We start from the raw sequence: 379208 nt of genomic DNA, 5'->3' as shown, positions 1-379208 counted from the left end.
CGGTTGGTTCCTTAATAATAAGAAATAACAGCACTAAACCGCACTGAAATCCGCATCCTTTTCCGTGTTTATTTTCCCCCTGTCTCCGGCACTTAAAAGCGTCGCAAAGCGTCGATAAAGTGTCGATACCTCCTAGGATCGGAATATGACTAAACATCCGGTTCTTTTCGTTATTTTATCGACGGCTTCATAATATACTAAGTAAAAACTATAGGAGGTTTTACTTATGTGGGAAATTATTAGTAACCCGGTTACGCTCTCAGTCATCGTGATGTGCGTGCTGTGTCTGTGTAAGCTCAATGTTATTTTGTCGTTGCTTATCTCAGCCATGGTGGCAGGATTTGCGGCTGGCATGGGACCGGCCGACATTATGGGGGGAATCATTACGGGCCTTAACGGCAACGGAACAAATGCCATAGCATATCTGCTTCTGGGAACATTTGCCGCCGCCCTGGCTCAAACCGGCCTTGCAACAATTCTGGCCAGGTGGATTGCATCGGTTGTTAAAGAGCGCAAATGGATTTTGCTGCTGACGCTTGTTTTCTGCGCTGCTATCTCAGGAACCATTATTCCTGTACATATCGCTTACATCCCGGTTCTCTTTCCACCGCTGCTTTTAATGATGAACAAGATGAAAATCGACCGTCGTCAGGCTGCCTGTGTGACTGAGTTCGGTCTGGTAGCGCCTTATGTTACCATTCCTCTTGGATATGGTGTTATCTTTCAGGGCATCGTAGCCGAGAATATGACAGCTAACGGTATGCCGATGCAGATGATCGAAGTGTGGCCGCATACAATTATTCTTGGCGGTGGTATGCTCTGCGGTCTGATCGCCTCATGGTGGTTCTTCCGTAAACCGAGAGATTATCAGGATATCGCTCTGGAGGGAGTATCTCTGGAAGGTGAAGCGATCCACATGAACAAAGACCATATCGTATCTTTAGTTGCCATTGCAGGCGTTTTATTCGGTCAGTTATATTGGGATTCCATGCCTCTGGGCGCACTGCTCGGAATCGTTATCATGATTCTCGGCGGCGCTATCAAGCTTAGAAACAGTGACGGAACAATCGCCGAAGGTATCCGGTTGATGGGTATGGTTTCATTTATCATGCTGATTGCAGGTGGTTACGCCTATGTAGTAAATCAGACAGGCGCCGTTGATACTCTGATCGATGCAACGCTGGCTATCTTGGGGAATAGCAAGGCAGTGTTCGTCGCTATACTGATTATTATCGGTCTTCTGATCACCATGGGTATCGGAACTTCTTTCGGAACAATTCCTGTTATTGCTCTGTTCTATGTTCCGATGTGTATGAAAATGAATATGAGCCCTGGAGCTACCGCTTGTCTTATTGCATGTGCAGCCGCTCTGGGTGATGCCGGTTCTCCTGCTTCGGACAGTACGCTGGGGCCGACATCCGGACTTAATGCAGATGGACAGCATGATCATATATGGGATACCTGTGTTCCAACATTCTTCTTCTACAATGTCCCGTTGGCGATTGCAGGATTCATCGGGGGAATGATCCTTTAATCTGAACTATTGAAAACTGAATATCGATAAGGCAATGAAGGCGCTCTACCTAAATTGCCATTCAACAACGAAAAGCACGCTTCGCGAACTTTTCATTGCCACTCAATAAAAACTGCGGCGGCTCATATATATGAGACGTCGCAGTTTTTATTATTTTTAGTAGTTTTCTTTCCTGATCTCAAAATAACTCTGTGCATATTTGCAGACAGGACATACTTCCGGAGCTTTCTTACCAATTACAAGGTGTCCGCAGATACGGCACTCCCACATACTCTCTTCCGCTTTCTCAAAGACCTGCTGCATCTCGACATTGTGAAGCAGCTTGCGGTAACGTTCCTCATGGGATTTCTCGATGGCTCCCACCTTTCTGAAGAGCTCCGCCATCTCCGGGAAACCTTCCTCGTCCGCATCCTTTGCAAAACGGTCGTACATATCAGTCCATTCGTAATTCTCACCTTCTGCGGCTGCCAGCAGGTTCTGCGCGGTTGTTCCCAGATGTCCGAGCGCCTCAAACCAGAGTTTTGCATGTTCCTGCTCGTTTCTGGCTGTCTTTAAGAAAATGTCGGCTAACTGCTCGTAGCCCTCTCTCTGGGCAATCATGGCGAAATATGTATACTTATTCCTTGCCTGGCTCTCGCCTGCAAAACCTTCCATCAGGTTCTTCTCCGTCTTGGTTCCCGCATATTTATTTTCCGGGTTCTCCGCCTTTTCTTCGATCTTCTCAAATACGGAGGCCGGCTGATGACATACCGGACAGGTAAATCCTTCCGGAAGCTCTCCCTCATGGATGTATCCGCAGATTGTACAACGGTATTTTACTGAACTGTTCATATTTTTTCCTCCTAAATCTTCACTTCTGTCTCTGTAGCCGGTATGCAGCATCTGCTCCGCCAGCTCACTGAGCGGTTCCTTGTAAAATTCTTTATAAAGTTCAATGATTTCCCGGTTCTCATGACTGGTGCGCAGTTCCATGCCGCTGTCCTTCCGGTACAGGCCGGCAATCCTCTTCTTCCGCAGTTCATCGCCCTTTAACAGCGTGCCCTTCGGCTGTCCGCCGCCTCCGATGCATCCTCCGGGGCAGGTCATCACTTCTATGAAATGGTATTCTTTACCGCCATTTTTTATTCTCTCAATAAATCGGGAGGCAGCCTTTGTTCCGTAAATAACGGCTACATTCACTTCGATTCCCTTTATGGTCACCTGGGCCTCCTTGACGTCCTCCATTCCCCTCACCGGCTCCAAATCGTAAAGTGCAGCCGGAGCTTTCTCACCGGTAATATATTCATACGCAGTCCGCAGGGCCGCTTCCATAACGCCTCCGGTATTGCCGAAAATCACGCCGGCTCCCGACGCTTCACCCATCAGCCTGTCATAGGACGAATCCTCAAGTGCGGCAAAATCAACGTCTTCTTCCTTCGCCCACTTTGCCAGCTCCCTAGTCGTAATCACGTAGTCCATATCGCGCATATCTTCAATGCCCAAATACTGTGCCGCCGCATTCATCTCTTCCCTGCGAATTTCAAATTTCTTCGCGGTACACGGTGTTACGGCTACATTGACTATCTTCCTCGGATCAATTCCCATCTTCTTTGCAAAATATGTCTTGACCGTCGGTCCCTGCATTCCGATTGGACTTTTGGCCGTCGACAGATGAGACAGCATATCCGGATGATAGATTTCCGCATATTTCACCCAGGATGGACAGCAGCTTGTGAACTGGGGAAGCGGCCTGGTCTTCTTTGTAATGCGTTCGATTAACTCACTGGCTTCCTCCACGATTGTAAGATCTGCGGCAAAATTGGTATCCAGCACATAGGAGGCTCCCAGTTTCCGAAGAAGGGCGACCATCTTTCCCTGGACAAAACTTCCGTCTTCCATGGCAAACTCTTCACCCAGCGAAATCCTCACCGACGGCGAGGTGTTGAATATTACTATCTTCTCCGGATCCAGAATCGCTTTTTTAACATCGTGATATTCGTATTTCTCCGTGATACTGGACACCGGACAGACATTGGCACACTGGCCGCAGTTGATACAGACCGCCGTTCCACCCGTCTGTTCCAGCGTGTAAGTCCCGTGGACTCCTATGTAGTCCGTACAGATATCTCTGCACTGGCCGCATTTGATACAGAGCTCTTCATCTCTGCAGATAGACGGGTTGTCTTTCTCAATCGGTACGCGCACGTTCATTGGTAAATGATTCATCTACACCTCCTGATATTCATGGAAACGTTCGTGACGTTTCAAAACAATAATGATTACTATTTTTATTTTACCATAATTTTCTTGTTTGTCAAGTAACCTTTTTCCATTCTGAATTTTTTATTTGAACCAAATATTATTGGTTCCCTCCGGCAGCCATGTTTTCCATTTCACTTCCCTTCTTGCCGTGCACTCCTCCCAGCTCATTATAGAGCGTAAATCCGAGAATCATAAGGCCTCCCGCAATCTGCATCAGGCTCATCGTTTCCCCCATCACAAATATCGACATGAAACATGCCACCAGGGGATCGATGTAGCTCAGAATTGCCGCCTCCTGGCCTTTCAGATCTTTTAATGAGGAAAAATAAAGGCAGTATCCGACTCCGGTATGTACCACTCCCAGAATAAGGAGGTTCAATATGCCAAACGCTCCCGCCTCCGTCACGTGAAAGCCCGATTTCACCAGAACATACGGAAACATGACAATCACCCCGACGATAAACTGCAAAAATGTCCTGTCAATCCCCACTATGTCCGGCAGCGACTTATTGATGAGAATAATACCGGCATACAGAGCCGCGGCAGCCAGTCCATATCCGACGCCTGTTACATTGCTGCTGCCGCCTTCAAGGCCGCCCGCCGAAATCACCAGCACCAGTCCGGCCGTAGAAAAAATAAAGCAGATAATCTGGCGGAGGGAAGGCCTCTCATGAAACAGAAACGGACAGACCGCCGTCACAATCACCGGGGCAAAATAGTAGCTGAGCGTTGCCACGGAAACCGAAGTATAACGGTATGCCTCAAAAAGAAAAATCCAGTTAAAACCAATCATCACTCCGGATACCATCAGGAGAATCAGGCTTTTCTTACTGCCCGGAAGGTGGAACTTCCTGCCCCTGACAAGCTGCCAGGCAAAAATCACTGCAATTGCAATTGCGGCCCGAAAAAAAGCAATCTCCTCCGAGGAAAGAGGAATTTGCGCCACAAAAATACCGATGGTTCCAAAGGCTGCCATTGCCGTTACATTCATAAACTTTGCACTGCGTATTTTATGTTCCATTTCCGTTTCCGTCCTGCTTTCTGCTAAATTGTAAGAACTGCTTTGAATTGCTTTTTCTATTCTGAGTATATCACAGGGGGACCTTTTTTTCGACAGTTTATATTTTTATGATAATCCCCTTAACGGTTGACATCCGCCTTCTTCTGCTATACTATAAATCTATCATTAAATAATTAAGAAGAGGTGGTTAGAATCCGGCATACCGGGCGTCTTGCATTCACCGGCGCAGATATGGCTGGAACAGAGTAGATAAAATCAATTAAACAGGAAAAACGGCTGCCCCGGCAGTCCTGTTGTTATGCCTGATTTTGATTTTATTTTACTCTTACCCGTTTTTCTTCTCTTCCAGAAAAAGCTGCAGAGTAAAATCTGCGGCTTTTTGTATTACAGGAAATCCGCCTGCGATACAAAAGCGGGACGCCTGATTCTTATCATGAAAATTATAATGAAAATTTGAAAGGGGAATTTTTATGTTAGACAAACTGATGAAACTTTTAGAAAAGCCACCCGTTTACACAAAAATGGAGCATGCATTCTGGGATGACGATTATATCTCAGAGCAGATGCTCAAGGCTCATCTGGATCCCGACTTTGAGGGCGCCAGCAGAAATTTGAGGTTTATCGAACATTCGGCCGCCTGGATTAAAGATATCCTGCCGCCTTCCCGGTATCCTTTCCTCCTCGACGTGGGCTGCGGACCTGGAATCTATGCCGAACTTTTTTCCTCGGCAGGATACCGCGTCACCGGAATCGACTTTTCAAGACGGTCGATCGGCTATGCCAAAGCTTCGGCTGAACGGCGCGGTTTAGACATCCGTTATCTGTGCCTAAATTATCTGAAGATGGATTTTGAGAAAACGTTTGATGCCGCCACGATGATCTATTGTGACTATGGAGTGCTTTCTCCCGCGGACAGGCGGAGTCTGCTTAGAAATGTTTACCGCAGCCTGAGGCCCGGGGGCAGATTTCTGCTGGATGTATTCTCTATGGCTGCATTTGACCGTTTCAAAGAAGGGCAGACCTGGGAGGTTTGTGAAAACGGCGGGTTCTGGTGCGGGTCAAAGTACGCTGCCCTGAATGGGGCCTGCAAATACCCGGACGGTGTGACGCTGGAACAGACTGCGGTTATCTCGGAGCGGGAAACGGCGGTTTATTATCTGTGGAATACGTATTTTACGGTAGAAACTCTGGCAGCGGAGGCGGCCGGAGCCGGTTTTAAGGTCTGCGGCAGGTACGGTGATGTGACAGGTTCTCCCTGTCAAAAAGACGCCCCAACCATTGCGGTTCTGTTGGAGCGTCCCTGAGACACGGTTTTATTTGTCATAAAGGAATTTTTCAGGCAGTTCCAGCCGGAACACCTCTGCCATATCCTTAAAATCCTGTACCGACGGGATCTGCCGCTTTTCCTTTGTCACGGACAGTACCTTGATAAGCATCTCTGCGGCTTTTTCCACGGTATGCATTAAACCGAAGGTGTTGTCTAAGCTGTCCCCGGCCGCAAAGAGGCCGTGCTGCGCCCAGAGCACCACATCGTATTCCTCCATCATGCTGCAGGTCAGTTCCGCTATCTTTGCCGTACCTGGAACCATCCATGGGAGCACGCCCATTCCCGAAGGAAATGTCATCGCACACTCCGGTTCCATCTCCCAAAGTTCCCTCGTGAATATCTCATCCTTCAGAGGGAGAATAAACGAAAGAGCGATGATATTGGCCGGGTGGGCGTGGTAAATCACGCGGTATCTTCCGTCCGTCACCCTTTTCTTAACGGCCTGGTTCATCAGGTGCGCCGGCAGTTCGCTGGTGGGGCTGCCGCCCCCAGCCAGTCCCCATACAATCCGGTAGGAGCCTCCGTCTTTGCCTATTTCTATCATTCCGAAGGAATCTTCCGGGTCAAGCGTCATGTTGCGCATGAATTTTCCGCTTCCTGTCACATATAAAAAGTCCCCCGCCAGTTCCGGGACGTTCACCGGAAGCTTAGTCCAGGCGCCATCCATTTTCAGCTCCTCCCGTACCTCAGCCACTTCCTCCTCCGTCAGACGGAAGCTTAAGTTCCCACCATGGCATTCATGCCAGCCGAGCCTCCAGCCGTCATCCGACATTCTGATAAACCCTTTAGCCGCATTGCTGTCCAGTACCTTCATTCTCTTTCCTCCTGTTTCCGTTCTCCCGAAAAATTTACTATCCTGAATCATCATTTTAACTTTAAACTTCCGGCCGCTTCCGCGGCAGATACTTCTTTATCTCAAACGATGATGCGGCGCATGCCTGCGCTTCTTCCAGATCCGTAAATACGCCGTCCGCCATCATTTGCGCCATAATATTTCCTGCTGCCGTAGCTTCCGCCGGTCCGGCCAGAACCGGGACTCCGGCATAGTCTGCCGTGAGCTGGTTCAGGTATCCGGCATTGGAACCGCCGCCGACAATGCGGATCTCCGTACATGCCTCCCCGGTCACCGTTTCAAGTTCTTCCCGAATCGCGGCATAGGATTTTGCCAGGCTCCGGTATACAACCGCTGCCAGTTCCCCTGGCGTTTCCGGTATCTGCTGTCCCGTTCTTTCGCAGAATCCCGTCACCGCCTTTACCATACTCTCCGGCGACAGGAATTCATCGCTGTTACAGTCCACAACGGAATCAATCCCCGTTCCCTCCGCCTCTGCACACAATGCCTCAAATGACATTTCAGGAGCTGCTTCTTTCCTTATATTCTGTATCATCCACAGTCCCATACTGTTTTTGAGAAGCAGGTTCTTCCCCCCAAATCCGCCCTCGTTGGTAAATTTAAGGCTTCTTCCGGCTTCACAGATGACCGGCTCCTCCGTTATCATCCCCATCAACGACCAGGTCCCGGAACTGATGACGGCTCTCGTTTTCCCTTTGCCGCACTCCGGCAAAACCATCAGGGCGGAGGCCGTATCATGGGTGGCGGGAAGGAGCACATCACAGTCAAACCCCACCTTTTCTTTCACTTCATCCCTCAGTCTCCCCAGCCGTTCTCCCGGCATTTTGACCGGTAAAAGAAAATGGTCCGGTATCCCCAGCTTTGCGGCCAGCTCCCGGTCCCAGTCCTTTTTCTTTGGATCGAGGAGCTGGCTTGTAGAAGCGTTCGTATATTCCTGCACTTTCCGGCCTGTCAGATAGTAGCAAAAGTAATCCGGAATCATGAGCATACACCCGGCCTGCCGGAGGAGTTCCGGCCTGTCCCGCCTGTCCGCCGCCAACTGGCAGAGCGTGTTGAATTCGGCCATCTGGATTCCCGTTCTCTTATAAAGTTCCTGTTCGGAAACATTGTCCCATATACTTCGGTAAATCCCCCGGGTCCTCCCGTCGCGGTGGTTTGCCGCATTCCCCAGAATCCGCCCTTCCCGGTCCAGAAACACATAATCTAATCCCCATGTGTCAATCCCCATGCAGGCCGGTATTTTCCCCGCATCCCGGCAGCGTTTCATTCCTTCTATAAGCTGCATCGTCAGGTATTCGATATCCCAGCACATCATATGATCCCTTATCACGGGGCTGTTGGAAAAACGGTAGACTTCCTGCATTCTAATCCTGCTACCGTCCCGGACAGCCAGGATGTGCCTGCCGCCGGACGCGCCGAAGTCTGCCGCCAGGTAATATTTTTTCTCAACTTCCTTCATCTTCTCCTCCCTTCCTCATGAACCGATGGGACCGCAGGCCGCTGAATGTCCGTATCAGCAAAGAGGCCGGTCATCATGACCGGCCTCGCTCCCGGCATGGATCCTCTCTCCGGCGCCACACCGCATCCTATCCTCTGCCGCGCTTATGCGCTTTACTCCTCCGTCCCCCCGGTTATGTACTGCAGGCCCTTTTGAATCCTCAGGTATTTGCCGTACTGCCTGTTACAGACCGCTGCCGCCTCTGGCTGGGGTTCAAAGCAGTTCTGGATTTTTACCGTTCCCTCCGATATCTGCTCCAGGGAGTCAAAACAGCCGCAGTGGTATGCCGCCAACAGGGCGATGCCGAAGGCCGGTCCTATCATTCCGTCCATCTGCTCGATGCGGATATTCAGCACATTGGCCAGAGTCTGCATCCACACCCGGCTCCTCGCGCCTCCGCCCACTACCTTCACGCTGCCGAACCGGCACAGGGGAAGGCGCATCTTTTCGGCCAGCTCCCGAAAGCTGAAGCAAAGTCCCTCAATCACTGCATACAGCATATCGGAGCGGTCTGTCTCCGTGCTCAGTCCGATGAACGAGCCCCTGATATCAGGATCCGCATAGAGTGTCTTTTCCCCCATTAAATGAGGATAAAAAAGTACGCCGCTCCCCGCGGATTTCTCTACATCCACCAGCTTGTCCACCTCGGAATAATCCGCCTCCATGATTCCACGCACCCACCAGTCAAACGTACTTCCGTTGGACTGCACGGCCCCCTGGATCAGATAGGAGTAACTTTTATCGTCAAAGGAAAACAGAATCATCTTTCCCTTTGCATTGTCCCTGATTTCCGCCACAGGCATCATGAACACGCCCGATGTCCCCAGGGAAATGACGGGATAGCCCCGTCCCAGACAGCCCGTGGAGATGGCCGTCGCGGGATTGTCTCCCGTCCCGGTCAGGACCTCTGTCTCCCGGCTCAGGGAAAACCGCTCCGCAATTTCCTCCTTAAGCGTCCCGGCCGCAAGAACACTGCCCCGCACCTCCGGGTACATTCCCTCATCAAGGCCGATTAACTCCCTCATCTCGGGCGACCATTTCCGCGCCTTAATCTGGTAGAGGCAGGACGTGGAAGCCTCGCAGTAGTCCGTTCCATAATGACCGGTCAGACGGTACACAAGATAATCCGGACCAATCAGAAATTTCCTTATTTTCTTAAAATTTTCAGGCTCATTTTCCTTCAGCCAGTAGAGATTGGCCGCCGGACTTCCTGTGGAAATGGTTCTGGCCAGATATTCTCCCTCCGGAAAATCCCGAATCCGCTCTTTGAGTTCCGGAATCAGATCTTTCGTCCTGATATCGTTCCACATCAATGCGGGCCGGACCGATTTTCCCTCCTCGTCCAGAACGGCCAGCGTGTGCATCTGCCCCGTCACTCCAATCCCTCTGATCAGGCTCCGGTCACACTGCTCAAAAATCCGTTCCATGGCGTTCATCATACAGTCGTACCAAATTTCCGGATCGATTTCGCTGTAACCTCTCTCCGGCTGGGCTGCCTGATAGTCCTCCGTGATTTGTGCCAGCACATTTTTATTTCCGTCTATCAGTACCAGCTTCATTGCAGAGGTTCCTAAATCTATGCCTAAAAATGTCTGTTTTGTTTGTTCCATACTGCAATCCACCTTTACGGACGGCGGCAGAGAAAACGTCTGTTTTTGTCTCCCGCCGTCATCAAATGATTAGTTTTCGTTAATCATCGTGACCAGTTCCCTGGCCTTTCTGCTTACATTTTCAACTGATTCAACGCTCAGATGAATTACGTCGTGCTCATTGTGATTCGCCTCATAAGCCTCGCCAAATGTGCGTATGTATTCTTTTCTCAAATCCGAACCATAGTTAATCTTAATCAGGCCGTGTTTCTTAGCCTCCCAGATTACCTCCTTCGGGATTCCCGAACCGCCGTGAAGTACCAGCGGAACGGAAGAAACTTCATTGATTTTTGCAAGAAGCGGAATATCTATCTGGGGATTCAGGCACAGTCCATGGACATTGCCCACGGATACGGCCAGGGTATCGCAGCCCGTCTGTTCCACAAAGTCGGCCACCATCGCCGGGTCTGTCTTGCACTCCGCTTCATTTACCACATCCTCTTCTTTCCCCTGGAGGGCGCCGAGCTCCGCCTCCACCGGAATACCGTAGAAATGGCAGTATTCTGCGGCGCGGCGGCACTCTTTTACATTTTCCTCAAACGGTAAGTGGGAGGCATCAATCATGATGGAGGTGAATCCGGCATCCACGCATGCCTTAACATCTTCAAAGGACTTGCCGTGATCCAGGTGAAGCCCGATCGGCGTTTCCGAATTTTTAACGGCATCCTGCGCTATCATGGCAATGACACGCGGGTTGGAAAGCCGCAGGTTATTGGAGGATATCTGAATATATCCAGGCAAATTTGCCTCCTGCAGTCCTCTTGCAATCGCATAGGTCATTTCCAGGTTGGTCGTGTTAAACGCCGGTAATACATGATGATATTTCTTGGCAAATTCCATAAGGTCAAAACCATTTACAAGTTTCATAATTCTCTCCTCCGTCTTTCTTTTTTATCTCGTTTTCGGGTTGTCACTTGAAGTCATACATTCTTTCATACAGAATTTTGTATTTCGCGAATTTTTCCATATAGTACTCATGCATGGCGGGATCGGGTGAAAATTCTTTTCTAATCTTTACGGCCCTTCTGATTCCTTCTTCCAGGGAAGTGTAGGCCCCCGTACCCGATGCGGCCATCAGCATGCAGCCCAAGGTTCCCGATTCCTCATTTTCCAGTGAAAAGACCTTCATATTGAATATATCGGCCCGGATCTGGAGGGTCAGTTCGGAGGCTGCGCCTCCTCCCGTCGCCACGATGCGGCTCATCTTTGTCCCCAGCGTTTTGAAGCGCTCATAGGACAGATACATCTGGAAGGCCATTCCCTCCAGAATCGCCCGGTAGATTTCTTCCGCCCTTGTATGGATGGTAAGGCCGGTGATGGTTCCTCTGGCGTCCATGGAAAGATCCGGGTTTCCGGATGAACCGAACTGCGGGAGCACCATGACGTCCGTACGGATATCCTTTACGGCTTTGTCGATGCAGGAATAGAAATTCTCTCCCTTTGCATCGCACTCCATCTTAAATCCTTTTAAAATGTTGTCCCTCGCCCAGTTTTTAAGCGCTCCGCAGGTCGTCACCTCCAGGCTTGAAAGGTAAGTCCCCGGCAGGATATAGGGGATGCAGGTAAAATCATTTTCTATCATATAAGGCGTCATCATGGCCTCCGGAAGCATTGTGAACAGGAACTCACACGTTCCCATCCCGCATTCTCCCGCCCCGCTCGCACACAGGCCGCTTCCCAGGGCCGCGCAGCTCTGGTCGTGGCCCCCGACCACCAGTTTCATGTCGGGATTTAGATGAAGCTCCTTTGCCACTCCGGGAAGTATCGTCCCAATCACGGTACACGGTTTCACCGGCGTTGACATCTGTTCCTTCCTGATTCCCGCAAGGCTTAACAGTTCTTCCGACCAGTCCATCTTTCTGATGTCGAAGGCCATGCTGCGGGCCGCCGAGGAATAGCTCACCATTCGTTTCCCGGTCAGCATATATCCGACAAAGTCTTCATAGTAAAGAATGGCGTCCGCCTTTTTCACCGCGTCCGTATTCCGGTTCAGCCACATGTATTTGGGAAGGCCGTAAAGCTCGTTGGGAGGCAGGCCGGTAATTTCAAAGATTCGCTGCGCCCCCATTGTTTCTATAATTTCTTCCGTCTCTTTAATTCCTCTGGAATCGCCCGTCAGCATGGAATTGGCCAGGGCTTTCCCCTCTTTGTCAAGGCAGACCACGGATTCTCCAAGGCTCGTGACGGCCATGGCCTCTATCGTTTCAGGACAGCGCTCTCCCACTTCACGGAGCACCTCTTTTACATTTTTCATGACGGTCTCCGGATTCAGTTCCCTGTGCCCGCCGCCGCCCAGCTCCTCATACGTTCTGGAAGCTGTAAAAAGTACGTTCCCATCCAGGTCATAGACCAGCATCTTACTTCCGCTGGTTCCGACATCCAGTCCTGCAAATGCCATAGTATCTCCTTTTTATGAATTGCCTTTTATTACTGCTGTTTGGAGCGGCTCTTCTTAAACACGTCGATGACCACAGCTACCATGATGATGATTCCCTTGAATACGCCCTGCCAGAAGGAGTTGATTCCCATCAGATTGAGGCCGTTTGTGATAACGCCGATGATCAGAATACCGATAAAGGTGCCGCCCACGGTTCCTACGCCGCCCGACATGCTCGTTCCGCCGATTACAACGGCCGCGATGGCATCCATCTCAAATCCGTTGCCCAGTGTCGCCGCCGCCGAACCGAGACGGGCCGACCACACGATTCCACCCACGCCGCAGAGCAGGCCGATGAGGATGTAGGGAAGCATGTTGTATTTCTTTACATTGACGCCGGAGTATTTCGCCGCCGTCTTGTTGCCGCCCAGCGCATAGATATAATACCCAAACCGTGTCTTATTTAATAAAATCCAGGTTGCAATCAGAATAACAGCTGCATAAATAATAATGATTGACACTCCTCCCAGGTTCGTATTGCCGAGTCCCGTATAGGTGGCGTTGCGTACACGGATTGTCACGCCGCCGGAGATAATCTCGGTGAGCCCGCGGCCAATACACTGCGTCGCCAGCGTGGCGACGAATGCGGGAACCTGCAGATAGGCGATGGCAAAACCGTTGATGGTTCCCACCAGGGCGCCCACCGCCAGGCAGCTTAGTACGGTTACCCATACCGGCGCATTTAAGTTGGTAATCATATAGGCGCCGATCACGCCCGTAAGGCCGACGGTGGAACCGACGGAAATATCAATCTCTCCCATCAGAATCGCAAGCAGCATGCCGCAGCAGATGATTGCGTTAACCGAGTTGGATTTTAAAAGGTTTAAAAGGTTCGATGACGTTAAAAACTTCGGTGTGGAAACCGAAACGATGATGATAAGCAGGATCAGACCGATGATCGTTCCGATATTACGCTTCAGATAAGCAGAGCCTGTGAATGGAACTCCCAGTTCCTTCTTTTTTTCCATAGTTGTACCTCCTAAAAATTTTCCTTATTCTCTGTTTGTTGCATACGTCATCATGGATTCCTGGGAGAATTCTTCCTCGGACAGTTCGCCGGTGATTTTTCCCTCGCACATGACATAGCATCTGTTGCACATATTGATAATCTCCGGGAGTTCCGAAGAAACCATAATAATCGAAACGCCGCTTGCCGCCAGCTCGTCGATGATGGCGTATATCTCCGCCTTGGAGCCTACGTCGATGCCCCTCGTCGGCTCATCCAGGATAATGACCTTTGGATTCTTTGCCAGCCACTTGCTCAAAACCACCTTCTGCTGGTTGCCGCCGCTTAAGTTGCCGGCCAGCTGTTTGGCCGAAGTGATTTTAATGGAAAATTTCTTTCTGTAATCCTCCACCATCTTGTCCCAGTCCGCCTGTTTTACACCGACTCCTTTTATAAAATCGCTGAGGCAGACAAGGCCCATGTTGAACTTCACATCATTTTTGAGAATCAGCCCCTCGTCCCTTCTGTCCTCCGAGACATAGACGATGCCGTTGTCGATGGCGTCCTGGGGCCGCCGGATTTCCAGCTTTTTACCGTCCAGGAAAATCTCGCCGCCGGATTTCTGGTAAGCTCCGAATATGGTCTTCATCAGTTCCGTTCTCCTGGCCCCGACAAGGCCCGCGAACCCGACAATCTCGCCGTACCTGGCATGGAAATTCACGTCTTTGAAATACTTCTCATGCTCCAGACCCTTTACTTCGAGGGAAATCCCCTTGATCTCGTGTTTGTTTCTCGTATAGTAGCTGCTCAGTTCGCGGCCTACCATCATCTTGATCAGCTCATCTTTATCCGCCTCGGGCGTCGGGACGTCGCCAATCATCTTGCCGTCACGCAGGACCACGATCCGGTCGGTAATGGCGAAGAGTTCTTCCAGCCTATGGGAAATGTAGATAATTCCCACTCCTTTTTTCTTCAGCAGCCTGATAATGTCGAACAGCGTCTCCACCTCGCCCTGGGAAAGGGAGGAGGTCGGCTCATCCATGACCACGATTCTGGCCTCGGCCGACACGGCCTTGATAATCTCCACAAGCTGCTGCATACCGATGGACAAGTCCTCCACCAGCTGATCCGCCCGGAGGTTCAAGTGCAGATCGTCTATGACCTTCTGCGTCTCCTGTTCCATCTGTTTTGCATCGACAAGCCCGAATTTATCTTTGAGCTCACGCCCCATAAAAACATTTGCCGCAATTGTCCTGGCCGGCACCAGAATGATTTCCTGATGGATGATTCTGATTCCGTTCGCCCCCGCCACGGCGGCAGAATGTATATTTTTCAATTCTCCATTTATATGTATTTCGCCGGAATCCGCTTTGTAGATTCCGCCCAGTATCTTGATTAAGGTTGATTTACCGGCTCCGTTTTCACCGAGGATGGCTACCACTTCTCCCTCTCCGACAGAAAGGTTTACACCGGTCAGTACCACGTTTGAAGCAAATGCTTTTGTTATATTCTGCATCTGTAAGAGTTTTGTTTCGCCCATATGCTACCTCGTATTCCCTGAAATGATTCTATCTGCGTAACAGTTCAGACAGCATGAACTGTTACGGCATTCGGCTAATGAAATCGCTGCGCGATGAGCCGAATGCTTGCTGCCACTACCTTTTTGTACGGTCAGCGCAGTAAATGCGCAGACCTGTCTGAACTGTTCCTATCTGCACGTGACCTCTTTAGAGATTCTCTCCCACCTGTTTCACTGAATGATAAGTGGTCCGGCTCAAATCTTATTTTGAGCCGAACCACGTAATCAAAAACTCTGCTGTTACGGTTCATGCTTACAATCCCGTGGGGGCAGCACTGAAAGGTAACATATTTTACACGTCAGCCAATTCTATGTCATTTATCGTCTTTCTGTTACAAAATTGTTCTCTGTCTGACTGTGGTTAGTCAAGGGAATCCCATGCGTCAAGATCGTATTTATCGATATTGTCTGCCGTAATGCTGTAGGATTCGATGCTTGTGTTAAATGTAATTTCTTTTCCGTTTAAAAGGTCAACGGCTTCTTTGACTCCCATGTATCCCATGTATGTAGGTCTCTGAGCGGAGCTCTGTACCATTGTGCCGTCTTTGATGGCATGTTTTCCGATTGGAGCGCCGTCTTTGCCGAGGATATCGATGGTTCCTGTCTTGCCTGCTTCTTCAACCGCCTGTACTGCGCCTAAAGCGGATGTATCGTTGATTGCGTAGATTACGTCGATGTTGTCATGAGCCTGAAGTGCATCGGATACAACTTCGAATGCTGCGTCTGTGGCGCCTTTGCCTTCTACTACCTGAACTTCTACGAATGCATCCGGATTCTCTACGTTTTCTTTAATTCCCTGCCAGAATCCTTCTACGTTGATGATGCAGGATTCAGCTGTCTGAAGATGAACAATCAGAATGTTTGCTCCGTCCGGATGATGCTCTGCAACCCACTGGCCTGAAAGGTATCCAAGCTGTGTATTGTCGGAAGCGATGATTCCGTCAACCAGCTCGTAATCTTCTTCTTTAATAACGTTGTCTACGTTGATGACTTTTACGCCTGCGTCTTTACATGTCTGAAGTACGGTCTGTGCTCCTGCGGAATCGTATGGGATATATACGAGTGCGTTAATTCCACTTGCGATCATATCGTCAATCTGGGAAGCCTGTTTAGTCGGGTCGTTCTGCGGGTCAAAGTAAATCAGCTCGCATCCCAGTTCGTCACATGCCGTCTGAACACCTGTTAAAACTGCGGTGAAGTATTCGTTTGTCAATGTGTATGGAGAAAATCCGATTGTGTAATTCCCCTCCTTTGCCGCTTCCGAAACTGCCTCCGTCACTGCATCTGCAGCCGCCTCTGCTGTGGACTCTGCCGGAGCCGCCGTTGTTTCAGCCGCTTTCTGTCCGCCGCAGGCTGTCATGGAAAGCACCATTGCACCTGCTAAAATCACAGATAATAATTTTTTCATAAAAATATCCTCCTTCTCGCTTTTTTTGAATTAGCTGAGCTCTATTTGATTGTACGAACATATTAGCACATCGGTTTTTGTACTTCAATGCCAATTATGCCTAAATTTAAACGTCGATTTTTGTCATAATTGTACAGTTAGCGTTCGATTTTTTATTAGTTTTTGTTCTTTTATGTTCGATATTGAGTTTTTTTCCGAATCAAATGAGAACAGCTTGCGTTTCAAAGGGAATCGCCGGATTGTTTGATGTTCGTTTCAGTTCGTTTCATTCAGGGGAAATGATTGGTTTTGGGAGAAAAAAACAGAATTTTTTCGGTGCCGCAACACCGGAATAGGCTGGAAGAGGCCGGAAGTACGATGGTTACAGGCGGGCCGAGGTACGGTGGCAAGTACATAAGTGCAAAAAGCGCTGCGGGTACAGCCTGCAGCGCTTTCCTAAGGTTTTATCATTTAAATTTCGTGTTATTAATTGTTATTCTTTAACCTCTTATCTGTTCCCGTCCTGTTTATTGAAGCCGCTCTGTCATCCGTTACGCGATTATAACTTCCACATTATACTTTCTCAGCAGGTTCATTCCTTCCTCGTCGATCCCCGCGTCGGTGATTACCGCATCCACCTGGGAGAGGGCGGCAAATTCGTTTAGGTCGTAGGTGTTGAATTTGGATGAATCCGTCAGCAGGTAAATCCTCTTGGCCACGGAAAAAATAGAGCTTTTGAATCTGGCCTCCGGAGAGTATCCGTCATAGAGCCTCCCGTCCGTTCCGATGGCGGCGGCGCCGAGAAATGCCGTGTCGAGCTGGTACTTCCTGATCTGCTCTTCGGCCACACTGCCGGAGCTGCAATTGGTGATGCGAATCATCTCACCGCCCAGCATAATGACGGAGAGATTGTCGAAGGAAAGGGCGTGTTCCGCCACCTTCAGATGGTTTGTCACGATCACCGCCCGCGTCTCGTCATCCATATAGTTCAGAATGATTCTTGTCGTGGAGCCCGCATCAATGAAAATCCTCTGTCCGTTTTTGATAAGGGTGGCCGCTTTTGCCGCTATCTTCTCTTTGGCCTCTTTGTTGGAAATGCGCGATTCATCAAATGAAATCATCCTGACAACAGGCTGGTTCGCCATCAGCGCCCCTCCATGGGTCCTTGTAATATTGTACTGCCGGGCCAGAAGATTCAAATCCCTTCGCGCCGTCATCTCGGAAATTCCGAACCGCGCTGCCAGTTCATTCACCTCCACCTTATGCTGCTTCTGCAGAATGTCAAGTATGGCCAGACATCTTTCGCTCTTGTTCACGGGGGCACCATCCTTTTTCACAGTTTTTGTAATTTCCTACAGTCTGATACAATTATTATAACATTAAAACGAACATATTCAAGCATATATTCAGACACCGCTCTTTTCCTTCGTCCTGTGCCGGGCCGCAAGTTTCACCGCCTCATACCAGAAAACGGAAACCGCGGAAACCGCCACGGAAACGGCAAGCTGGCGTACCGTCAGCGGCTTCAGTTTCAGGAAGCTGCCTGCGGGCGAATAGAGGATCACCGCAGGCATGATGAGCATTCCCGCAAACGCCGCCTGCATCCCACGGTCTTTTAAAAGGCGAAACAGGGATCGGAATGCCGGTTCCGTGTCCGAACAGTTAACAAGCACCAGAAACAGGTTTGAAATCATGATGACCATCAGCCCCATGGAACGGGAAGCCGCCGCCTTTTCCGGGCTTCCTCCCATCCGGCAATAATAAACGGCAAAAGATGCCAGGGAAATCGCAAGCCCCTGAAGCACGCTTTTTACCAGCACATGGCGCGTCAGCAGCCGGCCGCATGACTCTCCCGGTTTCCGTTCCATAATCCCCTTCTCAGCAGGCTGGCGCTCCAGCACGATGGAACAGGTCGGATCGATAATCAGTTCCAGCAGCACGATATGGACGGGCAGCAGCATCTGGGCGTCCGGGGATGTTTTAAGAAGAGGCGGAAGGAGGGAGGTAAATATGATGGGCAGATGGATGGTGAGAATGTAACCGACGGCCCGGCGGATGTTATCATAGATACGCCGTCCGTCCCTGACGGTTTCCACGATCGTCGTAAAATTGTCGTCCATCAGAATCAGGTCGGCCGCTTCCCTCGATACTTCGCTTCCCCTCATCCCCATCGCGATTCCGATATCGGCGTACTTAAGGGCCGGGGCGTCGTTGACGCCGTCTCCCGTCATGGCCACCACCTCGCCGTTCTTTTTAAATGCCTTTACGATCCGCATTTTATGCTCCGGAATTACTCTTGAGAAAACGGACGATGTTTTCACCGCTTCACACAGCTCTTCCTCCGTCATCTGTGAAAGTTCATCCCCTGTGACGACAGCCCCGCTCTCAATTCCAATCTGTCCGGCCACCGAGGCCGCCGTCTCCCCGTTATCGCCTGTGATCATGACGACACGGATTCCGGCTTTCCGGCACACCTCAATATCATCCCGGATCCCCTCCCTCGGAGGATCGGAAAGACCGATCAGACCGCAGAGAGTAAGTTCCCAGCCCTCCGGTTCTTCAGGAATATCCTCTTCTCTCAGCGCCTCCCTGCCTGCCGCGGCTACCGCTATGACGCGGAGTCCCCCGGCGGCCATGGAGGCGCATTGTTTCAGGGCCTCCTCCTTCTTTCCACCGTCTTTATAGATGGCAATCACCTTCTCAGGTGAACCCTTCACCGCCGCCTCGAGACGGCCATGCCGCCGCCAAACGTGGCCCATGAGCTTTTTCCGGTTGTCAAAGGAGTATTCTTTCACAAGAGTCCCTTCAAACAGCTCTCTCTCGTTGATGCCGTTTTCCCGGCAGTATGCAAGCATCGCCTTCTCCATCGGATCATAGGCCTCTGGCTCGCATCCCATTCCCATGGACTTGAGGAGCTTTCTCCTGTCCCCCTCCACTGCCCAGGTTTCCTGTACGCTCATCTTATTCATCGTGAGCGTCCCCGTTTTGTCGCAGCAGAGGACGGTTACCGCCCCCAGCGTCTCCACGGACGGAAGGCGGCGCACAAGGGAATGCTTTTTCGCCAGCCTCCAGGCTCCCATGGAGAGAAACACCGTGAGCACCACCGGAAATTCCTCGGGAATCAGAGCCATGGCGAGCGTCACGCCCGACAGGACGCTCCGTGTTATCCTCTCCTGTATTCCGGTTCCTGGAAGATTCAGATAAGCAAAAACCACCGCCAGGAAAAACAGCACCGCCGCTATCACGGCACAGATCCGTACCAGCCCGGCTGTCTGACGCTGCAGCGGGGTCGGCTCCTCCGGCGCGGAGGCGACACCGAGGCCTATCTTTCCATATTCCGTGTTATTTCCCGTTTTTGTTACCCTTAAGACTGCGTTTCCCTGGGTGATGAGCGTCCCGGCATAGCAGAAGTTTCCGGCGCTGCCCGGGTTATCACTGCCCGGCGCCGTCTTCCAGACTCCTTCCGATTCACCGGTCAGCATGGATTCATCCACGCAGAAATCACTGCATGCAATAATTGCTGCGTCGGCCGGCACGCGGTCCCCCTCGCACAGGAAGAAGACGTCTCCCGGCACCAGTTCCTCGCCCTGAATGATCTGTTCCCTTTTATCCCGGAGCACTTTAACACGCGGCGCGTTCATCCGCTTCAGGGCGGCCAGCGTGCGGTCCGTTTTCCATTCCTGTATTACGTCAATCCCGACGACGCCCGTGATAAATACAAACATGACCGCCCCATCCCCCGGCTCTCCCAGGATGAAATATACAACCGCCGCGAAAAAGAGCAGGAGAAACATCGGTTCTTTCAAAATATGGACCGCTTTTTTTATAAATTTCCCTTTTCTTTCGGCTGTCAGCTCGTTTTTTCCAAATCGTTCCTGCAATACTGCAGCTTCGGCAGAGGTAAGCCCTGCCTGCTCTCTGTCTGTGTCTGCCATAGAAACCTCCTGATTCATGTGATATTGGTGAGTGCCCATCCCGATCGGATTCCTTTCCCATAGAATGAAAAAAGCACACCTGCGGAACATTCACTGTCCCGCAGATGTGCTGACGCACTATCTGCTGCCGCTCTAATGCGGCCCGGCATTGGTTTCAACCGCTGCCTGCTCTCTGTATCATATGCGGCAGGCATCGGGTTTGCTATGGTTTTTGTTAATTAACATTTCCGGCGAAAAATTCTCTGCGGCAATTTAGCGTTCCTGCGGCAGTTCGGACGCCAGCTCCTCATAACGGCTGAATTTAAGTCCCGCATATTTCCCAAGCACGGTTCTCAGACTGTCAATGGAAACCGGTTTTACCAGATGATCATTCATGCCAGCTTTTTTCGTCTTTATCACATCCTCCGAAAAGGCATCAGCGGTCAGCGCGATAATGGGCAGCTCGTCAATCCCCTCCAGCCCGGACTCCCGGATTCGCTCTGCAGCCTCATATCCGTTCATAACCGGCATCTGCACATCCATAAATACCATGTCGTAATAATAAGCCGGTTTTTCGAAAATCGCCTCCACCGCCTCCCGTCCATTATTCGCAAGCTCTACCTGCGTTCCGAGGAGGGTCAGCATCTCCCTTGCGATCTGCTGGTTCATCTCATTATCCTCCACCAGGAGAATCTTCATTCCATCCAGGTTATCGGAAATCCCGACTTCCGGCGCCTTGAGGCGGAGATCCCGGCTTCTGCTCTTTATCAGGTAAAAAGTCAGGGTAAAACGTGTTCCCTTTCCGTATTCGCTTTCAACCTTTATGTCACCACCCATCATTTTCACTGTATTCCAGACGATCGTCATTCCCAGTCCGGTGCCCGTTATCTTACTGATTCTGGAATCATCGGCCCGGCTGAATGGTTCGAAAATCCGTTCCAGATACTCTTTCTCCATGCCGATCCCGTTATCCTCAATGACGAGCCGGTACGTACCGGATGTTCCCTCCGACTCCAGTTCCCTGAGCGTAACTCTGATTTTCCCGCAGAACCCGGTGTATTTGGACGCATTGTCCAAAAGATTAATCAGAACCTGGCGCAGGCGCTGTTCATCTCCCCTCACCACCTTGTTGATTCCCTCCTGGATGTCTACCGTAAGCCTCTGCTCTTTCTTTTTCATTGAGGTCTGCACCATCAAAACCGCATCCCTCACCATATCAGTGAGATCAAAGTCTGCCTCGGCAAGCTCCACTTTTCCGCTTTCTATCTTATTCATGTCCAGGACTTCGTTAATCAGCCCCAACAGGTGGTTTCCCGAAATTTCAATCTTATTCAGATAATCTTCCAGCCTTTTTTTGTCATCCAGGTGTATTTTAGCCAGCGCAGTCATTCCGAGTATGGCATTCATCGGAGTCCTGATATCATGGCTCATCTTTGAAAGAAATTCACTTTTAGCCATGCTGGCTGCTTCGGCTTTCTCCAGCGCCTCGCTCATCAGCTCCCTGGAGCGGCGTTCCCTCTCCTGTTCGGCCTCCTGCTGCCGTTTCTCCTGCAGATATTCTTCATTGATATCCCTGAATACAAGAACGCACCAGCATTCATCCTCCGGAGCTTTAATTCTGGCGGAGGTGAATTCAACCATGTGCCATGTGCCGTCCGCCGTCTTTCTTCTGAGACGCCTGGATATCTGCTTTTTCCCTTCTCCAAACAGACGGAGCATCGCTTCCCTTGAAAAGTAGGCGCAAAATTCGGCAAAGTCGTCGGGATGCACGGTTATTGATGCGTATCTAAGGTTTTCGGCGCCAAATTCTCCGCGTTCCGGTATATCGGTCCACATCATGTCTTTCTGGCAGTTCACATAATAGTCGTCACTTAAGTTGGCGATAATACACTCATCAAAAACGGTAACCAGGCTCTCGGCATACAGTTGTTCAATCTTCTGATAATTATGTTTTTTCTCCATAGCCGAATTACCTCCTGCACAATTTTCCATTTTTTGAATATTACCTACATTATACCGGAAATTATAGAATATTTCCATTAAATAATCGCAATTTAATCGTGTTTTATCGCTTCCAGCGCCGGAATTCCCACTGCTTTCGACGCAGGGTAATAACCGGCTCCCACTCCGATGAAGACGGAGAACAAAACGGCAAACGCGGCCAGCCACCAGGGAATCACGGACAGGCCTCCGGCCGGACTCATCATATCGCCTCCCATATCTGAAAAAGCCGATGAAGATGCCCGGCCTGCCGCCAGGTTCATGATAATCGAAACCCCGTAGCTTAAAATAACGCCGGCCACCCCTCCCGCAAGGCCGATGCAGCCGGCCTCCAGAAGAAAAATTTTCCGGATATCCTTCACAAAACATCCCAAGGACTTCATCACCCCAATCTCTTTGGTCCGCTCGGAAATGGACATAATCATGGTGTTGGTGATGCCGAGGGCGGCGACAAACAGGGATACAGCGCCGATTCCGGCAAACATCATCTGCTTTTGTCTCGCCTCCCGCTCCATCGGTTTTCTGATGCTTTCCATGGAACTGGTCCGAAACCCCAGGGCCTTAATCTGTTTTTCCACCCCGGCCACATCTTTAATGTCTTTTACCTTGACCATGGCGCTTGAATAGCCCTTCTTTCTCTTCACCTTCTTTCCGCTCAGCCTGGCCTGCTGATCCAGCAGATCCTGCAAATCGCCCAGGCTCATGATAAGGCCCATGGAAGTTTCCATCCCTTTGCCATAGTCTTCCTTCATTATTCCGGCCGTCTCAAACTTTTTTGTTACCTTTTTATCGTCCTCGCCGCCGTCTGAAAACTCCGCGGTTATTTCCGCCTTCATCGGTTCAAAATAGGGTGCCGGTTTAACCGGCATTCCATTTGCGTCAAATTCGCCGCCGTACATGTCAATCGTGTTTCTTCCCTCCGGCCGCTTCGTATCCTCAAAATTGTAAGCAAAATCCTGGCCTGCAAAGATTTTTCCCGGTTTCCACTGTTCAAAACTCCCTTCGGTCAGCTTATATCCCATCGTTTCCGCCGCTTTAATATCAATGCCGACGATTTCGGCGTAGGTGGTGCGGTACCGGTTATTTTTGCCCGCATAGAGTGTTACCGTGACATTCTGGGCCGTGAGCTTGGGGGAAACGGCCTCCACCCCCTTTATCTGCTTCATCTTGCCGATTGCCTGGGTATTGATTCCGGAACCGTTTGCATTTTTTCCGGTCGGATAGACCGTGATGATGGTCAGATCTCCCATCTGGGCCAATGCGCTCTCCTGCGCCTGCTTCATCCCGATTCCGATTGATATCATAATGACGACGGAACAGCAGCCTATGATGACTCCCAGCACGGTCAGCATGGTCCTGGCCTTGTGGCGGCTCAGGTTCTGCAAGCAGACCGTAATCAGATCCTTTATTCTCATTGCTTTGACTCATCCTCCTCTTCTGCCTCTTCCCCCGGCTCATCACCAAAGAAGTCTTTTTCCCAGTCCTCGTCCGTATCTTTTTCCTCCTCTTCTTTTCCCGCCCTTTTCTTTCCGGCTTTCACTGCGGCTGCAATGATGATAAGCAGAGCCGTCCCCGCCGCTGCCAGAGGGATGATCGGCAGGCCTTTTCTTTCTTCCGGCTCCTCCGGGAAAGCGTCGGCCGTCTGTTCCTGCGCCTCGGCAACGGTGACATTTAATGGCACTTCTTCCGTTTTCACCTGCATCGCTTCATCCTCATAGGTCACGATGATCTTTCCCTCAAATGCTCCCTGGTTCTGCGGCGTCACCACAAAATCGATGGTTCCGCTCTTCCCCGCCTCAAAATTTCCGAGAGTCAGATCTTTTTCCAGGGCGTTTATGTCGCCCACCAGTTTTGCCTCCACGTTGAAGACCTGGCCCCTGCCCTTATTGACGTACGGAATGGAGATTGTGGCCTCCTCATTCTGACGGAAGTTTTCCGAGTAAACGGGTGTTTTCAGTTCAAAACGGTCGGGCTGATAGACCGGGATTGCGATCGTCTCCGTGGATGTCGCCTGTTTTCTCTCCTTGCCGTCCACATATTCGTACTTGAATGTGATGGTGATCTTAGGCGACTGGAGTTTTGACTGGAACAGCGCCTGCACTTTTACGGTCTGTTTACTCGTCTCTCCGGCTCCCAGCTTCGGTATGTACACGGTGTTGGAGGAAGAATTGATGGAAATTCCTTCCCCCGTCTCCAGGGATACGACCACATTCTCGGCAGCGGCCTGGCCGCTTGTGTTGGCCATCTCCATTTCCAGATCAAAGACCTGGCCCGCGTTGACTTTTTCACCGTACGAATAATTACGGATTATGATATTCGGGGTGGGGATATTCATTTTTCCGCCCTTTCCTTCCGTCGGTATCACGAGCTTTTCGGAAATGCTGCCCTGCGTGGCTCCCTTATCTGAATCATAATCAAACTTGAGGGTCAGCCCCAACAGCTGGGAGGCGGCTCCGTTTAACTCGCTTCCCGCCTGGAGGCGCACCGGAACCTCGATCGCCGCCCCCGCCTTCAACTCTCCAAGCTGTTTTGTATCGGTCTCATCCAGCAGGAAAATCTGGTCGTTCGGTTCCATCACTGCGGAGAGATTACGGATGTCCTTATCTTTGCTGGTGTTTTCAAGTCTTATCACCACATTGAACGCTTCCCCGGCTTTTATGGGTCCTGCCGCCCCAATGCGGCTGATCCCGATCACCGGCTGGCCGGATATCCCGCCGCGGACCGGTATCTGTACTTTCTGGGAGAGCGAACCGTTCGTCAGATTGCCCCCTGAGTAATAATTGTATTTCATCTCCACATCGAGCGACTGGGACGGGCCCGGAAGTTCCTGGCCTGCCGTCATCTTCACAGTGATTTTTTTCTTTTGTTTCGTCCCAATGTAATTAACTATCTGGGAGCTGGTATCATCTGTAATAAAAAGAGAATTTCCAGGCGTCACACTGACCACCATATCCTGGATGTCGGAATCTCCGCTGGTGTTTTCAAGCTCCAGTTCCAGTGAAAACGGTTCTCCCGGCCCGATGGAGGTCTGCGGGCTGATTCGCTTAACCCGGATGACCGGCTGCCCCGTCGTCTCGGAGTCGCCGGTGCCGCCCTCATATTCCTCGCACTCGCTGATCTCGGCTTCCACGGTCTCCGATGGAATGCCCGATTTTTTATAGTTCACCTTCAAACGGAGTGTATTTCCCTTTCCCGAATAGGTGGTTTTCGGAATGGTTACCGTGAACTCCAGCGGTTCGTCACGCTCCGAGGTTACTTTTACCTTCGCCGCTCCGGCATTTCTGAAACTGTCGGACAGCTTGGAGACGGAAACGCCGTTCTTTCCTACTTCCTCTGTCGTAAGTCCGTCCGCTATGACCGAGACAACCAGCTTGACCTGCTTTCCTTTTCTGATATTGCTCACCGAGGTCTTATTGCTCCCAGCTGTATATACTTCGTATCCGTCCACCGTCAAATTGCCGGATTCCTCACCGCCCTCGCTTCCCGAGGGCCCTTTCTCCCTGCCGCCCTGCGGCGTGTTTCCCACTGCCGTACCTCCTGCCGATGTACTTGCTGATGTACTTCCTGCGTCCACACCTCCTGCCGCTGCCTCTGCCGCCGCGGGAGCGGATAATTCCTCCGCCCTCACCGGGCCGCATGTCCCGAGCGCTATTATCAGGCTCAGAATCCATGTTGCCGTCCGTTTTGCCGCCAATTTACCCTTCATCTCTATCTTTTCCTTTCATCTCCGATTATATTTCCGTCTACCAGTGTCACAATCCGGTCTGCGTACCGCGACATGCCCGGATCGTGGGTGACCAGTATAATAGTCTGCTCGTATTTCCTGGCAAATCCCGTTATCATCTTCATAATGTCCGCCGTTGTCCTTGAATCCAGGTTTCCCGTCGGTTCATCGGCAAAAACAACCTGGGGCCTTGTCACAAAAGCCCTGGCGATTCCGGCCCTCTGCTGCTGTCCTCCCGACATCTGTCCGGGATAGTGATGCAGCCTGTGTGAAAGGCCGACCTTCCTCAAGAGTCCTTCCGCTATTTTTTCCCTCTTGTCTTTCTCCATCCCCCGAAACATCAGGGGCATGGCCGTGTTCTCAATAGCCGTCATGGAAGGTAGAAGGTTATAGGACTGAAAGATAAACCCGATATATTTCTGTCTGAAGGCCGCAAGTTCCTCCTCGCTCATTCTGGACACACATTGTCCCTGGATCAGTACCTCCCCTCTGGTCGGTTTTTCCATTCCCGCCAGCTGGTTCAGCAGCGTGCTCTTTCCCGAACCCGAGGTGCCGAAGATACAGCAGATTTCTCCTTTATAGATGGTCAGATTAATTCTGTTTAAGGCAACCACTTCCTCGTCACCCATTCTGTATACTTTTCTGACGTTTTTTACCTGTATTGCCGGTTCTCTTCTCTCCATTATTTTCCTCCCGTTGTTATAGCGGAATCTTACAGGATAAAAACTCAAAAAATATACCATATAAATCTGAAGAAATCTTAAGACGTTCCCGCAAAACGACGCAAAGCGCGCTTCATGGACTTTTCATTGCCGCTCAGCAAAAAGAGGAAGCGGCCGCCTGCTGATGCAGACTGCCTCTTCCTCTTTTCACTTTAATTACTCTCTTGCTACCTCAAACTTCTGCGCTCCGAACGCTCCAGGCGCTATTTCGTATTTGTCGAATACGATCACCGGATTGCCGCTCCGGCCAATATAAAACTTTGTCGTTTCATCGACCGTACTGAATCCGTCTATCCCATTGCTTCCATCCCAATATGCGAGATCCGGGTTTTGGGCCATGCGTTCTTTCATCTGTGTGTGAATGCTCTCATTGGCCCTGTTCACATAATCCGGGCCCAATAAATCCTTCAACGTAATCTTTTTCCCGTTCTTCAAATCCAGATTATAGTAATAGCGGATTCCGTATGCGGAGGTCCAGTTCTCATTCGCTGTCACCTCCAGGGAAAGGATATCCTCCGTCTCATATTTCACCTCATAACCCGCATCCACTTTAATTCCTTTTTCTGCAAATTCCGCTTCGGTGCCTCCCGTAGCCAGGAATGCCTCTTTATACTCTGCAATCCTCTTTTCGGCGCCGGCCTTATATTCTTCCATAATCTTTTCAATTTCACGGTTCACATCAGCGGCGAGGCGTTCGGAGGTCTCATTGCCCGATTCTTCCTGAATCTCTGGGATTTCCACATGAATCTCTTTCTCCCCGTCGGCCGTGTCATAATTTCTGAACGTCAGCACTTTGGAGACGGCGCCGATAATGGGAAGCTGCTTTGCCGTCGCGGCAAACGCCTCGCTCGTGTTCCAGCGCTTTCCGTACGGCCTGGTCAAGTTCTTCGAGAATTTCCATCGACTCATAAATTTTCTTCGTTCTTCCTATATCCTGTTCCAGTTTTCTCCGCCTCATCTGATTTTCTCCGGCAGCTCCTGTATCCGACGGTACATATCCCAGTCATACGGTTCCAGCTCCGGTTCACTCTCCTGCATCCTGTACACCTGTTCCAGTTCGAAGGCGACTTCCTTTCTCATATATCCGTAACATTCGTTGAGCAATACCCTGAAAAACCATGTCTTCATATCCTCCGGATTCCTGATGGCCATATAATTCTCCAGCGCTTTTACAATGGCATTCTGGAGAATATCCATTGCATCTTCTCGGTCTCCCGTCTGGCCGACGGCAAACCGGTAAAGCCGCTCCTGATTTTCCGTGATGTAGGTAACAAGCTCCCTGCGTACATCATCACACATGTTTATCACCTCTCTTAGTCTCTTTCTTTTCTGTCCTGTTATTTAGATGAACGATACTCTTCAAAAGTTTGAGAAACGAAAAAAAGTTTTCCTATGATTTTAAAAAATCAGAATTCCCGATCCGAGGTAACCGCTGATCAGAAATCCTGATTTCAATGTGAATTTTGTTATTCCCCGTCCTGCCCGCCACAGCAGACGACGGTCCTGTTTCTTCCGCTGCTTTTCTCCGAATACAACCTGGCATCGGCCAGCCGTATCAGCTCCTTCGCATCCTTTGCTTCCCCATTATACTAAATAACCTGGTCCCCTGCAAACGGTATCATCATGATTTGAAAATATTTCCTGTCTTATCAGTAAACCTGTGGACAGTAAAGGTGTACGGAATCTCCCGAGCGAATTAATACGTTTCCCGGAGGGATCTCAATGGACTGATAGAGAAACGGCTCCTCCGAGAAATTGGCCGCTACCTCCAAATCTTTGCCAAACTCGGTTCTTTGGACCTTTCCGTCTTCGGACAGATACTCGAAATCCGTCATCTCCTCACGCGCCGCCTTCCCGGCAAATTCCGACCAGACTTTGACATGGGCCGTGATAGTCTCTTTCTCCCTGTCCCAGGTTTCTCGGTCCAGATGATAGAGCGGCGGCACATGATAGAGAATTTCCCTCATCATCCTGGCCGTCTCCTCCCCCTCGATCTTTAAGGTGGACCAATCCCAATGGTAGGTTGTAATCACCGAATTGTTGTAGACGAGCCGGTACAGAGGGACGTCGAAGGAGATATCCGTGAAAATGTGGCTCCACTCCTCTTTTAATGGGATTTTCTTGCCAAAATGCTCCGGGACGCCTCCGGAAGCGCTGTAATATTTTCCAATGTAATACTTGCTCTCCTTATTTTTCTTCATATCCTGATCACGCCAGGAAAAGGAGGGGAGTTCGATTCCGTGGGCGAAGGCAATATGCTGCACCGCATAGTCGTTACCCCCCTCGGAACCAACCACCATGCCCAGCTCTTCCCCTATATAATCAAGACGTTCCATCCTGGCCGCCGTATCCTGTTCCATTGTCGTCCGGCGGGACGGCGTATAGTCGTCGTAGAGTTCTCCGGCCGCATCACAATCCACAAACCATGAGTTAAACGGGACTCCGGTGCCCAGAATCCATGAGGTTCTGTCCTTGACGGACGGCAGAGCCAACATAGGATTCAGCTTTCTTCCCACCTCATTAAATCCCGCCACTTTCTCACCGCCCCTGTTTTCGATCGCAGCCTCTTCGTAAAGCGTGTGGTCTTTAAATGCCGCCGTATTCCATTCTTCCTTTCCCGGCTCATGGATGGAATGATAGGAATCATACGGCCCGATCAGATATCCCGCATCCGCCGCTGCCTGAACCAGTTTTGGATTCCTCCAGGCATTTTCCCAGTTGTCAAGTCCAATCCAGGCCTTATCAATACCGCCTGCCTTCATTTCTTCTATTAGTCCGGCGCTGCCCTTTGTTCCCCAGTTTTCCGGTTCCGTTATGAATACTCCCGGCAGATTCGCATACAGGGCCGCCTTATTGAGTGCGATCCGTTCCGGTTCATTGAGTTCTTTTGCCCCGGGGAGCCCCTTGGCGTTTTTCACCGGCTCCGGCAGTCTTCCCCGGTCATAAAAGTCACGGCCTGCGACCGCCTCCGTGATTCCACGGCAGATTACATTCTGCTGGTACCGGCTCACATAGTCCTGGGAGCGGATTTCATTCAACACGTTTCCAAACTCACTGCCCGTTTCCTGACTTTTCACATATTCGGCCACATACGCCATTGCCGGTTCTCCGGCCGCACTGCGAAACGCCGTCCAGTTGATGTCTTCCGGCTCAACCGCCCTGCTGCACCAGAGATAAAAATGGGGCGCGCCGTACAGTTTCTGAACCTCCTGGTTCCGTCCGGCCTTTTGTTCCAGGGTGGTAAAACGTCCCGTCTCCTTCAGGTAATCTTTATAGACGCCTGCAATCCGGACCGGCTCATTGTCCGTCACATAGATTCTGAACCCTTTGGACTTGTTGGGAGCGATCTCCGGATAGCTGTGGCGCAGTTCCACTTCCAGCCCGTCCGGGTCTTCAAAATGCAGTTCCGTCCGGTAGGGATCTTCCATGATATAGACCAGCGCCTTATCCCCCTGGGAAACCGCAAAAAACGGCATGGACAGGCTCTCCATCACGGTAAAATCCATGTCCGTCAGATATTTGGCCCATCCCTCATCCTTTCCCGGCACTCTTTTCCCCTCTCCCATCGGAAGATAGAAATAATCCCCCCTTGCAGCCGGCCAGTTTACGGTATTATCCTTTCCTGAATCTGAGATAAATGTAACCGCCAGATGATCCGTTTCCGGTGTGACCGTTACTCTCATATTCTGCTGCGGATAGAACCATTCCGTCCCATCCTCACTCTCCTTCAACGCCTCCACCTCTTTTTGTTCTCCCGGCAGGGAAGCTTCCAGCTTTTCTTCCCCGTCAAACAAAGTCAGTGCAAAGGTCTCCGGCTCCACCTTAAAGCGCACCGGCCGGCCGCTTCCTGCTTCTGCCGCCTCTTCGGCGTTTTCTCTGCTTTCTCTGACTCCGTTTTCTTTTATATTGCTTCCCGTTGCTCCGTTTCCGGCACAGCCGGTTATGAGAAGGGCGGATGCCAGCACCGCACTCATTATGTTCTTCTGCAATTGATTGTCCTCCTTTTGCGTGGTGAGGAAAGTATAGCAGAGCGGTGTGACAGGGATGTGACAGCGGTATCACATCAAAAAAAGAATCCCGTCTGCGGGATTCTTTCACCTAAAATGTAATAACAAATTCAATTTTTCCTTTTTCCGTCCGGCAGGTACACTCATAACCGTACTTCTCCGCGATAGAACGGACCATCGAAAGTCCCAGTCCGGTTCCCGACATGTTTTTGTCTCTCGACTCCTCCCCCACATAAAAGGGTTCCCAGAGCTGCTCCGGATCGTCAAATTCCTGTTCTGTTTCATTGGACACGGAGAACATGAGGGAGCCGTTTTTTTCCAGCAGCCTTACCTCAACGAAAGTTCCCGAGGCGTATTTTACGGCATTGGTAAGCAGGTTTTCAATCATGCAGCCGATCGCTCCCCGGTCGCCCTTTATTATAGTACATCCCTCTTTAGAGGTTTTGACCGTCAACCCCCTGTTCCGGAGTTCGATGGCGAGTCCTTCCAGCTGTTCTTCCATAAGGCTCCCCACATCGACGGTCTCCGACTCCTTCCCGCCGGATTTGAGACGCGACAGGTACAGAAGTTTTTCTATGATGTCTTCCATTCTCTCATTCTGCCTGATAATCGTGTCCAGAAATGTTCCGTCGTCCATCCCGTCCCTGATTCCGGAGGAGTATGCTTTGATCAATGCAACCGGTGTTTTCAGGTCATGGGAGACGTTGTTCAGGAGACTTTCCATCTGGCGGTTCTTTTCCTCCAGCCCCCTCAGGTTCTCACGGATTGCGCCGCTCATCTGGTTCATGCTCTCCGCCACGGTTTCGAGTTCATCCCCGGTGTGTATTTCTATCTTTCCATAATTTTGTCCGGCTATCTCCTCCGCAAACTTCTCCATCCCGGCAAGGGGAATTGTGATCCTCCGTACGAGATAGGCACATAAAAGAATGATGATGATCAGGGCGCCGCCAAAGATAATCATTGTACAGACGTTAATCAAGGCTATCATTTCTTCCATATCGGGAATTATAATGGCAATTCCGGCCAGACGTCCTCCCAGCTCCACATACTCTACCGCCAGACTGTAATTCATCCGTTCCTGCCGGTATATCCGCATAAAGCGTCCTTCCCTCAGGGTTCTTACATAGTCCTGATCCCAGAGCCAGTATCTGGCAAGGCCAAGGCCCTTTTCAAGAAATGCGGATTTCAGTTCCTCGTTTACCTCATTGATATCGCCGGAGGTATCCGCAACCGCGATCACGGCGTCATACGTTTCTTCCAATGATGCAATGGTCTCCTCCGTCTCTTCCTTTCCGTCCAGCAGCTCGTCTGCAATCTGCTCCAGCAGTACTTTTTTCTGATGGATGTAATACCGGTTTGCGAACCGGCTGTTCACCGCCACCGAAATTCCGATTACGGCCAGCAGAATCAGGGAAATACTGAATAAAAACTTTTTGGCAAGCTTAGTCATGCGGCTCCTCCAGTGAGTATCCGAGGCCGACATGGGTCGTGATAAAGCCCTCCCCTATCTTGCTTCTGAGTCTCCTGATATGGGTATCGACGGTCCTGTCGTCTCCGTCGTAATCCATTCCCCAAACCTGTTCAAGCAGCTTTTCCCGGGATAATATGATTTTCCGGTTTGTCATCAGGTAACGGAGCAGTTCATATTCCTTCTTTGTCAGTTTCAGTATCTCACCGTCCAGCGACACCGTCATATTTTCCTGGTTCAGTGAGAGCTGTCCGCACCGGAGCACGCTTTCCAGGCCGCACAGTTTTTTAATCCTCAGCATCAGGATCCGCGGATCAAAGGGCTTGTGTATATATTCGTCGGCCCCTCCGCTGAGTCCCGCGATCTCATCCTCGGATCCGCTCTTTGCAGTCAGCATCAGCACCTTTACCGGTATTCCGTAGTTCCGCAGCTCCCGGCACACGTCAATGCCGCTCATCCTCGGCATCATCCAGTCCAGGACAGCCAGATCCATCCTGTGTTCCATCAGGTAACCGAGCGCCGCTTTTCCATCTGAAACCGCAGTCACATCATAGCCTTCCTTTTTCAGGTACATCGTAAGAATCTTCTGCATATCCGGATCGTCTTCCGCTATCAGTATCCTCATTTACCATAAGTCTCCTCACTCTCTCAATTTTCCGGCCTCCGCCGGGTACACCGACAGCATAGCAAAGCAATGTGACATCCGTGTTACAGCCTAAGAACGGCCTCCGCGTCCCACATATTCTTCAAACCCGGCGACAGGCATCGGCTTTGCAAAAATATATCCCTGTATCATATCGCAGCCCGCTCTGGTAAGAAATTCCACCATGTCTTCCGACTCGACTCCTTCGGCCACCACCGTCATTCCCAGGCCCTTGGCCAGGCCGATAACCGCCTTTACAACATCGGTACCCCTCGGCCCGTTCTCTCCGACGAAAAATCCCCGGTCCATTTTCAGGCTGTCCATCGGTACTTCTTTTAATACATTCAGCGAAGAATATCCGCTTCCGAAATCATCCATGGAACAGTGGAATCCCGCCCTGTGTATCTCTTCTATGGCGCCCTTGATACGTCCCAGGTCTTCAAACACCATGGCCTCCGTAAGCTCAATTTCGAGAAATTTTGCCGGTACGCCGTAACGTTCCCGGATTTCAATATAAGGTTTCAGAAAATCGGGATCTTCCAGGTGTCTTCTGGAAAGATTGACCGAGATGGGAATCAGTTCCCGTCCCTCGTCCGTCCACCTGCGCAGCAGCGCACATGTCTGTTCGAAGACATATTGATCGATTTTTATGATAAAGCCGTTCCTCTCAAACAGAGGGATGAACTCTCCGGGCGGCACGATTCCCCTTCCGGGAACGTTCCAGCGCACAAGCGCCTCGGCTCCGGCCGTCTTTCTTGTCGTCAGGCTGACTTTGGGCTGGAAATAAACCTGGAACTCCCCGTTTTTCATGGCGATCTCCATCGTATTTTCCATCTCTATCTCCTGATGCAGCCTCTGACGCTCCATATCCGTATAGAACATGCAGTTCAGAAGATGATCGCCCGCCTCCCTGCTTCCCTTCCGCGCCACATTGGCCCGGTCGCGTATCGTTATGACGTCCTCGGAACGGTTGGTAACCAGGTAAACTCCGCAGTTGATCTGAAGATAATATGGAATCAGCTGTCCTTCATTAAACGCATTGATTTCATCCACGATATGTTTCATCCGTTTGCGTATCTCTTCCTGCTCCGTCTCCCTGATGACGAGGTTAAAGATATCCGACTCAATACGCGATACACACTCACCCGTTTTAAGCTGGGAGGAGAGCACGTCGTGGACATGCTTCAGCACCCTGTTTCCGTCATCTTTACCGTAGGAATCATTAATCAGTTTAAACCGCCGGATGTCCAGTGTGATAAATGCAAACGCCTGACCGCCCCTCTTAATCCGGTTCACTTCTTTTTCAAAACGCAGGGCCGTGAAACCTCCCGTAACAGGATCTACCTGGGTGATTTCCGACACCTCGCGCCGCTTTGTCCAGAGTATGTAAAGAATCAGCGCCAGAAAAAGGGAAACGATGCAGATACTGTTACCGAGGGCAAAGTATTTGAGCTGGTTGATGCGGCTCATATAGACGTTCGGAGACACGAGCGATAAGAGGTACCAGTCTCCCTCGGCCAACGGCACATAATGCATCATTCGTTTTTCCCCGGAAACAGTAAATTCAAACGCTCCGCTCTTCTTCCCCAGCATGTCCGCCCTGACGCGGCTCAGCTCTTCCCTGTTATATTCCGCGTTCATGGATTCCAGTGTTTCAAAGTAATTTTTTCCGTCTACCACCACATTGGCGTTGCTGGAATGCAGGATAAAATCACCGGTCATTGTGACAATGTGTGAGTATCCATATCCCTTAAACGTATCCGTATCCAGAAGAAGCACCATTGTCTCCGTAGGAACCCAGCCCGCCACGGCGCCCACCAGTTCTTCTTCCATGTAAAACGGAACGGCATACAAAGCGCCCTGTCTCTCGTCGTAAACCGAAGTAAGCTCCGAGCTGACACCGGATTTTCCGTTCAGAGCATTCCTGATTACGGCAAAACTACTGACATTCCTTATGTCCTCTATATAGTTGTCATAAAGCGTCCCTTCCATATCCACGTATCCAATCCAGTCAAATGGACTCTTTTCCGTCAGTAGATGGAAGTATTCGCCGTTCTCCTCCGGATCCTTGTCAAATGCCGTCAGGGTGATGCTGACATTCTGGAGAATATCGAGTTCATTCCGGATCCCCGAGTCCACCTTGTTCGTGGTCTGCTGCGATAATTCCGACAGATAACGTCTCGCTTCCGCCGATATGACCCGGTTACTCTGTGATACTAAAAGCATACATAAAAGTCCCACTGCAACCGTTGCCGCCAGCAAAGCGGCATACAGCCGGTACATTCTGTTTTTGATTTTCCTGTCACGCTCTTTCATTCCCAATTCCCGTCTTCTATCTGTATTTTTTAAGCTTCACCGTACACTCAAGTTTTTCGGCGCTCTGTTAATCATTATATCATCATATTTTGGGCAATTCAACGGATGTTACCGGCAACCTGCAAGAAACACAAGAACAAAAAATAGACCAACTCCTATGTTATTGAAGTAAAAGGGAATTAATAGGACAGAAGATGCCCTTAAAGAGAGAAAAATAATATAATGGCTTTTCACCCAGTCAGTTTATAGACGCGATTATAAAAGATTAAATGGTAAAAGATATAATTAGAGAAGGATGAGTATTTATGCGGATGTCATGCAAATCGGACTATTAATTTGTGCAATGCTCATGGATATTGGTAAAATAGCGTTAGGTGAATCTGAATTTACAGTTTTCGTTACTGCTCTGTTGTGAAACCGATAGAGCGTTCGGTTCTTATCCGAAAGCTCAAGGTTTCCAATCTCTTTATGCCCATTGCGTCAAACCGCGGAATAGTCTGGTTTTGCATGCTCCTTATGTAATAGGCACATGGAATACTTAAATGCCTATTACATTAAGGAGCATATATTACACTACATCCCGGGTTCACCGGAATTTAAACTGCTTACCTATAATCGTAAAAGCCATGGCCAGTCTTTTTACCGTATCGGCCTTCCCTGTACAGTTTTTCGATCATGTCATATCCTTCAGACCTGACGCTGTTTTCTTCCAGTCGACGCTTCAGAACATGATATCGGACATCGATTCCACTGAGGTCGTCCAATTCAAACGGGCCCATCGGGTGACCCAGCCCAAGTTTTACAGCCGTATCCAGATCTTCCGTGGAGCAGACACCAGAATTAACCAGACGATATGCTTCTTCCTTGATTACCTTCAGAATATTATTGACGATAAAGCCATCCTCCTCTTTTTGTACCAGAACCGGTGTCTTATCTACCGCACGGCAGAAGTCCATAGCCTTTTCTACTGTAGCATCTGAAACATGCTCCCCCCTTACGACCTCGACCAATTTCATCACGAGTACCGGGGCAAAAAAATGTAAATTGGTCAGCCGTTCCGGATTTCTGACAACGTCCTTGAATAACGAAGAGACCATGTAGCTTGAATTGGTCCCAATTATCGCATCCGTTGGAGCTAACTTGCTTATCTGCTGCAATACCGTTGTCTTTGCCTCACGATCCTCAATGATAGATTCAATGATAATGTCGGCATTTTTTACTGCGGTCTTTAGATCATCCGTCACCAAAAATCGTGATTTGATGATGTCAACCTGTTCGGGTGTCATTCTGCCCTTGGTAATCCGTCCCGCCAGATACTCTTCTTCCCACTTCAGAAGATTTTTCCGCACAGCCGGCACGCTCTCACAGATCGTGGTCATATAGCCATGAATGGCTGCGTTTAAACCAATCTGCCGGCCCATAGTGCCGCCGCCGACAACGGCGCATTTTTTATTCTCGCTCATAAGATCTTTCTTTATCCTCCCTGACAAAAAGGCAGCTGCTGAATGAGATGCCCAACTACGCCGGAACTTCATTATTCATTTTAACCCAGTACACCTCTCACCGAAAATTCTCCGATCTGTTCCGAAGTATAGCCTAGCTCCTGCAGAATTACCTCGTTGCTGGCGCCGTACATAACCGGTTCACCCACAGGAAATGCGCCGCCTTCACCGAAACGCACCGGACAGGAAGGGAGGATGCGTTCCGCCCCATTGGTGCAATGATATCTCTGCAGATAGTCATTGGCCCAAGCCTGCTCGTCTGCCAGAACATCACGGAAATGATTCAGCCTGCCGCAGACAATATCCAGTTTGGCGAAAAGGTTTATCCATTCCGTGGACGTTTTTTTCAGGAATTTCTCCTCAAAGAGCGGCACGACGTCCGCCGCCTTTTCCATGCTGCGGTCCAGAGACGTAACTCCCATATTTTCCATTTCCTTATGCACGTCCAGCGCGTCAAAGAATTTATAAGCATAGCGTTCAAATTCAAATATGGTGCAGCGGATCCATTCACCGTCCGCACAGCGATAGACCAGATTCATTGGTATTCCCATGTTGCGAATCTCCGGGAAACGGTGTTCATATGGTTTCTCAGCCATAACGATACCGCCGCCGAATGCCCATATCCCGGCATTGAACAGGGATGTAGTGACAAATTCCCCCTGGCCAGTCCTTTCTCTTTTGTATAAAGCCGCCATGACCGCTCCGAATAGTGTGGTTCCCGCAATGGTATCGCCCATCCCATATCGGCTGTTGACAGGATAACTTTCTGGCTCGCCGATCGTCATGTCTGCGCTGAAACCCGAGCGGGACCAGAACGCAATGTTGTCAAAGCCGGGGGCATTGCAGTCCGGCCCATTATAGCCATATCCGGTCAACGTCGCATAAATCAAACGGGGGTAGCACTCCTTTATAGAATCGTAATCCACTCCGAGCTTCATCAGTGAATTCTGACGGGTATTTGTTATCAAAATGTCGGCTTCCTTTAGCAGTTCGAAAAAGATTTCCTTGCCTTCCTCTGTTTTGAGATTCAAACTGAGCGATTCTTTGCCAATATTGAAAAGATCGAATAAAGGATTTTCATCCCAGTCTGTCTGTGTATTGCTGGCCGAAGTTTTCCGCCAGGCATCGCCGCCTCTTCCTTCTATCTTAATGACCCTGGCCCCCATATCTGCCAGCATCCTGCCGACAACCGGTCCAGCGACATAGTTTGCCAATTCTATGACTGTAATTCCTTCCATTGGTTTGTTCATTGCACTCTGACCTCTCACAATATGATTCGCATTTCCTATATAATTCTTACTACAGCGGCAATTGCCTGGCCACCGGTGGCTCCGCAGATTACCAGTCCCCACTTCCTGCCGGCTTCTCTCATGCTGCAAATAAGCCGCTCCAAAAGAATTACGCCAGCCGCCCCCCATGGATTGCCAGTTGCCAATGCACCTCCATGAACATTCAATTTCTTTTTCATATCCGCCTTTGAAATTCCGAGACTTTGTGCCGTCGCAAGAACCTGTGCTGCCGTTATTTCATTCACCTCAATAAAATCTACATCTTCTATCGATTTCCCAGCTTTATTAAGTGCATTTTTCGCCGCAGCGGTTCCCAGGAGACCTTCCCCTGACGGATCGCCGGCAGAAGTCCCGATTGACACAATTTCCGCAATCGGCTTCAGGTTATTCTCATCCAACGCAGCTTTGCTCATCAGCAAACATGCTGCAGCAGCGTCTGCAGGCAGGGCTTTCATCTCTGTTCTGTCACGAATTTCATCCTGCGTTATATCCAATACCGTTTTCTTAAGCTTTACCTTTATTGGAGTAACGCGCTCTTTCAGGGACGACTCCGCTGCTTTTCTTTGGCTCAACTGAACAAATTCCTTTTGTTCCTCTTCGGTGATTGCATATTTTTCACTTATTGTTTTATTAATCGCGTCAAGGGTGACAGTTCCATACTTTTCCCTTGGCAGACCGCCGGTAATCATTGCCTCAATTGGATGCATTACAATTTTATCCGGGGTGAATTCATACCGTGCGTTCAAAATTTCATAAGGGATCTGGGACATGCTTTCCGTTCCGCCGGCAAGAATGATACTTGCATTTCCCGACTTTATTTTCGCGTACCCATTCATGATAGCCTGCATTCCAGAAGCGTCCTGCCTCTGTACTGTATAAGCCGGCGTTTTTTCCGGAAGATCCGCAGCCAGAGTGACATACCTGCCCAGATTGGAGTGCGTACTGGTCTGTTTGGCATTGCCAACGATTACCTCGCTGATTTCATCTGAAGAAAGCCCTGTTTCTGACAATACAGCGCGTATCGCTTCGACAGCGAGCGCTTCCGCAGTGAATGTTTTTAAGTTTCCATCAAGTTTACCGATTGGTGTACGGGCAAATCCACCCACAAATACATTTTCCATGGTTTTCTCCTAACATTTTTCGATAATCGCTGCGACACCGACACCGCCGGCACAGCACATGGTTATCATTCCATATCTTGCTGTCTCTCTTCGCTGCATTTCATACATACACTTGACAGTCAATGCCGCTCCTGTATTGCCCAGAGCATGGCCATGGGCAATGGCCCCTCCGTTGGGATTGATTTTTGAAAGCAGCGCTTCTTCAGAAATACCAAGTTTTTCCCATTCCTTTATAACGGCAATCGATTGTGCGGCAAAAGCTTCATTTAATTCGATAATGTCAAGATCATGCAGTGTGAGTCCGGCGCGCTTCATCGCAAGTATGGAGGATTCTACGGGTCCAAGTCCCATAATTGTCGGATCACACCCGCTGCTTCCCACCGATATTATCTTTGCCATTGGTTTATAGCCAAATTCTTTCACTTTATCTTCAGACATAACCAGCACAGCGGAGGCTCCGTCATTACGTCCGGAAGAATTTCCCGCTGTCACAGTACCTTCTTTCTTAAACGCTGGCTTTAATGCCGCCAGTTTTTCCATGGAGGAAAGGAAAGGGTGTTCATCTGTACTAAAGAGTGTCTTATGCCCATTATCAATCACAGGAACAGGCACAATCTGTTCCTTAAACCGCCCTTCCTCCATAGCATGATGCATTTTAAGCTGACTGTTCATAGCAAAAACGTCCTGCTGTTCACGTGTGATGTGATATAATTCAGCAAGTTTTTCTGCCGTCATCCCCATTGGCCAGACACCATATTTTTCAATAGGAACAGCTCCCGGCCCGCCGGCGATAAGCGAATCTTCAATTGAAAAATCACCGTTTTTCAGACCTTCCTTTGCGTTCCTCATATAATAGACCGATTGGCTCATGTTTTCGACACCGCCTGCAACAATCGTATCCGCTTCACCGGTTTCAATCATCTCAAATGCATCAATAATTGCCTGTAATCCTGAGCCGCATTGCCTGTTTACTGTATAAGCAGGAACCTTCTCCGGAATCCCGGCCAGCAATGCTGCCGCTCTGGCAACATTGGCTGAATCGGATTTTTGTTTCACCTCGCCGAAAATGACCTGGTCGATTTCTTGAAAATCCAGTTTAGCTCTCTCTTCAAGAAGATTTTTAATGACAATCATGGCAAGGTCAGTATCGCTTACGTCTTTAAGGGATCTGCCTATTTTACCAATCGCGGTCCTCACTCCGTGAGTGATATATACAGCATTTTTTCTGGTCATTTTGTTTCTCCTATCTATTTATTTAGCCCGCTTTATGTACTTCACCGTAACTCCTGCTCAGTTCGTCTGATCAGATCCTCCTGGAGCTGTTTGCTAAGTCCCGTAAAGAACGCACTGTATCCGGCGACACGAACAATAAGGTCACGGTGGTTTTCCGGATGAATTTGTGCATCCTTCAAAGTAGCCTGATCTACTATATTAAATTGAACATGCCAAACCCCCGCAGCCATCGCACCTTTTACATATTCAACAAATCGCTGCAAACCGTCTTCATCCGCAACTGACGAAGGAGTAATTTTAACATTTAGTATTGAGCCGCCGCTCATCAAATCATGGTTCAATTTTCCGCACGAAATAGCAACCGCTGTAGGGCCGGAGATATCAGCGCCATTGCAGGGAGAATTCCCGTTAGCAAGAGGCGTGTAATCCTTTCTTCCATCCGGAAGCGCACACACTGCTGTACCATATGGCACATTAGAAGAAACAGAGCTAAAGCCGGGATGGAACCGTCCACCGTACAAACTTCTGTATTTATCTGTTTCCAATCCATAAATCTCAACTACTTTCCTGGCAATATTATCCACATCCTCAATATCATTGCCATAACAGTCTGTCTTAGCGGATAAGATTTGTCTCATTTCTTCGTAGCCTTCGAAGTTGTGATCCATAGCCTCCAGCACTTCCGCCATTGTATATTTCTGTTCCTCAAACACCCACTTTTTAAGAGCTGACAGGGAATCTGCCACATCGGCCAACCCAATTCCTCTTGGTGTAGGACCCGAATTTATCAGAGCTCCACCTGCGCTTTTATCTCTCGCATTTCCAATGCAATCCTGAATAAAACTGGAAATAAACGGCGTTGGGCAAACATCCCTGTGCGCTTTTTCTACTTTTACAATCTCCTCGGAATAAACCTTTATCAAATAAGAAAGCTGCTTTTCAAATGCATCCAGAACTTCCTGAAAACTCTTAAACTGAGAGGCATCACCGGTATGGATACTGACCTGTTTATTTCCTTTTTTCCAGTAACCGTCGTGCAAGGCTAATTCTAATGCAGATGCAACATTAAGATATCCGGCGTTGTGCGTGCCTTTGTCTTTACGCGTCGGCTGAATACCCGCGCAGCCCACAGAGGAATAGTCCCTGGCGTCTTCCAGGGAAATACCCTTGTACACCAAAGCGGAAACGCATCTTCCGTCATTAAAGAACGAGGGATGTCCCGCACCTTTTCTGGCCAGCCGACAGGCTTGCTCTACCAGGGAATCCGGGGTTCCTTCAAAATAACGGAATGAAATGGAAGGTTGGTGAAGCAATGTGTTCATTGAAGCCTGCAAACACATATAACTAAGCTTGTTGCTCGCATCCTTACCGTCAGGGGTCTGCCCTCCAACCATGATCTGCTGCTGAGAAGGGAATCCCGATGCAATTTGCGAATGATAATCTGTATTAATATAATTTGTCTCCGGGAATTTCATCCACAGGCAGTCGACCAGCTCCTGGGCCTGCTCCTCAGTAATCCGTCCCGTCTCCAAATCTGCCTTCAGATACGGATATGCATACTGGTCCAAACGCCCACAGCCAAAACATCTTTCATATGCTTCCATCTGAATGCCAATAAAAGTGAACCAGACTGCCTGCAGACATTCCTGAAATGTTCGCGGCGGTAAGCCTGGGACACGATCACACGCTTCTGCAATTGTAAGAAGCTCCTGTTTCCTTCTACTGTCGCTCTCTGTTTCCGCTTTTTTTCTTGCCAGATTTGCATATCTGTGCGCAAAATTTGTAATTGCATCTGCACAAATAATCACTGCTTTCAGGAAATTAATTCCTTCCTGATCATGCTGGGCCTCGGCAAGCTCAAGCCTTTTTTCTGCATTTGCTTTGATTCCCTGGAAACCTATCGCCAACACAGTCTGGTAATCCGGGGTTATATGTCCGGCAGGACCGTTGAGCGGTACATCTAAAGAAAAAATATTTGTGCCTCCGGAAACGGTGTTTTCCGGATCCTTCAGGAACAGCTTTTTCGCATACATAGGCATATCATCAAAAACATAACTATACATTCCTGTACCATGCCATTTATGTAGTTTCTCTTCTAACACCAGCCTGTCCTCTTCAGGGTATTCAAATCGATCGATTTCCCTGGTCGTCAGTTTTCGATATTCCCCAATGAGAGAATCCCCCAGTGTTTCCGGATAAATGGGAAACGCGCGCGGCTTACGCCCAAATGAACCAGCAAACAGCTGATCCTCCTCGATATAAATTGACCGCTCATTTAAAAAAATGGAATATGCTTTTGCCAAAGCAATAATACGCGGATCATCCTTTACCGTATCAGATTCTTTAAAAACTCTTGTATAAATCAAAGCGCGCTCAATATCTACATTAGGTTTGTAAGTCATGAATCTTTGCCTTAATCTTTTTACTCTATCTGTCGCCTCGTAATACATTATTAAACCTCCTTTGCAATTACATTTTCTTTACAACAACATCTCTTCCGCTTTCCTTAAGCACGTGTTGATAGGTAATCAGCATTTCAACCGTACTGTTCGGGTAGTCCGCAAATTCATAGTTCATTCCCAGCTTTTTGTATTTTATCTCGCCATAGTTATGAAAGGGCAACACTTCAACGCCGGTACAATTCTGCAGTTTCTTCAGGAAACAACCTGCCTCCATCGCATCTTTTGTCGTATCATTCATGCCCGGAATAACCGGTATACGGACAGTAAATACCTTCTTCCGATTTTCTTCCTTTCCCATAAAATCATTTACTTTCTGCAGATTTTCCAGTATCCGGGTATTGCTCACTCCTGTAGTTGTCAAATGTAACGCGGGATTAACTGTTTTCAAATCCACAAACGCAGTATCGGTAACTGTTAAAATTCTTTCAAGATGGGCCCACTGTCCATATCCGCTGGTTTCTATTGCGGTGTTGATTCCATCCTCTTTACATGCCTTCAGGACTTCATACACAAATTCAGGTTGTTCTAATATTTCACCTCCCCCCAGTGTCACCCCACCGTTGGATGATTTATAAAAAGGTTTATCACGTCTGACGATATCCAGCGCTTCCTGTACTGTGATTTCACGTCCTGCAACTGTTTTGGCGCCGGAGGGACACGCTTTTGCACACTCTCCGCAATGCGTACACTTCGCGCGGTCGATCGTGAATCCCTCCTCCTGACTAAGATGAACCGCGTCAAATTGACATACATCCAGGCATTTTCCGCACCCAATACATCGTGTCAAATCATAGAGAATATCGTCCTGGTGTTGCAATCCTTCCGGATTGCAACACCAGCGGCACCGCAGCGGACATCCTTTCATAAAAATCAATGTCCGTATGCCAGGTCCGTCATGCAATGAATATCTTTGTATATCAAATATTTTTCCACTTATACTCATTTAATGTACCTCTATCCCACGAATTCAAAACTGTATACGATTGGAATCAGTACGATTGCCAGAACCGCCCACATTATGTTAATTGGAGTGCCGATTCTAAGAAAATCTTTAAAGCGGTAACCGGCTGGTAACGTCATAGTGATTGCGGTTCCGCCGATAGGCGTAGCCGCTGTCAGGTTTGCAGCAACTGCAACTGCCATTACAAATGTATACGGGTTTACTCCCATTTGCGCGGCAATCGCAATATAGATAGGCGTCATCATTGCCGCAGTTGCAGTATTGGACATAATATTTGTTAATACGGTAATTACGATTACGCATGCAGCGGTCTGTGCCAGCAGATTGGTGCCAACTAAATTAACTGCTGTTTCCGCCACCATCTTACCTGCGCCAGAATCATTCATCGCAGCTGCAATGGTCTGTGCGAAAGCCATAACAAAAATTGTATTCCAGTCCACTGCTTCTTTGACTGCTTCTTTAAAAGACACGCACCCGGTAAGCATAGCGGCAGCCGCGCCAATCAGAGCAATAATACCGGTCTTCCCCCAACCTGCTACGAAACCTGCTACACAAAATACCAGGATGCCAACAGAAAACCAGGTCTTCCAAGTGGTTTTTACATTTTCAATGGTACTTACATCTACCGCAGCAACCGTGTCCTCGAAATCTAAATGTTTATTCATCATGTTATATCCAACCGTTGCAAAATAAACAATCAGGCAAATAAACATAGGAAGGACAACGGGTACAAAGTCAAACATACCAAACAACGGCAGACCCTGCTGTTCCAATATTGAGTTAGCCATCGGCTGTGCCGTGGAGCCTACCAGAGTAAGTGCACCGCCAATCGCTGTAGCTAATCCCAGAGGCATCAATAAGTTTTTGTTTTTCAACTTGCCGTTTGAAGCCGCTACCATAGCTCCAATTAGCGGAATGAACGTTGCGACAACAGCAGTATTAGAAAGAAAAGCGCTTAAGAGTCCAGAGGCAATCATGATAATAACCATTACGACTCTCTCATTGCTTGCAAATTTTGCTTTCATAATCGACTTGCCAACCAGCAGCACTGCGCCGGTTTTAAATAAAGCGTTACCAACAATCATCATTCCCATAATCATTAAAGTCAAATTACTTGACCAACCGGAAAAGACCTTATCCGTTGCAACACATCCAAATACGCCCAATACGATGGCCGACCCCATTGCAACCAGACCTGCCGGCCATTTATCTCTGGCAAAAATAATCAATGTTATTAATACAACGATTAAAGTAAAATAAGGAATGCCAATTACCCCTGCAATTGCTGTGAACATGTTTTCTTACCCTCCCGTTTTTTTCATTTTTACGAAGCGCTACGTTGTTTAAAGTATAGCAAAATCAAACTTATGATCAATCTCAGCTTTGTTAACAGTATCTTTTCAAATAACGTAACAATTAATCACTTTATTAACTTTATGGAAACGAATTATCTCTCTCCATGGATTCTTGGGAACTCGTCATCCCTTATAAAATTATCCTTAAAAGCGCTCATATGAACAGATTGAATACCTGTATGGAATTTTTTTTGCCGGAAGGCCTTGAAATACAATTATTTTCGAGCAATCTGAAGAACGCCAGCAACCTTGCAGGTTTGCTGACGTTCTTTGTGCCATTACTGGTTGAAATTGATATTTTAATTTATGGTTTCGGAGAAAAAGATGCCTTTTCTCAAACATCTTAGAAGACGGAAAAGGGAGCAGATAAAAGAGAACAGCGCCGGAAAACGCCCTTAATGCAACAACGTAACGATGAAAAGTACACTCCGCGAACCTTTCACCGCCCTCAACGATAACCTGCACGTTTCACGAGCAAATCACCGTCTTCAATCAAAAGAATTATCCTCGTTTTCAGTTTGTGAAGATTGATTGTTAAGATGCGTCTTTTCAAAAATCCTTGAATACTCTTGAATTGAATCCAATAGGCTCTGCATATTTTTTGTTAAGTAGCGATCCTTTCGCCAATAAATAGCAATTTTTCTTTTTGGCATATCAGTCTCGACCGGTACTGATCTCAAATCTGCTAAAAAACCCATTGATAATGCTAAATCAGTAGTAAAAGCAATATAGTTATCTGCACCGTACATTAGTTCTCGGCGGAAAAAAATATCGCTTTCAATTATATTTTTAAATGATACATTATTACGTTTGCAAAGTTCATCGAAGTATTTGCGTAAGGATTCCTGTTTTGAAAGCACAATTATTTTTTCATTTGTTAAATCTTTTAGTGATACTTGTTTTGTGTGTAGCTGGATTTGCGGGCTAAGGACTACCACTGGAGATTCATTATGTATTAATATTGAACTATTCCAATTTGCGTGATGGAAATCGCTTTCTGGCGAAATAATAAAATCATATTGATCTATATTAGTCTCATTTGCAAGGCTGGGAAGAGTAAGTTTGATTCGTGAAATAAATACGTTTTGATTGGTAGCTAAAAAGGTGTTTAAAAAACCAAGCCAATATTGATGAGAAAATGTTCCAATACGAATAACTTCGTTTGCATTTTCCTGCGTTTCAGAAAGCCGTTTGATCCCTTCGTCTAATGCATTGAGGGATTGATCGACATATTGTAAGAATAATAATCCACGTTCGTTGAGTTTTATATTCCTGCCAACACGATTAAATAATTTAACGCCTAACTCACATTCAAGTCTGGATATAATAACACTTAACGCTGGAACAGAATAATTGAGCTCTTCTGCTGCTTTTGTAAGGTGTTCATACCGTGCCAATATTTTGAAGCAATATAGCTGATTTAAATTCAAAGTATTACCTCCCACCAATTTCAAAACCACCGGACTTTAGCTTATAAATATCAACCTGCAATATAAAATCGCTAAAATATACCAGGAAAAATAAAATCGTCTCTGGCAAAGTATTTACCAAAGACGTCAACAGCATATCCAGAAAATATGTCTAGGTGGAGATGAAAATTCCTTTATCAAAGGACGTAAGCCCTTCCAAAATGTTCCCTCACAACTTGCGGCATCTTTCGCCCATCCTGCTGGTATGGCAATGGCATCGCCAAGTTGAGTTTTGTTTTCTCCAACCAACCTGCATCTATCGTTTCTCCACCGGAACAAACCATGGCTGGCAATTTGGACTTATCACCTCAGACGGACCCTATATTTTGTCCATTATCATATCAAAATATCTGTGGCAATACCTATATAACGACTGTATTTTAGCACGATTTCCATGTATTATCAAGACTTTTCGATTATGGCATCGGCGCAGCATGCCTTAAAACACAGTCCTACACCTCCTACGGACTATCTCTGCAATTGCCCTCTGTTGTTCCTTGCCACAATTGTAACCCTTACCTTTTGCCAGTTTTTTATGTAATCTGAATAATCTTTAAGGTATTTTTCTTTCTTTATTAAGTTTTCTCGTTTATAATAGCGGAAATATACGGATGAGGAGGGTAATAATGATTGATGAAATGATAAAGTACAATGAGGAATTTGTAAGAGATGGTTCCTACCGGCGCTACGCCGCAGATAAGTACCCGCGCAAAAAACTGGCCATCCTTTCCTGCATGGACACCCGCCTGGTCGAACTTCTCCCCGCCGCCCTGGGAATTAAGAACGGGGATGTAAAGATGATAAAGAATGCCGGAGGAATGATTACCGATCCGCTCGACACCTCCATCCGGAGCCTGCTCATCGCCATCCTGGAACTGAAGGTAACGCAGGTGATGGTCATCGCCCACACCTGCTGCGGCGTGTCCGGCATCACCCCGGACCGAATCAGAATCCATCTAAAAGAACATGGAATTACAGAAGAGGCCATCCTTCAGATGGAACAAAGCGGACTCGACTTCAACCGCTGGTTCCAGGGGTTTGAGACGCCGGGGGAGGAGGTAAAGCGCTCCGTCTCAATCCTTAAGAATCATCCTCTAATCCCTTCGGATATTACCATCACCGGTTTTGTTATGGATGTGGAGACCGGGCTGCTGGAACCTGTCTGCTGAGACGGGTTCTTTTTAATTGAGGAATGAGAACGCCGCCGGGACGGTCGGGGGGCGGAATGGTGAGGGGGAATTATGAGTCTTCAATCCCGGGCTGTAGGTTGTCGCGGGTGGGGAATACGGGCAGAAAAAGTTCCTCCGGGAAACGCTTGCGCTCTTTGGAGTACATAACGGACACTAACCTCGAAAATACCTCGGTAAGTGCCGATGAACTCCCAGGTTCCCTCCGGAATCTTTTTCTCCCGGATTCCCCACAGGAAGGTTATGCCCCGGGACTGAAGACGCGAAGGTTTTCGCCATCCCGGACCCCGGCCTGCGGCCGCTGAATTGTTCTTATTCCTTCAAAGAGGGGGGTATTGTCGCTGCCACTACATTTCCCCGAATTCCAGAAGAATGCCTCCTGCACGGTATTAAATCAATGTAAAAGAGCCACAACTACATTGTGGCCGCGACAATACCTCCCCCAACACTTGACGAAAGAGACAATCAGCCCCTGAAGCCGGCGGACGGGGCAACACACTTCCCTGAGTCTTCAGTCCCGTCGACAACCTGCCGGGGAAGGAAGGAGAAAAGATTCCGAAGGGGACATTGGAATCCGCCGGTGCTTGATGAGGTTTTTTCGAATCTAGCACCCGCTGCGCATTCCACAAGCGGGAGCGAGTCCCCGTAGGAATTTTTTCTCCTGGATTCCCCCTCACCACAATCATCCACCGGGACTGAAGACTCATACACCCCTCCCACTCCCCCGTCCGCCGTCTTACAGAGGCGTCCTCGCATCTCAATTAAATCCCCCACACAGAACAGGGCTGCCGCTCCACAACCGAATCCCGGTTATTTCGCAACAGCCCCGCCCCATTTGAGGTAGTTCTCCTTTTGAGGTGAAGGAGTAAGTTTCTATCAGTAATTTGTCATTAAAGCGTTATTACACCGAGAACAAGACCGGCTACCATGCATACAAGGCTCACGCCCCAAATCCAGAAGAAGCTCGTTTTAATATGGTCTTTAATCTCTACGCCTGCGAGTCCCACGCCCAGGAAGGTGGCGGGTACGACAGGGCTTATGAAGGTTGCACAGTTACGGCAGACTACCATGGCGATTGCAATGTGCGCCGGGTCTACCCCAAACTTGCTTCCCACTCCGATCAGAACCGGCAGAAGTCCGTAGAAATAGGAATCTGTACAGAACATCATGGTCAGCGGCACGGACAGGACTCCGATAATCAGAGGCAGGAACCGTCCCATGGCCTGTGGGATAAAGGAGGCCAGGATGTTGGCCATGTGGTTCATAATCTCACTTTCCTCCAGGACTCCCAGGAACACGCCCGCCGCGAGAATCGTGGATGCCATCATGAGGGCCGGGCCGGAATGTGATTTGATAATCTTATTCTGCAGCTTTGCACCGGGATAGTTTACCAGCAGGGCCGCAACACAGCCGAGCATGAAGGTAAAGTAAGAAGGCACCGGAAGGAAAATCAGGCAGATAATAATCACCAGGGTCAGGCAGATATTGAACCAGAACAGGTTCGGACGCACCAGCTCACTGTGCTCCGCACTGTTTGCCGCCTCTTCCGTGATCTCCGTGTCTTCAATTTCAAGCGTACTGTTAATGCCCGCGCCCCTTCTCTTCTCCACGGTTCCCCAGAAGAAAGCTGTAAAAAGCGCAATGATGATACCAACAATCTGCATCGGCAGAAGCTGCATCCAGAGAACATTTGCCTCCACGCCCAGCACAGAAGCGGAACGCATCGTAGGTCCTCCCCAGGGGAGAAGGTTCATAACGCCCATCGCAGTTACACAGATTAAAAGCAGCGTGGTCGGACGCATTTTCAGCTTTTTATAAACAGGGAGCATGGCTGGAATCGTAATCAGGAATGTGGAAGCGCCGCCTCCGTCCAGGTGGCCTATCATGGCAATGATGCATGACATCATGGCGACACCCACCACGTTATTGCCCACTTTTTTCATAAGGGCATTGATAATGCGGTCAAACATACCGGCATCCGTCATGATACCAAAAAACAGTACGGAGAAAATAAACAGCGCTGCGGTGGAATGCACGCCCGAAACACCTTTCTTAATAAAATCCCCCATCTCACTGACCGTGAATGTTCCTGTCAGCACAAGAATTGCCGCCGTTACAGTGGATACCCCGATAAAAGCGATGGCCGGAACCGTAACGTTCCTCAGCAGTAAAACAATGATCATGATTATGGTTGCAAACCCTAAAGCAGCAAGCATGGTCTCATTCATGTTTTATTCCTCCTCTTTCTTTTTCATCTCTTTGTTATGAGCCAATTATAAAAGCCCAACCTTACACATTTCCATTCTCTCTCTTAAATTCATGTAAGAGAAATCTTAAAAAACGTTAAGATTGGGCTTTTTGTTCCGGCGGATGTTAAGGTTTCAGGCCATTCGACGGCTCCGGTTGTTAAAATTTAGTTTTTACTGCTCTTATGGCCTTTAATATGGCTGAATCCGACACCGGCTTATCAATATATTCATCTATAATCTTCCTTTGCTTCGCCTCCAGAATCTCCTTTGTAACCTGTTCCGTCATCACGATACGGATCAGTCCCGGATTCTGTCCCTGGATGGACATGCAGAAGTCCACAGCGCTTCTGCCGCCTATGCCCTGTTCCGCCGCCACAGCGTCGAACTCCTGTGTTTTCAACAGGTTTCTGGCCTCCTCAAAGTTCATGCAGGACACCGTCAGGACGCCGAGTTTCCCAAAATTCTTTTCCAGAAGCTTAAGCACTTTGGCATTGTCATCCACGATCAGGAGCCTTAAAAGCTCCCCGTCACGGTTCTCTCCGTCCGCGTCTTCCTGTTCCTCGTCATCCGTCATCTCATTGACGGGCAGATAGATGTGGAAAGTACTGCCCTCGCCGGGGCAGCTTTCCGCAAAAATAAATCCTTTATGGGATGTGATAATCTGCTCCACCAGGGCCAGTCCGAGTCCCGTCCCCTTGCTGCCTTTCTTGGTCGTAAAGAACGGGTCGAATATCTGTTTTAAGACCTCCTCGGACATGCCGCAGCCGTTGTCCGAGATATCTAACCTGATATAATGCTCCCAGTCCCCCGGCACCGCCGACAGATGGTGCTCTAAAAGCTCCCTTGACTCCGCCGTCCGGGCGCTGACCGTGATTAATCCCTCCTGATGGCCGATGGCATGGATGGCGTTGACACAGATATTCAGGATTACCTGGTTCATCTGGGTCTCATTGCCGAGAAAATGTTCTTCTTTAAGGGCTATATTATCCGAAAGGCGGACATTGGCCGGGCATACGGACTGCACCATCTTAAGCGCCCTGCGGAAGACCCTGGCCGCATCCAGGTTTTTATATGCCGTCTCCATATTCTTGCGGCTAAGTGAGGATATCTGCTGGATAATCTCCTTTGCCTTGGCTGAGGCCTCATATATCTCGGAGGCGCTGTCATACAGTTCCGAATCCTCCGGCAGGTCCATCATCATCAAATCCGCGTATCCCATAATCGGCGTGAGGAGATTGTTAAACTCATGGGCAATTCCGCCCGTCATCGTTCCCATAATCTGCAGCCTCTGCTGGTGCGCGATCCTCTCCTCACTCTGGTGCATGGACTCTAAAATCCGGTTCAGTTCCAGGAGATAGGCTATCTCCTCCGTATCATGTTTTTTCTGCGTCAGCAGCTTTGCCATGTAGAATGCCATGATAAGGATGGCCGCCATGATTCCCACAAACACCAGCGCCAGCTTCGTAAAGCCCTCGGCGACCGGAATGTAGATGTCACTGTAGTCGATGACGGCGCTCACCACCAGGAAACCTCCCCCAATGATGGCCGGCGAATAGGCGCTGATTTTCTTCACCCTCGGCGCTCCCGGTTTTGTCCACCAGTAGGAATAATATTCCAGCACGCCCTCCTCTCCCTTATTCTGGCTCTCCACCATCTTGTCAAGGCTTGACAGATCCTTGTCTGGATACATCTTCTGGCGTCCGTCTATGACGTCGATGCCCCACTGCTCCTTCTGCGGATGCATCAGGATGATCCCATTTGAATCCTTCACCACGACATAACCGTTGGTTCCCAGGCGGATTCCCGAAATCAGGGATCGGTAATAAGCTGTCTCATTTATTACGATGGAAATCGACGTACCGTCCCAGCGTTCCATCCTGAGAACCAGGTAAATCTCTCCGTCGTCCAGCCTGCACTGGCGAAAGCTCAGGCCGTCGTTAATCTCAGTGACCGAAAAAACTTCCGTAACCTGCCGGCCTTTTGTACTTTTGATAACGGTGCCGTCGGTCTCCTCCACGATCACGTCGTACACAAAGCGTTCATGGGAGTCTACATATCCCTGAAGGATATCCCATTCTTCATGTCCTCCGATCCAACGGTTTTCAGATTCCATCGTGCAGAGCGCGTTCAGATCCGCCTCATATTCTTCGATAAAAATTTCCAGGTTGTCCCCCAGGCTCTGCGCCGTCAGAAGCATCTGTTTTTTCTGGTTGTCGATTATCGTCTTCTTATACTCCTCCCAGATACTGAATCCGAGAGCGGAAAACATTAACACCACGATGAGCAGTACTACCGCCATAAAGATGGCAATATATTTCTTTTCCTTTTTATCATCTTTTATTTTTTGCATGAAGCTGTCCCTCAGTTTCCGAAGCTCCCCCATATTGTAATCCTCTCTTACCTGTACCGGCCATATTTTTCATTTCAGCATATGATTGACTTGCACTCTCCTTAATATTATAATAATTCCAGCAATAAGTACATCTGATTTTCAACCGGCACACTTCGAAAACAAAAAAGGTTTGGGGGATACTATGGCGGATAAGGTTTTGATCGTAGATGACGATCCGGCAATTTACAGGTTACTGGAAAAAATCATGCACAGTTATGATCTGGAGACTACGGTCGCAGACAGCGGGAATGCCGCTTTGAATCTTTTAAAAACCCATGCCTACGATATGATCCTCATGGATATCACGCTGGGCGACATGGAGGGTTTTGAGGTAATTAAGAAGCTCCGTAGCCAGGGCATTCAGACTCCCGTGATGATTGTAAGCGGCAGGAATGAGGATTATGACTCCCTGTATGGGCTTTCCGTAGGCGCGGACGACTACGTCACAAAACCGTTCCGTCCCGTAGTTCTCGGCGCAAAGGTCAAGGCGCTGATCCGCCGCAATAAGAATATGGTTCTCGGCCAGTCCGATCTTTTAGAATGCGGGCCGTTCACCTATAACACCTCCACAATGCGCTTTTATAAGGGCGATGAGGAAATTATGCTCTCCTCCAAAGAAAACAGCCTGATGCTCCTGTTTATGAAACATCCGGGACAGGTCTTTACCAAGGATATGATCTATGAGCACGTCTGGGGAACCAGTGTAGCCATCGATGACAATGCCATCATGGTTTACATCAACCGCCTGCGCGGCAAAATCGAAGAGAACCGGCAAAAACCGGAGCATATTGTCACGGTCAGGGGGCTAGGCTACCGCTTCGTCCCTTAGGCTTTCCCATTTACTCAATAGTAAACAGACAATCTTACATGCAAAAAGGATTTCCCTTAAATTTTATTAAGAGAAATCCTTTTTTAATTGACGGCTCCAGCCGTATCCGGCCCGCTCTGTCCATCCGGCGTATTCAGTATCACATAGGCGGTAAAATGTGATTTATCATACTCCGCCTTCATAATTCCCTGGTATTTTTCCGCCACTTTCCTTACGGACGGCAGTCCCACGCCTTCGCCCCCATGTTTGGTAGAATAGAATACTCCGTTCCTCTTATCGACTGCATTACCGTGTGTATTTTTTACCATAACAATCAGCTGTCGGCCCTTCATGCGGACATTGACCTTAATGTACCGTTCTCCTTCCTTCTGGCCGATACAGGCTTCCGCCGCATTCTCCACCAGATTGCCGAAAATAATGCAGAGATCCGTATCTGAAATTCCGGGGTCCTGCGGGATGTCAGCCGTGACTTCCATCTCAATTCCGCAATTTTCCGCCATTCCCGCATAGTGCTGCAGGATCACGTCGACCACATGGTTCCTGCAGAGGGTGATATCCATCCCGGCCCCGTATTCCGGCAGCAGTTCTTTTAAATACCGCCTCACTTCCTGTGTATCCCCGCTCTCGGCAATCCCGCTCAGCGTCATCAGATGATGTCTCCAGTCGTGGCGGAGTCTTTTCGTCTTCTCGATGTTTTCCAACAGCTTTTCATACTGCGCCTCCTGCATTCTGAGCTGAAGCGTAATAAGCTTCGTCTGTTCCGCCGCCGTAATTCCTTCATGCGTCTGGATAATCATCTGAAGCGTCACCCAGAAGAGCGCGTAGGTCGTGAAGGACCAGAGAATGGTAAATATGATATCCTCTGTCCCCATGTGTATCGGTTTTTTCCAGTAATCACTGATGAACTTGACATAGAACACCATGTAGGTAAGAGCTGGAATCGCCCAGATAAACCGCCAGAGCGAGGAAGAGACATTCATCTCAATTACCCGCCTGTACAGATTCTCGAACAGGCTGAAAAGCAGAGGGATATACAGGACAAGTACTGCCATTGCGTAAATCAGCTTTGAGAGATCATAGGAAAAAGGCAGATGCAGCACTTTTCCCATGACTTTTGCCACAACCATGATATTGACATAGAGGTTCAATACCACCAGCACCAGGAAGAGGGTCTCCAGACGGCTGCACCGGACGCTCATCTGAAACAGAATCACGGCCGATGTAATCCAGAGCAGAATGCCAAATGTGCTGTATCTGTTAAAATACCGGTCCGATGTCAGAAACAGGATGGTTACCATCACCGTGATAAGGATCAGCAGGGAGACCAGCAGCCATGTCTGCAGGACGCTCCGCTTATACCGGCTTTTCAGAGGGATAAAAACAACATAGGCAAACACAATACAGGTAATCGAAACTCTGAGTGCGATGCAAACGAGATCCATATCCACTGAACTCCCCCCTTCCCGCCTGCGTTATTCTTCCTGTGGCAGCCGCTCCTCCTGCAGCCCATTTTCGCGTTCCATCTCCCGATGTTCCAGCATGAATTTCTTCATTTCCTCCCCCGGCATCGGTCTGGAGTAATAGAATCCCTGAATCTGATCCACCTGGAAATCCACCACCAGTTTTCTCTGTTCCCTTGTCTCAACGCCCTCGGCAACCACGCTCATTCCCAGCGCTTTGAACGCGCTTATCATATACTCCACCGCATGATAAGCCGATTCTTTCTCCATCGCGGCCCATACCAGGCTTTTATCGAGTTTGACAAGGCTGAAGGGAACGTTTAACACCGTTGCAATATTGGAGTAGCCTGTTCCAAAGTCATCCAGTCCCACTGTAATCCCGTGTTCTTTCATTTTCACGCAGAATTCGGTCACCACCTTGGTATTTTCCGCCAGTGTGCTCTCCGTAAATTCAATCTTAACCATTGACATTGGCGTATGATTCCGCCTGATAATTTGAAGCGTCTTCTCCGCCAGCTCCGGCTCCGAAAACTGGATCGCGGAGTAATTCACATGAATGGCATCCATGTGGATCCCCGCTTCCTCCAGCTCGTTTATGTACTTACACACCTTGTCGAGTATGACATAGGTAATCTCAATGATGAGTCCCGTCTCCTCCGCCACAGGAATGAACTCGGAAGGATAGATCGGACCGATCGGCGTATTGTTTAACCGCATCAGCGACTCGGCGCAGCGGAAATTGCCGTCCTTTACAAAATAAATGGGCTGATAATACATTTCAAAGCTCTGCCTGGAAAGCCCGTCCTTCAGTATCTGTATTACCCTGCGTCTGCGGTCCAGCTTTGCAAGCATAGCCTCATCGCAGTAGCAGATGGAACTGTTCTTATCATTCTTTGCCTGGTACACCGCATATTCGATCGAATTAACTGCCATCTCAAGTGTATAGTCCTGCCGCACGCGGTGTATCACCCCCATGGCAGTGGAAAGCATAAACCTGAAGTCGGCAATTTCCCACGGCTGCCGCATTCGCTCCCGGATTGAGATAAGACACTTTTTTATCTCCTCATCGTCCTCTCTGGTAAAAAGAAGGGCAAATTCATCGCCGCTGAACCGGTAGACCCCGTCCCGTGGGCCGACCTGACAGAGAAAACCGCAGACCGCCCTGAGGAATTCATCGCCTCTGTGCTGTCCGCAGATATTATTCACCTGCCGGAACTCCCTGAGGGATACGACGGCCAGCGTAAACTGTTTTTCCGGATGCTTCTTAATCAAAAGGCCCAGCATGTCTAAAAGTTCCTGACGGTTCGGCACATTTGTCAGATAGTCTCTCGTGATCTGCCGGTTCTGGAAATGAAGATAGATGATAAGCATTGCACAGGTAGCCGCTGAGCCGGAGAGGATCACCTCCGGTTCGATCTGCTGTATCACAATTACCAGCACGGCCAGAAGAGGGAATACGGCCAGAATATTGTATACCTTCCGTTCCATCCTGTGCCGGTTCATGATGGTTACGGCAAGACTGGCAAGGCTGTAAATATAAAAGATTACGTAAGTGATGAAAACGTATGCTCCTCTGGCATAGCCGTACTCTTTGCTCAGACAGAACAGAATGCAGGTAAACGGGTTGGTCAGGACAAGCAGGATATAAGCGGCGCCGGGAATCATCCCGATTCCGACGAGCCATTTCAGGAATCTGCTTCCGTCGTAGATAAAGGCAATCACATAGCAGAAATAGACCAGCCCCATTAAGGGTGTAAATATAAAATAAATCGTGGTCACCGTCCAGACAAGCCACAGGGGAAACGCATCCAGAAAGTAAATCATAATGGTAGAAAGAATATTGCTCAACATCGCAACAAACGTGATGAGCAGGCACATCTGAAACGTCCTGTTTTTCAGCGAAGGCAGATGGCTCCCCGTTCTTGAATACACCCAGACAATTCCCAGAAACACAAGGGAAATAATTTCCGGCGCAATATTCCAGGTCATCGTATCACCTTCCGTTTCCGGCGCAGATGTCATTCAGACAGCACTTGTCACAGTAAGGTTTGGTCCTTGCCGTACAGACATCCCTGCCATGGTATACCAGCCTGTGGCAAAAATCACTGCCCTCCTCGGGAGGAATCAGCTTCCACAGTTCCATCTCGACTTTTTTCGGATCCTTAATGCCGTCCACAAGCCCCATCCGGTTTACCAGCCTGATACAGTGTGTATCGGTTACGATAGCCGGTTTCCCAAACACATCTCCCATAATCAGGTTGGCGCTCTTGCGCCCTACGCCCGGCAGCTTAAGCAATGCGTCAAAATCTCCCGGTACATTGCCTCCGTACTGTTCCCACAGTATTTTCATGCAGGCGCTTATGTCTCTGGCCTTGCTGCGGCCCAGGCCGCAGGGCCTTACAATCGCTTCAATCGCGTCCACATCCGCCTCGGCCAGTGATTTCACATCGGGAAATTTAGCGTACAGATCCTGTACCACCACGTTTACCCTTGCATCGGTGCACTGGGCGGCCAGACGGACGCTGACAAGAAGTTTCCATGCCTGGTTGTAGTCAAGCGTGCATCCGGCGTCGGGATATTCCTTTTTTAACCGTTTGATAATTTCAAGAGCCAGTTCCTTCTTTTCCATGACAACCTCTCTTTTCCCCTTTCGTATTACAGCCCCGCGGTTCTTTTTAAGCCCTGACGGCCCACCTCATCTTGGTGGAACGGGCGCGGCCGTTCATGGCGCACTCCTCTGCCGACGGACGGATTACCTCGTCCGCGACATCACTGTAGACACCCTCTTTTTTCAGGCGTTTGAACGACTTTTTGACAAGCCGGTCCTCGCCGGAATGGAAAGTCAGGATGGCAGCCCTTCCGCCCGGTGACAGAACATACGGAAGCTTTTCGAGAAACTCTTCCAGCACCTCAAACTCACTGTTCACATCGATCCGGAGGGCCTGGAACGTCCTCTGGCACGATTTCTTGACCGCTTCCTTCCTCTCGGCTTCCGGCAGGAAGGCAAGGGCCTTTTCGATGGCCTGGCGGAGCTTTGTCGTCGTATCGATGGCTCCCTTTCTTCTCTCCGCCGCTACGGTCCGTGCAATTTCTGCCGCATATGGCTCGTCCGAATTCTCCCGGAGCATCCCCTCCAGTTCCTCCCTGGTCAGCTCCTTCAGGCGTTCCGCAGCGGATACCCCCTTCTGGGAATCCAGGCGCAGATCCAGAGGCCCCTCTTTCTTATAAGAAAATCCCCGGTCGGGATTGTCGATCTGCATGGAGGAAACGCCCAGATCCGCCAGCACAAAGTCGAAGGTTCCGGCTTCCGCCGCCACCTGATCGATATTGGCAAAATTAAGCCGTTTGACGGTGAGGATTTCCGGGCCGTAGCCCAGCGCCTCCAGTCTTTTCTTCGTCTTCTCCTGTTCGACTCCGTCCACGTCCAGGCCATAGATGTGCCCCTGTCCCTTCAGGCGTTCCAGCATGGCCTGGGTGTGCCCGCCGTAACCCAGAGTGGCGTCTAACCCCTTTTGCCCCGGCTTTATCTGAAGGAATTCCAGTATTTCGCTGACACAGATAGAAATGTGCATTCCAACCGGGGTACTGCCTTTCCGAATCACCTTCTCCACCGTCTCGGGATATTTATCCGGCTGGAGTTCTTTATATTTTTCATTATAGTTTTTGGGATGTGTCCCTTTATAGCGGACACGGCGCTTATGCTCCGTGTTACCGGTTCCGGTCTGTTTCTCGTTATCCATTGGCTTTCTTCCTTTCCGCTCTCTCCTCTAAGAGTGCCTCCGCACCTTTTTTGCAGAGAATATAAACATAAGTGCCCTCTTTCATCGAAATCTCATATTCTTTCAGCACGGTAAATCCATTCCGAGCGGCCTGGGGTTTTACAAATCCCCTGTTTCTCGAATACAGGATGAGCACCGCGTCTTCCTTTAAAAATCCGCCGATTCGGCTGAAAAAGCGCTCATACAGGTCAAACACCTCATCGTCCGTAACCCGCCCAATCTGGAACGGCATATCCGTAAATACCTCGTCAAAAAGGTATTCATGGCGGAATTCAAAAAAGTCGCGGTTGATGTAATGGGCCGTCATCCCGGCAGCCTCGGTATTCTTCCTGGCTTTCAGTATATATTCCTCCTGGATGTCAAGGCCGTAGGACGTATAGGCCCTGACCGCCTTGCTGCGTTCTATCAGCATGGTTCCGGCTCCGCAGAACGGGTCCAGCACCTGGGCGCCTTCCCGCATATAGTCCTCTGCAAGAGCGGCCGTAAGCGCCGCATTGACGGGACGTATGCTGACCGGAGCCGCCTCTCTCCTGTAGGCAAACCGTTCATCCTTAAGCGTGTACAACTTAAGAAGCAGGTTACAGTTCCCCTCTTTATTCTCAATCAGGCGCAGCTCCACCTCATAGTCCGTGACCGTGTTGATGAGTTTTCTGCCCGATAATTTTTCCAGGTATCCTGATAATTTTTTTACAAAAGCGCTTCTCTCGGGAAGTGTCTTCCTGCTCTTTAATTCCACCCTGAAATACCAGGGTTCCCCTCCCTCATGGCTCTCTTCCAGCAGGGACAGGAGGCCCGAGTCTGCAATTACCTCCGCAGCCTTAAGCGGATCCATCGGACAGGTTCCCAGCCCTTTCACCACAAAAAGAAGCTCCTGCCATGTCCTGATTTTGTCCATCCAGTTCAAATTCGTCACCCTGGCTCTGACACCGGCGCCGAACAGCTTTGTCCTGGCCCCCGGATCGAGGAGGGTTAACTGGTTCTTTGTCAGTTCCGTGAAATTCCTGTTGGTCAATAGAACAATATCGTATGTGCGGTCAAAGCCGGTAAACCGGTGGGTATTTACCCCTTCCATCCCGACAACAAGGGCCGACAGCTCCCTCATCTCCTCGGTCAGATGTTTCCTGTTCTCTTCCGTCACCTCCGTCTGCTCCAGAAGTTTAAGCTGTTCTTTCAGTTCCTCCAGATACCCGCTGTAATCAAATCTGCCGATGGCGGATAAATAGGAACTTTTCACAAAACGCTGCGCTTCCCTTTTATATGCCTCGTACACCGGTTCCAGAAATTCCTGTCTGCCCAGATCCCCCATGAGCAGGGCGGCATTTTTCCTCGTCTTTGCATCTTCCGACCGGAGCAGGTCCATCAGATATTCTTCCTCCCCCTTAATGAGTGCGGACAGGGCCTTCCGTCTGCCCTCCTCCTTCACTTCCTGCCTCAGGCGGCTTAAATTCTGCCTCACATCCCTGTTCTCTTTTATCTGGCTCCAATAATCCTTTATCATTCTTCTCTCCCGGCGGTTTTATTTCTAATATACATCCGCTTCTTTCATTCATCGGCAAAACGCCCTGCCGGCCTGCGGCAGAGGCCGCTAAGACACGCAGGGCATGTTTCCATTACTGTCTGCATAAAAGCCGGAACGGCTGCAGTGTAAACAATAACGCGCTTTGTAATATTAAGAAGCAGAATACATACAATGTCTGTGGTAACTATTTAATTACCGATATTTTATCATCTTATGGTAAAGATAGCAAGCGTCCTCAAAACATCGTATCATCCTTTAAACCTTCCACAATATTAAGGCCGGTTATTTTTCTTCCGGCCATATAATAGGCCGCACCGACCGACAGGAAAACGGCGCCTGCAAATGCAGCCATGGGAAGCAGGGGCATCACCGGCAGATAATCACTGAGCCGGAGTCTGCTTGCATTTACCGCAAAAAGGACAAACATGATTTGAAAGGGAAGGCTGATAAGGATCGGCTTCAGCGCCGTGATACAGCTTTCCATTGCCAGGATTTTGGCCAGGCCTCCCGGAGTGAACCCCACCGACAGGTATCTGGCAAATTCCCGTCTCCTCATATAAACGCCCCCAAGTGTATTTGCGAATACATTTACAATCCCCACAAATGCCAGCAGCCCGCACAGAGTTCCCACCAGGACTTTATATCCTTCCCGGACCTTTTCCTCAAACGCTTCTTCCGTCTTTCTGTTTTCCAGCTGATACTCATACGTTCCCCGGAGCAGACCAGTCAGTTTTTCTTCGGCCGCCTCTATTTTTTCCTCCGAAACGGCTTTGATTTTAAAGTACATCACATCGTCGGGAAAGACAGCGGCCAGTTTCTTTTGATATACGCTCTCCGGCACGATCCGGACAAGTGAAAAATTCCCAAATTCCTCCCTCAAATCCGGACCCTCTTCCGCAAATGCCCCTGGCTCCAGCCGGAACATGCCGCTTTCATCCGTCCGGCCTTCACCGCCGTCCGTCTGAGGTTCCTCCCGGCCGCCCCATATATAAGCAGTTTTTTCTTCCGCAGCTAAAAACGGAAGGTAAGTTTTCTCTCTGAAATGGCTGTTGATATTATCCCAGATTCTATTTACGGTTACAGTCTCCACATCCGGAACGTCAATTCCCGCTTTCTTTAAAAATACCTTAAAACTTTCATCATCCAGAACCACAACAGGAGTCTCAACCAGGTATTTCTCTCCTCTTTTTGTGATTCCCGTATCTTTTAGAGCCTCGATTCCTCCCGCCGCTTTAAGTTCCTCCGACAGCATATCTTCTCCAATCAGGGTCCAGCCCTGCAGCTTCCGGTATGCGGTGCATTCGGAAATTTCGTTTATTTTCCGAATATCACTCAGAAGCCCGGTGTCCGTTTCCGGCTGTTGTTTGAGTGTCACCATCAAATCCCAGACCTTTCTGTAACGCTCAAAATACGTATACTGGGTACTGACTCCGGACAGCGCCCAGAAATTTAAAAAAATCCCGAAGGTAAAAAAGGAAAGTGTCAGGGAAATCGCCGATGTCCTATAGGCCCTGCGGCGTAAATATAATGATTTTGCGGCAATCTCCCATTCGATTCCAAAGAGCTTTGGAAAAAATAGATACGAGGGTATTTTACCGTCCGGATGCTCCCTTCCTCCGCAAATTGCATCCAGGGTGCTGATTCTGCCGAGCCTCAACGCCGCCCTGGCTCCGGCCGTCAAAACCGTGGCCGCACAGACTGCAAACGTCGCTATAAAAAGCAGGGGATGATATACGAATACCGAGGGTTCAATTCCCAGCGGTTCCGTCATTTTTTCTGCCATCCTGAAAAAAAGAACCGTCAATCCGGCTCCGGCGGCAATTCCCGTAAGTACCGGAAAAAAGCTGAGTGCAAGAGCCTCCTGAAACAGGCAGATACGGATCTGCCCCGGCGTGGCGCCCGTACTTTGCAAAATTCCAAGCTGATGCAGCCTCTCATTGGCCCCCATGACAAATGCATGGTACAGCACAAGCGCCATCGCCGTACACACAAGAAACATCACGGCAATATAAAACCAGGTCAGCATCGTAAGCTGTGCAGCCTCCTGTTCCCTGCCCTCCACCGCCGCCCTTCTAAGCTGATCCACACGCATATTATAAAATAATGCCGTTATAAAAGAGATAAAAAGGGATGCCACGAACGAGGCCGCCACGACGGAGAAGCTGGAAGCCCTGTTGTATTTTAAATAATTCCTGGAATATTCTTTCCAAAGCATTTTATTCCTCCCCTCTGTTCCGGCTGTCTGAAACAATCCTGCCGTCTTCCAGCCGGATAATCCGATCGGCCTGAAGCGCGACCTGTTCGTCGTGAGTGATGATAATCATTGTTTGACGGTACTTTTTATTGGAGTATTTAAACAATTCCATAATTTCCTGGCTGTTCACGCTGTCGAGGTTCCCCGTCGGTTCATCTGCCAGGACAAGGGCCGGGGCGTTCATAAGAGCCCTGCCGATTGCCACTCTCTGCTGCTGTCCGCCGGAGAGCTGGCCCGGCAGATGGCCGGCACGGTCCTTCAGGTTCAGAATCTCCAGCAGCTCCTCCAGACGCGCTTTGTTTATCTTCTGTCCATCCAGTTTTACGGGAAGGGTCATATTGTCCACCACATTCAGCACCGGTATCAAGTTATAAAACTGGTAAATCAGACCCACCTGCCTGCGGCGGAATATCGCCAGCTCCTTTCTGCTCTTGGAATAGAGGTCACAGCCGTCCACATAGATATGCCCGGAAGAGGGTATATCCACTCCCCCGGCCAGGTGAAGAAGCGTAGACTTCCCTGAGCCTGACTGTCCTATCACTGCCACAAATTCCCCTTTTTCCACGGAGAAACAGACGTCTTTCAGGGCATCCACCCTGTTTCCGCCTTTTCCATATTCCTTACACAGATGTTCCACTCTCAGTATCTCCATTCATTCCTCCTGTCTCTGCCGCCATAGGCGCAGGTATGATATCCGCTCTGCGGTTATGCTCAGGTATAATATCCACTGTGCAGATGCCGATATTATACCCGAAACCCGGTGACAGACCGGTGAATCTATTATAACAATATTGTCATATTCCGGTTCCCGGAGAAGGAAGAGCCCTCTCCGCCGCAGTGCGCTCCTGCCCGGAGGGCTTTTTTAATATAATAGGAGGCCTTTCCTGAGGTATTAAAAAAGGGAGTCTTAAACCGCTCCCTTATAAAACCGGATATCAAATTCTGCGCCGCCGTCCTCTATATTCCCCGCCCTGATGGTTCCGTTCTGCTTTCTGATTATCATACCCGCCAGCGCCAGGCCGATTCCGGCGCCGCCCGGCTGGATATTCTTTCCCCTGTAAAAACGCTCGAATAGACGGCTTAAATCTTCCTCTGCGAAACCGTCCCCATTATCTCTTATCCGAATCCGGGTATAGACTGGATTCTCATCCGCACAAACCATGATGGTTCCGCCCTCCGGCGTATGTTCCACACAATTTTTAAGGACATTGCCCAGAGCCTCGGCGGACCACAGCAAATCCCCTGTATAAAAGGAGTTTTCCGTCCCCTCCACAAGCAGGGTCTGCCCCTTTAATTCCATTGGTATTTCCAGAGGTTCCAGCGCCCTTTCAAGAAGCTGTGAAACAGACATTGGCTCACTTTTAAACTCCAGGGTTCCCGACTCCAGCCTCGCAATTTTCAACAGCGTGGCAATCAGCCATTCCGTCCTTGTCAGAAGCCGGTCCATGTCATAAAATGCTTCAAATTTTTCCTTCTCGTCCGTGGCTTCTCTTATCCGTTTCAGGAGCAGACGGATCGTGGTCAGAGGCGTTTTCACCTGATGGGAGATATCTTCCAATGAATTCTGAAGAAATGCCTTCTCCCTCCCCAATTCCTCCGCCTGCTCCTGTAAACGGACCGTCATCTTATAGATCTTGCTTCCGAGAACCGCCAGTTCCCCCTCCCGATCGGGAAGCATGGAAATTCCTCCTTCGCCGTGCAGTATTTCATCCAGTTCGGCGGACAGCTCCACCAGACGGTCATATCTTTTTTTCGTAAAGCAAATAAAAATAATTCCGGCAATCAGACAGACTACCGCCACATACAGGGCAAAAAACGGGTTCCACACTGCAGCCGCAGCCGATGAAGCCACAGAAAACAACAGATAAATTCCCACGACTACCTTTAATTCCGGATTTCTTAATAATCTCATCATTATTCTCCGACTCTGTAGCCTCTCCCCCGGACCGTCATAATAATCCGCGGATTGGCCGGATCTTCCTCTATCTTTTCCCGGAGGCGCTTGATATAAACGGTGAGCGTATTGTCATTTACATAGTCACCGGCAATATCCCATATCTCCTCCAGCAGCCTCATCCTGGAAAGGACTTCCCCCTGTCGGTTTAAGAAGACAAGTAAAAGCCTGTATTCCAACGCGGTCAGCATAATCTCCTTTCCATTTCTCCTGACAATGCCTTTTACGGTATCCACTTCCAGACCGTCGAGCAGAAACAGCGAACAGCTTTTCCCACTCCTCCTGAGCGTATTTTTCACGCGTGAAATCAGTTCCAGGGGTTTAAACGGTTTTGCAATATAATCATCCGCGCCCAAATCAAAGCCCGTAACAATGCTGCCCTCATCTCCCATTGCGGTCAGGAAAATAACCGGTATATCCGTCTCTCTTTTGATTGTCGTGCAGAGAGAGTATCCGTTTCCATCGGGCAGCATGACATCCATCAGGATCAAATCAAACCGTTTTCGGGCGGTTTTTTCGAGCGCCTCCTCCCTGGTTGCGGCCGTCTCCGCCGAAAAGCCTTCTTTCCCCAGGAGAAACAATAAATTTTCTGCAATCTCCCTGTCATCTTCCACTATTAAAATGTGATTCATTCTCTGAGTCCTCATATTTCTTTTTATAAAGTTGAAAATCATGGTTCAATAGTATAAAATTGTTAGATACCGTTTATGTAAGATGTATACCTGTTTTGATACTGTTATTGCGTTTTGATGTCGGCATTGCATTTTGATAGTGACATTACGGTTCGATATTGTCATTACCGTTCGATATCAGCATTTTGTTTTGATAGTGTCATTACGTTTGGATACAGTCATTAAGGAGGCTGATGTACATATGGATTCAACAAAAAATTATCCCGACTGCCCGGTGGAGATGACGCTGCAGCTCATCGGCGAAAAATGGAAGGTGCTCATTATCCGCGATTTACTGACCGGGACAAAACGTTTCAACGAACTGATGCGTTCCGTCACCGGCATTACCCAGAAGGTTTTGACCAGCAATCTGCGCGCAATGGAAAGCGCCGGGCTTATCAACCGCAAAGTCTATGCCGAAGTTCCTCCCCGGGTGGAATATTCCCTGACAGAGACGGGTTACAGCCTGAAGCCGATTCTGGATTCCATGGTGGCCTGGGGAACGGCCTATAAGAACAGCCAGGACACCTGATGGGGCCAAAGGTAAAAATCCCGAAACGCCGTCTGCGCCGGAGCGGAAAAGGTTCATTCCTGCCCCGGCGCAGTATCTTCTCAGGCCTCTAAGCTATTTTCCGGCAGCAGATTTCTTTGCCGTTACTGTCCCGAAATCAAAAAGCGCGTATCCTGCCTGAATTTCTTCCTGGAGGGATTTCCCTCACAGCGCCGGATTTCCAGTGTTTCCAAGTCATAGACAGCCGACCACACCGTGTCCTTTCCCGTGCTGCGGTCATACTGGCATATAAAACCGTAGCAGCCCGACAATAACCGTTCTGCAAATTCCATATCCCGCATTTCATCCGAGCGAAACGCTGTTTCAATCGTCTGATACCGCTCTTCTGCGTTCCAGTCGTCAATATCCCGGCACACATACCGCTGCATTTTCTCAGAATGGAATGAATTGACGGCCGAAACATATCCGCGCCTCCCGTCCGGACGTTCCACACTTATCCTCTCACAGTTACACTCAATAACGGCAATATCTCCCGACTGGTCGGCCGCGGTAAACGTCTGGCTGGATGCAATGGGAAGCACTTTCAGCGCCTCCGTAAACTCCTTCACCGTCCTGCACCGTTCCAGGCCGTACCGCAGAAGCATACCGGCATTCAGGCCGACGCCCAGAACGGCAGGATACACGGATGTCAACCCAATCGCCAGGCCGTGCTCGTTCACGCCGTCCTCCATTTCCACAAATGCGGTGGTGTTGCCCTGGAAGGAGTACGTGAGCCCGCCTTTTCCCGATGTCTCAACCCCGGATGTCTCAAACTTATAAATGCAATTCATATACAGTTTCTCAATCGCGGTCAGAAAATCGCTGTTTCTGGCCAGAATGATATGGCCTTCACTCTTAAAAGCCACGCAGGAACATTTATTTTCCGGCATAATGCAGTACATGCCCAGGAGCACAGCCAACAGTTGGTCTGAAGGGATCTTCTGTCCCTTTGCAATTCCCTCTATCTCTTCCAGCACTTCGGGATAATACTCCTGATAAAACGGAAGACACTGCCTGCTGAATGAAATCCTCTCCTCCGTGATTGGGAAAGGAACTCCTTCCAGCAGACTCCTGCCGTTTTTCAGCAGCAGGCCGCCCCATTTTAATCCGATTTCGTAATGTGTTCCCTTAAACCTTGCATGATACATAATTTGCTCTCCTTTTTTGTTTTGAGAGCCACCGGTAACTCTTAAATTGAGCATAATTGAATAAAAATTTTATGTCAATACCTTAAATAATATAATTAATATAGTTTATTTTTCCTTTTTATTTTTCTTTTTCAGTTTCAACACAATCCCCCGTTCGTCGGCAGCGCCCTGCAGCAGTTTTACCACACAGGCCGCCCTCTCTTTTATCGTTTGACCAGCCTGATCCGGACAGGCTTTCACCTGATCCATAACCGCCTGCAGCTCATCGCATTCTAAGAGATTAACCGCCAGGCAGAAGAAGCTTTTTCTGCGGCCGTCGTTATATTTTTCCAGAAGTTCGCCGAGTATCTCCGCCTTTCTTATCTGCTCCTCCTGATATGCTTCTTTCCCAATGTTCCGGTGCTTATCTAAATCCCTTCTCCTGTTGCGGTGCGTGATGAAAGAATCGTATTCATCAATCGTTTCATATTTCTCGCAGGGAAAATCAGGACATTGATGGCAGTAATCTATTTTTCCCCTGCCGGGCCCGTCTTTTTCACTGTTGCTGTTTTCACTGTTTCTTTTCAAACTGCATTTTGCAATCCGGCAGGACTGGTTTCCCTCCCCGCCCCCGCATCCGGGACAGTACCCGTCGATATGCATCGTACAGAGCCCGCAGTTCAGGCCGCAGAGTGAAAATAAATCATCATCCCTGATAAAATCTTTCATATGTATCGGTTCCCCCATTTTTTTGAATATGCGGCGGATTTCAACGGTAACCGCAGAAACCGGTGTGCGCAGGTATAATGCCCACTTTATGGTCATTGTACCATAATTACAAAATTCATGGCAAGACCAGCTATTTGAAGCTTCGCGGAATACTACCTATGAACACAGTAACAGAAAAAGCTCCGTTTGAAGCAGAGCAACGGGGCCAAAACGTTTTTTCATACGTTTTGGCCCCGATAAGAACATTATTTCCGCCGGATAGCTCCTTTCGATATCATTCATGCTGTCCCAGATGATATCGCCCTCCATCATCGGACGCCCATTGGCTGTATTTAAGCCGCTTACATGTGATCCATGCAAATCATCCGGCGAAGTCATTCCAGGCCTGATTCTTTGTATTCGACCATGAACTATTGAGCCGATGGCGAAAAAGCATTTACTTATCAATATCAAATTCCTTCGCATTATGCACGGTCAGCAGTTCCGGTTTGAATTCAAAGATGTCCTCCGGACCGCTTCTCGTGTACTTTCCGTTTAATATCTGTTCCATAAATTCCACGCATTTGACGGCCATCTTTACGGAAGACATACCCGGGCTGGCGTAAAGTCTGCAGTCCTCTCCCGTATTCACCATCAGTTCTTTCTGCTCCTCGGTTGCGTCGTATCCGATTACGTAGACATCCGTCTTACCGGCATCCTGAAGCGCATTGTATGTTGCCATCGTACACTCGGCCCAATAGCAGAAGAAGGCGTCGGCATCCGGGTATGCCGTGATCATATCGGTAGCCCAAATATAACATCCGTCGGAGGTTCTGTCCGACGCCCGGTTCATCACTACCTCCACGTCGGGATAATTCTCCGCCAGGTAATCCTTAAATCCGTTGATTCTCAGGCCGCTGGATGCGATGGACGGCTCGTCCTCAAACACAATAATCTGCGCATTCTTTTTACCTCCCAGAGCCTCCATGCTCTGCTCTGCCGCCATGACTCCGCCCTGATAATCGTCGTAGCACACCGATGCATCGGCCGTACCGTCCGATGCCAGGCAGTCGAAGTCTACAATTGGGATTCCGGCTTCTCTGGCGATTGCCACCGCATCGTTGGCGCCGTCCGTATCGATAGCCGTATAAATGATTCCATCCACTCCCTGTGTGACAAGATTCTCAATAATCGTATATTCGGATGCCCAGTCCCCGGCCGGATCCATGATTACTGCTTTCCATCCCCTGGATTCAATCTCCTCCTGCGCGGTGTAGGCAAATGATGACTCAAAAGACATTGCCATATTCCAGGGAACAATCGCGATCGTGAGCTCCTCTCCCGCCGCTTTTTTCTCCGTCTTTGGCTCCTCCGCCTTCGTATCCTCACTATCAGCCTCTTTGGCGGCACTTTCCTCCGTCTTTGCCGCTCCTTTTGTCTCTTCCTGTTTGCTGCCGCATCCGCTCAGCAGTGATGCCGCCATTGCAGCCGCCAGTAATACACCCGTCATCTTTCGTCTCATAATACACCTCTCCTTTACTTTATCTCCTTTTAAAAGTTACTTTTTCTTTGCCTCTTTACTCGATATCCTGTTAAACCACTGCGCATAGAACACGGCCAGTACCATCAGGCTGCCCCTCACCACATACTGCCAGTTGGAGCCGATAAACATCAGGTTCATTCCATTCGTAATCATTCCCATCATCAGAGCCCCCAGAAAGATACCCAGAACCATCCCTTTGCCCCCGTTGAGGGAGACACCTCCGATCGCGCAGGCGGAAATGGCAATGGCCGCATAACCGCTCCCCGCATTCGGTGTGGCGGAACCTACCCGCGCAGTGGACAGCACTCCCGCGATGCAGGCCAGACCGGCGCTTATAACATAGGTGGAAAACCGGATCCGCCTCACATTGATGCCGGATATAAAGGCCGCCTGATAGCTGCCTCCGATTGCGTATATCTTTTTACCGTAGGTCGTCTTCCCCAGCACAAAAGCCACCAGCACGAATACCGCTATTAAAATGTAGATGGACACGGAGATTCCCCCAAACTTGCCGGAGCTTAAGTTCTTAAAGGCTCTCGGCAGAGAAGTCACGGCTGTATTTTTACAGACGATATAGACAATCCCCCTGATGGCGGTCTGCGTTCCCAGTGTCACAATAAACGGGTCAATTTTTGTCCGTGATACAATTAGTCCATTCACCGCCCCGAAGATACAGCAGATAAAAACTGAAATCACAATCGCACAGAAAAGATTTGTCTTAACTCCAAAGAGTCCGTCCGTAACGAGCAATGCACAGCAGGTTCCTCCAAGGGCACTGATGGACTCAATGGACAAATCGAATGTGCCGTTAATCAGCGGAAACGCCAGGGCACATGCCAGAATTCCATATACCACGATTTCCTTCAGGACATTATTCGCATTGGCCAGTGTCAGGAAATTACCGCTGTAGCTCTGGACGACGGCCGAAAATACGATAATCAGGCAAAGCAGGCCGGACAACTCAAAATATTTTGAGTGCTTTACCCGATGCCATATACTGACTTCTGTTTCTTCTTTTGTCTTCATAGTTCGTCACCTCACACACAGATTTTGGGAGAATGCGAAATCGCCAGCTTTATAATCGTCTCCTCCGTCGCCTCTTCCCTTTCAAGCTCCCCGGACAAATATCCCTCGTGCATCACCAGGATCCGGTCGCTGATTCCCAAAAGCTCCGTCATCTCAGAGGATACCACGATAATCGCCATCCCATCCGCAGCCAGTTCATTGATAATTCTGTATATCTCGGCCTTTGCTCCGACATCCACTCCCCTGGTCGGCTCATCCAGAAGCAGGATGGACGGGGATGAGGCCAGACATTTACCAAGCACCACCTTCTGCTGGTTGCCTCCGCTTAACATGCGGACCATCATTCCGCTTCCGGAAGAGCGGATTTTCAGTTTATCAATATACTCCCAGCTCAGCTCCTGCGATTTTTTCCTGCTCATTATTCCAAATGCGGAAATCTTCTTCAGCACGCTGAGGATTAGATTCTGCAGGATTGACTGTTCCAGAATTAACCCCTGATCTTTTCTGTCCTCCGGCACCAGGGCGAATCCTCTTTTCAGCCCTTCCGCAGGCGAATGGTTCTTAATAGAAACTCCCTCAAGAACCAATTCCCCCTCGCAGCCGTCCACTCCGAAAATCGCCCTGAGAAGCTCGGTCCTCCCCGCTCCCACCAGACCGGCCACGCCCAGAATCTCTCCCTTCTTCAGCTCAAATGAGATATCCGTGATGCGGCCGTTGGTCAGATGTTTTACCTCCAGTATTGTGTCACCGGCCTGGTTGGTTTTATCGGGAAACTGTTGTTCCGGCTGTCTTCCTATCATCATTCTGACAATGCCGTCCACCGTAGCCCCGCCGACGCTTAAGGCCCCCGACGGTTCCCCGTCACGCAGCACCTCCACCCGATCGCCGACGGCAAAGATATCTTCCATCCTGTGGGAAATCAAAATTACCGCAATTCCTTCCTCCCTGAGCTTTCTGATAATCTGATAGAGATTTTCCGTCTCCTCGGTGGTAAGGGCCGCCGTCGGTTCATCGAAGATAATAATTGAAGCGTCGTAGGACAGGGCCTTTGCAATCTCAATTAGCTGGCGCTGTGCAACACTGTACTGCCGCACCAGCGAATCCGGCGGAAAATGGATTCCGATCCGGTCCATCAGCTCCTCGGCCTCTCTCTTCAGACCCTTCCCATCCACAATTCCCGCATTCGACTTATACCGTCCTACGAAAATATTTTCCGCCACGGTCATCTCCTCAATCTGCACCAACTCCTGATGCACCATGCTGATTCCCAGGCGGATGGCATCCAGGGGACGTTCAATCTGTACTTTTCTGCCGTCAATGAAGATTTCTCCCGAGGTCGGTTTCTCGACACCCGCCAGAATTTTCATCAATGTCGATTTGCCGGCTCCGTTCTCACCGCAGAGGCACAGCACCTCTCCCTTTCTCAGTTCCAGGTTCACATCCGTCAGAGCCTTGATACCGCCGTATCTTTTGTAAATATGTCTCATTTCCAGAATGTTTTCACTCATATAAAACTCCCTCAGATTGCCGGTTTAAACCTGAATCCTGTGCAGCCTTGCCGCATTCCGATACATAATCCCGTCGATTTCCTCCCCGGTGAACAACGGCCATCCACTGGCCTTACATATGATGTTTATCTTCTCTGTCACGTATTCCACCCACCGCGTCACGTCGTCATAGGGATCCTCTCCAAAACAGTCGAAATTGCAGGCCACAAAGTCGGTGGCGAACATCACCTGGCCGATTACGCCGTATTCTTTCGCTAAAACCAGGTTCCAGACCGTGGAAACTTCCCGGTCGTAGCACATGGCCAAATCCGTATAGAGATTCTCATCCGTAGCCATCTGCGTAAAGAGCTGTTCCGCCCAGGGGTATCCCAGATGCTCCACGTTGATTCTCAGGTTCGGAAAATCCAGGACTATCTCATTCAGGTCGTAGAGCGAGGTGTACTCGGCCGGCGCCAGAATTGCCTTTCCGATCTGCGCGGAGTGGTGGAACTGAACCACAATTCCCTGCTCATCTGCAAATTCATAGAAAGGATAAGCCGCGTTTACATTGGAGTGGTAATGGCTGAACGGAGGAGCCATCAAAACGCCCCTGCATCCATTTTCCAAAACGGCCCGTTTCAGATATTCGAAGTCTTTCCTATTGAACCGTCCGCCCTTGTCCACCGCCTCCACGCTGCAAAACGGGATAAAAAAATCGGGATATTTGTGATAACATTCCATCACGTACTCTTCACCAAATGAAGTGTCGAAGATCCTCCGCATCGCCTGTCCCATAGCGACCGCTTTTTCTACTCCCGCCCGCCTGTAACTCTCCACCAGAAAATCCACATCCGTCGTTTTTTTCGGAAACGACATCCCGTATTTCCCGTATGTCTCTGCCGAAAAACCTCCGCTCTCTGCCAAATGCATATGCGCGTCAATAATCATATTAAGCCTCCTGCCCTCTTCGCTTTCACCTGCCGTGTAATGGTTCAATTTATCCTGAACCATTACTCCGCCGTACTTTATGATCTGTATCCATTGATACAATACTAACATTGGTGCAACTTTTATCACAAGAACTTTTTTACCGCCATTTCCCACAAATTTATCGGTCTATTTTTGGTCAATATCCACAATTTCCTGATTTATCCATTTTATTCTTCATAATTTTATATCAAAATATGTTTTTACATCCTATTATCATTTTACACACTGATAAAATCAGATTGACATTCCATTCAAAAATTGATAAATTCATTTATATGATAAACTTTTATCCGAATCAGGAGGCAACGGTATGAAAAACGCAAACGTAACACTGCAGGTGATAGCCGACAAGGCGCATGTTTCCAAGGCCCTCGTATCAAGAGTTCTCAACAACAGACCCGTCAGAGTGTCCGAACAGAAAAGAGCGCAGATTTTGAAAATCGCGAATGAACTGGATTATATTCCTTCCGGGCAGATTCTTACCGGTGTATCCTCGCCGCGGCTCAACAAGACGATTGCCCTCATACAGCCGAACCTGAACTTCCAGTTTCTCGCCCAGATTACGGAGGGCGTCATTGAACACGCCTATGACAATGGATATTCCGTCATTGTGTTTGACAGCAAGGAGGACAGCGCCCTGGAATTAAAATACCTGGAACTCTGCCATACGCTGGGTGTGAACGGCATTATCCTGAACTCTTTCGCCAACAGCAATAACAGGAATTACATCGAAAAACTGCACGAATGGGAACTGCCCGTAGTCTTTATCGACTGCTACCCCAATGATAAACGTTTTTCCATTGTCTCCTCGCAGAACCGTGATTATATGTACCTCCTGACCGAGAGCCTGATCGCCAGAGGCCACCAGAATATTTTAAGCATCATCCAGGACAAGTCCACTCTGACCAATGTATCACTGGAACGCTTAAACGGATATTATGCTGCGATGAACAAACACGGACTTCCCGGATACAATGAGATAATTTATCCGGACCGCGATTACAGGCAGCAGCCGATCTTCTCGCTCTTAAATTCCTCGCAGAAGTTCAGTGCATTTATTATCAATACGGCGTGGGATGTCCCTAATTTTATCAATTTGATTCATGAGACAAAGTATCTGGAACATAATGATTTTGAGATTGGGGTGTTTGACGATTTCATGATACCGTTCACCGAATACAGCGCCGGTTCCAACAAGAATATTTATGATAAGATCGTGAGCGTTGTCACGCAGCGCCCGAAAGAAATTGCCGTCCAGTCCGTGGACATCCTGATTGAAAGTATAAAAAAGGGGGAAGCATTCTCCCCTGTGCAGAAATTTACGGACTGCGACCTCGTTCTGATCAAACAGCCGGAATAGATTTCGGAATGTCCCAAAGCCTCCCGTCAATTCTGCCGTGGCTCCGGAACATCCGAAGGTGGAGTGAAAAGACTGAGACTGTCCTTTCACTCCTTTTTATGAAGGTAAATTGTCTAGGTAAAGAGTTTACGAAGTGTAATTTTATATCCATACAAACGTTTTTTGAGCGGCTCTGATACGTTCACACCTATTTTATAAGCTGCTCAATCTGATCCCATATTTCATTCATCTGTCTGGCGCTGTCGAGGGCGTCTTTCTTCTTTTCCAGGGCCTGGTTCAGTTTTGAGATGGCATCATCATATTTTTTCTCCTTTGCATCCTGACGGTTCTTTGCCTTCAGGACTTTTACCTGGCTGTCGGCTTCCACATAGGAAACGCGTGCATCCTCCAGATTATCCTTCAGCGCATTCACCTGTTTCCACAGCTCCTTGTTTTCTTTCAGTTTCCCGGCCTCTTTCTGAGCCTTTTTTGCGGCCTTTAACGCATCGGAAACGGCCTTATTCTCCGCCTTAAGACTCCTTATTTCTTTGCCCGTGTTCTCCATCTCCTGGCGAATCTGCGCCGATTCATTTTTATACTCTGACTTTGTCCCTGCCGCAAATACCGGAAAATTCATAATGCAGACAAGCGCTGCCGTGCATAATATTAACGGTGTTTTTTTCATGGTTCTCTCTCCTTTCGATGTCCGTCTTGTGATGATGTTTCTTTGACTTCTCAATCATACCATTTTCCACCCCGGCCATAAAAGGCCGAAACTGTGGCAAAATTGTGGCAGACGTTTACGAATTCCTGTCGGAATGGTAATATACATCTAAAGTAAAAATTTCGGAGGCAGCTATGGCAAAACGCATCTATGTGGCAGATGATGAATTTCATATACGCACTTTAATACAGACCTTTCTGGCTAACGAAGGATATGAGGTGGAGACATTTTCGGACGGCGGCAGTCTATTTGCCGCTTTTACCGAATCATGCCCCGATTTGATTATTCTCGATATCATGATGCCCGGCACGGACGGCCTTACTCTCTGCGCTGCAATAAGGAAAATAAGCCAGGTTCCCATCATCATCGTGTCCGCCAAGGACAGCCCTCTCGACCGCGTCACCGGAATTACGCTGGGCAGTGATGATTATATGGTCAAACCGTTTCTCCCCCTGGAACTGGTCACCCGGGTCAGGGCCTTATTCCGGCGCGCCGGGTACGGACAACCTGAGCCTGAAACAGCCCTGGTGTATGGAGGCCTCAGTCTGGAACGCGGCTCCCGCTCCATTTCGGCCGGAAATCAGCCTTTTTCCGTGACTCCGATGGAATTTGATTTCCTGACCTATATGATGGAGCACAAAAACCAGGCCGTATCCAAGCGGGAACTTCTGAAAGAGGTATGGAAACTACCCGATTATACGCTTGACACAAGAGTTGCGGACGATCTTGTAAAGCGTCTGCGGCGCAAACTGAAAGATACAGACTGCGGAGTTTCCATTGAAACGGTGTGGGGTTTCGGCTTCCGCCTGAACTGTGAAAGTGAGGAATGAAGATGATTTCCCGTATCCGTATGCGTATTTTTATCCCCGTGCTTGTTGTGATTGTAATCTTTCCCCTTCTGTCCTGGGGGATCTTCTCGTCCACCTCCGGCTGGTATATGAACCGTCTGTCCAGGAAGAGCCTGTCATTTCTGATGAATTCCATCGTTTCCACGGCGGAGACGCTGTATTCCGGCAGCGATGACAGGGACCGCGCCGATGAAAAAGACCTGTCGAAGGAACTTATGAACCAGGTAAAATCATTTATCAGGAAGGACCGACCGGAGGCACAGCTTCTGACAATGAATTCCCGGATGAAGCTCACCTACCCGAAGTCGGGCAATGAGCAGCCAGACACCCAGGCGCTTTATCAGGTCTGCAGGGAAACTGTCTATAATGGCACTCTGAGCGGGGACGGCTCCGGGGTGGAAGAGGTCTCGGTCGGAGGCACGCGTTACCTGCTCAGTATGTATGAGGCTGAAAGCAGCGGAAATGTCCGCAATAAATATATGTTCGGATATGTGGCGGTCCCCGACACCCGTGCCCTCATCTCCTACACCGGCACTCTGCTGCTTCTCATCGCGGGCATTCTGTGTCTGCTCTCCCTGGTTGCCGTCTGGTTTATCGCGGGCGGAATTTCAAAACCGCTTCAGGCGCTCTGCCGCCATACGCATGCCATTGGCAAGGGAAACTTCTCCCCTATTGACGAACGGTCCTCCATTCGGGAAATTGAGGAACTCCGATGTTCTTTTAACAGGATGTCTGAGGATTTAGAGAGAATGAACCGTCAGCAGAATGTATTTTTCCAGAATGCATCCCATGAGCTGCGCACACCGCTTATGTCCATCTGCGGCTATGCCCAGGGGATCCAGTGTAACGTATTTCCTGACCACAATGAAGCAGCCGGTGTCATCCTCACGGAATCGATGCGCATGAAAGAACTTGTGGACGGTATCCTCACCATTTCGAAAATGGACAGCCGCTGCCTGGCGCTGGAAAAAACATGCATGGATTTGAATGATTTTATGAAAAATGAAATGACGGCGCTCCGGGGCATGGAACTCATGGAACATATCCGCCTTGAGGCCATTCCCCTGCGCGAAAAAATCACCGTATCCGCCGATCCGGCTCTGTTATCCAAAGCGTTTCGGAATGTCATTTCAAACTGTGTCAGATATGCCTCCGAGAAGGTCACTTCGGAGATAAGTGTAAATGACGGCTGGGGCCATATTGTGATCACCGACGACGGGCAGGGATTTGATGAGGAAGATCTCCCCCATGTTTTTGAACGCTTTTACAAAGGCCCCGGAGGAAATTTCGGCATCGGGCTGTCGATTGTCCGCACAGCCATGGAATATATGGGCGGCAGAGCCGAAGCCTGCAATGCAGAATCTCCGGTTCACGGAGCCAGGTTTGTACTTTCGCTGCCCCTGGACTGCGTGTATCCCGGGACGGCCTCCAGAAGCGCTTCTCCCGTCACGCCTGTCAACAGTTTTACCGAATAGGAGAACTCCCCGTCCGTCCACAGCGCCAGGCTGTAGCTGCCGTCGTTTCCCTTCAGCGTCACCTTATTTCCTCCAACCACATACTCCTCCGCTAAACTGTAAACGTTATAATCTCCCGAGTTGTCTTCCGTTCCCGCCGACATCCTGTATGTGGCGCTCTGTCCCTCCCCGCTGTACGTGATTTGGGCCAGTTCCTTCCAATAAGCCGTATATACGGTCTCCTCCGCCTCAAACGGAAGTGCCGCCGGCTCTTCAACCGTAAAACCGACCAATACGGAAAGCTCCTCCCGGGAGGCACACTTCCTGATATCCGGTATCTCCTGTACCGGGGAAGTCGGTTTCACTCCCGGCTGTATCCTGTTAAACAGCCCCGGCATCGAAATAGCTCCCAGAAGCAAAGCCGTCAGGCAGGCCGCGGCCGCCAGATATTTCCTGTATCGGAGGAAATGGGCTTTTCGGTACGGTATAAAACAGATATCCGCCTCTGCGATATTACTTAAAATGCGTTCCCGCATCTCGCCGGTCACTTCTACCTCGTCCATGATCTGTTCATACCGTTTCCTCAAAGTCATATACCTCCTTCAAAATCTCCTTCAATTTTTCCCTGCCCCGGTGCAGGCCGGAGCGGACTGTGGATTCATTCTTCTTTAGAATATCCGCAATCTGGGCGGTGGAGTAGCCTTCATAATAAAACAGATGAACAATCTCTCTGCAGCTGACCGGGAGCGCCTTGACGGCCTCCCATACAAACGACAAATCTTCCTTATGCTCCGACACCAGGGTCTCGCTCAGTTCATCGGTGCTTCTTATCTTATTATACTCGATCCTGTTCTTGCTCAGATTTCCCGCTACCCGCATCAGCCACGCCTTTTCGTGGACCGCATTTTCAAAATGGGGAGCCGTTTTTAAAAACTGAATCAATGTTTCCTGGAGGATTTCCTCCGCATCGCTCATATTGTGCAGATAGGAGTAGGAAAGGCGCAGGATGCTGTTTCCGTAATCAGTCATCAGCCGTTCTGCCTGCTCATTGACAGCCGCCCTGCCATGGCTCTTTTCCGCAGAGATTCCTTTTACGGCAGCGGCCGCTATGGAGAAAAGCCTTCCCCAGCTCCTGTACACCCACTCTGCAAAACTGTTTTCACACCAAAGGTATGTCATGACCGTCATCCGTTCCTCCTGCCTACTTTATCGTCTGAATCAGAGCCTGTATATCCACGCTGCTCATGCCGCCACCGCCACCGACCGAAAAGCTGAATCCGCCGTCTGTCCACACCGCGGCGTTCACCTTTGAATCATCTCCCCTTAAAATGACGTGACGGCCATCCACCTCAGTCCTTCTTATCTCCCGGTACTGTGTGTAGTCTCCGCTGATATCACCAGTTCCCGCCGTCTTGCGGATCCTCAGACGGCGGCCATCCTGACTGCCGGAATAGACAATCTCAATCATCTGATCCTGTATGGACCGGATGGCACACTGCGTATATCCTTCTATTTTATCCGGAACCGTAATTCCAAAACCGGCATTCTGCGCCGCTTCCCCCAATGTCCTGCACTCCGTAAACGGATTTGCCGTCTCCACAGTTCTTCCTAAAGAAATTCCAGTATTGACAGGCACTGCACTGCTTCCTTCTGCAGCCGGAGTAACCGCCATCATACTGCATATTGCAAGTACCGCTAATTCTTTCAACATATCTGATTCCTTCTTTCTTGTATTCCAGCTGAACCACATTAACGCTGTTCTACCCTGTATACAGATAAGAAGAAGGGATTGTTGCAGGGTTTCAGAAAATATTTTTTAATTTCCCCGCTCCGTCAGCATCCGGTTGAGCTAATTGGCGCTGCTCCTCGTTCTCCAGTAAGTATAGATACGGACGGCGGCCATAATCAGTGCAAAAGCAACGGATTTCCGGCAACCTGCCTCAGCGGCGGGATCAAATGCCCTCTGCCTTTTCCCCAGCGTAATTTTTCATACGATGAATCCCGCCGCCGTCTCCTGCTGCCTGTCTATGTAATCCTGCAGCACTCTCAGGCCCAGACGGAGCTCTTCATCTGACCGGGCCGAACAGGTGGCCACCCTGACTGCGTTGGCCTTCACCTGATTTCCTACCGAGAAACGCTCGGCTCCGAAGACACTCACGCCCTGATACTTAAGCTCCGTCTCGCACTGTTTTCCGCTGCACTGTTTTGGAAGCTCCAGCCATTGGTAGTACGACTCTTTCCACAGTCCGCTTTCCGGGAAAAATGAGGCGTATATCCGGTTGCGCTCCACTGCGGCCGCCCGTTTCTTCTGTATGATTTTGTGTGCCATCCCGCTTCTGATTATCTCGGCGGCGATCTCCATATTTAAGGAGGAAATTTTCAGATTCTGGCTGAACATTCCCTGTTCCATCGCATTGATGTATTTCTCCGGCAGACGCAGATAGGCAATCCGAAGTCCCGGACAGAGCGGTTTTGAGAGGCCGCTGACAAAAATACAGTGCTCCGGCGCTTCCAGCGTCAGAGGCGAGTAGGGCGGCTCCAGCAATGCGGCATAATTGTCGTCCTCAATTGCAATCAAATCCCTGTTGCGTATGATCTCTGCTATTTCTTTTTTGCGGTGTGCGGAAAATGCACGGTTGGTGGGATTTCCACCCGCCGGCATCATATAGATTCCCCTGACCTTCTGAAGCAGGCAGGCATTTTCCAGCTTATCGGGCCGCATTCCCCATTCGTCACTTTCAATCGGGACAAGCTGGAGGTAAAGAAGGTTGGCCAGGCTGATGAAATTAGGGTAGGTGTAAGTATCGACGGCAATGCGGTCCCCTGCCTCAAAGAGGGTCGACAAAACGGTTGCCAGGGCATTCTGGGCTCCTGCGGCAATCATCGTGTTATGCTCGTCCGCATCAAGGCCAAACCGTTTCAGCCACCCGGCCGCGGTCACAATCTGCCCCCGGTCACCCAGCGGATGGGAATATTCAAATAGCTGCTCCGAAAACGGTTTTTTCAGTAGTTCGACCGTCAAATCACGGATGGCGGCATTTGACTCATAAAAAGGATGGATGAGCGCCAGCTCAATCCTGGGGCCGGCGCTCTTCTCCACCGTCGACGTGGGCACGTTGGCATAGGGGGCTACAAAGGTCCCCTTTCCGGTTATCGCGTGTATCAGCCCCCGCATCTCACAAAGTTTATACGCTTTTGTGATTGTGCTGAGGTTCAAATCCAGAAAATCGGCCAACTCCCTCTGGGGAGGCAGCTTCGTATTGGCGGTCAGAATTCCGCCCCTGATATCACGTTCCAGCATATCCGCAAGGCAATAGTAGATGGGATAGGTCAGCTCTTTTTTTTCCGGTTTCCATGACATCGGATATTCATCGAAAGAATTGATTGGCATAATGCTCTCCTTTATTCTGCGGCACGGTTGACGGCTCCGGTCATTGCGGCGCGGTTGACTGGCCGACAGGAGGGATGACCGGCTGGACGTCCTCCCGGCCGACTGTGTTTCCCGGTCCTGCAGGACCCTGGCCGCCATCCGGTGACTGGGCGGATTCGGACGGAATCCCCGGAAATTGCACTGTGGGCTGGTTTGCCAGGGTACCTGCCGTTCCCGGCTGTCCCGCCTGCGGCTGTTCCGTTCCCGGCTGTCCCGCCTGCGGCTGTTCCATTCCCGGCTGTCCCGCCTGCGGCTGTTCCGTTCCGGACGGATTTACCGGAGACTGCACTCCCGGCTGGTTCTCCCTGGATTCCGCCGTTCCGGGCTGGTTCCCCTGCTGTGGAGCTTCCGGCCGGCTGCTCTGCTGTCCCGCCGTCCCATTCTTGTTTTCCGGCTGTGCCGCTGTTCCTCCCTGTGCAGCATTTCCAGTTCCGGAAGACGATGAGGAGGAAGGCGCCTTTCCGGCCGGAACGGATGTGGTTTTTCCGTTTTCCGTTCCTTCCAGATGGTAACAAAGCACAGGAATTCCCGCTTTGATATTTTCATAAATGGTTTTGGCCACGGCGGGAGGCAGGTTGATACAGCCGTGTGAACCATTCTTTTTATAGATCGTTCCTCCAAAACTGGTACGCCAGTATCCGTCATGCATCCCGATATTTCCGTTAAACGGCATCCAGTATGTAACGGGAGTATTGTAATTCTTTCCCCGGAGCACCGCATTGCGCTGTTTGTAGGTCAGCTCATAGGCACCTGCCGGAGTGCTCCATCCCTTTGATTCATTTCCGGAGACAAAGTCCGATTCGATCAGAAGTTTGCCCTCTTTATAAAAATACAGATGCTGGGCGGTCAGGTTCATTTCCACATAAGTATCCCCATAATCCGGGCCGTCATGACTGGCCGCCGTCTGCCGGTAAATGGGTTCCCGCTCCCGGCTCTCTCCGCCCTCTATCATCTCAACCAGGGCCGCGGCCTCCTTCTCCTTGTCAATCATCCAGCCGTAATGCCCCTTTGTTATGGTCACGGCCGGCCCATAGGATGTCTTTAATTCTTTCGGCCGGTAAGCCGTGTTGTACTTCTCCGCCAGCTCCTGCACATATGCCTCCGCTGCCTCCATTTTTACGGTAACCTCCCCGTCGCGGCCTTCCACAAGCCAGTTGAGGGTGCGGCTTCCGTCAAGCACCTCCGACCGGCTGCCGAAGCGGTAGGTTACAGTCACATCCGCATAGGGTTTGAATGCCTCTTTTCTGCTTATCAGGCCGGGATCCTCCCCGGTAATGTCCGGCTTCCTATAAATGCCCGATTCATCCAGGGAAATCCGGCTTTTTAACCCTGAAACCGCATTGGCAATCTCCTCCGAAAGCCGCTCCGGAACCGGGGCATTCCCCAATTCTTCCGGAACAATTGAAAGTCCGTTCTCCGGTTCCCAGGTAAGAAATGCGTCGGCCGGTTCCGTGATAAGTTCCGGATCCATGCAATCAAGGGAATTGATTGCAGCTGCCAGCTTTTCTCTGTCAAATACCACCGAAGACACAGGCAGATATTCCTTTTTCCCGCCAAAATACCGGAGTCCCCACAATAACGGCTTCTGTTCTTTTAAAATTGCTTCCATCGTTCCGTCATAGATTGGGGAAAGGCCAATTTCACTGCCGCATATCCGTTCTTCGCTCCCGCCCCGTTCTTCCAGAACCAGTTCATAGCGGCCAACGGCTCCGTCTAATTGTTTTTTCACCTCATCGGCAGTCAGGCCGGAGGCAGGGATTCCCCCGATCATTGTATTTGGCAGAAACTTGCTTTTATAGTTCAGGCCGAACAGGCAATAAACCGACATCAACACCGCCGCGCTTCCGGCAAATATCATTTTAAATCCCGCAGGTAATTTGCCCGCATATCTTCTCTTCTTTTTCTTACGGCGCTTCGGCAAGCCGTTCTTTGAGCTTACCGTACAAATCCCGGTGTTTTCTGTTGTTATGCGTTTACGGCTTCTTCTCGTTCTTTCGTCCATTCCACAGTCTACTCCTTATTTCACACTGCGTTTCAGCCGCAGTATCGAATTCACCGTAATTATAGCATTAACATTGTACCACTAAAACAGGATAATTGTATGGCGCACAATTAACTTTTCAGGGGATCTGGAAAACAGGAATCCCTAAGAGGCAGCCTACGGGGTTATCGGAACCGCTGTTTTCACAGATACGTATTCTTATACTCCTCCCGGACATGATCGGGAACCAGGCTGCCGCCCGTCGCCCATGCGATGTGGACGGCCCCGGCCATTTTATCCTGAAGGCCCTGTTCCTTTATATAGTCACGCGTCTCATGATAGACATTCAGATGGGCCGGACCTGTGAAGGCCGCACAGGCACTGGGCTCCAGGAAAATCTGTTCCGTTCTGATCAGGTCCCTCATATATTCATAGAGATTCCCGTCCCGGATCGTGAAAATGCCGCTCAGCATTGGTTCCATCACCTTTCCCACAAAACCGGAAGGCCGCCCTACCGCCAGTCCGTCCGCATGGGTCAGCCCGGTCAGGCCTATGTCCTGTACAGATATGGCGCTATGGAGTTTTGTCGCCATTCCGGCAAGCATACAGGGAGCCTGCGTCGGTTCCACAAAGAAACAGTGCACCGCATCCTGAAACACCTGTTTCAGGCCAAAGCTCACGCCGCCCGGCGCTCCACCCACTCCGCATGGAAGGTAGACGAACAGAGGATGGGCCGGATCCACGGTAATTCCCAGTTCCTCCAGCTGTGAGACAAGGCGTTTTGCCGCTACGGCATATCCGAGGAACAGATTTCTGGAATTCTCGTCGTCCACAAAATAACTATTTGGATTCTGGTCTGACAATTTCCTGCCGTTGACGACCGCCTCACTGTAATCCGACTCATATTCGATAACGGTTACGCCGCGGCTTCTCAGCAGATCTTTTTTCCACTGTTTCGCATCTGCGGACATATGTACAACTGCATTGTATCCGATGGCGGCGCTCATAATCCCGATGCTCATTCCCAGATTTCCAGTGGAGCCCACCTGTATCGTATAGTGACTGAAAAACCGGCGGTTTTCTTCGGATGCAAGCCGGGAATAGGATTCCTCCGGGTTAATGAGGCCGTGCTCTAAAGCCAGTTCCTCCGTGTGCTTGAGCACCTCATAAATGCCGCCCCTCGCTTTGATGGATCCGGCAATTGCCAGATGGCTGTCCTCTTTTAAAAGCAACCTGCCCTCCAGACCGGCATGATATGTATCGTTCAGCAGCTTCTGCATATTGGGGATCGGCTTCAGCACGGACTCAATCAGGCCTCCCCGCTCCTTCGTTTCCGGAAAACACTGCATGATGAACGGAGCAAACCGTTTCATCCTCTTCTCCGCGTCGTCGATATCCTCCATGGTAAGCTCCTGCCCTTTTGATCCGGTATTGAAATCCGTTTTATCCGGATTGATCCATACCAGTTCCTTTTCCAACGCCACGTCCCGAAGCACCGGTGTTTCCGTGAGCGCCCGGGTTATTTCAACCGTTTTTTCCATAATAACCATTCCTTCCTTTATTTTTTCATCGTCCAGACGGCTCCGCCGTTAATCAGGACGCCCGGGAACATGGAGATAATTAAGGAGAAGAAAAAGCTGTCCTTCTTTCTCTTCTCCGTTCACCCCCCGACCGGCTGCATCAGTTCCAGAATTATCCCATCGGGGTCTTTAAAATAAAGCGCCCTGCTTTTTCCAAATCCATATCCGGTAAAGTCAAAATCCTGCGGCCCGGACAGGCATTCAACCCCCTGTGCCTTCAGTGACTCATAGACTTGATCGATGTCTGCCACCCTGAAGCAGACCTCCGATATGGACACCCTGTGCAGATCGCAGCCCGATTCCTCCGCCCCTTCTCCAAGAAATTGGATCAGTTCTATCGGCGGAGAAATGATGTTTTCGCTGCCGTTTAAATAAGCCACCCGGACTCTCACACTTTTTCCGGCAAACAGGCGGTCCGTTTTCTCCCCTTCCATCAACAGTTCTCCCTGAAAAGCAAGTCCCAGGACATTTTTGTAAAAATTAATGGAACGGTCCATATCACTTACGGTAAGGCCGATATGAAGCACTTCCTGAAGCATTTTTTCTCCTCCTTTTCCACTCTTTCTATTGTCTCAAATCAAGCATTAATTAACGGGTAATGCAGGCAACCTGTGTAATTCCTCCCTAAAAGGGAAAAAGAACCTCCCAAGAGCAGCCGCTCTCGGGAGATTCGCTCCGTATCTTTTCAATTTTATTCTGTTTCTCCCATGATGTCAATACGTAACGCCGTTACCGGATACGGAGCGGCATCATCATATCCCTTATATTTCCGGGCCTCTGAAAATGTCAGGTTGAATCTGTCCCTCTCTTCGTATATAATGAAACACATAAGTAAGGAGGGAACATGCAATGGACTTAATCAACCAATTTGTAGAAAATTATAAGAAAAAAATGACTTTTTACGATATGGCGGGCCGCCTTGCCGCCACTCAGCTGGAGGAGGCTATGCAGGCCGCCGGTATCCGTGCCATTGTCACCTCCCGTGCCAAAAATCCGGTCCGTTTAAAAAGCAAGGTTTTACATCGCAATGCAGCACGTACCGCCCCTTACAAAAATATGAAGGAAATCTATGAGGATATTGCGGATTTATCAGGAGTCCGGGTTTCCCTCTACTTCCCGGGCGACCGTGATAAAGTCCACGCCCTGATTGCCGATCTTTTTACGATCCAGGAAATCCGGCAGTTCCCCGATCAGTCCAAACCGCCGACCTACAATAAACGGTTCTCCGGCTATTGGGCAAATCATTACCGCGCAAATATGAAGGAAGAAAATCTGACCCCTCAGCAGAAAAAATACGCTGCCGCCAAGCTTGAAATCCAGGTCGCTTCCGTCTTGATGCACGCCTGGTCCGAGGTGGAACACGATCTCCTTTACAAACCGCTGCAGGGAACGCTGTCCGATGAAGAGCTTGCCATTATTGATGAACTGAACGGTCTTCTTCTCGTCGGGGAAATTGCCCTGGAACGTCTCCAGAGCGCCGGGAATGAACGAATCCGCAACAAGAACGCCGCCTTCGGCAGCCAATATGATCTGGCCTCCTACCTCTATAACTACTTGAGCAATAACTTCCGGCCGGAGGACATTGAACTCCGAATGGGGAATATCGAGCTGCTGTACCGGCTTCTCAGCCGTTTAAAAATGGTCAGTGTCAAAGAGATAGAACCCGTCTTAAAATCCGTCAAGTTTGAAAAAGACAAACGGAATATTTCCCAGCAGATTATTGATCAGATTATCACGGGAAGTGAACGGCGCTATCAGACTTATCAGGAACTCAGGCTCAGGCAGGACGGGACGGATCCGGAGCTGGATCAGGCCATCAACTATTTCTTTGAACAATGGGTCCCTCTGGAGAAATATCTCAACCGCGCCACCTACCCCAATTCCCCCAGGACGAGAGGCGCTTTTAACATCAACCGCTTAAAACGGATGGAGCTGCTTGATCAGGAGACCTTAAACCAGATTGTCCTGCTGAGGAAATTAAGAAATGTTTTGATTCACGATATTGAAATTCCTGATCGGGAGTCGATTATGAAACAGGGGCAAGAAGCCCATGATCTTCTTTTGCGACTTACTAAAACGCCGGAAGAAAATGCGGTTCCTGTTCATAAGTAGGATTCTTCACATCGTGAGACGTGCAGCTGTCGGCGGCATGACGCTTTTTGACCGGCTGTGACGGCAGCAGAAAGTGAGATACCAAGTGAAATTCAGGAGTGAAATTCCAATGGCAAGATAAGCTTGACATATTGCCTCTGAAAAGTTATGATAGACCGTACGGGAATGAAGTTCTCCCTCAGTGTGTTACATACTGGAACCGCTCATTAAGCTGATGACTTCTGCGTAGACTACGTGGAAACCATCGGCTTTTTTTATATCATAGGAAAGTGCTCCTATGATATAAAAAGCCCTCCGGGCAGGATGCGCACTCGCGCGAAGATGTAATATGCCGCTAAGCGGCCGCGCTCGGCGCGAGAGTCCGGGCAGGACGCACATTGGCGCCGGGCTTGGAGGAGTTCTGAAAACGTCCGTATACGTTTTCCGCCATAAAATTCAGGAGGATTGTTATGTTACTCAGTATCGCTTTAATGATGATTGTAGGGATGTTTACGGGCTGGCTTTGTAAAAAAATGCATTTGCCCGCCCTGATGGGAATGATTTTTACAGGGATTATCCTAGGACCATATGCGTTTAATCTGATAGACGGTTCCATTCTCGGCATTTCTTCAGAACTTCGGAGAATTGCACTGATTATTATCCTGACGAGGGCCGGGTTATCCCTCGACATCAATGATTTAAAGAAAGTCGGCCGCCCCGCCGTTCTGATGTGTTTTGTTCCGGCCTGCTTTGAGATTCTGGGCATGATTATTCTGGCTCCGCGTCTTCTGGGCATAAGTATCCTGGATGCAGCAATTATGGGGGCCGTGGTCGGGGCTGTTTCCCCGGCCGTCATTGTCCCTAAAATGCTGAAGCTGATTGAGGAGGAACGCGGGACTAAAAAAGGGATCCCTCAGCTTATTCTGGCAGGAGCCTCGGTGGATGATGTCTTTGTCATTGTCATGTTTTCCGCCTTCACCGGTCTTGCCCAGGGCGGCAGTATTTCCCCGGCCGCATTTATAAAGATCCCGGTCTCGATTCTGATTGGAATGGCTTCCGGGCTTCTGATCGGATATGTGCTGTCCAGATACTTTAAACGGTTTCATATGAGGGACACGGTGAAAGTCATTATTCTTCTGAGCCTCTCCTTTATCCTCGTATCGCTGGAGGACCGCTTTTCGGACCTGATTCCGTTCTCTGCCCTGATTGCGGTTATGTGCGTCGGAATTGCGCTGAAAGAAAAACGGGAGGTTGTGGCCGCCAGGCTTTCAATGAAATTTAACAAGCTGTGGGTATGCGCGGAAGTCCTGCTCTTTGTGCTGGTGGGGGCCACCGTTGATTTAAAATATGCCGCGGCCGCCGGTCCCGCGGCAGTTCTTCTGATCGCCGGAGTCCTGGTCTTCCGGATGGCAGGCGTTTTATTCTGCCTGATTAAAACGAAGTTAAATGGAAAAGAGCGCGTTTTCTGCATGATCGCATACATGCCGAAAGCGACCGTACAGGCCGCAATCGGAGGACTGCCGCTTGCAATGGGACTGTCCTGCGGAAACATTGTGCTGACGGTGGCGGTGCTTGCCATCTTGATCACTGCACCGCTTGGAGCTTTTTTAATCGATTTAACCTACAGGAGACTGCTGGTTTAAACTTACCGTGAGAGTCAAACCGAGGTTATAGCCGATGACAAACCGGCAGTTCCTGCCGGTTCTGCGCATCAGGCCGCCTCTGACGGCGATAACTATTTTTTTCCAAGTCTGGCAATTCTGATACGGCTTGTTGAGACATCTGGTCAACTATCCGCATTTTCGTTCTCACCGGGCGGGAAAGAGTAGCAGTAAGTCCTGGTCAGAATTCCTATCTCTTCCAGGGCGTTGACTGTCCGGTAGACGGTTGCCATCCCCAGTTTGGGATCTCTTTTTTTCGCCTCATAATAGACATCTTTGCAACTGGTCCAGTTTCCTTCCAGGAGCACATCTAAGAGCATTTCCCGCTGTCCCGTTATTCTCTTTCCCCTTTTCTGGAATTCTTCAATTACCTGTTCTTTCTGCCACATAGCGTTCCTCCTTATTCCTATACCATAACAACCCGGAATCGCAGCCCAGGCTAACCAAATATCATTAAGGGATTCTCCTTTTCTTTGTTCTTTCCGCCATGATAATTTTATGTATACTTACCGAGTTATACGAAGCTAACTTTCGCTTTTAGGTTAGCACCGTATAACTTAGATGTCAATAATTTTTTTCATTTTGTACGATAGCTGTACAATTGGGCGTTGAATGCACTTTTATTCAAATAAAGAAAAAGGCGGCACAACCTGTCTTTCACGCCGCCTACTACTTATTTACTTTCCATGCTCCGCTTTTCCCGGCTGCAATTATTTTTTATAAACAGCGCTGTTCCAGAATTTCCGTGAGAGCCGTTCCGCTGCTGGTGTGGCAGCGTACAATATCCGTCCTCTCGCTGTCCACTTCACCCAGCGCGCATTTAATCATCTTGTGGGAGACTGTGTTTGTAAAGAGTACCAGGATGTCCGGACATCCTATCTTCTTATCGAGATCCGCCGGCATCTGCGTAAACACCTTGGCTTTACATTTATAATTTTTACAAATCTTCTTGTACTGTCCTACCATACGATCATGTCCGCCTACAATAACTACACTCATAATTCACTCTCCTGTCCTGATAAGTTATATTGTATTTTGTGAGTTAGTTTTAACTAACCAAATTATACACAAACACACTTTGACTTGTCTATAGTTTTAGAAGAGAATTATTATCATTAAACCTACCGTTCTCCATGCCTGCATTTTCTGCGGCATTCTATCAGTGAAATTCTGCTTTGCATACCATATCCCAGCCAATCGCGGCATAACAGACGGGATAAGCGTCCGTCACTGCTTCTGCCGGGACCCGGAGCAAAGACGGACGCTTTTTACTTTTATTATATATAATATCCGGTTTTACCGTCCGTTTTCTGCCCAGCATCTGCACTGTTCAATGCGTTTACCGTCATCCCCCTGCTGCTCATCATAGGCAAACTGCTTCAGCAGGCCACAGGGAAATTCATCACACAGTCCGCAGTGTTCCAGTTCTTTCTCTTCACAACAGACTTTTATGGGACAGCTTTCTCCCCAGAACGGTTTGTCAATCTGTACACAGCCTTGGCACCCCATCTGTTCTTTATATTCACATTCTCCGCATAAAATACCACATCTCGACTCAGCCATCACTGTTTTCCTCCACTTTTTGTCTTTTTATGGCTTATTATATCAGAGGAAACATGACAACAGTCTGTCATGTCGCAAAGATTACGCCTTTTCCCAATAAAGACGGTTCTGGACGAAAACTCTTGAAATACAAGTTGATTATATTACACTTGTATAATATACTAAAAGTATAATATAGACAGGAGGTATTCGTATGTCATTAAAACATGGACTGCTGGGTCTGCTAAGCTACGGCAGCATGACGGGATACGAGCTTGACAAAACATTTAAGGATTCCCTTTTCCTGTTCTGGAAGGCACAGACAAGCCAGATTTACCGTGAACTGAACGGAATGGAGCAGTCCGGCTGGCTCACATCGGAAATCGTTTACCAGACCGATAAACCGAACAAAAAGCTCTATTCCCTCACCGAATCGGGAAGGAAAGAACTGCATGACTGGCTTTCTGAGAACAATCTGGACAACGAATTCCAGACGCGCAGCACCTTTTTAATGAAACTCTTTTTCTCGGGTGAAAAAAACGCCGGCGATAATATAAAAATGCTGAAGGAATATAAAGTGAGATGCCTGGAGGAGCTGGATGCCCTGAAGACAGTGGGCGGCAGTATCGAACATTATTCACAGTTCACTTCACAAAACCGGGAACCCGTTTACTGGGGGCTTACCGCCCGCTTTGGGGAGCTGCATATCAAAGCCTGCCTTGAATTTGCGGAAGAAGCCATCAAAACTCTGGAGAAATTACAATGAATATACTCGTATTAAACGGCAGCCCGAAAGGCGGAAAAAGCAACACCTACCGCATAACCTCTGCCTTCCTGGACGGACTTAATGCCCGGGAGAACGGGCAGACGGCGGATAACGGATCAATTAGGGACAGCGAACCTGTTGAGAGCGGCGGACATAAGATCGAAACGGTGGATATCGGCAGTTTAGAAATCGGCCGCTGTCTCGGCTGTTATGCCTGCTGGACCAAAACGCCCGGCCGGTGTGTCCTCGAAGACGATATGGCCGGACTGCTCGCTCAGTATGTGAACGCCGAGCTGGTCATATGGAGCTTCCCGCTCTACTTCTTCGGTATGCCTTCGCAAATCAAGGCCTTTATGGACCGGCTGCTGCCTCTTTTTTTCCCTGTGATTGAAGTGGAAAGCGATGGTACGAACCGCCATCCCTCCCGGTATGATTTGTCGCACCAGCGCCATCTTTTAATCTCTACATGCGGTTTTTACTCGGCAAAAGGCAATTACGACGGCTTGATACGTCAGTTTGAGATACTGTTCGGAGACAGGCTTACAAAAATTCTCTGTCCGGAGGGGGAACTGTTCCGTGTCCCGGAGCTGTCTGTGCGCATCGATGAGTACCTGTCCCATGTCAAAAAAGCGGGAAGGGAATATTCGTCATACGGAGTTTTTACGCAGGAAACGCAGAATAAACTGGAAGAGCTTCTGTATCCGCCCCATATTTTTGTGGAAATGGCAAATGCAGACTGGGAAATGAAGATGGCAGATGGCGGGAACTTCAAAAAAGACGATGCACCGTGAAAACAGAAGATTTCTCCCCTTATACCACAAGGATTGAAACATCCTTTGAAACATGGCTGAAGATTTCGAGGGGAGAAATCGACGGGGCCGAAGCGCTGATGAACCATCTCTACAAGGTTCTGGGCGATTTCAGCGTCATGACCAGAATGGATGAGCTCTTCGGCTCCGGAAAACCGCCAAAGTCCGGCGGCAGGCCGCAGAAAAGCTCCAATATGATACTCCTTCTGCTCCCCTACCTGGCAATGTGGATTTTAACGCCCTTTGATCCCGTTTCAGGAGGAGCGGCTGGAATCCTGGCGGGCAGCCTTGTGATGCTCCTGCATTTTCACTGGCTCCCCACTCCCAATGAACGAATCGGCGCTTTTACCGCCACAGCGATCGGGCTTTTGATGGTGACAGGCGGCGGGGCGCCGTGGCAGGCCGCTCTTCCCTCCCTGGCAATCGGAATCATTCCGGAAGCCGGGCCGGAAACGTCCCCTACAGTCCCGCATAAAATGCTTTCGTCATTGTAATAAAATCCTCTGCCTGGGGCGTCAGGAATGCGTTCTTTTTATAGAGAATCAGTAACGGCACGCAAAACGGCGGATCGTCCACGGTAAAGAGCGCCAGACGGTCCAGGTGGGGCACATGGCGGATGCCGCCCTCCGGCAGAAAGGTGATGCCGAATCCTTCGCTGACCAGATTGACCGCCGTTGTGCTGCTGGTCGTATAAAGAATATCGGCATTCTGCATATTCATTCTCACAAACAGGTTTTCCATCGCCTGTCCCATTACCTGCTCATTCGGCAGGAGGATAAAGCGTTCCCCCCGCAGCTCCTGCATATCGATATATGTGGGATGGGAATGGGAAGTCTTTTTATCCCGCACCGCCGGATGGGCCTTATTAGCCACCAGAAACATCTTCTCATAAAAACAGCCTGATAGACAAAGCCGCCCATCTTATTCGGGATATTCATTAAAGCAAAATCCAGCTTGTCTTCCTCCAAAAGCCCCGACAGTATATTCGAATGGTTCTCGTGCAGAACAATCCTCACCTCTGGATGTGAAGCGGCAAAGGCCGGAAGAATATCCGGGAGCAGTACGGAACCGCGCCACGGCGTCATCCCCACGTTCAGGGTCTGCCTGCTGCCCGTCCTCAACCCCTCTACCTGCGATTCAAACTTGCCGGTTAGCGTCCCCACGCTTTCCAGATAACTGAGATAGAGCCTCCCCGCCTCCGTCAGGACAAGGGGGGTGTGGCTCCGGTCAAACAGCTTGATCTGAAGCTCCTGTTCCAGCCTCCCGATGCACTGGCTCAGATATGGCTGTGACAAATACAGCTTTTCCGCCGCCCTGGAAATACTTCCCTCCCTGGCGACCGTTAAAAAATATTCCGGATTTTTCGTGTACATTTTCTTTCCTCCCAGACTGAAAAAGATTGGTTTTAAAACGTTTTTCCGCATCATGGCACTGTTTCAGGCATAAGATCTACCGTTTCTCGTATTGCAAATTACTTATATCTTTATGACAGAACCGGGAATAGGCATCATGATTCAATCGTGTTATATTATTTTCAACATAAACAACACTTTTGATTCCTCATCCCCCATAATAATATTGCAATACCTGATTTGTCAAGAAATCAGGACGGGGAATTAAAAGGTTACTGTTCACCCCCACAACACATGGTATGAAAGGAGAATTCCTATGAAAAGAGACAATTCCGTTACATCAGCTCCGGCTTCCCGGTCCCAGAAAGACTTAAACCTTCTTTCCGAGGCGGAGTGCAAACTCCTTCTCTCAAGAATTGCAGGACAGCTCGGCATCAGCGATGCCAGAAATCTGCCTTATACGTCAGCTCTTACCAGCCGCAGATAAGTACGGTTCTTAAGATATAACATGGACATGATGAATGGTTTACGGCGGCTGCCGTGGATTCCTTCAGACGATTTATGACCGGGAGGAAACCGCTCTTTCAAGGAGCAGTTTCCTCCCGGTTTTCATGTTTTTACAACATTTTCCGCCCCGGCCGGAAGGGAGTGAATATGCCGCAGAAAAACACTTGACTTTCAGGATTTCATTTAGTATACTATCCACTGTTCACTCGGAGGGTGAGTCATTCGTTTGGAAATGATGAGCTGGATAAGGTGGCAGGCTGAGAAGCCTGTTATCCTGTCCGGCTTTTTTTGAGTGGCAATGAAAAGTCCGCGAAGCGTGCTTTTCGTTGTTGATTCACAGGAAATTACGTTCTTAGTTCAGTAAAAGGAGGACAACACGACATGAATCTGTTACAGGGAAATGTAAAAAACATCTACTTTAAGTATCTGAGCGCCGCATTCGGCAGCGCCCTGATAAGCTCTATCTACGGCCTTGTGGATATGGCCATGGTCGGCCAGTACCAGGGCCCCGGCGGCACCGCGGCGCTGGCCGTGGTTGCGCCGGTCTGGAACATCATCTACAGCCTTGGGCTGCTGACGGGAATCGGCGGTTCCGTACTCTTCAGCGCCGCCAGGGGCAGCGGGGACAGGGGAAAAGAAAACCAGTATTTCACAACGTCCCTGATCTCCACATTACTGCTTGGACTGGCCTGCTGGTTTGCCATCGTACTTTTCGACACACAGATGCTGCTTCTGTTCGGGGCGGAGGAAACGCTTCTCCCACTGGCCAAACAGTATCTTCTGCCGGTTAAATTTATTGTTCCGGTCTTTCTGTTTAACCAGATGCTGGCGGCATTTCTGCGAAACGACAACAATCCCGGCCTGGCTACGGCTGCGGTGCTGTCGGGAGGAATCTTCAATGTGTTCGGGGATTACTTCTTTGTTTTTATACTGGACATGGGAATTATGGGAGCCGGCCTGGCTACGGCCGCCGGGGCGTTTATAACATTTGCTGTTATGCTCACCCATTTCTTTTCATAAAGAAACACGCTTAAAATAGACAAACCGGTTCAGTTTATGGTAAAATTCAGGCAAATCATCGTGACTGGTTTTTCCACCTTTTTCATCGATATTGCCATGGGTATCCTGACCATGCTGTTTAACCGCCAGATTATGAAATATCTGGGAGCCGATTCCCTGTCCGTCTACGGTGTCATTGTCAACATCAGCACAATTGTACAGTGCTGCGCATACAGTGTAGGGCAGGCGTCACAGCCGATTTTCTCCATCAACTTCGGCGCAGGGAAGTGGAACCGCATTAAAGACACGCTGAAATACGCGCTCTATTCCGTATGTTTTTTCAGCGTCATCTGGACTCTCCTGATATTTGCCTTCCCCAACGGGTTTATCCGGATTTTCATGGCTCCGACCGATGAGATTTACCGCATTGCGCCGTTTATTATGAGAAGCTACGGAATTTCCTTCCTGCTGCTTCCGCTGAATATTTTTTCCACCTATTATTTCCAGTCATTGATGAAACCGGGAGCCTCTTTCTTCGTATCGGTCTCCAGGGGACTTATTATAAGTGGAATCTTGATTTACACACTGCCGCTGATGGCGGGAGCCAATTCTCTTTGGTTTGCCATGCCGATCACGGAAGCTGTCGTGGCTGTGGCCGTCGTCGCCCTTATCGGCAGCTACACGAAAAAACTATCAGGGAGGATTGACAATGAATAGAATTATAACGGTTGGACGTGAATTTGGAAGCGGCGGACGTGAACTGGGACGCCGCCTTGCCGGGGAACTCGGGATTGCCTATTACGACAAAGAGATTGTTGCGGAAATTGCAAAACGGACGGCCCTGTCGGAGACGTACATCAGCCAGGTTGTGGAACAGCGCCCGGCCACCATGTTTCCCATCACCATCGGCCGGAGCTTCTACCCCAGGGAAAATATTATCCTGGAGCAGAACTGCACCATCTTCCAGGAACAGAGCCGTATTATCAGGGAAATGGCCGACAAATCGGCCTGCGTCATCGTAGGCCGCTGCGCCGATTACATCCTGCAGGAACAAAATCCCATCCGTATTTTCGTATATGCGGGAATGGAAAGCAAGATGAAACGCTGCCGTGAAAAAGCTGAGCCGCAGGAATCCCTCTCCGACAAAGAGCTGAAACAGCATATACAGAGGGTGGATAAAAACCGCTCCCGGTATTACGGCTTTTACACCAGCCAGGTGTGGGGCGATAAAGCAAACTATGACTTCTGTTTCAATACAACGGACATGGTGATTAAAGACAGGATTCCCGCAATAGCAAACCTTTTAAAATGACGGGGTGAATGGAGCGGTATTTATGATAAACCGATAATCTCATCCACCGGCAGGGATAGAATCATTCCTCTGGCCGGAGTCTGACATCCGCACTTTTCACTGATTTCTTTCATTACTTCCTTCTTGATACATTTGGGAACAACAATGCTTATTACCTCCTGTTCCTCCTGGATGGAGACTTCCATGAATTTGACGGGCTCCTCCAGTCCCTGTCTTCTGCTTTTCAGGATCGTGCCGCCGGTGGCCCCGGCGCCCCTGGCCGCCTCCATCACCTCCCCGCTGTATCCCTGGTTGCAGGACGCAAAAATCATAACATATGAAATGTCTTCCTTCATCTCTTCTTTCATAGCCTCCTCCTTCCTGTCCATATCCCCGCATACGGCCTCTGCCTGATCCTCCTCCAATTGTTTGAGCAGATAGTTCTGAAGGCCGTTTACAGGAATTGTGAACGCAATGCCTCTTCCTCTTTCCCTGATCTTTAATCTTTCTTCCAGCGCTTCAAATACGCCGTGCACACTGCCTTTCAGTACCAGCCCTGCCGTTATGATACGGCCGGATTCACTGAGTCCGCAGATTTCCAAAAACTCCGAACTTGCCGTGCCTTTTCCCCGGAACTGGTATCTGACCTTCACCTGAAAGTCGTCCAGTATCTTTACTACCTTCTTTTCAACGGGTTTATCGGTGATAATCACAAGCATTCTCAATAACAAACTGTCGCTGTGCCCTTCCATTTTCTATTCCTCCTCCAGATCGATGAACTCATAATCTGTCTCTTCAGAGACAGCCGTAACCGGCAGCCGTTTTGCTTTGTATGCGTATACCAGGCCGGTGGCCTGAATTGCAATAATCGGAGCCAGGGCAACAAGCGCCACCACGCCGAATGCATCCGTCGTGATATTGCCTTCAACGCCCACACATGCGCCGATCGCCATCGGAAGCAGGAACGTGGATGTCATTGGGCCGCTGGCAACGCCGCCGGAGTCAAAGGCAATCCCCACAAAGATAGGTTCAACTCTTTTCGCCATAAAAAGGGCAAGTATGTATCCCGGAATCAGGATCCAGTATATGTTGACGCCGGTCAGAATCCGGACCATGGCCAGGGCCACCGCAGCCGAAACGCCGATTGAAAGGCAGCGGTTCATCGAGTTTCTGGATACCGTACCGTTTGTGATGTCTTCGACCTGGTTATTCAGGACCTGTACCGCCGGTTCCGCCTTTACAATATAGAATCCGACCAGCGCTCCGACGGGAACGAGCATCCACTTAAACGGACTTCCGGCCAGTTCCGCTCCCAGCAGGGTCCCAACCGGCGCAAACCCGGTATTGACGCCCGTAAGAAACAGGGTCGTTCCAATTAACGTATACAGAAGTCCCACCAGCAGACGCAAAATCTGTTTTATTCTGTACTGTTTCGTACATAACTGGAAGATGATAAAGACAAGAAGTATGGGGAAAATAATAACCGATACCTCCTTCAGCTGCGCAGGCAGGGCAATAATGAACTGATGAACCACATCCTGCATTGTAAAAAGCTCTACAATTTCAGCCATATCATATGATGCATCCCCGGGATGGAAAAAGAGGCTGAGAAGCAATACCATGAGAATCGGCCCGATACTGCACAGGGCCACAAGGCCGAAGCTGTCGCTGTCACTGTTTTTGTCGCACCTGGCAGACGAAAAACCGATGCCGAGAGCCATAATGAAGGGAACCGTCATAGGCCCCGTGGTCACTCCGCCCGAATCAAAGGCGATTGCCGTAAAATCCGCCGGCACCAAAAACGAGACAAGGAACAGCAAAGGGTATAAAACAATCAAAATTTTCAAAAGGCTGATATTCATTAAGATTCTGAGAACCGCGGCAATGGTAAAAATACCGACGCCGAACGCAACGGTCCAGACAAGAACTGCGTTAGGGATAGATGGAACCTGATTGGACAAAACCTGAAGATCCGGCTCCGCCACCGTGATAATGACTCCTACAACAAAACATACCACAATTGTTATTACTAAATTCTTTGTTTTCACCAGGTGCTGTCCAACGCCTTCCCCAAGAGGCATCATGGTGATTTCCGCTCCAAGCTGGAAGAAACCCATGCCTACTATCAGAAAAAATGCTCCTGTTAAAAACAGGGCAACCGTCCCCACGTCAATCGGCAGTAAAAATATGCTCAGCAGCAATACCACTGTCGTGATTGGAAGAACCGTTGTCAATGATTCCTGTATCTTTTCTTTTAATTTCTTATTCAAATAACCTCCATTTCCTGAATGAATACCTCATGAATAGATATCCGGTTAACGGTTACAGGCGCGCGCTTGTTATTGAGCGCTAACTTATAATAATTGTATCATATTTTATGTCACCTGTCCATTTAGATACCAGATCCAGGTGTTAAGCCCGCGTTAAAATTATTGCAGCCCGGAGTGTATTTGAATCTTGGTTTCCGTCTGGTGTGCATTGCGCTTCGTGGGAAATTTGGGGCGTGCCGATGGCAGGAATGAGCTTTCAGACACACTCTAACAGTTCCAGTTAATCTTAACCGGATTTTTCTCATCCGGAACGGCCGCTTTTTGCAGTGATTCCAGTATCTTCTTTAATTCCGTCTCTGCCAGCTCCTCATAGAGCTTCTGCTTTTCATTCAGCCCCCCACTGCTGTAGGCATAAGCCGCGGCACCGTAAAATGTGAATCCCAGCGCCCCCGTTGGTGAATGGAGCACCGTGCATGCCGTTGAGACGGCGCGGGCCGCTGCCTGGGCCGCCGGTTCTTCCTCCGCGTCTCTTGCGGCCTGGACGGCCTCTTTCAGAGCCGGTTTCACCTCTTTAAGGCTTTTTGTCCCGTCCAGATACTCTTTTGCCGCCCTGACCGCGATTCTAAGCCTATGAACAGTAACCATTGCTCTAACTGATATAAAGTATTTTGACATCACCCATGATTCGTTTTACCTCCGACCGCAGGAAGTCTTCGGCCTCTTTTCTGGAATCTTCACGGTAACAGTATCTGCCTCTGCCCCTTCCCGTCATCCGTTCGCCGTCATATAAGTCGGGCGCGGCGGGAAACGCTTCACTGTTGATTGCCCGGTGCACATAGGAATAGGTCATCAGAATAATTTCAAGAAACATCTGCTTCTTCATCTTCGCGGTCAGCCCCTCTTCCAGCTCTTCGAGAAGGCCCGTATACATTTCTTTCCATCCCTCCGTCAAAATTACCGGTGCAATTAAGAGCCCGCAGGGATATCCCGCCTCACACATCTTATTGACCGCGCTGATTCTCTGCGCCAGTCCCGAGGTGCCAAGTTCAATCCGCCTGATAAGTTCCTGTGGATTCACACTCATACGGAAGATAATCTTCCCCCTGTGTTCCAGAGGCAGAAGCGGATCCACCATATCAAATTTGGATGGGAATGTGAGTTTTCCCGTCCCCTCCTCAGCAAATCTGGGTATTGTATAGAGCAGGTTTCCAGTTATGACGTTTTCCAGTACCAGGTCGCTGTTGCTGCCGATTTCAAATACAGCGGGGCTGCTCTCCCGTCCCTTTTTAATCAGGCGGTCCAGCATCTGCTCGCGGTTCACAAACAGGCGGAGATAGGCGCATTTATTATAATTGCAAACCAGATAGCAGTACAGGCACATAGCCGTGCAGCCCGACGACGTGTAGGGTACCAGGTAATCCGACACCTTATGGTTTTCGATGTATTTGTGGGTTTTTCGGATTCCGACTATCAGGTTTCTCTTCATTTTCCCAAACTCCGAGTTGGGCTTTTCCTGCATTTCTTTGATGGAATTATGGCTGGCAATAGGCAGCCAGGGCAAATCACCATACTTTTCCTTAAGTTCCTTCCCCAAAACATAATTCAGGCTGTCCGGTTCATAGTATACCGCATCAAATTTCATAATTCTTCCCTTTCCGGCCGCTGGCACATCACGGATCTTGTTTTCCGATAGTATGTGCCGTTTCGGGAAAATCATGAAAGAGGCCGTCTGCCATTCAAACCATATTTTTGTTTTCTTTAAACAGGTTGCATGGATTAAGATAAAAAAGAAACTGCATCATCGCTTCCGAACCTTTTTTCTTTCTGTCGCGATCCTTCATCTGATAATAATACGCTTCCGCCATAGCCGCAATCTCCGTGGAACGGTAGTTCGAGGCGGTTTTTACCGAATTTCTGCAAAGCGCCAGGTAATGTTCCCGTCCGGAGAGGGCCTGTCCTGCGGCTTCGGCCCACTGCTCCGCATTTTCCTGGGTCATGTATCCGTTGCAGCCGTTTTCTACAATATCTGATACGCCGCTGGCCCTGACCGCAATCACCGGCGTTCCCGCCGCCATGGCCTCCAGAAGGACAATTCCCTGCGTCTCCGATTTGGAGGCGAAAAGGAACAGATCGCTGGCAAACTGGTAGTCTTTAATTCTCCGGTTTTCTACCTTTCCTGTAAAAATAATATTCTCACCAATTCCCAGACGGCCGGCCAGCCCCTGCAGATGTCCGCGCTCGCTTCCCTCCCCGATCACCATGATGCGGAAACAGTCTCCCATCCGCCGTTTTAGGGCCGCCGCTCCCTCCAGCAGAAAATCCAGGTTTTTCTCCTTTTCAAGCCTGGCTATTGTGCTGAACAGATATTTTTTATCTCCTTTATACTGTCTCCTGATTGCTTTGGCAGACCCAGAATCCTCCTGAAAGGAACTGTCCTCCAGACCCGTTGGCAGAATCCCGATTCCGGTGTCCGTGCCATAGTTTTCCAGGCAGTCCCGCATCATTTTTGTGGGTGCAAATATCATGTCACAGGAGTTGGCAAAGGCTTTTATGTACTGACGTACCAGAGCCTCCCTGCCGAATTTTGGCGTTCCTCCCTGACGGTGTGCCGGGCCGAACGCTTGAAACGGCTTAAAATAGTGCAGATACTCCTCATATCTGGTGTGGTACGTATATGCCACCGGAATGCCATATTTTTTACCAAGGTAGAGGGCGGCATGTCCGGACAGCAGTGGATGATGTACATGGATTACATCGAACCTGAGTCTGGCGAACTCCTTCTCTATCCTGCCGTCGAAACAGTTTCCCACCACAATCCCGGTTTCATCCTTTTTATACAGCGTTTTGTACCGGATTACATACGTTTCTTCCCCGCAGTTTCCATAGTCGGGAGCAAAAACATATACCTCGTGTCCGGCATTTCTCAGCCCCTCAGACAATCTCTCAATCGATATTGGCACTCCTGCGATGAATGGCTTATAATTATTAGTAAACATTGCAATTCTCATCAATTCATCCTCCTGCGTCTATTTCTCATTTCCCCGCCCGCTATGTAAACAGGTTTAAGGCCGAATCCCCCATCCAGTATCCCGCGCCTACCAGCACGAAATTCCAGATGAAAATCCCGCCTGCGGAGCTGATGCTGTATGAGAGAAAATCCATTTTAATCATTCCAGCCGGAATTGATATCACCGTGCGTATCATAGGAATCAGTTTGCTGATAAACACCCCCGCAGCTCCTTTTTGCCGAAGCAGTTCAAGATTCTTTTGAATAAGAGGTTCCTGCTTTGGGAAGCGATTCACATACCATGGCAAAAAGAACGCACCGCCGATTCTTCCCAAAAAATATAAGATCCAGCTGCCCAATAACCCGGCGCTGACCGTAATCACCATGGCTGCCAGAAAACTGATATTCCCCTTAGCCGCCCAGATGCCCGCCAGCGGCATAATCACCCCGGCCGGGAACCCTGGAAGGTTCAGGTACTCAAGCAGTACGATCAGGAAAATAAATATGGCTCCATATTGTAGAAAAAAACGTGTTAATGTCTGAATGTCCATTTTGACTCCTCCTTTTAAAATAGGATATCGGAGAAAACAAAAGTGCGTGTGCAGAAAAAACCAAAGAAAAATGAAAGAGATGATAAAAAACAATAAACTTGGGGGTTGCTTTACTTGCGTTCCGGCCAGTTGGTCTTTACTGAAAGCGGGCTGCTTCTTTTTCTTAAATTACCTCCCCTCTGGATTTAGTTGACAGCTGTTCCTCTTTGTGATTAGATTAAAACAAAGCAAGAGGTATAAGAAGCAATGGGAGGCAAAAGATGGAACGGATCTTAATTGTGGAAGATGAAGTGAAAATCAGGGAAGAATTGAGCACAGCGCTGAAAAAGAAAGGATATTCCTGCAGTGTAATTGAGGATTTTGAGCATGTGGTGCAGCAGATAGCAATCGAGGCACCGGATTTAGTGCTGCTTGATTTGAATCTGCCGGTGCAGGATGGATTCGCTATCTGCCAGGAGGTGCGAAAGACCCAGGATGTTCCCATTATTGTGGTAACCAGTTCCGACAGCGATTTGGACGAACTGATGAGCCTGAATCTGGGGGCGGATGATTTTATCACCAAACCTTATAATATGCATATTCTGCTGGCCCACATTTCGACCGTTCTAAACCGCGCCTATGGAAAAAGGAAATGTCTGGTATTAAATCACAGGGGGTTGTCTCTCGATATTTTAAAAGGAAAAGCTTCTTATCAGGGAAAAGAAGTTGATCTCACAAAAAATGAATTGGGAATTTTAAAAACGTTGATGGAAAATGCGGGCGTTATTATTTCCAGAAATGATTTAATCTGCCAGCTGTGGGAAATGGAAGAATTTGTGGAGGACAGTACTCTGACCGTTAATATTAACCGTCTTCGCAAGAAGCTGACGGAATTGGGACTGGAAGATTATCTGATTACAAAACGGGGACTGGGGTATCTGGTATGAAAATTACAGAATATATCCAGGATCAATGGATTGCCATCTGGATTTCCGTGTTAACATTTTTTTTTACAGGACTGTTTCTTTTTATCATGGGAACACAGCTCCCGGTTATCATTGCAGTGGAAAGTCTGTTTTTTTTAGGGTTCTTTTTGTGTGGAGCCTGGGATTGTTTCCGGAAAAAAGGATATTATGACCAGGTGGAACGAATATTAGATCAGCTGGAAGAAAAAAATTACCTGTCGGAACTTCTCACCGTTCCCAGTTTTTATGATGGTAAACTTTTATATGAGATTTTAGTAAAGGATGAAAAGTATTTAAATGACATCATTGCGAGGCAGCAACAGGAAATGATAGATTATAAGGATTATATCCAGACATGGAGCCATGAGATCAAGACACCGATTGCAGTGGAACGGCTGATAATGGAAAATCATAAAAGCCCTGTAATGTCCAGTCTGGAGGAGGAAGTAGGAAAAATAGAGGCCTATGTGGAACAAATGCTTTATTACAGCAAAAGCGGCAGCTTGGAAGCCGATTATCTGGTTCAGCCGGTCAATGTGAAACGGCTGATTATGGGCGCAATTACTAAAAACAGAAAGATGATGATAGAGTCTTCGGTGTTTCCAAAATTCGGGGATCTGGAGTATGAAATTCTGACCGATCCCAAATGGATGGAATTCATCTTTGGCCAGCTCATCACAAATTCGGTGAAATACCGGGATTTAGAGAAAAAATCCTGGATCTCTTTTGATGCACGGGAGGAGGAGGGCGGGATGCTTGCGATAACCGTATCAGACAATGGAATCGGAATTCCAAGCCAGGATGTCCCCCGCGTATTCCGGAAGGGCTTCACCGGTGAAAATGGACATACCCACCAGAAATCAACTGGAATGGGACTTTACCTGTGCAAAAATCTATGTGACAAAATGGATATCCGTCTGGAACTCAATTCGGAATGGGGAAATGGAACTTCGTTTACCTTTCATATGAAAAGAAGCAGATAATTGCAAATGGCTGTCAAGGATACTGGGAATCGATGAGGTATCCTCGGCGGCTATTTTTTCGCTTTACTGTTAATAAGGAAGACATGATGTAAAAAAGGAAGAGCGGTTTATCAACGGCAACATTACAAAAATGTAATTTTAATGTTAGGGAAAAAAATGGCACACTATTTTCGTCTGTGATAGACTGAGGGCATCAATGAAAAGTGAGGAAAAGGAGCGCAGAAAATGAATCCAATCTTGACAGTCAATAATCTGGAAAAATTTTATAAAAATAAAGGAAGTCTGACAAGGGCAGTCAATCATATCAGTTTTGAGGTGGAAAAGGGGGAATATATTGGAATCATGGGAGCTTCCGGAAGCGGAAAGACGACGCTTCTAAACTGTATTTCCACCATCGATCACGCTACGGCCGGACGGATTTGTATCAATGGAATTGAAGTGACAAAAATGAAGGAAAAAAGTCTGTCCAAATTCCGGAGGGAAGAATTGGGATTTATTTTTCAAAACTTCAATCTGTTGGATACCCTGACCGGGCGGGACAACATTGCCCTGGCTCTGGCGATCTGCAAAACACCGCCGTTCCAGATTGAGGAGAAAGTGAATCATATTTCCAAAGAATTGGGAATTGAAGAAATCATAGGGAAATACCCCTATGAAATGTCAGGAGGACAAAAGCAGCGGGTGGCCTGCGCCAGGGCGGTTGTCACGGAACCGTCTTTAATCCTGGCGGATGAACCTACCGGAGCCCTGGATTCCCGTTCCGCAGGAATGCTGCTGGAATGCCTGCAGCTTCTGAATGAAGAAAAAGGGGCTACCATCCTCATGGTAACCCACGATGCATTCACAGCCAGCCATTGTAAAAGGATTCTGTTCTTAAAGGATGGTAAAATATTTAATGAACTGATCCGTGGGAATGCTTCGAGAAAAGATTTTTTCGATCAGATTATGCAGGTGGTTTCTTTGCTGGGAGGTGACAAAGGCCATGTTATCTAAGAAAAAAACATCACAGAAATTACTGAGGCAGCTTGCATCTAAAAATGTTAAAAAAAGTGCGGAAGATTATCTGGTCTACTTTTTTACACTTACATTTGCCGTCTGTCTTTTCTATACTTTTAATTCCATTGAGGCGCAGTTTAGGGCGCTCAATCTTCCCGACACCTATAATTTCCTGGAAGCAGCGAAAAGCGTGATGGCAGGATGTTCCGCTATCGTATGCCTGATTATCGGATTCCTGGTAGTCTATTCCAACAGCTTTTTAATGAAACGCAGAAAACGTGAATTTGCCATTTATGGAATTCTGGGTATGGAACAGAAAGATATCAGCCGCCTGCTTGCCAGGGAAACGATCCGGATCGGCGGGATTTCCCTGCTGTGCGGCCTGCCCCTTGGTGTTGCGGTCTCCCAGATTCTGGCCATGGTAACGGCCAGGATGGCCAATGGCAATGTAGGAAATTACACTTTTGTATTTTCGGCGGAAGCAATGGCCGCCGCGGTTATTTTCTTTGTTTTAACTTTTGCCGTGGTACACATATTCCGGCTTTGGGAACTGCGGAAAATGAAGCTGATCGATCTGCTTTTGGCAGAGCAGAAAAATGAGGGAATGCCGGAAAAAGGAAACGCGTGGGGCATTCTGTTTATTTTTGCACTCCTTTTAACAGGCGCCGGGTATTGGGTGATTTATACCTGGAGAAATGTTGATTTTTTAAAGACGGCGGCTGTTTTCAGTGCTCTGGTTGCGGCCGGCACACTGCTGTTTTTTCTGTCCGCCGCACCGGTTCTATTAAAGGTTTTGAAGAAAAAAAAGGGATTTTATTACCGAAATCTCAACCTGTTTGTGGTAAACCAGTTGGGAAGCAGCATGAAAAAAGAAGGATTTTCACTTGCGGCGGTCTGCATTTTAATGTATTTTTCCGTGTCCGTAATGGGGATTGGAACAGGGATGGGACAGAGTTTTATTTCTGAAAAAAGTAAAATGGTGCCCTACGACCTGAGTGTCATTTATTATTATGACGGCATTGGAACAAATGAGGAGATGATAAAGAACGGGTCAATAAAAGAAGCACTGGAGAAACAGAATGCAGAAACAGCCGATTATCTGGGGAAAACAGGGGAATTGACGTTTTATGAAGATGATAACTTTACATCCAGGCAGTTGTTTGGCCAATTTGAGACGAAATCCAGGCTGCAGATACCATTGACCGGAGAGATGCCGATCGATATGGTAGGGGTGGATGACTATAATGAAATCAGAGCGCTGCAGGGGAAACCTCCGGTTGTGCTGGGGGAAACGGAATATGCCTTGACATACAGTGAGCCATCGGTGGAAGAGATGCTAAAAAACTATATGGAACAGGGAGGACCGCTTACTGTTTCAGGAACGGAACTTTCCCTGAAAAAAGACGGTTTATACCGGCAGACACTCTATAACCGCAATGCCTATCTGGATTTCGGAACGCTGATTGTACCTCAGAAAATCGCGGAAAAACACCGGCCGTTCATGAGAGTGATGGACGCTGTTCTACTCGGTGAAAAGGAGGGCTGCTATGACGCCATGCATCGGGATGAGATGCTGCTCAGTGGATTTTTATTCCAGGGCAGGGAGGATCTGTTTATCGATTTTCTCTCCGGTCAATTGATGGTCTCTTATTTGGGAATCTATTTGGGGATTACATTTCTAATTACGGCTGGGGCTGTCTTAGCGCTTCAGCAGCTGACTCAGGCCACCGATAATGAGAAGCGTTTCGCTCTTCTTTATAAATTGGGAGCTGGGTCCGGCACCATGAGAAAGGCTTTGAAAGCACAGCTGGGATTTTACTTTGGACTGCCTTTTTTAGTGGCAGCGTTCCATTCCGGTGTCACCATGTACGGCGTCTATCAGGGAATCCCCTACCTGTCCGCATGGGACATTTCCCGGAATGTGTTATTTGCGTCCGGTCTGGCAGTAGCTATGTACAGTATTTATTTCATCACCACATATGCAGGGTGCAAAAGAATTTTGAAATTATGATTTGATATGGGGACATGAGAATGAATGTAACAAAAGGCTGCTGAAATATTACAAAAATGTCACGAAACTGTAATGAGGATCGATGGCAGTTGAGAATGTTCTGCAGTAGACTAATATTATCAACAGAGAAACAAAAAAGAAAGAACTAAACAAAAAAAACAAGATGAGAAGAAGGAGACAAAAGATGAAAAAGAAAGTATGGTTTGGAATAATCGCAGCAGCAATGGTAATGGCATGTGCCGGATGTTCAAAAAAAGCAGATTCGGAAACCGTTCCAAAAGATTTATTTGCCAATCTGGCAACGGTGGATTTTGAAGGAAATGAGGTCACTGCGGATATTTTTAAAGAAAATGATTTGACGCTGATCAATACCTGGGCAACCTGGTGCGGTCCATGCGTCGGGGAGATCCCGGAGCTTCAGGAGGTATCGGACGAACTGGAGAAAGAGGGTACAAAAGTGGCAATAAAGGGATTGGTGATAGAAGTGATGGAAGGTAATACAAACGAGCTTGGGATTTACGCAGGCCTTTCCGAGAAAGAACGCAAGAACGTGCAGGAGGTATTAGATGCCACTAAGGCTACATACCAGCAGCTGCTGGTTTCCGAAGAGCTGGCGGCTTCCCCCCTTGGAAAACAGGCGGGTTTTCCAACCACGTATTTTGTTGACAAAAACGGAGAGCTGGTGGGAGCTCCAATAACCGGCTCTGAAGACAAGGCAGGATGGAAGAAAATTATTGAAAAGCGTCTGGAGGAAGTAAAGAATGAAAAATAAACTGTTCCAAAACAGATGGGGAATCACCATGCTGGCGGCCGGCCTGATTTTTATGGCCGCCGGCGTATACCGCCAGGAAGTCGGCACTGTCCTGACAAAAGCAGCAGCAATTTGCCTGGAATGCATCGGAATCGGATAAAGGGGGAGAAAAGAGTATGGAACTGATAACACGACTGAAGAGAAATATCCGTCTTGTGGTTCAGATTTGTTTTACCGCCCTGACCAACGGTTATGTGAATGGATATTTGGAAGGGACGATTTACAAGGGAACCGGAAAGAAATTTTGTGTTCCCGGCCTGAACTGCTATTCCTGTCCAGGAGCATTTGGAGCTTGTCCTATCGGCTCTCTGCAGGCGGTTTTAAACAGTCCGCAGTACAAATTTTCATTCTACATCATCGGTTTTTTGATGGCGGTAGGAGCATTTTTCGGGCGGTTTGTGTGCGGCTGGCTCTGTCCATTCGGCCTGGTTCAGGATTTATTACATAAAATCCCTCTGTTCCGGAAATTAAAGAAATCGCCGGGAGACCGTTATCTGAAATATTTAAAATATGTGATATTAGTCGTTTTTGTGATTATTCTTCCCGTCACCATCACTAATATTGTCGGAGGCGGCACACCGTGGTTCTGCAAACTGATCTGCCCGTCGGGAACCTTATTGGGAGGCATTCCGCTGACGCTCTTAAACCCGTCGCTCCGTTCCGGCCTGGGGCTGCTCTTCAGTTGGAAAGTGTTCGTGCTGGTGGCTGTGGCCGTCTGGGCCATCAAGGTGTACCGCCCATTCTGCCGTTATCTCTGCCCGCTGGGCGCGGTTTACAGCCTGTTCAACCCGATTGCCCTCTACCGTTTTGAAGTGAATCAGGACAGCTGTACAAAATGCGGAGCCTGCAGGAAAGCCTGTCCCATGGATCTTCCAGTCCATGAAATTCCCAATAATCTGGAATGTATCCGGTGTGGAAAATGCTTAAAGGCTTGTAAAAACCATTCCCTTCACAGTACTTTTTCTAATATGGGATTTTCTGATATGGGAGCTGCCAAAACGGTGAACTGCCAACACTGCCAATCCGGGAATGAATGAAAAACATGATAACCACAGCCATTATCACTTTAATTTGTTTCTTTGCCAGAAGACAGAAGGGAAACGCTGCTTCCTAACCGGATTGGCCCCGGGATGGGGCGTTTCTGCCATCTGCTATAAAAGCAGCCCGCTTCCTGCATTCAGGCCCATCGGCCTTTTCGGGAAGCGGACTGCTCCTTTTTTCTTTCATTACTTTTGGGCTATGATTATCAAGTTAGTCCGTTTCATTTTCCGGTACATTTCCATACCTTCCGTACTCTGTTTAAACTAGCCTTATCACGGTAAGTGTAGCTCCGTTGCCTCCCTGAAGGACCGCTGCTCCCAGCAAACCGAAGAGCTGAAGTTCCAGTGTATCGCCTGCTGTAAGTGCGGCAAACGTCGTCGCCTCAAATGTGCTGAGTGATGCAATCGGTGCAAAGGTGGAACCTGCCAACGCTGCTCCGTTGTGCAATACGCGGGAGGACATCAGTAAGGCCGCCGTTGTGGAAACTCTGTAGGCAACCATATAGGTTCCTGTGGCCGGTACGGTAAATGTCGTATTGGCTGCGTTCACGGTAAATCCGTCTAATACCTGTACATTCGGCAGCGGTACATCCGTACCGCCCAGAATCACGGCGATTGTTGCTCCCGTCGTGTTAGTGGCATTCATACTGTTGCTGGTTACTGATGCTCCGGTCGCTCCCGTGGCTCCTGTTGCCCCGGTTGGGCCTGCTGTACCGTTAGCTCCAGTTGGACCGGTTGGGCCGGTTGCTCCCGTTGGGCCGGTTGCTCCCGTTGCTCCGGCCACTCCCGCTGTTCCCGTCGCTCCGGTTGGGCCGGTTGCTCCGGCGGTTCCTGCTGTTCCTGTCGCTCCTGTCGGGCCGGTTGCTCCGGCCGCTCCTGCTGTTCCCGTCGCTCCTGTCGGGCCGGTTGCTCCCGTTGGGCCGGTTGCTCCGGCCGCTCCTGCTGTTCCCGTTGCTCCTGTTGAGCCGGTTGCTCCGGCGGCTCCCGCTGTTCCGGTTGCCCCTGTTGGGCCGGTTGGACCTGTACCTCCCGTAGCTCCGTTAGCGCCAGTCGCTCCTGTCGGACCGGTTGGGCCTGCTACACCAGTATTTCCAGTTGCCCCTGTGGCTCCTGTTGGCCCGGTCGGGCCGGTTGGACCCTGGAATCCCTGCGGGCCCTGTGGACCTCTTGGTCCCCGTTCACCCGGGCACCCTCTGGGACCCATCGGGCCTGGACAGCCTCTGGGGCCAGTCGGACCCTGACAGCCTCTGGGACCGGTCGGACCCTGGCAGCACCTTCCACACCTTGGTTCCGGGAAATTTCCCGGGCAAAGTCCCTGGTTTCTTAAAACCTGATTTTCGCCCTGTATAAAAGAGTTTGTATTCGTATTGCCAAATCTGCAATTATCATTACAATTCATATTATCACATCCTTTTTAGTCAGCAGTTTATACTGCTAATGCCATAATATGATGTTGTCCTAAAAGATGTGTATGAATCCAACTGTCTGCCGGACGACCCGGCCTCTCCGCTCAGTGAGCGTCCTCCACGGAAAGGTCTTCGTAGTCCTCTCTGGTAAAACGGTGGTAAGTCAAACCGAATTCGTCCTCTTCCACACAATAAATATAAGGTTCCGGAACCGCGCTGCTGAAATAAAACACATGGCCGGCTCCCTCCCCTTCTTTATCCTCTTCCATATATCCAAGCCCATACATTCCGGCAAAATCCTGGAAACACGCCCGTATCTGTTCCAGTGTACTGTCTTTCGCCGTAATGACGGACAGAAAGCGTTTCAAAAATTCCGGTTCCGGAACGGCATTGGCTATATAAGCGCATCCTTTTTCCGGCACCTCGATGCAGTACCGCTCTCCCTGTCTTGAAAAACGTATCTTTCCAAGCAACGGTTCAACATCCTGAGCAAAAATCAAAAGAGCCCCGTCAAGTTCACCAAGCCTGGCTTCACCCTCAGGCTTCTTATCTCCTGTTCCCGCCTTATCCCCAAGCCTCAGCAGATTCATCAGGGAAACTGCGGGATAATAGAGCCTGATGCTCTCATCACGGCTCCCGATTTTCATCTGCCATTCTTTTATTGTGTCAAAAATATGCTGCCGCAAAAATTCTGTCGTCATATTTCTCCTGTTCCGCCGTTAAACGGCTTCCGTTTTTTATAGAAAATCAGACATGCCGCCACTACGATTACTTCCGTGATGGGGAATGTAAACCACACCTGGTTCAGCCCCAGAAAATGCAGCGCCTAGGCTACGGGCACAAGCAGAAGAACCTGACGCAGCAGAATGAGAAAGATACTCTCTTTTCCCCGATCCACCCCCTGGAAATAAACCACAAAGATCAGCCCGAACGCCGACGGGATAAAACTCAGCGCTATGATTCTGAACGCGGTGCCGCCGATCTTAAGAATCTCCGGCCTGGACGAAAAGATCCCCAGCAATAATTCCGGGATGGCCATAAAACACGCGGCTGCGGCCACCATAATCACTCCCGAGAGCACAAAAGAGCAGCGCAGGATACTGTCCACCCGATCCTTTCTCCCCGCACCGTAACTGAAACTTAACAGGGGCAGTATAACCTGCTGAAGTCCCAGAAGCGGGATAAAAAAGAAGGTCTGAAGTTTATAATAGATTCCAAGAACGGTAACCGCATCCTCGGAGAAAATTTTCAGAATCAGGTTCAGTCCCACTATGTACACCGTATACAGACATTGCATAATAATCGAGGGCGCTCCCGCCCTCAGGACTCTGGTGCAGTAATGCAGGTTCACCCGTCCAAAGGGCATGGAATACCGTTTGATAAACCCGGCCATCACGATCGCCATAGCCGCCCACTGGCCGATCACGGTTGCAACTGCGGCCCCCCTGATCCCCATCACCGGCAATCCGAAATAACCGAATATCAGAACAGGATCCAGAACAATATTCACCGCTGCCCCCGCCACCTGGGCGCACATGGGCAGCACCATATCGCTCCTGGCCTGCAATACCTTAGTTCCGGCCGCCTCGATAAACATTCCCAGTGAAAATGCAAAGATAATCTGAGCATACTGAATCCCGTATTCCCTCACAAGCGCCTGCGCCGATGAAATCTGATAATAAATTCTGATCCCGGGCATTCCCGCGGCGATAAAAAGCAGGGCGCCCAATACGCTCAGCAGGAATCCGGCCGCTATGATATTTTTCTGCGGTTTTGTCTCACCTTCCCCATCCAGCCTCGAAATCAGGATATTAATTCCCACGCCCGTACCCGTAGCCAGGGCCGTCATCAAAAGCTGGATCGGAAATATAATGGACAGAGCCGTCAGCCCCTCCTCCGAATACCTTGCAACAAAATAACTGTCCACGATGTTATAAATCGATTGAATTAACAATGCCAGCATAACCGGGGCCGACAACTTGATCAGCTGCTTCCATACCGGTGTCTCATCCATGCCCGTTTCTCCTCTGTCAAAAACTCACCGGACAAAATGCAGAATCATCTTTCTGCCCGCCCGGTGGAATGGAACCATTATCACAAAACACTCCGGATGCCCCATGATTCGAACCGTAGCCTCTTTCCCCATACGGCCTTCCCCGACATGCTTTCCAGAAGAACCGTGACGGCCATATTAATTGTATACGGCGCATGGGCCATAAGAGGCCCAAACCGGTGCTTCTCCCTGAATTGGCAGAATTTTTCAATATCTTTTTCATCATATACCTTCACTCTGCTCGCGCGCGGATTCCGGCTGAGAATTTCCGGATAATAATCCGGTTTGTAACCCGCTCTGCATCCCGTTCCGGCTACAGAACTCATTCACAAAACATTCCAAATCATTGAAGAATTCATCAACAATACCATAAACGCCACATTTCTTCAGAAATTCCATATTATTCTCCTGAAACACGGAGATGACCGTCTTATCTTTTTGCTTCTTGCAGATGGACTTTCTGCCGGTCAGGCACTTTATCTCCTTCTTTGTCAGTTTATCTTTAAACACACCGGTTATTTGGGCTATCTCCAGATTTTCAACCAGAATAATTACATCGGGAACCGTCATCATATCACTGTAAATCTCATTGTCGCGCCCGGTTTTGATCTGCAGACGGATTTCTTTCAGAAAGCCGGTTATCCGCTCTTCTCCCCGCCTGTAACCGTCCAGGAATTGTTCCACCTGTGGAATCACATAATTCTGGTAAAACCGTTCTTCATCCAACTCCCGGAATAAAAGGGCAAGCTGCCGTTCCCATTCATAATTGCGTTTAAAACCGCCATTCAGTACAGGACTATAAACCGCCATACTGCCGTCCCGGAAATTTTCAAATGAATCCGAAAGCAACGTCCCATACTCGAAGAAAATCCCTCTGTCAAAATCTTCTCCATTCACAAGAGCCCTGCCGCAGCAGTATATCATGAGCAGCTCGTTCCGAGTCTCGACCCATTTTCCATTTTTCACAAGAACGGTTCTGAACAGGAGCTCCTCCAGCTCCTGATTCCCGGCGACGTATTTTTCATAATCCTCCAGTTTTCTGAATTTTCTCTCACTCACCCGGTAGCTCGCATTGTAAAGCAGAAGATCCAGCATGTAATCGGTACAAAAGCCCAAAAAGGCGTCTGCAGTATCAGTATCCCCATCCAGTATCTGATAAATAAGCAGGTTCATAAAGGCATCCACACTGCGGGGCATCTTTTTAAGGCCCATACTGTCCATCATATCTTTTACCGCCGAAAGCATCTCTTCGGTTTCCAGCATCTCGCCGATGTACCAGGGTTTTCCGCTCTCTACAATGGAGAGCAGCTCCTCCTCCATCTCCGGACAAAACTTCAGCTTTTTGATAAGCTCCACGCATTCTTCCCGGGCGAGCGCTCCATTCTTTTCTCCAAGCAGCAGCTCATATCCCTCCCGCTTAGCCTTACCGTAGTCCTCCTCTTCCGGCTCCGGAGTCCAGTCGGAAGATTTGTCGAAGTTTTTGTCTCTTTTAATCTCCTCGTAATACCGTCCGGCAATCATTTTAATCTGCATCTTATATTTCCGTGTGTACCTGAGGCCGAATTCCTTCAGAATACGCGGAATATCATCCACCAGCATGTCCAGCTGCCAGGGATAATCAAGCTCATCCAGATAATCAAGGCTGTAAAGAATGATATCCTTGATATTCTTTTTCATAAACTGAACGTAGTTCTCACGCCGTTCTTTAAACTCGTTCGGATAAATTTTACCTAACTCACTGAAGTATGTATAATGTGCAGCCAGGAACGAACAGGACCAGTACTGCTCCATGATTTCCTGCCCATTAAGATGAAGGCCGTTCTTTTCGCATAAATGCACCAAACCGACAAAATCGATTAACTCATCTATTCCATCAAATAACTCATTCAGCCCCAGCTGTTCAAAAAATGTATTGATAAAGTCCCTGATAAAGTCCCATACCGGGCCCCGCTTCTGTAATTTCGAGACCCGCAGCAAATGAAAGGCCCGGCCGGCCCAGTGACTTCCCTCGTCAATATCGGATTCCCCGACCTCAATATCGCCAAAATCAGAAAGCTTCATCGGCAGGTTATAAAACTCGTCGACGGCCCTCTGCTCAATCTCCCGGATGATTTCCACGTCTTTGCAGAGATCCCTATCCAGAAGCATCAGAAGCTGGTTGTAAAAAGATGCCGACCTGCTTAATTTCGGAATATAGTATTCCTGGTTCTGTTCCAGAAAAGAGAACAGAAAATCAATAATAGACGGGTTATCAAACGTAATCAGAATCTCTTCGTCCCAATATGTTGTGACAAAGGTTTTCTCCAGCTCTGAGATGCAGGCCTCAAAGGACTTCATTTTCCTGTCGGCCGCATACAACTGGACATACTTTCCGAACGTATTTCTGATATCGTCCAGACTGATCGGTACATAGGAGATCGCAGTAATCAGGGCGATCATTCTCGCCTCCTCCGTAAGCTCCATAAATATTTCATTCCAGAAATTCTCCGGATAATCCAGATATCCCAGCAGTTCCTCCGTGTACTCCTGCGGTGAAAACTCCCCACAGTCACTCTGTTTTAAAAATTTCTCTATTATACGCGGGCTGTATCCCTCATTTTCAACAATATTATCACAGTGAAATAAGATGTCCTCCAGATATTCCGTTTCAAGCTCCGACGCATACAGATGGGCAAACAGTATTTTTGCTTTCTCGGCGGCACTGTAATCCTTAAGGACACATTCCAGCTTAAGCCTGCCTATGATGTCCTTAAGCTCCGGGCTCCTGCTGATTTCCTGCTGGACAATATACTCCCTAGACGTAATAATCAGCCGCTTATTTTCATCGGCCTTTACCCGGTAAATCAGTTCTTCCAGCTTTCTTGTCGCCTTCCTCCCGGTCTCTTTGTAAAATGTGCTGCCCCAGTAGTCATCCAGGATAAAGACCTGCCTCTGATCGGAGTACTCCCATCCGGCCTCAATCTCCTCTACCGTCTCGGCCCAGATAAATCCCTCATACCCCCGCACAGACAGAAATTCAAGCGCAAGAATATAAGCCAGTGTCGTCTTGCCCATCCCCGGCTCACCCGAAATCACGATCGTATGGTTGGCGTCCAGTTTCGCCAGCGCATGGTTGTAAGTCTGCGTCTGGACAAATGTTCTGCTGGTATCGAGAGCCTTGCGGTAGGCGTTCGTATTGCGGTTCCGCGCGCCCTTGTGGACAATCTCGGAAAGAACCTCCTCTATGACGGACGTATCAGGGAGCCACAGTCTGGTATAATCCTTCTCGATCCGGCGGTATTCTTTTTCCGCCAGCAGACGGTTCAGCTCATTCTTCGTGATAAGATCCCCGCTTGTTTTGATATAACCCTCAAATAACTGATAAATTTTATCGGCCTCATGTTTCCCCAGTTCCAGTGAGACAACGAGGATATAACGGTCCGGATTCAGCTTTTTAACCTTTAAAAGTTCAATGTTTTTCAGTTCCCTGTATAATGTCTTAAATTCCTTATACTTTTTGGCCTGTACCACCAGCGTGGATGTTTCGTCAAACCACAGTCCGTCGGCCCCGCCGTCAGCGGTGTCCTTAAACGTCTGAAGCCGGACATGCTCGCGCTGCTGGACCACTTCGCACGCCAGATTCTGAAAATCGGCCCAGCTCAATTTCTCATTATAATCGTATGTTCTCATGCTCAGCCTTCCTCTGCTTCCTGAAAAGGGAATTTACCGGCTTGATTTACCGCAACTGCTGCCCCTGTAACTGCGAACTTGTGTTCTTTTATTGTATCATATCAAAACCACGGTGTAAATGATATCAAAAAAAGAGGCCTCTTTGTCATGAAGATGATTCCCGCGTAAATAGACAGGATAAACATGACTCAAAGCCCCAGCACCGCGGCTTACTTTACACGCAGAGCACGGTCATCACCACTGTGCAGATTGAACTGCCTCCAGACAGACGGAAGTACCGGGAGGCCGGCCGGCTGCTAAAGCTTCGGCAGAGTCTGCGCCAGGACTATGACGGCGTCGTTTAATTTCTGTAGTTCCTGCTCCGTCAGTTTTTCTTCCAGTGTCCGGATAAACTCCCTATTTTTCATATGGTAATCATCCAGATAGGCAACTGCCTTCGGAGTCAGGCACACCTCGACGGTCCTCCTGTCGTTCTCTCTTGGCGAACGCTCCACAAATCCATGGACGACAAGGGCATCAACCAGTTTTGTCGCCTGCTGCTTGGGCACATTCAGCCGCCGGGCCATCTCCGTCATCGTGGCGGTTCCCCGGCTCCGCAATGTTTCCAGACAGTAATATGTCTCCAGGCTCATTTCTCCGTTCAGCGAATTTTTAAACGGCCGCACCAGCCTGGAATTCCAGACCGGCATTGCATGAAGCAGATTTTTTACAAATAATTCCGATATTTTCTCTGATTTCATTTTCCTTCCATTTTCCTCTCCCAGGTTTTTATTGACAAAAGCATGCAAAAATGATATCTTATAGACTTAGTAAATAAAATATGACTATCATATTTCTATTATTATCACAATTATACAACATCCAGTCTGAAAATCAATAGCCGGTTAAGAACCGCCACAAAGGAGATGCATCGTTCTATGGTCAACAATTTCAAAATTCCCGCCAGAATCAGGGAACACTTTCGTTTCAGCACTTTGAACTTTATTTTCATCATCGCATATGTCAATCTTTTCTCCCTGCTATTCGGGCCGGAAAATACGATTGCAGGCGTTATTTTTACAATCCTGATGTCCGCCTCCATGGTCCGGGATCTGACGGCCACACCGTTCCGGCATCTGGCCGGCCAGTCGCTTATACTTCTCTGGATCGCGCTCGCCGCTTATCTGGTTAACGCCCTCCCCGCTCCGGCGTCTTTTCTTCTCAATTTTATCACACTGTTGGTCATCCTGTATGCTTATACCTATGAGTACTCCACACATATGTATTTTCCCTACATTCTGTCCTACCTGTTCCTGATATTTATTTCCCCCGTGGACGCCGCCCGCCTTCCGGGACGGCTCCTAGCCATGGTGACGGGCGCCGTATCCATTCTGCTCTACCAGTGGGTTATGGGGAGAAAACGCGCAGACGAAACGGCCAGGGATGTGCTGAGTGAGATGATTGACTGCATCTGCTCCTACATCACCGGAAAACTTGACGGGAACGGCGCAAAACCCAATTCCGGGGCTATCCATCACCTGCTCTGCAGCCTCAGTAAAACCGTGTATGACCGAAGGAAAAAGGCGTTCTGCGTTTCCGACGCCGGTTTTTCCATGATCGACGCGGGACGGGGGCTTGAACATCTGCTGTTTTTGCTGGAGGAACTCCCAGAAGCTCTGTCCAATCAGGACCGCTCCCTCCTTCAGGTGACGCTGAACCGTCTGCGAGTCTTCCGCGCCTTCCTTCACCAGGAAATAAAGGAGCTTCCAAAGCCATCCCCCGATACCGTCATGGAAGGAGACAAGGAAGAAACCCATCCGCCGGATAAACTTCTGAACTACATAAACGACCGTCTGCAGCACATGTCCGATCCTCAAAATAAAGGAAACTACCGCCCGAATGTACTGTCGCTGAAACTCAGAATCCAGGCCGCCCTCGATTTAAGTCCGGTCCGTTTTGTCTACGCCCTCCGCACCGCCCTGCTTCTTGCTGCGGCAACTCTGCTCGTCCAGTCCCTCGCCCTGCCGCACGGAAAATGGCTTTTGTTCACAATGGCCTCCGTATCCCTCCCCTACGCAGACGACGTCCCGGTAAAAATGAAAAAGCGAATTGCCGCCACGGTGGCCGGAGGTCTTATCTCCGTTGCCGTCTACTCGCTGATCCCCTCCCCAGCGGGCCGCACTGCAGCCATGATGCTGTCCGGTTATCTGTCTTTCTATTTTACGGATTACGCTGAAACCTTCACCTGCTCGACCATCGGGGCCATGGGAGGCGCCGTGTTCATGAACGCCTTCGGGCTGCAGGCGGTAGGCGGCGTCTTCCTCATCCGGCTCTGTTATATCCTGGCCGGGGCCACGGCGGCATACGTGGTAAACTGCCTTATTTTTCCCTTCAACAGGGCAAAAGCCACAAGGCAGCTCTGGGACAAATATAAAACCATTACGGAACTGCTGGCGAAACTATGCCACACCGAGCAGATTGATTCCCAGTTGTATTATAACCTCGTCATCCAGGCCCATTTACTGGAAGAAAAGCTGAACCAGAACGCGCTCCTGGAGCGGTGGACCGGTTTTCCCGAACTCATGGCCCAATGCCGGAAACAGGTCAGGAACGCCCACCGCACCTTTATCGCGGAGAGAGCGGACGCCCCCGTATATGAGACGGAACATCTGCTCCCTTAATCAATGAAAAGCACGCTTCGCGAACTTTTCATTGCCACTCAACAGTAAAGTGCCGGTACGGAGAAGGAAAAATCCTTTCCATACCGGCACTCCCGGCTTTCTCTATGCCCCCCAGACACGGACTCCCTTTATATGAAGGAATCTGGCCTGCTCATACTGGTAGGAATCCAGAGGGCGCATATAGGCATCATAACTGTGAGCTGCAAGAAAAATTCGCCCGTTCTCCACGGCCACAATCACCGGGCTGTGATAATACCAGCTCCCGTTACCGAGCTGCACGATGTCTCCGGGCTGTATTCCCTTCTCATCCGTCACCACGGCGTAAGGCCCCACCGACTTATTTCCCACAAGAAAATTGTAGAGGTACTGCACCCCCGTCCAGCTCGGCGTCCTGTCATAGCCGCTGTTATAATACCAGCCCTTCACCGGAGTATAATTCATAACTCCGCTCCCCGCATAAATGCACTGCGAAGCAAAATTCGTACAGTCTCCTCCCATATGTTCGAAATCGAGATATCTCGGATTTCTCCCCAATGCCCACTGTTTGGCATACTGTAACGCCGCCTCCCGGCGGTATTCCTTTTCTTTTAACATATCTCGCAACCTGGTCCGCTCCCTGTTATTTAATCATATGGTGGACACGGCTTCGATATCCTCAGGAACTTTACTATTTCTCATCTGCGGGTCAGTCTATGTACCCCCTCCTTACTTTCGGTACATTCTCTCCGCAGCCTCCACCACATGTTTGGCCAATACGGTCGATGTCACCGTTCCGACGCCCCCCGGCACCGGTGTGATGGCTTCCACAATCGGCTCCACCTCATCGAATCTCACATCGCCGCACAGTTTCCCTTCCGGGCTTGTGTTGATTCCCACATCCAGCACAACCTGGCCGGGAGATACATAATCTTTACTTACCAGCCCCGCACAGCCCGCCGCTGAAATCAGGATCTCGGCACCGCGGCAATGGGATGCGGTGTCCACGGTGTCGATATGGCACATGGTCAGTGTCGCGCACCGATTTAACAGCATAATGCCGACCGGTTTTCCAATCACCATGCTGGCCCCGATGACCGTGACGCGTGAACTCTTGAGAGGATACCCGTAATAGTCCAGAATTTCCAGGCAAGCCTGGGCGGTGCACGGTGCAAAGCCGCCCTCCTCGCCGGAAAGTACGTTTCCCTGGGACCAGGCCGTGATGCCGTCCATGTCCTTTTCCGGTTTCAGGGCCGCGCAGACGGCCAGTTCGTCCTCGCGCCGTGCCAGAGGCCGGAACATCAGACAGCCGTGAATTCCGGGATCCCCGTTAATTTCCTGCACGACGGCCATCAGCTCCTCCGGCCGGTAATCCGGTTTAAGAAAGATATGCTTTACCTCAATCCCGATTGCGGCGCAACGTTTGGACGCGCCCCGCTCATAGGACAGATCGGCCGGACGTTCCCCAATCCGGACAATCGCAAGCGTCGGTGTAATCCCGGCCGCCTTAAGCCGTTCCACCCGCTTCGAAAGCTCCCCGCTCAGCGCTGCGACAACGGGCGCTCCCGTCAATAATTTAGCCATTGAAACTCCTCCTTACACAGGCTGCTGTCCCTGTTCTATTTTCTCCTGCCGATCCAGCATAGCCGATATGGCGGCATTGGTGATTACGTTCGGAAGTGTCCTCTGACCGCCGATAATACGGTCGATTCCCGTCATCAATGCAACGCCCTCTAACGGAAGATTAACACTGCCCAGTGTCATTGTCAACATGACAATGCTGGCGCTCGGAACACCGGCGGTTCCCAGGGAAGCCAGCAGCGCCGTGACGAAAACCGTTACCTGCTGCGCCATTGAAAGCTGCACTCCCGCCACCTGGGCGATGAAGATGACCGTCATGCCCTGATACAGAGCGCTTCCGCTCTTGCTGACATTCGTTCCAACCGACATGATAAAGCTGGCAATTGCCTCGGAAACCCCGAGATTATTCTGCAGCTCCTTGATTGCCACCGGCAGGGCCGCAGCCGAACTGTCAGTCGCCAGGGCCATGCTGATTGCCCCGAAGATACCCTTGTAGAATTTGATTGGATTCATCCTGACGCCGATGACCACGAGGCCCGCCTGGATGACAAATATAAATACAATCAGTGCCAAATGCAGCACAATAATAAATTTTCCCAGAGGAAGAAGTGTGGAAAGGCCGTATTTTCCTATCATGCCGGACATTAAGCCGAATACGCCGAACGGGGCAAAGGAAATGACGATATCTGTCATCTTATACATAACCTGTGCGGTTCTGTCAAAGAACACCTTCACCGGCTCTGCCTTCTCTCCACACATCACGATGCAGATTCCAAAGAAGAATGCAAAAACGATTACCTGAAGCATATTGTCGCCGGAAAATGATGCAAACACATTGGTCGGGAACATATTCAGGATCGTCGCGATAAAGGAAACATCCGTGGCATTCCCGGTATCGGCCACCGGCATCTGAATCGCCGCGCCCACTCCCGGCCGGAACAGGTTCGCAAATACAATACCGGTCAGGATCGCCAGCGCCGTCATGACCACAAACAGGATGAATGCCTTGATTCCCATTTTATAAATTTTTTTCATATCCGGTATACTGGTCAGGCCGCTGATAATCGCACTGAAAACAAGAGGGAGTATCAGCATCTTAAGCATACGCATAAAAAGATCGCCAATCGGTTCAAACACGGCTGCTCTTTCCCTCAAAAGAACACCAGACAAAATTCCCAGGACGAAACCGATGGCGATTTTCGCAAACATCGGCATTTTTTTCGTTTCTTTCATTCTTATCCCCTTCCCCAGTCCACTCATGGATCCTGTTGCGCCGCCCCGGTTCCCTAAAGGGGCGGGGCGACGGAACGCATATATGTAAAGAACTTATCAGGCAAGCCATTTTTCCTCATCAAACAGAGGATGCACCGCGGCAATTTCAGCCACGCGTGTGCGGATCTTATCGAGAGCGTCCGGATTGCCGCTGTTTTTAAGAGTATCCGCCAGGAGACGTCCAACCTCACGGATTTCTTCCTCTTCCAGGCCGCGGGTCGTCAGGGCCGGTGTGCCAATCCGGATGCCGCTCGTCACCTTCGGGCTCTGCGGATCATAAGGTATCATATTTTTATTGACAACGATTCCTACGGATTCCAGAACCGCCTCGGCTTCTTTGCCGGATGGGATTAAGTTTCGGACATCCACGAGAATCAGGTGTGTATTGGTTCCGCCGGAAACGAGCCGGAGACCGCATTTTAACAGTTCATCCGCCAGCGCCTGGGCATTGTCGTATACCTTCTGCTGGTATGCCTTATAAACAGGTGTCATGCTCTCCAGCGCCTGCACCGCGCGCGCCGCGATCATATCCATTTTGGGCGCCCCCTGCAGTCCCGGGAATACCTGGGTGTCAATCTTTTTGGCGAGTTCTCCCTTGCACATGATGATACCGCAGCCTCTGGCGCCTCTCCATGTCTTATGGGTGGAGCTGCTGACTACATCGGCGTGAGGAATCGGTGAAGGTATGATTCCCGCTGCAATCAGGCCGACCGGGTGTGCAATATCGGCCATCAGATAAGCGCCGACGCTCCTTGCTATCTCACCGAAGCGCTTGTAATCGATCTGTTTCGGATAGGAGGAGGCTCCGCAGATGATCAGCTTCGGCTGATGCTCTTTGGCCAGTCTCTCCACCTGCTCCATGTCGATCTCCTCTGTTTCCCTGTTCAGTCCGTAAAATACCGACTGGTACATTTTACCGCTGTAATGGAATTTGGCGCCATGGCTTAAATGGCCGCCCTGATCCAGTTCCATTGAAAGTACGGTATCACCCGGTTTCAGCAGGGCGCGCAGAATCGCCACATTCCCCACCGTCGCGCTCATGGACTGTACGTTTACATGATCGGCGCCAAACAGTTTTTTAATACGCTCTTTTGCCAGATTTTCCACTCTGTCGGCCAGTTCACAGCCTGCCACGAAGCGTCCGCCAGGATAACCCTCGGCATTTTTGTCGGCCCAGATGGAACCTTCCAGTCCCGCCGCCAGAGGTGAGGCATAATTTTCCGATGCGATCAGGCAGAGTGTTTTTTTCTGACGCTCCTCCTCCTGCATGGTCAGTTCCGCCATTTCAGGGTCAAATTTTTTAATTTTCTCAAAGCTGTTATCCAGATACATCTTCATTCCTCCATTTTTTAATTTCCCGATTTATAAGTTCCTGTCTGTTGCTTTTCTATAATCCCATTATAATAAACCGGCTGTTTTTTTATAGGAACTAAACCACCGTTTTATTGAACAAAATCACACTTTTTATCATTTTTTCTTTACATTTATGGTACATAATAACGAAACAGGCTGTTTTCTCCTCCTTTACCCTGTACATAATATCCTATTTTTTAATGAAATAACGATTCTCAAGTCAACTTTACGGCATGGGGGATTCCTGATATAATGAAACAAAGGCGGTGAATGCAATGGGAAATATACAGGAACTGGACTGGGGAAATATCGACTGGGTCTTTGAACCCGCCCCGGGATCAAATGATAAAATGAAGGTTGGAATCAGCACCATACGGTCCGGCGGGGAGCAGCCCCGCCATATTCATATCGGGGATGAACAGCTTATGTACGTCCTGAAGGGGTACGGACACCAAAAAGTCGGGGATGAAGAACTCCCGCTGGCTCCCGGAAAGCTCTATCATATTTCCCCCGGCATGTCCCATGAGGCTGTCAACGACGGGGACGAAGAGATTGTCAAACTGCTGATCTCCATTCCCGCCGCACTGAGCGACGGACCGGCCTGGCAGGGACAGGAAACCGAAGTCCCCGCCGCTCCCCAGGAAATTGACAGACGGCATTTTCTCCGACAGACCATCTCCGAAATCTCCGGCCAGATGCTGCATCCGCTGAAAATGCCGCTGTCCATCTACGACTGTGACGGAACGGCGGTCTATCAGAATGCGGAATATCCCGCCTTCTGTAAGACGTGCTGTGACATCGTGGAGGATCCGATGAGCTGTCCCCTCTACCGTCAGAAGGAGTCTTATCCCGCATCCTGCAATTCGAGGCCCTCGGCCTTTATCTGCCAGTACGGCCTCTCCCTCTATATTCTGCCCATCGTGTCCGGCGAAGATTACCTGGGGGCGATTAAGGCCGGCCACGTCAGGACGATGGAGCCCGCCGTGACGGAATTTCCGGGAAAGCTCCCCTACAATGTCCCCAGCAGCACCGTGGCGGGCATCCTGCAGATTATGGAGAAGCTTTCGAACATCATCTGCAATTACTATCATTTTACCCAGATGGAAGCGGCCCTGGAGGACAGCAAAAAAGCCCTGTCCGACCAGACGAAGCAGGAGCAGCTTCTGCAGTCCTCGCTCCAGACCAGCCAGACAAAGGCCATCAACTTACAGATTAACCAGCATTTCTTATTTAACACATTGAATATGATGATGGGCACGGCCATCCGTGAGAACGCGGAACAGACCTACCAGGCCATCAGCAGCCTGGCCCTGATGCTTCAATATACGCTGCGCGGCGACAGCTATTTTGTCCCGCTTCGCGAGGAAGTGAATTACCTGAAGAATTATACGGGGCTGCAGCAGATGCGTTTCGGAAAACGCCTGCTGCTTCAGTACGATATCGACGAACAGCTTCTGCACGAGGAGGTCCCGTTTAACTTCCTTCAGCCGATCGTGGAGAACTGCTTCAAGCATGCCTTTACCGCATCCGGAGATCTGATGGCTATCTCCGTCTCCATCCTCGGGGAGGAGAATTATCTCGTCGCACGGATCAGCGACAACGGCAAAGGAATGGAACCGGAAGAGCTTCTCGCCCTCAGGGATATCATGCGCAACGGCGACTCCTCCCACGGAACGGCAATGGTTGCGCGGAAACTGGATGCCCTGTACGGTGAGAAATACCGCTATGAAATCAGCTCCTGCGCCGACATTGTATTCCTGGACATTGAAATGCCCGGCTTAAACGGGCTCCAGGTCATGGAAAAGCTCAGCCATGAGCCCCTGGGGGATGTGGCCTTTATCATCATTACGGCATATAATTCCTTTACCTACGCCCAGCAGGCGCTGCGGCTCAAGGCCCGTGATTTTCTGCTGAAACCGATACTCTACGAGCAGTTCTGCGAGACTATGCAGCGTGTTCTGGGATACCGTTATTCCGACAATCCGCTGTTTAACCAGCTTATGGAATACATTGATCTGCATTATATGGAAGAGCTTCATCTGGGGGACTGCGCTGCAGCTATTTCAACCAGCGAAAGCAACGTGGCAAGATTATTCAAACATTATCTGAACACCAGCTTTACCACCTATTATAATTCCGTCCGGATCAATAAGGCGACGGAGCTTCTGCACAACGGCTGCTCGGTCAAGGAGGCCGCGGATATGGTGGGATACAGCAATTTAAACTATTTTTACCGCACGTTTAAGAAGCAGACCGGAATGACTCCGAAAGAGCACCAGAGCGGCCATAAACCCGCCGTCCCTCCGTCTTGACAGGGAAGGATTTTCCGGCGCAATTCTTTTAACCGGGGAACCTTGCATACTCCGGATAAGTATGGTACGCTTATCCATAACAGCGGCGTATTAACAAAAGTTTCCGCAAAAGCAGTAAATCAGATACAGAACCGACATCACGGAACATACACAATAAAAAGCCACCCGGAGGCGCTTATGCAAAAGAAAATTTTCCCTGTTATTATAACAATTGCCCTTATACTCTCCAGCTTTTTTTCACTTTTCTGTCTGCACAACCTCCAGGGTAATGCAAAAGTAATCAACTATGCCGGTATTGTGCGCGGCGCCACCCAGCGCCTTGTCAAAGAGGAGCTGAACCATCACCCCAATGATGCCCTGATTCAAAGACTGGACGGCATTATTTCAGAGCTTCAGACAGGCGAAGGTGAACACGGGCTCATCCGCATGGACAGCAGTAAATTCCAGTCCCTGATACTTGAGATGCAGGCCGAATGGGAAGATATGAAGGAAGAAATTAAAGATGTCAGGGCCGGGGGAGACACGGAACAGCTCTTTAAGGACAGTGAATCATATTTTGACCTGGCCGATCAGGCGGTTCTGGCCGCGGAACAGTTTTCTGAAAAGAGGGAGTACTTGGCCGAGAAAAGCCTGCTGATATTGAACTGTTCCTTCATCGTTATGATTTTCCTGTTTTACCTCTTCAGTTCCAGCCAGGCCAGACGGCGTAAAGCGCTCATGGCCGCCGAGGAAGAGAACCGCAGAAAAGAAGAGCGTCTGTCCCGTATGACCGACAGCCTCCTCGGGCCGATGAACGACATCTCCGAGCTTATCTATGTAACCGACATAGAAAGCCATGATCTGCTGTTTCTGAATAAGGCCGGCCAGGAAACATTCCATATAGACAATATGGACGGCCAAAAATGTTACAAAGCCCTGCAGGGCAAGGAGCAGCCCTGCGATTTCTGCACCACCCCACTACTGAAGGAGGGAGAAATTTATACCTGGGAATACACCAATCCCCTGACGAAACGCCACTATCTCCTGAAGGACAGCCTGGTGGAATGGGAAGGACGCATCGCACGGATGGAACTCGCCTTCGACACCACCGAATCGGAAAGGGAAAAGATACAGTTAAAGTCCAACCTGGAGGCCGACAAGATGATCACGGAGTGTGTACGCATGCTGTACCAGCCCGATGATATTGACGCGGCAATCGCCCAGGTGCTTCAGTATCTTGGGAGCTTTCTCTCCGCCGCCCGCGCCTATATCGTCTATATCAGGGATGGCAGAATGTATAATGATTATGAATGGTGTGCGGAAGGCATCTCACCTCAGAAAAATTTTCTACAGGAAATGCCAATTGATTTGATTGAACGCTGGATCCCTTATTTTAACCACAAGGAATGTATTATCATCGAAGATTTGGAACAGATCCGCGGGACGGCTCCGAAGGAATATGAAATCCTTCACTCGCAATCCATCCAAAGCCTGGTTGTCGCTCCGCTGGAGCGTGAAGGGACTCTGGTCGGTTATTTCGGCGTAGATAATCCTCCACCCGACCGGATTCAGAATATCGCGCCTCTCCTCCAGACTCTGTGCTATTTCCTGCTGCTTGCAAGAAGCCATTCGGACAGCCAGAAACTACTGACCCATTTGAGTTATTTCGACAAACTGACCGATTTTCAAAACAGAAACAAGTACATAGAAGACACGACAGCGCTGGCACACACGGATACCCCCGTGGGAATCGTCTATCTGGACGTTAACGGATTAAAAGATATCAACGACCGCTATGGCCACGAATTTGGCGATAAGGTTTTGGTTGAATGCGCAAGGCGGATGAGAGCGGTCTTCACCTGCGCCAATTTTTATCGGATCGGCGGTGATGAATTTGTCATCATCTGTCCCGACATGAACCAGGAGCAGTTCCAGAATCTGGTGCACGAGCTGAAGGCCCGCTTTGCTCTGGACTCCGACTGCCAGGCCGCAATCGGCTCCCAGTGGATCGAATGTATTGATGATATCAGCCGGGAGATTGCAATTGCCGACGCCCGGATGTACGAAGATAAGAAGGCGTTTTACCGGAAGAATCCGGCCTCACGCCGCTATCGCCATTACAATGATGATCTTCTGTCCCACCTGTCGAATTCCGCCTCACTGCAGAAAGAGATCGATGAGAATCATTTCGTCGTTTACTTTCAGCCAAAAATTTCGTCCGCCAGCCATCTGGCCGAGGGGGCCGAAGCGCTCGTCCGTTACTCACCGCAGCCGGGCAGACTGATCTATCCCGGAGATTTCATACCGCTGCTGGAAGAATTTGAGATCATCAACCTGATTGATTTCTACGTTTTCCGCTTTGTCTGTTCCAAACTGAGTTCCTGGAAAAAAAGCGGCAGACGCCTCTTCCCCGTTTCCGTAAACTTTTCAGTCTGCTCACTGAAAATGCCTGATTTTATCGAGCGCCTCACGGAAATTTGCAAATCCTGTGATATTTCACCGAACTATCTGGAAATAGAAGTCACGGAAAAAATGCAGAACCACGACGGTCTCGATGTAAAAGAACTGAGTTCCAGACTTCAGAAGGCGGGCTTTACCATTGCCCTCGACGATTTTGGCACGGAGTGCGCAAACGTCGTTCTTCTGTCCGAGGTGGAATTCGACGTGCTGAAGCTGGACAAGAGCATCATCGACCATATTGCCGACAATCCGAGAAACCTGACCATTGTCAGATCCATCTCCGAGGTCTGCCACAATCTCGGTGTCTGCCTGGTGGCCGAGGGCGTGGAGGCGGAGGAACAGTTTTCCGTATTGTGTACCTGCGATATTGATCTGGTGCAGGGGTACCTGTTCAGCAAACCTGTTTCCGCAGAGGAATATGAGAAACTGTTTCTATACAAAGCGCAGTAGAGTCCGTTTCACGGATGCTTCATTATCCAATCATTATTATCTAATACTAAATAAAAGGCTCCGGATTGTTGATTTCAGCAGTCCGGAGCCTTTTCTGACTTTTCTGACTTTTCTCTTGCTTACTCTCCCATGAAACCGGCCGGTGCAGAGAACAGCCAGGCCGGTTTCATAAGCCACATGTCTCCCCGGAATCTTCACAGTCCAGGCCACGGCTGCCGGAGCCATCGCAGGCACAGAGATTACCGCAGGTGATACAGCCACAGCCATCACAGGAGCCGCAGTCATCGCAGCAGCCGCAGCCATCACGGCAGCCGCAGAGTGCAGACAGTTTTGCATAGAGCGTATGTTCCAGATGGGTTGCATTAATAATCGTTTTGTTAATCTCTCTGTTGATACAAAGTATCTTATCAATATCATCCGTCATGGAAAGCACCTTCTGGAGCTTCTCTCCCTCCGCATTTAGAATACGAGCCATGGAGGCCTCCATCATGGCGATGGATTCCATGATATCGGCGCATGCATCCCCTTTACAGCAGTCATTTTCGGGGCTGCATTTTCTGCAGGCCATAAAATTACAGGGACAGAGGGTTATGTTTAAACAGCACACCGGAATTTTCCATTGGCACAGATATGGATATTTTTCCTTTTTAAACGCCAGAAAATCAACGACTATCTCCCCGCACTCCGACCTGCACGGATAAAAGATGATATCTTTCAGAATGAAACTGCATTCGGCCATACAGGAGCCGACAACCCGGCCGCATTCGTCGAAGATACAGAGATAGGACTGGCTGTTTTTCACAAAGGTGATGATGTGCACGGGACAGAGGCTGATAATTCCTGTAATGCTGGAGCCGGGGGAACGGTACAGTACTTCCGCTCCCTCGGAGCACTTACATACCTCGATCACACAGGCCGTATAAGCGGCAACCAGGCTGTCATGGCAGCAATTAAAAGAGAGGCCGGTGATATTTCCCGTATTTTTTCCGCAGTTAAAGGTAATGCAGTCTATTTCCGTCATGTTGCATGCCAGCTTAAACAGCATATTGCCCTGCCTTTTCGATGACGCCCAGAAACAATTTTCCACGGAATCGTAACAGATGCAGTCATACTCCCTGCCTGTGGAAAAACATTCAACAATATGAAAACAAACATCCGCTTTAATAATTTCACAGGTGTGCAGGATTGTAAAATAGTAATGGCAGCCGTCAAATGCCACACGGTTTATCTTTTGGTCACACCGCAGCGCTATCGGTCTGCATTCCGTTAAAACACAATCATCCATCAAAATCTCCTTCCTGTTTCTTATATCGGTTTCTATGTAATGTATGAGCGCCGGGCCGGATTGCGTCCGGGCCGGCATTCATAAATGTGGCTGATTCCTGGTTCAAATCCACCGTATAAAATCTTGACGTGGCATTTACAAAAAGGAACAGATGCCCGTCCAGATCAAAGGTTCCGACGTTAAAGTCATTGTTCGGAAGCCCTGTGGGGTTGGATGAAAGCTGCATCAGGTTTCCGGTGTTATCGATACGTACAATTCTGTGCACCGTCTGGTCATACCCATAAATATAATGATCCAGCAGGTTATATCCAATTGCATTTACATTGTTGATTGGATTCAGGAATCCCTGAAGTTCGGAGACTCCCGTCACCACATCGATATTGTACCACTGGGTCGGCTCATTGACGAACTGACCGGCGTCCTGGTACATGCAAGCGGATTGTCATTCGTATCGTGGCTGAAGTTCTGGCTTCCGATCACCGCGTTATTGGTAATTTATGTGGCCGTAACCGTTGATGTCAGCACTCTCGGACCGTTTGACACGGTAAAGCCGCCCGGGTCATATTGACCGTTGTGGTTTCAATCATGAAACACTATGCCTGTTATTACAGCCGGCATATCATCATCCCCTTGTTTTATCTATTTTAGTCACACTCGCAGTTGATGCGGATGTCAATTGTTACCGTCTGTCTGCAGCTCCCCTCACCAACTTCGAGAATAACCGTCCCGCTGTCCGTCTGCATACAATCAACAGTTATGATGCTATTCTGGAACGTTACGGAAGGCGGCAGGCTGACCGCTTTTACAAATGCGGCGGGCGCAGCTGCAAAAAGCATGGAAACCGGCAGTTCATTACAGTTACCGATAAGAACGGAATAACTGTTTTTATTATTCTTTATAATCTCGTCGTCTGTGTCTGCAAGATTAACAAAGATGAGCGAGGTATCGGTTATGGCCGCACAAGGACATTCCTCGCACAGACAATCCTCAAACAGCGCAAGTTTGGATTTTAACACAATTTCGAGCATGGAGACCGAATTGACAACATCATTTACCGACTTGTTAACCATCAGCATTTCCTGCGGCGAATCTGACAGCGCCACAATTTTCTGAATTTTCTCTCCCTCTGCATTTAATATATGAGCCAGAGCAGCCTGTTCAAGAGCTACGGACTGAATGATATCCGTGATAGACTGGCATCTTGAAATGTTGCTTGGCTGTATGATAGGCATTCCCATAAAATTTCCTCCCGGATTAAAGATCGCAAATATCGGATTTATTTAATATATTACATTATCATAATATGATTTTTATTTTGAAACGTTACAGAGAGAAGCGGGACGGCCGGTACGCACGATTGTCAAGCCACCACATAAAAATGAGACGGATACCAGCAATTCTACGGTTTCCGTCTCATTCATCAAAATTTCTTTAACTTAGTCTCTGCTTTTAATATCTTCACCTAAAAAATCCGACTTATTTTGTTCATAGCTGTCCAGAATCTGTATGAATTGCTCATCCTTGACCGCTTTATATTGATTCAATTCAACTAATTTCAAATAATTCTTTTTTGCTACTCCAAAATCGATATCGCTCACAAAACATCCCGCCCATTCCCACTTCCGCTATCGAACTTGCTATTTTTATCTGAAACCGCTCGGCTTCATTGGCCCCTATGCCCTGAGAGAGATTAAGCACCCGATGTTTCCTGTCATCCAAAACCAAATCATATGTACATGATGACTCTACCAATTGGTAATTGACTATCTGGGGATTTTTCTGTCCGTTTTCTTCTTTTTCCACAAAGAAAAAACAGCGGATATGAATGCTATTCCGATACCGCTGAATATCCATTCTTTATTACTGTATAACCAGTCTACCATCTTTTTCCTCTTATATTTCTGTTTATTGTCTGCGCTATGGAATTTGTCGTCCCCTGCCTTAAAGCATCCCCGGAGCCCTGACGCTTTTCACCTTTCTCACCTTTCCCTTTAAGGTTTTGCGCTGTAAAGCTTCCAGCACAAGAGCGCCTTTCCGGTTTAAGATTTCCACATAGCTTAAGCTGTCCCTGATATCGATGATTCCGATATCCGTCACTTCCACCCCCTCTATACTGCAGATGGTGGCGACGATATCATTGGCCCTGATTTTTGATTTCCGGCCTCCGCCGATGGACAGTCTCATAATTTCTTTGGTAAACCCGCTGCCGCTCTGCGTTTTTAATTCCGTTTTGGCTCGCTGGCTTGTCCAGAATTGTTTCTCAGCCGCCTGTTCCACTTCCGGGCATTTTCCAATCTCAAAAGTCCAGCCGGTGAATTCTTCCACCATCCTGAGCATCCGGCGATCCTCTTCGCAGACAAGACTTACCGCCGTCCCTGTTTTTTTGTTTCTGCCGGTACGTCCAATCCGATGGACATAGGTTTCCCTTCCGGTCGGAAAGTCATAATTGAATACATGGGTAATGTCCTTGAAATCAATGCCCCTGGCTGCCACATCAGTCGCAATCAAAAAGCGGAAACCGCCTCTCCGAAACGCATTGACGGTTTTCAAACGTTCCTTCTGCTCCATATCGCCGTGCAGCATCCCGCAGAAAATCCGGTTCCGCCTCAATTTCTGGAACAGGACATTTACCATCTCCCTTGTCCCGCAAAAGATGATGGCGCTCTCCGGATTCTCCAGCTTCAGCGCCCTGATGAAGGTATCGTATTTGCCGTCCGGTTCCGTTTCATAAAACTTCTGCTCGATGGCAGGTTCCTCCTCCTGCTGCGCATCACATGTCACGGTGACGGCCTCCTGCATGAATCCTTCCGTCAACCGGCAGATCTCCGGCTTCAGTGTGGCGGAAAAAAGAGAAATTCCCGCTTGTTCCGGGACTTCTGCCAAAATTTCCTTTACCTCGTCGGCAAACCCCATATCCAGCATTAAATCCGCCTCGTCGATTACAACCCATTTCACCTGGCCGAGCTTTAAAGTTTCGCGACGGAGATGATCCATGACGCGCCCCGGCGTCCCCACTATGATATGAGACTTCTGTTTCAAGGTCTGAATCTGCTTATCAATGGGAAAACCACCGTATACGGCCGCAACCTTTAACCGCTTCAGCCTGCCGATAAAAAAGACTTCATCTCTCACCTGTTCCGTCAGCTCCCTGGTGGGTTCCAGAATTAAAACCTGGGGGAGGTTCTCCTCCCAGACCACATTCTCACAGACCGGAATTGCAAACGCCGCCGTTTTCCCGCTCCCGGTGGGTGCCTTGGCTAATACATTGGCGCCCAACAACATAACCGGTATGACCGACTTCTGTATCTTGGTCGGTGTCTGATAGCCCAGCACTTTCAGTGCGCTTAGGATTGTATCGGATAATTCGTAATTATTAAAATGATTATTTTCCTGTTTATTCATCTGCCTCTTCCTTATGAAAAAATAAATGCAGAGAACTGCAAAGTTCCTCTGCATCCAGGCTGTTCATACGGCCCGTTAATTGATTATATCACAGATATTGGTATCTGACGATTCCCTGTTTTTTTGTCATTGCGAAAGCAACATAAAATATGCCATGCCGGCTCTTCCCATTTCCAGGCAATGAAAAAGGGCGGCCGGAATTATATTCCGAACACCCTTTTTAACTGCCTTTACTGTTTTGCAGCTTTTCTCTATCCTTCCATGTCACCCGGTTCCGTATATACAACGAGATTGTGCGGCAATTCTATGACTTTTTTGTCCGCTTTCATCTTTATTAATACGCGGTATGTATCGTATTCCTTTGCCTCATTTGCAATTGGAACCGTTAGTATAACGATCTTTTTCCCATCATCCTTCTCCAGGGCCAAACCTGCCGATGATATTTTCAGATAAGAACCGCTGCTGTCCTTTTGATATAATTCTGCGGAAAACTCCGGGACACTGGTTCCTGCCTGATAGGAAAGCTCCAGTTTTTTACTCTCTCCCGGTTTCACAAGATGGGAGGCCGCGTCGGAATTTTTAATCTTCATTCCATAAGAAGCCGGCGAAGCAACCATAATTTCTATGTCCTGCGTTGCGGCCGCCTGATCGGGCGGAATGTAATTTTCCGTCTGGGACGAATAAAGCTGGATCTTCAGTATGTAGGTTCCCTCGGGCAAACTCCAGTCCGTATTGTCAAATGTTACTTTGTAGTCACGGGTTCCCACCTGTATATCGCCGAGGGAAACGCGGCAAAGGTTTGACTGGGTTCCATATTCCGTCGTTTTCCCGTTTACCTCAGCCGTCACTTTCGTGGCTGCCGGATAGGAATATGGTACTTCTGAACTGCCGTCCTTTTGATAGAGGCGGAACGCCAAGGTCAGTGAGCTTTTACTATGGTAGGTGTCGTTACCGTCCAGCTTGGAAACGGCCACATTACCGGATATCGTTACCTTTTCGTCCGAAGAACTGCTTACGTCGGCCTTCAGAACGATGTTTCTTCGGGGAGAAAGCTGCCATTTCACCGCCTTCTCACAATCTGCAGCCGCGCCTGCTCCTCCGTCTGCGCTGCTGTCCATCCCCGGTTTAGCCGGGAAAACAAGAGTGAGTGACTGCTCAATATTGCTGCTGACCTCTACAAAAGCCTGGGAATAATCCAGAATAAAGATCAACTTATGCTTCAAACTCTCTTTTTCAGTAAGATTTACAGATTCACCAGTTCCCATCACCTTAAATGAATCCAATAAAATTTCTGTTTCGTTGCCGGTGCAGTAATAATAGAAATATTCCGGTTTTTCCCGATCCGTCACCTCGGCCAGAATTACAGAAATCCCCTCCGGGAAATTGCCCCGGATATAAGGCATACCATAGTTGCTGCTCACGTAGTTTTGGATATCATACTGAATACTTATTGCGCTTTCGGCCGTAATGAGGTTGTTGTCCGGCAGATCCGTCTGAGCCATAAAATCCTTAAACTGTTTTCCCATCATACTCTTTGTCTGTATATCTCTATCCGGTTCCATCTGCGTACCGACCGTGTTAATTGTAATATTGGAGGTAATTGTAATATCATCCCCAATCCCCAGAACCACCTCCACTTCACCTGCGGGAGTCAAAGTTTCAAGTGCGTTTACATTGTCCAGCGTAAATCGAACCACGGAGCATTCCTCCGTTTTGATTTCACCCAGCTCCGGCTTGGGATCCGGTGACGCCAGTAAATCATGAACCTGATCCGCGGTTGAATTGTTCACGGGCGGATCCAGCTGAGCCGACAGACTGAACTTTTTTTCATATCCGGAATTACCTCTATGCTGTTCAATTTCATTCTGCTTAACCAGCTCTACCCCATGTTCTCCCTTAACAGTGACCGATTTTACTTTCAGTTTTCTGTTTCCCGACGCTGCAATTTGGTATGCCGGTATCTTAATTTCCGCCATCCGCACCTCATCACGTTTAATATAATCATCCTTTACCGCCGTCAACACAAGATCCGTCTTTTGCTCTTTCGGATGGATCCGAACCGTTACCATATTTGTCGTCTCGTGAGCCTCCGAAGCTGCGGAACCTTTCGTATAAAGCTCCATGCCGCATGACGCCCAGGAATAAGACAGGCCGGGAGTGATATTCGTCATATCATATTTGAGTGGAAGTTCCATTGAACATTTTTTACCGTCCGGAATTCCCGTTTTCTGGTCTCTGCAGACAATTTTAACGGCTCCCACATCGGCCCATTTCTTATCGGCTGTCACCTCGTCGGCCGATATAAATTCCGCGTATTCTGTTCCCCCCTCCCCTCTGCTAAAGTCCGCCTTGCCATTACTATAATATTGGAAATCATCATTCGTACGCCCTTCGGGTATGTTATTATAACAGTATCTTACTTCCAGGAGTTCCGCCGCGCTGCCGGTCAATTGCAAAGGCCCCGTCAACTCAAGGGTAAACGGAGGTTCATTATGTGTTCCGTCTTCCTTCTTATCGTACATATGTTCATGCAGCGGCTCATCACGTTTCAGAATCGGAATCAGATAATAAAATTTGCTGCCGTCTATTGTACCGCCCAGACTGTTGTTAAACGATATTTTGTATTTGAGTTCTCCCGTTTTATCCATTAAATCGATCGACGGTTCATATGCGAAGTCCGTCTTTCCTTCCTCTTTCAGGGCTGCCTCAAACGGAACCATGGGAGTTCCTGCGGTTACGGTAAAGATACGGTCTGGAGCACTGGAACTGTAACTGACCCTGGCTGTACCTGCACTGTAATTATCCGCTTCTTTCAGGGCGTGATTCCATGCATGGGCAACCTGGCCCGAAGTCGCTTCTGTTTCAATTCCGCTGGCTCCGGCGCATACGATGTCTTTCAGATCATAGGGTTTTGAGACAAGCAGTTTATTGGAAGTCTGAAGTTTAAAAGTAAGTGTAAGATAATTACCTTCCGCTATTGCCCCCAGCCCTTCGCTGTAATATCCCAGAGGAGCGCCGCCATTATCACCCTCCTCTTTGAATGTGATCGGGTACAGTTTATATCCGGGTTCGGTCGTCAAAGCATTCTGTACAATCAGATGTGCATTTTTACGGCCAACCTTAACGGATTCCTTTACAAGCTCCAGTTCATTCTCCGGCAGCCTGATATAAAAAACAGGATTCTTAACGTATAGCGTATTATAATAAGGGTAACTGCTTACCTCCAGCGTTGCATTAACCGTAATTGTGCCGCCTGCCGCAACCGAGGTTCCCTCCGGGAGCGCCTTCGGATATTGATTATTTATTCCATTGACAATCATCATTGTCGTCTTTACCACTTCTCTGGAATCGGCACCGGGGTTGAGGGTGGCTCCAAGCTGTTTCACCGTCACCCTGGATTCTATTTCAGTATTCACCGCAGCTTTTTCCCCTGTTCCTGCGCCAGTGTCTGTACCGCTATTTGTTTTTATTCCGGAATCGTTTTCTGTCCCGTTGCCGGTTCCAGCAGTTGGTATATCTGTTATTGCCATTTTGATGCTTATGGCATCTCTTTTACCCCCTTCCTTTCTCTTCTCAATCGGCATTCCGTATACTACTCCTCCCGATGTCCACGGAGAACTGTCGTTATAAAGAATGGTATTGGCCGGAATTTTTGTTTCATAGGTAATACTCTCAAAATAATACCCCTTATTCACCGCCTCCTCTGTTCTGGAGAAGATCAATCCCGGGCTGCTGCTCTTATCTGGTCTGCTGACGATCCGGTTGAGTGTTTCATCGGAAAGATCCGTTACAGATTGCCCATTTTTATCCATGTATGTGCTGTGAACCGTTATCTGAGCTTCTTCATTCGTTCCCTTGACGGGAAGAGGAAGTCTTACCGTCGTAATTCCGATTGCTAAAGAGCTCTCAGAGGAAGAATTCTCAGGCTTTGAAAAACGGAATTCCATTTTTTGGATCCCTGATTCTACCGGGCCCACATTTTCCACCCGGAAATCGGCCAGAGGGTAAACAATCCCAGGTTCAGCGTCAAAAGGTACATATCGGTTTGAATCACTATTCGATGCATTGCCAATTTTGATATGAGGATCCCTTGTTATAAGGATCGTTTTTTCCTGAGACAGTTTTGTATATTCATACTTATATTCACTTCCATAATACCCTTGTACCCAGATCTCCGGAGGCGGGTAAATAATCATAGTTCCGCTTGGAAAATCTGTCTCAGGAAAAGTACATGTCAGATAAAACATTGGCCCCGAAAATTTAGAGACAAAATTCGGAAGGTTTCCTTCTACCAATTCGCTTGCTTCGTCTGACTGGAACTTTTTATTTCCGCCACCTGCATTCGTAACCGTAAGAGATACATCTTTTGCATAGATTGTCTTTCCATCTTTATTATAATACGGTTTCTTCTGAACAATCCTTATATTTTTCCAGAATATATTCGGCGTTGAGTTTAATTCGTTCAGTCTGGCTATATAGACATTGTTACTGCCCATCTGCTGATTTTTTACCCCACACAGAACCTCCTTTACCAGTGTTGAATCCTTCCAGTATCCGTAATATTCCCTCCCCTTTTCTTTATCTGCACCTGTGCCCCGTTTAGGCACCGCAATTTTAGCAAGCGCTTTTTTCTCAATTATTTCTCCATTCTGCTGCAGAGTTACCTGGATCGGAGGGAACTCTCCCGTCACACTGATATCCTCCCCACCCTGTTTGTTCCATAATTGCTCATCGTATTTAACGCCGATGGCAAGGCTTACTATTTCGGCGGTTGGGCTCAATGTATAGTTTAAGATTCCTCCCACTTCTTCAGGTACTTCCGGTTTAAAATTGGTCGGGAAGTCCTCCTTCTGTAATGGGGAAAAATGATACTCCGTAAAGCTGCCCGCTCCCGCTGCCGTGGGATAACCGTCTTTGGCAAAAATCATTCCAAGCGGCATTTCTATCCGTACTTTCAAATTTCTCTTATCAATTATATTCTTCAAATCCACGCTGATATTTAATATTTTACTGTCTGCAAATCTCCAGTTCGTCAGGGCGGCTCCTTCTTCCGTAAGAAGCGCTTCTGCAGTACCGTTCGTTATGTCATCACCAGTATTATATATTCCGGCCTTCATATATTCTGATTTAGCCTGCCAAACCGCATATAGTGTCAGGGATTGCAGCGGTACCGTTCCCGGGTCATAATTGGTACCATTACCGTCCGCCCGGGTATTCCATGTTTTAAACGCCAGCCCCTCAGGAGCATTAAAATCAATCGTCTTTCCCTCCGTTTTGAATTTCCCTGCCTGGGACGGGTAGAGAATGGCACCCTCAGCACCCGCAATTGTCTGGGTAACTGCGTATTCCGCCGTCTCGTCTGCGGCCTTATTTGGATAATAGGTAATGCTGATTAAGCTGCTTTCACCGGCTCTCGGTTCGGAGTACTGCTCGATTGAAGGCTGGGCACTGTTTCCGGATGTGCGCAGTGAGCGGAAAAAACTGGTTTTGGGAATCATTGTAACACCGCAGCGGAAATATAAGATATCATCCCCCGGCTGCATTTTACGCGCGTATGAGGCCTCTGTAGCGTTTTCAACGGCCATCCATTCTGCCAGTTCCGGCTGTGTGGCGTCATAATCCTCGCTGTAATACCATTGGTAACTGACTGCATATTTTTTTGTACTGAGGGTTTTAATCGAGTAAATGCGGGTATCCGTTTCACCAGTTTGGATTACAGGTCCCTCCAGGATTACGTCGGCCACATCGGCAGCCCATACGGCGGTCAGCACGGCTTCCCCGCCGTCCTCTTCTATCTCCAGCTCTCCTCCGGGCTCCAGTACTTCATCCTCCGGTGTCAGCCAGCCGTCAAAATGATAGCTGACAATCTCATCCCCCTCCGGAGCTTTCCATGTTTCCGGAAGCTGGGGCGCTTCAAGCATTCCCTCTGCAACCGGTATACGGCCGGAGAGAGTCTCATTTTCTGTACTGTCGCCAGGATCAAGTGCCAGGGTTACCACCCAATCCGCCCGATCGTAACCGGCCTCCTGCGCCGCGTCGGAGAAGCTCTCATTCATTTCCGAACACCAGAATAAACCGGAACGGCCGTTATAGAAAACTTCCTCTCCAATTATCTGCTCTTCTATTATTTCAATCTTCCCCTCTTCCAGTGCGTCCGAACCGCTCGCTTTTTTATCCAGCCGGGCATTCGAATCAGTCGCTTTTTTCTGTGGACGGCCGGAGCTTTTTTCTGCGTCTGAGGCTGAAGCTGCTTTTTCTTTTTTTAAATCTCCTGTATCTGCAGGCTGAGACATTACACGGGGAACCATGTGGCTCACAATCTCCGGCCTTGGCTCTCGCTCGCCTTTACTGTATGGAGACAGCCTGACAATATCCGTATACGTTTTTTCCGTCTCGGCTTCTCCGCCGCTGCCTGACGTGCCGTTTTTATCGCTGCTGCCTGAAGCTTCCGGCTTCTCTCCGGCTTCCGGTTTCTCCGGTTTTTGCGTTGACTCCATTTTATCTGATATGCCAGGGTTGTCTGCCTGTTCCGTTTTGTCTGATTTTACCGATTCATCCGATGTTCCCGTATGTTCCGTTTCTTCCGGTTTTTCCGTTGTTCCCGGCTTTTCCGTTTCTTCCGGTTTTTCCGGTTTTACTGCCGTTCCCGGATTCTGGGGCTCTTCCGGCTTTTCCGATATTCCCGGTTTTCCAGTTTCTTCCGGATTTCCCGTTGTTTCCGAATCCTGGATTCCTCCGGGCTTCTCTGTTGTTCCCGGTTTGTCTGCATTTTCCGGTTGTTCCACTTCACCTGGATTCTGGGTTTCTTCCGGCTTATTTGATTTTTCCGGATTCTGCGTTTCTCCCGGCTTATTTCCTGTACCCGAATTCTGAGTCTCTCCCGGCTTTTCTGTTTCCTTTGGTTTTTCTGTTTCCTTTGGTTTTTCTGTTTCCTCTGGTTTTTCTGTTTCCTCCGGGTTTTCCTGTCCTGATGTTTCCCCCGATTCACCGGGCGTCCCGGGTTCACCGGTTTCCTCTTCTTTCGTGCCCATCTCCCCCGGCGTTTCGTTCCCCTCCGATGCTTCCGATTCATCCGGTGCCAGTTCTTCCTCTTCTTCCAGCTCCTCCATTTCTTCTAACTCTTCCAGCTCTTCTAATTCCTCCAGCTCCTCCTCCGTAAGCTGCCTTACTATTTCAGCACTGGTAAACTCATTGATAATATTTGTAAATTTAGGCGCGTCTTCCTCCGATTCTCCGGAAAATGCGAAGTCACCAATCCGCACCAATTGATCCGGGAGGATTAAGGTTCCTGATAAATTGGCGCAGCCAAAAAACAGATAATCGCCGACGGAGGTAATTCCCTCCTCTATTTCTATCTTAAAAATATCATCCACATGTTCTAAAAAAGGAGCCGTCTCCTCCGTATAATCATAGGTATCTCCCGTTCCCTTCAGCTGAAGCGTCCCATCTTCCATCAATACTGCATGCACGGAATCTCCTATTTTTACTTTGAATTCTGTTTTGCCCGCATAGGACAGCATTGTATTAAAATTCATTGTAGTCAGGAGCATGCTGAATACCAGCAGCCAGACTACAAATTTCTTTCCGGTTTTACCGAATAAGTATTTGAAATGTTTCCTTTCGTCTGCCCATCTCATCTGTCTTTATTCCCCCTTAGAATTATCGGGTACTGGTTCCCGTTCTGTACTTCTGCAGCATTTTCATGTTACCGCCAATATCACAATTTAAGGCAGCGATATCGCGGCCCCGTCCGGCGCTCTCTCCGGAACGGAATAATCACTGCTGGGATCTGTTTTGAAAAATAACAGGCGGCAGCTTTCCATCGGTTCTATTGTAATGGAGACAGAACCGTCTTTTGTTTGTGTTCCCCTGATTACCGCATTTGTATTGTCAGGGCTGAACTTTAAGGCATCCCACGTAACCGTAAGCGTCTGCTTTGTCCGGCCGCCTTTTATAATCAGTTCAGTCGCAGCTTCTCCCTGAGAATCCTCTATTGTATAGAGTAAATCGAAAGAGTCCTGAAGCAAAAATTCAGCTGTCAGTTTCTTTTTATAAGGCGATATTGAAGTGACTGTGACTGTCACACTCTTCTCCCCCTGAGCCGGCCAGATTGTAATATTACCGGATTTGGCCGCTCCCCCCTCCAGTATCCCGGTGGCCTTATCCAGCTTATCTCCTCCGTCAATTGAGCATGTTCCCTTATCACAGGTAACCGTATACTGTATTTCCATCCCGGAAACCCGCATGGCATCGGCAAAATTATTGATTGTTACAGGAATTCCGGCAGTCCAGTCGTAAATCGTATAGGCACTGCCCTCCCCCTCTTTTAGCACGTCCCCGGTGAAATAGAATTCCTTGGGCACTGCCGTGGCTCCTGCTAACTTTTTCTGCTGGACATATCTCGAATAGGTATGAAGACCGGTCGGAGCGGCAGCCACTAATACCAGACATACGATAACCGCAATTTTCATTATCCGCTTTCTATGTTCCGACATTGTACTGTTCCCTCCCCGCTTTAGATAAAATCACCTTTGCCCCGAAATCAGTTTCCCGTTCCGGACGTCAGCTTCTGCCGGCTGTCTACCAGAATCTGTATATGTTCCACCTCGCCTGCAAACTTGGAATCAGTCCCTGCCGGCCAGGTTATTTTCAAAGTATAAGTATGTTCAACCGCCGCGGAATGAGGCAGCATTCCTCCCTCAATCGGCGTGTTAACCGCAATAGGGGCTGCATTTACCAGACTGTTTTGACCATCCGGGATGCTCCCTCCTGTTCCCGCAGCCTTTTTTGTTCCGGTTAACGTATAGGTATACGGCAGGTTTCCCGTTGCACGGATTGTAATGGTGTAATCCTGGGCAACATCACTGACTTTGCCGTCTTTTGCATTTGTTACAATAAATTCTACCGTTGAATCAGTACCCGGAGTTTCCGGAAGCCGCGCAATCGGCACATCCACGCTGCTTTTACCGCTGATGTCCGACACAAAACATGCAATAGCCGCCGTTCCCGTTCCCGATGCCTGGGAAGTGTACCTTGCAAGAGTAACAGCGCCGGTTCCTCCTGCCGCTATAAAGAGCAGGAGCAGATACAGACCAATCCTTCCCTGTATTTTCTTTTTACGCATCCGTATCTCCTCCCTTCCAATTTCCTTTATCCGCACGGTTGCCGGCGACACGTTGCAGACCGGCAGCCACCGCTGTAAACGCGGCCAGAAGAAACAGAATTACAAACGGGTTTCCTCCTCCCGGAATTACGAGTATCACACGTCCTTCTATCGCCTCCGGCCTCACCGCCTTACTGTCTTCAACCGGATTGGCATCTCCTTTTGTGATAAAGCCGGCTCCCGAGCCACCGATAATGCGGTGGGTAATAAAGGCTCCTTCCTCCTCAAAAGTGATTACATCTCCTACCGCGTAACCTCTCCCGCGTCTTACAATCAGCCGATCTCCGACTGAAAATGCCGGCTCCATGCTTCCGGAAAGGACATCAAGCTGGGCGATCCCAAGAAAAAAGGGTAACTTCTGATGCAAAAGCAGGCGTGCAGAAATCTGCCAGAGCTGGCTCAAAAGCAATACTCCAATGAAAAACGTGCAAAGACATTTCACCAGTTTTCCAAACAACCGAACCATGATGCTTTATACTCCCCCTTCTGCGTGGATCGTAAGAGTCAGTGTATAAGCTCCACTCTTTTCTCCTGCAGCCGTATCCTCTTTCTCATTGCCGTTAAGCGGCCATTCCCAATCCAGTCTGTAACGGACCGTCTCATTCGCCTTTATGGATGTTTCCAATACAAGTGTTTTATTTTCACCCGAAAGAGTCCCCTTTGCGGCATCAACATCCGGAAGTTCCCCCTTTATCCTTGCGGAGGCCAGCTTAAAGGTCAGAGGCAGATGGTTTTCCGGACCTTCTGTCAGGATTAAATGAATGGCAAGATCCTCGTCCCTGCTGTTTTCCAACTGAAAGATATAATATCCGGAAGAACCCGGAGCCAGTAATACCTCTTCTCCGCCCTGGCGGTTATAAAATAAATCAATGATTCCCGTCTGTGTCCATGAAACGAATTCCGAAGTATTGCCGATCTGCCCCGAAACATTTAATGTTCCTTTATCTTCCGCTCCGCTTTCAGTCTCCGGACTGCTGCTTCCCTCCGTACCCGGCACGGTTCCGCCGCTTCCGTGGCTTCCGCCGCCATGGCCTCCGCCGCTTCCTCCTCCGGAATTTCCGCTGTCTCCCTTTGTCTCCTCCTGTTCCGTAAGATCCGGCGACGGTTTATAGGCGTCTTTGCTGTCACCGTCCATCCCGTTACCGGACGGTCCCGGATGCTCCGCTCCAACCGGGCTATCTGCCCGGCCCTCCGTGTACGCCGGTCCGTTCTGAGCATTTGGGGAACCTCCCGTCTCCTGCGGCGGCTGACCCTCTGCCGTTGTCTGAGCGCCGTTGGAAGTCGGTGCCTGGCCGATCGGGATAACCTTACTGTCCGATATCTGGCTTCCTCCGGTTCCCGGTCCGTACACTTCTCCCGACGGGGAAGTAATCTGACCGCCGGGTTCTATCTCTGTACCATCTGCAAGATGTACGACTCCCTCCGGATCAATTTTGTTTTCTCCCGCCATATAAGGCGTCTTCGGATAAATGACAGTGTCATCGGGTAGAATAACGGCTGTCGGATCCCCTTTCGTTCCGCCAGCAAGGACAATCGTTCTGTCCGGCAGACAAATATTTCCCACCGGCGTCACAACAGGACCGTTCTCTATGGAAGCGATCCCCTCCGGTGTTATCACCCATCCATCGTTTTTAGCATAGGTAAATTTTTCAGGGTTAATATAAACAGTTCCCTGTTCCACTTCAATCGAAATTTCCAGCAGACGGACATCCACAGCAAGCTGAATGACGTACTCCCCATCATTTCCCATGGAAATTGATACGCCTTCCGCCTCCTGCCGGTGTTCCAGGACAATCTTCCGCTCTGCTGCTATCGCACCGTCATCGTCCAATACATAGACGTGGTGCTCTCCTTCTGTAACGTCGCTGAATAAAAACATTCCGGTTGAATCCGTGACTGTCGTAACCGGAGCGCTGTGAAGCTCCATCGTACGGCCTGCGGCCGGGGTTCCGTCGGAATATAATGCCTGGCCGGCCAGGTGGAGAATCGCCGGGGAGTTCACTTCCTGCCCCGGGTCTAAAAGAATTGTATCAATCAACTGACCGCTTGGTTCAGATCCTGTTCTTTTTCCCAACATATAACCGGCGATGCCCGAAGTGAACATGAATAATACCAAAAGGAGCATCATCAACGGAAATGTCCGTTTTCCGCGGTTTTCGCGTTGATCTGCACCGTGATAACTATGTGTCTGTCTTTGTTCCATCCGCGTTTTCTCCTTTCGGCTGTAGTCTGATTTCGTTTTCTGATTCTAAATTAAGACGGCACACAGACTGTGATCCGTCTTTTCAATCATGGTATGGGATAAATTCAGTATTCGGCAAAAGATACGTTAGTGTTCTGTGCCATTCATTGTGTAAATGAATGTACTACTGATGTAACGTATCTTTTGCCGGAGACTGAAGGCTCCGGTTTTTATTGAGTTGCAATGAAAAGTTCGTGAAACGTGCTTTTCGTTGTTGGCGCTGATAACCTGAATATGTAAACAGGACAGGTTATCGGTTCTGCATTTGCTTTCTCCTGTTTGCGGCACAGGCAGATTGGGAGAAAGGGCGGCAGGTTATGAGGTTGGTGAGGATGCAAGCGATTGCTGTGCAGTTAGTTTAACGGTAAATGTAGGTGCTGCAGTACCTTTTGCTGCTTCTTTACCGGCATTTGTGTCACCAGCGTTATTATCTTCCCCGCCTTCCCATTTCCAATAAATGCTTTTTTTCACCGGGGTGCTTACATCTCCGAGAGCTACTGTCGTGAAACCTGGTGTAGTCGGCCAAGCATTCTTGCATTCAGCATCTGAATAAAACTTTATATTTCCCGTATTTTCCGCAAGATTTGAAAGATTATCAAGTTCAATTTTGTATTCAAAAGCGACCTCGGAACCGCTTCCATTGATTTCTATTTTTATCTCCCCTGTATCACCAGGAGCAATAGTATTTGTACTTACAAGACCGTTTTCCTTTTTAGTCTCATGCAAATTGAAATTGTAGTCTGCAGTCTGAAACGTGGTCCCCTGTTTAAAAGCAACCGACCATTTCGCAATATTCGCCGTTCCTGTTCCTGTCACTTCACTGGTATACCGAGCCAGCGTACCGCCTGCCAGACAAGTACTGATCAGGGTCAGCGTCAGTGCCAGGGCACCCAAGCGGGCTGCGTGTAATTTTTTCATATAGTCTGACCTCTCTTTCCATCATTTTTCGGGAACCTCATACTCCCTCCCAGACACGGTTCCCTCGTGCCTGCGGTACTCTGCACCCGGATATTACCCGGTTATATCGACGGCTCCTCTTTCCACTGTGCCTGAAAAGACGGCCGGTGCATTCTGCTTCTCTTTGTCTATCTTACTTCTCCTCATCTGGCTTTTCCGATTCCTTCTGCCCGGAACAGGCTGCCTCCTCACTCTGCTTCCGCATTAAATCGGCCAGTTGTGCCTCCAGCATTGCGGTCCGCTCCTTTTCCGCATTCTCCGACTTTCTGCGGCTCATGATATCCCAGAAAATAAAAAGAAGCAGCGGACAGACAATAAACAGGAGCATACCGGCGGGCGTCTGCATGAACATCACCGCATTGCCCATTCCTCCAATCCGCAGCCCCTTCCAGATTCCCTGAATCTGGTCTGCCGATACCGCCAGGCGGTCGTCCGTATTATTGGCGTCTCCTCTTGTGATATATCGAATCTGTCCATCCTCCCCCATGGCCGTCCTTACAATACGGTGAGTCACCGCCTGGCCTGAGGTCAGATAGCATATTACGTCGCCTTCCTTCAGTTCTTCATAATCTGCCTTTTGCAAAACAATCAAATCGCCGGTGCTAATGACCGGTTCCATGGAACCGGAAAGCACCACCACCGGCTTAACTCCAAAAACGCCGGGCATATCCCCCGGATGGAGATAAGTGCCTGCAATCAGAATCATATTTATGATAATGATGGGGATAAAAATAATGCACAGCACGGCGCAGGCCACCGTTGCCCGAATGCTCTGCTTCTCTTTATCCCTCTTACGATCCGTGTTTTTAATACTCTCCGTCAAAGTAATCCTCCCTGGTTTTAATCGTATTTTCTTCCCTGATAGTACTGTTTTTAAGCTCCTGCCGCAGCCGGAATACTGTCCGGCAGTAGTCCAGATAGGAAACGTCTTTTTCCTCAGTACTCATCCCGGGACACTCCTTCTCCGGGGCATCCTCGTGAAATTCCATTTGAACGGACAAATGGCTGGATACTTTCATACTCATCCCTCTCATTCCGGCAGGCCTGATGGCTGTTTCAATTAAATTTTCAGATAATAAAGGTGTTTTATCACATAATATGCATTATATCATAATACTGAAATATTTTAATTGTTAATTTATGCAAAGACGGAGATATTTGCTTCGTTTTTTATTGTTGTACTCTGAATTTTTACCGATTCGGCAGATAGACATGAAGAAACAGAAGGTAATCTCTTTCTAAGCGAATTCCGCTTGCAAATTCCCCCCTTTTGATGCATAATAAAAATGAGCTCAATCTGATATTTACATGAACACTATCACATAATGCATATTATGTGATTTTTAATTTTACAGGAAAGTATTTCGGACTCTCCAATCGTATTAAAAAAAGCTTTCGGTCGGGTTGCCGCTGCAGTGTCATACGTTCTGCATACCGCACCGTACCTGAGTTATAGAAGCAGATGAAGTTTTGCCAGAGCTTTCATATGCTCTTCCCCACTGGTAAACGTATAGACCCTGGTGGTTTCTATGTTAGAGTGTCCCAATATATCGGCCAGCCGGACGATATCCTTCTCCAGTTTGTAATAAGTCAAAGCAAATAAATGACGCAGATTATGGGGAAATACTTTCCCGGAACTGACTCCTGACGATGCGCAGAGTGATTTCATTTCCGCCCAGATATTACACCGGTTAAGCGGTTTTCCCGTTCTCGTGATGAAAACCGGACCGGAAACAATCCCCCTGCTGCTGCAATAGTTCACCAATTGTCTCCGTAGTTCTTCCGGCAGAAGAACCGTTCTCTCTTTTCCTTTATTCACAATCACTACACGACCTCTTTTCAGTGCCTCCCATGTAAAAAAGCGATGCTCACTGACCCGGATTCCGGTACTGCATATGGCCTGCAGCAGCAGACTCAAACGTTCGTTTTTCTTCAATTTTGCGGTGCGCACCAACCGGATATACTCCTCTTTGGTCAATTCTTTCTTTTGTTCTCTAAAAGCGCTTCGCTGCACCCGGAATAATTTCACTCTCAAATCCGATTTATGTATAAAGGCCAGGAACTGGTTTAAAGCCGCCAGCATACTGTTGGCGCTGGCTGTCTTGTATTTTTCTCCCAGATAATGTTTATAGAGCAGCACATTTTCCCGTGTCATCGCTTTCTCTTCCGGTAGATACCGGTAGAATGCCCTGATATCCCTTATATACTTTTCGACTGTTGCCGCCGCCCTCTCCTCGGCGAACAGAAAATCCCTAAAATCCAATAACCGTTTCTCGACTATCGCATCTATTCCTTCCATATTGTTCCTCCTTCATTCGATGTCTCTATAGTAATTATCGTCCCTGTTTCCAAAAAATGTACTGAAACGAGAAACAAAATAAAGAAACAATAACCTAACTGCATTACGTTTAAAACAGAAATCAGCACGCATAGTTTTCAATTTGGAGAATACACATAAATAGATTAAAACACGCAGGAGGACTTTTTATGTGCACAGCAATGACATTACAGACCCTTCAGGATAACACTTTTCTTGGCCGTACCATGGATTTTTCCTATCCCCTTGATCCCGAGTTATATGTCGTGCCCGCAGGCTACCAGTGGAACAGCATCCTGAATAGCCGGCCGTTCCAAAACCGGTTCCGTTTTATCGGCATTGGACAGAACATTTCTCCTATTGCATTTGCGGACGGAGTGAATGAAAAGGGATTTGCAGCAGCGGCTCTCTATTTTCCCGGATATGCTCAATATGATGAGGATGATTCCCGCGATACATCCGCCGTATCGATCGCGGCCAATGAACTTCTGGGTTATCTTTTAGGGAACTGTGCATCCGTGGACCAGGCGGCCGGCCTTCTTGAGCATCTCCGTATCGTTGGGACAAAGGACAGTATTACACAATCTGTTGCCCCTCTTCACTGGATTATCGTCGAACAGAGCGGCAGATGCGCCGTAATAGAAAAAACGGCAGGCGGCCTTTACCTCTGGAACAATCCTCTGGGAATCCTGTCGAACAGTCCGGATTTTTCCTGGCATATGACCAACCTGCGCAATTATATGAATATACAGCCATTTCAAAGACCTGAAGCAAAATGGAATTCCGTCAAGCTTACCCCCTTTGGACAGGGCGCCGGGACGATCGGCCTGCCGGGAGACTACACTCCCCCGGCCCGTTTTGTCAAAACCGCTTATCATAAAAGCCATATTCCCACGCCTTCAAATGACAAAGAGGCGGTTATCTCCGGTTTTCACGTCCTGGCGGGTGTGAGTATTCCAAAGGGAATCGTCATCACAAACCGGCAGACACCGGATTACACTCAATATACGGCTTTTATGAGCCTTGCTACCGCCGAATACTATTTTAAGACCTATGATGAATCCGGAATTACTGCTGCCAGGCTTGAGGATTACAAACAGGACTCAGAACTATTGTCTTTGGGTAAATTGAACCGGCCAACCTTTTTTACCCGCATGTGAAATCTCCTTCCGTCACGCCGCAGGCCGGCAGGAGTTCGAAAAGCTCCGTAACGGGCGGCATACAGTTGCTTCCGGAACAAAGATAAAACTGAGCTCCGTTCTCCGGAACAGGATAATCACCGGTATAGGGCGCCAGTTTTTCAAGCTCCCGTTCATTTTCCTCCGTTTTAACCACGACAGACAGTCCCGGTACCGTTTCGGCCAGACAGCCGAGCTGTGCAGACAGTTCTTCTCTCTTTTCAGGATTTAAACCGGCGGAAAGCGTGCATACCAGTTCTTTGGACGGATAGAGTACATTCATCATGGTCAGCAGTGCGAAACTGTTTCCCGAAGGATATTCCTCCATGGCTCCCGCCAGAAACCGAAGCTGCTTATTAAGCGCCTCCTGCCATTTCGTCTCACCGGTGATTTGTGCGAGCTGCTGCAGCACTCTGGCGGCCACAGAGTTTCCCGACGGCATCGCGCCGTCATAGGTCTCTTTTGTCCTCACGATCAGCCGCTCTCCGTCTTTTGCATACAGATAGCACCCTCCGTTTTCCCAATCGAAAAACTGTTCCAGCATCGTCTCCGCCCAGTCTGCCGCCCGGCTCAGGTATTCCGTCCGGAACGTTACCCGGTAAAGCTCCATCAAGGCAAGGATATAGCAGGCATAGTCATCCAGTTTTCCCTCCCCCGCAGCGTCTCCGTCGCGGTACCTCACCAGCAGACGTCCGTCGTCCGCAAGGTGTTTATTGATAAACGCTTCCGCCCGGACAGCCATATCCACATACCGCTTTTCGCCAAGCGCGGCTCCGGCTTTCGCACAGGCGCAGATCATCAAACCATTCCAGGAAACAAGGATTTTATCATCCTTGTGAAGATGCGTCCGTCCGATGCGGTATTCATACAGTTTTGCACCGTCCCCGGTTTCACAGATCTGTTCATATTTTTCATTCTCCAGCAGATTGGGAATGCTCTTTCCTTCAAAGTTTCCATCCCTGGTGATTCCATAGCGGTTGCAGAATGCCTCTCCGTCCTTTTTCCCCAAAACTTTCTTTATTTCTTCCCTGGTAAATACATAATACTTTCCTTCACCCCCGTCGCTGTCCGCATCCTGGCCGCAGTAGAATCCGCCCTGTTCATCCGTCAGTTCCCGTTCCACATAGCCGAGTATTTTTTTCGCCACACATCCGTACATCTTCCGTCCGGTGATAGCGCAGGCCTCCGCGTAAACCATAACAAGCAGCGCGTTGTCATATAGCATTTTTTCAAAATGCGGGACCAGCCATTTTTCGTCGGTGGAATATCTGGAGAATCCGCCTCCGATATGGTCGAAAATTCCTCCCCGGTACATTTGGACCAAAGTGTGTCCGGCCATGGCAAGCGCATCCCGGTTCTTCTCCCTCGCACCGTACTCCATCAGAAACATCAGGTTATGGGGCGTCGGAAACTTCGGCGCACCGCCGAATCCGCCGTTCTTTGCATCAAAGCTGCGTGCAAACTGCCGGAAGGCCCGCTGAACTATATCCATTCCCGGTTCGCCCTCCCTTGTGATCTGCTCCTGCTCTTTCAAAAAAGCTTCTATCCGCTCCGCGCTGTCCGACAGTTCCTCTCTGTTTACCTTCCACCGCCCTGCCACCGCAGTCAGCAGTTCTTCCAGCCCCATCCGGCCGTAACGCGCCCTGGGCGGAAAATACGTTCCCGAGAAAAACGGCCTGCACTCCGGCGTCATAATAACGGTCAGCGGCCAGCCTCCCTGGCCGTTCATGGCCTGGCAGACCGACATATAGACCGCATCCACATCCGGCCTCTCCTCGCGGTCCACCTTTACACAGACATAATCTTTGTTTAACAGCTCCGCGATCACAGGGTTTTCAAATGATTCCCTTTCCATCACATGGCACCAATGACAGGTACTTTTGTCAGACGCGTCAGCTATACCCAATAGATAGGAAAACAGGCTTGTTTTCATTCTTGGCTTTTTCAAATGCTTCTTCTCCCCACGGATACCACTGCACCGGATTATATGCGTGCTGCAGAAGATACGGAGATTTTTCATGAATTAATCTATTGGGTGTATTGTTCATATTGTCCACGGAACCACCTCCTTTCTTTTCTTTGAAAAAAGAGGATACATTTGTAGGTACAAATATATCCTCTTTGGATAAATGGGAGTTATTTTTCCCTGTTAGGTTCTCCCTTTTCGTTGTAAATTATACCGGTCCGTTACCGTTTCTGTTCTCTCAACTGTGTTCCCCAGGTTATTTCCCTGTTACGCCATTAACGGTTTCATCTTTTTGATGCATTCTTCCAGCGGCTCCATCAAATCCTTCGCTTTTTCGAATTCATTTGCCCGAAGCAGCTGCTGAATCCTGGTTTCCAGCTCTTTCTTCTTTTGCTCCAGCAGCAGGTAATCTTTATCAAAGTAATTGGCGTAAACCATCTGTCGGAATCTGCGGCTGCTCATCCTACGCAGAGTATTATGTTCCACTAAGAGCACATAATCCACACAGTTTGCGACCGTATAATAGTCATGGGAGACCATGAGGACCGCGCCTTTATATTCCGCAATTGCCTGCTCTAACGCAATCTGGGCATAGATATCGAGGTGCCCCGTCGGCTCGTCCATCAGCAGAAGGTCTGCTTTGCCTAATGCGAGCGCCGCCAACTGAAACAGGTCTTTTTCACCACCCGATAACCCGCCCACTTTCTGATGGAGCGTATCGCCTTCGAAACCAAATTTTTTCAGATACTCCAGGACGTCGTCTGGGGCTTTAAACCCTTTCTCAGCCATAATCTCCAAAAGTGTTTTAGAATTATCATACCCTAAGCCCGTAACCTGTGAAAACATAGCGGTTTTCGCCTCTTCGCTTATCCGGACGGATTCTTTCCTGTTTTCAAAGATGTCACAGAGGAGTGTGGTTTTGCCGGTTCCATTGCCGCCTACAATCGCCACATGCTCCCCTGGCCTCATTTGAAAATCCACATGTTCCAGAAGCTGTTCATCGAACGAGACGCTGTAGTCCGTCAATTCGAGAATGTATTCGTCCGTTATTTCTCCTCCCGTCTCAAAATGAATCTCGGGCTGTTTAATGTCCACGAAAGGAGCCTTTGTCTTTCTTTCCTTTAAACGGTCCACCAGCGTCTGTCTTGCATGGACGGCTCTGCCAAGGGATGCATTGTCGAATTCCGACGCCCTGGCCCTGGATTTGGCCAGGATTTTACTCTGACGGTCAATCTCCGCCTGATCGGCTGCCGCCGCCTCTTCCAACGCGATTTTCGTAGAGAGAAGTTCGTAGTTGTATTCCGTATAAGTTCCGTCAAACTCCTGGATATCCATATTTTCCATATGGAGTATCTGATTGAAACAATGATTTAACAGATACCGGTTATGTGTGATGACAAGTAGCGTGCCTTTGTGGGCATTAATCAGGTTTCTCAGGGAATTCAGATGCTGAAAATCGAGAAATACATCCGGCTCATCCATAATCAGGAACTTCGGGCTCAGCATCATCTCCTTGATTACCTGAACCAGCTTAAATTCCCCGCCGCTCAGACTGTTTATTTTCTGTTCCTCCAACTTCTGTAAACCGGCAAGCTTTAACTGCTTCTTAATATTGCTTTCGTAGAAATCTCCGTCAATCGCATTCCATTCGTCCAGTTCTTTCTGATACGCCTCAAAAATCCGATCCAGCTCTTTTGCCGTCTCTATTTCGCTGCATAAATCAGCGATTTTCTGTTCATGCTTTACAAACGCTTCGCTGATATACTGAAATACCGTCACGTCTTCTTTGGGATCTAACTGCGAAAACTGGCTGACATATCCAATCCGGTCTGTGCCGACTTCTATTTTCCCATCGTACAGATACTCGTCCCGATGCATCAGCAAATCGAGCAGCGTGCTTTTGCCCGTGCCGTTGGTGCCGATTAAGGCACAGTGCACATCATCCTCTATTGTAAACGAAACTTTCTTATATAAATCCTTCTGCGGATATGAGTAGGATAAATCCCGGACCCTGATCATGGCTGCCTCCTGTGGGGTTATTTTTGAAGTTGGTTCTGGTTCCTTTTTTCTTTTGGTTTTCTGCTGCTTTGCGGCCTGTTTTGCGGCTTGTCCTGCATTCTGGCCTGCGGCCTGTCCTCCGTCGTCCGCTGTTTTTTCTTTGCCGTCTGGTTTCCCGGTGCCGGAGCCGCTGCGGATGGTTTCCGCGAGTTTTTTTTGGACGGTTCCTGGGATAGTTTCCGCGACCCTTTTGAGGACGGTTCCTGGGATGCTGCCCTGGCTCCTCTCTTTGGCTGAACTGCCTTTACTGCAGGAAAATTGTTTACCAGAGGATACGGATGTTCTTTTACTTCCGTTAACTTCTTACCGATTAATTTTTCGATATCGGCAAGCTGTTCTTTTTCATCAAAGTCGCAGAAAGAAATGGCAACGCCTCCGAGGCCTGCCCTGCCGGTTCGGCCGATGCGGTGTACATAGGTCTCCGGCACGTCCGGCAGATCGTAATTGATCACATGGGACAGTTCATCAATATCAATGCCCCTCGCCGCAATATCGGTTGCTATGAGCACCTGTAACCTTTTATTTTTAAAATCGTTTAATGCCTTCTGCCGCGCTCCCTGTGATTTATCGCCGTGGATTGCCTGGGCTACCACTTTGCTTCTCGACAACTGTTTTACGATGCGGTCGGCTCCGTGTTTGGTCCTCGTAAACACCAGGGTCGAATCGATTTTTTCATTCTTTAGTATATGCAAAAGTAAATCTTTTTTATTGCCTTTGTCCACAAAGTACAAATATTGGTCAATCGAATCCACAGTCGTGGATGCGGGAGTTACCTCGATCTTCACCGGTGATTTCAGAATTTTTCCCGCCAGCTTCGCAATGTCCGGCGGCATTGTGGCCGAGAAGAACAGCGTCTGCTTATTGACTGGGGTTTTGGCCAGGATTTTTTTGATATCGTGAATAAATCCCATGTCCAGCATGCGGTCGGCTTCGTCCAGCACAAGAATTTTAATGTGCTCGATATTTACAATCTTCTGATCCATGAGATCTAATAATCTTCCCGGTGTCGCCACCAGTATATCGACTCCCTGTCTCAAACTCGTCTCCTGCGGTTTTTGAGACACACCGCCAAATACCACGCAGGTTTTTAAATCCAGAAACTTTCCGTAAGTATTGAAGCTCTCATAGATCTGTATGGCAAGCTCTCTGGTGGGCGTGACGACCAGAGCCCGGATTTTTTGTTTCTCCCAACGCGGTATTTTTTCCTCACTGAGTATTTGAAGCGTTGGAATGGCAAACGCCGCCGTCTTTCCAGTGCCTGTCTGCGCGCAGCCGAGCAAATCCTTCCCGCTTAGTACAACCGGAATGGCCTCTTCCTGGATTGGGGTGGGGATTTCGTAGTTTTCATTTTCTAATGCCTTTATGATTGACGGCATGATATTCAGTTCTTTAAATTGCATATTCTCTCCTATTAACTTTTGTGATATAAAAACAAATCTCTTTTGGGATTGGTTTGTTCTCTGGATTGGCTTGTTCTTTTAGATTTGCTTGCTCTTTCTATACATTGAGTTTTGATTATACCACAGAATTTGAGTTTTGGGGATATTTATGATATTCCTCTCTGCGGGCTTATCATTTCATAGGAGTAATTTACTGTGATATAAGAAGACCGGCTCCCCTCATGGGCCGCCGGTCTTTCTTATATCACAGCATCACCGCTGCTTTCCTTCCTGTTTTTATCCTGTGTGTTTCCCCGCCCCATCCATTCCGTCTGATTTCTCCGTCCACTCCTTCAGTACCTGCAAATATGCCTCCAGTGCCTCATTCTGACAATACTCATATTCTGTCAGCTCAGACAACATCCCGAAAAACTCAGCTTCCGTAAACAATTCCTTTGGGATCACAACCCCACAAATTTCTTCCTGGCTCCCCTTGTCCGTTTCACTAATCTCACGCATCACATAAAAAAGTTCCCGGGCTGCATTATTCTTAAGATCTTCGAAAAGCTCAGACGTAACCCGCAGCATCTCTGATGCCTTATCCCGTATTGTTCCCTCGGAAATATTAAACCAAATATCGAAATTATATAGTTCCAGGGTTTCGTCATACTCTTCTTCCAAATTATCGAGACACTCTTTATACCTACTGTAGTCAGAGTATTTTCCTACTGCATACAGCAGACGTTCTTTCAGTATTTCGCTCTTACTTCTTTCTCCCGTCACCTGCCCCATTTTCCCGTCCATCACTGATCTCCTCCGCAATCAATTTACATATATCGTTCCAGATCGTAAGCATTTTATCATATATTCCAAAGTACCTTAACAGCCCTTTCTCCCTCAATCGTATTACGCTGATTTTCCATTCCCCTTCACCCATGTCGGCAATATCCGACAAAATCCTCATTTGTTCCTCCGTCAGTTCGTCTGGAAAAACTTTGATAAAATCTGCATCAAAGATTATCTCTGCTATCAAAAAATACGTTTCAAAGCTTACAGAACCTCCGGTCCAGGTTCCATCCATCGCAAATGTATTTTCTATTTCAAACAATTCTACCAGGTTCGCGACAATCTCTTCCTCTGTATTTGCATACAATTTATCATGCATTATTTTAGCCAGCGGAACCATCACCCGGCGTATAAACACATCCTGCTTCAACTGATAGAGCAGGGAAATAAATTCTCTCTCCTGTTGAAAAGATTTTAACCACCGTTTTCCCGTTTCAATCAGTTCCGTTAAATCTTCCGGCTTTGTTGAGACTGATTCCAGCGCCTCTTCTTCCTCCAGAAACAGATAATAAAAATACGTTCCCAACCTCTCGGGCGGCAAAGTGCGCAGATGTTCAATATGGAAACTAAGCGCAGGAATACGGTTCGAAAGATAATACCACTTTTGGCGATGCACTAAAACATGAATTTTCTCCATTTGCTGCATCACCTTGTCATCCCACAGCATGAATTCCGGAAACAGCTGTTCCAGCTCACTCTGTGAAAAAATCCCTTCTTCATTACCGGATAAAGCCATTTGTGTTAAGAAATTTTCCAATACTTCGTTCGGCGCTTCACATTGTTCCGCAATATACCGCACAACCGCACACGATGCCACCGAAATATCCACCGGTAAATTTCCATTCCACTGAATCAATCCGATTATGAATTCCAGTGATTCTTCCTCGTCCATAAAGGAGGACCAGTACTGGTTCCAGGTAAGCTCTTCGGCTGTCATAATATCCTTTATTTGAACCGGAATCTCTCGGTTCCGAAGCCATTCGGCAAAATCATCCACCTCTGTCGGCAGAATTTCCTCCAGGTATCCGTCCTTGAACTCCTGCTTAATCTCGTTTACCGTCCACTTAGTACGTTTGGGATATTCATCGTTTTGCTCCTCGTCGTTCTCATCCCCAGAGTCATTCCCGATTTCCTGCGTAAACCATTGGTCATACTTTTCGATTTTAACCAGCAAAGTATTCGGCAGTTCTAAGCCGAAGTTATGATATGCCTCCTCACATTCAATTTCCCAATCAGAAAATTCCTCCTCATCTTTCATAACCGCCGCCAGGCACAATTCCGCATCATATAACTTTTCCAGGTAAGCTGAAATTTTCTCTTTGTTAATCTCAATATACCGCTCCCATTCATGTCTGCAGCTCCGCTCAAACGCACCACCCTCCAGCTCCATCCTGTTTTGCATCAGGCTATTCATGTAAATATCGATCAGCCACTCTTTATCCCTGCAGATTCCCATTTCTATCATCTGAACGGCAACATCAGAAAAAAGCTCCAAATCTTCGCTAAGAACGGACTCCGGATACTGCTCCACGTTCTGGACAAACGAAAAAAAGTGCTCTTCAAACCAGGGCTTCAGCATCGAACACTTTTCCCTGTCATACAGCATAAATAATTGCAGCCAACGGCCAAAACTCTGCTCCGTTCCTGTCTGTTCCGTTCTGAATGTTTGAAAATAATGATTCATCTCTTTATTATGCTGTAAAATCTTCTTATATCTGTCATAGAAAATGATAGAAGCAGAATCCAACAGCATAATTGATTTGTTCATCACCTCATGATACCAGATATCTGCATTTTTCATCCCCTTCAAAAGGTTTAGGAATTCAATGCACTGAGTATAGTAAATGCAGCTCTGCAACAAAACAGGTCCATATTTTTCTAAATTTTCCCTGATTATATCCTGAATAAAGTCCTTGACGGATGGATTTTGAAACGTAATTGCATAAAGTACTCCGTACTCCTGATTATATAAATCGGTCCGGATGACCGTCTTTTCCAGTTCCACGATAACTTCGGCAAATCCCTTCCACTCTAAGAATTTGTCGTATGCCTTAAGCACTTCCAAATAACATTTTTCCAGAATCATCCACTCCACTGGAAGCGGCATAATTGCCATCAGGAGATATAGGACTTTCGCCTCCTGGGACAACTCTTCAAATATTTTCTTCCAGAAATCCGTTGGGCAGTTCAGATATCGAAAGAACTGCTCCACACAGTCATCAGGCGTCATATCCGGAGAGATCATCCCAACAAACGTTTCAATCACCCGCGGATTGTAATTAGGTGACTTTATAATTTCAGAACCGGCACCGCTGAGCCGTTTCACCTGAGACCATGTCAAGGATGCATTCTTTAAATGGCCGTAATAGATTCTCAGTTTATCCTGATTGGAATACTGCTCTACACGGCAATCAAGTTTATAATTCTTTACCAGCCTCCTGAATTCCTCATTCTTCTTCAGTCCCTGTTCCAAAATATATTCCCGGGTAGTTATAATCAGAATGCAGTCTTTTCTCTTTTGAATATGTTCGATAAAGGAAATCAGATCTTTTGTTCTTTTTCCATTTCCCAAAGCATCAAAACCGGTATCCCCCAAAAAATCATCAAAGACAATCACCTTTTTCGAATCGGTACTCTCTGCAATATACAAATCATCCACCGATGACGCATAAATAAAGGATTGAAATTTAAATTTTGTATAGTAATACAGCGCCGCCTGATTCGCCAGGGTTGTTTTCCCCACCCCCGGCTCCCCTGATATAATTAAGGTGCGGCTGCGCTCCAGCTTTCTGATTGCCTCCTCATAAACGTCTGTCTCTACAAAAAATTTTGCTTTTTCGATGGCCTCCTCAAGATTTATCCTGGAACGTTCCAACAACGGGCTATGTACCACTTCATGAAGTGTACGTCTTAAAACGTTCGCGTTTTGTATCCAAAGCTTAGGATATTTTTCTTCAACAGCCCGGTATTTCACGTCTCCACTACTCAAGTCATTATTCAAATCCGCTCCGGTTATTATATCTTCCGGACTTATGATATATGGTGAAAACAGCTCCATAACCTGTGTCTTTTTCTTCACCCCAATATCACCGGAAAGCACCAGAATATAACGGCAGATCCTGACTCCCTGCTCAGCCAGCCTGTCCAGTTTTACTTTTTCTGCTTTAGCGATCTTTAATATCGTTCCACTGGTAATGCGCCCCCATTTAACCTGGAGAATGATTACACTTCCATCCTTCAGGACACATCTTCCATCTATCCCCTGATCCGGTCCGCCGGCAAAGGTCTCAAACGTAATTCCCACCCGTTTTTGTACCATATCACGAGCAAACGTTTGAAATTCCATTGGTTGAAAAATATCGTAAAAATTATATCCCGCCATACTTTATCTCCTGTACACAGCCATTTCAGTCCTCCCCATTTTAAATCGGGTCCTAAAGATTGTGGCTACGGACCTGGTCTGTCCCGGTCAAAGATTCACATGCTCCTGAATTAGCCGTAAAAAGATTCAATTAAATTCTATATAAATGATTAACCGGTTATAACTTGAAAAAAATCATTTACATTTCATATATATTGAAATTATATCATAGAAATTCAGGCTTGACGATCGAATCAGGATTGTACAGGAATATAATAAACTACAATCAAAAATAATTCCGCCGATATCACCTCCATGATGTTCATTAGACGTCTCTTGCTTGGAAGACAACCGGAACGATAAGCTGCTTTTAAGTTGTAATGCAATGATTTGTGGGTTTAAAAAGGGGATGGACGTTTTTTATGTCCATCCCCTTGCAACTTCCACTTACCTTTCGCCCGTGCTCCCGTTGAAACCTGCACCCCCGGCTTCGAAAGCCGCTCATATTCCACATCCACACCTGCATAGCAGGGTAGCCGGAGGGCTGGCTTCCCCATATGTTACCCGACTCTTGTTCCGTTTGGCACAGGTTTTTCCGGCATCGCCAGAACCGGGGTCATTCCGTCCTCATAACCTATATCCCACAGCATCCCGTGTGATATGACACCGAACATTTCTCTCGGCGCCAGATTGACAACAAATTTTCTGCTTTTATATCTGCCATCCCAGTTCCCCTGCCTTTTCCATCCTTTCACTTTGACGGGCTGACTTTTTCCACCAAAGTTTTTCTAATACATGCTTCTGCTCTTTTCATTCTCATATCAGCGCAGGGAAATGTCAAACGACTCATTTCATATCATAACTATCCGAAAACTATCATAACTTCAAAATATTATTCCTCCGTTTTTACCCCAGCTCCCGATAATGCTCTGCTATTTCCCCGGTAATCGGAGCCAGCCGTCCCTCCTCAATAAAATATACCTGATCGCACAGCTGCTCGATATCTTTGTAATGATGTGAAGTCAGAAAAATTGTCTTATCCTCCGCTTTCAGCATACGGATGATCGTCTTAACATCCTCATACGTTTTATAATCCAGGGCATTGAACGGCTCATCCAGGACCAGAATATCCTGGCCTTCCATGATGGCCTGTGCAAGCCCTAATTTCTGCTTCATTCCGAGGGAGTAATGCTCGACTTTCGTTTTATCTCCCGGGTCAAGGCCAACCTTGCCCATGGCCTCTTCAATTTCTTCTTCGCCAATCTTTCCCTGAATATCCGCCAGGAATTTAAGATTCTGAAAACCACTGTAAATGCCGATAAAGCCTGGTGAATTAATAAACACGCCTATATTTTCCGGAAAATCCCGGCCATTCTTACCGAGTTGCTTCCCGCGCACGTAGACGCTGCCCTGATCGGGTTTCTCAAAGCCGCAGAGTATTTTAAACAGTACCGATTTGCCGCTGCCGTTGGCACCGACGAGGCCGACCGTCGTTCCGCGTTCCACGGATAACGATACCTCTTCTAAAACCTTTCTATGCCCGAATCGTTTTGATACATTTCTTATTTCGAGATACGAACTCATATCATTTCCTCCTTGAGCGTGTTTTAAAATTGCTTTCCGTCAAATGTACGTCACACTTTGTGGGAGATTTTACCCCGATGAAGGAGGCGTAGTGGGCTACGCTGACTGAATCGGGGCAAAATATGCCGCGAAGTGGGGCGTGCAGATGGCGGAAATGAATTTTCAAACACGCTCTAATACAGTATTTTTTTACAGCCAAACAGTAACAAGTACACAAGCATCAGTATGGCAAGAGATAACTCCAATCCAAAAGCTGCGGCGGCCGGAATTCCCACGCCGGAATTCAATTCCGCAATCCGCGTCAGGCCAGATAAACCAAACGGCAGATAAGATACCCATGGCTGAGGTATCATGCAAAGCAGATTTCCTGCAATCAGCGCAAGAAAACCGATTGTGATCTGCTTAGAGAAAACATAAATACACATCATGACAAGATACTGCACCATAGTATCAAGAAAACGCATGAAAACGGCATACAGAAGCAGGCTCCATACCATCTCCCCGGCTCCGTATCCAAAGACGCATATTGTAAAAGCACTCGCTGTTAACCACAGAAGCGCGTAGACAGCGAGAAATATTGTGCCGGCCGACAGAATTCCCCGCATCAATTTCCTGCGGCTTACCGCGCGCAGAGAAATAAAAAGAGATTGTCCACTTACCGTCTGTTCCACGAAAAACGCCAGAAGATAGAGAGGCGCATCGACCATAATCATCATTTCAAGAAATGGAAAGACCCGGAAATAACCTGTCCCGTGCCCGGCAAACAGGGAATAAATCCAATCCGGTCCAGTCTCTGTAAGCCGGAGTCCAACTCCTCTGTAAAGGGCCGTGGCCAAAACGACGGTACTGAGAATCAGGAGATTCCGTCCCGCAGCCAGTTCACGGATATAATAGACGCCAATGCCAGAAATACGCCACTGCGGAAGGGAAATCCGTCCCTTCCATCCAAATCGGACCGTTACGGCAATGATTATAACAAATATTAATAAAGTAAAACCCGTAACCGCAAAACGGCCGTGTGAGCCTAAATTGTGGTGCAGGATCAGCAGATGATTGAACCCGGTCAGCGGCAGGTCCTGAATAGAAGGAAGTTTTATCCAAAAAGCTGAAAACAGATAAAGAGCAAGCAGCAGCCGGACCGACCATTTCCGGCCGCAGAAATGTCCAAGCCACATGCAGATCCCAAATATAATCAAACTTCCGCAAAACTGATAAAGAGTAAACGTCGCAAATGCCTGAACCGGAGTGGAAAAATACTGCCGCAGCACGGAAAACAGTTCTGCCGCCGTCGCTCCCGCAGGGAGTTCCCACCGGTTTCCCATTGGAAGCCCCATGCCGGACAGAAGAACCGCCGCACTTTGAACGGCGCACAGTGAAAAGGCGCCCGCCCCGGTTCCCAGCCATTTTCGTAAAAAATAAGCATGATAGCTTTGAAAACGCAGGATCACGGTTTCTTCATCGTCCTCCAAAAAGGAAAAACAGCTCAGCAGTAAAACAGGAAGCATAAAGTAAGTAAGATAGTAGTGATCCGATACTGCCGATAAAATATGCTGTTCGTAATAAATTCCACCAGTGTATCGGCCGCCGCTGGAAAAGAGCAGGCATCCGGCAAACAAGGCCAGTGCTTTTCCGGCTCCCCATAAACGGAGATTTTTTTTGGTAAGCGCCTCCATAACAGCCTCTTTAAACGGACACCACGGCATTTTTCCTGATTTTTGCAAAAAAGAACGCCGTCACTCCAATGACGCAAAGCAGCAGAACCGGACCTGTAAAAAACGAAAGAACCGTCACCACGCGGTCACTGACACAGGTTGGGTCGAAGGCAACAACTAACCGATATTCCGCCATATTCAAAATTGACATAATAAAATTTTCCAAAATCGTATACATAAACGGCCCGGTGAGTATTACAAATATATTTTTACAGTACATGGCAAGTGTAAAGCCAAAAGTCATTACCAAAATCCCGATTCCCCCTCTCCAACAGGACAGAATAACCGCATAGAGCATAGGAGACTCAACGAACAAATTCTGGAAAACATGTGAAAAGGTGTTTGTTTCCGGCGGAATCACAGGTGCTTTTACATATACTGCGTACACCGCGCACAGCACATAGGGAACCGCCATGATACAAAATGCCCCCAGAGCATAAGCAGTCCATTTCGCCGTCAAATATTTTTTAACCGGCACCCTGGGCGCGATGTACAGAAGAAAATTATTCTTGCGTTCATAATACAGATTCCAGCAAAGAGGAATCACTACAACCAGCGGATAAAGAAGGGAGAATACCCCGGTTCCCACCTCCCATGCCTCCAAATCATAGTGTAAGGTATAGTTTTGGTAGAGTACTCCGGTCAGAACACACATGATAATAGTTAACACAACGGTTGTGAGGAGCACCTGCAGGAAAACTTTTTTGAACTCACTTCTTATTAACTCAAGCATATCTCTCATTCCTTTCTTTTTTTCACAGTATATCGGAGTTCTGCCCGTGCTTCAACCGTCTGGAAATAAGAGAGGGTTTTAAGGGAACAAAATGTTATTTATTCCCTTAAAACCCTCGTTCATACCTTTTTATCATGGAAGAAGGACGCCGAAGACAACATAGTTCTCTCCCGAAACCTGTTCATTGCGCGTCAGGATCTTTCCGTGAAACCGCTCTGTGATACGCAGTATATTATACAAACCAAAACCGTGCCCCTCCCGGCTGCCCTTGGTTGTAAACCCTTTCCGGAACAGAGCCATAAACTCTGTATTCGACATGGCCGGGAACGGATTGGAAACAAGCAGTTCCAGATACGCACCGCTTTTTCTGCCTGTAACATAAATTACGCTTCCTTTGGGTGAAGCCTCGATTGCATTATCCAGTAAAATCCCGATTACCTCAATCCATTCCGTTTCCGGTGCCGCAGTTTTCTTAAAAAGGCCGTGTAACTGCAATTCTATATGAATCCCCGCCGCTTCGGCCTGCTTTATTTTCCCAAACAGCATTCCGGCTATGATCTTGCTGTCACACGAGAGCAGTTCCCGGTCATTGGAGTTGATGGCAACACCGTCCGTCAGGGCCGTCACCTCTCTTTGCGCCTCCTCCAACGTATCAGCGGAAGCCACAGCAGCCTCAATCGCCAAAATACGGTTCTGGAACTCATGCTGTCTTGCCCTGACCTGCAGGATCAGTTCCTCCACGATGGGGACATACTGTTCAATCATATGAATTCGTTTCCGCTCCTGTATTCTGCGCCGGTGCCAAAACAGCAGGATGCTGTTCAGCAGCAGAATCGCCAGCAAAAAGACTGTAATCAACCATAAATGAGAAAGAAATTGCTCCGCCTGAAAAGAAAGAGCCGTAAGCGCAGCCATCAGCAGAAATGCAATATCCGACGATATAATCCAGACCGCGATTCCCCCTGTTTGGATCAGATGCTGAACCTGACCATAAAAAGGCGTGTAAAGCGGCAATAGAATCAGGAGCAAGGTCAGCGCGCGGCTTCCAAGGGACAAAGAGGCGCCCGAAACACCGCACACAGCCGCCCCGGCAACACACAGACAGCGGACCAAAAGATAAAGAGAAAACACTGCCATTGTCCCACTAAGAATATCACCGTTGTCTCTTCCTCTGAAAAATATACTGTTGAGCAGCAGTACGGAAAAGAGCAGGAACAGCAAACCGACGATACTGTTGACCGGAACTATTTCAAACCCATGTATCGAAAACGTGGCGCTTACTCCTTCATCTGCAATAAAATTCATCCGCGGTACAATACACAGAACCAGTAAAACGGGAAAAAGCAGAAGGTCTTTTGCCTTTACCTCCGGCCTTTTTTGAAAAACTGCTTCGCAGCAAACTGCCAGCGCTCCGGCGTCTAAACCCGCCAGCACAAAATAGAATACAGGATTCATGACTCCCCCCACAGCACGGACTGATACTTATTTCCAACGGGGATGGCATCCATAACTCCTTTTAAGAAAATTTTTCTTCCGCTCTTGTCGATTCTGTCGATATGAGCCGTATTCACAAGGTAGCTTTTATGGCACTGCACAAAAGAAGCGCCCTGAAGCAGCTCCAGCATTCCGGCCAATGTATAGCCGGAAATAGTGTCTTCCTTCATACCTGACATACGATTATTAGTATGGATGGCCAGTTTCTTGCCAAAAGCTTCAATGTATACGATTTCCGCCGCTGTATATTCCAGAATAAACTGTTTTTGCTCAATCCGGATTGTCTTTCCCTGACGGTTTATCTGCTCAGACAGACCCATCGCATCACAAAATGCCTCTGTAAATTCTTCCTCGCCAAACGGTTTTATAAGGAAGCTGTAACACTTCACATCGCGGTAAGCGGAAAGTTCTTCCCCGGCCAGCGCTGTTTCAAATATGATTGGCGTATATTTATATTCCGGCAGTTCACGGATCTGCTTCGCCAGATGTGTTCCCTTATAATCCTCCAACTGGATATCCAAAATAAAAAGTGAAACTTCGTTTTCCCTGGCATACCGCAGCGCCTCACCGGCTTCAGAAAAAGAAATCACTTTGAGTTCGGGGGATATGTTACCGATATACCCGGCGATCCTTTTTACTGCATTTTGATTATCTTCTACTAACAATATTTTACCCATCTTACGGTTCCTCGATATTTTTTAAATGCTTACTCAGAGTCCCTGAAAATCCAGTTTTCCCGGTTCCACCGACCGGGATTTGATTTACTCGATGACAACTTTAACAGAAGTGCATGTTCCGCTGTTGCACTTGCTTTCAGAAACACTGCAGGCGGCAATCCCTAACCTGATATCCATCCGCGCTTCCAGCACAATCTTGTCACCCGCTTTGGAAACCGGTCTTTCCACGGAAATACTGCCGTCGGTGTTAATTCTCGTGTGCATGAACAAATTGACCGGTGTGATAATGGCGCGTTGTTCTTCAAGTGCCTTATTTATATTATCCAGGCAGTTAGGGTGTCCTTTTCCATTATGATAGAAAAAATCATACATCTCCGGTCTGCAGCATGGATGGAGCAAATCATGTTCCCCAACATCATCAGAAAGTATTTTTATCATGGGCCGGTATAAATTTGTATAAATAATATCACCGATGTTCAGTTTCAAAGATTCGTTGCAGTCAATCGTTACTCCGGTTGAAAGAAACTCATCTGCGTTGTCTTTTACCTCTGCAAAAAAATCCACTACCTGGCCGCCCTCAATGTCAATCACTGTTATCGTTTGACCTTCCCTGACATCAATTTTTATCCCGGAGCAGGCCGGAATCATATATTCTTTACTCAATTAATTATCCTCCTCAGAAATGTGCCGTATCCGTTCCAGGCCGCCGCTGCATAAAACTTCAAGATTGATAAATATTTTCTCAGGCGGCCAGTCCCACCATTTTAATTCCTGTAAATATGAAATAATTTCATCATCAAATCGTTTTCAGATTATTCGGGCCGGATTTACACCTGGCATCTGAATTCGCTCGAAAAGCAATATCGGTTTGCAAATCGTTCTTTTACTGCAATTTTTCAAACAGGCCTCTATTCCGATTCACCGTAGACCATCAGATATTCTTTCTCACCTGTCTCTTTCTCCGTCATGCTCTGTTGAATCTCGAAACCCGCTGCCCGGTAAAATGCCACTGCTCCAGAATTTCTTTCATATACATGCAATGAAAGGCGCTGTTTCTGCTTTGCAGTCTCAATCAACAGGCGGCCGATGCCCCTGCCCCGGTACTCTTCTTTTATAAATAATCCGGCAATATAGTCGGCATCCATCCCAATGAATCCCAGAATCTCCCCCGTTTCCTCATACACATAAACTTCCGCATTTGGCAGAACCGATTTAACTGATTCATAGTTCTGCTTCCAGTGTTCTTCCCCTATGAATGCATGGGCCTGCAGGTTTCCCTCCAGCCAAATCTCCATTATTTTATCTAAATCCCGAAACTCAAATAACCGTATCACGTAAACGCTCCTTTCTGTTCCTATTATACAGGACTGTGATGAAGAGTGCAATAGCAAAACAGAACAAATGTTCTGTCCGAATCATTGGTGTCCCTCTCAGCCAAAAATAAATACAGCCGTCTTCTGGTTGTTTTTATACATCCTGTTATGTACTACTTTAATTGTTTGATTCTTTTCATCTCCTGTTCTAAAAAGGTATTGTCTCCCTCTATCTTTCAACTTAAAAATTATTTATATTATGAAAAAACATAATAAGAAAGACTGCCATGACTTTTGAACACTTTGTCATAACAGCCTTTGTCTATAATTAACGGGGTTCGCGTTCATTCCGACGTCCAATCCCGCCTCGATAATTCTCTATTACAACTTGTCATTTTGCCTTACATCGTTCAGACATAAATTCCATCCATCTCTCCCGCTTCGTGATGGAAATTTTATCGGTCACGATTTCACCGTTTTCCCTGTTCTCATAGGTAATCGCAATTCCTATCGGCATAAGGCCCTGGGAGCATTTTTCCAATTTCTGAATATTTTGATACGGAATAATAATATTTTCTTCCATTAACCCAGTTATCACAATCAGACGTTCTTCTGTGAAATACGCCCACCCCTTTTGCCACTGACCCCATTTTCCAATCAGGCGCTCAATATAGCCGGCCTGAAAAAAATCAATCAATGTATCAGATTCTTCCATTGCACCAATCTTTACAAGGTTCTCTTTCTGCTTTTCAAGTTTTGTTTCCTTCATATTTTTCCACCTGCCCTTTTTACTTCAAAACTTAACATTTTGCTTGCATTACTTTGTTATAGATTGATTCCGTTTGCTTAATGTCTCACCGTATTGTTTCATGCTTTCTCTTTTCCTTCTCATAGAACGTCAAAAACTCTCCGCGGTCTTTGGCATAGAGTTTTTCTAATTCATAAGACAGGAAAAAAGGATCATAATCACTGAAACTGTCCGGCATGTATTGATGTATTTTCTCAGCAATGCGCTCTACATGTTCAATATCAACTCCGGTCACATTGAAAATCTTCTTTTCAGTGAAAATCAGAATCCGAACAATAAAGGGGCCGCCCTTTTGGCCAACCTGGGCGCAGATCCAGTAAATCTTATCACGCGGAATTGCCGTCACCTTCATTTTGTCCCCGCATAGCAGCAGATAAGAGGGCGTCAGTACGATCTTTTCTCCGTGAGGTTTCTTCCCTTCTCCGATCTCATATATGTATTCTTCCACCTGGATTTTACCTTCCAGTGCCTCCTGGTCGATCATTTGTCCCACCTTAAGCTGAATTTCCCGCGTCTAAAGCGCTGTATCTTGTTATCTCTTGTCCATTACCGCCCCGGCATTGATACGTCCGCCAAAGACATTCCGTGTTTTTTAGGAAAATAAGTATTCGCATATTCCCCTAATTCGAACCGTGAAAGATAGCACCCAGATTTTCAATATCCATAATGCGGTCATAAGAAACTCTCCCCGCATCAGAATAGGCCGGTACATAATAGATATCTAATTTTTCTTGAACATCCTGAAACATATTTTGTAAATCTTCTTGTTCTGCATAAGCACGGAATCTTCTTATTTTCATAAAGAGTTGTCCTCTAAATTCCAAACCTCCAATTTATTATCAGGTTACAATATCATATTTTTCATAGCAGTTTAATAACACTTCACAATCGCAATATCCACCCATTTCATTGAGCTCTGCAATTACACTTTCTATTTTTCCCTGTGGTAAATTGTTTGTAAGCCATTGCTCTGTAAAATGCAAAGTATTATCACAAGCAGTCTCTGATAATTGCGATTCCAAATAATGAAAGAGATTCCGAACCTTTGTTTTGCTAAGAATGTATTTTTTGTTTTGAGCAGCCTTCCATTTTTTCAGTAATGCCTTTTTATCCTCTTTTGATAGTTCCGACATGGCTTACCTCCCCTTTACACCAAAGATAGACAAATTCCTGTCATAAGCTTTCCACCAAATATACCATTATGTACGACACAGGACTTTTCCCAAAACCTCAATGGATCTCAAAGCTTTCCGAATAGAAGTTTACATAGCAGCGCCCGCTGGCTGCGACAAATTTCAAAGCACAATAATCCGGGTCAGTCACACCTTCGGGGTAGTACATCGTGTCACGATGCCGACTCGTTTGCGTGGTGGAAGCATGGCCTTCATGTTTGGATATCCTCCTCAATCCATATTCCAATTTGCCAATTACACCTTGTTTCGTCAATTGATCCATCCATTCCTGATCCACCGTTTTTCTTATCCTTACCATACGTTCTTCATCTGCCCGGTCATGATCGCAAACAAACAAGCTATCCCTACAGCTTGAAAGTTGTGCGACCCCCTAATCTGGAAGCAACATAGGCACACCAGGCCAGTTCAATTCCGGCATTGAATCCAATTTGTTCAAAAACACAAATATGGTCTGCTTATTGCCCCAAATTCCCGAATCAGGTTTTCTTGTGCATAATGTGATATGATAATATCCCGGCTCTATGGGAATGGTCTGTTCCAAAGGGCAATCTGAACTCCACTCCATTAACCAGAACAAATCAATTACACATAACTTTTCGTCTTGGATCTCAATACCCAGGCGAATCGCAACTGGATATTCCGCCAGTAACTTTTCTTCCGGATAGCCCTCTCTAAACTTGAGTATAAATTCACCACTACTTCCTGTACAGAAACCTACTACATCGCCCTTTCTGACATGCTTTGCCACATCCTCCGGTTTTGAATATTCTTCTTCAAAGAAATTACAACCTTCCGAAATATTTTTATTTGTTTCAGGCGAATAAAAAACAATACCCATTCCATCTATCAATAAGTGAAGGTCTTTTTCTTCAAACTTCATATGACATTTTCTCCTCATTCATAAATTTTTCCCATATATAATATTTTTGCAAATGTTTGATAGTCCATTTTTTCCCAATCAATGGTATCATCAAAGCCAGTATAGTCCTCTATCCAGTTTGCCATCTGTTCCAAAAAATCAGCAATCGTAATATTTGCCCATTCTTCGGGATGCTCTTTTGCATCCAAAGCTAACTGAACAAGAAAATTCAAGAAATCATCCATATTTATTATACTGCTTATTAACTCTACTGGATTTTCCATTGTCATTCTCCATCATAACTTTCAGCAGCGAATCCGCATACTCTGCGAATGGGAACCAACGTCTGCAAAACAAATATGATTTTATCCGTTCATCTAGTTACCGTAACAATTTTCCATTAATTACGTCAGGAAAGTCTGTCATTTTACGGGTAGTGTTTTGAAAGTAACCTTTTATTTTCACAATTTCCTGCGGAATCCTCTAAGGATTCCAAACACTATCAACAATTATTTCGTGCCAGTTTGGCTTAATAGGAGTCAGCTTTACATTTGAGTAACTGGAAGGCTCATGTATGGGCAATTCTATATCGCAGACATCATTTTCGGAGTACAAAATATAGGTGTCACTCGTGATATAAGATGTATTTCCCTCATTGAGATAATCTTCTTCCTCACCGGAAAATGTGTGCTGATAAAACGCAACATCTTCATGTCCGGGTTCCCCTCCGCTGATACCGGTATGCTTTCTTTTCCCCTGGTGAAGTTCCTTTGCAACACGTTCGTAATGGTTCATCTTGCATTCCATGATAAACGCGCTTGCAGGCGGCACCGCCCATTGCTTCATCAGCATCCCTGCCAGGACAATCAGGAAACATCCGGCGACACATAAAACCCCTGACTTGCTTCATATTTCCGCTTTTCATTCTCATAGAATTTCAAAAACTCCTCACGGTTTTTGGCAAAGAGTTTTTCCAGTTCATAAGACAGGATAAAGGGATCATAATCACAGAACACATTGGGCATATAGCGGTAAATTTTCTCTGCAATATTCTGTACGTGTTCGATATCAACACCAACCATGGTAAATATCTTCTTTTCCGTATAAATCTGCAGCTGTACGATGAAGGGGCCTCCCTTCTGGCCAACCTGAGCGCAGATCCAGTAAATTTTGTCACGCGGAATCGCCCTCACCCTGCTTCCGTCCCCAAATAACACCAGGTAAGAGGGCGTCAGGACTATTTTTTCTCCATGTGGTCTCTTTCCCTGTGGTATGTCATAGATGTATTCCTCCACCTGGATTTTGCCTTCCGCCGCCTCCTGATCGATGATCCGCGCCACCTCTGCTTTCTCAGCCTCTCCAAACGGCAGAACCAGATTCCTGCCATTTATGGCAACCCGGCTTGTTCTGAACAGTCCCGCCACAAACGCAAAGAAAAATACCCCCGTCAACATCTTCAAGGCAGAAAATATTGTCTGACTGGACGGGTCATTTACATCCAGGGAACTCTTCAATAAAAAATAGAGAAATACGGCTAAAATAATAAATGCAATGCATGATTTAATCAGTGTTCTCCTCGCCGCTTCATTCGTGCGCTTTGATTCCTGCGCCAAATATCCCTGTTTCATAATCGCTTCTCTCCTTTGTCTTATTAATGGAAATTTGCTTCCTGATTCATAATCGGCAGACCAATACTGCCACATTCAGCTGGGACGTTATCAGGCATTGTGTAACACCATCTGTCAATAAAAATGAATTTTCTCATTTTCCGTCTCCGCCAACTTTAATTTTTCAGCCCGATAACCTGGAAGTTGTAGCAATGATTAAACTTCTATTTCATATCCATATTCATGCAGCACAAAATCATCATCGAATACTTCTTCATAAATACCATTAGCTTTTACAAAACCATTTTTGATATAAAGCTTAATAGCTGGCTCATTTATATCCACTACAAAAAGTCTTAGATATTCAGCGCCTAATACTTTGGCAACTTCCTTCGCCTTAGAAAGCATTAAGCTGCCTATCCCTTCTTTTGAATCTTTAACAGCTATCCCCAGTCGGTCAATATACAAAGCTTTTGCGTGGTTATCCCTCCATTGGACTGCATTTTCTCCTGGGTTTGTATCACACAAAACAAACGCTGATACAATTTCACCGTTATTAAGCAAAACATAAAGTTGATTATTTTTTATATCTGCCTCAAAAAATTCACACGGGTAAATATCATCCCAAATTTGAATACCATGCTCATTCATGTTTTTAACAATTTGCTTATACATATCTTTTAACCGTGATAAATCTTGCATAGCTGCTAATCTAAAATCCATCTCATCATCTCCACAGCTTCCAATTTGTTGAGTGCACCTTATCCGTCAAGGGTATGAAACTCGGACGGGAATAGAGCGTGCCTCTAAGCGCCTCCGATATACCCACTTTCGCTACTTCCTCTGTATCGTGATTGTCACGTTTTTAAAAGAGGTTTCGTCTATAAAACTGGATTTATATCCTGAGCCATTCATATGTTGTTTCGATATATGATAATGGCCGGCAAGCCAAAACTTCGTTTTGCTGCGTTTGAATTAACAGATCCTTTTTTTCTTTTAATACATCCTCAGATAGTTTTGAAATAAAGTAGGCGGCGCTCATTCGTGCATCTGAACCCTCATAATCATCATCAAGGACAATATCAAATAACAGATCCGCTAATTCCATGTCGTCTGTAAAATCAGCAAAATATCCACGTATCCAGGCACTAAACCGAATATTACAATGCCAAATTAAAAATTCAATTAAATTTTCTTTATTCCAAACGCCCTCAGAATAGGGCGCAATCATTTTTAATGCTTCAATCGTCATAGATTTTACACCTTCACAGGTTCCAATTTGTCCGTGCCTTTTTACCAATATGCGTATTTATATACCGATTGAGAAATACTGTCGCTGTTCCATTTCGTACTATGGTACGCCCACGCGGATAATGATTATATGCGACCCGACGAAAACACTTATCTGCGTTTTGTGCGAATTGTGACCATGTGTGCTTATAACTGAGGGCGCCGCTTCTTGCAGACAAGTGATAAAACCCCACTCTTTATTTTTACTCGGTACTTTCTTCCCCTTCATGATCCGGCAGCGTTGAAATGATTTTTTCAAAGGCAGCGTTTACTTCCTGATTTATAATTGGCAGACCGACACTATCAAGAATATCTGAAGCATAACTTAGCTTAGCTATAAATTTTTCTTTTGAATCCATAAATATAATAGGGGAGAGCCAAATATTAAGAATGACAGCAAGCAGTTCTGCCATGATTTCAGGTTCCTTTACTCTTATACTTCCATCCTCCACTCCTTCTATGATTAACTCGCTGAAAATCGCTACCAGGTTATTTTTGGTAAAATCTAAATAGGCAGCAGAAAGCTTGGGGTTATAGACCAATGATTTTGATAGTGGAAAATAAACGTCAACCTGTTCTTTAGCTGTTAATGCATGGATTAAAATTTGCCTGATTTTCTCTAAAGAGGATATTTCCTTATTGCCTAAAATTTCGTCGTAACAAGGAACAGTTTTATGAAACATACATGCCATAACCGAATCAACCATTTCCGCCTTATCTTTAAAATGGTGATAAATGGCTCCTCGTGTCATTCCTATGGCATCTGCTATATCTTGTAATGTGGTTTGTTCATACCCCTTTTCGATAAATAGCTTCATAGCCATTTCTAATATGCGGCTTTCAGTTACTTCTGGATATCTATTTCTTCCCAAAGTTTACCCTCCTTAAAATACATTCTGTATGTTTCAATGATAACACAATTGATACTCATCGTCAATTTGTCACATTGCAGATATAATGCTATCAGTTATTTCTGACATGGTGAAATAGCAAGCAATGGAAAGAAATATCCTTTCTGCTTGTTGGAGAGTTCCGAAGCCCCCAACAAGTACAAGAATGTCTGGGGCAGCCACCATGCAGAGCATGGTGGCTGCCGCGGCCGGACACTCAAAGGGCAAGAATATAGCAAAAGCCGTAAACAGTGTCTAGGGTAAAATGAACGTGCCGCATCACGCCCTTGACACTGCTTCCGGCTTTTTCTTTGCCTTTTTCTTTGCCAGCCGATCGGCATACTCAGCCTGCAAGATCTTAACCATGGGCAGCTTCTTTCAGATTGTGAATTTTAAGCCATCATATATATTCCGGTCCGTATTCCGTATGTTCATCTCTCCCGTGATTGTCCCCACTCTTATTCCGCCAGTACAGATCCGCCGGCGGTATCAATTCCAGGGCATCGGCTTTCCAGCTCTTCCTGAAGAGCCCTGGCTGATTCCTGCGACGTCTCTGCCCATGCAGTCTTATTGTCTCTGCTCATCAGATTGATTGTCAGATAATGGGCCTTTTTGTGTGTTTTTCCAACTTTAATATAATATGTGTTATCCTTTAAGTGCGCCTCTGTAAGCCTGTCAAGTTTCAGCACACGGGGCATATTATTGTTGTAAAGACAGATATAATCCCTGGTCAGGATTCCATCCTTCTGTCCGGCTGCAAAGGATTTCAGCTTTCCAAGGTGAATTAAAATGAGGCTGTCCGGCTCCATCGCCTGTCTGTCGAATTCCCTCACCTCCTGCTCGCTTAAGCCCCCGGCTTTGGCAACGATGCGGATCCAGTCGTCTGCGCTTTTTCTCATGCCTTTTACTATTACATAGATAAGCGCTCCAAATCCAATGGCCAGCAAAAGGAAAAAGACAGAAATCCCAATCCCAAAACCCAGCATACCTTCCTCTGCATCCCTGATGATTTCCTGTATCATGTTGATGGACCAGACAAAACCGGCCAGACTGCCCGCCAGAAAAAGTCCTATAAAAAACAGGCTCAGGACCCCATTCGCTCCTTTCTGTGTCTTCTTATGTGCCTCGAACACGGAGCGTTCCGGATAATGTTTTTCCCTATATTCTTCATTCATATGTTTTAAATACAGTTCTCTGTTCTGAACTTCCATTTACCATTTTCTCCTTCTGTTATACGTTTCTGTGGTAACTTTTGATTTACCATACCAATGCTACAAAACCCTAATACGCAAAAAACCCATATCCCATTTTTACATTGTAAATCCCGAAACACGACAATGTGTCAGGAAGATTTCCGTCTGCATCCGCAAAATTCCAGCCCGGATACCAGCTGAGGAGGTCCTCCGGAAGCCCTTCTTTCTCCGTCTCCGGCAGATACAAACGGTATTCTGTGCCCTCCTCAAGACCATACGGATCGGATGCTATGTGAAGAATACCGTCTTCAATCCACTCCTCTCCGGATTCTTTTTCTGTTGAGATTTCAGAGAGCGTCATAGAGTATGTATTGCCGTCTATCTGCACGACGGGATCGAACCGTCCGCTGAAATTGCAGATATATTCCTTTCCATGAGGATACGCCTCCCCACTGTCCCCCATATCAGAATCACAGTATTCACCGCTAAACGAACCATCCTGATTCAATGTAATGACGGTATACCATGCGCCTGCCCCGCTGCTAAACCGAAAGTCCAGGGGAAACGCAGCAGGAAGCCCCGATTCTTTCTGCGTGGCGCTCTCCGTCTCTGCGCTGCCGGTGTCTGCCGCTTCCACGGATGAGATGGAGGCCAAAGGCATTTCCTCTTCTGTCACTTTTTCTGTAGAAGTAATACTTTCTGTGGGAGTAATACTTTCCATAGGAGTAATGCTTTCTATAGGAGTAATACTTTCTACAGCAGCCTCTGTTGGTACTTCTTTGCTCCTACAGCCACTTAGACACACCAGGCTGCCTGCAACGCCAATCAATATTAATCTTGTTTTGATTCTCATCAATTCTGTCTCCTTCTTTCGCAAACGATAATCCACATATTCTTTCGTTTAAGTCAACATCCAGATTCCCACGGCGCCTGCCAGCAAAACAATTCCTATCCCCAGGAAAACAGGGCCTATCAACCGTTCTGCGGCGCTCCTATGATCCGCAAACCGAAATTCCGCAGGATTCTCGGGATTATAATAAATCGTATACACTTCATCTAAGGGATAGGGACTCGGTTCACCATCGCCGCAGACCACCTGTTTCTGGTCCCCTCCTGTCCAATACTCCAAAACCGGCTGATAAGTGTATGTAGGAATGTCACCGGGCCGTTTAAGACGCACGGGACTCTTTCTATTATCAATCACCTTCGCGGTAGTCATTACCGTACATACCTTCTCTTTTTTGCGCATCTGCCACATATACCCGATGCCTAAGAGAGAAAATATCGTTCCACCAGTAAAAGCAGTAAAACCGCACGCTATCCGATCTGAAATTAGAGGAAAAAACGGAAAAACCATGAAAGGAGCTACAAAAAATACTTCCCATATGAATATCTTTCCCTCCCGCATTCTTTTGGGAAAACTGATGATCCAGGCAGATAAGACAAGGAAAAACATGAGAAACCAAAGAAGCGCCGGAATCGCGTCTTTGAGCCATTTGGGGTCTTTTCCATAGGCAAGCCCCATCCCTGCCATATAGGCGGCTCCCATGACCAAATCCAGGAAAACTGCTTTCCATATCAATTTTTTCCTGGATACGGCAATTCTCTCATTTTTAATCTGGTATTCGTTCCATGCCGCCTCCCCTATGAATTCCCGCCACTGCCGTTCAATCTCCATTTTTCTCTGGCTGCTTCTTATCACTCTTTTATCCTGTCCATAGCCCAATACATACTCCATGCCAATGAGAACAATCAGGCAGATTAATATGTTAAGTGAATTGATAGCCTCCTTCGCCACCCCAAAGACATAGGCTACCAAGAAAAGCCATACGATAAAGATTCCAATTGTCCGCCAATATCTTCCCAAATATCGTTTATTCATCTGCCTCTGCCCCCTGGTTTTTGTTTTCATTTATTGGTACATAGAAAGTATCTTTTGGGCCTTTCCTTTTAAAATCTCCCTTGCCTGGGCAGGCTCTATTATTTCCACATATTCACCAAAGGAAAGCAGATAAAGGAATGTCCACTCATTGAGCTGGTAGCGGAACGATACTTCCAGGGTGTCGTCATCCAGTTTTTTAATGTACTTCTCCTGAAATTCATCGTAGACTTTATACGCAATTTTTTCAGAAAAGTGTAATTTGAATAACGGTATATTGTATTCTTCTTTGTACGCAGGCGTAAGGGAAAAATCCTGCGGCAGTTCGCGTTCAAACAACTGGTTTGTAACCTGAAGTTCTCTGATACGGGACATTTTATAAGTACGAATGTCATCTTTATGAAGAGACCAGGCAACAAGATACCAGGCATGTGATTTAAAAACCAGTTTCAGCGGCTCAACCGTCTGAGCGGTTACCGTCAACTCTGTATTAAAATAAGTGAATGTAATCACATACTTATTGATGATTGCACGCTCTAACGCTGTGATATTGACCCGTTCCTTTTCAGGGCTGCCCCAATAGGAGAAGTCAATCTCTAACCATTCCGACTGCATGTTGTGGCTGAACAATCCGGCTACTTTGTTCAGGGTTTTATCAGCATCCGGGTAATTGGATGATTTCAGGATCTGTAACGCCTGAATCATATTGCTTTGCTCTGCCTGGGTGAAATAGGATTTGTCCAATGAAAAACCTTGCAGCAGAGACAGCCCTCCGCCATATCCTTTTTGTGATGTGATTGGGATGCCCGCAGCCGAAAGTATATTGATGTCCCTATAGATCGTGCGTGTGGAGGCACCGAGTTCCTCTGCCAGCTGTTTCGCTGTCAGGTTGTCACGGCTTAACAGCAAAAATACAATTTGTATCAGTCTGTCTATCTGCATATCATCCCTCTGCCTGTCTGACTGCTGCGGCAAGCTACTTTAATCGGTTCAGACCATCAGAACTGTCCCCCAGCTGTTCTTCAAGTAACGAACAGGGAAACTCCGTACACTCCGCACAATTTTTACAGGCTTTCTCAACACCGCATTTTCTTATTTCGCAGTCCCCGCACATTTTTTTAGATGTAAACTCAGTATGACAGCCGAAACAAACCATATCTTCTTTTGAAAATTGATAATCATCCGTCGAATACTCTTTTGCCAGTCTGATTTGTTCTGCTGTATTTTTGCTGACAGAGGCAGTATAAATAGGACATTCGTCGCATTTTAAACCGCAATATGCTAATTCCATGAAAACAGCCCCTCCCCTAAATATTTGTCATGCGGCGCTACCAGACATCGTTCCATCGGCTTCCAATAGCTGTCGTAGAGATTTTTTTGTGCTGCCCCATAGCTTTCTTTCGTATCAAACTCCCAATAGAGCATATACTTGACACTTTTTACAATGCGCGTGATCTTGGGCGGCGGCAGACCTTCTTTAATCTGCTCCATGTCGATATGGTACTCTCTCTTTACGAACCGCAGTAAGAGCAGCCCCTTTTGCTTTTCCAGAAACTCTTTTGCTTCCAGCATCAGCGCCTCGAATTCATCAACCTTTTGCGGTTTGACTTGATAAATACATAGTTCAGTAAACGGCATATTCCATTCCTCCTTTGTCTCAGATGAGTTTATCATGAGAAATGCGACATCAGCGTGTCGCATTTCTCATGAATTTGTGAGCACTCTCTGACATGCATCAGCCTGTCATGATCAATATACCTCAGCCACAGCTTCTTTCTTACCTGCCAATGGGTAGAAAAACCACTTGAAATTCTTGGCAGACAACAAGCATATCTTCTGAAAAATTCATATGGATCTCTGCCAGTTCATCCGCGAATGCCTGCGCGTGAACCGTTCTCCAGTATGTTAAGCTCCTATCTCCTTCTCCCTCCTTATAGGCATGTTCCGCACTCACCTGCATAAAAGGCACTACAGAAACGCGGGTCGTCTTTGTGACACACACAGCTTCCCCATTGGTACGCAGTATGACATTGTGCTCTCCCACTTTGGGCAATTCGCATTTTTCATATTCATAAAATGGATAGGCAGATGCAGTAGCCGTTTTCGTTCCCGATGCCGTCAATTCTGCCAGTAAATCCGGTGTTTTGCTGCCATAGCACCACGCTTCATAACATTGTTCCTTGTAAGATGGGTTTTCCTGAATATAGGCTGCCCACATTTCTTTTTCAGTCATTGTATTCCCTCCAAAGTAATTCATACCCATCCGGGCACACCGTAACTCAATGCTCCGCATGGATGTGCTCTGCACGAAAAGGTCGAATATTTTGTGTTCTCTGATGTCACAAACTTTGTTGAAGCCATTGTATCATAGAGTTCCACTGCGTGATTTTTCAACAAATTCCTTAATCCTCACACTGTCCGGTAAATGAATCATATGATGATGTGTCAATGGCAGAAGAATGAGTCCCGTAACGGTATAACTCCCCCAAAACTTCTTAAGCCATATGGATTTTTTCACCTCCAGCAGACCACCCTCACTGACCAGTCGTGCCAAAGACTCGTCAGAAGGTTTCCGTTTCAGATCACCGGGCGTCAATGCTTTTAAAAGTTCTCGGGTCTGACGCCCTACTGCGTTCCGGTAATTGATTAACTCCTGCTTTTTTACCTGTTTACTAAAGCCGATAATTTCATCATCCGTCATGGCATTCCCAGTGTCCTTTACGGAAATGTTCAGCCGTTCCATCCATTCATCATTAAATATCTGCGGCCTTTCTGCAATCAGAAGGTTACCCACCAGGTCTTCGATTCTTGCGATATGCCATAAATGCCACGCAATGGTTTCATCCTTTTCGGTAGGCATGATGCTGTAATCCTCGTCCTCCAGTCCATCCAATAATTCGTCACAAAACGTAGGTACAGAACTGGAAGAAACCTCGCCGGTGTGAGTCATTGCATGGATTTCAAGCGCCAGTTCCATCGCAGATTGAAAATTCCTGGGAGACTTGATTCGCCTCCGCAATTCATCTAATCTAGTATTGTAATCGTTCTCTATATCAACCATAGGCGGCCTCCTTGTATATAAATTTCTTCATCTCATTGTGGTTGGATCAGGTATTTTACATTAAATGTTCAAACACTTCATTTCTGACAGAACTTTTTCCGTGTTCCATGAGAGGTTCCCAGAACCAGCCCCTGGCAGTGCAAGATTTCGCACAATTTTACCGTCCTGCATGAACAGCACCCGCTGCGCCCTCGCCGCGACCTTTGCGTCATGCGTTACCAATAGAATGGTGGTGCCGGCCCGATGGATTCCCGAAAAAAGCGCCATGATTTCATCGGAGGACTTCGAGTTCAGTGCGCCTGTCGGTTCGTCCGCAAACACGATTTTCGGGCTGCTCATCAGCGCACGGCAGATGCCCGCCCGCTGGAGCTGGCCGCCGGAAACCTGTGTGACGTCCCGCTGCTCCAGATCCGCGATGCCGACCTGCTCCATCAGGGCCCTGGCCCGGACAGTCAGCTTTTTCGCATCCCTGCGGTGATCCCGCATCTGGGGCAGGAGGATGTTGTCGAGAATGTTCAGATTTTTAAGCAAAGTGGGCTGCTGGAAAACGAAGCCCATCTTCGTTCTGCGCAGGTCCGTCAGCGCGTCGTCCGAAAGTCCGGACAGCGGTTTCCCCTCGAATGTGACTTCTCCCCTGTCAATCCCGTCCATGCCGCTGAGCGCGTAGAGCAGCGTCGATTTCCCGGAGCCGGAGGCCCCCATCACCGCCACGAATTCCCCAGCCCCTATTTCCACCGAAACGCCGTCCAGCACCTTGCGGCGCTCGTCCCCGTTTCCAAATGATTTTTCGATTTTTTCACACACTAATAATTTGCTCATACTCTACTCCTTTATGGCCTGTGAAATCCGGATATCGTGGATTGCCGCCGTTCCCATCGCAATGGCGGTGAGCGCCGTGAACAGCAGGATCAGCGGGCAAAACAGGTACGTTGCAGGCAGGTTCACGACAAATCGGAATGCCGCCGCCCCGATCATGGATATCGCTGCCGCCGCCAGCTTTTCGCCCAGCGTTCCGGCAAGAACCGTGCCGCAGACAATCCCAACGGCCAGCACGGTGACGGCCCGCCACAGGTACTGTTTTTTAACGTCCGTATCGGTAAAGCCCATCGCTTTCATCACCGCAATGGAATAGCGGTCCTTTGCCACCAAAAGCCTTAGGAACAGCAGCGTGACAAGCAGCGTAATCGCGGCGGCGACAACAACGGACACCAGCGACGCGGTTCGTACACTGCGCAGCGTCTGCCCAAAAGTCTGCGCGATATAGTCCTCGATGCCTGATACCTTGGCGAACGGGAAGCGGCTCCCATATTCGGCTTTTTTTCTGTCAAGCTGGTTCGGATCCTTCAGGCTGATGCAGACGGTGCTCCATACCGTCTTGGTGGAATCGTCGGAGAAAACCGCTTTCGCCGTCTTTCCACCGTTTGTGATGTCCGAGTAAATCCCGCAGACCGTCAGGGATTTCTCCCCATCGGCGGTCACCAGGGTCAACTCATCGCCGACCTCTTTTTCCCATTCCTCCGCGCAAAGGACGGACAGGGAAATCTCCCGTTCCGAGAGCGGCATCCGCCCGCTCACACACGCTACCGGGAACACCCCATGGTCGCCCAGCTCCACTTTACTATTTTCCGTGGTTCCGTCCTCCAGCCTGACGCCAAAGGTTTTCGTCGTCAGCACGGCAAACTCGGAAACCGCCGAATCCGCTTTCAGACAGGCTGCAATATCCGCCTCTTTTTCCCCCATCCGATCAATTTGCTGCAAATCCATGCGCAGATCACAGCGCCCCACCCCCATGTAGGTAATAAAATCCTTCGCGGAGATGGTGTGATACAGATTTTGCGGCACAATCATGATAAATACCGCCAGAATCACGACAATGAACATCGTCCCATAGAGCCGCTTCCTGATCCATACATCCTGCATGCCGAGAAACAGGTTGATGGGCATGCTTCCGCCCAGCCGGACAGTTTTCGCGCCCGTCTGGTTCTGCCCCGCCATTCCGAACCGAATGGCTTCGGCAGCGGAAATCCTGCCAAACCGCCGCAGATTGGCGCTCACGTAGAGAAGCACTAAAAGGAACAGGATAAGGATACCGGCCAAACCGAGCAGAAACGCGGCCGTATCGTTGCCGCTGTTTCCAAGGTTTTGGCGGATACCCCCGGTCATCAGGCGAACGAGCAGCAGGGAGAGTCCAAACCCCAGAACACAACCTGCCGCCGAGGTCGCCCCATAGGTGGAGAGGTACAGACTGCGGATGTCAGAAACGCGCATCCCGACCGCTTTCATCGTGCCGATTTCCCGGTAGTCATCCTCGATTTTAGCAAGGAGCGTAAATCGGATGCACAGGAGCGCGATCAGGATCACGAGGATGCCCACCAGCAGAACCACCGCAATCATGATACCGTCCGAAATGGCGCTCATCATGCGAAACAGCGGCCAGGTAAGCGCGGGGCCATTGGCCGGAAGTCCGGCCGCGCTGTAGGCGGCAGTGAACGCTCCTAAATGGGACAGATCGTCGAGACGGAATTCAATCAGGTATTCCACCGCGCCAAACGGCTCCAGACGGGCGTAATCCGCCTCGCTCACCACAAACCGTTTGGAAGACGCGAGGGCGGAGTTCATCTGGGAATCCCGGATAAAACCGGCAACGGTAAACCGCAGCCCGTGGATGGAAATGGTATCGCCCAACTTCATCACGCCGTCCCTGCTGTAGAAAACAGGCGCGTACAGCTCACCGTCCGCAGGGTAGACCGGGACGCTGTCAGAATCCAGGAGAAAATCGAACTGCCCGCTCTGTGTGCAGAATCCGTTGTCCTGCAGTGAGCCGGAAAGAGTTCCTCCGTTTATTTCAATGCTGTCATTGTCCATATTGAGGAATCGGACAACCTGAAACTGCGAAACATGCGCCTGCCCGGCGGCGAAGGCTTCGAGCCTGTCAAGCTCCGGTTCGCCGGTGTGCATCTGCATAAAGTGCGGTGTCCTGGCGTCCTGCATCAGCCGGTCGATGGAACCGGACAGGTTCACTCCAAGAACGGCCGCTGACGACAGCAGCATGGCCGCCACACCGATGAACAGCAGGAGCATCAGCGCTACCGCTTTATTTCTGGCGATGTCATTCCAAATCATTCTGCTTTTCATAAGCGCTCCCTTTCTCCAGTCCCCGAATCGATTTGATTCCCAAAAGGAATACTGCGGTTACACAGAGAAGCAGTCCCGCCATTGTGATGAGAAAGCCGATTCCTCGTCCGGCGCCGACTCCGAAAACCGTCCCCACCGTTCCCGCCAGCGCGCCGCCGGGGAGCAGCAGAGGTGTAAATAAGTAATCTGCCAATACCCCGGATAGGGCATAGGCCGCCACGTAGCCAAGCTGGGAGATGAACCCGATCAGCCCCCACGCCCTGCCCTGCAAGTCATTGTCAATATTCGTCCGAAGCAAAAAGTCAAGGCTTGCGTTGGCGAAAGGAAACATGGCGAATAGCAGGAAGCCGGAAATCCCAATTATCCAGATATTTTCCCGCAGGCCGAATACCGCCATAAAGACGCCCGAGCCAAACAGGGAGATGCTGAGCATCCGGGCATAGCCTTTTTTGATGGAGAGCCCGCCCAGCACGAGGCTGGACGCCAGCATCCCCAGAGCGATGACGGTCATGAGTGTTCCAAGTGTATCGCTGCCCGCGAAGCTGAGGATCATCGGTGAGGCAAGTGTCTGGATGATGCCCAGGCAGAATGTAACGACAGACCCCATGGCCACCAGCGTCATGAGGCCCTTTTTTCCTGTGACGGCCCGGAAGCCATCTTTAAACTCTGAAACAAAGGATGCAGCCTGATTGGTTTTTTTGCTGGGAAGCCCTTTGCGCACCGCCAGAGTGGTGGTAACGGTAACGAAAAAGGTGGCGATATCCAAAACAAGCAGCAGCCGGATATCGGAAATGGTCAGAAGGAAGCCCGCTAAAATGGGAGAGATTAAATACTTGGCGCTCCCCGCCACCTGAACCAGGCCGCTGGCCTTGCTGTACTGCTCCGGCGTGAGCAGATCGGTGATGGTCGCTTTATAGGAAGGCTCCAAAAGAGAAGTGAATACTGAGCTGACAGCGACTCCCACGCAGATCTGCCAAACCCTCGCCTCGCCTCGCGTCAGGCAGACAAGGATATACAAAAGGCCGATAGCTGAGAAGCTGTCGCCAATCACCATCAGGAGCCTGCGGTCATAGCGGTCGGCAAGCACCCCGGCGGGGACGCTTAAAAGCAGTGAGGGCAAAAAGGCAAGCAATGTGACAAGGGCCATATAAGACACCTGCCCGGTCTGCTGAAATAGATAGACCCCCAAGCCAAAGGCGGTCAGCCCGCTCCCAATGGCGGAGATAAAGTCGCCGGACCAGAGCAGCAAAAACTTTCTGAATTGCTTTTTGGATGAATTCAAAGCTCCTCCTTTTTTTCAAACAGTTTCGTGAAAAAGTTCAGCCGCCCCTGCTCCACACCCAGCATCCGTTCCAGATGAAATGTAAATGCCTCAATACGGGTGGCAGCTTCCGGCTCCGTCAACTCAAAAACACCATCGTCAAGAACCGTTTTCAGATAGATGACCGCCAATTCCATACACGCAAGGGGGTAAGGCGTTTCAAACAGCCCCTCCTGAATGCCGTCTTCTATGATGCCCGCCAGGATAGGAGGAACCTGACGCATCGTGATCTGATTGATTTTTTGCTGCATGAGCGCATTTTGCGGCTTATGGAGATGTTCCGTCATGGGACTTCCTTCCTCACCAATGTGAAGTGCGGTAATGGTGCGGATAATCCGTTCCTCCACCGGGACGCTCCGATCTGCCGCTGCCTGTCGGGCCGCTGACAAAATTTTCTCCATCTGCCGGTCAATGAGCGCATCCATCACATCCTCCTTGGACTTGAAGTGATGATAAAGGGTGCCCCTTGCAATCCCCACTGCGTCTAAAATATCATTGGTGCTGGTATTGTCAAAACCCTTTTTCATAAACAAAACCGCCGCCGCATCCAATATTTCATTTTTCCGTTCCGTTGCTTCCTTGACAATTCTCATATTTTCCATCTCCTCTCCATAGACCGACTGTCTGTCTATTACAGGGTAGCACTTTATCATCTACCTGTCAAGCAGGGGATTTTATTTGCAGAGGGATATTTTTTACTGCAGAGCGTTATCCCTTCTATCAGGAAACGAAAAATCTACATTTCTATTACCTTATGCGGAATTTTGGCGAGAAAGTCCGCTTCCTCAAGATTGGAAAAATACTCCCGCACGGCTATTTGAAGCTGTTCAAGAGAAATAATATCCCGCTCTTTTGGGGTATATTTACCGAACGGTGTGACAAGATCTACGCGTTCGGTATTCGTGCAGTCGGGATTTATCAGTGCATACGCCCTGCGTCCTCCCAGATTGAACCGGGCCTCGCAGACGAACTGATTTCCGACACCGTAGAACTGAAAAAATCCGTCATGAGATTCAAAAACCACATAATCTTCTTTGCCCTCCGCAACAAGGGATATGTAATAATCCACTTCTTCAAAGGTAATTCTTTCGGCTTTTTCACCGCTTGCCGTTTCAACATCAGGCACTCGAAGCACTCCTGTTTTCGGCATCTCACCTTCTACGACAGAGAACACCACGTCAACAAAGCTTTCAATACCGTCGTCCGCACCGTTAAGAATCCGCTTGTGAGCTTTGGTAAGCGGTGAAACGGTAGTTCCGCTGCCGGGAATACCGAGGACAGGAAGTCCATCGTCCTCGATCCAGACAAAACCCTTTTCAGCCAGCCCGGAGCGCAAGAGCGTCTCCCCAATATATGCTCCGAACAGAACCGCAACATTCCACAAAGTTTTTGCGCCATCGTCACTGTCGTACTCGTCAAGACAGTCATGGCAGACTCCGAGAAAATCATCGACATCTTTAGCGCTTTCTCTTGTATAATCAAGGGTTATTCCGCTGTGCATGGCATACTGCACTGCGTTTTCCGCAATACTCTTGGCAACATCATTGAAATCTTCCATCTGAACCTTCCTCCTCTTTATCTTCGCAACGGTACAACTTTAGATTTGTTTTTACCATCACTTGGCTATTTCTTAAACAAATTTAGCAGCCATCTTACTCGGCCGCCTATATTAAAAACACGAAATCCAAACAGTCTTATTGGTTTTACTTCTTTAGGAAATAATATTTCTTTTAAATTTATCATTGATTATTACCAAATTCCTCTCCAAAAACATTTTTAATGATGCTTTTTATTCAACTATTTAAAAATAACTATATCGCATAGTAGCTTTCTACATGAATACGGTGCATTAATAAATTAAAATTTTCCAATCCCACGAACTGGGATTTTTTATATCTCATCTGGCTTCTGTCCATCATGTGCAAGCCATTTACATTCGATTACCTCAAAATCAGTAAATGTTGCCTTGAATGAAGAATCTTCCGGGCTACAAGCATACACTCCAAACTGTATTTCATCTCTTACATGAAACAAATGACAAATACGCATCTGCTGAAATTTTACGCCATCTACTGAACACTCAATACAAAAGTCATCATCTCGTCTGCTTAACCTATACCACATAGATTTAATTGAAGCATCAATTTCTGTCGTTGCCCAATCCGAATAGCCGTTGTTAGTTACAACACTTCCAAGGTGCTGAAAACTTTCATTTTCATACTCAATAGAACCCTTTATCCAGTTATCGCTATCCAAATAAATGATAACTCCACATTGGTCAAATCTATTTTTGCTTTCAAATTCTGTTTTAACTATAAATGAAAAATACTTCTCAGACGTTTTCATTTGCAGCACTGGCGCAGAATCATTTCTGAAATGGTAATAAGTTCTTTGCCATAAATCTGTATGTGGCTCTGTAATAATCTCAATTTTCTCTTCTGTAACAGTTGATTTCTGTGGTTCTCTTGTCCATAAAAATTCACTTATATCCATTCTATTATCTCCTTCACAAATTCCAATTTATCAATCATACTTTTCAATGTTTACCGTCGCAATCGCTGATTGATTAGGTTCTCCGGTTTTCAAGTCCTGTGGGGCAGGAATCAACATCATAAAACCATCTTTTCTATATCGTTTTTCATACCCCTGTGCATATTCTTCTTCAACAGAAATATGCTGTACCTGTCCAATGATCATTGACGTAATACCTGCACCGCTTAAATCCTGTGTTTCTTTTAAGGTACACTCTATGTTTACAAATGCTTCCTGTATCATGGGGGCATGAATGGTTTTGGCATTTACAACAGAAAAATTTCCCACTGAAAATTCATCTGCGTCGTAATCGTTATGGTTAATGGTATCTACCAGCTTATCATAACAGCTTATCGGCAAAAAATTGATACAAAAGCACTTTTCTCTTTGAATATTTGCATAGGTATGGGTATGCTGATAAAGGTTTCCCATGACAGCAAAAAAAGCTGTCTTATCGCCATGAAAACAACTCCATGCGTGAAAACAGACATTCGGCTTTCCGTTTTCTTTCCAAGTCGTGATTGCAAATAAAACGGTTGGTATGCCTGCTGTCGTTTCGAAATGTGAAAATAATTCAAATTCCTCTGGGTATAAGGGTTTGAAATACTGTGGAAATGCTTTCCCTATTTCTATTTTCATTAGAACACCTCCTCCTAGTATGCCTGCAAAGGCTTTGACTTTTATTTATTTGCAAAAGCTACAAACACTCCAACTGCTACCAATCACCTTATGGGTTTCTGACCGTAGCTTCTTTATCAATGGCAGTTAAATGATAGACTTCCATCTTACCCATTTTAGTCCTTGCCCAGATCGAATACGGCTCACCATTTTGGGTGAAGTCCTCTTTATATTCCCTGCCATCTACCAGCAATGTTCCCATATCTACCGTCAGATTAGAGTTGATGAACGCAGCAGCCGTTGTTGTTTTGATTATAACATGCCCCATATCATTGTTCAGATTTATTTTGCCCTGAATATCTCCTGTTATTTCAATATCGCCTGCATCACATTGTATATCCGTGGTTTTGACTCCTGTACTGCTGTCAATCATAACAGAACCCATTTCATTAGATAGTTCCATCGTCTGAGCTGATACGCGATTCAGAACAGTCTTTCCAGCATCACACTCTATAGTTAGAACACCGATTTCCTTATCCGCAATTTATATGCTCCCCATGTCCGTTTTGACAGAAACTTTGTCCAAGTGAACTGCTTCAGGCAAATATACAATAATTTGACCATTTGGAACCTCCTTGTCAAAAGAAAGTTTTCCATGTTCAGGTGAAGTGACTACAAGTGTTCCGTTGTCCACTCGATAAGTCGGATTTAACTGTTGATTGTACCACAGCAGTTCTATCCCATAACTATCAGCAGGCCGAAAAGACACATCCGATAGTTCTACGGAAATATCAACTCTGGAAAATGCGTCCAGCTCCCGTTCTGCCTTCTCCTGCGGCACAGCGGACGTATTGGTATTGTGTATTTGAACGCTGCTGGTAGATATGGCATTCACCGGATTCATTTGGCCCTTCTTCTGAGCTATCCTTAATATGCTCAAACTATAGAGCAGTTCCAAAGACAGACTGCTGTCATGACTCCTGAAAACCGATTTTCAAGGTCATTCCCGGCAGGGAAACACCCTCGTTTAAGGTGATGGTATGCTTATCGTCCGCTGTAAAGCCGATGGTCTCCCCGTCACGCAGGATTACATCATATTCCAGAACATAGGATACCAGACTGACCAGGAAGTCCCGTACCTCTGATGGCTCGGCTTTGGCGTCCAACACTTCCATCTCGTCCTTTCCAAATATATCCATGCCATAGGTGTAGCAGCATACGCCCTTCTCACTTCGGTAAAGTCCAAACCAGATCCAGTTAAAGACAGGGAGATCATCCTCCTTCATCATATCCGCAAAACCCTCATAAACGCGCGGCTCAAACACAACTCCGCTGGTATAGACACCGGTAGCGTTTTTCTGCCTACAGCAGCAGGAGACAATCTTGGTAAAGAGCTTGCCGCGTTCCAAAAGATTTTCTTCCTTGCCCAGCACAGCGACTAAGAGATGTGCCTTATGCGCTCTAGCTGTATTCACAGCTTCCGGCCACATATAATTGTTTTCCGCATTTTTCTCTGCTTCGCCATCGGGAACTGGAGCAGGCATCAGGCTGGCCGCAGCGGTCATATTACCAATATAAAACACCAGGGGGACATCGTTTCCCTTATCATCTTCATCCTCCGCCACATCCAAATCCCATTTTTCTTTCAGGTCTAAAATTAGCTGCTGCTTATCCCAGCAGGGCTCTGATAATAAGACAAAACCAGCAAATTTTCCACTGTTCTCCTTGCGCCTTTCCTCCTGTTTTGCCTGCTCCATCCAATAGGCTCGGAGTTGTTCCACAATCTCTGTGGCTGCTTTCACAGAAGCCGCCTCATGGTATTCCTCCATATTGCTGTAGACATGGCCGCAGTGTTCCAGCGCTTCCCCCTCGTAGCCGCCGCACACCCCCAGCAGCCATTTTCCCAGGAGGCTTCTTTTGTATTTAAATATGTAATATCGCATTCCATGCAAGTCAAATGTTCCTGTACATTCAATCTTCGTGGGAACTTTACCGAGTACCTGTGAGTGAGATAACCACTCCACCATAGAATTTTTTGCCGCTTCCATCTGGGCTGTTCTCATAATTTATGATTCTCCTTTTCCTAACTCAAATTGTCTTTTATCAGATAAAACCACCTTGCGGGGAAATTTGAGAATTCCAAAAATCAGGACTTGTTATATCAGCAACAATTCTACAAAACTTATCATTTTGAGGTTTGGAATTTATTATTTCTTGTGTTTTATCCAGCCACTTTTTACAGAATTCAGTTTTTACTGTACTGCTTGTTTTACGTTCTGAAATCCACCATCCACAAGGTACATGATAATGTTCATATTCTCCTACACAGTCAAATGATAGTTGAATTTTATTGATATCATTTAATAATCTATTTAGCTTTCTTTTTTGACCTCTGGTTTTCGGATTTTTCAAGCACTATCTCCTCAGCAACTTCAAATTTTCTACCCGACAAGCTGGAATTGTAGCATTGGAGGTTATTCTCACTTGGTGTGCTATAAAAAACTTCATACTTATAGCGTTATTAAATATTGGTATCCGCTGTGAGGTTCAATTTGAACTGCGTAGCCCTGCTTGACTAAATCCCTAAAGAAGCGCTTTGTCCTATTAATATCACATTCCCCGTTACTTTGGAGATAGCAATGGAAGAAACTCATAGTGACAATACGATTATCTATAAGGTTAATTTCAAACTTGCTTGAATCACTTATAAAGGCAATATCTTCCCCATGCATTCGCACTTTCCATTTTTTATCTATGAGAACAGAATGAAGCTCTGTCTGCATATCAATTAAGCTGCTAAACAATTTTTCATCCTGGGCAACTTGAAGAATGCTACAAAGTTGCCCAAGTAGTACGTTTGATTTTTCCATATATTCCTCTATCAATTTTAAATACTCAATCAACTTTGTTTTCCTTCCCTCTATCGCATAGGGAACAAATAAACTGAAATGCAGGGGAATTTTCATGTATTTCGCAATGTTCACCAAACGAAAATTCTATATCTGTATGTCTGCTGTTTATAGTCGTATCGCCACAATCAAATACATCATTTCTATATATAATGCAAGATATATCGTCGATCAGATCATCGTCTGAACCTGATATATTTTTCCAAGATAATTTACTAATGATCTGTTTGACTTCATTTATTGTAATCGTAATTTATTCCTCCAAATTTAAATTTTCCGTCCGATAAACTGGGAGTTGCGCAGCCAATTAATCACTGTGGAAGCAGCATAGGCACACCAGGCCATGCCAATTCCGGCATGGAATCCAATCTGTTCAAATACACAAATATAGTCTGCTGATTGCCCCAAATTCCCGAATCAGGTTTCCTTGTACATAATGTTATGTGATAATATCCTGTATCTATAGGGACAATTTGTTCTGTAGGACACTCTGCTTCCCACTCCATCAACCAGAACAAGTCAATTACGCATAACTTTTCATCTTGAATATCAATACCTAAGCGAATTATAACAGGATATTCCGCCATTAATTTTTCTTCCGGGTAGCCCTCTCTGAACTTGAGTATGAACTCGCCACTACTTCCCGTACAGAAACCTACTACATCGCCCTTCTTGATATGCTCTGCCACATCCTCCGGATTTGAATATTCTTCTTCAAAGAAATTACAACCTTCAGGAATATTTTTATTTGTTTCAGGTGAGTAAAACACAATACCCATTCCATCTATCAATAAATGAAGGTCTTTTTCATTAAACTTCATATGCCAATTTTCTCCTTATCAAATTCAAATTTACAAGGTCCTAATTTCCATATTTCATGTTCAAAATCATGCTAGCCATGAACATCAGGATCATACAAGGAACAGGACAAGCGGGAATCTTCTTTGAATTTTTCTAAAACATCATAATACTGATCATTCAGTAGTTCATAAAGACTATCATCGCCAATACGTTTTAAGCCACGCATTGCATAGCAAAAGCATTCATATCCCCAGTTGCAAAAGAACTGTATAAATCCTCTGTTATATATATCAACTTATAATTTCCATAAAGCGGCTATTTCCTGTTCATCATTGTCCAATTTGCTCCAGTCTCCATTTAGTTCGCTCAGTTTTCAAACAGTAGCAATAGCGTAATCATTCCATAGGTCACCATAATTTCCCATAGCTATATTTTTCCTCCAACTTAACGGGTACGCCTTATAACCAACAATGCGTACTGTACCCTATTCTCATAATCTGTTACATTTGCCCATATCATTCAGTAAATTGGTATTGTAGGTGTTACATGTCTTCAATCAGAATAAAGCCCCCATCTTTCTTGCCATTGATAAATGTAAACATTGTTGGTGCACCTCCAGCGTTTATATAAAATGGCAACCAATTTGTATGTAGCTGCAATAATAGAATGTTATCGGATTCAACTTTACTATTTTGAAAAAAAGCGGGGATACCGCAAAATTTATCTACATCTATTTGTTTGAATTCCGTGGTGGATATCTCTTCGTTTTCCGTTATTTGGGGAATCCATATAGCCTCGCTATCAACTGTTGGACCAACACAAAAATTTTCTGTATGAATATATTCCGGGATTTTTCCATTAGGTTGAATGATGATTGCATTTTCTCCCTCATCAGGATAAATTATGTCTGGGTCAAAAAATGGGTCAGCCTCATCTTCCGGCTGTGTCATAAAAATATATGCTAAAGTCAAATCTTTCAACTCTTCATAAAAATCATTTAATCGTATCTGTCCTATAAATTTTAATGGACGATTATCCCATGGAAGACTAACTGGCCAATGGGGGACTGCAATCCAATCTGGCTGTCCACCAAATCTTGTTATGTAGCGTTGACTATTACTTTGGGAAATAAAAGCATCTATTTTGTAAGTTCTCATTTTCATTTGATTCCTTTAAATTCAATTTGAACAAAATCGCTGCGTCATGGCCTGCCAAGGCTGTGGATGTGGCAATATTCATGGACAATCGCGCTGCCGCCGGCAGAAACAGCATGTTATTTTCCCTTTTCCGCATCTTCCTCCATTCCTGTCCAGAAGCTTTCAGCAGGAACCGGCCTCGCAAAATAGTAACCCTGCACTTTATCACAGCTCACCTGCCGCAGAAACTCAATATGCCTTTTCTCCTCTATCCCTTCTGCCACCGTAACCATCCCCAGTTGCTTTGCCATGTTCATGACATTAGAAATCAATATCCTGGCCCGGTCCCTATATTGATTATCAGAAAAGAAGCTTCTGTCTATTTTCATGATATCTACCGGCAGGTTTTTCAGCAGGCTTAAGGAAGAATAACCTGTGCCAAAGTCGTCCATTGCCATCAGAAATCCATTTTTATGAAGCTGCTCAACCATTTGGATTATGATTTTCTCATTATCCCACATGGCAGTTTCCGTCAGCTCAACAACCAATAAGTGATGCTGGATTCCATATTGATCCGCCAGACCGCATAAGTCCTGAATAAAATCCAAATTTTCCAGGTGCCTGCGGGAAAAATTCACTGCAATTTCTATTGGGGGTCTTCCTTCATTCTCCCATTTTTGCATCACCCTGCACACCTGTTCAAATACATAGAAATCCAGTTTTGTAATCAGGCCCTTCTGCTCCAGGATAGGAATAAAATCGTTCGGAGGAATTAAAATCCCCTCCTTTTCCCAGCGTACCAGTGCCTCTGCCGAGGCCAGCTTTTCATCACTCAGACTATACTGAGCCTGTAAATAGATCTTGAATTCACCATTTTCAAGCGCGGCATCCAGTTGATGTTCAACCTGCTGTTTCCATAATGCCTGCTTGACAAGCTCCTCATCATATGTACAGACTTTTTCCCCGAGTTCTTTTGCTTTGCCATGGGCTATATTTGTTTTTTCCACGGCCTCAACTGCACTCCTGCAGTTATCAAACGACATAAAATAACGGCCTTCTATTACCTCTATCGGATATGAAAACCCCGTTCCCATGTGCTCAAAAAATTGATTCCAGACATTTGCCCTGGCTATATCCAGTTCTTCTGGAGTAGGGCAGCATAAAAATACATAAAATTCATCATCGTGAGCCCTGCAATAACATTTGATTTTTCTTTCCTGCTCTAAAGTGGCGGCAATCGTTATAAGAACCGTATTTCCAACATCTTCCCCTAATATTTTATTAAGAAGTTTAAATCCCCTGATATCAAATTTGGTCATTAAAACCATATCTTCCGGATGGTCATCTATGAATTTCTGGACATCCAGCTTAAACCTGGAAAGATTGGGACATTTACACAACTCATCATAATACGCCACTTTCTCCAGAATAGCCATATGTCTTCTCTGCTGCCGCATAATCAGCAGCCCGCAAACCAGCAAGCAAATAAGAACCAGCCCCGATGCGGCTGTAAGCCTGGAGGTGATTTCCGTGGCATAGGCCGTTCCAATGTCATGGCGTAACAGGGTGAATATGTACCAGCCGCCATATCCTACCGGATTGTAGTGGCAGTGCCATCTTATTCCGTTTATATCAAATACCATATGCCCGGATTTTCCCTGCTGGATATCCGACAACACGCATTCCTGATTGCTTCCTTTTATCACCTTCATATAATCCCTTGCATTTTCAAACGGGACGTCCTGGCTGCCGGTATCATCCGTTGGGAGAACTACGCTGCCAGACATACTGACCATGTAGGTTACCCCTTTTCCATCGAAGGAAGGGAGGAAAAGGTTATTCAATTTTTGAGGAGTATAACCTCCAATCAGGACAGCGATTGGCGTCCCCGCGTCATCTGGTATAACAGGAACCATAACAGGGATAACTGTTTTATCTGCAAAAAGAGAGTCCTCCACATCGCCAACTACAGTTTCTCCCTTCATGACCTGTCGAAAGAGGGCATCGTCAAAAACCTCCAGCTTGTTTCCTTTATTATCAATTCCAACACCATCTGTACCTACTTGCGCAAGAACACTGAACCCTGTATTTTGTATAACCTGATCCAAATAGGAATCTAATTCCTTTTGTGGGAGTTTTTCCAGCTGCAAGGCAATATTATTCAGCGCGCTGATATCTGCTTCTATCTTCTGATGAAGATTAAAGGTCTGCTGTCCCGCCGTCTCATTTAATGTCTGATGAATGGAATCTGACAGCATACGTTGAAGACCCCGACTGCCATCACACATAATCCCAATTACGGCCAGAAGCATAAATGCAAGGATACACCCTACCGGTATAATATATGATTTTCTTCTTTTCATAATATGCCTCTAACCTTCCCACCACAAATAAAACAGGTGTAATGGTATTCAAAAGTCCTTTTTCCTGCAAGACAGCAAATTTGTTGGTATCCTGTTTAAAGCCTTTTAAGTTCCAATTATATACAAAACGTCATCATTCAATTTACAGACAGCCTCCATCCCATCACTTATCCTTATCTGATCACCATTCCTATAAATACTTTTTCCGGTAATCTCTTCAATCGCTATCAAATATAACTGTTGGTAAAGAATTTCCGGTTCCTGATGGGTATTGTAGATACAGACATCTGGATATCCAAAATCCGTCAGCCCGCTTGTCCTGGCCATTTTGCGATCCTGATCCATATAGAATTGCTTCCGTTAATTTTCTTTCCTCAATTTCAGGTGTTTTTAAAAGTACAAACCCCATAATAACATTGTCATTCTGAAATCCCGTTTCCTGCCTGGAAGAATCCTCTTTTTTCTTAAATAACTTTCTTAATAGCGCCATAATTGCATTTCTCCGTTATTATGCTTTCTGAATCCCTTTCTGTTTTCGTTTCTTCAAACGGTAAATTTTAATTTTTTTGTTCCGCGATTTTAAAAATACCGTCAACTCGTCTAATTCTTCCAAGCTCAACTCGTTTTTGAAAATCGGAACAAACTGATTGCGTTTCGTCTGTAAAGCCAAAATATGTTCTGTTTCAAAAACCCGTTTTAAAAAGGCATACTTGAATTTTCCTTCCCCATGGTTGGTTTGATTTATCACTGCCAGTCCATCTTCATCAAACCAGCTGGTATATTGATAGCCCATTACCCCATTGAAGTCCTGCATATCGCGCAGATTCCTTTTTACTGTTATCCAGCGGAACAGGACGTACTGCCATAATACAAAAAACAAACCGACAGAAAAGAAAACCGCCGCAAGTGCAGGGTGTCTTGCCCCACTGAGGACGAGACTGACTATGAAACAAATAATTGCTGCTCTTTTTTCTAATTTAGGAATTCCCCATTTAGCGACCTCTCTCAGGATCGGTTCATCAAGAACTCCTGTTGTTTTAAATAACTCCATATGATGATTCCTGCTCCTTTCTTCCATTCATGCGCTCTGCAAACTCCTGCTTTTCCATCTCATGTTGAACAGTCCTTCGGACGTATCTCCAGGCGGTGCAGAGCATCTTCAAACCGTCTGACATTCTCCTCCTGCCCCGCATACTGATTCGCTGCCAGCATCTTTAGGCATTGAACCCTTAATCGATCCCCATTCACACACAGGATCTCAAAGATACACCAATCTGAAAAACGAACTTTCTTTTTTACATGCCTGATATCAAGCGAATACCGTTCTGTCCACGCTGTTTCTTCCATTGACGGCCGTTTTAAGACGGCAATGAATAGATCACTTCCGCTAAGGCCCACAAAACTGGGCCTTTTTTTCCACCTTCTGCCCGTTTTCCCACGTCTGTCTGTGACGCCATAAAAACAAAGCTCAAATTCTTCTCCCGGCTTCAATAAGCCCGACAGAGCAGCCATCATCTGTTCTTCATTTTCTCTTTGGAACTCCTGGTAATTTCCATCCTCCAAAACCTCTAAAAAAGAAAAATCCTCACTCCCGGTCAGACCTTCGGGCCATTTTTCCTGCAGTTCTTTTCTACATTCAAGAGCCTTGCTGCGCTGCCCTAAGTTTAAATAGCACAGAAGCATCTGGGCAACGGCCTCCTCCTGCCCCGTATTCTTTTTCCGAAAAGGCCAGCACCAGCGCCGGCATACTTCTGCCCAGGCATGACGCCCATAAAATGCATAGCTCTTCCTGAAATACAGGATTGCTTCATCATAGTTCCGTTTTCGGCTCTTTCTCCTGCCTTTTCTTTCATATCTGTTCAGCCACCCCTCAAGCAATACGGGGAGGGCAAAGAAGAACAAGAACACCGCCAGTAACCCCAGTTCAAACATGCCAGGTTTAACAGGCAGATAGATTATACTGATAAAGCAAAAAACAATATAGATTACATTCTTAACAGTGTTACTCAACATAAGAGTCCCCTTCATGCCCCCCCCACACAGCTTTGCGCTGTTGATTCCTGATAGTCAGACCGTGATGTGCTTCATGAAATCCATACAATCCCTGAATGCTTCTGAGAACTCCCACTTGCCCATACCATGCAGCGCAAAGTAGACTCTTGTCTATTAGATCCATATCCATTCCCAACTTTCCCGTTTCATTTTTCTGTTTTCATCCTGTATGTATAGAGCATCGTCAAGACTCCTGATACCAGAAAAAAAGCTGCCATGCCAAACAAATGTATAGCATAGCAAAAAGCAAGCATACAGTGCTGCCATACAAAGAAAAAACAGACATGGTAACGCGTCCGTCAAACTGTCTTTCCCGCTGCGTATACACAAGAGCCTGTAGTGCCTCATGCTTACATGCATACTAAAAATACAAATAAACCACCCGGAAAAACTTTCCCGGATGGCCGATTGTATTTCATCACAAGTTTTCTTCTTTCCGACAGAATTTCATATGGTAATTATACCGTCTGCCAGAAAAGCCTGCAGTTCTTTTCATTACATTTCCATATATGATTCATTACACATCTTCCGTATTTCAGGTCTCTTCATAACCGGCGTCGGACAACGCCGTAATCGCTTTCTCAAAATTTTCTTTTTTCGTCAAAATATAGTCCGTATTAAACGTTGGTATCGCAAAAATCCCGATTTCATGATCTGCTAATATCGTTGATATGTTAGATAATATTCCTATCAGTGAAAAGTCCAAGGTCCCTTGTATTCTGAACGCTTTCCAGCCATCGTCACGCTCAATGGCATTAACCGGTACACAGTCAGTGATGCACACCAGGGATTTCTCCTCATCTGTTTTTCCAATGAAACAGTATTCGCTTTCCATATCAACCCATGAATAGTCAGGCACTTTACATATTGAAAAATCATGATTTATTCTTTTTATTACCAGAGGAATCTCCTCTGCAATCTGGAATTTATCATTTCATGAAACTGGAAATTGGCACTAAACAGACTTTTTCCAAAACAAACAGCTATCATTTTCTGGCTATACTAATAAGTGTAGTTGAACCCTCTGCCATTAGATAATTTCTCTCACAGCAATCAAGAATACAGCAAAATCAACGGGTACCACATACCATATATCTTCATCGCGTCCAAATGAATTTAACCGTACTATTTTACTGCTTTCTCGTATATTACTCTTAAAAAAATCCAAATAGTTTATATAGATTGGATACTGTAACTCTAATTTTTCAATCACGTTCGGATTCTGTTTTGCCGGCTGATTCACATAATACTGAAACCGTTCAAAAGAGCTGTTGTACAAGTGCTGTAATTCATCACAGAACTGCGTCTTGGACAACACAGCATTCTCCTCCACAGGATAATCATAATATTGAAAATATTCTTCAAATTCTGTATTCTTTAAACACTCAAATTCCATTGCATCGCCATCACAGGAGTTTACTAAATCGATGAACAACAGAATCGCTGCATATTCCTCTATTTGATATTCCCTGCTATCAGGCAGCTTAAAGCGGCTGAACCTAAAATCCACATACCAGCCATTTACTCCATAGAGTGTCACCAGTTCTGAAGAAATACAGTATCGATTTTTCCAACACTCTACTTTTTCAAAAAACAGACTCCACTTATCGGAATTACTTCGTCCGGCAATACCTGCCTTGTCCTCCAGAAACTTCAGCAGGTACTGGCTGAAATTATTGACAAAAAGACTTTTTCTCAGTTTCTCATACCATTCCATATTTTCTCCTGATTATCTATAGCTCTATATCGTATTATCCTCGAAATTTTCTGCAAAAAGCATTTTCCCCTTATCTCATAATAGTAAAATTCTTATCCTGGCCCTCGGCATACGTTACAATTTTTTTCCATGCAGTCTTATCTTATTTTATCACATACATGGAGATGTTTATCTGAACTGCCATGAAACTATATTGATTATGTAACGAAAAGATCACTCACAAAAAAGTACAGGGCTGCCGAATTATAACAGCAGCCCATTCTACTCCTCATTGATTTTTAAATAACGCATATACGCGTCTACGAATTCCGCATATTTCGTCTTGGATAAAATTACACGCTTCCCATTAATCAGTGTGATCGTAGCCCTGTCATAGCTTTGGACCTTTCCAAGATTCACCAGGTACCCCCTGTGACAGCGAAAGAAAGAGTCCCCAAACAAGTTTTCCAACTCCGCCATCGTAGAATACACTTCAAATTGCTCGTGCTGCAGATTAATAACGGCCTTCCGCAGGTTACTCTCCACAAAGTAAATGTCCCTGGGATAAATATGCAAATGGCGGGTTTTTGTGTGAAAAAAGACAGCCTCTTCTTTTTCCTTTTTTTCATACCTTTCTGCCGCACGTTTCAGTATCTTCTCAAATTTTTCTTCATCGAGAGGCTTTAATAAATAATGGAACGGAAATAAATCGAGCGCTTCAAATACATATTCATCATAAGCTGTAATAAAAATCACGGCCGGCGAGTTTGGCGTTTTTTTTGAAATTCTGTTTTGGAGCTGTTTGATTACATTTAAGCCGTCCAGCCCCTCCATACGCACATCCATTAAAATGATTTCAAAACTTCCGGTGCTGCTTAAAAACTCCATACCGCCTCGATACTCTGTAACAACTGCTTCAGGCAGAATTTTCATACACAAAGCCGAGAGGTAATTAAGCATATGAGGATCATCGTCACAAATACCAATCCGCAACATCATCATTCTCCTAATCCGTTTGTTAAATTGTTATACCTTATCGCGCAGAGCGCGCCCATGCGTAACATTCAGTTACGGGGTTGCCCGAATGGGTATAATTTTACCATAATTCTAGACCAATTCAAAGAGAATGTCATGAAACGCCTATGGTAATGTAATGAAATAGAAGCAAGACCTACCAATAACTGTGATATATTTATTATGTCCTGCCTGACCTGACGGAACACACTCATACAAAACATTAAGCTGTGATTTGACCGGAAGCTTACATCATGCTTCATAATTAAAAAGGGGGAATGTAAAATACTGACATATATTGAACAAATACCATTTATGGGTATTCTTATTACTTCATTAGCTGTTTGGGGAGTCTGGATGTGGATCTATCACTGCATAAAGAGGGAGTATCCAAACATCTCTCATGTATTCTGGTTAATGTTGTCGTCGGGATATGCGTCCATATTTATAGTCCTATATCTTTGGCCGGTATCTTCCAGAGCATTATCACCAGACTATTACATCGGCAAAGTGCAGCTGATACCATTCCATACCATCATGCAGACCAGCTGTCTCAATACGGTGGGAAATCTTGCTGTCCCATTTTTCATGCCATTTTTTCTGTACTATAATTTTTATAAGGAAAGTGTTAAGAAAACAATGCTCTGTTCTTTCTTTATTGTGGCAATGATTGAGCCAGCTCAATTTATGATCAATCAATGCACCCGGTTTCCTAATTTTGTAGTGGATATTGATGACTGCATTCTGCAGGTAGCTGGCTGTGCGATTGGCATTGGCATCATTGCATTCCGGCGATGTGTGCTGCGAAAAGGTCAATCTAACAAATGCCCCTGCCCGGGTAGAGCAATTAAATAAGAGGAAAAAAGATATGTTTACATCTATTTTTCAGGAAACGATGGCAGAGGCATGAAGATTTTCTGCTGGTAGTAAATCCTGACTATCCAATGGAATGGTTTACAGAAACGGAGCCGACGGAGTCTGGTCTGTTGGATATTCATGCCGGAGTGTTTGAAACAGCGGTTTTGAATTATTTTTATCCCCAGTTGGTGGATTTAGAGACCGCCGAAATGTTAAAGTCCACATCTCTGGATCAGGCAAAACTGCAAAAATGGCTTCAGGGAGGCGAGGAAACAAAAAATACCGTACCCCTCGGCTATACAGGAAATCCAGCCGGTTACAAGGATATCAGCCACCATGTGGAAGATATGATTTGTTTACAGGTGGACGATATTGCAAAAAAAATCAACGAATTCATTTCAAAGAAGTGATAAGAAAAAGGAGAGAAAAACGATGTATCTGATTTTATTTTTTTGTGTTCCACTCATATTAGCGCTTGTACTCATTAAACTCACGGAAAAGAAAACACAGCGGAAACATGCGATGCTAATTCAGTCAATCATTGAAGGTTCCGAGAGCGCGGTTCCGGAAACAGCGGGCTTTGAGATTGTTATGGCACAGGGAGCGAAAGACGCGGTCTCTACGGTGAAAGGTTATGACCGGATACAGTCCGGATATTCCCATATGCCCAATCTGATTGTCCGGTACCGGGAAGATGAGATGTATATTATGGCTGTTCCCTGCCCGTCCATGACAAAGATGGAAGTAGATCCGGATTTTATCTTACATATCACGGCCAGCATGTTGAAAGAAGTAAAACTTGGAGCGATGGGCAAAGTAGCTTTTTACTTTAAAGACAGCAGCCAGTTTTTTGCAATGACGGTAACTGATTTCGCCATCCCTCTTGCAACGCAGCCAGTAGAACATAAGAACTTTAAGCCATATATCAAGGAGTTTGCCAGAAGGGTGAACGGGAATGAACAGGAGTAAGACGATGGAGTTGTTAAAACAAGCGGTTCAATGAATAGGAATCACTTTTTTGCACTTAGTGTTCCAAGGACAAAGCCCACTTACAAAATGACTCTATCTCTAATTCCTTTCTCTGCTATAATATCTATACCGTATTGGTTCCTTCACTTTCTTGGGCCACTATGACCTATACCATAAGACACCGCCAAGGCATACATCCCCCTTGGCGGTGCTTATTTATTTTAGAATCGTATAAAACAAACTACTTTTTCCGCCTTTCGGCCTCCAGCGTTGTTCTGTTCTTATATACCCCGCCTTTTTCAAATCGCCAACCGCCCGCTGCACAGTCCTGCGCGACAAGTGAAGCTCCTCAGCAATCGTACTCATCGCCGGATAGCACTGGTGATTGCGGTCAGCCCGGTCTTTTAAATACATATATACGGTAACCGCGCGGTGGGGTAACTGTGCATTGTAAATTTCTTTAAAAAATCCCGTAAAAGCACCCCCTTAATCTGTCCGCAAAGGCGGCCGGCATTCCTCATTCCTTACAGCTCGTTTCAAAATTCCACGAGGCGGCGCTCCTTCACTATCATCGATTGGAAAATCACTCAGTTCATCAAAATCACCCTCATCTTCCCCCATCTGCCTGTGTATAATCTCCTGCTCCAATTCCAGCCGGTCGGCATAAAACACCGGCCTTGTCATATGCTGCTCTACCTGGTACTCCTCCTCAAACTGAATCCCCCATTTAAAAAACAGCCGTAGCTCTGTCCTCATCGGATGACAGCCGGTCTTTGCCAATATAAAATGCCCTTTAGGAAGCGACTTGAGTTCATCCGGCGTCATAAGCGGCCGTCCAATCATTTGTAGGCTCTGACTGGGGTCATTTTTCCCTCTGCTGATGGAACCGGACAGAACCGTCTTATTTCCCAATGCCTTTGATAGAATCTCCGCACTCTCCGAGTTCGGTGCAAATCCTCCAAACAAAATCCCCTGACAGTTATCAATAATAATCTCGCTGCCCTCCTTACCGTAGTTTTTCTGTAGCTGGGCAAAACTCTGGATAATCGGCACCATACTGATTCGCCTGGACCTTCCGGCCGAAAACAACATCTCCAGGGATTCAATCTTTGGTATCGTACCAATCTCATCACCAAAAATCACAACCCGTTTCGGCAGCTTGCCGCCATGCTCATCCGCTATGGAAAGCATCTCCCGGTAAATCTGCTGCAGGAACAGGCTGACCATGAAATATTTTGTTGTGTCCTCCTCCGGTAGCACAATGAAAATAGCTGATTTAGAATTACAGAATGTTTCTGTATCCATCGCGCTGTCAAAGCACAGAATCTGCTCCATCTCAGAATCAAGAAATGCATTGAGCCTGGACATGGCAGTGGAAAGCACAGAGGCCATAGCCTGCTCTGCCGTGTTCAGCGCCGCACCGGCGAACCATCTGGCCTTGTGATCCGCCGGCAGTTTCTGCATCAAAAGCTGGAACTGATTCTTTCCTTTTACTGGTGACGGTGCCAGAAGATCCTGAATCAGTTTAAACACACTTACGATATGCCTCTGTTCCTTTGGACAGTATTCAGAAATTAGCAGGATGACGCTGGTGAGCAGTCCCTCCGCGGCATCATAGAAAAACGCGTTTTGACCGTAGCTGGCCGAATCCCCGCCTCCAGAACTGATAATCGTCTTTGCCGTAATCTTCGCGTACTTTTCTGCCTTTGCTTTATAAGCCAGGTTCTCCGGTTCTGCCAAATACATATCCATATACTTGTTTACCATTCCCAGGATATTGTCCCCATCGGAGCGGGTTGGATTTCGTAAGTCCAGAATCGATATCTGGTAACCATAATACTTTTTGGCAATCCCTGCATAGTTCCGGTACAGGTCACCTTTGGTGTCCGTGCAGAGCCAGCTCATCCCGCTGGCACAGGCATACTCAATACACGGGTAAAGAAAATTTGCTGTTTTTCCAACACCGGCCGCACCAATCATCAGCAGATGGATGTCACCTGAATCAACCAGGGCTGTCACACCTGTCCGGGTGAATTTACCTCCCACCACAATTCCCTGTACCTGCGGCAGATGTTTTCCCTGACGCCACAGTTCCGGCTCATATGGAACATGTGTGAATGTTTGCTTGATTTCAGCCTCGCTTGCAAACCGTGCCGTGCCATACTGACCGTCCCCCACTGTCTTTGACTTAATTCCATCTAAGCTGTAGTGGTTCGCCAGGAATGGAATCAGACCAAGCAAAATAAACATTGCGGCTCCGGCACAGATTAATAATATCATTCGACCCTCCAGTATCTTTCCCCCCTTCTTTCAAACTTCAAATACTATAATTGTTTTTTATGCCATCTTTAAAATTTTCACCTCCTGCTCCGGTTCCTCCATCCAATCTTCTGCCGGCTGGGCAGGTTCGCCATGAGTGGCTTTGCAGTCTTCATTCCAATCCTTATGAATGGATCGCTTCTCCTCTACCATCTGGTAGCCCATTTCCACCAGTTCCTCCTTAATCCGTTTAGCCGCTTTCATGCCGGGAACATCATGATCCAAGCACAAATAAATACTCTGGATATCCGGGCTTTCCTTTAACATCTGAAACATTGCCTGTCGTCCGACACCACATAACGCAACATAGCTGTGAAGCTGCCACCCTACCTGGTGAAGGGAAATATAGGAAAGCATGTCGATTGGCGCTTCAAACACATACAAGGTATCGTCCGTTCCCTTCCAATGAAAGCTGTAACGCGGATCACTGCTCTCTATGTTTCCCCGATAGCTGTTCCCAAAGGTATAAATCCCTTTTTTATGTGCATGTCTTGCAATGCCGTTTTCATCTTTTCCAACAAAGATTGCATTGTGGTATTGTTTTGTCCTGTCATCAGAATATTCCAGACTCTCATACAACAATCCGGCCTTTGCAAATATATTTATCACATTCGGATCCAGGAAACGTTTTTTTAGGAGATACGCAAAAACGCGGCACATATCTGGATTAGAGGGCGGCAGGGTAAAGGGCTTTGTTGGCTCTTTTATTTTCCTCTCACTCTGTTTATATCCCTCGCCCTGCTCTCCGTTTAAAAGCATGGTGACCGCCTCTGGAAAACTTAGTCCGTAGAACCGCTGCACAAAGCTAATAGAACAGCCCCCCTTTTCTATTTCGTGATCATACCATTCGTTTCCTCTGACAGTCACACTGTGGTCGGAATCCAGACGCCGGTCCCTGCCGGAAGGAAGTAGCTTCTCTCCCTTGCGCAATAGAAAATCTACCAGGTCAACGGAATTTGCACGTTTCTTCTGTTCTTCTGAAAAATAAATATATCCCATCATTTCACCTTCTTCTAATATACGGTTTGTTTCGGTTCATGGTCATCCCGTTTATGGCCTTGTGCTGCCTTCTTTTCCTGGATTCTGCGGCGCAGTTTCCGTTCAACAACCGCACCTGCTCCACGGCCTCTTTGTTCTTCCTCCTCAAATATTTTTGCTAACTGGTGCATAAGCCGGGTTGCTGCCAAAAAGCTGGATGGGTCACGGAATGAATCCAGGTGGTCCAGTAAGAACTGTGCATAAATATTTCCCTGAGCCGCAGATGCTTCCAACAACGGTATAGCTTTTTCTTTATCTCTTGGTACATCATGGCCACAAAGATATAACTTTCCAAGAGCATATTGGGCATACTGGTTTCCCTTTTCTGCTGATTGGGAAAGCCATTTAATCGCCTCCTCCACATCTTTTAGCACATCTTCACCGGTCAGATATATTTTTCCAAGCTGATAAGCTGCATAGTCATTGCCGCCATCCGATGAATATCTAAAATATTCAACCGCTTTTGCTATGTCTTTGTCTGTTTCCTCTCCTGCTAGGTATATTTTTCCAAGTGTATACTGAGCATAGGGATTATTTGCAGCCGCTGCTTCCGATAACCACTTCGTTGCCAGTGAGATATCCTTTTCAATCAGCTCACCCGCCAGATACAGCTTTCCCAGCCGGTAGGCAGCAAAATCGTGACTCTGTGCAGCAGCTTTTACAAACAATTCCACCGCTTTCCCAATATCCTGTTCTACGCTTGTTCCTTCCAGATATAATTTCGCCAGCACATAAAGTGCCGCCGCATGTTCCCCTTCTGCCGCCTTCTGAATCCACCTCACCGCCTGCCCCGGATCCCCGATTTGATGTTCCAGCCAATGCCGGCCCAATGCGTACTGGGCATTGACATTTCCTATCTTTGCAGCCTTTTCCCAATAAGTAGCCGCCGCTTCTTCATCTTTCTTGGACCCTGTTCCGGTATATAACATCTGACCGAGGCGGTACTGAAGCTTATCATCATGGCTTTCTGCTTCCAATGAAGTAAATCCAAAGAATGCCTGACGGAAGTGTTCCTGGGCTTTGCTATCATCTTTTTCAGTTCCAATTCCATCCCGGTACATTTTAGCCAGTTCGTAACTGGCATAGGGATTGGATTGACTGGCTGACCTCTGGTACAGAAGCAATGCTTGTTTGTAGTCCTGTTGTACCCCCTGTCCCCGATAGTAAAGGCCAGCCAAAGAATATTGTGCATACTTGTGATTTTGAGCGACTGCCTTTGACAGCCAGGTGGCAGCTTTCTTATAATCCTGTTCTGTTCCAAGACCGGCCGCATACATTTTTCCAATCCGGTATTGCAGGTAGGGCCTGCGTCTCTCTTCCGCTAACAATTCCGCTGACAGAAATGCGGTCAACGCTTTCTGATACCATTCATTGGCCGACTGCATATCCACCTGACGTCCCAGTCCATCTGCAAACATTCTGGCCAGGTCATACATTGCCAACGCATTTCCGGATTCAGCTTCTTGCAGGAACAGTCGGAATGCCTCCTCAAAATCCGGCTCTGTCTTCTTCGTTCCATACAGGTAGGTTCTGGCCAGGCGGTAAACATTGCTCCACTCTGCACGGATTTCCGTTGGCCCCGCTCCCTCCGGCAAATCCATTTCTTCTGTAAATGTTTCTAGCTCCTGGACTGCTTCCCCTTCACCATCCGCTTCTGATTCATCCGATTCTTCCTCAAATAAAAAATGATGACCACCGATCTGTAGTGCTTCGGCAATCACCATATTTTTGATACTTTTAAATTGTTTTTGCTGGGACAGCGGCGGCAGCAAAACCGGTTGACTGGAATATGTGCTGCGGATCTGATCTCCCCAATTTCCCCACATTTCATAAAGGTTCTTTACTCTTGGCTCCTCTCCCAGTTCATCTACGATCCGGTCCACCAGTTGTTTTACGTCTGCTTTCAGATAACCGTACACTTTTTTCCCTTTTGAATTTTTCAGCCGCTTGGAGAGTAACACCATCTTTTTCTCTATCTCTGGGGTTACCGTGACTCCCATTTTTATCTGACACAGCATTTTTTTCATTGTCTTTGCAGCTTCAGTCTTCAAATCCGCACGTGCCTTGTTCTGTTCCTCATATAGGTTTGCGAAGTCCTGGCGGAAAATACTGTGAGCCAGTTCTGAGCGCATCGCTTCAATTGCTGGCTCTGTGAGAAAGCCATCATTGTCTTTTGCTGAATATACCATGATGTGTACATGTGGATGGTGGCTTTCGTTGTGATACGCCGCATACCATCTGAGATTCTCACTGTCGATTTTCATGTACTTGCTGAACATGGCCCGCTTGGAACGGAGCAGCTCCATCCACTGCTTCCCAGAATCATATCCCAGTCTGGCGGCATCCCCCCTGCGCAGGCTTACAACATGCGTCCAGACTGCGCCTTTGTGCTGTCCCACCTCCTCCTGCACTTTTTTTAGCACCACAGGTTTTCCTGCATCTGTAAACAGACCATGCTCCCCAACCCGTTCTGCCCTCGGCCGGTTTGCAAGATAGTCCACATAGTTTTTTCTCTTACCTAACAAATCTAAGTTCTGTTCCAGGGCACACGATATAAATTCAGATGCATTTCCAATGGTTGACCGGGCCACATAGTCTCCATATTCCAGCATTTCTTTCGTCTCGGGCATATCACGGAGGATTTGTAACATTAACTTTTTCTGGGCGGCAGTAGATGGCAGATGGCGCTTGCTTTCATCTATCTTTTCCACGCCCTCCCGTGTCCCGATATACTTTACATAGTTTCCCAGCTGCTCCTGCGGTGCATCGCGCATGTAACGGCTGGTGAAGATAATTTTAGGCACTGTTTCCTCCTGATACTATTTTGTAAATCTCTGCGGACAATAAAAAACTAGCAGTTCAAACCATTGTTCCTGCCTGTCATCCCATTCTCTTTCCTGATAATCACAGCCAATATAAAAGTCCCCCAGAAAAAACATGGATATTTCTTTCTGAAGTAAACGTATCTCCTGGGTCTTAAAGTTGATGATTCCGATATTGAAGTATTCCTCTCCATCATTGTATGGCACAATCGAATTAATACATTCGGTACACAAAAATTGTGACATCTGTTCCAAATCCAAAACGTTAGAAGGCGTTACTGCCACCTCACCAGTATAGTAACCCCTGTCCATATCAGCCGTTCCCCAGATTGACAATCCGCCCTCTCCCGTATTCAGTATACTTGTGCTGGAACGGCCATAATCTTCTTTTTTATAGTTCCCACAATCTTCATAAGGATTAATCTCGATATGAGCCAGCTGAAATTTATTGAGATCGATCACTCCAATATTATCTTCCCCCCAGTAAGCCGGCAGCAAGGTCCCGCCTGCACAGCTACAGAGAGTACAATTTTCTTTTGTAGTCTTTGAACCATACCGTCTCTCATTCTCCGTATTAGTCTCTATCTTCTTTTCTATAGTAGGCGGTCCTGTTACCGTCTGTGCTTCATTCTGGACACAACCCGCTAATAAAACAGCGGTCAAAAGAATACTCATGAAGTAATTTCCTGTTTTAAAAATGCACATCACTTCTTCTCCCATGGTAAAGCCCCGGGGACAACTACGATTGCCCCCGGGGACGCAGTTAAAATGCGCCTAGTTCTTTCAATAGCTTCACACAATCTTTTGCCCCCTGAATGTAGAGGTATTTGCAGTCATGATCCGCAACCAATTCTTTCGTTTCAATATACTGGTTGATTGTATCGCGCTTTTCATTTGGCAGCTCCTGTAGGATGGATTGGACTTTTATACTCAAGTCCACTTCCTCCGACAAAAGTTCTTTCTCTGCTGTATCCGCTGCTTCCCTTCTGTTTTGCAACGCTGTTTCTGTCAGTTCTCTGATTGCCTGTTCCAAAATTTCATTTGGTTCCATATCTATCACACTCCTTTTTGACACAACATAACTGTTTCATATGAAAAAATCCATACAAAAATCAATAAAAATTTTATCCTTTAGCCGTTTACATGCGATACATGAAAATAGTTAGCAAGGTCTTGCCAGACTTACTATCTTTTATACTTCTCGCTTTTGGTATTTATATGCGTCCTCAAACTGAACCGCACCGTTGATCCGCTTTACTTCTTCCACACATTTTATGTGTAGCTTCCGTAGCGCATCTTCATCCACATCATGGGAGTAAGCAAGTACATGAGCCAGTTTTGAAATCTCCACCGCCAATTTAAAATCCATTCGGGCAAGACGGTTTTCGCTGTCATGGACAGTGCCTGTAAGAACCGAAGACAAAGACTGCAACAGGTAATTCTCAGCTTTTCTGGAATTTAGAAATCCAATATAAAACTTCATTGCCTCAGTGACAAACTCATTCCGTGAACGGACACCGGCAAACTCCAGCAGTTCATCGGCCCGGTCTACCACTTCCTTCTCAACATAAAAGCCAACCCGCACTTTTTCTGTTTCCTTTGCCAATTCCATCCCTCCGCTTTCCATTTTCAGTATTCATAAAAATGCGTTGTTTTACTGCTGATTTGGCCTATGATTTCTAAACCGGCAGCAAATATTTCATCACGATTTACCTGAGTATTCAAACCCTAAGTCCCGGACGGCTTTGCCGGCCGGTGTTTCCCGGGTTTAGGCTGCGAAAGCAGCATAAACCCTTTAACCTGCACCTCTTTCGACCCTGCTTCTCTTTTCCCAACCGGGGCCGTTCTGCCTTCTTCACCGAAGGCCCAAAGGGCCGGTCAATCCCCTTTAGGCTATCCCAGTCCCACACCGGTTCTCCAACCGGCACAAAGGGCCGGACAAGCGCTCACACGGCCGATACAAATTCCTACTCCATCATGCCAAAGGTCTGCATTGCCAGTTCTGGTTCATAGATCTCCACCTCCCGTAAGTCAAACTCGGACAAAGGATAGAATTCACGCCCGAATTCTCCCAAATCATGCCTGTGCATATAAGCTGCATTGGTGGCCTGAACCCCGAGGTCTGCCTGGCCGTCCTGCTCCGTTGCATGCACCATTTCTATGCTTCCATCCCCGAATCTCAGGAACATTCCTTCCCGGATCTCCTCTCCGTGCCTGTCCTGATATCTCATAGGCTGCCTGTACTCCCTTCATTCCGGCTGCCCGAACCGCTCTCCCGCGCTGGCTCCGTCTGCCGCCTCGGTCTGGCAGGCTTAGTCGCTTCCTCTCTGGCAATCTTATCATCCAAGTATTCCCGGGTGGCCTGCGGCACATATTTTTCGTACATCTTCTGCAGATAATCGCTCAACTCTTCATTCAGGTCTGCGTCCTTTTTCCCCATATGATAGGTCAGAGCATCCAGACGCTCTGTATTAAATGTCAGTGTCACCGTTGTATTTTTCATTTAAACGTCCCCTTTCATGTATCAATAAACTTCTGACTTGCCATCTCTTCATCCAGATCATTGACCCATGCCTCGTAGTCCTCCACACTGCAATAACCTCCCAGCATGGCGGAAAATGCATTCAGCCGGCTGGCCTTTATTCCGGACAGCTCCATCTGAAGACCATAGTACCTCTGGTATACACGCTGCACCTTGGCGTTCAGCACATCACTCCAGGCATCCCTTCCCGCCTCCGTCAGGGTATTCCCATCCAGCTCCACAATGGTATGCGGCACATCATCAATCTCCGCATGAACCAGATGGACATTCTCCCAACGGGTACACAATAAGTCCTTCAGCCGCTGGTTCCCCTGTTTATCTTCCTGCTCCGTCCCCTGTTCTGCTGCCCCACAAGTTTCTTCCTCCGGAATGAAATTGGGACAGTAATCCAGATAGTAGCAGATGTCAAATCCGTCTCTCAGGCATTCCACGTCGGCAACCTCCGGCCGCTCCTCCAGCATCCTAAGCAACAGTTCTCTCAGATATCCGACCTCCGACAGCTTCATTCCCAGCCGCTCTTCCAGCTCTGGAAAATCTGTAACCCAGTTTCCTGTGCTGGTCATGGTGGTCCCATTTTCTACAATCCAGTCTACAGCATCTGCCAGAACCTGATTCGCTCTTGCCAAGGATTCATAGGGAAGGGCAAAAGCCTCCGGCACGTAAACAGCATACCTGGCATAGGAGGCTCCCTCCGTTTTAACCAGAACACCGTCCCTGAATCCTTCTCCCTTCACCAGCAATGTATCATACCGCTCATCTCCTGCCTGTTTCATCATGGCTGAGTGCTGTTCTAAAAAAGCATACTCTGCACATGGCTTATCCAGGAACGCCTCAAAATCTTTCGCAGAAAGACATATGGTTCGCCCGATTTTAGTTTCGCGTGGGCAAAACCGCTCCGGTTTTCTTTCAAAAATCGCTCTAATCACGGTACCTCCTCATCCCATACCTTTCTTTCTCACACGCCTGTGTCCGCGCTTCATCTATCCACAACGCAGAGCAGGCCGCCCTGTTTTACGCGCTCCTGCTCCTTGTTTTGTTTCCTGTTTCTAAAGTCCTACCGCCATCATTAACCTCATGGCGTCCCGGAAACCGGCCATATAAAGCTCCTGGCATTCCTGTTCCGCTGCACAGAACTGATCCAGCAGCAGATTGTCCAGCCATTCCCGATCTTGATCAGACAGGGAGTGAAGCACCCTATCCATCCGGGCCACGTTCTCCTTCATCTCCAAATCATAGGTCTTAGATTGCTTTAAGCCATACGCTTCCCTGACCTCCTGAATCCGCTGAAACATCAGTTTCTCAGCCTGCTCTTCCATCTCGTTCATCTGTATCTCACCTCCTTGCAACAGCCAACATATCCTATCTCCGCCCACAAGTCGATACCCAATACCACCAAAGATTTCTACTGGCGCAGACGTCCAAAGGCATAGAAATGACTGCGCCAGTACGCGGAATCAATGTTGGCATATCCAATCGGATCTCCGCAGTGCAGCATCTGGTTTCCGCCCACATACACTCCTACATGGCTCACTGGCGTCGAGGAGGCGTAGGTCTTTGTAAAGAACACTAAGTCTCCCGGCTTGGCCTCCTCCCTGGGTACTACTGCGCATTGGTTAAAGATTCCCTGGGCAGTGGTCCGCGGCATATGGTAAACACCGGATTGTGTGTAAATCCAGCAGATGTAGCCACTGCAGTCAAAGGAGGTCTGCGGGGATGAACCTCCCCAACGGTAAGGAAATCCAATGTACTTGGTGGCCTCTGTCAAAAGAGCCTGATAGCTGCCATCTCCCATGGCTGCACCTGCCAACATCCCTCCCGGAACCGCCGGACCATAAAGGGCTATGGTATGGATTCTCTGGGCATTGGCCCGCTGTTCTGGCCCGACCGTCACTCCCAGACGATTTTCTATATTTGCATAGACCGTCTCTAAATTTTGAATGGGAATCGCAGCCGTGTAAGTGTTACCGTCCTCATCTTCCCGCTCCTCATATTCGATAAAGCAGTCTACAAATTCTTCTTTCATCTGGCTGGAAGGCTGGGCCGCGCCGAAATACAGAGCATAAAAAACTGCCTTAATCTGCTCCTTATTTAACTCCCCGTCCTCCACATGCTGAATCCCTGCCAACAAATCTTCCAGGGAATCAAAGCTCTTCTGGATGTCTTCGATGTACTGTCTGTATTCCTCCGGCATCTGGCTTGGAAGGTTTCCTCCATGAAAGGCCAGGTCAATTGCCGAAACATTATGGGAACTGGCACCATCCATGATGCTTAACAGCATGACCGTCACCAGAATAAACGGCAGCAGAATCGATGCTACAATGGTAGCCACAACCGTCCGCGCCCGCTTATCTGTCACAGCAAGCGCGGCTGCCTTTGCCACAAGAATCGCTGCTGGAACTGCCATATTTCTCCTCCTCCCTCTCTTGTTTATTGTCTTACTGCGCGCACAAAGTTTCTGCTTCTCGTTATTGGTGATGGAAGGAATGGCCTGCCCCTTTTCATGGAACACAATATCTGCTCTTTATTATACACTATATCGGTTATTATTCAACCGATTAGAACGCTGTATATGCGCAATAAAGTAGGATAGACTGTTGATATAGCGTATGAAACGGGGTGAACACATGACAGAACACAATGCGAAGGAGATCGGTTCACGCATTCGCAGCCAGCGCGAGACGTTAGGCTACAGCCGAGAAAAACTGGCCGAACTATCCGAAATTTCCAACTCTTTTCTATCCGATATTGAACGCGGTGAACGAGGCTTCTCCGTTGCCCTGCTTGGCAGAATCGCCAGAGTGCTGGGGCTATCCGCTGATTATATTCTGTTTGGCAGGGAACAGGCCACCGATTTAAGTCCCATCACAGACATGCTTTCCGGTCTGGATGAGAAGTATATTCCCGAACTTCAGGAGCTCCTGGGAGCTTATCTGAAAACAATCACGATTGCAGAAAAACACGAACAGGCTGTGCGATAGGCGCAGCTTTTTTCTGTTTTACAGGCGAAAGCCTCCCAGATCCCCCATGTGCCGTTGCTGCCACTGGGCCTCTTCCTGGGAGATAAGTTCCTCGGTCCGATCCAGTGCCTGCTCTAACACTCCTATATCAAATCCAGCTGTTTTGTATCCATCTTCAATGACTTCATAATAAAAGTCAGACGGCATTGCCAGTGACCGTCCATCATTCATCACATACACCATGGCGGAGACAGTCTCTCCCTCCAGTTCTACGTCCATCATCTCCTTGCGATACAGGTGCGGCCAGCCCTCATACCGATCCAGAGCCAACTCATCCCATGGCTCTATATTCCACAAAAGAACAGGAACACTCCCGCCTTCCTTTGGCTCCACCGTTGCCACACCGCGGAACAAAAGCTCATAGCCCTTGATTTCACTCGTTCCTGCCACCGTCGCAGTGGGGCAGCGTTTCTCCATCTGGGGGAGATTTAAATTGCTGCCATAGGCCATATACAGCCTCCCATTTCCAGTTTTCTGTTCTTTCTTCTGCGTTGTTCTTCTTGCCATATCTCATTCTCCTTACATGCTTGCCGTCATTGAAAAAGCCGGGGACTGTGCCTCGGCCTCTATATAAGTCTCTTCTGTTTCCCGATGCTCCGCCCCCGGTTCCTGGTTCCCTGCTTCCCGATTTTCTGCATCCTGATTCTCTGCTTCCCGGCTTCCTGCCTCCATCTGCGCCTTCTCCCGTTTCAGACGAAGCCGCTCCTTCTGAGCTTCCGCCTGAGCTGGGTCCCGCCACGCGATACAACCGTCCAGATTTTTAAGCAGGTGGGTACGCGCCGTCTTAAACTCATCACCGTTTAATCCCAGCCGCAGAAGCCAGGTTCGGAAGGTATACTTCTCGTTTGTGGTCTGGGTCTTTCTCCGGCTGGCGCAGGTCTGGTTCAGTGCCTGAGCTCCGATGGCCAGGCACAGTTGGATATAGGCTTTGATTTTTCCCGCATGGGTGGTCCCATTAAACAGGCGGAACTCCACCGTCCCCTTCTGGAACACACTGTGAAGATTCAGACAATGGTAGCGGCTGTCATGATAATGCTCCCGCTGGCGGCTGGAACCGTTATACCAGATACGGCTTACCTCCGCCAAAGTCCTGGGCTTCTTCTCATTCAGTTCATTTAGAAAACGCTCTTCCACCGGCTTACACCAGCGGTTCTGCCTGGCCACCGATACCTGAAGTGCTTTATAAATCAGATCCTCCTTGGCAGCCATGATATTGGTAATGTTGCGAAGCGTCCTTGCGTCAAAGGGGGACGCGTCGATATGCACATGGATCCCGCAGCTTTTATTTGCAATTGCTCCGACCTCCCGCAGCTTCCGCACCAGCTCCTGTATCGTCTCGATATCTTCATAGTGGCAGATGGGACTGACCATCTCTGTTTTATACTCATCACTGGCTCCGACTTTGTGCTTTCCATCTTTCCGCTCCGGAGCAATGCTCGCATCACTCATGAATTTCCACTGCCGCCCCTGACCGTCCAAAGCCACATAGGTATTATAATAGGTTCCCTCATAGTAGGAGGTGGTGCCAAAATAGGCAGCTGCCACTTCTGCTGCATGTTTTCTGGTCACACCGGTCAGTTCAATCTCAATTCCAAACTGCTGCTCCTTCATATCCAAAACAATCACCTCCCCTTACATCAGATACCTTCCGTCTCTATTCTCATCGCCCGCCTGCCTTGCCGAACAATCTTGCTTTATACTCCGGTGCCGTAACCATCAGGTTGTACCGCTCATTGCCGCACTTATAGAGGCATACTCCTCTCTGCGGATAACGGATCAGCTGAAATTCACTGGCTTCCAGCTGGAGCGTTTCGGTATAAAATTTTTCATCCACCGCGCCGGCGTTGAACAGGAATTGATGGGTCGGGATGGAAAACAGCGGCTTCGTGTACTCCCGGATCCCCTCAATATTAAAATCCTCCAGGTTCTGACTGGCCAGAATTACAGAGGAATTTTTCTTACGCACACGTTTCATGAAGTTTCTTGTATATTCCACTGCGGTCAGATTGGAAAGAAACAGGTAAAATTCATCCAACCCCGCCGCCGTATTTCCTACCGTCAACAGCCGGTTGCTCATAAAAGAAAGTGTGTTGAACAGCAGGGCATCCCGCAGGTTCCGGCTGGCCTGAAGCACACCCTTTACCCCGAAGGTAATGAAGCTGGAGTCTGTGATGTTGGTATGTCCGCTAAAGAATTTTGCGTCCGGCCCCTTGCACATGGAGTGAAGACCAAGGAGGATATTCTGCAACTGCTCCTCCGTGTAAAGCTGACGTTTTTTGCTGTCATAGCTTTTGTATTCCGCCTCAATAAAGTCATACAGCTCTGACATTACCGGATAATCCTTTGCCCCCAGTTCATGAAAGTTGGCATCATCGGTGATTCCAAAGCTTCCGTACATCCGCTGGAGCATGATCTCCAGCACATCCTTTTCCCGGTCCGAAAAGTCCTTATAGGTTCCAAAGAAATCCTTTAAAAAGCTGATGTGCTGGCTCAACCGGCTGCGGATCCGGAACGCCTCCGGCGCATCTAAGTCTCCCTGTTCCTCCCCCTCATTCCACATCTTGGGTTCTAAGGGGTTAATTAAAAAACGGCCGCCCATCAAATCGATGAAACAGCCGCCCGTATTGTTCGTCAGATCTTCGTACTCCATTTCCGGATCCAGGCAGATCACGTTCATTCCTGCCTCCCGCAGGTTGCAGAGAATCAGCTTTAACAGGTAGGATTTTCCCTGTCCGCTGTTGCCCAGAACCAGGATGGAGCCATTGGTCTTGTCATCCGCTCTCTGGTTGAAATCCACCAGCACGTTGCTGCCAAACTTATCGCGGCCGATATAGAAGCCATGAGGATCCGTTTTGCCGCTGTAGTTAAACGGATACAGGTTTGCTACACTGCTGGCGGGCAGTACCCGTTCAAACTGGTCTTTAAACACGTTGCGGCCGCTGGGCATAACAGACTGAAATCCCTGCTGCTGGCGCAGCAGGAGCCGGTCCACATTTAACTTCGCCCGGATTAACTCGGTCAGCACCTCCGTCTGCAACAGCTTCAGCCGGTCATACTCCGGGGCCGTAAGCTCCAGATAGACCGCTGTATGAAGAAGCGGCTCCCGGTTCCGGTGGGTCCGGGCCACGATGGCCGCCACATCCTGCAGGTTGCTTTCCGCCAGCACGGTCTGCTGCAGATCATTGGGATTGGACTGGTTCATCCGGTTCTTACTGGTCGCATTGCTGATAATCTTCCGTTCCTCCGCCGCATTCACATGGCGGGTGTAGATCTTTAATGTGACGCCATCCTTCTCGCCAAGGTGCTGCAAAATTGCCTGCTCCTCCGTAGAGGTCGGGTATTCCCGAAGCGCCCAGACACAGCGGAATGTATTTCCGCAGATAAAGTGATCCGTATAGAATTGAATCACCGATGGGGCAATCATGTCCAGGAATTCCTGAACACGAGGCTCCCCATGTGTTTCCATTGTCTCCTGTCTTTTTGTTCTCAAAGTTTCTCCTCCTGCTAAACTTGGGCATACAAAAAGCGCCGGAAGTTTATTTCCGACGCCAGGTGTTCTCTCTATTTGTTTCATTGGAAGCTGTGAAAATCGTATTTAGGGAATCATGTTAATAAAGTTCGCATTCACCGGTTCCATCAAAGCTTGGTTCTGCTTTATAGGCAGGGTCGCAATACTCCCTGATATATTGCGCCGCACGCTGTTCAGCATATTTCGCATTTAAAACAGTTCCGTCCTGATCCATTTCAATATTATTAGCAAAAATAGCATATGCTGTTTCCAAAAGAGACGGTTCTTCACGAAAAACACTAATATAATCGATTCCCTTTAGCAATGGATAACCTACGGTTCCATTGGCAATCCAATAAGAAAACTGTCTTAATGCGCCACTAAATGATTGGCTTAATTTCATCAATTTTCCTCCACCAATTCCATTTTATCCTATATACAGACTGAGTTATTCAGTTCGGTAAATTGAGGACTATTTTTGTTTTTTCATGTACTCAGACTTTACTTTGTCTATTGTTTTTCCACCAATACCAAAATTTTTATCTGATAATTCTTTAATCGTAATTGAGAAAAATTCTTGTGGCACATTCATTATTTCAGATGATACTTCTGTTAAACGGCTAATTAATTTTTCTTTTTGTTCATCTGATAAAACACCACTTTCGACTGTTATATATGGCATTACAAATCTCCTTTCAATTTCCAATCTTTTCAACTCGACAAACTGGAATTTGTAGTTGAGTTTTCACTTTCTGATAGCGTAATCAAAACATGACAATGCCAAATGCAGCGGCTATGACAATCAACAATATCGGTGAGAACTCTTTCTTTTTTAGCAAAGGGTAGACGAACGACAACGCGGTGAGAGCAATCAAGATGACAAGCGCCGACCAATCGGGGATAATACTATCCTCTCCGCCAAACACAGCGGTAAAAGCCATATAAACACCAGTTGCAAGGATAATACCCATTAAACAGGGCTTAATTCCTCTTAATACTACCTGTACGTTTTTATGTTTGAGCCATTTCCGCAGGAACATGGTGACAAATAGAATGATGACAAAGGACGGCAGTATCACACCTAATGTGGCGGCCATCGCGCCACAAACGCCCGCTTGAGAAGCCCCGATATATGTTGCGGCATTTACCATGATTGGCCCAGGCGTTGATTCGCTGAGTGCCACCATGTTGCCAAACATTGTTTCATTCAGCCAGCCTTGCGTTATGACACTCTCCTTAATAAGGGGGATTGCTCCGTAGGCACCACCAAAAGCGAACAGCCCTATCTTAAAAAACTCCCAAAAAAGAGACAGATAAATCATTTCTGGCCCCCTTTCCGATTGGGCAGCGTAAATAGACAAAAGCTGACAGTTCCCGCAATCAGTATCAGATAAATAGTTGAGAAATGTATGCCTAACAGATTAAACACAAGGGCAACCACGAAAAACGCTGCGACAAATGCAATACTCACCGATTTGCTAGGTGTCTTTTTAAGCATCTTTTTTATCATTTTTACTGCCGCCTGCATAATTAAAACAGCAACAGCAATCCGAATTCCCCTAAAAGCATTTGCAACAAGTGGATAACTTAGCAAGCTCTCGAAGAATGTCGATATGAGTAAAATTACGAGAAATGACGGCAGTACCATACCCACAGTTGCAGCAATAGCTCCAGCAAGCCCTGCTTGCTTATATCCGGTATAAGTAGCACAGTTTATAGCAATGGGACCAGGTGTAGATTCAGCAACCACCGTCACATCCATAAGCTCATCGGAGGTAATCCATTGCTTTTTTTCTATACACTCATGATCTAAAAGAGAAATCATGGCATACCCGCCGCCAAAAGTGAACGCGCCAATTTTTGCAAAGGTCAAAAACAGTTCGGGAAGAATTCTCATTTATCGTTCTCCTTCCGAAACTCACATTGACAGACCGTTATATCCCGATCTAATCTATGCGATTGCTCACACATCTTTTGGACTGATTCAAGGAGTTGATCAACAGCTTCCTGGTTCGGCAGATAATGTGTGTGATAACCGTACTTTTCTCCATAGACTAATCCTACTTCTCGCATGACTTTCATGTGCTGAGAAATTGCAGATTCGCTAACACCCAGTTTTTTTGAGAGGGAGCGCACGCAATGTTTGCGTTCTAGCAGGCAAGCCCAGATGCGGTATCGCATCGGTTCACCTAAAACTCTCATAATGCTTTCAGTATCCATAATGCCACCTGCTTTTGTTTTAGTAATGGCTTAATTATATGACTGTTTTTTATTTAAGTCAATGCTAAAATAAACTTCAAGTAGTTTATGACATTATGTAAATAAATTCCAATTTGCTCTAATCAACAACAATTTTAATTGGGGAACATTTTCCACTATTACATTTACTTTCGGAAACACTACAAGCGGCAACTCCCAATGTAAGATCCATTAGAGCTTTCAATGTAATTTTATCTCCTGCTTTGGAGAGCGGTTCTTCCACTAAAATACTGCCATCAGCGTTAATTTTCGTGTGCATGAATAAGTTGACAGGTGTAATAATGGCGCGTTGTTCTTCAAGCGCCTTATTGATATTATCAAAGCAGTTCGGGTGTCCTTCGCCGTTATGATAAAAGAAATCATACATTTCCGGTCGACAGCATGGATGAAGCAAATCGTGTTCTCCCACATCGTCAGAAAGTACCTTCATCATGGGATGATATAAATTGGTATAAATAATACTGCCAACATTTAGTTTTAGAGACTCGTTACAGTCAATCGTCACTCCGGTTGAGAGAAACTCTTTTACATTTCCGGTCACTTCGGCAAAAAAATCCACCACTTGACCGCCTTCAATATCAATAACTGTAATACTTTGACCTTGCTTAATATCAATTTTCATTCCAGAACAGGCTGGGATAACATACTCTTTACTCACTGTATTCGCCTCCACAACTTCTAATTTGTTGCTCGTTTTAACAATACTGCGGGAAAAATCAATCACAAAGCCTGGCTTTTCCAAAAGCATCTCCATCTGGCAATCCATCATTCCCCGACACCTGTTTTCTTCCTCTTATCTACATTTACAGTTCCTGCCCCAACTATTTCCCCTGCTCAATCATACCGATATAACGTTCCAGCTGCTGTTCCTCCAGTTCTGCTATCATATCGGCAAATGGGGACAGATTCCCCTCCACCGCATAGGCTTCCAGGGTATTAAAGTAATCCAGGCGGTTCTCCTTGGCGATGGAAATCGGCAGAAATCCCTTTGCCATCAGCTGATAATTCATGATCAGCCGGGAGATGCGGCCGTTGCCATCCGGGTACGGATGGATTTTTACAAACTCCGCATGGGTCCACGCCGCCAGTTCAATTGCATTCAACACATCCCCCCTCCATCCCAATTCGGCATAAAAATTCTTCACCTGCCGGTACATTTCATTGGGAGAAGGAGGCGTGTGTTTAGCACCGGAAATATAAACATCCACATTCCGGTAAACTCCGCCAATTATGATATTACTTATCAGCAGGGCGTGAAGCTCCTTCACAATCTTCTCATCCAGAGCCAGGCCGTTCGTGATACAGTCCTTCACGTATCGGAATGCCTTCTGGTGATTCACCTGCTCATAAATCTCCCGCAGCTGCTTCCCGCCGACGGAGATTCCATCCTCCAGCACCAGCTTAGTCTCAATTAAGGTCAGTGTATTACCCTCAATGGCGGTGGAGTTGTGGGTATACTCTATCTCGAATGCCTGCTCATAGCTGGCAACGGTTATCTGTGGAATGTATTCTTTTCCCTGCTGGTAAAGCTCTTTCTTCTTCAACAATCGTTCAAAATCCATGACTACCATTCCTTCCTGCATCTATTATTCAGAGTATACCACACTTTGCCCACCGGGTAACTGATTTTTTTCAAGTCGCACTCGTCCGTTAAGTGTAAAGCATTGGACTCTTTTATCACTCCAATGAGTGGTTCCCCATCACCGGGTGGTTCTTTTCTTCATTCGTACACTGCAAAGGAACCAACTCCATACAGTTTTCACCAGAAGATAGGAGCTCATCAAGACGGTTGACCAGCTTTTCCATATGGTTCTGCCAGCCAATCCAATACCGTTTTTCGAACCATCCACCCCAATTAATTCCGTTTACTGCGTTCTCCCTCGCATACTTCAATGAGTCTGAAATATAATCCCGAAGCCATTGAAGGGATTCTCTGGATGCGGTAAACGAGGTAATATTGCCAAACTTACGCTCCGGCACGTCATCCCAGCCGTTATCCATCCCCTCACTATCCCCATCAAGAAATTTCACGATTATTTCTGCCAGCGCCATCGGACTGGTATGGGGTACGCCCTCAGAAGCCTCCGGCGGCGCATTCCACGCATCCTTCTGTATGGCCTTAATGATTTCCCCCAACTCCATTCTGCCATCCTTTAACATCGTTTCTCGGATAAACCCTACAGCGTCCAACCCTGCATCTGATTCAAATGCGGTTATTCCCCAGCATCCCATGATTCGCTTCCTCCTAACATAACACAACATTCTTTTTCATGAATTAATCATTTGGTATGATCCAGCGCTGCCCGTCAAAGTCCTCAAACTTTTCACTGGTCACATTCTGTTCATAATACACAGCCAGAATCCGTTTGATATCCTCCTCTCCCGCCCGTTTCACCTCGAACCCCTGCTCCTTCAGGGACTTTTCGATGCGGTCTAAGAAGGAGAACATCTCTTTTCCCTTCTCCTCCCGCAGCCGGATCAGGATTAAAAATTCACGGGCCGTAGCCATCTGAATCTGAATCCGGTCCAGAAATACCTGGTCCTGTTCCAGCAGTCTCCGGATTACCGGGTTGCGCTCTTCTTCCGCCCGTTTCCGCAGAAAACTTTTGTTCTCCTCAAAATTTTCTCGGCTGTTTAAACAGAGGATTTCAATCTCTGCCACCCCTTTCAGCACATTCATCAGCGCATAGATTCTGGCTCCCACACTGGCGTCCGATAGAACTGACAGATTGGTAGGGCGAATCATAAAATACACCAGCTGCTCCCCCTGATACGTCTCCAGGCTGTACTCCGTGATTGCCTTTGTGTTGATCAGCTGCCGTGTGGACTGTTTTTTCCTGGCTTCCTTTCTACAGTCTGGCTGCATTTTTCTCTCTCTGCTCATCTTGATTTCCTCCACTCAAAGAATTGCTGCCTAAAAAAATAGGCACAGGCATAGCTGATAAAATCCAGGATGCTGGTGTCCTCATAGCGGATTGTCAAAAATGCATACACGGCTGTCAGAATAAACGCAGCCAAGCTCCCGGTCTGGGCCGCCGCGAAGACAGAAAATAACACACCAATCCCCACAAGGGTCAGATCTTTAAGCTGCCAAAGCCACATGGTCGCCTTCGCTTTCAAGTGCTCCGGATAAATATACATACTTCCACCTCCTACATTTCCATGGACATCCCAGACATTTTCTCTGTTTCGCAGTTTTTCTCACGTTTAAACTCCTGTTGGGAAACAATCAGGCTCCCTTTAATCTGTGCCAGTTTTTCCAGCACCTCCCGGCCTACCTTCTGCATCTGCATGGAGGTCTCCTCTCCCATCTCCCGGTCCAGGCCCACATAGAAACTGCCTGCAATCTCCCGTTCCGCCCGCGCTACAATCCTGGCTGCTTTTTCATATGGGGTAGGCCGTTCCTTCTTACATGCCTCCGGCGCTCCTTTTTGGTAAATTCCACGGCGGGTCCGGCAGTAGCCGCTCCCGTCCATGTGAGCCAGACGCCAGACCGCAGACGAGATAACGGTTGCACGCATCGGATCCCCCATGACCATATGCCCCTTGCATCGTTCCATCACATAGTCATAAATCTCCGACATGGAGTGCTCTTCCTCATCACTTAACAGGTCTTTGGCAAAATATAAAGCCATCTCTGTATTGGTATGAAAATACAACGGTAACATCACCTCCTGTCCCCTATTTTGCCACTGCCTGAACCACCGTCCGGGTCAGGTTGACCGCACTCTGTGCGGCATACACACTGCTCATCAGATTCGCCCTGGTGCTGGTATCAAGACCAAACTGCCCGGCAATCCGCGGCACTTCCCCCGCTGAAAGCATCAATCCCATTCCCAACAGGGCATTCGTGCTGAGCACCATCAACCCTGCAATCAGAATCGTCGCCTGCAAAAAAGCTGTCAGACACGTTCCAATGATCTGCTTGCACCAGGAAGTAAAACCGTCCACATAGCCTCGCGGAACACTGAACATATAGAGGCTTCCCACCGCAATCTGAATCAGCAGGATTCCTCCGCGTTTCAGGTTAGCAAAGAACACTTTAATCGTGGCATAGCCCATCATAATCAAGATAAAAATCATCAAAAATGGATTGGTAATACTGTTAATCCCTCCAAAGGCACCGCTTACCATCGCATCCTGGAGGGAACCCGCATTGACCAGCGTGTCGATGATGTTCCCGGCCACCGAGCCAAAATCGCCGCCAAGCCCGGTGATTCCGTCACTCACCCTTCCCTGCAGAGACACACTGAATTTATATAATTCGACCGGAACCGTTGAAAATAATCCCACCGCCATGAAACCTTTGACGGCATTCATCGCCGTATCCCGGATACTTCCTCGGCCCGACTGGTATTCTATCGCGCATTCAAACACAGCCACCACCAGACCGACCGCATAAAGCGCCCAGGCCAGATGGGAAAAAAACAGGACAAGAGCCTGTACCCAATCCAGTTCAAAAAGCTCCGCCCCCATCTGGCCCATCATGGAGAAAAAGTTCCCTAAAAAGCCAATGATCTGTCCGTAAACCCAGTCTACGATTTGTCCCAGAACTGTGTCGGCAACAAAGTCCCAGATAAACATCCATATATCACCTCCTCTTGAGCGGCAGCGCCGCATGACAAGCACTGCCGTTTCGCAGTCCTCTCTCCAGATTCCCGCACTCCAAACAACGGTTTAAACCATTTCCATATCTCCTGCAATTCCTGCCTGGCTCTGGTACAAAGTGCTCTCACCCATGTCCAAATCCGTGCTTGGCTTCTGGAAGCATTCATTTCTCTCACAGGATACTGTCTGAATATCCAAGGCCCCCATACAGAACAGGGAAAATTCCGCTCCCCTTAGTGCTCTTTTTTCTCTGCCTTCCCCTTTATGCTCATAGCACTCAACGACCAGCTCCAGCTTTTCTGCATGGCGGTAATCATTTTCTACCCCCTGCACAAAGTCTGTTTCCCTTGCTTCCACCCAGGTTAAATGACGCGGCTGCAGGGAAGCGCCAATCCACCGGTCATCGGCTATCACAGACACCCTGGCGTACTGGAGCGTTGCCTGATCCTCTGGAACATATCTTGGATTATCCATCCGGTATGGATCATACTCCGCAATGTATTCTCGTAGTGTTTTCATTCTTTTCCTTTCGATTGTTGCATCAATCTATTACTGTCTGGCCGGGATTCACAGGCACCCAATTTGTCGATTTAGATTCCTACAATCTGCCAGATATAGAGCGGTGCTGTAATCATAAACACCAGACCGGCAAACAGGATTGCTGCCGGAGCCCACTCAATCTGCCCATGTTTCCGGTAGTCCATATAGGCGGTCCCCACCTTGACAAAAAACAGTACGGCCAGAACCAGGTCGATGGCCGGAAAGACCACATTATTGACGACTGTTTTAATCTGATCCGATGCCGCCGTCCAGGTTCCCTCAATGGCCCCTGCCACATTTCCGTTTCCGGTGGCAAATGCCGTCATTCCAAAGGCACAGATAAATATAGCCGTCATGAAAAACAGCACCATCCATTTTACTCTTCTCATAAAATCATCCTCTCTTTCCTTTTTACATAGACAATCCCAGCTGCTGATCCGGCTGGGAAAGCAGCTGCGCCACTTCCATAACCACCGGCTCATCCCAGAACTTCAGATCTCCCCGGTAGCCAATATTCCGGTTACTGAACACATGGGCCGCCTCCACAAGATCCAGCGAAGCCCCGGGCGGCAGCTCGTAATTCCATCGAACCCATTCCCCGCTTTGATAGCGCGGCCTTAACTCCAAAATAACATAGTCCTCCGGAACAAACTTGGGATAATGCTTTAAAATCCCGCCCACCGCATAGTACGGCTTTCCCTCTTTCATCACGGTATCCTTCATCTGAGCCAAAGTATCCTCCAACGAGGCACAAAACCAACATTCCGTATCCATAAAACGGCGGATACGCCCATCCCGCAGAATACGGTCCAGGTTTTCTTTTCTGGTGTAATGATAGAGCCTCCCCTGCGGTTTATCGATCCGTTCATATGCCATTTCTCCACCTCCTTACTCCGGCTTCTGCGGTGCGATATGCCAATCCTGCCATAGGTTTCCTCTGATCCGGACACTGTCGGTCAAGTTCATAGAGAGCATCCCCGCCGGCGTCCAGCAATCCAGCAGCCAGGTATAGGGCGTATAACTGCCGTCCGGGTACCAGATGGGTGAAAAATGGGTACGTCTCCCATAGGTACTGTAGGGGTTTTCCTCAAACTCAAACCGGGAGCTGTAGCCTCCGCTCATACGCTCTAAAAGACGCCAATATCCCTTGTACTTAAACTCCGGGAAATAGGTGACCGCATTCTGTGCTCCCGTAACAGAAGCGCTTTGGTTGGTACTGACCCGGGAGGTAATCTCCTCCTGGATACCATAACCGGATTTCATTGTATCCCCGGATGCGGTCGGTGATTTTCCATCCGGATGAATCCGCATCGTTCCGGAAAGGCTGGCCTGATAGCGGTCCAGATCAAACTCCCACCAGCCGTAGCGATAGGTAATCCACATCTTTTACCTGACTGTGTTTAACAGCCAAGCAGTCAGAGGGATTTTCCCCCGCTTCGCACCGTGCGTGAGAGTTTCCCCTCACACGGCGCTCCATCTATACAGTGGGAGTATCATGTGATTTATCCAGTTGTTTTCTGAATTTTTCTACGTTTCTGCGTGTTTTCGTATCAAGATGTGACAGATTCGCGGTTTTGTCGTTTACGATTTGATAGCATTCTTTATCCATGGAAGCAAGGTTATTTACTTTATTGATTTTTCCTATGGGCAATCCCGGATTGATTCTATGGGTACACAGTTTGCCGGTGATAAGCCATCTTCCGCAAACACGGCATTTTAATTTATCCCGGTTCAGAGCGTAGGCGCGGTTCATATAGAACTCAAAATTATACGTCCTTCCGGTCTGTCCGGTGGATACCAGCTCTGATGTTTCCATACTCAAAACATCGTCCAGTCTCGCATTCATTCGCTGCCGTTTGGTTCGCTCAAAATAGATTGTCCGACCCTTTCCCGTGTACGGAGTTTCTTCCTGTATCTTATCCCCTGCCTTATTCCATTTACAAAAATCAAGCCGGGTCACTCCTATCCATATATCCCGATAACGGATTGCAGGGATTTTCGTGGTGTATTTCTGATGGACATTTACGAGATTCTGCGTCTGGTCTGCCGGAATCCATTTGCCTTTATACTGTTTCAGCCGCCTTTTGGCCGCTTTTTCCAGATTCCGGCTATATTTCTTCATGGTAACATTCACCCAGCTACAGTTATCGTAGTAGTTTATCAGACCACGAACCTTGCTATTGATTAGATTTAATTCATGGATTGCTTTCTCCCTGCTTGCATCGAGCGGGATTTTCCTCCACTCCTTCGCAATCTCATCTACTTTCCGCTTTAATCTTTTCCTGTCAGGCAGGGTGCGGGGAATGTACCCCTTCTTAGCCTTGCCTTTCACTACCTTGTATTCATATCCCAAGAAATGGATATGCTTTTTACGCACATCTGTTATCAGCGTTTTTTCTTCTGACAGATTCAATCTCAACACTTGTTCCAGAAAGGTTTTGATTTGTTCCTTCCACCACTTTGCATTTTGAGGGGTATCGGTTATCAGTACAAAATCATCAGCGTAACGAATCAAATAGGCCGGGCGCAGATTGCTACGCTTGCGCAAGGAACTGATTTTTATATCACTTCTTGCATAATCATGGGAGGTGCGCTTATCTATCCACTGCCTGCTCACCCACTCATCAAACATATCCATATATACGTTTGCAAGCAGCGGCGACAGGACTCCCCCTTGCTGAGTGCCGACCTCATTTTTCTCGTTTTCGCCAACAATTCCTGCTCTCAACATAGCCTTGATTATCTGCAATACCCGTCTGTCCTTCACGCCCATATGATACAAGCGCTTAATCAGTATTCCATGGTTAATGCGGTCAAAGCATTTGCTGATATCTCCTTCCACAATCCAATAATAACCTGTTTTGTGGACGTAGCCGGTAATACACTGCAACGCCATTTTTGTATCCCTCATTGGACGGAACCCGAAGGAATATCGGTAAAACTGTGCTTCCATGATTGGTTCCAGCACAATCCTTATGCATTCCTGTACAATTCTGTCCCGTATAGTCGGAATACCGAGTGGGCGCTTTTCCGTTTTTCCCGGCTTGTCGATATACACCCGGCGTATCTTTTCCGGCTTAAAATAATGAAATGCTTTCTGTATATCCTCAATCACCCATTCATAGGGCTTCTGGAGATAATCTCTCTGCATTTTCCAGCCGTCAACGCCCGGAGTTTCGCTTCCCTTATTTGCTTTTATATTGTGTATGGCTGTTTTAATCGTTACCTCACTGGACATGAGTTCAACCAAACCTACAAACGACGGCCTTTTATCTCCGTCCTTTGCTGTCTTTGCCTCTAAATAAAGTGCGTCTAACGTATCACGCAAGTCTGTTTCGTTCTTCGGATAGTCGAATTGTTGTGCCATACGCACCACCTCCTTTCGGATTTCTGGTGTTTCTGGTTTTAGTCAGGTTCGCCTACGGCTTCCTCGACAGACTGGTCACATGATTTCTGTATAGACTATGCCCCTTCGCTCCACACCCATTACGATGCTTCATCACTACTACGGGCTGCCGTCCCACAGCTTCACAGGCCATTTCCTTCCTGTTAGAGCGAGTGCAATAACTCTTTTAACGGCTTGCCGTTCTCTGCTGTGGTTCCTTCGTTCCCTGCATTCTAGCTTTACATAACAGTTTTAGCTCTACTCTGTAGCCCGACTGCCATCTTTAGCTGGTGTGATGTCTGCTAAAGACATTCGACCACGGTTTTCCTATGGTTTCCTGTTGGACGGCACGATCACAAGAGCCGTTCAACGACAGTTCCCCGTTATGGAGCGAATACCTTCTTATTTCGGTATCCTTGGTGTAACGAGCTGTACGTTCAAGTATTCGTCGGTCTTTCGACATACTAAGCATGACTGTTTTATAGCCCCCCGCAGCTACTTGCCCCATCACAGGCGCTTTTACCGCTCTTCACCGAGCTTCATACACTGAACTTATTGCAGTCCAGCGCATGTCGGAGTATTAGGGATTTTGTCACCTCTCACACGAGGTCATGCAGGAGTCACACCTGCCGATTCAAATGCAGAGTTCAGGTTTCCTCTGGAAACCTGTTCAGCTTTATTGCGCATTTCTACACAGATTAACTGAAAACGAAGCGCGCGTGATCACACCAATATCCGTCATCATCCTCGTCTCCACTGTGCCATACCCAGTATTCATACCACCACGGTCTCCACACGCCCCAGCTTGCGGATGTCACCTGGGCATTTGACGGAATAGCCGCCGGTGTAAAACCATCATTCCGGTCATCTGCGTTGGGATCCGGCGGCGGGTTCTTCCCCAGATCCACTATGTTTGCCGTAATCGTCCCTTTATCGGCCCTTCCTCCTCCGGTTACAGTCACATGTATCGTCATCTTCTGTGGTGTCGAAGGCGTGGTCCATCGAATCCATGCAATCTGGCTGTCTCCGCTTGGATAATACACACCGTTAACCCGCATTCTCTTATCGCCAACTCGGAACGTCACCGATACCGGATGATCCGGATCGGACTGACCTCCACTTACAGTCACCGCTGTTATTACCTCCGTATTCACCCGGTATTCATAATCATACGCGGTTACTTCCGGAGGTGTTGTCACCTCGTTAAAACGAACAATCCCAAGCCCCAGGGAACTGATAATTTCCTGATTGCTGCGCACACCAGTTTTAGGGCCGCTCCAGGCCGGGTATCCCAAGTCTGCCTCCTCCAAAAACATGGACAGAGGAAGATTCTGGAAACCTACCGTGGGGAGAACCAGGCGCACAGCGCCTCCTGTAAGCTGATCGTAGAGTGCCGCTTCCGTAGCTGTCATGGCAGTGAACACTCCCTGATAGGTCAGATACACAACCGGCTCTAATAAAAGCTTATAATCACCGCCTGTCAACACCTCAAAGTCCATTCCCGTCAGGTTCGCAATGCTTCTGATTACCTGTTCATCCGTAAAATAGCTTTTGATTGCCTCAATGCTGGCAGCGCCAAGACTCTGGGAACTGATGATTCTGGGCAGCGACTGGGCAGGATTCACAAAGGTATAGGCTTCCTGACTTGCACTGACCGCGCTTCCCTGAGCATAAGATACCTTACAGACTTTTCCGAAATGCAGCCGCACATTGGTGGGCCTTTTATTGGTAAAATCAATAGGCTGAGTCACAGCAGATCGGTCAGATGCCCGTATCACCGTAACACGTACCCCTTCATTTCCCGGAGACCAGCTATTTTTTGTGGTTCCCTGTCCCATGCTCCCCCCGCCGTTATTGATATTGCCATCTCCAATCGCGTACACTGGTCCGGCTGGCAATAGGGAAAACACAAGCACAAAGGTCAGAAGCCTCCTGCAAAATTCTTTCATTAAACTCCTTTCCAAACAAAAAGCACCGCAGCAGCGATGCCTTCTCGTTTCATTTATTTAGTTCATGATTCCAATTTTATTTCCATTCTCGTACATATCTTCTGCTGTGCTTCCCTGGCCCTCTCCAATATCGTCAATCCAGCCAAAGCCCGGCACATAAATCTTCCCGTTCTGGGTATCTCCACCCTGCGGTTCTCCTGCCTGGGTTGGTGGTTCGCTCGGCTGTTCAACATTTTCATGTTCTACCGCTTCCACTGTTCCGGCTACCGTTTCACCATTGGGTTTTACTTCCGGATTCTCCAGAACTTCCTTGGGAGGAGCCGTTGGCTTTTCGGGAGCCGGTTGGATTGCTTGTTCCTCTCGATCCGTCTGTACCGGCACCGGCGCTTTCGTCTCCTCTTTTTCCGCCTTACTCACTTCCGCCGTTTCCTTTTGAACTTCCACTTTGATGGTTGGTTTGGCAGCCGCTTCCTTGGTAGCCGGCTCCGTCTCTATAGCCGGTTCCGTCTTTACCACCAGGTTTTCACTGACTGCCAGGCTTTCTTTGCTCGCCGGAAGGGTCTCCACCGGCCCCTTAAAACGCCCACCAATCGCGGTGAGTAACACAGCACATACAATCACTCCACCGGTAAGTGCCAGAATCCGTTTTGTCCGTTCACTGATTTTCATCGTATCCTGCCTCCTCTTCTTGAGCTCTCTCTTTTTACGACATAACATACCGTAACCGTTTCCAAAAGTCCAGCGATTTCAGAAAACTTCCCTCTTTTTTCCCTAATATACGCAACCGTTCATACGGCTCATCGTCTTAATTGTTACTAGAATACTTCGATATAGCCCGCCTGGACTTTTAGCCTCATTTTCATTGCCGGCAGTGTCTTTCCGGCAAACCGGACCGGAACCTCCAGCCAGATTTCTGCATCTGCCTCAAACCTCTGGGCATTCTGCGGGTCGGAAGGAGCCAGCGGGGCATTGCGAATCTCCACATCCAGTCCTGTGATGCGGTATTCCAGCACTCCCTCCGCATACTTGACACGGGTTCCATTTTCTGAGCGTGTTCCCAGCGTCTCGTCCAGATGATAATATACATCTCCCGTATCAACTGCCTCTTCAAATTCATATCCTTCCGTATAATAGCCCCCGGAATATCCCTCCCGGACACCATGGTACACATTGGCATAATTGTCATTGACCACCGTAACCACTGCATCCTGCAGGGCTTCCTTCACGCCGGAAGCGATTAAGCTCAGGCGGAAAAATTCCATCAAGACACAGAGAAGCAGAAGTAATGCCAGCGTCACGGCGATAACCAGAGGAAATGCCATTCCTCTTTGGTCTCTCACACAGCGAATTAGCTTTCTCATTTCCAATACACCTCTGACTTTCCGGACGCCACTGCCTTAAGTGTGATGGGAAAGGAACCAAAACCACCAAACAAGCCCAGATTATAGCGGTAAGTCAGCCGGACCGTGATCTCCTCATTGAGCTGGATTCTTCCGCTGTCGGACCAGTCTATCTCCGGTGACAGCCCTGTTTTTTCCCGCAAGACGACAGCCCTCCGGCTGGTCTCACTGCCCACTCGCCCGCATAGCTCCGCTTCCCGGCACAGCTCCGTTGCAAAGGTATCCAGCTGCTGTTTACAGATAAATACCGGGAGAATCTTCACAGACAGAGCCAGCACCAACATGACACACAGCACCAACACCGCCACATCAATATAGCCTTCTCCCTGCTTACTTTTTAAAGTTTCCTTTATCGCTTCCATTTGGCGTCTCCTTCTGAATTGCTCTCTTAACACATCTTTTCCACCTCTTTCTCAAAGTGACAGTCCGTCCAGCCCCACATTCTCCTCCTGTTCCATTCCTTCCCCCAGTTTCTTTTCCTGCTTTAATTCTTCAAGCAGTTCATAATAAATCGCCATTGTGTCATAACACTCGGTTTGGAAATCAAATCCCTGCAAACTTGGATACCGTGGAACTTCTATTTTCTGGTCCTGTATTTTCTTTAACTGAGCCTGTCCGTATTGTTTTCGCACCTCAATCCCGAACAGAATCTTACCATCAACCGGATAGGCGGTACGCCTCTCTCCCTGCATTCCCCGCAAAGCCTCAAACAGGTTAGCGCATTGGTGTCTGGATTTATAGGTGTACACCGTACCTGCCGTAATCCCAAACTGATAGACAAATTCATATACGGTTTTGTAGTTTTCTCCACGCACCCGACAGCGTGGGATGTAGTTCATTGCTTCGTCCTGCGGGATGTTTACACGCGCCTTCAATCTGCATAGTATCTCAAAGGATTCCATAAATGTGATTGGGTTGGTATCTAACTGCTCATAGACACAATTGGCGGACAATCCATATTCCCTGCATAAGGCAACCTTGCTGGGATAGGTTTTGCCACGGTATTCTACCGGCTCCCCGTGCTTTACCTCCTTAATTGGTCTCGTCACTGCCTCTTCCAGGGACATGCCATACCGTAAACGCTCATACGCATTGCTTGGCTGGATTTTGTAAGCAGCGCAAAGATCCACAAAGTTTTGATAGACCTCCCCATAAAGGGTAATCGGTTCCTTTGTGAGTGCATCCTTCACAACATCTTCTAATTCATTTCCCTCCCGCACCCTCTGAAGTACAACACCCCCATTTAGTCCGAATGCTAATGCAACCTGTGAGTAGCTCGCGTAAACCTTTCCCCACAGCACAACTTCCCGTTCCGGCATCTCCATGCAGCGTTCTACCGCCTTTTCAATATCCTGCAGCCGGCCATAGAGATGGCTCAGAGACGAATATGGCAATTCCAGTGCATTGGATAGGGCTTTTACGGAAGGGAACGAGGTTCCCTGATATACAACCGGATTTCCCTCCCTCACCTTTTCCCCCAACCCTGTCTCCATTGCCTGTTCCACGGTCCAGCCCCGAAACAACCGGGCGGTCAACAATTTCCGGTCAATCCCAAACGCCTCACACAGCGCCTTTCTGGAGGGATAGATAACTCCGCCATATTCAATCGGTTTCTCCTTCATCCTTCACTTCCATTCTAAAACATACTCCCCATCGATTTGAGAATCTCCACCGCGATAATCGCCAGGTATGTGAATAAAAAGCACATCAACATCAAAAAGCTGAACACCCGGATTTTCGGCGGAATCTTCTGGGCCTCCTTTTTCAACCGCTGTAATTCCATCTGCTTAAAGTCGTGGGACAACATCTGGAAATACATGGCCCCGTCATCTCCCCGGAGCACTCCGATTAATCCCCGCACCACATCCGACAGCATTGGGGAATTCATTCTGGCCTCAAATCGGGTCAGCGCGGCCTCATAGCTGGAGGAACGCATATCGGCTACCAGGATTTCCAGCTCACCGGCAAAGGACTCCCCCGCGTTCTTTTTATAATTTTCCACAATCGACAGGACGTCCCGGCTGTTTTTCAGTTCCTGCTCCACCGTTGACACAAACCGGGGCAGTTCCCCTTCCAGTTCGCCCCTCTTTTTTGACAGCAGTTGGTCCGCCCGCTCCTGTTCCTTAAAATAAACCATGACCGAGAGTACCATCACAATCACGGACAGCAGGGGAAAAACCAGCAGGCAGGGAAGAACCCCCAGCATAACCATTCCCGCTTTCACAACCGCATACGCCTGATAAACCTCCGGTTCCAGATTCAGACCACTGGCTTTTAAGATGTTCTTCTGTCTTCCCCTCTTATACTCATCCATGTGGATGTGGGGAGCTAACCGCACCGCCAGGGATAAGAGGTACACCTCCAGGCTCTTCGCTGCCCGCTTCCGCTCTCTGGCTGTATTAATCATGGCCCTCGAGGTTCTTACATACGGCAGCCGGAGCAGATCGGCAGCCAAAAAGAACAGACCGGCAGCCAGTAAACTTCCAAAACAAATAAGCAGCATCATCTGTCTCACCTCCTATACTCCAGCGGTTTCGTCAGACGAATCACACACGCTGTGCTGACAAAAATAAGGGCTGCCGAGACAGCCAGTATTATCTGCCCCATCGCCGTAGACATCAGCGTCTCATACCAGCTTTTGTTTAAGAAATACATGAGCGGGATATTTCCGATTACCAGGATCACCATCGTAATAAATTCCTTCCTTGGCTCCGTCACCAGAAGCTCCAGCTCTGCATTCACAATCCGCATATCCGACAGCTTACTCACAATGGGCGTCAGGGTGGTCTTCAGACTGCGGTCATACAGACAGTCACAGAGCGCATCGCACCACTCTTCAAACACATCATTTTCAATCCGGCCCTTTAATACTTTCAACCCTGCCTCCACATCCGGATTTACCACCCGGACCTGGGTTGCAAACTCCTGGAACACGTTGCGGACCGGGGGATTTAAGTAGTGCAGGTTCTCCTCCACCGCGGTCAGGATGTCCTCATTTCTGAGGTACGCGGTCGTAATGATGGAAAGTGCTGTCTCCAGCTCTGCCGCCACATTCTTTTTGTAGTGACCGGCCGTAAGCCGCACATACCAGAATGGGAAAAACAGAAAACCAACCGCCATCACAGGAGCCAGAAAGTAATTCCCCAGAAGCAGCGCCAGGGAACCTCCCACACAGAACAAGGCCAGGCTGGCTGCACAGATCAGGGAAAATCGTTTCTCCCGGCCGGTCATGGCAAGGATGTCCTGGGCCTCCCTGATTTCTCTGCGAAATATTCCTATTTTCTTTCTGTGTGTCGCTTCATTAATCTCTTCCTTCAAGGTTTTGGGCCTGCGAAGGAGAAAGACAAACAAACCGTCTGTAAATTCCATCGGCTTTAAGCCGAGAATCAGAAAAGCACCGGCAATCATGCCGGCGCAGGCCAACAGCTGCATCCCCGTCAAGCGCAGACACCTCCTCTCAACCGTTCCAGTGTCTCTCCCGGCATCCCATTCTCAAGCAGGCGCTTTGCCAGGCTGTCCGAAATAGAGTGAACCGTTTCATGATGTCCTTCTATCACAAACTTCCCCTCCTCCATGCGGTTTTCCGTAATCCGGTACTGGAACAGCGGACGGTAGGTCCGGCTCCCATCCGGCTCGATCACACACTCCATGATCTCCATCAGCCGCCGTTCCCGGTTCTCCAGCTGCTTGCAGAAGGCAACAATGGGGTAGGCTTCCGTGACATAAGCCATCAGCGTCTCATCACTCATATCCACCGCCCGCTTACACAGAGAAACCATGCGGCGGTACGTGGCCTCACAGCTGTTGGAATGGATGGTAGTCACCACCGCAACGCCGGTTCTGGCCGCTTCCTGAGCGGCATTGGCCTCCGGCCCGCGCATCTCCCCCACTACGATAACGTCCGGGTTAAAACGCAGCGCCATGTCTAAAAGGGCAATCTGGTCCACTCGCTGCCGCTCATTTTCACTGTCTCTTGTCAAGGTATGAACCACAGAATTCGTCACCTTTCCTTCCTTTTCCCGCACCAGCGCCAGCTCCCTGGAACCGTTTTCAATGGTATAGATTCTCTTGTTGTCCGGAATGGTGGTGAGCAGCCAGCCAAGCAAGGTGGTTTTTCCAGAGCTGGTTGCCCCTGCCACACAAACGGATATTCCATAACGCACGCATTCCGTCAGAAACTCCAACATGGGACCGGTGGCGGTTCCTCCGGCGATGAAATCCTCCTTTTTCATGGACTGCGGATTCACAATTCGGATGGAAGCTGCAATCCCCACATCTTCATCTACCAGAGGCGTCTTCATTGCTGCAATACGGATGTTTTTAGACAGATGCCCCAGCACAGCCGGACTTGCATTGTCTAACACCATTCCCGATGTATGAAGCATACGGCGCACAACATTAATGGCATGCTGCGGACTCTCAAACCGTTCCGTCAGCTTCCTTGTGACGCCTCCCGCATATTGAACTTCAATATCCCGCCAGCTGTTAATGTCGATCTCCTCAATCCCGGTCCCAAACACATACTTTGTCAGGAAGGAGAACTCCGCCATCTCAGTATAGATGGCAGCCACCAGCTCCTGTCCGCTCATTCCCGTCACTGCAATCCGGTAGTCCTGGATGTACTTCGTGATATAGCGCTTGATCTGCTCCTTTACTTCTTCATTCCCCTGTTCCACAATCAAGGTAGAGTATTTACTAGAGATGTACTCCTGAACCTCCTTCAGCACGGAAGAAAAATCACGGCTGTCATCCTGTGGGGTGAAAAACAGGTCACGGCTGCGCGGTGCATGGTTCTCCTGATGGAGTGGTCCACGAACAACTGGCCCCTCCTCCCATTCCATAACAGGTGCGCTGGGTCCCGTGACGGACGCTCCTGGCTGTATTTTCTGCCATGACTGCTCTGCCGATGGTGTTACATTTTGTGGCTGCTCTACCATCGATACCTCCTCCGTTAGTCTCTCTGTCTCCCCCATTTTTTCTTTCTGCCCTAATCCAGATTTTTCAGTCCTAAACTCTCCCTCACTGGTTTCCTGCTCCTCCGAAGACAGCTCTATTCCCTGTTCCTGCTCTTCCCTCTCCCCCGCACACTCCGACTTCTTTATGTCAGGCACTTCACGCGCCCCGAACAGATCCGCGGATCTCCGCTCTCCTAACACCCAAACACCTCCTTGCTGACTGCCTCAATCCCCTTGCGAAATCCCCGGCTCTCCCGCAGGGATAGGTCCGACAGCAGATCCCCTGCCAGCCCCTGCGCCGCCAATTCGGCTGAATACGGGAGCCGGAAGGTCACCGTTCCAAGCACCTGCTCCACATGATCACTCGCCTCGCTGGGTTTGATGTTGCTGGCTACCTTATACTGCTTATCTGCGTCCCATTTATTGTCCCGCAGCAGCGGAAGCTGGCTGGAAAGGTAGCTGATGCTTTTTAAATCACAGTTCACCAGGCGGAGGACCGCATCCGACTCCATCAGTGCGATGGCCGACAGAATGTCGTTGGCAATATAGCTTCCGCAGTCAATAATGATATAGGGTGCAATTCCCCGAAGACACGCAATTAAATCTGTGGCCTGCTTCGCATGATAGGGCGGATAGGTATACTCGTTTTCTCCTCGCAGCATCCCTAACAGGGTCAAATGGTCATACCGCTTATGGGTGATGAGGTTATGACGGACCAGGGATTCTGTCACCTGAGCTGCCGCCAGGATGCTCCCCAGCGAATGTTCACATTCCAGATCTCCCGGCGGACAAATGCATGGCAGCATGGGGGCCGTCATGTCACAGGTCACAAGAACCACATTTCTTTTTTTGCCGGCCAGATATTTAGCCAGCTTGACCGCAGCCGTTGTCTTTCCGCTTCCCGGGCTTCCCCAGACAGCCAGGACCTGCGCCCCGGGTTCCTGCTCCCATTCCTCCTCCGGTTTGGCAGAACGGTCAAAAATACTCCCTTTCTTGAAATTCAGCATTTACTCCACCCCGTTCTCACTCTCGGTGTTTGTCTCCTCTACAGCTTCAGGAGCATTTTCCGTCTCTTCCGAAGTTCTATCCACTTCTTCCTCTGTCTCATCGGGTGCATATAACTCAGACAGCACCGCCTCCTGCGCACGGATAAACTGCTCCGCCTGCTCCTTCGCTCCCCGGTACACTAATGCAAGATGAAGTTTCCCCTCCGCCTCCAGTTCTGCCAATGCCTTCCCCTGTTCCGGGGTCACCAGAAGTGTCACCGTTCCGGGAAGTTCCTTCTCTGTCTCCTCGTCCTGCTCGCCTGTGTTGGCGTCGTATCCACTGTTGGCCGTTACCGCGATGACCTCCACATACTGGAGTTCCGGCAAAATCACAGTCGAACCCTGCTTTCTGTAGTCCGGGGCAATGACCGAAACAATATCACCGCTCATAAGTTTTCCGGAAAGCCCGTTGGCAAATGCCTTCACACTCACCGAGATTGCCTGCTTCTCCCCATTCAGGTTGTAGAGATAGGCATTCTCTGCAGCCGGCTCCTCCGCCACCTTGGAACGAATGATGTAATCGCCCGGCACCAAATCCGCCGAGGCATATCTTCCCACCACCTCCTCCACGCTCCGGGCTACCCCCTCCGGCATGTTGTAGCCGCCGACTTCAACGGTCTTCACCATGTCGTTTGTGATTTCATCTCCGATTCGGATGTCCTTCGTCACACGTACAATCTCTGTCTTCTGACTGATGGTACGGTTAAACATCGGCGTTATGGCGAAACAGATCACCAGAGACAAAAGTATACAAAGTACACCGATTACCGTCCGATTTTTTATAAAATTCATTTGCTGATCCTCCTACATCTGAGCAGACACCGCTCATTTTCCAAACTGTTTTCCCCTAACTGTGACGCACCGCCGTAAATTTGGACTTCTGATACTTTCTGATAAAATGTACCAGCACCACAACCCCGGCCAGAGAGCCGGCTCTTACCATCCACTTTTTCATCCGATCTGTCCTCCTGATTTCAAATAATAAGCGGCCATATATCCCAGCGCCAAAAATGGAGCCAGCGGATAGACAGCCGCAGCTTTCTTCTTATAAAATATCGATATAGCGCTTGCCGCACAATGAAACAACAGCAGCAGGGAGAGGCCCAGTATGGTTCCAGCCAGGGCAGCCGGCAGCCCCAGCACAAGGCCACAGGCTGCCGCCAGTTTCACATCCCCTCCTCCGATTCCTCCCTTCATAGCTCCGGCCAGAAAAAAGAGGGACGGTATCACGCCCCACAGATTTATCGGCTGAAAGCACAGAAGGGAGACAACGAAAATCGCTCCATTTACCCAATCCGGAATCTCCCGTTTGCGCAAATCATACAGAGAGGCGAGCGATAGCAGAAACACAAAAAGAATTACCTGCATCTCACATCTGCGGCTCCTGCTGTCCTACTCCCTGCGCCGGTGGATCCACCTCCGAGCGGGCATTGGATACCTGCTGTGCCACGGACTGCTCCAATGCCTGATGATAGGCATTCAGGATGCTCTCGTGGAGCTGTTCCCTGAATTCTGTTGTTACAGGAAAACAAATGTCCTTATAGCCATCGGTTGTTTTCCGGCTGGGCATGGAAACAAACAGACCATACTCCCCTCCCTCTACGATTTTGATTCCGCGGATTCCAAAACAACCGTCGATGGTCGCCGATGCATACCCCCGGATACTGCCTTCCTGGCTGGGCGGGTACATGGATGTAATTCTTACGTCTATGGTAGGCATATGAGATTCCTCCTTCTTTCTTCCTTTTCTTCGTCTTTTTCGGTTCCTTATCCTGCATAGTTGAACATCTCGGAAATACGGCGGGTTAAAGTCGGCAACACTTTTCTTAATTGTGCGTGTATACGATTAAGAAAATCTCCGGTTAAGTAGTGCCAATAATTTGGTTGATAAACTGTTCTGTCCATTGTAGTTCCTCACTTTCTTGGATTTTTTGTATATAAAAAACACGACTGAATTTTTAGGTTCAATCGTGTTCTTTATCACTGACTCAATATTTTAATTGCATTTTCAATTAAATAGACTTACATACGTTCAAATCTCTATTTCGGGTCTGAAACATTATTTATCACCAAAGCTTTTTCCGCTACTTCATTAATACAAATTCCCCATCTATACTTATTATTCTGATAATGATAAATTATTGTTATTGGATCATGCTGATTACTAAAAGCCTGACCTAAAAAAAATGTAAATGCAACTGATGAAGATATAACTAAATGAATTCTTTTAATTCGATATTTTTTTACACATTCCCTGATATCTATCATAATAGTAGTCCGATAGTTTTCTGCCACACTATAGCTAGTTATATTATCAAACGAAAGATTGTTTGTTTTAAACATCAATATATGTTTATTTTCCGGCTGTAATGATAATAAATCTTCTTTCTTTATTTCTAACGATGTTGAAATAGAGACTATAAGTTCCTGTGAACTAACTGTCTTATTAAACTCATTGGATTGAATTGCAGCATAAGCGCCTTCGTTTGACCACTCTTGAAATAATGATTCATTTGAACGCAACTTATGTAAAAATTTCAAATTACTTTGATCTCCCATTTTAAAACCCATTCTGAAAACAAGTGGCGTATGAGCTATTCCATAATAGCATAAATCAATTCCTTTCATTTTTAAATCGTTTATGACTCTATCCTGATAATCTATTGCTCTTATAATGCCATCATCCATATTATTTTTCATCAATTCACATTCATCAACTTTTATTGTCTTAACATAATAATTTCTCAGAAATTCTGCTTCAACATCTGCGATATCTGGAGCAAAAGATGTATGTTCTAACAATAATAATCTGGGACGATATAGCCACAGAAAAAGCCATATAAATGTTAATCCAACAAAAACAACTGTATATTTTTCTGCAATATTTTCCAACCAAGGAAAAATTGCCAAAATTGAATTATAAGTGCTAGAAATATCGAAAACCTCTATTTTTTGTAATATAGTTGACAATCCAAAGCAAATAGCATCAATGAGAACAAAGACAAATGTCAACCATTTATATACATTTTTAGGCACATTTAATAGGATCTTTCTTACCTTATTCATTTTCTTAATTTATATCCCTTTCTGACATTTTCACAATCCGTCCATTTTCAATTGTCCAAATACCAATATTTTTTGTTCCAACTATTATAAAAAATATCCAATCAGAATTTTTTTCTCTTTTTATAATTCTATTCCAATTTTTTCTATCGACAGAAGATGGAGTTGGTGTGGCTTCCCTGTGAGTATGCCATTCCCCTAAATAGGTCTTTGTATACTGTGATTCTCTCCACAATGAGTCCATAATCAATTGATGCTTATTCTCCGAGCGATGAAAAGAAAATGCTCTGCAGATGTCATCCTCTTGTGGTGTTGTAATATCTGTTATTACAATTTGTTTTTTATCTGGCTTTAGTATTCCTGCCATAATCCCACCATGTTCCACTTTATAATCATAACAATTCATATACTCCAAAAACTGTTTTTCTACCACCCCACTAATAATTACAGAAACTTTTTCCTCATAATCATACCTCATATGAATTCCCTTTTCGTTCCATACATACTTTACAATGCCTATTCGCAAAAAACTCTTCCTGTATAAATCTTTTCTCTTTATTACAAATATAACGTTGTGATAATTTAAATCCTTGCTCTTGTATGCTATCCGAATCTCCTATCCAAGAATATAAGCCATTTTTTATCTGCTTCATATTCAATATATCCACTATTTTTCTTGTTGCAAGAATAGCGGTCTGTTGTGAATCCAAACAACTATACGGAACAAATGCACTACTACACCCCGATATGTTTTTCTTAAAATTTTGATTTGGCCTAACAAAGCTACCACGAAAGGCAACGAGTTCTTCACTGATTACATCTGTATAAAGACATCTTAAACATGATGTTTCGTCTACATTAACTACAATAACATGACCACCTATACCATATGGTTCGTTAAAACAACAAATAAAAGGAACTTTTATTCCCTTTTCCACAAGAAGTCGATTTATTTCTAAGTTTATTGTAGGCTCTCCAAGTGCAGATATAATAATATCATAATTTTTAAATCTTTCGTAATTTTCTATAAAAGCCTCGGCACTACGGTTAACAAAATTCAAGGAATCAATATCTGCATATGGATATTGATTTTCCAGCCTCTCTTTAAGTAAATCTGACTTATAGCGGCTTTTTCTTGGTCTAAATGAATCAAATCCTAAAAAGTGACGATGTACATTGTCCGGCATAAAAATATCATCATCTAAAATATCAATATTAATGATACCAGCTTGACAAAGATTACTTGCAATATATCCACCTACTGAACCGCACCCCATAAGCAATACATTCTTTTCTTTTAAAGTATTAAACGCACCTCCACGCATTACTAAATATTGATAATCAATACGTCTCACAAAAACATTTTCCACTATACAATTGTATGAATTTTCTATTTTACAATATCTAGAGTTTGTAAATTGTACACGGAAGCCAAATAATATTTTTCCTTGAGTTCCTTTATATATCAATAGAATAAAGCGTACAGCATTTCTAACTCTTAAATCTAGGAATTTTTGGAATTGACGTTTTACCGAGGATGATATATTATTGATAATATATTTTCGAACCGTATTCCATTTGAACTTTTTAGACAACGGTATTATAGGGCTTCCATCTCTAATACGTATGAATATACACTTACGTTCAAAAACATTTTCATCTTCTTTCAAACCGTATGCATTGATTAACATTGCCTTTGCATCTTCCGCTGTCTCGGATATCATACTCATTCCATTCATGCAAACCATTGGGCACTCTTTGTAACTTATATTATCAATATCGACACTTGAATATGCCTCCTTATTCATCACAGCTATCCAATATGATTCAAACTCTCTACTTACCTCTTCATTATATTCTTTACTACCCGGTATAATCTTAAGGATTTTGATTGCCTGCTCATAACAATCAAATACAATTTGATCGGGCATATCTTGATTTACTAATATAGAACTTGTATCAAACAAACAAATTTTTCCATCAGTTCCAACGTGAGCCCTAAACTTTTCCATATTATCAACAAAAAAATCCGGTAGTATTAAAGGGAAGTGCTCTCTAAATAATATAAACATTGATATACTGTCAGTATCATCTATTTTTACACTTCCCTTATACTCAAGAAAATACTCTTCCTTACAGTTTGGACTTTCTTGGAAATCCACATTAAATGCCAAATTCAATTTTTTAATTATATCTCGTATTTCTTTTTTTTCCATATATATTTATGCTGATTCTGATGTTCCAACAGTACTTCTATCAACGGTTACCGGAAAATCACTACCAAATACTTCAACCAATAAAGAGCATGCTTCTGCGCGTTTACTTTTACTTGACACTTCGTCAAACTTGCTTAACATAGAATCTAACTTTTGATAAAAATCTTCCATTTGAATTACTGTCATTTTTTCGAACAATTCGTTATACGGTTCTACAGGGAGATATGCTGAAATAGTGTGATAAAAAACTGCATCTTCATTATTCCATGCCAATGAAAACGCATTTTTAATGCTTATTACCAAATTGCGTAATGCCTCAAAATCATTATAAGTTTCCTTTCCTGTTGCCCAATCAGTTTCTTTGTTAACACAAAAAAGGTTATATGCTAATACTGTTAAACCAATACCTGTAGGTGCCGCATTTCCACTTGAACCGAAATTATGAGTTTTCCATTTTTTCAAGTATCTTATTACTCTGCGGAATTGAGCTGCATCTTTATCATTATATTTATCTTTTATAGCATTAATCAAACCCTGTGGGTCACTAAGCTCCCATTTTTTATTTTCTTTAGCTGAAAATTCTTTTCCTTTGGCAATATACATTTTCCCATCCGAATTTTGAGCTGCATAAATTGCAAAATCCACATGATATAATGCTTCTCCTGCATTTTGATATGTAACAGTTACACAAGATCTTCTTATTTTTACACTCTTAGTATGACCATTCAAAGCATCTCTAACCCATTTTTTAGGTTCAATCGGGTCTTCAAAATCATCTTTTGAAATGTCAAACTTAATCCCCACATCAATATCATAATCTTCATCCTCTGGTAAAATACCTGTTCCCATAGCATAACTACCTTGATTAAAAGTAGTATAGGTTGCTGCTTCTTCTGTTATATTTTCTTTTAGTTTTTTAAGAAGGATTTCTCTTTTTTCGCGCAATGTCTTATTTTCATCATCTAATTTTATTGCATCATGAAAATCTAAAAATTCTTTTTGTAAATTCAACATACTTCTACCTCTTATCTTTCTGAAATTTTTCCTTTTATTTCTTCCACCAACCGCTGCACCATACACCCCGGCCACATCTCCGATGACTTTTCCTTCCCATCATCCATGCACTTCTTATAGCACCGTTCCGCTATCCGAATCGCATTTTCCTCATCCCCATACTGCACCAGCTTGCGGTAAATATCTTTATCTTTCTTAAAATATTTCTGTCCCGTAACCTTTTCAAACTTATCCGCAAACCGGTCACAGCAGGTATACGACTCCCGTATCGCCGGCATCTCACCAAAATAGGCATACATCCAAATCTCAAAGCAGGGATTGGACCAGCCTGCACCGACACCGCTTTTCTCCGCCGCCTGAATAATATCATCAAAATCCTTTACCTGATCCCTGTCAAATACAATCCAGGGGATACGGTACTGCGGCTCCTTATTTGCAAGCTCCAACGCCCGTTCCACCAATTCTATCGTCTTAGCCTTTTCCACCTTTATCACCAGGCGGTCTTTTAAATCTGTCGGTATACTGTCCCGCAGCCCCTCAAAATAATTCTTCTCTGTTTCTTCTGTATCTGTCACGATCAGGTAATATCCCAACTCTGGTACTCTTATCCCCACACGCTGGTTCCGGTCTCTTCTTTTCCCGGCCCTGCGGTCACTGGGTTTTCCTCCGCCTTTATTCGCCATCCGCAGCCCTCCCTGTAAGCATCTTCATCGGTTTCAATGCCGGAATGGCGCCATAGTTTCCTGTAAGGTAATTCTTCGCCAAAGCCTCGTCTCTGCGCACTTTATTGCCGTCCTCGTCTTTAAACTCAGCCAGTGAATACAGTTCTGATACTCCATCTCTGTTTTTGTTTACCATCCAGATTTCATCCCTGCGCAGCAGTTCATTGGAAAACTGCCAGATATCGTGGGTAGTAAAAATAAGCTGGGCATTCTGGGTATTAATCTCCGGAGATAAAAAGGTCAGTATAATATTCCGGACAAGCAATGGATGCAGCCTGGCGTTCAGTTCATCTACAAACAATGTTCCTCCGTTATCCAGTACATCTTTCAAAGATGGATAAAGCGCAAACATTTTCAGTGTGCCGCTGGATTCCTGCTTCAACGGAATGGAAGCCATCTCCTGACTCCCCACTTTTCTATGAAGAGCATCAATGGTATAGCTCTTGCTCGTCTCCTTTTCATCCTCTGGCGGCAGCTCTTCCACTTTAAAATCCTGTATTGCCTCATCAAAGGATGCAAAATACTTTACCACGTTCTTCTGCACTTCCTTGCTGTCTGTAAATTCATCCGGGAGAACTCTGGACCGAAAGAAGTTTTCTGCCGGGTCACCGAAGTCAATGATATCATTATTCAGGAACCAGTCCCTTACCTTCTTTAGTTTTGTAATCCGCAGCTTTGCTCCCAGAGAAACAATCAGTGCTTCTTTATTCAAGGATGCTTTGATATTCTCCACATGGTTCTTTGAAAACCCATTCATTTCCAGTTCTTCGCCTTTTTTGCGGTAAAATACAGTCCTGTAATTGTTTCTTGCCGTTTTCGCCTTCGAATACAGCCATTCCTCCACTACCTCGTCTTTTTTTAACGAAAAACCATATTGGTATATCTTTCCGGTATTTTCAGAATTGTCAACAAAGAAAACCTCAAATGTGGTCTCTTCATTACGGCTGTTATCATCAAACAGAAACGGTGTTACTTTCAGATAATCTGCCTCCTTTTTCCGGCGGTTTTCATCCTCATCTCCAAATTTAAACGACTCTGCCACATAATAAGTCATGTAGTCAAACGCATCATACACATTTGACTTACCACTTGCGTTAGCCCCGTAAATTGCAGCTACCTTCAGCAGCTTATCATTTGCTATATCCACAACGTGATCCTCATGCTCTGTTATTTTAGTCGCTGACAAGTCAAGCGACACTTCATCACGAAATGATTTGAAATTTTTAAAGTTAAATTGTATCAGCATAATAATCTCCTCATTCTGACTATCCATAATGTCTTTCTCTTATAGTATATACCATTTTGTATAAAAATCAACATCTAATTTCAGAAATTTCCAAAATTAGATGTTGATTTTTATTCAAAATATTATTTTTTCTCTCTTTGCATCAGGAGAAAAAGCCGCCCGCGAAGTAATTCACATTCTTTTTTCAACTCTGTATTCTCTTCCGCCAGTCGTTTAATTCGTTCCTCCATTTTTTGCTTGCGTGTCGATCCCTCTTTTCTATTACCTATCCGTGAGGAATTCCCAATTTCATAATTCTCCAATAATTTTCTAATATGCGGCTTAGCAAATACAGAACGCGACAGTCCTGTATACTCTACCAGATCTTTTATTCTGACCGTATACCCTTCCGCTTTCAATTCCTCAATCGCACAACGAACCTTTTGTTCAGTTTCCATCCTCACCTGATCCTGATATTCCAGTAATTTTGTCGGTACTTCTTTCATGCCTGTCCTCCATCTGTATTCGCTCTATCACTTTTCTATACTGCATAGCATGTTTTTTCGCATTGTCCCTGACCATAGGCATAGCCGAAAAACACTCTGCTTTTTCTTCCCATCGTTGTGCTTCCTCTGCAAAATAAGATACTTGTCCGGAATCCACTACGAACCTATCACACTCAAGGCAGTTCCACATATCGCTTTTACATCCGGTAATGTCACCGCAAATTCCTCCCGGCACCTTCTGCGCCCGGATATTTTTCAGAAGTCTTTTTTCCAAAGCAGCTTCCATGTTTAAGATACGCCCTCCAAAAAGGACATATCCGGCCTCGGGTTTTACAGATTCCTCCAGTACATATTTCTGCTTTTCTACGATTGTTTCCGGTTTCAAATCTAAATGAGCATAGGAGTTCCATATCATGGCGTTTCCATGATGTCCCGTCATATCCGCAATTTGCTCCAGCGTAAACCCTGCCGCCAGCCTGTCCGTGATTCCATTGTGCCGGAACTGATGGGAGGTAAGGTTATAGACTTCACCTTCCTCATCCTTTATTTGATACTGCTCACAGAGTCTTTTAAACTGATACCTTATAGTTTCAATCTGCATAACATTTACCACTCCATTTCTGGAATTTCCGCCTCTTTTGTAGTGCAAGACCCTTTGATATGCGAATAGGTATCCTTTCTTCAAGTCCGGCAGACGGTTTTGCAGGTTATTAGCAGATACCTGCTGTTTCTGCAGCAAACTTAATAAATATCCTGCTATTCCTTCCATCTCCAGATGAATTGACCTGTACATCGGTTCAATGTGGCCACCGTTCTGCTTCCATGTGGGTATAAATATCACATAATGACCATTATACGACTTAATGCAGTCTATCTTCATTCCTAATATTTCCGATATGCGGGACGGTATCAGACGCAGCAGCCAGTAAATACATTTTAAATGGAGTTCTATATCTTCTTTACGAAAGACACGGTCAAGGCCGTCTGCCACATCATCCGGAATGTATTTATAATCCAATTTTACCGTTCCGGAATAAGGATTTACAGAAAATGGATTTCTGCCTCCCGTTCCGTAAAAACCGTTCATAATATTTAAAAATGTAGAAACTTCCTGCCATGTACTGTTTTTTGTCTTAACCGCATAACCTTCCTGCTCCAGATATTCCTTAAAATGGACTGCTGTCAAAGTGCTGATTCGCAGGCTGTTTCCCTGCTGTATCTGCCTACAAAACTTAAAAAATGGACTCAGCTTTGTAATCCTGCTACGAACCGTTCTAATAACATCTCCTTGTAAAATCCTTAATACTGCATAGTATTTAACGGCTTCTCTATAAGTCTCCGGCACGCCGGCAAAGTAAATATGATGATAATTTTTTGGTTCTGACCCGCTTCTGATTCTTTTATCGCATATCCATGTATCATCTTCAAAAACAGAATGATTTCCAAGTTCACTTACAAATAACCTGTACCGGCTTTTTTCTGATTCTTCAAAGTTCTCTTTATAACTGTATAATGGGCCGCTCATCTCTCCCCTCCCGCCTTAATCCGTTCTACTATATTTTTATAGCAATCCCGGAGAAACACGGCTCTTTCATATTCTTTGAATGACTGATATTCTGTAATCCCTGCCAGCCGATACTTCTCCTCCATTACCTGCACTGTTAGCACCTGGCTTTCCAGCAGTTTCAGCCAATGTGACAAATATTTTTCTCCTGTGCAAAGATTCCGACAGTTCACGCAGTTATACAGGCTGTTTCTTTGTCCGCATCCTCCCTCGGCCATTTTCTTCATGCAAAACCCAAATTCCACACGCCTTTGATCCAGACGGAAATCCATATACAATAACCGTCTTTCCTCTTCCGAATACTCTGCTAACTGTTCACCAGACAGCAACAGATTAAACTTTTCCTGGAAGAATTTCGTGTTTAATTCCGCCAGCTTCATCTTTCTCACTTCCGCATAATAATTTGCCGCTGTATTTCTGCTCAGATGCCCAAGCCAATATGCAAGTTCCTCTACCGTGCCGCCATTCTCTATCAATGTGACTGCCAATGTTTTTCTCTGCTGTTTGCTGGTAAAACGCCATAGTTCTCCATCTTCGCCGCATATATGATTCTCTTTTATCAGTTTGTTCATAAGTAGAATGTAATTGCCCATATTTAACATACCGATGCGAAATCCGGGACGCTTGTTTACAAATATATATGGCACTCCCAGCTCCTGCCTCCAATCCTGTCTTTTTTTAATCTCATCTCTGATATCTTCCGCCAGTTTCTGGGAGATAAAAACCCTGTGATAATCCGGAGCGCTTTTCTTTCTCCGCGCTTTTAATGTTTTGTAGGGAGTATATCTAATCTGCATAAGTCCTTCATACTGCGTCTCTTCCAAACAGTTTTCTTCAAGAAAAAGCACTTCCTTCATTCTCATACCTGTCTGAGAAAAAATATGGTAATTCAATCTCTGCGATTCGTCCAGCTCATCCAAATGTATTTCTATCTGCTCCATAACACTCTCTGGTATCACATCCGTCCTTATCTTATACTCCCTTGCATTATGGAACCGGAACTTTGCAAAAGGGTTTATACGAGGGACAGGCGTCTTCAGGTTGTTTTCCCGTTCATCACCCATCAGATATTCAAAGATAAGGGAAAGCAGGCTGAATGCCCTCATGATTTCAGAAATAGCCTTCCCATCTGTATTTCCACAGGTTTTCTCCATTTTCATATACAAGGTCTTGGCTTCTATTTCACTGATGTCAGTAAAAAAACGTATTAAGGGATTGCTTTCACTCAAACAATTCAATGCCTCTGATATGGAATATATCCCCTTCTCTCCCCTTGCCTGACCTTTCCGCAAACGGCATCTCATATAACTTTTTACTTCCGCCCTAAGTGACGGACAGGCAATGATTGTAAAGTCAATCGTCTGAAAGCAAAGTGTTGGACCATGCATAAAGAATATTCTCCAAGTCTCTTTGCTATCGGACAATTCTTTTTCATTTTCCCTTGGAAACTTGCGACATTGCAGCGCATATTCCTTTTCTATAATCTGGTCGGTTTGATCAACAAACGGTGCAAAAAATTTGTTTCGATTCATACCAATTTCTTTTCCTAAAATCATACGATAATAACTTTGTGCAGTGATAATGGTGCGGTTATCTGTAAATGTTCTTGCTTTTTTCATCAAATATGGCAATAACCGTCCATCCTGCAATTCCATCGCACATTCCATTACCATTCGAATACCAATTTTATCTGCCACTGCCTTAAGACTCTCATTCCGCGCCACAATACTCCCGATTTCTTTTATCCAGAATCCTGCAAATTCTTCCCGAAAGATCTTCTGGAAGATTTCGTTTCCGCAAGACAGTCCTCGCAGCGCTGCCAGATTACAAGCCTCCGTCCCTTCTACCTTACCGTAAAACATATAATGCAGTGCCGGAAACATACTGACTTTGTTAGAAACCATATATTTTTCTGAACTCTTCCATGCCTCCATAAATCTACTGCAATAAAAGCGAAACATCTGAAAGAATTTCTTGTAGAATGCTTCCGATCCGATTTTCAGTAAAATAACCTCACCCAATATTTCCGTAATGCCAATCAGTTCCTCCTGGTTTGCCCTGTATCGCTCCTCTAAAAGCAGGGATTTATACTGATTTATCCTTCTCTCCACCACTGCATCTCCTACATTTTTCAAGCGCCGGAAACGCAGGATTGTACCATCAATCTCCCATATGGCGCTTCCGGTTCTAATCTCAAGCATCTGTATCATCCTACTCCCTCTCCTTCTTATGCAGTTTTTTCATGGTCTCATATGCAATGACCTGATTGTTATAATCGCGGTATGAACTGATGGAATCCGCGCTCCGCCAGCCAAAGCACTGCATAATCGTACTATCTTCTATATCATCTTCCGGATGCTTTGCCTGATGTTCCAGAAACTCCATGACCTTCGTGCTCCGCCCGCTATGGGTTCGGATTATCTCCGGTTCAAAACCTGCCCGTCTTGCACAGCGCTTCAAAATCGCATAATAATTGTGGTAAGTCATTGGTTTTCCCAGCTTATTGTCTTTCTGCAGGTTCAAAAACAAGTATTCATTAGGAACGCCAGATTCGTTCTCAGCATCTGACCGTTCTGTGCTGATGTAGCGATTCAGAAGAATACATAATAGTTCCGGAAGCGCCACTACCCGCAAATGGTTCTGATTCCCTGTATATACCTCTGATTTTCCTTTTGACCTTGTGGGCTGTATTAATTGCTTCACAGAATCATAATCAGACAATTTTATACTCAGAACCTCATCAATACGAAAGCCCTCCAACGTCAGACGAAACACGGCTTCATCCCGTAAGGTGGTAAAATGGCTGCATATTAAATCAACCTGTTCTTTTGTATACCACTTAATATACTCCCTTCTTGACTTCTGTCTGGGCAAGGCGGCATCTAAAATATATTGATAGTCATAATTGTAAATCTGACCATACAGAAAGGACTTCCTTGCATGATAATGATTGCTTTTTCTGCGAAACTCCATATTGCTTCCGTAATTGTCATCCAGCCATTTGTAGAACTCCGTAATTACTGTTAAATAATATGCCGCTGTCTGGTATAACCGATCGGTCTCATAATACAGCAGTTTTAAGTCATCCATATCCCCAAAAAGGAGCAGTCGAATAAAACGCTTAACATGCTCATTCGTCGCCACACTATAATCGGCATCATTGTCTGAAAGATAATTCAGAAATACCACCAGCTTTTTTCCATATTCCTTCGATGTACTGGCCTTACGCATGGCCTTTGCCATGAGCCATTGATTCACTTCCAGCATAGGAATCTTGTCTTCTGTTATCATATATCGATACAGAATGCCTCCGTCCCTTGTCTCAAAGGCAAACCGTACAAGCCGGAACCTTTTGTTTTTCTCCACCTGTCACCTCTTTCTGCCCGGTCTTATTTATTCTGCCGGGCAGAAAGAGTATAACATAGGAATGTCCTTACTGTCTTATTTCATCAACCGCTGTAGCTGAACATCTGCTGAATACGGTTCTGCAACTCAGGTAATATGGAATCGTTGAACAAGGCATACAGTCCTGCCAGCAGCAAGGCACCTATCACTACGGAAATCAAAATTTTCACGGCAGTATCCACGAATCCTTCCCCGCGTTTATCCGCCATTATCCGAATTACTTTTGTCCTTATCTGAATCATCTTAGCGTTAATCTTTCTTTTCATATCATCGTCTCACTTTCTATCATTTTATTGGATGGAGGAAATCAGTGTCACTATGAGAAAAACAAAGTATCATCGTAGCCATTTTGTATCGTATACATACCATTAAGAAAAGAGCACATTGTCCTCAAATAATGTATACAGGCCGGCAAGCAGCAACGCGCCGATGACCACAGCCATTAAAATCTTGATGGCCGTATCCACGAAGCCTTCCCCGGACTGATTTTTTAACGCCATACCAGCCTTCCAGATTTTCCACTCCACTGCATGTTTCACATTTTCAATTTTCACTCTCATTGCCAAATTCCTCCTCATAAAAAATAATAGACAGCAGGATTGTTGCTGCCTTTCTTCCCTATAACTGCATCAACTGCGACTGCTCCGGTTCTTCCTTTTCAAATGCGATCGCTTGAAATACCTTTGCGTCCACATAATAAAATTCACTGCCTTCTCCATCATACAATTCAATGACATCGGAAACAGCAATGGGGTGGCCCTCATAACCGGGAACCGCCTGCCCTGCGTCAAACTTCTCAAGAATCTGCTCCAGGTCGTTGGTTTCAATCTCCCCATCGTAGGCAATCCGGTAATTTTGCATCTCTGGTTCTCCGAATCGCTGCACCAGGGAATCGTAACTGGAAAATTTCATATGGACATCTACATCCGGTCTCAACTGCCATATGCGGCAGTTCTTGAGAGGTTCCCCATCCTGCCGCTCCAAAATCCCGTTAATCAGGCGATCATAAACACCACCCTTCCAGGAAATCGCCTCGATTCCTCCCTGCCGCTCCAGATAGGCATTCAACTCCTCGCTCTTAAAGATGGGATCCACCACGGCAGTTGCTCCTGAAATGTAGCCAGCTGGATTGCCAAAATACAGGATTCGGCTATTCTCGATCTGGATGCCGCGCATAAAACATTCCCCCTCTCACAATCCTGAATCAGCCTTGGCTTGTCTTCCCATTATCTTTAAAATCCTTATCCTTCGGAGGATCCCTCGCTCCAAACAGATACGTTATACACATTCGCCCCTTTCCTTTTATCCAACTAATGCAACTGACCTTATGAAAATCCAGCCGGCCCCATTTCACACGTCTTACCGGAACTCCTCTGTTCCATCTCCTCCTTGGTCGGATAAACCAAAACTCCGTCCTTTACCTCCCAGACACAGAAGTCATTGCGGTCACAGAGCATGATTCGGTGCTGGTATGGTTTCTGCATTTCCGCATAATCCATCGCCTCTTTTTCGCTGCAAAGCCACACACCGGCGGCATACCGTCCATCCTCCAAAAAGCTGTAACCGCTGTACTGCGGCTATTTCCCCTCCAAAGGCAAAGCTCCAATCGGACGGACCTGGGACAGCTGTAGCTTTTCCTCATCCGGTAATAATTCCGGCTTTAATACCCCTATCACATCCCTGCGGAATCCGCGCTCAAATTCCCCATTTCTCAAATTCACCATAAAAACAGACCGTCCCAAAGCATTGGCTGCCGCTCCACTGCCTCCGGTGCAATAGTAAAGCTGCTGGCTGCTCTCATTGTCCGCTTCTGACCTTAGCACAATCACTTTTCCTTGCAGGGAGCACGCGCTTCCTATCTCTACACAGTCTTCCTCTGAAAAGATCCGCTTACCCGACATTCCTGCCTCCCTTCTGCCCAACCAGGCCGGACAGGTCTGCAATCAGGCTCAACCGGATCGCATCCGGCATGGTCTTAATGGCAGCGCGGACATAGGCTTCCACTGCCTCCGGTGACTGGTCCCCAACCTCAATCAGCTCCACCTTGCGGATCTGAACCTTCCCGTCCACCAGTTCCAGCGCCAGGATATCGCCGTATTCCATTCCGGCTGCGGACCGCATCTCCCTCGGAATCAGAACCCTTCCTTTACTGTCCAGTAACTTATACACCGGCTTACTCATCGTAGTATCCTCCTTCTTCAATCGCCTCGTATACCTCCTCCTCGGAGATCCCAAGCAGGGACAAAATCTCTAAGAGCGGCGCATGTACCGCGGCCATCGGATCCTCATCTCCGATCAGGATTGCTCCCGGAACCACCTGAACAGCCAGCCCGGCATCCAAGGGAATCTTCGCCTCCTCCAAAAGTGCATGGGGAATCACCAGCTCCGCCGGCTCCTCATCTGCAACTACTTTCGCATCGCACATTTCTGTTTCTAAGACAGTCTCATAACCATTGACCTCCCGAACTGGATACAGCGGAACATACTCCATGCAGACCAGGCTTCCCGGCTGTGCGTCCAGACTTTCCAATACTCCCGGCGGCAGAATCAGACTGCCGTCCTCCGCCACCCTGCCATTAATTCTGACTCGTTTCACAAAATCCCTCCCCTCTCATCTGCTCTTCCTGTTGCTCCAGCTCCTTACAAAATGCCAGAAGCGTATCTTCCTCCACGGAAATCTCCGCGGCCTCCAGTTCGCTCACAAGGGCCGACAGCCGGCCAATCTCCTCCCCCAGCTGTCCGAGACGATTCCCATCGCAGTAGCCGCTAAATGAGCGCAGAAAGCCCTTTACATCCGCATGGTACTTTCCCGTCTGCTTATTTTTCACCATAGCAATATATAACGCGGCCTGACACGAATCCTGCATCTTCACCATCAGGGGCAGGCCGATTCCGGTTGACAGCCACTGCTTTCCCTCTGTCTCCTCTGCAATCCGCTCCCTCATCCACCGGAGCTTTTCAATCTCCTTCAATTCATCCATCCCCTTCCATCAGTCCCGCCGAGAACAAATCCATCTGCTGCGGACCAGACTTCTTCCTCTCCATCGGGTCATAGTTGGTAATAATCACCTCCGGGAATTCACAGCCCCGCTCATACCGCTGCGCCAGGTTGTTGATTCTGGTGACAGCCGTGATGTGGTAATCCTGATACAGCTCCCGGATATAGGCACAGTCATTGTAGCTGACCATCCATTTCCCCAGGCACCTTGCCAGGGCATCCCGCAGCCGCACATGATCCGGCTTGGGAAACTCCACCTCGTAGTGGTCCTCTGTCATGTAGTAAGGCGGATCACAATAAAAAAAGGCGTTCTCCCGGTCGTACTGTCGGATCAGCGCCTCAAAGTCTTTATTCTCAATCACGGTATTAGCTAAGCGGCTGGACGCCTGCCAAATCAAATGGAAGGTCTTACGCACATCAAAGGGCTGGCAGCCAAAGGAAGTGCAGCCGCTCCCATAGCTGTATCGGATTAGTTTGTAGAACGCTGCCGCCTTCTGAACATCCCCAATACTCGCCTGTTCCAGCATCAGCGAGCGGATTTCTTCAAACTCCGGATCAGGAAGGTTATGTCTGGCAAGGTCCAGCTCCTGCGATAAGAACGCCAGGTCAAACTCCTGTTTTTCCAGAAACCGGCGGAGCACATTGAATTCATCCCGGCTGTTTAAGGGAAGAAAGCCCAACAGACGCAGCAGCTCCATGGTATGGTTCTTCACACAATAGTAAAGGTTGACCAAATTGGAGTTAAAGTCGTTGTACACCTCCATCACACCCGGATCCGGCGGTCTGCCGAAAAGCACCCAGCCTCCGCCGCCAAACACTTCGATATATCGCCCATACCCCACCGGAAACAGCTCATAGATTGTGCTGCGCAGCGCCTTTTTCCCTCCTACCCAGGAAATAAAACTATTGATAAGACAGCGCCTCCCTTCTACGCATATTTTTTTCTGTCTTTACGTTCCTTCACTCCATTCCCCCCATCTGCATGCCATGCTCCTGAAGCTCCAGTTCAAAGGCCGGTTCGCGCTGCAGCGCCCCGTATCTCGTGAGTACCTTGCCGAGCCGCACACACTCCTCCATTCCATACAGGTCAAAATCAAAGTTCTGGAATGCCTCTCCTGTCAGGTCGATTTCCATTCCCTCCAGGCACTCCCGGCCATACTTTGCGTATGAAGTCATATGGACATCCAATTCATACCAATTTAACCGCTGAATCAACTCTAACGCTTGTCCAACGGAATCACATTCCTCTGCTTCCACCACAGCTTTCAATTTGAGCAGCTCCTTCTCCGGCAGTTTTGACAGCTCTGTTGCCAGCCGGTTAAAACGGGAAACTGTCTCCTCCCGGCTCAAGAAGGACTCAAAATGTGGGACTGCGCTTCGGATTTCCAAAATCTTACACTGTTCCAGGGATTCCACTCCTAGCCGCCCAAGAGCCGTTCTGCTCTCTGCTTCGCCACAAGGCAATTCCAGCCATACAGACTGCTCCTTATTTCCATAGGATTTTTCCGGCATCAGGTACAAAGATAATAGTCCCCGGCACCCCTCCAATGGTTCAGAAAAATCAAATTTATCATAAACCTCCTTCCATGATTCTCCGTTGCTGTAACCGTATCCATTTCCCGTAAATACCCCCTTCTCCCGCTCCCGGATAAAGGCTCCCACCTTCTTTTCATCCAACAGGGCATATACCTCCTCTGAAAGTCCCAGGAGAATTGGCTCCAGATTATTCGCAAGTGTCATCTCTCCGATTGCTTCATCGCAGATAATGCCCGGCAGGAAATCAAAGCAGTTCAGGTTATAGGTGGCGTTGATGATTGTTTTCATTGTCCGGTCCGGTAACAGCTTAAGCGCCGCTTCATAAGTCCATAATTCCTTCTCTGACATTTGTGACAGCCGGAATGCCAGCAAATTGGCTTCCGCCAGGGTTCCCTTTGCGTGCTGTAAAATGGGTACCAGAAAGTCAGGCCATCCCTTAAAATACCTCAACTCATACGAATGAACATCCGCAACCCTGGCCCGCTGATATACATCTTTGATTGCTTCCCAATAGATCGGAAGATCCACTGCGTCCTGGTAAAACCACTCATTCTCACAGATACGCAGCAAAACCCCCATCTTTTGTTCCATCAAGTCATTCCTCCCATTTGCATTTCCGGCTGCTCCTTTGCAATCCCTTTCAATTCCTGTTCTGTCTGAATCCTCATCTCACCTGTATAGAAATGGACATAAAGGGATACCCCTTCTCCACAGTCGATCTCGCGCTGCTCAAAGCCTTCGCCCCATCCATCAGCCGCCTGCCCGGCCCATTGGTCCTTTATAAATTCCCATTCCTCCGGCTGCAGCTTTCCCCAGCTTTTGACCTCCAGTACCCCCCAGAGCTTATATTGGCAGCTTTCTACAGTGGGAAACATACTGATAACCCTCTGTTTTAATAACTGATGATCCATGTATTCAGCAAGACCGCTTCGCACCTCCTGAATGTAATCTCCTTGAATGGCTTTTTTGATGTCGTATTCATAACCAGGCAGGCTGAGAGCGGGCAGCGTGGAGCTGTATTCCTCCTCATCCTCAATGGTTCCAGCCAGCGGACTGTACAGGCGGGTTACCACAACCTCATCCGGAAGCCTTTCACAGCACCAGTCCTCACAGGCCACCAGACCATGTGCCGTCATCATGACACCATCCCGTTTCAGCAGCTCCTCCCCTAATCCGTACCAGTCCAGATAATTCCTACAGATAGATGTGGCAAACACCGAACCGTCCTGTTCCATTTTAAATCTGGCATACGCTTCCGGGGATCTCATCTCCTCCATGATCTGATACCGACTCAGATTCTTTGCTACCATTGCCGCATCTTCCATGCTCCGCGGACACTCCGCCTCCAGGGCCGCCATCAATCGGTTCACGTTCTGGAGTCCATCGGCTAACACCTGCTCCTTTAACAGCTTTGCAAACTGGTTCAGTGATTCTACATCCTTTGCTAACGGAAGATAACCCTTCAACTCATCCAGGGAGCCGCCGTACTGATTCAGCCTGCACTCGGAAAAATACCGGATTCCCAGAGCCTGCTTGGCCATGCTTTGTTTTTCTTCCTCTGCCGGCAGGGATATGGAGTAATGCAACGGCTTGTTACCAGACATCCGATACAGATGCACCAGGAACAGGCCGTCTTTCTCATAGCCTGGATCCGGCAAAAACCGGTCATATACCTGGGTAAATTCCTTCTCCTCACCTTTTAACACCAGGCCGCTGGGGCAATATGCTCCCTGGTGCGTGTCAAAATAGCGTTCCCGGATCCGTTCAAAGTCCAGCATCGGCCATAGCTCTTCTGGAACTTCGATTTTCTTATCTCTGGATAGCAGTTCCGCCGCGATCCTGCCGGAATCGCTGACATCCCTTAACAGCTCATAATTACTCAGGTTATAGGACAGATTGATGATTTCCTTTAATGTTTCCGGCTCCTCCATCTCCAGCACGACAGAAAGAATGTCCTGTTCCGCCCTTGTCAAATGTCCGAAACGCTCATTTAAAAACTCCAGTTCCTTTTGGGACTGTCTGTCAAACTCCATCCCGTTGATGCAGGACGGCAGCTTCTGGACAGAGGATTGGGAAGAACGGATGGTCAATTCTTTGTTTTCGCGTTCCGCTTCCTCTCTAAGGACATCGATTTTGCTCTTTCCGGCATCGTCCAGTGGAAATACCATTTCTTCTGATTTTCCATTATCATATCCAATTTGAATCGCTAACACTTGGTTTCCTCCTCACTGAGCACGCCCGCTACACCATGCCGGCTGATTAAGATGGCATGGACAATCAAACGCAGCAGACCATCATGAAACAGCTCCGGATCTCCCAGCTCCGAGAGCGTCACATAAGCTTTCCCGGTATACAGTTCCTTCGCCACACAATAGAGCGCATAGCCATCTAAGTCTGACCCGCGCAGGCGGAACCGACTGTAATCGATGGTCCGTTCCTCCACAAAGGGGCCAGCCAGCCCCCAAAGATGGGAGTCAGAGCTTAGTAGGAAAAGTGCGGCTGCAAATCCGGAATCGGTGCGAATACCGGGATAGGAGCCGCAGCGCACCAGAGCCTGGAACCGGCGTCTATGCTCTTCGGTCTCAAATGGGCTGGGATTTCTCCCGGCAACCTCTGCCTGGAGCCTTTCTATCCTCACAGTCAGCGCACACGATGGTAACTCCTCGGTTAACAACGCAAGTAAAACTCCATAGGAAAAGGAGACCTGTTCTCCGCCATCTTCCTCCACTGCCGTCTTAACCGCTGCATACTGACACCCTTCACATGGCTTCGCCTTATGGGATATCGGGTAGTGGCTTCGTATGATTCCGCTTTTCCTCGGCCGGAATCCTGGTGCCTGCTGCATAACACGCTCCAAGTCCGCCATCGACGTTCCTCCTAAAAATCTTGTACTCATGGTTCTCAGTCCTTCCTTACATTGTATTTTACTGGTTTTGGGCAATAAAAAAGCAGCTATGCTCAAATGTAAAATGAACATAACTGCCTGCCCGCGGTCTTTGGGACCATCTATGTGAAAGAGAGAAACATAAAGCTGGTTCTTTTTCTCTCTGAATCTTTTTTGCCTCCGCTTTTCCATCATTGCATTTCCATGCCCTGTGTAATCTGCGCTTGAATGGACTCCTTCTGCGCCATCCGGCAGATATCCCTTGCCTGCTGAACCAGGCCCAGCGCTTCCTCCAGCGCCGTTTTTTCTGCTTCCGAATCGACCGTGGATCTCAGAGCTGTTTTTATTGTTCTTTCTGCCTGTGATAAATCGTTTCTTACACGCTCATAATGCATCATTACCTTATCCTCCCTAATTTGGTATCTGCATCCGTTTTTCTTTCAGCCGTATTCTGGCGGACTTTATCCAGCTATTATCCAAACCATATTTCTTCCATTCGATCCAGCCACGTCATATCCATCTCACTCGCTTCACAAGTGACCTTTTCCATCGTGTATCCCTGTTCCTCCAATCCCTGCCGGATATTCTGCAGACAGTAATTTGAAAAGCTTTCCGCTTCGGCCTCGTTTTCATCATGACACGAGAACGCGTACTCCACCTTCACCTTGTATCCGGAAAATGTAAAATCCAGGTTGCTGGTGATATTTTGGGAGAGTGTTCCGTCTTTCTCGAATGCACTCCTGATGTCCTCGACGATTTTTTCTTTCATCCCTTCAAACATCAGGCGGTTACATTCCCCGTCATTAAAACCGGTATGAAATAACACGGCAGTGTTCACTTCATAATCTCTCATTGGCATAATTTCTCACTTTCATCTGGTATTTTCCTTCACTTCAGAATACTCCGTTTGTTATCTGCTATTCCATTTTTATCTGTTCGGTCTGGCTATCTGGTTCCGCTAAAAGCTGGGCATCTAAAAAAATATAGCCTGTCAGACGCTTCATTCTTTCAAAATCTTCAAACTCCGGCATACACACTGAGACTGTTATCGCATCCAGAATCCGGGATTTTCCCTGTCCGCGGGAAAACTCCAGATGATTTCCCCAATAGCCATCCGCACCAGTATGAATTTCTTCATAGCGTCCGTCCACATGGAGCAGGTATTTTGCGGTATCAACTCCAATTTCTTTTTCCTTGACATCCTGACCTTCGTACATATAGCCATCCACGTAGGTATCGATGGTTTCCTTCGGAGCCATATAAAGTGTCATAGTACGAGACATCTCATCCGGATATTCCTTCATTGGCTCTTCTACTAAAACAACCTTTGCCACAAAGCCTTGTGGCGGTTTGCAATCCACCACAAGGTTTTCCAGCTTCTTCCCTTCATATTCTTCAAAATACATCGGATCGCCAAACTGAACTCGTTTCGGGCATTTTACTGAATAGATTTCTTTTTTCATGGGTCCCATTCCTCCTTCTATGAATTACCAACAGATTTATGACTATATGGATGGAAAGCCATGTTCCTCAAACATGAAGAGCATGGCTCACGGTCAGGTAAAATCCACCATATAGACCGTCTTGCATATTTTCCGGTATTGATTTCCTTTCAAGGCATCGCCTGTGTAGCGGCGTACTTTCCTGTTCAGATATCTTCTGTTCAGGGAAAGCCCGTGCTTCAGTTCCCCCCTGTAGCTATACGGTCCGTTTCCCCTCGACCAGCAGTTTCTTTTCTCTTTGGCTGTCCCTTTTCTTGGCTTCTGCAATGACATCGTTTCCTTATCCCTCCTTCTGTTCATTTGTCAATACAGCATTATACCGGCTTTCTCCAGGAAAGCTATTCCGAAAACCAACAAACAATCGGCGGCTTTCCATTAAAAACTGACAATAAAAATAGGCCACCGAGTCATCCCCAGCAGCCAGCTATTATCCCAATCTATATCAATCCCCTCCAAAACTCCTCCTCGGCTCATTGCAAAGAACTGCAGCCTCCTCTCAATTTTCTGTGTAACAAAATGGTCTATATGCAAAAAAGGATAAACGATTTTTATGCCGTCTATCCTCTGAATTTCCCCTTCCCATCTGTGAATTCCCCTTTGCCATCTGTGGAAAGGCCAAAAAAACGGGGCTAAAATCGGCCGTTTTTTGCTCGATTTTTGCCTCGTTTTTTAGTCAAAAACCACTATATATTGTGGTTTAATCTCTTATTTTCCCTTCAAACCACAATTCCGCATCTGTATTACCACCTCAACATGCCCAGTCCCCCCAAACATATCCACTGGCCAAGCCTCCACAGCCCGATACCCTTTCCCGCCAAACATCCTCAAATCCCTGGCAAGCGTCTCCGGCCCGCATGACACGTAAACCACACGTTTCGGCCCCATCTTGGCAACGGCATCAATAAACTCCTTCGTGCTGCCGCTTCTGGGCGGATCCATCAGTACCACGTCCACGGTCTCGCCCTTCTCCGCCATATTCACCATAAACCGTCCGGCGTCGTTGCAGTAAAACTGGATATTCTTCACATCGTTCATCTTGGCATTCTGAACTGCGTCACGCACCGCATCGGGATTCAGCTCCACGCCAATCACCTCTCCGGCCTTCCTGCTGGCAATAAGGCCAATCGTACCAATCCCACAGTATGCATCCAGCACTCTCTCTTTGCCGGTCAGCCCGGCCAATTCCAGTGCCTTCTTGTACAAAACCTCTGTCTGAACCGGATTCACCTGATAAAACGACTTGGAAGAAATCCTGAAACTCAGCCCGCAGAGAACATCTTCGATATATCCTTTGCCATAAAGCACATGTTCCTTATCTCCCAGAACCATGCTGGTGTTTCTATTGTTAATATTCTGGACAATCGTCGTAATCTCAGGATGTTTTTCCCTGAGTGCCTTCACAAAGTTATTTTTAGATGGAAATACCGGAGAGGCCGTTACCAGAACAACCATAATCTCGCCCGTAGCAAATCCACGCCTTACGAGCACATGCCTGAGAAATCCGTAACCCGTATCTTCGTCATACGTCCGGATTTTAAACGATTTCAGCATTCCCCTGATTGTGCCGATAATCTCATCCGCCTTCTCATCCTCAATCAGGCAGGATTCCACCGGTACAAGAATATGCGTCCCTTCCTTATATACACCGGAAAGAGGATTACCCTTCCTGTCGTGTCCAAATACGGCATGGACTTTATTCCTGTAATGCAGCGGATTTTTCATTCCGATAATCGGCTTAACAGGACAAATACCTTTCAAAAGTTCCTCCATCATTTTTTGTTTTTTAGCAAGCTGCTCCTTATAGGAAAGATGCAGAAGCTGACAGCCGCCACATTGCTCGTAAACAGGACACGGAGACTTTCTTTTTCCAGCATTTCCCTTTCTATCTACAGCCTTACCGCCCTTAAATTCCCTTTTCCCCTGACTCTCCTGCTTTTTTCCCGCTTTGAAATCCCTCTCCGTTTTTTCATTCCATTTCCGCTCTTCACCAAACCGCTTAGTCCCCGGCTCCGCCTTCGTCTGCCTTCTCATCTGACCGCCTGTTCTCTCCTGTCTTCCTGCCTGGCTGCTTCTATTTCCCACTTCTCTTTTCTCCATTCCTGCCTCCGAATCCAAATGCATTATTATCAGTTATAGTTATTTCCGCCAATCATTTTTCACCAACTTCAACCCCTGTTCATCTGTCTAAACCCATTTTACTAAATTTCGCCTTCCTAGTCCATTTAATCCAGCCTCAAACTTTTCCTCATTCAATCACAATACAGCATAGGCAGCGTTATAACTTACTGCAATCTGCTTACCAGCCGCCGCTAAATCCTGTTCAGTAAGCAGCCGAGTTTTTTTCATTCATAAAATTCTCCCTCATTTTCCCAACGCACCAACCGTTCCCATTTTATTCCCCTACAAAACCATAATTCTCAGAAAATTCCATTCAAATTCCATCTTATCCACATTTTTTGCTCGTTTTATCCACTTTTCCACATTCCATCTATCAATCGCGAGCCGATAATCCACAATTTTGTCTGTATCCTGCTCAGGCATCCACACTCCTGAATACCTTTTTCCACCGTTCTTTCTTAAAATGAACGGCAAATATCAGGCCTCTGAGGCACTCGTCAATCGCCATGGCCACCCAGACGCCCTCCAGGCCCCAGCCGAAGATGATTCCAAATACCCAAGCGCCCACAAAGGCCACTCCCCACTGGAAGATGACGCCCACGGCGGTCGGTGTCACGGCATCCCCGACTGCAATCAGGCACTTTGTCATGACAATATTGACGGCCCGTCCTATTTCCAGAAAAATTTCGATAAACAGAATTCTCCGCCCCAGGGCGATAATCTCCGGGTTGTCCGTAAATATTAAAAATGCATAATTGCTGCCCAGAAACAGCAGAATCGCCAGGCCCACACAGGCCGCAAGAGCCACCTTCATCGTGGCGTTCACACGTTTCTGGATTAAATCGATTTTCTTTGCGCCAATCAGATACCCAAGCACAATCTGTGTCGCCGATGCAATTGCCATTGCGTAAACATAGGCCAGATTTGCAAAGATACTGCAGTATCCCTTTGTCACCGTAACCATAGTGCCAAAGGAATTGACAATTCCCAGGATGCACATCTGTGACATATTATAGGAAAAACTCTCCACTCCGGAAGGAATCGCCAGGAAGCAGAGATTCTTCATAATCTGCGTTGGGAACGGTTTCAGAAAATGCATCCCCAGCTTTACATTCGTCCGTTTCATAAAAAGCAGAATCATGAGCCCCAGCCCCACCAGTTTACTGATGTCCGTGGAAATCGCTGCTCCCACCGCTCCCAGTCTCGGCATACCGAACCAGCCGTTGATCAGGATTGCATTTCCGATGATATTCAATACATTCATAACTATTGAAACAATCATTACTTCCTTCATCATGGCAAACGCCCTGATAATGGCTGAAAATGTCAGGTAAAGTCCCTGAACCGTTATAAACGCCCCCACGATAAGCAGATACAGCGATGCTTCGTCAAATATCTCATCCGGCACACGGATGGCCTTATATATGGGTCTGTATCCCACAAACACAAGAACCGTCGACAGGATGCCGACCACTCCAATCATCAGCAGTGACACCATGCATGTCCTGGATGAATTGTCTTTATCATCCGCTCCCAGGTACTGGGACAGAATAACCGTGGTCGCGGTAGCCGCCATGCTGAGCACGATAATCACCAGGTTCATAATCTGGTTCGCATTGACAATCGAAGCCACCGACTGCTGGGATACGCGGCTGACCATCATCTGGTCTATATTTCCCACCAAAAGCTGTAAAAGCAGCTCCACAAAAATCGGCAGAGACATAAAAAACAGGTTCCTGTTGGTATTCATTTTATCTATATCGGTCTGATATCTCATATTTCATCCTTATCCATTCTATATTATCCATATTCTCAACATTTTCCAAACTTCGTTATTATAGTCGAAATGCTCTGCCAGATCAACATGAACCGCAATTAAATATTGATTTTCAGACAAAGCTTTGTATAATAGAAGGATATGGTACCGATTTCCGAAGCGGTATCACCACGATATCAACCATAAAACAGGAGTGATAAAATGAACACAGAAGCCGCACATGCATCCGTTCTCCCACAGGAGATCTACATTGATAGAACATTATATACCGGCCGCCCGGATAATTTTTCAGACCGCCTGCCAAAGGAACAGCGTGTATATACGCTGCTGGACTCTTTAAATGTCCCCTACACGAGAATCGACCACGATCCCACGGAGACCATCGATAGCTGCCACGAAGTGGAGCAGCTTCTTAATATCCGCATCTGCAAGAACCTCTTTCTTTGCAACACGCAGAAGACTAATTTTTACCTTCTGATGATGCCCGGTGACAAGAAGTTCCGCACCGCCGTTTTTTCAAAAAAAATGGGCTGCGCACGCCTCTCCTTCGCCGATGCAGGACACATGGAAGAATATCTCGACATTACTCCCGGCTCCGTCAGCGTTCTGGGACTGATGAACGACCTTGAAAATCATGTCCGTCTCGTGATAGACCAGGACATTTTAAACGATGAATACATCGGCTGCCATCCGTGTATGAACACATCCAGCCTGAAAATTAAGACGGAGGATCTGCTTAAAAAAATTCTTCCGGCCATCCACCACGAATACACACCGGTGGAACTGGAGTGGTAAGGCGGTAACCAGGGCATCCAATATATACAGAATGCAGCAGAAAAGAAGAAAATCCCGTTAGTAAAACATGCAGGCAGGGCATTCCAGCCCTGCCTGCATGTTTTCTCTCTTTTTTCCTTCATCATACCGTATCTTCATGGTGGTATTTTTTATTAGGTATCATCTTGCAGATATCTTTATTCAAATAACTTCATACAAATATCTCCACTCAAACACCCTCATTCAAATATGCTCACTCAAATACCTTCATTCAGATACTTTCATCCCTTATTCCACTGGAAAATCTTTCTCCAAATCATATCCCATCACCGTCAGATAATTCTTAATAATCTTCACCGCACCGTCCACGCCGATTTTGGTCGTATTGATGATCAAATCATAATTATCCAAATCCTCCCAGTCACGTCCCGTATAATATCTGTGATAATCACGGCGCTCTCTGTCAATCCGTTTGATGTTCTTTAATATCTCCTTCTCATCATAGAGATCCTTTTCCCTGATTCTGGCCTCTCTCACTTCCATATCCGCATACAGGTAAACGCGGACCAGTCCGTCCATTCCATTCAGGACGTAATTGGCGCATCTTCCGATAATCACGCAGGATTCCTCCGCCGCCAGCTTCCTGATTACTTCGGACTGGAAACGGAACAGGTTGTCGGCTGAAATCAGGTCTGAGCCAAAGGAAGGTGAACCTTTCTCAGGTGTCAAACTGCTGATGATCTTATAGAGCAGCTTGTTTCCCGCCTTCTCGTCTGCCAGGTGAAAATAGCTTTCCTTGATTCCGCTCTCGTCTGAATTCATCCTCAGGATATTCTTGTCATAAAAACCAAGTCCCAGTTCTTCCGCCAGCCGTCTGCCGGTATCTGCGCCGCCGCTGCCATACTGTCTGCCGATGGTGATAACTACTTTTTTCCCTGCCATAGTAACGCCTCCCCTTCTCATTAATTCGGTTTTATTGTAACTACATTATATCACACTATCTTTCTGTTTTCTATTAATTTTCCATCTTATTCCAATTTGCCAGCGCATTTTAATGTTACGGTTCACACCGCATTGCACTGTGAACAATAACACGCTTCGCGATGCTAAAAATAAAGTTTTATCTGCCGCTGCAAAGCATCTCAATCACTTTTCCGGCAGTCTCCTCCGTTGTGGCGGTACCGCCAAGATCCGGTGTCAGAGATTTCCCCTCTTCCAAAACAGCCTCAATAGAAGACAAAATCTTTTTCCCCCAGTCCTCATGGCCGAAGAAATCCATCATCTGGCTGGCGGACCATATTGCCGCCAGGGGATTCGCTTTTCCCTGACCCGCTATGTCCGGCGCGGAGCCGTGAATCGGCTCAAACATGGAGGGATATTTTCGCTCCGGATTCAGGTTGGCTCCGGCGGCCAGTCCCATTCCTCCGGCTATGGCAGCTCCGAGATCCGTCAAAATATCACCAAACAGGTTGGATGTCACGACAATCTCAAACCGCCACGGTTCTTTCACCATCAGCATACTTGCTGCATCCACCAGGTAGGAATGTGTTTCCACATCGGGGTATTCCGCACTGACCTCCTTAAAAATCTGATCCCAGAATACCATAGAATAATTGAGCGCATTTCCCTTGCTGATGCTCGTAAGGGATTTCTTCTTTTCCCTTGCCAGCTCAAAGGCATACCGGATAATTCTCTCGCAGCCCACTCTCGAAAAAACGCCGTCCTGTATTACTACTTCATTCGGTTTCCCCCTGTACAGCCAGCTTCCGCTTCCGGCGTACTCCCCCTCACTGTTTTCCCGCACAAAGATCATATCAACCTCTTCCCGCTTCACGTCCTTCAGAGGGCAGGGTGCACCCTTCAAAAGCACAATCGGCCTCAGGTTCACATACTGGTCGAAACTCTTCCTTATTACAAGCAGAAGATCCCACAGTGAAATATGATCCGGCACTCCCGGATATCCCACGGCCCCGAGATAGATTGCATCAAATTTCTCCAGTTGGCTGATTCCGTCCTCCTCCATCATGCGGCCATTTTTCAGATAATATTCACAGCCCCAGGGAAACCAGGTAAACTCAAACCGGAAACTTCCATCCAGTTCAGCGGCCTTCTTAAGAACCCGCACTCCTTCCCTGATTACCTCCGGGCCTACACCGTCTCCGGGTATTACGGCTATTTTATGTACTTTCATTAGTTTATCCTCCTGTTCAATTATTTGGGGATTTAATTGAAGAATGAGAACGCCGCCGTTATCGGAGTTCGGGATGGTGAGGGGAGGTTGTGAGTCTTCAGTCCCGGTTTGCAGGTTGTCGCGGGTGGGGAATCCGGCCTGCGGCCGCTGATTTGTTCTTATTCCTTCAAAGGGGAGAGGTATTGTCGCTACCGCTACATTTCCTCGAATTCCGGGAGAATGCCTTCCCTGTATGGTATTCAATTGATGAATCAGAGCTCTAGCTCCTGACCTATCCTTGAATAACCATTGAATTTTTTGCTTCATCATATGATTTAGCTTTGTATTTATCTCTGAAGCCAGCCCAAAATACCTTCTTAAGGTAAAAGATTCACGACTACATAGTGGCCGCGACAAGACCTCCCCCTTACTTGACGAAAGAGACAATCAGCCCCTGAAGCCGGCGGACGGGGCAGTCACCTTCACTGAGTCTTCAGTCCCGTCGACAACCTGCCCGGGGAAGGAGGAGAAAAACTTTCCGAAGGGTGACCTTGAAGCCCGCCGGTGCTTAGCGAGGTCCTTTCGAGCTTAGCATCCGCTGTGCGCTTCACAAGCGCGAGCGAGTCCCCGCAGGAAAGTCTTTCTCCGGATTCCCCCTCACCACAACCTACAAACCGGGACTGAAGACTCATATCCACCCTCCCACCACCCCGTCCGCCGTCTTACAGAGGCGTCCTCGCATCTCAATTAAATCCTTATCTCCTCCCATCATACTACACCTTTCCCCCAGCTTCAATTACATCCTGAAAACCATCAATATCAGAATCAGCCCTCCCCCTCATTTTAAAAAGCCCTCCCGTTACACACAGGAGGGCGCAGACCAAAAACAACTGTATTCCTTACCGGGAACTATAATCAAAAATTCCCACTTTTACTTCACAATAGCCAAATCACCAAAAGCAGAGTTTAAAACGAATCCATAAAAACCAGGGATAAACGGGCAGTTTCTAATTCACTGCCGGTCCATGAACCATGACCGTCGGAAATCCCATTTCTCTCAGTTCCTGTTCCATCTTTGCAGCATTGTCAATGTCGCTAAAGGCTCCGACTCTGACTCTGAAAAGTCCATCTCCGGATACCAGATATGCCGGAAATCCTTCCGCCTTCAGTTCTTCGAGCTGCTGCTCAGCCAGGGAGCGGATGCGGTAGGCGCCTGTCTGGATCATGTAGAATTGTTCTTCCTCTTCCTGCTGTCTGATCACGTTCAGTATTCCGGTTGCAATCGCATTTGCGATCTCGTCAAACTGTGCGTCAAACCTTGCATTATCTTCCGGATTGTCGATAAAACCAGCTTCCACCAGCACGGCCGGTATCTGCGTTCTGCGAAGGACCACCAGACCGGGTCTTTCAAAGGTTCCCAGATCCGTAAAGCCCGTTTTGGCAAGTTCTCTATTGATGGAAGAAGCCAGTTCTTTGGCAAGTCCTTCTTCTCTGTACACCAGCGTCATTGTGCCGGAGCCTGTTCCCGGCTCTGCGGCTGCATTTCTGTGGATGGACACGAAAAAATCCGCATCGGCCGCGTTTGCCATATCTGCTTTTTCATAAGGCGAATCATATACATCCGTAACCCTTGTGAAAATGACTTCAACACCGTTATTTTCCAGTATATCCCCGACGGCCAGCGCCAGTCTCAGATTGTCGTCCTTCTCCTGTCTTCCTTCGAAAACTGCTCCCGGATCGTATTCGCCGCCGTGTCCGGCATCTATAACCACTCTCTTTCTTATATCCAAAAGAAAAACTCCTCTCACATACCTTTGTACTATTAAAGTATGTGAAAAGAGTTAAAAGTTGCCTTATTCCTGCTTTTATAGACGAAAAACCGTTACAGAAATTTTCACGGACGCCGTTACAGCGTATATTCGCCGTTAAATACCTCCACTGCCGGTCCCGTCATATACACGGTATCTTTTTCCCGATCCCATGTGATGGTGAGACAGCCGCCCAAAAGCTCCACTTCCACCGTGTCGTCCGCATATCCGGCCAGAATGGCGGCCACTGCGGTGGCACAGGCGCCGGTTCCGCAGGCCATCGTCTCGCCGGAACCCCGCTCCCAGACGCGCATCTTGATGTGTTTCCTGTCGATCACCCTGATAAACTCCGTGTTCGTCCTGTCCGGGAATTTATCGTGGTGTTCAAAGCCGGGACCCATTTTCTCCAGGTCCAGTTTTTCAATCGGCCCGCCGAATTCATTTTCAAACAGCACAGCGTGGGGATTTCCCATGGAAACTCCGATGAAATGATATTTCTTCCCGTCCACTTCTAGCTCTTCAAACAGTTCCGAGGTCTGAACCGGTTTTCCCATATCCACGGTGACGGCCGTCACTTTTCCGTCCTCCACCTTCATATCGAGGTATTTGATCCCCGACGCCGTCTCAACGCTGATTTGAGGCCTGTCTACGATATGATGGTCATAGGCATATTTTCCCACGCAGCGGACTCCGTTGCCGCACATGGCGCCTCTGGTGCCGTCCAGGTTGTACATATCCATCTGACAGTCCGCCACATCCGACGGTTTAATCAGAATCAGGCCGTCGGAACCAATTCCGAAATGACGGTCGCTCACCGCTACCGCCAGCCTGGACGCATCCTCCACCTTCTCCTCAAAGCAGTTCACATATACATAGTCATTGCCGATTCCCTGCATCTTTGTAAATTTCATATTATTTTATCCTCCCTGATTCTCCGCGCACACTGTGAAACGCCGAATCAATTTATCATTTGTAAAGGCTCAGCACCATCCTGGCCGCCTCCGCAATCCCCGTTCCGCTGTCCATGCTGCATTTCTGCAGATATTTGTGCGCCTCCGGCTCCGTCATGCTGTTGCGGCTGATCAGGAGTCCCTTCGCCTGGTCAATGGCCTTTTTGTCATCCTCATTTCTCATGGACTGGCGGTTTCTTTTAAGCTTGCGCTTCTCTGTCTGCATCCGCTCTATCATGCGCACCGTGGACATCAGATCACACATTTTAAACGGCGCCGGCAGACATACAATCTCTCCCATATTTTCACCGCTCCATCTGGCGGGTGAGGCGATCAGGAGCATGTCAAAGCCCGGCGGAAGCTGGCGGCTCAACTGGCGGCAGGTCATGTCGCCGAACCTGAAACCGCTGATCACGATCCCGCTCTGCAGATCATCCGCCTGAGCGAGAACCTGGGAACCGGATGTACAGGACGCCGTCACCTGCAGTCCGTTTTTTATTAGTATATTTTTAATATTTCTTCCATCTTCCGGCCTGGAAAATGCCACTATGACGTTGATCACACAGTTTCACCTCGCTGTTTTCATGCCGCCCCCTGTGTCCCCGGTCTCCTGCTGCGATAAAAGTCCTCATTTACACTGCGTTTAAGTCTTCATTTATACCGCGTTTGAGTCTTCATTTACACCACGTTTGAGTCTTCGCTTACACCGCGTTTAACAGCGGTAAAGGTATTCCTGAATCTCCCAGTCGGTCACAAAGGAACAGAAACGGTCCCATTCCTCCTGTTTGCCCTCCCGGTACATTCCGCAGAGCGTTTCCCCGAACTCTGTTTTGGCAAATGCGTTCCCGTCCAGTTCTCTGAGGACCACGCCCAGCGTCTCCGGGAATTTCGGGTTTTCATCACATTCCGAGGCCCGTATCTTTTTCTCAATTCCATCGAGCCCCGCGGCCGCAAGCGCAGCCAGGACAAGATAAGGATTGGCCGACGGATCGGGAAAAAGCGCCGTGACAGTTACAATCCCGTCCTTGTCCTCCGTATAGCGCACCGCCTTATCAGTGCCTTCCTCCCAGATGGTCGCCGGAAATTCGGGCTGGACTGCATTGTATTTCTCCGCTGCAAGGCGTTTGTAGGAATTGATCAAAGGGTTGGTAAATATCATCATCTCCCGTAAATGTTTTAATATACCACAGCGGAAATACATGGCCGTCTCTTTATCAGTATTGCCATTTTTATCGCGGATTACAATGCCCGTGTGAAGACCCGAACCGTCTCCGTTACCGTTCGGCTTCGGCATAAATGCCGCATGCAGCCCGTGGCGTTTTGCAATTCTCTTCACCGCCGTCTTAAACGTCTGAAGATAGTCTGCGGCTTCCACACCGTAGCGTACGGGAAGCAGAAAACAGTGCTGTCCCGGAGTTGTTCCGTGGTGGCTGCTCTCCACCTCCATCCCAGCCTCCGAAAGGCTTAACATGATGTCGCGCCGGACGCTCTCGGCCAGGTCAATCGGCCCCGCATCGTAATATCCTGCGACCTCGTGGGTGACCGTTGTCGGCCTCCCCTCATCATCCGTATGAAATAAATAAAACTCACATTGAAAGTCAAAATAAAGACTAAGGCCCAGCCGTTCGGCTCTGTCGATCGTCGCTTTTAAAAGGCTCCTTGTATCAATCGGGGACGGGCTGCCGTCGGAGTTCATAACGTCGCAGATTACCCCGGCCACATTCTCCTGTCCCGAATCCCAGGGAAGCATCTGGTATGTTGCCATATCCGGTTTCAGGTAAAGTCCTGTATTCTCCGCCTTATCCTGCAGACCGGCGGGAAACGGAAGAACTGCTCCCTCCTTTCTCAGGCCGCCCAGAGCAAATCGGTTGATTGGATAACCGTCCGCCATCACCTTTTGGGACTGTCCTCGGGTCATCTCCACCATCTTGAGCCGGCCGAATAAATCCGTAAACTGCAGTTTCATCAAATCGGCTTCTTCCTCTAAAAAACATCCGTCTATTCTCTCTTTATCCATATTTATTTCTCCTTATGCGATACAGGGCGGACAGCAAGACGCTTCGCAGGGCAGCGCGCCCGCTTTATCGGGTATGGCTGCCCGTAAACTGCAGCCGCCCCGTACGCCTCACACCGTTTTCCAAAATACGTCAAAAGGAGCCGTACCGGTTCCGGCACAGCTCCCCGACCTGCTTAAACTATAGCAGTCTGTTTTTTCTCTGTCAATTATTTTTTTCCGTGCATCGCACGCAGTTTTTCGGTCAGTTCGGCTCCCAGTGTGATGGTTCCCACATAGCCGACTTCGCCTACCATGTATACGGTTCCGTCCTCTTTAATCTCCACTTCCAGGACTCCGCCGGGCATGTGGACATACATGTTATTATCGGCCAGCCCCAATTTGAGCGCCGCGCAGGCAGCCGCACAGGCACAGCTTCCGGAGGCCAGAGTATACCCTGCCCCTCTCTCATAAATTTCAATCTGAATATTGGTCCTGTCCAGCACATTGAGAAGCTGTGTATTCACCTTCTCAGGGAAATAGTCGGCATTCTCGGAATGCTCTCCAATCCTGCACACCTGCTCTCTGGAAATCTCGCTCATCCAGATTACACAGTGGGGATTGCCGATGGAAAGACAGGTGGTCACATAAGGAATCTTCCCAAACATCATGGTCTGGTTGACCATCTCGCGGCGCTCTCCCGTCACGGGAATCTCATCACTCCAAAAGGTTGGGCGTCCCATGGATATCTTAACCCTGGTCCCCTCCTCATTGAGATAAAAAACATTCTCCTCCCCGCTCATGGTCATCCAGGAAACGCTGGTCTTCTGCACATAACCGGCATCCTTTAAATACTTTGCAAAGATCCCCATGCCGTTTCCGCTCTTCGGCACTTCACTTCCGTCCGGATTCAAAATCTTTACATACATCTTCTCCCGATCCAGATAGGGACCTGCAAGAATTCCATCCGAACCCACTCCAAAGTTCCTGTCGCAGATCAGTTTAATGTTCTCCTCACTCAGTTTCAGCTCATTCTTATTCGGATCATATACGAGATAATCATTTCCCATGCAATGGTATTTCTCAAATGTAACCTTCTTCATTGACGTATCCTCCCGGTTCCGGCGCACTACGGCGGCTATTACTACACACTGTCTGCACTTTTAAGCCACGGCTGCGCTGGCCTTCTCCACGGCACACTCAGCATCCGGCTTAACAGACATACCTTTGTTTATATCCATTATATACTGAAGGAAAATAAATTTCTACAATTATTGTGCTGCAAATCTTACAAATAATGCTATAATGGTTACGAATATCAGAAAGGAGGGGAAATATGGATTCCTATGAAAAACGCGGCTATCTGGACCGGGAATTCCGGCTGTTCCATCTGGCGGCCTGTCTGCCCGACGACATCAACTACCATTACCATGATTTTGACAAAGTCCTGATCTTTTTAAAGGGCGACGTGGACTATATTATCGAAGGCCGCTCCTACCATCTGAACCCCTACGACATCGTCCTGGTCGGCCACCACGCCATCCATAAACCGGTGATTGGCTCCGATGAAATCTATGAACGCATCGTCGTATATCTCTCCCCCGACTATGTGGACAGTTTCCGTTCCGAAAACTGCGATTTAAGCCGCTGTTTCCAGGATGCCAGGGACCACTGCTCCGATGTCCTCCGCATCAGTTCGCTGAAAATCAGCTCCCTGTACGAGAGTCTGCTCCGTCTGGAAAAAGCCTGCCGTGAAGATGGCTATGCCAAAGAGCTGTACTGCCGGATCCTGTTCCTGGAATTCATGATCCACCTGAACAGGGCCGCCGTAGAAAACCATCTGGAATATGTAAGCACCAGCCCCGGCAGTGAAAAAGTCCTGGAAATCATGCGCTATATCTCCGAGAACCCATCCTCCGACTACACAATAGACAGCCTGGCGTCCCGTTTCTACCTCAGCAAATACCACATGATGCGCCTCTTCAAACAGGAGACAGGCTACACCATCACCAGCTACATCAACGAAAAACGCCTCCTGATGGCCAAAGAACTCCTAAACCGCGGCGTCCCGGTCACCGAAGTCTGTTACCACTGCGGGTTCAGGAATTATGCGGCGTTTCTGCGGGCTTATAAAAAGACGTTTGGGGAGAATCCTAAGGCGGGGAAAAAAGGGGGGAAGTTTAGTTGAGATGTGAGGACGCCTCTGTAAGATGGCGGACGGGGGAGTGGGTGGGTGTGGATGAGTCTTCAGTCCCGGTTTCAGGTTGTGGTGAGGGGGAATCCGGAGAAAAAAATTCCTACGGGGACTCGCTCCCGCTTGTGAAGCGCGCAGAGGATGCTAGGCTCGAAAATACCTCGCCAAGCACCGGCGGGCTTCAAGGTCGCCCTCCGGAAAGTTTTTCTCCTCCTTCCCCGGGCAGGTTGTCGACGGGACTGAAGACTCAGTGAAGGGTGTTGCCCCGTCCGTCATCTTCAGCGGCTGATTGTCTCTTTCGTCAAGTAAGGGGGAGGTATTGTCGCAACCACTACATAATTGCAATACTTTTACGTGCTGACGGTTTCTCCTGATGATTCTTCCCATACCAAACAGGAGGCATTCTCTAGCCCCTCAAGATAACATAGTGGCCGCGACAATACCTCCCCTTTTGAAGAAGCAGAACAATTCAGCGGCCGCAGGCCGGGTTACGGGATGGCGAAAACCTTCGCGTCTTCAGTCCCGGCCATAACCTTCCCGTGGGGAATCCGGGAGAAAAAGATTCCGGAGGGAACCTGGGAGTTCATTGGTACTTACCGAGGTCTTTTCGAGGTTAGTACCACTATGTACTCCGAAGAGCGCAAGCGTTTCCCGCAGGAACTTTTTCTGCCCGGATTTCCCACCCACGACAACTTACCAACCGGGACTGAAGACTCATAACCTCCCTCTCACCATCCCGCCCCCGACCTGACGGCGGCGTTCTCATTCCTCAATCCCCTCCCCCTTTTCTAAACTCACTAACCTCCCGAATCAACATCTTCATATTCTCAATCATCGAGTCAAATGCCCCGTATTTATAGAAGTTGATAAACACAAGCCCAATCGGCACCGCCAGGATCATTCCGGCTATTCCGCTCAGTTTGAATCCCATATACAGGAGGAAGAGCGTGAGAAGCGGCGGCAGCCCCATGGAGTCTCCGACTATCTTCGGCTGGATAATCTGGCGGACTACCTGGGTTGTAATGTAAATCAGAATCAGCCCCACGGCGTATGGGTACTCCGCAGAAAACAGCTTCACAACAGCCCAGGGGATCAGGACGGTTCCCGTTCCGAAAATCGGAAGGAAGTCTAACAGGGCGATAAAGATTGCCAGCAGCAGACTGTATTTCACTCCCAATATTAACAGTCCGGCCGCGAGGATGGCGGCCACCACAAACATAATCCGAAACTGCGCCAGGAAGTAGCCGCCGATCAGGCCTCTGGCGTCTTTTTTCAGATATTCCGCATAGCGGAATACAAACGGCGGCAGCGCCGCTCTCAGGACGCGGAGAATCTTCTCACGCTCCGCCAGAAACAGGTAAGATGCCAGAATCATGATAACCGTATTTACCATGACATTGGGAATCCGTTTTGCCACATTTCCCGCAATCTCCACCGTTGGGGCGGCGGCTTTGGAAAACAGAGTGCCGATGGTTCCTCCCAGATTGTTGGAGATTTCCAAAAGCGGTTTCTGGAGACTGTCCGGCAGATAGGTGAGCAGCTTCTGGCTGTTCTGAATCGCATTCGATATTTCGCTGAGCGCATTTTCATAGAGCAGCGGCAGGTCTCCGACAAAGCCGGCTAACTCCGAGTAAATCCAGGTAATAGCCAGATACAGAAGACCGATTACCAGCACAAGCACGCCCACGATAATTACCATGGAACCGTGGCGCCGAACCAGCTTTAAGTGGCGTTCCAGAAACCGCACCAGGGGATTGGCAATCATTGCGATAATCCAGCCGATCACAAAGGGCATAAAAAAGCTCAGCAGCTTTGGTCCCAGAAAGCATACAAGGCAAAGTCCTGCCAGAGGAATTACAATATTTAAAATCATCCTGAGATATTTTTTTACATCCTCCAACGCACAACACCTCCCGAAGCCGGCATTTTCCGGCTTAAATTAAATGGTAATGCTCCGCGATCTTTTTAAATGCCGCCATGGAGCGTTCAATTCTTTCATAAGCAACACAGTAGGCAATTCTCACATATCCCGGGCAGGCAAAAGAGCTTCCCGGAACCACGAGCACATTAAACTGCTTCGCCGTCTCACAGAATTCTTTTTCATCCTCCACCGGTGATTTCACAAAGAGGTAAAAAGCCCCCTCCGGTTTGATGCATTCAAATCCATATCCCTTCAGCCCGTTGTACAACAGGTTTCTGTTCCTGTCGTAGGCAGCCACATCCACCTCCGCATCCACGCAGCGTTTGATGACTCTCTGCATCAGGGAAGGCGCGTTGACGCAGCCCAGGACCCGGTTGGCTATCGTAGCGGCCTGAATCACGTTCTTACTGTCCTCCATCTCGTCCGGGATGACCAGATAGCCGATACGCTCTCCCGGCAGGGACAGGGATTTGCTGTAGGAGTAGCAGACCACGGTATTATGGTAATAGTTTGTCACCCAGGGTACCACAGCTCCGTCATAAGCCAGCTCCCTGTATGGTTCATCTGAGATCAGGACGATGGAAATCCCCAGCTCCTTCTCCTTCTTTTCCAATACCGAGGCGATATTTTTAAGCGTTTCATCGGAATAAATCACGCCGGTGGGATTGTTGGGAGTATTGATAATAACGGCTTTTGTCCTGCCGTTAATCTTTTCCTCAAGTTTCTTTAAATCAGGCTGGAAATCGGCCGTGTTCGGGGGAACCACCACCAGTTCTCCGTCGTAGTTGCGCACATAGGAGCCGTACTCCACAAAATACGGGGCAAATGTGATGACCTGGTCACCCGGATCCAGGATGGTCTTTAAAATTACGTTAAGGCCGCTGGCCGCCCCCACCGTCATCAGGATATTCGCCATCCCAAACGACGTGTGAAACCGTCTGTTCAGTGAATCCGCTATCGTCCCGCGGACATCTTCATATCCGGCATTTGACATATAACCGTGGATAAAAAGAGAATCTTCCTCTTTTATTATATCCGCAATTGCCTGATTTACTTCGGCGGGCGCCGGTACGCTGGGATTTCCCAGGCTGAAATCAAATACATTTTCGGCTCCGTGGATGGCGGCAAGTTTTTTTCCTTCTTCAAACATCATTCTGATTGCAGAGTTGTTCTGCATAAGTGGTATCATTTTTTTTGAAATCATCTCTCATATCCCCTTTGCTTCGTGGTAATCAGATGGTTCCCCAGCGCCTGGACGTCGCAAATGCGATCGCCCCCGTGGCCGCCAGATAGAACCAGGTTGTCGGGTTGCTGTACCAGGTGGTGAAAAAAGACAGCATCATGTAAATTGCGATCTGGGAATAGAACAGATACGTAATCGGATTGCGCACCTTTTTCATCTTCTGCATCAAATAGAAAGCCAGTCCCCCCAGAATGCAGGAAAGACCGAGCACTCCAATGATTCCGAAATCATAATAGGCGTCATAAAATATGGTCAGGGTGGTCAGTTCCTCGCGGTTGACAAAGTATGGGAAATTCGTCAGCGCGGGGAATTTGAATTTAAGCCCGGTTAAAGTCCACAGCGGAGCCAGCATCTTGAGGCCCCAGGAATGACTGTCCAGTCCCTCCACCAGACAGTTGAAATTGTCATAATTGTTTGCCACATACATATAGGGCTGGGTAATAAAAATCGGCATATTTTCATTCTTCATCTCAAAGACCGCATTCAGATAGGACACGTCATGGCTCCTCGCGACGGTCAGCAGCAGATAGAGAGGCACCAGGGCCGCCATCGCAAAGACCGCGTAGAGAAGGTTCAGCCTTCCGTCCATCTGTATGTAGGTCAGGACGGCCAGGATCACCGCAAATATCAGCTGGAATCTGGAAACACAGAGGAGCGGAACGGCCAGGGACAGCAGGCCCATCACCGCCATTATGATGCTTTTTATCCTGTCCCTTCCCCTGTTAATACAAAAGTATATTACGCACATGGACGGCACCAGAACACAAGATACGGTAAAATAGTGGATTCCCGTCAGATGAAAGGCCGAATAGGCATGCGGCACTCCCCTGACAAACAGCGGCACAAAGCCCAAAGCCGCCGCCTCAATCAGGAAACATCCGAAGGAGACGATCGTCAGGCCGCAGGCACAGAAAAAAACGGACTGCTCGTAATTGCCGAACCCGTTGTACCGCAGCGGACTCACCCGATCCACTCCCAGGTAATGCTCCAGGAACCGGAAGGTGCAGTAAAATCCGGCAAATGCCGCCAGAAAACAGAGCCAGGTCACAGGGGACCAGCTTGCCCCCAGTCTGCTCAGCTTCAAACAGGCCAGTCCCTGCCCTCCCACCCAGGAGAGCGAAAAGAGCCCCCGAAGATTCAGCATATTTTCTGTTTTTCTGTAATCCTCCATATAGAGATACACGGCTGCCCCTATCAGTCCGGCTCCGGACAGATAAAAATGGCCGCTTAATGAAAACAGCCATGCGGCCGCATAACACAATAGGTAAACTGTCATAATTTCATCCTTTACGGTATTTCTGTATTTTTAAAAGGCATCAGCAACGAAAAGTAAGCTTCGCGATCTTGTCACTGCCACTCAATGCCAAATGCCGCATAATCATAATTTGTAATGATACAATTATAATTATGCGGCACCTCTTCTCCTCAGTCAGATAAATGCACGGTTCCCAACGCTGCCATAAACGGCTGTGTTACAAACTGCAGCATATCCGTTCATTCACGGTCGGAAAAAAGGCGGTATCCCGTGTTTCGGCCACTTTCTCAACCCCTGACAAATTCTTTCATTAACTGTTCAATCTCGGCCGCCGTCACAAGGCTCATAGCCTTATCCGCAACCGCTTTCAGCTCTTCCACGCTGTATTCGGTAATATATTTTCTTGCCTTCAGGATGGCCGATGCGCTCATACTGAATTCGTTAAGCCCAAAGGCCAGAAGCAGTGGAATCATCAGCGGATCACTGGCAGCCTCACCGCACATTCCCACCATGATGCCCTCTCTCCGTCCGCACTCGATAATGTGGCGGATGCTCCGCAGGACAGCCGGGTTGAACGTGGAATAAAGGTAAGATACCTTATCGTTGCCGCGGTCTACCGACATCGTATACTGTGTCAGGTCATTGGTGCCGATACTGAAGAAATCGACTTCTTTGGCAAACACATCCGCCATCAGGGATGCTGCCGCCGTCTCGACCATGATTCCGACCTGAATCTCTTTGTTGTATGCAATTCCTTTTTCATCCAGTTCTTTCATGATGTCGGTTACAAGCGCCCTTGCCTCCCTGTATTCTTCAATGCAGGTAACCATTGGCACCATAATCTTAATATTGCCGAAGGCGCTGGCTCTTAAGAGGGCGCGAAGCTGCGGGCGGTAGATATCGTCTTTTCTGTCGAGACAGAAACGGATTGCCCTGTAGCCCAGAAACGGATTCTCATCCTTCTTAAGACCCATGTAAGGGATTTCCTTATCGCCGCCGATATCCAGGGTCCTGATAATCACGGGTTTGCCCTTCATGGCCACAGCTACCTTCTGATACGCCTCAAACTGCTCTTCCTCGGTCGGCATCTCATTCCGGTCCATAAACAGGAATTCCGTCCTGAAAAGGCCGATGCCCTCTCCGTCATAGGCAATCACCCGGTCCACATCCTCCGGTTTTCCGATGTTGGCCGCTACTTCCACCGTCACGCCGTCCTTCGTGGTGCTGGACATGCCGATATATTTCTTAAGCTCCTCTTTTTCCTGTAAATAAACACTTCTCTTCTGTTCGTACTCTGCACGCAGGGAACTGTCGGGATTTAGAAAAATCTCACCCGTCTCGCCGTCCAGGATCAGTTCGTCTCCGTCCTTCACCTCGCTGAGGATTCCCGCTGCCGCCACAACGGCCGGAATCTCCAGCGCCCTGGACAGGATAGCCGAGTGGGAGGTGCGTCCTCCGAGCTCCGTAACTATACCAGTCACATTGGACGGATTGATTCCTGCGGTCACGGACGGGGTAAGGTCCTCCGCCATCAGGATCGTCCCGGCCGGAAGAAGGGATACGTCCACCGACTGGACTCCCAGAAGCAGCTTCTGCATTCTTGTCTTAATGTCTCTCATATCCGCAGCTCTCTGCTGCATCAGTTCATCATCCATGGAAGCAAACATATCCGCATACATATTGCAGACTGTCTCCACCGCAAATTCGCTGCAGACCTTATCGTTTTCAATCTGGTTCTCGATTTCGCCCGTCAGCATCGGATCCTGTAAAAGCATTAAATGACCGTTCAAAATCTCAGCTTCTTTTTCACCGATTCTGGATGCCATGTCCTCTGCCAGGACGCTCACATCCGCGATGCTCTGTTCTACCGCCTTTTTAAAACGTAATTTCTCTGCTTCTGCATCTTCTACCGCGGTATTCTCGATCACGAGCTGCTCTTCTTTCAGAATGACAGCCCTGCCGATGCCAATACCGGCCGATGCACCTGTTCCTCTTGCCATTGTGGTTCCTCCTCTTTCCGGATTATTTTACTCGCCGAGGCCGTCGTTCACGATCTTTAACATCGCGGACAATGCTTCCTCCTCGTCTTTACCGTCACAGATAAATTCAATCTCATCCCCGCATTTGATGCAGGCCCCCAGAACGCTCAGCACGCTCTTGGCATTCGATACTGAATTTCTGAAACTGAACATAATGGAGCAGTCAAACTTTCCAGCTTCATTACAGAAAATCCCGGCCGGCCTCAGATGGAGGCCGATTGGGTTCCTAATTTTTATTTTTGCCTTAACCATGACAAAATAACCCCTCTTTACTATTCTTCCGGCTTACTTTCAGCAGGTTTTGATTCAGCCGCGCTGCTTTCAGCCGATTTTGTCTCATTTGATTTCGTTTCATTTGGTTTTGATTCACCCGCTTTTGTCTCGGCCGCGGTTCCGGAAACCACATCGGCCGGTGACTTCTCGGCAATCGTGATCGACACTTCGGGATAAGCAATTACTTCGAATGCATCATCCAGCTGAAGCGACACCCTGACGTTATGGGTTCCCACTCCAAGCCCCGTCACATCGGCATGGATACTCATCTTTGCCGTGGAAAGGCTGTCCAGATCCTCTTTGAGCCCGCGCACTTTGATTTCCGCTTTCTCATCGTCAAATGTGTAGGAGTAGCCGTCCGACTTACCGCTCATCGGTATGTCCTTCGTATCTACCGTAAACGTCTTCTCTCTCAGAGGCTCCACCTTGAGAACCACCTTAATGACCGTATCGCTCATACCGGCTATCGTGACGTTCGGTTCCAGGAAATCCTTCAAATCGATCTCGCAGACCTTGTCCGTGGTGGCGCCGTCGATGTTGAGAAGCGGATCTTGAACCGTTATCGTGCTCATACCCGCCAGATCCGACTTAAGTCCTGCCACTTCCACGTTCTTAACGCTTGTCTCCACGCCCGTATACTTGTATCCCTGGGCAACTTCGCCCGTGACCACAAAGTCGAGCGGCACCGTCTTGGTCTTAAGAACCTGCATTGTATAACTGATGTCTCCGCCCAGTACTTTTACGCTGTCACCAAGCTGCTCCATCAGGCTGTTTCCGTTGGCATCAAAGAATACAGGAGTTTCCGTCCCGGAAATATCGCTGCTGACGCCGTCAATATTAAACTCAATACCAACTCCATTGATCTGTCCAATCAGTGAAACCGGTCCCTTGATGCTCACATGATCCGGGGACATCGTAATCTCACCCGGCTGGTATCCGTCGGCCAGATTGCCGTACGGCAGCGCCTTTAACGGGAAATCCTTAGTCTGCAGCGCTTCCGTCTGTATCTTAATGACCTCCGGCGATTTTACCGTCGGCGTCGTCTCAAACAGTTCATTGTTATTCACAACCTCAACCTTGATCGGGATGGCTCCCGTCACGTCATACATCTCGGCAAGATCCGCATATGCCCTGAAATCACTGGTCTTTATCTTATACTTATCCTTGGTCCTGATGCGGTAGGTAATAACCGCCGTCTTCTTTCCTACTATGTCGTAGGTCAGATCCGCTTTTTCCAGAACCTGTTCGTTGATCGGTTCCACCGGAACCTCTTTTGTGTCTGTAGTCACCGGATTGGCCACATTCACAACAGCCAGCCATACAAAAAATGCACAGAGCAGGGAAATCAGCTTCAGTCCGGAATTTTTAGTCAGCTTTTCTTTCATTCTTCCGCCTTCCCTTCCAAATCTTAAATCTGCCTGCACTCGTCTCGTCATGTTTTACCAGGGTCGACAGAAGGCTCCTCAGCTCGTCTCCGCTTGCAACTCTGCGGAGCTGGCCTCCCGATGCCACCGACACGCGTCCCGTCTCCTCGGAGACAACGATTGTCACGCTGTCCGTCGATTCACTGACTCCAACGGCAGCCCTGTGCCTTGTTCCCAGGTCTTTGCTGATCGCCATGTTGTCCGACAGAGGCAGATAACAGGTTGCAGCCGTGACACGGTTTCCCCGGATAACGACGGCGCCGTCGTGCAGGGGTGTATTGTGTTCGAATATGTTGATCAGAAGCTGGCTTGTTACGATGCCGTCCACTTCGATTCCGGTTCTCTCGATCTCTCCCAGGGAGGTCGCTTTCTCGATTACCATCAGGGCGCCTGTCTTCACCTTGCCCATCTCAAAGCTGGCTCTCACCAGTTCATTAATTGTCTTCTCGGTAAAACTTTCATTCTTCTTCACGTCATCCGCCGTAAACAGGTTGGTCAGGACATTCTTGCTGCCAAGCTGTTCCAGGGCCTTACGAAGCTCCGGCTGGAAAATAATCAGAATAGCCGTCACCGCAATATAAGAAGTCTTTTCCAGCAGCCACAGGATCGTATCAAGTTCCAATATGGCGGCCACAAGGACGAACGCAAATATAAAGAGAATACCTTTCAGGAGGGTCCATGCTCTTGTATTCTTAATCCATACCAGCATCTCATATACAACTATCGTAATAATTGCAATTTCTATGAAGTTTTTGAAAGTAATCTCCGGCACAAATGCTATCCAGGAATACAGTTCCTTAATAATATCGGCCATGCGCTCACCTCCTCTTATCTTTTTAATCTGTTTTTTATTTTTGTCTCGGCGTCCTCCGCGTGTTAATCTTCTGCACCTTTACATCGGGTTTTGTCACCGCGATCTTCGGAACCGCCTTCACATAGTAATAATAATCATCATCCTCAAACTGAACAAACTCTGTCCTGCTATAGTCTACGGCAAATACAAAAAAGTGATACACGCCAGCGACCGCCGCCGACAATAAAATCGCAATAATAAGGCCCGGCACCGATACCGACACGCCGAACTTAAAATCACCAATAAAGATTACAACTAACTGGATAATGGAACCGGCCGTGATCGCGGCCCCCCAGGAATAGTTAATTGAAAGATTTTTAACAACGTGCACCACCAGGACGCCCAGGCATCCCGCCGCAATCATGACAAGCATGGTCTGGTTGCCTATCAGGCTTTTCACCACCTGGGCAAAGACCTGGGTCATCTCGACCTGTTCGCTTCCCGCCAGGAAGCTGCTGTTCTGCTTCACATACATAATTACGTAATAAATGAAAATCCCGCAGCTCATCGGAATTACCGACACCAGGCTGCCCGCCAGCCCCACTAAGAGCGGAATGGCAAAGGGTATCTTGAAAAAGAACAGGATCGGCGTCACTAAAAGAAGGATGCTGTCCCCCGGCTGAAACCCGTAATAGAGCAGGACCACAATAAACAGGAAAATGCACGTGATCACCGCCACCTCCAGGGATGCAGCATACAGCTGTATTAAAAGAAAACCGCCGGCCAGAAACGCGATGGTCCCGTACGGCAGGCAGGTGGCTACAAGTCCCATGGCCACCGGTACCAGGGAGCCCGATATTTTAGGCATAAAACCGGCATTCCTGTTTATCAGAAATATAGCGGTAAACGCTACAATAAACTTCAGTACTGGGATTACAAATGCGCTGTTTTTACCATAAAATGCTTTGAGCCTCTCTTTAAAAACCAGAAGTCCCTTCATACGCGTCTGCCCTCCCTTGCAAGTTCCCTGGAGCGGCTGTGGTAGTCATAGCGCTTGTCCAGATGTTTTAATTTCGCAATATAAATACGGTTCATTCTCGCCTGATAATCGTATCTCCTGCCATAAACGGCACAGATTAGCGCCATATACAGAACAAGCCCCACAAGGTAAAACGCTCCTCCCTTCCAGGCAAGGCCTGTAAGGGCATCGATACCTATGGTGCTCAGGAAAACATCCATATTAAATAAAACCCATATGGCCAGAATCATCATGCAGCATAGAGTATAGCTTATAAAACCGCGTATCATGTTCCGGCTGATATAATCACCTTTGAAGTAGCTGGTAACGGATGTCATCCGGCCGCCGTTCTTTTTCTCGAAAACGGCCAGGTCGGTCATCAGCCTGATCTTCTCTTCATTGAGCATAAGTTCACTCCCCATTTACCATAAACGTATCAATTTATTATAGCATAAGTTCAGGTAAATGGCGAGTGTCTTAAATAATTTTCATAAAATTGTAAAAATAATGAAAATTTGCTTTTATTCGTACCGCAGTGCGTCAATGGGGTCGGATTTCGCCGCTTTCGACGCGGGATAGAGGCCGAAAAAGATTCCGACAACGGCCGAGAACGTCACGGCCACCAGGATCACTCCCGGTTTGACGATAGTCGGCACACCGATTGCGGCACCAACCAGGGTGACGAGGCCGCCTCCCAGAAGAATTCCAATCAGTCCTCCGCAGGCCGAGAGAATCGCAGATTCCGTAAGGAACTGGATCAGGACGTCCCTGGTTCTTGCTCCCAGCGCTTTTCGGATGCCGATCTCCCTGGTCCTCTCCGTCACGGATACCAGCATGATATTCATGATTCCGATACCGCCTACAATCAGGGAAATTGCGGCAATGCCGCCCACTGCCATGGAAAGTCCCGCCATCATGGAGTCTACCTGCCCCATCTGGCTGATGGCCGTCTCCATATAGAATTCTGACTTCTCACGGCCCTTTGTCTTTGCCACATAGGTCAGGAGATCGTCGTAAAAGGTATTCAGCTCCGCCTCACTCATCGTCGTATCCGCAAAGAAATGGCAGTAATAGAAGTAATCATTGGGCCAGGTTAAGAGAGTCCACGGTATGTATGCGCTTCCCTTATCACTCGGAGTGCCCATCATCAGTTTCTGGAAGGCGCTCTGTTTCTTTTCGTAGACGCCCACCACCGTAAATTCCTGGACATTTCCATAGAGCTGGGTTCTGAAGGTCCGGCCCACGGCGTTATCCGTGCCGAACAGCATTTTGGCGCTGCCCACTTCCAGGACCGCATTATTTCTCCTTGCCTTGACATCGCCCTCATTTAAATATCTTCCGTACAGAATATCCACGGGCTGCACATCGTTGTAATTATAGTCGATTCCCTCGAAATTGAACTTAATCTTGTTGCGTCCGGCAATGGCATCGGCCGAGGTGGACATGGAGCTGTCGATGTAGCTGATTTTGTCGCCAAAGACCGATTTAATGCGGCTTAATTCATCCATTGTAAAGTAATCGCTCTGTCTTGTATCGTCAATCCAGTAACCGATTCCCAGGTATGCCTGGGTGATGCCGATATCCTGGTAGAGGCTTGAGAACATTCCCCTCATCGTATCGCCGATAGATACAATCGAGATAACAGAACCGATACCGATGATAATTCCAAGCATGGTCAGAAACGACCTCATCTTATTGGCCCGGAGGGCTGAAAAAGCCATGAACATATTTTCTAACAGCATGGCGCCACCTCCCTCTCCAGATCCTCTCTCTTCTTATTTTTCACATCGCTTACGATTTCGCCGTCACGGAACCGGATAATCCGCTCCGTAAACGCCGCTATGTCTTCCTCATGGGTGACCACAACCACCGTGGCTCCTTCTTTGTGAAGCTGGGAAAAAAGTTCCATAATTTCAACCGACGACGCCGTATCCAGGTTACCGGTCGGCTCATCCGCCAGGATCAGAGGCGGCTCGTTGGCCAGCGCTCTGGCGATTGCCACCCTCTGCCGCTGTCCGCCCGACATCTCATTGGGCATGTGCTCCGTTCTCTCGCCAAGGCCCACACGGCCAAGCAATTCCACGGCGCGTTCATGCCGTAGTTTTTTCGGCAGATGCGCATAGGTCATTGGAAGTTCCACATTCTTTTCCGCCGATGTCCTGGATATCAGATTGAAGGACTGGAATACAAATCCTATCTTCTGGTTCCTGATTCTGGAAAGCTGATCCTGGTTCAGAGCGGCAATGTCGATTCCGTCCAGGTAGTAATGTCCCATTACCGGTCTGTCGAGGCAGCCGATAATGTTCATCAGCGTGGATTTTCCCGAACCGGACTGGCCCATGATTGCCACAAATTCACCTTTTTTGATAGTCAGGTTTATATTCTTAAGGCCGATTACCTTGACTGCGCCCGTATCATACACTTTGCAGAGATTGACAATTTTAATCAACTCATCCGTATCGACTTCCGGCAGCTCCGCTTTCCGGTCCAGCCTTTTTCTGATTTTGCTCCGGAGTTCTTCTCTGTCAAACATGGTCTGCGCCTCCCTCATTCTGTTCCGTCACCGACCGCGCCGTTTCAACCGGAACTGTTCTCATTCCAACTGTTTTCATCGGGCCGTCACCGCCATTCCCTCCGCAAGTCCGGCCGGAGAAATAACAATCTTCATTCCTTCCGTCAGCGCGCCTTCCTCGACAGGATTGATTTCGACGTCGAGATCACTCTCCACTCCCGTTGTTACCGGAATCATATGTATTGTGTTCGTAGAAGCGTCGATGGAAGCCACATTGGTACTGCCGTCCTCGGCGGTCACTATGGCGGTCTGAGGAACTGTAAATACGCCCTTGGCCTCTCCCGTGACAAGGGATGCCTTGGCGGTGATTCCGGCAATCAGCCCGTTCGATGCCCCGCCTTTAATCTGGATCGTTGCGGGAACCACACGTTCCGACGAGCCGCCGCCCTTTTCCTCGCCGGTCGGGGAGATGGAGATGATCTCTCCCTCCTGGCTCACGCCGTTTAAAATGTCGGCGTCAATCTGTGCCTTCTGGCCCACTTTCACCTTGGAAATAGAGTATTCGCTGACGGCAATCTCCATCTCCAGATTATCCAGGTTCTCCACGATAAACATCGGTTTTTCATCCTCCGGTTTATCCGCGAACTGTCCCACCTTGGAATTGACACGGACTACCGTACCCGTGATCGGGCTTTTCACCTCGGCGTTTTCCAGATCCGTCTTCTTCTGATCCAGCTCGAACTGCGCCGATTTAACCTTTAATTCATAGGATTTGTCAGGAAGGGCCTTTCCTTTTTCCACGGTATAGGAGTCTTTCTCCCTTGCGGCATCCTTAAGCGCGTTGCTGGCCGCCTCCAGATCGGCCGAGGAGATATCGCCTGCGTCAAACAGGACCTTATTTCTGTCGTAATTCAGCTTTGCGGTATTGTAATCCTGAACCGCTTTTTCATATTTGTGCTGCGTGTCCCTGATATTTTCGTTATATTCACTGACGGCAAGGTCATAGGAATTCTGTGCGATATCGACTGCTTTACGGGCGTCGCTGCTGTCGATGACAGCCAGTGTCTGTCCCTTTTCCACCCGGTCGCCCTCCCGGACCATGATCTGAAGCACTTCCGCATGGAGATTGGAAACCACGTCCGCGCTTTCCGTCCCCGAAACAGGTCCGCTGAGGCTCAGCACTTCGGTCACATCACCCTTTGCCAGAGGCATCGCCGCCACGACGGGAACCACCTGCTTATTGCCGCCCAGGACAATGCGGCCTCCGACGAACACCAGCAGTACGGCGCATCCGCCCACAATCAGCTTTTTCTTTTTGCTCCAGTGGCCGAATTTTTTCTTTTTCTTCTTGCTGCCGCTGTGATCTTCCTTCAGATATTCTTGAAGCTCCTGCTCGACCACCGCCACATTTTTCTGCACGGCGAAATCCGGCTGGATTTTCTCATCGGACGATTTTTTTACATCTGTTTCTGCATTCTCATCCGATTCTTTCTCCGCCTCTTCCGGAGAAGTGGTTTCGTCATACATTTCATCATACATGCTTTCATTCTCATCTTTTTTACTTTTATGCCACATAATCTTGCTCCCCGTTTTCTATTTTTAAAATTTTTGTTTTCTAACCTAATAAACGAAGTATGGCAAAGGATTACTTCAAATACAATATATTTCCACGATATTCAGGAAATTGTAAGATTTCTGGACGTTTCTTCCAGAGAATTTTTCCAGAAAAAAACAGGCAATATTGCGGAAGATGCCGTGCCGCATCTCCACAATATTGCCTTCTTTCTCTTTTCTTCTTATTGTCCGTTCTGCCTGTTTCACTCTTTTCCCAGATAATCCAGCGCGAACTGCGCATACAGTCCCGCGGCATACACCAGCGCGTCCTCGTCGATATCAAATCTCGCATGGTGATGTGGATAATACTCTTTTTTCTCTGTATTTTTTGTGCCTACAAAGGCATAAAGCCCCGGTACAAGACTGCTCAGCCTGGAAAAATCATCGCTCGGCGTTATTTTTTCGAAACGGATCAGCGCCTGCTCACCAAAAAGTTTTGTTACACTTTTCTCTGCTACAGCCGACATCACCGGATGGTTCACAATCGGATTGCCTGAGCCGGGTATAAACTCCACTTCCGCGGCGGCCCGGTAAGTCCTTGCAGTCTCCACCGCCACACGGGTAATTGCTTCATTCAACGCCGGAATCAACTCCGCGTTAAAGAATTTCACGGTTCCTTCCAGCCAGGCGTCCTGAGCTAATACATTAAATTCCGTCCCCGCATGGAAGAGACCGATGGACAGAATCACCGGATCCAGCGCATTGAACTCCCGCGTTATCATCCCCTGCAGGTTCATCACAAGGGCGGATGCTGCTAAGACAGCATCTACGCCGGACTGGGGCATCGCTCCGTGACCGCCTTTTCCTATCACATGGATTTTCACCCTGGCCGATGTGGCCATTCTGACTCCTGACTCCACCGAAATTTTCCCCACCTCAATGTCATTCCACAGATGCAGGCCCATCACTCCATCCACTCCGTCCATTACACCGGCGTCTATGAATGCCTGCGCCCCGCTGGGCGCTTTTTCCTCGTTGGGCTGGAACAGCAGCTTCACCGTTCCGCTCCATCCCGGCGTCTCTTTCAGAATCCTGGATGCCGTTAAAAGGCTGGAAATATGGCCGTCATGCCCACAAGCATGCATAACTCCTTCATTTTCGGATGCATATGGAAGTCCTGTATCCTCACAAACCGCCAATGCGTCTATGTCGGCGCGCAGAGCCAGGGTTCTGCCCGGGCCTTCTCCTTTTATAATACCTGCCACCCCGTTTTTCAAGCAGCGGTCACATGGTATTCCAAGCTCCCTAAGCTCCTTTTCAATCCGGTCCGCCGTGGCAAATTCACTGCCGCTCACTTCAGGGTGACGGTGAAATTCCCTCCTGAGTTCCCTGTTATAATTCTGATATGATTTTGCTGCCTTTAAAACATCCATTCTAAAACTCCTTCTCCGGCTCTGATTTTTAATCTTATCCGTCTATCATTCACTTTCTTTTATCTGCGGCTACTGTCTCCTTTTAAAAAGGCCCATATCCAATCATTGTGGCAACGGACAAAATCGCACAGCATTCCACCGTCAGAATGATAAGAAGGGGAGATACCCATTTTGCCCACTTAAGCCAGGGGATATTACCGATTGCAATAGCTGCCATGAAATATCCGACGGTGGGGGAAATAAAGTTTGTAATACTGTCACCCATCTGGAAAGCCAGCACGGCAGTCTGTCTGGTTACCCCGACCAGATCCGCCAGGGGCGCCATAATCGGCATCGTAACTGCAGCCTGACCGGAACCAGAAGGAATCAGGATATTGATGAGCATCTGTACGATAAACATGCCCGAGGCACTGGCCCAGCCCGGCAGATTTCCCACCACGCCTGCAGCCGAATGAGTAATCGTATCCAGAATATTGCCGTTTGTCAGCACTTCAGAAATAACTCTCGCCAGCCCTACCGCAAGCACGCCGTACATCATGGATTTTGCTCCATCCACAAAATGCCCGGCAAATTCATTGGCGGTAAATCCGCCCGCAACGCCTGCCACAACGGCAAGTGCAAAGTACATTGCCGTTATTTTTCTTACATTAAAACCAAGTTTGAAAATTCCATAGAAAAGGACCACAAAGCTTCCCAGGAAAATGAAAAGAACCAGCTTTCTCCGTCCGGTTAACGGCGGAGCCAGAGATGTATCAACTGCAATTTCCAGATTTTTATCCGCCTCATACATGGAGCTGGATGACGGATTTTTGCGTATCTTCCGACAGTAAAGGAAGATGTACAGGGCACACGGGAGTGTCAGGAGTACAAAAGCCACCATCCTGAAGGGAATTCCGGAAAATGCCGGTAAGCCTGCAATTCCCTGTCCAATTATAAATGCACTGTCGATAAAGGACACCGAGTATCCTCCAATCCCTCCCACCAGCATGAGAGCGACGCCCGTGATTGAATCAAACCCCATTGCCATCGCCGCCGTCACCGCTATCGGTATAAACGGCAGAAGGGATTCCGCGCTGCCCCTGAGGCCCAGCAGTGCACCCATTGCCATAATTCCAAACAGCATGAAATATACTTTTCCGCCCTGCAGTTTTTTCATGGCCGTACCAAGTCCTGCATCAATGGCGCCCGTTTTATTGATAATATGAAAGGCGGCTCCCGAGAGTATGGTCAGCACGATAATACTGGCCGAAGCAATAATTCCGTCCGGCACCGCCAGCAGCATATCTCCAACTCCAACCGGCGTCTGTTCTATATAATGAAAAGACTCCGGATTGACTACCATGCGCTGTGTGCCAGGATCTTCGATCCTGTCGTAGGTTCCGGATGGAACAAAATAGGTCAGGATGGCGGCCAGCACAATCATTCCTATCAGGATTACAATTGTATCCGGCAATTCAAATATCTTTGTTTTTTCCCGTTTCATAGTGGTTCTCCCTCCTCTGTATTTACAGTATCCCTCTGACTGCAATATTACGTTAACATCATTTCCGGCGGATTTTTAAATCCGTGCGATGTCGCAATCACCAGCACTCCGGCCCCTTCCGGTACCGTTCCTTCCTGCCTGAGTTTCCTTAAGCAGGCAATAGGAAGCGCCGACGAGGATTCAAGATAAAGGCCATATCCTCCCAACTCCCTTATGGACGGTTCAACCAGATCCTGCGGGACGCTTACGGCAAATCCCCCGCTTTCCCTGAGCGCCGTCACGGACTGGACGGTCACTGTCGTACCTCCGATGGAGGGTGTTTTTTCATATTCCCCTTCAAAGTTTTTTCGGCATTCTTCCACTCCGTTTATTGTTTCAATTCTCGGAAACGGTTCTACTGCAATCAGATGCGGAATTTTTCCTATCCGTCCTGCAGCCTTCAGTTCTGCAAACCCCTCATAAATGCCCCAAAGCAGATCTCCCCTGGCCACCGGCACCATGATATAATCGGGCAGGATTTCCATTTCTTCATACAGTTCATAGGATATCGTCTTGTAACCCTGAAGACCGAAACAGCAGCTTCCCACCGGCGGATCCATCACGTTCGTTGCACTAAGCCATCCTTCCGTCTCCATCTTTTCCCTGAGAAACGTCCACCGTCCGGACGCTGTAGGCGTAATGATGAGTTCGGCGCCCGCCGAAATAATCGCGGCTCTCCAGATCGGGTTGATGGCATTCGTCCCCACAATTTTACATTCAATCCCGGCAAGGGCCGCATAGCAGGCCAATGATACGCCCTCATTTCCACTGGAAGCCGCGGCGACGACCTTATGTCCCGTCTCCTTTGCCCTGGCAACGATAAAGGGATTCATCCTGTCCTTATGGGAACCGGTCGGATTTTGAAACTCATTCTTAAACCACAGTTCCTTCACCCCATATTGATCTGCCAGCGACGGGATTGAGATGAGGGGCGTATTTCCCTCCCCGAGAGACGGGAAATCATCACAGGGAAGCATCCGGGCATAACGTTTCATCCCACGGACTCCTTCCCGCGCTTCCCACTCTCCGTCATAATGAAAAGACACGCTGGATGGACGTCCCGCCTTGAGACAATTCGGACATCCATACGGATAATCCCCCGTTTCCAGGACGGTTCCACATTGAATACAGTACATCCTGCTTATTCTGGTATTCATAGCTCTTCTCCTTTTCTTTTTCTTATCTCTTGACATAACTATACTTCATCCGTTATGATTTGTACAACGCAAATAAATGGTTGTTATTATCGATTTTTTCGATTGTAAAAGAGGGAGGATTTATGGACCTGGAAAACCTGAAAACCTTTGTCACTCTGGCAAATCTCGGTAATTTTACCCAGACGGCCCAGCAGCATATGATCGTTCAATCTACGGTCAGCAGCCGGATCCGGGAACTGGAACGCGAAATCGGAACTCCTCTTTTCATCCGGGAGCGCAAAAACGTCCGTCTGACTCCGGCCGGGGAGTATTTTCTGACCTATGCCACGCAGATTCTCACACTGGAAGATTACGCTCTGTCCGGAGTCAATATGCTTGGCGTCTATTCTGACTCCCTGCGCATCGGTTCCGTCCATACGTTGTATGACTGTCATCTGGGACGCTGCCTTGTTCCTTACATTAAAAAGTATCCTGATATCTCGGTCAAAGTTTTGCTGGATCATTCCAGGAATCTTCTGAATATGCTCTATGACGATATTATCGACCTCTGTTTCACCTACCGCCGTTTTCCTCACCCGGACTATCAGTGCCTGCCTTTTCAAACAGAACGGATTCTTTTGGTAACGGGACCGGATAACAGGGAGTATCAAAAGGGGGTATCAAGTGAAAAACTGAGAAACCTTCCGCTCTTCTATTCCGACTTTGTTGAGGCGACCGAATCCTCCTGGTTTCATCAGGTTTTTCCGAAACACTCCGTCTACCCGTTGGAAATTGATGTGGGGAATAAACTAATCTCATTTCTGGAAGAAGGTATGGGATTCAGCTTTCTGCCGGAAAGCGCTGTCTCCGAAGAACTGACGAAAGGAACACTGATTGAAATCCCGGTTCCGGAACTGAAGGTTCCGGAACTTAAAAGTTACATGATCCTGAAAAAGCAGACGGCCGTAAAACAGTCCGTCTGCTGCTGGATGAGAGATGTGCTTAAAGTCTAGAAAGAAATTTTAATGGGAATTGATTATATACATTTAAAAAGAGTGATCACCGGTCATGTCAATTTCAAATGTCTGACATAATCTGTGACCACTCTTTTTAACTGGTTAGTACTGTGACGCATTTTCCACCTGCATTACCGTATCACAATTAAATCTGAAACTCCCCGCCCTTAATAATCAGCCGGTCATCCAGATACAGATCCGGTTTCAGGATAATTCCATCCATATGGCAGTCCGCTTTCACCGTTCCGCCGAAGGATACATTGGTTCCGAAGGCGATATGGACCGTCCCGTACACCTTTTCATCTTCCAGGATAACACCGCAGAGAATGGCTTTCTCATTTGTGCCGATTCCCAGTTCTCCGAGTGTTGCGTTGTTTTCATTGGCCAGAAGTACGGACAGTTCCTCGCTTCCTTTGCCGCGGATTTCCTTCAGCTTTCCGTTCTCCACCTTCACAAAGAGCGGCTCTTCCAGTTTGCCAAGGCCCACCATGGAGCCGTCTATCTTCATTTCTCCGTTGGAACCGTTTTCTAGCGGGGCAATGTATGCCTCGCCCGACGGCAGGTTGCCGGCGGCTCCCTTCGTCCGGTAAACGCCTGTGCTGGGCACGCCTTTTCTGCCTTCCAAATCAATGGTCAGGACATAGCCCTCTTTCTCGATCCTGGCTGTCTTCGCACTCGTCAGAAGCTCCGTCACCTGTCCGGTCAGTTCCTCGACGCGGGCGTAATCGGCAGTCATGGCTCCCTGGTAAAGCATTTCTTCCGCAATGTTGGGCATGGTCCCGATACGTGCTCCGTTCTTTGCCGCCGCAATCTTTGCGTTTGTATGGGTCAGGGATTTTGCCGTCGGGCAGAGAACCACGTCGGCACTCAGCATCGCGTCGGCTACCGGTTTCGGCGGTTCCTGTCCCGAGTACTCCCTCTCCTTCATCGTCATCAGCAGCGCCTCACAGCCGAGCTGTTTCGCTGCCTCATAAAATGCCTGGCCAATGGCAATTTTGTTGTCGTCCGTCACCACCAGAACGGTTTCTTCCGGTTTCACGTCCATGCATCCGGTCAGAATCTTTTTTGCACAATTGATAATATCCATTTTATCTGCTGCCTCCCTTTTCTACTGCGTTAACCGGCTATCTCACCGGCTATCCTGGCCAGGAGCGTTCTTCCAAGCACCACCGGTTTGCCGCTGAGCGCCTCCATCTCCTGTTTCGTGGAAACATTATATCCGATACAGTCCAGGACAATCAGGTCTACCGGCTCCTCCCGCATCTGCTGCGCCGCCCGCGTAAGCTCGGCCGGATCGCCGTAGGGCGAGGCCGCCAGTACCTTCACCTGTTTCACCAGTTCCTGCCATTTGCCCCTGGCCTGATCTATCTGTTCCGCCTTTGGGGTAATCACGCCGATGCTGGAGTTCGGAGTGAGGACCGGCACAACAGCGTTCAGCAGGTCACAGGGGAAAATCAGAGGGACACGGCTCCGGAAACAGTCCGGAAACTTGCCCGTACAGAAGAACATAATGAACTTGACGCCCTGTTCCTCCAGCCGCTCGATGCAGGACTGCAGCCGCGGCAGGATATATTTTTCGGCAAATACAACCGATGTTCCGTCCAGGAGCTTTGAAATAAGCACATAGTCTCCCGGTTCCGGCGCAAATGCCTCAATCTCTTCTCTGGTCAGTCCGTCCAGGCCTCCCGCCTGAAGCAGGGTAACCCCTTCCCCCAGAAGCGGAAGTACATCACAGGCCACATCCTCCCTGGGAGCCTGTCCGATGGTAATCGCCCCTATTTTCATAGCCTTCCCCTCTCTCCTCTACTGAATCTCTTTCTACTAAATTCCTTTCTACTGAATCTCTTTCCCGTCGAGTGTCTGGAGACGCTTCATGGAACCGTAGAGTTTCCTGAGCCTTCCGTATTCTTCCTCGTCATACAGCCTGCACTCACCGCGTCCATATGCCTTGGCCGCTTCAAGCATAAAGCGGGCCGCCTCCTCCAGATCGGTGATATGGCTTGCTCCCGTCGCGCATCCCGGAACCGCCGTCTCGGTCGTTATGGCGACTCCCACAACCGGTGCATCCGTTGCCGTTGAAGGCTGAAGAATACTGTTCAGATGATAGACGTCGTTGCCGTAAGGTGTGATATCCTGCATGGACAGAGCAAATACCTGGGGATATTTTCCCGTTGTTATCTGCATCAGATCCAGTAAATCATCGCTCACCTTCAGGATATACCCCTCTTTGACCGTCGGGGAAATGGCAAAGCCGCGGTGGTTGATGATCCGGTTGCCCTTTGTCGTGTCCACGGACAGGATGGCATCCAGTTCACCGTTCACTTCCTCCTTATTTACCTGAGCCATGTCAACCGGGGAGCCCATAAATGCCACCGGTTTGTGGGGCTGGGTCGGCGCATTGGGGCAGATGTGGGTGGATATCACCACGTCGCCGTCCAGATAATCTCCTTTTTTCTGCATATCCAGAAGCTTTGCAGCTACCGCCAGGGCAACCAGGGCGCCGTCCCCGTCAGACACAAAGCCCAGTCTCTCCGGTCTCGCTCCCAGGCCGCCGAGCCTTCCGAGAATGCCCATCGTATGGGCGTCTTTTCCGGCCGATTTGCCGTTTGTGCCGCAGATGCGGATCCGGATCATGTCGGTCTTCCCACGGGCGCCTTTCAGCTCATAGACGGTTACATCGGCATTTTCATTGACGCCGCAAAGATAATCTTTCACCGCCGCCCCGCTGGCCGTACTGCTGTCCAATATATCATATAATTCTATTAACTGTTTTAATAACATTGCATTGTCCTCCCGGTTATATTTAGAAGAATGCCTTGATAACATTGGAGAAGAATCCGAAAAGTCCGTCTCCCGCGATAAAGCCGGCATCTCTTACTTCCATGAATTCCGTACCAAAAATCATGCGGACCACAACTGCGATTAATACTGCAATTCCGTAGGTCGGGTTGTTCAAAAGAAGTCCTGTTGCAAAAAGCACGCCCACCATCTTGTTTCCAAAAACAAGCTGGATGATGGCTCCCGGTACGGCCCAGATGAGCAGTTCCTTAATGATGGCGGCGTCGGCCCCTGCTGATACGGCCGTTGCAAACACCTTACTGATCGGGGGCATGATATCCTGTTTCATAAACATCATGGCAAAGAACATTACCACCACAATACCGATCACAACACCAATAAATTCAATGATAACCTGCTGCTTTCTTCCGTAGAGTTCTCTCTCACGGTCTTTGCCTTCGCCGCGCAGAATCCAGCCCGTCTTTAAATCGTATCCCATGTCTGCGAAACATGGTCCCGCGGAACCGATATATCCGGTCAGCACTGCCAGCGGAAGCGGTTCAAAGCCCATGAAAATTCCGAGTGTCATAAAGATGGTCGTTATGGCAAAGGCCGGGAACCATCCGGAGTGCATGGCCGCCATGCCGACGAGCATCATGGCTACGGTTGAGGAGAATGCCGCCCAGATGACCCAGATGACAATCTTTCCCGGTGCCATTCCTCCGATGATGCCTGTCACCGCCGCAGTAACCATCGCGCCGATTGCGTAGGCCCCAAAGCTTGTAAAAATCGTCTTCTTGGCCGCTCCCGCCGAAACCGTCACGTCGTCCACAACCGGTTCCACGGGGCCTGCCTTCTTTTTATCTTTAAATATAATAAGAAGAGACTGGATTAAAGCAACACCGCCGGCGCCAATCATGACACCCTGCGGAATATTGGAGGCTCCCATGTTGAATCCGCGGAAAATAACGGTGGAGTAACCTCTCAGGATTAAACCGATTCCAAGTCCTGCCATGGAGAAAATGTTTGCAATAAAAACGATACCGATTCCGGCCATCGGAATCTTGAAATAGCTTCCGACTACGCCGAGGGCAAGGCCTTCTATCAGCCTTTTTCCCTTCTTTCCGCCCTCATCACCCGCCTGGATGGCACTGGCCGTGGCAACTCCGGGAGGCCATGCTCCGCGTGCCGGGAATATCTTGGAATCGAAAAGTCTTCCGACCACGATTACGGAAATTCCGGTTCCTACGATACATCCAACCGCCATCGGCATGATGTATTCAGCCTTACCGATTCCGTATAAAATACCGACCGCGATGAATCCGCAGTTGGCTGCGGAGAATCCGGCTCCGGACACGATTGTCTGCAGCAGGTTCTGTCTTTCAAGGGAACGGAACTTTGTCATGGATGCAAGCGGTATCCTCGCAAGCAGCATGGCAAAGATTGCTCCAATCAGGGAAGTATTCGGAGTAACGCCGACTTTTCCGATAATCTGCATACAGATGATTGCGGAAAGGACTGCCAGAAGAACGCCAATTCCAATAATCTGCGGTTCAAATGCCGATATGTGTTCGTTTTTCGCCCTGTTAACATTCTTGTTTTCTTCTTTCATACTATTTACCCACCATCCTCTTTCGTATTATCTGCTGTTGCAATCCGCCTCAGGAAAGACATAGGAGATCATCTCCTTCTCCACCGCTTTCTCACATGGAACAAATAATTCCGGATCCTTCATTCCGGCTCCCAGCTTGATTTTCGTCCTGTCGACTACGAGAACCGCCGCCGTCATCCCCTCCTTCACCTCGGCCGAAGTGACCGGAATTCCAGTCTCCGCATCAAAGGTCATAATAAGGTCCGGGAACGTTGCCAGCCTTTCGCCGTTCTTTTCCGCCGTCATATATTCATTCCAGAAAGTCAGTTCCACATCCCCGACCTTCACAACACCCGTGTCAAATCCGCCGCTGCATTTCAAATCCACCTGCTCTACTTTTGCCTTTGCAATAATGCTGCCTCCCAGGAAATCACAGACCGCCCTCAGCACCGCATCGGCTCCTCCCTGTTTCGCAGCTATCATGGCCTGCCCGAGTTCGATCGCCTGCCTTACCGCGCCGCAGGCTCCGTTCTCCTTTGCATAGGCAAGGGTTACCGGGTTTCGTGCAACTGCCACAAGGCCCGCGGCCTCCACGGCCGTCTCACGCACCAGTCTTGCTACGCTGCCCAGGCTGCCGCCTGCCGCCATCTCGATCCGCCTTCCGTTCTCACGTCTTCCTCCGACTGCCGCCTGGTAGGAATAGTAATCCGGTATCCGGTGAAGTCCCATGGAACCCATCACACCGGTCGGATGTGCCCTGCCGTTACAGGGAGCGTCTACCAGAGGGATTCCCAACAGGGCGCTCTGAAGCCAGCCGTTGACCGATGCACTTCCTCCCGCCTCGTTGGTAATAATGCCGTCCGCCTTAATTCCCATCTTCTCACAGAGTACGGTGACAACGCGTCCGTTATCCATCGGATCCACCCAGGCTTCCGTAGCGGACGGCGCTCCTACGTTTGACACGTTCACAAGAACCGCATCCTCATCCATATCCTCCGGATCTACCAGCGTCACGGGTGCAAGCTCCAGTCCCAGTTTTGCCGTCCTCATTCCCTTTTCCATGGAGCCGCCTCCGCCTCCGCCCAGAACACAGCCCCCTAAAACCGCCGCCTCCAGATGTTCCATTGTCAAATTAAGTTTCGCCATGATATCCTCCTTGTTCCTCTTGAACTATTTCTCTTATTCTTTTTTACATTCCCTGCTCTTCGGCTCCCGACAGACGGCTTATCTCCGCAGCCGCGGCCGCGGTCTCCTTCAGGTAGGAGTCGAATTTTTCTTCTTTCATACCGACGCTGTATCCGCCGACGCTGATGCAGCCGGCCAGCCTGTTTCTCATCCCGAATACGGGAATACCGATGGCAAAAAGCCCCGGCGAAAGGAGACCTCTTGTATAGTCGTATCCTCTCTTTCTCACTTCTTCCATCTCCCCCTCAAGCTTCGTCTTTTCCTCTTCTGTAAGTTTCAGGGATGAGATGTAACCTTCCCTTGCTTCTTCATCTGCAAATGCCAGCAGAGGACGGTTGGATGCACCCTTGTGGATGGGATAGATTCCTCCTATGCGCATCGAAAGCTGCAGCTCATCCTCCACATCCAGCTTCTCCACACAAAGGCTCTGCATATCCACACTGACCGTGAGATAAACGTCCAGGCCGCATCTCTGTTTCAGCTTCTCCATCACGGGATATGCCGTCTGCCTGATCTCCTGAGAGCGTATCGCCTGATAACCGAGCATCAGGCTTTTCTCACCCAGATAGTACCGTTTCCCCGCCTTCTCCTGGCGCAGGAATCCACTGTCGGTCAGTGTATAAAGCAGGCGGTATGCTACGGCCGGGCTCATATTGAGCTTTTCGGCCACAAAACTCAGGGTGATTCCCTCGTACTCACGGAACAGGTACAGTACGTCCAGCGCACGCTCTACCGTCTGGAGACCCTTTGCATTTTCACTGCCTCCGTTCATTGTATCGCCCCTTTCTTTTTCCTATTTGAGGAAATCATTTTCTTAAATAGTAATTATGTTATTATGATAAATCACTAAAGCAATTCTGTCAATCTGTTTTCATTGAATAATTATACAAAAAACAGGCTTGTTTTTTGTCACTTTTGCAACAACTCTTTCCGCGCACCAAAAAAAGCGGGACGAAGGACACATATCGTATTCCTTCATCCCGCCAGGGTAATCATTGTCATTCTCCCGGATATTCCTCCGCACCGAACAGGCGGCTCAGCTCCGCCGCAGCCTTTCTTGTCTCATGGAGGTAGAGCAGACGCTGCTCCTCTTTCATATCAAAACAGTACCCACCGATACTGATACAAAAAACAAGTTTGTTTCTCATTCCAAACACGGGAAATCCAATAGAGAAAAGTCCCGGTGTCAGTAACCCCTGCGTATGATCATAACCTCTTTTCCTGATCTCCTCCATCTCACGCCGCATGGCATCCTTCTCTTCTTCCGTGATATCCAGAGAACCGATATATGTGTCGGCCTTCTCCCGCTCCATGTATGCAAGCAGCGGACGGTTCGACGCCCCCTTATGGATCGGATAAATTCCTCCCACTCTCATTGAAAGTTGCAGATCATCCTCCACATCTATCTTTTCCACACACAGACTCTGCATATCAGCGCAGGAGGTTAAAATCACTCCCAGGCCGCATTTTTCCACCAGTTTTTTCATAATCGGGTATGCCGTCTTCTCAAGTTCCTGGGACTGAATCGCCCTGTAGCCAAGCAGCAGGCTCTTCTCCCCCAGATAATATTTTTTGCTGGCCTTCTCCTGTCTGAGAAAGCCGCTGTCTGCCAGTGTATACAAAAGGCGGTAGGCCACCGTTGTACTCATATTCATCTCCTCAGCCACAAAGCTCAGAGTAATTCCGTTGTACTTATGAAACAGGTACAGCACATCCAGCGCACGCTCCACCGTTTGAAGATTCTTTGATTTGTCTTTTTCCTCTTTCATTGCAGTTCCTTCTCCCTGTCCGGTTTCCCGCCGGGAAATCGGCTTTTTATAATAATACTCCATCCCTATGATATAATCGCGGCCCTCCATCTGTCAATCATTATTCACATCCTGGGCATTCAATCAGGCATTCGGCGCCGTCGAGAATTATGCCCACGCCCTGAAGGGAGTGGCGGCCAATCTGGGATTCAGCGGACTTCAGTCCTCCTGTGCCGATATTGTCCTCAGCGTACGGGAGGGCCACCCGGAAGATATCCCGGAACACTTTGAGAAAGCACAAAAAGAATACACATTTATCATTGACGAGATATATAAGAACAGCTAGTGAACAGCCATGTGCAGTAAACCGGCAGGATCTGGTTTTCATCAGCTGTGACATCTCCATGCCGGTCATGGACGGTTTTACATTTCTCCGTGAAAAGAATAAATCCGTTTATAATAATGGAATCCCGGTCATCATTATCACCTCCGTTGGGGATGACAGGGTCAGACAACAGGCAATTTCCCTGGGCGCCGCCGACTTTGTGGACAAGAAAAAAAGGCCGAGGGAATCTTTAAGATCAGGACAACGGACCGCTCGGGATACTGGTATGAACAGAGCCACTACACAAATACGTTCATAAAAAGGGGATGCCTTACCGTGCCATCGGCATTTCAAGTGATGTGACGGAACATCGGAAGATGCTTGAACAGTATGAGCGTGAAATCGAATTTAATAAGACTCTGCCTTTGGATGTTTTTTCCACAATCAGAGTCAATATCACCCGGAACAGAATTGAGGAAAGCCATACTGATCTCCAGGAGGACCGATCCTTTATAAACAGCCTTACCCTTGACTGCCTTCCTGAAATGATGGCCCGGATCACCGGTATCACCAAAGAGGCAGCCGCGTATTTCCGCTCTCTCACGCGGGATTATATATGCAGATTAATTTCCGATGACACCCATATCATCAATTATGAATTTGTAAGAAACATAAACGGTATCCCGGCCTGGGTCAATTTTGAACTCCATATGATGGCGGATCCGATCAATAACGATCTGCTGGCCTTCATCTATTTCAGAAACATAGACAAGCAGCACCGTGAAATGGAACGTTTAAAGCTGCTGGCCGAGCGGGACCAGATGACCGGGCTCTATAACCACGACACCACCCTCACCCTGATCAAAGAATATCTCCTCCGTCTCCCTGACCGAGAAAAAAGCCAGGGAACTGGCCGATGCCACCCACTTCTCCTGCTGCGGCATTTCCGTGGATATCAGCTGCAGTATCGGGGTAGCGCTTTTTGACGACAAAACCGGCGCTTTCGGAGAATTATACAGAAAAGCGGATGCCGCCATGTACAGGACAAAACAGTCCAGCGATTCAAACTACATAATAAACACCGACTGAATGGGAATAGACAGGGAAAATTACGTTATGTAATCTTATCCGTTTTTCCGTCTATTTCCTGTTTACATCCGAACATCTGTTTGGTATAATAACTGTATAACCTGTCCGGGAAATTCCTGTATAAGGTATATGTTTTATAAAGCTGATTTCATAAAAACTTCTTATAAGGCTATTGTATCGTTAAGCATCGTCGGGAGGGTGCCATGTCGGATCATATCTATCTCTGTATTGATTTAAAATCTTTCTATGCTTCGGTAGAGTGCGCCGAGCGCGGACTCAATCCGTTAACAACGAATCTGGTAGTCGCCGATCCCGAGCGTGAGCGGGGCACAATCTGTCTGGCCGTCTCGCCCTCACTGAAAGCGCTGGGCGTTCCAAACCGGTGCCGGGTATATGAGATTCCACCGGGAATCGAGTACATTATGGCTCCCCCGCGGATGCAGCTCTATATCGAATATTCCGCAGAAATCTATGCCATTTACCTGAAATATATCTCAAAAGAAGATATTTACGTCTATTCCGTGGATGAGGCGTTTCTGGACGTTACCGACTATCTGGAGCTTTACCAGCTTACGGCAAAGGAGCTGGGCGTGCGCATCATGGATGATATCCGCAGTTTCCTGGGTATCACGGCTACCTGCGGGATTGGAACAAATCTTTATCTGAGCAAAATCGCCCTGGATATTACGGCAAAACATACGAAGGATAATATCGGCTATCTGGATGAGTGCCTGTATCAGAAGACTCTTTGGAACCACAAACCGCTCACCGACTTCTGGAGGATCGGAAAGGGCATATCCAGCCGTCTTGCAGGCGTCGGCATCTATACGATGGGTGATATCGCCCGTGCAGATGAATCCATACTGTATAAGCTGATTGGGGTAGATGCGGAATACCTGATCGACCATGCCTGGGGACGTGAACCTACCACAATCGCCGAGATCAAGGCATACCGCCCCAAGGAGAGTTCCCTGTCCACGGTCCAGGTGCTGATGACGGACTACAGCTATGACGACGGCCTCCTGATTCTCAAAGAGATGGTGGATCTGCTCTGCCTGGATCTGGTCGATAAAACTCTCGTCACCAATTCCCTGTCCCTCTATGTCGGCTACGCCCAAAAAGGGGCAAAGTCATCAAGAGGAAGCGTTACGATGCCGGTTACGACGAATTCGGTGAAGGTCATCACAAAACACTTTACACAACTGTACCAGAATATTGTCAGCCGTCTCGTTCCCATCCGGCGGATCGGCATTTCATTTAACAAACTGGCGGACGAGGCTTATGAACAATATGATCTGTTCACAGATCCGGCCGATTTGCAGAAGGACCGGGATGTCCAGCTGGCTGTCCTGAATATTAAAAAGAAGTTCGGGAACAACGCTATTTTAAAGGGCATGGATTTACAGAAGGCGGCCACGACGCTGGAACGCAACCAGCAGATAGGAGGTCACAAAAGCGGTGAGCAGTGAGAAAACAGAACGTGCAAAAATCTTTGCTCCCTTCGACTGTCTGAAGGGATTCCGTGAGGCGCTGGCCCAGAAGGAGCGCATCATCGTTCCCCGCTCCGAACTCTCCGAAGAGAGCAAGGAGGAACTCGACCGGCGGCTCCGCCAGGTAAAAAAGAACGACATTATCACCGTTATCTATTTCCAGAACGGTGAATATATCAAAATTACCGGCATGGTCTCCTCTTTGGAACTGACCAGCCGGATCCTGAAAATTATCAATACGAGGATCCGTTTTGATGATATTTATGAGATACAGGGAGATTTTTTCGAGTTATAGGCAATTTGAACAGGCCGCAGCCACCCTGCTCCAGGTTAAGCCCGATAAGCCCGCAGCCGCCCGGTAAACCGGCCTTATCAGGAAAAGTAAAATGCTCCGGCCCTTGCCGGGCGGCACTTATCAGCTTTTAACAGGCGGTTTCATCCGCCGCCCCCAAATCCAGGTAAAAGAAGTCACTGTCTTCATAAGGGTAATCATAGAGAACCGGCACCTGTTCCATCCCGACTTTATTGAAACCGGCTCTCTCGTAGAAACGATGGGCCCGGTCCGTATTCTTCGGTGTATCCAGATACAGCTCTTTGATTCCGGTGTCTTCGGCATAACGGAGCAGCTTCTCATACAGCCTGCGTCCCAGATGGCAGGGCGCGCTTCTGTACTCCTCGTAGGTAAAGAATTTCTTCAGGACGGCGATTCCATTGCCAAAGTTCATCAGCCCAATGCTGCCTGCTATCTTCCCGTTGTCCTCAGCTACCCAGAAGCAGCCTCCATTTTTCATATACTTTTCCCTTATATTAAGAAGCTCCGGCTGATCATCAACCGATACGAACGGCCGTGTTCCATCATTCTGGCAATGAAGCACCAATGCAATCACTTCATCCCGGTCTTCTTCCTGATAGGTTCTGATTCCCACCATTTCTCTTACCTCCGTTATTAATTATAAAAATTTTATAGATTCTCTCTGAAAATAGCCGTCCGCGTCCATTTTCTGGACACCGAGACCGCGTACCAGGAGCCGATCGAAAGTGCCGTTGACCGCTTCAGTCCTGCAAATACGCCGTTCCACGCATCGACTCCCCAGCCGGTTTCGGCCTGGTATATATCTCCACTTGGTATGTTTCTTTACTTGATATGCTTATTCACTTGTTATACTTCTTCACTTGTTATACTTTTCCGCTTTCACTTTCTTGACAACTGCTGTTTGCTATTTTATAGTAACATAAAGAGATAATTCAGTCTAATCAGAAAAATAAAATTTTTAATTCATAAATACTGAACTAATATAGTAAAACTATGGAGGGATGCAGGCACATGGATCTCAAATACCTTAGAACATTTAAGACAATACTCGAAACAGGAAGTTTTCAAAAGGCAGCCGAACGGTTAAATTATGCACAGTCTACCGTAACCTTACAGATGCAGATGATAGAGCAGGAATTATCCGTCAAACTATTTGATAAAATTGGCCGGAAGATGGAATTAACCGAGGCGGGGAAAGAACTGCTTCCTTACATAAACGCCGCTTTGGAAGCCATCGCGCAGATGGAATGCTATGGAAAAAGCGGTAAAGAACTGACAGGCGCGCTGCGGATTGCCATGCCGGAATCACTTTTAGTATATCAGATGCAGCCCGTCATCAGAGCTTTTCGGGAACAGGCCCCTAATGTGAGATTATCCCTTCAGATTCCCAATTGCTACATCATCCGGGACCAGCTTCTAAACGGCAGTATTGATATCGGCGTCCATTACGATGTCGGGGGCTACGGCTCTTCTCTCATCACCGAACCGCTGGCCGACTATCCCCTGGCTCTCATCGCAAGCCCGGCTCTGGATGAAAAGGAGCGCGATTTTATAAGGACAGGCCAAAGAAAACCCATTTGCCTTGTAACTGTGGATCAAAACAGCATCTATCACAAAATATTGAATGGGTACCTGGAAAAATCCGATATCGTCCTGGAAGGTGAAATGGAAATCGAAAGCATCGAAGCTGCAAAACGCAGTGTTGCCAGCAATTTAGGCGTTTTATTTTTGCCGCGCTATTCGGTCGAAAAAGAATTGGAGCAGGGGGAATTGATTGAACTGCCTCTGGAACCTTCCGTCAAAAATATCACCGCAGTATGCAGCTACCATAAAAACAAATGGATTACTCCTGCAATGGAATTATTTATCCGTCTGCTGAGGAAAGAGATGCAGACGCCGAAGTTATAAAACAGCGCCATAATTCCTTGCCTCCGACGCACGCCCGGCGCGGGCATGCATCCTGCCCGGAGGGCTTTTATATCATTGGAAGACTTTTATCTCATTGGGCCACTTTACAGGAAAGTAAAAAAGGACATTTCCTATTGTTGGGAAATGTCCTGGGTCAATTTTATTCACTTGCCGTTCTTATCCCCCATATCGGTCCGTTATCCGATATAAGACATAAAAATCCGAAGATTTTAGTACAGTTTTGCACCTGCCGGGATACGGTCATCCACCATCAAAAGGTTCAGACCTTCTTTTCCATCCTCCTCATGAACTGCTGAGATCAGCATTCCGCAGGAGTCGATGCCCATCATAGGACGCGGAGGCAGATTCACGATTGCAATTGCCGTCTTTCCAATCAGCTCTTCCGGCTCATAATACTCATGAATTCCGCTTAAAATCGTGCGGTCTGTGCCGGAACCGTCGTCAAGAGTGAACTTTAAAAGCTTCTTGCTCTTGGGAACTGCCGTACAATCTTTCACCTTTACAGCCCTGTAGTCAGATTTTGCAAATGTCTCAAAGTCCACCATTTCCTCAAAAAGCGGTTCGATTTTAACCTTTGAAAAATCAATGGTTTCCTGTACCCTGCTCTCCTGTGCCGGTGCCGCCTTCTCTGCTTTTGCAGATGTGTCGGAGCCGCCCAGCGTCTTCATCGTCGGGAAGAGCAGAACATCTCTGATTGCATAGGAATCAGTAAGCAGCATGATAAAACGGTCCATACCGATGCCAATGCCGCCTGTCGGAGGCATACCTACCATCAGGGCGTTGACAAAGTCGTCATCCATGGAGTTGGCTTCCTCGTCGCCTGCGGCCAGCAGCGCTTCCTGTGCCTTGAAACGTTCAATCTGATCCAGGGGATCATTTAACTCGGAGTATGCGTTCGCCATCTCTCTCTTTGTGATAAACAGCTCGAAACGCTCCGTATATTCCGGATTCTCCGGTTTCTTCTTGGTCAGAGGAGAAATCTCGATCGGGTGATCCAGAATAAAGGTAGGCTGTATCAGATGTTCCTCTACGAACTCCTCAAACAGCATACTCAGGATATCGCCCTTCTTATGTCTGGCCTCATACTCGATATGGTACTGATCAGCCAGAGCCTTTGCTTCCTCATCCGTCTTAATGGTTGTAAAGTCGATTCCCTTATATTTCTTCAGGGCATCTACCATTGTAATTCTCTCAAACGGCTTCTCCAGATCGATCTCAACACCATCATACACGATCTTTGCTGTGCCGAGAACCTTCTTTGCCACTTCGCGGAACATGGTCTCAACGAGCTCCATCATTCCGTAGTAATCCGTATATGCCTGGTATAACTCCATCAGGGTGAATTCCGGGTTGTGTCTCGTATCCACGCCCTCGTTACGGAATACACGTCCAATCTCGTATACTCTCTCAAGACCGCCTACAATCAGTCTCTTTAAATACAGCTCCAGGGAGATACGCAGTTTCACGTCCTCGTCCAGTGCGTTGTAGTGCGTCGTGAAAGGTCTTGCGGCAGCGCCGCCTGCGTTCGGAACCAGCATCGGTGTCTCTACTTCCATAAAACCGCGGCCGTCGAGGAAGTTGCGGACTTCCTTGAGAATCTGGGAACGCTTTACAAAGGTATCTCGCACCTCCGGGTTCATGATCAAATCCACATAACGCTGTCTGTAACGCATATCTGTATTGGTAAGGCCGTGGAATTTCTCCGGCAGAATCTGTAAGCTCTTGGAAAGAAGGGTTACGGCCTCCGCATGGATGGAAATCTCTCCTGTCTTGGTTTTAAAGACCGTGCCTCTGATTCCTACGATGTCACCAATATCCATCTTCTTGAATTCTTTATAGGACTCTTCGCCGATACTGTCTCTGGCAACGTAAGACTGAACATTTCCCTTTAAGTCCTGGATGTTGCAGAAAGATGCCTTACCCATGACACGTTTGGACATCATGCGTCCTGCCAGGGTTACCTCCTTGCCTTCCATCTCCTCAAAGTGATCCTTCACGTCGGCACTGTGTGCCGTAACGTCAAATTTCGTAATCTGAAACGGATCTCTGCCGCTCTCCTGAAGCTCCGCTAGTTTATCGCGGCGCACCTTAAGAAGCTGGTTTAAATCCTGCTCTTCCTTCTTATTCTGCTGGTTCTGCTGATTCTGCTCTGCCAATTTCTTCCACTCCTTTGTGAACTTAGATTATGATACTCTCTGGATTTCCAGGATTTTATAGTGAATCATTCCTGCCTGTGTTTCTACCTTTACCGTCTCGCCCTGTTTCTTACCAAGCAGTGCATGGCCTACGGGAGACTCGTTGGAAATCTTGTTCTGAAGGCTGTTTGCCTCTGTGGAACCGACGATCTTGAACTCCATCTCCTCATCCTCTTCCACATCCAGAAGTTTTACTTTACAGCCAACGCTGATCTTGTCAAGATCGATCTCATCTTCCACAACGACTTCCGCATTCTTAAGAAGTTTCTCAAGGGCCTCGATCCTGGCCTCGATGTCTCTCTGCTCATCTTTCGCTGCGTCGTACTCTGCATTCTCGGATAAATCTCCCTGCTCTCTTGCTTCCTTGATTTTCTGGGCGATCTCTCTACGTTTATTCACCTTCAGATCCTGCAGTTCATCCTCATACTGCTTGAGACCTGCATACGTTAAAATATTTTTCTTCTCTGCCATGACAACTATCCTTCCTTCCGATAATTCGTCTCCGAAATCGTTCTAATATTGCATCGCATTATTATAACTGATAAAGTCCCCCTTGTCAAGAATCGGGAACGGCGTTTTCCGTTTATTTACAAGGGGTTTGTTACTGTTCTCCGCTTTTAAATCCGTTCTTCGATCAGGGCGATTAATTCCTCCATCGTACTGACCTTGTTAATATCATTTCTCAGCGAAGACGAATTCGGATAACCCGCCGTATACCACGCCACATGCTTACGCATTTCCCGCATTGCAATCTCTTCACCCTTGTATCCCGTCTGCAGTTTTCCGTGCCGGATGATTGTGGCCTTCAGCTCCTCCTTAGTCGGAGGCGGCAGAAGCTCTCCCGTGTCGAGATAGTGGTTAATGCGCCTGAACAGCCATGGATTTCCCTTGGCTCCTCTGGCTACCATGATTCCGTCGCAGCCGGTCCCTTCCATCATACGTCCGGCATCTTCAGGAGTGAAAATATCCCCGTTTCCAATTACCGGTATTTTCACTGCCGCTTTGACCTGCCGGATGATGTCCCAGTCCGCTTTTCCGGAATAGTACTGTTCCCTCGTCCTGCCGTGGACGGCGACCGCAGCCACTCCGCAGCTCTCCGCCATCCTTGCAAATTCTACCGCATTGACGCAGTCGTCGTTAAATCCCTTGCGGAACTTGACCGTTACGGGCTTGTGCAGTTTCTTTACCATTGCCGTGAGTATCTCCTCCGCCAGCTTCGGATTCTTCATCAGAGCCGAACCCTCTCCATTATTCACAATCTTCGGGACCGGGCAGCCCATATTGACGTCGATGATATCATACGGTCCCTCTTCCAGCCTCAGCGCCATATCGCTCATGATGCCGGGATCGGAACCGAACAGCTGGACTGCAATCGGACGTTCTTCCTCCCTCATCTCAAGGATCGGCTTCGTATTTCTATTATTATAAAGAAGCGCTTTGGCGCTGACCATCTCCGTGCACATCAGGCCGCATCCCTGCTCCTTGCACAGCAGACGGAACGGAAGGTCCGTCACACCGGCCATCGGAGCCAGCGTCACATTATTCTCCAGCTCTACATTTCCTATTTTTAACTTCATCTGTCCTGCCTTTATTATGTGAATCGTAAGTTTTCATTTAATCCGTTTCCTCTGTATCGTCAAGCAGCCCGTCCGCCGGCATTCCGAGGACAAAGACCTTATAGTAAAGCTCCAGCGATTCCAAAAGCTCCCTTTTCTCTCTTTGGTACTGCCTGATTTTTAAGCCGCTGCCTATCTCATCAAAAAGGTAATCCGTCTCCTCGGCCTCCACCCGGAATTCCAGTGTCCCTTCCGGGGTGAATTCAAGCATCATCGTGCCTCCCACATCTTCCGTGAAAAGAACGCACATAATCCTCAGTTCCTCTTTTACTCCCTCCGGGAGTCCTGCGAACTGCTCATTAAAATAATATTTTTCCACATAGGAGTTGGCTCCACAGAGAACGATATTCTCCTCCGCGTTCCGGCCTGCCGTATGTTCCATTTTTCCGCCCTCCGTTACACATCAAAAGGCATTCTGTCCTCCGGACATCATGCCTTTGTCGATGACGGTGAGAAGCCTGCAAAGCGTTCCCTCACCGTTTCTTTCTTTTTATCGTTAAAACCGTACCATTTATCTCACCAGGAGCTTGCTGATCTCGTACTGATCCTCCGGAATATCTTTCGTCATATTCAGCGCTTCCTGAATATCAAAGTCTACAAATTCGCCGTGCTTGTAAGCTACAACCCGGTTTGTCTTTCCCTCTGCCAGAAGTTCCACCGCCTTGGCGCCCATGATGGATGCATAAACCCTGTCCTTACAGGTTGGCGCCCCGCCCCTCTGCATGTATCCGAGGATTGTGGCCCTCGTCTCAAGCCCGGTAGCAGCCTCAATTCTTCTTGCCATGGAAGCAGAATGGCCAATTCCCTCCGCATTGATAATAATGTGGTGTTTCTTGCCGCGTTTCCTGTTCTCTATGATTCTGTTAATCAGAACCTGTTCATTGCCATCATAACGCTCCGGAAGAAGAATGTCCTCCGCACCGTTGGCAATACCGCACCAGAGGGCGATATAACCGGCATGACGTCCCATAACTTCAATAATACTGCATCGCTCATGTGACGTGGATGTATCCCTTACTTTATCAATGGCTTCCATCGCCGTGTTAATTGCGGTGTCAAAACCAATCGTATAATCGGTACAGGCTATGTCAAGATCGATGGTTCCCGGAAGGCCTACCGTATTCACACCCAGGGCGGAAAGCTTTCCCGCGCCGCGGTAAGAACCGTCGCCGCCGATTACCACCAGGCCGTCGATTCCATGTTTCTTGCAAATCTCAGCACCCTTTTTCTGTCCTTCGGCTGTGGTAAACTCGGGACATCGTGCCGTGTAAAGAATCGTGCCGCCGCGTCCGATGGTATCCGCTACGCTTGTACCGTCCATGTCAACAATCTCTTCCTGAAGCAGTCCGGCATAACCTCTCATAATGCCCTTTACCTTCATTCCCTTGTTGATAGCTGTTCTCACAACCGACCTGATACACGCATTCATTCCCGGCGCATCCCCACCGCTGGTTAAAACACCGATCGTCTTTACCTCTTTTGTCATAGCATATTCCTCCATCCCGCTATTTCTGTCAGCAAATCTGGTTTTTTCCTCAATTCATCTTATTCTAATGCATTTTATCCTTCTTTTCAAGGGGTTTGTGATATTTTTTTAACTAGGGAGGATTTGGAGAAAGAGAACGCCGCCGGGACGGCCGGGGTTCGGAATGGTGGGGGAAGACTATGAGTCTTCAGTCCCGGTTTGCAGGTTGTCGCAGGTGGGGAATCCGGCAGAAAAAGTTCCTCCGGGAAACGCTTGCGCTCTTTGGAGTACATAACGGACACTAACCTCGAAAAAACCTCGGTAAGTGCCGATGAACTCCCAGGTTCCCTGCGGAATCTTTTTCTCCCGGATTCCCCACAGGAAGGTTATCGCCCGGGACTGAAGACGCGCAGGTTGTCGCCATTCCGCCCGACCTGCGGTGGCTGATTTGTTCTATTCCTTCAGGGGGGAGGGTATTGTCTCTGCCACTACAGGCATTCAGATGCCCAGGAACCTTCTCTTTATAAACCTGAGAATTGTGTTGTCAGAGAGCCCGCTTTCACTCAGGATGAGATAATAGAAATCCCGGGTTTTAGCCGCGCGTAACAGTGATTAATAGGATAGCGAACCGATTAAATACCACCGCTTCGTAGTGGACGCGACAATCCCCCCCCCACACTTGACGAAAGAGACAATCAGCCCCTGAAGCCGGCGGACGGGCAATCACTTTCCCTGAGTCTTCAGTCCCGTCGACAACCTGCCCGGGGAAGGAGGAGAAAGACTTTCCGAAGGGTGACCTTGAAGCCCGCCGGTGCTTGGCGAGGTATTTTCGAGCCTAGCATCCGCTGTGCGCTTCACAAGCGGGAGCGTGTCCCCGCAGGAAAGTCTTTCTCCGGATTCCCCCTCACCACAACAACAAACCGGGACTGAAGACTCATACACAACCTCCCACTCCCCCGTCCGCCGTCTTACAGAGGCGTCCTCGCCCCTCAACTAACTCCCCTCTATCTCCTTACCGCCTTATCAATCGTCTTCTCAATCACCTTTACATTCTTTTCCCCCAGCTTCTCCCGGAGAGCGGCCAAAAGCTCTTCCTTTGCCTCCACATTCCAGTTCCGCGGAAGCGCTTTTTTCGCTTTTTCCTTTCCCAGATAGACAATCACCTGGTCGCTGCCCTCATATCCCCTGAGCATATTCAGGAGATCCTGCTCACTGGAAAAGTACGTTTCCTTGTCGGGGTACTGGAGCCACACTTCCCTGGGGACCGCGTCAAACGGGATTACCTGTTCGCAGATCAGCTTTCCTACCGGATCATCGCCTATGGACGCCTTGCCGGTAATAAATATCTTGGCGTCCTGCTCCAGGAACTGCCGTTTCTTTTCGTAATCCCTCGGGAACACAAGGACTTCCACGCTTCCGGCCAGATCCTCTATCGTCACAAAAGCCATCATCTTATTATTTCTCGTGGTTTTTACCGTCTTGGCCGTCACCATGCCGCCGATGGTCACAAATGCCCCGTCTCTGATTTCCGCCTCACCGGTCTCCTCATCCACAATAAAGTCGGAGGTTTTGGCCGTCACATTCTTCTCCCACAGGCTGATATAGGCCTCCATGGGATGGCCGCTGATGTAAACGCCCAGCATTTCCTTCTCAAATGCCAGAAGTTCCTCCTTTGTATACTCCCCGACATTCGGGAACGTAATCTGGAAATCTTCCTTTTCCTCCTCAGCCACGATGTCAAACATGGACATCTGCCCTTCCATGGAATTTTTCTTTTCCTTGTTCTTCTGGTCCAGAAGCTGGGCCGAAACAAGGAATTTCTGTTTTCTCGTACCGGGCAGCGAATCCATGGCGCCCGACTTGATAAAGCTTTCCAGCGTCCGCTTGTTTACCTCTTTGCTGCTCATCCGATCCACAAAGTCTTCCAGGCTCTTATAATACCCTCTCTCCTCACGCTCCCTCACGATCTCCTCCACAACGGACTGGCCGATGCTCTTGATCGCGGACAGGCCGTAGCGGATGGAACCGCCGGAAACGGAGAAGCCGCCCTCTCCCTCATTGATGTCGGGAGGCACAATCTTCATTCCCATCTGGCGGCAGGCCATGATGTACTCGGACACCTTGGAGACGTTGTCCTTGACCGACGTCATAAGGGCGGCCATAAACTCAACCGGATAATAATATTTCAGATAGGCGGTCTGGTAGGAGACGACCGCATAGGCCGCCGCATGCGACTTGTTAAATGCATACTTTGCAAAGTCGATCATCTCGTCGTAAATGTGGTTTGCCGTCTTCTCGTCGATTCCGTTGGCAATACAGCCCTTAACGCCTTCCTCCTCATTGCCGTAAACAAAGTTCTGGCGTTCCTTCTCCATGACGGAACCTTTTTTCTTCGACATGGCGCGCCGCACCAGATCACTTCGTCCGAGCGTATATCCGGCTAAATCCCGCACGATCTGCATTACCTGCTCCTGATATACGATACAGCCGTAAGTCGGCGCCAGAATCGGTTCCAGCTGCGGACACTCGTAGGTGATGGACTCCTTGTCGTTCTTTCCCTTTAAGTATCTCGGGATAAAGTCCATCGGACCCGGACGGTAGAGGGAGATACCGGCTATGATGTCTTCCAGGTTCTCCGGTTTCAGCTCCTTCATGAAGCTCTTCATACCGGAGCTCTCCAGCTGGAATACGCCGTCATTCTTTCCCGTTCCGATGGAATTCAGCACATTTTTATCATTATAATCAATCTGATAGAGGTCGATGGTCTTATTGCATGTCCTCTCGGCCAGGCGGACCGCATTCTGGATCACCGTCAGCGTACGCAGGCCCAGGAAGTCCATCTTCAACAGTCCCAGCTCCTCCAGCGTCGTCATTGTAAACTGGGTCGTGATGGAGCCGTCGGCCGCCCTGGAAAGAGGCACATACTCGTCCACCGACGCCTTACTGATTACAACGCCGGCGGCATGCATGGAAGTATGCCTTGGGAGTCCCTCCAGCCTCCGGCTCATGTCGATCAGGTATTTAACCTCCTCGTCCTCCTGATAGGCATTGCGGAGATCGGGGCTGGCTTTTAACGCCTTGTCCAGCGTCATTCCCAGGTCGCCCGGTATCATCTTGGCAATCGAGTCGCACTTGGCATAGGGCATATCCAGCACACGTCCGACGTCGCGGACCACACCCTTGGCGGCCAGCGTACCGAAGGTGACAATCTGCACCACCCTGTCCTTGCCATATTTGCTCACCACGTAATCAATAACTTCCTGCCTGCGCTCGAAACAGAAGTCGATATCAATATCAGGCATCGAGACTCTCTCCGGGTTCAGGAAACGTTCAAAGAGAAGCTGATAGCGGATGGGATCAATATCGGTAATGCCCAGGCTGTATGCCACGATACTTCCGGCCGCAGAGCCGCGCCCCGGTCCGACCATGATATCATGTACTTTTGCAAAATGGATAAAATCCCAGACGATCAGGAAATAGTCCACATATCCCATGGACTTTATGACGCCCAGCTCATATTCGAGCCTCTCCCTAAGCGTTCCGTCGTCGTCCGGGTAATGTTTGTGAAACCCGTCAAAACAGAGCTTCTGCAGATACTCCCATGAGGTGTATCCCTCCGGCACGTCGAACTGGGGCAGCTTCGTCACGCCGAACTCGATTTCCACGTTACAGCGCTCAGCTATCTTATGGGTATTGTCCAGTGCATCGGCGGCGTATGGGAAGATATTCCTCATCTCCTCCTCCGATTTTAAGTAAAACTGGCCGCCCTCGTACCTCATCCTGTTTTCATCGGCCACTTTCTTTCCCGTCTGGATACAGAGCAGAATATCGTGTGATTCCACGTCTTCTTTATAAATGTAATGGCAGTCGTTTGTGGCGGTCAGCGGAATATCCAGTTCCTGGCTCATGCGTAAAAGCCCCTGGTTCACCGTTTTCTGGGCGGGTATCCCGTGATCCTGAAGCTCCAGGAAAAAGTTCCCTTTTCCGAAAATCTCCTGGTATCTGAGGGCCGATTTGCACGCCTCCTCATACATCCCGCGGGAGAGGTAACGCTGCACCTCACCGCCCAGACAGGCGCTGAGGCAGATAATCCCCTCGCTGAACCGGCTTAACACCTCATAATCAACTCTCGGTTTATAATAAAAACCTTCCACAAAACCTTTTGAAACAATCTTCATCAGGTTCTGATAGCCCACATTATTTTCCGCCAGGAGAATCAGGTGGTAATACCGATCCTCCCCGTTCACATTCTCACGATCCAGACGTGAGCCCGGCGCCACATAAATCTCGCAGCCGATAATCGGCTTGATGCCCACTTCCCTGGCAGCCCTGTAAAAATCGATCACTCCGTACATAACGCCATGATCAGTGATAGCCAGGCTGTCCATTCCCAGTTCTTTGGCCCTGGCTGTCAGTTCCTTAATCTTACTGGACGCATCCAGCAGACTGTATTCCGTATGCACATGCAGATGAGTAAATGCCACTCCCCTGTTCTCCTTTCCCACGGCGTTTCCGATGCAGCCCCCTGCAGGCCGTACGCCGCCGATTTAAAAGGGCTGCTGCAATGGTTTCCCTGCAGCAGCCCCTACTGTAAACTTAACTGTTCGTCAGATATTTTTCTATTCCTTCAATTGCCGTATCTTCATCCTCGCCCTCGGCCTGCACCCTGACTTCCTCGCCCGCCTGCAGAGTGAGAGTCATCATGCCCATAATACTTTTGGCATTGATATTTTTGTCTCCATCTATCAGATAGATGCTGCTGGAATACTGGCTGGCAACCTGAACAAGCATAGCGGCCGGTCTTGCTTCCAGACCTGATTCAAGTTGAATTGTGATTTCCTTACTCTTCATAATATCCTCCTCATCTTCCAAAAGAACTTACACCATCGCTTTCTTCCTTATACCTGTTCCTTCTGAGCTCTCAGGTTTTCTGCGATTGTACTGATCTTTCTAAGCCGATGGTTTACTCCGGATTTACCCACCTGGGGATCCAGGCTCTCTCCTAATTCTTTTAGCGTCGCATCCGGCCTGTCCAGCCTGACCTCAGCAATCTCCGCCAGTGTTTCCGGCAGATAGTCAAGCCCCACTGTATCCCGGATGTACGTAATATCCCCCAGCTGCTTTACGGCAGCCGAAACTGTTTTGTTAATATTGGCCGTCTCGCAGTTCACCTGGCGGTTCACACTGTTTCTCATCTCCTTCAAAATCCTGATATTCTCCAGATCCATCAGGGCTACATGTGCTTCCATCACGCCAAGAATCTCCACAATCTGACTTCCTTCTTTTATATATACCACAAAATACTTCTTCCTGACAACTATTTTCGCATCAATTGAGAAAGTTGCTATCAAGGCTCTGAGCTGTTCCGCCTTCTCCATCGAAGCGCAGACAATTTCAAAATGATAGAACTTCTCCGGATCACTGATGGAGCCCGCCGCCAGAAATGCTCCCCTGATAAACGCTCTGCGGCAGCATGGATTCTGGACTACCAGATTCTTTACTACAGATAAATTCTCCCACACTTCCCCGTGTTCATCCAGAAGCTTGCAGGCCTCCAGGACACGGATCGCGTCTTCGTGTTTCCGTATTACCACCGTATAGGTTCTGTTCTTTTTCAGGAATGCATTTCTCCGGATAGAAATATCAGTTCCTATATTAAATGCTTTTTTCAATAATGTAAAGTATTTTCTCGCAACCGCCACATTTTCCGTGTGGATACGGATGCTGTAATGATCCTCTTCATCAATGTGAACTTTGCCGCACAGGCTTAAGATAGCGGCAATTTCCGCTATCTGACAGTGTCTGGCAGAACTTATCTGCCGGGACAGTTCCTCTTTCACCCGGGAAGAAAATGACATCTCTCCACCTCTATTTCTTAACCTTACTATCGTTTTCAATGTCCCTGTGTTCTATCTTAAGTCCGATATCCCTGTGGCTTTCAAGCTTATCATACAGCATGTTTGCGATGGTGACGGAGCGGTGTTTGCCTCCGGTACAGCCGACGGCGACGACCAGCTGGTTTTTCCCCTCCTGGACATAGTATGGCAGAAGAAAGCCAATCATATCATAAAGCTTATCAAGGAAAATATCGGCAGTTCCTCCCTGCTTCACGAATTCCTGGACCGCCTCTTCGTTACCGGTGAGGTAACGGAGAGCATCGTCATAGTAAGGATTCGGAAGGAAACGGACGTCGAAAACGAGATCCGCATCGGAAGGAATTCCATATTTAAATCCAAAACTCAGCACGGTTACGAACAGACTGGAAAATCTTTCATGGTCCACAAAAATTTTCTCAAGCTCTACCTTCAGCTCCCTTGTCAGAAGCTTGCTGGTATCCAATATGTAATCCGCCCGTATTTTTAAAAATTTCAGTTTCTCCCTCTCTTTGGCAATTCCGCGGTCCAGCCGCTGGGTGCCTGCCAGAGGGTGTGATCTTCTTGTCTCTTTATATCTCTTAATCAGAATTTCATCGCTGGCATCCAGAAACAGTATCTCATAGGGAAATTTGAGCCGATCCCATTCACACAGCGTCTTTTCAAGTTCGCACAGCTCCTCACCGCTCCTGACGTCGATGCCCAGAGCGCCGCTCCTGATGTCTCCGCTGCTGCTCTCCACCAGTTCGGCAAACTTGCCGACAAGCGGGATCGGAAGGTTATCAACGCAGTAAAATCCCATATCTTCAAGCATTTTGAGAGCCGCTGTCTTCCCTGCTCCCGACATTCCGGTAACAATTACAAGCCGCATTTTTTTCTCCTTCTGTCATTCCTGCATCCGTTCAGCGCCGTACCGGCTGACACTTTTACTCCCAGCCTATCATGCGTACTTCCGTCTCCAGGTCCACCCCTGATGTCTCTTTCACTTTCCTCTGCACTATACGGCACAGGGAACGGATATCTTCCGCCGTAGCATCCCCGCGGTTGATGACAAAGCCGCAGTGTTTCTCAGAAACCTGTGCGCCGCCCTCGCGGCAGCCACGCATTCCCGCATCGTCTATCAGCTTCCCGGCAAAATACCCGGCCGGCCTTTTGAAAGTGCTTCCCGCGCTTGGATACTCAAGCGGCTGCTTGTCGCGCCTTTTTTTCGCCAGTTCCGCCATTTTTTCCTGAATTTTCTCCTTATCACCCTTCTTCAGGGAAATAACAGCGGAAAGGACGGTGTATTCCCTCTCCGGGATACAGCTATGACGGTAACCCAGATCCAGTTCATCTCTGGTAAGAGTAAGAATCCTGCCCGATTTCTCCATGACCCTGACCGACTTTAAGACATCCTTCATCTCTCCGTCATAGGCTCCTGCATTCATGACCGCCGCGCCGCCTAACGTACCCGGAATTCCGGCTGCAAATTCAAAACCGGTCAGCGAACGCTCCATTGCCTCTTTGGCAATCCTGGAAAGCAACGCCCCGGCGCCGGCCGTAATCTCACACGGCTCCTCCTCCCGGATCTCCGAAAAGCTCTCTCCCATCAGAATCATGACGCCGTTGTAGCCCCTGTCACTTACTAAAAGATTGCTTCCGTTGCCAAGTATATAATACGGCATCTGTTCCTCCTGGCAGAGAAGAAGCACGTTTTTCAGCGCCTCATCACCGTCCGGCGACACGAAATAGGATGCCGGCCCTCCCACGCGGAACGTGGTATGCCCGCTCATCATCTCGTCTTTTTTCACCCGGCCGTCTCCTGCCGCCAGGCGAAGTCTCTCAAAAAAATCATTCATGTTATATCCTGCCTGTTTTCTGTTTTCAATCTTTTCTCGCGAGGTTGGCCTGGACGCGGTTGTAAAGCTCCCTGGCCGCATTATACCCCATCTTCTTCTGTCTGTAGTTGACAGCCGCCGATTCCACGATAATGGCAAGATTTCTGCCCGGGCGGATCGGGATTGAATGGCAGACTACCTTGTTGCCGAGGAATTCCGTATACTGGTCTTCCATTCCCAGCCTGTCATACTCTCTCTCTCTGTCCCACTCTTCCAGTTTGATTACCATGTCGATGGACTGGGTATCCTTAACACTCTCAACACCGAACAGTGTTTTCACGTCAATGATACCTATGCCGCGAAGTTCAATAAAATGCCTGGTGATGTCGGGCGCAGAACCGATCAGCGTCTCATCGCTGACGCGCCGTATCTCCACCACATCGTCGCTGACAAGACGGTGTCCCCTCTTAATCAGCTCCAGGGCGGCCTCGCTCTTTCCGATCCCGCTCTCGCCCATAATCAAAACACCCTCTCCGAATACGTCCACCAGCACCCCGTGGATGCTGATCATCGGAGCCAGCTTAACATTGAGCCAGCGGATGATTTCCGCCATCAGATCCGATGTCGTCTTCTCCGAAACCATGCATGGAACTTCATAATGGTTGCAGAGCTCCAGCACATCTTCATCCGGCATCATGCCCCGGCTGTAAAGAAGGCAGGGGATCTGGCTGGAAATCAGGGCATCGTAAACCTCATGGCGGCGCTCCGCCGACAGCTTATCAAGATATGCGTGCTCCACATACCCGATGATCTGGACACGGTCTTTGTCAAAATGGTCAAAAAAGCCGGTCAGCTGCAAAGCCGGACGATTTACATCCGGATGTACCAGCACAATCGCGTCGGTATCCAGCTCCATTGTCATATTTCGAAGCCCCAGTTTCTCTATCAGTTCCGTAATCGTAACTCCATACATGGTCCTCATTCTCCTTCTCTGTGGCATTTTTTCAGAATTCTGCCTTTCACGCCTTATGCGGCAGATATGAAACCTTTTCTTTATCCTATCACAACTTTTACCGCTTGTCATCAACTGCGGCAGGACGGTTCCGTTTCCCTCCCCGTTCCTGTTTGGCCGTCCGTAAAAAACAGTGGGCGGCGGGTGGAAACCGTTTCACTTATTCTTCTCCGTGGAAGAAATTATATACGGCCTCGGCTGCATTCCGGTTCATCTGCGGCGCTCCGGCCAGTTCCTCGACTCCCGCGTCCCTGACCGCCTCAATCGTCTTAAAATGGCGCATCAGCGCTTTCCTTCTGGCGGGTCCGATTCCCTTTATATCATCCAGAACGGAGCGCACCTGTTCCTTGCTGCGCAGGCTCCTGTGGTATTCAATCGCAAAACGGTGGGCCTCGTCCTGTATTCTTGTAATCAGCCGGAATCCCTCCGAATGATGATCGATCGGTATTTCCACATTGTTATAATAGAGTCCCCTCGTCCTGTGGTTGTCATCCTTGACCATACCGCATACCGGAATCTCGATCCGCAGGCTCCCAAGCACTTCCAGGGCAATGTTTACCTGTCCTCTTCCGCCGTCCATCATGATAAGATCCGGAAATCTGGTAAAGCTTCCGAAGGCCGCGTCGCCGCCCTCCGCCTTCAGCTTTTCCGTTTCCTCCAGTCCGTGTGAAAAACGGCGCGTCAGCACCTCTCTCATGGAAGCATAATCATTGGGTCCTTTAACAGTTTTTATGCGGAACTTCCTGTAATCATTCCTCTTCGGCCTGCCGTCTTCATAAACAATCATGGAACCGACCGATTCAAAACCGCTGATATTGGAAATATCATAGGCCTCTATCCTCCTGACGCCTTTTAAACCAATCCATTCGCCCACCTGGTTCATGGCCCCGATGGTGCGCAGTTCCTCCCTCTTGATCTTCTCTTTATCCTGGGAAAGAACCATTTTCGCGTTCTTTTCGGCCAGCTCCACGAGCTGTTCCTTGCTGCCCTTCTTCGGAACGACGATTTTTACCTTCTGTCCTCTTCTCGATGTCAGGAAACTGCTGATGACCTCCTCATCTTCCAGCTCCTCCTGCACCCAGATCTCATGTGGAATAAACGGTGTTCCGGCATAGAACTGCTTGACAAAGCTGTTTAAAATCTGCCGGTCCTCCTCGGCCGAGGAAATGGACATGTAGAAATGTTCCCTGCCGATTAAGCGGCCTTCCCTGACAAAGAATACCTGGACCACTGCGTCCCTGTCATCCTTGGCCATGGCGATAATATCCCGATCGTCCATACTCTGACTGGTAATCTTCTGTTTCTGCGCCACCTTCCTGACACTGCCAAGCAGTTCCCTGTATTCAATGGCCTTTTCAAATTCCATCTCCTCCGAGGCGGCCATCATCCTGTCTTCCAGATATTTCATCACCGGCTCATACTTTCCGCCCAGAAAATCCAGGGCCTGTTTTACAGACTGCTGGTATTCCTCCTTTGAAATATACCCCTGACAGGGGGCGTCGCACTGGTGGATATGGTAATACAGGCAGGGCCTGTCCTTTCCGATGTCCTGAGGCAGCTTTCTCGTGCAGGTCCTGATATGGTAAATCTTATGGATCAGCTCGATCGTGTCCTTCACGGCACCGGCGCTGGTAAACGGTCCAAAATATTTATTTTTATCTTTCTTCATAATGCGTGAAAACAGGATCCTGGGATAGTCCTCCGCCACCGTCACCTTGATGTAAGGGTAGGTCTTGTCATCCTTCAGCATGGTGTTGTAGCGGGGCCTGTGTTCCTTGATCAGGTTGCACTCTAAAACGAGCGCTTCCAACTCCGAGTCGGTCACAATATACTCAAACCTGGCAATCCTCGACACCATCTGCTCTATCTTGGACGTCTTGTTCCGGCTGCTCTGGAAATACTGGCGCACACGGTTTTTCAGGCTGATGGCTTTTCCCACATAGATAATTTCGTCTTTTATGTCATGCATAATATAAACTCCCGGCTGGGCCGGAAGTTTTTTCAGTTCTTCTTCAATATTAAACATTTTCTTATCCCCGGCGCAGTCTGGATGCGTCGTATCTCTGCTGCATCCTCAGATACTGTTTCAATCCGTCAATCTGTTCCTCGATGGTCCCGTCGGACGGTTTCGCATCCAGGCACAGGCACAGGCTGTCTACCTCCCTCTGCCCTACCCTGCCCTTCATCCGCTGAAGGATGGCCAGCCGTTCCTCAAAGGACTCCGTATCCAGAAACTCTAAAAGCATCGGGCTGACGGCAGCCTCCTCCGGCCTGGTGTATGGGTGCATTTCCCTGTCCGCAGCCGGGCTTTTTGCCGTCCCTGCGGCATGATTTGCGGCATCCTGTTCCTGCCCTGGATAGACCTGCTCGAATCTGTATTTCTGCACAGCATCCGGATACTTACTCCTGTCCACCTCTTCCATAAACATGGAAAGGGGGCGGACCCAGACGCTGTAATCTCCGTAGAGCGCCTGGTAAACCACCATTTTTTCGCCAGTCTCCGAGTGGTTTGCCACCGCCATGATCTGGTACATTTTATTTTTAAAGTGTCTGTAAAATTCACCTGGTTTTGGAACTGCATTCATTGTTCAAGTCCTCCGTAATGATAGTTATTTGATGCATTCCACAGAATCCATTCCTCGTATCCCGCATCGTATACGGCCTGGATCTGCCTGCGTATCTCTTCGTTGCCATATTTAATGTGATGTTTCAGATAAGTTGCCGTAAAGTCCTGGAGCCACGGACGGACGATCGCCTGGCGTTCCTCCTCAGGATAGGTTGAAAGCTCGGCCTCGGACTTCTGCAGCGCCCCGAGAACGGTCTCATAGGGATGCATATCCGGGTGATCCAGCCCGAAGTTGCCGTCACCGTAGTGGGACGGGTAAATCATCGGACAGATATAATCCAGGTTCTGCGCCATTTCGCCGTAGATCTGGCCTACCGCGCCGGCGTCCTCCTCGCTCCCGATGATCGCGCCAAAGACATCGGCGGAGACAAACACTCCGAGAGGCGTCAGCTTATCATAGGCATATTCTGTAAATTCCGCAATGATATCCGTCTTGGAACGCCCTTTTGTCTCCTCCTCATCGAACACTACCTCGCGCATCGTAGAGTCGGTGGCAAAGCGGATATAGTCAAACTGTATCTCATCGAAACCGGCATCGGCCGCCTTCGTCCCCGCTTCCACCAGATAATCCCAAACTTCCTGTCTGTATGGGTTTACCCAGGCCAGGCCTTTTTTATCCCTGTAGAGGGAACCGTCCGCTTTTTTCAGGCTCCACTCCGGCTTTTTCTCCGCCAGATAAGGATCTTTAAAGGCCACAATCCGGGCTATGGTATAAATATCGTGTTCTTTCAGTTTTTGAAGCAGCGCTTCCAGATTCGGGATATAGGCTTTACATGCGTCTATCTCGTTGAACATCTCCGAATCTGTGGGTGCGGTAATGCGGCCGTCATCATTTTTGAAATCTATGACTACCGCATTCAGTTCCGTCGCATCGATCTGCTTTATAATATTGTCCATCATCTTTTCATTCCCCGCCACGTAGGCGGAAACGTAGATGCCTTTTACTTTTACGGGTTCGCGCTGTTCGAAAAGCTCGTCCCCGTCGGTAATCTTAAGAATCTTCTCAAGCTTAGCCGCCAGCGGACCCCTGGGGGTGTTTTCCGCGTTTCCGGAATTTTCCGGCGTCTGCCCTGTCCGGCTCTGCTCTCCGTCTGCACCTGTTTCAACGGAATTTCCGACGGCATCGCTGCCCGAGGCAGGGTTTTCCATCGAGCCGTTTTCTGTCTCTTCCTGGACGATATCCGGCATTTCCGCCGGGTTATACCGTGTGCAGCCGGCCAGCAGACAGGCGCACATGCTTAAAATCAGCCACTTTCTCATCACTTGGTTCCCCTGTGTTTCTGTTCTAATTCGAGGAGCTTTTCCTTGATCGGCAGTCCTCCGCCATACCCGGTCAGGCGGCCGTCGGCGCCAATTACACGGTGGCACGGCACTATGATCGGGATTGGATTATGGTGGTTCGCCATGCCGACCGCACGGCCGGCTCTCGGATTCCCGATTCTTGCAGCTATCTCTCCGTATGTGATTGTCTCTCCGTACGGAACCGTGAGAAGCTGATCCCAGACCTTTTTCTGGAACGAGGTTCCGCGCATTGAGAGCGGGATGTCAAATGTCCTTCGTGTTCCGGCAAAATATTCTTCCAGTTGGCGCTTTGTTTCCAAAAGCAGTGGTGTCTCCTGTTCTACAGACTCCGCCTGACGGCCGGCCTGAAAGGTTTTTGGTTCTTTTACAGCGAATGATATCTCGGTTAAGGCATTGTTTTCCTCTGCAAGGAGGAGCGGGCCGATAGGGGTTTCGATTTGGATTGTGTATCGCATATAGGAGACCTTCTTTCTTGGAATGAGAGGGTGGAAGAGTGACTGGGGGTGGGGCCGAGGGCTCGATAAAGACACTCCGGGTGGGCCGGAAAGCTGGAATCGCGTTTCACTACCGGGCCGGGTGGTGAGTCAGGAAAGTGGAACTTTCCTGACTCACGGGCTTCGCCCTGTGAACAGAAAAATAAACAAGTTCCCAAACGGGAACGAGCTCCCGTTTGGGAACTTGTTTATTTTTCTGTTCACCCGGCTCATTGCCTACGCGGATATTATACCACCCTCCCCCCCACCTTTTCCAGCCCCATCTCATTTTTCTATCACTTTCTATAACTTTTCCCCCATTTTGCGCACTTTTTTTAACTTTTTTCATTTTCCCCCTACTCAAAACCTCTTTTTTGTAGGATAATAGGATGGGTTTGTATTTTAAAATATTACTTATAGATAAGGATGGGACGTTATGAAATTAGGTTTTGACAATGACAAATATCTGAAGACGCAGTCGGATCGCATCCGCGAGCGTATTGATCAGTTTGGGGATAAGCTTTACCTCGAGTTTGGCGGAAAGCTGTTTGATGATTTTCATGCTTCCAGGGTTTTACCGGGTTTTGCTCCCGACAGTAAGCTTCGTATGCTGCTGCAGCTGGCTGATCAGGCTGAGATTGTAATTGCCATCAGTGCTGCGGATATTGAGAAGAATAAGATCCGCTCTGATCTCGGTATTACTTATGACGTGGACGTACTCCGCCTCATCCAGGCTTTTACGGATAAAGGGCTCTATGTGGGCAGTGTCGTGATTACCCACTATTCCGGGCAGGCCAGCGCCGATACATTTAAGAAGAAACTGGAACATATGGGAATCCGTGTTTACCGCCACTATACGATCGACGGTTATCCCGGCAATGTGCCGCTGATCGTGAGCGATGAGGGGTATGGTAAGAATGATTATATCGAAACATCCAAACCTCTCGTAATCGTGACCGCCCCAGGCCCCGGAAGCGGTAAGATGGCTACCTGCCTGTCTCAGCTTTATCATGAAAATAAACGCGGCATCAAGGCCGGTTATGCCAAATTCGAGACCTTCCCAATCTGGAATATTCCGATTAAGCACCCGGTTAATCTGGCTTATGAGGCTGCTACCGCAGATTTGAACGATGTCAATATGATTGACCCCTTCCATTTAGAAGCATATGGGGTGACTACGGTTAATTATAACCGCGATATCGAAATTTTCCCGGTACTCAGCGCTATTTTTGAGGGAATCTATGGGGATAATCCCTATAAGTCCCCAACGGACATGGGCGTTAACATGGCCGGAAACTGTATTTTTGACGATGAAGCCTGCTGCGAAGCCTCCAAACAGGAGATTATCCGGCGCTACTACCAGGCTTTGAACCGTGTTGCCAAGGAAGAAGGCAGCAAGGAGGAAGTCTATAAGATTGAACTTCTGATGAAACAGGCTAAAATCTCCACCGAAATGCGCAAGGTAGTTCCGGCTGCCCTGGACGAGGCCGAGAGGGAAGGCGCTCCGGCCGCCGCCATCGAACTGCAGGACGGCAGGATAGAGACAGGTAAGACGTCCAACCTGCTGGGTGCTTCCGCCGCTCTTCTGCTCAACGCAGTGAAGGCCCTGGGGAACATCCCTCACGGCACGCACCTGATTTCACCGACCGCTATTGAACCGATCCAGAAGCTGAAGGTCGATTATCTAGGCAGCAAAAACCCGCGCCTCCACACGGACGAGGTCCTCATTGCCCTCTCCATGTGTGCTGCAACCGACAAAAATGCGCAGATCGCCCTGGAGCAGCTTCCCAAGCTGAAACACTGCCAGGTCCATACCTCCGTCATGCTGTCGGAAGTCGATATCAAAACCTTCCAGAAACTGGGAGTCGGGCTTACATCGGAACCGGTGTATGAACATAACAGACTGTACCATTAAACTTAAAAAAACCGGACGGCGTCGTGGGACTGCCGGAACAGAAGCATAAAAAGAAAGAAACAGGCCCGAGTCACATTCAGGCCTGTTTCTTTTTAAATTTCTTTTGTCTCATTCTCTGCCGCCGGTGCGTCCGAACCCTCTGTCTCCGGTCCGTCCGTTCCGTTTTCTGTAACAGTCTCCGTCTCCCGGCCAGCTTCCGGGCTGTCGGAAACTTCCGTCCGCCGTGTGTTTTCGGCCGTCTCAACCTCTTCTACGGTTTCGGCATTTTCAGCCGTTTTTGTATCAGCCGTCACCTCCGGTGCATCTGTTTTGCCTTCACTGACATCGGCATTAGCTGTTTCGCTCTTTTTCTCTTCCGGCTCAGGAAGCCCCTTCACCTTACGGAAAATCTTCATAAATTCTTTGCCCGTGATCGTCTCCTTCTCAATCAGGAAAGCGGCAATCTTATCCAAAACATCCCTGTTTTCAAGAAGAAGCCTCTTAGCCTCCTCATAGGAATCCTTGAGAATGCCCATAACCTCCTGATCAATCTCGGCCGCCGTCACATCACTGCAGTTCAGTACGGTGCGTCCGTTGAGATACTGGTTTTCCCTGGTTTCAAGGCCCATCAGGCCGAATTTCTTCGACATACCGTACTGGGTAATCATGGCTCTGGCAATCCTCGTAGCCTGCTCGATGTCGTTGGAAGCGCCGGTCGTAACCGTATCGAATACGATTTCTTCCGCCGCACGCCCTGCCAGATATCCAACCAGCATGGCGCGTATCTCTTTCTCCGTATTGAGGTATTTCTCCTCTTCCGGAACGTGCATAACATAACCGAGGGCGCCCATCGTCCTGGGCACAATCGTAATCTTCTGGACCGGCTCCGCATCCTTCTGCAGTGCGCTCACCAGCGCATGGCCCACCTCGTGGTAGGAAACGATACGGCGCTCTTCCTTGCTGAGAATTCTGTCCTTCTTCTCCTTGCCCACTAATACTAACTCCACGGCCTCAAACAGGTCGCTCTGGGCTACCGCATGTCTGCCGTGTTTAACGGCCGTAATGGCCGCCTCGTTCATCATATTGGCCAGGTCGGCGCCCACCGCACCTGAAGTTGCCAGTGCAATTTCTTCAAAATTAACGGATTCATCCAGCTTCACATCTTTGGAATGAACCTTTAAAATGTTAATACGGCCCTTTAAGTCAGGTTTATCCACGATAATACGCCTGTCAAAACGGCCCGGGCGCAGAAGCGCCGGATCGAGAATCTCAGGACGGTTTGTAGCCGCCATAACAAGAAGACCCTTGGAGGAATCGAATCCATCCATCTCGGAAAGCAGCTGGTTCAGAGTCTGCTCCCTCTCATCATTGCCGCCGAGGCGGGAATCACGGCTCTTACCAATGGCATCCACCTCGTCAATGAAAATAATACACGGTGCGGACTGCTGCGCCTGTTTAAACAGATCACGGACACGGGAAGCGCCGACGCCGACGAACATCTCCACAAAGTCGGAACCCGACAGGGAATAGAACGGTACCTTCGCCTCGCCCGCAACCGCCTTGGCAAGAAGTGTCTTACCGGTTCCGGGAGGACCCACAAGAAGGGCTCCCTTTGGAAGCTTTGCACCAATCTTCGTATATTTGCCAGGATTGTGGAGAAAATCTACAATCTCGGTCAGGGATTCCTTGGCCTCATCCTCACCGGCCACGTCCTTAAACGTAACTCCCGTCTCCTTCTGGACATAGACCTTGGCGTTGCTCTTTCCAACGCCCATCAGACCGTTGCCGCCGCCCATCCGGCGCATCATGAAGTTCAGGAGAAGAACCATCAGACCAATCGGAAGCACCCATTCCAGGATCAGCACGATAATGCTGGCCGTGGCATCCACCTGGGCCTGTTCATACTGGGTTACTCCGGCCTTCTCCAGCTTCGCCTGGAGATCCGGATCCTCCATGGGAATTGCATAATACTCAATTCCAATCAGTCCGCCGTACTTGCTCTGGCTTCCGGTGTATTTCTTGGAATCCTTCTTAGGGGTAATCTGAATCTTGTTGCTGCTTACGACAACCGACTCCACTTCCCCATCCTTTAACATCTGGTTAAATTCACTGTAGGGCACAAGCTGCGTCCTGCTCTGCTGCCAGAGATTATGCATCGCGCTGACACAGAGCAATGTAAAAATCATAGTAATGATAAGAACCATGTAATTTTGTCCGCCCTTGGGATTCTTACCATTCTTATTCTGGTTGTTGTTGTTATCCATATGTGTTCTCCATTCCGAATAGACATTACAGTCCGCCTGATAGCCTCCGCTGGATGTATTTATGCGCATTCTGAGCGCTCACCGGGTCCGGCAGACGCCAGGCCATGCTCTTTATGGCCTGAGTGCATCTCCACCGCCAGATCTATGCATGGTTAGATTATGGCAGAGACAGCTCGATCTATTCTATATCATTATAGTGTGACATTCCTTATAAATCAAGAACTGAAATATTAAAATGTTATAAACAAAATAATTGTTTTTGGTGCAAATTTCCCCTGTTTTCCTTTATCCCCCTGCTTATCTGTGATAAAATGGATTTGCAGGGTTATAAATGACAAACCAAAACAGAATTGCCTGCCGCCGGGCAGTAAAGACTATGACTGTGCACAAGAAGCGGAAAGGTCTGTTATTTCACCCTTTCTTCTGTTTCCGGCCTCCTGAACGCGGCCGGTATTTATGTTAATTGATTATCAGCTAAAGATGAGGTAAATTATGTTAAATCACGTAATCCACGGCATTGAACCCGTATTCGACAGCCATTCCGCAATTTTAATTCTCGGCTCCTTCCCTTCCGTAAAATCACGGGAGGCCCATTTTTTCTATGGGCACCCCAGGAACCGCTTCTGGCCCGTGCTCGCGGCCATCCGTAAAGAGCCGGTTCCCGTCTCGATCGAAGAGAAAAAAGCATTTCTGCTCAGGAACCAGATCGCCGTCTGGGATGTAATCGAGAGCTGCGACATCGAAGGTTCCAGCGACAGCTCCATTAAAAACACCGTCCCCAACAACCTGAACCTGATTCTTAAAACGGCGCCTGTGAAGCAGATTTATACAAACGGCGGCGTTTCGGGGAAGCTTTATGATAAGTACTGTCTCCCTTTAACCGGGATGGAAGCCGTTAAACTTCCCTCCACCAGTCCTGCCAATGCGGCCTCTTCGCTTGAAAAACTCATTTTGTCATGGGAATGCGTCAATCGTCATCTGCCTCTATTTTCCTGACATAGTTTTACCCGGTCTCACCACAATAATACTGAGGTGAGAAATATGGAAAAAAATTATAAGGCAGACGGCACGGCCGATGTTACCGCCGACAAAACCCCCGAATTCGATGAGAGTGAGACCATGTTCGATCTGGATATCTGCTCCGCCACCGACTGCACCGGCCTGATTCCGGCCATGCCGCAGTCCGACAGCGAGATTACGTCCTATGAACAGCTCTACCACTTTCTGCCGAGGGCAACAAATAAGAGTGAAAAAGACTAATCTCCACTCCCCCATTTTAAAAGACGGCGAAAAATCCGCAATGCGTTTTTTCGCCGTCTGTATTTCAAAACACAGCCTGAACCAGCACCATATACAAAACCGTTCCCACGCCAATGCTCAAAAGAGAATTCTTCTTCCACACATGGAGCGCCGCAACGGCCGCAGATGCAATAAACTCGGGCAGGCCAAAGGGCCAGGCTGACAGTGTTACGCCCTTCAGACAGTAGACCACCAGAAGCCCCATTGTGGCATAAGGCAGCGTCTTTCCCAGATATTCCACATATTTAGGCATCTCTTTCCCCTGGGGAAACAGTAAAAACGGAAGAAATCTCGTAATCACCGTTCCGGCCGCCATCGCAATCACGATCCATAAAATATAACTGTCGCTCATTCTCTGCTTCTCCCCTCTCTCTTATACCCTGCGGTCACCACAAAAAGAATTGCAATCATCGCCGGGATAATAAACGCATCCTGTCCGAATATCCACAGGCAGAGCACAGAACATGCCACCCCTGCCAAAGCCGGGCCATGCTTTTTCTGCGACATCCACTGCTCCGTAAATATCACGACAAAGAGAGCGGTTAGCGCAAAATCCAGGCCCGCCGTATTAAATGTGATGACGCTTCCCGCAACCGCCCCGATGAGCGTCCCCAGCACCCAGTAGCACTGATCCAGAAAGGTCAGCAGAAAGTAGGCTTTTTCCTCATGGATTCCCTCTGGAATCTTCTCATTACATACAACGGAAAACGTTTCATCCGTCAGCCCGAAAATCAGATACGGTTTGGTTTTCCCCATATTCTGATATTTTCCCAGCATGGAAATTCCGTAAAAAAGGTGGCGCGCATTAACCATCAGCGCCATCAGAAACGCCGCAAGCGGGCTGACCGCGGCCAGAAGCAGATTGATGCCCACATACTGTAAGCTTCCCGCATATACGATAATACTGATCGCCAGCGCCCAGCCGACTCCGAACCCATTGACACTCATTAAAATTCCATATGCCGTCCCTAAAAATATGTATCCGACCATGACCGGCACCGTCTTCGGAAAGACATAGCGCAGCGTGCTTCCCTGTTCTTTTTCTATACTCTGTTCTTTTTCTATACTCTGTTCTTTTTCCATACTCTGTTCTCTTCCGTCATTCTCCCCGCTCATCTTTTCATCCCCGACACTTTATTTTTCATCCCGATACTGCTATACTGTGGTTACTGTTCCCAGGTCTTATGCCATAATATGTTTTCGTATAAAAGGCCACACCGGTATAACCTGAAATTATATTATAGTTTTTAATTTTATCCGCGATTAATCATTATGTCAATAGGAGTATCGAAAATGAAATCCGACTTCAATCATTCATTCCGTTATGAATCCTGCAATTTCTGTCCGCGCAGCTGCGGAATCGATCGTTTTAAGCACACGGGCTATTGCAAAAGCCCTGCGAATATCACCGCGGCCAGGGCGGCTCTCCATCAGTGGGAGGAGCCCTGCATCAGCGGTATCCGCGGGAGCGGCACCGTGTTTTTCACCGGCTGCACGCTCCGGTGCTGCTTCTGCCAGAACTACAGGATCAGTTCCGAAGGTTTCGGCAGGGAGATATCCACCGGCCGCCTCGCCGAAATTTTTCTGGAACTTCAGGCACAGGGCGCCCATAATATCAACCTGGTGACCGCCACCCAATACCTGCCCTCCGTTCTCGACGCGCTTGCCTCCGTAGAAGGGGAGTTGAGGATTCCCGTCGTCTACAACTGCGGCGGCTATGAGACACCGGAAACCATAGACGCCCTGGCCCGGTTCGTCGACATCTGGCTCCCGGATCTCAAATATTTAAGTCCCGTTCTTTCAAAAAAGTATTCCCAGGCAGAAGACTATTTTGAAGTCGCTTCACGGGCCGTCGGCCGCATGATCCGCCTGTCAGGACCTCCGGTATTCGAAGAATATCAGGATCCGGACACCGGCCGTGCCTGCCGGCTGATGAAAAAAGGCGTTATCATACGCCATATGGTTCTGCCCGGACATAAAGATGATTCCATCAGCCTGATGCACTGGATCCGCCGTAATCTGCCAAAAGGACAGTTCCTGATCAGTCTGATGAGCCAGTATACCCCCTTTTACAGAAGCAGTGAATATCCCGAAATCAACCGGCGAATCACAACATATGAATATCAAAAAGTGCTGGATACCGCCATAGAACTTGGCCTGACCGATGGATTCATGCAGGAAAAAAGCAGCGCGAAGGAAGAATATACACCGCCCTTTGAACTGGAAGGAATTTAACCGGGCGTAAAACTGGCCCCCGGAAGTGAAACTGATGTCTTTCGGTGCTGTAAACACCCTGGGAAATCTAAAAAAGCGGATCATAAGGATAATCCGCATGGTAATTTGCTGAAAATTTGAAAACAAACGCCGAAGGAAAGTGGATAAGCTGGAACAGCCCTGATAATAATTGATGAAATCATAAGAAATGAAAGGATTAATTTCAATCCATGTTCCCGCGAGGGGAACGAAAACAACAACATAGAAGTGGGTACCGATTACTTAATTTCTCATCGATACCCACTTCAAACTATTTCGTCCATTGGTTTTTACCTCTCTTACATCTACCAGTGACATCTATATGAAATTTTTTACCAACAACCTTTTTATTTATTTATCAAACTTTTCTTTCACATACCGTATCTATTATCTTCTCCGAATACTCTTCTTTTTAATAATACTTTCTCGTCATATTACTAAACCGACTCTTTTTCTTTGACATTTATATAGATTTTATCGTTTGATTTTTATTTCTTTTCTTACTTTTTTTTAAAGGTTGTTGTTTTTCCTATGCCTGATTTAAAAAGATAAATCAGACGAGTTTAACTGTTTTGGTGGACCGTACCTCCTTTACTTAGATTTGGTTTGGTTCTTTAAAAGATTTTTTATTTCTTTTGATGTCTTTATTATAGCCACCGGCAAGCGTTTTGTCAATACTTTTTATGATTTTTATTTGATTATTTTATATTTATATCATTTCAATCCGTTATATTCTATTATTTATAGTGCATTTTCTCTATATTTTCAGAATTTTCCAGTCTTTTACGTATTATCAGACTTTCGTGTCATTGCCGGCTCCTTCGCATACGCGTTTTTCTCTGCACGGTCCGGTTTTCCCCGCCTCTCCCCGGATCGCTTTAGTAAAGACATCACATAAAAACGATCGTTTTAAAAATTGTGGAAGCAGAATTAATGCTAAATCAATAAAAAAAGCGGCTTGTAAATTTTCTTCCCTTCCGCTATAATGAGTAATACGTTTGGGAGATACCGTCGAAACTCCAGACGGATGGTCTGACGATATCCGGGCAGCACGATTAACTCTTACAGCACTTTCCAATTTTCTATCAGTATTATCTTTTTTATATCTATATTTTGTAGTCTCCTTATTTCCGTTGATTTTGATACTAGGATTATAACGCTTTTTTCAGGTAAACCATATGCATAAGCTGTACTCCGTCTTTGTATATGGGGATTTTGTTGAGGAATGAGAACGCCGCCGGGACGGTCGGGGTTCGGGATGGTGAGGGGGAGGTTATGAGTCTTCAGTCCCGTCGACAACCTGCCCGCCGTCTTACAGAGGCGTCCCCGCATCTCAACTCCATGCCTGCTTACCGGCATTCTGTTCCTGTTCTCATATTCACATCTATCTTCACATCTCATGCATCTGCCGCCATGGCAGTTGACATAATAATCTATTCAGGAGGTATTTCTATGATCTATGAAACATTTCTCACCACCATCCACTCACTTGTCCAGGAAAAACTGGAGGGCAGAGCCGAGGTTTCTCTTCGCCGTGTGCTGAAGAATAACGGGCTTCTTCTGGACGGACTGTCGATTTCTTCACCGTCCTCCGCCTTCTCACCGACTGTTTATCTGAACTCCTACTATAACGAGGAGGAGGAAGGGCTGTCACTTCCCGTTATTGCCGAACAGATACTGCTTCTTTACGAGGAGGAAAATGGACTCCCGTCAGAGCTGGCACAGCAGTTAAAGGATTTTGAGAAAATCAGGGATCGGATCGCTTATAAGCTCATTAATGCGGAGGATAACGCTGTCCTGCTGTCGGAGGTACCTCATTTCCGCTATCTGGATCTTGCCGTCGTCTTCTATATCATTGTCTCCGAGAGCGACGACGGTCAGATGACAGCGCTGATTCACAATGAACATTTGGGTATGTGGAACGTTACCCGGGAAGATTTGTCCGATTTTGCGGAAAAGAACATGGCCACTCTGATGCCCTGCCGGATCACGCCAATCGAAGATGCAATCCTGGCCATCAACGAGGAAGAACTGCCCGGCGGTGCGTATGAGCTGTCCGGTGAAGAAACCGATATCTTCCCTGTCAATCTCTATGTCCTGTCGAATGAGAGGGGAATCAACGGCGCCGCCTGCCTTTTATACAGGGACGTATTAAAAAACTTCGCGGAACAGGTGGGGGACGATCTCGTCATCCTGCCCTCCAGTATCCACGAAGTTCTGTTGGCGCCATCAAAAAAAGCGCTGTCTTACGATGAATTAAATGAAATGGTCTACTATATCAACCGTTCTGAGGTCCCGATGGAAGACCGCCTCTCCGATCACATTTATTACTATTCCAGGGAACAGAACTGCATCTACCATCCCGCACCGGTTTCCTCTAGCTCTTCTGGACCAGGCGGAACAGAGAATCCACAATGAAAATGGCAAGAGCCATGGCCCCCGCTATCTGTATCGTCTGGATCAGGTGATAGGTAGAGAGATCGGCAAGACCCTGTATCATAAAATAGACGCAGCGGTACACGGACGCTCCGGGCACGGTCGGAAGGATGCCGGCCACCAGGAACACCGTTACCGGAGCCTTTAAAAGTCTTGCAAAAATATGGCTCAGGATTGATACCACCAGACTGGAAAGAAAGGCGGCCATAATCTGGGAACGGCCAGACTGAAGCGCCAGCAGATAGACAAACCAGCACGCTCCGCCCGCGGCCCCCGCATAAACCAGGTACTTTTTTGGCACATCCAGGATGATGGAGAAACCGAATATAGCAAGAAAAGCAGACAAACTCTGCACTGCAAGCGCTGTCATACGGCACCTCCAATCATCTGAAATACAACCATTGCTGCACCGACTCCCGACGCCACGCCGAGAGCCACGACAATTGCCTCGGCGATCCTTGCTACCCCGGAACTGTAATCCCCGTTCAGCGTATCTCGGATCGCCGCGGTAAATGTCACACCCGGAACCATCGGCATGATGGCGCTGATGATTACAGCATCGATGTTCATATCAAAATACACCAGCTTCTGAATCAGCAGCGCCGTCACCGCCAGGGCGAAAGAACCGGCCGCGTTCTGGCAGAAATCATTAAACTTAAGGCGTGACGCCCCCGTGACCGCCAGAGCCAAAACCAGCCCCACGACGCCCGCCGCCACACAGTCCAGCCAGTTTCCTTCAAAAAGAATGGCAAAAAAAGCCGATGTCATAATATAACCGATGCACTTATGAAGAAATCCGTATTCGATGGAGGTTTTAATCTCCCTCAGCTCTGCCCGCGCCTCTTCTACGGTCATCTCACCGGCGCAAAACTTTCTGGATATATTGTTTACACGATATACTCTGTTTAAATTCGTCGATCTTTTATCGACTCTTTTGACAACCGTAATCGCACTGATCGAAGGATCGGAAAGTGTTGCAAATATTCCTGTTGCCAGGGCAAAAACCTCTATCCCCTCCAAACCGGACTTTTTCATAATCCGGCTGACCGTATCCTCGATACGGTATACCTCAGCTCCGCTGACCAGCATGATTTCCCCCGCCTGCACGGCCATCTCTATCAGTTCCTGATAATCCATCTCCCGGTACCCCATTTATAGTAATTTTCAGCGGTGAAGCCGCGTATTCTTTCACACCACCGCCCTATGTAACAAGTAGCAATCCCACCAGTGGGATTTTCCGCCTCCGTCAGGCCGTTTCATATGCCGACGGTTTAGAATATCCTGCTGCCAATCTGGAACACCAGGACCGCAGCAACCCATGCCACAGCCAGCTGGAACGCCATCATCAGAAGGGTCCATCTTGTGGACTGTGTCTCTCTCCTGATTGTCGCTATCGTAGCAATACAAGGCGTATATAAAAGGCAGAATATCATCAATGCATATGCGTTGACTCCCCCAAAGCCCGCGCCGCCCAGCATGATATGAAGCTGTGTCATACCGGCTGCTGAATTGATATTATTAATTCCGTACAATACGGAGAAGCTGGAAACCACCACCTCTTTCGCCGATATACCGGAAATCAGAGCGACTACAATCTGCCAGCTTCCAAGTCCGGCCGGCGCCAGAATCGGAGCCAGGCTGTGGCCGATAATTGCCGCAAAGCTGTCGGAGACATTGTTTGTCAGGCCGGACGGTCCGATATTCAGGATAAACCAGAGAATAATGGACGCAACAAAAATTGTGGTTCCTGCTTTGGTCAGATAGTCTTTTACTTTGTCCCACACATAGATGGTAACCGTCCTCAGGTTCGGCGTCTTGTATTCAGGAAGCTCAATAAGAAGAATGTTCTCATACTTTTCATTGGAATTCTTATGTACAATATAAGCAACCAGAATCGCCATGGCAAGTCCGATGACATAGAGGGAGTAGGCCACCAAAAGCGCTTTCTGCGGGAAAAACATCTCCGAAAACAGGACATAAATCGGAAGTCTGGCCGAGCAGGACATAAACGGAGTAATCAGGATTGTCCTTCTCCGATCCTTCACGCTCTCCAAAGCCCTCGTCGCCATAACGGCCGGAACCGTACAGCCAAATCCCAGCAGCATCGGAAGAAATGCCTTACCGGACAGTCCCACCATTCCCATCGTCTCGTTCATGACATAGGCGACGCGCGACATATATCCGCTGTCTTCCAGAAAAGCCAGCGCCAGAAACAGGATAAATATGTTGGGCAGAAAGGTGAGGATTCCGCCGACACCGGCAATGACGCCGTCCACTACAAGGGAGATAACCCAGTCGGTGGCATGGAGATTTTGGAGAAGTAAGAGAACCGAGGCTGAAAACCAGTTCAGGCCGCTCTCAAAGTACCCCTTCAGGAAATCCCCGACCGTAAAGGTGAAGAAAAATACAAGGGCCATGATTCCCAGAAAAACAGGGATTCCCCATACAGGGTGCGTCATAATCTGATCCACTCTGTCGGTAAAAGCTGATTTTTCCGCTTTGTTAAACAGGCACTCATCAATAATCTCTTCTATATAATCGTATTTTTCATTGATAATATTCTTCTCGTAATTTTTATCAATGATATCGCTCAGGTCCACAGGGTGGTCCTTACAGACTTCCTCATCGTACTCCATCATCTTGATAGCATGCCAGCGCATGTTGTCAAGCGGGCCAAAGTGCGCTTTCAGCACTACTTCTATCTTGGCGATTTTGTCCTCTATCACGTCGGAATACCGCACAACGACTCCCTGGGGCTCCTCCTCATAGTGGTGGACGACGGCATGCATCAGGACATCCAGTCCCGTCCTCTTCCTGGCCGACACCGGCACCACCGGAATGTGGCCTAACATCTCCGGCAGACGGTGCAGATCGATCTCCATACCACGGTCCTCCACGATATCCATCATATTGAGGGCCAGGATAACCGGCTTCTTGAGTTCCAGAAGCTGCAGCGTCAGATAGAGATTCCTCTCCAGGGACGATGCATCCACGACATTGATAATCACATCCACTTCATTTTCTTCAATGCATTTTCTGGTGACCCGCTCTTCTATCGTGTAGGAAGTCAGGCTGTAAATTCCCGGCAGATCGATTACCTTGATGGGCCGTCCTTTATAGCTGGTCTCCCCTTCCACGCGCTCAACCGTAACGCCGGGCCAGTTGGCCACCTTCAGCTTTGCCCCGGTAAAAGCATTGAACAGTGTTGTCTTTCCACAGTTCGGGTTTCCGACAAAACCGACTGTTATCTGTCCGTTTGCTGCATTCATAGCCGGTTCCCTCCCTGACTTCGTTCTTGTGCCGACGCAGCTTCCCTGATCTCGATTCCATCGGCTATTTTCTGGCCCAGAGCCAGTCTCGTTCCCCTGACGTTGATAATCAGAGTTCCGCTTTTCTTCTTATTCAGTACGGTTACTTTTGTATGCTCATTGACTCCCAGAGCCTCCAGACGCCTGGTCAGACGCTCCTCAATCATAACTTCCTGGACAACGTAACTTTTTCCTATTTCGCCTTCATAAAGCTTCATGGTTAGTCACTCCTTCCCTATCGCTTTATCAATTGTAACCGTCCCGTCAGGCCTTGTCAATTATCTTCCATCTCCAGAAGCATTTTTTTGATTTCCGTCATCCGGTCACGCAGCGCGGCGGCTTCCTCGAAGTTAAGTTCCGCTGCCGCCTTATGCATCTTCTTGGTCAGCTCCTTTACGATCTTCTCCAGTTCCTGCTTGTTCATGGACTCAGGATCCTTGGTCACTTCGTTCGTGATTCCCTCTGCTGCCTTGGATATCGTAATCAGATCGCGGACCGCTTTTTTTATCGTGGTCGGCGTAATTCCGTGTGCTTCATTATATTCCTGCTGCAGCTTCCTTCTTCTCTCTGTCTCGCTGATGGCGGCGCGCATGGAGTCCGTGATGTTGTCGGCATACATGATAACATGGCCTTCCGAGTTTCTGGCGGCACGTCCGACCGTCTGAATCAGGGAAGTTTCCGAACGCAGGAATCCTTCCTTATCTGCATCCAGGATTGCCACCAGGGATATCTCCGGAATATCCAGGCCCTCGCGCAGAAGGTTGATTCCAACCAGGACGTCGAACACATTAAGACGCATATCCCTGATGATTTCCGCCCTCTCCAGGGTGTCAATATCGGAGTGAAGGTATTTCACGCGGATTCCCACCTCGCGCATGTAGTCCGTCAGATCCTCGGCCATACGCTTCGTCAGCGTTGTAATCAGGACTTTATTGCCCTTTTCCACCTCCCGGTTCACTTCTGATACGAGATCGTCAATCTGACCTTCCACCGGACGCACTTCAATAGGCGGATCCAGAAGACCCGTAGGACGGATAATCTGCTCCGCCCTCAACATCTCGTGTTCTTCCTCGTATTTGGATGGAGTTGCGGACACAAACATCATCTGATCAATTTTGCTTTCAAACTCGGAAAAGTTGAGCGGCCGGTTATCCAGGGCCGACGGGAGCCTGAATCCGTAGTTGACCAGCGTCGTTTTTCTGGAACGGTCACCGGCGTACATGCCGCGCACCTGCGGCAGGGTGATATGGGACTCATCGACAATAATCAGGAACTCTTCCGGAAAATAGTCGATCAGGGTACACGGCGGCTCTCCCGGAAGGGAACCGGTCAGATGGCGGGAATAGTTCTCAATTCCGGAGCAGAATCCTGTCTCACGCATCATCTCCACATCAAAATTCGTACGTTCTGAGATCCTCTGTGCTTCAAGGAGCTTATCCTCGCTCTTGAATTCCTCCACACGGACCTTCAGTTCCTCCAGAATATTGGTTGCCGCCAGCTCCATCTTCTCCCTTGGGATAACGTAATGAGAGGCCGGGAAAATGGCGATATGCCCCAGCTGGGACTTGATTTCTCCGGTGAGCGTGTCAATCTCGGTGATTCGATCCACCTCATCGCCGAAGAACTCGACGCGGTAGGCGTCACCGCCCGAGTAGGCCGGATAGATCTCCAGCACGTCGCCGCGGACACGGAAGGTGCCTCGCTTGAAATCCATATCATTTCTCGTATACTGGATGTCGATCAGTTTATGGATGACCTCATCCCTGTCCTTAATCATGCCGGGACGCAGGGAAATAACCATCTCCTTATAGTCTATGGGGCTTCCCAGGCCATAAATACATGAAACTGAAGCGACAATGATAACATCCTGGCGCTCCGACAAAGCCGCCGTCGCAGAGTGGCGCAGCTTGTCTATCTCATCGTTGATGGATGAGTCCTTCTCAATGTAGGTATCGGTGGACGGGACATAGGCCTCCGGTTGGTAATAATCGTAGTAGGAGACGAAGTACTCTACCGCGTTCTCAGGGAAGAACTCCTTAAACTCGCCATAGAGCTGGGCGGCGAGGGTTTTGTTGTGGGCGATAATGAGGGTCGGCTTCTGTAATTGCTGGATCACATTTGCCATGGTGAAAGTCTTGCCAGACCCCGTAACCCCTAGTAAAGTCTCGAATTGGTTGCCTTCCTTGAAGCCTTTTACAAGGGCTTCGATCGCCTGCGGCTGGTCGCCGGTGGGCTGGTATTCACTGTGTAATTTGAACTCCATAATGCGTTTTTACCTCCTTGGTGACCCTGAAAAAAGTACGTCTATTAGACAGAAATTCGTAATCTGAACCATTTTCGCCCTGCCTAATAGACGAACTTTTACTATTTTATGAATGAAAGTCACTAAACGATACAAAGACTGCTTCGCAGTCCTTTGCATCACTCGGAACATACTGTTCCCCGCCTACTTGTCAGGTGAAAGCAAATGCTCCCTACGGTCGCGCTTGCTTTCCTCCTGACAAGTCAAATTATAACATGGACAGTTCAAAAAGTATAGCCGCAAGGCGGAACATTTGTTCTTTTTCTTGTGGCTATATTTTTCCATTTTCTATTCACTTTATAGAAGGTACTCTTCCGCCGAAGTCATCACATCAATATTCTCGGTGCAAGGTCCATCTCCTCATCTGGATCTACCGTGCTTCGATTACCGTCGGATACCAAACCTACTCTGGCTTCAAACTCGGTATAACAGGCAGGAATCATCTGAAGCATATACTTAATGAATGGCGTGGGATCATTCTGTTCCACATGCCATCCTGCATCAATGCATTCCAGTACATCGTAATAGGCATCCTTGGTTTCCTCTATCTTCTTTTCAACACTGATATACTTACCCACTTCATAGCCATTTTGATAGAGAAGTAATAAGGTAAGCAGTCGGCTCATTCTACCATTTCCATCATTAAATGGATGGATGCACAGAAAGTCGCAGATAAAAGTTGGAATCAGAATCAGAGGGTCTATGACCTCCAACTGCGGTAAGAATGGGCTGATCGGTCAAAACCTTTCCCATTATATCCGAAAGTGTAACCGGCAGCTTGTCTGGCTGGGGATTGCCCAGTCTAATAGTTAGGCTGCCCTGTGGATCGCCGTCAATCAGCAATACTTTTTTTCCCTTTCTATTCACTTTCATAAGACCATCTTCCACTGAAACATCATATCAATATTCTTCGGCCCCATTCCCCGGCAATCACGGTCCGTATGTCTGACAAAGCAATTTCATTGCCAGCCGTGTCAGAATTTTCAGAATTTCCCCAGGCAAATTCACTTGACAAAGACAAAGCAGCTATATATACTATATTTCATGAATTGAATAAAATCTTCAGGGCAGGGTGAAATTCCCGATCGGCGGTATAGTCCGCGAGCGCGAGAGCGCAGGACTTGACATAGGTTCAAGTCAGGATTTGGTGAAAGTCCAAAACCGACAGTATAGTCTGGATAGAAGAAGATCATTATGCACAGGGTGGAGTATACCATTCTGTGTACAGAAAGCGTGCTCTGGATTGTTTTTACATTCCGGAGTTTTATTTTTGCACAGGTGCAGGCCTGTGCCCTTTCTGCATTGCCCTGAACGATTTTGTTCAGGGCATTTTTATTGAGTGGCAATGAAAAGTTCACGAAGCGTGGTTTTCGTTGTTTTTGGAGGTGATTCTGTGAACGATGTTAGCTATATGCAGTTAGCCCTGCAGCTTGCCCAAAAGGGCTGCGGATGGGTTGCGCCAAATCCTATGGTAGGCGCTGTTATCGTAAAGGACGGAAAAATCATCGGGCAGGGCTGGCATGAAAAATACGGACAGCCCCATGCAGAGCGCAATGCGCTGGCTTCCTGTGAATTTTCGCCTGAGGGTGCGACGATGTATGTCACACTGGAACCCTGCTGCCATTACGGCAGACAGCCTCCCTGTACGGACGCCATTCTGGAAGCCGGCATTAAGAGGGTCGTTGTTGGCTCTGATGATCCCAATCCGCTGGTCCGCGGAAAAGGAATTCAAATCCTGCGGGCCCATGGTATCGAGGTAACGGAAGGCGTTCTGCAGGAAGACTGCAAGAAACTGAATGAAGTGTTTTTTCACTATGTTAAGACCGGATGTCCCCTTGTGGTGATGAAATATGCCATGACGCTGGATGGAAAAATCGCTGCCTACACGGGTGCATCCAAATGGATCACCGGAGAAACTGCCCGAAACCATGTACAGGAACAGAGACATCGTTATTCGGCCATTATGGTTGGTGTGGGGACGGTATTGTCCGATGACCCGATGCTGTCCTGCCGCATCGCCGGAAGAAAAAATCCAATCCGCATCATTTGCGACACTCATCTGCGTACACCGGTTACGGCACAGGTGGTCACGACTGCAAGGCAGATTCCAACCATCTTTGCAACCTGCTGCCCAGATGCAGAGAGACAGTCCGCTTATGTGTCGGCCGGGTGCCGCATTCTGCATCTGAGGGAAAAAGACGGACATGTGGATCTGGAGCAGCTTATGGCGCAGCTGGGACAGGAACGGATCGACAGCATTTTGCTGGAGGGCGGCGGCACACTGAACTGGTCTGCTTTAAAGAGCGGTATTGTACAGAAAATACAGGCCTATATCGCTCCAAAACTTTTTGGCGGCCAGGCTTCTAAGACGCCGATAGAAGGGACGGGTGTTGAATCCCCTGCCAACGCATTCCGCCTGAAAAACAGTACATGGACACGTTTGGGTGATGACTTTTTGATAGAAAGTGAGGTAGTCAGCGATGTTTACCGGGATTATTGAGGAAGTTGGAACGGTGGATCAAATAAAACGCGGCCAAAATTCCGCCGTACTGTCTATCCGCGCTAAAAAAGTTCTGGAGGATACAGGGATTGGTGACAGTATTGCAGTAAACGGAATCTGCCTAACTGTTACGAAGTTGTATCCCGATGGATTTTCCGCAGATATCATGCACGAAACCTTAAACCGTTCCGCCCTGGCGGCTCTGGCACGTGGAAGCCACGTCAATTTGGAGCGTGCCATGCCGGCAAACGGACGTTTTGGCGGTCATATCGTTGCAGGACATGCAGATGGAGTCGGAAAAATTGTCCGTATACAGCGCGATGATACCGCCATCTGGTTTACGTTTCAGGTAAAACCGGATATTATGCGGTATATTGTGGAAAAAGGTTCTGTGGCCATAGACGGCATCAGTTTGACTGTCGCAGCGGTCACGCAAACTGACTTTTCTATTTCAGCTATTCCTCATACAGTGAGCAGGACGGTTTTAAAAGAACGAAAGGAAAATGATATTGTCAATCTGGAAACGGACCTGATAGGCAGATATGTAGAAAAGCTGTTCTCTCCTGCTGAAGAACAGAAGAAAAAAAACACACTTACAAGAGAATTTCTAACTCAACACGGGTTTTAAGGAGGAAAAATAATGGCACAGTTCAACTCAATCGAAGAAGCGCTTGATGAGCTTCGCAGCGGAAAAATAATTCTTGTAACAGATGATCCGGAGCGTGAAAATGAAGGAGATTTTATCTGCGCAGCGGAATATGCCACAACCGCCAATATCAACTTTATGGCAACCTTCGGCAGGGGTCTGATTTGTATGCCCATGTCAGAGGAATACATAGAAAAGCTGAAAATTCCTCAAATGGTAACGCAAAACACAGATAATCACGAAACTGCGTTTACTGTCTCCATCGATCATGTTACGACCTCCACCGGCATTTCTGCTGCAGAGCGTTCCATAACTGCCCTGGGCTGCGTATCGGATGATGCAAAACCGGAAGATTTCCGAAGGCCGGGACACATGTTCCCACTTTTAGCAAAGCCCAACGGCGTACTGGAACGAAGCGGCCACACCGAAGCAACCGTTGATTTATGCCGTCTGGCCGGTTTGAAAGAATGTGGTTTGTGCTGCGAGATTATGCGGGAGGACGGAACGATGATGCGTACCCCCGAATTGATGGAACTGGCGAAAAAATGGGACATGAAATTTATTACAATACGTGATTTACAAAATTACAGAAAATGCCATGAAACGCTGGTTGACCAGAAGGCCGCTGTAAAACTTCCAACAAAATATGGTGATTTTATGGCCTATGGCTTTGTGAACCGTTTAAATGGGGAACACCATATGGCTCTGGTCAGGGGAGAGATCGGTGATGGAAAAAATGTTTTATGCCGTGTCCATTCTGAGTGCTTAACGGGGGACACATTCGGTTCTCTGCGCTGCGACTGCGGCCAGCAATTGTCTGCCGCGATGACACAAATTGAAAGAGAAGGACGGGGCATTTTGCTCTATATGCGCCAAGAGGGCCGTGGAATTGGCCTGATCAATAAACTGAGGGCCTATGAACTGCAGGAACAGGGTATGGACACGCTGGATGCCAATCTTGCGCTGGGCTTTGCCGGCGATCAACGGGAGTATTATATCGGCGCCCAGATTTTAAGGGCGTTAGGTGTAAAGAGTATACGTCTCCTAACAAACAATCCTGATAAAGTCTATCAGCTTGCAGAATTTGGACTTGATATCACGGAACGCGTGCCGATTCAGATGGATGCTACCTCCCACGATCTGTTTTATTTAAAAACGAAGCAGAAGCGCATGGGTCATATTTTAAAGTATTAAATGAAAGAAAGGAAATCATTATGAAGACATTTGAGGGAAAGCTTGTATCGAAGGAAATCAAAATAGGAATTGTAGCCGCCCGTTTCAATGAATTTATCACCTCCAGGCTGTTGGGCGGCGCCATGGACGGATTACTCCGGCATGATGTGAGGGAGGAGGACATTGAAGTTGCATGGGTACCGGGGGCTTTTGAAATCCCGCTGATTGCATCGAAAATGGCGGAGTGCGGAAAATATGATGCAATCATCTGCCTGGGCGCAGTGATCCGAGGTTCCACCAGCCACTATGATTATGTCTGCAATGAAGTATCAAAAGGCATTGCTGCTGTTTCATTAAAATGCGGCCTTCCGGTTATGTTTGGCGTACTGACTACCGAAAATATTGAGCAGGCGATTGAACGGGCCGGAACAAAGGCAGGGAACAAAGGATATGATTGTGCTGTAGGTGCGATTGAGATGATAAATTTAATTCGCGAGATAAATAAATAGGATCTATCGATTTACCTTAAAGCGCTGTATTTTCTTTTGCCGTCCACGATAACCGTTCTTTTCGGTTCTTTTCTATTCCCGGTTTTCCACTTGACAACCTCCCCTTCTGCACTCAAAATAGAGGGATAGGATCTTCTACACAGAAAATGACGAGACAACAGGAGGAATATAACATGTACAGTTTTGCCAATGATTACAGCGAAGGAGCCCATCCGCGCGTACTGGAAGCGATGATGAATACAAATCTGGAGCAGAATCCGGGATATGGCAAGGACGGCCACTGTGAGCGCGCCGCCGCTCTGATTAAGAAGGAATGCGGGCGCAGTGATATCGACGTCCATTTTATTCCGGGAGGCACACAGACCAACCTGCTGGCGATTGCAAGGGCTCTGCGCCCACACGAGGCCGTAGTTTCCGCCGAAACAGGCCATATCAACTGCCACGAGACCGGAGCCGTGGAGGCAACCGGCCATAAGATTCTCACCATCCCGACGGCAGACGGAAAAATACATGCCTCCGATGTTGCACAGATGCTAAAAAAACACAACGCAGAATTTACCGTACTTCCAAAATTAGTTTACATCTCCAATACAACGGAGCTGGGAACACAGTATACAAAACAGGAACTGGAGGAGCTGAGCCACTTATGCCGCCTGAACCATCTCTATCTGTTCCTGGACGGCGCCCGGCTGGCGTCGGCCCTGACCAGTTCCACCAATGATCTCACTCTGGAAGATCTGGTGGAGCTTACGGATATGTTCTATATAGGCGGAACTAAAAATGGGGCATTGTTCGGGGAGGCGTTAGTAATCTGCCATCCGGAACTGAAATCCTGCTTCCGTTTTCAATTAAAACAAAGGGGCGCGATGCTGGCAAAGGGCTGGCTCCTGGGCCTGCAGTTTGAAACTCTCTTCACCGACGGACTTTATTATGAGCTGGGAAAACATGCCAACGATATGAGTGAAATTCTCAGAACGGGTTTTAAGGACTGCGGTTTTTCCTTCCTGTCCGAAACCTCCTCCAACCAGATTTTCCCGATTGTCGGCAGGCAGCTGGCGGAAAAGCTGGCGGAAGAATACACCTATGAGACGGAGCGGGTATTCGACAACGGCGATATGGCGATCCGCTTTGTCACCTCATGGGCAACTCCGGAAAAAGCGGTCCGCGGCTTTGTAGCATATTTGAAAGATTGTATCGAATAACCGGCCAAAGGAATTTTTATTATATAGGGAAGTTCGAAGAACTTTCCTATGTATATATCGAAATGAAGTATATCAAAATGGGGTATACAGAAATAAAATATTAATCGATTATACAGAATAAGAGAATCCCTGTCTCACAGATGTGAAACAGGGATTCTCTTATTCTGTTAACTGGGCCACAAGGATTCGAACCTTGAAAATGACGGAGTCAGAGTCCGTTGCCTTACCATTTGGCGATGGCCCAATGTTTAAGATTCCGCAACCGTTTTTTGTTGGCTGCGGAATCTATTATATCATGTTACCAGATTTCGTCAAGGGCTTTTTTAGCATTTTTTGCAATTTTTTAAACAAATTGTATAATTCATTTCCTTAAAACTACTGTCCTGTTCCCAATTCGGGCTGAACCGGAGGACTGGTCTGCTCCCCTGCCGGTGCCGTAGACTGGCTCTCTGGTTCTGTGGCAGGAAGTGTTTCCGGCGCCGGAACCGTATCCGACGGTACGGATGCGCTTTCCTGAGGCTGCGTCGGTTTGACTGTCTCGGTCTCTTCCGTCTCGTCCTCGTCATCCCCATCCGTCACCTCATCGGCAATATCGGGCGTATCAAAATATCCCTTAATGCTTGCATAGGAACCGCCATCCCTTGGAGCTACACCGGCCAGGACAAAAACATAGTCAGTTCCTCCATCCAGACCCTTGATGGTAATCTCACAGGAGTCCGGGCTGGTATCGGTTATCATCGCCGAATAGCTTCCTCCGTTCTCATCCTTCACGGACACGGTCGGATTCTTCCACTTGACTTTCCCTTTAAATACAACGTTTAGCTTTCCGTCTTCAAAATCCACATAATCGATCTTGGCCTTTTTCCCGGAACTGCTCTCTTCCGTCTCCTCAGCCGTTTCCGTCGTTCCTGCCGGAGCGGTGGTGTGAGGTTCCGTAGATGGACGCTGTGTCTCTGCGTTCGTCTCGGAAGATGATGCTTCTTCGGTCAGGCTCTCCTGTGTGGATGCTTCCGTCTCCGCCCTGGTGGCGGCGGTGCTTGTGTGTTCGGCGCTGCTCTTTTCGGAAGTCTCTTCATTTGTATCGTCATCATCACGGCGCACGGTGTAGGAACGCTCGGTGATTTCCTTTGCGATCTCTTCCATCGTCATCCCGGCGAATTCTTTCATATCCTCTTCGCCCAGGTCGTTTTCATCAATCAGCTCCTGCAGGAAGTACGCTTTTCCATAGGAAATTCCATATTCCTGGGCCAGTTCCCTGACTTCGTTGGAAACCGGGGCCTGCTGATCGTAAACAACAGCCTGTACCTTATGTTCTTCCAGTGAGGCCTCGATGTCCACAACAACATCCTGGCGCAGCTCAGAAGCTTTCTTCCTGTCGTCGTTGGCTACGGTTACAAGAATTGCGTTATCCAAATCATTCAGATAACCATGACGTACCATGGAACCAATGAGAGCGTTTACCGCAATGTCCACATCCACATTCTTCAGCTCCATGCCATCCAGAATCTCCTCCGCGTCGCTGTTCAGCGCCTCGGCTTTCAGGACCTTGTCGTTACGGTTGACTGAAAGTTCAAGACTTGGATTGACATCGATGCCGACGACGGAATCGATCCGGCTGTTCTGATATCTGGCGACTCCTCCGCCTAAAACGGCCACGCACAGGCAGGCGGCCATAACGGTTGCCACAGTGCGCATCCTCCGGTATATCCTCGTCACCCTGGACGGTCCGGTATAGATATCCTGGGGGGTCGTCAGATCAATTTTATTAAGCACATCGGGAGTCAGGGTGTCCACTGCCGATTTCAGATGTTTCGCTATCTCATCGTTATTCCATTGTAAGTCTGAGTGATCGGTCAATGTTCTCCCTCCTCTCTCAGATGTTTCTGTAATTTTTTCATGGCACGATTGTATTTAGACAGCACAGTCGCAAGCGGCATCTCGAGATCCGCCGCGATTTCCCTGTGTTTCATGCCTGCTGTCGTATGTAACAGCACAATCTGCCGCTCCTCTTCATTCAGGATCTGGAGCGCTGTGCGAAGCACCATCTTATCCGCCGCGTCTTCTATCTGCGGGCAGAATTCCCCCATCTCGCCTTCTGAAAGGTCAGAAAGACCTATATCGGCTTCCCTTTTCTGGTCGCGGAATTTCATGTAGCAGAGGTTTCTGGCAATGGTAAACATCCAGGCCAGCGGTTTCCCCTGGGACTTGTAGCTTCCTGCAGAAGTCCATATCTTTAAATAAGTCTCCTGCATGATCTCTTCCGCATCCTGCGGGCTGCGCAGGATTGACAGAATAAAGCCATATATGGTTTTATCCGTATTCTGATAGAGTCTCTGAAACGCCTCCCGGTCGCCTGTGGCAACGCGTAAAAGCAGCTTCTCATCGCTCATCTTATCATAAGCGACCGCCTCTTCCAGGGTTGTAAATATCCCCATCAAAAACATGGACTAAATTTCCTTTCTATTAGTTTAATGCAAAGGATCCGTTTCTTATTGCACACTTTGGAAAATTTTTTCTTCGTATGCGACATCGGCCAGAAACAGTCCCTCCGCAGGAGCCGTCTTTCCCGCCCGACTTCTGTCAAGACTTAAAAGCGCCTCCCTGACGGATTGTTCGCTTCGTTCGTGGAGTCCGGCTTCGAGAAGCGTCCCCACCAGAATCCGCACCATATTATAGAGGAAACCGTTTCCCTCAAAAAGAAATTCAAGCTGTGTGCCCTCCCTGCGGATGTCAATCCGGCTGATGGTCCGAACCGTCGTCTTCTTCATCTTTTTAACCGAACAGAATGCCCTGAAATCATGGGTGCCCACCAGAAAGGCCGCCGCCCTTCTCATGGCTTCCAAATCCGGCATGGTTCCCAGTCCATATCTGTATTTGCGTTCAAATACGTCTTTTTTCTCCGCCGTCTCGATCCGGTAAATATAAGTCTTTGAAATGGCGTTCAGCCGGCTGTGAAACCGTGGCTGCACCTCCTGCGCATCCAGGATTCTGATATCCTCCGGCAGATATTCATTCAGATAATTTTTAACGGACGCCATAGCGGAGGAACTTTCTTTCCCCCTGAAATAGGACATGGGCAGATGGAAATTGGCCACCTGACGCAGCGCATGGACACCCGCATCCGTCCGGCCCGAGCCATGGACTTCCACCGGACACCCTGTCATCCGTTCCAGGACGGCCTCAAGCTTTCCCTGGATTGTCTGAGACGTATTACCCTGTTTCTGCCAGCCGTCGTAGCGTGTGCCGTCATACTGTAAAATAATTTTTATATTTTTATCTTCCAAAGTTTCTCCCCGTCCTTTTTTTCCTTCCTCTTTCAGCTTTCCCTGTTACAAGTAAACAAATACAGAGGTACAAAATTGTTCCCGTAATAACACCGCTCATATCGAGCCACACATCGCTGATCTGTCCGGATCGTCCCTCCGTAAAAAGCTGAAGGGTCTCATCCACAAAGGGAATGAAAAAAATGAGGAGCATGTGGATCTGCCTTCGTACTGCGGCGCCGAACTCCAGATTTCTGATACTTTTAAAAAGCAGGATGCCGAGCACCGTATATTCTCCAAAATGGGCGCATTTTCGAATGATATGTTCCGTCAGCCATGGGGCGCTGAGCCCGGCCGCATTAATTGCCTGATGGACAAGACGGAGCACAAAACCGCTCTCCGCAGACGATTCATCCGCCGGGGTCAAAGAATTTGAAAATATGAATATGATATAGGCCAATAACAGGACATGCCAAATCATCTTTTTTTTCACAAACGTCACTGTCTCTATCCTCTGCCTCCCTGCTTCTCACGGCATCTTCCATTTTCTTCCAGAATGCCGCTCTCTTTTACGGCATCCACCGCTTTCCCAATGGCCTCTTCATCCTGGACCAGGGCCATTCTCACATAGCCTTCCCCTGATGGGCCGAAGGCGCTTCCCGGAGTCACAAGAACACCGGTCCGTTCAAATAATTCCGTTACAAATTTAAGGGAATCATTAAAATGAGCCGGAATCTTCGCCCAGACGAACATGGTGGCCTCCGGCTTGTCTATCTGCCATCCAATGGCGTTAAAGCCGTCACAGAGCAGGTCGCGCCGTTTCTCATAAGCCGCCCTCGTCTCGGCCACGCAGCTCTGATCTCCTGTGATCGCCGCAATGGCCGCTTTCTGAACCGGCAGGAACATGCCATAGTCCATATTTGATTTTAACGTTTTAAGGCGGCCGACTACTTCACGGTTTCCGACACAGAAGCCAACCCTGGCTCCGGCCAGTCCGTACGTCTTGGAGAGTGAGTTAAACTCCACTCCCACCTCCCTGGCTCCCGGAAACCGCAGAAAACTTCCGCAGGTTTTCCCGTCAAAGACCAGTTCACTGTAAGCGTTGTCGTGAAGCACGATAATATCATATTTTTGGGCAAATGCAATTAACTCCTGATAGAAACTGTCCGGCGCCATGACGGCGGTCGGATTGTTCGGATAAGACACTACCATCAGTTTTGCCTCCATTGCCACTTCTTCCGGAATTTCTTTCAGATCGATAATATAGTGGTTCTCTTTCCTCTGCGGCATGTAATAGAGCGATGCGCCGACAAGGGACGGGCCGTCCGCGAACACGGGATAGCAGGGATCCGGAACCAGAATCCGGTCTCCCTCATCCGCAATTGTCATGGCAATATGGGAAAGCCCCTCCTGGGAACCCAGAAGAGAACAGATCTCCGTCTCCGGGTCAAGCTCCACTCCATAGCGGTTCCTGTACCACAGGGAAACAGCTTCAAGAAGCGCTTTCCGGTCACTGATAGCATATATGTAATTTTCCGGTATCAGACATTCTTCGCTCAAAACTTTCAGTATATGTGGAGCCGGCGGGATATTGGGCGCTCCAATGCTCAAATCCACAATCATGTTTCCCTCTTCCAGTCTCCTCTGTTTCATCTGGGCCAGCATGGAAAAAACGCCTTCTCCAAACCGATCCATTCTCTTTGCAAATTCCATCTGAATTCCTCCTCTTATGCAGGGCAGAAAAAGCCAATTTAAGTCATTATATTACATTGAGGGGGGAAAGTAAAGGGTGGGGGTGGGATGAAAAATGAGGATACTTAGCGGGGGTGGCGGACGGGGGAGTGGATGGTTATGAGTCTTCAGTCCTGGGATGGGGATCGAGGCGGGGGAACGAGGGCAGAAAAAGATTCCTGTGGGAAACGCTTGCGCTTTGTGGAGTGCATAACAGTACTAGACTCGAAAAGACCTCGTCAAGTACTGATGGACTCCAATATTCCCACAGGAATCTTTTTCTCCCTCGTTCCCCCGCCGGGAAGGTTATGACGGGACTGAAGACGCGAAGTGTGCTGCCCCGCCCGCCATCCTGGCATCGCTGATTCCTCGTTTTTCTTTTGGGAAAAAGAGGGATGAAATGCGAGGAAAGATTGGAGGGGACTATTGTGTGTTGGGGGTTTTTAGGGATTCTACTGCCGGTTTTATTGTGTCACGGTCTGTTGGGGTGGAGAATTCCAGGGACAGGAGTTCGGTTTGGTTGGATATGATGTATAAATCCCGCTCTCTGCTGTTCCAGGACTCTTCGATGGCGTTTGCCATTTCGGCATCGTTGCCGTGACAATCCAGGGTGTAGTGGTACCGGACTACCTCGGCGTCCCCGTCTTTCCAGGTTTCTTTTTTCTCTATGTTCCAGACGTTTCCCCTGTTGATTGGGTATGTTTTTTTCGTGGAGCGAATGATCCAGGGGAAGGGGCTTTTGTAATACTCCATCCTGAGATCCTGTTCTTTTCCGGAGGGGTCACGTCTGACGCCGCCCTCTCTCTGGTAAAAACAGAAGGCGGTCTGCTGGCTTTTTTCTCCCCAGCTTTCTTCGAATGTGTAGCCGCCCAGTTCTTCGAATTCCACGGGGAATCCGGCTATCCGTTCGTACCGTTTTTCTTCGCTTCTGTTCGGAAAAATGGAGATAATCTGCAGTGTGATATAGATCAGGGCCAGCGTCCCCACTATGGCTGTGGCGACTATATAAATCATGACTTTTCCCGCTTTTGTCGTCCCCTGCGTCTCCCTGACCATTTCCAGGACTTTGCCGCAGTAGAGTATGAAAAGTGTTATGATAAAAATCTCGATGATAAACGGCAGTGCGCCCGTTCTGCCCTGGGCATATGCAAGCAGTGACAGAGCAGCCAGAATAAACAGGCCATACAGGGCATTTCTTCTTTTCACCTTCTTCCAGGAGGTATGGGGAAGTGTTCCTGTTTCATCAATTGTTTTTCCGGCCCTGTAATACCAGATTACCGGACCCAGCAGCTGGCCTGCCACTATCAGGATCAGCAGGCAGTAGAAAAACATGAGTATCAGTTGTTCGTAGGATGAAAACTGGGTTCCAGGGTTCTTCAGCATGGACTTCAGCATCCACAGCCAGGCGCCGATTATAAACAGCTGGCACAGTACCCTCCCCCAGGAAAGCGTGACTTTCCGCTGAATCTCCAATTGGATTCGGGGATCTGTCTCTATCGGCACCGTATCTTCCTCTTCCGTATAAAAGATTTGCCAAAGAGGTCCGCCGTACTGTAATTTCCAGCCGCCCTCCTCGCAGTATTCACGGAACTGCTGTGCTTCTATGCTTTCCACGCTCTCAAATTCCGAGCCGCCCGGCAGGACCGCTACACAAAATTTAAGTCTTTTCGGCTCGCCCTTTTCAAAGCTTTCAATGCAGCTCTGGCGTATATTCTTTAAGAACCAGCCCCTTGCCGCCATCATTTCCAAATATTCGGCAAAGGCCTCGGTCTCGTATTCCTTGAATGTTATAAATGTATACTTTTTCTTTGCCATGGCGGGACGCCTCCTCTCACTGTGCTTATTTTGCTTTTTGGGTGATAGAAAGACAGAAAGTTAGTCTATTATCTTTTCTATGTTTACCGGGTTCTGTTGTCCAAGCTCAATCCAGTCGGGAGTTATCCTTGTAATGTAATCCAGGGGGAAGAAAATAACTCCGATCAGTATGATGATTACGAGAATTATTATAACCCTGGCCTTCTCTCCCCCGGCCGCTCCTTCGTTGTCCCGCCTGTATCTGAACACTTCTATGCAGGCGCTTTCGAGCATTTCTATCCAGATAAGCGTTATGAGAAGCGGACGTATCTGGAATGCCGCCAGAATCATGATAATTGAAAAAACAAGTTCCAGGCCGCTTCTGAACATAGCCTGTTTTACATCGCCGGATGGAATTCCCTCTCCTCTTTCCACGCTTTGGCGTGCCTTTCTGTACCATCTAATCATGCTAAACCGGCTTATGGCCCTGTAGATTGCCCAGACGGCCAGAAGACCACAGCCTGCCACCTGTAAAGTCGATAAAGAGCCAATTCCCGTCTTCCAGATCACGCTTATCGAAGGGGCAAGCAGGCAACAGACCATCAGGAAATCCAGAACCAGGCGCCAGGGCGCCATCATGATATCCCGGATCAAATCCAGCTTCGTCTCCGGATCGCTCTCCACCGGAAGAACGTCTTCCTCCCCCGTATAAAAGATCTGCCAGAGAATTCCTCCGTATTCCAGATTCCAACCGGCCTGACTGCACAGTTCACGGAACTGGCCGCTGCCTTCATTCTCTTCAATATCAAATCGGCTGCTGCCAGGCATCAGAACCACGTTGTAACGGCGCCTTGAAGGTTCCCCTTTTCTGAAAGACCAGATGTTGTTTAACAGGCTCCTGTCTATATACCAGCCCTTTGCCGCCATCTTTTCGAGATATCTGGCAAATGCCTCTCCTTCGTATTCCCTGAAATTGCAATACCGGTATCTTCTCCCTGCCATTATAAACTGCCTCCCCTCATATATTCACGGCCCTCTTCCACCAGCGTTTCCAGGCGCCTGTATTCCTCCTGGAGCATCGTTCTTCCGTGAACGGTTATCTGATAGTATTTCTTTCTGCCTTCGACCTTTACCTCCTGTATCATGTCTTCTTTTTCAAACTTCGCCAGGAGCGTGTACAGGGTACCCGGCCCAATCTGGATTCTGTCTCTCGATATCTCCATGGCCTTTCTGGAAATATCAACTCCGCATCTCGGCTCTAAAAGAGCCAGCAGGATGTAATACATCTGTTCCGTAAGACTCTGGAACTGTTCCCTTGCCACAGCCGCGCCCCCTCTCTTCTATATTTGATTCCTGTATTGATGTTCCATTTTAATTTTCTGTTTTAACATTCTATTCTGACTGTCTATTTTGCCTTTCTTTTAAGACCTTCTATTTTAACCCTCCGTCCATCCACAATCCTATATTGTAAGTTTAAAAGATCTCTTTCACAGCAAATATCGAATATCGATATTTATACTTTTATTATATTATCGATATTCGATATTGTCAATTCCAATGATATTACTATTTTCTTACATTATTAAGAACAACGCTCCCTGCCCATAGACTTTGAGCGGAAACTTACTCTCCGTTTCCGCCCCGCAGCGCTATAACAGTATAAAATGGTTTTTGTCGTATGATATAATCTTTGCCTTCTGCATTTTAGACAGTTCGGCGGACAGGGCGCTCCGGTCCACGGCCAGATAGTCGGCCAGCTGCTGCCGGTTGAACGGGATATCAAAACTTCCTTTCCCCACTTTCTCGGCCTGGTAGGAAAGGTAAGAAAGTACCTTTTCCCGGATCGTCTTCTTGCTCATATGGTCAATCTTCGTCGTCAGGGTAAGATTTCTGCCCGCAATCACGGTAAGCAGGTTTTGTATTACCCTGGAATGAAACTGACATGCCATTGAACAGACCGTCAAAAGTTTCCTGACTTCCAGAAACATAACTTCCGTATTTTCCGCCGCCATGACGCTGACCATCAGGGGTTCCCCGACGGCGCAGGCGTAACTCTCGCCGAATATCTGCCCCGCTCCGATCCCTGCAATGATCTGTCTGTTCCCCCAGTAATCTTCCCGCATCACCTGGACCGAACCGGTAATAACCATTCCAACGGTGGTAATCGTATCGCCCATTCGGAAAATGTATTCGTCTTTTTTATAAGATCGGCTGACAGCGGACAGGCATTTCAGGACACTCTCCGTCTCCTCCTCCGTAAAACCCCGGAAAAGGCAGTTATCCGGCATCGATTTATTTTTCATATTTTCTCTCCTTTATGTTGTAATTACAACAGACATATTGCAATCATTTTAATATACTGTAACCACAAGTTCAAGAGGTACAGGAAAAAGAACTTGCTGTTATATAACCGGTTCAGAAAGTGAGGAATTATTATGATAAGAAGAATTATAAAAATCAATGAAGAAAAATGTAACGGCTGTGGTATCTGCGCCGCTGCCTGCCATGAAGGGGCCATCGGGATGGTGGATGGAAAGGCAAAGCTTTTAAAGGACGATTACTGTGATGGTCTTGGGGACTGTCTCCCGGCCTGTCCGACAGGCGCCATTACATTTGAAGAAAGAGAGGCGGCGCCCTACGATGAAGCGGCCGTTAAGGCAAGAGCGGCCGCTGCAGCTGCCGATACGGCCTCCTGTTCCTGCTCCCCGGTCCCGGTAAGTCAGTTATCTCAGTGGCCGGTTCAGATTAAACTTGTTCCGGTCAGGGCGCCTTATTTTGACGGAGCGAAGCTCTTAATTGCAGCGGACTGTACCGCCTATGCCTATGCCAATTTCCATAACGAGTTTATCAAAGGCAAAATCACCCTGATCGGCTGTCCGAAGCTGGATTCCGTGGACTACTCGGAGAAGCTGACGGAAATTATCAGGAACAACGATATTAAGAGTGTCACCGTAGTGCGCATGGAAGTTCCGTGCTGCGGCGGAATCGAACACGCGGCGAAAAATGCGCTCCAGGCCAGCGGAAAATTCATTCCATGGCAGGTTGTAACCATCTCAACCGACGGCAGGATACTGGACTGAACGTAGAGTAAACGGTAACTTAATTCTATGCAGATTCCATGTGAAAGGAGAAAAACATGAAATATCCCTATATAAAAAATATCGCCCATGAGGAAGCCGTTACTTTGTGCGGTCAGGTCACAACTCAGCCGGGACAGATAGTCAGCAAAACCCTGGCTCAGAACAGCGCCGTCAGCATCACGCTCTTCGCCTTTGACAAGGATGAAGAAATCAGCACCCACGATTCCGAAGGAGATGCGATGGTCACCGTACTCGAAGGAACCGGCCGGTTTACCGTAGATGGCAAAATCCACGTCCTGAACACAGGGGAAACTCTGGTCATGCCGGCCAAAAAGCCCCATGCCGTGTATGCGGAGGAACCGTTCAAGATGCTTCTTGTTGTAGTTTTCCCATTTAATAAAGAAGCGTAGCAGGCTTCTCTCATCACATCAGTCATATCAGCATAAAAAGGAGAAAAATAGATGAACGATAAAATGTTTTGTTTTCAGTGCGAACAGACCGCCGGATGCAGCGGCTGTACCGGCAGGGCCGGTGTCTGCGGTAAAACGGCTTCTGTGGCCGGACTTCAGGATGAACTGACCGGCGCCCTGATCGGCCTTGCCAGATCCTGTTCCGGCAATCCGGTCACGGATAGGACCTGCCGGATTATTTTGAAGGGACTTTTTACCACCGTTACCAACGTAAGTTTTGATGAGGATTCCATCCGGCAGATGATAAAACAGGTGCGGGAAGAAAAGGATTCCATCGTGCCCGGCTGTAGTGCCTGCGGTTCCCCCTGCGGCCATAACAGCGATTACGGCATGAACAGCCTCTGGAATGCCGATGAAGACATCCGTTCCCTGAAATCCCTGATTCTGTTCGGTATCCGGGGGATGGCGGCCTATGCCTACCATGCCATGGTACTGGGATACAGCGACGACACGGTCAACCGCTTCTTTTTAAAGGCCCTCTTCGCCATCGGCGAGGATTGGGGCATGGATGAACTGCTCCCCATTGTGATGGAGACGGGCGAAGTAAATTTACGCTGTATGGAGATGTTGGACCGTGCGAATACGGAATCCTTTGGAACCCCGGCTCCTACCACGGTCTCCCTTACCGTGGAAAAAGGCCCGTTTATCGTCATCAGCGGCCACGATTTATACGACCTGAAACTGCTGCTTGAACAGACGGAGGGAAGAGGCATCAATATCTACACCCATGGTGAAATGCTCCCGGCCCATTCCTATCCTCTCCTGAAAAAATATTCCCATCTGAAAGGAAATTTCGGCACGGCATGGCAGAACCAGCAGAAGGAATTTGCAGGTATCCCGGCTCCCGTACTTTTCACCACCAACTGCCTGATGCCGGTAAAAGAAAGCTACTCCGACCGTGTATTTACGACTGAAGTTGTGGCCTGGCCGGGACTTGTCCACATCGGGGATGATAAAGATTTTACCCCCGTCATTGAAAAAGCCCTGGAACTCGGCGGGTATGAGGAAGACCGGGAATTCACAGGCATGAACGGAGGAAAAGAGGTGACGACAGGTTTTGGCCATGGAACCGTTCTTTCCGTGGCAGATAAGGTGGTGGAGGCCGTAAAATCCGGCGATATCAGCCATTTCTTCCTCGTGGGTGGCTGCGACGGAGCGCGCCCGGGAAGGAATTACTACACCGACTTCGTAAAACAGGCCCCTGCCGACAGCGTGATTCTCACCCTGGCCTGCGGCAAATACCGGTTCAATGATCTGGATTTAGGAACGGTGGCCGGACTTCCCCGCCTGATGGATATGGGACAGTGTAACGATGCCTACAGCGCCGTCAAGGTGGCTTTGGCCCTGTCGGATGCCTTCGGCTGCGGCGTCAACGAACTTCCGTTGACCCTGGTGCTGTCCTGGTATGAACAGAAAGCGGTCTGCATTCTGCTGTCACTGCTTCATCTGGGCATACAGGGAATTTACCTGGGGCCGACGCTCCCCGCTTTCCTCTCTGAAAATGTGCTGAATTATCTCGTTGAGAACTTCCACATTTCACCGACCGGGACTCCGGAAGAGGATTTAAAGAAGATACTTGGAAAATAAGACCGGCTCCCCGTCATCCGGCGTATTCCGGCATAGAAAATAAGCGGCGCGGGTTTAACGGCACATGTCTATCAAAGGCAGATGAAACATAAAAACCGGAAACGGAATGTTTCATCTGCCTTTTGCCGTGGCGCAAAACTGAACGCCGGCCCCGATCACCGCAAACGTCAGCCCCACCACCACGGTCGACAGGAGGGTAAATCCCGTGTGCTGTACATTTATCATTCTCATGCTGCTGTCCATGATGGAAAAACCGCCGCCCAGCGCGGTCGTCAGTATCAGAACCACTTTCGTAAATTTCATTGCCAGAAATCCGGCGGCCGCCCCCAGAATCGCAGGCAGCAGAACCAGGAGAACTCCCTCTTCCTGCATCAGGATTTTTCCTGTTTCAAATACCATCAGAAAAGCCAGGATAAAAATCCCCGCAAGATACAGACGGAATGCGGCCGCCACCACCACAAATCCCGCAATCAGAGCCGCCAGCGCAGTGATCCAGCCGCTTCCGCTCAGTTTCCACGCAATATTGCCTCCGAACAGCGCTCCCACCAGAAAGCCCGACAGGCCAATCCACAATTCTTTTAGCCGGTAACCGTAAAAACAGTTTAAAACTGCGATTACAAGTGTCACGGCTGCCGATAAAATTCCTGATTCTATGTTCATTTCCATTGTCTCCTTCTCTATTTATGACACGACTTTTCCATATTCTTTTTTACTGTTCACATCCGTCCAAAAAGCGCCATGCTGCAGACAGTAATACACATCATTCAATTCTTCCCGTAAATAATAACCATAATTTGCAATATTTCTGCATATTTTTATCTCTTACGTGACAACCTATCAATGAGGTGATAATATGGCATCCTATGTAGCTCCGGCAGTCCAGGAAAAATTCGAATCGCTGTCTGTTGATTTGAAAAATTCGATTCTGGAACGCAATGTCCGGTTGGAAAATATCTTTGATTTAATCAAAGTATTAGAAGAGATCGTGGCGGAAGGTGAAAACTGACGCCCGGACACCGGTACCGGAAAAGATCTGATAAACCAGACTTTTTCCGGTATCCGGTATCTGATTGGGCAGGCAGTGCCGTCGGATATTCTGAGGCATTGCCTGTTTTTCCGGGCGGGCTGCTGCTGATTCTGTCTTATCCCATATAGTAGATTATTGACCATATTTTCCCATTCATTCTTTTTCCGGAATCTTGTCATATTTTTATCTCACAGTATTAAACATAAAGTTAAATCTAACGTAAATCATAAAGTTATCCACAAAAAAAGCTGCGCCGCACTTCTGTATCCACAGAACTGCAACGCAGCTTTTTTTGAATGTCGATAACCTCTTCTCTTCGCAGACAGGTTACCGTTATAAAACGGAGATGGAGGGATTTGAACCCTCGCGCCGGTTACCCGACCTACCGCATTTCGAGTGCGGACCCTTCAGCCACTTGGGTACATCTCCACATTACAAGATGCAGCGGCCTTATCCGACAACTGCACCTCTGATATTATACTAGATATTTTGAAATTTGTCATCCTTTTTTTGTTCTGTCTTTTCTGTTGTCTTTTTAAAGGTTACTGTTCACTCGGGATGTATTCCGTGAGGTGTTTTCACGTGCTTTTCGTGAAAATCCCGAGTTCTGCGGCGCGATGCGGACTTTTCATTACAATCAATGGTGTTCTTTGCCATTTCTATGCATCGCGAAGCGTGTTATTGTTCACAGCGTAAGGCGGTGTGAACAGTAACTTTTAAAGGATTTTCAACTCCATTACTGTCCAAAATAAGCGTCAATTCCATTGGCAATACCAGCTGCTATCAGCTCCTGATAGTCCTCCTGCGCCATCTTCTGGTCTTCCTCCGGGTTGCTCATGAATCCCATCTCTACAATGGACACCGGGATAGTACACCAGTTTATGCCGCTCATACTGTCCGTCTCCTGCACGCCCCGGTTCTTGAAACCGGTCGCGGCGCAGACATAGTCCGTGATCTTCTTGGAAAGGGAATAGCTCTGGTCATGAAGGTTTCCGTTGTAAGGATTCCCCGATGTCTGGCACATGGCCAGCGTTCCGTGGACACTGTTGTTATCCAGGGAATTGGCATGGACACGGACAAAGATGGAGGCTCCGCTCTGATTGGCGATCTCCGCCCTCTCCGCATTGCTCAGATTCACATCGTTGGTCTCACGGATCATAACCACTTGATAGCCGCGCTCCTCCAAAATCCTCTTAAGCTTCTTGGACACCGACAGCGTCAGCTTGTATTCCGGTAGCTTTGTGCTGATTCCCTCCGCACCGGACGCCACTTTGGCCTTCATCGTGGAAGACCCCGGTCCGATTGGTTCTTTTTCATTGTTGCCCTTTGCCTGATGTCCCGCATCAATCGCCACAATGCGGCCGTTGCTCACGGCAGCCGAACCGTCGGCACTGGCCGGAGCGGGCTGGTTCTCAAGAGCCATCACATTCTCCCCGTTCTCTCCCGAAGGATCCTGCGTGGAGAGGAAATCCGACATCACGTAGCATGTGGTGTCCTTATATATGACTCTGCTCCATCCGTCGCTGTAACCGGTCCTTTTGATGCTGTCGCCGGTCTTAAGCTGTGTCACGATACTGAATTCCGTTCCGCATCCCTTTCTAAGATTGACGTGATCCTCCACCACAAAAACGGTTTCGTCCACATCTGTAAAACCGTTGGCGGTCGTACGCTCATTCTCAAGCGAGCTCATCTCCGCCACCGCGGCGCCGTCGGCTTCTTCCGCCGCCTGTTCGCCCTGTGCATCCCCCAGCACAAGCATCCGATCCTGATTTGCTTTTTCTGCCATATCCTGAGAATTGCCGTCATCCGTGCCGCTCCCGGCCGGAATCTGCCCACTCTCCTCCTCCGAAGCCTGGGTTTCCTGCGCCTGCAAAGTAATCGGTTCATACTTGCCGCCGCAGCCCGCCACGGAAGAAGCCATCAGGAATAGACCAAGCAGTACTGCCGCCCCCCTGCGTCCTGCTGATTTTATCATAAAATAGTTCCTCCTCCGACCACGTATTCCCCATCGTAAAACACCACGGCCTGTCCCGGCGTTGCAGCTCTCTGTGGATCGTCAAATACGCACTCCACCAGATCCTCACCAATCATTCGGATCATGCAGGGTGCGCCCTTATGGCTGTAACGAATCTTGGCAGTCACTTTCATCCCCTCCCCGGGAAGTCCGTCCACTGCCATCCAGTTCAGCTTACTGCAGGTAAGTCTTCTGGAAAAAACGTCTTCATTGTCTCCTATTACTACTTCATTTGTCTCCGGGCGGATTGCCGTCACAAATACGGGACGGCCCATGGCAAGGTTCAGTCCCTTCCTCTGTCCGACCGTATAATGGGTAATGCCCTGGTGACGGCCCAGTATGTTGCCGTCTTTATCTACAAAATTGCCTTCCGGTAGATGGCAATCGGTATTTTCTTCAATAAATTTGGCGTAATCGTGATCCGGAATGAAACAAATCTCCTGGCTGTCCGGCTTATTCGCTACTGTCAGCCCGATTTTCTCCGCAATTGCGCGTATCTCATCTTTTGTATATTCACCAACCGGCATGAGCGTATGGGCAAGCTGATGCTGGGTCAGATTGTAAAGCGCGTAGGTCTGGTCCTTCGCCGCCGTCGCAGATTTGCGCAGGGCAAAGCGGCCGTTCTCCAGTTTCTCGATTCTGGCGTAATGGCCGGTGGCGATGTAGTCGGCCCCGATATCCATACTTCTCTTCAGAAGCGACTCCCATTTGACAAAACGGTTGCAGGCAATGCAGGGATTGGGGGTCTTCCCCTCGATATATTCCTGCACGAAATAATCCATTACATTCTCTTTAAATTCTCTTTTAAAATTCATGACGTAGTAGGGAATCTCAAGCCGCTCCGCCACTCTTCTGGCGTCGTCCACGGCGCTCAGGCCGCAGCAGCCTCCGTTCTCTTCCTGAACCTCCGGCTCTTCATCCTGCCATATCTGCATCGTAACGCCGATTACGTCATATCCCTGTTCTTTCAAAAGCCAGGCCGCCACGGAGGAGTCTACTCCTCCGGACATGCCGACTACCACTTTTTTCTTTTCCATGTATCAGTACTCTTCTTCGACTTCTTCCTCACCGATATCTGTCTTTGGCTTAGTCAGTCCTTCTATTTTAATGCCATGCTTCTCCGAATAATCCCAGAGTGCAGCATGGATCGCTTCTTCTGCTAACAAAGAACAGTGTACCTTAACTGGGGGCAATCCGTCAAGTGCTTCCATCACAGCTTTGTTGGTAATTTGCATTGCCTCCTGTATGGATTTGCCCTTTACGAGTTCTGTCGCCATGCTGCTGGTAGCCACTGCGGCCCCGCAGCCGAACGTTTTAAATTTGACGTCGCGGATGATCTGATTGTCGTCGATATCGAGGTAAATCCTCATGATATCACCGCATTTCGCGTTGCCGACAGTTCCCATTCCGCTTGCATTCTCTATCTCTCCGACGTTTCTCGGATTCTGGAAATGATCCATTACCTTTTCTGAATACATGTATTTTGCTCCTTTCAGCCCGTATCTCAAATTTTATGCATGTGGCGGCGCCTGTTATGTTTCTATCCGCGGTTTTGCCTGAATTCCAACGGTCCGCGGATAAAAAAATCATTACGCGTGCGCCACTGCCTGTCTCTTCATGTAGTCCTCATATAATGGAGACATGGATCTTAAACGCTCCACAATTTTCTTGATGCTCTCCACGGTAAAATCAATCTGTTCCATCGTGATCTCGTCATTCAGGGTCAGACGGAGTGAACCATGGGCAATCTCATGAGGAAGGCCGATTGCCAGAAGCACGTGTGAAGGATCCAGGGAGCCCGATGTGCAGGCGGAACCGCTGGAGCCGCAGATGCCGTCCATGTCCAGCATAATCAGCAGGGATTCGCCCTCGATAAACTGGAATGCAAAGTTGGTGTTATTTGAAAGACGTTTGGACGGATGGCCGTTCAGGCGCACAAAGGGTACTTCCTTCATCACGCGCTCGATCAGGTGATCCCTGAGAGCTCTCTCCTTCTCCGTCCTCTCCTTCATCGTGGCCATGGCAATCTCCACCGCTTTGCCGAATCCCACGATTCCCGGGGTGTTCTCTGTGCCGCCGCGGCGTTTTCTCTCCTGGGCTCCGCCGTGGATAAAGGCCTTTGCCTTCACTCCGGTACGGATATACAGGAAACCGACGCCTCTCGGTCCGTTTAATTTATGGGCGCTGGAGCTTAACATGTCGATATGGCATTCATCCACGTTGATCGGAACATGGCCAAATGCCTGTACCGCATCGGTATGGAACAGAATTCCGTGTTCCTTCGCAATCGCGCCGATTTCTTTGATTGGCTGGATTGTTCCAATCTCATTATTGGCAAACATAACTGAAATCAGGATCGTCTCAGGACGGATCGCTTTCTTCAGATCATCTAATTTCACAACACCAAACTCATCCACATCCAGGTAAGTCACTTCAAAACCGCGGCTTTCCAGATATTCGCAGGTGTGGAGAATCGCATGGTGTTCGATTTTAGTAGTAATAATATGGTTTCCCTTCGCCTGATAGGCCTCTGCCGTAGCAATGAGCGCCCAGTTGTCCGACTCGGTACCGCCGTTTGTAAAGTAAATCTCATTCGCCTTTGCGCCGAGCGCTCCGGCAATCGTCTCCCTCGCATCCGCAATCGCCTTCTTAGGCTCTGCAGAAAAATCATATACGGAGGATGGGTTTCCGTAAAATTCCGTAAAATACGGAAGCATCGCTTCTACAACCTCCGGTCTCGTCTTCGTTGTAGCTGCATTGTCCAGATAAATAATCTGTTTCATAATAAAAATCCGCCTTTCTTCTTATTTGTAGTAATAAAGGTAAAAGCTTCATCTACGCTTCTTATTATATAGTAAAATCCAGAAAATACAAGTAGGAATGATTACTAATTTATAAAAAAATAATATTTTACCTCCAAAAAGTGCCCGATGGCATATATTATTGTATGAAAACGGGTTACAATCAGTGCCTTTACTCACCGTTTCTATGTTTCCCTGACCGATCCTTTATTATCCTCATTTTCCCTCTGCATCCGGAAAATATATGAATTTCCTGCGCCGGACGGTACGGGCCGGCACGATGCACAGCAACGGCAAAATGTGCCGTTCCGCGCCGTATAACCCGGGATTTTCACACAAAATGCGCGCGAAAACACCTCGCGGAATGTTACCTGTGAACACCAACGAATAATTCTCCTCCTGCAAAATATATATAATAATAAGTCACTTTTTCCGGAGTCCATATGAAAAAAAATCCACTTATCACCGGAACTCTGCTGCTCACAGCCGCCGGATTCCTGAGCCGGATCCTCGGTTTCTTCTATCGTATATTCCTGTCCCGGACGATCGGCGCGGAAGGTCTGGGCATTTATCAGATGATATTTCCCATCCACGGTATTGCATTTGCCCTCTGCGCGGGTCCGATCCAGACCTCTATCTCACGTCTGGCCGCGGCCAACGCAGAGAAAGGCCGGAGCACCTTCCGCGCCGGGCTGGCCATCTCACTGACGATTTCCGTCATCCTGATGTTTGGAATCCGCCTTACCGCCCCGTTTCTGGCCGAGCGCGTCCTTCTGGAACCCCAGTGTGCGCCTCTCCTGCCCGTGATGGCGCTTTCCATCCCGTTCTCGGCCATCCACGCCTGTATCTGCGGTTATTACTACGGCATGAAGAAAACGGCCGTTCCGGCGCTCTCGCAGCTTCTGGAGCAGTTTATACGCATTGGCGCCGTCTTCCTGATTGCCAGTGTGGCGGCAACAAACGGTAAGGAAATCTCCGTGTCCCTGGCTGTCTGGGGTATGCTGATCGGTGAAGCGGCATCCGCTGTTTTCAGTTTCCTTGTATATTCCTTTACGATGGAAGATAAAAAGAGCGGAAATCCGGGGCGGCCTTCTTACAGCTTTTTCTCCCTGGCGGCTCCCCTGATGGCCATGGCCCTGCCCCTGATGGGCAACCGGCTGATCCTCAACTGCCTGCAGAGCCTGGAGGCTATCTTTGTCCCGAATAAGCTGCTGGAATTCGGCCTTACCAATGCCGAGGCCCTGAGTACATACGGCGTCCTGACCGGCATGGCGCTGCCCTTTATCTTCTTCCCGTCGGCCATCACCAACTCCCTGGCGGTAGTCCTTCTGCCTACCGTATCGGAGGCGCAGGCCGAAGGCAATGAACGCAAGATTGAACGGACCATCGCCATGGCCCTCCGCTACAGCCTCTACATGGGCATCCTCTGTATCGGCATCTTCACACTCTTTGGCGACGGCCTTGGAATCAGTGTCTACCACAATGAAGATGCCGGAACCTTTATCACGATACTGGCCTGGCTCTGCCCTTTTATGTACCTCTCCACGACCATGGGAAGCATCTTAAACGGCCTTGGAAAGACGTCCACCATCTTTCTTCACAATGCCGTCTCCATGCTGATTACACTGGCCGTCGTCGTGTTCTGCATCCCCTTATACGGAATCCATGCTTATCTGGTGGGACTCCTCGTCAGCGAACTGATCCTCGCGGGGCTGCACATCCACACCCTGGCCGGCCAGGTGCCCGTGCGCCTGAATGCAGGTACCATGATTGTAAAACCGACGCTCTGTCTTCTGGTTTCCATCGGGATACTGTATGCCGCCACACCGTCCCTGGAAACGCTCCGCCAGGCGCTTCCCGCCGAATTCCTGTTTATCGTGGTGAAGGCGCTGATTCTCTGTGTGCTGTATGGGGGAGGGCTGCTTTTACTGCATAAGAAGAACCGGTAATACCGTCGATGTCTATACGCTTTACACAGGCCGCCAATGTCGGCCATATGAAACTCACAATGCGAATCTTTTATCTGCATTAAAAAAAGAAAAAGCCGCTTCGGGAAATATCAACAATCCCCGCTTTTTCAAAGAAATAGGAAACATAGCGGCGCCTTCGGTCCGGGATGGGCAAAACACTGTGCGTCTTCGGTCCCGTCAAAACCTTCCCGGCGGGGAATCCGGGAGAAAAAGATTCCGAAGGGAACCTGGGAGTCCATTGGTACTTACCGAGGTCTTTTCGAGGTTAGTACCATTATGTACTCCAAAGAGCGCAAGCGTTTCCCGCAGGAACTTTTTCTGCCCGGATTCCCCGCCTGCAGCAGCCTACATCCCGGGACCGAAGACTCACACTCTCCCACTCCCCATCCCGGACCTACCCTCCGCATCCTCATTTCTCCCCCCACAGAAAAAGGCGCCCCCTTTTACAGGAGCGCCCTCTATTCCCCGGATTTTCATCCGCTAAATTACTTTCTCATTTCCAGAACATCTGCAAATGCCTGGATAGCAGTGCTTGCCTGACCGAAGTCACGCATCTGCTGATCGATACCCAGCTTGATGTGCGGGATATCTGCATCCATCAGAGCTTTCTTAAGGTATGGATACTCCATCTCCTCCGGATCACAGAACTGCTGCATAAACAGTACCAGACCCTGAGCTCCGCTTTCTTTTACCATGTTGGCAATAAACTCACCACGGCGGTTCTTGGAAGACTCTGCATCATACAGAAGAACTTCGTAATCCACGTTGGCAAACTGTTTTGCCAGCGCCATCAGAGCGTCGGCCTCGTCCTCCGGAGCGTCTGTGCGGAATGCACGGCTCTCGTGGGCAACGTCGTCTGCAGCGATAGCAATATTGTTCTCTTCAAAGATTTCAAGCAGCTTCGGGTTGTCACAGATGATACCGGAAGTAACAACCTTGGTGCCCTGCCAGTCACAGACTGGAAGTTTCTCAAGTTCTGCGTTCAGTTCCTCAAGCTTAGCTATGTATTCCGGTTTCTCCATGAAGAAGAATGCCTTTAATACAGCGGAACGCTTGGTAGGTGTAACTACATCGCAGTGAGCGCTTGCCAGCTCTACGAATTTACGGCGGGCGGCACGGCTCTTATTGTAAACTTTGATTGCATCCTGGATTGCCTCATTGGTAATCTCTTTGCCGGATACTTTCTCAAGCTCTTCTTTAACGTGTCTGTACTGATCGACACAGAACTGAAGACCGAAGTCTTCAAAACGGTTCTGTGGATGTGCCAGGAAGATAACTGCCATCTTCTCTCCCATGGAAACACGGAAGTTCTGGCTCATAGGACGCAGGGTATCACAGATGGTTGGCGTGATAATTCCGTCCAGGTCGTCCATTGTGCCGTCCAACAGCATCTCAAGCGCAAGCTGGGCGATGGTGCAGTAGAATGTTGCACAGTATTCTTTTGCACGGCTGATGGTCTTGTTATTGGAGCCCCAGATTCCCATCGGTACCATACCTGCGGCATAAACTAATTCTTCCGGAGCATAATATGGCAGAACACCGATCACTTTTTTACCCTGTGCTTTGTATTCTGCAAGCTGCTGTTTCGGAGTGGCAGCCTTAACTTTAAATTCGTCTAATAATGCGTTAACACTCATCTGATTATACCTCCTTTGCCTGCTTGTTTGCTTCCATCGCCTCTACAAGACCCTGTACACGAGTCTCGTACTGAGCGGCATTGAAGTTACGCGGGTCAGCCTGGTCACCGTCGAAGCCTGCGCATGGAACGCCCAGATCGTCGGTAAAGCGGCGCTGCATTTCAGCCATATAACCGCTCCACGGTTTACAGCTTCTGTTGTAGTGAACGAGAACGCCGTCTACCTTATTATCACGGCAGATACCCTCACGCCAGTCAACACCCTGCTCAATGCAGACAGAGTTCGGAGCTTTATAGTAAGCACGGGCCATCTCATCGATGTTATTGTAAACGAAACCGAATGCAGGTGCATAAACAACGGCTGTTACGTTTACTCCATGCTCTTTCAGTGGTTTAAACAGAGCCGGAAGTTTTGGCCAGCATGGGATACCCTCGAACATAACACGGTATTTCTCCGGGAACGGAGTCGTTGTCTCACCCTTCTTAACGGTCTCTTCCAGGTCTCTTGCAAGAAGTTCAAATGCTTCAGCAGCTTCCACTCTTGCACGTGCGGTAACAACGTCGGCCATGTGGTTAAACAGGTCGAAACCGCTGTATGGAGCCGGTTTATACTGAAGGTAATCACAAACTTTTAACCATGCCTGGGCAGTACGGTTTGCGTTTGCACATGCCTGCTCAAACTTCTTCTCGTCAAATTTCCTGCCGGTCAGTTCTTCCAACTGCTTGATTGCCTTATCAAACTGGGCACGAACGTATTTTACATTGTCGTCATGAACCTCTACTGTGTTATTGTACGGAATATCAATCATGATCAGAGGAATGTTGCACATACGGGCAATATTCTCATACCATTTCGTCATACAGTTACAGATATTGTTACAGCAGAGGACAAAATCAGGCTGAGGAATGCGCATCTGACGGATTGGGGAAATAGCCTCCAGACGGCGCTCTTTCTCCGGACCATCCGGAAGAGCCTCGATCTCAAGCAGGTTATCAAGCACAAGATACGGTGTCTGAGTTTTCGGATCTTTTTTCGGTTTTCCGGTTGCTTCGTCGATTACTACATTACCGTCAGCGTCCTTTAATGGTTTTCCGGTTGCCGGATCAATAATGTACTCTCCTGTCTCAGGATCGTACTTACGGGATACGCGGACACCCTTTGCGTAAGCAAGGCTGATGCGGGCATATCCACAGATATCGTTGTCATAGCCCAAATCTTCGGCTGCCTGACACATTAACTCACCGTAACGGTTTGCAGCGATACCAGCAGCCTGGTTCTCCGGATACATAACATTCAGATCAAATGCTGCTGCAAGCTCACATGGGAACTTGGATGAGGACCAGCCAACTAACTCGCCTCTTGCTTTGGCCTCGCGTGCATCTTTGTGGACGTCATCAACGACCTTACGAAGTGCGAGAACGCCAGGACTAACTTGTTTTGCCATAATAATTATCCTCCATTCTTTCTATGAATTACTGCTACTGCGGCGGCTGGCAGCCTGCCATGCAAGCAGAGCGGCGCCAAGCGCACCATTATACTGTGTCAGCGGGGAAATCTTAATCGGACATCCAAGCTCATCCTGAAGTGCCTGAACAACTCCCAGGTTCTGAGCAACGCCGCCGGTCATAACAACATCCGGCACCACACCGATGCGGTGGGCGAGCCCCGTGACACGATGAGCCACCGAGCGGTGAATTCCGGCAATAATATCGCATTTGTCGGTTCCCATCGCCAGCTGGCTTATAACCTCACTCTCGGCAAAAACGGTACAGGTGGAACTGATTCCCACCTTCTTCTGGGACATTGCGCCGAGCCTGCCCAGATCTGCTACCTTTACTTCCAAAACGCGCGCCATAACATCCAGGAACCGTCCCGTTCCGGCCGCACACTTGTCATTCATCTGGAAATTGGTCATTGCACCATTGTCAATGTGCAGGACTTTGACATCCTGTCCTCCGATATCGATGACTGTGTGGACATTTGGAAACAGAAAGGAAGCTCCTTTGGCATGACATGAAAGCTCGCTCATCTGCTTGTCGGCAATACCGTCCATCAGAGAGGTACGGCCATAGCCTGTTGCCAGTGTGTAAGCCATATCTTCCTTTTTCATGCCTATATCATCGAGCACGGCCTCAATCGCGCGCTGCGGTCCGCTGGTACCTGCGCCGACATCAATCAATGATTTTGCCACAATGTCCTTGCCGTCTTTTAAAATGATGCATTTGGAGGCTGTGGAGCCGACGTCGATACCTAAAGTATAAATTGCGCTCATTGTATCTATTTCCTTTCATTAGGCTAAAAAGTTCTTATTACACGGCGTTCCGGCATATCCAGGCACACCGCTTACGAGTCCATGATACCACAAAACGTGCTAAAAGTCGCTGGAAAATACACAAAACGCTATAAAATAATTGATAAGACAGTTATAAAAAAACCTTTATCCGCCCGGGGATACAGATAAATCGAGCAAAGGTTCCAGCAGCCCTTGCCCGATTTATCTGAAAAGTCTCAGACTTTTTTACTATCTTACTATCTTACTATCAACTATCAATTGTTTTATGCACGCAGCGTTTTCACTTATACATTCACTTTGTTTTTAGATACAAATTAATTATTTACCGAAGGTCTGAAATTCACGGACGGATCTTGGTGTGAGCATCTGATGCATCGGGCAGATAGACTGTGGGTTCTGATAAGCAGCCTCAGTAAATGCCTGGATGTACGGACGCATCTCAGTCATGTCGACAACCTCGTCTACCATACCTTTTTCTGTACAGTATTTAGGACGGGACTTGTCTGTGTACATCTGAATCATGTCGTTCATCTTTCCGATGATTGGAGTTAAATCTTCACCGGCTTTTTTCGCTTTAACCAGTTTTCTGGAGTACATAGCGTTGGCAGCTGTCTCACCTGGCATTACATAGTACTCACAAGCGCCTGTACCAATGGAGAATACGTTGGTGTTGTTACCCTGAGGTCCGCCAAGTACGTAGTGGGCAGCAGCGCTGGCCTTACGGATTGTGATCTCTAAGGACGGCAGTTTGGAGTTCTCGATGGAGTAGATCAGGGACTGTCCTAAACCAAGAAGCTCAGCTTTCTCAGCCTCATCGCCTACATCGATACCGGTTGTATCCTGTAACCAGATTAACGGGATTCTGTCACGGGCACAAAGAGTAACGAACTCGTTCATCTTGATAAGACCCTGACGGTATAATTTTCCGCCGATACCTACGGAGTTCTGTTTGTACTCCGGATAGTTCATCAGAAGGCCCTGTGCGTTGGCTACAACACCTACTAACAGACCGTTAACCTTAGCCAGACCGGTAATCATCTCCGGGCCGTAACCCTTCTTGAATTCGGAGAATTCACTGTTGTCGAAGAGACGTGCGATTACTTCATACATATCGTATGGACGTTTCTGGTTCATCGGGATGATGCTGTAAAGGTCTTCTGCAGGAAGCTGAGGAGCCTTTGGTGTGTCTACACGGAAGAACTCAAGGTTGTAAGCAGGAAGGTAGCTGATGTATTTCTTGATACCCTCGATTACGCCTAAGTCGTTCTGGTATACTTCACGGAAGAAGCCTGTCTCATCATAGTGGATCGGAACGGAACCAGGAGCCGGAACTTTCAGCTTGCTGTTCTCGATCTGGGCTGCGATGATCTGCTCTGCAGCTTCATCATCAACATATCCCTTCGGATTCATACCGGATAAGATGCCTGCTCCGCCGACTGCCATGTTGGCATCCTGATGAGCAATCAGGATTGTCGGGGAAATGCTGTGGTATCCGCCGCCTGCAGGGTTGGTACCGTAGATACCTACGATTACCGGAATACCAAGCTGGTTTAATTCAGAGTTACGGAAGAATGGCGTACCGCCTCCGCGTCTGTTTGGATATACTTTATCCTGGTTCGGGAATTCTACACCGGAGCAGTTCAGTAAGTAAATCAATGGAAGATGCATCATTTTAGCGGTATCAGAGCAACGAAGCAGGTTTTCTGCCTGTCCCGGAACCCATGCGCCAGCCATCTTCTTGTTATCGGAAGCTACGATATAAACCCATTTTCCGTCTACGCGGCCAAGGCCGTTAACGATATTTGTAGTGCCAAATTTGTTATTCTCAGGATTGAAAAGGCTGTTTAACGGGCACCATGTACCAGCATCGATTAATGCGTTGATACGCTGCATAGCAGATAACTGTCCACGCTCGTTTAACTTCTCTTCAGAAGTGATGCCTGCTGCAAGGGCTTTTTTGATAGACTCATGGATGTCACTCTCAACAGCTTTGATTTCCTGCTCATTTTCCGGATTCGGATTAACCAGTTCTTTACCAATTGTAGGCATGTTCTGGAAATATCCTGGCATGGAATACATATTCATGTCTTCATTCTCCTATTCTTTAATCACTTAACTATGGTTATTCCGCTGCTGCAGCCTGGGCCGCAGCAACGTATGTAAGACATTTCAGACTAAAATCAGTTAGCCGGCTCTTCCTTCGGAACCTGGATAAATGCCTGGCCCGGGTCGATCTCTTCACGGATCATGCGGATAACATCCGGTGACGGAGCTTCCAGCTTCACTGCTCTGGATACGTCGATATCGAATCCTGTGTTCTCGATAACGTCTTCCGGTGAAGATGTCTCGTAGTAGCCTGCAAGGTACATTCTCTTTGTCTTCTCGTCGAATTTGAGGATACCGCGGTCGGTAACAACTGCCTGCGGTCCGCGGTTGCCCGGAAGACCAAGTCTCTCACGTCCGCCAGGTCCATCGATCCAGCCTGGGCTTGTAACGTAGTCAATCTTCTGCATGAAACGGCGTTTCTCGTGCTGAATCATGATGATTGTGTTGGAGAAGGTTGCGATTGCGTTTGCACCGCCGGAACCTGTGAAACGTGTCTTCGGTGCATGGTAATCACCAATACATGTGGAGTTTACGTTTCCGTAAGGGTCGATCTGGGCGCCGCCGATGAAGGCAATCAGTCTGTCTGTGTCATGTAACCACTCATTCGCCTCAAAACCGATGAAACGGATATTCGGCCACTGGCATCCGCAGTGTGCCATGAAACGAAGGTCACCAACGGAACGCGGAACCTCGATTGGGGAACAGTCCATCAGGCCGCTCTCAACAATCAGGTTGCATTTCGGTGCAAATAAACGTTTTGCAACGGATGCGCCGATTAACGGAAGTCCAGTACCTACAATTGCAATATTATCATTTGTGATCTGCTGGGCAAGTGTAATTGCCTGCATTTCTTTGTTTGTATATTTTGTATAGTCAGCCATGATTAATCCTCCTTGCTCACATCTGTAGAATAGCCATATCCATCAGATACTTTTAATTTAAGGAGACGGTTCACACCGATCTTCTCAAGAAATTCCGCCTGATCCTTAACACCGTAAACGTATTCGTTTAAGAATGCCTTGAAATCTTCTTCCGTCTTGCTGGCTGCACCATATGCCTTCAGGAAAGCATTGTCGTAGTCATAGTAGCCGTAGCACTGTGTCGGGAATGCGCCGTAAGGAACTTCACAAACTGCGTCTACAGCAAAGCAAGGAATCTTGGTCAGGGTCGGATCTCTGCGGATTACATCATTGCTAACCAGTTCTTCACAGGTAACAATCACTTTCTTAGCTGCTACAACGATATCAATATCATGGAACTCATCACCCAGAAGGATACATGTTCCGTCCGGTGAAGCTTTCTGTACATGGATGATGGCGGTATCAAGTTCCGGAACAGGAAGTGCTACTACCTTCTCACCCGGTTTGAATGGGTTCTCCATATATACGAACTTGTCATCAGAGAGCTTGTCGATGGTCTGACGCACTTCTTTGCTGATTCCCCACTCATCTACCAGTCCGGAGCCGATCATAAAGCGTACTGGTAAGAAAGGAAGTCCTAAGGAAGCGGCATGAAGCATGAACATGATGGCATCCTGGGAGTAATCCTCGTAAATCAGTTCTCCCGCTTCAATTTTCTTACGGAAACGACGGGAAACGTTGGTAACACCTGAATCGGCGGTATAGCAGTTGATATATGCCTTAACGCGATCCTCACCAATTAACATATCCCAGTCAGAGCCGGCAGGACCAGCCCATGCGATAAAATCTTTTTTGCCCTGGCGAAGAATCTCGCGCACTGCAGCCATCGGTTTTTTATTGGTTGTGAAACCACCGAAGGAGATCGAATCGCCGTCTTCTACATACTTAGCAACTGCCTCTTGTAATGTACACACTTTATTACTCACAATAAAGCCTCCTTTATAAAAATTTTCTATAACTACCGTAGATTATTTATTGCTGTTCGCAGGGCTGCTATTGCAGGGCTGTGAATAGTAACTCAAAAATTATTTAAAAATCAGCATGAAGAAACCGGCTGCAACCGCAGATCCGATAACACCAGCTACGTTTGGTCCCATCGCATGCATCAGAAGGAAGTTTGTAGGGTTCTCTTTGGAACCAACCGTCTGAGATACACGGGCTGCCATAGGAACGGCAGATACACCTGCGGAACCGATAAGAGGATTGATTTTTCCACCTGTTACCAGGCAGAGAATCTTGCCTAACAGAACGCCGCCCACTGTCGAGAAACAGAATGCCATAAGTCCCATGGCGATGATGGCGATTGTCTGTACACGGAGGAAGATATCTCCGTTTGCCGTAGCGCCTACGGTTGTACCAAGCATGATGGTAACGATGTTGCAGAGTGCGTTCTGTGCTGTGTCGGAAAGACGCTCAACGACGCCGGACTCACGGAACAGGTTACCAAGCATCAGCATACCTAAAAGAGGTGCTACCGACGGAAGAAGCAGAGAACAGAACAGTACTACGAATACCGGGAATACTACCTTCTCTACTTTGCTTACTTTACGGAGCTGTTTCATAACGATGGAACGCTCTTTCTTCGTTGTAAGCAGTTTCATGATTGGCGGCTGAATCATAGGAATCAGGGCCATGTAGGAATAGGCGGCAACCGCAATCGGCGCAACCAAATCCGGTGCCAGGTTGTTGGCAATGTAAATAGCGGTAGGGCCGTCAGCGCCTCCGATGATACCGATAGCTGCTGCCTCACCAACGGTGAAAAGGCCAGTTGCGTTAGCCAGCATGAATGCGATATAGATACCGAACTGTGCCGCAGCACCGAGCAGTAAGCTGATTGGGTTCGCAATCAATGGTCCGAAGTCCGTCATCGCTCCTACGCAGAGGAAGATGAGACATGGGAATAAGCTGGACTTAACTCCGCCGTACATGATACGCAGAACACCCTGTGTGTACCATGGCTCGGATTCTTTCATTAAATCTGCCAGCGGCAGGTTTGCAAGAAACATACCGAATGCGATTGGAAGCAGAAGAAGCGGCTCATACTGCTTTTTAATCGCAAAATATAAAAGGACAAAGGAAATTGCAAACATTACCAGGTTCTTCCAGCTCAGGGCTGCGAAACCGGACTGAAGAAGCATTTCCTTCATAATTTCAAAAAAGTTCATTACTCTACCTCCTAGTTAAGGACAACCATGGCAGCTCCAGTATCTACAGGATCCCCTGCCTTAACAAGAATCTGGCTTACTGTGCCATCTGCCGGTGCAACAATTTCAGTTTCCATCTTCATAGCTTCCATAACAGCTACTACAGTGCCATATTTAACAGCCTGGCCAACTGCTACTTTTACATCCAGAACTTTACCTGGCATTGGAGCCTCCACTGTTGTGCTTCCTGCTGCAGGTGCTGCCGCCGGTGCTGGTGCTGCTGCTACAGGAGCTGGTGCTGGAGCCGGAGCTGCTGCTGGTGCAGGTGCTGCCGCCGGTCTCTGTACCGGTGCCGTGCTTGCCAGTGTCGGAGCCTTCGGTGCTGCCACACCGTTACGGTCCAGAGATTTGTATTCTTCAATTCTCTCTACTTCTACTTCGTATCTTTTGCCATTGATCGTAGCAATATATTTCATAATCTTTTTACATCCTTTCGATTGCTTTTGTGAATCTATTAGTTCAGAACAACCATTGCGGTTCCGGTCTCCACAGCATCTCCTGCTTTCACAAGAATCTGTGAAACCGTACCGTCTGCCGGTGCAACGATTTCAGTTTCCATCTTCATAGCTTCCATTGTCATAACAACCTGGCCATACTTAACTGCCTGGCCTGCTGCTACTTTGATGTCAAGTACTTTACCTGGCATTGGAGCTTCTACTGTTGTGCCGCCTGCTGCAGGAGCTGCTGCTGGTGCAGGCGCTGCCACTGGGGCTGGTGCAGGAGCCGGAGCTGCTGCTGCGGGAGCCGGTGCTGCTGCGGGAGCTGCAATTGGAGCTGCCGGTGCAGGCGCTGCCTCGCCATATCTTGGAATCGGCTCATATTCGCCAACTCTTTCAAGTTCTACTTCATACTGTTTTCCATTGAGGGTAGCCGTATACTTCATAACTGCTGTAACCTTCCTTTCGATTTCCTTCCATTCCTGGTAACTATCAGAGTTCCTTCACGTTTACAATCTTAAACTGCTCGGCTGGTAATTCAAGATCCATACCAATCGTAGCCATAAGTACCGCCAGTGTCTCTTTGTCGGCTTCATCCGATACAACCGGAGCAGCTACTGCTGCCGGCTTCTGCGCTCCGTCCTTGATAATGGTACGCAGGATTTTAGAAATTAAGATGATTGCCAGAGCCAATGTAACGAGAGTAATAAACACTACCGCAAGTCCCAGCAGGGATACGATGACTGACTGCCCAAAAGGCATTGTTGATTCAGTCCACATACGTGCATTGCACCTCCTTCTTAGCAGATCTCAATGTGAGACCTTTCTTATTCGTTTCGCACTCCTTTGTGAAAAATTATATTATCAAAATATCGCCTCACAATATTCCACATCGTGGAATGCATTCCATTTTTAAAAGCTTAAAAAATATAAAGGCTTTTTAGCCCTTTGTGAAACTTGCTTATGCTTTTAATTTTCACAAGCTCACTATGGCTAAATTATAACAGTAACCCCCCTGAATGTCAACCGGGGGTTTCATAAAATATGCACAAAAAATGCTTTCTTCAATTGGGTAAAACCTCTTATAAAATCAAGGTTTACCGACATTTTGCGACACCATTTTACATGTTTATTTTCATTATTCTTCGCCCTCTTTCTACAATTCAAAGACTCTTCAGCTTTATTCCGAAATTCATATATTTCTTTTTCGTTTTCTTAACAATAGTGATCTTTCCTGTAATTTTCTGTACACTTTCAAGAGGCGGCATTCTCCCATTTTCAGGCTCACCGGATTCTCGCGCCGGACACAGCCGCATGGCATGAAACTTTCCTGCAAAAGAAAAAGAGAGTGTCAGGCACCCTCTTTCTTCCTATTATAATTATATCACCTTTTTAATGTGCTAATCATTCCGGCGTATTTATTTGGTAATCTTGAACGAGCTCTTCAGAGAAACGATGCGGTTAAATACCGGTGCTCCAGGAGCGCTGTCTTTGCAGTCCACACAGAAGTATCCGTTTCTTACAAACTGAAAGCTGTCAAATGCCTTTGCCTCTTTCAGGCCCGGCTCCACATAGCATTCCTTTAAGATGGTAAGAGAATTCGGATTCAGGTTCAGTGTTCCATCCGCATTGAGTTTGCCTTTCTCCTCATCGATCAGGTTCTCATAGAGGCGGCATTCCGCTTTTAACGCCGTTGGCGCTGCCACCCAGTGGATAGTGCCTTTCACCTTCCTTGCATTGAATCCGGATCCGCTCTTTGTCTCCGGATCATAGGTACAGTGAACTACTGTCACATTGCCGTTCTCATCCTTCTCGCAGCCGGTACATGTCACAAAATATGCATTCATCAGACGCACTTCGTTGCCCGGGAACAGGCGGAAATACTTCTTCGGCGGCTCCTCCATGAAGTCTTCTCTTTCTATATAAAGTTCACGGCTGAAAGGAAGCTTTCTGGATCCCAGGGATTCATTCTCCAGGTTATTCGGCGCCTCCAGTTCTTCTATCTGTCCTTCCGGATAGTTGTCAATCACCAGCTTAATAGGATCCAATATAGCCATTACCCTGGCCCTCGATAATTTCAGGTCCTCACGCAGGCAGTACTCCAGCATGGCGCTGTCGATGGAATTATCCGCCTTGGATACACCGGCCAGTTCTACGAACTTGCGCAGGGACTGAGGAGTATACCCTCTTCTTCTGAGCGCAGCAATCGTGACAAGGCGCGGATCATCCCAGCCGTCTACCACTCCATCCTCCACCAGCTTTTTAATATATCTCTTACCGGTGACCACGTTGGTCAGGTACATCTTGGCAAACTCAATCTGGCGCGGCGGGTTCTCAAATTCACATTCTCTCACAACCCAGTCGTACAGAGGGCGGTGATCCTCAAATTCCAGGGTACAGATAGAGTGCGTTATATGCTCGATTGCATCCTCAATCGGATGGGCAAAATCGTACATCGGATAGATGCACCACTTATCGCCCGTATTGTGATGGCTCATATGGGCAACCCGGTAGATAACCGGATCCCTCATATTGATATTCGGGGATGCCATATCGATCTTGGCCCTCAGGACCTTCTCACCGTCCTTGTAGACGCCGTTCTTCATATTCTCAAACAACTCCAGGTTCTCCTCCACGCTGCGGTTGCGGTATGGACTCTCCTTACCGGGGTTGTTAAAATCTCCTCTGTATTCGCGGATCTGATCGGCCGTCAAATCGCAGACAAATGCCTTGCCTTTTTTAATAAGAAGAACCGCGCAGTCGTACATGGTCTGAAAATAATCGGAAGCAAAGAACAGCCTGTCCTCAAAATCGGCTCCCAGCCACTTCACATCTTCGATAATGGACTCCACGAATTCCGTCTTCTCTTTCGTCGGGTTGGTATCGTCAAAACGCAGGTTGAATTTACCGTTGTATTCCGCAGCCAGTCCGGAATTTAAAATAATGGACTTGGCATGGCCGATATGGAGATATCCGTTCGGTTCCGGTGGGAATCTTGTCTGGACATGGTTGTAGACACCCTCGGCCAGATCCTTATCAATCTCACGCTCGATAAAGTTCTTTGACACGGCCTCTTCCTTATCTCCCGCTTCAGCTGTTACATTCTTATTCTCTTCCATAAGCATTCCCTCCGTTTACTGCTTCTCTATAGTATAGAACCCTTTTGTGTGCCGCTTCAGCCGGGCCGCTGCGCCCATCTTATCGCCGCTTTGCACAATCTATTCTGTTTAGAGCAAATATTTCCTAATATCATATCACATTTTGTTACATTGGAAAAGCAGTATTCCACAAAAACTTTGTAAATAAGGATTTAACTGAGGTGAGGAGGGCGCGTCCGGAACGGACCATGTCCGGTGTGGTGAGGGGGCTGGCTGAGTCTTTTGTCCCCGATTGGAGGTTGTCGTGAGAGGGGAATCCGGCCGGAATGAATTGTTACGGGGACCGCTCGCGCTTTTTGGAGTGCGCAGCGGTGCCAGGCTCGAAGAGACCTCGCTAAGTGCTCAATGTGTCGCCAGGTACCGGCGGACTCCCATATCCCCTGCACAATTGATTCCGCCTCCTTCCCCCGGCAGGTTATCGCCGGAGACAAAAGACTCAGGCGGAGGTTTTTCGCGGCACCGGACATAGTCCGCTCCGGACGCTGATTGTCTCTAACCTTAAATGGGGAGGACCCTGTCGCGGCCACTACGAAGCTGCGATACTTTTACGGTCTGACGGTATCTCACCAAACCAGTCAGAGACCGGATAGCAGATATTTTGAAGCATTCGTAGGAACATAGTGGTTGCGACGCTCCTCCTCCCCCCTTTGAAGGAATAAGAACAATTCAGCGGCCGCAGGCCGGGATTCGGGATGGCGAAAACCTTCGCGTCTTCAGTCCCGGGGCATAACCTTCCCGTGGGGAAGCCGGGAGAAAAAGATTCCGCAGGGAACCTGGGAGTTCATCAGTACTTAGGCGGCGTTTCTCAGACGCCTTAGTACTGCTATGTACTCCAAAGAGCGCAAGCGTTTCCCGCAGGAACTTTTTCTGCCCGGATTCCCCACGGGAAGGTTATGCCCCGGGACTGAAGACTCACAACCTCCCTCTCACCATCCCGCCCCCCGACCTAACGGCGGCGTTCTCATTCCTCAGTTAAATCCTCATTTATACTTGCATTTTTCCCAAAAACAGAATACAATATTCCATATTAAGGTTAGTAATTACTAACTTTTTATAAGAATAAATAACCGTATTTATGGGTATCTATAACTAATAAATCGTTTTTTCACCAGCTAAAGGAGGCCAATATGAGAACTGACAAACGTAAGGTTGCGCTTATCGGAACAGGAATGGTCGGGATGAGCTATGCCTATGCACTGCTGAACCAGAACGTCTGCGACGAGCTTGTTTTAATTGACGTCAATAAAGAGAGAGCCATCGGTGAGGCCATGGACTTAAACCACGGGCTTGCATTTTCCGGCTCTAACATGAAGATTTATGCCGGCGGTTATGATGACTGTACCGATGCCGACATCGCCGTAATCTGCGCCGGAGTGGCCCAGAAGCCGGGAGAAAGCCGCTTAAACCTTTTAAAGCGTAACACTGAGGTTTTTAAATCCATCATCGAACCTGTCACCTCATCCGGTTTCAACGGCATTTTTCTCGTTGCCACCAACCCGGTTGATATCATGACAAGAATCACATGCACCCTCTCCGGATTTAATCCGAGAAGAGTCCTTGGCACCGGAACCGCCCTTGATACGGCCAGGCTGCGCTATCTGCTGGGCGACTATCTGAAAGTGGATCCCCGCAATATCCACGCATACGTAATGGGCGAACACGGGGATACGGAATTCGTTCCCTGGAGCCAGGCCATGGTAGCCACAAAATCCATTCCAGAACTTTGCGAGGAATCCCACGGCTCCATCTGCTCCCAGGAACTTGAGCAGATCTCCGAAGAGGTCCGCACAGCCGCCTATAAAATTATTGAGGCTAAAAATGCGACCTATTACGGCATCGGGATGGCCCTGACACGAATCACCAAAGCCATTCTCGGCAACGAACACAGCGTTCTCACCGTATCGGCCATGCTGAGGGGAGAATACGGACAGTCCGGAATTTTCACGGGCGTACCATGCATAATTAACCAGAATGGCATTCAAAGAGTTCTGCCTCTCTCCCTCAGCGATGAGGAAAAAGAAAAGATGGAGCAGTCCTGCCAGATTCTTCGGAGGAGTTATGAGGAGTTGGAGATGTAGTTGAGACGCTTCCTCTCCTTTCGGCTTACAACCTCCCAATATAGGCACACTCTCTCCCCCATAAAACGAAACGGCGTCAGTCTCACCTTCCTTTCAACAGTGAGACTGACGCCGTTTCGTTTTATAAGCCCCTTATTGGACAAGCGCAGCTCCGAGGGCCCTGCACGCTTCCGCGGCCGTATCGTCCGGCGCCCCATTAGCCAGAACCGCTCCGGCTGCTTTGGCTCCTTCCCGCCACCGGAAAAACGGAACAGATTGGCCGGCTTGATTCCCGCCAAAGTTGGGGCACACTGTTCAACAAGCATCTTTTCAAAATTTCTGTCCATGATTCTTACTTTCTTCCTTTCTCTGTAATTATGAATCCTGTACCTACTGCCGCATCACAGCCCGATCGGTGCCGGTAAAGAGATTCCGGTGTTAAACTGACGAAAAATAACCGGCGGACAAACAGCAGTCTCAAATAGCAAGCATATAGTTAGTTTTAACTAACTTATTATGTAAAAAAATATTTCCTTCCAGAAATTAAGACTTTTTTCACTCATTTTTATCTCCATGCTTCTTTATTATCATCCCTATTTGTTAGTTAAGACTAACCATTTGAGAGTTTATCATATTATCCTATCTGTGTCAACTGAATATTTTCCAGTTTTCCACATATAATAACCATCCCCTGTGTACCGGCCTGTTATTGCAAAATATTATCAGCGCCCCCAATAACCGTATTCCCGCCTCTTTTTGCCGTCTTCACGGCAGCCGGACATTGGATAGCTGTCCGGAACGTTTATGGCGGCAGCCACCGCCATAAACGCCGTGGAACCGCAGCTCTGTTCTTCCTTTACTCCTCCCACATCCAGCATCTGAACCACAAATTCATCATAACGCTGTCCTTTTTCTTCTCGTCCACACCGAAATGAATAACTGTATTTCTGTCCATAATTATTTCCTTCATAGCACTGTCAAAATCAGAGATTACGAGTGTTTTTCCAACAATTGTAACCGAGACAGAATCCTCATCATATTTCGTTTCGATTGACGCCTCACACAGAGCCGCAAATTCAATCAGGGTTTTTTTATACAAAGACTCAAACTTGATAAATTGGTTTGTATCTACTGTCTTTTTTCTGCACGTCATTGCCGTTTCCAGTTTTGATAAAAAACGTTCAAAATCCTGATTCATATTTTTACCTCCCATACCCCTCACCGTTGTCCACTTACTGATATTATATCCATTATACATGTATTCCCAAAGTTTTGGCAATATTCAATAGTGATTTTGACTTGTACACTTAAATAAAGCGAGGTGCATCTATGATTACTTTTGAGCCGTTTTGGGATACCCTTAAAAGAAAAAGAATCAGCCAATATGATTTAATCCATAAATATCATATGAGCAGAGGCATGTTAGATAATTTGAAGCATAACCGAAGCATTACCCTGAATACTTTGAACGACCTGTGTAATACGTATGACTGCGATATCACCGATGTTATTAAATTTGAAAAAGAAGAGTCCGATATTAAAAAAGAGGTTTTCTGACTTATACTTTGCAGACCTCTTTTTTTGTCGCCGTTTTTACCTTTTCCCGGTACGGAGTTCCCGCGGCTTTATTTAAATGATATAACTTAAATTATTGGATGGATGAGGGAATCTTATACAGAACTGTAATTGAATAATCCGGGATATCCGGCTCTGCCTGTCGGATGAGATGAAATCCGCCCCGTACCGGGATATGTTTATCGCCCACAGAGTACAAACGGCAAAAAAGCGGAAAACCCTGTAACCACAAGGTTTTCCGCTTCATTTCATTCATGAGGCATCGGGGATTCGAACCCCGGACAACTTGATTAAAAGTCAAGTGCTCTACCGACTGAGCTAATACCCCATAATAACTGGGCTAGTTGGATTCGAACCAACGAATGCAGGAGTCAAAGTCCTGTGCCTTACCGCTTGGCGATAGCCCATCAGCGAACCCCAAAAAGGGAAGGTGGATAAAGGGATTCGAACCCTTGGCCTCCAGAGCCACAATCTGGCGCGCTAACCAGCTGCGCTATACCCACCATACGTTATCTGAACCAATTGGTTCAGATGACGAGCCTGAAGGGATTCGAACCCCCGACCCACGGCTTAGAAGGCCGTTGCTCTATCCAACTGAGCTACAGACTCATATTCACTTTGCGACTTGGCCAAACATTTGGCAACATAACTTCCTCTGCTCTCGGCTGTTCTGCCAACCTGGCATTGTCTGCTGCGTTTTTGACAGCAAAAGTAGTATATACTAAAACCATCCGACTGTCAAGCACAAATTGAGGAAATTTGGAAGCAGTTGTAGAAAAACGCATCAACGGGTCATAGTATACCACAGGTTCACGATGAGCGCAAGCATTTTCTACTACAAATTTCCACATTTATATTGCCGCTCAGCCTTGGGCCAAACCGAGGCAAAAGATGCCCGGAAACGGCAACGACGACGCCCCTTCCTATATCTCTTCATATGGCATAAGTTCCGTCAAATAGTGCTTTTCCTGCAAAGCCTCCCCGATTTCATCCAATATCTCCTCCTGCTCTGCCGATACGTGATGAAAATGGTAGCCCGAAGTCACATTCATAAGTGGAGAAGATTTGCCCGATTTAATATCATTCATGAACCGCTGTACGTCACGGCGGTTTTTAATGTTCAGAGGGGCCG

The 379208-nt window shown here is 48.1% G+C and carries 345 protein-coding genes, 6 tRNA genes, 11 pseudogenes and 3 riboswitches (1 of these 365 only partly in view); of the genes and pseudogenes, 59 read left to right on the top strand and 303 right to left on the bottom strand.

Going from position 1 to position 379208, the window contains the following annotated elements; all coding sequences use genetic code 11:
* Positions 1-226 precede the first annotated feature (226 nt).
* Positions 227-1534: a Na+/H+ antiporter NhaC family protein gene (locus tag V3C10_08020; protein WVP63740.1), complete on the top strand. Its 1308-nt coding sequence runs from the start codon at positions 227-229 to the stop codon at positions 1532-1534.
* A 156-nt stretch (positions 1535-1690) separates the two neighbouring features.
* Here V3C10_08020 and V3C10_08015 read toward each other — a convergent pair whose 3' ends face one another.
* Positions 1691-3739 carry a [FeFe] hydrogenase, group A gene (locus tag V3C10_08015; protein WVP63739.1) on the bottom strand — a complete coding sequence of 683 codons (2049 nt, stop codon included), beginning with the start codon at positions 3737-3739 and terminating at the stop codon, positions 1691-1693.
* A 133-nt stretch (positions 3740-3872) separates the two neighbouring features.
* Positions 3873-4796 carry a DMT family transporter gene (locus V3C10_08010; protein ID WVP63738.1) on the bottom strand — a complete coding sequence of 308 codons (924 nt, stop codon included), beginning with the start codon at positions 4794-4796 and terminating at the stop codon, positions 3873-3875.
* A gap of 470 nt (positions 4797-5266) precedes the next feature.
* On the opposite strand from V3C10_08010, the gene V3C10_08005 reads away from it, so the two are divergent.
* Positions 5267-6100, top strand: coding sequence for a class I SAM-dependent methyltransferase (locus V3C10_08005; GenBank protein WVP63737.1), 834 nt, complete (start codon positions 5267-5269; stop codon positions 6098-6100).
* A 9-nt stretch (positions 6101-6109) separates the two neighbouring features.
* Here V3C10_08005 and rhaD read toward each other — a convergent pair whose 3' ends face one another.
* The 27 genes from rhaD to V3C10_07870 form a co-directional block, all read right to left on the bottom strand.
* The gene (rhaD, locus tag V3C10_08000) at positions 6110-6937 is read right to left on the bottom strand and encodes a rhamnulose-1-phosphate aldolase (GenBank protein WVP63736.1); all 828 of its coding nucleotides are present in this window, start codon (positions 6935-6937) and stop codon (positions 6110-6112) included.
* 61 nt (positions 6938-6998) lie between these two features.
* Complete coding sequence (locus tag V3C10_07995; GenBank protein ID WVP63735.1) at positions 6999-8435, bottom strand: rhamnulokinase family protein; 1437 nt, start codon at positions 8433-8435, stop codon at positions 6999-7001.
* Positions 8436-8587: 152 nt separating this feature from the next.
* On the bottom strand, positions 8588-10084 hold the full coding sequence (gene xylB, locus V3C10_07990) for a xylulokinase (GenBank protein ID WVP63734.1): 1497 nt from the start codon (positions 10082-10084) through the stop codon (positions 8588-8590).
* Positions 10085-10153: 69 nt separating this feature from the next.
* Positions 10154-10990, bottom strand: coding sequence for a class II aldolase (locus V3C10_07985; protein WVP63733.1), 837 nt, complete (start codon positions 10988-10990; stop codon positions 10154-10156).
* Positions 10991-11033: 43 nt separating this feature from the next.
* Positions 11034-12521, bottom strand: coding sequence for an FGGY-family carbohydrate kinase (locus tag V3C10_07980; protein WVP63732.1), 1488 nt, complete (start codon positions 12519-12521; stop codon positions 11034-11036).
* A gap of 29 nt (positions 12522-12550) precedes the next feature.
* Complete coding sequence (locus V3C10_07975) at positions 12551-13528, bottom strand: ABC transporter permease (GenBank protein ID WVP63731.1); 978 nt, start codon at positions 13526-13528, stop codon at positions 12551-12553.
* 24 nt (positions 13529-13552) lie between these two features.
* Positions 13553-15046 (bottom strand): sugar ABC transporter ATP-binding protein, encoded by a 1494-nt coding sequence (locus V3C10_07970; protein ID WVP63730.1) that lies wholly within the window; start codon positions 15044-15046, stop codon positions 13553-13555.
* Between the two features lie 400 nt (positions 15047-15446).
* Positions 15447-16493 (bottom strand): substrate-binding domain-containing protein, encoded by a 1047-nt coding sequence (locus tag V3C10_07965; GenBank protein ID WVP63729.1) that lies wholly within the window; start codon positions 16491-16493, stop codon positions 15447-15449.
* Positions 16494-17023: 530 nt separating this feature from the next.
* Positions 17024-17788 carry a DeoR/GlpR family DNA-binding transcription regulator gene (locus V3C10_07960; GenBank protein ID WVP63728.1) on the bottom strand — a complete coding sequence of 255 codons (765 nt, stop codon included), beginning with the start codon at positions 17786-17788 and terminating at the stop codon, positions 17024-17026.
* Between the two features lie 90 nt (positions 17789-17878).
* The gene (locus V3C10_07955; GenBank protein ID WVP63727.1) at positions 17879-20407 is read right to left on the bottom strand and encodes a cation-translocating P-type ATPase; all 2529 of its coding nucleotides are present in this window, start codon (positions 20405-20407) and stop codon (positions 17879-17881) included.
* A gap of 91 nt (positions 20408-20498) precedes the next feature.
* Positions 20499-20590, bottom strand: a riboswitch (NiCo riboswitch).
* A 69-nt stretch (positions 20591-20659) separates the two neighbouring features.
* Positions 20660-22348 carry an ATP-binding protein gene (locus V3C10_07950; protein WVP63726.1) on the bottom strand — a complete coding sequence of 563 codons (1689 nt, stop codon included), beginning with the start codon at positions 22346-22348 and terminating at the stop codon, positions 20660-20662.
* 92 nt (positions 22349-22440) lie between these two features.
* Positions 22441-23802, bottom strand: a complete 1362-nt coding sequence (locus V3C10_07945) for an ABC transporter permease (GenBank protein ID WVP63725.1) — start codon at positions 23800-23802, stop codon at positions 22441-22443.
* A complete protein-coding gene (locus tag V3C10_07940) occupies positions 23799-26093 on the bottom strand; it encodes a hypothetical protein (protein ID WVP63724.1) in 2295 nt (764 codons plus the stop codon). Before V3C10_07940 ends, V3C10_07945 begins: the two co-directional genes overlap by 4 nt.
* A gap of 2 nt (positions 26094-26095) precedes the next feature.
* Positions 26096-26794 carry an ABC transporter ATP-binding protein gene (locus tag V3C10_07935; GenBank protein WVP63723.1) on the bottom strand — a complete coding sequence of 233 codons (699 nt, stop codon included), beginning with the start codon at positions 26792-26794 and terminating at the stop codon, positions 26096-26098.
* Positions 26795-26989: 195 nt separating this feature from the next.
* The gene (locus V3C10_07930; protein ID WVP63722.1) at positions 26990-27742 is read right to left on the bottom strand and encodes an RsiV family protein; all 753 of its coding nucleotides are present in this window, start codon (positions 27740-27742) and stop codon (positions 26990-26992) included.
* Positions 27743-27787: 45 nt separating this feature from the next.
* A complete protein-coding gene (locus tag V3C10_07925) occupies positions 27788-28132 on the bottom strand; it encodes a sigma factor (GenBank protein ID WVP63721.1) in 345 nt (114 codons plus the stop codon).
* Between the two features lie 350 nt (positions 28133-28482).
* Complete coding sequence (locus V3C10_07920; GenBank protein ID WVP63720.1) at positions 28483-30822, bottom strand: glycoside hydrolase; 2340 nt, start codon at positions 30820-30822, stop codon at positions 28483-28485.
* Positions 30823-30931: 109 nt separating this feature from the next.
* On the bottom strand, positions 30932-32290 hold the full coding sequence (locus tag V3C10_07915) for a HAMP domain-containing sensor histidine kinase (protein ID WVP63719.1): 1359 nt from the start codon (positions 32288-32290) through the stop codon (positions 30932-30934).
* Positions 32283-32933 carry a response regulator transcription factor gene (locus V3C10_07910; protein WVP63718.1) on the bottom strand — a complete coding sequence of 217 codons (651 nt, stop codon included), beginning with the start codon at positions 32931-32933 and terminating at the stop codon, positions 32283-32285. The genes V3C10_07915 and V3C10_07910 overlap by 8 nt, the downstream gene beginning before the upstream one ends.
* 90 nt (positions 32934-33023) lie before the next feature.
* Complete coding sequence (locus V3C10_07905; protein ID WVP63717.1) at positions 33024-35267, bottom strand: EAL domain-containing protein; 2244 nt, start codon at positions 35265-35267, stop codon at positions 33024-33026.
* 605 nt (positions 35268-35872) lie between these two features.
* A complete protein-coding gene (locus V3C10_07900; protein WVP63716.1) occupies positions 35873-36730 on the bottom strand; it encodes a 3-hydroxyacyl-CoA dehydrogenase family protein in 858 nt (285 codons plus the stop codon).
* 80 nt (positions 36731-36810) lie between these two features.
* Positions 36811-38019, bottom strand: a complete 1209-nt coding sequence (locus tag V3C10_07895; protein WVP63715.1) for a CaiB/BaiF CoA-transferase family protein — start codon at positions 38017-38019, stop codon at positions 36811-36813.
* Between the two features lie 35 nt (positions 38020-38054).
* The gene (locus V3C10_07890) at positions 38055-39179 is read right to left on the bottom strand and encodes a thiolase family protein (GenBank protein WVP63714.1); all 1125 of its coding nucleotides are present in this window, start codon (positions 39177-39179) and stop codon (positions 38055-38057) included.
* Between the two features lie 9 nt (positions 39180-39188).
* Positions 39189-40412 carry a thiolase family protein gene (locus V3C10_07885; GenBank protein WVP63713.1) on the bottom strand — a complete coding sequence of 408 codons (1224 nt, stop codon included), beginning with the start codon at positions 40410-40412 and terminating at the stop codon, positions 39189-39191.
* 41 nt (positions 40413-40453) lie between these two features.
* Entirely contained in the window at positions 40454-42862 is a 2409-nt protein-coding gene (locus V3C10_07880; GenBank protein ID WVP63712.1) for a formate C-acetyltransferase/glycerol dehydratase family glycyl radical enzyme, read from the bottom strand.
* A 19-nt stretch (positions 42863-42881) separates the two neighbouring features.
* On the bottom strand, positions 42882-43817 hold the full coding sequence (locus V3C10_07875) for a glycyl-radical enzyme activating protein (GenBank protein ID WVP63711.1): 936 nt from the start codon (positions 43815-43817) through the stop codon (positions 42882-42884).
* Between the two features lie 11 nt (positions 43818-43828).
* Positions 43829-45130 carry an SLC13 family permease gene (locus tag V3C10_07870; GenBank protein ID WVP63710.1) on the bottom strand — a complete coding sequence of 434 codons (1302 nt, stop codon included), beginning with the start codon at positions 45128-45130 and terminating at the stop codon, positions 43829-43831.
* 218 nt (positions 45131-45348) lie between these two features.
* Between V3C10_07870 and V3C10_07865 the strand changes: the two genes are divergently transcribed.
* The gene (locus V3C10_07865; protein ID WVP63709.1) at positions 45349-45537 is read left to right on the top strand and encodes a hypothetical protein; all 189 of its coding nucleotides are present in this window, start codon (positions 45349-45351) and stop codon (positions 45535-45537) included.
* Positions 45538-45678: 141 nt separating this feature from the next.
* Here the strand turns inward: V3C10_07865 and V3C10_07860 are convergent, their stop codons facing one another.
* Positions 45679-46620: a LysR family transcriptional regulator gene (locus V3C10_07860; protein ID WVP63708.1), complete on the bottom strand. Its 942-nt coding sequence runs from the start codon at positions 46618-46620 to the stop codon at positions 45679-45681.
* 665 nt (positions 46621-47285) lie between these two features.
* On the opposite strand from V3C10_07860, the gene V3C10_07855 reads away from it, so the two are divergent.
* Positions 47286-47828 (top strand): carbonic anhydrase, encoded by a 543-nt coding sequence (locus V3C10_07855; GenBank protein ID WVP63707.1) that lies wholly within the window; start codon positions 47286-47288, stop codon positions 47826-47828.
* Positions 47829-48736: 908 nt separating this feature from the next.
* Here the strand turns inward: V3C10_07855 and V3C10_07850 are convergent.
* Positions 48737-50074, bottom strand: a complete 1338-nt coding sequence (locus V3C10_07850) for a citrate:proton symporter (protein WVP63706.1) — start codon at positions 50072-50074, stop codon at positions 48737-48739.
* 178 nt (positions 50075-50252) lie between these two features.
* A complete protein-coding gene (locus tag V3C10_07845; protein ID WVP63705.1) occupies positions 50253-52478 on the bottom strand; it encodes an ATP-binding protein in 2226 nt (741 codons plus the stop codon).
* 151 nt (positions 52479-52629) lie between these two features.
* On the opposite strand from V3C10_07845, the gene V3C10_07840 reads away from it, so the two are divergent.
* Positions 52630-53316 (top strand): response regulator transcription factor, encoded by a 687-nt coding sequence (locus tag V3C10_07840; GenBank protein WVP63704.1) that lies wholly within the window; start codon positions 52630-52632, stop codon positions 53314-53316.
* A gap of 83 nt (positions 53317-53399) precedes the next feature.
* Here the strand turns inward: V3C10_07840 and V3C10_07835 are convergent, their stop codons facing one another.
* The 9 genes from V3C10_07835 to V3C10_07795 all read right to left on the bottom strand — a co-directional run bounded on the left by V3C10_07835 (position 53400) and on the right by V3C10_07795 (position 64914).
* A complete protein-coding gene (locus tag V3C10_07835; GenBank protein WVP63703.1) occupies positions 53400-54758 on the bottom strand; it encodes a GHKL domain-containing protein in 1359 nt (452 codons plus the stop codon).
* 30 nt (positions 54759-54788) lie between these two features.
* The gene (locus tag V3C10_07830; GenBank protein ID WVP63702.1) at positions 54789-56765 is read right to left on the bottom strand and encodes an EAL domain-containing protein; all 1977 of its coding nucleotides are present in this window, start codon (positions 56763-56765) and stop codon (positions 54789-54791) included.
* A gap of 4 nt (positions 56766-56769) precedes the next feature.
* Complete coding sequence (gene nth / locus V3C10_07825; protein WVP63701.1) at positions 56770-57405, bottom strand: endonuclease III; 636 nt, start codon at positions 57403-57405, stop codon at positions 56770-56772.
* Between the two features lie 46 nt (positions 57406-57451).
* On the bottom strand, positions 57452-58516 hold the full coding sequence (gene rsmH, locus V3C10_07820; protein ID WVP63700.1) for a 16S rRNA (cytosine(1402)-N(4))-methyltransferase RsmH: 1065 nt from the start codon (positions 58514-58516) through the stop codon (positions 57452-57454).
* Complete coding sequence (locus V3C10_07815) at positions 58509-60053, bottom strand: methyltransferase domain-containing protein (GenBank protein ID WVP63699.1); 1545 nt, start codon at positions 60051-60053, stop codon at positions 58509-58511. Before V3C10_07815 ends, rsmH begins: the two co-directional genes overlap by 8 nt.
* Before the next feature lie 256 nt (positions 60054-60309).
* Entirely contained in the window at positions 60310-62289 is a 1980-nt protein-coding gene (locus V3C10_07810; protein ID WVP63698.1) for an ABC transporter permease, read from the bottom strand.
* Position 62290: 1 nt separating this feature from the next.
* Positions 62291-62980 carry an ABC transporter ATP-binding protein gene (locus V3C10_07805; protein WVP63697.1) on the bottom strand — a complete coding sequence of 230 codons (690 nt, stop codon included), beginning with the start codon at positions 62978-62980 and terminating at the stop codon, positions 62291-62293.
* A gap of 255 nt (positions 62981-63235) precedes the next feature.
* Positions 63236-64243, bottom strand: a complete 1008-nt coding sequence (locus V3C10_07800) for a HAMP domain-containing sensor histidine kinase (protein ID WVP63696.1) — start codon at positions 64241-64243, stop codon at positions 63236-63238.
* Positions 64243-64914 (bottom strand): response regulator transcription factor, encoded by a 672-nt coding sequence (locus V3C10_07795; GenBank protein WVP63695.1) that lies wholly within the window; start codon positions 64912-64914, stop codon positions 64243-64245. The genes V3C10_07800 and V3C10_07795 overlap by 1 nt, the downstream gene beginning before the upstream one ends.
* A 241-nt stretch (positions 64915-65155) precedes the next feature.
* On the opposite strand from V3C10_07795, the gene V3C10_07790 reads away from it, so the two are divergent.
* Complete coding sequence (locus V3C10_07790) at positions 65156-65485, top strand: helix-turn-helix domain-containing protein (protein ID WVP63694.1); 330 nt, start codon at positions 65156-65158, stop codon at positions 65483-65485.
* A gap of 122 nt (positions 65486-65607) precedes the next feature.
* On the opposite strand, the gene V3C10_07785 is transcribed toward V3C10_07790, so the two are convergent.
* The 6 genes from V3C10_07785 to V3C10_07760 form a co-directional block, all read right to left on the bottom strand.
* A complete protein-coding gene (locus V3C10_07785) occupies positions 65608-66651 on the bottom strand; it encodes a C45 family peptidase (protein ID WVP63693.1) in 1044 nt (347 codons plus the stop codon).
* Between the two features lie 105 nt (positions 66652-66756).
* Positions 66757-67359: a DUF3795 domain-containing protein gene (locus V3C10_07780; protein ID WVP63692.1), complete on the bottom strand. Its 603-nt coding sequence runs from the start codon at positions 67357-67359 to the stop codon at positions 66757-66759.
* Between the two features lie 436 nt (positions 67360-67795).
* A complete protein-coding gene (locus V3C10_07775) occupies positions 67796-68860 on the bottom strand; it encodes a sugar ABC transporter substrate-binding protein (protein ID WVP63691.1) in 1065 nt (354 codons plus the stop codon).
* Positions 68861-68896: 36 nt separating this feature from the next.
* On the bottom strand, positions 68897-69907 hold the full coding sequence (locus V3C10_07770; GenBank protein ID WVP63690.1) for an ABC transporter permease: 1011 nt from the start codon (positions 69905-69907) through the stop codon (positions 68897-68899).
* Between the two features lie 11 nt (positions 69908-69918).
* Positions 69919-71415 carry a sugar ABC transporter ATP-binding protein gene (locus tag V3C10_07765; protein ID WVP63689.1) on the bottom strand — a complete coding sequence of 499 codons (1497 nt, stop codon included), beginning with the start codon at positions 71413-71415 and terminating at the stop codon, positions 69919-69921.
* 24 nt (positions 71416-71439) lie between these two features.
* Entirely contained in the window at positions 71440-72342 is a 903-nt protein-coding gene (locus V3C10_07760; GenBank protein WVP63688.1) for an amidohydrolase family protein, read from the bottom strand.
* 352 nt (positions 72343-72694) lie between these two features.
* Here V3C10_07760 and V3C10_07755 point away from each other — a divergent pair, with 352 nt between their 5' ends.
* Positions 72695-73744 (top strand): LacI family DNA-binding transcriptional regulator, encoded by a 1050-nt coding sequence (locus V3C10_07755; protein WVP63687.1) that lies wholly within the window; start codon positions 72695-72697, stop codon positions 73742-73744.
* 187 nt (positions 73745-73931) lie between these two features.
* Here the strand turns inward: V3C10_07755 and V3C10_07750 are convergent, their stop codons facing one another.
* The gene (locus tag V3C10_07750) at positions 73932-74408 is read right to left on the bottom strand and encodes a S46 family peptidase (GenBank protein WVP63686.1); all 477 of its coding nucleotides are present in this window, start codon (positions 74406-74408) and stop codon (positions 73932-73934) included.
* Between the two features lie 173 nt (positions 74409-74581).
* Between V3C10_07750 and V3C10_07745 the strand changes: the two genes are divergently transcribed.
* On the top strand, positions 74582-75277 hold the full coding sequence (locus V3C10_07745) for a response regulator transcription factor (protein WVP63685.1): 696 nt from the start codon (positions 74582-74584) through the stop codon (positions 75275-75277).
* 2 nt (positions 75278-75279) lie between these two features.
* Positions 75280-76770 (top strand): HAMP domain-containing sensor histidine kinase, encoded by a 1491-nt coding sequence (locus V3C10_07740; protein ID WVP63684.1) that lies wholly within the window; start codon positions 75280-75282, stop codon positions 76768-76770.
* On the opposite strand, the gene V3C10_07735 is transcribed toward V3C10_07740, so the two are convergent.
* From V3C10_07735 to V3C10_07705, 7 genes are all read right to left on the bottom strand, one after another.
* Positions 76665-77336 (bottom strand): hypothetical protein, encoded by a 672-nt coding sequence (locus V3C10_07735; protein ID WVP63683.1) that lies wholly within the window; start codon positions 77334-77336, stop codon positions 76665-76667. The genes V3C10_07740 and V3C10_07735 overlap by 106 nt on opposite strands.
* Positions 77320-77937 carry a sigma-70 family RNA polymerase sigma factor gene (locus tag V3C10_07730; protein WVP63682.1) on the bottom strand — a complete coding sequence of 206 codons (618 nt, stop codon included), beginning with the start codon at positions 77935-77937 and terminating at the stop codon, positions 77320-77322. Before V3C10_07730 ends, V3C10_07735 begins: the two co-directional genes overlap by 17 nt.
* Positions 77938-77950: 13 nt before the next feature.
* Positions 77951-78460 (bottom strand): hypothetical protein, encoded by a 510-nt coding sequence (locus V3C10_07725; protein ID WVP63681.1) that lies wholly within the window; start codon positions 78458-78460, stop codon positions 77951-77953.
* 276 nt (positions 78461-78736) lie between these two features.
* Positions 78737-80140 (bottom strand): PLP-dependent aminotransferase family protein, encoded by a 1404-nt coding sequence (locus V3C10_07720; GenBank protein WVP63680.1) that lies wholly within the window; start codon positions 80138-80140, stop codon positions 78737-78739.
* Positions 80141-80180: 40 nt separating this feature from the next.
* Positions 80181-82181, bottom strand: coding sequence for a L,D-transpeptidase family protein (locus V3C10_07715; protein WVP63679.1), 2001 nt, complete (start codon positions 82179-82181; stop codon positions 80181-80183).
* 182 nt (positions 82182-82363) lie between these two features.
* Positions 82364-83701: a D-serine ammonia-lyase gene (locus tag V3C10_07710; GenBank protein ID WVP63678.1), complete on the bottom strand. Its 1338-nt coding sequence runs from the start codon at positions 83699-83701 to the stop codon at positions 82364-82366.
* Between the two features lie 119 nt (positions 83702-83820).
* Positions 83821-84279, bottom strand: coding sequence for a VOC family protein (locus V3C10_07705; GenBank protein ID WVP63677.1), 459 nt, complete (start codon positions 84277-84279; stop codon positions 83821-83823).
* A 310-nt stretch (positions 84280-84589) separates the two neighbouring features.
* Between V3C10_07705 and V3C10_07700 the strand changes: the two genes are divergently transcribed.
* Together V3C10_07700 and V3C10_07695 are read left to right on the top strand one after the other, a co-directional pair.
* Positions 84590-85852, top strand: coding sequence for a RelA/SpoT domain-containing protein (locus V3C10_07700; protein WVP63676.1), 1263 nt, complete (start codon positions 84590-84592; stop codon positions 85850-85852).
* 152 nt (positions 85853-86004) lie between these two features.
* Positions 86005-86083, top strand: a riboswitch (Fluoride riboswitch).
* Positions 86084-86301: 218 nt separating this feature from the next.
* Positions 86302-87474 (top strand): cation:proton antiporter, encoded by a 1173-nt coding sequence (locus V3C10_07695; protein WVP63675.1) that lies wholly within the window; start codon positions 86302-86304, stop codon positions 87472-87474.
* A gap of 143 nt (positions 87475-87617) precedes the next feature.
* Here V3C10_07695 and V3C10_07690 read toward each other — a convergent pair whose 3' ends face one another.
* The 3 genes from V3C10_07690 to V3C10_07680 all read right to left on the bottom strand — a co-directional run bounded on the left by V3C10_07690 (position 87618) and on the right by V3C10_07680 (position 89055).
* On the bottom strand, positions 87618-87881 hold the full coding sequence (locus V3C10_07690) for a transcriptional repressor (GenBank protein ID WVP63674.1): 264 nt from the start codon (positions 87879-87881) through the stop codon (positions 87618-87620).
* A 328-nt stretch (positions 87882-88209) separates the two neighbouring features.
* Positions 88210-88491 carry a DUF2325 domain-containing protein gene (locus V3C10_07685; GenBank protein ID WVP63673.1) on the bottom strand — a complete coding sequence of 94 codons (282 nt, stop codon included), beginning with the start codon at positions 88489-88491 and terminating at the stop codon, positions 88210-88212.
* A 297-nt stretch (positions 88492-88788) separates the two neighbouring features.
* The gene (locus tag V3C10_07680; protein WVP63672.1) at positions 88789-89055 is read right to left on the bottom strand and encodes a DUF3795 domain-containing protein; all 267 of its coding nucleotides are present in this window, start codon (positions 89053-89055) and stop codon (positions 88789-88791) included.
* Between the two features lie 193 nt (positions 89056-89248).
* On the opposite strand from V3C10_07680, the gene V3C10_07675 reads away from it, so the two are divergent.
* Genes V3C10_07675 through V3C10_07665 form a run of 3 tightly spaced genes read left to right on the top strand, consistent with a single transcriptional unit; the run spans position 89249 to position 91103 of the window.
* Positions 89249-89800, top strand: a complete 552-nt coding sequence (locus V3C10_07675) for a PadR family transcriptional regulator (protein WVP63671.1) — start codon at positions 89249-89251, stop codon at positions 89798-89800.
* Entirely contained in the window at positions 89797-90591 is a 795-nt protein-coding gene (locus V3C10_07670; protein ID WVP63670.1) for a flavodoxin family protein, read from the top strand. The genes V3C10_07675 and V3C10_07670 overlap by 4 nt, the downstream gene beginning before the upstream one ends.
* On the top strand, positions 90588-91103 hold the full coding sequence (locus V3C10_07665; GenBank protein WVP63669.1) for a hypothetical protein: 516 nt from the start codon (positions 90588-90590) through the stop codon (positions 91101-91103). The genes V3C10_07670 and V3C10_07665 overlap by 4 nt, the downstream gene beginning before the upstream one ends.
* Here the strand turns inward: V3C10_07665 and V3C10_07660 are convergent.
* A pseudogene (locus V3C10_07660) lies at positions 91069-91982 on the bottom strand (LysR family transcriptional regulator). The gene V3C10_07665 and the pseudogene V3C10_07660 overlap by 35 nt on opposite strands.
* 295 nt (positions 91983-92277) lie before the next feature.
* On the opposite strand from V3C10_07660, the gene V3C10_07655 reads away from it, so the two are divergent.
* The 3 genes and pseudogenes from V3C10_07655 to V3C10_07645 all read left to right on the top strand — a co-directional run bounded on the left by V3C10_07655 (position 92278) and on the right by V3C10_07645 (position 94779).
* The gene (locus V3C10_07655) at positions 92278-92448 is read left to right on the top strand and encodes a hypothetical protein (GenBank protein WVP63668.1); all 171 of its coding nucleotides are present in this window, start codon (positions 92278-92280) and stop codon (positions 92446-92448) included.
* 401 nt (positions 92449-92849) lie between these two features.
* Positions 92850-94184: pseudogene (locus V3C10_07650) on the top strand (MATE family efflux transporter).
* Positions 94177-94779, top strand: a complete 603-nt coding sequence (locus tag V3C10_07645) for a cytidylate kinase-like family protein (protein WVP63667.1) — start codon at positions 94177-94179, stop codon at positions 94777-94779. Before V3C10_07650 ends, V3C10_07645 begins: the two are co-directional and overlap by 8 nt.
* A 20-nt stretch (positions 94780-94799) precedes the next feature.
* Here the strand turns inward: V3C10_07645 and V3C10_07640 are convergent, their stop codons facing one another.
* The 6 genes from V3C10_07640 to V3C10_07615 all read right to left on the bottom strand — a co-directional run bounded on the left by V3C10_07640 (position 94800) and on the right by V3C10_07615 (position 100586).
* Positions 94800-95510, bottom strand: coding sequence for a hypothetical protein (locus V3C10_07640; protein ID WVP63666.1), 711 nt, complete (start codon positions 95508-95510; stop codon positions 94800-94802).
* Positions 95511-95513: 3 nt separating this feature from the next.
* Entirely contained in the window at positions 95514-97028 is a 1515-nt protein-coding gene (locus tag V3C10_07635; GenBank protein ID WVP63665.1) for a DUF1538 domain-containing protein, read from the bottom strand.
* Between the two features lie 267 nt (positions 97029-97295).
* The gene (locus V3C10_07630; protein WVP63664.1) at positions 97296-97673 is read right to left on the bottom strand and encodes a hypothetical protein; all 378 of its coding nucleotides are present in this window, start codon (positions 97671-97673) and stop codon (positions 97296-97298) included.
* Between the two features lie 4 nt (positions 97674-97677).
* On the bottom strand, positions 97678-98670 hold the full coding sequence (locus V3C10_07625) for a spore photoproduct lyase (GenBank protein WVP63663.1): 993 nt from the start codon (positions 98668-98670) through the stop codon (positions 97678-97680).
* A gap of 94 nt (positions 98671-98764) precedes the next feature.
* Positions 98765-100036 carry a glycosyltransferase gene (locus tag V3C10_07620; GenBank protein WVP63662.1) on the bottom strand — a complete coding sequence of 424 codons (1272 nt, stop codon included), beginning with the start codon at positions 100034-100036 and terminating at the stop codon, positions 98765-98767.
* A gap of 40 nt (positions 100037-100076) precedes the next feature.
* Positions 100077-100586 (bottom strand): DedA family protein, encoded by a 510-nt coding sequence (locus tag V3C10_07615; GenBank protein WVP63661.1) that lies wholly within the window; start codon positions 100584-100586, stop codon positions 100077-100079.
* A gap of 260 nt (positions 100587-100846) precedes the next feature.
* Between V3C10_07615 and V3C10_07610 the strand changes: the two genes are divergently transcribed.
* From V3C10_07610 to V3C10_07580, 7 genes are all read left to right on the top strand, one after another.
* Positions 100847-101512, top strand: a complete 666-nt coding sequence (locus tag V3C10_07610) for a response regulator transcription factor (GenBank protein ID WVP63660.1) — start codon at positions 100847-100849, stop codon at positions 101510-101512.
* A complete protein-coding gene (locus tag V3C10_07605; GenBank protein WVP63659.1) occupies positions 101509-102513 on the top strand; it encodes a sensor histidine kinase in 1005 nt (334 codons plus the stop codon). Before V3C10_07610 ends, V3C10_07605 begins: the two co-directional genes overlap by 4 nt.
* 225 nt (positions 102514-102738) lie before the next feature.
* A complete protein-coding gene (locus tag V3C10_07600) occupies positions 102739-103506 on the top strand; it encodes an ABC transporter ATP-binding protein (GenBank protein ID WVP63658.1) in 768 nt (255 codons plus the stop codon).
* Positions 103496-105520, top strand: coding sequence for an ABC transporter permease (locus tag V3C10_07595; protein ID WVP63657.1), 2025 nt, complete (start codon positions 103496-103498; stop codon positions 105518-105520). Before V3C10_07600 ends, V3C10_07595 begins: the two co-directional genes overlap by 11 nt.
* Before the next feature lie 184 nt (positions 105521-105704).
* Positions 105705-106292, top strand: coding sequence for a TlpA disulfide reductase family protein (locus V3C10_07590; protein ID WVP63656.1), 588 nt, complete (start codon positions 105705-105707; stop codon positions 106290-106292).
* Positions 106282-106431 (top strand): CD1871A family CXXC motif-containing protein, encoded by a 150-nt coding sequence (locus tag V3C10_07585; GenBank protein ID WVP63655.1) that lies wholly within the window; start codon positions 106282-106284, stop codon positions 106429-106431. The genes V3C10_07590 and V3C10_07585 overlap by 11 nt, the downstream gene beginning before the upstream one ends.
* Positions 106432-106447: 16 nt before the next feature.
* A complete protein-coding gene (locus V3C10_07580; GenBank protein WVP63654.1) occupies positions 106448-107368 on the top strand; it encodes a 4Fe-4S binding protein in 921 nt (306 codons plus the stop codon).
* Positions 107369-107630: 262 nt separating this feature from the next.
* On the opposite strand, the gene V3C10_07575 is transcribed toward V3C10_07580, so the two are convergent.
* The 5 genes from V3C10_07575 to V3C10_07555 form a co-directional block, all read right to left on the bottom strand.
* Entirely contained in the window at positions 107631-108770 is a 1140-nt protein-coding gene (locus V3C10_07575; GenBank protein WVP63653.1) for a collagen-like protein, read from the bottom strand.
* Positions 108771-108881: 111 nt separating this feature from the next.
* Entirely contained in the window at positions 108882-109478 is a 597-nt protein-coding gene (locus V3C10_07570; GenBank protein ID WVP63652.1) for a DUF3877 family protein, read from the bottom strand.
* Between the two features lie 125 nt (positions 109479-109603).
* Complete coding sequence (locus V3C10_07565) at positions 109604-110791, bottom strand: MATE family efflux transporter (protein ID WVP63651.1); 1188 nt, start codon at positions 110789-110791, stop codon at positions 109604-109606.
* A gap of 261 nt (positions 110792-111052) precedes the next feature.
* Entirely contained in the window at positions 111053-114499 is a 3447-nt protein-coding gene (locus V3C10_07560; protein ID WVP63650.1) for a restriction endonuclease, read from the bottom strand.
* A gap of 296 nt (positions 114500-114795) precedes the next feature.
* Positions 114796-115239 carry a MarR family transcriptional regulator gene (locus tag V3C10_07555; GenBank protein WVP63649.1) on the bottom strand — a complete coding sequence of 148 codons (444 nt, stop codon included), beginning with the start codon at positions 115237-115239 and terminating at the stop codon, positions 114796-114798.
* 177 nt (positions 115240-115416) lie between these two features.
* Here V3C10_07555 and V3C10_07550 point away from each other — a divergent pair, with 177 nt between their 5' ends.
* Positions 115417-117159: an FUSC family protein gene (locus V3C10_07550; protein ID WVP63648.1), complete on the top strand. Its 1743-nt coding sequence runs from the start codon at positions 115417-115419 to the stop codon at positions 117157-117159.
* 102 nt (positions 117160-117261) lie between these two features.
* On the opposite strand, the gene V3C10_07545 is transcribed toward V3C10_07550, so the two are convergent.
* The 4 genes from V3C10_07545 to glyA all read right to left on the bottom strand — a co-directional run bounded on the left by V3C10_07545 (position 117262) and on the right by glyA (position 121320).
* A complete protein-coding gene (locus tag V3C10_07545) occupies positions 117262-117753 on the bottom strand; it encodes an amidase domain-containing protein (protein ID WVP63647.1) in 492 nt (163 codons plus the stop codon).
* Positions 117754-117864: 111 nt separating this feature from the next.
* A complete protein-coding gene (locus V3C10_07540; GenBank protein WVP63646.1) occupies positions 117865-118719 on the bottom strand; it encodes a tetrahydrofolate dehydrogenase/cyclohydrolase catalytic domain-containing protein in 855 nt (284 codons plus the stop codon).
* 12 nt (positions 118720-118731) lie between these two features.
* Positions 118732-119949, bottom strand: coding sequence for a dicarboxylate/amino acid:cation symporter (locus V3C10_07535; GenBank protein WVP63645.1), 1218 nt, complete (start codon positions 119947-119949; stop codon positions 118732-118734).
* A gap of 96 nt (positions 119950-120045) precedes the next feature.
* Complete coding sequence (gene glyA, locus V3C10_07530) at positions 120046-121320, bottom strand: serine hydroxymethyltransferase (GenBank protein ID WVP63644.1); 1275 nt, start codon at positions 121318-121320, stop codon at positions 120046-120048.
* Positions 121321-121616: 296 nt separating this feature from the next.
* Here glyA and V3C10_07525 point away from each other — a divergent pair, with 296 nt between their 5' ends.
* Both V3C10_07525 and V3C10_07520 read left to right on the top strand, forming a co-directional pair.
* A complete protein-coding gene (locus V3C10_07525) occupies positions 121617-123653 on the top strand; it encodes a histidine kinase (GenBank protein WVP63643.1) in 2037 nt (678 codons plus the stop codon).
* A 177-nt stretch (positions 123654-123830) separates the two neighbouring features.
* Complete coding sequence (locus tag V3C10_07520) at positions 123831-126542, top strand: EAL domain-containing protein (protein ID WVP63642.1); 2712 nt, start codon at positions 123831-123833, stop codon at positions 126540-126542.
* Positions 126543-126708: 166 nt separating this feature from the next.
* On the opposite strand, the gene V3C10_07515 is transcribed toward V3C10_07520, so the two are convergent.
* The 14 genes from V3C10_07515 to V3C10_07450 form a co-directional block, all read right to left on the bottom strand.
* Entirely contained in the window at positions 126709-127827 is a 1119-nt protein-coding gene (locus tag V3C10_07515; GenBank protein WVP63641.1) for a hypothetical protein, read from the bottom strand.
* On the bottom strand, positions 127820-128257 hold the full coding sequence (locus tag V3C10_07510) for a hypothetical protein (GenBank protein ID WVP63640.1): 438 nt from the start codon (positions 128255-128257) through the stop codon (positions 127820-127822). Before V3C10_07510 ends, V3C10_07515 begins: the two co-directional genes overlap by 8 nt.
* Positions 128258-128471: 214 nt before the next feature.
* Positions 128472-129065 (bottom strand): hypothetical protein, encoded by a 594-nt coding sequence (locus tag V3C10_07505; GenBank protein WVP63639.1) that lies wholly within the window; start codon positions 129063-129065, stop codon positions 128472-128474.
* Between the two features lie 198 nt (positions 129066-129263).
* Positions 129264-129425: a hypothetical protein gene (locus tag V3C10_07500; GenBank protein WVP63638.1), complete on the bottom strand. Its 162-nt coding sequence runs from the start codon at positions 129423-129425 to the stop codon at positions 129264-129266.
* Between the two features lie 343 nt (positions 129426-129768).
* Positions 129769-131229: a DEAD/DEAH box helicase gene (locus V3C10_07495; GenBank protein ID WVP63637.1), complete on the bottom strand. Its 1461-nt coding sequence runs from the start codon at positions 131227-131229 to the stop codon at positions 129769-129771.
* A gap of 251 nt (positions 131230-131480) precedes the next feature.
* Complete coding sequence (locus V3C10_07490; protein WVP63636.1) at positions 131481-138866, bottom strand: hypothetical protein; 7386 nt, start codon at positions 138864-138866, stop codon at positions 131481-131483.
* An 87-nt stretch (positions 138867-138953) separates the two neighbouring features.
* Entirely contained in the window at positions 138954-139724 is a 771-nt protein-coding gene (locus V3C10_07485; GenBank protein WVP63635.1) for a hypothetical protein, read from the bottom strand.
* Between the two features lie 47 nt (positions 139725-139771).
* Positions 139772-140353 carry a hypothetical protein gene (locus V3C10_07480; protein ID WVP63634.1) on the bottom strand — a complete coding sequence of 194 codons (582 nt, stop codon included), beginning with the start codon at positions 140351-140353 and terminating at the stop codon, positions 139772-139774.
* Positions 140346-140858, bottom strand: coding sequence for a signal peptidase I (locus V3C10_07475; protein ID WVP63633.1), 513 nt, complete (start codon positions 140856-140858; stop codon positions 140346-140348). Before V3C10_07475 ends, V3C10_07480 begins: the two co-directional genes overlap by 8 nt.
* A 6-nt stretch (positions 140859-140864) precedes the next feature.
* Entirely contained in the window at positions 140865-142595 is a 1731-nt protein-coding gene (locus V3C10_07470; protein ID WVP63632.1) for a hypothetical protein, read from the bottom strand.
* A gap of 354 nt (positions 142596-142949) precedes the next feature.
* Positions 142950-143552, bottom strand: a complete 603-nt coding sequence (locus V3C10_07465; GenBank protein WVP63631.1) for a hypothetical protein — start codon at positions 143550-143552, stop codon at positions 142950-142952.
* Positions 143553-143724: 172 nt separating this feature from the next.
* Positions 143725-144414, bottom strand: a complete 690-nt coding sequence (locus V3C10_07460; protein WVP63630.1) for a signal peptidase I — start codon at positions 144412-144414, stop codon at positions 143725-143727.
* Positions 144398-144538 carry a hypothetical protein gene (locus V3C10_07455; protein ID WVP63629.1) on the bottom strand — a complete coding sequence of 47 codons (141 nt, stop codon included), beginning with the start codon at positions 144536-144538 and terminating at the stop codon, positions 144398-144400. The genes V3C10_07460 and V3C10_07455 overlap by 17 nt, the downstream gene beginning before the upstream one ends.
* A 503-nt stretch (positions 144539-145041) precedes the next feature.
* Entirely contained in the window at positions 145042-145890 is an 849-nt protein-coding gene (locus V3C10_07450; protein ID WVP63628.1) for a tyrosine-type recombinase/integrase, read from the bottom strand.
* Between the two features lie 188 nt (positions 145891-146078).
* Here V3C10_07450 and V3C10_07445 point away from each other — a divergent pair, with 188 nt between their 5' ends.
* Positions 146079-147068 carry a choloylglycine hydrolase family protein gene (locus V3C10_07445; GenBank protein WVP63627.1) on the top strand — a complete coding sequence of 330 codons (990 nt, stop codon included), beginning with the start codon at positions 146079-146081 and terminating at the stop codon, positions 147066-147068.
* Here the strand turns inward: V3C10_07445 and V3C10_07440 are convergent.
* The 8 genes and pseudogenes from V3C10_07440 to V3C10_07405 form a co-directional block, all read right to left on the bottom strand.
* Positions 147055-148941, bottom strand: coding sequence for a thioredoxin domain-containing protein (locus tag V3C10_07440; GenBank protein ID WVP63626.1), 1887 nt, complete (start codon positions 148939-148941; stop codon positions 147055-147057). The genes V3C10_07445 and V3C10_07440 overlap by 14 nt on opposite strands.
* Before the next feature lie 37 nt (positions 148942-148978).
* Positions 148979-149134: a DUF255 domain-containing protein gene (locus V3C10_07435; protein ID WVP64595.1), complete on the bottom strand. Its 156-nt coding sequence runs from the start codon at positions 149132-149134 to the stop codon at positions 148979-148981.
* Positions 149135-149319: 185 nt separating this feature from the next.
* Positions 149320-151071 carry an ATP-binding cassette domain-containing protein gene (locus V3C10_07430; GenBank protein WVP63625.1) on the bottom strand — a complete coding sequence of 584 codons (1752 nt, stop codon included), beginning with the start codon at positions 151069-151071 and terminating at the stop codon, positions 149320-149322.
* 17 nt (positions 151072-151088) lie between these two features.
* Entirely contained in the window at positions 151089-152510 is a 1422-nt protein-coding gene (locus tag V3C10_07425) for a DEAD/DEAH box helicase (GenBank protein ID WVP63624.1), read from the bottom strand.
* 276 nt (positions 152511-152786) lie between these two features.
* Positions 152787-153293, bottom strand: coding sequence for a hypothetical protein (locus V3C10_07420; protein ID WVP63623.1), 507 nt, complete (start codon positions 153291-153293; stop codon positions 152787-152789).
* Positions 153253-156717: a hypothetical protein gene (locus tag V3C10_07415; GenBank protein WVP63622.1), complete on the bottom strand. Its 3465-nt coding sequence runs from the start codon at positions 156715-156717 to the stop codon at positions 153253-153255. Before V3C10_07415 ends, V3C10_07420 begins: the two co-directional genes overlap by 41 nt.
* Positions 156718-157602: 885 nt before the next feature.
* Entirely contained in the window at positions 157603-158280 is a 678-nt protein-coding gene (locus tag V3C10_07410) for an ATP-binding cassette domain-containing protein (protein ID WVP63621.1), read from the bottom strand.
* Between the two features lies 1 nt (position 158281).
* Positions 158282-158386: pseudogene (locus V3C10_07405) on the bottom strand (DUF6783 domain-containing protein).
* On the opposite strand from V3C10_07405, the pseudogene V3C10_07400 reads away from it, so the two are divergent.
* Positions 158363-158677 (top strand): annotated as a pseudogene (locus V3C10_07400) (DUF6783 domain-containing protein). The pseudogenes V3C10_07405 and V3C10_07400 sit on opposite strands and share 24 nt — an antisense overlap.
* Before the next feature lie 1286 nt (positions 158678-159963).
* Here V3C10_07400 and V3C10_07395 read toward each other — a convergent pair.
* The 47 genes and pseudogenes from V3C10_07395 to V3C10_07165 all read right to left on the bottom strand — a co-directional run bounded on the left by V3C10_07395 (position 159964) and on the right by V3C10_07165 (position 197382).
* Positions 159964-160725 (bottom strand): hypothetical protein, encoded by a 762-nt coding sequence (locus V3C10_07395; GenBank protein WVP63620.1) that lies wholly within the window; start codon positions 160723-160725, stop codon positions 159964-159966.
* A gap of 132 nt (positions 160726-160857) precedes the next feature.
* The gene (locus V3C10_07390; GenBank protein ID WVP63619.1) at positions 160858-162180 is read right to left on the bottom strand and encodes an ATP-binding protein; all 1323 of its coding nucleotides are present in this window, start codon (positions 162178-162180) and stop codon (positions 160858-160860) included.
* Positions 162177-162896: a LytTR family DNA-binding domain-containing protein gene (locus V3C10_07385; protein ID WVP63618.1), complete on the bottom strand. Its 720-nt coding sequence runs from the start codon at positions 162894-162896 to the stop codon at positions 162177-162179. The genes V3C10_07390 and V3C10_07385 overlap by 4 nt, the downstream gene beginning before the upstream one ends.
* An 84-nt stretch (positions 162897-162980) precedes the next feature.
* Positions 162981-163559, bottom strand: a complete 579-nt coding sequence (locus tag V3C10_07380; GenBank protein WVP63617.1) for an urea carboxylase-associated family protein — start codon at positions 163557-163559, stop codon at positions 162981-162983.
* A 245-nt stretch (positions 163560-163804) separates the two neighbouring features.
* A complete protein-coding gene (locus tag V3C10_07375) occupies positions 163805-164230 on the bottom strand; it encodes a GNAT family N-acetyltransferase (protein WVP63616.1) in 426 nt (141 codons plus the stop codon).
* Between the two features lie 370 nt (positions 164231-164600).
* Positions 164601-164978, bottom strand: a complete 378-nt coding sequence (locus V3C10_07370; GenBank protein ID WVP63615.1) for a hypothetical protein — start codon at positions 164976-164978, stop codon at positions 164601-164603.
* An 85-nt stretch (positions 164979-165063) separates the two neighbouring features.
* Positions 165064-165501, bottom strand: a complete 438-nt coding sequence (locus V3C10_07365; GenBank protein WVP63614.1) for a hypothetical protein — start codon at positions 165499-165501, stop codon at positions 165064-165066.
* Positions 165502-165637: 136 nt separating this feature from the next.
* Positions 165638-165817: a hypothetical protein gene (locus V3C10_07360; GenBank protein WVP63613.1), complete on the bottom strand. Its 180-nt coding sequence runs from the start codon at positions 165815-165817 to the stop codon at positions 165638-165640.
* Between the two features lie 39 nt (positions 165818-165856).
* Positions 165857-166150 (bottom strand): DUF2695 domain-containing protein, encoded by a 294-nt coding sequence (locus V3C10_07355; GenBank protein ID WVP63612.1) that lies wholly within the window; start codon positions 166148-166150, stop codon positions 165857-165859.
* Positions 166151-166247: 97 nt separating this feature from the next.
* Positions 166248-166364 (bottom strand): annotated as a pseudogene (locus tag V3C10_07350) (pyridoxamine 5'-phosphate oxidase).
* A 216-nt stretch (positions 166365-166580) separates the two neighbouring features.
* Entirely contained in the window at positions 166581-167090 is a 510-nt protein-coding gene (locus V3C10_07345) for a hypothetical protein (protein WVP63611.1), read from the bottom strand.
* A gap of 14 nt (positions 167091-167104) precedes the next feature.
* Positions 167105-167353, bottom strand: a complete 249-nt coding sequence (locus tag V3C10_07340) for a hypothetical protein (protein WVP63610.1) — start codon at positions 167351-167353, stop codon at positions 167105-167107.
* A gap of 199 nt (positions 167354-167552) precedes the next feature.
* On the bottom strand, positions 167553-167915 hold the full coding sequence (locus tag V3C10_07335; GenBank protein ID WVP63609.1) for a hypothetical protein: 363 nt from the start codon (positions 167913-167915) through the stop codon (positions 167553-167555).
* A gap of 20 nt (positions 167916-167935) precedes the next feature.
* On the bottom strand, positions 167936-168697 hold the full coding sequence (locus tag V3C10_07330; GenBank protein WVP63608.1) for a hypothetical protein: 762 nt from the start codon (positions 168695-168697) through the stop codon (positions 167936-167938).
* 195 nt (positions 168698-168892) lie between these two features.
* A complete protein-coding gene (locus V3C10_07325) occupies positions 168893-169399 on the bottom strand; it encodes a GNAT family N-acetyltransferase (GenBank protein WVP63607.1) in 507 nt (168 codons plus the stop codon).
* A gap of 172 nt (positions 169400-169571) precedes the next feature.
* A complete protein-coding gene (locus tag V3C10_07320) occupies positions 169572-169928 on the bottom strand; it encodes a hypothetical protein (protein ID WVP63606.1) in 357 nt (118 codons plus the stop codon).
* Positions 169929-170169: 241 nt separating this feature from the next.
* Positions 170170-170838: a TetR/AcrR family transcriptional regulator gene (locus V3C10_07315; protein WVP63605.1), complete on the bottom strand. Its 669-nt coding sequence runs from the start codon at positions 170836-170838 to the stop codon at positions 170170-170172.
* Between the two features lie 476 nt (positions 170839-171314).
* The gene (locus V3C10_07310; GenBank protein ID WVP63604.1) at positions 171315-172067 is read right to left on the bottom strand and encodes a hypothetical protein; all 753 of its coding nucleotides are present in this window, start codon (positions 172065-172067) and stop codon (positions 171315-171317) included.
* A gap of 70 nt (positions 172068-172137) precedes the next feature.
* Complete coding sequence (locus V3C10_07305; protein ID WVP63603.1) at positions 172138-172770, bottom strand: hypothetical protein; 633 nt, start codon at positions 172768-172770, stop codon at positions 172138-172140.
* Between the two features lie 180 nt (positions 172771-172950).
* Entirely contained in the window at positions 172951-173931 is a 981-nt protein-coding gene (locus V3C10_07300) for a DUF3592 domain-containing protein (protein ID WVP63602.1), read from the bottom strand.
* A gap of 30 nt (positions 173932-173961) precedes the next feature.
* Positions 173962-174870 (bottom strand): YafY family protein, encoded by a 909-nt coding sequence (locus V3C10_07295; protein ID WVP63601.1) that lies wholly within the window; start codon positions 174868-174870, stop codon positions 173962-173964.
* A gap of 34 nt (positions 174871-174904) precedes the next feature.
* The gene (locus V3C10_07290) at positions 174905-175219 is read right to left on the bottom strand and encodes a DUF3795 domain-containing protein (GenBank protein WVP63600.1); all 315 of its coding nucleotides are present in this window, start codon (positions 175217-175219) and stop codon (positions 174905-174907) included.
* Positions 175210-175566: a hypothetical protein gene (locus tag V3C10_07285; protein ID WVP63599.1), complete on the bottom strand. Its 357-nt coding sequence runs from the start codon at positions 175564-175566 to the stop codon at positions 175210-175212. The genes V3C10_07290 and V3C10_07285 overlap by 10 nt, the downstream gene beginning before the upstream one ends.
* Before the next feature lie 139 nt (positions 175567-175705).
* On the bottom strand, positions 175706-176161 hold the full coding sequence (locus tag V3C10_07280) for an ASCH domain-containing protein (GenBank protein ID WVP63598.1): 456 nt from the start codon (positions 176159-176161) through the stop codon (positions 175706-175708).
* Positions 176162-176293: 132 nt separating this feature from the next.
* Positions 176294-176989 (bottom strand): DinB family protein, encoded by a 696-nt coding sequence (locus V3C10_07275; GenBank protein ID WVP63597.1) that lies wholly within the window; start codon positions 176987-176989, stop codon positions 176294-176296.
* A 60-nt stretch (positions 176990-177049) separates the two neighbouring features.
* Entirely contained in the window at positions 177050-177808 is a 759-nt protein-coding gene (locus V3C10_07270) for an ABC transporter ATP-binding protein (GenBank protein WVP63596.1), read from the bottom strand.
* A gap of 3 nt (positions 177809-177811) precedes the next feature.
* Complete coding sequence (locus V3C10_07265) at positions 177812-180124, bottom strand: FtsX-like permease family protein (GenBank protein WVP63595.1); 2313 nt, start codon at positions 180122-180124, stop codon at positions 177812-177814.
* Positions 180099-181406 carry an MFS transporter gene (locus V3C10_07260; protein WVP63594.1) on the bottom strand — a complete coding sequence of 436 codons (1308 nt, stop codon included), beginning with the start codon at positions 181404-181406 and terminating at the stop codon, positions 180099-180101. Before V3C10_07260 ends, V3C10_07265 begins: the two co-directional genes overlap by 26 nt.
* Positions 181403-182038: a TetR/AcrR family transcriptional regulator gene (locus tag V3C10_07255; protein WVP63593.1), complete on the bottom strand. Its 636-nt coding sequence runs from the start codon at positions 182036-182038 to the stop codon at positions 181403-181405. Before V3C10_07255 ends, V3C10_07260 begins: the two co-directional genes overlap by 4 nt.
* A gap of 143 nt (positions 182039-182181) precedes the next feature.
* Complete coding sequence (locus V3C10_07250; protein WVP63592.1) at positions 182182-183003, bottom strand: hypothetical protein; 822 nt, start codon at positions 183001-183003, stop codon at positions 182182-182184.
* A 332-nt stretch (positions 183004-183335) separates the two neighbouring features.
* On the bottom strand, positions 183336-183938 hold the full coding sequence (locus V3C10_07245; protein ID WVP63591.1) for a DUF1349 domain-containing protein: 603 nt from the start codon (positions 183936-183938) through the stop codon (positions 183336-183338).
* Between the two features lie 30 nt (positions 183939-183968).
* Positions 183969-184616 (bottom strand): flavin reductase, encoded by a 648-nt coding sequence (locus V3C10_07240; GenBank protein ID WVP63590.1) that lies wholly within the window; start codon positions 184614-184616, stop codon positions 183969-183971.
* An 88-nt stretch (positions 184617-184704) separates the two neighbouring features.
* Positions 184705-185109: a DUF4097 family beta strand repeat-containing protein gene (locus V3C10_07235; GenBank protein WVP64594.1), complete on the bottom strand. Its 405-nt coding sequence runs from the start codon at positions 185107-185109 to the stop codon at positions 184705-184707.
* 30 nt (positions 185110-185139) lie between these two features.
* Positions 185140-185499: a DUF4097 domain-containing protein gene (locus V3C10_07230; GenBank protein ID WVP63589.1), complete on the bottom strand. Its 360-nt coding sequence runs from the start codon at positions 185497-185499 to the stop codon at positions 185140-185142.
* Between the two features lie 79 nt (positions 185500-185578).
* Positions 185579-186334 (bottom strand): annotated as a pseudogene (locus V3C10_07225) (DUF4261 domain-containing protein).
* A gap of 364 nt (positions 186335-186698) precedes the next feature.
* On the bottom strand, positions 186699-187007 hold the full coding sequence (locus V3C10_07220; GenBank protein WVP63588.1) for a DUF3916 domain-containing protein: 309 nt from the start codon (positions 187005-187007) through the stop codon (positions 186699-186701).
* Between the two features lie 98 nt (positions 187008-187105).
* The gene (locus V3C10_07215; GenBank protein WVP63587.1) at positions 187106-187498 is read right to left on the bottom strand and encodes a hypothetical protein; all 393 of its coding nucleotides are present in this window, start codon (positions 187496-187498) and stop codon (positions 187106-187108) included.
* A gap of 317 nt (positions 187499-187815) precedes the next feature.
* Positions 187816-188325 carry a hypothetical protein gene (locus V3C10_07210; protein WVP63586.1) on the bottom strand — a complete coding sequence of 170 codons (510 nt, stop codon included), beginning with the start codon at positions 188323-188325 and terminating at the stop codon, positions 187816-187818.
* A 522-nt stretch (positions 188326-188847) separates the two neighbouring features.
* Positions 188848-189462, bottom strand: coding sequence for a DUF1963 domain-containing protein (locus V3C10_07205; GenBank protein ID WVP63585.1), 615 nt, complete (start codon positions 189460-189462; stop codon positions 188848-188850).
* 116 nt (positions 189463-189578) lie between these two features.
* On the bottom strand, positions 189579-191804 hold the full coding sequence (locus V3C10_07200) for an EAL domain-containing protein (GenBank protein WVP63584.1): 2226 nt from the start codon (positions 191802-191804) through the stop codon (positions 189579-189581).
* A gap of 217 nt (positions 191805-192021) precedes the next feature.
* Positions 192022-192294, bottom strand: coding sequence for a hypothetical protein (locus V3C10_07195; protein ID WVP63583.1), 273 nt, complete (start codon positions 192292-192294; stop codon positions 192022-192024).
* A gap of 18 nt (positions 192295-192312) precedes the next feature.
* Positions 192313-192855: a YcxB family protein gene (locus tag V3C10_07190; GenBank protein WVP63582.1), complete on the bottom strand. Its 543-nt coding sequence runs from the start codon at positions 192853-192855 to the stop codon at positions 192313-192315.
* A gap of 59 nt (positions 192856-192914) precedes the next feature.
* Positions 192915-193817 (bottom strand): hypothetical protein, encoded by a 903-nt coding sequence (locus V3C10_07185; protein WVP63581.1) that lies wholly within the window; start codon positions 193815-193817, stop codon positions 192915-192917.
* Between the two features lie 574 nt (positions 193818-194391).
* Positions 194392-194757, bottom strand: a complete 366-nt coding sequence (locus V3C10_07180) for an ACT domain-containing protein (GenBank protein WVP64593.1) — start codon at positions 194755-194757, stop codon at positions 194392-194394.
* A gap of 129 nt (positions 194758-194886) precedes the next feature.
* Entirely contained in the window at positions 194887-195573 is a 687-nt protein-coding gene (locus V3C10_07175) for a hypothetical protein (protein ID WVP63580.1), read from the bottom strand.
* Between the two features lie 261 nt (positions 195574-195834).
* Complete coding sequence (locus tag V3C10_07170) at positions 195835-196554, bottom strand: LytTR family DNA-binding domain-containing protein (GenBank protein WVP63579.1); 720 nt, start codon at positions 196552-196554, stop codon at positions 195835-195837.
* Between the two features lie 498 nt (positions 196555-197052).
* A complete protein-coding gene (locus V3C10_07165; protein ID WVP63578.1) occupies positions 197053-197382 on the bottom strand; it encodes a hypothetical protein in 330 nt (109 codons plus the stop codon).
* 35 nt (positions 197383-197417) lie between these two features.
* Between V3C10_07165 and V3C10_07160 the strand changes: the two genes are divergently transcribed.
* Both V3C10_07160 and V3C10_07155 read left to right on the top strand, forming a co-directional pair.
* Positions 197418-197834, top strand: coding sequence for a creatininase family protein (locus V3C10_07160; GenBank protein ID WVP64592.1), 417 nt, complete (start codon positions 197418-197420; stop codon positions 197832-197834).
* A gap of 112 nt (positions 197835-197946) precedes the next feature.
* Positions 197947-198393, top strand: coding sequence for a hypothetical protein (locus V3C10_07155; GenBank protein WVP63577.1), 447 nt, complete (start codon positions 197947-197949; stop codon positions 198391-198393).
* 216 nt (positions 198394-198609) lie between these two features.
* On the opposite strand, the gene V3C10_07150 is transcribed toward V3C10_07155, so the two are convergent.
* The 12 genes from V3C10_07150 to V3C10_07095 all read right to left on the bottom strand — a co-directional run bounded on the left by V3C10_07150 (position 198610) and on the right by V3C10_07095 (position 209518).
* Entirely contained in the window at positions 198610-198849 is a 240-nt protein-coding gene (locus tag V3C10_07150; GenBank protein ID WVP64591.1) for a helix-turn-helix domain-containing protein, read from the bottom strand.
* A 30-nt stretch (positions 198850-198879) separates the two neighbouring features.
* The gene (locus tag V3C10_07145; protein WVP63576.1) at positions 198880-200673 is read right to left on the bottom strand and encodes a type IV secretory system conjugative DNA transfer family protein; all 1794 of its coding nucleotides are present in this window, start codon (positions 200671-200673) and stop codon (positions 198880-198882) included.
* Between the two features lie 57 nt (positions 200674-200730).
* Positions 200731-201711: a DUF3991 and toprim domain-containing protein gene (locus V3C10_07140; protein ID WVP64590.1), complete on the bottom strand. Its 981-nt coding sequence runs from the start codon at positions 201709-201711 to the stop codon at positions 200731-200733.
* A gap of 14 nt (positions 201712-201725) precedes the next feature.
* Positions 201726-204554 carry a MobP3 family relaxase gene (mobP3, locus tag V3C10_07135; protein WVP63575.1) on the bottom strand — a complete coding sequence of 943 codons (2829 nt, stop codon included), beginning with the start codon at positions 204552-204554 and terminating at the stop codon, positions 201726-201728.
* A 15-nt stretch (positions 204555-204569) separates the two neighbouring features.
* A complete protein-coding gene (locus tag V3C10_07130; protein ID WVP63574.1) occupies positions 204570-205247 on the bottom strand; it encodes a hypothetical protein in 678 nt (225 codons plus the stop codon).
* 88 nt (positions 205248-205335) lie between these two features.
* Positions 205336-205623, bottom strand: coding sequence for a hypothetical protein (locus tag V3C10_07125; GenBank protein WVP63573.1), 288 nt, complete (start codon positions 205621-205623; stop codon positions 205336-205338).
* Between the two features lie 141 nt (positions 205624-205764).
* Entirely contained in the window at positions 205765-206184 is a 420-nt protein-coding gene (locus V3C10_07120; GenBank protein WVP63572.1) for a hypothetical protein, read from the bottom strand.
* 355 nt (positions 206185-206539) lie between these two features.
* Positions 206540-206803 carry a hypothetical protein gene (locus tag V3C10_07115; GenBank protein ID WVP63571.1) on the bottom strand — a complete coding sequence of 88 codons (264 nt, stop codon included), beginning with the start codon at positions 206801-206803 and terminating at the stop codon, positions 206540-206542.
* Positions 206800-207075 carry a DUF6103 family protein gene (locus tag V3C10_07110; protein WVP63570.1) on the bottom strand — a complete coding sequence of 92 codons (276 nt, stop codon included), beginning with the start codon at positions 207073-207075 and terminating at the stop codon, positions 206800-206802. Before V3C10_07110 ends, V3C10_07115 begins: the two co-directional genes overlap by 4 nt.
* Before the next feature lie 14 nt (positions 207076-207089).
* The gene (locus V3C10_07105; GenBank protein ID WVP63569.1) at positions 207090-208040 is read right to left on the bottom strand and encodes a DUF6329 domain-containing protein; all 951 of its coding nucleotides are present in this window, start codon (positions 208038-208040) and stop codon (positions 207090-207092) included.
* A gap of 120 nt (positions 208041-208160) precedes the next feature.
* Positions 208161-208439: a hypothetical protein gene (locus tag V3C10_07100; protein WVP63568.1), complete on the bottom strand. Its 279-nt coding sequence runs from the start codon at positions 208437-208439 to the stop codon at positions 208161-208163.
* Positions 208440-208516: 77 nt separating this feature from the next.
* On the bottom strand, positions 208517-209518 hold the full coding sequence (locus tag V3C10_07095; GenBank protein ID WVP63567.1) for a C40 family peptidase: 1002 nt from the start codon (positions 209516-209518) through the stop codon (positions 208517-208519).
* A 202-nt stretch (positions 209519-209720) separates the two neighbouring features.
* Here V3C10_07095 and V3C10_07090 point away from each other — a divergent pair, with 202 nt between their 5' ends.
* The gene (locus tag V3C10_07090; GenBank protein WVP63566.1) at positions 209721-210092 is read left to right on the top strand and encodes a helix-turn-helix transcriptional regulator; all 372 of its coding nucleotides are present in this window, start codon (positions 209721-209723) and stop codon (positions 210090-210092) included.
* A gap of 18 nt (positions 210093-210110) precedes the next feature.
* On the opposite strand, the gene V3C10_07085 is transcribed toward V3C10_07090, so the two are convergent.
* The 59 genes and pseudogenes from V3C10_07085 to V3C10_06795 all read right to left on the bottom strand — a co-directional run bounded on the left by V3C10_07085 (position 210111) and on the right by V3C10_06795 (position 260311).
* Positions 210111-210638, bottom strand: a complete 528-nt coding sequence (locus V3C10_07085; GenBank protein WVP63565.1) for a gamma-glutamylcyclotransferase family protein — start codon at positions 210636-210638, stop codon at positions 210111-210113.
* A 12-nt stretch (positions 210639-210650) separates the two neighbouring features.
* A complete protein-coding gene (locus tag V3C10_07080) occupies positions 210651-211748 on the bottom strand; it encodes an amidoligase family protein (GenBank protein WVP63564.1) in 1098 nt (365 codons plus the stop codon).
* 43 nt (positions 211749-211791) lie between these two features.
* Positions 211792-213597 (bottom strand): DUF87 domain-containing protein, encoded by a 1806-nt coding sequence (locus V3C10_07075; protein WVP64589.1) that lies wholly within the window; start codon positions 213595-213597, stop codon positions 211792-211794.
* A 142-nt stretch (positions 213598-213739) separates the two neighbouring features.
* Positions 213740-214042, bottom strand: coding sequence for a hypothetical protein (locus V3C10_07070; protein ID WVP63563.1), 303 nt, complete (start codon positions 214040-214042; stop codon positions 213740-213742).
* A gap of 69 nt (positions 214043-214111) precedes the next feature.
* Complete coding sequence (gene dmpI, locus V3C10_07065) at positions 214112-214321, bottom strand: 4-oxalocrotonate tautomerase DmpI (protein WVP63562.1); 210 nt, start codon at positions 214319-214321, stop codon at positions 214112-214114.
* An 82-nt stretch (positions 214322-214403) separates the two neighbouring features.
* Complete coding sequence (locus V3C10_07060; GenBank protein WVP63561.1) at positions 214404-214961, bottom strand: chromate transporter; 558 nt, start codon at positions 214959-214961, stop codon at positions 214404-214406.
* Positions 214958-215536, bottom strand: a complete 579-nt coding sequence (locus tag V3C10_07055; GenBank protein WVP63560.1) for a chromate transporter — start codon at positions 215534-215536, stop codon at positions 214958-214960. The genes V3C10_07060 and V3C10_07055 overlap by 4 nt, the downstream gene beginning before the upstream one ends.
* Complete coding sequence (locus V3C10_07050; protein WVP63559.1) at positions 215533-215859, bottom strand: metalloregulator ArsR/SmtB family transcription factor; 327 nt, start codon at positions 215857-215859, stop codon at positions 215533-215535. Before V3C10_07050 ends, V3C10_07055 begins: the two co-directional genes overlap by 4 nt.
* A 118-nt stretch (positions 215860-215977) precedes the next feature.
* A complete protein-coding gene (locus V3C10_07045) occupies positions 215978-216556 on the bottom strand; it encodes an urea carboxylase-associated family protein (protein ID WVP64588.1) in 579 nt (192 codons plus the stop codon).
* 163 nt (positions 216557-216719) lie between these two features.
* Positions 216720-217460 carry a Fic family protein gene (locus V3C10_07040; protein ID WVP63558.1) on the bottom strand — a complete coding sequence of 247 codons (741 nt, stop codon included), beginning with the start codon at positions 217458-217460 and terminating at the stop codon, positions 216720-216722.
* A 115-nt stretch (positions 217461-217575) separates the two neighbouring features.
* Positions 217576-218130, bottom strand: coding sequence for a DUF4259 domain-containing protein (locus V3C10_07035; protein WVP63557.1), 555 nt, complete (start codon positions 218128-218130; stop codon positions 217576-217578).
* 43 nt (positions 218131-218173) lie between these two features.
* On the bottom strand, positions 218174-218782 hold the full coding sequence (locus V3C10_07030) for a hypothetical protein (GenBank protein ID WVP63556.1): 609 nt from the start codon (positions 218780-218782) through the stop codon (positions 218174-218176).
* Positions 218779-219039 (bottom strand): hypothetical protein, encoded by a 261-nt coding sequence (locus tag V3C10_07025; protein ID WVP63555.1) that lies wholly within the window; start codon positions 219037-219039, stop codon positions 218779-218781. The genes V3C10_07030 and V3C10_07025 overlap by 4 nt, the downstream gene beginning before the upstream one ends.
* A gap of 11 nt (positions 219040-219050) precedes the next feature.
* Entirely contained in the window at positions 219051-219566 is a 516-nt protein-coding gene (locus V3C10_07020; protein WVP63554.1) for a hypothetical protein, read from the bottom strand.
* A gap of 13 nt (positions 219567-219579) precedes the next feature.
* A complete protein-coding gene (locus V3C10_07015; GenBank protein ID WVP63553.1) occupies positions 219580-220482 on the bottom strand; it encodes a conjugal transfer protein TrbL family protein in 903 nt (300 codons plus the stop codon).
* A gap of 93 nt (positions 220483-220575) precedes the next feature.
* Positions 220576-221025 (bottom strand): hypothetical protein, encoded by a 450-nt coding sequence (locus V3C10_07010; protein WVP63552.1) that lies wholly within the window; start codon positions 221023-221025, stop codon positions 220576-220578.
* Positions 221026-221096: 71 nt separating this feature from the next.
* On the bottom strand, positions 221097-221435 hold the full coding sequence (locus tag V3C10_07005) for a DUF3852 domain-containing protein (protein ID WVP63551.1): 339 nt from the start codon (positions 221433-221435) through the stop codon (positions 221097-221099).
* A 22-nt stretch (positions 221436-221457) separates the two neighbouring features.
* Positions 221458-221922 carry a hypothetical protein gene (locus V3C10_07000; protein WVP63550.1) on the bottom strand — a complete coding sequence of 155 codons (465 nt, stop codon included), beginning with the start codon at positions 221920-221922 and terminating at the stop codon, positions 221458-221460.
* A gap of 12 nt (positions 221923-221934) precedes the next feature.
* Positions 221935-222411 (bottom strand): annotated as a pseudogene (locus tag V3C10_06995) (hypothetical protein).
* 112 nt (positions 222412-222523) lie between these two features.
* Positions 222524-224413: a reverse transcriptase domain-containing protein gene (locus V3C10_06990; GenBank protein ID WVP63549.1), complete on the bottom strand. Its 1890-nt coding sequence runs from the start codon at positions 224411-224413 to the stop codon at positions 222524-222526.
* Positions 224414-225150: 737 nt separating this feature from the next.
* Positions 225151-226380 (bottom strand): annotated as a pseudogene (locus V3C10_06985) (hypothetical protein).
* A 57-nt stretch (positions 226381-226437) separates the two neighbouring features.
* Positions 226438-227049: a DUF6550 family protein gene (locus tag V3C10_06980; GenBank protein WVP63548.1), complete on the bottom strand. Its 612-nt coding sequence runs from the start codon at positions 227047-227049 to the stop codon at positions 226438-226440.
* Positions 227050-227195: 146 nt separating this feature from the next.
* Positions 227196-227741, bottom strand: coding sequence for a hypothetical protein (locus V3C10_06975; GenBank protein ID WVP63547.1), 546 nt, complete (start codon positions 227739-227741; stop codon positions 227196-227198).
* Complete coding sequence (locus tag V3C10_06970; GenBank protein WVP63546.1) at positions 227738-228142, bottom strand: DUF4320 family protein; 405 nt, start codon at positions 228140-228142, stop codon at positions 227738-227740. Before V3C10_06970 ends, V3C10_06975 begins: the two co-directional genes overlap by 4 nt.
* A gap of 51 nt (positions 228143-228193) precedes the next feature.
* Complete coding sequence (locus tag V3C10_06965; GenBank protein ID WVP63545.1) at positions 228194-229402, bottom strand: hypothetical protein; 1209 nt, start codon at positions 229400-229402, stop codon at positions 228194-228196.
* Between the two features lie 14 nt (positions 229403-229416).
* On the bottom strand, positions 229417-230286 hold the full coding sequence (locus V3C10_06960) for a secretion protein F (GenBank protein WVP63544.1): 870 nt from the start codon (positions 230284-230286) through the stop codon (positions 229417-229419).
* Between the two features lie 5 nt (positions 230287-230291).
* On the bottom strand, positions 230292-231221 hold the full coding sequence (locus V3C10_06955) for a hypothetical protein (protein ID WVP63543.1): 930 nt from the start codon (positions 231219-231221) through the stop codon (positions 230292-230294).
* A complete protein-coding gene (locus V3C10_06950; protein ID WVP63542.1) occupies positions 231218-232936 on the bottom strand; it encodes an ATPase, T2SS/T4P/T4SS family in 1719 nt (572 codons plus the stop codon). Before V3C10_06950 ends, V3C10_06955 begins: the two co-directional genes overlap by 4 nt.
* A complete protein-coding gene (locus tag V3C10_06945) occupies positions 232930-233742 on the bottom strand; it encodes a ParA family protein (GenBank protein WVP63541.1) in 813 nt (270 codons plus the stop codon). The genes V3C10_06950 and V3C10_06945 overlap by 7 nt, the downstream gene beginning before the upstream one ends.
* Positions 233743-234573 carry a Flp pilus assembly protein CpaB gene (cpaB, locus tag V3C10_06940; protein WVP63540.1) on the bottom strand — a complete coding sequence of 277 codons (831 nt, stop codon included), beginning with the start codon at positions 234571-234573 and terminating at the stop codon, positions 233743-233745. It lies immediately after the preceding gene.
* Between the two features lie 159 nt (positions 234574-234732).
* Entirely contained in the window at positions 234733-235149 is a 417-nt protein-coding gene (locus tag V3C10_06935) for a prepilin peptidase (GenBank protein ID WVP63539.1), read from the bottom strand.
* Between the two features lies 1 nt (position 235150).
* Positions 235151-235501 carry a SpoVG family protein gene (locus V3C10_06930; GenBank protein ID WVP63538.1) on the bottom strand — a complete coding sequence of 117 codons (351 nt, stop codon included), beginning with the start codon at positions 235499-235501 and terminating at the stop codon, positions 235151-235153.
* 320 nt (positions 235502-235821) lie between these two features.
* Positions 235822-236847: an SAVED domain-containing protein gene (locus V3C10_06925; GenBank protein WVP63537.1), complete on the bottom strand. Its 1026-nt coding sequence runs from the start codon at positions 236845-236847 to the stop codon at positions 235822-235824.
* 4 nt (positions 236848-236851) lie between these two features.
* Positions 236852-237322 carry a Mov34/MPN/PAD-1 family protein gene (locus tag V3C10_06920; GenBank protein ID WVP63536.1) on the bottom strand — a complete coding sequence of 157 codons (471 nt, stop codon included), beginning with the start codon at positions 237320-237322 and terminating at the stop codon, positions 236852-236854.
* The gene (locus tag V3C10_06915; GenBank protein WVP63535.1) at positions 237312-239060 is read right to left on the bottom strand and encodes a ThiF family adenylyltransferase; all 1749 of its coding nucleotides are present in this window, start codon (positions 239058-239060) and stop codon (positions 237312-237314) included. The genes V3C10_06920 and V3C10_06915 overlap by 11 nt, the downstream gene beginning before the upstream one ends.
* Before the next feature lie 6 nt (positions 239061-239066).
* On the bottom strand, positions 239067-240140 hold the full coding sequence (locus V3C10_06910) for a nucleotidyltransferase (GenBank protein ID WVP63534.1): 1074 nt from the start codon (positions 240138-240140) through the stop codon (positions 239067-239069).
* A complete protein-coding gene (locus tag V3C10_06905) occupies positions 240086-240757 on the bottom strand; it encodes an RloB family protein (GenBank protein WVP63533.1) in 672 nt (223 codons plus the stop codon). The genes V3C10_06910 and V3C10_06905 overlap by 55 nt, the downstream gene beginning before the upstream one ends.
* On the bottom strand, positions 240747-242042 hold the full coding sequence (locus V3C10_06900) for an ATP-binding protein (protein ID WVP64587.1): 1296 nt from the start codon (positions 242040-242042) through the stop codon (positions 240747-240749). The genes V3C10_06905 and V3C10_06900 overlap by 11 nt, the downstream gene beginning before the upstream one ends.
* Positions 242043-242164: 122 nt before the next feature.
* A complete protein-coding gene (locus V3C10_06895; GenBank protein WVP63532.1) occupies positions 242165-242527 on the bottom strand; it encodes a DUF6262 family protein in 363 nt (120 codons plus the stop codon).
* A complete protein-coding gene (locus V3C10_06890; GenBank protein WVP64586.1) occupies positions 242469-243614 on the bottom strand; it encodes a tyrosine-type recombinase/integrase in 1146 nt (381 codons plus the stop codon). Before V3C10_06890 ends, V3C10_06895 begins: the two co-directional genes overlap by 59 nt.
* Positions 243615-244048: 434 nt before the next feature.
* Positions 244049-245788, bottom strand: a complete 1740-nt coding sequence (locus tag V3C10_06885; GenBank protein WVP63531.1) for a site-specific integrase — start codon at positions 245786-245788, stop codon at positions 244049-244051.
* A gap of 514 nt (positions 245789-246302) precedes the next feature.
* Positions 246303-247457, bottom strand: coding sequence for a tyrosine-type recombinase/integrase (locus V3C10_06880; protein WVP63530.1), 1155 nt, complete (start codon positions 247455-247457; stop codon positions 246303-246305).
* Positions 247458-247540: 83 nt separating this feature from the next.
* Positions 247541-247762, bottom strand: a complete 222-nt coding sequence (locus V3C10_06875) for a DUF6133 family protein (GenBank protein WVP63529.1) — start codon at positions 247760-247762, stop codon at positions 247541-247543.
* A gap of 102 nt (positions 247763-247864) precedes the next feature.
* On the bottom strand, positions 247865-248056 hold the full coding sequence (locus V3C10_06870) for a DUF6133 family protein (protein WVP63528.1): 192 nt from the start codon (positions 248054-248056) through the stop codon (positions 247865-247867).
* 58 nt (positions 248057-248114) lie between these two features.
* A complete protein-coding gene (locus tag V3C10_06865; GenBank protein ID WVP63527.1) occupies positions 248115-248672 on the bottom strand; it encodes a YodL domain-containing protein in 558 nt (185 codons plus the stop codon).
* Between the two features lie 149 nt (positions 248673-248821).
* A pseudogene (locus V3C10_06860) lies at positions 248822-249397 on the bottom strand (hypothetical protein).
* On the bottom strand, positions 249387-249677 hold the full coding sequence (locus V3C10_06855) for an AbrB/MazE/SpoVT family DNA-binding domain-containing protein (GenBank protein ID WVP63526.1): 291 nt from the start codon (positions 249675-249677) through the stop codon (positions 249387-249389). The pseudogene V3C10_06860 and the gene V3C10_06855 overlap by 11 nt, the downstream one beginning before the upstream one ends.
* The gene (locus V3C10_06850; GenBank protein ID WVP63525.1) at positions 249670-250092 is read right to left on the bottom strand and encodes a hypothetical protein; all 423 of its coding nucleotides are present in this window, start codon (positions 250090-250092) and stop codon (positions 249670-249672) included. The genes V3C10_06855 and V3C10_06850 overlap by 8 nt, the downstream gene beginning before the upstream one ends.
* Positions 250073-250468, bottom strand: a complete 396-nt coding sequence (locus V3C10_06845; GenBank protein ID WVP63524.1) for a hypothetical protein — start codon at positions 250466-250468, stop codon at positions 250073-250075. Before V3C10_06845 ends, V3C10_06850 begins: the two co-directional genes overlap by 20 nt.
* A 1-nt stretch (position 250469) precedes the next feature.
* Positions 250470-251405: a DNA adenine methylase gene (locus V3C10_06840; GenBank protein WVP64585.1), complete on the bottom strand. Its 936-nt coding sequence runs from the start codon at positions 251403-251405 to the stop codon at positions 250470-250472.
* A 49-nt stretch (positions 251406-251454) separates the two neighbouring features.
* Positions 251455-252621, bottom strand: a complete 1167-nt coding sequence (locus V3C10_06835; protein ID WVP63523.1) for a hypothetical protein — start codon at positions 252619-252621, stop codon at positions 251455-251457.
* Positions 252621-254243 carry a hypothetical protein gene (locus V3C10_06830; protein WVP63522.1) on the bottom strand — a complete coding sequence of 541 codons (1623 nt, stop codon included), beginning with the start codon at positions 254241-254243 and terminating at the stop codon, positions 252621-252623. Before V3C10_06830 ends, V3C10_06835 begins: the two co-directional genes overlap by 1 nt.
* A complete protein-coding gene (locus V3C10_06825; protein WVP63521.1) occupies positions 254237-254926 on the bottom strand; it encodes a hypothetical protein in 690 nt (229 codons plus the stop codon). Before V3C10_06825 ends, V3C10_06830 begins: the two co-directional genes overlap by 7 nt.
* A gap of 179 nt (positions 254927-255105) precedes the next feature.
* Positions 255106-255312 (bottom strand): hypothetical protein, encoded by a 207-nt coding sequence (locus V3C10_06820; GenBank protein WVP63520.1) that lies wholly within the window; start codon positions 255310-255312, stop codon positions 255106-255108.
* A 74-nt stretch (positions 255313-255386) separates the two neighbouring features.
* Complete coding sequence (locus tag V3C10_06815; GenBank protein WVP63519.1) at positions 255387-255767, bottom strand: hypothetical protein; 381 nt, start codon at positions 255765-255767, stop codon at positions 255387-255389.
* 64 nt (positions 255768-255831) lie between these two features.
* A complete protein-coding gene (locus tag V3C10_06810) occupies positions 255832-256377 on the bottom strand; it encodes a hypothetical protein (protein ID WVP63518.1) in 546 nt (181 codons plus the stop codon).
* Positions 256378-256470: 93 nt separating this feature from the next.
* Positions 256471-256689, bottom strand: a complete 219-nt coding sequence (locus tag V3C10_06805; protein ID WVP63517.1) for a hypothetical protein — start codon at positions 256687-256689, stop codon at positions 256471-256473.
* 432 nt (positions 256690-257121) lie between these two features.
* Entirely contained in the window at positions 257122-258513 is a 1392-nt protein-coding gene (gene rlmD / locus V3C10_06800; protein WVP63516.1) for a 23S rRNA (uracil(1939)-C(5))-methyltransferase RlmD, read from the bottom strand.
* A gap of 436 nt (positions 258514-258949) precedes the next feature.
* A complete protein-coding gene (locus tag V3C10_06795; protein ID WVP63515.1) occupies positions 258950-260311 on the bottom strand; it encodes an MATE family efflux transporter in 1362 nt (453 codons plus the stop codon).
* A 201-nt stretch (positions 260312-260512) separates the two neighbouring features.
* Between V3C10_06795 and V3C10_06790 the strand changes: the two genes are divergently transcribed.
* Positions 260513-261106: a prolyl-tRNA synthetase associated domain-containing protein gene (locus V3C10_06790; protein ID WVP63514.1), complete on the top strand. Its 594-nt coding sequence runs from the start codon at positions 260513-260515 to the stop codon at positions 261104-261106.
* Positions 261107-261373: 267 nt separating this feature from the next.
* Here the strand turns inward: V3C10_06790 and V3C10_06785 are convergent, their stop codons facing one another.
* The 7 genes from V3C10_06785 to dapF (V3C10_06755) all read right to left on the bottom strand — a co-directional run bounded on the left by V3C10_06785 (position 261374) and on the right by dapF (V3C10_06755) (position 269109).
* Positions 261374-262027, bottom strand: a complete 654-nt coding sequence (locus V3C10_06785; protein WVP63513.1) for a cytidylate kinase-like family protein — start codon at positions 262025-262027, stop codon at positions 261374-261376.
* A 178-nt stretch (positions 262028-262205) separates the two neighbouring features.
* Complete coding sequence (locus V3C10_06780) at positions 262206-263276, bottom strand: tartrate dehydrogenase (protein WVP63512.1); 1071 nt, start codon at positions 263274-263276, stop codon at positions 262206-262208.
* A gap of 986 nt (positions 263277-264262) precedes the next feature.
* Positions 264263-265045 carry an N-acetylmuramoyl-L-alanine amidase gene (locus V3C10_06775; protein WVP63511.1) on the bottom strand — a complete coding sequence of 261 codons (783 nt, stop codon included), beginning with the start codon at positions 265043-265045 and terminating at the stop codon, positions 264263-264265.
* 116 nt (positions 265046-265161) lie between these two features.
* The gene (gene dapF, locus V3C10_06770) at positions 265162-265974 is read right to left on the bottom strand and encodes a diaminopimelate epimerase (protein WVP63510.1); all 813 of its coding nucleotides are present in this window, start codon (positions 265972-265974) and stop codon (positions 265162-265164) included.
* Between the two features lie 55 nt (positions 265975-266029).
* Positions 266030-266575, bottom strand: a complete 546-nt coding sequence (locus V3C10_06765; protein WVP63509.1) for an ANTAR domain-containing protein — start codon at positions 266573-266575, stop codon at positions 266030-266032.
* 150 nt (positions 266576-266725) lie between these two features.
* Positions 266726-268030, bottom strand: a complete 1305-nt coding sequence (locus tag V3C10_06760) for a glutamine synthetase family protein (GenBank protein ID WVP63508.1) — start codon at positions 268028-268030, stop codon at positions 266726-266728.
* 206 nt (positions 268031-268236) lie between these two features.
* A complete protein-coding gene (dapF, locus tag V3C10_06755; GenBank protein ID WVP63507.1) occupies positions 268237-269109 on the bottom strand; it encodes a diaminopimelate epimerase in 873 nt (290 codons plus the stop codon).
* Between the two features lie 233 nt (positions 269110-269342).
* On the opposite strand from dapF (V3C10_06755), the gene V3C10_06750 reads away from it, so the two are divergent.
* Positions 269343-270194, top strand: a complete 852-nt coding sequence (locus V3C10_06750; protein ID WVP63506.1) for an AraC family transcriptional regulator — start codon at positions 269343-269345, stop codon at positions 270192-270194.
* Between the two features lie 775 nt (positions 270195-270969).
* Here the strand turns inward: V3C10_06750 and ytvI are convergent.
* The 15 genes from ytvI to V3C10_06675 form a co-directional block, all read right to left on the bottom strand.
* A complete protein-coding gene (gene ytvI / locus V3C10_06745) occupies positions 270970-272100 on the bottom strand; it encodes a sporulation integral membrane protein YtvI (protein ID WVP63505.1) in 1131 nt (376 codons plus the stop codon).
* 34 nt (positions 272101-272134) lie between these two features.
* The gene (locus V3C10_06740) at positions 272135-273325 is read right to left on the bottom strand and encodes a pyridoxal phosphate-dependent aminotransferase (GenBank protein WVP63504.1); all 1191 of its coding nucleotides are present in this window, start codon (positions 273323-273325) and stop codon (positions 272135-272137) included.
* Between the two features lie 28 nt (positions 273326-273353).
* Positions 273354-274640: an O-antigen polymerase gene (locus V3C10_06735; protein WVP63503.1), complete on the bottom strand. Its 1287-nt coding sequence runs from the start codon at positions 274638-274640 to the stop codon at positions 273354-273356.
* A gap of 266 nt (positions 274641-274906) precedes the next feature.
* Positions 274907-276619, bottom strand: a complete 1713-nt coding sequence (gene ptsP / locus V3C10_06730; protein ID WVP63502.1) for a phosphoenolpyruvate--protein phosphotransferase — start codon at positions 276617-276619, stop codon at positions 274907-274909.
* 27 nt (positions 276620-276646) lie between these two features.
* Entirely contained in the window at positions 276647-276910 is a 264-nt protein-coding gene (locus V3C10_06725; protein ID WVP63501.1) for an HPr family phosphocarrier protein, read from the bottom strand.
* Between the two features lie 20 nt (positions 276911-276930).
* On the bottom strand, positions 276931-278316 hold the full coding sequence (locus V3C10_06720; GenBank protein ID WVP63500.1) for a CdaR family protein: 1386 nt from the start codon (positions 278314-278316) through the stop codon (positions 276931-276933).
* Positions 278297-279169 carry a diadenylate cyclase CdaA gene (cdaA, locus tag V3C10_06715; protein WVP63499.1) on the bottom strand — a complete coding sequence of 291 codons (873 nt, stop codon included), beginning with the start codon at positions 279167-279169 and terminating at the stop codon, positions 278297-278299. The genes V3C10_06720 and cdaA overlap by 20 nt, the downstream gene beginning before the upstream one ends.
* A gap of 34 nt (positions 279170-279203) precedes the next feature.
* A complete protein-coding gene (locus V3C10_06710) occupies positions 279204-280148 on the bottom strand; it encodes an ABC transporter permease (protein ID WVP63498.1) in 945 nt (314 codons plus the stop codon).
* Entirely contained in the window at positions 280145-280573 is a 429-nt protein-coding gene (locus tag V3C10_06705) for a hypothetical protein (GenBank protein ID WVP63497.1), read from the bottom strand. The genes V3C10_06710 and V3C10_06705 overlap by 4 nt, the downstream gene beginning before the upstream one ends.
* A 114-nt stretch (positions 280574-280687) precedes the next feature.
* Positions 280688-281908 (bottom strand): ABC transporter permease, encoded by a 1221-nt coding sequence (locus V3C10_06700; protein WVP63496.1) that lies wholly within the window; start codon positions 281906-281908, stop codon positions 280688-280690.
* Positions 281899-282699: an ABC transporter ATP-binding protein gene (locus V3C10_06695; GenBank protein ID WVP63495.1), complete on the bottom strand. Its 801-nt coding sequence runs from the start codon at positions 282697-282699 to the stop codon at positions 281899-281901. Before V3C10_06695 ends, V3C10_06700 begins: the two co-directional genes overlap by 10 nt.
* Positions 282700-282774: 75 nt before the next feature.
* Positions 282775-284253, bottom strand: a complete 1479-nt coding sequence (locus V3C10_06690) for an efflux RND transporter periplasmic adaptor subunit (protein WVP63494.1) — start codon at positions 284251-284253, stop codon at positions 282775-282777.
* A 242-nt stretch (positions 284254-284495) separates the two neighbouring features.
* The gene (locus tag V3C10_06685) at positions 284496-285665 is read right to left on the bottom strand and encodes an amidohydrolase (GenBank protein ID WVP63493.1); all 1170 of its coding nucleotides are present in this window, start codon (positions 285663-285665) and stop codon (positions 284496-284498) included.
* An 82-nt stretch (positions 285666-285747) separates the two neighbouring features.
* Entirely contained in the window at positions 285748-287148 is a 1401-nt protein-coding gene (locus V3C10_06680) for an AbgT family transporter (protein ID WVP63492.1), read from the bottom strand.
* Positions 287149-287195: 47 nt separating this feature from the next.
* Positions 287196-288344, bottom strand: coding sequence for a pyridoxal-phosphate dependent enzyme (locus V3C10_06675; GenBank protein ID WVP63491.1), 1149 nt, complete (start codon positions 288342-288344; stop codon positions 287196-287198).
* 122 nt (positions 288345-288466) lie between these two features.
* Here V3C10_06675 and V3C10_06670 point away from each other — a divergent pair, with 122 nt between their 5' ends.
* Positions 288467-289336: a LysR family transcriptional regulator gene (locus V3C10_06670; protein WVP63490.1), complete on the top strand. Its 870-nt coding sequence runs from the start codon at positions 288467-288469 to the stop codon at positions 289334-289336.
* Between the two features lie 148 nt (positions 289337-289484).
* Here V3C10_06670 and V3C10_06665 read toward each other — a convergent pair whose 3' ends face one another.
* The 7 genes from V3C10_06665 to V3C10_06635 all read right to left on the bottom strand — a co-directional run bounded on the left by V3C10_06665 (position 289485) and on the right by V3C10_06635 (position 296662).
* The gene (locus V3C10_06665; protein ID WVP63489.1) at positions 289485-290426 is read right to left on the bottom strand and encodes an aminopeptidase; all 942 of its coding nucleotides are present in this window, start codon (positions 290424-290426) and stop codon (positions 289485-289487) included.
* Between the two features lie 29 nt (positions 290427-290455).
* A complete protein-coding gene (locus tag V3C10_06660) occupies positions 290456-291124 on the bottom strand; it encodes an AroM family protein (protein WVP63488.1) in 669 nt (222 codons plus the stop codon).
* A 48-nt stretch (positions 291125-291172) separates the two neighbouring features.
* A complete protein-coding gene (locus V3C10_06655; GenBank protein ID WVP63487.1) occupies positions 291173-292120 on the bottom strand; it encodes a DUF1177 domain-containing protein in 948 nt (315 codons plus the stop codon).
* Between the two features lie 22 nt (positions 292121-292142).
* Positions 292143-293729 carry an OPT/YSL family transporter gene (locus V3C10_06650; GenBank protein ID WVP63486.1) on the bottom strand — a complete coding sequence of 529 codons (1587 nt, stop codon included), beginning with the start codon at positions 293727-293729 and terminating at the stop codon, positions 292143-292145.
* A 27-nt stretch (positions 293730-293756) separates the two neighbouring features.
* Positions 293757-294854 carry a DUF917 family protein gene (locus V3C10_06645; GenBank protein WVP63485.1) on the bottom strand — a complete coding sequence of 366 codons (1098 nt, stop codon included), beginning with the start codon at positions 294852-294854 and terminating at the stop codon, positions 293757-293759.
* 43 nt (positions 294855-294897) lie between these two features.
* Positions 294898-295665: an IclR family transcriptional regulator gene (locus V3C10_06640; protein WVP63484.1), complete on the bottom strand. Its 768-nt coding sequence runs from the start codon at positions 295663-295665 to the stop codon at positions 294898-294900.
* Positions 295666-295891: 226 nt separating this feature from the next.
* A complete protein-coding gene (locus V3C10_06635; protein ID WVP63483.1) occupies positions 295892-296662 on the bottom strand; it encodes an IclR family transcriptional regulator in 771 nt (256 codons plus the stop codon).
* Positions 296663-296750: 88 nt separating this feature from the next.
* Between V3C10_06635 and V3C10_06630 the strand changes: the two genes are divergently transcribed.
* The 6 genes from V3C10_06630 to V3C10_06605 all read left to right on the top strand — a co-directional run bounded on the left by V3C10_06630 (position 296751) and on the right by V3C10_06605 (position 299840).
* Complete coding sequence (locus V3C10_06630; protein WVP64584.1) at positions 296751-296987, top strand: Hpt domain-containing protein; 237 nt, start codon at positions 296751-296753, stop codon at positions 296985-296987.
* A 58-nt stretch (positions 296988-297045) separates the two neighbouring features.
* A complete protein-coding gene (locus V3C10_06625) occupies positions 297046-297285 on the top strand; it encodes a response regulator (GenBank protein WVP64583.1) in 240 nt (79 codons plus the stop codon).
* Between the two features lie 7 nt (positions 297286-297292).
* Complete coding sequence (locus tag V3C10_06620; GenBank protein WVP63482.1) at positions 297293-297952, top strand: hypothetical protein; 660 nt, start codon at positions 297293-297295, stop codon at positions 297950-297952.
* Positions 297915-298055 (top strand): hypothetical protein, encoded by a 141-nt coding sequence (locus V3C10_06615; protein WVP63481.1) that lies wholly within the window; start codon positions 297915-297917, stop codon positions 298053-298055. The genes V3C10_06620 and V3C10_06615 overlap by 38 nt, the downstream gene beginning before the upstream one ends.
* Before the next feature lie 203 nt (positions 298056-298258).
* On the top strand, positions 298259-299524 hold the full coding sequence (locus V3C10_06610; GenBank protein ID WVP63480.1) for a DNA repair protein: 1266 nt from the start codon (positions 298259-298261) through the stop codon (positions 299522-299524).
* The gene (locus V3C10_06605) at positions 299514-299840 is read left to right on the top strand and encodes a YolD-like family protein (GenBank protein ID WVP63479.1); all 327 of its coding nucleotides are present in this window, start codon (positions 299514-299516) and stop codon (positions 299838-299840) included. The genes V3C10_06610 and V3C10_06605 overlap by 11 nt, the downstream gene beginning before the upstream one ends.
* Positions 299841-299967: 127 nt before the next feature.
* Here V3C10_06605 and V3C10_06600 read toward each other — a convergent pair whose 3' ends face one another.
* Positions 299968-300474, bottom strand: a complete 507-nt coding sequence (locus tag V3C10_06600; GenBank protein WVP63478.1) for a GNAT family N-acetyltransferase — start codon at positions 300472-300474, stop codon at positions 299968-299970.
* A gap of 395 nt (positions 300475-300869) precedes the next feature.
* Here V3C10_06600 and V3C10_06595 point away from each other — a divergent pair, with 395 nt between their 5' ends.
* Entirely contained in the window at positions 300870-301766 is an 897-nt protein-coding gene (locus V3C10_06595) for a LysR family transcriptional regulator (GenBank protein ID WVP63477.1), read from the top strand.
* 230 nt (positions 301767-301996) lie between these two features.
* Here the strand turns inward: V3C10_06595 and lysS are convergent, their stop codons facing one another.
* From lysS to V3C10_06520, 15 genes are all read right to left on the bottom strand, one after another.
* Positions 301997-303943, bottom strand: coding sequence for a lysine--tRNA ligase (lysS, locus tag V3C10_06590; GenBank protein ID WVP63476.1), 1947 nt, complete (start codon positions 303941-303943; stop codon positions 301997-301999).
* A 27-nt stretch (positions 303944-303970) separates the two neighbouring features.
* A complete protein-coding gene (gene greA / locus V3C10_06585) occupies positions 303971-304453 on the bottom strand; it encodes a transcription elongation factor GreA (protein ID WVP63475.1) in 483 nt (160 codons plus the stop codon).
* A 146-nt stretch (positions 304454-304599) separates the two neighbouring features.
* Entirely contained in the window at positions 304600-305559 is a 960-nt protein-coding gene (gene dusB / locus V3C10_06580; GenBank protein ID WVP63474.1) for a tRNA dihydrouridine synthase DusB, read from the bottom strand.
* A gap of 37 nt (positions 305560-305596) precedes the next feature.
* Positions 305597-305980: a DUF6145 family protein gene (locus tag V3C10_06575; GenBank protein WVP63473.1), complete on the bottom strand. Its 384-nt coding sequence runs from the start codon at positions 305978-305980 to the stop codon at positions 305597-305599.
* Positions 305981-306109: 129 nt separating this feature from the next.
* Positions 306110-307084 (bottom strand): 6-phosphofructokinase, encoded by a 975-nt coding sequence (gene pfkA, locus V3C10_06570; GenBank protein WVP63472.1) that lies wholly within the window; start codon positions 307082-307084, stop codon positions 306110-306112.
* A gap of 983 nt (positions 307085-308067) precedes the next feature.
* A complete protein-coding gene (locus V3C10_06565; protein ID WVP63471.1) occupies positions 308068-311547 on the bottom strand; it encodes a DNA polymerase III subunit alpha in 3480 nt (1159 codons plus the stop codon).
* 112 nt (positions 311548-311659) lie between these two features.
* A complete protein-coding gene (locus V3C10_06560) occupies positions 311660-311914 on the bottom strand; it encodes an HPr family phosphocarrier protein (protein ID WVP63470.1) in 255 nt (84 codons plus the stop codon).
* A gap of 47 nt (positions 311915-311961) precedes the next feature.
* Positions 311962-312921, bottom strand: a complete 960-nt coding sequence (gene whiA / locus V3C10_06555) for a DNA-binding protein WhiA (GenBank protein ID WVP63469.1) — start codon at positions 312919-312921, stop codon at positions 311962-311964.
* Between the two features lie 10 nt (positions 312922-312931).
* A complete protein-coding gene (gene rapZ / locus V3C10_06550) occupies positions 312932-313807 on the bottom strand; it encodes an RNase adapter RapZ (GenBank protein ID WVP63468.1) in 876 nt (291 codons plus the stop codon).
* 55 nt (positions 313808-313862) lie between these two features.
* Entirely contained in the window at positions 313863-314774 is a 912-nt protein-coding gene (gene murB, locus V3C10_06545; protein ID WVP63467.1) for a UDP-N-acetylmuramate dehydrogenase, read from the bottom strand.
* Positions 314775-314799: 25 nt separating this feature from the next.
* Positions 314800-315726, bottom strand: a complete 927-nt coding sequence (hprK, locus tag V3C10_06540; GenBank protein WVP63466.1) for an HPr(Ser) kinase/phosphatase — start codon at positions 315724-315726, stop codon at positions 314800-314802.
* A 199-nt stretch (positions 315727-315925) separates the two neighbouring features.
* Complete coding sequence (uvrC, locus tag V3C10_06535; protein WVP63465.1) at positions 315926-317791, bottom strand: excinuclease ABC subunit UvrC; 1866 nt, start codon at positions 317789-317791, stop codon at positions 315926-315928.
* 4 nt (positions 317792-317795) lie between these two features.
* A complete protein-coding gene (locus V3C10_06530) occupies positions 317796-318350 on the bottom strand; it encodes a DUF1653 domain-containing protein (GenBank protein WVP63464.1) in 555 nt (184 codons plus the stop codon).
* Positions 318347-319651: a putative glycoside hydrolase gene (locus tag V3C10_06525; protein WVP63463.1), complete on the bottom strand. Its 1305-nt coding sequence runs from the start codon at positions 319649-319651 to the stop codon at positions 318347-318349. Before V3C10_06525 ends, V3C10_06530 begins: the two co-directional genes overlap by 4 nt.
* Positions 319651-320148, bottom strand: coding sequence for a methylated-DNA--[protein]-cysteine S-methyltransferase (locus V3C10_06520; protein ID WVP63462.1), 498 nt, complete (start codon positions 320146-320148; stop codon positions 319651-319653). Before V3C10_06520 ends, V3C10_06525 begins: the two co-directional genes overlap by 1 nt.
* A 454-nt stretch (positions 320149-320602) precedes the next feature.
* Here V3C10_06520 and V3C10_06515 point away from each other — a divergent pair, with 454 nt between their 5' ends.
* Entirely contained in the window at positions 320603-322081 is a 1479-nt protein-coding gene (locus V3C10_06515; GenBank protein ID WVP63461.1) for a DUF1846 domain-containing protein, read from the top strand.
* Between the two features lie 92 nt (positions 322082-322173).
* Here the strand turns inward: V3C10_06515 and ftsH are convergent, their stop codons facing one another.
* Positions 322174-324324 (bottom strand): ATP-dependent zinc metalloprotease FtsH, encoded by a 2151-nt coding sequence (gene ftsH / locus V3C10_06510; GenBank protein WVP63460.1) that lies wholly within the window; start codon positions 324322-324324, stop codon positions 322174-322176.
* Positions 324325-324816: 492 nt separating this feature from the next.
* On the opposite strand from ftsH, the gene V3C10_06505 reads away from it, so the two are divergent.
* Positions 324817-325320: a DNA-deoxyinosine glycosylase gene (locus V3C10_06505; protein ID WVP63459.1), complete on the top strand. Its 504-nt coding sequence runs from the start codon at positions 324817-324819 to the stop codon at positions 325318-325320.
* 45 nt (positions 325321-325365) lie between these two features.
* Entirely contained in the window at positions 325366-325584 is a 219-nt protein-coding gene (locus V3C10_06500; GenBank protein ID WVP63458.1) for a hypothetical protein, read from the top strand.
* A gap of 64 nt (positions 325585-325648) precedes the next feature.
* On the opposite strand, the gene V3C10_06495 is transcribed toward V3C10_06500, so the two are convergent.
* Together V3C10_06495 and V3C10_06490 are read right to left on the bottom strand one after the other, a co-directional pair.
* Positions 325649-325975: a branched-chain amino acid transporter permease gene (locus tag V3C10_06495; GenBank protein WVP63457.1), complete on the bottom strand. Its 327-nt coding sequence runs from the start codon at positions 325973-325975 to the stop codon at positions 325649-325651.
* Entirely contained in the window at positions 325972-326706 is a 735-nt protein-coding gene (locus tag V3C10_06490) for an AzlC family ABC transporter permease (GenBank protein ID WVP64582.1), read from the bottom strand. The genes V3C10_06495 and V3C10_06490 overlap by 4 nt, the downstream gene beginning before the upstream one ends.
* A 210-nt stretch (positions 326707-326916) precedes the next feature.
* Here V3C10_06490 and V3C10_06485 point away from each other — a divergent pair, with 210 nt between their 5' ends.
* Complete coding sequence (locus tag V3C10_06485) at positions 326917-327858, top strand: radical SAM protein (GenBank protein ID WVP63456.1); 942 nt, start codon at positions 326917-326919, stop codon at positions 327856-327858.
* A 1470-nt stretch (positions 327859-329328) separates the two neighbouring features.
* Complete coding sequence (locus tag V3C10_06480; GenBank protein ID WVP63455.1) at positions 329329-330294, top strand: DUF5688 family protein; 966 nt, start codon at positions 329329-329331, stop codon at positions 330292-330294.
* Here the strand turns inward: V3C10_06480 and V3C10_06475 are convergent.
* The 7 genes and pseudogenes from V3C10_06475 to V3C10_06445 form a co-directional block, all read right to left on the bottom strand.
* Positions 330254-330682, bottom strand: a complete 429-nt coding sequence (locus tag V3C10_06475; GenBank protein WVP63454.1) for a threonine/serine exporter family protein — start codon at positions 330680-330682, stop codon at positions 330254-330256. The genes V3C10_06480 and V3C10_06475 overlap by 41 nt on opposite strands.
* Complete coding sequence (locus V3C10_06470) at positions 330679-331449, bottom strand: threonine/serine exporter family protein (GenBank protein WVP63453.1); 771 nt, start codon at positions 331447-331449, stop codon at positions 330679-330681. The genes V3C10_06475 and V3C10_06470 overlap by 4 nt, the downstream gene beginning before the upstream one ends.
* A gap of 134 nt (positions 331450-331583) precedes the next feature.
* Positions 331584-333581, bottom strand: coding sequence for a ferrous iron transport protein B (gene feoB, locus V3C10_06465; protein WVP63452.1), 1998 nt, complete (start codon positions 333579-333581; stop codon positions 331584-331586).
* On the bottom strand, positions 333578-333838 hold the full coding sequence (locus V3C10_06460; protein WVP63451.1) for a FeoA domain-containing protein: 261 nt from the start codon (positions 333836-333838) through the stop codon (positions 333578-333580). The genes feoB and V3C10_06460 overlap by 4 nt, the downstream gene beginning before the upstream one ends.
* A gap of 56 nt (positions 333839-333894) precedes the next feature.
* The gene (gene uvrB / locus V3C10_06455) at positions 333895-335883 is read right to left on the bottom strand and encodes an excinuclease ABC subunit UvrB (GenBank protein WVP63450.1); all 1989 of its coding nucleotides are present in this window, start codon (positions 335881-335883) and stop codon (positions 333895-333897) included.
* 428 nt (positions 335884-336311) lie between these two features.
* Positions 336312-336629: pseudogene (locus V3C10_06450) on the bottom strand (Fic family protein).
* Positions 336630-336645: 16 nt separating this feature from the next.
* Positions 336646-336795, bottom strand: a pseudogene (locus V3C10_06445) (ParA family protein).
* A 181-nt stretch (positions 336796-336976) separates the two neighbouring features.
* Positions 336977-337116: riboswitch (FMN riboswitch) on the top strand.
* 199 nt (positions 337117-337315) lie between these two features.
* Between V3C10_06445 and ribD the strand changes: the two are divergent.
* The 5 genes from ribD (at position 337316) to V3C10_06420 (ending at position 341952) form a co-directional block, all read left to right on the top strand.
* The gene (gene ribD / locus V3C10_06440; protein ID WVP63449.1) at positions 337316-338422 is read left to right on the top strand and encodes a bifunctional diaminohydroxyphosphoribosylaminopyrimidine deaminase/5-amino-6-(5-phosphoribosylamino)uracil reductase RibD; all 1107 of its coding nucleotides are present in this window, start codon (positions 337316-337318) and stop codon (positions 338420-338422) included.
* Positions 338403-339050 (top strand): riboflavin synthase, encoded by a 648-nt coding sequence (locus V3C10_06435; protein ID WVP63448.1) that lies wholly within the window; start codon positions 338403-338405, stop codon positions 339048-339050. Before ribD ends, V3C10_06435 begins: the two co-directional genes overlap by 20 nt.
* Before the next feature lie 12 nt (positions 339051-339062).
* Entirely contained in the window at positions 339063-340262 is a 1200-nt protein-coding gene (locus tag V3C10_06430; protein WVP63447.1) for a bifunctional 3,4-dihydroxy-2-butanone-4-phosphate synthase/GTP cyclohydrolase II, read from the top strand.
* A 20-nt stretch (positions 340263-340282) separates the two neighbouring features.
* A complete protein-coding gene (gene ribE / locus V3C10_06425) occupies positions 340283-340750 on the top strand; it encodes a 6,7-dimethyl-8-ribityllumazine synthase (GenBank protein WVP63446.1) in 468 nt (155 codons plus the stop codon).
* 173 nt (positions 340751-340923) lie between these two features.
* Complete coding sequence (locus V3C10_06420) at positions 340924-341952, top strand: aminotransferase class I/II-fold pyridoxal phosphate-dependent enzyme (protein ID WVP63445.1); 1029 nt, start codon at positions 340924-340926, stop codon at positions 341950-341952.
* A gap of 171 nt (positions 341953-342123) precedes the next feature.
* Here the strand turns inward: V3C10_06420 and V3C10_06415 are convergent.
* The 10 genes from V3C10_06415 to V3C10_06370 all read right to left on the bottom strand — a co-directional run bounded on the left by V3C10_06415 (position 342124) and on the right by V3C10_06370 (position 351043).
* Positions 342124-342196, bottom strand: a tRNA-Gln gene (locus V3C10_06415).
* A 131-nt stretch (positions 342197-342327) separates the two neighbouring features.
* The gene (locus V3C10_06410) at positions 342328-343809 is read right to left on the bottom strand and encodes a hypothetical protein (GenBank protein WVP63444.1); all 1482 of its coding nucleotides are present in this window, start codon (positions 343807-343809) and stop codon (positions 342328-342330) included.
* The gene (locus V3C10_06405; GenBank protein ID WVP63443.1) at positions 343806-344396 is read right to left on the bottom strand and encodes an RNA polymerase sigma factor; all 591 of its coding nucleotides are present in this window, start codon (positions 344394-344396) and stop codon (positions 343806-343808) included. The genes V3C10_06410 and V3C10_06405 overlap by 4 nt, the downstream gene beginning before the upstream one ends.
* Positions 344397-344441: 45 nt before the next feature.
* The gene (truA, locus tag V3C10_06400; GenBank protein ID WVP63442.1) at positions 344442-345236 is read right to left on the bottom strand and encodes a tRNA pseudouridine(38-40) synthase TruA; all 795 of its coding nucleotides are present in this window, start codon (positions 345234-345236) and stop codon (positions 344442-344444) included.
* Complete coding sequence (locus V3C10_06395) at positions 345226-345708, bottom strand: VanZ family protein (GenBank protein ID WVP64581.1); 483 nt, start codon at positions 345706-345708, stop codon at positions 345226-345228. The genes truA and V3C10_06395 overlap by 11 nt, the downstream gene beginning before the upstream one ends.
* A 14-nt stretch (positions 345709-345722) precedes the next feature.
* Positions 345723-346928, bottom strand: a complete 1206-nt coding sequence (locus V3C10_06390; GenBank protein ID WVP63441.1) for an aminotransferase class I/II-fold pyridoxal phosphate-dependent enzyme — start codon at positions 346926-346928, stop codon at positions 345723-345725.
* Positions 346929-347369: 441 nt separating this feature from the next.
* On the bottom strand, positions 347370-348761 hold the full coding sequence (locus V3C10_06385; GenBank protein WVP63440.1) for a DUF2812 domain-containing protein: 1392 nt from the start codon (positions 348759-348761) through the stop codon (positions 347370-347372).
* Positions 348762-348821: 60 nt separating this feature from the next.
* Positions 348822-349742 carry a DUF2812 domain-containing protein gene (locus V3C10_06380; protein WVP63439.1) on the bottom strand — a complete coding sequence of 307 codons (921 nt, stop codon included), beginning with the start codon at positions 349740-349742 and terminating at the stop codon, positions 348822-348824.
* The gene (locus V3C10_06375) at positions 349742-350062 is read right to left on the bottom strand and encodes a helix-turn-helix transcriptional regulator (protein WVP63438.1); all 321 of its coding nucleotides are present in this window, start codon (positions 350060-350062) and stop codon (positions 349742-349744) included. The genes V3C10_06380 and V3C10_06375 overlap by 1 nt, the downstream gene beginning before the upstream one ends.
* Positions 350063-350389: 327 nt before the next feature.
* A complete protein-coding gene (locus V3C10_06370) occupies positions 350390-351043 on the bottom strand; it encodes a Crp/Fnr family transcriptional regulator (GenBank protein ID WVP63437.1) in 654 nt (217 codons plus the stop codon).
* Between the two features lie 132 nt (positions 351044-351175).
* On the opposite strand from V3C10_06370, the gene V3C10_06365 reads away from it, so the two are divergent.
* From V3C10_06365 to hcp, 3 genes are read left to right on the top strand one after another with little or no spacing between them, the layout of a single operon-like run.
* The gene (locus V3C10_06365) at positions 351176-351820 is read left to right on the top strand and encodes a 4Fe-4S binding protein (protein ID WVP63436.1); all 645 of its coding nucleotides are present in this window, start codon (positions 351176-351178) and stop codon (positions 351818-351820) included.
* 56 nt (positions 351821-351876) lie between these two features.
* Complete coding sequence (locus V3C10_06360; GenBank protein ID WVP63435.1) at positions 351877-352230, top strand: cupin domain-containing protein; 354 nt, start codon at positions 351877-351879, stop codon at positions 352228-352230.
* Between the two features lie 51 nt (positions 352231-352281).
* The gene (hcp, locus tag V3C10_06355; GenBank protein WVP63434.1) at positions 352282-353877 is read left to right on the top strand and encodes a hydroxylamine reductase; all 1596 of its coding nucleotides are present in this window, start codon (positions 352282-352284) and stop codon (positions 353875-353877) included.
* Between the two features lie 111 nt (positions 353878-353988).
* Here hcp and V3C10_06350 read toward each other — a convergent pair whose 3' ends face one another.
* Positions 353989-354537 (bottom strand): hypothetical protein, encoded by a 549-nt coding sequence (locus V3C10_06350; GenBank protein ID WVP63433.1) that lies wholly within the window; start codon positions 354535-354537, stop codon positions 353989-353991.
* A 193-nt stretch (positions 354538-354730) separates the two neighbouring features.
* On the opposite strand from V3C10_06350, the gene V3C10_06345 reads away from it, so the two are divergent.
* Entirely contained in the window at positions 354731-354883 is a 153-nt protein-coding gene (locus V3C10_06345; protein ID WVP63432.1) for a hypothetical protein, read from the top strand.
* A gap of 362 nt (positions 354884-355245) precedes the next feature.
* Here the strand turns inward: V3C10_06345 and V3C10_06340 are convergent.
* The 5 genes from V3C10_06340 to nifS all read right to left on the bottom strand — a co-directional run bounded on the left by V3C10_06340 (position 355246) and on the right by nifS (position 359701).
* Positions 355246-355333 (bottom strand) — tRNA-Ser (locus tag V3C10_06340).
* A 307-nt stretch (positions 355334-355640) separates the two neighbouring features.
* On the bottom strand, positions 355641-356879 hold the full coding sequence (locus V3C10_06335; GenBank protein WVP63431.1) for an N-acetylmuramoyl-L-alanine amidase: 1239 nt from the start codon (positions 356877-356879) through the stop codon (positions 355641-355643).
* Positions 356876-357955 (bottom strand): tRNA 2-thiouridine(34) synthase MnmA, encoded by a 1080-nt coding sequence (gene mnmA, locus V3C10_06330; GenBank protein WVP63430.1) that lies wholly within the window; start codon positions 357953-357955, stop codon positions 356876-356878. Before mnmA ends, V3C10_06335 begins: the two co-directional genes overlap by 4 nt.
* A 3-nt stretch (positions 357956-357958) precedes the next feature.
* Positions 357959-358396 (bottom strand): Fe-S cluster assembly scaffold protein NifU, encoded by a 438-nt coding sequence (nifU, locus tag V3C10_06325; protein WVP63429.1) that lies wholly within the window; start codon positions 358394-358396, stop codon positions 357959-357961.
* A gap of 111 nt (positions 358397-358507) precedes the next feature.
* The gene (gene nifS, locus V3C10_06320) at positions 358508-359701 is read right to left on the bottom strand and encodes a cysteine desulfurase NifS (GenBank protein WVP63428.1); all 1194 of its coding nucleotides are present in this window, start codon (positions 359699-359701) and stop codon (positions 358508-358510) included.
* 461 nt (positions 359702-360162) lie between these two features.
* Between nifS and V3C10_06315 the strand changes: the two genes are divergently transcribed.
* Positions 360163-361668, top strand: coding sequence for a polysaccharide biosynthesis protein (locus V3C10_06315; GenBank protein WVP63427.1), 1506 nt, complete (start codon positions 360163-360165; stop codon positions 361666-361668).
* A 506-nt stretch (positions 361669-362174) separates the two neighbouring features.
* Here the strand turns inward: V3C10_06315 and hgdB are convergent.
* From hgdB to V3C10_06260, 11 genes are all read right to left on the bottom strand, one after another.
* Entirely contained in the window at positions 362175-363326 is a 1152-nt protein-coding gene (hgdB, locus tag V3C10_06310) for a (R)-2-hydroxyglutaryl-CoA dehydratase subunit beta (GenBank protein ID WVP63426.1), read from the bottom strand.
* Positions 363327-363330: 4 nt separating this feature from the next.
* Positions 363331-364770, bottom strand: a complete 1440-nt coding sequence (hgdA, locus tag V3C10_06305) for a (R)-2-hydroxyglutaryl-CoA dehydratase subunit alpha (protein ID WVP63425.1) — start codon at positions 364768-364770, stop codon at positions 363331-363333.
* A gap of 21 nt (positions 364771-364791) precedes the next feature.
* On the bottom strand, positions 364792-365598 hold the full coding sequence (gene hgdC / locus V3C10_06300) for a (R)-2-hydroxyglutaryl-CoA dehydratase activase HgdC (protein ID WVP63424.1): 807 nt from the start codon (positions 365596-365598) through the stop codon (positions 364792-364794).
* A 339-nt stretch (positions 365599-365937) separates the two neighbouring features.
* The gene (locus V3C10_06295) at positions 365938-367704 is read right to left on the bottom strand and encodes a carboxyl transferase domain-containing protein (GenBank protein WVP63423.1); all 1767 of its coding nucleotides are present in this window, start codon (positions 367702-367704) and stop codon (positions 365938-365940) included.
* A gap of 95 nt (positions 367705-367799) precedes the next feature.
* The gene (gene gctB / locus V3C10_06290) at positions 367800-368606 is read right to left on the bottom strand and encodes a glutaconate CoA-transferase subunit B (protein ID WVP63422.1); all 807 of its coding nucleotides are present in this window, start codon (positions 368604-368606) and stop codon (positions 367800-367802) included.
* A gap of 2 nt (positions 368607-368608) precedes the next feature.
* Complete coding sequence (gene gctA / locus V3C10_06285) at positions 368609-369571, bottom strand: glutaconate CoA-transferase subunit A (protein WVP63421.1); 963 nt, start codon at positions 369569-369571, stop codon at positions 368609-368611.
* Between the two features lie 99 nt (positions 369572-369670).
* Complete coding sequence (locus tag V3C10_06280; protein WVP63420.1) at positions 369671-370810, bottom strand: sodium ion-translocating decarboxylase subunit beta; 1140 nt, start codon at positions 370808-370810, stop codon at positions 369671-369673.
* Between the two features lie 11 nt (positions 370811-370821).
* Entirely contained in the window at positions 370822-371265 is a 444-nt protein-coding gene (locus V3C10_06275; GenBank protein ID WVP63419.1) for a biotin/lipoyl-containing protein, read from the bottom strand.
* Between the two features lie 38 nt (positions 371266-371303).
* Positions 371304-371732 carry a biotin/lipoyl-containing protein gene (locus V3C10_06270; protein ID WVP63418.1) on the bottom strand — a complete coding sequence of 143 codons (429 nt, stop codon included), beginning with the start codon at positions 371730-371732 and terminating at the stop codon, positions 371304-371306.
* A gap of 46 nt (positions 371733-371778) precedes the next feature.
* Positions 371779-372066 (bottom strand): OadG family protein, encoded by a 288-nt coding sequence (locus tag V3C10_06265; GenBank protein WVP63417.1) that lies wholly within the window; start codon positions 372064-372066, stop codon positions 371779-371781.
* A 638-nt stretch (positions 372067-372704) separates the two neighbouring features.
* A complete protein-coding gene (locus V3C10_06260; GenBank protein ID WVP63416.1) occupies positions 372705-374405 on the bottom strand; it encodes a glutamine--tRNA ligase/YqeY domain fusion protein in 1701 nt (566 codons plus the stop codon).
* A 1166-nt stretch (positions 374406-375571) separates the two neighbouring features.
* Between V3C10_06260 and V3C10_06255 the strand changes: the two genes are divergently transcribed.
* Positions 375572-376522: an L-lactate dehydrogenase gene (locus V3C10_06255; GenBank protein WVP63415.1), complete on the top strand. Its 951-nt coding sequence runs from the start codon at positions 375572-375574 to the stop codon at positions 376520-376522.
* A gap of 701 nt (positions 376523-377223) precedes the next feature.
* On the opposite strand, the gene V3C10_06250 is transcribed toward V3C10_06255, so the two are convergent.
* Together V3C10_06250 and V3C10_06245 are read right to left on the bottom strand one after the other, a co-directional pair.
* The gene (locus V3C10_06250; GenBank protein ID WVP63414.1) at positions 377224-377370 is read right to left on the bottom strand and encodes a hypothetical protein; all 147 of its coding nucleotides are present in this window, start codon (positions 377368-377370) and stop codon (positions 377224-377226) included.
* A complete protein-coding gene (locus V3C10_06245) occupies positions 377358-377699 on the bottom strand; it encodes a hypothetical protein (GenBank protein WVP63413.1) in 342 nt (113 codons plus the stop codon). Before V3C10_06245 ends, V3C10_06250 begins: the two co-directional genes overlap by 13 nt.
* Positions 377700-377830: 131 nt before the next feature.
* Between V3C10_06245 and V3C10_06240 the strand changes: the two genes are divergently transcribed.
* Complete coding sequence (locus V3C10_06240) at positions 377831-378058, top strand: helix-turn-helix transcriptional regulator (protein ID WVP63412.1); 228 nt, start codon at positions 377831-377833, stop codon at positions 378056-378058.
* Between the two features lie 273 nt (positions 378059-378331).
* Here V3C10_06240 and V3C10_06235 read toward each other — a convergent pair.
* The 5 genes from V3C10_06235 to V3C10_06215 all read right to left on the bottom strand — a co-directional run.
* A tRNA-Lys gene (locus tag V3C10_06235) sits at positions 378332-378404 on the bottom strand.
* 7 nt (positions 378405-378411) lie between these two features.
* Positions 378412-378483 (bottom strand) — tRNA-Gln (locus tag V3C10_06230).
* A 22-nt stretch (positions 378484-378505) separates the two neighbouring features.
* Positions 378506-378579, bottom strand: a tRNA-His gene (locus V3C10_06225).
* 32 nt (positions 378580-378611) lie between these two features.
* Positions 378612-378685: transfer RNA gene (locus V3C10_06220), tRNA-Arg, on the bottom strand.
* 314 nt (positions 378686-378999) lie between these two features.
* A protein-coding gene (locus tag V3C10_06215) for a transcription repressor NadR (GenBank protein ID WVP63411.1) crosses the window boundary here: on the bottom strand, positions 379000-379208 show its final stretch. The gene runs 331 nt beyond the window's last position; only the last 209 of its 540 coding nucleotides appear in the window; the start codon falls outside the window, past its right edge; its stop codon occupies positions 379000-379002.

Origin of the sequence: [Clostridium] symbiosum (genome assembly GCA_036419695.1) — a bacterium.
Taxonomy (GTDB): Bacteria; Bacillota; Clostridia; order Lachnospirales; family Lachnospiraceae; genus Otoolea; species Otoolea symbiosa_A.
Note: the sequence above shows the minus strand (reverse complement) of the source record. Positions and strands in the feature narration are given on the sequence as shown.

Coding starts and splice junctions, on each gene's coding strand:
- V3C10_07415 (WVP63622.1), bottom strand. CDS start 156,717: ATGGCGGGATATAATTTTTACGATATTTTTCAACCAATGGAATTTCAA.
- V3C10_07310 (WVP63604.1), bottom strand. CDS start 172,067: ATGGAAGTTCAGAACAGAGAACTGTATTTAAAACATATGAATGAAGAA.
- V3C10_06815 (WVP63519.1), bottom strand. CDS start 255,767: ATGAGAGATTATGAAGTGAACACTGCCGTGTTATTTCATACCGGTTTT.
- V3C10_07975 (WVP63731.1), bottom strand. CDS start 13,528: ATGGAAAAAAAGAAGGAACTGGGAGTTCCATTCACAGGCTCTGCTTAT.
- V3C10_07025 (WVP63555.1), bottom strand. CDS start 219,039: ATGTATATTTATCCGGAGCACTTGAAAGCGAAGGCGACCATGTGGCTT.
- V3C10_07465 (WVP63631.1), bottom strand. CDS start 143,552: ATGAAAAAATTACACGCAGCCCGCTTGGGTGCCCTGGCACTGACGCTG.
- V3C10_06695 (WVP63495.1), bottom strand. CDS start 282,699: ATGTTTGACAGAGAAGAACTCCGGAGCAAAATCAGAAAAAGGCTGGAC.
- V3C10_07750 (WVP63686.1), bottom strand. CDS start 74,408: ATGAAAAAAACACCGTTAATATTATGCACGGCAGCGCTTGTCTGCATT.
- V3C10_07810 (WVP63698.1), bottom strand. CDS start 62,289: ATGCTTTGGAAAGAATATTCCAGGAATTATTTAAAATACAACAGGGCT.
- rsmH (WVP63700.1), bottom strand. CDS start 58,516: ATGGATAACGAGAAACAGACCGGAACCGGTAACACGGAGCATAAGCGC.
- V3C10_07625 (WVP63663.1), bottom strand. CDS start 98,670: ATGAAATTTGATGCGGTATACTATGAACCGGACAGCCTGAATTATGTT.
- V3C10_07570 (WVP63652.1), bottom strand. CDS start 109,478: ATGACGACAGAATTTTTGCGGCAGCATATTTTTGACACAATAAAAGAA.
- V3C10_07965 (WVP63729.1), bottom strand. CDS start 16,493: ATGAAAAAATTATTATCTGTGATTTTAGCAGGTGCAATGGTGCTTTCC.
- V3C10_06490 (WVP64582.1), bottom strand. CDS start 326,706: ATGGAAAAAGAACAGAGTATAGAAAAAGAACAGAGTATAGAAAAAGAA.
- V3C10_06350 (WVP63433.1), bottom strand. CDS start 354,537: ATGAACATAGAATCAGGAATTTTATCGGCAGCCGTGACACTTGTAATC.
- V3C10_07240 (WVP63590.1), bottom strand. CDS start 184,616: ATGAAAATAGAAATAGGGAAAGCATTTCCACAGTATTTCAAACCCTTA.
- V3C10_07395 (WVP63620.1), bottom strand. CDS start 160,725: ATGCTTGAGTTAATAAGAAGTGAGTTCAAAAAAGTTTTCCTGCAGGTG.
- V3C10_07710 (WVP63678.1), bottom strand. CDS start 83,701: ATGGAAAAAACGGTTGAAATAACCCGGGCGCTCACGGAAACACCGGTG.
- V3C10_06820 (WVP63520.1), bottom strand. CDS start 255,312: ATGATGCATTATGAGCGTGTAAGAAACGATTTATCACAGGCAGAAAGA.
- cpaB (WVP63540.1), bottom strand. CDS start 234,573: ATGAATTTTATAAAAAATCGGACGGTAATCGGTGTACTTTGTATACTT.
- V3C10_07560 (WVP63650.1), bottom strand. CDS start 114,499: ATGAGAACATACGATTATAATGAGAAATTGAGCTGGGCCGATTTTCAG.
- V3C10_06780 (WVP63512.1), bottom strand. CDS start 263,276: ATGAAAGTACATAAAATAGCCGTAATACCCGGAGACGGTGTAGGCCCG.
- V3C10_06795 (WVP63515.1), bottom strand. CDS start 260,311: ATGAGATATCAGACCGATATAGATAAAATGAATACCAACAGGAACCTG.
- V3C10_08010 (WVP63738.1), bottom strand. CDS start 4,796: ATGGAACATAAAATACGCAGTGCAAAGTTTATGAATGTAACGGCAATG.
- V3C10_07325 (WVP63607.1), bottom strand. CDS start 169,399: ATGGATTTTAGATTAGCAGCTATGCAAGATTTATCACGGTTAAAAGAT.
- V3C10_06680 (WVP63492.1), bottom strand. CDS start 287,148: ATGAAACGGGAAAAAACAAAGATATTTGAATTGCCGGATACAATTGTA.
- V3C10_06965 (WVP63545.1), bottom strand. CDS start 229,402: ATGAAGGAGAAACCGATTGAATATGGCGGAGTTATCTATCCCTCCAGA.
- V3C10_07545 (WVP63647.1), bottom strand. CDS start 117,753: ATGTTAAAAGAAAAGGAATACCGCCGGGAGGCGGCGTTACAGTATGCC.
- V3C10_07255 (WVP63593.1), bottom strand. CDS start 182,038: ATGAGAATTGTCAAGGAAGCAACGGAACGGAAAAATGAAATATTGGAT.
- V3C10_07445 (WVP63627.1), top strand. CDS start 146,079: ATGTGCACAGCAATGACATTACAGACCCTTCAGGATAACACTTTTCTT.
- V3C10_06485 (WVP63456.1), top strand. CDS start 326,917: ATGAAATCCGACTTCAATCATTCATTCCGTTATGAATCCTGCAATTTC.
- V3C10_06610 (WVP63480.1), top strand. CDS start 298,259: ATGTCGGATCATATCTATCTCTGTATTGATTTAAAATCTTTCTATGCT.
- V3C10_07850 (WVP63706.1), bottom strand. CDS start 50,074: ATGAATGAGACCATGCTTGCTGCTTTAGGGTTTGCAACCATAATCATG.
- V3C10_07940 (WVP63724.1), bottom strand. CDS start 26,093: ATGAAGGGTAAATTGGCGGCAAAACGGACGGCAACATGGATTCTGAGC.
- V3C10_07090 (WVP63566.1), top strand. CDS start 209,721: ATGAAACGGGGTGAACACATGACAGAACACAATGCGAAGGAGATCGGT.
- V3C10_06895 (WVP63532.1), bottom strand. CDS start 242,527: ATGAAAGAAGTACCGACAAAATTACTGGAATATCAGGATCAGGTGAGG.
- V3C10_06990 (WVP63549.1), bottom strand. CDS start 224,413: ATGGCACAACAATTCGACTATCCGAAGAACGAAACAGACTTGCGTGAT.
- V3C10_07440 (WVP63626.1), bottom strand. CDS start 148,941: ATGGAAAGGGAATCATTTGAAAACCCTGTGATCGCGGAGCTGTTAAAC.
- rhaD (WVP63736.1), bottom strand. CDS start 6,937: ATGAAGGTACTGGACAGCAATGCGGCTAAAGGGTTTATCAGAATGTCG.
- V3C10_07535 (WVP63645.1), bottom strand. CDS start 119,949: ATGAAAGAAACGAAAAAAATGCCGATGTTTGCGAAAATCGCCATCGGT.
- V3C10_07795 (WVP63695.1), bottom strand. CDS start 64,914: ATGAATCACATTTTAATAGTGGAAGATGACAGGGAGATTGCAGAAAAT.
- V3C10_07900 (WVP63716.1), bottom strand. CDS start 36,730: ATGAGCGAGAATAAAAAATGCGCCGTTGTCGGCGGCGGCACTATGGGC.
- V3C10_06390 (WVP63441.1), bottom strand. CDS start 346,928: ATGGAATTTGCAAAGAGAATGGATCGGTTTGGAGAAGGCGTTTTTTCC.
- V3C10_07525 (WVP63643.1), top strand. CDS start 121,617: ATGGGAAATATACAGGAACTGGACTGGGGAAATATCGACTGGGTCTTT.
- nifU (WVP63429.1), bottom strand. CDS start 358,396: ATGTATTCAGAAAAGGTAATGGATCATTTCCAGAATCCGAGAAACGTC.
- V3C10_06295 (WVP63423.1), bottom strand. CDS start 367,704: ATGAATATGTATTCCATGCCAGGATATTTCCAGAACATGCCTACAATT.
- V3C10_07295 (WVP63601.1), bottom strand. CDS start 174,870: ATGCAGATAGACAGACTGATACAAATTGTATTTTTGCTGTTAAGCCGT.
- V3C10_07595 (WVP63657.1), top strand. CDS start 103,496: ATGTTATCTAAGAAAAAAACATCACAGAAATTACTGAGGCAGCTTGCA.
- V3C10_07890 (WVP63714.1), bottom strand. CDS start 39,179: ATGGAAAATGTATTTGTGGGTGGATTTGCCCGTACACCAATCGGTAAA.
- V3C10_07475 (WVP63633.1), bottom strand. CDS start 140,858: ATGGTTCGGTTGTTTGGAAAACTGGTGAAATGTCTTTGCACGTTTTTC.
- V3C10_07995 (WVP63735.1), bottom strand. CDS start 8,435: ATGAAGGAAGTTGAGAAAAAATATTACCTGGCGGCAGACTTCGGCGCG.
- V3C10_07340 (WVP63610.1), bottom strand. CDS start 167,353: ATGGAAAATCCAGTAGAGTTAATAAGCAGTATAATAAATATGGATGAT.
- V3C10_07685 (WVP63673.1), bottom strand. CDS start 88,491: ATGAGTGTAGTTATTGTAGGCGGACATGATCGTATGGTAGGACAGTAC.
- V3C10_06315 (WVP63427.1), top strand. CDS start 360,163: ATGAAAAAAAATCCACTTATCACCGGAACTCTGCTGCTCACAGCCGCC.
- V3C10_06635 (WVP63483.1), bottom strand. CDS start 296,662: ATGAAAGAGGAAAAAGACAAATCAAAGAATCTTCAAACGGTGGAGCGT.
- V3C10_06925 (WVP63537.1), bottom strand. CDS start 236,847: ATGAATAAGGTAAGAAAGATCCTATTAAATGTGCCTAAAAATGTATAT.
- gctB (WVP63422.1), bottom strand. CDS start 368,606: ATGGCTGACTATACAAAATATACAAACAAAGAAATGCAGGCAATTACA.
- feoB (WVP63452.1), bottom strand. CDS start 333,581: ATGAATGCAGCAAACGGACAGATAACAGTCGGTTTTGTCGGAAACCCG.
- V3C10_06525 (WVP63463.1), bottom strand. CDS start 319,651: ATGAGAAAGTGGCTGATTTTAAGCATGTGCGCCTGTCTGCTGGCCGGC.
- V3C10_06640 (WVP63484.1), bottom strand. CDS start 295,665: ATGAACGGAGGCAGTGAAAATGCAAAGGGTCTCCAGACGGTAGAGCGT.
- V3C10_07170 (WVP63579.1), bottom strand. CDS start 196,554: ATGATGATGTTGCGGATTGGTATTTGTGACGATGATCCTCATATGCTT.
- V3C10_07230 (WVP63589.1), bottom strand. CDS start 185,499: ATGAATCCGGTGAATGCCATATCTACCAGCAGCGTTCAAATACACAAT.
- V3C10_07000 (WVP63550.1), bottom strand. CDS start 221,922: ATGGCATATGAACGGATCGATAAACCGCAGGGGAGGCTCTATCATTAC.
- uvrC (WVP63465.1), bottom strand. CDS start 317,791: ATGTTTAATATTGAAGAAGAACTGAAAAAACTTCCGGCCCAGCCGGGA.
- V3C10_07455 (WVP63629.1), bottom strand. CDS start 144,538: ATGAGTACTGAGGAAAAAGACGTTTCCTATCTGGACTACTGCCGGACA.
- V3C10_06750 (WVP63506.1), top strand. CDS start 269,343: ATGGATTCCTATGAAAAACGCGGCTATCTGGACCGGGAATTCCGGCTG.
- V3C10_06460 (WVP63451.1), bottom strand. CDS start 333,838: ATGAAGCTTTATGAAGGCGAAATAGGAAAAAGTTACGTTGTCCAGGAA.
- hprK (WVP63466.1), bottom strand. CDS start 315,726: ATGTATGGAGTTACGATTACGGAACTGATAGAGAAACTGGGGCTTCGA.
- V3C10_07700 (WVP63676.1), top strand. CDS start 84,590: ATGGACTTAATCAACCAATTTGTAGAAAATTATAAGAAAAAAATGACT.
- V3C10_07865 (WVP63709.1), top strand. CDS start 45,349: ATGAACAGATTGAATACCTGTATGGAATTTTTTTTGCCGGAAGGCCTT.
- V3C10_07330 (WVP63608.1), bottom strand. CDS start 168,697: ATGAAACAGGGATATTTGGCGCAGGAATCAAAGCGCACGAATGAAGCG.
- V3C10_07950 (WVP63726.1), bottom strand. CDS start 22,348: ATGGAGAAAAAACATAATTATCAGAAGATTGAACAACTGTATGCCGAG.
- V3C10_07115 (WVP63571.1), bottom strand. CDS start 206,803: ATGAGATATCAGGACAGGCACGGAGAGGAGATCCGGGAAGGAATGTTC.
- V3C10_06835 (WVP63523.1), bottom strand. CDS start 252,621: ATGGAACAAAAGATGGGGGTTTTGCTGCGTATCTGTGAGAATGAGTGG.
- V3C10_06280 (WVP63420.1), bottom strand. CDS start 370,810: ATGAACTTTTTTGAAATTATGAAGGAAATGCTTCTTCAGTCCGGTTTC.
- V3C10_07615 (WVP63661.1), bottom strand. CDS start 100,586: ATGGACATTCAGACATTAACACGTTTTTTTCTACAATATGGAGCCATA.
- V3C10_07775 (WVP63691.1), bottom strand. CDS start 68,860: ATGAGACGAAAGATGACGGGTGTATTACTGGCGGCTGCAATGGCGGCA.
- V3C10_07770 (WVP63690.1), bottom strand. CDS start 69,907: ATGAAGACAAAAGAAGAAACAGAAGTCAGTATATGGCATCGGGTAAAG.
- V3C10_07755 (WVP63687.1), top strand. CDS start 72,695: ATGAAAAACGCAAACGTAACACTGCAGGTGATAGCCGACAAGGCGCAT.
- uvrB (WVP63450.1), bottom strand. CDS start 335,883: ATGGAGTTCAAATTACACAGTGAATACCAGCCCACCGGCGACCAGCCG.
- V3C10_07875 (WVP63711.1), bottom strand. CDS start 43,817: ATGAGTATAAGTGGAAAAATATTTGATATACAAAGATATTCATTGCAT.
- V3C10_07495 (WVP63637.1), bottom strand. CDS start 131,229: ATGAATAAACAGGAAAATAATCATTTTAATAATTACGAATTATCCGAT.
- V3C10_06825 (WVP63521.1), bottom strand. CDS start 254,926: ATGAGTACAAGATTTTTAGGAGGAACGTCGATGGCGGACTTGGAGCGT.
- V3C10_07060 (WVP63561.1), bottom strand. CDS start 214,961: ATGATTTATCTGTCTCTTTTTTGGGAGTTTTTTAAGATAGGGCTGTTC.
- V3C10_06575 (WVP63473.1), bottom strand. CDS start 305,980: ATGGAACATACGGCAGGCCGGAACGCGGAGGAGAATATCGTTCTCTGT.
- V3C10_07430 (WVP63625.1), bottom strand. CDS start 151,071: ATGATCAGGGTCCGGGATTTATCCTACTCATATCCGCAGAAGGATTTA.
- V3C10_06735 (WVP63503.1), bottom strand. CDS start 274,640: ATGACAGTTTACCTATTGTGTTATGCGGCCGCATGGCTGTTTTCATTA.
- V3C10_06700 (WVP63496.1), bottom strand. CDS start 281,908: ATGCTGTTAGAAAATATGTTCATGGCTTTTTCAGCCCTCCGGGCCAAT.
- V3C10_06360 (WVP63435.1), top strand. CDS start 351,877: ATGAAATATCCCTATATAAAAAATATCGCCCATGAGGAAGCCGTTACT.
- V3C10_07200 (WVP63584.1), bottom strand. CDS start 191,804: ATGAAAAGAAGAAAATCATATATTATACCGGTAGGGTGTATCCTTGCA.
- V3C10_07420 (WVP63623.1), bottom strand. CDS start 153,293: ATGGACGGGAAAATGGGGCAGGTGACGGGAGAAAGAAGTAAGAGCGAA.
- V3C10_07250 (WVP63592.1), bottom strand. CDS start 183,003: ATGGAAGATTTCAATGATGTTGCCAAGAGTATTGCGGAAAACGCAGTG.
- V3C10_06625 (WVP64583.1), top strand. CDS start 297,046: ATGCCGGTCATGGACGGTTTTACATTTCTCCGTGAAAAGAATAAATCC.
- V3C10_06865 (WVP63527.1), bottom strand. CDS start 248,672: ATGCGCGGCATCCAGATCGAGAATAGCCGAATCCTGTATTTTGGCAAT.
- glyA (WVP63644.1), bottom strand. CDS start 121,320: ATGTATCTGGATAACAGCTTTGAGAAAATTAAAAAATTTGACCCTGAA.
- cdaA (WVP63499.1), bottom strand. CDS start 279,169: ATGGCCGATATTATTAAGGAACTGTATTCCTGGATAGCATTTGTGCCG.
- greA (WVP63475.1), bottom strand. CDS start 304,453: ATGGCAGAGAAGAAAAATATTTTAACGTATGCAGGTCTCAAGCAGTAT.
- ribE (WVP63446.1), top strand. CDS start 340,283: ATGAAGACATTTGAGGGAAAGCTTGTATCGAAGGAAATCAAAATAGGA.
- V3C10_07610 (WVP63660.1), top strand. CDS start 100,847: ATGGAACGGATCTTAATTGTGGAAGATGAAGTGAAAATCAGGGAAGAA.
- V3C10_06975 (WVP63547.1), bottom strand. CDS start 227,741: ATGAGAAAGCTAATTCGCTGTGTGAGAGACCAAAGAGGAATGGCATTT.
- V3C10_07910 (WVP63718.1), bottom strand. CDS start 32,933: ATGAGGATACTGATAGCGGAAGACGATCCGGATATGCAGAAGATTCTT.
- V3C10_07110 (WVP63570.1), bottom strand. CDS start 207,075: ATGAAAAATACAACGGTGACACTGACATTTAATACAGAGCGTCTGGAT.
- V3C10_07870 (WVP63710.1), bottom strand. CDS start 45,130: ATGTTCACAGCAATTGCAGGGGTAATTGGCATTCCTTATTTTACTTTA.
- V3C10_07760 (WVP63688.1), bottom strand. CDS start 72,342: ATGATTATTGACGCGCATATGCATTTGGCAGAGAGCGGAGGTTTTTCG.
- V3C10_07695 (WVP63675.1), top strand. CDS start 86,302: ATGTTACTCAGTATCGCTTTAATGATGATTGTAGGGATGTTTACGGGC.
- V3C10_07715 (WVP63679.1), bottom strand. CDS start 82,181: ATGGACGAAAGAACGAGAAGAAGCCGTAAACGCATAACAACAGAAAAC.
- V3C10_06365 (WVP63436.1), top strand. CDS start 351,176: ATGATAAGAAGAATTATAAAAATCAATGAAGAAAAATGTAACGGCTGT.
- V3C10_06790 (WVP63514.1), top strand. CDS start 260,513: ATGAACACAGAAGCCGCACATGCATCCGTTCTCCCACAGGAGATCTAC.
- xylB (WVP63734.1), bottom strand. CDS start 10,084: ATGGAACAAACAAAACAGACATTTTTAGGCATAGATTTAGGAACCTCT.
- V3C10_06660 (WVP63488.1), bottom strand. CDS start 291,124: ATGAAAATAGGGGCGATTACCATCGGACAGGCTCCCAGGGAGGATGTG.
- V3C10_06405 (WVP63443.1), bottom strand. CDS start 344,396: ATGTTTTTGATGGGGATATTTACAACCCTGGAAGAGGCGGTCGCTTAT.
- V3C10_06855 (WVP63526.1), bottom strand. CDS start 249,677: ATGAGTAAGCCGGTGTATAAGTTACTGGACAGTAAAGGAAGGGTTCTG.
- hgdA (WVP63425.1), bottom strand. CDS start 364,770: ATGGCAAAACAAGTTAGTCCTGGCGTTCTCGCACTTCGTAAGGTCGTT.
- V3C10_07195 (WVP63583.1), bottom strand. CDS start 192,294: ATGGCGCTATTAAGAAAGTTATTTAAGAAAAAAGAGGATTCTTCCAGG.
- V3C10_07655 (WVP63668.1), top strand. CDS start 92,278: ATGAAAAGAGACAATTCCGTTACATCAGCTCCGGCTTCCCGGTCCCAG.
- V3C10_06260 (WVP63416.1), bottom strand. CDS start 374,405: ATGGAAGAGAATAAGAATGTAACAGCTGAAGCGGGAGATAAGGAAGAG.
- V3C10_07575 (WVP63653.1), bottom strand. CDS start 108,770: ATGAATTGTAATGATAATTGCAGATTTGGCAATACGAATACAAACTCT.
- ftsH (WVP63460.1), bottom strand. CDS start 324,324: ATGGATAACAACAACAACCAGAATAAGAATGGTAAGAATCCCAAGGGC.
- V3C10_07510 (WVP63640.1), bottom strand. CDS start 128,257: ATGTACCAGGACGCCGGTCAGTTCGTCAATGAGCCGACCCAGTGGTAC.
- V3C10_07055 (WVP63560.1), bottom strand. CDS start 215,536: ATGAGAATTCTTCCCGAACTGTTTTTGACCTTTGCAAAAATTGGCGCG.
- V3C10_07645 (WVP63667.1), top strand. CDS start 94,177: ATGAATAGAATTATAACGGTTGGACGTGAATTTGGAAGCGGCGGACGT.
- dapF (WVP63507.1), bottom strand. CDS start 269,109: ATGAAGAAGGTTACATTTGAGAAATACCATTGCATGGGAAATGATTAT.
- V3C10_07070 (WVP63563.1), bottom strand. CDS start 214,042: ATGAAATTAAGCCAATCATTTAGTGGCGCATTAAGACAGTTTTCTTAT.
- V3C10_07670 (WVP63670.1), top strand. CDS start 89,797: ATGAATATACTCGTATTAAACGGCAGCCCGAAAGGCGGAAAAAGCAAC.
- V3C10_07945 (WVP63725.1), bottom strand. CDS start 23,802: ATGAGAATAAAGGATCTGATTACGGTCTGCTTGCAGAACCTGAGCCGC.
- V3C10_06970 (WVP63546.1), bottom strand. CDS start 228,142: ATGGAAGCGATAAAGGAAACTTTAAAAAGTAAGCAGGGAGAAGGCTAT.
- hgdC (WVP63424.1), bottom strand. CDS start 365,598: ATGAGCGCAATTTATACTTTAGGTATCGACGTCGGCTCCACAGCCTCC.
- V3C10_06870 (WVP63528.1), bottom strand. CDS start 248,056: ATGAGAGTGAAAATTGAAAATGTGAAACATGCAGTGGAGTGGAAAATC.
- V3C10_06720 (WVP63500.1), bottom strand. CDS start 278,316: ATGAAAGAAAAGCTGACTAAAAATTCCGGACTGAAGCTGATTTCCCTG.
- V3C10_07905 (WVP63717.1), bottom strand. CDS start 35,267: ATGAAAGAGCGTGACAGGAAAATCAAAAACAGAATGTACCGGCTGTAT.
- V3C10_07840 (WVP63704.1), top strand. CDS start 52,630: ATGGCGGATAAGGTTTTGATCGTAGATGACGATCCGGCAATTTACAGG.
- V3C10_07410 (WVP63621.1), bottom strand. CDS start 158,280: ATGAGTTCGTATCTCGAAATAAGAAATGTATCAAAACGATTCGGGCAT.
- V3C10_07355 (WVP63612.1), bottom strand. CDS start 166,150: ATGTCGGAACTATCAAAAGAGGATAAAAAGGCATTACTGAAAAAATGG.
- V3C10_07740 (WVP63684.1), top strand. CDS start 75,280: ATGATTTCCCGTATCCGTATGCGTATTTTTATCCCCGTGCTTGTTGTG.
- V3C10_06785 (WVP63513.1), bottom strand. CDS start 262,027: ATGGCAGGGAAAAAAGTAGTTATCACCATCGGCAGACAGTATGGCAGC.
- V3C10_06915 (WVP63535.1), bottom strand. CDS start 239,060: ATGGAAAAAAAAGAAATACGAGATATAATTAAAAAATTGAATTTGGCA.
- V3C10_07145 (WVP63576.1), bottom strand. CDS start 200,673: ATGATATTATTAATCTGTGCCGGAGCCGCAATGTTTATTTTGCTTGGT.
- V3C10_06935 (WVP63539.1), bottom strand. CDS start 235,149: ATGCAGGTAATTCTTTTTGTGTTTCTGCTATCGCTCGCCTCTCTGTAT.
- V3C10_06515 (WVP63461.1), top strand. CDS start 320,603: ATGAAATTAGGTTTTGACAATGACAAATATCTGAAGACGCAGTCGGAT.
- V3C10_06345 (WVP63432.1), top strand. CDS start 354,731: ATGGCATCCTATGTAGCTCCGGCAGTCCAGGAAAAATTCGAATCGCTG.
- rapZ (WVP63468.1), bottom strand. CDS start 313,807: ATGCGGCTTGTAATTGTTACCGGAATGTCGGGAGCAGGGAAGACAGCG.
- V3C10_07285 (WVP63599.1), bottom strand. CDS start 175,566: ATGCCGTTTACTGAACTATGTATTTATCAAGTCAAACCGCAAAAGGTT.
- ptsP (WVP63502.1), bottom strand. CDS start 276,619: ATGGCAAGAGGAACAGGTGCATCGGCCGGTATTGGCATCGGCAGGGCT.
- V3C10_06685 (WVP63493.1), bottom strand. CDS start 285,665: ATGGATGTTTTAAAGGCAGCAAAATCATATCAGAATTATAACAGGGAA.
- V3C10_07365 (WVP63614.1), bottom strand. CDS start 165,501: ATGATCGACCAGGAGGCACTGGAAGGTAAAATCCAGGTGGAAGAATAC.
- dapF (WVP63510.1), bottom strand. CDS start 265,974: ATGAAATTTACAAAGATGCAGGGAATCGGCAATGACTATGTATATGTG.
- V3C10_07210 (WVP63586.1), bottom strand. CDS start 188,325: ATGAAGTTTAATGAAAAAGACCTTCATTTATTGATAGATGGAATGGGT.
- rlmD (WVP63516.1), bottom strand. CDS start 258,513: ATGGAGAAAAGAGAAGTGGGAAATAGAAGCAGCCAGGCAGGAAGACAG.
- V3C10_06655 (WVP63487.1), bottom strand. CDS start 292,120: ATGTTATTAAAACAGTTAATAGAATTATATGATATATTGGACAGCAGT.
- V3C10_07520 (WVP63642.1), top strand. CDS start 123,831: ATGCAAAAGAAAATTTTCCCTGTTATTATAACAATTGCCCTTATACTC.
- V3C10_06370 (WVP63437.1), bottom strand. CDS start 351,043: ATGAAAAATAAATCGATGCCGGATAACTGCCTTTTCCGGGGTTTTACG.
- V3C10_06705 (WVP63497.1), bottom strand. CDS start 280,573: ATGCTCAATGAAGAGAAGATCAGGCTGATGACCGACCTGGCCGTTTTC.
- V3C10_06650 (WVP63486.1), bottom strand. CDS start 293,729: ATGAAAGAAGAAAACAAGAATGTTAACAGGGCGAAAAACGAACACATA.
- V3C10_07050 (WVP63559.1), bottom strand. CDS start 215,859: ATGGATACTGAAAGCATTATGAGAGTTTTAGGTGAACCGATGCGATAC.
- V3C10_06275 (WVP63419.1), bottom strand. CDS start 371,265: ATGAAATATATTGCTACGATCAATGGCAAAAGATACGAAGTAGAAGTA.
- V3C10_07385 (WVP63618.1), bottom strand. CDS start 162,896: ATGGGTAAAATATTGTTAGTAGAAGATAATCAAAATGCAGTAAAAAGG.
- V3C10_07935 (WVP63723.1), bottom strand. CDS start 26,794: ATGGAGAGAAGAGAACCGGCAATACAGGTAAAAAACGTCAGAAAAGTA.
- V3C10_07690 (WVP63674.1), bottom strand. CDS start 87,881: ATGTGGCAGAAAGAACAGGTAATTGAAGAATTCCAGAAAAGGGGAAAG.
- V3C10_07605 (WVP63659.1), top strand. CDS start 101,509: ATGAAAATTACAGAATATATCCAGGATCAATGGATTGCCATCTGGATT.
- V3C10_07880 (WVP63712.1), bottom strand. CDS start 42,862: ATGTATTACGAGGCGACAGATAGAGTAAAAAGATTAAGGCAAAGATTC.
- V3C10_06380 (WVP63439.1), bottom strand. CDS start 349,742: ATGGCAGGGAGAAGATACCGGTATTGCAATTTCAGGGAATACGAAGGA.
- whiA (WVP63469.1), bottom strand. CDS start 312,921: ATGTCATTTTCTTCCCGGGTGAAAGAGGAACTGTCCCGGCAGATAAGT.
- V3C10_07765 (WVP63689.1), bottom strand. CDS start 71,415: ATGAGTGAAAACATTCTGGAAATGAGACATATTTACAAAAGATACGGC.
- V3C10_07155 (WVP63577.1), top strand. CDS start 197,947: ATGCTAATTCAGTCAATCATTGAAGGTTCCGAGAGCGCGGTTCCGGAA.
- V3C10_07425 (WVP63624.1), bottom strand. CDS start 152,510: ATGCAATTTAAAGAACTGAATATCATGCCGTCAATCATAAAGGCATTA.
- dmpI (WVP63562.1), bottom strand. CDS start 214,321: ATGCCATATATAACAGTCGAAAGTGGTGTTTTATCAGATGAACAAAAA.
- V3C10_06980 (WVP63548.1), bottom strand. CDS start 227,049: ATGAAAATCAGTGAACGGACAAAACGGATTCTGGCACTTACCGGTGGA.
- V3C10_07785 (WVP63693.1), bottom strand. CDS start 66,651: ATGTATCATGCAAGGTTTAAGGGAACACATTACGAAATCGGATTAAAA.
- V3C10_07275 (WVP63597.1), bottom strand. CDS start 176,989: ATGGTTGATATAGAGAACGATTACAATACTAGATTAGATGAATTGCGG.
- V3C10_08020 (WVP63740.1), top strand. CDS start 227: ATGTGGGAAATTATTAGTAACCCGGTTACGCTCTCAGTCATCGTGATG.
- V3C10_07450 (WVP63628.1), bottom strand. CDS start 145,890: ATGGAAGGAATAGATGCGATAGTCGAGAAACGGTTATTGGATTTTAGG.
- V3C10_07270 (WVP63596.1), bottom strand. CDS start 177,808: ATGAGCAAATTATTAGTGTGTGAAAAAATCGAAAAATCATTTGGAAAC.
- V3C10_07010 (WVP63552.1), bottom strand. CDS start 221,025: ATGAAAACACTACGAGAATACATTGCGGAGTATGATCCATACCGGATG.
- V3C10_07485 (WVP63635.1), bottom strand. CDS start 139,724: ATGTCGGAACATAGAAAGCGGATAATGAAAATTGCGGTTATCGTATGT.
- hgdB (WVP63426.1), bottom strand. CDS start 363,326: ATGAGTGTTAACGCATTATTAGACGAATTTAAAGTTAAGGCTGCCACT.
- V3C10_07130 (WVP63574.1), bottom strand. CDS start 205,247: ATGAGTATTCTTTTGACCGCTGTTTTATTAGCGGGTTGTGTCCAGAAT.
- V3C10_07830 (WVP63702.1), bottom strand. CDS start 56,765: ATGACCTGGAATATTGCGCCGGAAATTATTTCCCTTGTGTTTCTGGGA.
- V3C10_07895 (WVP63715.1), bottom strand. CDS start 38,019: ATGAACAAACCAATGGAAGGAATTACAGTCATAGAATTGGCAAACTAT.
- V3C10_07095 (WVP63567.1), bottom strand. CDS start 209,518: ATGGCAGTTCCAGCAGCGATTCTTGTGGCAAAGGCAGCCGCGCTTGCT.
- V3C10_06875 (WVP63529.1), bottom strand. CDS start 247,762: ATGAAAAGAAAGATTAACGCTAAGATGATTCAGATAAGGACAAAAGTA.
- V3C10_07005 (WVP63551.1), bottom strand. CDS start 221,435: ATGAGAAGAGTAAAATGGATGGTGCTGTTTTTCATGACGGCTATATTT.
- V3C10_07585 (WVP63655.1), top strand. CDS start 106,282: ATGAAAAATAAACTGTTCCAAAACAGATGGGGAATCACCATGCTGGCG.
- murB (WVP63467.1), bottom strand. CDS start 314,774: ATGAATGATTTTTTTGAGAGACTTCGCCTGGCGGCAGGAGACGGCCGG.
- V3C10_07620 (WVP63662.1), bottom strand. CDS start 100,036: ATGAGAATTGCAATGTTTACTAATAATTATAAGCCATTCATCGCAGGA.
- V3C10_07985 (WVP63733.1), bottom strand. CDS start 10,990: ATGAAACTTGTAAATGGTTTTGACCTTATGGAATTTGCCAAGAAATAT.
- V3C10_07980 (WVP63732.1), bottom strand. CDS start 12,521: ATGGCATTTGCAGGACTGGATGTCGGAACCAGCGGAAGTAAGATGCTG.
- V3C10_06240 (WVP63412.1), top strand. CDS start 377,831: ATGATTACTTTTGAGCCGTTTTGGGATACCCTTAAAAGAAAAAGAATC.
- V3C10_07305 (WVP63603.1), bottom strand. CDS start 172,770: ATGGAAAGTATTACTCCCACAGAAAGTATTACTTCTACAGAAAAAGTG.
- V3C10_08005 (WVP63737.1), top strand. CDS start 5,267: ATGTTAGACAAACTGATGAAACTTTTAGAAAAGCCACCCGTTTACACA.
- V3C10_07815 (WVP63699.1), bottom strand. CDS start 60,053: ATGATAAAGGATTATTGGAGCCAGATAAAAGAGAACAGGGATGTGAGG.
- V3C10_07030 (WVP63556.1), bottom strand. CDS start 218,782: ATGAGCAGAGAGAGAAAAATGCAGCCAGACTGTAGAAAGGAAGCCAGG.
- V3C10_07505 (WVP63639.1), bottom strand. CDS start 129,065: ATGGGAATGCCTATCATACAGCCAAGCAACATTTCAAGATGCCAGTCT.
- V3C10_07120 (WVP63572.1), bottom strand. CDS start 206,184: ATGGAATTGGCAAAGGAAACAGAAAAAGTGCGGGTTGGCTTTTATGTT.
- V3C10_06690 (WVP63494.1), bottom strand. CDS start 284,253: ATGTGGCATAAAAGTAAAAAAGATGAGAATGAAAGCATGTATGATGAA.
- V3C10_07320 (WVP63606.1), bottom strand. CDS start 169,928: ATGACGATTGAAGCATTAAAAATGATTGCGCCCTATTCTGAGGGCGTT.
- V3C10_06430 (WVP63447.1), top strand. CDS start 339,063: ATGGCACAGTTCAACTCAATCGAAGAAGCGCTTGATGAGCTTCGCAGC.
- V3C10_07360 (WVP63613.1), bottom strand. CDS start 165,817: ATGAAAATAAGAAGATTCCGTGCTTATGCAGAACAAGAAGATTTACAA.
- V3C10_08015 (WVP63739.1), bottom strand. CDS start 3,739: ATGAATCATTTACCAATGAACGTGCGCGTACCGATTGAGAAAGACAAC.
- V3C10_06900 (WVP64587.1), bottom strand. CDS start 242,042: ATGCTGATACAATTTAACTTTAAAAATTTCAAATCATTTCGTGATGAA.
- V3C10_07390 (WVP63619.1), bottom strand. CDS start 162,180: ATGAATCCTGTATTCTATTTTGTGCTGGCGGGTTTAGACGCCGGAGCG.
- V3C10_07205 (WVP63585.1), bottom strand. CDS start 189,462: ATGAGAACTTACAAAATAGATGCTTTTATTTCCCAAAGTAATAGTCAA.
- V3C10_07335 (WVP63609.1), bottom strand. CDS start 167,915: ATGAAGCAATGGGCGGTGCCGCCTGCAAGCGCGTTTATCATGGAATGC.
- V3C10_06270 (WVP63418.1), bottom strand. CDS start 371,732: ATGAAGTATACGGCTACCCTCAATGGAAAACAGTATGAAGTAGAACTT.
- V3C10_06335 (WVP63431.1), bottom strand. CDS start 356,879: ATGATAAAATCAGCAGGACGCAGGGGGGCGGCAGTACTGCTTGGTCTA.
- V3C10_06435 (WVP63448.1), top strand. CDS start 338,403: ATGTTTACCGGGATTATTGAGGAAGTTGGAACGGTGGATCAAATAAAA.
- mnmA (WVP63430.1), bottom strand. CDS start 357,955: ATGGAAAAGAAAAAAGTGGTAGTCGGCATGTCCGGAGGAGTAGACTCC.
- V3C10_07020 (WVP63554.1), bottom strand. CDS start 219,566: ATGTTACCGTTGTATTTTCATACCAATACAGAGATGGCTTTATATTTT.
- V3C10_07805 (WVP63697.1), bottom strand. CDS start 62,980: ATGGAGATACTGAGAGTGGAACATCTGTGTAAGGAATATGGAAAAGGC.
- V3C10_07185 (WVP63581.1), bottom strand. CDS start 193,817: ATGTTGAGTAACACTGTTAAGAATGTAATCTATATTGTTTTTTGCTTT.
- V3C10_07100 (WVP63568.1), bottom strand. CDS start 208,439: ATGAACGAGATGGAAGAGCAGGCTGAGAAACTGATGTTTCAGCGGATT.
- V3C10_07590 (WVP63656.1), top strand. CDS start 105,705: ATGAAAAAGAAAGTATGGTTTGGAATAATCGCAGCAGCAATGGTAATG.
- dusB (WVP63474.1), bottom strand. CDS start 305,559: ATGAAGTTAAAAATAGGAAATGTAGAGCTGGAGAATAATGTGACGCTG.
- V3C10_06595 (WVP63477.1), top strand. CDS start 300,870: ATGGATCTCAAATACCTTAGAACATTTAAGACAATACTCGAAACAGGA.
- V3C10_07565 (WVP63651.1), bottom strand. CDS start 110,791: ATGGATGAGACACCGGTATGGAAGCAGCTGATCAAGTTGTCGGCCCCG.
- V3C10_07035 (WVP63557.1), bottom strand. CDS start 218,130: ATGGGATGCTGGGGAATAACCGCATTTGAATCAGATGCAGGGTTGGAC.
- V3C10_06600 (WVP63478.1), bottom strand. CDS start 300,474: ATGGTGGGAATCAGAACCTATCAGGAAGAAGACCGGGATGAAGTGATT.
- V3C10_07435 (WVP64595.1), bottom strand. CDS start 149,134: ATGAACAATACACCCAATAGATTAATTCATGAAAAATCTCCGTATCTT.
- V3C10_06665 (WVP63489.1), bottom strand. CDS start 290,426: ATGGATATTATCAATTGTGCAAAAAAGATTCTGACCGGATGCATGGAC.
- V3C10_07370 (WVP63615.1), bottom strand. CDS start 164,978: ATGAAGGAAACAAAACTTGAAAAGCAGAAAGAGAACCTTGTAAAGATT.
- V3C10_06760 (WVP63508.1), bottom strand. CDS start 268,030: ATGGATAAAGAGAGAATAGACGGATGTTTTTTAGAGGAAGAAGCCGAT.
- V3C10_06920 (WVP63536.1), bottom strand. CDS start 237,322: ATGAGGTATGATTATGAGGAAAAAGTTTCTGTAATTATTAGTGGGGTG.
- V3C10_07730 (WVP63682.1), bottom strand. CDS start 77,937: ATGACGGTCATGACATACCTTTGGTGTGAAAACAGTTTTGCAGAGTGG.
- V3C10_06265 (WVP63417.1), bottom strand. CDS start 372,066: ATGTGGACTGAATCAACAATGCCTTTTGGGCAGTCAGTCATCGTATCC.
- V3C10_06960 (WVP63544.1), bottom strand. CDS start 230,286: ATGATGCTGCTTATTTGTTTTGGAAGTTTACTGGCTGCCGGTCTGTTC.
- V3C10_07800 (WVP63696.1), bottom strand. CDS start 64,243: ATGATGAGATTATTAAGAAATCCGGAATTAAAGGTAGTCGTGGGAATT.
- V3C10_06480 (WVP63455.1), top strand. CDS start 329,329: ATGATCTATGAAACATTTCTCACCACCATCCACTCACTTGTCCAGGAA.
- V3C10_06505 (WVP63459.1), top strand. CDS start 324,817: ATGTTAAATCACGTAATCCACGGCATTGAACCCGTATTCGACAGCCAT.
- V3C10_07085 (WVP63565.1), bottom strand. CDS start 210,638: ATGGCAAGAAGAACAACGCAGAAGAAAGAACAGAAAACTGGAAATGGG.
- V3C10_07300 (WVP63602.1), bottom strand. CDS start 173,931: ATGAATAAACGATATTTGGGAAGATATTGGCGGACAATTGGAATCTTT.
- V3C10_07705 (WVP63677.1), bottom strand. CDS start 84,279: ATGCTTCAGGAAGTGCTTCATATCGGCCTTACCGTAAGTGATATGGAC.
- V3C10_06255 (WVP63415.1), top strand. CDS start 375,572: ATGAGAACTGACAAACGTAAGGTTGCGCTTATCGGAACAGGAATGGTC.
- V3C10_07515 (WVP63641.1), bottom strand. CDS start 127,827: ATGGATGATTGTGTTTTAACGGAATGCAGACCGATAGCGCTGCGGTGT.
- V3C10_07845 (WVP63705.1), bottom strand. CDS start 52,478: ATGGGGGAGCTTCGGAAACTGAGGGACAGCTTCATGCAAAAAATAAAA.
- V3C10_07075 (WVP64589.1), bottom strand. CDS start 213,597: ATGGAAACACATGGGGAGCCTCGTGTTCAGGAATTCCTGGACATGATT.
- V3C10_06470 (WVP63453.1), bottom strand. CDS start 331,449: ATGGATTATCAGGAACTGATAGAGATGGCCGTGCAGGCGGGGGAAATC.
- V3C10_07470 (WVP63632.1), bottom strand. CDS start 142,595: ATGGAACAAAGACAGACACATAGTTATCACGGTGCAGATCAACGCGAA.
- V3C10_06905 (WVP63533.1), bottom strand. CDS start 240,757: ATGGCGAATAAAGGCGGAGGAAAACCCAGTGACCGCAGGGCCGGGAAA.
- V3C10_07955 (WVP63727.1), bottom strand. CDS start 20,407: ATGGCAGACACAGACAGAGAGCAGGCAGGGCTTACCTCTGCCGAAGCT.
- V3C10_06620 (WVP63482.1), top strand. CDS start 297,293: ATGCCTTACCGTGCCATCGGCATTTCAAGTGATGTGACGGAACATCGG.
- V3C10_07675 (WVP63671.1), top strand. CDS start 89,249: ATGTCATTAAAACATGGACTGCTGGGTCTGCTAAGCTACGGCAGCATG.
- V3C10_07015 (WVP63553.1), bottom strand. CDS start 220,482: ATGTTTATCTGGGACTTTGTTGCCGACACAGTTCTGGGACAAATCGTA.
- V3C10_07725 (WVP63681.1), bottom strand. CDS start 78,460: ATGTTGAAAGAATTAGCGGTACTTGCAATATGCAGTATGATGGCGGTT.
- V3C10_06670 (WVP63490.1), top strand. CDS start 288,467: ATGGACCTGGAAAACCTGAAAACCTTTGTCACTCTGGCAAATCTCGGT.
- V3C10_06645 (WVP63485.1), bottom strand. CDS start 294,854: ATGGCGAAACTTAATTTGACAATGGAACATCTGGAGGCGGCGGTTTTA.
- V3C10_06520 (WVP63462.1), bottom strand. CDS start 320,148: ATGCGATACACAATCCAAATCGAAACCCCTATCGGCCCGCTCCTCCTT.
- nth (WVP63701.1), bottom strand. CDS start 57,405: ATGGAAAAGAAGGAACTGGCTCTTGAAATTATCAAACGGTTAAAAAAG.
- V3C10_06245 (WVP63413.1), bottom strand. CDS start 377,699: ATGAATCAGGATTTTGAACGTTTTTTATCAAAACTGGAAACGGCAATG.
- V3C10_06740 (WVP63504.1), bottom strand. CDS start 273,325: ATGATTTCAAAAAAAATGATACCACTTATGCAGAACAACTCTGCAATC.
- V3C10_07125 (WVP63573.1), bottom strand. CDS start 205,623: ATGGAACCAAATGAAATTTTGGAACAGGCAATCAGAGAACTGACAGAA.
- V3C10_07290 (WVP63600.1), bottom strand. CDS start 175,219: ATGGAATTAGCATATTGCGGTTTAAAATGCGACGAATGTCCTATTTAT.
- V3C10_07265 (WVP63595.1), bottom strand. CDS start 180,124: ATGAAAAGCAGAATGATTTGGAATGACATCGCCAGAAATAAAGCGGTA.
- V3C10_06890 (WVP64586.1), bottom strand. CDS start 243,614: ATGAACGGTTTTTACGGAACGGGAGGCAGAAATCCATTTTCTGTAAAT.
- V3C10_06500 (WVP63458.1), top strand. CDS start 325,366: ATGGAAAAAAATTATAAGGCAGACGGCACGGCCGATGTTACCGCCGAC.
- V3C10_07245 (WVP63591.1), bottom strand. CDS start 183,938: ATGGATATAAGTGAATTTTTATGGACAAGAGAACCACAGAAATCAACT.
- V3C10_06805 (WVP63517.1), bottom strand. CDS start 256,689: ATGTCATTGCAGAAGCCAAGAAAAGGGACAGCCAAAGAGAAAAGAAAC.
- V3C10_07480 (WVP63634.1), bottom strand. CDS start 140,353: ATGCGTAAAAAGAAAATACAGGGAAGGATTGGTCTGTATCTGCTCCTG.
- V3C10_06530 (WVP63464.1), bottom strand. CDS start 318,350: ATGAATGCAGTTCCAAAACCAGGTGAATTTTACAGACACTTTAAAAAT.
- V3C10_07550 (WVP63648.1), top strand. CDS start 115,417: ATGGTCAACAATTTCAAAATTCCCGCCAGAATCAGGGAACACTTTCGT.
- V3C10_07745 (WVP63685.1), top strand. CDS start 74,582: ATGGCAAAACGCATCTATGTGGCAGATGATGAATTTCATATACGCACT.
- V3C10_07680 (WVP63672.1), bottom strand. CDS start 89,055: ATGGCTGAGTCGAGATGTGGTATTTTATGCGGAGAATGTGAATATAAA.
- V3C10_07835 (WVP63703.1), bottom strand. CDS start 54,758: ATGGATCTCGTTTGCATCGCACTCAGAGTTTCGATTACCTGTATTGTG.
- V3C10_07280 (WVP63598.1), bottom strand. CDS start 176,161: ATGACTGAAAAAGAAATGTGGGCAGCCTATATTCAGGAAAACCCATCT.
- V3C10_07630 (WVP63664.1), bottom strand. CDS start 97,673: ATGGTTACTGTTCATAGGCTTAGAATCGCGGTCAGGGCGGCAAAAGAG.
- V3C10_06675 (WVP63491.1), bottom strand. CDS start 288,344: ATGAATACCAGAATAAGCAGGATGTACTGTATTCAATGTGGAACCGTC.
- V3C10_06420 (WVP63445.1), top strand. CDS start 340,924: ATGTACAGTTTTGCCAATGATTACAGCGAAGGAGCCCATCCGCGCGTA.
- V3C10_07640 (WVP63666.1), bottom strand. CDS start 95,510: ATGGAAGGGCACAGCGACAGTTTGTTATTGAGAATGCTTGTGATTATC.
- V3C10_07555 (WVP63649.1), bottom strand. CDS start 115,239: ATGAAATCAGAGAAAATATCGGAATTATTTGTAAAAAATCTGCTTCAT.
- V3C10_06725 (WVP63501.1), bottom strand. CDS start 276,910: ATGGTTAAGGCAAAAATAAAAATTAGGAACCCAATCGGCCTCCATCTG.
- V3C10_06810 (WVP63518.1), bottom strand. CDS start 256,377: ATGAAAAAAGAAATCTATTCAGTAAAATGCCCGAAACGAGTTCAGTTT.
- V3C10_06930 (WVP63538.1), bottom strand. CDS start 235,501: ATGCCTACCATAGACGTAAGAATTACATCCATGTACCCGCCCAGCCAG.
- pfkA (WVP63472.1), bottom strand. CDS start 307,084: ATGACAAAAGAGGTAAAGACGATCGGTGTTTTAACCAGCGGTGGGGAT.
- V3C10_07780 (WVP63692.1), bottom strand. CDS start 67,359: ATGAAAGATTTTATCAGGGATGATGATTTATTTTCACTCTGCGGCCTG.
- V3C10_07580 (WVP63654.1), top strand. CDS start 106,448: ATGGAACTGATAACACGACTGAAGAGAAATATCCGTCTTGTGGTTCAG.
- V3C10_07190 (WVP63582.1), bottom strand. CDS start 192,855: ATGGAGTTATTTAAAACAACAGGAGTTCTTGATGAACCGATCCTGAGA.
- V3C10_07345 (WVP63611.1), bottom strand. CDS start 167,090: ATGAAGTTTGAAGAAAAAGACCTTCACTTATTGATAGATGGAATGGGT.
- V3C10_07970 (WVP63730.1), bottom strand. CDS start 15,046: ATGGGCGAAACAAAACTCTTACAGATGCAGAATATAACAAAAGCATTT.
- hcp (WVP63434.1), top strand. CDS start 352,282: ATGAACGATAAAATGTTTTGTTTTCAGTGCGAACAGACCGCCGGATGC.
- V3C10_07540 (WVP63646.1), bottom strand. CDS start 118,719: ATGGCTAAATTATTGACGGGAGCGCCCGTTGTCGCAGCGCTGAGCGGG.
- V3C10_07915 (WVP63719.1), bottom strand. CDS start 32,290: ATGACTAAGCTTGCCAAAAAGTTTTTATTCAGTATTTCCCTGATTCTG.
- V3C10_07925 (WVP63721.1), bottom strand. CDS start 28,132: ATGTGTGATGATGTACGCAGGGAGCTTGTTACCTACATCACGGAAAAT.
- V3C10_06945 (WVP63541.1), bottom strand. CDS start 233,742: ATGCTGAATTTCAAGAAAGGGAGTATTTTTGACCGTTCTGCCAAACCG.
- nifS (WVP63428.1), bottom strand. CDS start 359,701: ATGAAACAGATTATTTATCTGGACAATGCAGCTACAACGAAGACGAGA.
- V3C10_07855 (WVP63707.1), top strand. CDS start 47,286: ATGATTGATGAAATGATAAAGTACAATGAGGAATTTGTAAGAGATGGT.
- V3C10_07790 (WVP63694.1), top strand. CDS start 65,156: ATGGATTCAACAAAAAATTATCCCGACTGCCCGGTGGAGATGACGCTG.
- V3C10_07175 (WVP63580.1), bottom strand. CDS start 195,573: ATGGAATGGTATGAGAAACTGAGAAAAAGTCTTTTTGTCAATAATTTC.
- V3C10_07040 (WVP63558.1), bottom strand. CDS start 217,460: ATGGATTTTGAACGATTGTTGAAGAAGAAAGAGCTTTACCAGCAGGGA.
- V3C10_07490 (WVP63636.1), bottom strand. CDS start 138,866: ATGAGATGGGCAGACGAAAGGAAACATTTCAAATACTTATTCGGTAAA.
- V3C10_06710 (WVP63498.1), bottom strand. CDS start 280,148: ATGAAGGGACTTCTGGTTTTTAAAGAGAGGCTCAAAGCATTTTATGGT.
- V3C10_07140 (WVP64590.1), bottom strand. CDS start 201,711: ATGGGATATATTTATTTTTCAGAAGAACAGAAGAAACGTGCAAATTCC.
- V3C10_07720 (WVP63680.1), bottom strand. CDS start 80,140: ATGCCAATCAATTCTTTCGATGAATATCCGATGTCATGGAAACCGGAA.
- V3C10_06385 (WVP63440.1), bottom strand. CDS start 348,761: ATGGCAAAGAAAAAGTATACATTTATAACATTCAAGGAATACGAGACC.
- V3C10_07600 (WVP63658.1), top strand. CDS start 102,739: ATGAATCCAATCTTGACAGTCAATAATCTGGAAAAATTTTATAAAAAT.
- V3C10_06495 (WVP63457.1), bottom strand. CDS start 325,975: ATGAGCGACAGTTATATTTTATGGATCGTGATTGCGATGGCGGCCGGA.
- V3C10_06560 (WVP63470.1), bottom strand. CDS start 311,914: ATGAAGAGTAAGGAAATCACAATTCAACTTGAATCAGGTCTGGAAGCA.
- V3C10_06475 (WVP63454.1), bottom strand. CDS start 330,682: ATGACAGCGCTTGCAGTGCAGAGTTTGTCTGCTTTTCTTGCTATATTC.
- V3C10_07930 (WVP63722.1), bottom strand. CDS start 27,742: ATGAGTCGATGGAAATTCTCGAAGAACTTGACCAGGCCGTACGGAAAG.
- V3C10_07885 (WVP63713.1), bottom strand. CDS start 40,412: ATGACCAGAAAAAATGCTGTATATATCACTCACGGAGTGAGGACCGCG.